The following is a 441,655-nucleotide window of genomic DNA, read 5'->3' on the forward strand; positions in this document are numbered from 1 at the left end:
TGACAACTCCGGGACCTACGACACCTTCAAGGAGCTGGTACTCAGCGCCAACGGCAAGAGCCTGGCGAGCACGGCAAAACGCTTCGAATCGAGCGATCAGTTGTCTGACTCCGTCAGCCAGGACCCGAACGGCATCGGCTTCATCGGCCTGCCTTACATCCGTCAGGCCAAGGCCGTGGCCATCGCCGCGGGCGAGTCGCAGCCGATGCTGCCGAGCGTCACGCTGATCGCCACCGAGGATTACCCGCTGTCGCGGCGGCTGTTTCTCTACCACCCGCCACAGCAGGCCAACCCTTGGGTTGCCGCGTTGACCCGTTTTGCCCACAGTCCACGCGGCCAGGCCATCGTCAACGAAAGCGGCTTCATCGCCCAGACCGTGCAGGCGGTCACCGTCGCGGCCAACGAAGCGATGCCGGCGCAGTACCAGACGCTGACGCGGGAGGCGCAGCGGTTGTCGGTGAATTTCCGCTTCCAGGAAGGCAGTTCCACCCTGGACAACAAGGCGCTGCGCGATATCGAGCGGGTTGCCAGCTACCTGAAAGACCAGGACAAGCTGCGCGACAAGGTGGTGCTGGTCGGCTTTGGCGACGCCAAGAAGGACGCGGCCCGCGCAGAACTGTTGTCGAAGCTGCGGGCCATGGCGGTACGCCGCGAACTGGCTAAGCACGGCGTGCTGTTCCGGGACATCACCGGGCTGGGCGAAGAGATGCCGGTAGCCGCCAACAGCGCCGACGAGGGACGGATCAAGAACCGTCGAGTGGAAGTCTGGGTGTATTGATGCGGCGCGCCACGGCTCAAACTGGAAGGAGAACTGGAAATTCGCTGCACAGCTTCTAGCCTTGCAGTATGTGACGCCGGGCCCCTCTGGCGGTGAGCCTTCACCGTGATGTCGGAGTCATTAAGTTGCGGGTCGACCTCGTCTGCCAACTTACCGACCGACTACCGGGAGGGCTCATGACAGCTCTGCTAGCGTTTCTCCACACCCCCTTTCTCGGCACGCCCGGCTGGTTCTGGCTGGCGTTTATCGCCATTGTCCTGGGCCTGCTGGTGTTCGACCTTGGCGTGCTGCACCGCGACCAGCACGTGATCGAGATGCGCGAAAGCCTGTTGCTGTACAGCGGCTACTTTGGCGTAGGGGTGGCGTTTGGCGGCTGGGTCTGGTGGCAGCTGGGCGCGAGCAAGGCGCTGGAGTTCTATACCGGTTTTCTGATTGAGCAGTCGCTGTCGATGGACAACGTGTTCGTCATGGCGATGATCCTGGGGTTCTTCGGCATCCCGCGTATCTACCAGCACCGCGTGCTGTTCTGGGGCATCCTCGGGGTGATCGTGCTGCGCGCCATCATGATCGGCCTGGGCACGGTACTGGTGCAGCGGTTCGACTGGATACTCTATGTATTCGGCGCCTTTCTGCTGCTGAGCGGGGTGAAGATGCTGCTCGTGCGCGAGGAGCAGCAACTTGACCTGGCTCAGAACCCACTGCTGAAATTCCTGCGCCGGCATGTGCGCGTGACCGATGAACTGCACGGCGGCCGGTTTTTGGTTCGCCTGCAGACGCCCCACACGCAAACCTCACTGCTTTATGCCACGCCGCTGTTGCTGGCCCTGGTGCTGATCGAGCTGGCGGACCTGGTGTTCGCCGTGGACAGCGTGCCAGCGGTGTTCGCGATCACCCAGGATCCGTTTATCGTCTACACCTCGAACATCTTCGCGATTCTCGGCCTGCGCTCGCTGTATTTCGCCCTCGCGGCGATGATGCACCGCTTCGTCTACCTCAAGTACGCGCTGGCGCTGGTGTTGATCTTTATCGGCGGGAAGATCTTTCTGCACGGCTTTATCGGCAAGGTTCCGGCCCTGCTCTCGCTCGGCGTGACCTTTGGCTTGCTGGCTGGCGGCGTGCTGTTGTCGCTGTTGAAAACCCGTGACCGCCCAACCCAGGACCAAGAGCAGCCGTGACGCCGCCGGATATCCAGATCAAACTGCTACAGACCCGCAGCGGCCAACGCTGGCAGGTACGGATGGGGCGTCGCGCGCTGATATTCCAGGAAGAACTGGCCGCCCGATCCTTTGCCGCGCAGCTGTACCTGCGGCTCGGCTGGCTGCGGCAGCAGGCCATTGCCGATAACGAGCAGGACCAGCCCTCTTGAACGCTCCACCACCCAACAGCCAACAACAGCAAGGCCCGCTATAAGCGGGCCTTGTGCGTTGCGGTTAGGGCGTGAGCGGCTGACGAGCCAGGCCTGATCAGCGGCTGGCGCTCATCATTTCCTTGGACACATATTTGCCGACCTCGAACTTGCCGATGGCCATGCGGTGCACTTCGTCCGGGCCATCGGCCAGGCGCAGGGTGCGCTGCATCGCGTACCAGTAGGCCAGCGGGAAATCATTGGAAACCCCGGCGCCGCCGTGGATCTGGATCGCGCGGTCGATCACCTTGAGGGCAACGTTCGGCGCCACCACCTTGATCTGGGCAATTTCGCTGGCAGCGACCTTGTTGCCGACGGTGTCCATCATGTACGCGGCATTGAGCGTCAACAGGCGGGCCATGTTGATTTCCATGCGCGAGTCGGCGATGTGATCGATATTGCCACCCAAGCGTGCCAATGGCTTGCCGAATGCGGTACGGCTGATGGAACGCTCGCACATCAGTTTCAGGGCACGTTCGGCCATGCCGATCGAGCGCATGCAGTGGTGAATCCGGCCTGGGCCGAGACGCCCCTGAGCGATCTCGAAGCCGCGGCCTTCACCGAGCAGCACGCTGTCGTACGGCACCCGCACGTTCTCGAACAGCACTTCGGCGTGGCCATGGGGCGCGTCGTCGTAGCCGAACACTGGCAACGGCCGCAGGACTTTCACGCCCGGTGCGTCCATCGGTACCAGAATCATCGAATGCTGCTGGTGACGCGGTGCGTCGGGGTTGGTCAGGCCCATGAAGATCATGACCTTGCAGCGCGGGTCGCAGGCGCCCGACGTCCACCACTTGCGGCCGTTGATCACCCACTCGTCGCCCTCGCGGCGGGCATTGGCTTGCATGTTGGTGGCGTCCGAGGAGGCAACGCCCGGTTCGGTCATGGCGAAGGCTGAGCGGATTTCCCCGCTGAGCAGCGGCTTGAGCCACTTTTCCTTCTGCGCTTCGTTGGCGTAGCGCACCAGTACTTCCATGTTGCCGGTGTCGGGTGCCGCGCAGTTGAACGGCTCGGCGCCGATCAGCGAGCTGCCCATGATTTCCGCCAACGGCGCGTATTCGGTATTGGTCAGGCCGGCGCCCAGCTTGGATTCCGGCAGGAACAGGTTCCACAGGCCCTCGGCCTTGGCCTTGGCTTTCAGCTCTTCCATGATCGCCGTCGGCTGCCAGCGGTCGCCCTCGTTGACCTGCTGTTCGAACACGGCTTCGGCCGGGTAGACGTGAGCCTCCATAAACGCCGTCACGCGTTCACGCAGGTCCTGAACTTTGGGGGAATAGGCGAAATCCATGGGGCTACCTTCTACGGGCTGATTGGGTGGCTGAGGTGAGGTGTTAACGATGCTAGAACAGGGTTATGGATTTATCTAACCTATTTTCATCGTGTATAAACATTCATCACCGATATATGATCCACTGATGCGGACAACCCTCGGAGCGCGCTTGGAATGAATCTGAACAAGGTCGACCTGAACCTCTTTATCGTCTTCGACGCCATCTACACCGAGGCCAATCTGACCCGCGCCGGGCAGATCGTTGGCATCACCCAGCCGGCCGTTTCCAACGCCCTCGCCCGCCTGCGCGAAACCTTCAACGACCCGCTGTTCGTACGCACGGCCCAGGGCATGGTGCCCACGCCGATGGCGCAGAACATCATCGGCCCGGTGCGCAATGCGTTGCAGCAGCTGCGCATTTCGGTGCAGGAAAGCCGCACCTTCAACCCGGTGCAGGCGAACAAGACGTACCGCATCAGCATGACCGACCTGACCGAAGCCGTGGTGCTGCCGCCGCTGTTTCAGCGCCTGCGCCGGCTGGCACCGAACGTGATCATCGAGAGCATGCTGGCGCGCCGCCGCGAGACCACCAAGGAGCTGGCCGCCGGGCGGCTGGATTTTGCCGTGGATGCGCCGCTCAACACCGACCCGCAAGTGCGCCACGTCAAACTCATGGAAGATCGTTACGTGTGCGCCATGCGCCGGGGCCATCCGCTGAGCAAGGACAAGATCAGCCTGGACGAGTACCTGTCGCTGACCCACATCCATATTTCCAGCCGACGTAGCGGCCTCGGCTACATCGACCTGTCACTCGGCAAGATGGGGCTGCAGCGCCGGGTTGCCTTGCGTTCGCAGCATTACCTGATGGCGTCGACGGTCATGCAGAGCACCGACATGGTGATGACCGTGCCCGAGCGTTTCGCCCGACGCAACGACCTGCATTACGTCGAGCTGCCGGTCAACGATGTGCCTTCGCTGGAAACCCACCTGTACTGGCATGAAAGCACCGACCAGGATCCGGCCAATCGCTGGATGCGCGAACAGATCATCGAGATCTGCCAGCACGTCACTGCGCAGGAAAAGAAAATAGAGAAAGCTTCAACATAAGCCGCTAAGCCATTGATAAAAGGCCTCCCTTGCGGAGGCTTTTTATTGCGCGATGAATCCCCAGAGCTCAGGCGCTGTCGCGCAGCACCAGTTCGAAGCCGACGTCGATGCAGTGCCGGGCCGGTTGTTCACCGCGCATCAGGGTCAACAGCATTTCCGCGGCCAACTGGCCGATGCGTCCGCGGGTGGTGCGCACCGTAGTCAGGGCCGGTTGCAACCAGGCGGCGGCGGGCAAGTCGTTGAAGCCGGCAATCGCCAAGCGCTGCGGAACCGCCAGGTCCAGCTGCCGGGCGCGAAACAGCGCGCCCATTGCCAGGTCGTCGTTGTTGAAAAACACCGCGTCGATTTCCGGATGCTGCGCCAGCAGGCGGTCGAGCAAGTTGGCACCCAAACCGATGGACGACAGCTCGGGGGTCAGCAATTCCAGAGTGGGGTTGTAGCGCCCGTGGACGTGCATGGTCTGCCGATAGCCTTCGGCGCGCTGCAGCGTACGTGGATCGAGCTGGGCAGCGGCGAAGGCAATGTGCTGGTAACCGCGCTCGATCAACGCCTGGGTCATTGCCGCACCGGCGTCCAGTTGCGAGAAGCCGACGCAGAAATCATCCTCGGCCTCGCTCAGTTCCATCATGGTGACGACGGGCCCGCGACAGCCGCCAAGAATCTCCCGCGCCGTGTCGCTGCGTTCGAAACCGGTGACCAGCAGCCCGGCTGGCTGATGGGCCAGGTAGGAACGCAGCAGCCGCTCGTCTTCTTCGGGGCGGTAATGGCTGACGCCGATCATCATCTCGAAGCCGGCCGGCATCAGCACCCGCTGGATCGCCTCGACGGTGTCGACGAACACCGAGTTGGACAACGAAGGAATCACCACCGCCACCAGGTTCGACTTGGAACTGGCCAGTGCCCGAGCCGCCGGATGCGGTACGTAGCCGAGGTTCTTGGCGGCCTGCATGACCTGTTCGCGCAACGTATCGGACACCCTGTCCGGCTGGGACAAAGCGCGCGACGCGGACATCAGCGAGCAGCCGACCAGCTTGGCCACATCGGACAAGGTGACGCGGTCGGCAGAACGGCGGCGGCGTTGGGTCATGACGGTTCCATCGGCGAAAAATCGGGCGATTCTAGCAGGCGCACCGGCCGGAGGTCGGCTGGCGTGGCGATGCTACGGCCCAGTGCCGCAAAGCCGAGCATCGCCCTGTTGCCGTTACTTGGCCTTGGCGAGCTCTGCCTGCACCTGGTCGTACAGCGGCTGGCCCACCGTGTCGATGACCTGCTGGATCGCCGGCTGCGCCCGCTCACGCATGCGCTGCACTTCCTCGGGGCTGATTTCGTTGACCTGCATGCCGTTTTCCTTGAGCTGGGCCAGGGCTTTGGAGGCTTCGTCGCGGGTGTCTTGCCGCTCGAAATCACGCGCCTTCTTCGCTGCATCCATCAGGATGGTCTGCTCCGCTTGCGACAGGCCGTCCCACCAGCGCTTGGAGGCCGTGACGATCCAGGGGCTGTAGACGTGGTTGGTTACGGTCAGGTACTTCTGCACCTCGTAGAACTTCGACGAGAGAATGGTGTTGAAGGGGTTTTCCTGCCCGTCCACGGCCTTGGTTTCCAGGGCGGTGAACAGTTCGGAGAATGGCAGCGGCACCGCGTTGGCGCCCATCAGCTTGAAGGTTTCGAGGAACACCGGGTTGGGCATCACGCGCAGCTTCACCCCGGAAAAATCCTCGAGCTTGGTAATCGGGCGAAGGTTGTTGGTCATGTTGCGGAAGCCGTTTTCCCAGTACACCAGCCCAACCAAACCCTTCTCTTCCAGCTTGTCCATTATCTGCCGACCAACCGGACCGTCCAACACGGCGTCGGCCTGCTGCTCGCGGGTGAACAGGAACGGCGTGTCCCACACCGCCATCTCCTTGGTGATGCCGACCAGCGTTGCCGTGGAGCCCACCATCATTTCCTGGGCACCACCCATCAAGGCACTCTGCATCTGGTCGTCGGAGCCCAGGCTGGCGGCGCCGAAGGTGCGCATCTTCAGCTTGCCGTCAGAGGCCTTGGCCACTTCTTCGGCGAACAGCTTGGCTGCCCTGCCCTGGTTACTGTTTTCGTTGAGGCCATAGCCGAAGCGGATCATCCGCGAGCGGACTTCGTCGGCCTGGGCGGACAGCGTGGCGACAGGGCTGAACAGCATCGCGGCAGCCAGGAGGGTGATCAGTGGACGTCTCATGAGCTCATACCTTTCTTGTTGTGAATGAGTACGGGTTGGGTGTTACGCGGCGCGACCGTCGCACCAGCTGCGACCCTGGCCACAGCCTGTATCCCGGCGCGCTGGCGCCGGTTTGCAGCTTTCAACGCAGCCATGCGAGCGGCACGGTGACGATGGCCGGAAAGGCGATCAGCAGCGCGACTATGGCCATGTACACGAGGAAGAACGGCATCACGCCGCGCACCAGGATTTCCATGCGCAACTTGCCGATGCCGCCCACCACGTTGAGCACCGTGCCTACGGGCGGCGTGATCAGTCCGATCGAACCGATCAGCACGAACATCACGCCGAAATACACCGGATCGACCCCCGCCTTGACGGCAATCGGTGCCAGCACCGGGGCAAGAATCAGGATGGTCGGCGTGAGATCGAGCACCATGCCGACCGCGATCATCAACACCATGATCGCCAGTACCAGCAGCTGCGGATGGTTGGCCAACGGGCCGAGCATCGCGCCGATTTCCTCCGGCAGCTGGGCGAGCGTGACCATATAAGCCGACACGGTTGCTGCGGCGCAGAGGAACATCACCGAGGCGGTGGTGCGGCTGGCGCGGGTTAGGGTTTCAACCAAGGTCGCCCAGCTCAGCTCGCGGTACAGCAAGGTGGAAACCGCCAGGGCATACATTGCCGCGACCACGGCAGCTTCGGTGGGCGTAAAGATGCCAAAGCGCAGGCCACCGACGATGATCACCGGCAACATCAATGCGGCAGCGCCGTCCACCAGCACATGGCGGCGCTCGGCCTTGCTTGCCTTGGGCGGCGTGGGCTCGGTAAAGCCGCGGGCGATCAGGGTCCAGGCGAAAATAAGGCCGATGCCCATGATCAGGCCCGGCACCAGCCCGGCCATGAACAGCTGGCTGATCGAGGTATTGGTCACCACGCCGTAGATCACGAAGGGCATCGACGGCGGGATGATCGGCGCAATGATGCCGCCTGCGGCGACCAGGCCGGCGGATGAATGCAGCGGGTAGCCGCGCTGGCGCATCATTGGCAGCAGTAAGGTTGCCAGCGCCGCGGTGTCGGCCAGGGCCGAGCCCGACATGCTTGCCAGCAACACCGCCGCGGCGATGGCGACGTAACCAAGACCACCGCGCAAATGACCGAAATACGCCTGGGCCATGGCGATGATGCGCTTGGAAATGCCACCGGCGTTCATCAATTCGCCAGCCAGGATGAAGAACGGCACCGCCAGCAGCGGGAAGCTGTCGGCCCCAGCCAGCAGGTTCTGCGCGAGCAACTGCACATCCCAGAAGTCGAGGTACCACATCAGCACCGCGCCGGTGAGAATCAGGGCGAATGCGATGGGCATGCCGAACGCCATGAAGCCCAGCAGTGATGCGAGAAAGACGGCAACGGTCATTGGCAGGGCCTCGTTGAATGCGGGGTCTTGTTAGGCATGGTCTCAATCCACCGTGACGTTGGCGCGGGCGCTGGGCGATGCGGGCGCGCGCCGCCAGACGTTGACCAGTTGTGCAAGGGCCAGCACGGCCAGCACGCCCATGCATACCAGCACTGGCACCATTCCGAGCACGACCGGGTAACCCACCACGGTGCTGACGTTGCCCCAACCGAACTGCACCTGATTCCAGGCACCCAGCGCACACGCCACGCTGGCGACGGCTACCAGCACCCAACTGAAAGAGTCGACGACCCGGCGCGCGGCCTGCGGAAAGCGGTCGCGAATCATGCTAAAGCGCATCAGTTCGCCCCGGCGCATGCTCGAGGCGACGCCAACGAACACCAGCCAGACGAACGCCAGCCGCGACAGTTCCTCTGCACCCGACCAGCCGGTACCGAACGCGTAACGCAGTACTACGTTGCCGAATACCGCAACCACCATGAATGCCATCAGCGCCGCCATCATTGCGTCGGTCAACCGATCGAACAGACGCGCTAGCCAGCCGCCGTAGATAGGTTCGCCGGTGAGGTGAGGATCGCTGTTAGCGCTATCAAACTCGCTCGCAGAAAGGTCCACCTGTTTCTCGATCACCTCCCCCAGGGATTCGCGGTGCACCCATGCACAAATCTGCGCGGTCACCTGTTCGCGGCTCTGGGCGGCGTCGACAGTGAGCACATTGGCTTCGCCAACGGGCGGTTCGAGCGTGGCGAACTGGCTGTCGACCAGTGAAGTCGGCATGAAATGCCCAGGGCGGGCACCGACCCGCTGCAACGCGGTAGGGTGATCGATTTCCAGGTAGGCGAACTGCAGACCCGGCACTGCATCACGCAAGCGGGTGCGGTAGCTGAGTTTCAATGCCGAGCAGGCCAGCACGAAATCCCCATCCGCGGCCTGCGCCGCCTGCATTTCAACAATCAGTGCATCAAGCCAGTGGATGCGATCGGCATCGCTGAGCGGCGTACCGGCGCGCATGCGCTCAACGTTTTCGGCGGGATGGAAGTGATCGGCCTCGATCAGGCGCCAGCCCAGTGATCGGGCCACGGCCTGGCTTATTTCAGTCTTGCCGGAGCCGCTGACGCCCATGATCACCAAGGTATGGCGGTCCGGAGCTTTGGCGGTAGCAGTTGCAATGGATTGCATAGGGTCTCCTGGGCGCCGTCGATGCGGAGCCACTCATTGTTGGCCGGATGTTAGCGCTATCCAATTTACTCGACAACCCTAATTTCACATGCGCAACCCCATGGCTGGGTGCCACCGTTTCGCATTGATCGGTCGGGTACTGATTCGCAACGGCGGTTGCACATATTCCACATGAAGACTAGTATTCGTTTTAATTCCACATAAGGAGATTATCTTCATGCCTGTCAGTATCCAGCAACACGAGCCGGTACTTGATCTGGACTCGCCCCAGGCCGGCCAGGTCGCGCTGAAGTTTTTCTTCAACCTGATGGAGAAATGGAACTGCACTGTGGAAGAGCAGATGGTGCTGCTCGGCTCGATCGGGCGCAGCACCCTGTACAAGTACCGCCAGTTGCCGGAAGTACGCCTGCCTCGCGACACCATGGAGCGCGTGTCGTACCTGATGGGCATTCATAAGTCCCTGCGCATCCTGTTCGGCGACAAGCCCTCGACCTATGCATGGGTGAAGAAGCCCAACAGCGAAGCCCCGTTCAACGGCAACAGTGCTTTGAACCTGATGCTTGCCGGTGGCGTGGTCGATCTCGCCGATGTGCGCCGCTATCTGGATGGCGTAAGGGGATAAGCATGTTGCCAGCGCAAGTTCTGCCCGCCTGGCGCCGGGCGTATCGCCTGGTATCGAGTGCGTTTCCGCCTATTTCGGTATTCGAGGACGTACTCGACCCTGCCGACCTGGAGCAGGCGTATCTGATCGAAGGCCTGACCAACGACCGACTGCGTGAGGAAGCGGGATTGCTCGCCCATGTGGCACTGGAAGACCGCGTAAGCGGTCCGGGCTCGTCACCCTTGATGGCGGCCTTTACCCATGTGGGGGCGATCAGTCGCTTTACGGCGGGCCAGTACGGCGTTTACTACTGCGGCGACAGCCTGCAGACGGCGGTTGCGGAAACCCGCTTCCACCGCGAGCGCTTTCTGCGTGCCACCGCCGAACCGAGCATGGAGCTGACCCTGCGCACCTATGTGTGCCGCATCGTCAAGCCGCTGCACGACGTCCGCGATGGTCACGACCAGTTGCATGATCCCGACATCGCCAGTTACCCCGTCGCCCAACGCTACGCTGCCGATTTGCGCAAGCAGCAATCCTGGGGTCTGCTCTACCGCAGCGTGCGCAACCCAGGTGGCGAGTGCGCCGCGCTGTTCCGTCCACCTGCAGCCAGCATCCCGCAGCAAGGCGTGCACCTGCGCTATGTCTGGGACGGCAAGCTGCAGCAGATCGTCAATGTCTTCGAGATCAAAGAGATCGCCTGAGTCGCCAGCCCGCGGCTCCGTTCAGGTACACCTGATCTTAATCACGTCGAGCGCGCCCCTGTGTTTCAATGGCGCCATAGCCAGCCCCGGGCAGCATGCCCGGGACCTCTAGTAAGGAAGACCCATGAACCCGATCAAATTTGTTGCAGCTGCGCTTGTGGTGGCCGGACTGTTGGCGCTGCTGTACGGCGGCTTCAGTTACACCAAGGACACCACGGCGGTAAAACTGGGCCCGCTCGAACTCTCGGTTCAGGAAAAAGAGCGCGTCAACGTGCCTGTATGGGCGGGCGTCGGAGCCCTGCTGATCGGCGGATTGCTGTTTGCCTTCGGCGCTAGAAAACCCTGATTCGTCTGCAACAGGAGCGGTTTTGAACGCACTGTTTATCTGCGCCAAGAACCGCTTGCGCAGCCCTACCGCCGAGCAGCTGTTCGCCACCTGGCCTGGGGTTGCCAGCGCATCGGCGGGCATCAACCATGATGCAGATATACCGGTCTGCCCTGAGTTGCTGGAGTGGGCCGATCTGATTTTCGTGATGCAGGCGGTACACCGCACCAAGCTCTGCGCCAAGTTCAAAGCGCAATTGGCCAATAAACGCATCATCTGCCTCAATATTGCCGATGACTACGGTTTCATGGACCCTGCCCTCATCGACCTGCTGCATCAGCGCGTCGACCGCCACTTGCCGCACCGTTCGCCCTGACCTGAGCTGGTTAATCCTGTTCCAGCTGGGCGACTCTGAACTGGGCTCCATGAGACCTAGCCGGCCAAGCCAGGCGGCGGTCTTCCACCCCGCGCTTTCAGCGCCAAACGCTGTGGATCGCGGTCGATGTGTCCGATGTCGAAGCCGCGGTTGATCGCGCCTGCATGACCAGACGCCGGCAGTCTGAACGGCCATGCGCCGTTGGCGAATCAGTTTCTCGGCAAATCGTTGGAGCGTTCTCACCTCCCCTCGGTCCAAGCACGCGCAAGCCTGCAACCGCCGCCGCTGTCGTAAGCCGTAACGATCGAGTCCTACCGCTGGCCACTACGGCTGGTTAGGGTGGTCGCCAGGCACCCGCCGAATGTCCGCAGACAACGGTGTCGATAGCAACAAGAAGAGAACCGACGATGCACAAGCCCCGACTCTACAAGACGCGCCTGTCCCTCTGCCGCCTGCCCCTGTGCATGGCCGCCTTGTCCAGCCCTTTTACCGATGCGCTCGCCGAGCAGGCCGCCTCGGGCAATGACGGGGTCTATCAGGCACCGCCGCTGGTCATCAGTGGCAGCCGATACCAGGCCAGCGGCTTTGACCTGCCGTTTTCGGTCGACCGCATCGACGCGCAGCAGGCCATCCTGGGCAAACCGGGCGTCAACCTGTCGGAAGCGCTGACGGGCGTACCGGGGTTGGTGGTGCAGAACCGCGGCAATTACGCCCAAGACCTGCAGGTATCGTCACGCGGCTTTGGCGCACGGGCGGCGTTCGGTATCCGCGGGATCAAGCTGCTGGCCGACGGCATTCCGGTTTCCAGCCCCGATGGTCAGGGCCAGGCGGGCACCTTCGACCTCGATACCCTGGACCATATCGAAGTACTGCGCGGTCCGTTCGCCAGCGTATACGGCAGCAATTCGGGCGGCGTCATTCAGCTGTTTTCCCGCGACGGCGAAGGGCCTGCACGGGTGTCGGCAGATACCTCGGTGGCGGCCTGGGGCACGACGCGCAATCGGCTCAGCGCGGAAGGCGGCAACGACAAGGCCGGGTTTCTGATCAACCAGTCGCATTTCGAAACCGATGGCTATCGCGACCACAGCAGCGCCACCCTCGACAAGACCTTCGCCAAGCTGACGTTCTACCCGGATGACGACAGCAAGCTGGCGCTGATTTTCAGCGACCTCAACCAGAACGACACCGAGGACCCGCAGGGCCTGACCTGGGCCCAGTACCAGGCGGACCGTCGCGCGGCCGCGCCCAGCGCCGTGCTGTACAACACCCGCAAAACCATCGATCACCGCCAACTCGGCCTCAATTACCAGCGTGAGTTTGCTGCGGGAACGCTGGAGGGCACGCTTTACAGCGGCACCCGGCGGGTCATCCAGTACCAGTCGATTCCGGCTGCGGTTCAAGCCAATCCGAACCAGTCGGGCGGTGTAATCGACTTCGAGCGCACGTTCTACGGCGGCAGCACGCGCTGGATTCAGCCGTTCGCCCTGGAACCCGGCAACCTGACGCTCACCGCCGGCCTCGACTACGATTTTTCCCGGGATGATCGCCAGGGTTATGAAAATTTCTCCGGCAGCCAGCTCGGCGTTCGCGGTGACCTGCGCCGCGACGAGCGCGACGAAATCGCCAGCATCGCGCCCTACCTGCAACTGGGCTGGCAGCTCGGCAAAGCCAACCTGCAGGCGGGCTTGCGCTACAACGAGGTGGCGTTCGATGTCGAGGATCACTACCTCGGCAACGGCGACGACAGCGGCGACACCCGCTATCGCGACCTGACGCCCAGTATCGGCGCCAGCTACGCCCTGACGCCCACGCTGAACATCTACGGCAGTTGGAGCGAGGGCTTGGAAACACCGACCTTGAATGAACTGTCCTACTCGGGCACGGACGGCGGCTTTGGTTTCGGCCTGGAGCCGGCCAGCAGCGAGCAGTTCGAAGTTGGCGTGAAAACCCTGCTGGGCACGCACACCCGGCTGAACGCCGCGTTGTTCCAGATAGACACCGAGAACGAACTGGTCGTCGCCGAGGCCGCAGGTGGACGCACCCGCTATCAGAATGCCGGGCAAACCCGTCGTCAGGGGCTGGAGCTGTCGCTGGACAGCCAGCTCAGCGATACGCTGAAGGCGCGACTGGCCTACACCCGTCTCAGTGCCGTCTACAGCAAGGACTTCACCAGCAATGGCACAACCATCGAGGCCGGCAACCGCATTCCCGGAGTCCCGGCAACCAGCCTGTTCGGCGAGTTGAGCTGGACGCCGCTTGAGGGCGTGAGTACTGCCGTCGAAGGCATCTACCGCAGCAAACTGTACGTTGAAGACAGCAATATCGAGAAAACCGCACCGAGCAACACCCTGTTCAACTGGCAAGCGCGCTTCGAGCAAAAGCTGGAGCGCCTGACCTTCAACCAGGTCCTGCGCGTGGACAACCTGCTGGACCGCGAATACATCGGCTCGATCATCGTCGGCGACGGCAACGGCCGCTATTACGAACCCGGTCCCGAGCGCGCCTGGTACGTTGGCGCCGGTGTGGAATACCGCTTCGACTGAGTGCTGCAACTTAGCAACGGTTGCCGGTTTGCCGGCAGCCGACTTCAAAACTTTTTCACAAGTAATCCGCAACTGCCTGATATTTCGAATTTTCCCTCTTTTTCAGCCATCCGCCAAATGCCTCTGATAGTGAAAACCGTTGACTGAATGCATTCGCAGCTTTACGTTAACGTAAAGGTAAGCAAGAGCAACCAGCATGTCTGCAACGACGTATTCCATATCCGACCTGGCGCGCGAGCTGGACATCACCACCCGCGCCATTCGTTTCTATGAAGAACAGCAGATGCTCAGCCCCGAGCGGCGCGGCCAGGAGCGCATCTACAGCGCCAAGGACAAGGTCACCCTCAAGCTGATCCTGCGCGGCAAACGTATCGGTTTCTCCCTCGCCGAGTGCAAGGAGCTGATCGAGCTGTACGACCCGGTACACGGCAATCACAAGCAGCTGCACACCTTTATGGCGAAGATCGCCGAGCGCCGCGCCCAGTTGCAGCAGCAACTTCTGGACATCCAGCAGATGCAGCTAGAACTCGATACCGCCGAAGAGCGCTGCCTCGCGGCCCTGGCTGAAACCGATAAAAAACAAACCGTTATCTCCTGAACTTAATTCGAACAATTACAGGTGGAACCATGAGCTACCCATCCCTCAACTTCGGTCTCGGCGAGACCATCGATATGCTGCGCGACTCGGTGTACCAGTTCTCACAGGCTGAACTGGCCCCGCGCGCCGCGCAGATCGACCGCGATAACGAGTTCCCCATGGACATGTGGCGCAAGTTCGGCGACATGGGCCTGCTCGGCATGACCGTGGAAGAGGAATACGGCGGCACCAACATGGGCTACCTGGCCCATGTGGTGGCCATGGAAGAGATCAGCCGTGCCTCGGCTTCGGTCGGCCTGTCCTACGGCGCTCACTCCAACCTGTGCCTGAATCAGATCCGCAAGAACGGCACCCACGAGCAGAAGGCCAAGTACCTGCCCAAGCTGTGCTCCGGCGAACACGTCGGCGCCCTGGCCATGAGCGAGCCGAACGCCGGCTCCGACGTGGTATCGATGAAGCTGCGCGCCGAGAAGCGCGGCGACCGCTACGTGCTCAACGGCAACAAGATGTGGATCACCAACGGTCCCGACGCCAACACCTACGTGATCTATGCCAAGACCGACGTCAGCGCCGGCTCGCGCGGTATGACTGCGTTTATCGTCGAGCGCGACTACAAGGGCTTCTCCCGCCACCAGAAGCTGGACAAGCTGGGCATGCGCGGCTCCAACACCTGTGAGCTGGTGTTCGAGGATTGCGAAGTACCGGAAGAGAACATCCTCGGCGCAGAAGGCGGTGGTGTGCGCGTGCTGATGAGCGGCCTGGACTACGAGCGCACCGTGCTCTCCGGCGGCCCTACCGGGATCATGACTGCCTGCATGGACGTGGTACTGCCCTACGTGCACGAACGCCAGCAGTTCAAGCAGTCGATCGGCGAGTTCCAGTTGGTGCAAGGCAAGCTGGCCGATATGTACGCCGGCATGAACGCTTCCAAGTCCTACCTCTATAACGTCGCCAAGGCCTGCGACCGCGGCGAGGAATCGCGCAAGGACGCCGCCGCAGTGATCCTCTACACCGCAGAAATGGCCACGAAGATGGCCCTGGATACCATCCAGCTGCTCGGCGGCAACGGCTACACCAACGAATACCCGGCCGGCCGTTTACTGCGCGACGCCAAGCTTTACGAGATCGGCGCCGGCACCAGCGAAATCCGCCGCATGCTGATCGGCCGTGAGCTGTTCAACGAAACCAAATAGCCTGACGGAGCGCGCCAGATGGCCATCCTGCACACCCAGATCAACATCCGCTCGCCGGAGTTCGCCGCCAATAGTGCGGCGATGCTTGCCCAGGTAAACGACCTGCGCGCCCTGCTCGCCCGCATCCATGAAGGCGGCGGCGCCAAGGCCCAGGAGCGCCATACCTCGCGCGGCAAACTGCTGCCGCGCGATCGCATCAATCGCTTGCTGGATATCGGCTCGCCCTTCCTCGAAATCGGCCAACTGGCCGCCCATGAGGTGTACGGCGAAGAGGTGCCGGCGGCTGGCGTGGTGGCCGGTATCGGTCGGGTCGAGGGCGTGGAGTGCATGATCGTGGCCAACGACGCCACGGTAAAAGGCGGCAGTTACTACCCGCTGACGGTGAAAAAGCACCTGCGCGCGCAGACCATCGCCCAGCAGAACCGCTTGCCGTGCATCTACCTGGTGGATTCCGGCGGCGCCAACTTGCCGCGCCAGGACGAGGTGTTCCCGGATCGCGAGCACTTCGGGCGGATCTTCTTCAACCAGGCCAATATGTCGGCCATGGGCATCCCGCAGATCGCCGTGGTCATGGGCTCCTGCACCGCTGGCGGCGCTTATGTGCCGGCCATGGCCGATGAAGCGATCATGGTGCGCAACCAGGCCACCATCTTCCTCGCCGGCCCGCCGTTGGTAAAAGCCGCCACCGGTGAGGTGGTCAGCGCCGAAGACCTCGGCGGCGCCGATGTGCATTGCAAAACTTCAGGTGTGGCCGACCATTACGCCGATAACGACGAACACGCTCTGGCCCTGGCCCGGCGCAGTATCAGCAACCTGAACTGGCGCAAGTTCGGCGTGCTCAACAACCGAACGCCGATCAACCCGCTGTATAGCGGCGAAGAGCTGTACGGGGTTATTCCGGCGGACGCCAAGCAGCCGTTCGATGTGCGCGAAGTCATCGCCCGTACCGTCGATGGCAGCGTATTCGATGAGTTCAAGGCGCTGTTTGGCGCGACCCTGGTCTGCGGCTTTGCGCATATCCACGGCTATCCGGTGGCAATCCTCGCCAATAACGGGATTTTGTTCGCCGAATCGGCGCAGAAAGGTGCGCACTTTATCGAACTGGCCTGCCAGCGCGGCATTCCTCTGCTGTTCCTGCAGAACATCACCGGCTTTATGGTCGGGCAGAAATACGAAGCCGGCGGTATCGCCAAGCACGGCGCCAAGTTGGTCAACGCCGTGGCCTGCGCCAAGGTGCCGAAATTCACCGTGATCATAGGCGGCAGCTTTGGCGCCGGTAACTACGGCATGTGCGGCCGCGCCTATGATCCACGCTTCCTGTGGATGTGGCCGAACGCGCGCATAGGCGTGATGGGTGCCGAACAGGCCGCCGGCGTATTGGTGCAGGTCAAACACGAACAGGCAGCGCGCGCCGGGCAGAGCTTTTCCGCCGAAGAAGAGGCCAAGCTTAAGCAGCCGATCCTCGAACAGTACGAGCGCCAGGGCCACCCCTACTACTCCAGTGCCAGGCTGTGGGACGACGGCGTGATCGATCCGGCGCAAACCCGTGACATCTTGGGCCTGGCGCTGTCCGCCAGTCTTAATGCGCCGAGTGAGCCGACCACCTTTGGCGTGTTCCGCATGTAATGCCGGACCACCGTAGGGTGCTCGGGGCCGCCTAGGCCATGCGCACCGCTTTTCAACGAAATGGTGCGCACAGCGCACCCTACGAAGATGACCATGACCGACTTCAACACCCTCGAACTGCAAACAGACCCGCGCGGCTTTGCCACCCTCTGGCTCAATCGCGCGGACAAGAACAACGCCTTTAACGCCGAGATGATCCGCGAGCTGATTCTCGCCCTCGACGCGGTGATGGCCGACAAAACCCTGCGCTTCCTGCTGCTACGCGGCCGTGGCAAGCACTTTTCCGCCGGCGCCGACCTGGCCTGGATGCAGCACGCGGCGACCTTGGACTACAACGCCAATCTGGCCGACTCACGCGAGCTGGCCGAGCTGATGCACAACCTCTATCAGCTGAAGATCCCGACCCTGGCCGTGGTGCAAGGCGCGGCATTTGGCGGTGCGCTGGGTTTGATCAGCTGCTGCGACATGGCCATCGGCACCGTTGACGCCCAGCTGTGTCTGTCAGAAGTGCGCATCGGCCTGGCACCCGCGGTGATCAGCCCCTTTGTCGTGCAGGCGATTGGCGAGCGCGCTGCGCGCCGCTATGCCCTGACGGCCGAGCGCTTTAGCGGTCAGCGGGCCCAGGAACTGGGGCTGTTTGCCGAATGCTATGCCGCCGATGCCCTGGAGCCGGCGGTGGCCCAGTGGGTCGACACGCTGCTGCTCAACAGTCCTCAGGCCATGCTGGCCAGCAAGGATCTGCTGCGCGAAGTCGGCAGCGGCGTGCTGACCCCGGCGCTGCGCCGTTACACCGAGAACGCGATTGCCCGTATCCGCGTCAGCCCCGAAGGGCAGGAAGGTCTGCGGGCATTCCTAGATAAACGCAAACCCGCATGGCAGGAGCCGCAAGCATGAGTCTTAAGCCCATCGACACCCTGCTGGTGGCCAACCGTGGCGAAATTGCCTGCCGGGTGATGCGCACGGCCAAGGCCATGGGCATCCAGACCGTGGCGGTGCACAGCGCCATCGACGCCAACGCCCGCCATGTGCGTGAAGCCGATCTGGCGGTGAATCTGGGCGGCGCCAAGCCGGCTGACAGCTACCTGCGTATCGACGCACTGATCGCCGCAGCCAAGGCTAGCGGTGCTCAGGCGATTCATCCCGGTTATGGCTTTCTTTCGGAAAACGCCGGCTTTGCCCGCGCCATCGAAGCCGCTGGCTTGATCTTTCTCGGCCCGCCCGCCTCGGCCATCGACGCCATGGGCAGCAAATCCGCCGCCAAGGCGCTGATGGAAGCCGCCGGCGTGCCGTTGGTGCCGGGCTATCACGGCGAAGCGCAGGATGTGGAAACCTTCCGCGCGGCCTCGAACGCAATCGGCTACCCGGTGCTGCTCAAGGCAGCAGCCGGCGGCGGTGGCAAGGGCATGAAGGTGGTCGAGCGTGAAAGCGAACTGGCCGAAGCCCTGGCCAGCGCCCAGCGCGAGGCGCAGTCGTCGTTCGGCGACTCGCGCATGCTGGTGGAAAAATACGTCCTCAAGCCGCGACATGTGGAAATCCAGGTGTTTGCCGACCAGCACGGCAATTGCCTGTACCTGAATGAGCGCGACTGCTCGATCCAGCGCCGTCACCAGAAGGTTGTCGAAGAAGCACCGGCTCCGGGTCTGTCACCTGAACTGCGCCGCGCCATGGGCGAGGCAGCGGTCAAAGCTGCGCAGGCCATCGGCTATGTCGGTGCCGGCACCGTGGAGTTTCTGCTGGATGAGCGCGGCGACTTCTTCTTTATGGAGATGAATACCCGCCTGCAGGTCGAACACCCAGTGACCGAGCTGATTACCGGCCTCGATCTGGTCGCTTGGCAGATCCGTGTCGCCCGTGGCGAAGCGCTGCCGATCAGCCAGGAGCAGGTGCCGCTGATTGGCCACGCCATCGAAGTGCGGCTGTATGCGGAAGATCCGGACAACGACTTTCTGCCTGCCACCGGCACCCTGGCGCTGTACCGCGAAGCCGCCGCTGGCCCAGGCCGGCGGGTCGACAGCGGGGTCAGCGAAGGCGATGAAGTCTCGCCCTTCTATGACCCAATGCTCGGCAAGCTGATCGCCTGGGGCGAAAACCGCGAAGAGGCGCGCCTGCGTCTGCTGGCGATGCTTAAGGAGACCTGCGTGGGTGGGGTCAGAACCAATCTGGCCTTTCTCACCCGCGTGCTGGCCCATCCGGCCTTCGCCAATGCGGAGCTGGATACCGGCTTTATTCCACGCCACGAGGCGCAGCTGCTGCCGCCAGTAAGCGAGTTGCGGGCCGAGTTCTGGCAACTGGCTGCCGAGGCCTTTGTGCAGAGTGAAGCGCCGCTGCAGCGCCACGATGACTGCCACTCGCCCTGGTCGCGCAATAACGGCCTGCGTCTGGGGCTGCCGGCGGAAACAGACTTGCATCTAAGCTGCCAGAACGAGCGCCAAATAGTACGCCTGCGCCATGCTTCGGCTTCCACCGTACAACTGCAAGGTGAAAGCCTGTCGGTTGAACGCGATGGCCTGCGGCAGCAGCACCTTGCGATTCGTCGCGGCGATACTCTGTATCTGCACTATGCCGGTGAGCTGCGCAGCATCCAGCGCGTCGACCCGATTGCCGAAGTCGAAGCCAGCCATCAGCAGCACGGCGGCCTCACCGCCCCCATGAACGGCAGTATCGTGCGGGTGCTGGTAGAAGCCGGCCAGCAGGTCGAAGCCGGCATCGCGCTGGTGGTCCTGGAAGCGATGAAGATGGAACACAGCATCCGCGCGCCGCATGCCGGAACCGTCAAGGCGCTGTATTGCAGCGAGGGTGAGATGGTGAGCGAAGGTGCCGTGCTGGTGGACCTGGACGACATGTAAGCGGTGCGTAGGGTGGACATCGCTTTTTATGTCCACCTGAGCATTCACAGCGGATGGTCATGGTGGATGTATAAAGCGACATCCACCCTACAACTGGACGAAATATAAGCAGGCATTCGATGCGCACAGCGCACCCTACAAACCCATGAGATTGCGCGCATCGCTGCAATCGTAGGGTGCGCCATGCGCACCATCGGCCCCAAGGAGACGCCAAATGAGTTTGCCTAAACAGGTACGCCTGGTCGAAGTCGGCCCGCGCGACGGTTTGCAGAACGAGAAACAGCCGATCAGCGTGGCCGACAAGGTGCGTCTGGTCGATGACCTGTCTGCCGCAGGCTTGAGCTATATCGAGGTGGGCAGCTTTGTCTCGCCCAAGTGGGTGCCGCAGATGGCCGGCAGCGCCGAGGTTTTCGCGCAGATCGAGCAACAGCCGAGCATCACCTATGCCGCCCTGGCGCCGAACCTGAAAGGCTTCGAAGGTGCCCTGGCAGCCGGGGTCAAGGAAGTCGCAGTATTTGCGGCAGCCAGCGAGGCGTTTTCGCAGAAGAACATCAACTGCTCGATCAGCGAAAGCCTGGAGCGCTTTATACCGCTGATGGACGCCGCCAAGCAGCACGGCGTCCGCGTACGCGGCTATGTGTCCTGCGTGCTCGGCTGCCCCTATGAAGGCGAAGTGGCGCCAGCACAAGTGTCCAGCGTGGCCAAGGCGCTCTATGCGATGGGCTGCTACGAGGTGTCCCTGGGCGACACCATAGGCATTGGCACCCCGGCCAAGACTCGCCACCTGTTCAACGTGGTTGGTCGCGACATCCCGCGCCACCTGTTGGCGGGGCACTTCCACGACACCTACGGCCAGGCCTTGGCCAATATCTATGCGAGCCTCCTGGAAGGCATCAACGTATTCGACAGCTCGGTGGCGGGGCTCGGTGGCTGCCCTTACGCCAAAGGCGCCACCGGCAATGTCGCGACCGAAGATGTGCTGTACCTGCTTGAAGGCCTGGGCATCGAAACCGGCATTGATATGGATAAGTTGATCGCCGCCGGCCAGCGCATTTGCGCAGTACTGGATAAACCCAATGGCTCGCGGGTAGCCCGGGCGCGATTGGCCAACGCGTAGGGTGGACATGCCGAAGGCTTGTCCACCATTTGCATCCCGTGGCGCACAAGGCTTCGCGATGTACGCCCTACCCCGGCATATTTTCTTTACGCTCTGTAAAGCCTGACTATCAAGGCAGGCGCAAAACGACCAGCGGCGTTGCAAAGCTTCTACAGCGGCGCGCCACAGCAATCTGGCAGCAGCGCAGAAGCGCTCAGGCAAGCCGGCTTTCAGGCGCTAGGCTTACCATCCGCCCGGCCAACGGCCGGCCTAACAAGAATTTGAGGAAGCACAATGCAACATCCCCTGTGGACGCCTTCTGCCGAACGTATCGCCGCCACCCGAATGGACAGCTTCCGCCGCTTCGTCAATCAGCGCCACAGCCTGCAACTGGCCGACTATCCGGCCCTGCACGCCTGGAGCGTGACGCAGCGCGAATCGTTCTGGCAGGCGATTGTCGAGTTTTTCGAGATTCGCTTTAGCGCCCAACCCAAGGCCGTGCTGCAAGAGGGCAGCGCCATGCCCAGCGCCCACTGGTTTCCCGGCGCAACGCTGAACTTTGCCGAACACCTGCTGCATCGCCGCGATAACCACCCTGCCCTGATCGCCATTGACGAAGATGGCAGCCGCGAACAGCTGAGCTATGCCGAGCTGGCCGCCCATGTCGCCGGCCTGCAACGCAGCCTGCGTGAGTCCGGCGTCGGTATTGGTGACCGGGTCGCAGCCTTTATGCCCAACACCTGGCAAACCCTGGTCGGCATGCTCGCTGCCAGCAGCCTGGGGGCCACCTGGTCGAGCTGTTCGCCGGACTTCGGCACCCAGGGCGTGATTGATCGCTTCGGTCAGATCGAACCCAAGGTGCTGATTGCCGCCGCTGGCTATCGCTACGCCGGCAAGAATCTCGACCTGACCACCAAACTCAACGAGATACTCGAACGCCTGCCCTCGCTTGAACAGCTGATTGTGGTGCCCTTTTCCAATGCCCAGGCCAAAGCCGCCGACTTCCACTCAGCAGCCAAGGTCGCGCTGTGGCAGGACTTCTACCAGGCTGGCGGCGAGCCCGAATTCACTCAGGTAGCCTTCGATCACCCGCTGTATATCCTCTATTCCAGCGGCACCACCGGCGTTCCCAAGTGCATCGTGCATGGCACCGGCGGCACTCTGTTGCAGCACGTCAAGGAGCTCGGCCTGCACACCGATTTGCATGCCGACGACACGCTGTTCTACTACACCACCTGCGGCTGGATGATGTGGAACTGGCTGGTCTCGGGCCTAGCCCTGGGCGCGACTCTTGTGCTGTTTGACGGCTCACCTTTCCACCCCGGGCCCGAGCGCCTGATCGACCTGATCGACGCGGAGAACATCAGCATTTTCGGCACCAGCGCCAAGTTTCTCGCGGCGCTGGAAAAAGCCGGTGCCAAGCCGGGCAGCACGCACAAGCTGCAACGGCTTAAGGCGATTCTGTCGACCGGCTCGCCGCTGTCTCACGAGAGCTTCGAGTACGTCTACCGCGAGATCAAAGCCGATCTCTGCCTGTCGTCGATCTCCGGCGGCACCGATATCGTCTCCTGCTTCGCCCTCGGCAACCCGGTGCTGCCGGTACGGCGCGGTGAGCTGCAGTGCAAGGGTTTGGGCATGGACGTGCAGGTGTGGAACGACGACGGCCAGCCGGTAACCGGCGAGAAAGGTGAACTGGTCTGCGCGCAGCATTTCCCCACCATGCCGGTAGGCTTCTGGAAGGATAGCGACGGCAGCAAGTTCCAGGCAGCCTACTTCGACACCTTCCCCGGCATCTGGGCCCACGGTGATTACGCGGAAATCACCGAGCACGATGGCCTGGTGATTCATGGTCGCAGTGACGCGGTGCTCAACCCCGGTGGCGTCCGTATCGGCACCGCCGAAATCTATCGTCAGGTGGAAAAAGTCGAAGAAGTGCTGGAGTCCATCGCCATCGGCCAGGAATGGGACGACGACGTGCGCGTGGTGCTGTTTGTCCGTCTGCGTGAAGGTGTCGAACTGACCGATACGTTGCAGACGCAGATTCGCCAGGTGATCCGCGCCAACACCACACCGCGCCATGTGCCAGCCAAGATCATCGCCGTAGCGGACATCCCGCGCACCATCAGCGGCAAGATCGTCGAATTGGCGGTACGCAACGTGGTGCACGGCAAACCGGTAAAAAACACTGACGCCCTGGCTAACCCGCAGGCGCTCGATCTGTTTCGCGATTTACCTGAACTGCACAGCTGAAACACAGCAGGGTGTGCAGAAGGGGCTACGCTGAAGCCAAAAGGGGGAAGTCCCATGAGCGAGCAAGACGACAACGACAGACCGCTGACACTACGAGAAATGCTGCAGAGCGTGCTGGCAGCCGCACTCGGTGTGCAGAGTGGCAAGAATCGCAGCCGCGATTTCAGCCGCGGCAAACCCAGCCATTTCATCATTCTGGGTGTGGTATTCACGCTGGTATTTGTGTTGGTGATCTTTTCAGTGGTCAAACTGGTGTTGCATCTGGCTGGGGTCTGACCGAAGCGTATCCCGCAAACTCAACTCGAAAAAAAGCCCTGCGACAGTGCCGGGCTTTTTTTCCTCTGAATTATTGCTGGCTAACCCAGAACACTGCGGTTACCACCACGAGCAGGATCAAGGCGAAAATCGCCACTGCGTCGACGGTGCTGTCCTGATCGCCTGATTCCAAGTGGTCGGTCATAACATCCCCTTTTCTTGTGGTTATAGATGAATACCCACAGAGTTAAGACCACTAAACCGAAGCGCTCAAGCGATAGCGCAGCAACAGGACCAGGTTTTTCTTAGTCCTGTTGGTTCAGTGCATATACGTAAACATCACTTTTGCCCTCTGGCTCGAACTGGTATCTTGCCCCGCCTCCGCTGGGAGTGCGCAGCCGTGAGTGCAGAAAAGCCGTAACAGCCAGCGCAATTGCAGCGATGCCCGAAGCGGCACGCTGATTTGCAACGGCCTGTTAGCTGTCTAATAAAGCAGTAGCCTGACCCACAGGATATATATGTACGTATACGACGAGTACGATCAACGGATCGTCGAGGACCGCGTCAAGCAGTTCCGCGATCAGACCCGCCGCTATCTGGCCGGCGAACTCTCAGGTGAAGAGTTCCGCCCTCTGCGTCTGCAGAACGGCCTGTACATTCAGCGATACGCACCCATGCTGCGAGTGGCTGTGCCTTATGGCCTGCTGTCGTCAAAACAGGTGCGCATGATGGCCAAAATCGCGCGCGACTACGACAAGGGCTATGCCCATATAAGCACCCGGCAGAACGTCCAGTTCAACTGGCCCGATCTGGAAGACGTGCCTGACATCCTGGCAGAACTGGCCACGGTGCAGATGCATGCCATCCAGACCAGCGGCAACTGCATTCGCAACACCACCACCGACCAGTTCGCCGGCATCGCCAAGGACGAGATCGTCGATCCGCGGCCCTGGTGCGAGATCATCCGCCAATGGTCGACATTCCACCCCGAATTCACCCACCTGCCGCGCAAGTTCAAGATCGCGGTCAACGGTGCGGTCAGCGATCGTGCTGCGATCGAAGTCCATGACATCGGCCTTGAAGCGGTAAAAAACCAGGCCGGCGAACTGGGCTTCCGCGTTTCGGTAGGTGGCGGCCTTGGCCGTACGCCGGTCGTGGGCAGCTTCATCAATGAATTCCTGCCGTGGCAGCACCTGCTCAGTTACCTCGACGCCATCCTGCGCGTATACAACCGCTATGGCCGCCGCGACAACAAGTACAAGGCGCGGATCAAGATTCTGGTCAAGGCGCTGACCCCGCAGGTATTCGCCGAGCGCGTCGATGCCGAATGGGCGCACCTGAAGGATGGCCCGACCACCTTGACCGAAGCCGAAGTGCAGCGCGTTGCGGCGTATTTCGTCGACCCGGCCTACCAACCGCTGGAGGACCAGGAAGAAGCGCTCGCCGCCCTGGAAAGCCAGCATCCGGGCTTCGCCCGCTGGCGGCAGCGCAATACCTTCGCCCACAAGAAGCCTGGCTATGTCGCAGTTACCCTGTCGCTCAAGCCAACTGGCGTGGCTCCGGGTGACGTGACTGACAAGCAGCTGGATGCAATCGCCGATCTTGCTGATCGCTATAGCTTCGGCGAAGTGCGCAACAGTCATAACCAGAACATCATTCTCGCGGACGTCGAGCAGAGCAAACTGTTCACCCTGTGGGGTGAGCTGCGTGAACACGGTTTCGCCACTCCGAACGTCGGCCTGCTGACCGACATCATCTGCTGCCCGGGCGGCGACTTCTGCTCGCTGGCCAACGCCAAGTCGATCCCGGTGGCAGAAGCCATCCAGCGACGCTTCGACGACCTCGATTACCTGTTCGATATCGGTGACATCGAGCTGAACATCTCTGGCTGCATGAACGCCTGCGGGCATCACCATGTCGGCCATATCGGCATTCTCGGCGTGGACAAGAAAGGCCAGGAGTTCTACCAGGTTTCCCTCGGCGGCAATTCGGGGCGCGAAGCCAGTCTGGCGCAGATCCTCGGCCCATCCTTCGCCCAGGACGACATGCCCGACGTGATCGACAAGATCATCAAGGTGTACGTTGAGCAGCGCAACGAAGAAGAAAGTTTCCTCGATACCTTCCGCCGTGTTGGCGTCGACCCGTTCAAGGAGCGCGTATATGCAGCGAATCATTAAGAACGGCGAGGTGCTCGACGAAACCTGGCACCTGCTGCCGAAGGACGCGACGCTGGACGACCTGTCCAACTGCGACGACCTGATCGTGCCACTCGCACTGTGGGTCGATCATGCCCATGCGCTCAAAGCACGCGACGGCGGCCTGGGTGTGTGGCTGGATGCTGGCGAGGAGATAGAGGAAATTGCCGATCAGTTGCAGCACTTCCAGGTGGTTGCCCTGAACTTCCCTGCGTTCACCGATGGCCGCCATTGTTCGACGGCTTACCTGCTGCGCACTCGTTACGGCTACACCGGCGAGGTGCGCGCCATTGGCGACGTGCTGCGCGATCAACTGTTCGCCCTCAGGCGTTGTGGCTTCGATGCCTTCGCCCTGCGCGAAGATAAAGACCCCTACGATGCACTGAAGGCTTTCGACGATTATTCGGAGGTCTATCAGGCTTCCAGCGATCAGCCACAGCCGCTGTTCCGCCGCCGCGCCTGATAAGCGTACGCGTAAAAAAGCCCTGTCTTGCAGGGCTTTTTTATGTCTATCAGTACGTTACCTTGATGTATTGATGCGACTGCTGACGCTGTCCCAGGCGGCCTGGGCCAACAGCTCACGACAATCGTCCAGTGCAGTATGGGTGCGTCCCGCCAGCCAGTTGCGGGTGAAGTCATGGGTCGGGCCGATAATCAGCGACGCCAGGCAATCGTCTGGCATGTCTTTGAATTGGCCCTGCTCACGGTATCCTGCGAGCGCATGGTAAATCCTCGAGAAATGCTCATGGTTGGCTTCGCGCAGCTCGCCGCCCCGCTCGCTCGCTTCGACCCGGCTACGACTGTGCAGGATGAACCGTGCCCAGTCCGGGTTGGCCACCACCCAGTCGATGTAACTGGTCACCAGTAGTTTCACGCAGGCTTCGGCGCTGCTCGCCTGGGCGAACCCCTGCTCCAGTAATTCGGCGTATTGGCCAGTGCCGACCATATAGAGCGCCGCGATAATCCCTTCTCTGTTGCCGAAGTGGTGGTAGAGGCTGCCAATGCTTGCGCCTGAACGATCGCGGATCATCTCGATGGTGGTGGCATCCACGCCGACTTCGGTGAAACAGGCCAGCGCAGCCTGCAGGATCTCGTCTTTACGGGTACGGCGGCCCATGGTGGTCCTTGTGGGTACGACGGGCATCACTGGCGGCGTGATGCCATTTGATGGGATGTTCGTTTCGCCTGCACGGCGCTGGGTCAGTCGATGCGAACCAGCACCCGGCCAACCAATTGACCGGCCAGTATCCGGCTGATGGCGTCCGGCAGCTGGTCGAGGCTGACTTCGCTGACCAGCTGTTCCAGGCCTTCGACTTTCCACTGCAACGACAGCTTGTCCCACATGGACGCTTTAACCACCAGCGGCAACTCCACCGAGTCGACGCCCAGCAGATTCACTCCACGCAGGATAAACGGCAGCACGCTGGCATTGAACGCCACACCTGCGGTCAAGCCACAACAGGCGGCGCTGCCGCCGTAACGCAGCGCCTTGACCACGTTGAACAGGATGTCGCCGCCCACGGTATCGACCGCGCCCGCCCACTGCTCCTTCAGCATTGGACGCTGCGCGCCATCCTGCAATGCACTGCGCGCCACGATCTGGCTGGCACCCAGACGCTGCAGCCACTCGCCCTGCTCGGCCTTACCGGTGGACGCCGCGACGGTAAAACCGAGTTTGGCCAGCAACGCCACCGCGATGCTGCCAACGCCCCCGGTCGCGCCTGTCACCAGGACGGGTCCGTCCTCTGGCGTGACACCGCTCTGCTCCAGTTTGTCCACGCACAGCGCGGCGGTCAGACCGGCCGTGCCCAGCACCATGGCCTCGCGTAGCGACAGCCCTTGCGGGCGCCTCAGCGCCCAGCCTGCCGGCACACGGATGTATTGAGCGAAGCCACCGGCCGTATTCATGCCCAGGTCGTAACCGGTGACGATCACCTCGTCGCCAACATTGAATTCGGCGACGCTGGACGCCTCCACCACGCCCGCGGCATCGATGCCCGGCGTATGCGGAAACTGCTTGGTAACACCCCGGTTGCCGCTGGCGGACAGCGCGTCCTTGTAGTTGAGCGAGGAGTACTTGACCCGGATCAGCAAATCGCCCGGCGGCAGCTGCGCGAGGTCACGCTCGACGATCACCTGCTCGAACGTACCCGAGTCGGTTTCGCGGATCTGCAATGCCTTGAAGGTGGTCATCTTGAAGTCCTCTTTTTGTGGGGCGAACTACCAGAAACGTTGTTGGCTCAGCCGACTCAGCCAGCTCAGGGCGAAGCGATCCAGGGCCACGCTGGCCGCCAGGCCTACGCGCTCCTGCAGGCTCTTCTTCTCGGCATAGTGCAGATGGAACAGCTCGGCGTCTCTGGCCCGTTCGGCGAGGTATTCATCGCTGGTTCTGAGGTCGTCGACCAGCTGTTTTTCCAGGGCAGCTATCCCCAGCCAGATTTCGCCCGTGGCGACCTCATCGATTTCGAGTTGCGGGCGGTAACGGGCGACGAAGTTCTTGAACAGCGCGTGTGTCGTGTCCAGGTCTTCCTGGAATTTTTCCCGGCCCTTTTCGGTGTTCTCGCCGAATACCGTCAAGGTGCGCTTGTACTCGCCGGCAGTCAGCAGCTCGACATCGATGTTGTGCTGTTTCAATAGCCGATGCAGGTTGGGCAACTGTGCCACCACGCCAATCGAGCCGAGGATGGCGAACGGCGCGGCGATAATCTTTTCACCGATGCAGGCCATCATATAACCGCCGCTGGCGGCGACCTTGTCGATACAGACCGTAAGCGGAATGCCGGCCTGGCGGATGCGCACCAGCTGCGATGAAGCCAGCCCGTAGCTGTGGACCATGCCGCCGCCGCTTTCCAGGCGCAGCACCACTTCGTCCTGGGCCGTGGCCATGCTCAGCACGGCGGTGATTTCATGGCGCAGGCTGTCGGTTGCGGAGGCTTTGATGTCCCCGTCGAAATCCAGAACATAGACACGCGGTTTCTGGGCGCCGGCTTTCTTCTCCAGCTTCGCGGCCTTGGTTTGTGCCTTGTGCACGACTTTCAGCTGATCCTTGCTCAGCACCGACTGCTGCAGCCGATCATGCAGTTGCTTGTAGAAGTCGTTCAGTTTCGAAACCTGCAGTTGCCCGCTGCTGCGACGGCCTTTGCCCCGCAAAGCGGCGATCGTGATCAGTACCACCAGAATGGCAACGACCAAGGTAATGGTCTTCGCCAGAAAACTCGCATACTCGACAAGAAACTCCACACCCTTCCCCTTGATTGAATCCGCCGCCTAGCCGCCGGCGACGCCGATAGTGCTCAAGCATACCGACGCCACCGCCTGCCGACCAGCAACCGAGCCCGGCCAGCGACCTGTGTCACCATTCAAACAAGCGTATGTTTTTCCGTTGACAGCGCTCGACGATCCTCTATACCCTCGCGAAACTTTCACCGTGGCGGAACAGCGCGAACGTGGGCAGCATCTACCTGATCAGACATGGCCAAGCCTCATTCGGCGCCGACGACTATGACGTGCTGTCGCCCATCGGTATTCGCCAGGCCGAAGTCCTTGGCGCACATCTGGCACAGCTCGGTGTGCGACTTGATCGCAGCCTGAGCGGCACCTTGCGGCGCCAGCAACACACCGCCAATATCGCGCTTGATCAATACGCCACTGCTGGTATGTCCGCCCCTGCGCTGGAAATCGATTCCGCTTTCAACGAGTTCGACGCCGACGCGGTGGTCCGTTCGCTGTTGCCCGATTTGCTTAGCGAAGAACCCCACGCGCTGGAGATCCTGCGCAACGCGGCGCAGAACCGCGCGGAATTTCAGCGCCTGTTCGCCATCCTGGTTGGTCGCTGGATTTCCGGGGAACACGAAAAACCCGACTTGCTCAGCTGGCGCGAGTTCGTCAGCCAGGTTCAGGCGGGCCTCGAGCGGCTACTCGAACAGGCGGCGAGCAAACAGAACATCGCCGTATTCACCTCAGGCGGTACCGTCACCGCCCTACTTCACCTGATTACGGGCGTAGCGCCGGCCAAGGCTTTCGAGCTCAACTGGCAAATCGTCAACACCTCACTAAGCTGCCTGAAGTTCCGCGGCAGCGAAGTGAGCCTGGCTTCCTTCAATAGCCATGTGCATTTACAGCTGTTGAAGGCGCCGGAACTCATCACTTACCGCTGAGCTCCGGCCCATTGCGCCTTAGGCGCGCGAAAAACCTGAAAATAAAGGAAGAAACCATGAGCGTTGCAGACATCGTCAATACCATGCAGTCCAAGTTCAACGCCGGTGCCGCCGCGGGCCTGGACCTGGTATTCCAATTCAACATCGAAGACGGCGAAAACCACTACCTGGTCGTGAAAGACGGCACTTGCGACGTTCAGCAAGGTGATAACCCGAACGCCAACGTAACCCTGATCATGGACACCGAAACCCTGAAAGGCATCACCACCGGCGAAACCGACGGCATGCAGGCTTTCATGAGCGGCAAGCTGCGCGCTGAAGGCGACATGATGCTGGCAATGAAATTGGGCGAGCTGTTCCCGGTATAAGCGCTACGCTTATCGAAGGCCGCATGAAAACCGGAGTCCTGTACTCCGGTTTTTTTTCGCCCTGATTTAACCAACCTGAAGAATCAGGCAGCTTGATTGTGTAGCAACACGCCTGCCTATAACGAGGTGTTGCGCTTGTGAGCACCCAGGCCGCGCATTAGATTAGCCAATAATCTCGGGCACCCATCATAAGTAGAAGGGATAAGCATGACGCTTACTGACCAGTCCACTCGCATCCGCGAAGGCGAAGAACTCGACGCCGCGATCATCGACCAGTACCTCAAGGCGCATATTCCCGGCCTGACTGGCGAACCGCGCATCAGCCAGTTTCCCGGTGGTGCCTCGAACCTGACTTACCTGCTCGAATATCCGCACCAGGAGTTCGTGCTACGCCGCCCGCCTTTCGGCCACAAAGCGAAATCGGCCCATGACATGGGCCGCGAATTTCGCATCCTCAACCAGCTCAACGCGGGTTTTCCGTATTGCCCCAAGGCTTACGTGCACTGCACCGATGAGTCGGTGATCGGCGCCGAGTTCTATGTCATGGAACGGGTCAACGGCATCATCCTGCGCTCGGACATGCCTGCCGAGCTGAACTTCAGCGCCGAGCAAACCCGCACGCTGTGTAAGAGTTTCATCGATAAGTTCGTCGAACTGCACCGCGTCGACTATCAGGCCTGCGGCCTCGGCGACCTCGGTAAACCGGAAGGCTACGTGCAGCGCCAGATTGGTGGCTGGAGCGATCGCTATGAAAAGGCCCTTACTCCGGATGCACCCACCTGGGAGCCGGTCAAGGCGTGGCTCAAGGACAAGATGCCAGCCGACCATCACACCCCGGGCATCGTGCATAACGACTACCGCTTCGACAACGTCATCCTTGATCCGGCTAACCCGCAGGAGATCATTGGCATTCTCGACTGGGAACTGACCACCATTGGCGACCCCTTGATGGACCTGGGCAACACCCTCGCCTACTGGATCGAAGCCGGCGACCCGGCGCCCGTGCAGATGATGCGCCGCCAACCCAGCAATGCTCCTGGCATGCTGACGCGCCGCGAATTCGTCGATTACTACGCCGAGCGCTCGGGCATCCGTATCGACAACTTCGACTTCTACTACACCTATGGCCTGTTCCGCCTGGCCGGCATCGTGCAGCAGATCTACTACCGCTTCTACCATGGCCAGACCAAGGACAAGCGCTTCGCCCAGTTCGTAATGATGAACAAACTGCTCGAGCAGATGAGCCTGCAGGTCATCAACAAATCCACGCTCTAACCCGGCCCACACAAGGTACTGACCGCATGTCCAAGACCCCATTGTTCGACCTAGACGGCAAAATCGCTTTCGTTTCCGGTGCCAGCCGCGGTATCGGCGAAGCCATCGCCAAATTGCTCGCGCAGCAAGGCGCCCACGTGATCGTCTCGAGCCGCAAGATCGACGATTGCCAGAAAGTCGCCGACGCCATCATTGCCGACGGCGGCAAGGCCACCGCGGTTGCCTGCCACATCGGCGAGATGGAGCAGATCCAAAATGTCTTCGCCGTCATCCGCGAGCAGTTCGGCCGCCTCGACATCCTGGTCAACAACGCCGCGACCAACCCGCAGTTCTGCAACGTCCTGGACACCGATTTGGGTGCATTCCAGAAAACCGTCGATGTGAATATCCGCGGCTACTACTTCATGTCCATCGAAGGCGGCAAGCTGATGAAGCAGAACGGTGGTGGCAGCATCATCAACGTCGCGTCGATCAACGGCGTTTCGCCAGGCGAGTTCCAGGGCATCTATTCGGTGACCAAGGCTGCGGTGATCAGCATGACCAAGGTATTTGCCAAGGAGTGCGCGCAATTCGGCATTCGCTGCAATGCCTTGCTGCCAGGCCTGACCGATACCAAGTTCGCTTCGGCGCTGACCAAGAACGATGCCATTCTCAATGTGGCGCTGCAGCGTATCCCGCTCAAGCGCGTGGCCGACCCGAGCGAAATGGCCGGCGCAGTGCTGTATCTGGCCAGCGATGCATCCAGCTACACCACCGGCGTGTCGCTGAACGTCGATGGCGGCTTCCTCTCCTGAACACGCCAGCAGCCTAAAAAGCGATAAAAAAGGGACCTTCGGGTCCCTTTTTTTTGCATGCCGGCAGCTGTTATTGCCAGTCTTGCAGCGCCTGTTTGGCAGCCTGGTTCATCGGCTGCGCCAGCAGGCCGGTAGGCGTCAGGCTGACGCTAAATACCGCATCGTCAGCCATGGGCAGATAGGTTACCCGCTGCGCCTGCGGATCGAACAGGAACAGATCCCGCTGGCTTAGCCGCAACCAGCGCCACAGATCGACACCATAAGGACTCTGCGCCAACGCCACGCGCCCGTGCTGAGCCAATGCCTGCTGTTCGATGGCGAGAAAGCGACCGCTGAGCGTTTCCAGTCGGTAGCCCGGCTCCAAGCCGATCAACGCAGCGAGCCCTTTCCATTGCAGCACCCGCGCATCCAGCTGCCAGAGATCGCCTTCGAGCGTGACAGTGCGTTCGTGGTTACCTTCCAGGATATTGACCTGATACCGCGAGCCGTCGCCCTGAAAGCTCAAGGTCACGATCGGTTTGTCTTCCGGCAACGGCGAGTAGCTGTAGAGATCGTAAGCCACCAGGCCGATCAGACCGGCCAACGCCAGAAAGACCAAGCCAAAAGTGCCGCGCAACCAGCCCAGAAACCAGCTGCTGTTGAACAGGATGCGTGCGGCGACAAACACCACCAGTACTGCGAGAAGCGCTATTGCCCAGGCCAGGCCGTCGTATTGCATCGACTCAATTCCTTCTGCGTGAAAATGCCGGCATTATGCGCAGCTACCTCGCTGGCGAACAGCGAGATCACTGCACAATCAGACACAGGCCGTGTTTTTCATGCCCCTGCCTTTCGAGTTGGCCGTCGAGCCAACGACGCTCGTTTTGTTGGCGCTGGTTGCATTTGTCGCAGGCTTTATCGACGCCATTGCCGGCGGCGGCGGCCTGTTGACCATTCCCGCCTTGCTCACAGCCGGCCTGCCACCGCATCTGGTACTGGGCACCAACAAGCTTTGCGCGACCTTTGGTTCCGCAACCGCCAGTTACACCTTCTATAAACGCAAGCTGTTTCTGCCCATGCAGTGGCGCAATGCCTTGATTGGCACCGCTGTAGGCGCGGTGCTTGGCGCCGCTCTTGCGCAATGGCTGCCTGCCGCCTGGCTCAACCAGATGCTGCCGGCGGTGGTCTTTGCCTGCGGGCTTTATCTGCAGTTTGGCAACACACCCGAAACAGCGACGCTCAGAGCCTTGCCCATCGCCCAAGGCCGGCAATGGCCGCAGGGCATCGCGCTGGGATTTTATGATGGGGTCGCCGGCCCAGGTACGGGCGCGTTCTGGACCGTCAGCAGCCTGCTGCTGTACCCGATCGATTTGTTGCGCGCCAGTGGCGTGGCACGGTCGATGAATTTCGTCAGCAACGTCTGTGCACTCACGGTGTTTATCGCAACCGGGCAGGTCGCCTGGCTGCTGGGCATCTGCATGGGCATGGCGCTGATGGCCGGGGCTTTTCTAGGGGCGCGCACGGCGATTAAGGGCGGCTCCAGGTTTATCCGCCCGGTATTCATTCTGGTGGTATTGGCTTTGACCGCGCGCTTAGCTTGGCAGCACTGGTTCGGGCATGCCTAGGCGCTGCGCGACATACACATCGATCAGGTAGCGGGCGATGGAACGCGACGCTGGCAGCGGCGGCAGCCGATGCACGCTGAACCATTGGGCATCCTCGATTTCATCGGCCTGCATGACGATTTCACCGCCAGCGTATTCGGCATGAAAACCCAGCATCAGCGAGTGGGGAAACGGCCAACCCTGGCTGCCGAGGTACTGCAGGTTCTTGACCTCGACGCCAACCTCTTCACGCACTTCGCGCGCCACGCAGGCTTCGACCGACTCGCCGGCTTCAACGAAACCCGCCAGGGTGCTGTAGACGCCCGCAACAAATCGCGGCGAGCGCGCCAGCAACACCTCGTCGCCACGGGTGACCAGCACGATCATGCTTGGCGATAACCGCGGGTAGTGGTGCAGCGCGCAACGCGGACAATGCATCGCCCGCTCGCCAGCAATGTGCTGCATGGCACCGGCGCAACTGCCGCAGAAGCGATGCTGCGCTGCCCAGGTGCCCACTTGGGTGGCATAGCTCAACAGCTTGAAAGTATCGGCGTCGCCTTGCAGCATGAACTGGCGCAGGCTTTGCCAGGAGCAGCTGGCCATTTCGAATGGCTCCGCCAGTTCCAAGAGGTAAACGGCGTCACCGTCGAAGTGGCCGATACCATGCTCGGCAACTACCGGCAGCTCCTGTTTTTTCAACCACTCGCGGGGGAACAGTACCCCGTTGCCATCCGCGAGAAAGTGTTGCTTGCAGTGTGCCACCACCCAGCCGCCCGGCTGCTGGTGATCCACTACGCTCGGCTGCCAGCGAGCCACCATTAGGCGGGCACCGGCATGCCCAGCACACGCACGCTTTCTTCAGCCAGATCCAGCACGCTAGGCTTGGTTTCCGGGCGCAGAACCGCGCCGGCTTCGAGGTAATACTCCAAGCTGCTCAATGCATCGGCGAGGGTTTCGAGCATCTGCTCCGAAGGCATGTGGGGCGAGTCGAGCATCTGCTTCTGGATGTAGTCGGCGCAGGCACCCACCAGCATGGCGGCACGCTCCTGACCAAGGAACCACAAGCCACCCCGCACCGCTTGCAGGCTGAAAGGCACATTGGACAGGTGCATCCGGTCGCCCGCGGACTCCAGGTACGCGGTGATCGCCCGCTTGGCCAGTCCCAGCCCACCCTGCGCTTCGTCGACTACAACGATGCGCGCCTCGGTGAGCTGATGCTGAGCAAAGGATTCCGCTTCGGCACCCGGCAAGGCAAGCGCTGGCCGGCTTTCATGACGGTCACCGCGCTCCAGGCTGGCAACCATGCCTTCCACATACAGCACGGCATCGGCCAAGCGCAGCAGCTCATCGGACGGTGGTGCGCTCTCTTCGCTCCAGCCCGCGACCGTCTGCAATTGCGCGCTCAGCGAGTTTCCGGCCGAACTCAATCCGACCATGCCCAAGGTTTTGCTCAACTTGCCCAGCAGCGCATGCAGGCTGGACAGATTGTCGGCCTGCAGGGTGCCACGCTCGATCAGGTCGAGCATGTCTTTGAGGCTGGCGAGCTCCTCGCGAATAGCCGAACTCAGGGAGCGCATTACCGCCTGGCCCGGACCGGCAAGACGCTGGTATTCCTCTTCCAGCATATGATCGGTAAACGGCAGAGCCGCCAGGCCGAACACCTCACGCAGCGGGGTGACCAGCGGGCCGCGGCTGTCAGCCAGGGCAACCAGGTACAGCAGCTCCTTGAGCAGGTTGCGCGGCGCTTCGTACTGGGTATTGCCCAGCATCTGCTTGAGTTCCCGGTCGATCCGGGAGAACAGCTGCTTGCGCGACTTGCGCGCCAACAACTGGCCGTCGACCTGGGCCTCCAGTGCCGCCGCGCCGATCCAGCACAGACGACCGCGGGGCTCATTGGCGTACAGGGCATCGAGACGGCTCATCGCGCGCCCCATCAGCTTGAGGCTGGCCTGTGGGTTCTGCTCGCGAATGAACCCAAGCAGCCCGACCTGGTACATGTGCCGTAGACGGCGTCCCTCTCCTTCCTTGGCGGCCGCGTCCAGACTGGATGGCGTGCTGCGCGGGCGAGGCTGATCAAGACGAACGCTGAAAAAGAAGCTCTCCGGCAACGCAGGCTGACCGCCGGCGTGGCGCAGATCGTTGATTGCGGGAAGCAGCAGCTCTGGCATTTCCTGCCGGTGCGCTTCGACGTTTTCCAGGTATTGACGCAGCACGTGCAAGGCATTGCTCAAGGCCGAGAGCTGCACGTCGCGCTCTTCACCGGCACCGGCCGGGATATCGGTGGCCTGATCGAGGACTTCCTGGGCGAGCAGCTCGGCACCAGTCTGCTCGATCAGATTGAGGGTGCCACGCACCTGCTGAAGATTCTCCACCGCTTGCTGCAGCAGGCTGCCGTTATGGCGATCAGCAATGAATTGCTCGAGGCTCGACTCAGCCTCCTCCATGGTGGTGAACAGTTCGTTACGCACCAAGCCAAGGGACGTGGCTCCAGAAACCATGAGCTAAAGCGCCTCCCGCGCTGGTAGAGAAAACAGATGCGGGCACTGCATCAGTCGGCAAATTCCGGCTTTTGCTTGCTCATGTGAGCCGCCATCGCTACCCGCAAATCGGCGGATTGCAGCATGGCGGCGTTCCAGGTGGCGATGTACTCGAGGCCGTCATCCACGCGGTGATCGCGCATGTAGCGAATCATTTCCTTGGTGCCACGCACGGCGATAGGTGACTTGGCCGCGATTTCCCGGGCAATCTGCATCACGCCTTCAAGCAATGCCTCGGTGTCAGCGAACGTGCGGTTCACCAGGCCGATACGGCGCGCCTCTTCACCATCGATAGTGCGCCCGGTGAATGCCAGTTCGCGCATCATGCCGTCACCGATGATGCGCGGCAGACGTTGCAGGGTGCCGACATCGGCGGCCATGCCGACATCGATTTCCTTGATCGAAAACTGCGCATCGGCCGTCGAGTAACGCATGTCGCACGCTGAAATCAGGTCGATCGCGCCACCCAGGCAATAGCCCTGAATGGCGGCCAGCACTGGTTTGCGGCAGTTGTCGACAGCGTTGAACGAAGCTTGCAGTTCGAGAATCTTGCGCCGCAAGGTCTCGGCATTGCGGCCGACGTCCTTGCCCAATTGATTGCCCACTTGCGCCAGCATCATCAGGTCGATGCCGGACGAGAAATGTTTGCCTGCACCGGACAGCACTACTGCCCGCACCTCGTCGGTCGCATCTATCCAGCGGAAGATATCGATGATCTCCGTCCAGAACTCAGCGCTCATGGCGTTGATTTTTTCCGGTCGATTGATCACGACATGGGCAATTTTATCTGCCAACTCGACACGAAAGGCTTGGTAGTCGGACACGGCAGTCATCCTCGGCAACGGGCAGCGCAAGAGTTCATAAAATTTTTTTTATGGAAAAGCCGGCCAACTATAACAAGCACGGCACAAAAGTCGATGCCGATGACTGTGATATGGAACACGCGTCCAAGTTAAACAAAACTTTTCAATTTCAGACTTAAACGATTGATCTGCCGATCATCTCGCTGCCCTGGGATGGATGCATTGAAGGGCGCTCCAGCGCAACGGAACGCCCCGCCAACGCCCCCTAGATGCGGATGCAATTCACGGTGTATGCCACCCCATTGGCGTCTTCCTGACGCTGCAGCCCATGCACATCCGCGTCAAAACCGGGAAAGCTGAGGTCGAAGGTCCGCGCGAACGCCAGGTAGTCGAGGATCGAGCGGGTGGCCGCAGTGAAGCGCTCACCCGGCATGATCAATGGAATACCAGGCGGATACGGCACCAGCATCACGGCCGCAATCCGCCCTTCCAGTTGATCGATAGGCACCGCCTCGACCTCGCCACGCACCAGCTGGTTGTAGGCATCGGCCGGCTTCATGGCGACTTCCGGCAACACGGTATACATGCGTTTCATGGCTTTGGCGGTCGCGTTGTCGCCGTAGCAGCGATGCAGCGAGTCGCAGAGGTCACGCAACCCCATGCCTTGGTATTGCGCGCCGCCAGCACGGGCAATTGACGGCAGGGCGTCGATCAATGGCAGGTTGGTGTCGTAACTGCGTTTGAACTCGAGCAGTTCGGTCAGCAGCGTGCTCCATTTGCCCTTGGTAATGCCCATGGAGAACAGCACCAGGAACGAATAGAGGCCGGTCTTTTCCACCACCAGCCCACGCTCCCAGAGAAACTTGCTGACCACGGCCGCGGGGATGCCGCGTTGATCCAGCCGACCGCCCGCAGTCAACCCTGGTGTGACCAAGGTCACCTTGATCGGGTCGAGCAGCACATAGTCTTCGGCCACATCGCCGAAGCCATGCCAGTCGGCTTGCGGTTGCAGCAGCCAGTCGAGCGTGGCCACATCGTCGGTGCCCTCGACCTGGGGCGGTTGCCAGATGCTGAACCACCAATCCTCGGCGCTCAGGTTCTGCCGCAGATTGGCCAGGGCGCGCCTGAAGCTCAGGGCTTCATCGAAGGTTTCCTGAATCAGCGAGCGACCCGCCGGTCCTTCCATCATTGCCGAGGCTACATCGAGCGAGGCGATGATGCCGTACTGCGGCGAGGTGGAAATGTGCATCATGAAGGCTTCGTTGAAGCGATCCCGATCAAGCTGCCGGGCCCCGCCATCCTGCACGTGAATCATCGAGGCCTGGCTGAAGGCTGCCAGCAACTTGTGGGTGGAATGGGTGGTGAACACCAGCGGGCCCTGATCCTCGCGCGAGGTGCCCATCCCATAACGGCCCGCGTAGAACTCGTGAAATGCCGCGTAGGCGTACCAGGCCTCGTCGAAATGCAGCACTTCGACACTGTTGCCGAGGGTCTGCTTGATCAGCTCGGCGTTGTAACACAGGCCGTCGTAGGTCGAGTTAGTCACCACCACCAGCTTGACCATCGCCCCGCTGCTATTCGGCACCCGCCCTCTGGCCAACGGACTGGCGTCGATTTTTGCCTGGATCGACTCGCGGGAAAATTCGCTGAGCGGGATCGGCCCGATGATGCCCAGTTCATTACGCTCAGGACACAGGTACAGCGGAATCGCGCCGGTCATGATGATGGAGTGGAGGATCGACTTGTGGCAGTTACGGTCGACCAGCACCAGGTCGTCGCGACCGACCATGCTGTGCCAGACGATCTTGTTCGCCGTGGAGGTGCCGTTGATCACGAAGAAGGTGTGATCGGCGCCGAAGTTGCGTGCGGCGCGCGCCTCGGCCTCGGCCAGCGGCCCGGTGTGATCGAGCAGCGAGCCCAGCTCTGGCACCGACACCGACAAGTCCGAACGCAGGGTGTTCTCACCAAAAAACTGATGAAAGGCGCGCCCGACCGGGCTTTTTCGATAGGCAACGCCGCCGCCATGACCGGGTGTGTGCCAGGAATAGTTGGATTGCGCGGTGTGCTGCACCAACGCCTTGAAAAACGGCGGCAGCAGGCCGTCCAGATAATTGCGCGCCGCACGGGCAACCTGCCGCGCGAGAAAAGGTACGGTGTCTTCGAACAGATAGAGAATGCCGCGCAACTGATTGAGGTCGATCATCGCCGCCGCCGGCGCGTTTTCGATGGTCACCTGCTCGCCGATGGCGAAAATCGGCAGCTGCGGCGCTCGCACACGAGCGATGCGGATCAGCTCGACCATGTCCTGCAGCAGACCCTTGTCTTCACCGGCGCCTTCGGCGGCAACCAGAATGCAGGCCAGGCCATGGTGCGTGGAGGCAACGATGCGCCCTTCCGCTGAGCTGGCGGTGGAGAGAATGCTGAAGCCGTCCTGTTCGAGTTCAAGTGCGATGGCGCGCACGCGATCACCGGCAACGGTATCGGCCTTGATGTCGCGGTGCACGATCAGGACTGGGAACTTGAGGTCTTTATACATTGTGGCGTCCCTGGGTGTGGCAGGTCGTGGCCTGCCTATCGCCTCAGGTTAGAGGCTTGCCTTCCCAGGCGGAACCCCTACCGCATCACGCTATACGAAAAGGTCGCGCCGCCATAACTCAGGCGCGCTCACGCCTCGGCGGGCACTTGCTCAAGCTGGGTCCAGAGAGCAGGTGCGCCAGCGGACTTCTCGATCACGGCAAGCCGCGCCAGATGCTCGCTCAATTCGTCAGCGCTGGCGCGAACGACACGGGTACGCGGACGATCAGCCGCCAGGCGGCGAATCGCGCTGGGCTGCTGACGGCCATTGCTGTCGCCTTCAGAGCCATCGCCGGCGAGCGACAGATTGGTCTGTCCGCCCGTCATGGTCAGGTAGACGTCGGCCAGGATCTCCGCATCGAGCAAGGCGCCGTGCAAATCGCGCCCGGAGTTGTCGACGCCATAGCGCTTGCACAGTGCATCAAGGCTGTTGCGCTGGCCGGGATGACGCTCCCTGGCCATCATCAGGGTGTCGAGGATCGAGCAGTACTCGCTGATATCGGCGCGATCAGCCTGCTTGATCAGGGCGAACTCGTTGTTGAGAAAGCCCACGTCGAACGCGGCGTTGTGAATGATCAGCTGCGCGCCTTTGATGAACTCGAAGAACTCATCGGCTACGTCCTTGAAGCGCGGCTTGTCTTCGAGAAAATCATTGGTAATGCCGTGGACCGCAATCGCGCCCTCATCGATCTCCCGATCAGGCTGCAGATAGACATGGAAGTGCCGACCCGTCAGGCGCCGGCCGATCAGCTCGACGCAGCCGATTTCGATCACCCGGTGGCCATCGTTAACCGGCATACCGGTGGTTTCGGTATCGAGCACCACACTACGCATGTTTCAACCCTCTCATTTCGTCGACGCCGCGGTTGGCCAGCATGTCGGCATGCTCGTTGCCAGGATGGCCGGTATGGCCACGCACCCATTGCCAAGTGACGTTATGGCGATTGACCTGTTCGTCCAGCTGTTGCCACAGATCGGCATTTTTCACCGGCTGCTTGGCGGCTGTTTTCCACCCGCGCTTCTTCCAGTTGGGCATCCAGTCCTGAATGCCCTGCATCACGTACTGCGAGTCGGTGATCAGGCGTACTTCACAGCTGCGTTTCAACTCGGCCAAACCGCGAATTGCCGCCATCAGCTCCATGCGGTTATTGGTGGTCTGCGCCTCGCCACCCCAAAGTTCCTTGTGCACGCCCTTGAAAATCAGCAACGCCCCCCAGCCACCGACACCCGGATTACCCTTGCAGGCGCCGTCGGTGTAAATCTCGACCTGTTCACTCATAGGTGCTCTTAATGCTCTGATTACGCCGGCTGACCTTGGCAACTGGCATCGGTAACAATTTGCCTATCGGCTCGCGTCGCGATTGCCGCAATGGGCGCAGGCCGACCACCAGCTTGCGTGCCACCAGGATATAGAAGCCGCCACCCGGCAGTTGCCAGGCGTTGCCCCAGGTTTCCAGGCTGGCCAGGCGCGCCTGCCAGGCGCTCGAAGAAAGCGGCGGACGATAGCATCCGAAGCGGCGTTTCTCCAGCGCGAAACCGAGCAGGTGCAGCCAGTCGCTGACCCGACTCGGCGCGATGCAGCGAGCCTGCGCCAGGCCATCGCGAGTCATCAGATGGCGCAGCCCCCAGGTGCTGATCGGATTGACGCCCAGTATCACCAGATGCCCGCCAGGCCTGACACTTCGCGCGGCTTCACGCAACAATCCGTGGGGCGACAGGCTGAAATCCAGGCCATGCTGCAACAGCACCACATCGGCTGCGTGCTCGGTCAAGGGCCAGGCTTGCTCCTCGCAGACGATCTCCACGCCGTCGAACGGCGCGCCCATTCTGACGCTGCGTTGAATCTGACCGGCACCCGCAGCAGGCGTCACAGCCGGGCCGTAATGCACCAGGTAACTACCGAAGAATCGAGCCAGCTCTTCTTCCAGCAGGCGCTGCTCCTCGCCAAGCAGAAGCTGGCCATGGGCGCCCCTGAACCAGGTGCGAGCGCTGGCAATCAGGCTAAGCCAGTCGGCATCGGCGTTGGCAAATGGATCGTCGGACATGGGAATAACCTGCGTAGCCGTCGGTATCAATGAAGCCTAAGATGCACCTTTGTGTTCTGCTTAGCGACCCGCCAAATGATAAAGATTGACGCGCTCCCGGCATTTTCCGACAACTATATCTGGCTGCTGCAAGACGTCGAACGACGTCGCTGCGCTGTAGTCGACCCAGGCGACGCAGCACCTGTACTGGCCTGGCTGGCTGGCAATCCTGGCTGGCAACTCAGTGACATATTGATTACTCATCACCATTTCGATCATGTCGGCGGTATCGCCGAGTTGAAGGCGGCCACTGGCGCTCGGGTGATGGGGCCGGCCAACGAAAAGATTCCCGCTTGCGACCTGGCCCTGAGCGAAGGCCACTCGGTCGAGGTGCTCGATCACGCGCTACGGGTCATCGATGTACCCGGCCATACCCTCGGGCATATCGCCTATTACCAGGCCGACCAGCACTGGCTATTCTGCGGCGACACGCTGTTTGCCGGCGGCTGCGGTCGATTGTTCGAAGGCAGCCCGGCCCAGATGCACGACTCATTGGGGCGCCTTGCGGCGTTGCCCGATCAGACCCTGGTGTATTGCACCCATGAATACACCCTGAGCAATTTGCGTTTTGCACAAGCGGTTGAGCCTGCCAATGCGCGGCTGGCGGAGCGCCTGCGCGAGGTCACCGCATGGCGTGCCGCCGGGAAAATCAGCCTGCCCTCGACGCTTGAACTGGAGCGCGCCACCAATCCGTTCCTGCGCTGCCAGGAGCCCGCAATCGTCGATACAATCAACGAGCGCGAGGGCCTGCGCACACGCACCAGTGGCGAGGTATTCACCCAGCTGCGGGCCTGGAAAGACAGCTTCTAAAAGCTCGATAAGCCCGCAAAAAAACTGGTTAAAACTTGACCACACCCGCTTCGCTTCCTAGAATCGCCCGACTTTCAAAACCATAAGAACCCACCAGCCAATGCTGCCATTATCGCTCAAGACCTTGATTCCAAAGGGATTCGTTTATGGCGCTCAGGCACTTGTGGTGGCTCTCTGCATGACCCTAGTGGGCTGCCAAACCGCCTCTCAGGCGCCTGACCGAAGCCGCGATACGGATACGGCGGTTGGTCTGGAACAGGAGCCCGAGTGGCTGACCAGCACCATCAAAAAGCCGCAAGAACCCGAAGATATCTGGGAGCGCGTGCGCGGCGGCTACCAGTTGCAGGACAGCATCGGCATCAACCCTCGCATCGAACAGCAGCGCCTGTGGTTCGTCAGCAATCCGTCCTTCGTCGAAAAAGTCGGCGAACGTAGCAGCCCCTATATCCACTACATCGTCGAGCGGCTGGAAGAGCGCAACATGCCGATGGAGCTGGCGCTGTTGCCGATGATCGAAAGTGCTTACAACCCGCTTGCCTACTCCCATGCCCATGCCGTCGGCCTGTGGCAGTTCATCCCCTCCACCGGGCGCAATTTCAATCTGCGCCAGACCAGCTGGTACGACGGCCGTCGCGATGTCATGGCATCGACCAATGCGGCAATGAATTACCTGTCGCGCCTGCACGAAATGTTCAATGGCGACTGGCTGCTCGCACTGGCGGCCTACAACGCCGGTGAAGGTCGCGTCAGCCGAGCGATCGAGCGCAATCAGAAGCTCGGGCTGCCAACCGATTACTGGAATCTGACGTTACCGAGCGAAACCCAGAACTACGTGCCGAAATTACTGGCATTGTCCCAGGTCGTAATGAGCCCGGAAGCCTATGGCGTCAGCCTTGCGCCAATTGCCAACGAACCCTATTTCGAGAAGGTCGAACTCAAGCAGCGGATGGACCTGTCGCGCATTGCTGCGCTGGCGGACCTGGACGAGGATGAGTTGTACCTGCTCAACCCCGCCTTCAAGAGACGCGTCACCCTGGACGGGCCGCAGCACCTTCTGGTGCCAACTGGCAAGGCCGAGCTGCTGGCCGCCAACCTGCTGCTGATGAAGCCGGACGCGCTGGTCGACTGGCAGGAGTATCGGGTGCGTTCGGGCGACAGCCTGCATGGCATCGCCAACCGCTATCGCCTGACCGTCAATACGCTCAAGGAAATCAATCAGCTTTCCAGCAACAACCTGCAAGTCGGCCAGGTGTTGAGCATTCCGGCTGAGCCAGGCGCTGCGCCATCCGAACCCCTGTTTCAAAACACCGTCAGCAGAGCGCCTGCCTCGCGCAGCTACCGGGTGAAAAACGGCGACAACCTCTGGCTGATCGCCAAGGCGCACAAGGTGTCGGTTAAGGACATCCAGCGCTGGAATACCCTGAAAGGTAACAAGCTGCGCACCGGCCAGGTTTTGAATCTGCAAGGCAGTAGCGCGACCCCGACCGCTGTCGCGCGCACCTCGTCCTCTGACCGCAATGCCGTGACCTATTACCGAGTGCGCTCGGGAGATTCGCTGTACATGATCGCCAAGCGCTTCAATGTGCAGATGCAGCATCTGAAGAGCTGGAATCCACGCACTGGTTCGGCGTTGAAACCGGGGCAGACACTGACGCTGTATCTGCCCCAGTGAGCTAACGGCTCAGGTGCGCTTGCTCAAGGCCTCAAGGCAGCGGCCGGTAAGCTGGGTGAAGCGCTGAAACGCTACAAACTGCTCATGTTTCAGTGCCCGCCCGGATACCCGGTTATCGGCGTAGATCACCCCGATCTCGCGAGTGCCCGCCAGCAACGGCGCGATGAAGAACATACCCTGCCCCAGCCGTTGGCGAATCGGTTGAGTGACCAGCTCGGCCAGGTTGTAGCTCGCCGGCACCCCCATCCATAGCGCCTCTCTGTTTCGCAGCACGTAGCTGAAAATATGCTGCTGTTCCGGCTGGGCCACTGGCAGTACGAATTCGCTCAGCCAACCCTGGCTACCCTCGCCCACCACCCGCTTGGTGCGAAAGCAGGTGTGACCGTCGGCCAGCACCACCAGCATCACCCGCTCCAGACCCGCGCCCTGATTCAACCCCTTGAGCATGGTGTCGAGAATCAAGCCCACGTCGCCGCGCCGCGACACCATCATGCCCAGGTCCTGCAGCGCCTGTTGCAGCACCAGCAGGTTCGGTTGCAGCAGGCGTGCCCTGCGCTGCTCCTGCTGCAAGCGAATCTGCTCAGGGTCGGTATTGGGAATCAGGCTGCACAGTTTGCTTGCGCCAAAGGTGGAGGCCATCTTGACCGCCTCCTCAGCGCTGGCGAGCACCTGCTGGAGGGCATCTTCGGGGGTGACCCCGATGAAATTGGCCATTTGCTCGATCAGTACTTCCATCTCGGCCGAATCCCAGCCTTCAAGGGCCGCTTCGGCAATCCGCGCACCCAGGTTGACCGAAAATACCGCAGGGTCGTTGTGGCTCGCGGTGTTATGGGAAAGGCTGACGATTTCACCCAGATTCCAGCTTTTCACCAGGCCCTGAGTCAGTTGCCGGAAGCTGGTGCCAAGGACGTTGAGTACCGCTTCGTCGACATCCACCCCCGGTTGCGCGAGTGCACTTGCCAGCTCATCGGCCTGGCCGCCACCGCAGCCCCAGAACGCCAGCTCGCCCAGGTTATGCAGCAAAGCTGCAATGAATACCTCCTCCTGGTGCTTGGCCAAGACGTAGCCTGCGATATTGCGGGCTTGTACCGCGGCGTGAAACGAGCGGGCCAGCAGCTCCTGCAACTGCTGACGTGGCGCCAGCGTCAGAAGCCCGTCGATGAGGCTTACCGACATGCCAATCAGGCGAACGTTGTCGAAACCGATCATTACGATCGCCCGGGAGATGGTTTTGATGCCTTCCTGGGAGGGGTTGTAATAGACACTGTTACCGATGCGCAGCACCTTGGAGGTCAGGGACGCGTCGCGCAGCAGCACATCAGCCAGCTGTTGAACGGAGGATTTGTCCTGCTGCGTCAGTCGGTGCAAATCCTGTACGACTGCGGCCAGGGCTGGCAATTCGGCTTGATTTAAGCGATCGATCCATGACTGCAGCCCATGGCTATGTGTACCCAAGTTAACGTCCCCTCATTATTTTCTCGAAGTGTAGCAAGCCGTTGCCGCCGGCAGCTGTGGGCTCCGGCCTTTTTCCTGCTGATACAAGCTGTTACTGTACCGCGCATAAGCCCAAAAGACGCCACGGATCGGATCTTTCACTTGATGCGTCCTTACCTCCTCTCGCTCCTTTTCCTGATCATTAGCGCCTCTGCCGGAGCGGCGATACGTGAAAGCCATGGCTATGCACAATTCGGCACGCTCAAATACCCCGCCAGCTTTAGCCACTTCGACTGGGTAAACCCTGACGCGCCGAAAGGCGGCACCGTTCGAATCATGGCATCTGGCACCTTCGATACGCTGAACCCCTATACCTTCAAGGGCAGCAGCCCGGTCTCCACGGCCAACTTCCAGCAGTACGGTGTCACTGAACTGAATGCGACGCTGATGGCCGGTAGCGGTTCTTACGACCCCTCCGGCGATGAGCCGGCCTCAAGCTACGGGCTGATCGCCCAGACCATCGAATACAGCGACGACCGTAGCTGGGTGGTTTTCAACCTCAGGCCCAGTGCGCGTTTCCACGACGGCAAACCCATCTCGGCTTACGACGTGGCGTTTTCCTATCGCCTGCTGCTCAAGCAGGGCCATCCGCAATACCGCACCAACCTGCAGGAAATAAAGCGAGTCGATATTCTCAACAAGCACCGCATTCGCTTCGTCTTCAAACGCGCCGGCAATCCACTGCTGATCATGCGCCTCGGCGAATTACCCGTTCTGCCACAACATTACTGGAAGGACCGGGATTTCAAGATCACCACCTTCGAGCCACCGCTAGGCAGTGGCCCCTATCGCATCACCCAGGTCAGCCCCGGGCGCAGCCTGACCTTCAGCCGCGTGAAGGATTGGTGGGGCGAGCAACTGCCCGTCAATCGCGGCAAGTACAACTTCGATCAGGTGGATGTGGAGTTCTATCGTGACAGTCATGTGGCTTTCGAAGCCTTCAAAGCGGGCGAGTTCGACTTTTATATAGAGCAGCAGGCCAAGAACTGGGCGAATGGCTACCGCTTTCCGGCGGTGTTGCGCGGCGATGTGGTGCGGGTAGAAATACCGCACCAGATACCCACGCAAACCCAGGCATTGTTCATGAACTCCCGCCGCGCGATTTTTGCCGACCGCAAGGTACGCGAAGCCCTGGGCATGATGCTCGACTTCGAATGGACCAACCGCGCGTTGTTCAACAACTCTTACACCCGCGCCGCCAGCTACTACCCCAACAGCGAATTCTCCGCCACCGGCAGGCCGGAGGGTGCTGAATGGCTGCTGCTGTCACCTTACCGCAAGCAACTGCCAGCCAAGCTGTTTACCCAGCCGTTCCAGGTTCCCCAGACTGCTGGTCGCGGCATCCCGAGAGAAACTCTGCGTCGTGCTTTGGGTCTACTGGCCGACGCCGGCTGGCAGCCCTCGGGCGAGCGCCTGCTGAACGGCAAGGGCGAGCCTCTGCGTTTCGAACTGCTGCTGGTCAATCCGGGACTTGAACGTATCTTTCAGCCATTTATCGAAAACCTTCGCCGCATCGGCATTCAAGCCAATATCCGCACGATCGACCGCGCGCAGTACAAGCAACGCCTCGATCAATTCGACTTCGACATGATCTCCATGACGCTGCCGCAGACGCTGAGCCCGGGACTGGAGCAATCGCTGTATTTCCACTCCAGCCAGGCGAAGCTGAAAGGCGGCAAGAACTATGCGGGTGTGACCCATCCGGTGGTCGACGTGCTGCTCGATAAATTACTGTCAGCGAAGACCCGTGCCGAACAGGTGGCGGCCACCCGAGCCCTGGACCGCGTGCTGCTCTGGCAGCACTACACCATCCCCAATTGGTACATCAATTATCACCGCCTGGCCTACCGCAACCGGTTTGCCTTCGTCACCACGCCGCCTTATACCCTGGGCCTGCGCAGCTGGTGGCTGAAACCCACGGAGAATGCCCGATGATGCATCCACTGCGATCATTCCTGCTGCGTGGCAGCGCTACGCTGTTGCTTGGCCTGGCCAGCCTGGCTCATGCCGCCCCAGAACACGCCCTGACCCTGTATGGCGAACCGCCCAAGTACCCGGCTGACTACCAGCACTTTGACTACGTAAACCCCGATGCCCCCAAGGGGGGCACCTTACGCCAGGCCGGTTTTGGCAGTTTCGACAGCCTCAACCCGTTCATCACCAAGGGGGTTGCGGATAGCGACATTGGCATGATCTACGACACCCTGACCCGCCATAGTCTGGATGAGCCGTTTACCGAATACGGCCTGCTGGCCGGCAAGATCGAAAAGGCCGCGGACAATTCCTGGGTGCGCTTCTACCTGCGGCCAGAGGCGCGCTTTCATGATGGCCAGCCGGTGACTGCCGAAGACGTCAAATTCACCTTCGAGACGCTGATGAGCAAGGGCTCACCCATGTACCGCGGCTACTACGCCGACGTGGACCGCGTGGAGGTTGAAAGTCCGAGCAAGGTGCGTTTCATCTTCAAGCACGCCGGCAACCGGGAGCTGCCGCTGATCCTGGGTCAACTGCCTGTGCTGCCCAAGCACTGGTGGGCGGAGCGTGACTTCAGCGCAGCCAATCTCGATATTCCGCTGGGCAGCGGTCCGTACAAAGTTGCCGAGGTAAAGCCCGGACGCTCGATTCGTTATGAGCGGGTCAAGGATTGGTGGGGCGAGGATCTGCCGGTCAACCGCGGCTTCTATAACTTCGACAACATGGTGACCGACTACTACCGCGACAACACAGTCGCACTCGAAGCACTGAAAGCCGGGCAATTCGACTACTGGCTGGAAAGCAGCGCGAAGAACTGGGCCACCGCCTACGACACGCCTGCGGTCAAGGCAGGGCGATTGATCAAGGAGGAAATCGCCAACCATAACCCCACGGGTATGCAGGGCTTCATCTTCAATATCCGCCGCGAGCTGTTTCAGGACCAGCGCGTCCGAGAAGCCATGGGCCTGCTGTTCGATTTCGAATGGGCCAACCGCCAGTTGTTCAACGGCGCCTACACCCGGACACGCAGCTACTTCGACAATTCCGAACTGGCATCGAGCGGCCTGCCGGGCGCTGACGAGCTTGAAATCCTGCAACCGCTGCGCGAGCAGATTTCCCCGCGGGTGTTTACCGATGAATTTCAGGTGCCGGTCAGCGATGGCAGCGGCATCATTCGCGACCAGCAACGCCGCGCCTATCAATTGCTACAGGAGGCAGGCTGGCGCATCGAGGGCGACAAGATGCTCGATGCCGCGGGCAACCCGGTCAGTTTCGAATTCCTTCTTGCTCAAGCAGAATTCGAGCGCGTTCTGCTGCCGTTCAAGCGCAACCTGGCCGACCTCGGCATTGAAATGGTGATTCGCCGGGTCGATGTGTCGCAGTACGTCAACCGACTGCGCTCACGGGACTTCGATCTGATCGTCAGCGGATTCGGCCAGTCCAATTCGCCGGGCAACGAGCAGCGCGAATACTGGCATTCGAGCAGCGCCGACGATCCGGGTAGCCGTAACTTCATTGGCCTGAAAGACCCGGCCATCGACCGTCTGGTTGAGGCGTTGATCGGCGCAGACTCGCGCCAGAGTCTGATCGCCCATACCCGTGCGCTTGATCGCGTGCTGCTTTGGGGCCACTACGTGATTCCCAACTGGCACATTAAAACCTGGCGTGTGGCGTATTGGGATCGCTTCGAGCATCCGCCGATCACCCCGAAGTACGACATTGGCCTGAACACCTGGTGGGTGCGCCCAAAAGCCGACGTGACGCCACCACCGGTAGCACCTGAAGCCGGCCAGCCGGCGAGCACGGAGCACTAAGATGCTGGCGTATATCTTCCGTCGTCTGCTGCTCATCATCCCCACCCTGTTTGGCATCCTGCTGATCAACTTCGTCATCATCCAGGCCGCACCTGGAGGACCGGTTGAACAGATGATCGCCAAGCTCGAAGGTTTTGAAGGCGCTACTAGCCGCATTGCCGGAGGTGGTTCGGAAGTCGCGGTGGCGGGCTCCAACTATCGCGGCGCGCAAGGGCTGGATCCTGAGCTGATCGCCGAAATCGAGAAGATGTATGGCTTCGACAAATCAGCACCAGAGCGCTTCTGGGTCATGCTGAAGAATTACGCCCAACTGGACTTCGGCGAGAGCTTCTTTCGCGACGCCAAAGTGATCGACCTAATCATCGAGAAGATGCCGGTTTCGATTTCCCTGGGGTTGTGGAGCACCCTGATCATGTACCTGGTGTCGATTCCGCTGGGCATTGCCAAGGCGACGCGCCACGGCAGCGCCTTCGACGTGTGGACCAGCTCGGCGATCATCGTTGGCTACGCAATTCCGGCTTTTCTGTTCGCGATCCTGTTGATCGTGCTGTTTGCCGGCGGCAGCTATTGGGATTGGTTCCCGCTACGCGGTCTGACCTCGAACAACTTCGACGAGCTCAGCCTGGGCGGTCAGATTCTCGACTATTTCTGGCACTTGGCACTGCCGGTGACCGCACTGGTGATCGGCAACTTCGCCACCCTGACCCTGCTAACCAAAAACAGCTTCCTCGATGAAATCAACAAGCAGTACGTGACGACGGCAAGGGCGAAGGGCCTGACCAACAATCGCGTGCTATACGGCCATGTATTCCGCAATGCGATGCTGATCATCATTGCCGGCTTTCCTTCGGCATTCATCGGTCTGTTCTTCACCGGCTCGCTGTTGATCGAGGTGATTTTTTCCCTGGACGGGCTGGGCTTGATGAGCTTCGAAGCAGCAATCAATCGAGACTATCCGCTGGTGTTCGGCACCTTGTTCATCTTCACCCTCCTCGGCCTGGTCGTGAAACTGATCGGCGACCTCACCTATACCCTGGTCGATCCTCGTATCGATTTTGAACGACGGGAGGCTTGAGACGATGACGCTCTCCCCACTCAACAAACGCCGTTTCGATCGTTTCAAAACCCACAAGCGCGGCTGGTGGTCGTTGTGGCTGTTTCTCGCGCTCTTTATCCTGAGCCTTGGCGCCGAACTGATCGCCAACGACAAGCCCTTGACCGTGCGCTACGACGGCGAGTGGTACTTCCCGGTGTTCAAGCGCTATCCGGAAACCACCTTTGGCGGCGAGTTTCCGCTACAGGCCAATTACAAGAGCCCCTATATCCAGGACCTGATCGCGCAGAAAGACGGCTGGATGATCTGGCCGCCGATCCCCTTCAGCTATTCCAGCATCAATTACGACCTGCAAGTGCCGGCGCCGGCGCCGCCCTCCTCCGACAACTGGCTGGGCACGGATGACCAGGGTCGCGATGTCTTGGCACGGGTGATCTACGGCTTTCGCATTTCCGTGCTATTCGCCCTGATTCTGACCGTTCTGAGCTCGATCATCGGCGTGTTCGCCGGTGCCCTGCAGGGCTTCTATGGTGGCTGGGTCGACCTGATCGGCCAGCGCTTTCTGGAAATCTGGTCCGGCTTGCCGGTGCTCTATCTGCTGATCATTCTCGCCAGTTTCGTACAGCCCAACTTCTGGTGGCTGCTCGGGATCATGCTGCTGTTTTCCTGGATGAGCCTGGTCGACGTGGTGCGCGCCGAGTTTCTCCGCGGGCGCAACCTCGAATACGTGCGCGCCGCACGTGCTCTGGGGATGGAAAACGGCTCCATCATGTTCCGTCACATCCTGCCCAATGCCATGGTTTCGACCATGACTTTTATGCCTTTTATCCTCACCGGCGCCATTGGCACCCTGACAGCCCTGGATTTTCTCGGTTTCGGCCTGCCGCCAGGCGCACCGTCTCTGGGGGAACTGGTTGCTCAAGGCAAAGCCAACCTGCAGGCGCCGTGGCTGGGTATCAGCGCGTTTGCCGTACTCGCACTGATGCTGAGCCTTCTGGTATTTATCGGCGAAGCGGCCCGCGATGCCTTCGATCCGAGGAAATGATATGAGCGACTCAGAGAACCTCATCGAGGTACGCGATCTGGCGGTTGAGTTCGTCTCAGGCGATCTGAAGCAACGCGTGGTTGAGAACGTCAGCTTTACCATCGCCCGGGGTGAAACCCTCGCACTGGTCGGTGAAAGCGGCTCCGGCAAATCGGTCACCGCCCATTCCATCCTGAGGCTGCTGCCTTACCCGCTGGCGCAGCACCCCAGTGGCAGCATCCATTACGCAGGTCAGGACCTGCTCAAGCTCGGCGAGAATGCCCTGCGCGGCATACGCGGCAACCGTATCGCCATGGTCTTCCAGGAGCCCATGACGTCGCTCAACCCGCTGCACTCGATCGAAAAACAGATCAACGAAGTCCTGGCGTTGCACAAGGGCCTATCGGGCAAGGCTGCGACCATGCGGACTCTGGAACTGCTCGAACTGGTGGGCATTCCAGAACCGCACAAGAGGCTTAAGGCCTACCCCCACGAGCTGTCAGGTGGGCAACGGCAGCGCGTCATGATCGCCATGGCGTTGGCGAACGAGCCTGAACTGCTGATCGCCGACGAGCCAACCACGGCGCTGGACGTAACCGTACAGTTGAAAATCCTGGAGTTGCTCAAGGACCTGCAAGCGCGGCTGGGCATGTCGATGCTGCTGATCAGCCACGACCTCAACCTGGTTCGTCGAATTGCGCACCGCGTATGTGTCATGCAGCGCGGACAGATCGTCGAACAAGCGTCGTGCGAGCAGCTGTTCCGAGCACCGCAGCATGCCTACACCCAGGAACTGCTGGATGCGGAGCCCAGCGGCGCGCCGGTCGAACAGCCTCCAGGCGATACATTGCTGGAGGTGGACGATCTACGCGTGTGGTTTCCAATCAAAAAAGGATTGCTACGCCGCACCGTCGACTACGTGAAAGCGGTGGATGGAATCAATTTCAGTCTGCCCAAAGGCCACACCCTGGGCATCGTCGGCGAAAGCGGTTCTGGTAAATCTACGCTCGGTCTGGCGATTCTTCGCCTGCTGGGCAGTCAGGGCGCCATTCGCTTTCAGGGCCAGGCAATGGAGGGGATGTCACAGAATGAAATCCGTCCGTTGCGGCGGCAGATGCAGGTCGTGTTTCAGGACCCGTTCGGCAGCCTGAGCCCGCGCATGACAGTGAGCATGATTGTCGGCGAGGGCCTCAAGATTCACCGTATGGGAACCGAGGCTGAACAGGAACAAGCGATTATCGAGGCGCTGATCGAAGTAGGCCTCGACCCGGAAGCTCGGCACCGCTACCCCCATGAATTTTCGGGGGGACAGCGACAACGCATTGCCATCGCTCGGGCGCTGGTGTTGAAGCCGGCGCTGATACTGCTGGACGAACCGACCTCGGCGCTCGACCGCACCGTTCAGCGTAAGGTGGTCGAACTGTTACGGTCGCTGCAGGCCAAGTACAACTTGACCTATCTGTTCATCAGCCATGACTTGGCGGTGGTCCGAGCGCTCAGCCATCAACTGATGGTAGTGAAGCAGGGACAGGTGGTCGAACAGGGCTCGGCGGATGCGATCTTTGCCGCGCCACAACATATTTATACGCAGCAGTTGCTGGAAGCCGCCTTTATGGTTCCCACCGCTGCTGAAAATCGTTGAATGCATGAAGAGGAAGAACGCACATGGGTTTTTTAAGTGGTAAGCGTGTATTGATCGTTGGCGTAGCCAGCAAGCTTTCGATTGCGTCGGGCATCGCTGCGGCCATGCACCGTGAAGGCGCTGAACTTGCCTTCACCTATCAGAACGAAAAGCTCAAAGGACGTGTCGAGGAATTTGCCGCAGGCTGGGGTTCGAATCCGGAGCTGTGCTTCCCTTGCGATGTCGCCAACGACGAGGAAATCGCCGCAGTCTTCGAAGCATTGGCGAAAAAGTGGGATGGCCTGGATTGCATCGTTCACTCTGTCGGTTTCGCCCCGGGCGATCAGTTGAATGGTGACTTCACCGACGTCACTACCCGCGAAGGTTTTCGTATTGCCCATGACATCAGCGCCTACAGCTTCGTTGCGCTGGCAAAAGCCGGCCGCGAGATGATGAAAGGCCGCAACGGCAGCCTTTTGACCCTCTCCTACCTCGGTGCCGAGCGCACCATGCCGAACTACAACGTCATGGGCATGGCCAAGGCCAGTCTCGAAGCTGGCGTGCGCTACCTGGCCGGCAGCCTTGGCCCTGAGGGCACTCGTGCCAACGCGATCTCCGCAGGCCCCATTCGTACGCTTGCGGCGTCGGGCATCAAGAGCTTCCGCAAAATGCTCGCGGCCAACGAAAAGCAGACACCGTTGCGCCGCAACGTGACCATCGAGGAAGTCGGCAATGCCGGCGCATTCCTCTGCTCCGATCTGGCTTCAGGCGTAAGCGGCGAAATCATGTATGTCGATGGTGGCTTCAACACCACTGCAATGGGTGCAATGGAAGAAGAGTGAGACGCTTCATAGGGCAATAAAAAAGGGCCGCTAATGCGGCCCTTTTTTTCTTGTAGCGGCGAATCAGAAGCGCTCGATATCCGCTTCAGCTTCCAGTTTCTTGCGGAACGCCGCGAAGTCCTGCTGGCCACTGCGCGAAGCGAGGAAACGGCTGTACATGGTCTTGTCTTCTTCAGACAAGGCCACCTGAGGCTCGTTAACGCCATTGAGCTTCACTACGACAAAGTCGCCGTTGTTCAAGCTAACGCCTGCGAAAGTCGGCCGACCTGCGTCGCTGGGCTTGGGCATGCGGAACAATTCCTGCAGCACCACAGGCTCGATACCCTCGTGGCTGCGAGTTGCGGCCTCGGTGACCTGCCACGTCTGCCCTTGCCCCGCTTGATCTGCCGACGTTTCACCGGAGCGCAACGTGGAAATCAGCTGCTCTCCATTGGCCTTGGCCGCCTCACTTGCACGTACCTGGGTCAACTGTTCGCGAATGCTCTGCGCGACCTGATCCAGCGCCAAACGCTCCGGCTTCTTGTGCTCCTTCACCCGCACAACCACCACCGTATTGGGGTCGAGCTCGATGGCGGCACTGTTACTACCATCCTCCAGAACCTCGGCGCTAAAAGCCGCCTGTATGACTTGCCGGTTGGCCGTCAGACCCTCACCACCATCACGGCCGAACGCTTCGGTAACTTTCACCTCTAGCCCGAGCTCTTGTGCGGGCTGCGCGAGGTCGGACGCCTCGAATGCGCTGTCCTCGAGCTGCTTGGTCACTTCGACAAAGCGCTGCTCGACCTGACGGGCCTTGAGATCGCGTACCAGCTTTTCCTTCAAACTCTCGAAGGAAGGTACTTCCGGCGCCTGTACGTCGAGCAGCTTGATCAGATGCCAGCCGAACTCGCTGCGAACCGGTGGCGACACATCGCCTTTGTTCAGGCTGAAAAGCGCTTCCTCGAACGCCGGGTCGTAAACACCGGGACCCGCGTAACCGAGATCACCGCCATTGGCAGCCGAACCTGGGTCTGCAGAAAACTCTTTGGCCAACGCGGCAAAGTCATCGCCCTGCTTCAAGCGTTTTTCAACATCTTCGATCTTTGTTTTGGCCTGATCATCGCTAAGCGAATCGTTCACCTCGATCAGGATGTGAGCCGCTTGGCGCTGCTCTGCCAGGTTGGCGATCTCGTTCTGATAGGCGCTCTGCAACTCTTCGTCGCTTACCTCCACCTGATCGAAGAAACCGTCCTTGTTCAATTCGACGTATTCGAGCACCACTTGCTCGGGGCTCATGAACTCGCTGGCCTTGGCCTCGTAATACGCCTTGATGTCGTCATCGCTCAGTTGCACGGAGGCGCTGTCGGCCTTGAGAGTAAGGGTGGCGAAATCGCGAGTCTGCTTTTCCAGACGAGCAAATGCGGCAACTTCGGCATCAGTGACGAAACCACTGTTGGCGATACCGGCGCGCAGCTGGCCGATCAGCATTTCTTCTTCGAGCATCTGCCTGAATTGCAGGCGGCTATAGCCAAGCTGGCTGATCACCTGATCGAACCGACTCGCGTCGAATTTACCATCGACGAGAAACTCAGGCGTTTGCAATACCACCTGATCGAGTGCCTGCTGGGAAAACTCAAAGTTGGCATCGGTTGCAGCTTGCAGTAGCAAGGTGCGCTCGATTAGCCCCTTCATCGCGGCATCGCGGAGTAACTCTTCATCCAGCAGCGAGGCATCGAAGTCACGCCCCAGTTGTTGCAACAACTGGCGGCGCTGCATCTCGACGGCTTGATTGAGCTCGACGGTTGAAATCGCTTCACCATTCACTTCAGCCGCGTCTTGGCTGTTGCTCGTGCTGGTAAAAATCGCATCGACACCCGTCAGCGCGAGGAGCGCAACGATGACGCCGATAATGGTTTTGGCAATCCAACCCTGTGAATTGTCCCTGATGTTTTGCAGCATGCGTCCCCCAGAACGACCGAGCAGAAATAGACAGTCGCGCAGTGTGGGTAAAGTCCGGATAGAAGAAAGGCGCATCCGAGGATGCGCCTTCTCGTAACTGGCGAAGCGGATGGGGTTCGAACCCGCGATCCCCGGCGTCACAAACCAATACTCTAATTGGTCCTACTACCGCTCCGCTGCAGATCAGGTACCTGACCTGGAAATAATGCTCGAGGACGCTTAGTTGACAGCGTCTTTCAGAGCCTTACCAGCTTTGAAGCCTGGGATCTTAGCAGCAGCAATGCTGATCGGCTTGCCAGTTTGCGGGTTGCGGCCAGTGCGAGCTGCACGCTCTTTGACAGCGAAGGTACCGAAGCCAACCAGCACAACGGATTCACCGGCTTTCAGCGCGCCAGTGACGGATTCAATTACTGCGTCCAGCGCGCGGCCAGCAACAGCTTTCGGGATATCAGCAGATGCAGCAATGGCATCGATCAGTTCCGACTTGTTCACTCTAAGTCCCCTTAATTTCTGTTGAGTTTGTTTCTTAGTTTTTAGTGTAAGCGAAGCGGGTGCTGGATGGCCTGCTGACACAATAAGAGCCGCTTTATAACAAGGGCTCGAAAATGGTGTCAAGGAAGCCCTCCGGCTAATGCGTGCTAATTCGCTCCTTGGAATCAGACTCGCGCTTGTCATCCTTTGCTACCAACTCCGGAGCCGCATCGGGCAAGGGCTCCGGGGCGTATTGCAGCGCAATTTGCAGGACCTCGTCAATCCATTTAACCGGTTTAATCTGCAGGTCCTGCTTAATGTTCTCCGGAATCTCTTTCAGATCGCGCACATTCTCCTCCGGAATTATCACGATTTTAATCCCGCCACGATGCGCAGCCAGGAGCTTTTCCTTTAAGCCGCCAATTGCCAAGACCTGTCCGCGCAGGGTGATTTCACCCGTCATCGCGACATCGGCACGCACAGGAATCTGAGTCAACGCAGAGACGAGTGCCGTACACATCCCCACACCTGCGCTAGGGCCGTCTTTAGGCGTTGCCCCCTCCGGCATATGGATATGGATATCGCGCTTCTCATAGAAGTCCACAGGGACTCCCAGGCTCTTGGCACGGCTGCGTACCACTGTTAACGCAGCCGTGATGGATTCCACCATGACATCGCCTAGAGAACCGGTTTTGATCAACTGCCCTTTGCCTGGAACAACGGCTGCTTCGATTGTCAGTAACTCGCCACCAACCTGGGTCCAGGCCAGACCGGTTACTTGACCGATCTGATCCTGCTGCTCGGCCAGGCCGTAACGGTGCTTGCGCACTCCGAGAAAATGATCAAGCGAATCGGCGCTGACAACCACTTTAAAGCGCTTGTCCCGCGTATGCTCCTTCACCGCTTTCCGGCAGATTTTTGCAATCTGCCGTTCAAGGCTACGCACTCCGGCCTCACGGGTGTAATAGCGAATGATGTCGCGAATTGCCGACTCTTCGAATTCGAGCTCGCCTTTCTTCAAACCGTTTGCCTGGATCTGTTTGTTGGCCAGGTATTTGATGGCGATATTAATTTTCTCGTCTTCGGTGTAACCAGGCAGACGAATGACCTCCATACGGTCAAGCAGTGCTGCCGGTATGTTCATCGAGTTGGCAGTACACAGGAACATGACGTCAGACAGGTCATAGTCGACTTCAAGATAATGGTCATTGAAGTTGTGGTTCTGCTCGGGATCGAGAACCTCGAGCAGGGCCGACGCGGGATCGCCGCGCATGTCCTGGCCCATCTTGTCGATTTCATCGAGCAGGAACAGCGGATTGCGCACGCCGACCTTGGTCATTTTCTGAATCAGCCGACCCGGCATCGAACCGATATAGGTACGCCGGTGGCCACGAATCTCCGCCTCGTCGCGCACACCGCCGAGTGCCATGCGCACAAATTTGCGATTGGTGGCACTGGCGATTGATTCGGCCAGCGAAGTCTTGCCAACGCCCGGGGGACCAACCAGACACAACACCGGACCTTTGATCTTCTTGACGCGCTTTTGCACCGCGAGGTACTCGAGAATCCGCTCCTTGACCTCATCCAGACCGTAGTGGTCGGCGTCGAGAATGGCCTCCGCACGGGCCAGATCAAGCCTGACCTTGCTCTGAGCCTTCCAAGGAACATTCACCAGCCAGTCAATGTAGGAGCGCACGACGGTCGCTTCCGCCGACATCGGGGACATTTGCTTAAGCTTGTTCAGCTCTGCCTGGGCCTTGGTGTAGGCCTCTTTGCTCAAACCGGCGCTCTCGATGCGTTTTTTCAGCTCATCGAGCTCGTTATGGCCTTCTTCGCTATCACCTAGCTCTTTCTGAATGGCCTTCATCTGCTCATTCAGGTAGTACTCGCGCTGGCTGCGCTCCATCTGTTTTTTGACCCGACCGCGGATACGCTTCTCGACCTGCAAGAGATCGATTTCAGCATCGAGCAGCGCCATTACATGCTCGACGCGGGCGGACAAATCGGTAATCTCAAGAATTTCCTGCTTCTGCTCGATCTTCAAAGCCATGTGTGCCGCCATGGTATCGACCAGACGGCTGGGCTCATCAATGCTATTGAGCGAGGACAAGACCTCGGCGGGAACTTTCTTGCCCAGTTGCACGTACTGTTCAAACTGGCTTAACAGGCTACGAACAAACACTTCCGATTCGCGCTCAGGAGCGTCGACTTCATCGATCAGCTGCACTTCAGCCCGGCAATGACCGTCGATCTCAGTGAACTGCTCAATCTCGCCGCGCTGCTCACCTTCAACCAGTACCTTGACCGTACCATCAGGCAACTTGAGCAACTGCAGCACAGTCGCAACCGTGCCTACCCGGTAAAGCCCGTCTTCATTAGGATCATCGTCGGCAGGATTCTTCTGGGCGACTAAAAGGATCTGCTTTTCGCCCATCATCGCGGCTTCAAGGGCTTCGATGGATTTTTCGCGCCCTACAAAAAGGGGAATAACCATATGCGGATAGACCACGACATCGCGCAACGGCAGGAGAGGCAATTCGATGGTTGTCTTCATGATTTTCGGCTCTACGGCGGCCATACGGCCGTAAACAGATGGGAGGACCCTTGCCCCTAAGATGGGGGTAGCTCCCGCAAAAAACAAGCATTTCGACTGTAAAAGCAAAGGGGCCCGAAGGCCCCTTGCTTTCAACATGTAACAGACGGTTATGCGTCGGGTGCAGCCTTGGCAGGCGGCTCACTGTTTTCGTAGATCAACAGCGGCTGCGAGGACCCGTCGATAACGCTTTCATCGATTACCACCTTGCTGACATCCGACTGCGACGGGATCTCATACATGGTGTCGAGCAAAATACCTTCAAGAATCGAGCGCAGACCACGGGCACCCGTTTTGCGTTCCAGGGCTTTATGCGCCACAGATTTAAGGGCGTCGGGGCGGAACTCCAGCTCGACACCTTCCATCTCGAACAGCTTGGCGTACTGCTTGGTCAGGGCGTTCTTCGGCTCGGTCAGAATCTGCATCAAGGCGGCTTCATCCAACTCGTCGAGGGTCGCAATAACCGGCAGGCGACCGACGAATTCGGGAATCAGGCCGAATTTCACCAAGTCGTCCGGCTCTACGGCACGCAACGACTCGCCAACCTTCTTGCCCTCTTCCTTGCTGCGTACTTCGGCGTTGAAACCGATTCCACCCTTGGTTGAACGGCCCTGAATGACCTTCTCCAAACCAGAGAAAGCGCCGCCACAGATAAACAGAATATTGCGCGTATCGACCTGCAAGAATTCCTGCTGCGGATGCTTGCGTCCTCCTTGCGGAGGAACCGACGCTACAGTGCCCTCTATCAGCTTGAGCAGCGCCTGCTGAACACCCTCGCCCGATACGTCACGGGTAATCGAGGGGTTATCCGATTTACGAGAAATCTTGTCGATTTCGTCGATATAAACGATGCCCATCTGAGCTTTTTCGACATCGTAATCGCATTTCTGCAGAAGCTTTTGAATGATGTTTTCAACGTCTTCGCCCACATAGCCTGCTTCGGTCAATGTAGTCGCATCGGCGATGGTAAAGGGAACGTTAAGTAGCCGCGCAAGCGTTTCAGCTAACAGGGTCTTGCCGGAACCGGTAGGGCCAATCAGCAAGATGTTGCTTTTGCCCAGCTCGACATCATCTTTCTTTTCACGTTGGTTGAGGCGCTTGTAATGGTTGTACACCGCCACTGCCAAAACCTTTTTCGCACGCTCTTGACCGATCACATACTGATCGAGAATGCCGCTGATTTCCTTGGGCGCAGGCAATTTGTGAGCACTGCTTTCAGCCTGTGCTTCCTGCACCTCCTCGCGGATGATGTCGTTGCACAGGTCGACGCACTCGTCGCAGATAAAGACCGAGGGGCCGGCAATCAATTTGCGCACTTCATGCTGGCTTTTGCCGCAGAAGGAGCAATAAAGCAACTTGCCGTTGTCCTCGCCGTTGCGGGTGTCAGTCATTCGATCAATCCAAATCCGGTAGGCTTAAAACACAAGATGAAGGCAATTGCGGGCATTTTCAAGCCCGCAGGCTGAGCGAAAGTATCCGGCCAGCCTTTTTTAGACGGCTTTGACCGGCATTTCGCGCTTCGCTAGCACCTGATCGATCAGGCGGTAATTCACCGCTTCCTCACCACTCATGAAGCGGTCGCGATCAGTATCGCGAGCAATCACTTCAATCGGTTGACCGGTGTGATTGGCCAGAACCTGATTCAAGCGCTCGCGAATGAACAGAATTTCGCGCGCATGAATTTCGATATCTGAAGCCTGGCCTTGGAAGCCGCCCAATGGTTGGTGAATCATCATGCGCGAGTGAGGCAGGCAGAAGCGCTTGCCAGCAGCACCACCAGCCAACAGCAATGCGCCCATGCTGCAGGCCTGACCAATGCAGATGGTCGAAACATCAGGCTTGATGAACTGCATGGTGTCGTAGATCGACATACCTGCGGTCACCGAACCGCCAGGTGAGTTGATGTACAGGTGAATGTCCTTGTCAGGGTTTTCCGCTTCGAGGAACAGCAACTGGGCTGCAATCAGGTTGGCCATGTAGTCTTCGACTGGGCCGATCAGGAAAATCACTCGTTCCTTGAGTAAGCGTGAATAGATGTCATAGGCACGCTCGCCGCGGGCCGACTGTTCGATAACCATGGGCACCAGGCCGCCAGCGGCTTGGATTTCAGGCATTTGCTGGGTAAAAGGATTGCGCGACATGCTTGCACTCGCTCCCTAGGATAGTCATTTCTCAAATACGCATAAGCCAGCACTGAGGCTGGCTTATGGTGTGCTCGAACGATGTAAAGGATCAGGCGGCTTGTGGAGCTTCTACCGGCTTGACTGCTTCTTCGTAAGAGACCGCTTTATCGGTCACATTGGCCTTCTGCAAAACAGTATCTACAACTTGCTCTTCGAGCACAACCGAACGTACTTCGTTCATTTGCTGGTCGTTTTTGTAGTACCAGGCCACAACCTGCTCCGGCTCCTGATAGGCCGAAGCCATCTCCTGAATCATCTCGCGGACGCGGGCATCGTCAGGCTTGAGGTCGAACTGCTTGACCACCTCAGCGACGATCAAACCCAGTACTACACGGCGCTTGGCTTGTTCTTCGAACAGCTCGGCAGGCAGTTGATCGGGCTTGATGTTGCCACCGAACTGCTGAACGGCCTGCACGCGCAGACGGTTCACTTCGTTGCTGATCAGCGACTTCGGCACTTCGATCGGGTTTGCTGCCAACAAGCCGTCCATGACCTGATTCTTGATCTTGGACTTGATGGCCTGACGCAATTCGCGCTCCATGTTCTTGCGAACTTCGGCGCGGAACCCTTCCAGGCCGCCTTCCTTGATACCGAACAGGGCGAAAAATTCGTCGTTCAGCTCCGGCAGTTGCGGCGCAGAAATGCTATTGATGGTGACCGTGAACTCGGCAGTCTTGCCCGCCAGATCAAGGTTCTGATAATCGTCCGGGAATACGGGATTGATTACCCGCTGCTCGCCAACTTTGCCGCCGACCAGTGCATCTTCGAAACCCGGAATCATGCGGCCCGAACCGAGAACCAGCTGGGTACCGGAGGCTGTGCCACCAGCGAACGCTTCACCGTCGATCTTGCCGACGAAGTCGATGTTGAGCTGGTCGCCGTTTTCTGCGGCGCGCTCGACGGCCTCGAAACGCGTGTTCTGCTTGCGCAGGATTTCCAGCATGTTGTCCAGATCGCCGTCGGCTACTTCAGCCTGCAAACGCTCGATAGAGATGGTTTCCAATCCGGCAACCTGAAACTCGGGGAACACCTCGAAAGTGGCCACATATTCCAGGTCTTTGCCTTTTTCAAAGCTCTTCGGCTCAACCGCCGGAGCGCCTGCCGGATTAAGCTTCTGCTCAACCACGGCCTCGTAGAAAGTCGCCTGGATCAGGTCACCGAGCGCCTCCTGACGAGCAGCATCTTCATAGCGCTGACGGATGACGCTCATTGGCACCTTGCCAGGACGGAAGCCGGGGACCTTGGCACGACGGGCAGTCTGCTGCAGACGCTTGTTGACTTCAGTCTCTATACGCTCGACGGAGACGCCAACGGTCATGCGGCGTTCGAGAGCGGAAGTGTTTTCAACAGAAACTTGCATGGATATTCCTCGTTGCACAGACATAAGCCGGCCGTTTGCCGGCCCCGAATCAAGGGCGTGCATTCTAGAGGGTCAATTTGCAGAAGTCACCCTAGATGCAGGCGGCAAACGGGAGGGAGCTAAAAGATGGTGCGGACGGAGAGACTCGAACTCTCACGCCTTGCGGCGCTGGAACCTAAATCCAGTGTGTCTACCAATTCCACCACGTCCGCGTGGTAAAGCTTTTCATACAAAAACGCCAGGCGTGAACCTGGCGTTTTGAAATATGGGGTGGACGATGGGGATCGAACCCACGACAACAGGAGTCACAATCCTGTGCTCTACCAACTGAGCTACGCCCACCATATTGCATTTACTTGTGCCAAAGCTGCCAACTGGCACGCCCGGCAGGACTCGAACCTGCGACCATCCGCTTAGAAGGCGGATGCTCTATCCAGCTGAGCTACGGGCGCTTATCCATCTGCAAGCAGACTCAAAGCTTCGGTTTCGGCAGAACATACATCCCACTTACACCGTCTTACCCAGCGACTGGCTGTGCTCGACAAGCGGGGCGAATCTTATAGAGGCGCCAACCAGGCGTCAACAGCAAACGTTAAAAAATTCAGCGAGATAAAGGGGTTACGAGAAAATCCGGGGCCCGCGCCTTTGCCCGAAGGTCACTCCATGCGAGAATGCGCGTCCTTTTTCAATCCTTCCCAATGGTTAATCAAGCGCAATGACCGCACAATTGATCGACGGCAAAGCGATCGCCGCCAGCCTCCGCCAGCAGATCGCCAAACGGGTCGCCGAGCGCCGCGAGCTTGGCAAACGCGCGCCAGGTCTGGCGGTAATTCTGGTCGGCAGCGACCCCGCCTCCCAGGTCTACGTCTCGCACAAGCGCAAGGACTGCGAAGAAGTCGGCTTCGTTTCCCAAGCTTACGACCTGCCGGCGAGCACCAGCCAGGCGGAATTACTGACCCTGATCGACACCCTGAACGACGAACCCGGCATTGACGGCATTCTCGTGCAGCTGCCGCTACCGGAACATCTGGATGCTTCCCTGCTGCTGGAACGGATTCGACCCGACAAGGATGTTGATGGTTTCCATCCGTACAATATTGGCCGTCTGGCCCAGCGCATGCCGCTGCTGCGCCCCTGTACGCCAAAAGGGATCATGACCCTGCTGCAGAACACCGGGGTGGATCTCTACGGTTTGCACGCAGTGGTGGTTGGCGCTTCGAACATCGTTGGCCGCCCGATGGCCATGGAGCTTTTGCTGGCCGGCTGCACGGTCACCGTCACTCATCGTTTCACCAAAGACCTGCCGATGCATGTTGGCCAGGCAGATATCGTGGTAGTCGCGGCAGGCAAACCGGGGTTGGTCCAGGGCGAATGGATCAAACCGGGTGCCATCGTCATTGATGTGGGCATCAATCGCCAGGAAGACGGCAAGTTGATCGGCGATGTGGTGTATGAAACCGCCCTGCCCCGCGCCGGCTGGATCACTCCGGTTCCCGGCGGCGTCGGCCCGATGACCCGCGCCTGCTTGCTGGAAAACACCTTGCACGCGGCGGAACACCTGCACGACTGACTACTCCGGCAATAAAAAACGGCACTCGAAGGTGCCGTTTTTTATTGCTATGCCATCATCACTGACGCGCCTGCTCCCACGACTTGAGCAGTTCGTTGTAGTTGATGGTTTCGCCCTTCGGCTTTTCGTTAGCTAATTTCGGTTTGGGCGCACCGGGCTGGTCCAGCCAGTACTGCGGGTCCTTTTTCTCGTTCAGCTTCGGCCCGCACTCACCAAGAACACCGGAACGCTCAAGGCGACCGAGCATGGTGTCCTGGGCAGCAGCGAGGCCATCCAGCGCTTCTTGAGGGGTCTTGTCACCACTCGCCGCTTCAGCGATGAACTGCCACCACAGCTGCGCGAGGCGCGGGTAGTCCGGCACGTTGGTGCCAGTTGGAGTCCACTGCACACGGGCCGGGCTGCGGTAGAACTCGACCAACCCGCCGAGTTTTGGCGCAGCGTCGGTCATCGCCTGGGAGTTGATGTCCGACTCGCGGATAGGCGTCAGGCCCACCAGGGTCTTCTTCAGCGATACGGTTTTCGAGGTCACGAACTGCGCGTACAACCAGGCCGCCAGGCGCTGCTTCTCGGGCGTCGACTTGAGGAAGGTCCAGGAACCGGTGTCCTGATACCCCAGCTTCATGCCCTCTTCCCAGTATGGGCCTTTCGGCGAAGGCGCCATCCGCCACTTTGGCGTGCCGTCTTCGTTTACCACTGGCAGACCGGGCTTGGTCATGTCGGCGGTGAAGGCGGTGTACCAGAAGATCTGCTGGGCGATGCTGCCCTGAGCCGGAACCGGGCCGGATTCGGAGAACGTCATGCCCTGCGCCTCAGGCGGCGCGTACTGACGCATCCAGTCAACATACTTGGTGGTGGCGTAAACCGCAGCCGGGCCATTGGTATCGCCGCCGCGTGCGACGCTGGAACCGACAGGGCGGCATCCTTCTACGCGGATACCCCACTCATCGACCGGCAAACCGTTTGGCAGCCCCTTGTCGCCGCCACCGGCCATGGAGAACCAGGCATCAGTGAAGCGCCAGCCCAGGGATGGATCTTTCTTGCCGTAGTCCATGTGGCCATAAACGCGCTGGCCGTCGATTTCCTTGACCTTCTCGGAGAAGAACTCGGCGATGTCTTCATAGGCGGACCAGTTGACCGGCACACCCAGCTCGTAGCCGTAGATCTCCTTGAACTTGGCTTTCAGCTCAGGGCGCTCGAACCAGTCGGCGCGGAACCAGTAGAGGTTGGCGAACTGCTGGTCGGGCAGCTGATACAGCTTGCCGTCCGGGCCCGTGGTGAAGGACAAACCGATGAAGTCCTGCAGATCCAGGGTCGGCGATGTCACTGCCTTGCCTTCGTTGGCCATCATGTCGGTCAGCGAAACGGCCTTGCCATAACGAAAATGCGTGCCGATCAGGTCGGAGTCGTTGATGTAGCCGTCATAGATGCTCTTGTCCGACTGCATCTGGGTCTGCAGCTTCTCGACCACATCGCCTTCTTGCATCAGGTCGTGCTTGAGCTTGATCCCGGTGATTTCGCTGAACGCCTTGGCCAGCACCTTGGATTCATACTCGTGAGTCGCGATGGTTTCCGACGCCACGCTGATGTCCATTCCGCGAAACGGTTCGGCAGCCTTGATAAACCACTTCAGCTCTTCAAGCTGTTGCTCAGGCGTCAGGGTCGAGGGGTTGAACTCGTCGGCAATCCATTTCTTGGCAGCCTCCTCATAAGCATCCGCCCAAGCCGCGCCGCTTAATCCAGACAATGTCAGCAAGGCAGCAAGCGCCATGCTATGTCGAGTTTTGTTGTTATTGTCGAACATAGAGACCTCCATCTCAGGGTTTTAGGTGAGGTTTAGTCAGGTAACAGGTGACGCCGGCAAGCGGGCGCCACTGCACCGACTAGCCCCAACGCATCACTGCAATAAGCCATAACAAGGACAGCGTTGATGCTATCCAAACACTCCAATCGGTCGTGCCCACCACCAGCAGATGCAGGTAGGCGCTTCCCAGCAGACCGATAAACAACCGATCACCACGCGTGGTGCTGATCGGCAAGAAGCCCTTACGTTCTGCGCAGGGCGAGCGCAGTTCCCACACGGTCATGCCGGCCAGCAGCAGGCCGATGGTGCCGAAAAACAAGGCAGTGGGTAGAGTCCAAGCCATCCAATTCATTGTCGTGCTCCTTCCTTACACCCGGCCCAGGGCAAAGCCCTTGGCCACATGGTTGCGGACAAACCAGATCACCAGCATTCCAGGCAGGATCGTCAGCACACCGGCCGCAGCCAGTACACCCCAATCGATGCCGGAAGCCGAGACGGTGCGAGTCATTACGGCGGCGATGGGTTTTGCGTCCACCGACGTCAGGGTGCGCGCCAGCAGCAGCTCGACCCAGGAGAACATGAAGCAGAAGAACGCTGTCACGCCAATGCCGGAGCCAATCAACGGGATGAAGATCTTCACGAAGAATTTCGGGAAGCTGTAACCGTCGATATACGCGGTTTCGTCAATTTCCTTCGGCACCCCGGACATGAAACCTTCGAGAATCCACACCGCCAGCGGCACATTGAACAGGCAATGGGCCAATGCCACTGCGATGTGGGTATCGAACAGGCCGATCGAGGAGTACAGCTGAAAGAACGGCAGCAGGAACACCGCTGGCGGCGCCATGCGGTTAGTCAACAGCCAGAAGAACAGATGCTTGTCACCGAGGAAGCGATAGCGTGAAAACGCATAGGCCGCCGGCAAGGCCACCGTCAGCGAGATCAGCGTATTCAGGCTGACGTAGTAGAGGGAGTTGAGATACCCCTCGTACCAGCTCGGGTCGGTGAAAATCACCTTGTAGTTGGCCAGGGTAAAGCTCTGTGGCCACAGGGTCAGACCACCGAGAATCTCGGTATTGCTTTTGAACGACATGTTCAGCAGCCAGTAGATCGGCACCAGCAGAAACAGAATGTAAAGCCCCAGCACCACTTGTTTACGTAGGTTCATGGTTGGCCTCAGCGCGTCTTGTCGTCGTGGGTCATGGCGGTATAGAACAGCCAGGACACCAGCAGGATGATCAGGAAATACACCAGGGAGAACGCCGCCGCAGGACCAAGATCGAATTGGCCGATGGCCATCTGGGTCAAGGTCTGGCTGAGGAAGGTGGTGGCGTTGCCCGGCCCGCCGCCAGTCAGTACGAACGGTTCGGTGTAGATCATGAAGCTGTCCATAAAGCGCAGCATCACGGCGATCAACAGCACGCTCTTCAGCTTGGGCAACTGGATGTGGCGGAACACCGCCCAGGCCGAAGCGCGGTCGATGCGCGCTGCCTGGTAATACACATCGGGTATCGCCCGCAGCCCGGAGTAACAGAGCAGCGCCACCAATGACGTCCAGTGCCAGACATCCATGATCAGCACGGTGACCCAGGCGTCAGCGGTGTTGGACGCATAGTTGTAGGAGAACCCGAGTTCGTTAAGCGCCCAGCCCATCAGCCCGATATCGGCGCGGCCGAATATCTGCCAGATGGTGCCGACCACGTTCCAGGGGATCAGCAGCGGAATCGCCAACACGATCAACACCAGCGAGGCCCAGCGACCCTTGGTCGGCATGGTCAGCGCGATGGCGATGCCGAGCGGGATTTCGATCAGCAGCACGCAGCCGGAGAAGATGAATTGGCGCAGCAGCGAGTCGTGCAGGCGGGTGTCCTGCAGCACCTGCTTGTACCAGTCGACACCGACGAAGTAGCGGGTCGATGAGTCGAAAATGTCCTGCACCGAGTAATTGACCACCGTCATCATCGGCACGATGGCGCTGAACGCCACCAGCAGAAACACCGGCAGCACCAGCCACCAGGCCTTGTTGTTCTGCACCTTCATGGCTGCACCTCCACGGATTGTGCGTGCGCTGGCAACTCATCCAGCAAGTAATCGTCGGCATAGACCATGAGCCACTGCGCCGGAAAACTCAGGTACACCTGCTGCTGCGGTACGGGCTGATCTTCCTGCAGGCGAACCTTGAGCAACTGTCCGTCCAGCCGCAGGGTAAGAATCTTGTAGGTACCCAGATCCTCGAGATGAACCACCTCGCCGCACAACGCATCCTCATTGGGACCTTCCCAGACATGAACGAACTCGGGGCGGATACCGACCTTCAAGGTTTGCCCCTGCCGCTCGGCGATGCGTGCATTCAGCGCGGGCGACAACGGCAGTACGGTATTAGCGAAACGCACGCCGCCTTCGCAGGGCGTGACGTCGATCAGGTTCATGCCCGGGCTGCCGATGAAATAGCCGACAAAGGTATGGCTCGGCCGCTCGAACAGCTCGCGCGGCGTGCCGAACTGGACAATCTGGCCGCCGTACATCACCGCGATCTTGTCGGCGAAAGTCGAAGCCTCCAGCTGATCGTGGGTAACGTAAACCATGGTGATATTGAACTGCTCGTGAATCTGCTTGAGCTTGCGCCGCAGCTTCCATTTCAGGTGCGGGTCGATCACCGTCAACGGCTCGTCGAACAGAATCGCCGATACATCGTCGCGGACCAGCCCGCGGCCCATGGAGACCTTCTGCTTCTCGTCGGCGGTGAGGTTGCGTGCCTTCTTATGCAACAGCGGATGCAGCTCCAGCACCTCCGCGATTTCATTCACCTTGGTGAGAATCTTCGCCTCGGCCATGCCCTGATTGCGCAGCGGAAAGGCCAGGTTATCGAACACCGTCATGGTGTCGTACACCACCGGAAACTGGAAAACCTGGGCGATGTTGCGCTGCTCCGGTGGCAGCTGGTTGACCACCTTGCCGTCGAACTGCACCTCGCCATGGGACGGGCTGAGCAGGCCGGAAATGATGTTGAGCAGGGTCGATTTACCGCAGCCGGACGGGCCGAGCAAGGCATAGGCCCCGCCCTGCTCCCACACATGGTCCATCTCGCGGATCGCGTAGTCGGCAGCGCTGCTGGGCTCACGGCTGTAGCTATGAGCCAGATTGTGCAAACGAATCTCCGCCATCAGGCAGTCCTCCCTAAACGGCGGCTCGGCGCCTGGATCAACTGACCACTGGCGCCGAATACGAACAATTTGTGGGTCGGGATATAGATCAGGATCGACGTGTCGACGTCGTACTCGTGCACACCCGGCAGATGCAGCACCAGCACGAACTGTTCATTGCGCACATGCAGGAAGGTTTCCGAGCCGCTGATTTCTGCCAGTTCGACCGTTACGGCGAGCTCCAGGTCGTCGTCGTTGGACGGCACCAGGCCAATATGGCTGGGGCGCACGCCAAAGCGGTATTCGCCTTCGGCAATATCCTTGAGATCGGGGTTGAGCGGAAAATGCACGGCATCGGCGAAGCTCACTTCGGTGCCGGTGATGCGTCCCGGCATCAGGTTGATCGCCGGTTCGGAGAACAGCTCCGCAGCCAGGACCTGCTGCGGCTGGTGGTAGACCTCGGCAGTCTTGCCGCTCTGCACCACTCGCCCTTCATGCAGGATCGTCGTGGTGCCACCCAGCGCAAGGGCTTCGTTCGGCTCGGTGGTGGCATAGACCGCAATGGTGTGGCGGGCGGCGAACAGTTCACGCATTTCCTGACGCAGTTCTTCACGCAGCTTGTAGTCGAGGTTGACCAAAGGCTCGTCGAACAGAATCAGCGAAGCATCCTTGACCAGCGCGCGGGCCATCGCGGTGCGCTGCTGCTGACCGCCGGAAAGCTCCAGGGGATAGCGCTTGAGCAGCCCCTCGATACGCAGCATCTGCGCGGTGGCATGCACCTTCTCGAGAATCTCGGCGTTGCTGACGCCTGCCTGGCGCAGCGGCGAGGCGATGTTCTCGAACACAGTCAGCGTCGGATAATTGATGAACTGCTGGTAGACCATGGAGACGTTGCGCTGGCGCACCGGCACATGGGTCATATCCGCACCATTCATCAGGATGCGGCCGCTGCTCGGCTTGTCCAGGCCGGCCATCAAGCGCATCAGGCTGGTCTTGCCGGAGAGGGTGCGGCCGAGCAATACATTGAAGGAACCGGGTTCGAAGCTCAGACAGGCGTCGTCGATATGCACCTGGTTATCGACGATACGCGTGACATGCTCCAGCGTAAGCGACATGGGCTGTCCTTTTGTTATTTTCGGTTAGGCCATTTGAGCGTTTGCCAGAGCGAGTTTTGTGCCAACCTGTCTTTGTTCAAACTATCCATTTGATTTATAACGATTATTTATAGATATGCCGGCAACACCATGTTCGCAAATGAACAACTGTGAACACTCAGATGTGAACAGCTGAACAGTCTGATTGTTGACTTTGAACAGTCATGAACGACACTGGTCGAACCTGGCGCGACCAAGCCGGCAAGAATAAGAACGAGTGAGACACCCGATGGCTGAAACAGCCCTGCCCCACGAAACCATCATTCAGGACTCCTGGACCCGTTGCCGTGATTTCGGTCTGACGCACCAGAGCACACCGGTTTTCAGCCAGCCCAGCGCAGGCGAAGTCTCGGCACTGCTGGAGAGCCAGCATGCGCTGGTGCAGACGACCCACAAGGAAGTGCTGCCCTACTACGGCAACATCCTGGCCAACTCCAACTGCCTGATCATGCTCGCGGACAAGCAGGGACAGGTTCTGCAATCCTGGGGCGACCAACGCTTCATCGAGCCCAATCGCGCTGCCGGTTTCGTCGCCGGTGCCAGCTGGCTGGAGCGTTACACCGGCACCAACGCCATCGGCACCGCGTTGAGTTGCGCGCAACCGGTGCACATCCAGCACGACGAACACTTCCTCAAGGCCAACCGCTTCATGACCGGCTCCGCCTCGCCGATCTTCGACGAGCAGCGGCAGATGATCGCGGTGCTGGATGTATCCAGCGACAGCTACCTGCCGCCCTCCCACACCCTGGGCATGGTCAAGATGATGAGCCAGTCGGTGGAAAACCGACTGATCCTTAACCTCTTCCAGCAGCGTTATTTCCAGCTGACCTTCAACACCAGCCTGAACAACCTCGACAGCCCCTGGGCCGGACTGCTGATATTCGACGACCAGGGTCAGGTGGTCTCGGCCAATCGCCGCGCCGACAGCCTGCTTGGCGTCGGACTGACTCGGGTGAATATCGAAAGCCTGTTCGATGTGCCGTTGCAACATCTGCTCAACCAGCCGGAGGCCTTGCCCTTCAACCTGCGGGCAGGTGGCCGGTTTCGCTTCCACGCGCAGGTAAAACGTCCGCAACAGCCCGCGCCCATCCAGGCGCGGGATTTTCGCCTGCCTAGCGAGCCCGAAGCGGATTCGGGCAATACTTTTACCCTCGCTTCGATCAACCTCGGAGACCCGCGCGTGGACAAGGCCGTGCGCCAGGCTGAACGCCTGCTGGAGAAAGACATCCCGATTCTGGTCCACGGCGAAACCGGCGTCGGCAAAGAGGTGTTCGTCAAAGCCCTGCATCACGCCAGCTCTCGCGCCAAGCAGGCGCTGATCGCGGTCAATTGCGCGGCCATTCCTGCCGAGCTGGTGGAGTCCGAGCTGTTCGGCTACGAAAAAGGCGCCTTCACCGGTGCCAACCAGAAAGGCAGCATCGGCCTGATCCGCAAGGCTCATAAAGGCACGTTGTTCCTGGATGAGGTCGGCGATATGCCGCTGCGAGTCCAGGCGCGGCTGCTGCGGGTACTGCAGGAGCGATGCGTGCAGCCATTGGGCAGCAGTGAGCTGTACCCGGTGGATATCCGCCTGGTCTCAGCCACCAATCGCTCGCTGCGTCAGGATGTGGACGCTGGGCTGTTCCGCCAGGACCTCTACTACCGCATCAGCGGCCTCAACCTGGAGTTACCGCCACTGCGCGAACGCACCGACAAGGCCGCCATGGTGCAGCGCATTTGGGAGTATCACCGCGAACCTCAGCAATGGCTGGGGCTGAGCCACGAGGTGATGGACCTGTTCGAGCGTCACCCCTGGCCCGGCAACCTGCGCCAGCTAAGCAGCGTGCTGCAGATCGCCTTGGCCATGGCCGACGACCAGCAGATCCGCCCTGAGCACCTGCCGGATGATTTTTTTGCAGACCTGCAAGGAACATGCGAAACCCGATGGATGAACAGCACCTCCAGCCAACTGACGCCCACAGCGAAACCCACGGGCGAAGAAGACCTGGCGGGCTTGTACGAAGCATGCGGCGGCAATATTTCCCATCTAGCCAGAAGCCTGGGCGTCAGTCGCAACACCCTGTACAAGCGCCTCAAGGAGAGCGGGCTGAAGTCATAGATCAATGGTGTGGCGCCGAAGCGAGCGGCATTACCGTCGAACATGGGTTCCCACCTACCCTCGATCCGCATACACTCGCCCGCCCTGGTCATCGCCCGCAGTAGCTTGGCGCCGGCCACCCCGCAATACGTTGGTTGAATCGCAGTGAGTCCACTCCCCATGAACTGTCCAGCTACCGCCTCGCGAGTCTCCGCGCGCCAAGGTATGCGGTTTGTGAGCTGGATTGTCTTAGCCGTGCTGGTTGGCGCCTGCGCCGGCCCGTTGCACCCGACTCAGCAGATGAATAGCGCCCCCATACGATTCCTGCTGAGCTTCGACGACGGCCCAAGTGCGAGCCTCGGTACGAACCCCACCCGGCAGATTCTCGACGCCCTGGCGGACAACACCATCCAGCCTGGAGTCAAGGCGCTGTTCTTCGTCCAGACACGTGCCCTGGGTGCTGGCGGAAGCGCCCAGGGCCAGGCCTTGCTGCAGCGGCAACAACGCGACGGCCATTTACTCGGGTTTCACACCGCGACAGCCGGACACGCCAATCACCGCTTTCTCAGTGAGCCCGAACTTGAGCAATCATTGCGCGATGGCATCAGCGACCTCAGCACCATCAGCGGCGATGTACCACGCCTGGTGAGGCCACCGTACTGGAATTATGACGAGCGCACCTTCGCTGCCTACCGCGCCCATGGCCTGCGTGTTCTGCTGACCGACCTGAGCGCCAATGACGGCAAGACCTGGGGCATCAATGGCAGCCTGCGCCGCCGCAGCAGCCTGCGCGATCAGCTGGCGCTGGTCGCCGAGCAAATAAAGGTCGGCGCGCTGCCAGAGGTGGATGGCGTCATTCCAGTGGTGGTGACCTTCCATGACCTCAACCCCTATACCGCACGGCATATGCACGAGTACCTGCAGATTCTGCTGGACGTCACTCAGGACGTCGGTCTCGCCACCGCGGCCAAGCCGTTCTATGACGACCGTGTGGTGCTTGAGCGCGCCGCGCTGACACGGACCCTGGCTGATCCACTGCAATATGCGCGGCTGCCGGGGCTTTGGGATTGGATCTGGAACTAGAGGGTCTCTGCCACAGTTATCCCGCGCTGCTTGTCAGATGAGCAAAGAAAAAGGCCGCAATCGCGGCCTTTTTCTTTGGCGTGGATGATTTATTCAGCCAGGCGCCAGGTCGTACCGCCTTTGCCGTCTTCCAGGACCACGCCCATCGCGGTGAGCTGATCGCGAATACGATCGGACTCTCCCCAGTTCTTCTCCGTGCGCGCTTGAAGACGCGCAGCGATCAGCGCTTCGACCTCGGCAGCATCCACCTTGCCTGCCTGGAGAAAGGCGTCCGGCTCGAGTTGCAGCACGCCGAGCAGGCCAGCCAGCTCCTTCAGCCGAGCGGCCAGACCGGCAGCGGCCGGCAGATCGCTGTCGCGCAGGCGATTGACCTCGCGCACCATCTCGAACAACACGGCGCAGGCTTCTGGCGAATTGAAGTCATCATCCATGGCCGCGCTGAAACGGGCGACAAAGCCCTCGCCGCCGGACGGAGCCGCCTCAGGCAGGCCGCGCAATGCATGGTAGAAGCGCTCGAGCGCGCCCTTGGCCTCTTTCAGGCTGTCTTCCGAATAGTTGATGGCGCTGCGATAGTGGCTGGCCACCAGCAGGTAGCGCACCACTTCCGGGTGATACTTTTCCAGCACCTCACGGATGGTGAAGAAATTGCCCAGGGATTTGGACATTTTCTCGCCATCCACTCTAACGGCGCCCGCATGCATCCAAGCATTGGCGTAGAGCTTGCCGGTGGCCGCCTCGCTCTGCGCGATCTCGTTCTCGTGGTGCGGAAACACCAGGTCCGGGCCGCCGCCATGGATGTCGAAGGTTTCGCCCAGGCAGCACGTGGACATAACCGAGCACTCGATATGCCAGCCCGGCCGGCCTTCACCCCAAGGCGAACTCCAGCTCGGCTCGCCGGGTTTGACGCCCTTCCACAGGACGAAATCCAGCGGATCTTCCTTCGCTTCGTCGACCTCGATGCGCGCGCCGATCTTCAGGTCTTCGATCTTCTTGCGCGACAGCTTGCCGTAGCCGACGAACTTGCCGACGCGGTAGTACACGTCGCCATTGCCGGGGGCGTAGGCAAAGCCCTTGTCGATCAGGGTCTGAATCATCTGGTGCATGCCCGCGATATGCTCGGTGGCACGCGGCTCCTGATCCGGACGCAGCACGTTAAGGCGCGCCTCGTCTTCGTGCATGGCCGCAATCATGCGCTTGACCAGCGCTTCGAACGGCTCGCCGTTGTCGTTGGCGCGGCGAATGATCTTGTCGTCGATGTCGGTGATATTGCGCACGTAAGTCAGTTCATAGCCGCGATGACGCAGCCAGCGGGCGACCACGTCAAACGCCACCATCACCCGCGCATGACCGATGTGGCAGAAGTCGTAAACCGTCATGCCGCAGACGTACATGCGCACCTGGTTACCCACCAGAGGTTTGAGTTCATCCTTGCTTTTGGTCAGCGTGTTGTAGATCGAGAGCATCACGATTCCTTGGAAACCACCGGCCGGCGTACCGGCCCGGTTCTAATCAGTGCGACTGGACTCAGCGGTAGTGGCTTTGCGAACTGAGCGAGGCCGTTCTAACGCAAGCAACTAGGCCCAGGAGTCACGCAGCGTCACCGTGCGGTTGAATACTGGCGCGCCCGGCTTGCTGTCCTTGATATCGGCGCAGAAGTAGCCTTCGCGCTCGAACTGGAAGCGCTCTTCAGGCGCGGCCTGGGCCAGCGAGGGTTCGACACGACAACCCTGGAGCACCACCAGCGATTCGGGGTTGATGTTGTCGAGAAAGCTGCCGCCCTCTTCGTCCTTCTCCGGATTGGCGGAGCGGAACAGGCGGTCGTACAAGCGCACTTCGCACTCGACGCTTTCAGCCGCCGGCACCCAGTGGATCACGCCCTTGACCTTGCGACCCTCGGGGTTCTTGCCCAGGGTGTTTTCGTCGTAGCTGCAGCGCAGTTCGATGATATTGCCATCGGCATCCTTGATCGCCTCGTCGGCGCGGATCACGTAGCTGCCGCGCAGGCGCGCTTCGCCACCGGGGATCAAGCGCTTGAAGCCAGCCGGCGGCACTTCTTCGAAGTCGCTGGCATCGATAAATATCTCGCGGCTGAACGGCAGTACGCGCACGCCCATGTCCTGCTTGGGGTGGCGCGGCAGCTCGAGGTTTTCGACCTGACCTTCCGGATAGTTGGTGATCACCACCTTCAAGGGTTTGAGCACGCACATCGCACGCGCGGCGGTGGCATCGAGGTCCTCGCGGATGGCGAACTCCAGCATGCCGATATCCACCACGCCGCCAGCGCGGTTGACGCCGACCATGTCGCAGAAGGTGCGGATCGAAGCCGGCGTATAGCCGCGACGGCGATAGCCACTTAGCGTCGACATGCGCGGGTCGTCCCAACCCTGCACGTACTTCTCGTCCACCAGTTGCTTGAGCTTGCGCTTGCTGGTGATGGTGTAGTTCAAGTTCAGTCGAGCGAATTCGTACTGACGCGGTTGCGCCGGCACCGGCAGATTGCTCAGGAACCATTCGTACAGCGGACGATGATCCTCGAATTCCAGGGTGCAGATCGAATGGGTGATGCCCTCGAGCGCATCCGACTGACCGTGGGTGAAGTCGTAGCTCGGGTAGATGCACCACTTGTCGCCCGTCTGGTGGTGATGGGCATGACGAATGCGGTAAAGGATCGGGTCGCGCAGGTTCATGTTCGGCGAAGTCATGTCGATCTTCGCCCGCAGCGAACGGGCGCCATCAGGAAAGTCGCCGGCCTTCATCCGGGCAAACAGGTCGAGGTTCTCCTCAACGCTACGCTCGCGGAACGGGCTGTTCTTGCCCGCTTCATTGAGCGTGCCGCGGTATTCGCGGGCCTGCTCCGGCGACAGGTCGTCGACATAGGCCTTGCCGGCTTTGATCAGCTCAATGGCCCAGTCATGCAACTGATCGAAGTAATTCGACGCGTAACGCTCCTCGCCAGCCCACTGAAACCCCAGCCATTGCACGTCGCTCTTGATCGCGTCGATGTATTCCTGGTCTTCCTTGGCCGGGTTGGTGTCGTCGAAGCGCAGGTTGCACTCGCCGCCAAACTCTTTGGCCAGACCGAAGTTCAGGCAGATCGATTTGGCATGGCCGATGTGCAGGTAGCCATTGGGCTCCGGCGGAAAGCGGGTAATGACCTTGGCGTGCTTGCCAGCATCCAGATCGGCCTGGACGATGGGGCGAAGGAAGTTCGAAGCGGCGGGAGTTTCTGGCTTGCTCATGGGGTCCTTAACGAGTACGGGGCGCGGCTCAGCGCCTGTTCACAAGCCTGCGGGCTAGACGCGCAGCAGATGAGGACAGGCGCTCAGGGTAGGCCGTCTTATGCAAAGCGCTTATCATAGCCGAAGCTGTCAACCCCCTGACAGGCCCACGAGCCCGTTCGATGCTACCGCGCATCACCACTGCGCAGCGTTGCCATTGAACAGCCGGATTCTCAGACAGAGCGATTACTTACATGATCAAGCTGCACACCAACCACGGCGTCATCACCCTGAACCTGTTCGAAGACAAAGCCCCGGAAACCGTGGCCAACTTCAAGGAATACGTAAAGGCCGGGCATTACGACAACACGGTTTTCCACCGGGTAATCAGCAACTTCATGATCCAGGGCGGCGGTTTCGAGCCAGGCATGAAGCAGAAAGCCACCCGTGCACCCATCAAGAACGAAGCCAACAATGGTGTGGCCAACACCGTTGGCACCGTCGCCATGGCCCGCACCATGGAGCCGCATTCGGCCTCCGCGCAGTTCTTCATCAACGTTGCCGACAACAGCTTCCTCAACCACAGCGCCCCTACCGTTCAGGGCTGGGGCTACGCAGTATTCGGTGAAGTCGTCGAAGGCATGGATGTGGTCGAAAAGATCAAAGGCGTAGCCACCACCATGAAGTCCGGCCACCAGGACGTGCCTGTCGATGACGTGATCATCGAGCGCGCCGAGATCGTTGAGTGATACTGCTGATCTCCGATCTGCATCTTGAAGAGGAGCGCCCGGACATCAGCCGGGCGTTTCTGCATTTTCTGCAAGACCGCGCACCCCACGCCGAGGCGCTGTATATCCTCGGCGATTTCTTTGAAGTCTGGATCGGCGATGATGCCATCAGCCCGTTCCAACGCAGCATTGCCCGCGCCCTGCGCCAGCTGAGCGACAGCGGTACGCGGGTTTACCTGATGCACGGCAACCGCGATTTCATGCTTGGCAAGACCTTTTGCCGGGAAGCCGGCTGCACGCTGCTCAGCGACCCCAGCGTGGTCGAGCTGAGTGGGGAAAAAGTGCTGCTGATGCACGGCGACAGCCTGTGCACCCAGGACCTGTCCTACATCAAGATGCGCCGCTGGCTGCGCAACCCGCTGTCGTTGTTCATTCTGCGCAACCTGCCCCTGCACACTCGGCAAAAGCTGGCGCGCAAGCTGCGCAATGAAAGCCGTAGCCAGACCCGCATGAAAGCCAGTGACATTGTCGATGTCTCCCCTGATGAAGTCGTCAGCGTCATGGCCGCCCATGGCGTTCGCACGCTGATCCATGGCCACACTCACCGCCCCGCCACCCATCAGTTGCAGATCGATGGTCAACCCGCGCAGCGCATCGTGCTTGGCGACTGGGACCAACAGGGCTGGGCGTTGGAGAAGGATGAAGCGGGCTTCAGGCTGGGTTGCTTTGCGTTTTCTCCCTGAAAGTTGACGGTGCGCACACAGCACCCCGCAGCCTCCTCTTGACTGAATTGCCGCCGATCATCAGCATCTGCGCCTTCAAAATGCCATCAGGGAACGAACATGCTATTCAGCAAGGAAAACCTCTTCAAATACGTCATCGGTCCTGCCGCTCTGCTGGGCCTCGGTTTTGTGACGTTCAACAGCGTGTTCTTCTATAACGAAGCGGGCTTCGCCACCCACGTGCGAACCATCTTCGGCGAGGAAAAGGTAGTGGACGACGTGGGCTATGCGACCAAATGGTTCGGCCGCGCCACTGCCTGGAAAAAAGCCCTGAGCGTGCAATCGGTGCTGACCGAAGCCCTGGCAGTCGACGAAAGCAGCGACAACGACTCGCTCGGCGCGACCATCGAAGCCTTTCCGATCGTGTTTCTCGGCAACGTCGACGCCAAGGTCGAGTCTTCCGCGCGCTTCCGCCTGCCCGCCGGCGAACAGTTTCTGACCATCGCCCAGGAGTACCGCAACCCGGAAAATTTCATCAAGACCGCTCTGGTTCCCGCAATCAAGGAAACCCTGCAGGCCACCGCCTCGCTGATGAGTGCCGACGACTTCTATGCCGGCGCGCGCAGCGAGTTCGCCGCCGAGTTCGAAAACCAGCTCAACGACGGCCTCTATCTGATCAAGCGCAAGGAAATTCGCGGCCCGCGCGGTCATCAACCAAGTCAGACGGCGATCCTCCAGGCCGGCACCGAACAAGGCACCTTTGGCGACAGCAACGCCAGCCAGTTCGTTACCGAGAAGGTGATGGACAGCAAGGGCATCCCGGTACGCAAGCAGCAGCAATTCCGTAAGTACGGCGTCGAAGTGGTCGAGGCGCGCATCACCAACGTGGACCCCAACCCGCAGTACAAGCAGCGCATGGTCAAGGTTCAGCAAGCGCTGGCCGAGCTGGCCGTAGCGCGGCAGAACCGCCTGAAGGAAGAGGAAGAAAAACTGCTGGTCACCGCCCGCGGTGAGAAGGAAGTGGAAGCCCGCCGCCAGGAAACCCTGCGCGATCAGATCGAACGCACCACTCAGGCCGAAACCGAGAAGCAGCTGGCACGCATCAACGCCGAACGCGAGAAAGGCCGCGCCGAGATCGAAAAGCAGACTGCAGAGCTGTTGCGCGACAAGGCGGCCATTACCGCCGAAGCGACCAAGATTACCGCTGATGCCGAGGCGCATGCCCGCGAAGCCGTGATCAAGGCGGACGGCGCCCTGCAACCCAAGCTGGACGCCCTGATCGAAATCAACAAGGTCTGGGCTGAAGCCGCAGCGCAAGCGCCAGTGCCCAGCGTAATGATGGCTGGTGGCGTGAACGGCGGCAGCAGCCGTCAGGACGAAATCGGCCAACTGATGGGCGTGCTCGCCACCAAGGCTGCACGCGATCTGTCGCTGGATCTGAAAGTTCAGCAATAAGCGCCAGCCAGCCGCAAAAAAAGCGCCCTAGGGCGCTTTTTTTGGTGCGGTCACAGGCTGATGGGCACGCCGCTGTGGAAGCGAAATTCCGTATCCGCTGACTCGATCAGCTCCCGCTCGATCACCCGCACCCGTTCAATTGCCTGATCGACATCCTGTTCGTCGCCATACTGATAGGCCAGTTTCAGGTAGTTCTGAAAATGCCGCGCCTCGCTTTTCAGCAAGCCGAAGTAGAACTTGCCCAGCTCATCATCCAAATGCGGCACCAGCGCCTCGAAGCGCTCGCAGCTGCGCGCTTCGATAAACGCGCCTATCACCAGGGTATCGACCAGCTTGTGCGGCTCATGGGTGCGCACGATCTTGCGCAATCCCGAGGCATAGCGCGCTGCTGACACAGGACGCAGGCCGATCTTGCGCCGCTTCATGATGCGCAGCACCTGTTCGTGGTGCACCAGCTCTTCACGCGCCAGCCGCGACATCGCGTTGAGTAGGTCGACGTAAGTGCTGTATTTCGCCATCAGACTGAGCGCGGTGCTGGCGGCCTTGAATTCGCAGTTCTTGTGATCGATCAGCAGGGTTTCCTGATCAGCCAGCGCCGCGCGGATCCAGCCGTCTGGTGTACGGCAACCGAGAAACCCATGGATATCGGGAAAATTCATGCCCGCACCTCTGCACCTAAGCAGCGCTGACACTGTTGCAACAAGCGAGCGGACTTGGCGTCAGAGGAGAAAGCGGGCGAACGGCGGTATTCAGGTGACACAGGCTGGCTCACAGAGGTAGCGCATAGGCGCGGGCCGGCCATTATACGAATGGCCACAGCAACAACCAGTGCCGCTTGAACCGGAACGGGAATCGTAAACCGTAGAGCGATCTATAGTGATTGCAGCGCCATTCTAATCAGGGATAAGGAGACGACCATGCAGGCAATACGCAGCATCTTGGTGGTAATGCAGCCGCACCTGGCGGATGACCTAGCGTTGAGACGCGCCAAATTGATCGCCGGCGTCACCCGATCGCATCTGCATCTGTTGGTGTGCGAACGCAAACACGACCACAGCGCCTATCTGAATGACCAACGCGCCGCGCTCAGCCTCGAAGGCTACAGCGTCAGCGGTCAGCAAGCCTGGAACGAGAACGTGCACACCACCATCATTCGCGAGCTCCAGGCCGAAGGCTGTGGACTGGTGGTCAAGCAGCACCTGCCGGATAACCCGCTGAAGCGGGCGCTGCTGACGCCGGATGACTGGAAACTGCTGCGCTACTGCCCGAGCCCGGTGCTGATGGTGAAGACCGACAAGTCGTGGACTGGCGGCACCATCCTGGCGGCCGTCGATGTGGGCAACGCCGACGGTGAACACCGCACGTTGCACGCCAGCATCATCAGCCACGGATTCGATATTGCCGCACTGGCCAGTGCAAACCTGCACGTGATCGCGGCGCATCCATCACCGATGCTCTCCGCGGCCGACCCCACTTTCCAGCTAAGAGAAACCATTGAAGCGCGTTATCGCGAGCAATGCCGTGCGTTTCAGGCCGAATATGAGATACCCGACGAGCATCTGCATATCGCCGAAGGCCCGGCCGATGCGCTGATTCCAATAACAGCCCAGCAACTGGGCGCGGCGGTGACAGTGATCGGCACCGTAGCCCGCACGGGCATCTCCGGCGCGCTGATCGGCAATACCGCCGAAGTGGTGCTCGATACGCTGGAAAGTGACGTGCTGGTGCTGAAACCGGACGAAATCATGGCCCACCTGGAGGAACTGGTGGCCCAGCGCTGAGATTTCGACCTACGGGAGCCGGCTGCCAGCTGGCTCCTTCAAACCCGTACTTCCAGGCCCTCCCGCAAGAATCTCGGCGCGATATAGCGTTCGTAGTGCGCTTCTGACAGCAGAAAGAATTCGCGATCAATGGCGTCGCGCAACTCCGGCAGGCCCCAGTTGCGAAACTCCGGCAGCAGCACCATCCCGTACGCTTCCAACTGACTGATGACCCGCGCACCCCGGGCAATCAGCTGATACGCCCAGCAATAAGGCGACTGCTGGGGCACGAAACGAATCTGCCGTTGCTCCAGCTGGCTGCGCAGTCGTTCAGCATCGAACACCTGCAACTTCGCCGCCATCACCTGCACAAGCAACACTTCGAGACGCAGCCAGACGGCATGCTTCTCGTCGTCGTTGTAGCTGTTCCAGTTGATCACCTCGTGGTGAAAACGCTTGCAGCCACGGCAGACCAGATCCCCGTAAACAGTGGAGCAAAGGCCTACACAGGGTGTTTTGATGCGTTGGTTGGACATGGCGATGAAACGTGTACCTGGCTGACAGGCAGGCATCTTAACAGGCACCGAAACGCGGGGGCGAGCCAGAGCAGAGCCGCCCGAGACAGGTCGCAACCTGTTCCACAGAAGCGCTGCGAGCTACGGGTTAACCCTTTGTCTAAGCCGGAGAACCGGGGGCTTTAGCTTAACTTTGTCAAAGCTTTCCAGTAGAATCGGCCCGCCTTTTATAGGCGCCAATGTCCGTTGGAAGCTGTTTTCAAAGCGTCACGAGCACAGTTGATCCGGCAGGTAGATGGTATGGCGCCGACCTTGAGTGCTCTTTTCAAGCGTCCGCGCCACGTCTCATCGCCCGTCATGCCGGCGTAAAACTTTGAAAGCAGCTTCTGCAAGAAATCCCTGAAACCTCGGCTGAGCGGCTCATAAAGCCACGAAGCGCTTGGTTCAGGGTTTTCTGGATCGCGTCCCGGACAACCCTTTGGGACCACTGATGAGGGTAATAACTGTGCTTGAAGCCTATCGCAACCATGTAGCAGAGCGTGCCGCTCAGGGTATCGTGCCCCAGCCGCTGAACGCCGAACAAACCGCAGGCCTGATCGAGCTGCTGAAAAACCCGCCTGCAGGCGAAGAAGCATTCCTGGTCGACCTGATCACCAACCGCGTGCCACCAGGCGTGGACGAAGCCGCTTACGTCAAGGCGGGTTTCCTGTCTGCCGTTGCCAAAGGCGAAGCCACTTCCCCGCTGATCAGCCGTCAGCGCGCTGTCGAACTGCTCGGTACCATGCAAGGCGGTTACAACATCGCCACCCTGGTTGAGCTGCTCGATGACGAGCAACTGGCTGCCGTGACTGCCGAGCAACTGAAGCACACCCTGCTGATGTTTGACGCCTTCCACGACGTCGCGCAAAAAGCCAAGAACGGCAACGTTCACGCCAAAGGCGTGCTGCAGTCCTGGGCTGACGGCGAGTGGTTCAAGAACCGCCCGACCCTGGCCGACAAGATCAGCCTGCGCGTATTCAAGGTCACCGGCGAAACCAACACCGACGACCTGTCCCCTGCTCCGGATGCCTGGTCGCGCCCGGATATCCCGTTGCACGCTCTGGCCATGCTGAAAATGGCCCGTGAAGGCATCGTGCCTGACGTGCAAGGCGCCATCGGCCCGATGAAGCAGATCGAAACCATGCGCAGCGAAGGTTTCCCGATCGCCTACGTCGGTGACGTAGTCGGTACCGGCTCCTCGCGTAAATCCGCCACCAACTCGGTGCTGTGGTTCTTCGGCGACGACATTCCATACGTGCCAAACAAGCGCGCTGGCGGCTTCTGCTTCGGCAGCAAGATCGCGCCGATCTTCTACAACACCATGGAAGATGCCGGCGCTCTGCCGATCGAATTCGACGTTTCCAACATGCACATGGGCGATGTGATCGACCTGTACCCGCATGCTGGCAAAGTCTGCAAGCACGGCACCGACGAAGTACTGGCCACCTTCGAAATGAAGACCCCGGTACTGCTCGACGAAGTCCGCGCTGGCGGCCGTATCCCGCTGATCATCGGTCGCGGTCTGACCGAGAAAGCCCGTGCCGAACTGGGCCTGGGCCCAACCGACCTGTTCAAGCTGCCCGAGCCACCTGCTACCAGCACCAAGGGTTTCACCCTGGCGCAGAAGATGGTTGGCAAGGCGTGCGGCCTGCCGGAAGGCAAAGGCGTGCGTCCTGGCACCTACTGCGAACCGAAGATGACCACCGTCGGTTCCCAGGACACCACTGGTCCGATGACCCGTGACGAGCTGAAAGACCTGGCTTGCCTGGGCTTCTCCGCTGACCTGGTGATGCAGTCGTTCTGCCACACCGCGGCTTATCCGAAGCCAATCGACGTCACCACCCACCATACCCTGCCGGATTTCATCCGCACCCGTGGCGGCGTGTCCCTGCGTCCTGGCGACGGCATCATCCACAGCTGGCTGAACCGCATGCTGCTGCCGGATACCGTCGGCACCGGTGGCGATTCGCACACCCGCTTCCCAATCGGCATCTCCTTCCCGGCCGGTTCCGGCCTGGTTGCCTTCGCCGCTGCTACCGGCGTTATGCCGCTGGACATGCCGGAGTCGGTACTGGTGCGCTTCAAGGGCAAACTGCAACCGGGCATCACCCTGCGTGACCTGGTCCATGCCATCCCTTACGTGGCCATCCAGAAAGGCCTGCTGACCGTCGAGAAGAAAGGCAAGAAGAACATCTTCTCCGGCCGCATCCTCGAGATCGAAGGTCTGGACGAGCTGACCGTTGAGCAGGCTTTCGAGCTGTCCGACGCCTCCGCCGAGCGTTCCGCTGCTGGTTGCACCATCAAGCTGCCGGAAAAGGCCATCGCCGAATACCTGCGTTCGAACATCACCCTGCTGCGCTGGATGATCAGCGAAGGCTACGGCGATGCCCGTACCATGGAACGTCGCGCCCAAGCGATGGAAGCCTGGTTAGCCGATCCGAAGCTGATGGAAGCCGACAAGGACGCCGAGTACGCCGAAGTCATCGAAATCGACCTGGCCGACATCAATGAGCCGGTTCTCTGTGCACCGAACGACCCGGACGATGCCCGTCTGCTGTCCTCCGTTCAGGGCGAGAAGATCGACGAAGTGTTTATCGGCTCCTGCATGACCAACATCGGTCACTTCCGCGCTGCCGGTAAGTTGCTGGACAAGGTCAAAGGCACCCTGCCGACGCGTCTGTGGCTGTCGCCGCCGACCAAGATGGACCAGCATCAGCTGACCGAAGAAGGCTATTACGGCATCTACGGCAAAGCCGGCGCGCGCATGGAAATGCCGGGCTGCTCGCTGTGCATGGGTAACCAGGCACGCGTTGAGGCGAACTCCACCGTGGTTTCGACTTCGACCCGTAACTTCCCCAACCGTCTGGGCGATGGCGCCAACGTTTACCTGGCTTCGGCCGAGTTGGCTGCGGTTGCCTCGATCCTGGGTCGCCTGCCGACCGTTGAGGAATACATGGTCTACGCGAAGGAAATCGACACCATGGCGGCTGATGTCTACCGCTACCTGAGCTTCGACCAGATCGCCGAGTTCCGTGAAGCTGCTGCGAACGCCAATATCCCGGTCGTTCAAGCCTGACGAAACAACGCGTCGCGCTGCACCTGTAAAGAGAAGCCCCGCCTTGTGCGGGGCTTTTTCTTTTCACGCTATTTTGCCCATGTAGCATTTGCTCCTGCTTGCTATGGCTGCAATGGGTAGGTACGCCGTCAGCACCAGTGCAGGCTGCGAATTCCTCATGCGCGCGGCCCAGGCGGCCCCGCGTCATCCTACAAATCATCTCTATCCACACTTCAGCGCTGACGCCTGCACACTACAGAGTACGGCGATATAGTTTTTTCTATTCAGGCGCATCAGCGCTATCCAGGCAAATGGCATACGCCTTGCTGTGCCATAGCCAGACAAGTCTTCCCAACGGCAACACGACTTGATAGACGACGGGTGACGCCCCAATCGCTGACTAGATCAGCCATTGGCACCGCACCTTTTTTGCGTGGACCAAGGAAAAAGCACCATGAGCGAGCACGACATCAGGCGCAGCGACGCACCGGAAAAGCGCGTGCTGAATATCGGCTTCATCGCCCTGACCGACGCCGCGTCGGTAATCGTTGCCGCCACCCAGGGGTTTGCCGAGAAATACGGGCTGACCCTCAACCTGCAACGCCAGGCCTCATGGGCTACCCTGCGCGACAAGCTGCTCAGCGGCGAGCTGGATGCGGCGCACAGCCTTTACGGAATGATCTACGGTGTGCAATTGGGGCTTGGTGGCGCACCGGCCACGGACATGGCGATCCTGATGGGGCTCAATCAGAACGGCCAGAGCATCAACCTGTCCCAGGGCCTCAAATTCGCCGGCGTGACCAGTCGCGACGCACTGAAGATTCGCGCGCACCACAGCGGTGCGAAATTGATCTTCGCCCAGACGTTTCCCACCGGAACCCATGCCATGTGGCTGTATTACTGGCTTGCCGCCCAAGGTATCCACCCTTTGAATGACGTGGAAAGCGTGGTGGTGCCACCGCCACAGATGCTCGCCCACCTCAAGGCGCGGCGTATCGATGGGTTCTGTGTCGGCGAGCCCTGGGCCGCGCATGCCGTGGAAGAACAACAAGGCTACACCCTCGCCACCAGCCAGTCGATCTGGCCGGATCATCCGGAAAAAGTGCTCGGCTGCACCCATGCTTTTGTCGAGCGCAACCCCAACAGCGCACGGGCCTTGATCATGGCGGTGCTTGAAGCCAGTCGCTTCATCGATCAGAACGAGGAAAACAAGCTCAGCACCGCACGCCTGCTCAGCGGCCAGGCATACCTCGACGCCCCCTTGAGTGCCATACAACCGCGCTTTCTCGGTCACTATCAGGACGGCCTCGGCTACGCCTGGCAGGATGCTCACCCGCTACGCTTTCATGGTGAGGGGGCGGTGAACATGCCGTACCTGTCGGACGGAATCTGGTTCATGACTCAGTTCCGGCGCTGGGGCCTGCTGCGCGATGACCCCGACTACCTAGGGCTCGCCAATCAGGTTCAGCAACTGGAGCTGTATGCCCAGGCCGCAGAAGCAATCGGCATTCAGGTACCCGATGCAATGCGCAGCAGCCAATTGATCGATGGAAAAATCTGGGATGGCAGCGATCCCATCGGTTATGCCCACAGCTTTGCCATTGATGCCCTGGTCGACAGCTCCGCTGTTGCCCTTTGACCGACAGGAGCCACCGTCATGCTGCGTATCCTGTTAATCAACGACACCCCGAAGAAGGTCGGCCGACTGAAAGCTGCGCTGACTGAAGCCGGCTTCGAGGTTATCGATGAATCGGGGCTGACCATCGATCTGCCCGAGCGGGTGGAAGCCGTGCGTCCCGATGTCATCCTGATCGACACCGAATCACCCAGCCGCGATGTGATGGAACAGGTGGTGCTGGTGACCCGCGATCAGCCGCGCCCCATCGTCATGTTCACCGATGAACATGACCCGGGAGTGATGCGTCAGGCCATTCAGTCGGGCGTAAGCGCCTACATTGTCGAAGGCATCCACGCCCAGCGCCTGCAGCCGATTCTTGATGTGGCCATGGCCCGTTTTGAAAGCGACCAGGCCCTGCGCGCACAACTGCAGGCGCGTGATGCTCAGTTGGCCGAACGCAAGCGCGTCGAACTGGCCAAGGGCTTGCTGATGAAAATGAAGAGCTGCAACGAGGAAGAGGCCTATACCTTGATGCGCCGCCAGGCCATGGGCCGCCAGCAGAAGCTGGTGCAGGTGGCCGAGCAGATCATCGCGATGCACGACATGCTCGGCAGTTGAGTCGCGGATGACAACACGGCGCGTGCAACGTCGTCCTGAGCGAATCCGCGGCTAAGTAGAATCGGCCCCTGTCAGTCAAACGCTTACCTCTCTGCGCGTCAGCGCTGCCTGGCCGATGGCAAGCGCTGCCGATAAGCCAACGCGCGCAAGTTTATTTGCCCGCCTGCGAACCTTTCCGACACACGTGGGTCACTGTGCTGGTAGCTCGCCGATGTGTCTAGCATCGGCAACCGCAAGCAGTGACCCGACACAACATCGCAAGGTCGCGATAAGAGCTGCTCCAACCTTTCAGCTATCCGAATCAGGATGACCCCGTGATGCTTAAAAATGCAGCTACCCGCAGCTTACTGCTGCCATCGGCCTTGATCGGCCTGTTTAGCGGCCATGTTCTTGCCGAACTGAATCCCGACCTGCCGCCCGGCGGCAACTTCGCCTTGGAAAACTGGAACATCACCATTCCGGTGGATGCCAATAACGGCGTAACGGGCAAACCGCTGACCATTCTGCCTTCCGCCCTGAGCGGGCCAAACGGTTACACCAACCCGCCATCGCTCTATACCGACACGGACGGCGCGATGACCATGTGGGCTCCCCTCAATGGCGCGACCAGCGGCGGTTCCAAGCATCCGCGTTCGGAACTGCGCGAAATGATCGACCCGTCCAGCAACCATGTGAACTGGGACAGCAACGGCACTGCGCTGCTTGATGCGCAGCTTCGCGTGATGCAGGTGCCGAGCAAGGATGGCACCGTGATCGTCGGTCAGGTCCACGGTCATGGCTCAGCGCCGTTGGTGCTGGTGTATTACAAGTACAACGCGAAGACCCAGACCGGGGTGGTCATGGCCAAGCTGCAAGGTACGCCGATTCAGGGCCCGCCGTTCTGGCAGCATCAGGTCGCAAGCGGCATCAAGCTGGGTCAGGCGTTTACCTACCAGATCCGCGTTGAGCGCGAGAGCGGCAGCCTGGCGGTGGCATCGGTCTCGGTGAACAACGGCACGCCCGCAACCATGGTCATGGACCCGTCGTGGGATACCGAAACCTTCTACTTCAAAGCCGGCTCCTACCTGCACACCTACGGCACCAGCAGCACCGAAGGCGCCCTGGTGAAGTTTTACCGTCTGGCCACCAGCCATCCGGAAAATGGCCTGCAGATTTCCAGCAATGCCGCCTTGCCTAAGGCAAAAGTTGGCAGCGCCTATACCACCCAGCTGCAATTTCGCGGCGGCACCGGCGGCGGCACCTGGTCGCTGGTCAGCGGCTTCCCGCCAAAGGGGCTGATGCTCGAGCGCAACGGCACCATCAGCGGTATACCGCACGCCAGCGCGGGGACCAATCGCCCCAATGACTTCATGGTTCGGGTGACTGATGCCAACGGCAGCACCTACTCGAAGAAATTCTCCATAGTCGTCTCGCCTTAACAGAAGCGTTCTTCCGATCAGACTGCGGGCAGGGCGACTCAGGTCGCGGCTGTACTGCTCGTAGTTCCACTGTTCCTCTTCAATCTCTGCCTAGCGCGGCGCTGTACGGGCGTCTGGCTGGCAGGGTGTATCTGCTGCGCCGTCATCGAGCTGATTAGACTGAACTCGTCCATCCCCAGCGAAAGGAGAACAGGATGAGTACAGCCACCGATGAACGCGGGCTGCTAGCCGAAGCAGACCGCCGCGCACTGAGTTATTTCGACGGCATTGCCACACGGCCAGTGTTTCCCAGCCAAGAGGCCATCGCCCGGCTGGACGCCTTCAACGGGCCCGTGCCCGAGCAAGGCGTGGCAGCACATGAGGTACTGCGGCGCCTGGATGAAATCGGCTCGCCCGCAACAGTGGCATCCAATGGACCGCGCTACTTTGGCTTTGTCATCGGTGCGACCCTGCCCGCCGCCGCAGCCGCAGAACGCATGGTATTGGCCTGGGATCAATGCGCGTCCTCGTTTGACAACTCGCCGGTCGCGGACAAACTGGAGCGAATTGCCGGGCGCTGGGTCAAGGAACTGCTGGGTTTGCCGCCTAACAGTGCGGTCGGCTTTGGCACCAGTGCAACCGCCTGTACCCTCGCCTGCCTCAGTGCGGCACGGCGCGCACTGCTGGCGCGTAAGGGCTGGAACTTTGATGAAGATGGTCTGGCAGGCGCACCGCTAGTACGGGTGGTGATCTCCGCAACCTGCCATATCACCGTGAAGAAGGCTTTACGCATTCTCGGTTTCGGTACGAAGCAGCTGATCGTTGCCCCTACCGATCCACAGGGACGAGTCGACCCTAGGCAACTGCCTGAGCTGGACGACATGTGCATCCTCTGCCTGCAGGCCGGCGAGGTGAACACTGGTGAATTCGACCCTTTTGCCGAGCTGATCCCGCAGGCCAAGGCCGCTGACGCCTGGGTGCATATCGACGGGGCCTTCGGTTTGTGGGCCCGCGCTTCCTCCTCCGCGCACCTGGCCGCAGGCGTCGAGTTGGCGGACAGCTGGACCACCGACGGGCACAAGTGGCTGAACACGCCTTACGATGGCGCCATGGCCATTTGCCGGGATGCCACCGCGCTGGCCGGAGCGATGAACAGTGATGCGGTTTACGCCACCGCGTCCAGGGACGCGCAGAAGAACCTCAACCTGGAATTTTCCCGCCGCGCCCGCGGGATTCCTATCTGGGCCGCGTTATCTACCCTGGGTCGCGACGGCTTACGCGAGATGATCGACCGGCATATCCGCCAGGCCGGCCATCTCGCGGCACGGCTGCGTGAAGCGGGTTTTCAGGTACTCAACCGCGCAGTGCTGAACCAGGTGCTGGTACGTGCCGACAGCGATGAACAAACTCTGGCGATCCGCCTCGCCGCGCAGAACTCCGGTCAGGTGTGGTTCGGCCCTACAGTCTGGCAGGATCGGCCGGCGTTTCGCCTGAGCATTTCGTCCTGGCGTACGACGGACGCCGATATCGAGCGCCTGATCGAGCTGCTGATCGAACTGAAGCGCCAAACAACCCGTTAAAAACCCGGCGCGCCGCTCTCGACAAGCCCCTCGCGCTGGGCTTATCTTCGCCGCTGGCCACCGCAGTGGCCAACGTCGCTCGGACGGTTCCGGGCGCTTACGTATCCGAGGAAAGCATGGCTGACCAAGCTTCGCGCCGCTTTGCGCGCATCGATCGACTCCCCCCCTATGTGTTCAACATCACCGCCGAACTGAAGATGGCCGCGCGACGCCGCGGCGAAGACATCATCGACTTCAGCATGGGCAACCCGGATGGCGCCACGCCGCCGCATATCGTCGAGAAGCTGGTGCAAGTCGCCCAGCGCGAAGACACCCACGGCTATTCCACCTCCCGCGGCATCCCGCGTCTGCGCCGCGCCATTTCGCGCTGGTACAAGGACCGCTACGAGGTCGAGATCGACCCGGAAAGCGAAGCCATCGTCACCATCGGTTCCAAGGAAGGCCTGGCGCACCTGATGCTGGCGACCCTTGACCATGGCGACACCGTGCTGGTGCCCAACCCCAGCTACCCGATTCATATCTATGGCGCGGTGATCGCCGGCGCTCAGGTGCGTTCGGTGCCGCTGATTCCTGGCGTCGACTTCTTCGCCGAGCTGGAGCGGGCGATTCGCGAGTCGATCCCTAAGCCGAAGATGATGATTCTCGGTTTCCCCTCAAACCCCACTGCGCAGTGCGTGGAGCTGGACTTCTTCGAGCGTGTGGTAGCGCTGGCCAAGCAATACGACGTGCTGGTGATTCACGACCTGGCCTACGCCGACATCGTCTACGACGGCTGGAAAGCCCCGTCGATCATGCAGGTACCGGGCGCCAAGGACATTGCCGTGGAGTTCTTCACCCTGTCGAAGAGCTACAACATGGCCGGCTGGCGCATCGGCTTCATGGTCGGCAACAAGGAGCTGGTCAGCGCCCTGGCGCGGATCAAGAGCTACCACGATTACGGCACCTTCACCCCGCTGCAGGTGGCGGCAATTGCCGCGCTCGAAGGGGACCAGCAATGCGTGCGCGATATCGCCGAGCAATACCGCCAGCGCCGCAATCTGCTGGTCAAGGGCCTGCACGAGCTGGGCTGGATGGTCGAAAACCCCAAAGCCTCGATGTATGTCTGGGCGAAGATTCCCGAGCACTATGCCCAACTCGGCTCGCTGGAATTCGCCAAGAAGCTGCTGCTGGAGGCCAAGGTCTGCGTGTCCCCCGGTATTGGTTTCGGTGACTATGGCGACGACCACGTACGCTTTGCATTGATCGAAAACCAGGACCGCATCCGTCAGGCACTCCGCGGGATCAAGACCATGTTCCGCGCTGACGGTTTGGTCAAAGCGCCCGCACCGAGCAAGCCGCGCAAGGCAAGCGACGACTGACAGGCCCAACAGTTACCGACGCGGCGCCACCGCGTCGGTAAGCGCTAATGACTCAGCCCGAATAATCCAGCACCGTCCATACCTGGCTGAGGCCATCGCCGATCACGCAACCCGCATCGTCAAGGTGCTGATTGTTATGCAGCGACATCAACGTGGTTGCCCCATCGGCAGCATCCACTCGCTCGGTCAGCCACTGCACCCGGCCACAATTGGGGGTTTCAATCACGTAGCTTGCGGCTATGGCCGAATGCTCGCTGGCCAATTTGATCACATCGACCACCGTGCCCCGCTCCTCGACGCGCTTGCCGTCGGACACCAGTACCGCCCACGCCTGGCTGTTTTCGATTACCAGAAAGGTGCCATTGGCTTTCGGTTGTTCGATTGCCGGTTGACTGCAGCCACTCAGCAACGCCACTAGCACAACTGTCATCAGTATCTGTTGCATTGGTATCGCTCCTGTATGCGCAAAAGCAAACGTGATTCGAAAGCTTTGGAAAAGGCCAATGGCGATACTATTATCGAATACTGTTTATTTGTACAGTGTTTTTCGATTACCCTTATCCCATGCCAATTCACTGGCCGCACCGATTGGCGCGGCCGTTGATCCACACCGGAAAAAAGGGGATAGACGATGCTGGACGTACTGCAGTTGAAACACTCGGTGAACCGCATGTCCGTGGAAAAGGTCCGCGTTACCGTCGAAGAGCTGTACCTGGAAGGCATAGTCACCGAAGCCAAGACGCCCTTCTCGCGGGTTCATTTCAATACCTGCTTTGCCGAGATAGAGGCGCTGTTACAGCGTGCCGGTTATCACAAGCAGCTGGATGTGGTCGGCTATCAGGGGCTGGCATACGCCATGTTCGATCCAACGCGCTGGGATGCGGTTCAGGTACTGCGCTGGCTCAAGGACTTCGTCGAGGAAGCCCAGGCAAGGCCGGCGTACTGATCACCCCTTCGCCCGTCGCAGTTCGTCTGCGCTATCACCTCGACCCAAAAGCGCACAGCCAGCGCCAAGGGTGCACAGCAATGGCTCAGCAATAGAGCCATTGCGCGTGACAGGGCCGATCACCATGCACGCCTCGCCGCGATCAATGCCCGCGTCGCTATCCCGTTAACCCGCTGATCCAGCTGGATATTCCTCTGCTGCCGCGCTCGTGGCGCGTTCATTGGCAGTGTGGAAAACCAGCCGCGGCGCTGTTGCCACAGAAAAATGGCAAGGCCCTTGCAATCACCTGATCAAGATTCCTGCGCAGCCCACCAACGGCGGTGAGCCGCGGATCACGGACAACGGCGTCCGTCAGACCTCCTGCAAAGGTGGCTCTGGCGTGCGCCGTTTTTTATTTCAGCCGTGCCATACGGCGAAAAAAGGACAGCCTTTTATGACTGATCGTGATTCGACAAACCCGAGCCTGCACAGCCGCCGTCATTTCCTGAAAACCTCGATTGCCGTCGCCGGCACTGTCGGCGGTGTCGCCGCCCTTGGCCTCAGTGCGCCCGCCTCGCTGCGCAGCGTGGCCTGGGCAGCCGGTTCCGACGCTCCGGAAAAAGCTGCATTGAAGATCGGCTTTATCCCTTTGACCGATTGCGCCTCGGTGGTGGTTGCCGCTACCCAGGGCTTTGGCGAGAAATATGGCCTGACCATCACCCCGAGCAAGGAAGCTTCATGGGCCGGCGTGCGTGACAAACTGAATACCGGTGAGCTAGATGCCGCCCACGTGCTGTACGGCATGATGTACGGCGCGCAGTTGGGTATCGCCGGGCCGCAGAAGGATATGGCCGTACTGATGGGCCTGAACCAGAACGGCCAGGCCATCACCCTCTCCAAGCAGCTCAAGGAAGCCGGCGTCACCAACGGTGCGCAACTGGCCGAGCATGTGAAAAAAGGCGGCAACCCGCTGACCTTCGCCCAGACCTTCCCCACCGGCACCCACGCCATGTGGCTGTATTACTGGCTGGCGAGCCTGGGCATCAACCCGATGAGCGATGTGAAAACCATCGTCGTGCCGCCACCGCAAATGGTCGCCAACATGCGCGTTGGCAATATGGACGGTTTCTGCGTCGGCGAGCCCTGGGGCGCGCGGGCGATTGCCGACAAGATCGGCTTCACCGCCGTGACCAGCCAGCAGATCTGGCCCGATCACCCGGAAAAAGTGCTCGGCACCACTCGCGCCTTTATCGAGCAATACCCCAACGCGGCCCGCGCGCTGATCATGGCCGTGCTGGAAGCCAGCCAGTTTATCGAAGCCAGCGAGGAAAACCGCAAAAGCACGGCCAAGCTGATTTCCGGCAAGGCCTACGTCAATGCGCCGGTCAAGGTGATCGAGCCGCGCTTCCTCAGCCAATACGAGGACGGCCTGGGCAACAGCTGGAAGGACGACCACGCCATGGCCTTCTGCAAGAACGGCACGGTGAACTTCCCATATCACTCCGACGGCATGTGGTTTATGACCCAGTTCAAGCGGTGGGGCCTGATCAAGGAAGACCCGAACTACGCCGCCGTCGCCGCCGGGGTCAACCAGGTTGCGCTGTACAAGGAAGCCGCCAGTGCGCTGAACATCCCCGTGCCGGCCAGCTCGTTGCGCAGCAGCACGCTGATCGACGGCAACGTCTGGAATGGCTCCGACCCGGCTGCCTACGCCAACTCCTTTGCGATTAAAGCCTGATTGGGAGGTTCGTGATGAACGCACCACTGAAAACCCCATTGCCGTTGTCTGCGCCGATCAGTAAAGCGCCACGCCTGGTTCTGCCAGGCGTGGCGGCGCTGACCAGCCTGCTCAAGGCGGTTGTGCCGCCATTGCTTGGCATCGTGCTGTTTATCGGCGTGTGGGCGCTGATTGCGACCAAGAGCGAGGGCCTGCCTGGCCCGGTCAGTACCTGGGCGGCGGCGCTGGAGCTGTTTGCCAACCCGTTCTATGACAACGGCCCGAATGACATGGGCATTGGCTGGAACATCCTGCATTCGCTGGGCCGCGTCGGTATCGGCTTTGGTTTGGCGGCGCTGGTGGGTATTCCGCTGGGCTTTGCCATCGGCCGCTTCGCCTTTTTGGCCGGCATGCTCTCGCCGATCATCAGCCTGCTGCGTCCAGTGTCGCCGCTGGCCTGGCTGCCCATCGGCCTGCTGGTGTTCGAAGCCGCTGGCCCTGCCTCGATCTGGGTGATCTTTATCAGCTCGATCTGGCCGATCATCCTCAACACCGCCGCCGGCGTGGCCAGCGTGCCGCAGGATTACCTGAACGTGGCGCGGGTGCTCAAGCTGTCAGAGTTCAAGGTGCTCACGCGCATCCTGTTCCCTGCCGTTTTGCCACACCTGATGACCGGCATCCGCCTGGCTATTGGCGTGGCCTGGCTGGTGATCGTTGCCGCCGAGATGCTCACCGGCGGCACGGGCCTGGGCTTCTGGGTGTGGGATGAGTGGAACAACCTCAACGTCGAACACATTCTGATCGCCATCATCATCGTCGGCCTGGTCGGCCTGGCTTTGGAGCAACTGCTGTTGCTGCTGGCCAAACGTTTCGACTACGCCAGTTAAAGCAGGCCAGCTAAGGAGCCGCAACATGGATAAATTCGTGGAGCTGACCCAGGTCGGCAAGCACTTTGACACCAAGAAAGGCCGCTTTCAGGCCCTTACCGACGTCAACCTGAGCATTGCCAAGGGTGAGTTCGTCACCCTGATCGGCCACTCGGGCTGCGGTAAATCCACCGTGCTCAACCTGATCGCCGGCCTGCTCGAGGCCAGCGAAGGCGGCCTGATTTGCAACGGCCGCGAAATCGACGGCCCCGGCCCGGAGCGCGGTGTGGTGTTCCAGAACCATAGCCTGCTGCCCTGGATGACCTGCTACGGCAACGTCTACCTGGCGGTGGAAAAGGTCTTCGCTAGCAAGGAGAGCAAGGCCCAGCTCAAGGCGCGCACCGAAGCGGCGCTGGCCATGGTTGGCCTGAGCCACGCCACCTACAAGCATCCCAATGAAATCTCCGGCGGCATGAAACAGCGTGTCGGTATCGCCCGTGCCCTGGCCATGCAGCCCAAGGTGCTGCTGATGGACGAACCCTTCGGCGCGCTGGATGCCCTCACCCGCGCACACCTGCAGGACGAACTGCTGCGCATCGTCGGCGAAACCCACAGCACGGTGGTGATGGTCACCCATGATGTGGATGAGGCGGTGCTGCTGTCCGACCGCATCGTAATGATGACCAATGGCCCGGCGGCGACCGTGGGCGATATCGTCAAGGTCGAGCTCGCGCGCCCGCGCGATCGCCTGGCCCTGGCCAATGACCCGCACTACCACGCCTACCGCACCGCCGTGCTGGAGTTTCTCTACCAGCGCCAGCAGCGTCCCGCCGCCTGATAGCCAGGCAGCCTCGCCCGCACCATTGGTGCGGGCCATTTGCCATACGTAAGTCCTTGAAAATCCTAGGGACCGTTGATCGGTCTGGATTGAACTTCACCCTTTCATGGCCGCCGAACGGGGGCTGTTTTTTCCCCTCCCCCAGCTCAGTAGGATGTTCCCGTGATCGATCTGACCACCTGGAATCTTTCGATTCCGACCGATACAGAACCCAGCACCATCGAAACCGCTCGGCTGAACAATGGCTTTCAGAGCAAGTATTTCCGTCGACACTCCGATGGCAGCGTCACCATCTGGGTCCCTGCAAGCGGATCGCACACCTTAAATGCCGAATACCCACGCAGCGAGCTGCGTGAAACCCAGGCCGATGGCAGCCTCGCTTTCTGGTATCACGCCAGTGCAGACAACTACTTGAGCGCGGTGCTGTCGGTCAAACAAGTGCCCAGCAAGAAGAAGATCATCATCGGGCAGATTCACAGCAAGGATGAACCCGGCAGTCGCAAGGATCCCCTGCTCAAGCTGCAGTATCACCACCTGCATGGGGTCGGCCGAATCGAGGCATTACTGCGCAAACGCCCCGGCGACAAAAAGGTCGAGAACTTCCTGATTGCCGAAAACGTGCAACTGGGCGAGCGCTTCGGCTACGACCTGCGCATCACCCCTAGCGGCAACCTGGGCATCAGCGTGGTCAGCAGCGACGGCGACGAAGGCGCGCTGTACAAGGAGTTAAGTGCCCACTGGGGCAAGCAACTGCTCTATTTCAAGGCAGGCGCCTACATTCAGGATAACCGAGGCCCATCCAGCGAAGGCGGCAAAGTCACCTTCTACTGGCTCAACAGCCTGCACCGCTGAACGTGCGGCCGCCCCGCGCTTAACTTCGTGAAGATTCGGGAGTCGCGTACAATCGCGGCCCCGAACGCCCACGAGATGTGATCCATGGCCCGCCTGAAACTCGAGTTTCCCGAAGATCAGTTCTGCTACAGCACCCACCTGACCGTTCGGGTAACCGATATCAACGCCGCCAATCATCTGAGCAATGATTCGATGATCTCGATGATTTCCGAGGCACGGGCGCGTTTTCTCTTCGAGTTCGGCATCGAGGAAACCCACGACGACGGCACCGGCATCATCGTCACCGACCTGGCCACGACCTACCGCGCCGAGGCCCATGCCCGCGACCAACTGCTGTTCGAGGTTGGCGTCATGGACTTCAACCGCTACGGCGGCGACATCACCTTCCGCATCAGCCGACCGGCCGATAACGCGCTGGTGGCCATGGCCAAATCCGGTTTCGTGTTCTTCAACTACAAGCGCGCGAAGGTGGTGGAAATGCCGCCGCACTTCAGTGGCAAATTCCCCAAGGTCAACTGGTTGGAATAAACCACTGTGCCAGCGAGGTGACAGGCGAACGATCCTCTGCTACGCCTTAGTGACAACTACACCGCAAAGGGGGACACGCTAATGCCCATGGCGCGCAGCCATATCCGCCAGGCTGGAATGCTGAGCAACCTGCTCGCCCTGGCGCTACTGACCCTACCCGTTCCCACCCATGCCGCTTCACCGCACGTCGGTGTGCCTGACATCGCGGCAATCCAGATACGCTGACATAGGGCCCCAACCAGAAGGGTCCGCTCGGGATCGCAGGCGGCGCAACCAGCTTCAGCCCCGGCTTGACGCGCATGGAAGCAAAGCTCCTGCAGCGGCGGCCAGGTCTCGATATTGACCGCAGGGCTGACAGCGAAGTCGCGTAAAACTCACCAACACCTGCCGACAGCCGGCACGGAACCTTTGTTCACCGCCCCACTCCATCTCAAGGACGCCTCTCTGGCGCCGACTGCAACGGAAGCAGTGCATTGTCCGTTTCTCTGGTTTATCTATTTCTGGAGTCGGACATGTTCCCCCCGGTCCCCGCTTTGCGCCTGTCGGCGCGCCTTGCCTTGCTTCTGTCCCTGGCCTCAACCTCGTTCGCCGCGCAGGCGCTGGATATCGCCGTCACCAAGACCAGCGATAGCCTGGATGGCAGCTGCGACGCCGACTGCTCGCTGCGCGAGGCAATCGTGCTCGCCAACCAAACCCCTGGCGCCCACCGGATTCGCCTGGCCGCCGGCACTTACCATCTGCGCAGGCCCGCACCGCAGAGCACCGCCGGCCGGGTCTTCGGAGAAGACGACAACATCGATGGCGATCTGGATATCCGGGCGGAGATCACCATCAGCGGCGCAGGGCTGACCCTGACCACCATCAATGCCAACCGTAATGACCGGGTGCTGGACATTTTCGATGGCGCGCGCGTTACCGTCAGCGACCTGACCCTCAGCGGCGGACACCACTCAGACGAGGGCGGCGCCGTGCGCAACCATGGCGAGTTGGTGCTGAAGGACTTGCGCATGCGCGATAACCGCCTGCAGATGACAGGCGAGGATTACTCGAGCGTGAGGTATGGCGGCGCAATTGCCAACTACGGCACCCTCAGCCTGCTGCGCTGCAATTTGCTCTACAACTTCATCGCTGCCGTCGGCCTGGAAAACAGGGGCGGCGCCGTCTACAACGCCGGTACCCTGCTGATTCGCGACTCGGCCCTGCGCGCCAACACCGTCGGCAATGCCAGCGACAATTACGGCGGCGCGCTCTTCAATAGCGGCACTGCAGACATTGCTCGCACGCTGATGCTGGTGAACTACGCCCGGGATGAAGGCAGCAGCCTGATGAACGCAGGAGTCATGAAGCTGACCAACAGCACCGTCGCCGGCTCCAGTGGCGGCTACTCGGCAGCGCTGAGCAACGGCCACTGGCGCTGGCAAGCGGAGCCGGTACCGGAGCTCCAGTTGATCAACGTGACCGTAACCGAGAACGACACGCGGGGGCTGGTGAACTACGGCAGGCTTCTAATCCGTAACAGCGTGGTGATCGGCAACAAGCCGCAGCGCGCGGCGCAACATGACAACTGCAGTAGCGAAGGCGCAGCCCAATCCGTACAGACCCGCGGTCTGCTGGCGGGCATCAACAGCTGTAACGCCGAGCAGGAGCTCGACGACAACGTCGCAATGACAACCGTTTTCTACCCCCTGGCAAGCAACGATTCTCTGCTGGAAACCTATGCCTTAAGACCGAATAGCCCAGCGCTGGACGCCGGCATCGGGTCTTGCACCAGCCATGATCAGCGTGGCTCAAGCCGCCCCCGAGATGGCAACGGCGACGGAGTTGCTGGGTGCGACCTGGGCGCCTACGAGCGCCCGGCCCCCTGAACCAGCTCGCACGCACAGACCGGTTTCGCTCTCACTCAAGCCGCGCTTTACGGCAGATCGCCTGACAGGAGTTGTCCCATGCCGCCCGTACGCTTCACCAACGCTTTGAAGTTTTTCGCCGTTGCGCTGACGATGCCCCTGGTTCAAACAGCGTTCGCACTGGACCTGACGGTCAACACCCGAAATGACAGCACCTGGAGCGATTGTTTGCGGTATTGCTCGCTACGCACTGCTCTCAACATTGCCAACAACACGCCCGGAGAGCACACCATTCGGCTGCCTGCCGGTAGATTCCTGGTCTGGAGCGCCAGTGAGGATGATGACCTCAACGTTAGCGGCGACCTCGATATAGCTGGCAATGTCACCATCATTGGTGCCGGCGCCGGCTCTACCCTATTGCAGCCTTACTACGGCGGACGGTTTTTCGACGTATTGCCTGACGCAAAGGTGACGATGCGTAACCTGACCATCACAGACGGCAACTTTGATGGTGACGGCATCGCGATTCGCAACCGCGGCGAGCTGCAGCTGCGCCAGGTCAGCCTTGTCAGAAATTCGCTGCAACTCTCAGAAGGTACGGAGGGCCGCGGCGCCGCGATCGCGAACTATCATCAGCTGAGCATCCATCGCTCGGAATTCAACGAAAATCTGATTTTCAGTCCCACCAGCAATCGACTGACTGCCGCCTTTCTTGGCGCTGCCATCTACAACGGCGGAGAGCTCCTTGTACGCGACAGTCTGTTCCGCGACAACCTCATCTTTGAGGGCGGCACATCGAGCGGTGCAGCGATCTATAACGAAGGCACGATGGATATCGCCCGCAGCGCTTTCGTCGGCAACCGAACGGATGGTGATGGAGCCGCGGTTACCAGCCGCTCGGGCGTCGCTCTCATCAGCAACAGCACCTTCGCCGGCAATAGCGCGCTTCACGGTGGGGTTGTTACCAACGGCGGGCCAGCTGGAAACCCGGCGAACATGCAGCTCCTTCATGTCACCATCGCCAATAACAACGCTATCGGGGTGGAGAACCTGGGTGGGCTGCTACTGCGCAACAGCCTGATCATCGCCAACCGGAGAAACTGCAGTAGCCAGGGCGACCAGGCGAACTTCCGCATGCGTGGCCTGCTGCTCGGAAGCTGGACCGACAGCGGTTGCCATGCGGACACCTGGGTCGACGATGGCCTGGCTGACAGTCATGTACTCGAAGCGCTGCAAATCGTCGATAGCCTGCCGGTCTATCCCTTGCGCGCCGGTAGCCCGGCCGTCGACACGGCCAGCGGCAATTGTTCCAGCCATGACCAACGCTCCGTCAGCCGCCCGCGGGACGGCGATGGCGACGGCGTGATTGTGTGTGACCTGGGCGCCTATGAGCGCTGATGCTGGGCATTGCTGGTTTGTTTCGGCCGGAAGCCATCAGCGGGCGCATCGGCATGCGCCCCTCTTTTCCCATTTGCAAGGAGCCTGACATGAATGCCTCCAAACGCACGCTAGCGCGCCACTACCCGATTCTGCTTGTACTGCTGATGGCACCCGTCGGTGCACAGGCGCTGAATATCACCGTTACCAAGACCGACGACAGCCAGGACGGCACGTGCGACAGCGATTGCTCGCTGCGCGAAGCCATCATCAAGGCCAATGCAACCAACGGGGCACACCGTATACGGCTACCGGCCGGCACATTTCAGTTGTCGATCGCGCCACCACGTGGCGAAGAGGGCGACGTTTTCGATGATGACTTCAACTTCCATGGCGATTTGGATGTGCGCAGCACGCTGACCATCAGCGGTGCGGGGAGCGGCCAAACCCTGATCGACGGTGGCGGTCTGGACCGGATATTCGAGGTGTTCCCGGCTGCCCAGCTGACGCTTCAGCACTTAGTGTTGCGCAACGGCAGGCATTCCTATGACGGCGGCGCCATTCGCAACGTGGGAGATCTCTACACCAGCGATGTCGACTTTCAGAGCAACGCCGCCTCCAACGGCTGGAATCAAGCCCAAGGCGGCGCCGTCGCCAACTATGCAGCGTTGACCCTTGTACGCACGCGTTTCCTGTCCAACAGATCCAGTACCGGCGACACCACCTGGTCTCTGGGCGGCGCCGTATACAACGAAGGCACCCTGCTCGCGAGGGACGTCGAGTTTCGCGCCAACTCCGCCAGTACCGATGACATCATCTCGGCTGGTGGCGCGATATTTAACATGGGCATCGCTGATATCGCCCGCGCGGTTTTCATCGGCAACCATGCCAATGACGGCAGCGGCGCGGCCATCGCCAACCAGAACGGCGGCCAGTTGCACCTTCGCAACGCCACGCTCAGTGGCAACTATGGCACTGAATACTGGCAAGAGGGCATTCTCGCCAACGGCAGCCAGTATCCCTATCGACCGAATTACCCCGAGCCGTCACGTGTGCCTTCAATGCAGCTGGTCCACGTCACCCTGGCCGCGAATCAGGCGACCGTCGGCCTGCTCAACTTCGGCAAGCTAAGCGTGCGCAACAGCCTGATCATGGCCACCCAAACCAGCCTCAGCGAGCCGGATCCGGATGGCGACTCAGCGGTGAACTGCCAGAACAATGGCCCGGACGCCACCTTGCAGGCCCGCGGCATGCTGCTGGGCCAGGATGCTGGCAACTGCGTGCCAGATCTAGCACCGGCGCCCGAGGCACAGGCATTCACGACCGTCATGTATCCGCTGGCAGACAACAACAGCAGCTTGCCGACCCATGCACTGCGCCGTGGCAGCCCGGCGGTGGATACCGCCGTCGGCTCCTGCCCGAGTGACGACCAGCGCCGCGTCACTCGCCCACGTGATGGCAACGGCGATGGCGTAGCAGTCTGCGACATCGGTGCCTACGAGCGACCAAAATTCTAGAGCTGTAAGGCCAACTGCGCCGATCCTTCGAGGAGTCTCAAATGACAGCGTTCAACCGCCACTTTACCCGGCTTCCCTGCCCGCTTCTGCTTGCGCTGTCGCTGTGCGCAGCGCCCTTTTCCGCCGCACACGCACTGGACATCACGGTAACCAAAACAACCGACAGCCAGGATGGCACGTGCGACAGTGATTGTTCGCTGCGTGAGGCCGTGAGCATGGCCAGCTCCATTCCCGGCTCGCACCGCATTCAGCTAGCGGCTGGGACCTATCAGCTGTCGATCGCGCCGCCCACATCCGACGACCCCTATTACTACAGCATTTACGACGAGGACCTTAACCAGAACGGCGACCTGGACGTCCAAGCGAACCTGACCGTCGTCGGCGCAGGCAGCGAGCGCACCATCATCGACGGCGGCGCTATCGATCGGGTTTTCGAGGTGATGGAAGGCGCACAATTGTCGCTTGCCTCAATAAGCCTGCAGCGAGGCAGGCACACGGTAAACGGGGGTGCTATCTACAACCGGGGCAAGTTGAAGGTAAGTCAGACCCTTTTTCACGGTAACGCCATCGCCCGTACGGATGGCAGCACCGGTGCGGAAGGTGGAGCCATCGCCAGCAGCGGCGAGTTAACTGTCATGCGATCCCGGTTCACCCGCAACTTCGTTTCGGGGAGCGATATGGATAACGCCGACGGCGGAGCCATCCACAACACTGGCGTATTATTCGTGCGCGATTCCGTGTTCGAAGACAACGGCGCCAATCAGGACGATGGTTCTGTGGGTGGTGCCATCTTCAACAGCGGTGGCGCCGATATCGCGCGTGCAAGCTTCGTCGACAACCACGCTTCGGTCGACGGCGGCGCGGTTGGCAACGTCCAGGGCGGCGTGATCAAGCTGTCCAATGCGACGTTCAGCGGCAACTGGACCTATGAAGACGGTGGCGCCGTCAGCAACGGCCGGTTCTGGGAAACCGCTACAGCCACACCCTCCAGCATGACGCTGATCCACGTCACCATCACCGACAACCCCGAGGGCCACGGCATCCTGAATACCGGCACTCTGCTGATTCGCAACAGCATCGTGGTCGGCAACAGCAACACCTGGTCCGGCCACAAGAATTGTCTCAACCGTGGCCCCAATGCTCGTCTAACCGCCCGCGGTATGCTGCTCGGCGCTGGCACCGAGGGCACGCCACCCAGCAACTGCCTCACCGACATGCCGCTGGTGGATGACACCGCCCGGTTCACCACCATCATGTACCCGCTGGCGAACAACAACAGCACCCTGCCGACCCATGCCCTGCGTCGCGGCAGCCCTGCGGTTGATACGGCTGTGGGGTCGTGCGCCAGCCATGATCAGCGCGGTTCCAGCCGCCCGCGTGACGGTGACGGCGACGGCACCGCGGTTTGCGATCTGGGTGCCTACGAACGGCCGAAATTCTGAGACGCCTCTGCTCATCTGGCCTGAGCGAACCCGTGTCAGGCGTCAATCCGCATCGCCCCAATCAGGTGCAGCCTGTTTGCCGACGCCTCTTTTTGCGGCGGTAAACAGGCCAATGAGTTGATCCCAAGCCACCCAGATCGAGCCTTTGCGGGGTTGGCGCAGCTCTTGCTAAAGCATTGGCACCAGTAGCCAACGGCGGCTACTCGATAAACGACAACGACGTCGCCTCGACCACGCTCAACCAAGCGCGGGTCGACGCGACGTTTTTCGTTTTACGCCCCAGCGTTTGGGGTGAAGTGCTGGTGCTGCGATCCATCCCGGCACGGTTGAACCTTCCTAACCAGCTGCGGCTTCGGCCTCAGGGTGCCGCACCACAAGTACGGCACCTCCCCGGCTGTGCTCGATTGCCATGTCCACGACCATGGCGAGCGGGCCCGGTCGGGATTTTCCTTCGCTGATGAGGTTTTCGATGAATACGAGTTTCTGGAAATCCGGCCACACCCCGACCTTATTCGCGGCCTTTCTCTACTTCGACCTGAGTTTCATGGTCTGGTACGTGCTCGGCCCGCTGGCCGTGCAGATCGCTACCGATCTTGGCCTGACCGCCCAGCAACGCGGGCTAATGGTCGCCACACCGATTCTCGCCGGTGCGGTGCTGCGCCTGTTCATGGGGCTGCTGGCCGATAGATTGTCACCCAAGACCGCCGGCCTGATCGGCCAGGTCATCGTCATCAGCGCGCTTTTCAGCGCCTGGCAAATCGGCATCGGCAGCTACGAGCAGGCCTTGCTGCTCGGCCTCTTCCTCGGTTTCGCCGGTGCCGCTTTCGCGGTCGCGCTGCCGCTGGCATCACAGTGGTATCCGCCGCAGCACCAGGGCAAGGCCATGGGCATTGCCGGCGCGGGCAACTCCGGAACCGTGCTCGCAGCGCTGTTCGCGCCGGGCCTTGCCGCGCTGTTTGGCTGGCAGAACGTGTTTGGTTGGGCGCTGATTCCGCTGCTGTTCACCCTGGTGATATTCGCTTTCCTGGCGAAAAACGCGCCGGAGCGGCCGAAGCCAAAATCCATGGGTGATTACCTTAAGGCCCTGGGCGACCGCGACAGCTGGTGGTTCATGTTCTTCTACAGCGTCACCTTCGGTGGCTTCATCGGCCTGGCGAGCGCCCTGCCCGGCTACTTCAACGATCAATACGGCCTAAACCCGATCACAGCCGGTTACTACACCGCCGCCTGTGTGTGTGCCGGCAGCCTGATGCGCCCGCTGGGCGGCGCCCTGGCCGACCGAATCGGCGGGATTCGCTCGTTGCTGATGATGTACACCCTGGCGTCGATCAGCATCGCGGCGGTGGGTTTCAACCTGGCGAGTTCGACTGCCGCGCTGAGCCTGTTCGTGATTGCCATGCTTGGCCTCGGCGCGGGCAATGGCGCGGTATTCCAACTGGTGCCGCAGCGCTTTCGCAAAGAGATTGGCGTGATGACCGGGTTGATCGGCATGGCCGGCGGCATTGGCGGCTTCCTCCTGGCCGCCGGTCTGGGCACCATCAAACAGCAGACCGGCGATTACCAACTGGGGCTGTGGCTGTTCGCCAGCCTTGGCGTACTGGCCTGGTTCGGTCTGTATGGCGTCAAGCGGCGCTGGCGCACCACCTGGGGCAGCGCTGCAGTAACCGCCGCTCGGGTGTAATTGCGCGAACGTAGGGTGGATGACGCCTTTTTCATCCACCCTGGCGCAACCATGGAAAAACGGTGGATCGGTAAAGCGCGATCCACTACGCCAAACATTGGAGCACTGAGGCAAAGGCGAGGCTGACTGGCAGCGCTATTGCACTGGTCAGGAAAGACAGGAGTAGTCGGCAACGGCTCTTCTTAGCGGCCTCACCAGCCTCGCCTTTGCCTCAGCGTTTCTTCAGCAGCCTATCCAGGACGTCTGCATGGCCTTGCAACTGACCTTCGGCGAAGCCAGCGCCACCGGCCCACGGGCTGAAAACCAGGACGCCATTCGCGTGGTGACTCCGGCGCCAGGTCTTGCGGCAAGCAAGGGCTACCTGTTCGCCCTCGCCGATGGCGTGAGCCAGTGCGCCGATGGCGGGCTGGCGGCACGCGCAACCCTGCAGGCGCTGGCGCTGGATTACTACGCCACGCCGGAAACCTGGGCCGTGGCGCAATCCCTCGACCGCCTGCTGGTCGCCCATAACCGCTGGCTGCAAGCCAACGGCAGCGGCCAGCCACTGCTGACCACGCTGACGACACTGGTGTTGCGTGGCCGCCGGTTCACCCTGGCGCATGTCGGCGATTGCCGCGCGTATCGGTGGCACACCGGGCACCTGGAGCGCATCAGCGAGGACCACGTCTGGGAACAGCCGGGCATGCAACATGTGCTCAAGCGCGCCATGGGCCTGGATCAGCACCTGGTGGTCGACTACCTCGACGGCGAGCTGCGCGAGGGCGAATGTTTTCTGCTGGTCAGCGACGGCGTGTGGGCGACCCTGGGTGATGCTGGCATCCAGCGCATTCTGCATGACGAAAGCGACCTCGACGCCGCCAGCCGCGCGCTGGTCAGCGCGGCTCACCTGGCTGGCAGTCAGGACAATGCCAGCGCGTTGTTGCTGCGCATCGATGCGCTGCCGGAGAGCGCGCTGTCCGACACCCTCGCCCAACTGGATCACTGGCCGCTGCCGCCTAAGTTGCGCGACGGTCAGGCATTCGAGGGGTGGCACATCGAGCGCTTGCTGGCCGAGTCGCGCCAATCGCTGGTCTATCGCGTGCGCGACAACCAGGCGCGGCGCTGGCTGCTCAAGACCCTGCCGGCCAGCCGCGCCACAGAACCGCAGGCGGGGCCGGCGCTGCTGCTGGAAGAATGGTTTCTGCGTCGGGTCGCCGGGCGCTTCTTCGCTGAAATTCCCGCACTGCCGCAACGTCAGCACCTGTATTACATCCAGCGTGAATACGCCGGCCAAACCCTCGCCGAGCACATGCGCATGTCCGGCCCGCTGGGGCTGCCCGAATGGCTGGACATCGCCCCGCGTCTGATCAAGGCGCTCGGCATGCTGCATCGACGCAATATTCTGCACCGCGACATCAAGCCGGAGAACCTGCTGTGGGGCGACGACGGCGAGCTGCGCGTGCTGGACTTCGGCCTCGCGTACTGCCCTGGCCTGTCGCGCGATGAAGCGCACGAGTTGCCCGGCACCCCGAGCTACATTGCCCCCGAAGCTTTCGCCGGCGCTGCGCCCGACCCGCGACAGGATCTCTATAGCGCAGGTGTGACGCTCTATCAGCTGCTCACCGGGCACTACCCCTACGGCGAAATCGAGGCGTTCCAGCACCCGCGTTTTGCCAGCCCTACTCCGGCCAGCCGCTATCGCCCGGACCTGCCCGGCTGGATCGACGACAGCCTGAACCGCGCGCTCAGTGCAGATCCAAAGGCGCGCTATGAAACCGCGGAAGAATGGCTGCTCGCCCTCGAACAGGGGGAACGCACCTCCCTCAGCAGCAAGCCGCGACCGTTGCTGGAGCGCGAGCCGCTGCTGGTCTGGCGCGGTGTTGCGTTGTTCTCGCTACTGGTGAATCTGGCGCTGCTGCTGGTGCTCCTGACCTGACCGGTGAAACGCGCGTAGCGCACCAATGCAGCGCAAGCCGCATTCAAACAGTGCAATTCGCTTTACCGAAAGACGCTCGCAAACACTTGAAAACCCAGCAAAAACGCTAATCAGGCGAGTTGGCACAAGCTCTGCATTGGTAGCCCTATGCAACACCCGACATAGAGTGAGGCCCTCAACGTGGAGAGCGCACTGCCCGATAGAACGGGATCAGGACAAAGGCGTCCTCGCTAGGCAACTGGCGGGACGCCTTTTTTGTTTTACGGCTCGCCACACCTGGCAGCCACGCTGCAAGCCGTCGCGGGGCGACGTTAAAAATTGTTCCCGACAATTTTTCCGTACTTTTTGATTCAGGAGATGGCCGGCATGAAAAAACTCAAGCTGGTGATGATCGGCAACGGCATGGCCGGAGTCCGCACCCTCGAAGAGCTGCTCAAGCTCGCCCCCGACCTTTACGACATCACCGTGTTCGGTGCTGAGCCCCATCCGAACTACAACCGGATCCTGCTTTCGCCCGTCCTGGCTGGCGAGCAGACCTTCGAGGAAATCGTCCTCAACGATATCAACTGGTATGCCGACAACGGCATCAAGCTACTGCTCGGCCGCAAGGTCGTCGAGATCGACCGCAAACGGCGCCGGGTGATCGCGGACGACGGCAGCGAAGCGGACTACGACCGCCTGCTCATTGCCACCGGCTCCAACCCATTTATCCTGCCGATCCCTGGCAACACCCTGAAGGGCGTGATCGGCTATCGCGATATCGCCGATACCCAGACGATGATGGAAACCGCCAAGACCCACAGCCACGCGGTCGTCATCGGCGGCGGTCTGCTCGGCCTGGAAGCCGCCAACGGCCTCAAGCAGCGCGGCATGGACGTGACCGTCGTGCACATCAGCGACTGGCTGCTGGAACGCCAGCTGGACAAGAACGCCGGCAAGTTGCTGCAGGGCGCCCTGGAAGCGCGCGGCATTCACTTCCGCCTCAACGAACACACCCAGGAGTTGATGGACAACGGCGAAGGCCGGGTCTGTGCGCTGCAGTTCAAAAGCGGCGACGTGATCCCGGCCGATCTGGTGGTGATGGCGGCGGGTATCCGGCCGAACACCGAACTGGCGGAGAAAGCCGGCATCCCGTGCAACCGCGGCATCCTGGTCAACGACACCATGCAAACCTTCGACCCGCGCATCTACTCGATCGGCGAATGCGCCAGCCACCGAGGTATCGCCTACGGCCTGGTGGCGCCGCTGTTCGATCAGGCCAAGGTCTGCGCCAACCACCTGGCCCAGCTGGGGTTCGCCAGCTATAAGGGCTCGGTGACCTCGACCAAGCTGAAGGTTACCGGCATCGATCTGTTCTCCGCTGGTGAGTTCATGGGCGGCGAAGGCACCGAGACCATCACCCTGTCCGACCCGATCGGCGGCGTTTACAAGAAGCTGGTGATCAAGGACGACATTCTGGTCGGTGCCTGTCTGTACGGCGATACCGCCGATGGCGGCTGGTATTTCCGGCAGATCCGCGAGAACCACAATGTCAGCCAGATTCGCGATCATTTGATGTTCGGCGAGAGCACCCTTGGCGACGTCGGCCACCAGGGCCAGAGCAGCGCAGCGAGCATGCCTGACAGCATGGAAGTGTGCGGCTGCAACGGCGTGTGCAAGGGCACCATCGTCAAGGCAATCCAGGAAAACGGCCTGTTCAGCGTCGACGAGGTCAAGAAACACACTAAAGCCGCCAGTTCGTGCGGCTCCTGCGCCGGCCTGGTCGAGCAGATTCTGATCAGCACCGTCGGCGGCGCGGCTGACGTCAAGCCGAAGAGCGAGAAGGCCATCTGCGGCTGCAGCGAGCTCAATCATGGCCAGGTGCGCAAGGCCATCCGCGACGAGCACCTGACCAACATCACGCAAACCATGGCGTTTCTGAACTGGAGCACGCCCAACGGCTGCGCGACCTGCCGCCCGGCGCTGAACTATTACCTGATTTCCACCTGGCCGGGCGAAGCCAAGGACGACCCGCAGTCGCGCCTGATCAACGAGCGCGCCCACGCCAACATCCAGAAAGACGGCACTTATTCGGTGGTGCCGCGGATGTGGGGCGGCGTGACCAACCCCTCCGAGCTGCGCCGGATTGCCGATGTGGCGGACAAATATCAGGTGCCGATGGTCAAGGTCACCGGCGGTCAGCGCATCGACCTGCTGGGCATCAAGAAGGAAGACCTGCCGGCGGTGTGGAAGGACCTGGACATGCCGTCCGGGCACGCTTACGGCAAATCCATCCGGACGGTGAAGACCTGCGTCGGCAGCGAGTTCTGCCGCTTCGGTACACAGAACTCGACCCAACTGGGCATCGACCTGGAACACGACCTGTTCAATATGTGGTCGCCGCACAAGGTCAAGCTGGCGGTGTCGGGCTGCCCGCGCAATTGCGCCGAAGCCGGCATCAAGGACGTCGGCATCATCGGCGTCGACTCCGGCTGGGAGATGTACATCGGCGGCAACGGCGGCATCAAAACCGAGGTGGCCGAGTTCTTCGTGAAACTCAAAACCGCCGAAGAAGTGCGCGAATACAACGGCGCCTTCCTCCAGCTGTACCGCGAAGAAGCCTTCTACCTGGAGCGCACCGTGCATTACCTGCAGCGCGTCGGCATGGAGTACATCAAAAACGCCGTGGTCGAGGACGCTGAGAACCGCAAGGCACTGAATGCACGCCTGCAGTTCGCCCTCTCCTTCGAACAGGACCCGTGGAAAGAACGCATCGAACAACCGCTGCTAAAGAAAGAATTCGATCGCATCGCCGTTGTAGAAATTGAGGAGGCCACCGTATGAATTGGCTGGATATCTGCGCGCTTGAGGAAATCAACCCACTCGGTTCGCGCATCGTCGCCGGCCCCAAGGGCGATATAGCGGTTTTTCGGACCTCGGCCGATGAAGTCTTCGCCCTCGACGACCGCTGCCCGCACAAGGGCGGCCCGCTGTCGCAAGGCCTGATCTTTGGCAAGCGGGTGTCCTGCCCGTTGCACAACTGGCAGATCGAACTGGCCAGCGGCGAGGCCGTGGCGCCTGACGTCGGCTGCGCCCATCGGCATGACGCCAAGGTGGAAAACGGGCGCGTGCTGCTGGCGCTCAACGTCGCAGCCGAGTGCGCGTAAACCTGCAGGCCGCCACGTATGGAGTCGAACGCCATGAGCCAAACCAACCAGATCACCGCCTCGACCTGCTGCTACTGCGGTGTCGGCTGTGGCGTGCTGATCGAACATGACGGCGAGAAGATTCTTGGCGTGCAGGGCGATCCCGACCACCCTGCCAATTTCGGCAAGCTGTGCAGCAAAGGCTCTACTCTGCACCTGACCGGCGACCTCGACGCCCGTGCGCTGTACCCCGAGCTGCGCATGGGCAAAGGCCTCGCCCGCAGCCAAACCGACTGGGACAACGCCCTGGACCACGCGGCCAACGTGTTCGCCGCGACCATTCGCGAGCACGGCCCCGACAGCGTAGCGTTCTACATCTCCGGACAATTGCTCACCGAGGATTACTACGCGTTCAACAAGCTGGCCCGCGCCCTGGTTGGCACCAACAACATCGACAGCAACTCGCGGCTGTGCATGTCCTCCGCGGTGGTGGGCTACAGGCGCAGCCTCGGCGCCGATGCGCCGCCGTGCAATTACCAGGACATCGAGCAGAGCGACTGTGTACTGATCGCCGGCAGCAACATGGCATACGCCCATCCGGTGCTGTTCCGCCGCCTGGAGGAGGCCAGGGCCAAACGTCCGCAGATGAAGATCATCGTGATCGACCCGCGCCGCACCGATACCTGCGAGCTGGCCGATCTGCACCTGGCGATTCTGCCCGGCACCGATGTCGCGCTGTTTCACGGCATTTTGCACATCCTCATGTGGGAAGGCTGGGTCGACCGCGCCTATGTCGACGCGCATACCGAAGGCTTCGATGCGCTCAAGGAACTGGTACGTGACTACAACCCGCAGATGGTCAGCGAGCTGTGCGGCATCAGCGCGGAAAACCTGCAGCTGTGCGCCCGACTGATCGGCCAGGCACCGAGTTTTCTTTCGCTGTGGTGCATGGGGCTGAACCAGTCCAGCGCCGGCACGGCGAAAAACAGCGCCTTGATCAATCTGCACCTGGCTACTGGGCAAATCGGCAAAGTCGGCAGCGGCCCGTTTTCCCTGACGGGCCAGCCCAACGCCATGGGCGGCCGCGAAACCGGCAGCCTGTGCAACCTGCTGCCGGGCCACCGCGACGCCGCCAAATCGGACCATCGCGCTGAAGTCGCCGCCTACTGGGGCGTAGACAGCCTTCCGCAAGCGCCTGGGCTGAGCGCAGTCGAATTGTTCGAGCAGGTACGCATCGGCAAGATCAAGGCCCTGTGGATCGCCTGTACCAATCCCGCGCAGTCGTTGCCCGACCAGAACAAGGTCCATGAAGCCCTCGCCGCCTGCCCGTTCGTGGTGGTGCAGGAAGCGTTCTTCACCACCGAGACCTGCCATTACGCCGACCTGCTGTTGCCAGCCGCCAGCTGGGGCGAAAAGGAAGGCACGGTCACCAATTCCGAACGCCGCATCAGTCATGTCCGCGCGGCGGTCCCTGCGCCAGCGCAGGCGCGCGCCGACTGGGCGATTACCTGCGATTTCGCCCGGCGCCTGGAACAACAGCTGCGTCCCGGCGTGCCTAGCCTGTTCGACTTCGACGGCCCGCCCGCGCTTTTCGAGGAATACAAATACCTGACCCAAGGGCGCGACCTTGATCTCAGCGGTTTGAGCTACGCGATTCTGGATAACCAGGGGCCCCAGCAGTGGCCATTTCCGGCGGGCGCCGACGCGGGAACCGCGCGGTTGTACGAAGATGGACGGTTCCCCACCGCCAGCGGCCGCGCGCAGTTTCTCGCCGAGCCCTATCGCCCCGCCAAGGAGAAACGCGAAGCGCGCTTCCCGCTGACCCTCAACACCGGGCGCCTGCGTGATCAATGGCACGGCATGAGCCGGACGGGCACGGCGGCGCGCTTGTTCGGCCATGTCGACGAGGCGGTGCTGACCCTGCACCCGGATGAGCTGCGCCGTCGGCGTTTGCAGGGCGGCGATCTGGTCAAGGTGCGCAGCCGCCGTGGCAGTTTGATTGTGCCGGTGCAGGCCGATGACGCGGTGCGCTCGGGCCAGGCGTACCTGCCCATGCATTGGGGCAATCGCTTTCTCAAAGGCCTGGGTACCAATGTATTGACCCAGCCAGCCTTTGACCCTTTGTCCAAACAGCCCGAGTTGAAACACGCCGGGGTGGAAGTTGAAAAGGTCGACCTGCCCTGGTCGTTCTTCGCCCTGGTCGAAGGCGAGGTGCAAGCCCGTTTCGAAGCGCTGCGCCCGCTGTTCGAAGAATTCGCCTATGCCAACCTCACGCTCACCGGCCGTGATCGCCCCGCACTGTTGATTCGCGCAGCCAGCGCAGTGGCGCCAAGCCCGGAGCTGCTGGCACAAATCGATCGACTGTTGTGCCTGACCGAAGGCCCGGTGCTCGCCTACGACGACCCACGCAAGGCCGTGGGAAAACGCGTGCGCATTGAAGACGGTCGCATCGTCAGCATCCGCCTCGCAGGCGAAACCCTGGCCCGCGACTGGCTGAAGGCATTGTGGAACGAAGGCGTGGCGGATGCGGATCTACGCCGCTGGTTGCTGGCACCGGTATCGGCGCCACCCGGCACGGCCAAGGGCAAGAAAGCCGGCAAGACGCTGTGCAACTGCCTGAACGTCAGCGAAGACGCAGTGTGTGCAGGTATTGCCAGCGGCATGGACCTCGACGGCCTCAAGCGGGAGCTGGGCTGCGGCACCAGTTGCGGCTCGTGCGTACCGGAAATCAGGCGCCTGATCAGCCAGCAAGCCGTGGTCAAGGTCGCAGCGAAACTCGCCTAGCGGCGAAAACTGCCACCGGTCGCCCATTGTGCACGACCAAATTTTATTCAAATCCGGGAGAACACTGATGAACGCGAAAGTCTGGTTGGTTGGCGCAGGCCCGGGTGATCCGGAGCTGCTGACGCTCAAAGCGGTTAGAGCCCTGAATCAGGCCGATGTCGTGATGATCGACGATCTGGTCAATCCGGCGGTGCTGGAACACTGCCCGGCAGCGCGCATTGTACGGGTCGGCAAACGCGGGGGCTGCCGCTCGACGCCGCAGGCCTTCATCCATCGGCTGATGCTGCGCTACGCCCGCCAGGGCAAATGCGTGGTACGCCTGAAAGGCGGCGACCCATGCATTTTCGGGCGCGGCAGCGAAGAGGTCGATTGGCTGCAGCAGCATGGCATTGAAGTCGAGATGGTCAATGGCATCACCGCCGGCCTCGCCGGCGCCACCAATTGCGGGATTCCGCTGACGCTCCGCGGTATTGCCCGCGGCGTGACGCTGGTTACTGCGCACACCCAGGACAACAGCAGCCTGAACTGGCAAGCACTCGCCCAAGGCGGTACCACCCTGGTGGTCTACATGGGCGTGGCCAAGCTGTCAGAAATTCGCGAAAGCCTGCTGGCCGGAGGCATGCGCGATGATATGCCGGTGGCGATGATCGAAAATGCCTCGCTACCCGAGCAGCGCGAATGCCGCAGCGTTCTTGCGCACATGCATCAGGACGCCCTGTCCTTCCAGCTGAAAAGCCCGGCGATTCTGATCATCGGTGAGGTCGCCGCTGAACAACAAGCCATGACCGCCGCCCTACGCGCCTGACCAGCGCATCGTTCCTGCTGAGTCGTTCTTAACCGGCCATGCGCCGGTTTTTTCCAGGCAAGAAAAAACCCGGCCGAGACCGGGTTTTTCTGAAACCAGATCCGTTACTGCTGGACTTGGGTTTCTACTTCAGCTTCAACACGACGGTTGACTGCACGGCCAGACTCGCTCGAGTTGTCAGCAACCGGGCGAGATTCGCCGTAGCCAGCAGCGTTTACACGCTCGGCTTCAACGCCGTACTGATTGACCAGTACTTCACGAACCGCGTTGGCGCGACGCTCGGAAAGCTTCTGGTTATAGGCATCAGTACCAACCGAGTCAGTGTGACCCTCAACAGTGGTGCTGGTTTGTGGGTACTGCTTGAGGAAGTCAGCGAGGTTCTTGATGTCGCCGTAGCTTTCTTCTCTAACATTGGCCTTGTCGAAATCGAACTTGACGTCGAGTTCTACACGAACAGTTTCCATCGGCTCTTCAGCAGCAACCGGCTCAGGCATTGGCTCGGGAGCGGCTTCAACGACTTCAGCAACAGGACGGGTGCTGCCGCCGAAGTTCAGGCCGACACCAACGCCAGCTTGCCATTCGGTGTTTTCGGTATCCAGGCTGTGCAGTACATCTACACCGGCGCGAGCAAAGAACATCTCGGTGAAGTAGTACTTGGCACCGGCACCCACGATAGCGAAGGTGGTCTTGTCGTCGCCACGGGTGAAGGTGTTGTCCAGATCCTGGTGACCGAAGCCAGCAGAAACGTACGGACGCAGGCTCTGGGCAGCTGGGGTACCGAAGTGGTAAACGGCTTCCATGGTGCTCAGGGTGCCGTCGATCTGCTCACGACCGTGGGTGGAACCTGGCAGAGTGTCCTGCGAGCGAATGCTGCGGTACACACCATGCGACAGGTTCAGCGAGACGTCATCGGTCAGATAATAACCAATGCTACCGCCGAACAGGTTGCCATCGGTTACTTCACGATTGCTTTCGGAAAATGCACGCTTGCCGAAAGCTTCCACTTCGACTGCGCCTTGACCCTGAGCTAACACACTGAGAGAAGAAGAAGCCAGCAGTGAGCCAATGACAACGCCTAAAGTGTTTTTCAATTTCATTCTGTAAATCCCTATCTTGGTGGTCAGTAAGTTGTCTGACAAACACAAGACAACTCAGCAGCGAACATTAACATAATTAACCGAATAGTTTGACGTATTTACGCTTATTAAGTTTCAGGCGTATCCGAAAATTTTTCACGCAGCCGATCAAGGGCACGTTTGTAGCGCATCTTTGTCGCGCTCAGGCCCATGTGCATGATGTCAGCGATCTCCTGAAACTCGAGCTCTGCGACAAAACGTAGCACCAGAATTTCCCGGTCAATGGGGTTGACATGGATGAGCCAGCGATCCAGACCTTGCCGATCTTCAACTTTCGGGTTCTTTTCTTCTGCTGCTTCTTCAAGCGGATCCAAACTTAGCGCATCCATAAGTCTGCGTTTGCGCCGCTCTTTGCGATATTGGGTGATGCATTCGTTATAAGTAATGCTGTAAAGCCAGGTTTTAAACTTTGACTTTCCTTCAAAGTTCTTTAGGCCATAAAGAACTTTCAGCATAACTTCCTGACAGACATCATCCGCGTCGCGATCGTTTCCTAAATATCGCGCGCACACGTTGAACAATGTGCGCTGGTAGCGGCGCATCAGTTCTTCGTAAGCACGGGTGATGTGAAACAGCTCTTCATGGGCGCGCGCCACCAGCTCCTCATCCGAGAGCTCGCGGGGATCGTAACGCACGGGTTGCGGTTGAACTTTATTCAAAACGAGTCGAGCCGACAGTCAGGTCAATGGCTGCCAGCGCCGGAATCAGTTCGCTGGCTGGCGGCATACATTAGCAGGGATTACGGCCTCAGCGGCTGCTTACCCGCTGCTCGAGGATCGTCCGATTGGCGATGGAGACCAGCTCACCCGCATCCGTCAGCAGAATGGTCTTTACCGTGCCAATCTCTTCGATCTGACCTTCCACATCCCCTACCTGCATGTGCTGCCCAACTTCGTAAAGCTCGCGTACATAAATGCCCGCGAGAATCTGCCCGGCAATTTCGCGACTGCCCAGACCTAGCGCCAGCGCCACGGCGAGCCCGACCGAAATCAGAACGATCGCAATCACGTTATTCAGCAGGTCCGTTTTGACCTCGAGCTGACCGATCGCCACGGAAATGCTGATGATGATCACCAGGCCTTGGGCGATACGCCCCAAGCCATTCGCGTAGTCCAGCCCCACCCCTTCGGCAGCGCCTCGCACCAGCCCGCTGACCAGTTGCGCCAGCAGAATACCGGCCACCAACACCAGGGCCGCGCCGAACACTTTCGGCAAATAAAGAGCGAGAACGTCGAGGGTTGCGGACACCCGTTCAAGGCCAAGGGACTCAGCCGCCGAGACAAGAAAGATCAGCAGCACGAACCAGTAAACGATCTTACCGATCAGGGTCGACACCGGCACCTGAATGCCGGCCCGGCTCAGTAGCTTGGTCAGGCCCGTACCCGCCATCAGGCGATCCAGGCCGAGTTTGCCCAGCAGTTTCGAAAGCAGCGTATCGAGCAGCTTGGCGACGACGAAACCAAGCAATACCAGAATCAATGCCACGAACAGGTTAGGGATAAAGCCAGCGACTTTGGTCCAGAGTGCGGTCATCGCGGCAATCAGGCTTTGGGTCCAGGGATCGAGTTCCATTTCAGTCAGCCTTATCTGTAAAACGAGCGGAAGGATGGCGGCGGGAGACGGGCGTAACATGGGTCGAGCCGCTATTTACTGCAATCATCAACGCGCCAACCCAGTGCCCCATGAGCGCGAACAGATCACCAGCGCCCACTTGCCGATTGGCGGTCTTCAACACGCGGTTCAGGCAGGCATCGTCGTCGTGGTTTGACGTCGGCGACTTGAGAAGATCGCGCAGGGATTCTTCAAATGGATCATGCATGGAGCGGCGCCTCACAGGGTGTGTCGGCTAGACGAGTTGGGAAATCGGCAAGTCACATCAGGCCCAGCGCAGGCGGCGTAATAACCACCACTGCCCAAATGCCACCGCAACAATCAGCAAACACACCACCAGGAAGCCATATTGGCTGTCCGCGCCAGGAATACCGCCCACATTCATTCCCAGCAGACCGGTTAGGAAGGTGATGGGCAGGAACACCCCGGCGATGATGCCGAAGCGGTACATGGTGCGATTCATCCGCTGATCCATGCGCCGATTTTCCGCCTCCAGCACCAGGCTGACCCGCTCGCGGCTCAACTCCAGCTCTTCCAGATAGCGGGTCAGACGGTTGTTCAGTTCGTTCCAATAATCAGTGTCGTCGGCAACGAACCAGGGCTGCTGGTTGCGGGTCAGCTGAGCGTAGATATCCCGTTGCGGGGCCAGGAAGCGCCGGAGGCTGGCCGCGCGTCGGCGCATCTGCAATAACTGGGCGTGATCGGGAACATGGCGTTCTGCGGCGTCGATCTGCTCTTCCTGGGCGTCCACCTGTTCGGACAGCTGAGTGACCAGGCTCTCGACCTTGTCCGTCAGGTGATGCGCCAAGCTGAGGATCACTTCGGAGGCGGATTTCGGACCGGTGCCGGCTGCCAGTTCGGCGATAAGCTCTTCAGTAGCGCGCACCGGACGCAAACGCAGCGAGATGATTCGACGGGCGCTGGCAAAAATACGCAACGACACCATGTCTTCCGGCTCAGCCCCCGGATTGAGGTTGACGCCGCGCAGGAACAGCAGCATTTCGTGCTCCGGCAGCGGCAGTAGACGCGGTCGCGTATTTTCCTCAAGCAGCAGGTCGCAGGCAAAGCTGCTCAATCCGCTATCGCGACGAAGCCATGTCTGGGTGTGCGGATGACCCCGGTCCCAATGCAGCCAGAGACTTTCCCGGTCATCCAACACGATAGTCGCGAGCTGCTCTTGAGCAATCGGTCGCGCACCGCCTTCGCCATCCAGCACGAACGCGTGGACCAGCGCCCCTCTTGCATTGTCTTGTTCGTGCATCCCCGTACCCGCGCTCAAGTAAATCTTATGCCGGCATCTGCAAAGCGCTTGGCGACACGATGACGCCATTGTTATCGGCGTACACGAACTCGCCCGGACGGAATGTCACGCCGCCGAAGGTCACGGCCACATTGAGGTCGCCGATGCCACGCTTGTCGGTTTTCATCGGGTGACTGGCCAGCGCCTGGATACCGAGATCGGTTTGCGCAAGCACATCGACATCGCGCACGCAGCCGTAAACCAGAATGCCTTCCCAGCCGTTCTTGGCGGCTTTTTCCGCCAGCATGTCGCCCAGCAGCGCGCGACGCAGCGAAGCACCACCGTCGACCACCATCACCTTGCCCTTGCCAGGCTGCTCGACCTGCTCCTTGACCACGGAGTTGTCTTCGAAGCACTTGACCGTGACGATTTCGCCACCAAACGAATCACGACCGCCGAAGTTGCTGAACATCGGCTCCACGACCTGGACCAGGTCCGGGTAGGCGTCACAGAGATCAGGGGTGATGTAGTGCATGACAAACTCCTTCTAGTAAGTAATAGAGTTATCGCATCGAACAATGCAATCACCCGTCCGCATCAGGTTACAACTCGGGGCCCGAGTGGCGCTGCTGATTATGAGCCCGTATCCCCGTCCAACCGCAGCCGCTTGCTGGCACCTCGCTCTGCCAACTAGCCAAGCGACAGCTGCGCAGGGACCTCGGCGCTCTCCTCGTTCACCGCAGCAACCAGCGGACTCTTATGCAGCCACTGTTCGATCAGCGGCCAGACTTCGCGCTGCGCTTCTTTGCTGACCAGCATTTCCACATGGCCGAAGTCGGTGGAAAAACCATTCTTTGTCCCCAGGCAGACGAATTCCGACACCGGCGAACCGAACTGCTCAAGCAACTTGCGGCACGCCCAGGCTGGATCCTGCTTATCACCGACAGCCCCGACTGCCATCACCGGTACCTTGACTTCAGCCAAACCGGCCCACCAGTCATGCTCGGAGTCACCAAAGCGGCCGAACAGCCCGTGCCAACGCAGGCTTTCCAGGGCCAACCCAATGGGTTCGTCCTCAGGGCCGCGCTTCAAACGCGGGCCGGAAATCACATTGAAGCCCCTGAGCAACAAGCTTCCGCCCCACTCCAACGGTGGTAACTTCAGCGGCCAGTAAACCCGACTTATCTGGCTGCCAAATAGAGCTACCGAAGCAACCCTCTCTTGCTGCAGATAGTGTCCACCCAGGGCACCCGCCAAGGTGATGCCGCCTAACGAATGGCCCAGCCAGTGCGCCTTCTGCGGGTTCTGCTCGTAGATGAAGTCGGCAATTGCCGGAAGGTCGTACCGCACATAGTCGCTAACCCGGTTTTGCCTGTACCACTGGTTGCGCGGCGACAAACCGTGGCCGCGCATTTCGGCGATCCACACATCGAAACCGGCCCGTGCGAGATAAGGACCCAGACCGATGCATTTGGGCGAGTACCAGAAGCGTCTGTTCGAAAAACTACCCGGGATCAGTATCAGCGGAACGCCACGGTGTTGCTCGTGACCTGCGCGACCAAGCCGGGTCAGTGCCAGTTCGACACTGGCGTCCGGACTGTTGTTGGGCTTGAGGAGATAGACGTCTTCGCTCAAGTCACCCCGAAACTCCGCGCTGATCAAGGCGACGGGGAAAAGCTCACTGCTGCTTTGCATCGTCTTCGCTCTGGTACAGAAAGTTGCCACACACAATCTTCACGCCGCCTCGGCAACGCCTGGATAACCGCTACGGCTAGCAGCCACGAGAAATGCCGAGAGCATATTTCACGTCGCGAGCGACGCCCCGAAGAGATCGCCGACGTTGACCGGCCATAAAAAAGGGCGGGTTCAACCCGCCCCCTGGATTAGCAACTGTACCGCGTCAGGCCGTTTGGCCTTCGGCCAGGAAGAACCAGGTGTCGAGGACAGAATCTGGGTTCAGCGACACGCTTTCAATGCCCTGCTCCATCAGCCAGCGCGCCAGATCCGGGTGATCCGAAGGGCCCTGACCGCAGATGCCAATGTACTTGCCAGCCTTGTTACAAGCCTGGATGGCATTGCTCAGCAGCTTCTTCACTGCAGGATTACGCTCATCGAACAGGTGCGCAACGATGCCGGAGTCCCGATCCAGGCCCAGGGTCAGTTGGGTCAGGTCGTTGGAGCCGATGGAAAAACCGTCGAAGAATTCGAGGAACTCTTCCGCCAGGATCGCGTTGGACGGCAGCTCGCACATCATGATGACCTTCAGGCCATCCTGACCGCGGGCCAGGCCGTTGGCCGCCAGCAGATCAACCACCTGGCTGGCTTCGCCGAGGGTACGCACGAACGGCACCATGATCTCGACGTTGGTCAGACCCATTTCGTTGCGCACTTTCTTCAGCGCGCGGCATTCCAGCTCGAAGCAGTCACGGAACGATTCGCTGATGTAACGCGAAGCGCCACGGAAACCCAGCATCGGGTTTTCTTCTTCCGGCTCATACAGCTTGCCGCCGATCAGGTTGGCGTATTCGTTGGACTTGAAGTCCGACAGGCGCACGATGACCTTTTTCGGCCAGAACGCCGCAGCCAGGGTGCTGATGCCTTCGACCAGTTTCTCGACGTAGAAATTGACTGGATCGTCGTAACCGGCGATGCGCTTCTCGACGCTGTCCTTGATCTCCGGCGGCAGGCCGGCGAAGTTCAGCAGCGCTTTAGGGTGCACGCCGATCATGCGGTTGATGATGAATTCCAGACGGGCCAGGCCCACACCTTCGTTGGGCAGTTGGGCGAAGTCGAAGGCACGATCCGGGTTGCCAACGTTCATCATGATCTTGAACGGCAGATCCGGCATGGCATCGACCGAGTTCTTGCGGATATCGAAGCCCAGTTCGCCTTCGAAGATAAAGCCGGTGTCGCCCTCGGCGCAGGACACGGTGACACCCTGGCCATCTTTCAATACGTGGGTGGCATTACCGCAGCCAACCACCGCCGGAATGCCCAGCTCGCGAGCGATGATGGCCGCGTGGCAGGTACGCCCGCCGCGGTTGGTAACGATGGCGCTGGCGCGCTTCATCACCGGCTCCCAATCCGGGTCGGTCATGTCGGAGACCAGCACGTCACCGGCCTGGACTTTGTCCATTTCCGACACGTCGTTGATGATACGCACCTTGCCGGCGCCGATCTTCTGGCCAATGGCACGGCCCTCGACCAGCACGGTGCCAGTTTCCTTGAGCAGGTAGCGCTCCATGACGTTGGCGCTGGTACGGCTTTTTACGGTTTCCGGACGCGCTTGCACGATATACAGCTTGCCGTCGTCGCCGTCTTTGGCCCACTCGATGTCCATCGGACGGCCGTAGTGTTTCTCGATGATCATGGCCTGTTTGGCCAGCTCGCTAACCTCGGCATCGCTCAGGCAGAAACGTGCACGCTCGGCGTGCTCGACGTCGACCACTTTGACCGATTTACCGGCCTTGGCTTCGTCGCCGTAAATCATCTTGATGGCTTTGCTGCCCAGGTTGCGGCGCAGGATCGCCGGGCGACCGGCTTCCAGGGTCTGCTTATGAACGTAGAACTCGTCGGGGTTGACTGCGCCCTGCACCACGGTTTCGCCGAGACCATAAGCGCCGGTGATGAACACCACGTCGCGAAAGCCCGATTCGGTATCCAGGGTAAACATCACGCCCGCGGTGCCGGTTTCAGAACGCACCATGCGCTGCACACCAGCGGACAGGGCGACCAGTTTGTGGTCGAAACCCTGGTGCACGCGGTAGGCGATTGCACGGTCGTTGAACAGCGAAGCGAAGACTTCCTTGGCCGCGCGGATCACGTTGTCGACACCGCGGATATTCAGAAAGGTTTCCTGCTGGCCGGCAAAGGATGCGTCCGGCAAGTCTTCGGCAGTGGCCGAGGAACGCACGGCAACCGCCATGTTGTCGTTACCGCCCGCCATCTCGGCGAAGGCAGTACGAATCTGCTTGTCGAGCTCTTCGGGGAATTGCGCTTCCATTACCCACTGACGAATCTGCGCGCCGGTCTTGGCCAGAGCATTGACGTCATCGACATCCAAGGCATCGAGCGCAGCATGGATCTGCTCGTTCAGGCCGCTCAGGTCGAGAAAGTCCCGGTAAGCCTGGGCTGTGGTGGCGAAACCACCGGGAACCGACACACCGGCACCGGCAAGGTTGCTGATCATCTCGCCCAGGGAGGCGTTCTTGCCCCCTACGTGCTCAACATCGTGATTGCCGAGCTTATCGAGGGAAACTACGTACTCTACCAAGGTGATCTCTCCACTAAAGTGTTGGAAAAGCTCAAGGGGCTGGGAGTTCGGCGGCGCCTGTCCGCCCGATTGTGGCCTGGCCCTGGAAAATAAGTAACAATGCCAGCCAGTTCGGTCTGCCTGAAGCGGGCCTATGATAGCCAAGAAACGCCATCAGCTTAAGGCCTACCGCGCAAATGAAACGAACCGCTTTTTTCATCTCCGACGGCACCGGCATCACCGCCGAAACCTTAGGCCAGAGCCTGCTGGCACAATTCGAGAACATCAGTTTTACCAAGCTCACTCGACCCTATATCGACAGCGTCGAAAAAGCGCGCGCCATGGTACAACAAATCAATAACGCCGCCGAAAAAGACGGCGCTCGACCGATCATCTTCGACACCATCGTTAACCAGGAGATCCGCGAGATTCTGGCTAAATCTGATGGCTATATGATTGACATCTTTTCTACCTTTCTTGCTCCGCTGGAACAGGAACTGACGTCACATTCGTCCTATTCGGTTGGCAAATCCCACTCCATCGGGCACAACTCCAATTACATGGAGCGGATCGAGGCGGTCAACTTCGCGCTGGATAACGATGACGGCGCACGCACCCACTACTACGACAAGGCCGACCTGATCCTGGTGGGCGTCTCGCGCTGCGGCAAAACCCCCACGTGCCTGTATATGGCCATGCAATACGGAATTCGTGCCGCAAATTATCCGCTGACCGAAGATGACATGGAGCGCTTGCAGCTACCGCCAGTGCTGAAAAAGCACCGCGACAAACTGTTCGGCCTGACCATCGACCCGGACCGCCTCACCGCCATCCGCCACGAACGCAAGCCCAACAGCCGCTACGCCAGCTTCGCCCAGTGCGAGTTCGAGGTGCGCGAGGTGGAAAACCTGTTCCGCCGCGAGAACATCAACTTCATCAACTCCACCTATTTCTCCGTGGAAGAGATTTCCGCGAAGATTCTGGTGGAAAAAGGTGTTGAGCGCCGCCTCAAGTAACCTGCGCAACCCATTGAAGTCAAAAGAAAAGGTTCGAACACTTCGAGCCTTTTCTTATTTTCTAAGCGCTAGCAGGCCGTTGAAAACGTAGGCGAGGCAGGCAAGACAAGGCAAAAACGGCCGAGGAAGCGGAGTTTACTGGCTGTATGAGCATTCTGAGGCCGTTTTTTAACGCAGTATTGCCAACGCAGGTAGTTTTTCAACGGCCTGCTAGAAAGAATCGCCCGGTACCCTCACCCAACCCTCCATCAACATCCGCGCGCTGCGCGACATAGTGGCCTTGGTTACCGTCCACTGGCCATCGACCAGCGCCGCCTGAGCCCCCACACGCAAGGTGCCGGATGGATGGCCAAAGCGCACCGCTTCGCGCGCAACACCACCCGCCGCCAGATTGACCAAGGTACCGGGAATCGCTGCCGCAGTGCCGATGGCGACCGCGCAGGTGCCCATCATCGCGTGGTGCAGCTTGCCCATGGACAGTGCGCGCACCAGCAGATCGATCTCGCCCGCAGGCACCATCTTGCCGCTGGATGACAGGTAATCCTTGGGCTTGGCGACAAAGGCGATCTTCGGCGTGTGCTGACGCGTCGCCGCCTCTTCCGCCGTCTTGATCAGCCCCATACGCAGCGCCCCAGCCACGCGGATTTTCTCGAAACGTGCCAACTGTTCGGGGTCGCCATTGATCTGCTCGCGCAGCTCGGTGCCGCTATAACCGATGTCTTCGGCATTGACGAACACAGTCGGGATGCCCGCACTGATCATGGTTGCCTTAAACGTACCGACTCCCGGCACGTCCAGCTCATCGACCAGGTTACCGGTGGGGAACATCGAACCACCCTCCTCGCCATCATCGGACGGATCAAGGAACTCCAACACGATCTCGGCCGCTGGGAAGGTCACGCCGTCCAGTTCGAAGTCGCCGGTTTCCTGTACCTCACCGTTGGTCACGGGAACATGGGCGATGATGGTTTTCTGGATATTTGCCTGCCAGATACGCACCACACACACGCCGTTGTCCGGAATACGCGCGGGATCGAGCAAACCTGCATGAATAGCAAAGGCTCCGGCACCGGTAGAAAGATTGCCGCAGTTGCCACTCCAGTCGACAAAGGGCTTGTCGATGGAGACCTGGCCGTAGAGGTAGTCAACATCGTGGGCTGGCTGGCTGCTTTTCGACAGGATTACGCACTTGCTGGTACTGGACGTCGCGCCGCCCATGCCGTCGATCTGCGCGGCATAAGGATCGGGGCTTCCGATCACCCGCATAAACAGCGCATCCCGCGCCGCGCCCGGCACCTGGCAGCTTGGTGGCAGGTCCTGCAGGCGGAAGAACACGCCTTTGCTGGTGCCGCCACGCATATAGGTAGCGGGAATTTTGATCTGGGGTTGCTGAGCCATGATTTCGTCCTGGCTGAGAGATGAAAGGTAGCCCGGATGGCATCCGGACTACGCGCCTGACGTAGGTTGGATGGCGCTTTTTCCATCCACCGTGCAGAGCGCAACGGTGGATCGGTGAAGCGTGATCCACCCTACAGGTTCAAGCCACACTGCCTTCCAGGAAGTCCTGGGCAAATCGCTGCAACACACCGCCAGCGTTGTAAACATTGACTTCGGCAGCGGTATCCAGACGGCAGGTCACCGGCACCTTGACCACGTCGCCATTGCGACGATTGACCACCAGGGTCAGCTCACCGCGCGGCGACAGCTCGCCCTGGATGTCATAGGTCTCGGTACCGTCGAGGCCGAGGGTCAGGCGGGTGGTGCCCGGTTTGAACTCGACTGGCAGTACACCCATGCCAACCAGATTGGTCCGATGGATGCGTTCGAAGCCTTCGGCGACGATCACTTCCACGCCCGCCAGGCGGACGCCCTTGGCCGCCCAGTCACGCGACGAGCCCTGACCGTAGTCGGCGCCGGCGATGATGATCAGGTTCTGCTTGCGGTTCATGTAGGTTTCGATCGCCTCCCACATGCGCATGACCTTGCCTTCCGGCTCCACGCGGGCCAGCGAACCCTTCTTCACCACGCCATCGACCACGGCCATTTCGTTGACCAGCTGCGGGTTGGCGAAGGTGGCGCGCTGGGCGGTGAGGTGGTCGCCGCGGTGGGTGGCGTAGGAGTTGAAGTCCTCTTCCGGCAGGCCCATCTTCGCCAGGTACTCGCCGGCGGCCGAGTCCAGCAGGATGGCGTTGGACGGCGACAGGTGATCGGTGGTGATGTTGTCCGGCAGGATCGCCAGCGGCAGCATACCCTTCAGCGTGCGCTCACCCGCCAGCGCGCCTTCCCAGTACGGCGGACGGCGGATGTAGGTGGACATCGGGCGCCAGTCGTATAGCGGGCTTTCGGCCTCCTCGATAGTGCCCAGATCGAACATCGGGATGTAGATCTGCTTGAACTGCTCCGGCTTGACCGAGGCAGCAACAATGGCGTCGATCTCCTCGTCGCTCGGCCACAGGTCCTTCAGGGTGATCGGGTTGCCCGCTTTATCGGTACCCAACACGTCCTGCTCGATGTCGAAGCGCACGGTACCGGCGATGGCGTAGGCCACCACCAGCGGCGGCGAGGCCAGGAAGGCCTGCTTGGCGTAGGGGTGGATACGACCGTCGAAGTTGCGGTTACCGGACAGTACGGCAGTGGCGTACAGATCGCGGTCGATGATTTCCTGCTGGATTACCGGATCCAGCGCGCCGGACATGCCGTTACAGGTGGTGCAGGCATAGCCGACGATGCCGAAGCCGAGCTTTTCCAGCTCGGTCAGCAGACCGGCGTCTTCCAGGTACAGCTTGGCGACTTTCGAACCGGGCGCGAACGAGGTCTTGACCCACGGCTTGCGCAGCAGCCCCAGCTCGTTGGCCTTCTTCGCCAGCAGGCCGGCAGCCACCACGTTGCGCGGGTTGGAGGTGTTGGTGCAGCTGGTGATGGCGGCGATGATCACCGCGCCATCGGGCATCAGGCCTTCACTTTCTTCAATCTTGCCAGCTGCCAGTTTGGCGTCGTCGGCGATGCCGCGCTCATGCAACGCCGAGGTGGGCAGGCGCTTATGCGGGTTGCTCGGGCCGGCCATGTTGCGCACCACGGTGCTCAGGTCGAACTCGAGCACGCGCTCGTACTCGGCGCTGACCAGTGCATCGGCCCACAGACCGGTGAGCTTGGCGTACTGCTCGACCAGGGCCACCTGCTCCGGCTCGCGGCCGGTCAGCTTGAGGTAGTCGATGGTCTGCTGGTCGATATAGAACATCGAGGCGGTGGCGCCGTATTCCGGGCACATATTGGAAATGGTCGCGCGGTCGCCGATGGTCAGGCTGTCGGCACCCTCGCCGAAGAACTCGACCCAGGCGCCGACCACGCGCTCCATGCGCAGGAACTCGGTGATGGCCAGGACGATGTCGGTGGCGGTGATGCCGGGCTGGCGCTTGCCGATCAGCTTGACCCCGACGATGTCGGGCAGGCGCATCATCGACGGCAGACCGAGCATCACGGTTTCGGCTTCCAGGCCACCGACACCGATGGCGATCACGCCCAGGGCATCGACGTGGGGGGTGTGAGAGTCGGTACCTACGCAGGTGTCCGGGAAAGCCACGCCGCCGCGCGCCTGGATCACCGGAGACATTTTCTCCAGGTTGATCTGGTGCATGATGCCGTTGCCGGCCGGGATCACGTCGACGTTCTTGAACGCGGTCTTGGTCCACTCGATGAAGTGGAAACGGTCCTCGTTGCGGCGATCCTCGATGGCGCGGTTCTTGGCGAAGGCATCCGGGTCGAAGCCCGGAGCTTCCACCGCCAGGGAGTGGTCGACGATCAGCTGAGTCGGCACCACCGGGTTGACCTTGGACGGGTCACCGCCCTTCTCGGCGATGGCGTCGCGCAGGCCGGCCAGGTCGACCAGCGCGGTCTGGCCGAGAATGTCGTGACAGACCACGCGCGCCGGGTACCAGGGAAAATCCAGGTCCTGCTTGCGCTCGATCAGCTGCTTGAGCGAATCGGTCAGCGCGGCCGGCTCACAGCGACGCACCAACTGCTCGGCCAGCACGCGGGAGGTATAGGGCAATTTGGCATAGGCACTCGGGGCGATGGCATCGATCGCCTCACGGGTGTCAAAGTAGTCCAGCGCAGTGCCGGGCAGAGGCTTGCGGTACTGAGTATTCATGCGGTTCATGGTTATGGACGATCCTTGAGCGGCACAAACTTGAGGTCTTCAGGGCCTGTGTAGTTGGCGCTCGGACGGATGATCTTGCCGTCGATGCGTTGTTCAATCACATGGCTGGACCAGCCCGAGGTGCGCGCAATCACAAACAGCGGGGTGAACATGGCGGTTGGCACGCCCATCATGTGGTAGCTGACGGCGCTGAACCAATCGAGGTTGGGGAACATCTTCTTGATTTCCCACATAGTCGACTCCAAGCGTTCGGCAATGTCGTACATCTTCATATTGCCTTGCTCTACCGACAGCTCGCGGGCCACATCCTTGATCACCTTGTTACGCGGATCGCTCACGGTGTAGACCGGGTGACCGAAGCCGATCACCACTTCCTTCTTCTCGACGCGGGCGCGGATATCGGCCTCGGCCTCATCGGCGTTGTCGTAGCGCTTCTGAATCTCGAAGGCCACTTCGTTGGCACCACCGTGCTTCGGGCCGCGCAAAGCGCCGATACCGCCGGCAATGCAGCTGTACATGTCGGAACCGGTGCCGGCGATCACCCGCGAGGTGAAGGTCGAAGCGTTGAACTCATGCTCGGCATACAGATTGAGCGAGGTGTGCATGGCGCGCACCCACGACTCGCGTGGCTTCTCACCGTGCAGCAGATGCAGGAAGTGACCGCCGATGGAGTCGTCGTCGGTTTCCACATCGATGCGTTTGCCGTTGTGGCTGAAGTGATACCAGTACAGCAGTGCGGAACCCAACGAGGCCATCAGCTTGTCAGCGATATCGCGGGCGCCTGGGTGGTTGTGGTCGTCCTTCTCCGGCGACACGCAACCCAGCACCGACACGGCGGTGCGCATCACATCCATTGGGTGGGCGGACGGCGGCAGTTGCTCGAGCGAGACCTTCAGCGCCGCGGGCAACCCACGCAGGGCCTTGAACTTGGCCTTGTAGCCAGCCAGCTCGGCCACGTTGGGCAGCTTGCCGTGGACCAGCAGGTGGGCGATTTCTTCGAAGTCGCAGCGGTTGGCGAAGTCGAGCACGTCATAGCCACGGTAATGCAGGTCGTTGCCCGTACGGCCGACCGTGCATAGCGCAGTGTTACCGGCAGTGGTGCCGCTCAGGGCCACGGATTTTTTCGGCTTGAAGCCTGGGGTCGATTCTGGGGTAGCGCTCATCGCGGGGTCTCCTCATCCAATCCGGTTGTATTTCTTGTTCATCCGCGGGCCGGCTTGGCGACCCGCGTGTCGATCACTTCTTGGCGGCGAACAGCGCGTCGAGCTTCTGCTCGAAGGCGTGGTAGCCGATGCGGTCGTACAGCTCCGCGCGAGTCTGCATCAGGTCGATGACGTCTTTCTGATGACCATCGCGCCGCACGGCGGTATACACGGCCTCCGCGGCCTTGTTGGCAGCGCGGAAAGCCGACAGCGGGTAGAGCTGGATGGCCACGCCGACCGAGGCCAGCTCGTCACGACTGAACAGCGGGGTCGCGCCGAACTCGGTGATATTGGCCAGGATCGGCACGTTCAGCGCGTCGACGAAACGCTTGTAAGTCGGCAGGTCGTAGGCGGCTTCAGCGAAAATGGCGTCGGCACCGGCTTCGACGTAGCGCAGGCAGCGCTCGATGGCAGCGTCCACGCCTTCGGCCTGGATGGCGTCGGTACGGGCGATCAGAAAGAAGTTCGGATCAGTCTTGGCATCGGCCGCAGCCCTGACGCGGTCGACCATTTCCTCGGTGGAAACGATTTCCTTGCCCGGACGGTGACCGCAACGCTTGGCGCCGACTTGGTCCTCGATATGGGCGGCGGCGGCGCCGGCCTTGATCAGGCTCTTCACCGTGCGCTCGATGTTGAAGGCGCTCGGGCCGAAACCGGTGTCGATGTCCACCAGCAGCGGCAGGTCGCAGACATCGGTGATGCGGCGCACATCGGTGAGCACGTCATCCAGGGTGTTGATACCCAGATCCGGCAGGCCCAGCGAGCCGGCCGCCACGCCGCCGCCGGAGAGGTAGATGGCGCGAAAGCCCGCGCGTTTGGCCAGCAACGCATGGTTGGCGTTGATCGCGCCGATGACCTGCAACGGGCTCTCTTCGGCGATAGCCTCGCGGAATCGCTGGCCGGCGCTGCTCAGGGTGGAAAACGGACTCATGACTCACCTCGTGTCTTGGACGGGTTGGCGAGCGCTTCCTTGTAGTGGCGCTCGATATTGCGTTTGGAAGCCCCGATATGGCGGCGCATCAGCAGTTCGGCCAGCTCGCCGTCGCGCTCGGCGATGGCGTCGAGAATCCGGTGGTGTTCGGCAAACGCCTGATGCGGTCGATTGGGCGTGGCGGAAAACTGCAGGCGATACATGCGCACCAGCTGATACAGCTCGCCGCAGAGCATCTGGGTCAGGGTCTTGTTACCGCTGCCCTGGATGATCCGGTAGTGAAAGTCGAAATCACCTTCCTGCTGGTAGTAGCCGACACCGGCCTTGAAGGCGGCGTCCTGCTCATGCAGGTCTAGCACGGCACGCAGCTCATCGATTTCCGCCTGGGTCATGCGCTCGGCGGCCAAGCGACAGGCCATGCCTTCCAGCGATTCGCGGATTTCATAGAGTTCGATCAGCTCGGCGTGGCTCAGCGAGACCACCCGCGCGCCGATGTGCGGCACGCGCACGAGCAGACGCTGGCCTTCCAGGCGATGAATCGCCTCACGCAGCGGGCCGCGGCTGATGCCGTAGATACGCGCCAGCTCCGGTTCGGAAATCTTGCTGCCGGGCGCGATTTCACCCTTGACGATAGCGGACTGGATAAGCCGAAAGACGTGCTCGGAGAGCGTTCCCGACTCGTCGGGTATGGTGTGAGGCGACTGGGAGTCGACAAGCATATTGTTGACACTGCGCAGGAAATTTGCGGAAAAACTACGCTGCAAAGCACTATATGTCAAACATCAGCAGGTTACTGTCGACAATAAAGCGAATTGCTCACCTTTTAATTAGACACAGCTCCAGCCCAATAAAAATGCCGCGTTCCGTACGGAACGCGGCATTTTTCAGAGATGCGCCAGTCATCAGGCGCAAAACGCGGTTCTTGACTGACTAGGCACTCGTGACAGCGTTGCCGATCCGATTGCTGCGCAGCGCGGACCAGGTCCATATCGCCCCAAACAGGTCCGGCAAGCCGAGCACCAGTAACATCGGCGACACCATATCGGCAGCGACGAACACGGCGAAGACCACCAGCACCGAGGCACGTACGGGCACGGTGGCACTGATGAACGGCAGGATATTGCGCCGCCCCGCGAGCACGTAATAAATCCCCAGGTACAGCACCAGCAGGCCGACGACGCGGATCCAGACTTCCTGCGTCAGCTCGAAACCGAACAACCCGAGCAGCAGGTTTGGCGCGAGCAACAAGGGCACGCTCAGCAACAACATGTAGCAGCCGAAGACGAACACCGTTTTTCCGGGGTAGCTCATAGCACTCTCCTGATTATTGTTATTGAACAGGTCACGCCAGCGCCTAGCCGCCAACGCTTGGCGCATTCGCACCGGCGACGGGCGAATCCGCATTTAGGCTCGTCAGGCGATAGGCTTCTGCATCGAAGCGACGGGTTTCTCGGCGGAACATCCAGCTGAAACCTGGCCAGAGCACCACGTTGCGCCCAGTCTCCTGGTGGGTGTACCAGCTCTTGCAGTTGCCCACGGTCCAGACCGCGCCGCGCAGGCGATTGCGCAGAGTGGCATTGAAGTGTTCCTGCACCTGGGGCTGCACGTCGACGCTGGTCGCGCCCTGTGCCTTCATCGTGTCCAGTGCGCCGAGGATGTAAGCGATCTGCGACTCGATCATGTAAACGATCGAATTGTGGCCCAGCCCAGTGTTGGGCCCCATCAACAGAAACAGGTTGGGAAAACCGGCAACGGTGGTGCCCTTGTATGCCTGGGGCCCCGCCTGCCAGGCATCGAGAATGTCCTGCCCGCCGCTGCCGAAGATCATCCCGCGCGGGAACGGCATGCTGGCCTTGAATCCGGTACCGAAAATCAGCGCATCGACGACATGCTTCTGATTGTCGGCCGTGATCACTCCATCCTCGGTTATTTCGCGGATGCCTTCGTTAACCAGGGCGACATTGGGCTGGGCCATCGCCGGGTAATAGTTGTTCGACAACAGGATGCGCTTGCAGCCGATGGCGTACTGAGGCGTGAGCTTGCTGCGCAGCGCCTTGTCCTTGACCTGCCGGCGCAACAGGTTGAGCGCGAGCAGCTTGTGGAATGTCATCAGACGCGGATTGAACACAAACCCGAGCACGCGGGTTTCGTGCGCCGTATAGATCAGCCCCCTGACGAAGCGCTGCAACCTGGGGAATGCGCGCAGCAGGCGCTGTTCGGTCTGGGTGAAACCACGGTCCGGCTTGGGAATCACCCACGGCGGCGTACGCTGGAATACGCTGAGCGTGGCAGCCAGCGGCTGGATCTCGGGAATGAACTGAATCGCCGATGCGCCCGTACCGATCACCCCTACCCGCTTGCCGGCCAGGTCGTAATCGTGGGCCCAGTGCTGGGAGTGAAAAACCCGACCACGAAAACGCTCAAGGCCGGCAATGTTCGGGTAATCGGGTGTCGACAACGCGCCGGTACCGGCTACCACCACCTTGGCGTAAACCACGCCGCCGCGGGCATCCGTGACTTCCCATAGCGCACGCTGCTCCAGCCAGCGCATGGACGCCACGGCGGTATTGAAGTGGATATGGGCGAGCAGCTCGTATTTATCCGCGCACGCCGCCAGGTAGTCACGTATTTCGGCTTGCGGTGAAAAGCGCCGCGACCAATCCGGGTTGGGTTCGAAGGAAAACGAATAGAGGTGCGAAGGGATATCACAGGCGCAGCCCGGGTATTGATTGACCCACCAGGTGCCACCGATGCCGGCCTCCTGCTCGTACACCACGAAATCGCGCTCGCCGCCCTGCCGAAGGCGAACCGCCATGCCGATACCGGAGAAACCGGCGCCAATGATCAGAACCCGGTAAACCGTGCCTGAGTTGGGAGCCACCTGGGGGGCTGCGTTCATCTTCACTTGCTCCTGACTGCAGTTGCGCGGACATGCTTGCCTGGGCGCACGGGATGCTTGTATCGAAGGTTGATGTAACGGCACTGCAGCGCGCGCCATTGCCGCGCGTGGGTTCTCGGCTATGCGCGTTCTGCTGCGAGCGGTTTCACTGGCGCAAGGCCGGCATGCACACTGCCCTGCGGCTGTTCTATATGGGCGGCAATGCGGGTGGCATGGGCCTGGAGCACCTCGCCACGGGTGCGCATGCCGAATAGCCCGGTGAAATGCAGCAGCATGCGAAAACCAAAGCCCAGGGCATCGCCACGCTTGCGCGGCACCAGATGCAGGTGGGCATGGGGAATATGCTGGTTGGTGGCTTTGCCGTCATTGACGATCAGATGGGTGCCTTCAACGCCATAACCGGCCTTGCGCTGGGCGGCGACCAGGTTGTCGAAGACCTGGTACAGGTGCTGGCGGATCGGTGTCTGCAGCTGGTCGAGCTTCTCCACGTGCTGCAGCGGGATCAGCAGAATGTGGCCCTCGCCCAGCGGGTGCACATCCATGAACGCGACGCACTGCTCGTCTCGGTAGACATGGGTGGCAGGCAAGGTGCCGGCGATGATCTGGCAGAAAATGCAATCCATTGAGATTCCTTGTTGGGCGTTACGACGCACTCAGGTCGCGCGCTGGGGCTCGGCCGTTGCAGAGGTTGTGCTACGGCGCGCAAACAACCGGGAGAGCAGCCAGCGATCGCGCAGAAACTGCTTGTTCTCGAGCAGCTCGTGGACCTTGCGCAGGTTGCAGAATGGCACCCCCGGGTACACATGGTGCTCGACGTGGTAGTTGATGTTGGCCCAGAGCAAACCCACCACGCGGCTGGTAACCGTGATGGTGTTCTTCGACAGGTCCAGACGATCGGCGTGCTCAGGCTCGAGCGTGGCCATCGGGAAATGTTCGTAGCCACGGGAAATCGGGTTGATCACCAGCGCCAGCAACAGCAGCGGCAACACGAAGATCAGTACGAACTCATAGCCCATGCCCTGGCTGACGAACAGCGCGCAGACAGCAGCCATCGACAGCAGGTTGAACGCCAGTTCGCGCAGCACCAGGTTGCGTACCCGTTCGCCGTAGCGCACCAGCGAAAAGTAGGTGAAACGCGGCACGAACACCGCGATGCGCAGAAACATCCATTTCACGCCGCGGGCGTAGTTCCACTCGTCCGGGTCTTTCTCCGGGTCGCCAAGGTAGCGATGGTGATGCTTGTGGCATTCGGTAAACGAGGAAAACGGAAACACGATGAACCAGGCCATGAAGCGGCCCACCCAGAGGTTCAGCGTGGCCGAGCGGAATGCATTCTGGTGGCCACAATCGTGCTGCAACACGGTGAAGGCATGCAGCTGGTTACCCAGGATCAGCACGGCAATCACATGCCCAACGATGTTCTCGGTCATCGCGATAAACACCGCGCAGGCGATCCAGACTGCCACATGCAGCAACGACCACAGCACGAACTTGCCCGGGTCGGGCTGTTGCAACGCCAGCAACTGGGCCTGTCGCGCGCGGTCAACCTTGAGTTCGGCTCGCTTTGCCAGCCGGATTTCGTCCTGTGCAGCCAAAACCGATTCTGTATTCACTACATCCACCTTGCTTGAGCGTGACCGCCGCCGGGTTTGGCTACCTTGAGCATGACGCTGACGCCATGCCGAAAAGCGCTCAGTTCCGATACGCGGTTTTGCCTGCGTTACTCGACCTGAAGCCGAACGTCGTCCGTCGTGGGATAGCCGATGCACATCAGCGCATGGCCCATTTTCAGTTCTGCCGACGACAATCCATGGTCCTCGCGCATTTCGACCTCACCGGCCAGCTTGGTGCAGACGCAGGCCGTGCAGAACCCGCTGCGACAGGAAAACGGCGGCTGCACGCCACTGGCCAGGGCCGCCTCCAGAATCGTCTGGCCGGCGGGAACGGCAAAATTGAATTCCTTGCCCTGCATCAGCAACTGCACCCGTTTTGGCGCAGTCGACTGGGTCTGCTGTTGCGCCGGCTTGGCTGGCGTGAAGCTCTCCATGTGCACCGAGTCGGCGGCAACGCCCATTTCAGCCAAGGCGCCGGTCACCTCATCCATCATGCCGCTTGGTCCACAGGCGTAGTACTCGGTGTGCCGGCCGCCGTGATCAGGCAGCGATTGCATGATTTCGGCGACGCGCTGCCGGGTCAGGCGCCCGCTGATCGGGCTCGGCACATCCGGCTGAGAAAGCACATGCACCACCTGCAACTGCTCGGCGAACCTGCGCTGCAGGTGATCGAGCTTCTCGCGAAAAATCACCGAGTCGGTGTTGCGGTTGCCATAAATCAACGTCACACGCGAATTAGGCTCGAAATGCAACGCCGACTTGAGAATGGAAAAGATCGGCGTGATGCCACTGCCAGCGGCGAACAGCACCAGATGCCGGCGCTTGTCCGGCTGAGGGGCGAAGTTGAAGCGGCCGTGGGCGCCGAGCGTCTGCACGGCATCGCCCGCCGCAAGCTGCTGCACCAGGCGATTCGACACCTTGCCGCCGGCCACCCGCTTGACCGTGATCGACAGGTTCTTGTCCAGCCCCGGCGTGCTGCTGATGGAGTAGGCGCGGCAGCCCTTGGCGCCCTCTCCATCGACATCGACTTCCAGGGTGAGGTACTGGCCAGCGGTGTACTTGATCTTGCGCAGCAATGGCTGCTTCAAGTGAATGGTGACGGCATCGTCGGTTTCCCGCTCGATGGACGCGACTTTCAAGGTTAGCGCTTTGCTCATGGCTAGCTCACATCCGCTGCGGTTTGCTGTGGGAAGTGAACAGCGGATGGCGACTGGGCCGCCGCACGCTGCTGATAAGCCCGCTCATGCTCCGCAACCGGCGCCGCCGCGGCGCGACGCTTCAGCAGGGCGACCTTCTCCTCGTGGGAAATGGGCTCCCACCAGTCCAGTTTTTTCGCCATCGCGTCGAAGCGCCGGAACATCAGCATGACGAACAGATCGAGCACGCTGAGATCGCGGAACACCAGGGACTGCGCGGCGTGCATTTCCGGCTTGAGCCGCTCGAACAACGCCGGGCTTTCCGACCAGTGCACGTTTTCCCAGTGGTGATGGCAGACGTGATAGCCCTCGTTGAGGATGTTCACCGGCTTTTCCAGCAACGTCACGGTGTTGTACATCCAGTCCTTCGGGTCTTGCTGGCCGCCGTAGAACGCATGCTGGCTCCAGTGGATGACGCCCATCAGGAAGTTGCTCGCGCACCAGGGAATAAGCATGTAGAACACGGCAATCGGCAGACTGTAGAGCGCGAGCAAAACGAACAGCGCCAGGTGAATCAGGTTGCCGATGATCATGCTGCGCATCTGCTGCGACTTGTGCTTGCTCTTGAAGTAGAGGTATGGCGAAACCAGCAACTGCTGGTACATCACCTCGCGCACCATGTACACCGCGAAATGCCAGGCATTGGCATGGTCGTAACGCGCGGTGGCGTAGACGTCCAGAGGACCGGCATTCTCCCGGTGATGCTGCTGCAGGTGCGCAGCCGCGTGGGGGATCAGGCCCATGGGAATGGCAAACAGCATGTACAGGAACGAGTTGCCGGTCCACTTATCCAGCACGCTTGCCCGCTTGAAGATGCCTCCGGTGCGGTGGCCTTCCTGGTGCATGGAGCTGAATGAGCGGACGAAGGCGCGGATATTCGGGCCGTACACGAATGCGTAGAACGCCACCACCAGCGCCCAGGACAAGTCCTTGATCACCAGTTGCGCGATGAACACCGGAACCGTGGTCAGCCCGACCGTAATCGCAGCCGCCAGAATGGGTTCGTCACGCGGGTCTTTCAGCACCCTGTTCGCCAAGCGCTGAATCAGCCCGTGATATTGCGTTTGGATCGCCCGGCCAAGCGCGGCAACGCCAGGAATGCAGCAGAGCAGCCAGCGCGCCGCCTGGAGCAGCAGCGCCAGGGAAAGCACGACGGCAATGGCAGCGGTGTTAAGTACCAGCAGTACCGTGAACAGCGGAACGGCAACGAAGTGAAACACCGGACTGACGTTTCCCGGCAACGGTGGGTAAAGGAAGTCTGTCGTCGTGGCCATAAATCATATTCCTGCTTGGTTAAGCGTTTCGTCTCAATGCGGCGAATTCGCCTTGGTCATCTGAGCGACGACCCCGGAGCCTGCGCTCCGGGTCTGCGGGTTGCAGGCGGTTTGCGGCGCATCTCAAGCTGCCGCGTTCGCGGATGACTCCCGCAGAAACTGCGCCAGCAGCGGTGTCGCCGCCATTCGCGAGATCGGGTGAAAGCAGATCGCCCGAGACGCCGCGAGCAGATACGGAACCTCGTCCGACGAGATGAACGCCATGCCACCCAGCAGCTCCACCGCCAGATTGGTTGCCCGTTCGACAGCGCCCTGAACCATGAAGCGCGTACACAACGCCTTGTTGTAGGTGTTGAAATCGGCCGCCCGCTGCTCTTCCAGCTCCCGCGCCGTGCCAATCAGCGCCTGGTGCGCGCCCTCCAGTTCAATGGCCAGCTGAGCCAGTTGCCCGTCGTCGACGTTGCGCTTGTTCAGCAGCATATCCACCAGCGCGGACGCCACACCGAGGTAGGTGCCGCCCACCATCAACTGGAACCAGCACAGCCCGGACAGCGAGGTTTCTTCCGCCGAGGCAGCCACTTCGTCGTCGCCCACGGCTTCGGCAAGCAGCATGCGCTCGTCAGGAACGAACACGTCGTTGAAGATCAGCGCGTTGCTGTCAGCGGCCTGCAGCACCGAGGTATTCCAGAAGCGCTCGCGGGACACTTCGCTGCCGTCGTTGAAGACCACCGCAAAGCCCTGGGTCATGCTGCCATCGTCGTTTTCGCGGGCAACGCCGACCACGATCACATCCATGTTGTGACTCATGGTGCAGGGCTTTTTGCTGCCTTTGAGCAGGAAGCCGCCCTCGACCGGGCGGGCTTTAACGCTGGAATTGAAGATCTCCGCGCCCACCTTGCCTTCGGCAAAGGCCGAGGCGATCAGCAGCTGATTCTGCGCGATGCCATACAGCAGCTCGTCGGCCGCGGGGATCAGGCCGCCAAGCTGAACGATGGTGGCAATGGTGTGGTGATGCATGGTCATCATCACGGCCAGCGACGGGCACAGCGAGCCGATGGCCCGGAGGATTTCCACCGTCTCGCGCGGCGATGCGCCAAGGCCGCCGAATGACTCGGGAATGATCAGGCCAGCGGCGCGGTAGTTGCGAAACAGGTCGCACAGCTCGCTGGGGTCGGCTTTCTCAAGCGCCATGCGGCCACGCTGCTGCAGCGCAGCGATCAGGCCTGGCAGACGCTTTTCGGTAACGTTTCTTGCGGATTGCATCGACATGGGAATGGCCTCGACTGTCGGTCTTGTTCTTGTTTTTATCCGGTTATCCGGCTTTCTCGATCGGTTGCTCGACAGCGGGCGCGAAACCGAAGTGGCGGGCCAGTTCGAACAACTCTTCCGCATCTTCGAGCGGTGGGCGCTTGCCGATGCTGTAGTCGCGTTTTTTTCCTGCCATGGTCAGCACGATGGTCTCGGCCAGGCAGCTGAAGATCACTCCTGTAGGCAGGCTGGTCAGGTTCTGATCGCCGAAGCGATAACCGCGCTCGGGCATGTGGATCAGCCCGCCTTCGATGACGGTGACATCAGGGCGCTGCGGCAATGAGGCATGACCGATATCCGGCGGCTGCGCGCAGTCGCAGATGATCGCGTTGTGGTGCAGTGCGGCCGGGTCGATGAAGGCCGCTCCATTGGAGGTTGCCGAGAGCACGACCTCCAGGCGAGGCAGCCAGTGCGCCAGATCCGAGGCGACAGTTACCGGCGGCAGGTAATCCGCTTTGGCCTGGGCCAGCGCATCGACCGCATCAAACAGCTCGCGCAGCTGATCATCGTCGCTCAGGTCACGCGCCAGCAGGCGCTCGACCATGCCGTCATCGGGCAGCAAGACGCTGAGGGTTTTCGCGATTCCGCTGCAATGCCCCGCTTGAATGGCCTGCAGGGCCGCGCTGTACAGCTCGCCGCCCACCAGCCGCAGCTCGTGCATTGCACCCAGGTTGGCGGAGTTGCCAAGCAGCACCAGGTGCTCGGAATACTTGCCGAGCCTGAGGCTTGCCAGGCGACCTACCGAACCATAGGCGCCAATCACGCCTGTCAGCCGCTTGGCCAGCGGCGCACCGCGGGCAGCACATGTGGTCGCGAGCGCGTCGACGCCGACCATCGCCGTCAGGCTGTTGCCGGTGGTGGTATGGAACTGGTCGTTGACCACGTCCTTGCCGGCACTGGAGATCACTGACGTGTAGGCGCCGAGGCCGACAAAATCGACATCCAGGGTGCGCACGGTGTCGAGGTAATTGTCGAGCAGCTTGCGCCGTTTGCTCAGGCTCAGCCGCATCAGGTCGCGCGGCTGCAGCAGACTGCCAACCAGCCAGCCCTCCACGTAATTGCCATCGTCGTTGTAGATGTGCCGAGCGTGGTAGGAAATGCCGGTATCGAGGTCAGGCTTGGCCCACTCCGAGAACTCGGCCAGCCAGTCCTGCATGAAGGCTTTTTCTTCTCCGACGATGCCCAGTGCCTCGACCACGCTTTCGCCGTTGACGCTTTCCGGCGTGGTGGGATGTAACAGAAACGCGAAGCGCCCCAGGCACTGAACGCCCCCGCCGTGGCGCTTCGCCGCTGCCGGTGCAGACCATTTTGCGAGCGGCCCGCGGGGACCGGTGAAACCATGCGCATCGAGAATCAGGCGATGCTGCTGGTCATGGGCAATCAGCTCTGCGGCGGCGTTCAGTCCATTCAGCAGCACATCGATCTCATCGCGGGAAATCGTGAACGGCGGCTGAATGCGCAGGACGTTGCCTTCGCTCAGGGTCGGCAGGCAGTACACGCCATGGCGGCTTTTCAGGTAACCGCAGACGATGGGCACCAGCGCGCCGAAAGAGCTGGCCAGCGACATCGTGTACAGACGATCGCCCGACCAGCGACGGAACTTGAGGCCCTGCATCAGGCCGCGCCCATCCAGGCTCTCAAAGACCTGCGGATAGCGGATTACCAATCGCTCAAGCCCGGCGCGCAAATAGGCGCCCTGCGCGGCCGCCTGCTGCACGACCTCGCATTCGTTCGCCGTCAGGTGGTCGATCACCGCCAGGCCGACGGCGGCGGTAAAGCCGTTAACGGCAAAGGTCGAGCTGTGATGGCGGTCGAAATCCCGACTCCAGCAATTCTGCGCGTAGATGCAGGCGCCAATCGGAACGATTCCGCCGCCGAGCGCCTTGGCCAGCAGCAGCACGTCCGGCGTCAGGCCGTGGGCCATGGCCGCGAACAGGTGGCCGGTGCGACCCAGGCCGGTCTGGATTTCATCGAGCACGAACATGGCGCCGTGTTTGCGGCAGAGTTCCTGCGCTGCGAGCAGATAACCCTCGGGCGGGGTGATCATGCCGGCTTCGCCCTGCACCGCTTCGACGAAGAACGCGGCAACGCGACGGGTTTGCAGGATCGTTTCCAGCGCAGCGAGGTCGCCGTAGGGAATGTGGGTGTAGCCGTCCGGCTTGATATGGAACGGCTCGCGGTAAATCGGTTTGCCGGTGACGCCAACAGCGCCCTGGGTCTTGCCGTGAAAGCCGGTGTAGGTGCCGACGATCAGCTCGCGGTTGGTGGCCGCGCGCGTCAGCTTGATCGCCGCTTCTACCGTTTCGGCGCCGCTGGTGGTGAACGTCACCTTGCTCATGTTGCCAGGCGCGACTTCGATCAGCCGCTGCGCCAGTTGCTCCGCTTGCGGGTTGAGCAAGGGCTGGATAAAGGTAGGTCGCCCCGAGGCGAGAAACGCGGTAGCCGCGTCGATGATCGGCTGTGGTCTGTAGCCGAACGGCACCGCGCCGAATTGGCCCACGAAATCGATCAGTGTGTGACCGCTTTCGGTAACGATCCGCGTCCCGCTGGCACTCGCCACCGTTTCGTTGAGACCGACGAAATCAAGGAGTTCCTGACGGGTGACGTTGAGTAGGGAGACGGTCATCGTGCTCACCTCGCCCCCGCGTTCATGACGGCCTGTACATGCCGGCTGATCTTGCTCACGGTGTCGTGCTGGTAGGCGAATTCGGGGTCGAGCTCGATGCCGAACATGTCTTCGAACTCGGCGGACAGACCCACGATAAGGACGGAGTCGACACCCATTTCATGGAAGGAGCGCTCGACGTCGAGTGCATCCCGTTCGACTTCAAGCAGACTGGCTACAGTTTCGGTAACCGCGGCGGTTATATGGTCAATGTGCACATGTCCTCCAAACATTTTCCTATTACCGCAACACATCCTGGGGAGCGCGTGTAAGCGCTGCCGTAGCGTGGATGTCAGGTGCCGTAGTGCCTATGTTTATATTGTTGTTATTGGCCGCATGGGGCGTAGCTGCCCAAGGGAGCCCGATCCTCTGCGTATGCCGATTGACGAACAATACTCCGTTAGGAGTAAGGCCTTTGCGCCATCAGTGGCGCCGTCAAACAGCTGCCAACGCCCGTGCCAGCACTGCCCTGGCGCCCAGCCAATCGGCTGAAGAACAGGGTTACTGAATCCATCTCGATCACCTCGCATGCTGAAACAAAATCCAGGCGACCGAAGGCCTGCGCCTGGCGCACGCCTTCGGTCGACAACGGAAAAGGCACCGCCGACGCAAACGCGCCGGCGGCGGGAGGGTTTCTACTCTTCGGAGAACAAGGCCGCGATCTGCGCCCGGCTCGATGCCTGTAGCTTGGAGAAGATGTTCTGCATGTGGGTTTTAACCGTCTTGTCGCTTATGCCAAGAATCTGCCCAATCTCCCAGTTGGTTTTGCCCCGTGCGACCCAGTGCGCGATCTCGGCCTCGCGGCTGGACAGGATCGAGATGAACTGTGTCGCGGGTTTTTCACTGTCGTGCCGGCGCAATCGCTTGGTGCCCAGGGCGCGGTTGAGCGCTATGTGCAGATAAGGCGCCAGGATGGTCATCCTCAGCTTGCACTCATGGGCAATGGAGGTCGGCGTATTCATGAAGAAGTACGCCGTAAACGTATTGCGATAGAGCCCCGGCAGAACGATCCAGGCGACGTTGTGAATGCCGTGACGCATGAAGATATCGCCCCACACTCGATCGACCGGCTCCTCCAGGCGGTCAGGGATGGTGAGCTTCGGCCGCCCGGTATGTTCGATCAGGTCGATGCTGACGGGAGGAATCATGCCGTCACGACCGATTATGTCGCGCAGGCATTCATCCGTGACGGCATCGGCGTAGACCATATGGGATATGAATATCCGGTGCGCCTTGCTTCTGCCGCTGGCGAACACGAAGTTCTCGCACGGCAACAGCAACGGCAGCACTTGCTGGGTACGGTCCTTCAGTTCAGTGATGGTTTTCACCGACGTGATCGCGTTGAGCGCACTGACCAGCATCAGTCTTTCATGGCTGTCAGCAGGCATTACCGGCAGCAGTTGGCATTCACTGGCGCGCTGGTCGCGCATGACCTGTTGCGAGAGCGACAGCATGGATGTCTGGCGTGCCGTAAACACGCCACCCGATCCAACAGTCATGCTTCGACGACCTGATTGCTGAGGGCGCCATCGATGAGAATCTGGCCGTGCAGTTCCAGCGCGACGATCCGCTTACCCAGCTGTGAATCGCTCGATTGCAGCTCTGCCTGCAGGTTACGCAGATAGCCCTCATAGACGCGCCGACACTCCTGGCGCTTGACCTTGCCGCTGGAGGTGCGCGCCAGCGTACCGCCCAGGACCAATAGGATGATCGGCTGCGCTATTCGGTGCTGCTGCCAGACCCGCGATTTGATCTCGGCCAGCACCCGCGGCACATCGAGCGTTCGCAGGGCACGCCGTTCGACCTCCTGCATGATCACCACCTGCTCGCTGTCTTCCAGCTCAACGCTGAACGCGGCGGAACCATCCGGGCGGAAATTCTCATCTGCCCGCAACACCGTGCTTTCGATATCGCCTGGATGGTGATTCACACCATTCATGATGATCAGGTCCTTCAACCTGCCGGTGACATAAAGCTCACCCTCGAGCAGGAAGCCAAGGTCGCCAGTGCGGAAGAAACTCGCCCATGAGGTCTGCTCCGGACGTGCTTCGCGGAATGCCGCAAGCGTGCTCTCAGGGCGCTGCCAATAGCCGTTGGCAACGCTGTCGCCGACGATGCAGATTTCGCCCACCTGCCCCTCCGCCAGACGCTGTTCGGTATGCGGGTCACAGATAAACGGCTCCTGGCCGGCGATACCACGACCACTGCTGACCAGGGTCCGGGCGCGGGCTTCGGCGCAGTCATCTGCATCGCGCTGCAGCGGCACTGCACGATTGTCTTCGAGCAAGGCTGCATGGAAGTGACGCACGACCGGCTCGCGACTGGCGCCATTGCCGGTGACCAGCAAGGTGCCTTCGGCCAGCCCGTAACAGGGAAATGCCGCGTTGGCCTTGAAGCCACAGACCGAGAACTTGTCGTGGAACGATTCGATGGTCTGGGCGCGGACATGTTCGGCGCCGTTGAACGCCACCTGCCAACTGCTGAGATCGAGCCCCGTCAGCTCTTCCGGCTTGACCTTGCGCACGCAGAGTTCGTAAGCGAAGTTGGGGCCGCCGCTGATGGTCGCGCGGTACTTGCTGATGGCTTGCAGCCAGCGCAGCGGTCGCTGCAGAAAATGGATAGGCGCGAGCAACGTGGTTGGAAAACCGACGAATACCGATTGCAGGATGCCGCCGATAAGCCCCATGTCGTGATACGGAGGAAGCCAGCTGACGATGTGGCTGTCCTGGTGGGTGGCAAAGGTCTCGCTGATGCTTTGCGAATTATGGATAAGGTTTCCGTGGGTCACGACCACGCCCTTGGGGTTGCCGGTGGAACCCGAGGTGTATTGCAGGAATGCGATGTCGTTGCGATTACCAGGGACGGGGCGCCAGTCAGCGGCGGCGGCAGGATCGAGCTCGGAGATATCGAGCACTTTCGCCATGGGGGTCGACTCGGCCAACCGCTCGCGGATGGCGACCATGTCCTCCCGAGTGGTCAGCGCGGCGGTGGGCTCACAGTCGCCGAGAATGCCATCGAGGCGATCCAGGGTTTTGGTCGCTCCCGGCGGATAGGCGGGAACCGCGATGAGCCCTGCATACAAACAGCCGAGAAAGCCGGTGATGTAATCCAGGCCCGGCTTCAACAGAATCAGCACCCGGTCGCCCGGTGCGCAATGCAGCTGCAGGGTGGCCGCCGCGGCACGTACCGCAACATCGAGCTCGGCAAACGTCACGGTTATTTCGCTGTCACGCCCATCCTGCAAAAAGCGGTAGGCGAGCTGCTCTGGTATGGCCTGTGCGTGGCGGCGCAGACACTCCGAAAAGTTCTCATAGGGAACGTTTCGGTCATGCTCTCTCGTAGTCGTCATTTTTTTTATTGTCCAAGATAGCCTTACTTTGGGCCCGCCTGGAACAGCGTCGTATCCTTACTGCGCCAGGCAGTCCATCCTCCGGGAGCGTCCTGTTCCAAGTGAATACTCCAAACAGCGTATACCTACAAAATCCTCCTGTGGCGCATATTCAAACGCGGTCTTTGATGGCTATCCGATGGCGCTCCAGGTGTCTGGTGCGCGCTAGACGGCCTTCAGCACCCGCGTAGCAACTGGCCCAATTGCCGACTCGCGGCCCCATGAATCGAACCTCTCGATCCACGCCCGATGCTTAGCACAGCGTTAAAACATCTGTGCAGACAATGACCGCTGGTTACCCCTGTCGACACCTGCTACCGGTCGGTTATGCGACGGTGTCCACATCTAGCAGATGAATCGGAGATGGCATGTCTTTTACCGAGTATCCAGAGTTTGACGCCGTCGGCCTCGCCGAGTTGGTCAGAAAAGGGGATGTGTTGCCATCGGAGCTGGCGGAGGAAGCGATACGGCGCATCGAAGCGTTCAACCCGGCGGTGAATGCGGTTGTCTACAAGGCCTATGACATGGCCAGAGCACTGGCTGCGCAGCAGGACAGCGCGCAACCTTCCGGACCGCTGCACGGCGTGCCGTTCCTGCTCAAGGACATCCTCGGCGACTGCCAGGGCATGCCATCGACGCTGTCGTCGCGCATGCTTCGCGAGCGGATGATGACGCTGGACTGCGAGCTGGTCAGCCGCCTGCGCAAGGCTGGCCTGAATTTCGTCGGCAAATCGAATACACCTGAATTCGGCATTCTGCCGACGTCCGAGTCCGCCTATTACGGGCCGGCGCGCAACCCGTGGAACCTCGACTATTCGACCGGCGGTTCGAGTGGCGGAGCCGCCGCTGCGGTGGCCACTGGGATGGTGCCTGCCGCCCATGGCAACGACGGCGGCGGCTCGATCCGGATTCCCGCGTCATGCTGCGGCCTGGTCGGTTTGAAGCCGACCCGCGCACGCAACTCGCTGGCACCGGACTTCGGCGAACTGCTGGGCGGCCTGCTCGACGAGCATGTACTGACGCGCACCGTGCGTGACAGCGCCGCGCTGCTCGACGCCACCCATGGTGCCGTGCCGGGTGACCCCTATCGTGCCCCGCCGATGAGCGGCCTGTTTCTCAATGAAGTGACGCGCCAGCCGGGGCGCCTGCGCATCGCATTCTCCAGGGTAGATCCGGCGGGCCGGCCTCTGCATCCCGACTGTATTGCAGCGGTCGAACAAACCGCGAAGCTGCTTGAGTCCCTCGGCCATAGCGTTGAAGAAGCGCAGCCGCAGATTGAGCATGAAAGTTTCGTCGGTGCGTTTACCACCATGTGGTTCTCGGGCATCGCCTTTGCCGTGGAGTTGATGAGCATGCAACTGGGTCGCCCTCCGCAGGCGGGAGAGCTGGAAGGCCTCACCCGTGCGGTGCACCAGCGCGGCCTGACCGTGAGCGCGGTCGAGTTTCAGTTGTCCGAGCTGGTATTGCAGCAGGTCGGCCGCGAGATGGCGCGTTTCCATCAGACCTACGACTGCTGGCTGACACCTACCCTAGCCACCCCGCCGCTGCGCAACGGGGTGGTCGATGTCCAGCAAGAAGACCTGGAAAAGGCTTACGCCCCCATCGTCGACTACAGCCCTTTCACCGCGATCCATAACGCATCCGGGCAGCCGGCAGTCTCCCTGCCGCTGCATTGGAACGCCGAGGGATTGCCAATAGGTGTGATGCTCAGCGCAGGCTTTGGCGAGGAAGCGCTGCTGTTCCGGCTGGCTGGCCAGTTGGAGCAGGCGAAGCCCTGGAAGGATCGACGGCCTGAGCTGTTTCTCCAGGCGACGCAAAACGAGCCCGTTGCCGGCTGACCAAGGGGAACCCCATGAGCGTTGAAGCGACAATTCGCACCGATGAACAACGCGGCGGTGAGGCGGTGCCTCGCACGCCAACGCTCGCGCAAGTCACCGGTGCGCCAACTCAGCATGACGCGGTGCACCCCTGGTTCACCGACGCAATGAACCGCGAAGAGCTGACGCGCTTCGGCAAGGACCTTATCCGCCAGACACTGCCGTTCACCGTCGAGAATCGCCGTCTCAGCTGGTGGCATTTCTGGTCCACCCTTGCCGTGGTGGGTGCGTTCGCAGTGGCCGCGGCAACGCCCTGGTGGTGGCCGGTACGGCTGGTATTCAGCGTTTTGCTGGGCTTTGCCCTGGTGCGAATGTTCGTGCTCTATCACGACTACATGCATGGCGCGATTCTGCGCGGGTCACGATTTGCGGATCTGTTCTTCAAGACTTTCGGGCTGTTGCTGCTGGCACCACCCACGCTCTGGAAACAGTCGCACGACTACCACCACGGCCATAGCTGCCAGTATGTCGGCGCGGAAAAGGGCCGATTGCCGCTGCTGTCGACCCACACCGACCTCGGCACCTTTCCCCTGATCTCGACCCACGAATATGCCCGAGCGAGCCGATGGAAGCGCCTGCGCTACCGCATCGCGCGCAATCCGCTGATGATTCTTCTGGGCTCGCAGACGATATTCGTCTTCAGCATCTGCCTGGTTTCGCTGATCACCCAACCGAAACACCGCCTGTGGGCGCTCCTGGCACTGGCGATAAACCTGGCGTCGGTGGTTGCGCTGATGAACTACGCGCCTGACGTCCTGCTGTTCTCGCTGCTGATACCGAGCCTGGTCGGCTCGGCGCTCGGCACCTACATGTTCTATTGCCAGCACAACTTCCCAGGCGTGCGCTATCCAAGTCGTGATGAATGGGATTACATGGAAACGGCGGTGTTCTCGTCGAGCTACATGCGCACCGGGTCGATCATGGCTTGGTTCACCGCGAATATCGGTTATCACCATGTGCACCATGCGAACTCCGGTATCCCCTTCTACCGCCTCCCCGAAGCCATGGAAGCCATTCCGGCGCTGCGCACCCCGACAGTCACCTCGCTGCATCCGCGCGACATTTATCGCTGCCTGAAACTCAAGCTGTGGGACCCCGAGCAGAGACGCTTGGTGTCCTTTCGAGAATTTCATCAGCAAGCAACCCGCTAAAGCGTGCGGTGACAGGCCAGGATCAATGCTGTCACCGTCATTCCTTCATGATCTTCATCCATCCTCAGGCGTTGATCGCGCATCGCCGCCAGGCGCGTTAAGTGCCTGTCCCAGCAGAAAAACCCCATGTTAGAATGCCGCCCGCTCATGGCCGCCGCGCATTTACGCTAGGCATGGCTAAACTTCACGCCAGTGCGGGCGATAACTCGCATCTGCCGGTCTCTGGTTCATTTTTGCCGTACTCATGCCACAGGACTTATGACTCGAAAGCCCTTCGCCCTGTTGTTATGCCTGCTACTTGCACCTGGTCTCGGCCATGCTGCATCTAAGAGCGTCTATGGGCTCAACGAATACGTACGAATTCACGAGCCTGATATGGAGCTGGCTGCAAAGCTGGACACCGGCGCCAAAACTGCATCACTGAGTGCGCGCAATATCGAACGATTTAAACGAAACGGCGATTCATGGGTCCGTTTCTATCTGGCGGTCGACGATGCCCATGCCAATCCGATTGAACGACCGCTTGCGCGGATCAGCAAAATCAAGCGGCGTGCCGGCGATTACGATCCCGAAGAAGAAAAAACCTACACTGCACGTCCTGTCATCGAGATGGACATCTGTATGGGACAAGCCCTGCGCACCATCGAAGTCAACCTGACCGACCGCAGTGCCTTTCAGTTTCCATTGCTGATCGGCTCAGAAGCGCTCAAACGCTTCGATGCACTGGTCGATCCGAGTCTTAAATATGCAGCAGGGAAACCTGGCTGTGCCCCTGACGCAAACCCTGGCGAGTAATACCCATGCGCTCTCTGAACCTACATCTGAAAATCCTGATCACACTACTGGTGAGCCTGGGCATTCTGATTACGGCTTACCAAATCTTCATTCTTGGCATTCCGCTGACCGGCGATGAGACCGATGATCTGTGGAATATCGATGCCAAGGTCGAGTTCCAGGCCAGCTCTCGTGAGCCGGTCAAGCTGCAGATGTTCGTGCCGCCGCTCGCCCAGGACTACGTCAGCCTGAACGAGAGCTTTATCTCGAACAACTATGGGGTGAGCATCAACCGGGCCGACGGCAACCGCCGCGTTACCTGGTCCGCACGTCGTGCCAGCGGCAAGGAAACGCTCTATTACCGCCTGGTGCTGACCAAGCGCTACAGCGGCGAGCAGGCAAAGGCCCAGGGGCCGATCTTCCGTGACAGCATTCCAGTCGAGGGCGCAGAGAAAATCGCCGCCGAAGCCCTTCTTGCACCGATTCGCCAACATTCGGCCGACGTCGAAACCTTTATCAGCGAAACCATCAAGCGGGTTAACAACGTCAACGACGACAACGTCAAACTGCTGCTCAGCGGCGATGCCTCGACGGCCAACAAGGCCAAGGCGATTGAGCTGCTGCTATCCATCGCCCATGTGCCGATGGAACGCCTGCACACCATCCGCCTGGCCGCTGACATCCAGCAGAGCCCGGAACTCTGGCTGCGCAGCTTCAATGGCGAGAAATGGCTGTACTTCAACCCCGAAACCGGCGAGCAAGGCCTGCCTGCAGACCGTCTGGTCTGGTGGATCGGCGATGAGAACCTGATCAACCTCGAAGGCGGCAAACAGGCTCAGGTGAGCTTCAGCCTGAACAACAGCGAAATGAACGCCATTCGCCTGGCCAAGCTGACCGACGAAAACACCGACGCCGATTTCCTCGAATACTCGCTGTATGGCCTGCCGCTGCAGACCCAGCAGACGTTCATGATCATGGTGATGATCCCGATCGGCGTGCTGGTGATTCTGATTCTGCGCAACCTGGGTGGTTTGCAGACGCTGGGTACCTTCACTCCGGTACTGATTGCCCTGGCGTTCCGCGAAACTCAGCTGGGCTTCGGGATCATTCTGTTTACCGTGATCACGGCAGCGGGCTTGTCGCTGCGCTCCTACCTTGAGCATCTGAAACTGCAGATGCTGCCTCGATTGTCAGTGGTATTGACGTTCGTGGTCGTACTGATCGCGGTCATCAGCCTGTTCAGCCATAAACTCGGGCTTGAGCGAGGCCTCTCGGTTGCGCTGTTCCCGATGGTGATTCTGACCATGACCATCGAACGCCTGTCGATCACCTGGGAAGAACGTGGCGGTGGCCATGCCTTCAAGGTCGCGGTCGGTACGCTGGTCGCCGCTACGTTGGCTCACCTGCTGATGAGCGTGCCTGAGCTGACCTACTTCGTGTTCACCTTCCCGGCCGTGCTGATGATTCTGGTGGGCTTCATGCTGGCGATGGGTCGCTACCGCGGCTACCGCCTGACCGAGCTGTTCCGCTTCAAAGCCTTCCTCAAGGACTAATGCCATGTTCGGTCTGATCAAGACGTGGAAAGCCCTTGAAGCCAAAGGCATCATGGGCATCAATCGGCGTAACGCGGACTACGTGCTGAAGTACAACAAACGGCACCTGTACCCGATCGTCGATGACAAGATCATTACCAAAGAGCGCGCCATCGAGGCCGGTATCGACGTGCCGGAAATGTACGGTGTGATCGACACCGAGAAAGGCATCGACAAGCTGCGTGAGATCATCGGCGACCGACCGGACTTCGTGGTCAAGCCAGCGCAGGGTGCTGGCGGCGACGGCATTCTGGTGATCGCCGATCGCTTCGAGGACAAGTACAAGACGGTCTCCGGCAAAATCATCAGCCATGAGGAAATCGAACATCAGATTTCCAGCATTCTGACCGGTTTGTACTCACTCGGCGGCCACCGTGATCGCGCGCTGATCGAGTATCGGGTTACCCCGGATCAGATCTTCAAAAGCATCAGCTACGAAGGCGTTCCGGATATCCGCATCATCGTGCTGATGGGCTACCCGGTGATGGCCATGCTGCGCCTGCCGACGCGGCAATCCGGCGGCAAGGCTAACCTCCACCAGGGCGCCATTGGCGTGGGTGTGGACCTGGCGACCGGCGTAACGCTGCGCGGAACCTGGCTCAACAACAAGATCACCAAGCACCCCGACACCACCAACGCGGTGGATGGCGTGCAGTTGCCGAACTGGGACGGCTTCATGAAGCTGGCGGCTGGCTGCTACGAGCTCTGCGGGTTGGGTTATATCGGCGTGGACATGGTTCTCGATCAGGACAAGGGCCCGCTGATTCTCGAGCTCAACGCGCGCCCGGGCTTGAACATCCAGATCGCCAACGACTGCGGCCTGACCCACCGTGCCCACGCAGTGGAGGCACGCCTGAGCGAATTCGCCAAACGCGGCGTCAAGGAGACCGCCGAGGAGCGCGTACGCTTTTCCCAGGAATTGTTTGGCCACGTGCCAGTGATGGAAATCTAGGGCGCGCTCACCTGTATACCAACACCCGGATTTCCGGGTGTTTTTTATATGCCCCGCCGGTCTGTCGCCGCACGCGCCTTGCGAACCCCTAGGACGAATAGCAGCAGCGTTCTACAATCGACGCCCCGCTGCTCCGAAGCCCCTCGAATGTCCACCTGCTCCCTGCACCCACTGCCTTATCAAGCCGACCCTGGATTCTATTTCAGTGCCATTAGCCGTGCGCCTGGCGCAGTGCTGCTGGATGCGGGGCGCCCGACAGCTCAGCGTGGGCGCTATGACCTGATCAGCGCCTGGCCGATCCTTGAGCTAACTCCGCACCACGACGAGTCAGCCAGTCACTTCCTGCAACGCTTGCGTGATGGGCTCGCCGACCTGGGCCCGGCGGGGCCACCCGCTGGGGTCGAGCTGCCATTCATGGGGGGATTGATCGGCTACCTCGGCTATGACTTTGGTCGCCGTCTGGAAAGCTTGCCGCAACATGCCATCGACGACCTGGGTTTAGCCGACGCGCATTTCGGCTTGTACAGCTGGGCGCTGATCAGCGATCACCAGCTTGGCACCAGCCAACTGCTGTTTCACCCCACACTGCCCGCTGACGAGCAAGTGCGGCTGGTTCGGCTGTTCGAACGCGTTCAGCCTGCAGTGTCGGCCCCCTTCGCGTTGCACCGGCGCTTCAGCGCAGATCTGAGTGCTGGGGATTACCGCAACGCCTTCGAACGCATCCAGGCCTATATCCAGGCCGGCGACTGTTACCAGGTGAATTTCGCCCAGCGCTTTCGCACGACTTACCAGGGCGAGCCCTGGACGGCGTATCAAGCCCTGCGCGCGGCCTGCCCGACCCCCTTTGCCGGTTATCAGGCGCTGCCGGACAACGGCGCCCTTATCAGCCTGTCGCCTGAACGCTTTCTGCAAGTCAGCCACGGTCACGTCGAAACCCGCCCGATCAAAGGCACTCGAGCGCGCGACCCGGACCCGCAGCAGGATGCCGCCCAAGCCGCTGCCCTGCTCGCCAGCCCAAAGGATCGCGCCGAAAACCTGATGATCGTCGACCTACTGCGCAATGACCTGGGGCGCAGCTGCACCGTCGGATCCGTGCGCGTTCCTCAACTTTTCGCGCTGGAGAGCTACCCGAACGTCCATCATCTGGTCAGCGCCGTGACCGGCGAGCTGACACCTGGCAAAGACGCACTCGACCTGATTGCCGGCAGCTTTCCAGGTGGGTCGATCACCGGCGCGCCGAAGATCCGCGCCATGCAGATCATCGATGAGCTCGAACCCACGCGCCGCGCGCTGTATTGCGGGTCGCTGCTCTACCTTGATGTACGCGGAGAAATGGACAGTTCGATTGCCATCCGCAGCCTGCTGGCCAAAGACGGCCAACTGAGCTGCTGGGGCGGCGGCGGGATAGTCGCGGATTCGGACTGGCAGGCGGAGTATCAGGAATCCATCACCAAAGTGAAGGTCTTGCTGGAAACCCTGGAGCAATTCGCGCCCTGAATGCAGAAGGCCCGCACTGAGGCGGGCGCTCGATCATGCAACGTGTCTTACAGGCTCAGGTTGCGGTTGGACGCCTTGATGAATTCGCGCTTGAGGTCTTCGAACGCATGTACCGCCGGGAATTGCGGAAACTCGCGAATCACGTTCTCCGGCGCATGGAACAGAATGCCGGCATGGGCCTCGCTGAGCATGGTGGTGTCGTTGTACGAATCGCCAGCAGCGATGACCCGGTAATACAGGCTTTTCAGCGCCACCACCGATTGCCGCTTGGGGTCTTTCTGGCGCAGCTGATAGCTCACTACCCGATCAGTTTCATCGGTGATCAGCTTATGACACAGCAGCGTCGGAAAACCCAGCTGGCGCATCAACGGCTGGGAAAATTCATAAAAGGTGTCGGAAAGAATAACCACCTGAAAGCGCTCGCGTAACCAGTCGACAAACTCCACCGCGCCCTCCAGGGGCTTGAGCGTGGCAATCACCGCCTGGATATCGGCCAACTTCAGCCCATGCTCGTCGAGGATGCGCAGGCGCTGCTGCATCAGCACATCGTAGTCTGGGATATCCCGGGTGGTCGCTCTCAGCGACTCGATGCCGGTTTTTTCCGCGAAGGCGATCCAGATCTCCGGGACCAAAACGCCTTCCAGGTCGAGACACGCGATTTCCACAGGACACTCCTAGAATTGGGCTTGAAAGAAGGCGGCACTCTAGCGGCTAGCCCCCGATGGCGCAACGCGGCGCTTATATGCAAAACCAAGGCTTACCCCGCTACATCGTTATTTAGCCGCATAAGCTGGATTTGCTAACATCCGCGGCACAGAGCGCAAAGCGCCACTACCACCAGGAATTCAGCCCGATGAGCCTTCCCCTCGATGTAGCCGAACTGGCCGTTGCCTACGCCAACAAAACCCCTCAGGACATTCTCAAGCTTGCCTTCGAGCATTTTGGCGATGACCTCTGGATCTCATTCAGCGGCGCCGAAGACGTCGTACTGGTCGACATGGCTTGGAAACTGAACAAGAACGTCAAGGTATTCAGCCTCGACACCGGGCGTCTGCACCCGGAAACCTACCGATTCATCGAGCAGGTTCGCGAACATTACGGCATCGCCATCGAGGTGCTGTCGCCTGATGTGGCGGCCCTCGAGGCCATGGTCAAGGAAAAAGGGCTGTTCAGCTTTTATCGGGACGGCCATGGCGAGTGCTGCGGCATTCGCAAAACTGCACCACTGCGGCGCAAGCTCAGTAGCGTCAGCGTCAGCGCCTGGGCCACCGGCCAGCGCCGCGATCAGAGCCCCGGCACTCGGAGTCAGGTGGCGGTGGTGGAGATCGACGGCGGGTTCTCCAGCGCGGACAGGCCTCTGTACAAATTCAATCCATTGGCGCAGATGAGCAGCGAGGAAGTGTGGGCCTACATCCGCATGCTCGAGCTGCCCTACAACCCGTTGCATGAGCGCGGCTTTATCAGCATTGGCTGCGAGCCCTGCACCCGCCCCGTGCTGCCAAACCAGCATGAACGCGAAGGCCGTTGGTGGTGGGAAGAAGCGACGCAGAAGGAATGTGGCCTGCACGCAGGCAATCTGATCGCGAAAATCTGAGCGCGCCGCTCAAAGCGTGCCGGAAACCCACCAGCCCAGATTCCGGCCGCGTCGTTCAGCATTCCACATATAAAAAGCCCGGCAGGAGCCGGGCTTTTTTTTATGCGTGAAAGCGATCTCAATGAATCGGCAGTTCGATACCCTGAAACAACTCCTCCAGTTCGGATTTGTTATGGCACTGCACGGCCTTGGCGAGCATGTCGCGGGTCAGGTGCGGAGCGAATTTCTCGATGAAGTCGCACATGAAACCGCGTAGAAAAGTGCCGCGACGGAACCCGATCTTGGTCACGCTCGGCTCGAACAGATCACTGGCATCAAGCACCACCAGATCAGGATCGAGCTTGGCGTCCACCGCCATCTTGGCCACGATGCCCACTCCCAGCCCCAGGCGAACGTAGGTTTTGATCACGTCGGCGTCGGCTGCCGTGAACACCACCTTGGGCGTCAGGCCGCGATGACTGAAGGCCTCGTCCAGCTTGGAGCGGCCAGTAAAGCCAAACACATAGGTGACGATCGAGTACTCGGCCAGCGCTTCCAGGGTCAACTTCGACAGTTTGCTCAGCGGATGTCCCTGAGGCACCACCACGCAGCGGTTCCAGCGGTAACACGGCATCATCACCAGGTCGTTGAACAGCTCCAGACCTTCGGTCGCAATCGCGAAATCCACGGTGCCATCGGCGGCCATCTCGGCGATCTGCATCGGCGTGCCCTGGTGCATGTGCAGGGATACATCCGGGTACTGCTTGATAAACGCGCTGATCACCGGCGGCAAGGCGTAGCGCGCCTGGGTATGGGTGGTGGCGATGGACAGCGTGCCTTTCTTCTCGTTGGAGAACTCCTGGGCAATCTGCTTGATGCTCTCGACCTTGCGCAGAATTTCGCCGGCGGTGGTGATGATTCGTTCCCCCGCCGGGGTCACACGGGTCAAGTGCTTGCCGCTGCGGGCGAACACCTCGACACCGAGTTCGTCTTCCAGTAAGCGAATCTGTTTGCTGATGCCTGGCTGTGAGGTGTAGAGGCTTTGAGCCGTGGCGGAGACATTGAGGTCGTGGTGCGCGACTTCCCATATGTAGCGCAGTTGCTGAAGCTTCATAAAAATCCCTCAAACCAGATAGGCAACCGCTCAATCGGCGACTGCGTCATATAACCATATTCATGGTTCAGCAGCTAAATCTAGACGATTTATTTTTATTCGCGTGAATTTATCGAGTTAAAGCTCGCCGCGACTGCGATGTTGCAGCATGGGAACCAGGTACACCGGCACCACCGACAGCTGCACCAGGCGCCCCGCCGTTCTCCCGAGTGGGATTTCCAGATCGGTGCCATGGCTGTGACTACCTACGACTAGCAGATCAACCCCAAGTTTCTGCGCCTCCTCAAGAATCGCTATGGGTGGGTCGCCTTGCACCACTTTCACCGCCCGAATCAGGTCGAGTTCGTTGCGCGCTTCGCCAAGCTCATCATTGAAGCCCTCGAGAACGCGCTGCTCGATGCTTGCCATGACCGTATTCAATCCGTGACTGCGCAGTTCTTTCAGGCGTTCTTCATCGAGGTAGGTCTGCAACACTGACTCGGCGAACAGACCCATCGGCTCTACCGCGTGCACCACATACAGGCCAGCGTTGAACGCCCGCGACAAGGACAGCGCATGCTGCAGCACATAGGGCGCGTAAAGGCCAAGATCAGTGGCGTAAAGAATCGAGCGAATCATGGGGCCTCCTCGACTGCCTGGCGGCGGCCTCACTTGAGCTTAGCAGCGCCTGTTGAAAGTCAACCGAACCGGCGGCGAACCCGCAAGTCAGGTGCCGGTGGTCGCCGCTCATGACTAGCGAGGGCGGCGCTCAAGGAAGCACAACGCCTGATACAACGCCTCGATCCGCGGCATGCGCTGCCCTGCCTGCGCCGCAGCGGCCAGAGGCGTCGCGTAAATGGCATGCAGCTCCAAGGGCCGTTGCTGAATGAAGTCGTGGTACATGCTCGGCAGATAATCCGGCATGCGCTCGGTTGCGGCGAGCAGCTTCGCCGGGTAGCCGTGCGGCAATTGATTCCCACACGCTGCGGCGCCCTCGACGACCTCCTGCATGATCGCCTCGATCAGGGCACGGCTGTCGGCGCTGGCCATCAACGCCTGGGTGCCGGCATTTAGCAGCACCGACAAACCGTTGTAAGGCACATTCCACACCAGCTTCTGCCAGCGTGCCTGCTGCAGGTCAGCCATGGCGACGGAATCCAATCCTGTCGCCGCGAACAGCTGCGCACCCTCCTGCAAGATCTGCTGCTGCACGGCCTGGTCGCTCGCAGGCCCGGAGTGGTAGCCCAGGTTTATCGCGCCCAGGGCCTGATGCTCGATGACGCCAGCCGCCGCACGGTGAACGCAGATGAAGCAGAGCCCGCCCAGCAGGTGCAAGGAATCCGGCAGCAGCGGGCGTAGTTCGTCCTCTACAGCCAGCCCGTTCTGCAACAGGAGCACCTTGGCGCCAGGCGCCGCGGCTTCAATGATCGCAGGGACAAGGTCGGCATTGCTGGTAGTTTTCGCCCCCACCAGCAACCAATCGCAGGGCGGCATATCCGCCGCCGTGTGATAGGCCTGCACGCTATCCAGGCGCACGGTGCCGTGGCTGGCGCTGTTCAGGGTCAGGCCGTGCGCGGCTACAGCCGGATATTCGCTGCGCAGCAGGAAATGCACGTCGTAGCCGGCATGCGCCAGCATTCCGCCATAAAAACCGCCAATGGCGCCCGTACCGATGACACCAATTCGGGGTCGTTGTGACACTGACATCAAATACTCCTTATGCGCCAGGCAGACCTGCCTTGGCCGATCAGTTGATACGCTTGTGCGCTTGCACGGTGGTTCGAGCAAATCATCAGGTTGCCAGCGGTGTCAATTCGACCAACTGCGGCCAGCCACGCCACCTGTTAGCGCCGGGAGATTTTTCGCCTGGCGCGATACCGCAGGCACAGGCTAAGGCACGGCACATCGTTTCTGCCCAAGGCTGCTCACAATCCACGATAAGCGCGTGCGCCCATTGTCTAGCCAACCCCTAACGCGATAAGGTTCGGCATCCCCGCTGTGCCCATATGCTGTGCTCCGCCACGCGGGGAGCGCTGGCGGCCGGCACCGTGACCTGACGAACTGACCTGATGACGAGCACGATGGCTGATTTACCGATTGATGACCTCAACGTTGCCTCCAACGAAACCCTGATTACCCCGGCCCAGCTCAAGCGTGAAATTCCGCTGAGCGAGGCCGCATTGCGCACCGTTGCCAGTGGACGTCAGGTAGTACGCGACATTCTCGATGGCAAGGACCATCGCCTGTTTGTCGTAGTCGGCCCTTGCTCGATCCATGACATCAAGGCCGCCCACGAATATGCCAAACGTCTTAAGGCGCTGGCGGCGGAGGTCTCGGACAGCCTGTACCTGGTCATGCGGGTGTACTTCGAGAAGCCTCGCACCACCGTCGGCTGGAAGGGGCTGATCAATGACCCTTACCTGGATGACTCCTTCAAGATTCAGGACGGCCTGCATATCGGTCGTCAACTGCTGCGCGATCTGGCCGAAATGGGCCTGCCGACCGCCACCGAAGCCCTCGACCCGATTTCCCCGCAGTACCTGCAGGACCTGATCAGCTGGTCGGCGATCGGCGCCCGTACCACCGAATCGCAGACTCACCGCGAGATGGCCTCGGGCCTGTCGTCCGCGGTTGGCTTCAAAAACGGCACGGATGGCGGCTTGACGGTCGCGATCAACGCGTTGCAGTCAGTTTCCAGCCCGCACCGTTTTCTCGGGATCAACCAGGAAGGCGGAGTATCCATCGTTACCACCAAGGGCAATGCCTACGGACACGTGGTGCTGCGTGGCGGCAACGGAAAACCGAACTATGACTCGGTCAGCGTTGCGGTGTGCGAGCAGGAACTGAACAAGGCCGGCATTCGCCCAAATATCATGGTCGACTGCAGCCACGCCAACTCCAACAAGGACCCGGCTCTGCAACCGCTGGTGATGGAGAATGTCGCCAATCAGATACTGGAAGGCAACCAGTCGATTGTCGGCCTGATGGTCGAAAGCCACCTCGGCTGGGGCAGTCAATCGATTCCGAAGGACCTCGCGCAGCTCAAGTACGGCGTATCGATTACCGACGCCTGCATCGACTGGGAAAGCACTGAGAAAACCCTGCGCGGCATGCATGCCAAACTCAAGGATGTGCTACCCAAGCGTCAGCGCAGCTGACCCGTCACCGTTCAGGCCTGTTGCGCAAGCGCTGGGGCCGATAGGCAAATGAAAACGCCGGGCATTGCCCGGCGTTTTCATGTCAGTTGCCTGGCTCAGTCCGGGTGCTCAGGGCGTTGCCGGCGCTCCATGTAACGCTCCACGTAGGAGCAGGATGGGATGACCGTATAGCCCAGGCGTTCGGCGTATTCCAGGGCATGCTCGGTCAGGGCCGCCGCAATGCCGCGACCACGCAACGAGTTGGGCACGAAGGTACGGTAGATGTCCAAGGTCTGCTTACCCAGGTCCATATAGGCCAGGTACGCGCGGTCACCATCGATGGTGGTCTCGAACTGATGACCTGCCAGATCATGGTGAATGGACAACGCCTCGCTCATTGCAGCTCCTCTAAGTACATCAAAACTGTACTTTCACTTGATCGATCTTCTCCAGGCGCAACGACATCTCTGCCGTGCCATTGCCACCCTGGATGCTCAAATAGGCCTTGTCGCCCTGTACCCGGGTCAGAACACCCTGATAGTACATGCCGTCAAAGGTGACGAAACGCAAACGCTTGCCGATATGATCAGCCAAGCCTGCCACGCTGACAAACTCCTCTTGTCCGCTGACCGTGGTTGCCGCCACCTTTTCAAGCGTAGCGCCGGCTTCTTCCTGGGCTAATGCCGCCTCGGACCGCTTGTTCGGATCAACCCAGCTGAATCCCAAGGGCTGCACTGCCTGCTGATTCACCAGCACCGCAGGACGCAGCATCGCCATCACCCCTTTCGCCTCGAAAAACTGCAATCCGTCCCAGGTCATCCCCTCAGTCGGATCGAGCTCGATGCGCAGCGACTGCGGGTCTTTCAGGTACCGACCGTACCCATCAAGCACCGGCTGGTCCAACGCCACCCGCTGGCTGCGCAAAACCTTGTCGAACTGCCGCACGGCCGCTTCCAGATAGGCTTCGTGGCTGATGCCCTGTTTACCGGAGCAGTATTCCTGCACCTTGCGCTGGTACTGGTTGTCGTTGATCTCGATTGCAACCCGCTGAATGCGGGGCGGATTGGCGCGCAGGTCGCCCGGCTTCTCCGACATATTGGCCAACGACAGCGCGACACGCAGCTCGCCCATGTCGCGCGTGTCGGAGGTCAGGTTGAAGCTGAGTTTCTGCGCCCCCGGCTGGAAGTGATAGGAAAACTCCCCATCGGTCTCGAAGGTGCGATAGCCCATATCCAGCAGTTCCACCGTGCCGATGGTGCGCACGCTGCCGCAGGCAACCTCGCTCATGGCCGTGAAGACACTGCGTTCAGCCGGCGTGTCATAGAGCTGCTGCATGAATGGCCCGTGAACATCGAGCGCGAGCCCCTTTAGGCTGACGGCCATCTGCTCGGGGAACTTGCCCTCGGCCAGGCGCTCCTTGAAGCGCAGCAACTCGCCCAGGCCGTTGAACTTCAATTCCGCATGTTCGATGCGCATGCTGTCGTTCATGGCTGGGACCACGACCTTGATTTTTTCCAGCCCCACACGGCCATCGAAAGAAGACGTGATGCCACCGTAAGTGATGGTCATGAACGGCGACAGTTGCTCGGTGGCGTCCGTCATGATCGAGCGCACCGACAACCAGAGCGATAACTTGATCAATACCGCAATTGCCAGAACGGACAGCAAACCCCACTTGATCAATTTGGACATGCGCACATCCTTGAGTTGGCACAGTTGTTTTTATGAATGTCGCGCAGCTTATCAGGGCGCTCGCAAGCATGCGAATCAAGGGCTTAGAGCAGACTCAGGACAGCAATGCAGCAGAGCACGGCAACCACCGGAATCAGCACGGTCACGACGAAGATATCCTTGTAGGCCTGCTTATGGCTGAGGCCCATGATCATCAGCATGGCGATCACCGCGCCGCAATGCGGCAACGAATCCAGCCCGCCAGCGGCGATATTGGCGATACGGTGCAGCACTTCGGGCGCCACACCCATTTCCAGGTACTTGGGCGCCAGGGTCTGCATGAATATCTGCAACCCGCCGGAGGATGAGCCGACAATTCCCGAGACCACGCTGACCGACACGAAAATCGACAGCAACGGCGGCAGATCAACCGTCAGGATCCATTGCGAAAACTGACTGAAGCCGAGTGTCTGGGTTACCACCCCACCAAAGCCGATGACCGCTGCGGTATTCAACAAAGGCATGATCGCGTCATCTGCGCCCTGCCCCAGCACGCCGACAGTATTGCTGCGCAGGCAAGGAAACAGTGCGATGGCAACGGTGGTCGCGAGTATCAACGCCAGACTGGGCCAGATGATCGGCTGCTGCTGGCTGAACGCGACCAGTTGTCCAACTGCACCCTCGCCCACAACAACCCAGCCAAGCAGCAGCAACAGACGCGGCAACATGATCACGCCCAGCACCACCAAGATAGGCAGTACCGCCAATCCCCAGGGCGGGCCAGAACCCGGCGCACCAGCGAGCTGCTCCATCCGCAAATCCTGCGCGTTGGCTTCGAAGCCCTCGCCACGATCACGGGCCAAGCGCCACTCGCGCTGCACATACGCCATCCCCAGCCCGACCATAACGATGCTTGCCAGCACACCAATCCAGGCACCGGCAAACAGATCGGTACCCAGCGCGCTTGCGGCGATCACGTTATGGATGGAGGGTGTTCCTGGCAGCGCTGTCATGGTAAAGGTGCCAGCACCCAGGGCAGTAGCCGCGCAAAACAACCGCTTGGGTAAGTTGGCTTCGCGCATCAGGCTGATGCCCAGCGGGTACATGGTGAAAATCACGACAAACACCACGACGCCGCCGTAGGTAAGCAGCGCACACACCAGCATCGTTACCCACAACGTACGCTGAGTGCCGAGCGTTCCGATGATCGCCTGCGCGATGCTGTTGGCCGCCTGACTCACCGCCATCACCTTGCCGAAGATGGCACCGCAGAGAAACAGCACAAAGAACTTGCCTGCAAAGGTAAATGCGCCCAATGGACCAAACGGGAAGTACTCAAGTAATGCCTGAGGTGCGGGCAAGTTGTTGGTCAAGGCCACAATCAGCGCACATACCAACGCCGCGATAAAGATGTTGACCCCACGCAGGGCCATGAAGATTAACAAGCCCAAGCCAACCAACAACCCGATATTCCCCAGCATCGTACGCCCCGCTTTATTGTTCTGTTAAACACCCAGGATCGTGAGCCTGATAACGTCAACTGCACTTTCGAATAGTCCGCGCTTTAAATAGCTAACGCGGGCCAACTGTATATTTTCTATACAAAAATCACAGCTTTTCGTAGTCCGTTTCGACAATAGTAAAAAAACAGGCTGTACTGGCTCAGGCTCAGTTTACTTACTACCGGTAATCAGTAGTATGTACGCCGGCCATTTTCCTACTGCTAGGAAATTGCTCTTATGGAAAAACTCCACCTCAAGGGGAACACGATGAACAACGCTCTGAAACTTTCTGCTCTGGCATTGGCTGCAGTTCTGGCTACCGGTTGCAGCAGCATGTCCAAAGAAACCGAAGCTCGCCTGACTGCTACCGAAGACGCAGCTGCTCGCGCTCAAGCTCGTGCAGACGAAGCCTACCGCAAGGCTGACGAAGCTCTGGCCGCTGCTCAGAAGGCTCAGCAAACTGCTGACGAAGCCAACGAGCGCGCTCTGCGTATGCTGGAAAAAGCCAGCCGCAAGTAATAGCCCTTTAAGGCTAGCTAAGCCGATCCAGTTGCTGGATCGGCTTTTTTTTGCCTGCGAGATACAAGGTGCAGGCAAAAAAAGCCGGCGCACAGCGCCGGCGGTTGCGAACAAGTACTGCAGTTAAATATCCAGCAACTCGCTACCCGCAACTGCAGTGTCGGGCTCGGCAATCTCGATCGGCAAACCGTCTTCGGCAGCCACTACTTCCCGCACGACCTCCCAGTCCAGGCGCACATCTCCAAGTTCCTCACGCTTGAGCAGCGCGTTGATAACCTCGGTATGTTTGTCCACCACGGACAGTTCGCCACTGTCGGTAAGTGGTGCATGGGCTTCCAGATAGACTTTGCCGTTGCTGCGCCCGAACTTGTAAGGCTCGTTAACGATACGCACCGAAGTACCCACCGGAGCCATCGCTGCCAGTTGCAGCACGTTGTGGTTGAGCATGCGGAAGCAGCCGTGGCTTACACGCATGCCGATGCCGAACTTCTTGTTCGAGCCGTGGATCAGGTAACCCGGTACCGACAGCGCCATCTTGTAAGGCCCAAGCGGGTTATCCGGGCCCGGCGGGACGTAACTCGGCAGCGGGTCACCGTCGGCGGCATGCTCCTCGCGGATCGATTTTGGCGGGTACCAGCCAGGGTTCGCCGTCTTGGCGGTAATACGCGCCTCCGCAATCGGCGAGTTCCAGCCTTCCCGACCTATCCCGAGCGGATAGGTGTGAACGACGTTTTCGCCTTTGGGGAAGTAATACATGCGGTATTCCGCCAGGTTGATCACGATTCCCTCGCGCGGTCCGGGCGGCAGGATGAACCGAGTTGGCAGAATGATTTCCGTCCCCTCACCCGGTAACCATGCGTCTACGCCAGGATTGGCCACCACCATTTCCAGGTAGCCAAGGTCATTTGCCACCCCGAGGTCGGCGAACGTGTCTTCGTACTTGGCGTTAACCACTTGCACCTGGCCAATAATGTCCTCGCCGGGAGGCGGTAGCGGCCACTGCGCAGCGATAGCGGGCGCCACCGAAAAAAACGCGGTTAAAGACAGAAAGCGGGCGACGTCAGGAGCGCGCAGCATGCGGTAATCCTTGGCAAGATGGGCTGGCAAATTAGATCGCTGATTGTACACAGGCGCCCGGAACTCCGGGAGTGGCTAGCGGTCCTGCCAGTGTGGCTGATCACCGCGTCTGCGCGCTTCTAGAATGGCGCGACAGGTCGGACAGATTCGTTTGTCCTGCAGCAGCTTTTTGTCCAGCGCGCGCCAGAGCGGCATGGCCGGCAGCAGCCCGCCGCACAGCGTGCGATCGGCCGACCCTGCAAGTTCCAGCTGGCGAGCCACAAGATGAACGCGTGCTTCGCGGCACGCGAACAGGTCGAGTTGCTCGTCTGGCTCGATCAATTGGTAGGCCTGCAAAGACCATACAGGACGCGGCATTGGGGGCTCCATGAGGGAGCGCCACATTAGCCGAAAGGCAGTCTAGGGAAAAGCCTGTCAGAGCAGCGGTTCAAGCGCCGGCCAGGCGTTTTCGAGGAGCACTGGCTGGGCTTTCAAGGCTGGATGAATGCCATCGGTCTGCATCATCCCCCTAACCCCGCCAACGCCCTCGAGGAAGAACGGCACGAAGGCCACCTGTTTTTCTTCCGCCAGGTTCTTGTACACGTTGGCGAACGCCGTGGTGTAACGCACGCCGTAGTTGGGCGGTAGCAACATGCCGAGCAGGAGCACTTTTGCACCGCTATCGCGGGACAGATCGATCATGGTCGCAAGATTCTGTTGCAATTGCGCAGGGGGTTGCCCGCGCAAGCCATCGTTGCCGCCGAGCTCCAGAATCACCACGTCAGGCTTGTGTTCGGCCAACAGCCGAGGAAGCCGCGCAGCCCCGCCGGCACTGGTGTCACCGCTGATCGAGGCGTTCACCACGCGGTGGGAAAAGCCCTCGTCGGCGAGGCGTTTTTCCAGCAAAGCCGCCCAACCCTGGCGGGTATCCAGGCCAAAAGCCGCGCTGATACTATCGCCAACGACCAATACGGTACCCGCCAGTGCGGCTTGCCCCCACATCATCAGGCATAAAGCCGCACCTATTAACCCTGCACGCATTGGATTCTCCATGAGCTCTAGCATTCTGACTGCGCGAAACCTTAGCAAAGTGGTGCCAAGCGCGGAAGGCGAGTTGACCATACTCCACGACCTATCCCTAACCCTGAATAAAGGCGACAGCCTCGCCATCGTCGGCAGCTCGGGTTCGGGCAAATCCACCCTGCTCGGTCTGCTTGCCGGCCTTGACCTGCCAAGTTCTGGCAGCGTCACCCTGGCCGGCCACGATCTCGGCAGCCGCGATGAGGACCAGCGTGCCCGCGTTCGCGCTGAGCATGTGGGGTTCGTGTTCCAGTCGTTTCAACTGCTCGACAGCCTCAACGCACTGGAAAACGTCATGCTCCCGCTCGAACTGGAAGGCCGCGCCGATGCCAGGGAGCGTGCCAGGTTGCTGCTGGAGCGCGTCGGCCTGGGCCAGCGCCTGACCCATTCGCCACGTCAGCTGTCCGGTGGCGAGCAGCAGCGTGTTGCAATCGCCCGCGCTTTTGCTGCCGAACCCGACGTGCTGTTCGCCGATGAACCGACCGGCAACCTCGATAGCCACACTGGCGAACGCATCAGCGACCTGCTGTTCGAGCTGAACCAGGAACGCGGCGCGACCCTCGTGCTGGTTACCCATGACGAACGCCTGGCCCACCGCTGCCAGCGCTTGATCCGCCTTGAAGGCGGTCACCTGGTCGACCACGTGGAACCCTGATGACACATTTGCCTTTTGCCCGATTGCTCTCGCTGGCGACGCGCCAGCTGATGCGCGATGCCCGCTCCGGAGAACTGCGGGTGCTGTTTTTCGCACTGATGATTGCCGTGGCCGCCAGTACCGCTATTGGCTACTTCAGCGCACGCCTGAACGACAGCATGTTGCTGCGCGCGACGGAATTTCTCGGTGCGGATCTGCTGCTCAGCGGCAGCACGCCTGCCACCGAAGAGCAGGTCGCCAGCGGCACGCAATTGGGGCTCGAGCATGCCCGGCTGGTGGAGTTCTCCAGCGTGATTGCCACGGACGAAGGCATTCAGCTGGCCAGCATCAAGGCAGCAGACAGCGCCTACCCCCTGCGCGGCCAATTGAAGAGCGCGGTGCAGCTGTACGCGCCGGAACAGGTCAGTGCGGGGCCGAAGCCCGGCGAAGCCTGGGCCGAAGCACGTCTGTTCGCGGCGCTGGATCTGCAGGTCGGCGGGAGCATCGAGGTTGGCTCTAAAACCCTGCGTTTGACTCGCGTGCTGACCTACTTGCCCGACGAGGCCGGCGATTTCTACAGCCTTACGCCCCATGTGCTGATGCACCTGGACGACCTGGCCGCCACTGGCGTGGTGCAGCCTGGCAGCCGCGTGCGCTACCGCGAACTATGGCGCGGCGCGCCGGAGACGCTCAGCGCTTACCGGGCCCAAGTCACTCCGACGCTGGCGGTCAACCAGCGGTTTGAGGATGCTCGCGATGGCAATCGCCGGGTCGGCAACGCCCTGGGACGTGCCGAGCGTTACCTGAACCTGGCCAGCCTGGCCGCGGTGCTGCTCGCGGGCGTGGCCGTCGCGTTATCCGCGGCCCGCTTCGCCGCGCGGCGTTTCGATGCCAGCGCGTTGTTGCGTTGCCTGGGACTGTCGCGCAATCAGGCGTTGGGTTTGTTCAGCCTGCAGCTCGCCATCCTTGGGTTAAGTGCCAGTTTGCTCGGTGCGCTGCTCGGCTGGTCTGCCCAGCATGGCCTGTTTTATCTATTGGATGGCCTGTTGCCCGCACAAGTACCGCCCGGTGGGCTCTGGCCGGCGTTGGCGGGCATGGCCACCGGCCTGGTCGCCCTGGCCGGTTTTGCGCTACCGCCGCTTGCGGCCCTGGGCCGGGTGCCACCCCTACGGGTGCTGCGGCGCGATCTCTTGCCGGTGCCCGCCAGCTCGTGGCTGGTTTACGGCGCAGCGCTGCTGGCGCTCGGGTTGATCATGTGGCGATTGAGCCTGGATATCATGCTGACGTTCGCCCTGCTCGGTGGCGGCCTGGTCGCGGCAGTGATTCTTGGCGGCTTGCTGCTGCTCGGGCTGCAAAGCTTGCGCCGTCTTCTGGCCCGCGCCGCGCTGCCTTGGCGCCTGGGCCTTGGCCAGTTGCTGCGTCATCCGCTTGCGGCCGCGGGTCAGACGCTCGCGTTCGGCCTGATTCTGCTGGCAATGGCGTTGATCGCCCTGCTGCGTGGCGAACTGCTGGATACCTGGCAGGACCAACTGCCGGAGCAGGCGCCCAATCATTTCGCGCTGAATGTAATGCCGGCCGACAAAGACGCCTTTGCCGCGCGCATCGCCGCGCTGTCGCCACAGCCTGCCCCGCTCTATCCGGTGGTTCCCGGTCGGCTGATCATGATCAACGATGAGCCGGTGAAACAGATCGTCAGCAAGGAATCCCAGGGCGAACGGGCGATCCGCCGTGACCTCAGCCTGACCTGGGCAGCCGACTTGCCGCCGGACAACGTCCTCACTGCCGGAACCTGGTGGGGCGCGCGTCAGGCCGATGACCTGCCCGGCGTATCGGTCGAGTCCGAACTCGCTGAGAGCCTGCAACTCAAGCTCGGCGATCGCCTCACGTTCAGCGTTGGCGGCATCGACCGCGAGACCCAGGTCACCAGCCTGCGCGAGGTTGACTGGAACAACTTCCAGCCGAATTTCTACATGGTGTTCGAACCCGGCACCTTGAAGGATCTGCCGGTCACCTACCTGACCAGCTTCTACCTGCCGGCACAGCAGGAAAAGCAGTTGGTAGAGCTGTCGCGGGCGTTTCCAACCGTCACCCTGCTCCAGGTCGAAGCCCTGCTTGCGCAACTGCGCAGCATCCTCGCCCAGGTCACGCTGGCCATCGAATTCGTCTTGTTGTTCGTGCTGGCTGCTGGCCTCGCCGTATTGTTCGCGGGTTTGCAAGCAACGCTGGATGAGCGAATTCGCCAAGGCGCCTTGCTCAGGGCGCTCGGTGCCGAACGCAGTTTGCTGGTCAAGGCGCGGCGTGCCGAGTTCGGCCTGCTCGGGGCGGCCAGCGGCCTGCTGGCGGCGATTGGCTGTGAGCTGATCAGTTTCCTGCTGTACCGCTACGCGTTCGACCTGGCCTGGCAACCACATGCTTGGCTGCTGTTACTGCCGGTAGTGGGCGCGCTTCTGGTGGGTGGCGCTGGGATACTCGGCACCCGCCGGGCACTGAATGTCAGCCCGCTGACCGTTCTGCGCGAAGGGTGAGGCGCGCGGTGCTAGCGCGTAGGCTCGACGCGCCCAGCATCGGGCTGTTGCTGTAGCCTGGCGGCAGCCCCCGGCGCTCCGCCTGACGGGATTTACGCAGCAGCGCGGCTTGTGTTGAAACGGCAACAGCCCCTAATCTGCCGCCTTTCCCTTACCCAGTCGCCCGCATGAGCCGTTATCGCCCACCCAGATCCGCTGGAACCCCCCTGATAACCCCCGAAGGCGAGGCGCGCATGCGCGCGGAGCTGCACGAACTCTGGCACGTGCGCCGTCCACAGGTGACCCAGGCCGTCAGCGAAGCAGCCGCTCAAGGCGACCGCTCCGAAAATGCCGAGTACACCTATGGCAAGAAAATGCTCCGTGAGATCGACAGCCGCGTGCGCTTTCTGACCAAGCGCCTGGAAAACCTGAAAGTGGTGGACACCCGGCCTGCGGACCCGAACAAGGTGTATTTCGGTGCCTGGGTCACAGTCGAGGATGAGGATGGCGTCGAATCACGCTATCGCATCGTCGGCCCCGACGAACTCGACCTCAAAGCAAACCTGATCAGCATCGACTCCCCGCTCGCACGCGCCCTGGTTGGCAAAACCCTGGATGCCGAAGTACGCGTGCAAACCCCGACCGGGGAAAAGACCTGGTACGTGATCGCCATCGAATACCCGTGAGCGACAGCCTCAGCGCCGGGTGATCAAACCCTGCCTGGCGATGCGGACCAGTTGCCGAACCGTATCATCCAGCTGCGCCGCGCTTGGTGCCTGTACCACGGCCAGATCGAAGCTGTCGCTGGGGAAACGAGCCATGGACTCGCCGTCGTGGACGAACTGGATCATGAAGGCTTTCGGCCCATGCCATCGTCTCGGCCAGCCGTCGAGGTAGCGCAGCAGGGTTGGCTGATGCGAACCGCCCAGCAGGATTTTCGGGTTGCGTTTGGTCAGCCCGCAGGTTATCGGGGCCAGGCGTATGGAAGGTTGGGGGCAATTCATGTGCGTGTCTCCGCCTCATTGATCCGCTGGGCAGCGGTGAGAGGCGACACCGAACCAGCGCTTTAGCGGTATTTCGAAGGCTTCGGAAAGTCTTCTTACGAGTTGCTCGAAGCAAATCGCGGCGCCCCGCAAGTAGCTGTTTAAATCGGCGCATGGGTTGGCATCCTAGGGACGCCTAACCAAGACTGTCAAGGCAAGTCCACTGGCCCGCCGAGGGCCGGTGATACTTCACGTGCGCGATAAAGAGGCTGGTGTCGATCCCTATAACGCGTCTCCGACTCAACTGTGTACATCTGTACTCCGAGTGTAACTAAGACCTAGGCCAAACGTAGCAGCATGTAACGCTTGAACCAGCCTGCCTTCTTCTCTGCCACATACAAGGCCCGAAACAGAGCCCTCGCTTGCTCAGCCGATGCATATGGCATGAAGCATGCTTAGCCACTCATGCTGAAAAGGCACGCTTCGCATGGCGCGCCGGCTTCATGAATGTCCTAAACGGTCCTTTAATAGCCCTCGAGATCGCACATGAATAACAACAAGAAATCGCTACTCGCTCTCTGCCTCGGCGCAGGCATCGCACTGTCCAGCCCGGTACAGGCCGGCCTGTTCGACTGGTTCGGCTCTTCCGGTTACACCAAAACCAAATACCCCGTAGTGCTTGCCCATGGCATGCTCGGCTTCGATAGCATCCTCGGTATCGACTACTGGTATGGCATTCCCTCGGCGTTGCGTCGGGACGGCGCCGCCGTCTACATCACCGAAGTCAGCCAGCTCAATACCTCGGAAGCGCGGGGTGAAGAGTTGCTGGAACAGGTCGAGGACATCGTGGCCATCAGCGGCAAGCCGAAGGTCAACCTGATCGGCCACAGCCACGGCGGGCCGACCATTCGCTATGTCGCAGCGGTCAGCCCCAACCTAGTCGCCTCCGCTACCAGTGTTGGCGGGCCGCACAAAGGCTCCGCCGTAGCTGACTTCATTCGCCAGGTGCCGCCAGGTTCTGCCGGGGAAACCCTGTTGGCCGGCATCGTCAACGGGCTGGGAACGCTGATCAACTTCCTGTCCGGCAGTTCCAGCACATCGCCACAGAACGCGCTTGGCGCACTCGAGTCGCTGAACAGCCAGGGCGCTGCGGTGTTCAACGCCAAATATCCGCAGGGCCTGCCGGCTTCCGCTTGTGGCGAGGGCGCCTACAGCGTCGGCGGCGTACGCTATTACTCGTGGAGCGGCACCAGCCCGGTGACCAATGTGCTCGATCCTAGCGACTTGTTACTGGGTGCCGGTTCGCTGGCCTTCAATGGCGAAGCCAACGATGGCCTGGTCGGGCGTTGCAGTTCGCACCTGGGCAAGGTTATTCGCGACAACTACCGGATGAACCACCTCGATGAAGTCAACCAGACCTTTGGTTTGACCAGCCTGTTCGAGACCGACCCGGTAACTGTGTACCGTCAGCATGCCAATCGCCTGAAAAACGACGGGCTGTGACAACGGCGGGGTCCGTCGGGCCCCGTTCCTACCAAGCGCTGGCGCTTAATTCAGTGAACATTGCCGTGAAGAAACTCTTATTACTCCTGCCCGTGGTTTTTCTGCTGGTCGTTGCGGGCTTGCTCTACCTTGAGTCCGACCCCGTCCACTCACCCACCGCAGGTACCGGTGTCACACCGGCACCAAGCCGCTCGCCCGTTTCCGATCCTGGACCGGTAGCAGTCAAACCGTCTTCAGTTGGCGAGGTAGCGCCCCTGCCCGCTTCATTCAGCGGCACCCAGGTCGATGGCGTATTTCGCGTCGATGACGCGGGGCACTTGATCATCAGCGAGGACATCCGCCGAATTTTCGATTACTTCCTAGCCTCGATAGGCGAAGAGTCAATCGGCGCCAGCGTCGAGCGGTTGCAGGGTTACATCGCCGCTCAGTTGCAGGCGCCGGCCCGCGAGCAGGCACTGGTGCTGCTTGAGCAATACCTGAATTACAAACGCGAACTGGTTCTGCTGGAGCGCGACCTGCCGCAGATGGCTGATCTGGATGCAATGCGGCAACGCGAAGCGGCGGTGCTGGCATTGCGCGCGCGGATCTTCGACAGTCAAACCCAGCAGGCTTTTTTTGCCCGGGAACAGACTTACAACCAGTTCACCCTCGATCGTCTGGCGATTCTCCATGACGCCAGGCTCGACGATGCGGCCAAGGCCGCGGCGGTCGATCAATTGCGCAACGGCTTGCCGCCCGAGATGCAGGATGCCGTGCTGCCCCAGCTGCAGAACGATCTGCGCCGACAGACCGCAAAGCTGCAGGCAGAAGGCGCAAATCCCGCGCAAATTCGCCAGCTGCGCCAGCAATTGGTGGGCGCCGAAGCCACCCAGCGACTTGAGGCCCTTGATCAGAAGCGACAGGCCTGGCAACAGCGCCTGGAGCGTTACAGTGCAGCGAAAGCTGCCATCGAGGCCAATGAAGGCCTTAGCGCCACTGACAAAACCGCAGCCATCGAACAGCTGGCTGAGCAGGGTTTCAGCGAACAGGAACGTCTACGCCTGGGAGCAGCCGAACAGCTGGCGGCAGCCCGCAATGAGGCAAACGCAAAGCAGTAGGCATTCGCGCACGGGCGCCAGAGCGACCGATTCCCAGCCATGCGCTCAGCTTTCGCGAACACAAAAAAACCCGCCTAAGCGGGTTTTTTTACGCGTTAAATCAACCGGCGATGCGCTTATCCAGCGACAGCTTGCCCGCGCCTTCTACCAGCACGGCCAGGCTGATGGCGAGCAGCGCCAGAGCGAACTCGTAACCGTTGTTGCTCATGAAAAAACCGTTGGCCAGGTGCACACTGATGATTGCCACCAGCATGGTGACAGCCAGAACCGCCGCTGCAGGCCGAGCAAGCAAGCCGATGATCAGCGCCAGGCCGCCGAAGAACTCCGCGCTGCCCGCCAACAAGGCCAACAGATAACCCGGGGACAGACCGATGCTTTCCATCCACTGGCCGACGCCGGCCAGCCCGTAGCCGCCAAACCAGCCAAACAGCTTTTGTGCGCCATGGGCGGCGAAGGTGACGCCTGCGACGATGCGCAGGATGGTCAGGCCGTAGCCCGCTTGAGTGGCCATCAGGGTATTGATCAGATTTTTCATGTGCGGCGTTCCTGGTTGATGAGTAGTGGATGACGCACAGAATAGTTCAACCAATAGATATTTAAAGCGCCATTTTTCGGTAATTTATATCAAATTAGTAGATCAGTTAACCGCTGTTTTTACCGTGGAACGGGGCTCCAGTAGATAACGCTCGCGGTCATAGGCGAGGTAGTACTTGTTTACGCTGTTGACGTAGCTCACCACGCCCATGCCGACCTGCTCCATGGCGATGCGCTCGACCTGGAAAAACCACTGATTGGGATTCAAACCGCGCCGCCGCGCCTCCGCGCGCATGCTCTGCACGCGCTGCGGACCCAGGTTGTATCCGGCCAGGGTGAACGCCATCCGCTCACGCTCGTTGAGCTGGGCACTGTTGAAGAAGTTGCGGCGAATGGCAGCCAGGTACTTGGCACTGGCGAGCACGTTGTTTTCCAGCGCGGCGATATCGCCAACGCCCACGCTGCGGGCCGCGGCCGGGGTGATCTGCATCAAACCGGTGGCGCCACCGCTGCCCCGCGCCGCGGGGTTGAGGGTCGATTCCTTGTAAGCCACCGCCGCCAGCGTCAGCCAGTCGAAATCCTGTTGCGCGGCATACCGCTGCAGCACCGGGCGTACCTTTTCCAGACGCCGACGTTCGGTTTGTCCCAAGGGATAGTGCACCTTGTACAGGCGCCGGTAGGCGCGCTGGAAGACGCTGTCCTGGTCCGCTGGTTCGCGATATCCCTTCAAGAACCCATCGACACTGGCGGCCAGCATCGCCGCATCGCGACGGACGTACCAGCGCATATCACCGTCGCTCGCCAGCGGCAGATGACGGTCGAGACGCAGCTTTGGCAGTACCTTGGCCCAACGCTCGGCGATGGGTTGCTCGACGGCCGTCAGGTTGTAGATGCCGGCCTGGACCATTTCCAGCACATCCTCGACCGCCAGGCTCGGGTCAACCCATTCCACGATCACCGGCGGTAACTTGCGCAGCATCAGACGCTGATTGAGCTGGCTCACCGCTTCACCGGCGACGCTGCCGGCCGGCAAAGCCAAGGTGCGCCCCGCCAGTTGCTCAAGGCCCTGGTAATGGCGGTTGCCTTTACGCGCGACGATGATCAAGGGCACGTCGCGGCGAATGGCGGTGCTCGCGCTGATCGCCTTGCTTCCGCGCACGCTCAGCAGCTCGCCAGGCGCGACCAGATCGCCTTCGCCCCGCTGCAGGGCGCCGAGCAACTGGTCCTTGGCGGTCGGAATGATCTTCAGCTTGAGGGTGCGGCTACCATCGGCGGCATTTCGGTTGAGGTATTGCTCGAATGCACGCAGGCGCCGGTACTCCATGCCGATACTCTGGCCCTTGATTTCCCCGGAGCTGTTGCGGCTCTGGTTGACCAGCACTCGCAATTCGCCGCTGCTGCGAATCCCGGCCAGATCGCGCGTCGCCTTCGGCTGCAGCACTTCTGGCGGGCCGGCCACGCGGGCGCTGGCCGATAACGGCCACAACGCCAGCAAGCACAGTACCAGCAGCAATCGCACCATCAGGCTCCAGAACGGAATCGCAGCCGCGACTGGCGACGATTCGATAGATAGCAACGCACGGTAGCGCCGAGCGCGGGGCGCGGAGGTTCGCACAGCCGGCCCTCAGATGCCAGCGCAGCCGCACAAGCCACATTACAAAACCCCTTTAATTGGCTGTAATTTAAGGCTTTATTGATAATTCAACCGCTCTGCTATGCTGCCCCAAATCTTGCGGCAGGTAGCACCATGCAACTCATCGACATCGGCGTCAATCTGACCCATCCCAGCCTGGTCGACCAGGCACCGGCGTTGCTCTCCCGCGCTTATGCGGCGGGGGTCGTGCAGATGCTGATTACCGGTACCAGCCTGGCCGAAAGCGAACACGCGCTCGCGCAGTGCCGCCAGTTGGATGAGAGCGGACACCGGCTGTTCAGTACCGCCGGGGTACACCCGCACAACGCCAGCAGCTGGAACAGCGAAACCGCCCAGCAACTTAAGGCGCTGCTGAACGAACCATCGGTACGCGCCGTGGGCGAGTGCGGGCTGGACTTCAACCGGGATTTCTCGCCGCGCAGCCAGCAGGAAAAAGCCCTGGAAGGACAACTCGCGCTGGCGGTGGAGCAGCAGCTACCGGTATTTCTCCACGAACGCGACGCCGATCAGCGCCTGCTGGAGATCCTGCGCGACTACCGCGATCAGTTGCCCGCCGCCGTCGTGCACTGCTTCACCGGCGAAAAACGCGCGCTGTTCAGTTACTTGGATATGGGCCTGCATATCGGCATCACCGGCTGGATCTGCGATGAGCGGCGCGGTACCCACCTGCACCCTCTGGTGCGGGAGATACCCGTCGGCCGGCTGATGCTGGAAACCGACTCGCCATTTCTGTTACCGCGCACCCTCAGGCCGAAACCGAAAAACGGACGCAACGAACCGGCCTTCCTGCTCGAGGTATTGCGCGAAGTGGCGGCGCACCGGGGCGAGACCGAAGCTGCCTTGGCGGCCCACACGACCGCTTGCGCGCGCAAATTCTTCGATCTGCCAGAGGTCGCCACGCCTGCCGGCGAAACCGAACGCTAGTACTTCCCTGCGGCGCGATCAGCCGAATACGCTGACCGTTTGCCGGCTGATCGCGATCAATTCACCAGCCGGTGACCACAGCGCTGCGGCGATATGGCCGTAACCGTCGCGGGCATGTTCGATCTGCGCGCGATAGATGCACCAGTCAAGCGTCGTCAGGGCAGTGAGCGGCTGAACAAACTCGATGGTCCAGGTCAGCGAACTACCGGGCGCCGGCGTGCTGAGATGGGGTAACACTGCTGGTGGCCAGGCATCTACCAGAGCCAACAGGTGCGCCTCGTTGACCACCTGCGTCTCGGCTTCGCCGCGCAGCCGCACCCACCCGCCCATTTCCCGCGACTTGTTAGCAGTGAACGGCATCCCGCCAATAGCCCAGCGCATCGCCAGGAAGCGGGTGAACTCAGGGGTGACGTTGGCGATGTAAGGCAACTCCTGGCAATCATCGACGGGCCTGAGCTGCGGTGCAGGCTCGGCCGCCACCTGGATAACCGAGTCGCGCGCCGCACCGAAGCTGCCCTGCATCAGCGTCACCACCTGGCCACCCTGCACCGCACGCCCCAGTACCTGGCTGACGGCCTTGCCCTCACGCAACACCTCGACTTCAAAACTGATCGGCACGTCCGGTGCAGCCGGCCCGACGAAGGTTATCGCCAGCGAGCGTGGCGGACGCTCTGCGGGAACCTTGGCACGCATGGCTTCGTATACCAGGGCCGCCATCAAGCCGCCGAAACTTGCTCTGCCTTGCCCCCAAGCTGGAGGAATCACCACAGCCTGTGGGTGTTCGTTGACGGCCTGGAGCAACTCGGTAAAAGTCATAACTGCCTCAAAAAATAAAAATCTGCGCCGATCTTAGGGGATAGCAGACCGCGCGCGCCAACCGAAGAAGGTGCCGATTCGGCCAATCACGCTGAAAAAAGAACCCGGCGCTGTCGACGCTAAGCAAAGCGCCGCTGCAGTGATTGCAGCGCCTCGTCCGCCTTCCGCTCGGCTTCGCCCAGCGCGCGGCGCCAGGCTTCGACACAGGGCGCCAGGTCCGCGGAGCGCTCTGCCTGTGCCAGCCATTGCAAGTAGTCATGCCAGGTGCCCAAAGCCGACTGTGCCTGTTTCAGGTAGCGCTGATCGGCCGCCGTTGCGTTGACCAGCTGAGGATAGGCTTCGGCGCCATAACGCGCGCGCTTGATCAGCAAACGCACCTGATGGCGATCGTGCGCTGGATCGGCCAGTGCCGCTATCAGTCGACGCTGCTGTTTAGCCAGGCGCTTGCGAATCGATTTATCTAGGCCGCGCAGCTCACCTGCAGCTGTGGCGCGGTGCCAGAGCGGCGGAAACTCATCAAAGGCATTGAGCAGGTTGCTCAGCTGCGCACTGTCAAGGAGCGCGGCGTAGCCTTCGCGCAGGCGCAACTGGCGTGCATCGGCATCCTGATCAACGCCCAGACGCTGCAATTCCGCACTCAACACCTGCAAATCGCGCAGCGGCCCGCTCAGGCGACCCAAGGCGGCTGCATGCTGCTGCAAGCTGACACAGCCTGCCAGATCCCCGATCGGTTTGAGCAGACTGCGCAACTTGCGCAATGCGATCCGCAGGTCGTGCAGTGCTTCACTGTCGGTATCGGCCCGCAGGCGTTCGCAGCAGGCATACACGCGCACCTGTAACTGCAGCACCTGGGCCAATAGATCGTCGTTAAAACGGCTCATTACGGGGCCTCCCTTATGTGCAAAGCAAACACGCTCATTCGTTGTCGACGCGGGTGAAACGCCAAGGCAACGCACGCCGTAGCGCCTTCAGTTGGGTGCGCAGCTGCGCAGGGGTCGGTACCTGACCGGCATACCGCTGCGCTTCGTAGGTATCGGCGAACGCCTTAATCGCCGCTGCCTGAGCGGGCAGCATTGACGCCGCTCGCAATGCATAGGCACGTGGGCCTTCACCAGGCGCGCGACGAATGCCATGGCGGGCCAGGAGCCGTTCAAAATGCTGGAATACTCGCCGTTGCGGATCGCGCTCCCGCTGCCAGGGTTTGAACAGCCAGAGCGCCAGCAGGCTCAACAGCAGCGCACCGCCGCCAACCAGGGAAATCGCCAGCAAGCGCGCGTCGATCCGGCCGAACCAGCGTTGCAGCAGTTCCAGCTGTTGCGCCCCCTGATAGCCGAGCACCCAGCGCTGCCAACCGTAGTTGAGGTTGTCCCAGCTCAGGCGCAACTCGTTCAGCCAGCCGAGCTGCCGGTAGCGCAATGGCGAGAATGGCGAGTCCTCGAGAAAGCTCTGCTCATCGACCACGGCTTCTTCCAGACCCTGCTCGATCCGTTCCGGCGCCACCTGGAAGGTCGGATCGACGCTGGTCCAGCCCTTCCCGGCTTGCCAGTATTCGACCCAGGCATGGGCATCGAACTGGCGCACCTGCACATAATTACCGCTCGGGTTGAACTCGCCTCCCTGGTAACCCGCCACCACGCGTGCGGGAATGCCCGCGGCGCGTAACACGAAGGTCATTGCGCCTGCGTAGTGAGCGCAGAAGCCGTTACGGGTCTGGAACAGGAAATCATCAATGCTGTTCCGCCCCACCGGTGCCGGGCGCAAGGTGTAGACGTAAGGCTCGCGATTGAAGTGGCCCAGCAGTGCCTGAACCAACTGCTCGGTTTGCGGGTACTGCTGCTTCAGTTGCGACGCCCAGGCGCGACTGCGCGGATCGCCCTCGCCGGGTAATTGCAAGGCATAGCGCAAACCATTGCCCAGACCATCCGGCTGGCGAATGGCGTCCGGCCAGGACGTCACCGAGTAAAGCAATGAACGTTCGACGGGCTGGCGCCGCTGCAGGCGGAAATCGATCATCTGCTGGGTGTTGTCCAGGTTCGTCTGCGCCGTGTCCAGGGCGAACAGCCACCGCTGCGAACTGGGCTGCATGACGACGGAGTAGCGCAGTGGCTCGCCACGTTGCTGCCACGCCGGCGCAGCAGGCACCTGGGCCAATGAAGATTGCGACCAGCGCCGGCCATCGAAATGTTCCAGGGTCAGCGCGCGCCAGTACAACTCGCTGCGTGGCGGAGCCTCGCCGTCGAAACTGGCGCGAAACGCCAGGGCGCTGGAACGGCTCAGCTCGGCGATGTCAGCCGGGGCCATGCTGTCGGATAACCCGGTGACCCCTTGATCATTGTGGATCGGCATCGACCACAACGGCCCCAGCCGCGGGAAGAAGATGAACAGCAACAGCATCAGCGGCAGCGCTTGGAGCATCAGGCTCGCGGCCAGGCGCCCGGTTTGCCAGGGCTGGGTGGCGACGGTGCTTTGCTGCAGACCGATCAAAGCCGCCAGCAACGCCGCAACCGGCAGCAGACTGAACAGCGCAACCAGCATGCTGTCATCGAACAGATAAGCGGTTACGACCGTAAAAAATCCGAGAAAGATCAGCACCAGAGCGTCGCGACGGCTGCGCATCTCGAGCAACTTCAGCGTGAATGCGCACACCAGCAACACCACGCCCGCATCCAGGCCGATCAAGCTGCCGCGCGAGAAAAACACGCCTACTGCGGCGCCCAGCATCAGCCCGCCCTTGACCCACGCATTCGGGTACGCCGCGCGCATGCGGAAAATCTGCACCCGCCAGGCCGCGCAGCCCAGCCACAAGCCGATCACCCACAGCGGCAGGTGAATCAGGTGCGGGGCGATGACCAATACCTGAGCGACCAGCAACCAGGTCAGGCTGATACGCGGAATGGCGGCCTGGCTCATGCTGCGCTACCGAAAAGCGCCAGAGCGCGCAGGCAGGCATCACGGTGCGCGTCGCCGCTGTCCGGCGGCAACACGCAGCCCGGCACGCTCAAGGCGAACGGCTGCTGCCGTTCGGACAGTTGCAGCACCCAATGGCAGAGCAACGACAGACGCATTTCGGTATCGCCATCCAGCGCCTCGAAATCCAGCCACAGGTCGCGCCCACTGAGGCTGGCAAAATCCTTGACCAGCAAACCCTGGCCGCGGGAATAGGCTTTCCAGTGCAGGCGCTTCTTAGAGTCGCCAGGCTGATAGCTTTTCAGGCCCTGAAAATCATCGGCGCCGCGGCCATGGGCGCGGCCGCCCTGCTCTTCCTGGTCATCGCTATGGCCTGCTGCCAGCGGCAGCTCGCCTTCGAGCGGGCGCGGATAGACCAGCAATGCCTGGTCGAGATCGACCCAGCTCCACGCGACCAGTATGCCCAACGGAAAACGACTCTCGACCCGCATGCGTCCAGGCCGCAACCAGCCACGCCGCAACGCCGGCACACTCAGCTCGCATTGGCTGATTCCGCGTGCAGGCACATCCACAACCTGCAACGGCTCCGGCGGCCAGCCTAAAGCGATGGCTTGGTGGGCGCGCGCCAGGCTTTCCAGACGAACCCGAAAGCGCCCCTGCTCGCCGACGAATACCGCCCCCGAGCCCCCACCCTTGAGCACCAGGCCGGCCAGATTCCGATAGGTGTGCAGGATCGCCACGACGAATACCGACGCCAGTAAAAACGTCAGGCCATAGGCCAGGCTGTTCTGGTAATTGATCGCCGCCAACAGCATCAGGATCAGGGCTACGCCGAAGGCCGCTCCGACCAGGCTGGGAATGATGAAAATCTTGCGCTGGCTCAGGCGAATGCTGGAGGCAGCCGGAATTCGCCGAGATAACCAGCGCCCCCAGCGCACCTGGAGCATTGACTTCAAAGCGCCGGCACCTCGCGCAGCAGCCATTGCACCAGCGTGCCGCCACCGTGTCCGGTCGGGTCCGCCCGTTCACGTAGACGATGACCGACCACCGACGGGAGGACCGCCTGCACATCTTCGGGGATCACGTAATCGCGATGGTCGAGGAACGCCCAGGCGCGCGCGGCGGCGAGCAATGCCAGGCTGGCTCGGGGCGACAGGCCCCAGGCGAATTGCGGCTGGCTTCGGGTGGCCTCGACCAGACGCAGAACGTAGTCAACCAGCGCATCGCTGGCACGCACCTTCGGAACCTCGGCCTGGATCAGCGCCAGCTCGCGGTGATCGAGCAGCGGCTCCAGACGCGGCAGCAACGAGCGGCGCGAATCGCCGAGGAGCAGGGCCTTCTCGGCAGCCATGCCTGGATAACCGAGGGACAGGCGCATCAGGAAACGGTCCAGTTGCGACTCAGGCAAGGCAAAGGTGCCGCCCTGGCTGACCGGGTTCTGCGTGGCGATGACAAAAAATGGCTCGGGCAGCGGCCGGGTGGCGCCTTCGATGGTGACCTGACCCTCCTCCATGGCCTCAAGCAGCGCACTCTGGCTTTTCGGCGTCGCGCGATTGATCTCATCAGCCAGCACCAGTTCGGCAAAGATCGGCCCGGGGTGAAACACGAACTGCCCGGTGTCCTTGTCGAACACCGAAGTGCCGAGAATATCGCCGGGCAACAGGTCGGAGGTGAACTGGATACGCTGGAAACTCAGCCCCAGTACCTTGGCCAAGGCATGGCTCAGAGTGGTCTTGCCCATGCCAGGCAAATCTTCAATCAGCAGATGACCGCGTGCCAGCAGACAGGTCACTGCCAGCCTGACCTGGCCCTCCTTGCCGAGCACCACCTGATTTACCACCTGCAGAACGTCGTCGAGTTTGCTCACCGCTGTCTCTCCTTGGCTATTGCGCGATGCTACTGGCAGCCGGGAGTACGGCAAAGGCTTGCTAAACCTTTGCTGACAAATAAGCCGATGGAAAACAGCTAGGACTGGCAGAAACGTGATGCGCTCTTTAACGAAGCCGGTGGTGCGTTAGACCGGCCGCTGCAGGTCGAAACGTTCGCGGGTGCGGGCATAGGCCGTACCGCCCAGTCGCCCGATCAGGTCGAGCTTGCCGGCATCGATGCGCCCTTCAGGCGTCAGCACCTGCTCGTCGATATGGGCAAGCAGCACCTCGGCAAAGATCAGGTGGCAGGTCGGCGCTGCGGCTGGGTAAGGCTGTATCTGCGCGACCTTGCATTCGAAGGCAACGGCGGCGCCTGTCACCCGCCGCGGCTTGACCTTGAGCGATGGCGCGCTGGCGATGCCGCAGCGCTCGAACTCGCTGACGCCATGGGGCAACACCGCCGCCGTGGCATTCATCGCCTCAGCGTGGGCGAAGTCGACCAGGTGAATGACCAGCTCCCCCGTGGCCTGAACGTTGCGCAGCGTGTCCTTGAGGCTGCCGTCATCGCGTATGCCGACGTTGACCATCAACGTCGGCGGCTGATCGCTGATCACCTGGAAGAAGCTGAAGGGCGCCAGGTTGGCGGCGCCTTCTGCCGACAGGCTCGACACCCAGGCAATCGGCCGCGGCGTGACTGTGGCCGCGAGCCAGCGATAGCATTCCAGCGGGCTGAGCTGACTGAAATCCAGCTGCATTAGCGGCCTGCACGCGATTCGCGGATGTAGAAGCGCGCTTTTTCAGCCTTGGCCGCGCAGCCACGGAACGCTTCAAATTGCTGCTGAGTCTTGGCGCCGGTCATCAGCGACAGCGCCTTGGAATAACTCACCGTACCGGCAAATCCCTCGGCTTTGGCTAGGTCGAGCTCGCGCCAGGCGGCGTCCAGCTGGTTTGCGCAATTGTCGCGGTAAGCGGTTTTGCCTGCACAACCGGCCAGAACCAGCACCATCATCGGTATAACGATCAACGCTTTCATTGTTCACTCCTAATGAAGACAACCCGTGAGTCTGTTGGATACGCCAACGGCATTAAAGTGCCATGACTCACGCGACACGTCGCTGGCGTAGAAACTCGATTACCGCGCCCTGCTCGCCAACGAACTCGATGCGGCCGGCCTTGTTCTCGCGCTGGAACACATACATCGGATCGTAGTACTCCACCAGCAGCGCCTCTATCCAGCCGCGATGGGTATCGACCTTGCCGCTGTCGGCCTGCTCCAGCAGCGCCTGCTCCATGATCGCGGCCAGCCGCTGATAACGCTCGCCACCCAGCCGCTTGAGAATATTCGCCAGACTTTGTTGCAGACGTTCGGCGAACAGACAAAAGCCGGTTTGTGCGCCGAACAGGGCAATGAATTCCGCGCTAAGGTCAACGACGTAATCCTTGAGAATCCGCTCGACCCGACTCTCCAGGCTGTCTTCCAGCCACACCAGCGGGAAGCTCTGCATGCCGTTGTAAAGGCTGAGCGGCAACGAGCATTTGCCGATGATCCGGCCCTCGTCTTCGAGCACGAAGCTGCGCGTGCCGGTCGCGCGCTTTTTCAGGATATCCACGGCCAGCGCGTTTTCGAAGTCGATCTGCGCCGGCTGCAGGGTCGCACGCTTGCCGAAGCTGGAACCGCGATGGTTGGCGTAGCCTTCAAGGTCCAGGCTATGGGCCAACTGAGCGATCACCTCAGTCTTGCCAGTGCCGGTCATCCCGCCCACCAGAATGAAATCGCACTGCTCGACCGCCTGCTCGGTGGTCTCCAGCAGGAACGTGCGCATCGCCTTGTAGCCACCGATAACCCGCGGGTAATCGATGCCGGCCTCGCTCTTCAGCCACTGCTGGACGATCTGCGAGCGTAAGCCGCCACGAAAGCAGTACAGATAACCGTGGGGGTTGGCCTTGGCGAACGCGGCCCAGGCCTCCACCCGCTGAGCCTTGGTCGTCCCGGACACCAACTGGTGGCCCAATTCGATAGCCGCCTGCTGACCGCGCTGTTTGTAGCAGGTGCCGACCTTCTGCCGTTCGAGGTCGTCCATCAGCGGCAGGTTCACCACCCCCGGAAATGCGCCCTTGGCGAATTCCACCGGCGCGCGCGCGTCCATCATGGGCGCATCGCTGAGAAACAGCTGGCGATAATCGCTGGTGTTGTCGCGCATCAGAGCACCTCGACCGCATGGGTCTGGCGCTCGAGCAGCCGGCCGATAGGTTCCAGGATAAGGCCCAGTTCGGCCGCTACCGCGAGAAACTCCGCATTGCCCGCCTCGCTCACCGCGACCAGCAAGCCACCGCTGGTCTGTGGGTCGCAGAGCAGTTGCTTGTGCAGCTCGGACAGCGGTCCGATCTTCTCGCCGTAGCTGTCGAAGTTGCGCAAGGTGCCGCCGGGCACGCAGCCCAGCTCCAGGTAATAGTCGACACCGGGCAGGCGCGGCACCTTGGCGAACTCGATACGCGCGGTCAGGCCACTGCCGTCGGCCATCTCGACCAGGTGACCGAGCAGGCCGAAACCGGTGACGTCGGTCATCGCCGTGACGCCAGCCAGCTTGCCGAAGCGGCTGCCCGGCTTGTTCAGGGTGCACATCCAGTCCCGCGCCAGGCCGACGTCTTCGGCGCGCAGCTTGGCCTTCTTCTCGGCCGTGGTGAGAATGCCGATCCCCAGGGGCTTGGTCAGATAAAGCGTGCAGCCGGCTGTCGCGGTGTCGTTGCGTTTCATGTGCTGCTTGTTGACCAGCCCGGTCACCGCCAGACCGAAGATCGGTTCAGGCGCGTCGATGGAATGCCCGCCCGCCAGGGGAATGCCGGCCTCATCGCAGACCGAACGACCGCCGCGGATCACCTCACGCGCGACCTCTGGCGCTAGCAGATTGATCGGCCAGCCGAGAATGGCGATCGCCATCAGCGGGTCGCCGCCCATGGCATAGATATCGCTGATGGCGTTAGTGGCGGCAATGCGGCCGAAGTCGAACGGGTCATCGACGATCGGCATGAAAAAATCAGTGGTCGAGACCACGCCGCGCTCCTCGTCGATGGCGTAAACCGCCGCATCGTCGCGCGAGGCGTTGCCGACCCAAAGTTTCGGGTCGAGATGCTGCGCGCCGCTGCCCGCCAGTATCACCTCCAGCACCTTGGGGGAAATCTTGCAGCCGCAGCCCGCACCGTGGCTGTACTGGGTCAAACGAATCGGCTCACTCATGACATCGCTCTATATCGCTTCAGCAAGCCGCGGATTCTAGCAAACCACAGCTTGGCGCCGGGCATTGCTGCGCGTATGTTCCTGCGCTAACTAAATCGTGAGGGGTGGCTTGATGAGCAAGCGCGTTGCGCTGGTATTGGGCTCCGGCGGTGCGCGGGGCTATGCGCATATCGGGGTGATCGAAGAACTCGAAGCACGTGGCTATGACATCGCCTGTATCGCCGGCTGCTCCATGGGTGCGGTGGTCGGCGGCATCTACGCCGCCGGCAAGCTCGATGAATACCGCGACTGGACCCAGAGCCTGGATTACCTCGATGTGTTGCGCTTGCTGGATGTGAGTTTCCGGCTCGGCGCCATTCGCGGGGAAAAGGTCTTCGGCAAGATTCGCGAGATCGTCGGCGAAATCACCATCGAAGAGCTGGCCATCCCCTTTACTGCGGTGGCCACTGACCTCACCAATCAGCAGGAAATCTGGTTCCAGGAAGGCTGCCTGCACCAGGCCATGCGTGCCTCGGCGGCGATCCCCAGCCTGTTTACCCCGGTGGTGCAAGGCAAGCGCATGCTGGTCGATGGCGGCCTGCTCAACCCGCTGCCGATCGTGCCGGTGGTATCGGCCCATTGCGACCTGATCATCGCGGTCAACCTAAACGCCACCAACCCGAAGCATTACCCACTGCCGATCATCGAACGGCCGCCGGCGCTCAAGGGCCGCTTCGACCTACTGATGAGCTCCCTCGGTTCGCACCTGCCCTCGTTCCGCCGCAAGAGTGGCGAAGACGACGAACTGCTGCTGCTCGACGATCAGTCGAACGCCATGGTTGCCGAGGCCATGAACCCCTGGCAGCAACAGCCGCGGCCAGGCGCCGATGCCGATGCGGTACCCAAGTCCGCCAGCGGCTCGCGGATCGCCGACCTCAGCGGGCCGGCGTCGCTGCTGGAGCTGATCAACCAGAGCTTCGAAGTGATGCAGACCTCATTGGCGCAATACAAGATCGCCGGTTATCCGCCGGATATCCTGATTAACGTGCCCAAGCGGGTGTGCCGCTTCTTCGAGTTCTACAAGGCGCCGGAGCTGATCATGCTGGGCCGGCAGATCGCCAGCGACACGCTGGACAAGTACGAGCGTGGCGAAGGCTGAACGGGGTCAGCGCCTGAAGCAAAACGGCCAACCCACCGCTCACGCGGACAGGTTGGCCGTTCTGCTTTAACTCTCGGTAGTGACAGAAGCGTTACTGCTGCTGGCTTTCGCCTGCTTCCTCGTCCAATGTCCCCATATCCGGCGCTTCCATATCCAGGGCTTCCATGTCGAGCGACGGGTCAGCGTACGGAGTCGCGTCACCCATGCCACCCATCCCGGCCATGCCGCCACCGCTGCTCAGCACCACGGCAACGAACTCATCGACAGTCATCTTCTTGTCGTTGAAGGTCACCTGGTCATTGGCGTAATGCACGCTCGATACAATGTTTTCGCCCTGTACCGTGGCAAGCTCGGTGGCCGTCGCCATGCCGCTGGCCATCTCAGACATCATCGCCGCCTGCTGGGCGATCGCCTCCTTGTCCGTCTCGCCCGCGAGGGCTGCCTGGACGCCGACCACGTCGGCAATCATCGGCTTGGACACCATCAGCCTGGCGTCAAGTTGCGCGATCAGCTGCTTGGCCAGTTCCGGTGCTGGCAGTTCGAAGGACTCCGGCTTGTTCAGGTCCAGTGCCAGGCTGAAACTGCTCTCGCCATTGGCGGTCTTGAATGCGAGTTTCTCCAACGCCAGGCCCGGTTTGCCCGCCAGGAGTTTTTCCAGATTGGTTTTGAACAGCGCGGTCTGCTCCTCGGTCAGCTCCGGCATGCCGCTCTCGCTGTCGACGTTGCCGCTCTGCAGCAGCGTGCCGTACAGCTCGATCAGCGACTGCAGCGCTGCCGCATCGAGGTTCTTCACGGTCCAGAGCATCTGCGAGGAGCCGATGTCCTGGCCCTGGTAGCTGATCATGCCGACGTCATAGCTGTAGCGCGCCGACAGCTGCTGGTTGCTTTCACTGGTCTCGTCACGCTGAACGAAGTCTTTGAGCACGACGGGCGCGCCCTCGCCGAGCTGCAGGTCAATGGCCTGCAAGCGCAGTTCATTCTTGCCCAGATACAGGTCACTGGTGCCCTTGTGCAGATCGCTGTCGAGGCTCAGGCCCTTGAACTCGACATTCATGCTTTCGCCGCTGGTGAGCACGGAGCTGATCTTGAGGTTGCCCATGGCACCCGTGGCTTCGATCGACTCGGCGTCGGCGCTGCTGCTGAAGTCGATATTCAGGCCGCTAAAGTCGAGCGTGGTTTGTTCATCGACGCTGGTTTTCAGCGGTTGAATCTGCAGGTCACCGCTGAGCGAGCGGTTGTAGCCGAGGCTCACCTGGCCATGCAATGGCGACTCGCCGTTGCTGGCGGCGAACAGTTTCTCCAGCTCGGGGCTCTGCTCCAGCGCGTAGTTGCTAGTGGCCATGACCGGCATCAGCTTGAACGCCTTGAGCCGCGACAGCGGGAACGGACCGTGCTCGATGTGATCGCTTACCACCCACTGCATGGCAGTCGGCGACTGGCCATCCGCTGCGGCGCTGAAATGAATGCGGTAACGGGCGTCGGAGCTGAACAGGTTGCGTTCCAGCGACAGCAGCTCGATGGACATGCTGACGCCCAGCGCAGGCAGCGATTTGCCCATCTGTGCATTGGCCTGCTGGATCGATGCGTCGAGCACCGTCGGGAGTTGTTTGCCGGTGTACCAGGCGCCGGCCGTACCGATTGCACCCAATGCCACGATGACGCCTGCAGCGATGCCTGCTGATTTGCTCATAGATAACTCGCATTTTCCGTAGTGATGGAGGGTCTTCCCTGCGTCCGCAGTATCAAGCGTGCGGACCGAGACGGGCCGGCATTTACTGCCGCCACCCGGCTTCGGCTGCCCAGCAGCCAAAAAAGCCGGCCAAGGCTACCACCGCCTGGGCGCGGCGGCCACGCTATTGCCATCGCGCGATGCGCCGATGCCAACCCGGTCAAACAACGGCAACGGTTCAGGGCTGCGCCATTGCGACACCCTGCAACCGCGCCGAGTACGTGACTGCGCTACGGCTCTCGGCCGATCTCGGTGATGACGTGCTTGGAGGTCGCGGGCGCGCGGCTGACCCAATCGTTCAGCAAGCTATAGGCCACGGCCAGTAGGGTCGGGCCGAGGAACAGGCCCATGAAGCCGAATGCCAGGATTCCGCCGAATACCCCCAGCAGCACGACGATCAGCGGCAGGTTGCCGCCACGGCTGATCAGGTACGGCTTGAGGATGTTGTCCACGCCGCTGATCACGAACAGGCCCCAGACGCCGAGGAAGATCGCCATGCCCACCTCGCCCTGCCACACCAGCCAGGCCACGGCGGGCGCCCATACCAGCGGCGGCACCATGATCAGACTGAAGCCAAAGGTCATGATGCCCAGCACCAGGGCTCCTGGCACGCCGGCGATGGCAAAACCGATCCAGGCCAGGATCGCCTGCGCGACCGCCGTGCCGATCACACCGTTGACCACCCGCTGCACGGTACCGGCCACCAGCTCCAGATAGTGGTCGGCACGATCATCGATCAGGCGCTCCAGCAGGCTCCTGGCGAAGGCTGCCAGACGCGGTCCATCCCGGTAGAAGAAAAACACCAGGATGAGGCTGAGCGCGAGCTCTATGATGCCGCCGCCGATCTGTGCGCTACGGGCCAGCAGCCAGTTACCGACCTGGCCGAGATAGGGCCGCAAGGTGGCGAATAGCGCAGTGCCTTCCTGATTCAGCGTTACCCAGAAACCCACCAGGCGCTCGCCAACCAGGGGCACGCCGGCCAGCCAGCTCGGCGGCGGCGGCAGGCCGTCGACCTGAAAATCCTTGAGCATGGCCGTGAGGTCCTTGATGTGGTCGGCCAGGTTGAACCCGAGCATCACCAGTGGCACCGCGACCAGCACCGTCCAGCCCAGGGTCAGCAGGCCCGCCGCGGTCGCTTGCCGACCGCCGAGCAGACGCGTCAGCAGGCGCATTACCGGCCAGCTGGCGAACGACAGCACCGCCGCCCAAAACAGCGCCGACCAGAATGGCGCGAGCACCCAGAGACTGGCGCCAAGAAGCCCGAGGAGCAGGATTTGCACCAACAAGCGGTCGTTATTGAGCATTCATGCAGCTCCAGACAGGAAAACGACAAGAGGCTCTGTGTGTCGCACAGAGCCTCAGGAGAAAGAGTGAGTAAAGATGCCTGGCCAGAGCCGCTGCCGGCAAGACGGATTTGCAGCGGGATCAGCGCAGCACGTCGACCTGTAGACCCGGCGTCGGTATTTCGCCAAGTTCCAGACGGCCCGCGCGCACCCGCTGTTCCACCAGCGCATCACGCCAGCCCTGGGCCTGTTCGCCACTGAGGCTGACGCGCAGGGTGCTGTCGAGATTCAGCGTCCGGGCCAGCAACGCGACCCAGGCTTCGCTCGGCTCACCGCGCTTGACCAGACGCAACTCACCGCTGCTGCGCAATTGCCGGAGCAGCGTCGCTGGCGTGGGCAACGTATCGGCGAGCGGGGCGGTGGCCTCAAGCAACTCGGCGTGCAGATAAGCGCGCCGATTGCCGCGGGTGATGCTGTAAAGCGCAAGCAGGCTGTTCTGCCGCGGTTCGGCGAGGCGCATCAGCGCATAGGTCTGCTGGTCATCGGAGCCATACAGGATCGACTCGCCGAATACCGCATTGGCCCACGAACTGCTCGGCCCGCACTCGCGGCCCTGGCACCAGTAGAGCAGTTCGGCATCCTGCGCCTGCATGGCTTCGCGGGCAGCGGTAAAGGCCTCTTCAGCCGTGTGGGTTCGCGGCAGTTCGTAGGTCACGGCGACGAATCGCCCCTGCGCCGCGATTTCGCGCTCGTAGCGCAGACGGCTGCTGACCCGCCGAATCGAGCCCTGGGGGTAGATCCGCGCCTGATCTTGCGCCTCGTTGAAGCGGACGATCTGGCTGTCGGGAAAACGCGGCAACACCTCGATATCGTGGCTGCCAGCCACATCGGCAGCGGCCACGGCGGCGCTGACAAGCATCAAGCTGATAACGCTCAAAAAACGCATGCGACTCCTCATTTGATCAGCATGGATTGAGCGGACTTGATCACGTTGTCGCCATTTTCTTCGCGGGGCGGCACTTCGAGGCCACGCTGCACCGCCGGGCGCTCGGCCAGCACTGCCATCCAGCGTTGCAGGTGCGGCAGTCCGTCAACCGAAACGCCGGCCCAGTCGTGCACGCGCACCCAGGGATAGGTGGCGATATCAGCAATGCTGTAATCACCGGCAAGGTAGTCGGCTTGCCCCAGACGCGAATCAAGCACTTCATACAACCGCCGGGTTTCGTTCTGGTAGCGGTCGATCGGCCCTTGCAGCTTTTCCGGGAAGTAACGGAAAAACACATTGGCCTGGCCCTGCATGGGTCCGACCCCGCCCATCTGGAACATCAGCCACTGGATCACCCGCGAGCGCCCTTTGGCATCGCTCGGCATCAGTTGCCCGGTTTTTTCTGCAAGGTAGAGCAGGATCGCGCCAGACTCGAACACGGCAAAGTCGTCATTGGCACGGTCGACGATGGCGGGAATCCGGCCGTTCGGGTTGATCGCGAGAAACGCGTCGGCTTTCTGTTCCTTGCGCTCGAAGCTCAACGCGTGCAGGTGATAAGGCAGCTGAAGTTCTTCCAGTGCGATGGACACCTTGTGTCCGTTAGGCGTAGCGGCGGTGTACAGGTCGATCATGCGATTCTCCGTGGCGATCGACCACACCTTCGGCAGTTGCGTTTAGCAAGTCAAGGCGACTGCAGGAAAGCTTTGAAACAGTCTGCTACGAGTTGCGCGCCAGCTTCGTCATCAAGATGCAGGTGATGCCCGCCAGGCAGCCTGCTCACGGCTATCGGCAAGGGCTCCAGCAGCTCGCCGAAACGCGGTTGCGCCTGCAACATGCCCTGCTCCGCCAGTACCAGTTTGACCGGGCACTGCAACTGACCGGCAAAGGCCATCGCATGGGCGTGGGTCAGGCGCAAGGGCGAAGGCAGCGTCAGACGGCTATCGGTGCGCCAGGTGTAGCCGCCTGGCACCGGCATCAAGCCGCGTTGCGCCAGCAGCTCGGCGGCCTCGCGACTCACCGCGCCGACGCCGCGCATGCGCGCCTCGACCGCCTGGCTGAATTGCGGATAAACCGGTTTGCGCTTGTCGCGCAGGGCCATCTGCGCCTTGAGCGCCTCGGCGAGTTTCTGCGGCGCGTTGTCGGCTTCGCCGGTGTAGGGAATCAGGCCGTCAATCAGCGCAAGGCGCTCGACCCGTTCAGGCAGCGCGGCAGCCAGCAACACCGAAACGATCGCGCCCATGGAATGCCCAAGCAGCGAAAAACGCTGCCAGCCAAACTGCTCGGCCACCTGCAGCACGTCATGCACGTAATCCCAGATCGCGTAGCTGGCCCCCGGCGGGCGGTGATCGGAATGGCCATGGCCGGCAAAATCCAGGGCGACGATACGCAACCCCGGCAGCTTCGGCGCCAGCCGGCTAAAGCTGGCCGCGTTGTCCAGCCAACCGTGCAGGGCGATGACCGGGATACCGTCCTGCGGACCATACAGATGGGCCGCCAGCTCGATGTGCGGCAGGCTTAGGCGAACTTCTTCGAAATCCATGCTCATGCGCTCTGCTCCCGCTCGCCTGCTCCACTCCATCGGCTGAACAGCGTACGCAACAACGCCGCCGTGTCGCGCGGGCGCTCCAGGGGAAACATGTGCCCACCCGGTAACATCAGGTACTCGCCCTTGGGAATGCGCCGAATCAGGTGTGCATGGTGGGGCAAGACCACCCGGCTATGGCGGCCACGGACCATGGCCAGCGGCACCTTCAACTGCTGTGGGCGGCCTGGGCTGGTATGCGGCACGCTGCGGTAGATGTCGATTTCAGTCGCCGGGTCGAAGCGCAGGCGCAGGCTTTTGCCAACCGGATGTAAGCCGTGCTGCACGTAGGCATCCAGGCACTCGGGATCGAACCGGCGAAACAGGCCCTTGGCGGCGAAGTAGCCGCGGGCTTCGGCCTGATCGGCGAACTCGTCGCGCCGGCCAAGGGTACGCCCGGCTGGGGTGATGCGGTCGATAAAGCCAAAACGCTTGGCGGCGCGAATCACCAGTTGGTCGGCCAGGGTCAGCACTGGCGAGTCGAGCATCACCACGCCGCGATACAGCTCCGGGCGCTGCAGCGCCGCATGGTAATGCAGCACGCCGCCGAGGGAATGGCCGACACCCCAGACCGGCTCGGCGGCGCTTTCGAGGTGATGGATAAGCTCGTCGACCAGGTTGCCCCAGTTGTCGTTGACCGGAAAGCGCGGATCGTGGCCGTGTTGATCGAGGTGCTGCACGTGGTATTCCGGCGCCAGCGCTGCGAACAACTTGCCGTAGGTGGCAGAAGGAAAGCCGTTGGCATGGGCGAAAAAGACGGGCTGGGTCATGGCGGCTGACTTATCTGGAAAGTTGCCAATGATTGTCCGGCAGCGATGACGACACGGCAATGACATAACAGCCAGTGAATGACGGCACTATGGCCAAGCTTCATGGGGGAGCGGTCATCCTGGCTCGTGGAGGCAATGCGTATATAGAACCTGTGGACTTATAAAACCCATGGGGCTTGCGACGTTATCAAGCAGATAGCTTGGCCATCTAAACGGCAGCGGTGGACAAGGCTTCGCCATGTCCACCCTACGAAGCGCTCACGGGTGGCGGACCAGTTTGCTTCACCGATTTCTGCCCATGCGCTAGCGCTGCGCCGGGCCATTTTCGCCCAATGGCACGATGGCCATGGTCAGGCGCGAAATGCAGCTGGGCTTGCCGTCCTCGCCGCTCAGACGGATATCCCAGACGTGCGTGGTACGGCCAAGGTGCACGGCGCGGGCAACCGCGGTAACCCTGCCGCTGCGCAGGCCGCGCAGGTGATTGGCGTTCACCTCAAGCCCCACGCAATAGAACTTGCTGCTGTCGATGCACAGGTAGCTGGCGGTGGAGCCCAGGGTTTCCGCCAGCACCACCGAGGCGCCGCCGTGCAGCAGGCCGTAGGGCTGATGGGTGCGCGCATCGACCACCATGCTGGCGCTGAGCGACTCGTCGTCGTAGCCCTCGAAGCGGATATCCAGCTGCTCGCCGATGGTGTTTTTCAACAGCGCAGTGAGCTGCTCAATATCGGGGGTTCGCTGCCATATGCTCATCGCATTTCCTCCCAGGAAAACGGCCGGTAATGCCGGCCGCGGGGTTCATTCGTGCCAGACCACCGCATCGCGGTGGCCGACCCATTCGGCGAAGTGCGGACCGTAGGCGCCTTCCACCACCGTGCGCTTGATCTTCAGGGTCGGGGTGAGAAAACCGTTGTCCACCGCCCAGACATCCTTAACCAGCACCAGCCGCTGTAACCGCTCATGCTTGTCGAGTTGTTCGTTGACCTCGTCCAGCAGCTTTTTCAGGCTGCCTTCCAGCTCGCCGCGGGCACCGTCGGCAGCCTCGCTACGGCCCACATCGGACAGTACGCACAGGGCCATGGGTTGTGCCATACCATCGCCCACCACGCAGACCTGCTCGATCCGCGCGTGCTCGGCGATGCGATTCTCGATCGGCCCCGGCGCCACGTATTTGCCCTTGCTGGTCTTGAAGATTTCCTTGATCCGGCCGGTCAGGCGCAGGTTGCCTTCGGCGTCCTGCTCGCCCTTGTCGCCGGTGCGCAGGAAGCCATCCGGGGTGACGGTTTCGGCAGTCTTTGCCGGGTCCTTGAAGTAGCCCTGCATGGTTGCGCCGCTGCGTACCTGCACCTCGCCATCCTCGGCGATGCGAACTTCCACTCCGGGGCTGCTGTGGCCGATCCAGCCTTTCTTGAATTTTCCCGGCCGGCAGACATGGGAGTAACCACAGTTCTCGGTCATGCCGTAGACCTCGAGCACATCCAGACCCAGGCGCTTGTACCAGTTGAGCAGCGCTTCCGGAACCGGCGCCGCGCCAGACAAGGCGTAGCGAACGGCATCCAGGCCCAGCCCGGCCAACACCTTTTTACCGATGATGCGACCGACGATGGGCAGCTTGAGCAGAAAATCGAGCTTCTCGGCAGACATCTTGCTGTAAACGCCCATCTGGAACTTGGTCCAGATCCGCGGCACGCCAAAGATCACCGTCGGCCGGGCGCGCTTAAGGTCCTCGAGAAAGGTGTCCAGGCTCTCGGCGAAGAAGATCGTCTGCCCGGAATAGATGGACGCCAGCTCGACGAACATCCGTTCGGCGACGTGGCACAGCGGCAGATACGACAGCACCCGGTCATCCTGGCCTACGCCGAACAGCTGGGTGGCGTTGCTGGAGGCGAAACCAAGGTTGCCGAAGTTATGCATCACGCCCTTGGGCGTGCCGGTGGTGCCGGAGGTGTAGATGATGGTGGCGAGCTGGTCGGCCGTGGGCTTGGGGTTGTCCTGAATCGGCGCGCAGCCCTGCAGATCCTCCCACAGGTAGTCGAACTCGCCCTGGGCACGCAGCGGCAGGCCAATGGTCGGGATGCCTTCGGGCACGCCTGGCGCCATGCCGGGCCAGTCGTCCAGTTTGCCGATGAACACCAGCGCCGCTTCCGAATGGCTCAGCACCTGACGCACGGATTCGGCCGTCAGGTTGGGGTACAGCGGCACCGAAACGTGCCCGGCCATCCAGATCGCCAGATCGGTGATGATCCAGTGCGCGCAGTTCTTCGAAATGATCGCGATCCGGCTGCCGGGTGGCAGCTCCTGGCGGCGCAGCCAATTGGCGGCGCGTCTGGCCTGTTCCGCCGCCTCGCCCCAGCTCGACTCCTGCAACTGGCCGCCGGGAAGCGGCTGAACCATGTAGCGCTTGTTCGGGTGTTTCACTTCACGCTGGTAGAACATCTCCAGCGGCAAACTGATCGCTTCAGCCATAGGCCTTACTCCCATTGTTATTGTTGTGGAGCCAACCAAGCAATTGCTTGGTCGGACTATTCCACGCACAAAGGCGAGCTGCAAGCGGAGAAATGTTTCGGTGTGTAGTGGCTTTTCAGCCGTGCTGTGGGTGCACCAGCGCCAGCAGATTCATCAGGCCGGCGGCGAGTATGTCGCCCTCGAGTTCAGCCAGGCTGGCGGTCGCCATGGCCAGTGGTTGCTGGCGATGACCATGCACCAACCAGCCGCCCAGGTTGCCGATCAACGGCTGATGGCTGACCAGCAGCAATTCGGATGCCGGCAGGAAATTATCGAGCTGCGCAAGCACCTCGCGCGGATCGCTCTCGGGGGTCAACCAGGGCACCGTGAGCAGTTCGCCGCGGTAGTCGAGCGTTTCCTTGACCAGCGCAGCGGTCTGCTGCGCGCGCCGATAAGGGCTGACCAGGATGCAGCCGAGTCGCCTGCCGTCGAGTTGCCCGGCGGCCTGGCGAACCTGCTCGCGTCCGTAATCCGTCAGTGCTCGCTCGGCATCGCTGGCGGCGTGCGCCACGGCCTCGCCATGACGCATCAACCACAGCCTCATCGCTCTGCACTCACAGCTTGGGCTCTTCGTCACGTACTGGATGTGGCGCGGGTGGAATGCTGTGCGGCATTTCACCCTGAGGCGCGCGGGCCGTCGGCCAGTCGGCGAACGGCCAGGGTTTTTCATCGCTGTTGAAGGTACCGAAACGGCCGATCTGCGCCAGGTACTGGCTCAGGCTGTCGCCGAAACCAAGCAGGCTGGCACTCGGTGCGCCGTAAAACAGCCGGTAACCGAGCTGCAACAGCACCACCGCGGCCAGCGTCAGCTCTGCCAGCTGCCAGATGATCGCGAACAACAGCATCCACAGCACTCGCAGCAGAATCGACTCGCGCGCCTGCTCTTTATCTATCTCGCTCATGACACTCTCCTTGGCAATTTTGCCTGGACGTACGTGAGGGCTTTAGAAGCCGCTCGTCGGGATGAAATCGACATCGGTCTTAGGCTCGCCGCGCATCAGCGCTTCGATAACCTGATCAAGGGTGCGCTTTTCAAACAGAATGGCATGCAAGCCGGCCACCAAGGGCATGTAGACCTGCAATTCTTCGGCCTTGGCTTTAAGCACCTTAATGGTATTGACCCCCTCCGCCACCTCGCCCAGACGCGCGACCGCATCGTCCAGGTTCAGGCCTTCGCCCAAGGCGTAACCGACCTGATAGTTGCGGCTCTTGGCCGACGAGCAGGTGACGATCAGGTCTCCCACGCCCGCCAAGCCGAGGAATGTCATCGGGTTGGCGCCCAGCTGCACGGCAAACCGGGTCATCTCCGCCAGGGCGCGGGTAATCAGCATGCCGCGCGTGTTCTCACCCATGCCCATGGCCGCAGCCATCCCGGCGATGATCGCGTAGACGTTCTTCAATGCGCCGCCCAGCTCGACACCGAAGCGGTCGCCGCTGGCATATACGCGGAACGTGCGGCCATGCAGCGCATGCTGTACCTGCTGGCACAGCTCTTCATCCTCGCTGGCGATCACCGTCGCGGTCAGAGCGTGCTCGGCGATCTCCCGCGCCAGGTTCGGCCCGGACAACACGCCAATACGGGCGCCTGGGGCGATGTCTTCGAGGATCTGGCTCATCAGCTTAAAGCTCTGCGCTTCGATGCCCTTGGTCGTGCTGACCAGTAGCTTGCCCTTGAGCTGGTCGGCCACCGGTTGCAGGGCCTGACGCAAGGCACTGGACGGCAACGCGACAAATACCAGGCTGCAGGCGCTCAGGGTTGCCGCAAGATCACACAGCGGCTCGACATTGCCGTGCACCTTGACGCCCTTGAGGTAGCGCGGGTTCTCGCCGTTCAACCGGATGGCTTCAACCTGTTGCGGGTCACGCATCCAATGCAGCACGCGCCCGCCGTTTTCTGCGAGCAAATTGGCGATTGCCGTACCAAAGCTGCCGCCACCCAGCACGGCGATAGGTTGCTGCTCAGTCATATGAGTTCCGTAATGAGCCATACACCATGGCGATCAGCCAAGATTATACGGAGCCAGGCTGTAGCGGCCAGCTTTTAGGCCTGCCGCACAGCTTTGGCGACGGCCCGCTGGCAAACGCGGCCGGCTCGGTTACCATGCTGCACCTTTCCGTTCACAGGCCATTGCGTGGTTACCAACTCCAGGATAGTGCTCTCGCTGACCGCCAAGACTCTGGCGACGCTCGGCGCGGTGCGCACCGAAGCTGTCCTCCGCATTTTGCACCCGGCGCCTGGCGAGGTGCGGTCTGGCCTTGATGAGCATTCCCGGCAACGCCCGCAGTTCTGCCGCGCATATCGTTACCCCCATCGACAGTTGCACGCTGTACATGCGGACCTGGAATTCTAGGATGCCTTGCCACTATTCACGGACGAATCAACTACATCGCCGGCCCAGCCGCTACTGGTCACTTCTGCTGTGGCTGCTGTTCGGCCTGGCACCTGCGCATGCCGTCGAGATCATCCTCAGCAGCGCCGATGACACCCCAGCGATACGCGCATTCGCCGACGCGCTGGCGGTGCGCAGGCCGCACGACCAGGTCAGTTTCCTGCCACTGGCGCAGATGCCAAAGCCGCAACAACTGAGCGCCGACAAGCGTTTGATCCTGCTGGGCACCCAGGCCCTCGACTGGCGCCTGACCAGCGCCGGCGGTCCGCCAGCACTGGTGCTGCGGGTCAGCCAGGTGCAAGCCAATCAGCGCCTCGGCAGCGCCCGCCCGCAGTCGGTGACATTGCTCTGGAACGATCCGGCGCCGGCACGACAGCTTCGCCTGATTCGCGCGGTATTGCCGCAGGCCGAACGCATCGGCGTACTGTTCGACGATCACAGCGCCTTTCTGCTCGATGAACTGCAGGAGCAAGCCAGGGCGCTGGGGCTGAAGATCATTGCCCAGCGCTGGCTCGATGCCGCTGACAACCATGCGCTGCTGAACGTGTTGCAGCACAGCGACCTGCTGCTGGGGGTCGATGACGGCGACCTGTTCAACGCCCAGACGGCGAAAACCCTGCTGCTGACCAGCTACGCCCAGCAACGCGCGCTGATCGGCCCGAGCGCCGGTTTTGTGCGCGCAGGCAGCCTGGCGAGCATCTACAGCGACCAGACCGATTGGCTTGCCAGCCTCGACAAGCTGCTGGATCAGTCGCCGCGTCACTGGCCGCGCAGCACCTACCCGGCCTATTTCAAAGTCCTGAGCAACGCTCGAGTGGCCCGCGCGCTGGCACTTGAACTGCCGGATGACGCCACGTTGATGCGTCACGTCGCCAGAGGAGAAACCCGATGAACCTGCGTCGTGGCCTCGACATCCACACCCGTACGCAGCTGATTAGTGTCGGGCCAGCATTGCTGCTGACGCTGCTGTTGACCGGCTTTTTCACGTTTGCACGCCTTCAGGACCTGCGTGAAGAGCTCGACCATACGGGCCAGCTGATCGCCAACCAGTTGGCCCCCGCCACCGAGTACGGGGTGATTTCCGGCAACCTGGAAGTGCTCGACACCCTGCTGAGCGCCACCCTGCAAACGCCCCATGTGCGCTTTATCGAATTGCGCGATCGCAACGAAAACATCCTGATCTACCGCGAGCAGCCCCATGGCGAGGCCTCGACCAACGCGCACATCGAGGTGTTTCACGCGCCGATCAGGCTGCAGCGCATTGAACTGGCCAGTGATTTCCTCAACGGCGGCGAGGCCTACGAGCAGACGCCCCCCGCCGACGATTACCTGGGCCGGGTTGTGGTGGGCATGTCCAACGACGCCTTCAACACTCGCCAGCAGGAAATCCTGATCAAGGCCACCGTGCTGGCGCTGTTCGCGTTGCTGCTGACCTTTATCGTTGCGCGGCGGCTGGCCAGGCGCCTGTCGCAACCGCTCAGTGCCATGAGCGACGCGGTTGCGGCCATTCAGGCGGGCAACTACCGCAGCGCCCTGCCCGAGTTGGGCGACAGCGAACTCGGCTCCCTGGCGCGCCACATCAACGACCTGGCCAACGGCCTGGATCGTGCCAGCCGCGAGCAGCAGCAGGCAATGGCCCTGCTGATCAAGGCTCGGGAAGAATCAGAGCAGGCCAACCGCGCCAAATCCGACTTCCTGGCGATGATGAGCCACGAGCTGCGCACGCCCATGAACGGCGTGCTGGGCATGCTGCAGTTGCTCGAAACCACCGAGATGACCCAGGAGCAGGACGAGTATGCGGCGCTGGCGACGGAATCGACCGAGCACCTGCTGAAGGTCATCAACGACATCCTCGACTTCTCGCGGATCGAGCGTGGCGCCCTGGAACTGGAATGCATTCCGTTCAACCTGCTGGAGTTGCTGCAGGGCTCGATCCAGGTATTCCAGTACAGCGCCCAGCAGCGTGGGCTGGAGCTGACCCTGAGCGCTCAGGACGGGCTCGAATACCTGGAAGTCCAGGGTGACCCGACGCGGATTCGGCAGATTCTAGTGAACCTGATCGGCAACGCCCTCAAGTTCACCGAAGAAGGCACCATCCGCGTTGAGACCCGCTGGCAGCCGCTGGATAACCAGGTGCTGTGGTTCAGTTGCGCGGTGCATGACAGCGGCATCGGCATTTCGCCCGAGCGGCTGGAACACATGTTCGATGCCTTTCAGCAGGCCGACACCTCGATTTCACGGCGCTATGGCGGCACCGGGCTTGGCCTGCCGATCGCCCGGACCCTGGCCGAACGCATGGGCGGTACGCTGTCGGCGCAGAGCCAGGAAGGTTACGGCTCGACGTTCACCGTGGAAGTACCACTGCCGTTCTCCGAACAGGCCGCCCACATGAGCCCCAGCGCCCTGCCGATAGATGCCCAAGGCCAGGGGCAGGCAATCCTGCTGGTCGAAGACAACCCGGTCAATCAGACGGTTATCGAAGCCATGTTGCGCAGCCTTGGCTATCAGGTCAGCCTGGTCGGGGACGGCGCGCAGGCCGTATACAGCGCCGAGCGTCAGGCGTTTGCCGCGATTCTGATGGATTGCCGGCTGCCGATCATGGACGGCTATGAGGCGACCCGGCAGATTCGCCGCATGGACGCCAGCCTGCCGATCATCGCCCTTACCGCCAACGCGCTGCAGGGCGATCGGGAAACCTGCCTCGCTGCCGGCATGAACGATTACCTCGCCAAACCGTTCAAACGTGCAGACCTACAACGCGTGTTACAACGTTGGCTGCCGCCAAGACCTTCGGCGGGTGGCGAAAATGGCTGATTTGCTGCAGGCTCACCCCCTGCGCTGGCGGATGCTGAGCGGATGTGACAACGTCCGGCAACTCGGTGTACAACTGTACTCAACGAGCTGTGACTTTCACTACAACGCAACAGTCTATGACTAGGCTGCTGGCTAGCGCCCAGTCGTGCTACCAGCCAGGACGATTCACCCAGCCTTGGCGCGTGGGGATTATTGAGGAACTCGCATGACCAAACAAAACGCCTTCACCCGGGAAGATCTGTTGCGTTGCAGCCGCGGCGAACTGTTCGGCCCAGGTAATGCGCAACTGCCAGCGCCGAACATGCTGATGATTGATCGCATCACCCATATCAGCGACACCGGCGGCAAGTACGGCAAAGGTGAAATCGTCGCCGAACTCGATATCACCCCGGACCTCTGGTTCTTCGCCTGCCATTTTGAAGGCGACCCGGTAATGCCAGGCTGTCTGGGCTTGGACGCCATGTGGCAGCTGGTGGGCTTCCATCTCGGCTGGCAAGGCAACCCCGGCCGTGGCCGTGCCCTTGGGTCCGGCGAAGTGAAATTCTTTGGCCAGGTCCTGCCGACCGCCAAGAAGGTCACCTATAACATCCATATCAAACGCACCATCGCCCGCTCCCTGGTCCTGGCTATCGCCGATGGCTCCGTCAGCGTCGATGGCCGCGAAATCTACAGCGCCGAAGGCCTGCGGGTTGGCCTGTTCACCTCTACCGACAATTTCTAAAGGACTCTCTGCATGCGTCGCGTCGTGATTACCGGCCTGGGCATCGTTTCCTGCCTGGGCAATGATAAAGAGACCGTCTCCGCTAACCTGCGTGCTGGCCGTTCCGGTATCCGCTTCAACCCGGAATACGCCGAGAAAGGCTTGCGCAGCCAAGTGTCAGGCTCCGTCGACCTCAACCTTGAAGAGCTGATCGACCGCAAGGTCTACCGCTTCATGGGCGATGCCGCTGCGTTCGCCTACCTGTCGATGGAACAGGCGATCAAGGATGCTGGCCTCAGTGCCGAAGACATCTCCAACCCGCGGATCGGTCTGATCGCCGGTTCCGGGGGCGCGTCCACGTTCAACCAGATGGAAGCCATGGACACCCTGCGCGAGAAAGGCGTCAAGCGTGTGGGTCCATACCGGGTGCCACGCACCATGGGCAGCACCGTCTCCGCCTGCCTGGCCACTCCGTTCAAGATCAAGGGCATCAACTACTCGATCTCCTCGGCCTGCGCCACCAGCGCGCACTGCATCGGTAACGCGATGGAGCAGATCCAGCTCGGCAAGCAGGACATGGTCTTCGCTGGCGGCGGCGAAGAAGAACACTGGAGCCAGAGCTTCCTGTTCGATGCCATGGGCGCCCTCTCCACCCAGTACAACGAGACCCCGGAAAAAGCCTCGCGTGCCTACGACGCCAAGCGTGACGGTTTCGTCATCGCCGGCGGTGGCGGCATGGTGGTAGTCGAAGAGCTGGAACACGCGCTCAAGCGCGGCGCCAAGATCTATGCGGAAATCGTCGGCTACGGCGCGACATCCGATGGCTACGACATGGTCGCGCCAAGCGGCGAAGGCGCAGTGCGCTGCATGCAGCAGGCCCTGGCCACCGTCGATACGCCGATCGACTACTTGAACACCCACGGCACCTCGACCCCGGTTGGCGACGTCGCGGAAAGCCGCGCCGTGCGCGAAGTGTTCGGTGCCAAGGCGCCAGCCATCAGCTCGACCAAGAGCCTGTCCGGACATTCGCTGGGCGCCGCCGGCGTGCAGGAAGCGATCTACTGCATGCTGATGATGGAAGGCAACTTCATCGCCGGCTCGGTCAACATCGATGAAGTCGACCCTGAAATCGCTGACCTGCCGATCCAGCGCAGTACCGTCGAGAACGCCAAGCTCGATACGGTCATGAGCAACAGCTTCGGCTTCGGTGGCACCAATGCCACCCTGGTCATGAAACGTTGGACCGGTCAGTAAATCAGCACACAAAAAACGGCGCCCCCCAGGGCGCCGTTTTTTTTCTTGCCAGATCGGTTACACCGCCACTGCTCCCTAGACGGTAAAACGCGAGATCAAGTTGCTAAGCGCAACCGCCAGGCGCGACAGCTCCTGACTGGCAGCGCTGGTCTGGTTGGCCCCCGCTGAACTTTGCAGCGATAGATCGCGAATATTTACCAGGTTGCGGTCGACCTCACGGGCAACCTGCGCCTGCTCTTCCGAGGCACTGGCGATCACCATGTTGCGCTCGTTGATCTCCGAGATAGCCGCGGCAATTTCTTCCAGCGCGAGCCCGGCGGCCTTGGCCACATCGAGGGTCGAACGCGCGCGGCTGTTGCTGCTTTGCATCGCGTTGACCGCCTGATCGGTGCCCTGGCGGATGCCACTGATCATCTGCTCGATTTCCTGGGTTGATTGCTGGGTGCGATGCGCCAGTGCCCGCACTTCATCGGCAACCACGGCAAACCCACGCCCGGCATCGCCCGCCCGAGCAGCCTCAATGGCGGCGTTGAGCGCGAGCAGATTGGTTTGCTCGGCGATGGAACGAATCACATCCAGCACCTGGCTGATATCGCGCACCTTGTCAGCCAGTTGCTCGACCTGGTCGGCGGTAGTGGTCACGTCATCGGCCAGGTGGCTGATCGAGTCGACGGTCTGGCGCACCTGTTCGCGGCCACGCTGGGTGGTGCGGTCGGATTCGCGCGAAGCTTCCGAGGTGGTCACCGCATTGCGCGCAACCTCTTCGACAGCGGTGGTCATCTCGTTGACCGCCGTTGCCGCCTGTTCGATTTCGTTGTTCTGCTGATGCAGGCCGCGTGTCGAGTCTTCGGTGACCGCAGTCAGCTCTTCTGAGGCCGAGGCCAGCTGGCTGGATGAGTCAGCGATGCTCTGGATGGTCGAACGAAGGTTCTGCTGCATGGCTTTGAGCGATGTGAGCAGACGAGCAGGCTCGTCCTTGCCCTCGACCTGAATGCGCTGGGTCAGGTCGCCCGAGGCCACCGTCTCGGCCACGCGCACGGCTTCGCCCAGGGGCCCGACGATACTGCGGGTGAACAGCCAGGCCAATAGCGTGGTGATCAAGGCCGCCAGGACAATGGTGACCATCACCCAGAAAAAGCCGCTTTCGTAGGCCTCGTTGGCTCGAGCCGCAGCCTGGTCGGCGCCCTCCTCGTTGATCACCAGCAGCTCCCGTAATGCCATGGTCAGGGTGTCTGCATAGCCGTTGATTTCACCATTGAGGATGGCGACGGCCTGATCACGCTGCCCCTGCTTGACCAGCTCGACAGCTTGCGCCTGAAGCTGCAGGTAACCAATCATGCCCTCTTTGAAACGCTGATAGGCAGCGCGCTCTTCGCTGGAGGACAGGTGCTTTTCGAACTCGGCATCCTTTTGCCCGACCTCTATGGCCAACTGCGCCAGGGTTTGCCCGGTCTTGTTGACCACCTGCTGGTCTTCGATGACCACCATGCGCAGCGTCAGCGCGCGCAGGCGCAACATGCTGGCATTCAGCTCCGCCAGAGCAGTGATGCTGGGCAGCCAGACGTTGTCGACCGCATCCGCCTCCTTGCGCATATCCGCCATCTTGTTCAGCGCGAACAGTCCCAACAGTAGAACGATCAAGCCTATCAGGCCGAACCCCAGCGCCGAGCGCGGAGCAATATTGAGGTTTCTAAGCGACATGGTCTTTCCCTTCAGCGACGATTAGATAGCTATCTGAAAATTCAGAGTAGAGCGCGTTCGCCCTGCTATCGGCAGATAGCCTTGCGGCTGAAGAAAAAATAGTTGGAATAAGCGATGCCGGACCTCAGTTCGATGAGTGGTCATCGCGATTCAGTCCGGATTCGCTGGCAAGCGGAACGGCAACCAGCAGGCATCGCTCGATACCTTTTAGCGCACCTCGAAACGCTGCTCGACCAGTTTGCGGTCATCCTGAAACACCATGAAGTGCCAGGTTCCGGCGACTATTTCATGGGGCTCGCTGAACTCGAACGCCATGACTTCCTGGGCGGTGCCAGGAACCAGCGCCTGGGTGACGACGAACTTGTCATGGCGTTTGCCCTCGGCCGTGACGACACCCGGCGTAAGGTAGAGCAAGGTCAGTGGTGAATCGTTGATCACCTTGCCGGCGAGGCTGTAACGCACACCGAACTTGGTGCCCAGCTTGGCGGGAATCACGTCGGTGCGTTGGATCTCCTGGTTGCTGCGAGTCAGCACCCGCTGCCCTGGCTCGAAGTCTTCGTACTGGCTGAAGATCCCATACTCCACCGCACCTTCGACGCGGACCTCGGCACTGGCCAGAGGGGCGCTCAGCATGAACGCCATCAGTAGGCTGAAACGGTTGTATCGCATAGCTCGCTCCCCGGTTTTGAATGGAGGCGAGCCTATGACACCGGCATGACAGGAAAATGACAGCTCAGTCGAGCAGCTCCGCCTGCACCCGACGCGGCAAAACGGCGAGGAAATTGTCGTGAGCCACCTGATGCGCGACCGCTTCGGGCAACGCATCGAGAAACGGATCGAAGCCCGTCATGTATTCGCCCAGGCTGTCGAAACGACCAACCACGTCGGAGCCGAGCATGAAGCGCGCCGGATAGCTGCTAACCAGGCGCACCCATTGCGGATCGGCGCGCCCCTGCTTGTCGAGCAGATAAGGCCGCAACATGGTCCAGGACAGGTCGATGTACAGATTGGGGTACTCCTCAAGCATCCGCTCCAGGGTCGGCAGCAGGAAATCCAGTTTCTTCTGGTGCCGGTGGATTTCCATGCTGGTGCCAGCATGCGCCCAGATGAAGCGAACGTGCGGATGATTGCGCAGCGGCTCTTCGATTTCCTGCAGATAGAGCGGGTTGCGCTCGCGCTTGGAGGTGATGTTGGAATGCAGCATCACCGGCAGGTCGAACTCAGCGGCCAGGTGGAAAACCCGCGCCAGCGCCTCGTTGCTGGCACGCGGCGCATCGCCATGGATCAACGCGGTCAGGTCGTCGTGGCGGGTGAAGATCTCGCCGATCCCCTGCCACAGTCCCGGGTCGAGTTCGAGCATGCGCCGAATGTGCGCATCGGCATTCTTGTCGTTGGGGTTGAAGCCGGAGAGAAACGGATGGAAGCGCTCGCGCTGCTCGGCCGGCAGCTTCTTGTAGGCGTGAGCGACAAGCACATCCGTGGCGCTGTACCAGTAGGCATTGGCATCGTCGCCCGCGTAATAGCGCGGCCGCTTGGGCTCGTTCTCGTCCCACTTCTTCGCCACTGGAATACCGGACAGCATGACGTGCTGAATATTCGCGGCAGCCATCCGCTCGAGCAGGGTGTCCATGCCGGCGCTTTCCTGGAAGAAATCCACGTAGTGCAGATGGGCGTCGCTGTAGCGGTAATCGCGGGCCTGCAGGCCGTGGGCAAACAGGGCGGCGACGAAGGCGACACTCAAGTGAAAGACGGGCAAGGGCATGCTCCTGACGAAATGAGCAACATAGACTCGCGCGGTGCGGGCCAAGTTCAGCGGTTGCCGCAGCGCCAGTATGGTCGGCTACGCCAGCGGTGAACTAGGATGGCCGCTCAACTCGATGTTTTCCGGAGCCGACATGATCACCATCAGCAATGAAAAAGGTTTTCTGCACCGTATCAACATAGGCCCGCATACGCTGTTCAGCGACGTGCCGGTGGCTTACGGCGGCGGGTCGGCCGCACCAGAGCCACATGATTTGTTCGACGCTTCCCTCGGCGCCTGCAAGGCGATCACCCTGGCCATGTATGCCAAGCAGAAGGACATGCCGCTTACGGCCGTGGACGTGCGCCTGAGCCGCGACGACAGCGAAGAACGCCAGGGAACCTATCGCCTCGCGGTCGAGTTGACCCTGCATGGCGAGCTGGACGATGCACAGCGTCAGCAACTGCTGCGTATCGCCGATAAATGCCCGATTCACAAACTGCTGGCCGGTAGCGCCGTGCAGATCACCACCCAGCTCAACGGCAGCGCGCCATGAACGAGCCGCTGCTGATCCAGCCGCGCCTTGAGGACATCAGCGGGCAACCGATCCTGCGCCCGCTGCCATCGGCCAAATGCCGCAGCGTCGGGCCATTCGTGTTTTTCGACCATATGCTGGAAAAGACCTACGCCGCAGGCTCGGGCATGAACATCAACCAGCATCCGCATATCGGTCTGTCCACCCTCACCTACCTGTTTGAAGGTGAGTTGCAGCACAGAGACAGCCTGGGTACGGACCAGTCGGTCGGTCCCGGCGCGGTGAGCTGGATGACCGCCGGCAGAGGCATCGCCCATGTCGAACGCACCCCGGCGGCGCTGCACGCGACAGGGTCGCGCCTGCATGGGCTGCAAGCCTGGCTGGCCTTGCCCCAGGCACTGGAGCAATGCGAGCCGAGCTACAGCCATCACCCGGCAGACAGCCTGCCGCGCAGCGACAGCATGGGTGTGGAAATCTGCCTGATCGCGGGCACGGGGTTTTGCCTGGAGTCGCCGGTGCCGGTCACCTCTCCCACCTTGTATGCCGAACTCAAGCTGGCTGCCGGCGCAAACCTGTTACTGGACGCTGAGCACAGCGAACGAGCGCTCTACCTGATCGACGGCGAAGCCCTGCTTGATGACCAGCATGTCCCGCAGCGCGGTTTGCTGGTATTGCCGCAGGGCCGTACCTTCATCCTCAGCGCCTGCCAGAGCAGCCACCTGGTGTTGCTCGGCGGCGAACCCCTGGGGCCGCGGCGGATGGAGTGGAATTTCGTCGCCAGCGATCCGGCGTTGATCGAACAGGCGTGCGGGCGCTGGGCGCGGAACGATTGGCCGCAGGTACCCGGCGAGCGCGAGCGTATCGAACAGAAACGCTGAACGACGCTGCGATAAATTGTTTCACTTCGGCACATCCAAGGCGCCGGCGCTCGGGTATAAGGCTTGGTGGCGGCAACTCTCTCAGGAATCTTGTACATGCCGGAGCCGATGTTCGACTACGAAAGCCATCTCGAGGCCTGTGCACGCCGCGATGAGCGTGCCTTCCAGGCGCTTTACCAGCAAGAGGCAGCACAGATGCTCGGTTTGGCGATCACCCTGCTCGGCCGCCGTGATCAAGCGGAGGATTGCGTGCACGATGCGTTCGTACTGATATGGCGCAATGCCGAGCGCTTCCAGCGCGCCATTGGCAGCGGGCGCGCGTGGCTCTACAGCATCCTGCGCTACCGCGCGCTGAATCAGCTGCGCAGCCGCAAGCGGACGGTCGAGCTGGATGACGACTTCATCGAACGGCTGGCCGATGAGGGTCCGCAGGCGGCCGACCTGGTTGCCCAGCAGGCCGAGCAGCGGCAACTGCGTAACTGCCTGCAGGGTCTGGAGCGCAACCGCCGCCATCCGATCCTGCTGGCGTTTTACCGTGGCCTGACCCACGAACAGATCGCCCAGCGCCTGACGACGCCCCTGGGCACGATCAAGGGACGTATCCGCGCGGGTCTGCGCGCCTTGCAGGAGTGTTTGCACGCATGATCACGCAACAGCCTGCCGAACGCCGGGCGCTAATCGGCGAATATGTTCTGGGCCTGCTCGACGCCGAGCAAGCGGCCGAAGTGCGCAAACTGATCGATCAGGACGAGGACGCCGCGCGGATGGCCCTCGAATGGGAGCAGCAGTTGCTCGAATTGACCGACCAACTGCCGCCCCAGTCACCCTCCCTGCAACTTTGGACGCGATTGCAGAACAGCCTTGGCTTTACGGCCGCCAGTGCCGCATCCCCTCGACAAAGCTGGTGGAACAGCCTGACGACCTGGCGCCTGACCAGCGCGGCGCTCGCGGCTGCGTTGGTTCTCGCGCTGTTGCCCGGTGTCTGGCGGCCTACGACCGCGCCGAGCGGCTATACCGCCGTGCTGCAAGCACCAGGCGAAGCGGCCAAACCAGGTTGGGTGGTTCATGTCGACGCAGATGGCGACCTCAGCCTGCGGCCGTTGGTGGCCGATCAAATTCCTGCGGATCGCGCCGTGCAATTCTGGACCTTGGTCGATCCGGCCAGCGGACCACGCTCGCTGGGCCTGGTCCAGCCTGGGCAGAGTCTGAAACTGACGCCGGAGCAAATCGGCGCCGTGCAGGCCGGCCAGCTGTTCGAACTGACGCTGGAGCCAGCCGGCGGCTCGCCGACCAACCGGCCTACCGGCAAGGTGCTGTACATCGGCCGGGCGGTTCTCGCGGCCAATTGATCAGTTGTTGGTGGGCGTTTGGGGCGCAGGCTCCGGCGCCGCCAACAGGCTCAACAAGAACATCTGAAAAAAATCTTCCTTCTCGACATCCAGACCGTCTCTCGCGGGTATAGCTATCAGGTGTTTCATCGAGGCACCTGCACGGCATGAGTGATCTCGGCCGCTGCATCGATGCTAACTGTTCCATGAGAGGACGCTTATGAACACGTTCAACACGCTGCTAACCGTCGCCACCTTTGGCCTTGCCGCCAGCGCCGCCAGCGCCGCCAGCGCTGCTGAGTTACTTGCACTCAGCGCCGACGGCCACCTGTTCAAAATCAACACGCAGACGCTGAAAGTCACCGCCACGATGCGGGTAACGGCGCCGACCACGTTACGAGGCTTCGACATTCGCCCCCTCGATGGCACGCTTTACGCACTGGGCGCGGACAACCAGCTGTATACCCTGGATATGACCAACGCAAATGCAAGCATGGCGGCCAAGCTGAGCAAAACCTTGGCCGGCAATGGCCAGGCTGTGGTTGACTTCAACCCGGTCGCTGACAAACTGCGTCTGCTCGGTCCCGATGGCAGCAGCTTCCGGGTCAATGTCGAAACGGGCGAAGTGGTGGTTGACGGCTCGGTCGCCTACGCCGCCGATGGCCCTTACGCAGGTAAGACCGCTCAGGTGGTAGCCGGCGCCTACAGCAATTCCTATGCAGGCACCAAGGCAACCTCGCTGTATACCGTCGACCTGGCCAGCAGCAACCTGATGCTGCAGAACCCGCCGAACGATGGCGTGCAGCAAGCGCTCGGCACGATCGTCGATGGCCTAAAAACCGCAACATTGGATATTGCCAGCGATGGCAAGGACGGCAATACGGCTTATCTGTTGACCGGCAAAACCTTACATACGATGGACTTGGCCAACGGCAAGCCCACCACCTTGGGCGACATTGCCGGCTTGCCTAAAAACATCATCGACATCGCCGTTCTGCCTACCCCGTAGAAGTTGGCAGCGAGAGGGTGCAATGCCCTCTCGCCGCCTCATTACTGCGCTTTAGCCGTGTTTGAGAACACTTCGTCCAGCAGGTCGTTCATGGCCGCGAACGAGCGGCGCGCCACCACCGGGTGGTATTCGTTGCGCCCGGGCACCTTGGCGTAAGGATCGGTGAATGAATGCACCGCGCCGCCATAGCTGACCAGTTGCCAATCGGCCTTGGCGGCTTTCATCTCGGCAACGAACCCATCGACCTGAGCCTGGGGAACGGCAGGGTCGTCAGCGCCATGCAGCACCAGAACCGGCGCCTTGATGTTTTGCGCATCTGCGGGATTGGGCGTATCGAGGTTGCCATGGAATGACACGAACGCCTGCAGGTCCGCGCCAGAGCGGGCCAGTTCCAGCACCGCACCGCCACCGAAACAGAAGCCGACCGCGCCCAGCTTGCTGCTGTCCAGCGCCACGCTGTCCTGGTTTTTCAGCACTTCGACCGCCGCACTGGCCCGCTTGCGCATCAATGCGCGATCACTTCGCACTGCGGTCGCCGCTGCCTTGGCTTCATCCGGGTTGGTCGGGCGCACGGCCTTGCCATACATATCCGCCATGAACACCACGTACTTGTCGCCAGCGACGCGGGCGGCCTTCTCCGCCGATTGGTCAGTCACGCCAAGCCAGTTTGGCACCATCACCAACCCAGGGCGCGGCGTGGTCACCGCATCGTCATAGATCAAACGGCCCTCGAAGGCCTCGCCGTCGATTTCATAAGCCACCGGTTTGACCACTACGGCCGCCTCGGCAAACCCCACCATGCCCGCCATCGCCAGAGGAATAAATGTCTTGTTCATCACGCTGAATTCCCGTTGAGTGAATTGCTCAGCAACAGTAGCGTCTGGGTGGAAAGCGCCAAGAAAAAAGCCCGCAAAATGCGGGCTTTTTCTTTACGGCGCGTGTCAGGCAGAAAGCTCTACCAGGAGCTTATTCAGCCGCTGCACGTAGGCTGCCGGGTCCTTCAGGCTGTCACCGGCCGCCAGTGCGGCTTGATCGAACAGGATGTGGCTGAGGTCGGCGAAACGGTCTTCATCCGGCTCGGCGTCCAGCTTCTCGATCAGCGGATGACCTGGGTTGAACTCGAAGATCGGCTTGGATTCCGGCACCTTCTGCCCGCTGGCCTCAAGAATCTGGCGCATCTGCAAGCCGAGATCCTGCTCGCCAATTGCCAGGATTGCCGGTGAATCGGTCAGGCGATGGGACACCCGCACCTCGGCCACCTGTTCACCCAGGGCACCTTTCAGGCGCTCGACCAGACCCTCTTTGGCTTTCGCCACTTCTTCCTGGGCTTGCTTGTCTTCTTCCGAATCCAGCTTGCCGAGGTCGAGGTCGCCACGGGCCACGTCAACGAAGTGCTTGCCGTCGAACTCGGTCAGGTAGTTCATCAACCACTCATCGATGCGGTCGGTGAGCAGCAGCACTTCGATGCCTTTCTTGCGGAAAACTTCCAGGTGCGGGCTGTTCTTCACTTGGGCGTAGGACTCGCCGGTGAGGTAATAGACCTTGTCCTGACCTTCCTTCATGCGGCCGATGTAGTCGGCCAGGCTGACGCTCTGCTCGCCCGCATCGCTCTGAGTCGAGGCGAAACGCAGCAGCCCTGCGATTTTTTCCTTGTTGGCGAAGTCTTCCGCCGGGCCTTCCTTGAGCACCTGGCCGAAGTTCTTCCAGAACGCCTTGTACTGTTCCGGCTCGCTCTTCGCCAATTTTTCCAGCATGTCCAGCACGCGCTTGGTCAGCGCCGACTTCATCGAGTCGATCACCGGGTCTTTCTGCAGGATTTCGCGAGAGACGTTCAGCGACAGGTCGTTGGAGTCGACCACACCCTTGATGAAGCGCAGGTACAGCGGCAGGAACTCATCGGCCTGGTCCATGATGAACACGCGCTGCACATAAAGCTTCAAGCCCTTGGGTGCTTCGCGCTGGTACAGGTCGAAGGGCGCACGGCTCGGCACGTACAGCAGCGAGGTGTATTCCAGCTTGCCTTCGACCTTGTTGTGGCTCCAGCTCAGCGGATTCTCGAAATCATGGCCGACGTGCTTGTAGAACTCCTGGTACTGCTCGTCGGTAATCTCGGTACGCGGCCGTGTCCACAGGGCGCTGGCACGGTTGACGGTTTCCCACTCGAGCTCGGCGGGCTTGTCCTTTTCTTCGCCGTGGAATTCCTTCGGCAGCTCAATGGGCAGAGCGATGTGATCCGAGTACTTCTTGATCACGTTGCGCAGACGCCAGCCATCGGCAAATTCTTCTTCTCCCTGTTTCAGGTGCAGAACGATGCGGGTGCCGCGCTCGGCCTTCTCGATCGTGGCGATTTCGAAATCGCCCTCGCCTCGCGAGGACCAGTGCACGCCTTCGCTGGCGGGCTGACCGGCACGCCGAGTGAATACCTCGACCTTGTCGGCAACGATAAAGGCTGAATAGAAGCCGACGCCGAACTGACCGATCAGATGGGAATCCTTCTTCTGGTCGCCGGACAGGTTCTTCATGAAGTCGGCGGTGCCGGACTTGGCGATGGTGCCGAGGTGGGCAATGGTTTCCTCGCGGCTCATACCAATGCCGTTGTCTTCGAGGGTGACCGTCTTGGCCTCCTTGTCGAAGCTGATGCGGATCTTCAGCTCGGCACCGCCTTCCAGCAGTTCAGGCTTGGCCAGCGCTTCGAAACGCAGCTTGTCGCTGGCGTCCGATGCGTTGGAAACCAACTCGCGCAGGAAGATTTCCTTGTTGGAATACAACGAATGGATCATCAGGTGAAGTAGTTGCTTCACCTCGGTCTGGAAGCCCAGGGTTTCTTTTTGAGTTTCCACACTCATGGTCGCTAACTCCACATTGTTGACTAAGCCGCAAGGCGGCGGGGTGTCATACAAATGGGGGCGTACCTTGGTATTTCAAGTGCTTGGCCGCCGGCGCTTGGCGATCAGGGCTCAAGCAGCTCGATGCGGGTGATTTCTTCCGGGCGCAGGGTATAGCTGACCTCGCCCTGGCCGCTCATGCGCTGACGCAGGACGATGCGCCCGTCCGGGTCGATACCCTGAAAGCGGCCTTCCGGGCTGTTGCCGCGCTCGGTCAAGACCCGCATGGTCAGGTTCTGATAGCGGCTCGGGCTTCGCAGCAGGCTTTCCAGGCTGAATCGCAAACGTCTATCCAGAGGCTTGCTGACTCGCTCCGGCGCAGCGGCCGCTGGCGCCTCGCTGGACGGTGCAACGGCCGGGCTGGCGACTTCTGGCAGTTGCGGGAAACGGTCCCCCGAGACGGCCCAGCCCCGCGACTGATTTTTTTTAAGCAGGATCGGCAACTGCTGCGCCTGCCCGTCAATCCGTGCATCCACGGTGACTTCAACATTGACGGCTGGCAATGCCACTGCAGGCAGCGGCTGCAACTGCACGTCGCGGGTGGCGAAGCGGCGCCGCAGGTAGTCCTCGACGACATGGGCGAGCGTGTCGGTGGAATCGATGGTGCGGTCAACCTTGCCGTCGCGGTAACGCAGCCCATCGGTGAAGAGTTCGACCTTGCCGCTCAGCGTGGTGGCGAACTGGGGCGGCAATACCAGGTGAAAATCGCCCGCCAGCTTGTTGGGCGGCACCGGTTGCAGGTCCAGGTGCAGGGTATAGCCGCGGCTCAAGCGCCGCGCTTCAGGCAGGTCCTGCTCGGGCAGCAGCCAGCTCACCTCCACCTCGGGCAGCGCGCCGCTGTCTTCAGGCAGCACATCAACCCTTACGGCGCCGGCGACCGGCTCGGGTAAGCGAATGCTCACTTCGCGGCGGGCAAAGAAATCCGTGCCCTCGCGCAGGCTGAGCAAACCATCGATCAACTCGCCTTGCTGCGGCTGGAACGGCTGGCCATTGAGGACGCCGCTGAGCTTGATCGCCAGTTCGGCAGGCACCTGCTTCTCGGGCTCCAGCCACTTCAAGCTGAAAATCGCTGCGAGCCGCTGCGAGTCCTGATTGGCCATCAGCGTCAGGCCGACCACCAGCGGAATGAAACCGAGGGCACTCAGGCCCAGCGCGGGCCGAGCGAGACGCCAGTGGCGCACCACGTACAACAGGGTCAAGGGCGGCAGCACACTGGCGCAGCCCCACAGCAGGCTGGTGCCAAACGCGCGCATGACCAACCACACCAGGCCCGCCAGGATCAACAGCAAGCCACCCAGGATCAGCAGCGCATCCATTCAGAATTCCTTATGCGGCACCGCGCTACCCGGGGCGCCGCTGATTAACGTTCATCGACCTTGAAGTGCGCCCGAGCGGTCGCGATCGGCTCGGTTTGATTGGTCTGCCAGGCGGTAATCGCCACATTGGCGACGCGGCGACCCTGCCGCCAGACCTGGCATTGCGCGAAGGTGTCACGATAATGGCCAGCCCGCAGGTAATCTATCGAGAAGTCGATGATTTTCGGCAAATGTGGAATACCCATGAACATCAATAGATGAAGCATGGCGGAATGCTCCATGAAACCGGCGATCACGCCGCCATGGATTGCCGGCAGGATCGGGTTGCCGATGCAGTCCTGGTTCGCCGGCAAGCGAAACACCACATCATCCCCCAGGCGCAGGCATTCGATGCCAAGCAATTTGGCGTAGGGAATCAGACTGATCAACGAGTCGTAATCGTTCTGCTCGTGGGCCTCGCGCACCAGAACATCAAGGCTAAAGGTGTCTGGATTCGAGCCACTCATGCCTTGTCTCCTGTATCGACGTCGCGTTTGAGCTGGGCGCCGCCAGCTGCGGCCTTGCCCATGCGCATGAAGGTGCCAACCACGTGCGCAATGGGTTGGGTCGGGTCGTCCTGATAGGCATAACCGCGGGTGAAGATGATGTTGGCGGTAACCCGATAGCACTCCGCAAACCCGAACACATCTTTATGCGGCTCGGCCGGACGCATGTAGTCGATCCGCAGATCGAGGGTCGGGCAGATTTCGAAGTCGGGCAGCACGCAGACCGTCGAAATGCCGCAGGTGGTGTCCATCAAGGTGGTAATGGCGCCACCGTGAATAACCCCGCTTTCCGGGTCTCCGATGATCTGCGCGCTATACGGCAGGCGCAACGTTAGGCCCTCTCGACTGGCGCTGTGCACGTCGATGGCCAGCACCTGGCAGTGGCGCAATGCCGACAAGAAGCGCTGGGCTCGTTCAACAATGGCGTTTTCGCTCATACCTGGCCTCACTGGCGCCTACAGAAAAGCCGCGAATCATACCGAGCCCAACGGAGCCGGGCATCCTTTTGCTTCAGTTCGGTTAAACGGCCTGAACTTATTCGCTAATAGACGCCTCGAAATCTGCGTTACCACACCCAATAAGCAAGGAGAAATATCCATGCCAAAGACACTGACTTACGCCTTAATGCTTGCCGCCACCCTTGGGCTCGCCGCGTGCGACAAGCCTGGCGAAGAAGCTGCGGAAGACGCGCAAGAAGCGCGTGCTGAAGCACAAGAATCGATGAAAGACGCGGCCGAAGAGCAGAACGAAGCGGCCGAACATGAAGCTGAAGCCGCGCGGGAACGCGCCGAGGAAAACAGCAACATGAACGCGCCAAGCACCACCGCTCCAGGTCAGCCGGTTTCCCCGCCGCCGACCAATCAGCAGTAAGACGTCAATGCCTGCGGGCCTCCGCAGGCAGCCCCCTCCCCACCCCGGGGAACTTTCATATTTACGTTCGCTCCAACTTTCCACGATAAGGAAACTTGTCGTCCCCGGATAATATGGAGATTCAATCGTGCAAAAACCGCTGACTTATGCCCTGTTGCTTGCCATGACACTGGGCCTCGCCGCTTGCGAGAAGACTCCTGAGGACAAGATGGATTCCGCCAGCGAATCCGCTTCCGAGGCGATGGAATCGATGGGCGATGCCGCCGAGGAAACCGGCGAGGCAATCGAAGACAAATACGACCAGGCCACCGGCAACGAGCCAACGACTGGTGAGCGTATCGAAGAAGCCGCAGACGACGCTGGCGATGCGATGGAAGACGCAGGCGACGAAGTCAAGGACGCCGTCGAAGGTCAATAAACGTTATTGCAACGTTGTAAATAAAGCCCGCATTGGCGGGCTTTATTTTGCGTGTCAGTTCTATCACTACGTTTAGCTCAAACCGCTTATCAGCAACCAGCGCACCGCAGGACTCAGCATCAGCAACAGGCAGCACGCCAGGCTGACGATCCAGACCAGTGAACGCTGCCAGTGCATATCCTTCAGATAGAACAACACGTACAACACCCGCATCACGATGAACAGCACCGCCAGGAAATCGATCCACCAGCCAAACATCTCGGTGGTATGGGCCATCAGCACGCCGGCTGCAAACAGCGGGAATATTTCGATGCTGTTGAGGTGTGCCGCATGGGCGCGGGCGCCCATGCCAGTCAACTTCGCCTGCTGCGCTCTTGGATGATGATTGTCGTAGCCCCCTGCTTCGCTGCTCATGGCCTTGGCGGCAGGGATTTTGGCGAGATAAATCAACAACGCTGCGATAAATACGCACCAGAACGGAATGCTCATTCAGTTTTCTCCTTGGGTGGCTCGAACGGGGTCTGGGTGTAGACCATTACTTCCAACACATCGGAATGAAACTCGCGCCGGTACAACACCAGTACCACGCCAGCGCTGACTGCCATGAAAAACCACGGATTGATAAACCAGGCCAGCGTCGCCATACCGAAATAATAGGCACGTAAGCCCTGGTTGAATTGGTTGGCGGCCATTGAGATCACGCGTGCGGTGCGCTCGGCAAAGGCCTTGCGCTCCTGCTCGGTAACGTGCCGCTCGCCGATCATCGGCGCAGAACCCACCAACACCGCGGCGAAGTTGTACTGGCGCATGCACCAGCTGAACGTGAAGAAGGCATAGACGAAGACCACGCCCAGGCACAGCAGCTTCACTTCGGACATTTCTCGGCTGGCGACCTGCACGAACGGCAGGTCGGCGAGCAGCGACACCGCGCGGTCCGAGGCGCCGAGCACCGTGAGAATACCGGCGAGGATGATCAGCGTGCTGGAGGCGAAGAACGAGGCATTGCGCTCCAGGTTGCCGATCACGTTGGCATCGGCGATGCGGTTGTCGCGCAGCAACATGCGGCGCATCCAGTCTTCCCGGTAGAGGTGCAGGACACTGGCCAGACAGGGCGTCGTACGCCCTTTGAGCTGGGCGTAGCGGGTATAACCAGCCCAACAGATCACGAACCAGAGAACGGCGAGCAGGTGCGGCAGGTAATAATCGCTGATCGGCATGAAAGCTCCTTGTTGATCCGCAGCGATTATAGACAGCCCTGGCTTTCAGCTGGCCAACAAAAAGGCCGCTGGATTGCAGCGGCCTCGTTTACCAACAGGACATCAGGCCGAAGCGGTTGCCGGGCGTGCGGCCAGTCGGTCATAGGCAGTCGCCAGCAGCAAGGTGACCAGCACCGGAAGCAACCACCCCAGGCTCTGGTCGGCCAATGGCAGCGCCGTGAAAAACTCTGGAATCCAGGCCTTGCCACCGGCCGCGGCAATTCCGTCAAGCAAGCCGAAGAGCAGCGTCACTGCCATCACCGGACGGAACACCCGCGCTGACGACAGCCAAAAACCGTCGAGCAGGCTCAACGCAACCAGCACGATCGCCAGCGGATACAAGCCCACCAGCACCGGAATCGAGAAGCTGATCAACTGGGTCAAACCCTGGTTGGCGACCAGCAGGCTGAACAGGCCAAATGCGATAACGACCGCACGGTAGGACACCGGCAACAGACTGCTGAAGAACTCGCCGCAGGCGGTCAACAGGCCCACTGCGGTGGTCAGGCAGGCCAGCGTGATCACCACTGCCAGCAACAGGCTGCCCGCGGTACCGAAGGTATGCTGTACATAGGCGGTGAGAATCTGCACGCCATTCTGCGCCTCGCCGGCAATTCCCTGGCTGGTGGCACCGAGGTAGAACAGCGCCAGATACACCAGCGACAGGCCAACAGCGGCGACCAGGCCGGCAATCACCGAGTAGCGGGTAATCAGTTTGCTGTCGGTCACGCCATGGTCACGGATCGCGGTGGCAATCACGATGCCGAATACCAGTGCGCCGAGGGTGTCCATGGTCAGGTAACCCTGGAGAAAACCCTGGACGAACGGCGCCGCCTGATAATCAGGCGAGACTGCGCCGATCACGCCGGCAGGCAGCACGAGTGCCGCGCCGCCCAGCACCAGAAGCGCGGCCAGAAGTACCGGAGTGATGTACTTGCCGATGCGGTCGACCAGCTGGCCAGGATTGAGGGCCAGAAACAGCACTGCCGCAAAGTACGCAAGGGTATAGATCAGCAGCGCCGTGCCGTTGTTGCCGGTAAAGGGGGCGGCGCCCATCTCGAAGGACACTACCGCGGTGCGAGGCGTCGCGAAAAGCGGGCCGATGGCCAGGTATACCGCTACCGCGAATACGGCCCCAGCACTCCTGCCGATGGGCGCGGTAAGCATCGCCATACCCCCTCCAACACGGGCGAGCGCAACGATGGTCAGCAGCGGCAGGCCCACACCGGTGAGCAGAAAGCCCAACGCTGCCAGCCCCATGTGTTCACCCGCAGCCATACCGGCGCTGGGCGGGAAAATGATGTTGCCAGCGCCCAGGAACAGGGCAAACGTCATAAAACCGAGGGCCAGGAGATCCGAGCCTTTCAATCGAGTCATAGAAGGGAATACCACAGGCAGAAAGTTATGAGTTCCGAGGGTTTCCCGAAGGATCGGGGGAAACGTCACCCAGCCGGTTGGGCTGAGCCACTGTTGCGCCGCAGGCCACTTGTGACGGCCCAGACGCGAATAGTTGCAAGCCTAACTAATTTGCCGTTTTAACGGCACTGACGCCGGTCAAGCTGTCGAACTGGCGTAAACCGCTGTCGCATCGATAACACTTCAGCGCCTAAAGGCTCTGCGCTTGCTAGCGCTAAACACGCAGTGCATCAGTAACGTAGAGCGGCACGGGTGGGTGGTGCGCGCGGCGCACCCTACGGATATCACACTCGGGCCCGGTGCCTGGCCGTACAACTTTTATAAAGCTTATAAAAAAGGCCACCCGAAGGTGGCCTTTTCTCAGGTCAAAAAGCCTTAGGCTTTTTTCACTTCCCAACCGGTCAGCTCGGCCAGGGCCTTGCCGATGTCAGCCAGGGAACGCACGGTTTTCACGCCAGCGTCTTGCAGGGCTGCGAACTTCTCGTCTGCAGTACCCTTGCCGCCGGAGATGATTGCGCCGGCGTGGCCCATACGCTTGCCCGCCGGAGCGGTAACACCCGCGATGTAGGACACCACTGGTTTGGTCACGTTGGCCTTGATGTAAGCAGCAGCTTCTTCTTCAGCCGAACCGCCGATCTCACCGATCATCACGATCGCTTCGGTCTTCGGGTCTTCCTGGAACAGCTTCAGGATGTCGATGAAGTTGGAGCCTGGGATCGGGTCACCACCGATGCCGACGCAGGTGGACTGACCGAAGCCGGCGTCAGTGGTCTGCTTAACGGCTTCGTAAGTCAGGGTGCCGGAACGCGACACGATGCCTACTTTGCCTGGTAAGTGGATGTGGCCCGGCATGATGCCGATTTTGCACTCGCCCGGAGTGATCACGCCTGGGCAGTTCGGGCCGATCAGGACCACGCCCAGCTCGTCGCACTTGACCTTGGCTTCGAGCATGTCGATGGTCGCGATGCCTTCGGTGATGCAGACGATCAGCTTGATGCCGCCCATGGCCGCTTCAAGGATCGAGTCCTTGCAGAACGGAGCCGGAACGTAGATCACGCTAGCGGTGGCGCCAGTCTGCTCAACTGCTTCACGCACGGTGTTGAACACCGGCAGATTCAGGTGAGTGGTGCCGCCTTTGCCCGGCGTCACGCCGCCAACCATCTTGGTGCCGTAGGCGATGGCTTGTTCGGAGTGGAAAGTACCCTGCGAGCCGGTGAAGCCCTGGCAGATAACTTTGGTGTCTTTATTGATCAGGACGCTCATTACTTGCCCTCCGCAGCTTTGACGACTTGCTGAGCAGCGTCGGTCAGGCTGGTTGCCGCGATGATGTTCAGGCCGCTATCGGCCAGGACCTTGGCGCCCAGTTCAGCATTGTTGCCTTCCAGACGAACGACGACCGGAATCTTCACGCCGACTTCTTTCACTGCGCCGATGATGCCTTCGGCAATCATGTCGCAACGAACGATGCCGCCGAAGATGTTGACCAGCACGGCCGCGACGTTGCTGTCGGACAGGATGATCTTGAACGCTTCGGTCACGCGCTCTTTGGTTGCGCCACCACCTACGTCGAGGAAGTTGGCTGGCTTGCCGCCGTGCAGGTTGACGATATCCATGGTGCCCATGGCCAGGCCAGCACCGTTGACCATGCAACCGATGTTGCCTTCCAGCGCCACGTAGTTCAGTTCGAACTTGGCAGCATGGGCTTCACGTGGATCGTCCTGGGACGGATCGTGCATGGCGCGCAGCTTTGGCTGACGGTACATGGCGTTGCTGTCGATGTTGATCTTGGCGTCGAGGCAATGCAGGTTGCCGTCGGCCTTGATTACCAGCGGATTCACTTCCAGCAGAGCCAGGTCGTAGTCCTGGAACAGCTTGGCCAGGCCAACGAAGATGTGGGTGAACTGCTTGATCTGATCACCTTCCAGGCCCAGCTGGAATGCCAGCTCGCGGCCCTGGAACGGCTGAGCGCCGACCAGCGGATCGATGGTCGCCTTGAGGATCTTCTCAGGGGTGTCATGCGCGACTTTCTCGATGTCCACGCCACCTTCGGTGGACGCCATGAACACGATACGGCGGCTGGAACGGTCGACGACCGCGCCCAGGTACAGTTCCTTGGCGATGTCGGTGCACGACTCGACCAGAATCTTGGTCACCGGCTGACCGTTGGCGTCAGTCTGGTAGGTCACCAGACGCTTGCCCAGCCAGTTGGCAGCGAAGGCCTTGGCATCTTCTTTGTTCTTCACCAGCTTCACGCCGCCCGCTTTACCGCGGCCACCAGCGTGGACCTGAGCCTTGACGACCCACTCGGTGCCACCGATTTTCTCGCAGGCTGCTGCGGCTTCTTCCGGGCTGTCTACGGCAAAACCCTTGGATACGGGCAGGCCGTATTCAGCGAACAGCTGCTTACCCTGATACTCGTGGAGATTCATGCTTGTCTACCGTCTTCGTTTAGGTATAGCGCATACGGTGCTGCACTCATGATGCCGCACCACCTGTGACTGCTTCTCGAGCAGTCCGGCGCACCTTGCGCATATCGACAGACGATACGCGGGCGGCGCGCCGTGGTTCTTCCAGCGAGAATGTCAGTATTCGCCTGGCCAGAGCCAGGCGAGTCTGCTTCTCACCACTACTTAACGCTTTTTGCGGTTGGCGATATGAATGGCGCCGCCATTCACGGCCAGGGCGGCTTCGTGCAGCGCTTCGGACAGGGTTGGATGGGAGAACACCATCATCCCCAGGTCCTCGGCGCTGGTGCCGAACTCCATGCCGATCGCGCCCTGCTGTACCAGCTCGGCGGCGCTTGGGCCAATCACGTGGACGCCCAGTACGCGGTCGGTGCTGGCATCAGCGATCACCTTGACCATACCGCCGGTGTCGTTGGCCGCCATCGCACGACCGCTGGCCGCGAACGGGAAGGTACCGACGTTGACTGCCACACCTTCCGCCTTGAGCTGCTGTTCGGTCTTGCCGACCCATGCAATTTCCGGGTGTGTGTAGATGACCGAAGGAATCAGGTCGTAGTTCATCTGCGCCTTATGGCCCTTGATGCGCTCGGCGACCATCACGCCCTCTTCCGAGGCCTTGTGAGCGAGCATCGCGCCGCGCACCACGTCGCCAATCGCATAAACGCCCGGCACGCTGGTGGCGCACTGGTCGTCGACGAAGATGAAGCCGCGCTCGTCGAGATCAACACCGCTGTCAGCTGCGAGCAGGTCGGTGGTCACGGGACGGCGGCCTACGGCGACGATCAGCTTGTCGAAAGTCATCTTCTGCTCGCCATCGGCGTCGGTGAAGCTGACAACAACCTGGTTGTTCTGGATTTGCGAAGCCGTCAGGCGTGCGCCCAGACGAATTTTCAAACCCTGCTTGGTCAGGGTCTTAAGCGCTTCCTTGGCAATCTGCTCGTCGGCGGACGGCAGGAACTTGTCCTGCGCTTCGATCACGGTGACGTCAGCGCCCAGGCGAGCCCAGACCGAGCCCAGTTCCAGACCGATGACACCCGCACCAATCACGCCAAGTGTCTTGGGTACACTCTGGAATTCCAGCGCGCCGGTGGAATCGACGATCACGTTCTGATCGACCGGAGCTGGCGGAATATCGATCGGCTTGGAGCCGGAGGCGATGATCACGTTCTGCGCTTCGACGATCTGGGTGGTGCCGTCCAGGCTGGTGACTTCTACCTGCTTGTTGGCCAGCAGTTTGCCGTGGCCTTCAAGCAGGGTTACACCGTTGGCCTTGAACAACGTGCTGACGCCGCCGGTGAGGTTTTTCACGATGTTCGACTTGCGCGCGACCATTGCCGGTACGTCGATGGTGACGTCGCCTGCGCTGATGCCATGGATGGCGAACCCCTCACGCGCTTCGTGGTACTTCCAGGAGCTGTCGAGCAGCGCCTTGGACGGAATGCAGCCTACGTTCAGGCACGTACCACCGAGGGCGATCTTGCCATCCTTGTCCTGGTACTTCTCGATGCAGGCAGTCTTCAGACCGAGCTGGGCGGCCTTGATGGCAGCCACGTAGCCGCCAGGGCCGGCACCGATCACTACCACGTCGAATTTCTGGGTCATAACGTATTCCTTCTCGAATAAACCGGGCGGCCCTGATACGGGACCGCCGTGGGAGAGACTGGCTTTTAGATGTCCAGCAACAGGCGAGCCGGATCTTCCAGCAGGTCTTTCATGGTAACCAGGAAGGTCACGGCTTCCTTACCATCAATCAGGCGATGGTCGTAGGACAGCGCCAAGTACATCATTGGCAGGATTACCACTTGACCATTGACGGCCATCGGGCGCTCCTGAATTTTGTGCATGCCCAGGATCGCGGTTTGCGGCGGGTTGACGATCGGGGTCGACAGCAGCGAACCGAACACGCCACCGTTGGAAATGGTGAAGGTACCGCCAGTCATGTCTTCGATGGTCAGCTTGCCGTCTTTGGCTTTTTTGCCATAGGCAGCGATGGTGCCTTCGATTTCCGCCAGGCTCATGTGCTCGGCGTTACGCAGTACCGGGACTACTAGGCCGCGGTCGCTGGAAACGGCAACACCGATGTCCTGGTAACCGTGATAGACGATGTCGCTGCCGTCGATCGAGGCATTGACGCCTGGCTGACGCTTCAGCGCTTCGGTTGCAGCCTTGACGAAGAACGACATGAAGCCAAGGCGCACGCCATTGTGCTTCTTCTCGAACAGGTCCTTGTACTTGTTGCGCAGTTCCATAATCGGCTTCATGTTGACCTCGTTGAAGGTGGTCAACATGGCCATCGACGACTGCGCCTCGACCAGACGCTCGGCAACCTTGGCGCGCAGGCGGGTCATCGGCACGCGCTTCTCGACGCGATCGCCAGCGGCGAACATCGGTGCGGCGGCTGCAGGAGCCGCAGGCTTGGCGGCAGGTGCGTTAGCCGGTGCATTCTTCTTCGCCTCAACAGCCGCGACGACGTCTTCCTTGGTAACGCGGCCGCCCTTGCCAGTGCCGGCGAGCGTGTTCGGGTTGATGCCGTTCTCTTCGGCAATCTTGCGTGCTGCGGGCGATAGCAGCTGGTCATCAGCTGCAGCGGCTGCGGGTGCTGCAGCAGTGGCAGCTGCAGGAGCCGCCTGGGCTGCGGCCGGAGCCGGAGCAGCGCCCGCACCGCCTTCGCTCAGCGTACCGAGCAGCTCATTGCTGAGCACGGTGTCACCTTCGTTCTTGATGATGTCAGCCAGCACGCCGTCAGCTTCGGCCAATACTTCGATGACCACTTTGTCGGTTTCGATATCGACGATCAGCTCGTCGCGCTTGACCGCATCGCCAGGCTTCTTGTGCCAGGTAGCCACGGTGCCGTCGGCAACCGATTCCGGGAAAGTTGGGGCTTTGATCTCGATAGCCATTATCTGTGGTTCCTTAAATTCGGTTTTTCTGCGAGGCGGCCCAACCGGACCGCCGCTGCGCAAAGGCGTTAAACGGTGAAGGCGTCCTGCAGGAGTTTTTCTTGCTGCTCGGCGTGCATCGATGCATATCCGCAGGCTGGAGCAGCGGAAGCCTCACGGCCGGCATACTCGAGGAACAGCGCCTTGGTGTGGGCCGTGGCGACGCGCCGCATGTGGTGCTGGCTGCAGTACCACGCGCCCTGGTTCATCGGTTCTTCCTGACACCAGACGATGTGCTTGAGGTTCTGATAAGGCGCCATCACCTCAGCCAGATCCTCTTCCGGGAACGGGTACAGCTGCTCGATACGCACAATCGCGGTATCTTCGCGGCCCTCTGCACGGCGCTTCTCCAGCAAGTCGTAATAGACCTTGCCGCTACACAACACCAACCGCTCGACCTTCTGCGGATCAATGGCATCGAGCTCGGGGATCACGGTCTGGAACGAACCTTCGGCCAGATCTTCCAGCGTCGAGATCGCCAATTTGTGGCGCAGCAGCGACTTCGGCGTCAATACGACCAATGGCTTGCGCAGTGGCCGGATCACCTGGCGACGCAGCAGATGGTAGATCTGCGCCGGCGTGGTCGGTACGCAGACTTGCATGTTGTGCTCGGCGCACAGCTGCAGGTAACGCTCCAGACGCGCCGAGCTGTGCTCAGGACCCTGCCCTTCATAACCATGGGGCAACAGCATGGTCAGACCGCACAGGCGACCCCACTTGTGCTCGCCGCTGGAGATGAACTGGTCGAATACCACCTGGGCGCCGTTGGCGAAATCGCCGAACTGCGCTTCCCAGATCACCAGCGCATTCGGCTGGGTAGTGGCATAGCCGTATTCGAACGCGAGTACTGCTTCTTCCGAAAGGAAGGAGTCGTACAGATCGAAGCGCGGCTGCCCCTGGTAGAGGTTCTGCAGCGGCAGGTAGGCGCTGGCATCCTTCTGGTTGTGCAACACCGCATGGCGGTGCGAGAAGGTGCCGCGGCCGATGTCCTGGCCGGTCATGCGGATCGGATGGCCTTCGAACAGCAGCGTGGCGTAGGCCATGGTTTCGGCATAGCCCCAGTTGATTGGCAGCGCACCGGCGCTCATCTTCTGGCGGTCTTCGAGAATTTTCGCGACCTGACGCTGAACCACGAACCCTTCTGGAATCTCCAGCAGCTTGTTGCTCAATTCCTGCAGGGTTTTTAGATCGAAACGGGTGTCATGACGCGCGGTCCAGGCGTGGCCCAGGTACGGACGCCAGTCGACGAACAGTTCCTTGTTCGGCTCTTTCACCAGGCTCTTGACCACGTGCTGACCGTTGTCCAGCGCCGTGCGGTACTCATCGATCTTGGCCTGGATATCATCCACCGACTGACGTGCGGCGGTGCTCAGGGCATCGGCATACAGTTCGCGGGTGGTGCGCTGCTTGGTGATCTGCTGATACATCAGCGGCTGGGTGCCACTCGGCTCATCGGCCTCGTTGTGGCCGCGACGACGGTAGCAGACCAGGTCGATCACCACGTCGCGCTTGTACTGCATGCGGTAGTCGACAGCCAGCTGGGTCACGAACAACACGGCTTCTGGATCGTCGCCATTCACGTGCAGGATTGGCGCCTGAATCATCTTCGCCACATCGGTGCAGTACTCGGTGGAACGCGAGTCCAGCGGGTTGCTGATGGTGAAGCCAACCTGGTTGTTGATCACGATGTGGATGGTGCCGCCCGTCTTGAAGCCACGGGTCTGCGACATCTGGAAGGTTTCCATGACCACCCCCTGCCCGGCGAAGGCAGCGTCGCCATGCAGGGAGACCGGCAGAACTTTATCGCCACTCGTATCGCTACGACGGTCCTGACGAGCACGCACGGAACCCTCGACCACCGGAGAGACGATTTCCAGGTGCGACGGGTTGAATGCCATGGCCAGGTGAACCTCACCGCCGGCGGTCATCACGTTGGAGGAGAAACCCTGGTGGTATTTCACGTCGCCGGAGGACAGGCCTTCGGTTTTCTTACCTTCGAACTCGTCGAACAGGTCGCGCGGATTTTTGCCGAAGGTGTTGACCAGTACGTTGAGACGGCCACGGTGGGCCATGCCGATGACGATTTCTTTGGTGCCGTAGGAGCCGGAGCGCTGGATCACTTCATCGAGCAGCGGAATCAGGCTTTCGCCGCCTTCCAGACCGAAACGCTTGGTGCCTGGGTATTTGGTGCCCAGGTATTTTTCCAGGCCTTCAGCCGCCGTCAGACGCTCAAGCAGATGGCTTTGCACTTCCGTGGAAAACTGCGGCCGACCACGAACGCTTTCCAGGCGCTGCTGAAACCAGCTGCGCTGTTCGGAATCGACGATATGGGTGAACTCGGCGCCAATGGTGCGGCAATATGTCTGCTGTAAAGCGTCGCGAATTTCGCGCAGAGTCGCCTCTTCCTTGCCAATGAACAGCCCTCCTGTGCGGAAGGTCGTGTCCAGGTCGGCGTCGGTCAGGCCGTAGTGATTGATCGACAGATCAGCCGGTGATGGGCGTTGCCAGAGGCCAAGCGGATCGAGCTGAGCAGCCTGATGGCCACGCATGCGATAGGCCTGAATCAGACGCAGCACTTCGACCTGCTTCTTTTCGTGCTCGCTGCTTACGCTGCCGGCGGAAACCGGTTGGGCGCGACGCTGGTTTTTAGCGAGCAGGACGAAATGATCGCGGATCGTGGAATGCGATACGTCTGTGGCGGCGCTGCCTTCGGCAGGCAACTTCTGGAAGTAAGTGCGCCACTCTTCTGGCACAGCGTTGGGATCGTGCAGGTAAAGCTCATAGAGCTCTTCCACATAGGCAGCATTACCACCGGATAGGTGGGCACTGTCCCACATGCGCTGCATCACGCTTTCTTGCATGCTTGGTCACCCTCGGTAAGGGGACACCACCGGCGAAGAAACCGCGCGGCTTTCTAAGTCCTGAAGCAGCGACTTGGTAAAGCCACCACGGATCCCGCAGATAGTCCGGGCACCAGCCCGAATGCCCCTGCTGGTCGTCAATATTTCAAAATAAGAGCTGCCGCTTTGTGAGCTGCAGCCTTGCTAAAACTACGGCGCCGGTGGCGCCGCAGGTATTACCGGTCGAGCAACAACGAATCAGGTCCCGCTTTGCAGCAACATGTTGCGTACATGGCCGATCGCCTTGGTCGGATTGAGACCTTTAGGGCAAACGCTTACGCAGTTCATGATGCCGCGGCAACGGAACACGCTGAACGGGTCATCCATCGCCGACAGTCGCTCAGCGGTCTTGGTATCACGGCTGTCAGCCAGGAAACGATAGGCTTGCAGCAGTGCAGCGGGCCCGAGAAACTTGTCCGGGTTCCACCAGAAGGACGGGCAACTGGTCGAACAGCATGCGCACAGAATGCACTCGTACAGGCCGTCCAGCTTTTCGCGATCTTCCGGGGTTTGCAGACGTTCGATGGCCGGAGCCGGCGTATCGTTCTGCAAAAATGGCTGCACCTTCTCGTATTGCTTGTAGAAGATGCTCATGTCGACAACCAAGTCACGAATAACCGGCAATCCCGGCAGCGGGCGAATCACCAGCTTGTTGTTCTTGACGGTTGCCGACAGCGGCGTGATGCAGGCCAGCCCATTCTTGCCGTTGATGTTCATGCCATCGGAGCCACAGACCCCTTCACGGCAGGAACGACGGTAGGAGAAGGTCACGTCCTGTTCCTTGATCAGCGCCAGCACATCAAGAACCATTACGTCCTTGCCGCCCGTGTCGATCTGGAAATCCTGCATGAACGGAGCAGCATCCTGCTCCGGGTTATAGCGATAAACGCTTACGTGCAACAGATTAGCTTGCGACATATCCATCACCCTTAATAAGTACGAACCATGGGTTCAAACGTCGGAACTGTCTTCGGCGAGAAGTTGACGGCACGTTTGGCTACGCGCTTTTCACCTGGGAAGTACAGGGAATGGCACAGCCAGTTCTCGTCGTCACGCTCTTCAAAATCTTCACGGGCATGGGCGCCGCGGGATTCTTTACGAGCTTCTGCAGCCACCGCCGTGGCTTCAGCCACCTCGAGAAGGTTTTGCAGTTCCAGCGCTTCGATACGCGCAGTGTTGAACGCCTGGCTCTTATCCGCGATTTTGACGTTCGCGATCCGCTCACGCAGGCCGACCAGTTGTTCGATACCTTTCTGCATGTATTCCCCGGTGCGGAACACACCGAAGTAATTCTGCATGCAGGTTTGCAGCTCTTTACGCAGCGGCGCGACATCTTCGCCGGTGTTGCGTTCGTTGACGCCGGACAGACGCTTGAGCGACTGCTCCAGGTCGGTTTCGGAAGCACCGCGGTAGTCAACGCCTTCTTTCAGCGCTTTCTCCAGGTGCAGGCCAGCGGCGCGACCGAATACCACCAGGTCGAGCAGCGAGTTGCCGCCCAGACGATTGGCACCGTGTACCGATACGCAAGCGACTTCGCCTACCGCGAACAGACCGTCTATGATCTTGTCGTTGCCATTGGCGTCCTGGGTGATGGCCTGACCGTGAATGTTGGTCGGCACGCCGCCCATCATGTAATGGCAGGTCGGCACGACTGGAATCGGCGCGACCACTGGATCGACGTGGGCGAAGGTCTTGGACAGCTCACAGATACCCGGCAGGCGACTGTGCAGCACTTCTTCGCCCAGGTGATCGAGCTTGAGCATCACGTGATCGCCGTCAGGACCACAACCATTGCCCGCAATGATTTCCTTGACCATGGAGCGCGCAACCACGTCGCGGCCAGCCAAGTCTTTGGCGTTCGGAGCGTAGCGCTCCATGAAACGCTCGCCGTGCTTGTTGATCAGGTAACCACCTTCACCGCGGCACCCTTCGGTTACCAGGGTACCGGCACCGGCGATACCGGTCGGATGGAACTGCCACATCTCGATGTCCTGCACCGGCACGCCAGCACGCAGGGCCATGCCCACGCCGTCGCCAGTGTTGATCAGGGCGTTGGTCGTGGAAGCGTAGATACGGCCTGCACCACCGGTAGCCAGCACGGTGGCCTTAGAACGGATGTAAACGGTTTCGCCGGTTTCGATGCAGATTGCAATCACACCAACGATGGCGCCGTCCTGGTTCTTCACCAGATCGACCGCGTACCACTCATTGAGGAACGAGGTGCCGTTCTTCAGGTTGGCCTGGTAAAGCGTGTGCAGCAGCGCGTGACCGGTACGGTCCGCCGCGGCGCAGGTACGAGCAGCCTGACCGCCCTTGCCGAAGTCCTTGGACTGACCACCGAAAGGACGCTGATAGATGCGGCCCTGCTCGGTGCGGGAGAACGGCAGACCCATGTGCTCGAGCTCGAATACAGCTTCCGGCCCGACCGAACACATGTATTCGATAGCGTCCTGGTCGCCGATATAGTCGGAGCCCTTGACGGTGTCATACATGTGCCAGCGCCAATCATCGTTCGGGTCGGCCGAAGCGATGGCGCAGGTAATGCCACCCTGAGCGGATACGGTGTGCGAGCGAGTCGGGAAAACCTTGGTGACCACAGCGGTCTTGTGGCCGCCCTGAGCCAGCTGCAGCGCAGCACGCATGCCCGCGCCACCGCCACCAACGATGATGGCGTCATAAGAAAGAGTACGAATAGTCATGGATCAGATACCCCAAAGAATCTGCACGCCCCAGACGAAGAATGTGAACATCGCAAAGCCACATACCGCCTGGAAGAGAAAACGCACTGCAGTCGCAGACTTACCCAACGCCATCGGGGTCAGGTAGTCGGTGGAAATTGTCCACATGCCGATCCAGGCGTGAGCACTGAGCGCCACCAGGGTCAGCAGACTGAAGATACGCATCGCGTTATTGGAGAACAGACCCTGCCATTCGGCGTAACCCATGCCTGGGTTGAGCACTATGTAGCCGAGCAGGAACACGGTGTAAGCCGCGAGAATGACAGCGGAAACCCGCTGCGCCATCCAGTCGAAGAGACCCGAACGCGAGAAGTTCGTAACGTTGGTTACCATATCCACACCCCCACCAGTACGATCACGATCGCCGATACGACGAGAACGACTTTCGAGCCCAGTTTGCCGCCTTCCAGCGTCTCACCGATGCCCATATCCATGATCAAGTGGCGTACACCGGCCACCAAGTGGTACAGCAGAGCGGACAGCAATCCCCAGATCACGAATTTGGCCAGCGGGCTGGTCAGGCACTCTTTCACCTCGGCGAAGCCTTCCTCGGACGTCAGCGACTTGTCGAGCCCGAACAGCAGCACGGCAATACCGACAAAGAGGATGACACCGGATATACGGTGAAGAATGGACGTGTAAGCGGTGACTGGAAGTTTGATAGTCCTAAGGTCTAGGTTTACAGGTCGTTGGCTATTCACGGCTTTTTATCACACTGAGAGCCCCTAACTATCAGGGCAAAGTTGTCGGGAAGTGCACTGGTCAGGTACCCATCACCCAAGGAGTGACGACCCCCAGAATCAGGCGAAAAACCCCTGGCGGTCGGGCGATGAGTATAGACAGTTAGGTTACTAATGACAACGCACCGACCTCGACCTAAAAGCGGATTGCGCACCTTATATAAATGACGTAAAGAGCCCGTCATTCGCGCAAAAAAACTGCCTGAAACCCTTCTGCCGCCTGGGTTTTCGCAAATTGACTTTCGAATTTATCTCACTATAGTGATGCGGGCCCTGCGTGGGGGGCCGTCAGATGATTTCAAGCATAACTAGGAGGCCACACATGGCTGACAAAAAAGCGCAGTTGATCATCGAGGGCAATGCCCCCGTCGAGCTGCCCGTTTTAACCGGCACCGTTGGTCCCGATGTAATTGATGTACGGAGCCTGACCGCCACGGGCCGGTTCACATTTGATCCTGGCTTTATGTCCACCGCCTCGTGCGAGTCGAAGATCACCTATATCGACGGCGACCAGGGCATTCTGCTGCACCGCGGCTATCCCATTGAGCAACTGGCCGAACACTCCGACTACCTGGAAACCTGCTACCTGCTTTTGAATGGCGAATTGCCCAACGCAGAGGAAAAGGCTCAGTTCGTCAGCACGATCAAGAACCACACCATGGTTCACGAGCAGTTGAAGACCTTCTTCAACGGCTTCCGCCGCGACGCCCACCCGATGGCCATCATGTGTGGTGTGGTCGGCGCACTTTCTGCCTTCTACCACGACTCTCTGGACATCAATAACCCGCATCACCGCGAAGTCTCGGCCATGCGCCTGATCGCCAAGATGCCAACCATCGCCGCCATGACCTACAAGTACTCCATGGGTCAGCCGATGATGTATCCGCGTAACGACCTGAACTACGCGGAAAACTTCCTGCACATGATGTTCAACACCCCGTGCGAGATCAAACCGATCAGCCCGGTACTGGCCAAGGCCATGGACAGGATTTTCATCCTGCATGCCGACCACGAGCAGAACGCATCCACTTCCACCGTGCGCCTGGCCGGCTCTTCGGGCGCCAACCCCTTCGCCTGTATCGCAGCCGGTATCGCCGCACTCTGGGGCCCGGCCCACGGCGGCGCCAACGAAGCCGTACTGGCGATGCTCGATGAAATCGGCGACGTGTCGAACATCGACACCTTCATCGCCAAAGCGAAGGACAAGAATGACCCGTTCAAGCTGATGGGCTTTGGTCATCGCGTCTACAAAAACCGCGACCCACGCGCCACCGTGATGAAACAGACCTGCGATGAAGTCCTGAAAGAACTGGGCATCACCAATGATCCGCAGCTTGCGCTGGCGATGCGCCTGGAAGAGATCGCGCTGACCGATCCGTACTTCAAGGAACGCAACCTGTACCCGAACGTGGACTTCTACTCGGGCATCATCCTCAAGGCAATCGGCATTCCGACCAGCATGTTCACCGTAATCTTCGCCTTGGCGCGGACCGTCGGCTGGATCTCGCACTGGAAGGAAATGCTCTCCAGCCCGTACAAGATCGGCCGCCCACGCCAGCTGTACACTGGCTACTCGCAGCGCGACATGAAGCGATAAGCATCACCAGCGTCGCAACGAAAAGGCTGCCCTCAGGCAGCCTTTTCTGCATTCGCATTAGCGGTTTTCGACCATTAGCCGCAGGGCTTTCAAGGTTTCGTAGGGAGCATCCACCACAAAACTGTTGGCTAGCCAGGAAGGAACGCTGCCGCCCGGCTCGGCGTGCACCTGATAGATCACCTCGACCTGCCCCGCCGCTTTCGGCGTGAACGTCCAATGGCCGACCAGCTTACTGACCCGGATAAACCCCTGCTGCGCAGGCATATAATCCGCCGCGCCCTGCAACAGCCGCGTTATCTGACCCCCCTGGGCCGCGCTGCGTCACCACGCGGACTACCGCGTCACGCGGGGAAACGGGCCAGGGCGCATCAAAGTGGCTGTATACCCAGCTGTAGATACCCTCACGACCGACCAGCCGCTGCTGTTGGCAACTGTGAATCCAGGCGCAGGCACCCGTGGCGTCATCCTGCACCGTAAGCAGAGTCTCTACCTCGGTATCCAGCGTTACGACGCCGCGGTACTCCTGATAGTTGGAACCCGCTACTGCGCGCAGGTAGACCTGAATGCCCGCCTCATCCTTGGCCAGACGCCAGCCATCGGCCCATACCAGTTGCCCCAGCAGAAAGACGCCGACGCCCAACATCAAACTGAATGAGTTAACTCTCATCATGGCGTCCTTGGAACCCGGGTTATCTTTAGCGGACGTACTACACCGCCATCGACGTGCTTTGCTCCAGCCAGCCGAGCAGGCGTATGGCTTCGTCGCGATCGCCGCCACACACGTCGATATCCGCACCGAAGGTCAAGCAGACCTTGGGCCGCTCCGGCATGCCGAATATTGCGCAGTGATTGTCATCGGTGAGCTGCACGCAGCGCACGCCGGCGGCTTTGCCCAGGGGCATACCGGGAATCGGGGAGCTGATCGAAGGCGCGATGCAGCACGCACCACAACCGACACGACAATCCATCACAACAAACCTCAAACAGAGCAATGACACAGACGGGTAATAACCGAGGCCGGCGATTTTACTCAGTATCGGGGCGGCGTGGCAGCCAATGCATGACATGTTCAGGCTAACGCAAGCCGCAGGCGAAACTGAGTGCCCTGCCCTGGCGTGCTGCGGACTTGAAGTTCAGCTCCAAGGATTTCCACCGCCAGTTGGTGAGTAATGTGCAAGCCCAGCCCGGTACCACCCCGGCCACGCCGCGTGGTGAAGAACGGATCAAAGATCTGCGCCAGCACCTCGGGCGTCATGCCGCAGCCATTGTCGATGACGTCGATCAGGCATTGTCGCGACAGCGGCTCGTGGTCCGCACGTACGGTGACCACGCCCTGCATTCCAGGCTCGAATGCATGAATCAGTGCATTGTCGATCAGGTTCTGCAGTATCTGCCCCAAAGGGCCTGGGTAACTGTCGAGCATCAGATGCTCGGGCATCTCCAGAACGACCTGATGGGAAAACTGTTTGAGCTTCGGCGTGAACACCAGCATGACCTCACGCACCAGTTCGACCAGATCAAAGTTGCGCCGCTCGGTACTGGCTCGGTCGCTGGCCAGTTGCTTGAACGCGCGGGTCAATTGCGCCATGCGGGTGAGGTTGCTGGTGATGATCGCCAGGCCTTCATCGTTGCGCTGCAGAAAGCGCTCGAGCGTGGAGCGCTGCAGTCCGCTGCTCATGCTTGCCTGCATGTCCACGACATTCTTGTGCAGGGTCGAGGCGGTCACGCTTGCTGCACCAATTGGCGTGTTCAACTCATGGGCCACACCGGCCACCAGCGTGCCCAACGAGGACAGTTTCTCGGCTTGTATTAAAGCGCCGCGGGTACGTTGCAACTGATCGACGGTCTCGCGCAGTTCGCCATTGCTGAGCGTCAGCGCTTCGCTGCTGGCCTGCAGGCTATTTCGTGCCAGATTGCGATCATGCTCGGCCAGGGCCAGACGCAACACCACCACCAAGCCGACCCCCAGCATCGCGCTGACAAACAGCATGACCTGCCAAAATACTTCGAAGCGTAACGACTCCACCCGCCCCACTGGCAACTGGGAAATCAGCAACCAGGGCTCAGCGACGATTTTCCGCCCGCCGTTCAGCTCTTTCGGGTCGAACCGACTGTAGGCCCAGTAGCCATTCTCGTCATTGAACACGCCGCCTCTGTGCGTCTGCATGTACTGCCAGCTATAGGGGTAACGGCTGGCCAGAGTCGCTTCCGCCTTACCCAGCATGAAACCCCACTCATCCTCTGGCTCAGGCGACAGCATCCAGTAACCTTCATGATCGACCAGGCTGAGGCTGCCACCATTGGCCTCGGAGACCTGCTGCAATCGGCGCAGCAGGTCCTGGCCCAGGTAGTTGAGAATCAGCACGCCGCGTCGGGCGCCCTGACTGTCGAATACCGGCATTGCCCCGCGCAGCGTCGGCCTCATCAGAGGCTGGCCTGCCGCCGATTCCCGATTGAGGTCGAACCGCGACAGATAGAACGTCCCGGCCGGCTGATTCATGGCTTCCACGAAATAGTAGCGATCCGCCCTGTTCTGTAATTTCGCCGAGTCACGCAGGAGCGCCTTGCCCTGCACCAGCTCGACGCTGATCTGCTCCATTCCGTTTTCATCCAGCCAGCGGATCTGATCGTAGATCTTCGTACTCGCAGAGAACTGCAGCAGTAGCTGGCTCAGGGCTTCACGGTTTTCCGGACTGGGCTCATCGAGCATCTTGGCCAGCAGCGGTTGCTGGGTCAGGAACTGCAAGTTGCCGTGCAAGGTTGCCAGGTGCCGGTTAAGAACGCCGACACCGACATTCAGGCTATTTTGCTGGTCACTCAGCAATGGGTTAAGCCTGGACTCCAGCAGACGCTCATAGAGCAGCGCCGCCAGCAGCAAAATCAAGACCGCCCAGGGAAGAAACAACAGCAGCAGGTTGCGTCGAACCGGCTTGACCTGACGCAGCGCGCGCCAGAGGCTGCCCCCCATCAGGCAGGCCGCCCGGGCCAGTCGCCTAACCACACCAGCAACTCGGCGCACGGCATGGCTTTGGCGTAGAGATAACCCTGCGCCTCCCTGCAGCCATGTTGGAGAATCCAATCGGCCTGCTGTTGGGTTTCCACGCCTTCGGCAATTACCTGCATGCCTACCCTGGCGGCAATCTGGATAACTGCGTCAGCGATCATCTTGTCGTCGTCGACCTCGCCGATCTCCTCGATGAAACTGCGGTCGATTTTCAAGCGATCGGCCGGCAGCAAGCGCAGATAACTCAATGATGAAAAGCCCGTACCAAAGTCATCGATCGCGACGGCCACGCCCATTTCACGTAGCGCCGCCAACTGACCACAGACGGTTTCGAACGACTGCATCGCGACCGACTCGGTGATTTCCACCTCTACCTGATGCGGCTGGACCCCGGCATCGCGCAGATGTGTGGTGAAGCGTGCGATGAAGTCGTGCTGCAACAGCTGCGGCGCCGACACGTTGATCGCGGTACGGATGTCGCCATAACCCGCATCCGCCAGTTGTCGAGCGGCCTGCAGTGCCAGGCGCATCAACAGGTCGCCGAGCGGCAGGATGTAGCCGGTAGCTTCCGCCAGTGGAATGAACTGCAGCGGCGGCACCATGCGCCCGTCGACCTGACGCCAGCGGGCAAGCGCCTCGACACCGGTGACTTTGCGGGTGCGCAGGTCGACCTGCGGTTGCAGCTCGATACTGATGCGCCCTGCCTCGACCGCATCGCGCAGGGCCAGCAACAGCCGATAGGATTCGGCATGCGCACTTTGCACGGCGGGGTTGTACACCACATGCTGGTTATGGCCGATGCGCTTGGCCTGCTTGAGCGACAGCCGCGCATTCTGTAACGCTACGCTAGCAGTGCCGCTGAAGTCGCTCAGATGCAGCGTCACGCTGCTCAAACTGTGTACCTGACCCATTTCGTAAGGTCGGTTATGCCGGCGGAACAGCTCGACGATATCCGCGGCCCTTACTTCCGACTGCGGCCCCAGAATGGCGAACAAATCATCCCTCACTCGCGCGACGAGCACGTTGCCGGAAAAGGTCTGACGCAACTTGTTTGCCACCAGACCGAGAATGAAATCGCCATAGCCGGTACCAAACGCAGTGTTGGCACCCGAGAAATTATCGATATCAATCAGCACCAGGACCCGCTCGTCCTTGGCCTCGCCCTGGAGGGTGAGGTCGAGCATGCGAATCAATGCATTGCGATTGGGGATCTTCAGCAGGTCGTCCTGGTAGGCCATTTCCTCCAAGCGGCTGAATAGCGCGACGTTATAAAGGCCACGGCTGATGCTTGCGCTGAACACCTTGAGCAGTTCCATTTCGGTGTCATCGAGGGTGCGTTCGGTGTCTACATAGCAGGCATAGTCGGCGCCGGCCTGGAAGCGCGGAAAGAACAGCACGGTGGCGTGGTCAAAGCGCAAGGACTGCTGCTCGAGCAGACAACGCTGCAAGGCTGCCGCGACCGTGATGTCGTTGAGGCTATCCAGACCACCGTCGATGGCGCGGAAGAACCGCCCGCTGGCACTGATGATCCGCACCGTCGACTCACCGCCGGAAGCGCTCTCCTCGGCGCTTACGCAGACGATGCCTTCTGTCTCAAGGTCCAGCAACAGGGCGATCTCGGACAGAATCTTGGCCGACAGTTCGCGAGTGCTTTTGGAGCAGAACAGCGCGTTGCTCGACTCGACGATCATCTGCAGGCCACGCCGCGCTCGGGCGACCGAGCGAAGCTGGCTATAGCCGCGAACTCCGGCCGTAAGAACGGTCAGTAGACGCTCGGCGGTCAGTTCGCTTTTGGTCCAGTAATCGTTGATGTCGTAGTCATGCATGACCTCCTGCACAGGAGCCATGCCCGGCTCGCCGGTGAGCAGCACGATTCGCGTCTCGGCGTTGCCGATGACCTCGCGCAGCGACCTGACCAAACGCAAACCAGCGTCGTCGGTCTCCATCACCACGTCCAGCAGGATAACCGCGATGTCACGCTGCTCGGCCAGCAGCATCGACGCCTCGCGATAACTGAACGCCTGCAACAGCTCGATGTGGCCATCAAGCACTTCGAGACCGCTCAGCGCAAACGCGGTGGCGCGCTGGAAGTCAGGGTCGTCGTCGACGGTCAGGACTCGCCACACCAGCTTAGTCGGGCTGACGGGGGTGTCGTCGTCGGAGAACATCAGTTGATCTTCCATGAGCAATTGCGCCCTCTTCGTCGATGAAATAGCACGGACGTTCTAAACAACCCGTGGCCGCAGTATAGACAGAAGAAACATGCCCACCGTCGAGTTGCCGCTCATTTGAATGAGCGATTCGACAACCTGGCCTTCGGCAAAAACAAACCTAGGCCAGTCAGTAGAAATACGTCGGGGGTTGGCGGTTCAGTTCTTTTTTGTATCGTGCAGGCGGGCAATCAGGCTCGAGGTATCCCAGCGTCCGCCACCCATTGCCTGCACGTCCCCATAGAACTGATCGACCAGTGCGGTGACCGGTAATTTCGACCCGTTGCGGCGCGCCTCGTCGAGCAGGATGGACAGGTCCTTGCGCATCCAGTCCACCGCAAAGCCGAATTCGAACTCGCCTGCCAGCATGGTTTTATGGCGGTTTTCCAATTGCCAGGATTGCGCAGCGCCCTTGCTGATTACCTCCATCGCCGCCAGACCATCGAGGCCGGCACGCTGGGCAAAATGCAGGGCCTCGGCCAAGCCCTGAACCAGGCCGGCGATGCATATCTGGTTGACCATCTTGGTCAGTTGGCCGCTACCTGCCGGCCCCATCAAACGCACCATCCGCGCGTAGACCTGCAATACCGGTTCGGCTTGCGCATAGGCTTCAGCTTCACCGCCGACCATGACCGTCAGCGCCGCGTTCTGAGCGCCCGCCTGGCCACCGGAGACCGGCGCATCGAGAAAGCCCAGTTGCAACTCGCCGGCTTGCTCCGCCAGCTCCCGGGCGACGTTGGCCGATGCGGTGGTGTGGTCGATCAGAATTGCCCCTGGTGCCATGCCGGCGAACGCGCCGTCCGCGCCCAGTACCACACTGCGCAAGTCGTCATCGTTTCCCACGCAGACCAACACCAGCTGCGCACCCCTCGCCGCCTCGCGTGGCGTCGGCGCATGCTCACCGGCGAACTCCTCGGCCCACTGCGCGGCCTTGGTGCAGGTGCGGTTGTACACACAGACCTGATGCCCGGCGCGCGCCAGATGACCCGCCATCGGATAACCCATCACGCCCAGCCCGATAAACGCCACCTTTGCCATGTGCACCTCTACGTTCAATCTCTTGGAAGCCTCGTCGCCAACACGCGCAACGCACTGCTCAACCTCGTACCGACGACGTTCGGCTGGTACGAATCCTTCCGCAAGCATGCCCGCCACATGGATCGAACACCAGTACAGAGGCGTGGCAAAACTGTACGGATATGCCGACAAACCGGCTTTACCCAACGCTGAAAGTGCTTACATACTCGCCCGACGCAAAGGAGGGCTTATGCCACATTGGCTGGTGATCGATCTGGAAGCCACTACGGATGAAGGTGGCTGGCCGCTGCACGAGATGGAAATCATTGAAATCGGCGCCAGTCTGGTCACTGCAGACGGCCGTGAGGTCGATCATTTTCAGCGTTTCGTGAAGCCGGCGCGCCGCCCGGTGCTCACCGACTTCTGCTGCGAACTCACCCATATCCGCCAGGCCGATGTCGACCGCGCGGCACCCCTGGCCAGCGTATGGCTGCAGTTCGAGCGCTGGTTGCTGCCTCATCAACCGCGACTGGTCGGCTGGGCCAGCTGGGGCGAATACGACCGCCGCCAGCTCGAGCAGGATTGGCAGCAAAACCAGCTGAGCAGTCACCTGAGCACGATTGCGCATATGAATCTCAAGCGCCGGTTCGCCGAAGCGCGCCGCTTGCCGCGCTCGATTGGCCTGGTCAGCGCCTTGCAACTGGCGGGGCTGCAATTCGTCGGGCAGCAACATCGCGCCCTCACCGATGCGCGCAACACGGCGCGCCTGTTACCGCTGGCACTGCCGACGTAAAGCGGATGACGCCCCGAATCGCCTTCGGCATACTGGCGACCTTTTTTCCACCCCTTGCGAGGATGTTCAATGTTCAAGGTCAATGAGTACTTCGACGGCACCGTCAAATCCATCGCGTTCGATATGGCCGAAGGCCCGGCCACTATCGGCGTGATGGCTGCCGGCGATTACGAGTTCGGCACCAGCCAGCTGGAAGTGATGCACGTGGTAACCGGCGCGCTTACGGTCAAGTTGCCAGGCAGCGATCAGTGGCAAACCTTCGCCAGCGGCAGCCAGTTCACCGTGCCGGCCAATAGCAAGTTCCAGCTCAAGGTTGAAGTCGATACCGCCTACCTGTGCGAATACCGCTGAGTCTCAGCTTCAGCTGACGCCAAGCCGGCCCACGTGGCCGGTTTTTTTATTGATGTAAACAGCCGAAGGAGCTGCCCATGGCGCGTTCAACCCAGTTCTCTCTGGTGATCCTGCCGATCATGCTGCTGCTGATCGCCATGACCTCGATCCAGAGTGGCGCGTCCCTGGCCAAGGGCTTGTTCCCCGAGATCGGCGCGACCGGTACCACGGCCCTGCGCCTGGGGTTAGGCGCGTTGATCCTGTGCGTGTTGATGCGCCCCTGGCAGGCCAAGCTGAGCCTGAGTTCGTGCCGGTCGTTGCTGGCCTACGGGATCGCCCTGGGCAGCATGAACCTGCTGTTCTACCTCTCCCTGAAAACCATCCCGCTGGGCATTGCGGTAGCCCTGGAGTTCACTGGTCCATTGGGGCTGGCGCTGTTGTCGTCGCGCCGGCTGCTGGATTTCGTCTGGGTCGCCCTGGCCGTGTTCGGGCTCTGGCTATTGCTGCCCAGCACCCAGGCCGATGTTCAGCTCGACCCACTGGGTATGGCCTTCGCCCTGGCGGCAGGGCTCTGCTGGGCGCTGTATATCGTCTTCGGCCAGAAAGCCGGTGCCGAGCATGGCCGCCAGACGGTAGCCCTGGGCACCATCATTGCGGCGTTGCTGGTATTCCCGATTGGCCTGTGGCACGTGGGCGGCAGCCTGTTCGCCGTCGATCTGCTGCCACTCGCGCTTGGCGTGGCGGTGCTATCGTCGGCGCTGCCGTACAGCCTGGAAATGATCGCCCTGACCCGCCTGCCCGCCCGTACCTTCAGCATTCTGATGAGCATGGAGCCGGCCATCGCAGCCCTCTCCGGCCTGCTGTTTCTCAGCGAGCGTTTGAGCCTGAACCAGTGGCTGGCGATCAGCGCGATCATCCTCGCCTCGGCGGGTGCCGCTGCCACCATTAGACCCAAAGGCGTCATTTAGTAGCGTCCAAGGTCGCCGGCTATCAGGCCAGCGACCGGTTTCAGGGCGCTATTAAGAAGAGTCAGTTCAACGGGCCGGAGTTATATAACGCACTCCAAGCACATTGGTAATTATTGTTGCGCACATTATAGAAATAGAAGCGACTGCATACATTGTCGTAATTGTAGGCACCCACATTCACGCGAAACGGTCCTAGATTCACGCCCTGCAATGAAACATAGCGACCGTTATAGAGCAGTGAGAAATGCAGATGCGGCCCAGTCGAACTTCCTCCTTGGCATAAGGCATTATTTCGATTGCTCGCATAAACGCCCAACTTGGTGTCGGCCACTACGTTCTCGCCGTTACTTACCCGTATCCCATCCATATGGTAATAGTTGGTCGCCCAACCATTGGCATGGGTTATACGAACCTGGCAACGGGAGAACACTGTTACCCGTCCCGCATGCGCCGCCACTACGCTATACGTTTGCGCACCCCACCGCGGCCAGTCATAGGACACATCGATAGAGGAATACGGCGAACCGGAACCCGTATGGGAATGCGCGCCGTTGGATTTCCATGAATAGCCCTGATACCAGGGCAACTGCAGCAGCGTCGTTGGTGGTATGGCCGCCGCCGTTATAGCCGCCTGTTCGATGGGCTCAAACCTGTACATCTGCTTGGCGCTAGTATTGAACAATTGCGAAAACGTCTGGCTGAAATTGTTCAGCGAAGCGACCTGGGCGAGTGCTGCAGGGTTGTCACCGGGCTGTTGGAGGACGCCGAGAATAGCCGCCGTTGCACCATTGAGCGTCCCAGGATCAGCATTCAGCGCCTTATCGGAAGCACGTGCACGGTTGCGCTGATACGCCTCGAAGCCATAGAAACGTTGCGATAGCTGCGCTAGCACATCGCGCAACTGTTTCTCGAAACCGTGCTGTTTTGAGAGCGCAGCGAAGGGTGCCTTCAGCTTTTCCTTACTGGGTGCGGAGATCAGGCCCGACTGCAACTCCATCAACGTCAACAGGACTTTCGGACTGATGCTGTAGTAGCCGCTCCAGTGAGCAATAAGCTCTTTTTTATCCCGGATAAATGGCGCATTAACAGCCAGATAACTCTCCAGATCAAAGGCTTCGGCATCCTGCCCATACAGGAACAGTTCATTGCTAAAGGGTAGTCGGATACTAGAGGGAGCCAATCGCTGCAGATCTTGGGTTGTGAAATTAAATGCAGACTGGTTGATTTCTGTTGCGCCAACCGAAAAGCTCGAAGTTCCTATTAAAAATAATGAAGCCACTGTTAAAACCGGTGCTACGCCACTATAACCACTCATAACTTTGTCCCTCTTGCGTTCACGCTAGTTGAAGCACTTATAACTGCTTCCTCACGTTTAGCGCTTGAGGCAACATCAAAATTCATACAAACAAGCACATACCCGCGAAAGAAATAATTGGCTTAGTTGTCAGAAATTGACAAGTTCTTCCAGCGTAGTCAGAGCGGGTTGGTTATCAAGCAGCGCAAGGCGCATGCGGCCGGCCACATGACATGCGGTAGCCCTGCGAAAGGATGGCGCCCGGCGAACGATCAATGGGCCGATGCAGCTCCATCGACCGCAGGCCCGATCCGCTGATGCGATCTAGAGGAACTCGCCTGAACCACCAGGCGCAGCCCTGGCCAGTTCCGCCCGACGCCCCGGCCCATTTCGTTTTCTATTTCATCCGAGCTAATCGCGAGCTAGTCGTGGGTATTGAACTGCAGCTCGGCAAGACGCGCATAGAGCGGGCTGCTGGCAACCAGTTCGGCGTGTTTGCCAACCGCCACCAGCTTACCCTGCTCGATCACCGCGATACGGTCAGCGCTTTTTACCGTGGCCAGTCGGTGCGCGATCACCAAGGTGGTACGACCCTGCATCAGCCGCGGCAGGGCTTGCTGGATCAGGTGCTCGCTCTCGGCATCCAGCGCACTCGTGGCTTCATCCAGTAGCAGGATCGGCGCATCCACCAGCAACGCCCGGGCAATGGCCAGACGCTGGCGCTGCCCGCCGGACAGGCCAAGCCCGGCATCGCCCAGGTGGGTCTGATAGCCCTCGGGCAGTTTCATGATGAACTCATGGGCATGGGCGGCCTTGGCGGCCGCTTCGACCTCGGCCAGGCTGGCATCGGTGCGGCCATAGCGGATGTTGTCCTCCACCGAGCCAAAGAACAGCGCCGGGTTCTGCGACACCAGGGCGAAGCTGCGGCGCAGATCATGGGGGTCGAGCCGCAGGATAGGTTGCCCATCGATGAGGATGCGACCCTGTTGTGGGTCGAAGAAACGCAACAGCAAGTCGAACAGGGTCGATTTTCCTGCGCCCGATGGCCCGACCAAGGCCAGGGTTTCGCCTGGTGCTACCTGCAGGTCGATACCATCGATGGCGAAACTGCCGAGCCGCGATGGATAGGCGAAACGCACGCCCTGCAACTCGATGCGGCCCTGTACCGGCTGTACCAGCGCGACACCGTCGCTGGCCGGTGGGGTTATCTGATTGCGCGCCTGCAGCAACTCGGCAATCCGCTCGGCGGCGCCGGCAGCGCGCTGCAGTTCGCCGATCACCTCGCTGAGGGTGCCGAACGAGGAGCCAACGATCAGGCTGTAGAACACGAATGCCGCCAGCTCACCGCCGGAAATTCGCCCGGCGATCACGTCCATGCCGCCGACCCAAAGCATCACCCCCACGGCGCCGAGCACCAGCACGATGACCACGGTAATCAGCAAGGCGCGCTGGGCAATGCGTTTGCGCGCGGTATCGAAGGCCGCTTCCGCGGATAGGCCAAAACGGCGTTTGTCTTCGTTCTGGTGGTTATAGGCCTGCACGGTTTTGATCTGCCCGAGCACCTCGCCGACGTAGCTACCGACGTCGGCGACGCGGTCCTGGCTCTGCCGCGACAACTGCCGCACGCGCCGACCGAAAATCAGAATAGGCGCAACCACCAGCGGCAGCGCCAGCAAGACGATACCGCTCAGCTTGGGGTTGGTGATCACCAGCAGCACGCTGCCACCGATCAGCATGATCACGTTGCGCAGCGCCATCGACAGCGACGAGCCGATCACCGATTGCAGCAAGGTCGTATCCGCGGTCAGGCGTGACTGGATTTCCGAGCTGCGGTTGCTCTCGTAAAAGCCTGGGTGCAGGTCGATCAGATGATTGAACACGCGCTTGCGGATGTCTGCAACGACCCACTCGCCGAGCCAGGACACCAGGTAAAAGCGACTGAAGGTGCCAAGCGCCAACGCCAGCACCAGGACAAAAAACAGCCCGATCGACTGCTGCAGCGCCTGCGGCGACTGGGTCGCCAGACCCTGATCAACCAGCAGTTTGATGCCCTGCCCCATCGACAGGGTAATCGCCGCGGTAAACATCAGCGCCAGCAAGGCCCCGAACACGCGACCGCGATACGGTGCGATAAAGCGCCAGGCCATACCCAGGGCATTACGCTGGCGGGAAGACAGGATCGAAAGCATGGAGGCTCGCTGGGCGCTGACGCCCGTTAATAAGGAGGCAATTACGGCGTTTCCGCCCGCCAGGCCACCCAACACAGCGCCAAAGCGGCGAGATTGGTCGACAGCGGATTGAACGCCTGCAGCAGTAGATGGGGGCTCAATAGCGCCACATCAAGCAACAGCCCGATTAACAGCACACTGGCCAGCAGCAAGGGCCAGCGCTGACGCCGCCAAAGCAGCAACAAACCCAGGACGATTTCCGCCAGACCGGCGATGCGCGCTACCCACTCGGGGGCTGGCAGGTTGTGGGCCTGAATCATCGCCAGCTCATCCGGGCTTAACCAGAGAATCTTCGGCACCAGGCCGTGCCAGATAAACACCAGCGCCAGAGCGATACGCGCCAGCCAGGCAATTTGCCGTAAACGAGGGTCAGTCATGCAAGAAGCGCCGGTCATGGTCAGCGCTCGGCAACAGGCAGCTATCGTAGCGACCGAACAGGCGATAGCGATTCAGCGCAATACGGTCGTAACACCAGTCGCGTATGGGCCGGGGAATCAGCCGCAGCCAAGCCAGCAAGCGCCACGGGCTAGGTAACTGGGCGACGATGCGCAGCACCGCATCCGAACGCAGCAGCATCTGGCCATCCTCGATCAGCGCCATGGTGTCGAAACGCTCGGTCGGCAAACCGCCCCAGGCCAATAACGCCTGTCCCTCGGTCGATTGCACCGAGGCCAGACGAAAGCGCTGCTCCGCATCATGGCGAATCAGAAACTTTGCCCAGCCGTTGCACAGCTTGCACACCCCATCAAACAGCACCACCCGGTCGCCGGGCTGGATAACGGGTGGAAGACTTTGCTGCTGCATGTCCAACTCCTTCTGCACAGCCATTAGGTGGCTGGAATACGGTAGTGGCCGGTGATCCTGAAGCTGAAGAGAATGTCCTCTTCCTGGGTGCCGCGACCAATATTGTGCAACACCAGGCGAACACCACTGCCGACCCGGCGATCGCTGACAATGCCGATATGGGTTAGCCCGCGGCCCAGATCCCAGGTCACGATATCGCCCGCATGGTAATCCGCGGCGTTATCGCTGACCGGCAGCGCCCAGCCCTGGCGCTTGAACCAGGTCATTAAGTTCGGCACACGACGGTGGTCGATATTCGCGTCCGGCCGGCTCAGGCCCCAACTCTTCGGATACAGGTGGAAGTTCGCGCGCATGTCCTGATGCACCGCCTGTTGCAGGTCCAGCTCCTGCTTGCGTAACGCGCGAATCACCACGTCGGTGCACACGCCGGTATTGAGCGGTACGTCGCCATTGGGGTAACTCAGGCGGCGATAGGTCGGGTCATAGCTCAAGGTCACACCGACCTGCTCACGGGCCGCCGTGACCAATGCCTCCGGCTGCAGCGCCCAGGCATCCAACACCAGCAGGCAACCCAGCAACATGCTCAGCCATACACGCATGGAACCTCCTTTTTAGCGCAGTAGGATGTACATGGCGAAACCTTGTACAGCGCTGCGATCCGTTTGGCGGACAAGCCTTCGCATATCCACCCTACAATTCAGCCCGATATCTCGGGCTACTTGCCCACGGGATACAGCAACTCTTCCTTGTAGCCAGCCCAGACCTTCACCACATCGGGGAAAGCATCGTCCAGTTGCACATCACCGCTGTCGACCAGCAATGGCCGGCCGTCCAGGGTGCCAAGCTTGCGTTTGGTCGCGACCACCCGCAGGTGCTCAAGGCCGATGGCGCGCAGTACCCGCGGGCTGATCTGCTGATTGCCACGGCCGATGATATGGCCCTGGCCGCCGATGGCGGTCACCAGCAGACGCGCCGGGTGCTCGGCTACTAGTTCGAACAGCTGCGCCTCAGTCACGTCACGGGCAATGACCTGGCCATTCTCGATCACGTCAACGCCGAGCAAAGTGGTCTGCAGGTTAAGGTTCTGCGCCAATCCATGCAGGGTCGAACCGGGCCCAAAAATGTAGCGCACATCGGCCTCCCAGCTGTCCTGCAACCAATCGGCCAGATCGCCCAGCACCAACTCTTCGGATTCCACGCCACCCTGCTTGACCTGCTGCACATAGCCGCCTTCCTGCGGCACCGTCAGCTCGCCGTACCAGCGGGCGGTTACGCGACCCTCGCGCAGGGCGCTTTCATCGATATCGCGCACTTCACCGCTGCTCAGGCGCACCAGGCCGCCTTCGATCAGTCGCGCAGTCAGTTCACCGGCCGCACGCGGGCTGATGGCGTAAACGCCGGACTGGATCTTCACCCCGGCCGGAATGCCGAGCACTGGCTGACCGTCGCGCGCCGCGGCGCACACATCCCGCGCGGTGCCGTCACCGCCGGCAAACAGGATCAACGCAACCCCGGCCTGCTGCAGCGCTTCGACCGCGGCGCGGGTGTCTGCGGCGCTGCTCGTGCCCTGGGCACTGTGACCCAGCACACGGTAGTCGAAGCACATGTCGGCCAGCAGGTCCTCGCCCATGTCTCCGGCAAACGTCAGGAACTGCACCCGCTCGCGTAGCGGCAACAGGCATTCCAGCGCAACTCGGGTGCGCAGCGCGGCACGTGGCTGGCTGCCAAGCGCGATAGCCTGCGCCGCGACGCCGTCGCTGCCCTTGAGACCTGCTGGACCACCCAGCCCCGCCAGTGGATTGATGATCAAACCCAAATGAAACCGTGCCATTGACGCTCCGTCAGCCTCCCGACCTAAAATTTGCCCAACAAAGGGCCCATTCAACGCGCCACCATTCGTTCGCTGGCGAGCACAGCGCCGGCCGTTCTGGCAAGCGCGCTGCAACAGTGAAGCGGAACGGTGATTTACGACAAACTTCTGGCGTCTACCTCTGTCACAACGCGTTCATCCAGCTTTTTTAAACTGCACCCACACCCTGATCAGGAGACCGGCCATGAGCTCGCACACCCAAATCGACGAACCTCGCGTTACCCCCATACCACCGGAGCAGCCGGTCGGCGGTGCCATCATCGATGCCCAGGGCCGTGAAGTCCCCATCACTGAACACATGATCCAGCAAGCCTGCATCGAGCTGGAGAAAACCCTGGTGACGCCTGCCCAACACGGTTGATCGACATTTCCCCATGCCTGGGCCAGCCAATCGACCCAGGCTTTTTTTTGCGCCGTTTTTTGCGTCAAGCGCTCAGCATCGCGCCCAGCGCAGTGATCACCTGGGTCAGCTGCGGTGGCGCGCTGCCGGTAACCGTTACCCTCAGCCCGTCGATCTCACGGCGCATCGGGTAGTGCTTGCGCAGCCGGTCAAAGGCTGCGCGGCAGCTCGCCTCGTCACCCTGCAGGCTGCGACGCAGGTCAGCATCGTCGCGGCGCGGGTCATAGACCGCCCGGCAGACCGTGGCCAGAGCCCAGGCCGGCTCGGCCGCTGCGTCCAGCTTTAGCGCCGGCAACCAGGCGGCTGGCATCAGGTTCTCCAGACTCCGGGTTTCCGCCCGGCCCAGGTGCCGGCACAGCGCCTGATAGATTTGCGCGGTCCCGCGCAACTTGCCGTCCAGGCTGTAACCGGCGATATGCGGTGTGGCGATCACGCAGCGGTCGGCCAATTCGGCATTCACCAGCGGCTCGCCCTCCCAAACATCCAGCACCACTTGCAGATCACTGCGATGGCCGAGCAACACGAGCAGCGCCGAGTTGTCCACCACCGCGCCGCGGCTGGCGTTGATCAGCCAGGCGCCGGTTTTGAGCTGGGCCAGGCGCGCGGCGTTGAATAGATGATGAGTCGGGTAAGCACCGCTGGCATCGAGCGGAGTGTGCAGACTGACCACGTCGCACTCGGCAAGCAGTTGCTCAAGGCTGACGAAATCGCCCCCTTCGGCTTCCTGGCGCGGCGGGTCGCACACCATCACGCGCCAGCCCAGACCACGCAAGACGGCGACCAGCCGCCCGCCCACCTGCCCGGCGCCAACAACCCCGTAGGTGCGCGAGGCCAGATCGATCCCCCGCTGTTCGGCTAGAACCAGCAGGCTGCCCAGCACGTAATCGACCACCCCGCGCGCATTGCAGCCCGGCGCGCTTGCCCAGCCGATGCCCCGCTGCTGGAAAAAGTCGAGGTCGAGGTGGTCGGTGCCGATCGTGCAGGTGCCGACGAAACTGACTGGCGAGCCTGCCAGCAGCGCGCGGTCGACCCGCGTCACCGAGCGCACCAGCAGCAGTTCGGCGTCGGCCACTGCCGCGCGGTCGATGGCCCGACCCGGCAGGCGGCGGATTTCACCCAATCCGCCGAAGAATTCGTCGAGCAGTGGGATATTTTCGTCGGCGACAATTCGCATGGCTGGCTCCGTCATTAGCGGGCTATTCTAACCAGCCTGCTGCCTATAGTCGCTCCGCTTCTGGCTGAAGCGGCAATGCGTGATAACGACCTTTCCTGACCGATGCGTCAGGGCGTAGACTCCGCGGTTTTCCGAGACTGCCAGCGAATGCGTTCCATGCCTGCCGAATCCCGATCACGGCGCCTGCTCACCGAGCTGCGCAGCCTGCTGTTGCTGGCGACCCCCATCATCATTGCGCAACTCGCGCACACCGCCATGGGCTTCGTCGATACCGTGATGGCCGGCCGCGTCAGCGCCCAGGACCTGGCTGCGGTGGCGCTCGGCAACTCGATCTGGGTGCCGGTTTTCCTGCTGATGACCGGCGTCCTGCTGGCGACCACGCCCAAGGTGGCGCAGCGTTTCGGCGCCGGCAAACACGACGAAATCGGCCCGCTGGTGCGTCAGGCGCTGTGGCTGGCGCTCGCGGTCGGCGGGATCGCGGCAGCCTTGTTGTGGAACGCGGAAATCGTGCTGCACGCCATGAACGTCGACCCGGCGCTGATCGCGCCGTCCATGGGTTACCTGCGCGCGGTCGCCTGCGGTTTCCCGGCGGTGGCGCTGTACCACGTGCTGCGCTGCTTCAGCGATGGCCTCGGGCATACCCGGCCGAGCATGGTGCTGGGCCTGCTCGGCCTGTTGCTGAACATCCCGCTGAACTACATCTTCATCTACGGCAAGCTCGGTTTGCCGGCGATGGGCGGCGTTGGCTGTGGCTGGGCTACGGCCGTGGTGATGGTGCTGATGCTGCTGGGCATGCTCTGGTGGGTGAGGTGGGCGCCCTTCTACCAGCCAAGCCAGCTGTTCAGCCGTTTCGAGCTGCCACAGTGGGCCGTGATCAAACGACTGCTGGCGATCGGGTTGCCCATCGGCATTGCCGTGTTCGCCGAATCAAGCATCTTCGCGGTGATCGCCCTGCTGATCGGCGGCCTGGGCGCGACTGTGGTCGCCGGCCACCAGATCGCCCTCAATTTCAGCTCCATGGTGTTCATGATTCCCTACTCCCTGGGCATGGCCGCGACAGTGCGCGTGGGCCAGGCACTTGGCCGCGGCGAGCCGCGCGAGGCGCGCTTTGCCGCGGGCGTCAGCATGGCCACGGCGCTTGGCTATGCCTGCCTGTCGGCCAGTCTGATGCTGCTGTTGCGCGAGCAGATCGCGCAGATCTACAGCCCGGACCCAAGCGTCATTGCGATGGCCGCCAGCCTGATCGTGTTCGCCGCGCTGTTCCAGTTTTCCGATGCGATCCAGGTCACCGCCGCTGGCGCGCTGCGCGGCTACCAGGACACCCGAATGACGATGCTGCTGACCCTGTTCGCCTATTGGGGCATCGGCTTGCCGGTGGGCTACGCACTGGGACTGTCCGAGCTGTTCGGCCCGCCAAGCGGACCAAGCGGGCTGTGGATCGGCCTGATCGTCGGGCTGACCTGCGCCGCCGCGATGCTGGCGATTCGTCTTGTCGGCAGCGCGCGCAAGCGCATCCGAGCCGCTACCATGGCCTGATGACCAGCCGAATCATTACCCTGCTCTGCCTGTTCACGCTCGCCGCCTGCACCCCGGCGGACAGCGGCCTGGCGCTTCAGGCGGATTACCTGCAACGCCTGACCAATGCGCTCGACGGCGAGCACGCTGCGCCGTTCGACCCTTCACAACTGACGCGCTATCGCATGCCGCCGCGGCGCGAGCGGCTGCTCGAAATTGCCGAGATCCGCATCGGCTTGCTCGATCTGTTGGTGGATGTGCGGCGCTGCCCGCCGTTGCAGCAACAGATCAGCCAGCGCAACAGCATCCTCGGCAAACAGATGGTGCCCAGCAGCCGCCTGGCCTACGAAGGCGAGTTGCTGCGCGCGATCGACGCCTGCGTGGCACACCTGCAGGCGCCAGACGATCAACAGCTGCGCGAGAATCTCGAACAGTTGGCTGCGCAAAAGCGTACGCAGCTTTCCAGCGTGTTCTGGAATGCGTGGAACGGCAGCACAGAAGTCGAGCACTACCTGCGCTTCGCCGAACAGACATTGCCCGTCACGCCCCTCGACGACGGCGCAGCCCTTGCTGCCCTGGCGCAGCTCGCGCACGTGGCGAGCGGGCTGCCGCAGGTGCTGCCACCGCCAGCAGAAGAGCTCGAATCGCTGTTTTTCGCCCTGCATGCAAGCGACCAGGGCGGCCGATTGATCAGCAGCCTGGCCAGCCTCAGCCACAGCCTGAACCAGGCCAGCGAGTTGCTGGAACGCCGTCAGCAGCAGCGGCCCATCTGTCCGCAGGGCAAGGCGACGCCACGCGCACGCATCGTGCAGAACATCTTCGTTAAGTATTACGCCGGCGCGATGCAGCCATACCTCGCGGAAATCGACCAGCGGGGCCGGCAGTGGAGCCAGCAGCTACGCCGACTCGCCGCGATCACCACGGCGCCGGCGACGACCCGTAGCTATCTGACGCAGCTGGCCGGCACGGAGGATTCGCTGTGGCTCGACTTTCAGCAGGCCACCACGCGCCATGTGCAGGCCTGGCAACGCACGCTGCAAAGCTGCGGTCTAGCGCCGGGGCAGTCGGGCTGGAATGCGGCGGCTACAAATCCCTGATGGGTCAATCCGTCTTCTTGCGGATCAGGTACAGGTAGGTGCCGCCGTCCTGCGTCTGTTCGACCAGTTCGTGGCCGAGAAAGACGCAGAACTTAGGGATGTCGCGCTGGGTTGAGGGGTCGGTGGCGATCACCTTGAGCAGACCACCGGCGGGCAGGTCGCGCACCTTGTTGTGCAGCATCATCACCGGCTCCGGGCAATTCAGCCCGCTGGCGTCAAGGGTGTCGTCGAGAATGGCGTCGGATTGCAAGGACATCGGCTGGCTCCAGAAACAGGCGGCTATTCTCGCGCAAAGCCACGGCAAAGGTCACCTTTGCCGTTAGCCAATTGGCGCCAGCCCCGTAGATCCTATGTTTATCTGCAGGGCATGCAATCTCGTAGGGCGAACATGCCGAAGGCTTGTCCGCCATTGGGCTGCCAGCGGTGAACAAGGCTGCGCCATGCCCACCCTACAAAAGCCGGCTACTTGCTTAACCGGCGCAAATGGCAGGTCACTTCCTCGCGGTCGTGGTAGAGCTGTTTGCAGGCGATCGAGACCTTGACCTTGCGCTCGGCGAAAGCGTCTTCGAGGCGCTGCAGCAAACGGCGCACTTCGGCGTAGCGCTGCTTCATCGGTAATTTGAGGTTGACCACGGCTTCACGGCAATGGCCTTCACCGATCCAGGTTTCCAGCAAGGCGGCGCTGCGTGCAGGTTTTTCGACAATATCGCAGACCATCCAGTCCACCGGCTGTTTGGGCTTCCAGGTGAAGCCATCAACCATCAGGTGGGTCACCAGGCCGGTGTCCATCAGACTCTCGGCCATGGGGCCGTTGTCGATGGCGGTCACCAGCATGCCGCGCTTGACCAGTTGATAGGTCCAGCCGCCCGGTGCGGCGCCGAGGTCGACGCCGGTCATCTCGTCCGACAGGCGCTCGTCCCACTGCTCGCGGGGAATAAAGGTGTGCCAGGCCTCTTCCAGCTTGAGGGTCGAGCGGCTTGGCGCCTCGCGGGGGAACTTCAGGCGCGGAATGCCCATGGGCCAGAGCGCCGAATTATTCGCGGCGGCCATGCCGACGAACACTTCGCGACCACTCTTGAAGGTCAGCAGCAGACGCGGCTTGTGCGCATCCTCGACCAGCTTGCCAGCCTTGCTCAGGGCATTGCGCAGCGGCGCTTCGAACTTCTTGCAGAAGTTCGACAGCTCCTTGCCGTCGTTGGTATCCAGCACTTCCAGCCACAGGCTGCCGAATACCGGCGCGTCCGCCAGGTGGGCAAGCAACACACTGATACGGTCCAGCTCGGGCAGGTCGATAAACACCCCGCGCGCCCACTGCCGCGGGAAAATCAGCGCGTTGAAACGCACGCCGGCCATCAGGCGCTCGGCGCCATCGGCTTCGCTGCAAATGAACTCGGCGCAGGCGGTGCTCGGTTTGGCCTTGGCGTAGCCGGCAACCTCGAGGCGCGCGGCGTGCTCGGCGATTTCCGCGCACACCTCGCTTTCGAATCCGGGGCGGCAGTGCAGTAACAGGGCGGTATTCATCGGTAGGTGTTAATCGCGGCTTCCATAAGGCGCGCATCATAGCGGAATCGGGAACCCCCAGCGGCAACGACCTGTCCAGTTAAACAGCAGCATCCATCAAGCAGAGCTAGTCTGAACGACTCTGCAGCCTTCAATCCGGCTTGTACCGTGCGAGCCACACCGACCTGCAATGCCAACCGGCGGCCCAGACGAAAACCGCCAACCGCGCCTGCAACGGCCTGACCCAGGAGATGCGCCATGCCCTCTATCGATAGCCTCAACAGTCGCCGCAGCCTCGACGTCGAGGGCCAGACCTATCACTATTTCAGCCTGGTGGAAGCGGCCAAGCGTCTCGGCAACATCGACCGCCTGCCGATGTCGTTGAAAGTCCTGCTGGAAAACCTGCTGCGCTGGGAGGACGGCAAGACCGTCACCGGCACGGACCTGCAGGCCATGGCCGACTGGCTGGACAAACGCAGTTCGACCCGGGAGATCCAGTACCGCCCGGCCCGGGTGCTGATGCAGGATTTCACCGGCGTGCCGGCGGTCGTCGACCTGGCTGCCATGCGCGACGCGGTCGCCAAGGCCGGCGGCGACCCGCAGAAAATCAATCCGCTGTCACCGGTGGACCTGGTGATCGACCATTCGGTGATGGTCGACAAATTCGCCAGCGCCTCGGCGTTCGAGCAGAACGTCGACATTGAAATGGCGCGCAACGGCGAGCGCTACGCGTTCTTGCGCTGGGGCCAGCATGCGTTCGACAACTTCAGCGTGGTACCGCCCGGCACCGGCATCTGCCACCAGGTCAACCTGGAATACCTGGGCCGTACCGTGTGGACCAAGGAAGAAGACGGCCAGACCTTCGCCTTCCCTGACACCCTGGTCGGCACCGACTCGCACACCACCATGATCAACGGCCTCGGCGTGCTCGGCTGGGGCGTCGGCGGCATCGAGGCGGAAGCGGCCATGCTTGGCCAGCCGGTGTCGATGCTGATCCCCGAAGTGATCGGCTTCAAGCTCACCGGCAAGCTCAAGGAAGGCATCACCGCCACCGATCTGGTGCTGACTGTTACCCAGATGCTGCGCACGAAAGGCGTGGTCGGCAAGTTTGTCGAATTCTACGGCGATGGCCTGGCCGCCCTGCCCCTGGCCGACCGCGCCACCATCGCCAACATGGCGCCCGAGTACGGCGCCACCTGCGGCTTCTTTCCGGTCGATGACATCACCCTGGGTTACTTGCGTTTGTCCGGCCGGCCGGAGCAGACCGTCAAACTGGTCGAGGCCTACTGCAAGGCTCAGGGGCTGTGGCGCGAGCCGGGCCAGGAGCCGGTGTTCAGCGACAGCCTGGAACTCGACATGGCCAGCGTCGAAGCCTCGCTGGCCGGGCCGAAGCGGCCGCAGGACCGGGTCGCCCTTGGCAGGGTCCGCCAGGTGTTCGACGAATTCGTCGGCCTGCGCTTGAAGCCGACCGCCAAAGAGGAAGGCCGTTTACTGAGCGAAGGCGGCGGCGGAACGGCGGTGGGCAGTGAAGAATCGAAAAACGAAATCGAGTATGAATACCAGGGCCAGACCCACCGCCTGAAAGACGGCGCGGTGGTGATTGCCGCCATCACCTCGTGCACCAACACCTCCAACCCCAGCGTCATGATGGCGGCCGGCCTGCTGGCGAAAAAGGCGGTCGAGAAAGGCCTGCAGCGCAAGCCCTGGGTGAAGAGTTCCCTCGCGCCCGGTTCCAAGGTCGTGACCGAGTACTTCAAGGCCGCGGACCTGACTCAGTACCTCGACGCGCTTGGCTTCGACCTGGTCGGCTATGGCTGCACAACCTGCATCGGCAACTCGGGACCCTTGCTGGAACCGATCGAACAGGCGATCCAGAAGAACGACCTGACCGTCGCCTCGGTGCTATCCGGCAATCGCAACTTCGAGGGCCGCGTGCACCCGCTGGTGCGGACCAACTGGCTGGCATCGCCGCCGCTGGTGGTGGCCTATGCCCTGGCCGGCACCATGCAGATCGATATCACTCGCGACCCCCTGGGCCAGGACACTCACGGCCAGCCGGTGTACCTCAGGGACATCTGGCCAAGCCAGGAAGAAATCGCCAAAGCGGTGGAACAGGTCAGTACCTCGATGTTCCGCCGGGAATATGCCGAGGTGTTCACCGGCGACGAACAGTGGCAAGCCATTCAGATACCGCAGGCGGATACCTATGCCTGGCAGGCTGACTCGACCTACATCCAACATCCGCCGTTCTTTGAGGGCATCGCCGAAGCGCCGCCCCATATTGGCGATATCCATCAGGCCCATATCCTGGCGTTACTGGGCGATTCGGTGACCACCGACCACATTTCCCCGGCCGGCAATATCAAAGCCGACAGTCCCGCCGGCCGTTACCTGCGCGAGCAAGGCGTCGAGCCGCTGGACTTCAACTCCTACGGCTCCCGGCGCGGCAATCACGAGGTGATGATGCGCGGCACCTTCGCCAATATCCGCATTCGCAACGAGATGCTCGGCGGTGAGGAAGGCGGCAATACGGTGCACATCCCCAGCGGCGAGAAGCTCTCTATCTACGACGCGGCCATGCGCTATCAGGCCGAGGGCACGCCACTGGTGGTGATTGCCGGCAAGGAATATGGCACTGGTTCGTCCCGCGACTGGGCGGCCAAGGGCACCAACCTGCTGGGCGTCAAAGCGGTGATCGCGGAAAGCTTCGAGCGAATTCATCGCTCCAATCTGGTTGGCATGGGTGTACTGCCGCTGCAGTTCAAGGCCGGACAAAGTCGCAAGACCCTCAAGCTGACAGGCCAGGAGAAACTGCGCATCTGCGGGCTGGACGGCGTCGAACTGCACCCGTTGATGAACCTGACGGTAGAAATCGGCGCAGAAAATCAGGCTGTCGAACGGTTCGAGGTGCTGTGCCGCATCGACACGCTCAATGAAGTCGAATACTTCAAGGCAGGCGGCATTCTTCACTACGTGCTACGCCAGTTGCTGGCTGCCAGCTAAGCTGAACGCGGGCAGGCCCGTCTTAGAGCCTGCCCTTTGGCCAGCGAAACCCACAGCCCTGAAAAAAAACCAAGGATTGGCGATGTTCAGCACTCAATTTCGGATCAGACCGGCCGATTAGCTGTCATCGATCACAGGAACATGTCCTATGCGCAATAACCAGCCCGTTACCCAGCGTGAACGTACCTTCCCCGCTCAGCAGCGTCTTATCTCCACGACCGACCTGAAAGGCCAGATCAGCTACTGCAACGAAGGCTTTATCGCCATCAGTGGCTTTACCCGCGAAGAGCTGATCGGCTCACCACACAATCTGGTACGCCACCCCGACGTTCCTTCTGCCGTGTTCGAACACATGTGGACGACCCTGAAAAAAGGTCGGCCGTGGATGGGCATCGTCAAGAATCGCGCGAAGAACGGTGACCACTATTGGGTCAACGCCTACGTCACCCCAGTGCTCAACAACGGCCAGGTCATGGGCTACGAATCGGTGAGGGTCAAACCGACCGCCGAGCAGATCGCCCGCGCCGAAGCGCTGTACAAGCGCATCAATTCGGGTAGCGCGGCCATCCCCAGCAGCCAGCGCTGGGTGCCGGCATTGCTGGGTTGGCTGCCGTTCATTCTGGTCAGCCAGGTCGGCTTTCTGGTTGGCGCCTGGCTCGATAGCCACTGGGGCTTCCTGCTTGCAGCGGTGCTGTCGATTCCCCTCGGGCTCGCCGGTCTGGCCTGGCAGAACCGCGGTATCAAGCGTTTGTTACAACTGGCCGAACAAGCGACCTCCGACCCGTTGATTGCGCAGATGTACACCGATAGCAGTGGCGAGCAGGCCCGCTTGGAAATGGCCATGCTCAGCCAGGATGCCCGTCTGAAAACCTACCTGACGCGCTTGCAGGACACCGCAGAAAACCTCTCCAAGCAGGCTAAGCAGGCCGACAACTTGGCCCAGAGCAGTTCCGCTGGCCTGGACCGTCAGCGTCAGGAAACCGAACAGGTCGCCACCGCCGTCAACGAAATGGCCGCTACCACTCTGGAAGTAGCGAGCAATGTGGCCCGCACCGCCATCGCAACCCAGGAAGCCAACCGGCTGACCAGTCAGGGCCGCGCGATTGCCGCCGAAACCCGCGAAGCGATTCAGCGGCTGTCGCTGTCGGTCGGCGATACCGGGGAAACCGTCAATCGCCTGGCCCAGGACAGCAATGAAATTGGCGGCGTGGTGGATGTGATCAAAGGCATCGCCGATCAGACCAACCTGCTCGCCCTCAACGCTGCCATCGAGGCCGCGCGGGCCGGTGAAATGGGCCGCGGCTTTGCCGTGGTGGCCGACGAAGTACGCTCGCTGGCGCAGCGCACGGCGGAATCCACCGGGCAGATACACCAATTGATCGCCAAGCTGCAACGCACTGCAGAAGAAGCAGTGATGGCTATGGAGATCGGCCGCAGGCAGGCCGACGAAGGGGTTGAACACGTGCAGCAGGCAGACCAGGCGCTGGTCGGCATCAGCGATGCAGTGGCCAATATCTCCGACATGGCCAACCAGATCGCCGCAGCCGCCGAGGAACAAAGCGCGGTGGCCGACGAGATCAACCGCAACATCACCAACATCGCCGAATTGGCCGAGAAGACGTCGGGCGAGGCCCATAGCACCGCGGAACTGAGCAAGGAGCTGACCGCCACCGCGCAAGGCCAGTATTCGCTGGTCGAACGCTTCAACCGCTAACCTGCCCCCCTCGAAAAGGCGCTCCGCCATAGGAGCGCTTTTTTTGCACAAAATTTGTCCCTGCGCCATTTGGCTAAGCAGTCGGTACTGCGCATCCGCCGTGCACTGCGCTGCCCCTGAACGGCACTTTCGCGCCCTGCCAGCATCAGAGCCTAACCCCGCCACGGCTTGGCCCGTTATCGACCGAGCAGGCACTCAAACAGCGCATAAGGGTTGCTCGAATGGATAGCGAAAAACACAAGATGCTCAGCGGTGCAGGCTACAACGCCAACGATCCGCAACTGGTTGCCGAGCGGAACACCGCCCGCCGGCTGTGCCAGCAACTCAACAGTCTCGCCGCAGACGCACCTGCGAGTGAACGAGCGGCGCTGGTCAGCACCCTGATTGGCGCACCGACCAATGCCTACCTGACGCCGCCGTTTTTCTGCGACTACGGCTACAACATCAAGCTGGGGGAACACGTTTACTTCAACTTCAACTGCGTGGTGCTCGACGTCGCGCCGGTGTCGATAGGCAACAACACGCTTTTTGGGCCGGCCGTACAGATCTACACCGCGTCGCACCCCATGAGCGCAGAGGAGCGACGCACGGGCGTGGAGTTCGGCAAGCCCATCGCCATCGGCGCAGACGTCTGGGTCGGAGGTGGGTCGATCATCTGCCCTGGCGTCTCGATTGGCGACGGCAGCGTGATCGGCGCCGGCAGCGTCGTCACCCGCGACTTACCCGCCGGCGTATTCGCCGCGGGCAACCCTTGCCGGGTGATTCGCCAGTTGGCATAAACATTTATCTAGGGACGAAACGGAGCAGTTGATTATGAACCCCCTCACGCAGTGCACCTCGATCGAAGACGTGCGCGCGAACATCGATACCATCGACCGGCAGATTGTCGGCTTGCTCGCCGAACGTGGGCGCTTCGTCAGTCAGGCCGCCGCATTCAAGAAAAACGCCGATGAGGTTAGAGCACCGCAGCGGGTCGAACAGGTGATCGCCAAGGTAAAGCAGCTGGCGCATGAGACTGGCGCCAACCCGGCGGTCACCGAGCAGGTCTACCGGGCGATGGTTGCCGCGTTTATCGAAGCTGAACTGGCCGAACATCGCCAACTCGGTGCCACCCCGCTGCGCTGACCTGCGACCCCATGCACAGTGCATTTCTATAAATAGTGCTTCCTTATAAACAGCAGCTGACGAGTTGAACATGACGACCAATGCGATGGATACCTCATGGGCAAGGTGCTGGCGCGCACTGGGCGCAGAAGGCGACGGCACAGCCGTGCAGCAACAGTTGCTGGCGGCCTACGCGCAGCCTCAGCGCCACTACCACACGCTGCAACACCTTGAGGAATGCCTGACGCTGCTGGCGGGCAACCTGGGCCTGGCCGTCGCGCCTGGCGAACTTGAGATCGCGCTGTGGTTCCATGACGCGGTCTACCAGGTCAGAGCTCACGACAACGAGCAGAAAAGTGCCGATTGGGCTGCCACGGCCTTAACCGCCGCGGGCGTGGTGCAGGCGCGGGTGGACAATGTCGTGCACCTAATTATGGCGACCTGCCACGCGGCGCCGGCGCAGGACGCGGATCAGCAATTGCTGGTCGACATTGACCTGGCGATTCTTGGCAGCCCGAGGGCGCGCTTTCTCCAATACGAGGCGCAGATCAGAGCCGAATACAGCTGGGTACCCGGCTTCATCTTCCGCCGCAAGCGCCGCGAAGTGCTCGGCGCGTTCATGGCGCGCGAGCGGATCTACCAGACGCCCGCGCTGTATCTCCAGTTCGAGCAGCAGGCTCGTCTCAATCTGGCATTGGCGCTTGAGGGCTGAGGTATCGCCACTACCGGCTTGGCCTCGCTAAAAAAGCCGCCACCGCATCCGCCGCGCCCTGCAGATGCTGCTCATGACTAAAGCCTAAGCTTTTCAACGGCCTCAGGTCGTGATCCGCCGCCACCAGCCAATGCATGGCAATCGTTTCCGCCAGCTGATAACCCGACACCGCAGCCCTGTCGCCCATGGCGTCCCGTTCGCCCTGAACGATCAGGCAGCGCGTAGCCAGGTCGGCCAGGTGGGCCACCCTGGGCTTGTCTGCCTTGCCGATGGCGTGGAACGGGTAGCCCAGGCACACCAGCGCATCGGCACCCAGTTCGTCGGCAAGCATGCTGGCCATCCGCCCGCCCATCGACTTGCCACCAATTGCCAGCGGCCCCGCTATGTGTTGGCGCACCTGCATATAGATGTCACGCCACTGCTCCAGCAATCGAGCCTGGGGATTGGGCGGACGCTTCTTTCCATCCAGGCGTCTGGCTGCCATATAGGCGAACTCGAAGCGCAGCACCGAGACGCCACGCTGCGCCAGCAACTGCGCCATTCGTTCCATGAATTCACTGTCCATCGGCGCCCCGGCACCATGGGCCAGAATCAGGGTGGCAGTGCATTCGCCCACCGCCTGGTCCCATAACCAGCCGCCAGCCTTCAGCTGATTCAGCCATTGCTGCCGATCGTGCAACCCGTCACCCATGCTCGCCTCACTCCAGAAGTCGATCGGGTCGCGCGAACTGGCCGCGCATCCCGCTGATACCGAATGATCGCCCATAACCCGGCCGGTGCCCATCAACGTGCTCCGAGCGCATCGACGCGCGCGCCTTTGCCAGCGACGGGGAACTGCCGTCCACCCCAATCGGGCTGGGTTTTCGTCTGCGACCCAAGGTCGCACCCAGCCCAGCGGTAGGGTTTTTGCGGGTGCAGTTGCGCTACTCTTGCCAGCAGTCGCCACGTGCAATAACTCCAAGGCGATTCCTATCTTCGCGCTGCGCATAGAAGCGCTTTTAGGCTGTCGATAACCGGCTCGAACGCATGGCGGAGCAGGGATCGAAAGCTGTTTAAAACCTGGACTGGGCCGGCCGGCGTCGTTGCAATGGCTACCTGCTTTCTCCATACTTGCCGCCGAATTTTGTCCCCTAGAAACTCCATTAACCGTGGAACCCAGCATGAGCTCAGCAATTCAGACTGCTTATAACTACAAGGTGGTCCGCCAGTTCGCCGTGATGACGGTGATTTGGGGGGTCATAGGTATGGGACTCGGTGTGTTCATCGCCGCACAACTGGTGTGGCCGGAACTCAACCTTGGCATGGAATGGACAAGCTTCGGCCGTCTGCGCCCCTTGCACACCAACGCGGTGATCTTCGCCTTCGGCGGCTGCGCCCTTTTCGCTACCTCGTACTACGTGGTTCAGCGCACCAGCCAGGCGCGCCTGATCTCCGACGGGTTGGCGGCCTTTACCTTCTGGGGTTGGCAAGCCGTGATCGTCGCGGCGGTCATCACCCTGCCTCTGGGTTACACCAGCACCAAGGAATACGCGGAGCTGGAATGGCCGATCGATATCCTGCTGGGCCTGGTCTGGGCTGCTTACGTCGTGGTGTTCTTCGGTACCATCGTCAAGCGCAAGGTCAAGCACATCTATGTCGGTAACTGGTTCTACGGTGCCTTCATCCTTGTCACCCTGATGCTGCACGTGGTCAACAGTGCCGCCGTGCCGGTGAGCCTGTTCAAGTCCTACTCGGCCTATGCCGGCGCGACTGACGCGATGATCCAGTGGTGGTACGGCCACAACGCCGTGGGTTTCTTCCTGACCACCGGCTTCCTCGGCATGATGTATTACTTCGTACCGAAGCAGGCCGAGCGCCCGATCTACTCCTATCGCCTGTCCATCGTCCACTTCTGGGCGCTGATCACCCTGTACATCTGGGCCGGCCCGCACCACCTGCACTACACCGCGCTGCCGGATTGGGCACAGTCCCTTGGTATGGCGATGTCGATCATCCTCCTGGCGCCAAGTTGGGGCGGCATGATCAACGGCATGATGAGCCTGTCGGGCGCCTGGCATAAGCTGCGCACCGACCCGATCCTGCGCTTCCTGGTGGTATCGCTGGCGTTCTACGGCATGTCGACCTTCGAAGGTCCGATGATGGCGATCAAGACCGTCAACGCCCTGTCGCACTACACCGACTGGACCATCGGCCACGTACACGCCGGCGCCCTCGGCTGGGTTGCGATGATCTCCATCGGCTCGCTCTACCACCTGATCCCGAAAGTGTTTGGTCGCGAGCACATGCACAGCATCGCCCTGATCAACGCACACTTCTGGCTGGCCACTATCGGCACCGTGCTCTACATCGCCTCGATGTGGGTCAACGGCATCACCCAGGGCCTGATGTGGCGCGCAGTCAACGAAGACGGCACCCTCACCTATTCCTTCGTGGAAGCCCTTGAAGCCAGCCACCCCGGCTTCGTGGTGCGCATGGTCGGCGGTGCATTCTTCGTCGCCGGCATGCTGCTGATGGCTTACAACACCTACCGCACCGTGCGTGCCGCCAAGCCGGCTGAATACGATACGGCTGCGCAGATTTCCGCCGGAGTAGCTCACTGATGAAACACGAAATCATCGAGAAGAATATCGGCCTGATGGCGCTGCTGATGGTGTTCGCCGTCAGCATCGGCGGCCTGACGCAGATCGTTCCGCTGTTCTTCCAGGATGTAACCAATGAGCCGGTCGAAGGCCTCAAGCCCTACACCGCGCTGCAGCTGGAAGGTCGCGACGTCTACATCTCCAACGGTTGCGTCGGCTGCCATTCGCAGATGATCCGTCCGTTCCGCGCCGAGACCGAGCGCTACGGCCACTATTCGGTAGCGGGCGAAAGCGTCTGGGATCACCCGTTCCTCTGGGGCTCCAAGCGTACCGGTCCGGACCTCGCCCGCGTGGGCGGTCGCTACTCGGATGAATGGCACCGTGCGCACCTGTACAACCCGCGCAACGTGGTTCCTGAGTCGAAGATGCCGGCTTATCCGTGGCTGGTCGAGCATCGTCTCGATGGCAAGGAAACCGCCAAGAAGATGCAGGTGATGCGCGACTACGGCATCCCCTACTCCGATGAAGACATCGCCGGCGCGCAAGATGCGGTGAAGGGCAAGACCGAAATGGACGCACTGGTTGCGTACCTGCAGGTGCTTGGTACTTCCATCAAGAACAAGCGGTAACGGGCATGCTCTCTTTTCTTACGGACGTCGGGACTATTCGCGGCATCGGTACGGCCATCGTATTCATCGCCTTTATCGGCGTTGTGCTCTGGGCGTACAGCAGCAAGCGCAAGTCGAGTTTCGATGAGGCCGCTAACCTGCCCTTCGCCGACGATCCAAAACCCAAAGAGCGTGATGAGCAATCTTCCAGGAGCAATAACCAATGACCACGTTCTGGAATTGGTACGTAACCATTCTGTCCCTTGGCACCATCTTCGCCCTGACCTGGCTGATCTTCGGCACCCGTAAAGGTCAACGCCCGGAAAGCACCGAAGAAACCGTGGGCCACAGCTTCGACGGCATTGAGGAATACGACAACCCGCTGCCCAAGTGGTGGTTCATGCTGTTCGTCGGCACCATCGTGTTTGCCCTCGGTTACCTGGCGCTCTACCCGGGCCTGGGCAACTGGAAAGGCCTGCTGCCTGGCTACGACTACCTCGATACCGAGGCCAAGACGCCTTTCGCCACCAACGTGCAGATCGCCGATGGCGAAGAACGCAATGGCGGCTGGACCGGCGTGCACGAGTGGGAAAAGGAAATGGCCAAGGCGGACGCCCAGTACGGGCCGATCTTCGCCAAGTATGCGGCCATGCCGATCGAGCAAGTCGCCCAGGACGAGCAGGCCCTGAAAATGGGTGGTCGCCTGTTCGCATCCAACTGCTCGGTATGCCACGGTTCCGACGCCAAGGGCGCCTATGGCTTCCCCAACCTGACCGACAGCGACTGGCTGTATGGCGGCGAGCCGGAAACCATCAAGACCACCATTCTCGGCGGTCGTCAGGCTGCAATGCCGGCCTGGAAAGACAGCATCGGCGAGGAAGGTATCAAGAACGTCGCCGCCTATGTACGTACCCTGTCGGGCTTGAAAGTGCCTGAGGACGTCAAGGTCGACCTGGCCGCCGGCCAGGAAATCTTCAGCGGCAACTGCGCGGTATGCCATGGTGCAGAAGGCAAAGGGCAGCAGGCCATGGGCGCTCCGAACCTGACCGACCGCGTATGGCTGTACGGTTCCAGCTTCGCCCAGATCCAGCAGACCCTGCGTTATGGCCGCAACGGCCAGATGCCGGCCCAGGAAGCCTTCCTCGGTAACGACAAGGTGCATCTGCTGGCCGCTTATGTGTACAGCCTGTCGCAACAGCAGGACGTGGAGAAGTAACCCCCTCCCTGCCGCGCGACCCCCGGTCGCACCCAGGCAGGGACTTGCCAGGCGTACCATAGCGCAAACGTTCAATGACCCCGGCCGGCACGTATCGGCCGGGGCAACCATTCAACCGCCGTGGTATGACTTATGAGCGCACAGATTCCTGTCAAAGATGTCACCCCTGCCCCGGCCAAGGTCGAAACCGTCGACCTGTACGCCAGCCGCGAAAAGATCTACACCCGTGCCTTCACCGGCATCTTCCGCAACCTGCGCATGCTCGGCGGCGCCGCGTTGTTCGTGCTGTATTTCGGTACCGTGTGGCTGAGCTGGAATGACCGCCAGGCGGTCTGGTGGAACCTGCCAGAGCGCAAGTTCTACATCTTTGGCTCCACCTACTGGCCGCAGGATTTCGTCCTGCTTTCTGCCCTGTTGATCATCGCAGCCTTCGGCCTGTTCTTCATCACCGTGTTCGCCGGCCGCGTCTGGTGCGGCTATACCTGCCCGCAAAGCGTGTTCACCTGGGTGTTCATGTGGGCGGAGAAGATCACCGAGGGCGATCGCAACCAGCGCATGAAGCTCGACAAGAGCCCAATGACTGCGCAGAAATTCCTGCGCAAGCTGGCCAAGCACGGTATCTGGCTGGGCGTGTCGCTGATTACCGCCATCACCTTTGTCGGCTATTTCACCCCGATCCGCGAGCTGATTCCCGACCTGTTTACCTTGCAGGCCGGCGGCTGGGCGCTGTTCTGGGTCGGTTTCTTCACCGTTGCCACCTATGGCAACGCCGGCTGGCTGCGCGAGCAGGTGTGCATCTACATGTGCCCCTACGCGCGCTTTCAGAGCGTGATGTTCGACCAGGACACCCTGATCGTCTCCTACGACCCACGCCGTGGCGAACGCCGCGGGCCGCGCCGCAAGGACACCGATTACAAGGCCGAAGGCCTCGGCGACTGCATCGACTGCAAGATGTGCGTCCAGGTCTGCCCGACCGGTATCGACATCCGCGACGGCCTGCAGGTCGAATGCATCGGCTGCGCCGCCTGTATCGATGCCTGCGACAGCATCATGGAGAAAATGGATTACCCCAAGGGGCTGATCAGCTATACCACCGAGCACAACCTGTCGGGGCAGAAAACCCACCTGCTCCGCCCGCGCCTGGCCGGCTACGCCCTGGCCCTGGTGGCGATGATCGGCTTGTTCGTCTGGGCCATCGCCAGCCGCTCGCTGGTCGAGCTCGACGTACTCAAGGACCGCGTGCTGTACCGGGAAAACCAGGAAGGGCGGATCGAAAACGTCTACACCCTGAAGATCATGAACAAGGCCCAGCGGCAAGTAACCTACCTGATCGAAGCCGAAGGTCTTGATGGCTTGGTCTACGAAGGTCGACGTGAAGTCACCGCACTGGCTGGCGAGGTGTTGTCGCTGCCGGTCGAACTGTCGATCGACCCGGAAAAGCTGCCATCGAGTACCAATGAAATCAGATTCCGCGTCCAGTCCGCTGACGACGCAAGCACTCAAACCGACGCTGCCAGCCGCTTTATCGGCCCAAGCGTGCGCTGAACCGAAGGCCTAGCCATGACTGAAGAAGCACCCATCAAACCCTGGTACAAGCAATTCTGGCCATGGTTCCTGCTCGCCCTGCTGGGCTATTCGGTGGTCCAGGGGCTGACCCTGCTGACTATCGCCACCCGCAACCCGCCCGGCCTGATCTCCGATGATTACTACGATGTCGGCAAGGGCATCAACCAGTCGCTGGAGCGGGAGAAACTCGCCGAGCGCCTGCAGCTGCACGCCACCCTCGACCTCAACGACGATACCGGCGTCGCTGAATTGCGCCTGCACGGCAACAGCGGCCCGGTGCAGCTGGTGCTGAACCTGATTTCGCCGACCCAGCCGGAGCGCGACCGCCGCATCGTCCTGCAACCGCAAGGCGAAGGCGTTTATCAAGGGCAGATGCAGGATTCGGTCAGCGGCCGGCGTTTCGTCGAGCTGATCGGTCAGGAAGGCGGCAAGAACTGGCGCCTGTTCGAGGAAGAAACCCTGGAAAGCGGTAAGCGCATCCAGCTCGGGGATGCCCAGTAAGCGCACCAATGGCCAACCCAATTCCCTGCTATCACTGCGGCTTGCCGGTCCCTGCCGGTAGCCGCTTTCAGGCCCACGTGCTGGGCGCGAGCCGCGAGCTGTGTTGCCCGGGCTGCCAGGCGGTCGCCGAGGCGATAGTGGCAGGCGGCCTTGAGCACTACTACAAGCACCGCAGCGAGAACGCCAGCAATCCGCAGGACCTGCCAATGGCGCTGCCCGACGAGCTGGCGCTTTATGATCGCGCCGACGTCCAGGCGCCTTTCGTCGAACAGCACGGGGAACTCGGCGAAACCTGCCTGCTGATCGAGGGCATCAGTTGCGCCGCCTGCGGCTGGTTGATCGAAAAGCACCTGCGCGCCCTGCCCGCCATCGCCGAAGCCAACCTCAACCTGTCCAATAACCGCCTGCAGGTGCGCTGGGCTGACAGCCAGTTACCGTTCAGCCAGTTGCTCAAGGAGCTGCGCAAGATCGGCTACGCCGCCCATCCCTGGCAGGTCGATGCCGCCGCCGCCCAGCTGCAACGAGAAAATCGCCGCGCCATGCGCGAACTGGGCGTCGCCGGGCTGCTGTGGATTCAGGTGATGATGGCAACCATGGCCACCTGGCCGGAATTCAACATCGACCTGAGCCCGGAGCTGGACAAGATCCTGCGCTGGGTCAGCCTGTTTCTCACCACACCTGTGGTCTTCTACTGCTGTGGCCAGTTCTTCCGTGGCGCCCTGCGTGACCTGCGCACCCGGCACCTGACCATGGACGTATCAGTGTCGCTGGCGATCGGCGGTGCCTATGTCGCCGGCATCTGGTCGACCGTCACCGGCCAGGGCGAGCTGTATTTCGATGCGGTGGCAATGTTCGCCCTGTTTCTGCTCGCCGGGCGTTATCTCGAGCGGCGTGCCCGCGAGCGCACTGCGGCGGCCACCGCGCAGCTGGTCAACCTGTTGCCAGCCTCCTGCCTGCGCCTGGACCAGGACGGACAAAGCCAGCGCATTCTTCTCAGCGAACTGCGGGTCGGCGACCAGGTGCTGGTGCCACCGGGCGCGCTGCTGCCTGCCGACGGGCGAATTGTCGACGGTCAGTCCAGCGTCGATGAATCGCTGCTGACCGGCGAATACCTGCCGCAACCGCGCGCGCCTGGCGAGCGGGTCACCGCGGGCACCCTGAATGTCGAGGGCCCGCTGACGGTCGAGGTTCTGGCGCTGGGAGACGCCACCCGGCTTTCGGCCATCGTGCGCCTGCTGGAACGTGCCCAGAGCGAAAAGCCGCGCCTGGCGGAAATCGCCGATCAGGTGGCGCAATGGTTTCTCCTGCTGGTGCTGCTGGCGGCAGTTGTGGTCGGCGTGGTCTGGCTCCAGATCGACTCGTCCCGGGCATTCTGGATCGTGCTCTCGTTGCTCGTCGCGACCTGCCCCTGCGCATTGGCGTTGGCGACCCCGACTGCATTGACCGCAGCCACCGGAACGCTGCACAAGTTGGGCATGCTGCTGACGCGCGGCCATGTGCTGAAGGGATTGAACCAGATCGATACGGTGATCTTCGACAAGACCGGCACCCTCACCGAGGGTCGCCTGACCCTGAACGCTATTCATCCCCTGGCCGACCAAGACAGTGACGCCTGCCTGGCGCTGGCCGCGGCGCTGGAAAATCGCTCCGAGCACCCTATTGCCCGTGCGTTTGGCCACACCGCACTGGTCGCCGAACAGGTCGAAAGCATGCCGGGGCTGGGTTTGCAGGGCGTGGTTGGGGAGCGCCTGTTACGCATCGGCCAGGCCGATTTTGTCAGCGAACTGAGTGGCCAGAGCGCGCCGTCGATCCCCGGCGAACAAGGCCAATGGTTGCTGCTCGGCGACACGCGGGGGCCGCTGGCCTGGTTCGTGCTCGATGACCGTCTGCGCGACGACGCTCCCGCGCTGCTCGACGCCTGCCGTGCACGGGGCTGGCAGGTGCTGTTGTTGTCGGGCGACAGCTCGCCGATGGTGGGCGAAGTCGCACGTCAATTGGGCATCGAGCAGGCGCGCGGCGGCCTCACACCGGACGCCAAGCTTGCCGAATTGCGTACGCTGCAGCAGCAAGGGCGACGGGTCTTGATGCTGGGCGATGGGGTCAACGATGTGCCTGTGCTGGCGGCTGCGGACATCAGCGTGGCCATGGGCAGCGCCACCGATCTGGCAAAAACCAGCGCCGACGCGGTGCTGCTGTCCAATCGTCTGGGCAGCCTGATCCAGGCCTTCAGCCTGGCCCGGCGGACCCGCCGGATCATCGTCGAGAACCTGGCCTGGGCCAGTCTGTACAATGGCCTGGTGCTGCCCTTCGCCGCCATCGGCTGGATCACCCCGATCTGGGCGGCGCTGGGCATGTCGCTCAGCTCATTGCTGGTGGTACTCAACGCATTGCGCCTGACCCGCGCCCCCAACCTGTAGCCCGCAGCCCGTAGGGTGGATCACGCTTCACCGACCCACCACAGCGTTGCAATGGTGATGTAAAAAAGCGACATCCACCCTACGCCCCAGCCGTACTCGGAGATCCCATGCCCGCGCTCTACATCCTGATTCCCGTGGCAATAGTGCTGGTCGGCTTCGCCATCTGGCTGTTCTTCTGGGCAGTGGACAGCGGTCAGTACGACGACCTCGACGGCCCGGCTCACAGTATTCTGTTCGACGACGAAGACCCGATGCACAAAGCCGGCGTGCAAAACGAGCAAAAGCCCGACGAGCGCGAGCAACCACCCCATGCTTGAACTCGCGCCCCTGCTGCTGTCGGCCTTGATCCTCGGCCTGTTGGGCGGCGGCCATTGCCTGGGCATGTGCGGCGGCCTGATGAGCGCGCTGACCCTGGCCATTCCACCGCAACAGCGGGCGCGCCGCCTGCAGCTGCTGCTGGCTTACAACATCGGGCGCATTCTCAGTTACGCCACGGCCGGTCTGTTACTCGGCCTGGCGGGCTGGGCCGTGACCAACAGCCCGGCGGCGATGTTGCTACGCGTGATCGCCGCGCTATTGCTGATCACCATGGGTTTTTACCTGGCCGGCTGGTGGAGCGGTCTGACCCGTATCGAGGCGCTGGGTCGCGGCCTGTGGCGCCACATCCAGCCGCTGACCCGACGGTTCATGCCGGTGACCAGCCTGCCCCGCGCGCTGATCCTGGGCAGTTTGTGGGGCTGGCTGCCGTGCGGCCTGGTGTACAGCACCCTGCTCTGGGCGTCCAGCCAGGGTGATGCACTGGCCAGTGCAGCGCTGATGCTGGCCTTCGGTCTCGGTACCCTGCCGGTACTACTGGCAACCGGTCTTGCCGCGGAACGCCTGACCGCGCTGCTGCGCAAGCGAGGCGTGCGCACGGCTGGTGGCGTGCTGGTCATCCTGTTCGGTATCTGGACCCTGCCCGGCCCCCACCAGCACTGGCCGATGGGGCATTGAAAAAAAGCGCACTGAATCCGTCGATACGCGGGACGCATCGGCGGCCCTCGGCGGTCACCTTCTGGTCTATCAGCCCAGGGCGAGCCGCCCCGCCAGTTGCATTTGCTCCGGCGTTAGACCTGACTCGCGCATCAGCTTCAGCAGGCTGGCGTTGGCCATCGCCAGGGCGCCATTGAGCGTCGTCAGCTCACTTTGCAGCTCGGCGCTCTTGGTCTGCCGCGCTTCGGTTGAGAGGCTGCGATCGGCCATCACGGCCTTCAGTTCTTCCTGCTTGGCGGCTATTTTCGCTTTCAGCTCGCGAATCATCTTCAGCGCCTGCTGAACCGATGGGGGCAGATCGCTTTCCTCGACGGCGTCGTCGCCCTTGGCGTTCGCAGAGCGCGCCTTGCCCAGCTCGGACAGGCTCACCCGCAAACCGTCGCGCACCTCCTGCGGGTCCGTTTCTTCGCCGCGGGCGGCACGCTGGTGGCGCTGAATACCGCTGTTTAGTCGCTCCAGCAGGGTGGCCGGTTCAAGACGCATACGCCGCTCCTTGCGCGATCGGTTGAATACCAAGTGCTCGGCCGCAAGGGGGAAAACTTGAGGCCACGCGTGCTGGGCCTGCGCGCACGCCTGTTGTAGCCTTGCACCAGCCCGCGCGACGCGGCCAATAGGCCTGCAGTATCGCCCTCTTCATTCGCCAGGATAAACGCGATGACTTTCGATCCGCTCAATATCAAGCCCCTGATCCGCCCGGTGCTCGACTTCCCCAAGCCTGGCGTGGTGTTTCGCGATATCACGCCGCTGTTTCAGTCGCCCAGAGCGTTGCGCCTGGTCGCCGACGCCTTGATCCAGCGCTACGTCGAAGCCGATTTCAGCCATGTAGGCGCCATGGATGCTCGCGGTTTTCTATTGGGTTCGATCGTGGCCTATGCCCTCAACAAGCCGCTGATCCTGTTTCGTAAGCAAGGCAAGTTACCGGCGGATGTCCTCAGCGAAGGCTACCAAACCGAATACGGCGAAGCCTTTCTGGAGGTGCATGCCGACAGCCTGTGCGACGGCGACAAGGTGGTGATGCTGGATGACCTGATCGCTACTGGCGGCACCCTGCTGGCCGCAGCGCAGTTGATTCGACGCATGGGCGCCAGCGTGTACGAAGCCGCAGCCATCATCGACCTTCCGGAATTGGGCGGTGCGCAGAAGCTGCAGGACATCGGCATTGCCACCTTTACCCTGACCGCGTTTGCTTTGACCGAACGGTAATTCCCCGCCCTGAACGTATTGCGGGCGATATCGCTTAGCGCTTGCCGTTCAGGTCGCGGCATACATGCTCGGCCAGCCCCGCGCCTGCTTCGCTCATCGTCAGGTAGGTGCGGTCGGCACCGGCATCCTGGATGCGCTTGGCGATGTCCTCGTACATCGCGTGCGACACGATCAACCCGGTAAATCCACGCCCGCGCAGCTTTTGCGTGGCGATGATCTTTGCCTCTGCGTCGTTGAGCGAAAGCACCACCGCTTCGATCATCGGCATGTCCAACCGCTGCCAGAACATCTGATCTTCGCCATCGGCGAACAACACCTGACGCCCGGCGTTCTGACTCAGCTCGATCGCCACGGGGTCCGAGTCCATCCCCGTTACCCGAAAGCCCTTTTCCTGCAGGTGATCGTAGGCGGCACGACCGGTGCGGCCCATGCCCATCACCAGGATCTGCGCATCACCTAGGGATATCTGCCGCTCGTCCGGGTGGCGAGTATCGCGCTCCAGGGCGATCAGCCGGCGGGCCAGGCGGTCGTATAACGGGTGGCTGATACGGTTGAGCGGCGCGGAGAGCACGAACGAAACCGCCACGGTGATCGCCAGGGGGATCATCCATTGCGGCAGCACCACGCTGGCCATGATCAAACCGAACTCGCTGTAATTGGTCAGGCTGACGCTGGTGAGGAAGGCGCTGCGCGCGCGCAGGCGGAACATCAGGAACAGAAAGAAGAACAGCAGGCCCTTGAGTGGCAGCAACACCGTCATGACCAGCGCAAACATCAGCGCGTCGGCATCCGGCAAACCGCCGATGCCGATCTGCAGGAAAAACCCCACCAGAAAGACTTCCTTGATGCTCCAGAGAGAGTTGGACAGCTCAGTGGCGCGCTTGTGAGCGGCCAGCATCGCCCCGAATGCGAGTGCGCCCAGCTCGGAACTGAGGCCCAGTAACTCGAAGCCATAGCCGCCCACAACCAAGGCCAGGAGCAGCCCGAGCAGAACCATCAGCTCTTCATGGCCGCTGGCATCGAGCAGGCGGAACAGCAGCGGACGCAGCAGCGGCAGGGCGAACACCAATAGCGCCCAGGGTGACGGTACTTCGCCGCTGGCCAGGCTCATCACGATCAACGCGATCAGGTCCTGGATAATCAGCACGCCGATCGCTATCCGGCCGTGAAACGCCCGCAGTTCGCGCTTGCCTTCCAGCACCTTGGCGGCGAGCACGGTGCTGGAGAACGATAGCGCCATCGCCAACAGCAAAGCCTGCAGCCAGGGCAAATCGAGCGACAACACAATCGCCGGAAGAAAGATCAAGCTGGACAGGGCAAAGTGCAGGACACCACCGCCAATGACCTCGCGCTTGACCAGATTGCCGAGCTTGAGCTTGAGCCCCACCGTAAACAGCAACAGCAGCACGCCAAGGTGGGCGATGTGGTCGAGCACTGCGCTGTCACGCGGGCCGACCCCGACATAATCGCCAAAGCCGGCCAGCGCGAAACCGGCACCCAGATAGCCGACCAGGGGTGGCAGACCGATAAAACGTGCCCCGAGCCCCATCACGAACGCAAAGGTAATCCAGGTGGCTTCGATCATGGGCATCCTTGTGGGCGTGATAATTCAAGCGAGCGCAAAACATTCGCCGCGACCGGTGCGCCAGCTGGCAGACACAGGGCTGGTGGCCGTTCTCGGCATGTCGGTGCGCAGTTTACCGGTTGCGACGCAGCCCGTGCGCATCCCGACAACGGCGCATCGCTCAACCCGTTCTGCGACCTTCGCCTATTCTCTCAGCCACCAGAGCGCTGTGGCTGCGCTGGATAGACATGCCTGGAGGCCTGATGAAATCCTTTGAGAATAAAGTTGTTGCCATCACCGGGGCAGGTTCGGGAATCGGCCGGGCGCTGGCGTATGACCTTGCCCGCCAAGGCAGCCAGCTGGCGCTGGCCGATGTAGACACCAACAGTCTGGCGCAAACCGCCAGCGCTGCACGCGCGCTTGGTGCCCGCGTGCTGCATACGCGGGTCGACGTGGCGGACCGCGCAGCGATGCATGCCTGGGCCGATCAAGTGGTGCGCGAGTTCGGCCGCGTCAACGTCATCTTCAATAATGCGGGCGTTGCTCAAGGTGGTACGGTCGAGGGCAACGACTACAGCGATTACGAATGGATCATGGCCATCAACTATTGGGGCGTGGTTCATGGCTGCAAGGCCTTTCTGACGCCTATAAAAGCCACGGGCGACGGCCACATCGTCAATGTCTCGAGCGTGTTCGGGCTGTTTGCCCAGCCGGGCATGAGCGCCTACAACGCCAGCAAGTTCGCCGTACGCGGTTTCAGCGAGGCGCTGCGCCAGGAGCTGGACCTGGCGGCGTGCGGGGTATCCGCCAGCTGCGTGCACCCCGGTGGAATCAAGACCAATATCGCGAAAACCGCACGCATGAACGCCAGCATGAGCGGCGTCACCGGGCAGGATGCCGATCAGGCTCGCCAGCAATTTCACGACCGCTTGCTGCGCACTACGCCCGAACGAGCTGCTCGCGTGATCATTCAGGGCGTGCTGGCGAATAAGCGGCGCATTCTGATAGGCGCGGATGCGCACGTCGTCGACACCATGCAGCGGCTTTTTCCAACGTTCTATCAACGGCTGATAACGGCTGCCGTTCGACTCTCCGCTCGCGCACAGGCGAAGCACGGTATGTCGACGCCAGGCAAAGTGGACGGCTGACAAGCCTCATAGTGCTTACTAATTGGCATGCCGGTAGTTAGCGCGATAAATTATCGACTCTCATAACGCTGCCACCGGAGCATCCATGGCCTCGCAAAATCCCTGCGCAGAACTGCTACTGGATAACCAGCTGTGCTTCGCGCTGTACTCGACTTCACTGTTGATGACCAAGGTATACAAACCCTTGCTGCTGGAGCTGGGTCTTACCTATCCCCAGTACCTGGCGATGATGGTGCTGTGGGAAGAAGATGGCATCACCGTTGGCGAGCTGAGCACACGGCTGCTCACCGATCCCGGCTCCGTTACCCCACTGCTGAAACGCCTGGAAGCCGAAGGCCTGCTCAAGCGTACCCGCAGTAGCGTCGACGAGCGCGTGGTCGAGTTGTTCCTGACGGACAAGGGCCGTGCCCTCTATGACCAGGCCCGGCGCATTCCCGCCTGCATCCTTGCGGCGAGCGAGCAGTCCTCTGCGCAACTGACGACGCTGAAAGAGGATCTGGTGGCGCTTCGCAGCAACCTGCAGAAAGCGGTCTAGCGATCGCAGCGCGCCGCGCCCTTTAAGACGAATCTGTACGTTGCGAATGCCTGGCAGGTTGCGGCTGGTTACTCGCGCCGCATTCCAGGCTGTTGATCAGCCCCTGATCCAGCGCACTGCTGAGCACCTGCTGCAACAAGGGCTCGGCAAAGAACTGCTGCATCGCCTGGCTGGAACGCCACGCCCCACTGAGCAACCACAGGTGCTCGTCGTCAGGCGCACGCTGAACGTCCAGGCTCAGGCAATCATGCAAACGCGTCGGCCAATCCTTGAGGCTATGCAGGCAATTGCCCAGCTCGTTCGAGCGCCCTGCCCGGGCGCGGATAAAGGCTCTGTACGTTACGGTCATGATCTCCTCCACAGCAGCTGTACGCGCTGACCCCACTTCAGGATGCGGGGCCGGATTGCTCGGCAAAGACTTCGCGCAAGGCCTGGGCCGCCTCGATGGCTCGCGGAAAACCGGAGGTCACGGTGGTCAGGTAGATAATCTCCTTCAGCTCATCGTGACTGACGCCATGGCGCAAGGCGTAGCCGGCGTGCACCTTCATTTGCGGCAAGTTGCCTTGAGCCGCGAATACCGCAACCGTGGCAAGCTGACGGCTGCGTGCATCGAGCACTTTCCTGCCCCAGACATCGCCCAGGGCATAAGCGGTTATGCCCTCAGCGAGAAATGGAAAATCCCGCTGCAGCGCGGTCAGCACCGGTTGCCCGGCCCCGCCCGTCAGCTCGTTGATTACCGCCTCCCCCTTGAGTCGGCGGCTTGCATCCGGTGAATTCGCATCGGCACTTGCCGCGCCGGCACTGCATGATAGGACGATCCAAAGCATCCATTTAGCGTTCATGGCGGCCTCCCTCAATAAGCACTGGCGGTTGGGCGCACGATCAGTTCGCTGACATCGACATCAGCCGGCTGCTCGACGGCATAAGCGATGGCGCGGGCAATCGCATCAGGAGTAATCGCCACCTTGCGAAACGCCGCCATCAACTCACGGGTGGATGCATCGGAAATGCTGTCTGCCAGTTCCGATTCGACGACGCCAGGCGACACCAGAGTGACGCGAATATCGCCACCAACTTCCTGCCGCAGCCCGTCGGAAATGGCCCGCACCGCATACTTGGTTGCGCAGTACACCGCCCCAGTCGGCACCACACTGTATGCGCCGATCGACGCGATATTGATGAATTGGCCGCTGCGCTGCGTCTGCATCAGCGGTAACGCGGCAGCGATGCCGTGCAGGACGCCACGGATATTCACATCGATCATTCGGTCCCACTCTTCGACCTTGAGCGCTTCCAGCGGCGACAGCGGCATGACCCCGGCATTGTTGATCAGCACATCAACCCGGCCGAAACGCTCGACGGCGAAATCGACAAACTGCTGGGTGTGGTCACGACGGGTCACATCCAAGGCGCGAAATTCTGCCGTTCCGCCAGCAGCGCGGATCTCGCCAACCAGCGCTTCCAGGCGATCGGTACGGCGCGCTCCAAGCACCACACAAGCGCCTTTCTGGGCCAATAAACGTGCGCATGCCTCGCCGATTCCGCTGCTGGCTCCGGTTATCAGAATGACTTTGTCTTGAATATTCAGCATGGTCGACACCTCGTCTCGAATGCGGCAAGGCTTGCCGCTACAGCACAAAGGCTAGAGAGATGGCGCATGTGTACGTTAGTCGATTACTGGAAGATTCTTGCCTATACCTGCATTCCTGCAGATCTGTACTTTTTGCCAGAACCAGCGCGAGGAGGTGAAATTAAGAAGTCAACCTCCAAGCGCCATGGACCACTTGCCCGTTTCTGGTAAATCCTTGCCTGATCCTGCCTGGAATAGCCATCGACAAAGACTTGCCTGAAAAGCCGAGCTACGCTGAGCGACCTTACCAGGAGATGCGTCATGCCAGATTCAACGATGGTCGAACAGCGCCAAGCCGAATTGGCCGAGCTGGTCCAGCGCCTGACGCCGGGCGAAGGGATGCACATGACTTCTATCGCCAGCCTGCAGTTGATTCGCACCAACCAGCCGACGCTGCCGATGCCGGTCATTTACACCCCATGCCTGTGCATCATTGCCCAGGGCCGCAAAGAAGTGCGCCTGGCGGAAGAGCGTTATACCTATGACCCGCTGAACTACCTGGTTGCCTCGGTCACGTTGCCGGTGTCCGGGCACGTGATAGAGGCTACGCCGGAAAAGCCCTACCTGAGTCTGAAGCTGGATATCGAACCGACAATGATTGCCAGTCTGATTGCCGACGCGGGGCCGATCGGCGTACCCAATCCTTCGCCGGCGCGGGGATTGTTTCTGGACACCATAGATGCGTCACTGTTGGATGCGGTGATTCGCCTGACTCGCCTGCTGGAAAGCCCGCGCGATGTCGCGATGCTTGCACCATTGGTGCTGCGCGAGATTTTTTACCGGTTGCTCCACAGCCCGCAGGGACGGCATCTGCACGAAATTGCCGTCGCCGACAGCCAGGGGCAGCGCATCGCGCGTGCTATCGAGTGGCTTAACCAGCACTTCGACCAGCCTCTGCGCATCGAGAACCTGGCGCGCGAAGTCAACCTCAGCCCCTCGACCCTGCACCATCGTTTCAAAGCCGTGACTGCCCTCAGTCCGCTGCAATACCAGAAGCAACTGAGGCTGCAGGAAGCCCGCCGCCTGATGCTGTGTGAAGGCCTGGAAGCCGCATCGGCAAGCTACCGGGTCGGCTACGAAAGCCCTTCGCAATTCAGTCGCGAATACAGCCGCCTATTCGGCGCACCTCCGCTTCGTGACTTGGGCCGGCTTAGAAAAATCGTCTGATCTGAGTAAAAAATTTGAATAATTAGCGTTAAACCCAACACTTCCTGAAAAAACGGCCTATTATGGCTGAGCTGACTTGTAGTTATCAGCAAAACCGCATAGGTGCTATGAGCACTCTGGCACCGCAATTCGTATCGATTTAAGAGACACACCATGGCAAATCGCGAAACTGGCACCGTCAAATGGTTCAACGATGAAAAAGGCTTCGGCTTCATTACCCCGACTAACGGCGGCGATGATCTGTTCGTGCACTTCAAAGCTATCCAGAGCGACGGTTTCAAAAGCCTGAAAGAAGGCCAGACTGTTACCTACGTGGCCGCTCGTGGTCAGAAAGGTATGCAAGCTGAAGAGGTACAGGTGGCTTAAGTCCCCCTGTCCTGTTCTAAAACAAGCCCCGCACTCGCGGGGCTTGTTTTTTGGGGTTGAAAAATCTTTGTGCTCTACAAGCCCATCTGCTTGCTGATGATCTCGTTCATGATCTCCCGCGAGCCTCCGCCAATCGACAAGATGCGATTGTCGCGGTAAAGTCGCTCGACCAGGCTCTCGCGCATGAAGCCCATGCCCCCCATGATCTGTACCGCATCATAGGTCAGCCGGTCGGCCACATCGGTGGCAAAATTCTTGGCCATCGAAATTTCCTTGATTACGCTTTTACCGACCGCCATTTTCGCCGCCTGCCGGTAGGTGAAATCGCGCGAAACCTCCAGTTGAGTCGCCATCTCTGCCAGCCGGTGCTTGAGCACCTGGAATTTGCCGATAGGCTTGCCGAACGCCTCGCGCGCTTTGGCCCACTTGAGTGCCTCTTCCAATGCCAGCTGAGCAGTCATATTGGCCATTATCGCCAACGAAAGACGCTCGCTCTGGAAGTTGGCCATGATGCAGGCAAACCCCATGTTTTCCATGCCGATGAGGTTGCCAGCAGGCACCCGGCAGTCATCGAAGAACAGCTCGGCGGTGTCCGATGCCCACCAACCCATCTTCTTCAGCGAGCGGCCAATGCTGAAGCCAGGCGTCCCCTTTTCGATCAATAGCAGGCTGACCCCGCCGAAGCCCTCGCCGCCTGTGCGCACTGCAACCGTGTAATAGTCAGCGCGCACGCCGCTGGTAATAAAGGTCTTGCTGCCCGTGACGCGGTAGTGGTCACCGTCACGTACGGCGCGAGTTTTCAGATTGGCCACATCCGAACCACCAGAGGGTTCCGTCACCGCCAAAGCCATGATCTTTTCGCCCGCCAGCACCTGGGGCACAACATGATCACGCACCTCGGGCCTGGCCCATTTCAATACCGGTGGCAAACCGATATCCAGCGAGCCAAGCCCGGCAACCAGACCACCCGAGCCGCACCGCATGAGTTCTTCACTTGCGGCAACCTTGGCGAATACATCGCCTTCGTGGCTGCCACCGAACTGCTCGGGATAGCCAATCCCCAGAATCCCGGCAGCCCCGGCCTTCAGGTAAAGCTCGCGAGGAAAGGACTCCGCCTCCTCCCACTCATCGATGGCGGGAAGGATTTCACGCTCGACGAAGCGCCGGACGGAATCCCGCACCAATTGATGGGAGTCGTCGAAATATTCCTGGAAAACAGACATGAGGCATCCCCGATGAGGTTTCGGGGAAAATTACCAAGCGCTTGCTTGGCTTACAAGAAAAGTATCGAGCCAGGGATCACGCGATCCAGACCACAACAGGCCACGCCGAAAGCTCAGCTCATAGAATTACGGGGCCGGCTTACAACTGGATCGGACGCCGCCCCGCAATCGAATGGGCTAGCGTACCGCCGTCGACCAATTCTAACTCCCCGCCAAGCGGCATGCCGTGGGCGATACGCGAGGCGATCAAGCCTTTGTTGGCCAATAGCTGGGCTATGTAATGGGCGGTGGCTTCGCCTTCGACCGTCGGATTGGTCGCAAGAATCACCTCGGCGAAAGCACCCGCTTCGATCCGCGCGAGCAATTCCGGAATACCGATGGCTTCAGGCCCCAACCCATCAAGCGGCGACAAATGCCCCTTGAGCACAAAGTACCGACCGCGAAAGCCGGTGTGCTCAACGGCGTAAACATCCATCGGGCCCTCGACGACACACAGCAGGCTGTCATCGCGGCGTGGATCGAGACACAGCTGGCACACCTCGTCCTCGCTCAAGCTGCGGCACTGCCTGCAATGGCCAACACCTTCCATGGCCTGCGTCAGGGCCTGAGCGAGGCGCAATGCGCCACTGCGGTCACGCTCAAGCATCTGCAACGCCATGCGCTGAGCAGTTTTCTGCCCCACACCGGGCAGGATGCGCAGGGAATCGATCAATTGACGGATCAGCGGGCTGAAGCTCATGGGGAACTCGATGACGGCTAGGGTGGCTAAACAGGCGTTTTCAGTCGCCGTTCAGTCAAGGCAGAGTAGCGATCAAGCGGCGTGCAGGACATGGCGGCGACGGACGAGGAATCGCAGTGTGCTGGCGCACATGAGAATTCCGCGCCCGTCGGCAACGCAGCCATGGACGACACCAATCCGATTAGAATGGCATTTTGAAGCCAGGCGGCAACTGCATGCCGGCGGTCATGCCGGACATTTTGTCCTGGCTATTCTGCTCGACTTTGCGCACCGCATCGTTTACCGCGGCGGCGATCAGGTCTTCGAGGATCTCCTTGTCTTCCTGCATCAGGCTGTCGTCCAGGCTGACGCGCTTGACGTCGTGGCGACCGGTCATGACCACGCTGACCAGGCCCGCACCGGATTGCCCGGTTACTTCCGCATTCGCCAGCTCTTCCTGCATCTTCTGCATTTTTTCCTGCATCTGCTGGGCCTGCTTCATCAGGCCGGCCATGCCACCTTTCATCATGGTGCTAGTCCTCGGTAATAGGGGTTAACTGGGTGTATCTAGGGGTTCGATAGTGTCCGCGCGAATAACCGCCGCGAATTGCTGAATCATCTGCTGCACCAGGGGATCGCTCTGGATTGATGCTTCGGCCTCACGCTGGCGGTTGGCGCGCCTACGAGCGGCTGCCTGCGCTGGGGTTTCCTGTTCCGGTTGGCACAACTCGATCTGCAGATTCAGCTCACGACCATGGTACTGGTTCAGCGCATCATTCAAACGTCGTTGCTGCGTGGCATTGAACAGTGCGCTATGACCTGGATCGAGATGCAGCAGCCAGTCGTCGCCGTTCACGGCCATAAGCGTACAGTTGGCGCCGATGCTTCCGGTCATACCGGAAAGCCCAAGTTTGGGAAACAGCTCCAACCACTCAGCCGCCAACCCTGTGGCGGGTTGCGCTGCGGGTAAAACTTCAGGCTCTGCAGCTGGCTCGATATCGGCCATGGCGAAATCGTAATCGAACGACTCGGCGTCCATCTCCACGTAATCGTAATCACCTAGCGGCGGCTCGTCATCAGCCTCCACATCGACTGCAGCCGCAAGCCCAGCATCGCTCGGTTGCGGTTGCGGTTGCGCAGTTACTGGATTGGACGAAGACTCGATCAGAACGAGTGACTCACTACGGGCGTCCACTTCCGCGGGTTCGTCCCATGGCAGATTCGTTACCGCTGCAATGGGTTCGGCAGCCGCAGGCACCTTAACAGCGGCCGGCACATCCATAACTGGAGCAATTGCTAGCGGCTCTTCAACTGATAACGGCAGGATCGCAGGAGCAGGCAGCGCCTCGGATATCTCCGCAGCCGACTCAGGTTCGACCGACGGCGCAACCTCAGCAGTCGGTTTTTCAACATCTGCCGCAACTGCGACAGGCGTTTGCCCTGGGCTGCTAGGCATCGACTCAGCAGCCGGCGCAGCCACAGCGGCGCCGGCCACTGGTTTGGGAAGGGGATCAGCTGTGGCCTGGCTAATCCCTAGCGGCTTTAGCGTTATCCTGGGCGCATCGCCCGTGTCTGCCGGACGGAACGCCAACATCCGCAGCAGCACCATTTCGAATCCGCTGCGTGGGTCCGGCGCCAAAGGCAAGTCGCGGCGGCCGATCAGCCCCATCTGGTAATAAAACTGCACATCCTCGGCCGGCAATACCTGGGCTAACGCCAATACCCGATCACGGTCGCCCTGCCCATTGTCCACCGCGTCGGGCAGCGCCTGGGCGATGGCCACACGGTGCAATACGTTGAGGATTTCCGTCAGCACGCCACTCCAGTCAGGCCCCTGCTCGGCCAGATGACGCACTGCCTCGATCAAGGCCCGCGCATCACCTTCCAACAGCGCATGCAGTACGCCGTAGACCTGGCCATGATCGAGCGTTCCCAGCATCGCCCGCACGTCAGCCGCTAGAACCTTGCCTTCACCAAAAGCGATCGCCTGATCGGTTAGGCTCATGGCGTCGCGCATGGAGCCATCGGCCGCGCGCCCCAGCAGCCAGAGCGCATCGTTTTCGAACGGAATATTTTCCGCGCCCAGTACATGGCTCAGGTGCTCGACCACACGCTCAGGCGGCATATTCTTCAGCGAAAACTGCAAGCAGCGCGACAACACCGTTACTGGCAGCTTCTGCGGATCGGTGGTCGCCAAAAGGAATTTGACGTGGGGCGGCGGCTCTTCGAGGGTTTTCAGCAGGGCATTGAACGAACTGGTGGAGAGCATGTGCACTTCGTCGATCAGGTAGACCTTGAAGCGACCGCGACTCGGCGAGTACTGCACGTTGTCCAGCAATTCACGGGTGTCTTCGACCTTGGTGCGACTGGCGGCGTCGACTTCGATCAAATCAACGAAGCGGCCTTCATCGATCTCCTTGCAAACGGAGCAGACACCACAGGGTGTCGAACTGATACCGGTTTCGCAGTTCAGGCACTTGGCAATAATTCGCGCAATGGTGGTTTTACCGACGCCTCGGGTACCGGTAAACAGGTACGCATGGTGCAGACGCTGGCTGTCCAGGGCGTTGATCAGCGCCTTGAGCACATGGGTCTGGCCGACCATTTCGCGAAACGAGCGCGGACGCCATTTACGTGCAAGAACCTGATAACTCATTGAAAACCGTCGCGAGAGGAAAGCAAAAGTGGGCTAATCCTAGCGGAGCACCGACTAAATTGCATCCAATGCTCGGCCCGACGCCAGGCATTACCACCCGTGGCTACGAATCAGCTGGCTAATAGTCAGACAAAGCGATACCATCCGCGCCGTTCGTACCAAGCTGTAAGTCAATTCGGCCTCGTGCCTCCTCGATGGTTTCTGATAAAGCCCCGCATTCGACTCAACTCGATGTCGTATCGCTCTACTCCGACCCCAACCTGCTGACTGATCTGGCCGTCTCGCGCAAGCGCTGACACATGCCCGCCTCCGAAGTACCGACCTCGCTGAAGATCCTTAGTGGAACTTTTTGCGTGCAGTCTCGCTCCGATCAGATTCTTGCCCTCGATCAAAAAATCGTTCGCTTGGAGCTTTATTTAGCGCAATGACGCGCCTGTAGTTTTAGGAACACCCAAAAAATGAATACTCAACACCAAATTCAGGATGCCATTCGCACCCTATCCAACGCGTTCTCGCCCTTTGCCTGCCATATCATGGCGACCCGCAAAGGCAATTTCAGCTTCACGATCGTCAACCAGGCCGGCATTGCCCAGCACACGCAGCGGCTCTACCCCGAGCAGTACAGCAGCGAGTGTCTGCCGCAGGTAATCGAGCGCGCTCGCCAGTCCTTGCAGGCTTGATCGGGCGCTAGCGAACTTAGCTTCAGCCTCAGGGTCGAACCTGATCTCACTCAGGATGGAGTACGGTCATGGAAAGTTCGAACCGCAAGCTCGCCGAAGCCTTGTTCGCCCCCTTGCGCGTCACCTTCAGTACGCCTCGTCCCGACGGGAGCGTGGTGCTGGCACTGCTCGACGCAAGCGATGCCACCGCCTATAGCCGAGTGATCAGCACCACTCAGCGCCACGATGCACTCGCCTTTGCCCAAAGCCTTGAAGACATTCGCCTGGAACTGGCGGTGCGTTCCGGCAATATTCCTGCGGATATGCGCAAGGCGCTCAAAGAACAGGACAGCGTGCTCAGCTATCACCTGGCCTGAGCCACCCAAAAGCCTCGCACGATTGCGGGGCTTTTTATTGCCTGTTGATTGATGCCGATAAGAGTACAGCGAGCGTCGACGGGTAAACTGTCTGCGGCTGGTAGGTAGGCTGGCATTGGAACGACCCGAGCGGGTCAGAGATGGAGGCAACCCCACCAGCCACACCCCGGCACACAATGTCACCGCTGCGGCTGCTCCCTTCCAGGCCTGACCGGGTTCACGGTTGATCGTTGCGGGGGGACCGGCAGGGCCACCATAACGCAGCTCGCCTTGCAGCGAGCCGCGCCATTGTACCGGCTTGAATCGAAGTTACAACTGCTTCAAGCACTTAGCTCGACTGAGCAGCTGAGACATGACTAAACCTGAAAACGCCGGACCAGTTTTTCCAGGTCCAGCGACAATACCGACAGGCGCTGACTGGCCTGAGTACTCTGCACGGAATTCTTCGCCGCATCATTGGACAGATCACGTATGTCGCTGATGTTGCGTGCAATCTCATCGGTAACGCTGCTCTGCTCTTCGCACGCCGACGCGATCTGCGCAGTCATGTCGTTGATTCGCTGCACTGAACTGTCGGTATCACTCAATGCCTGATCGACCCCGGCGGCCTGCTCCATGCTATGTCGGGCGCGCTCGCTGCCGGAGTGAGTAGCCTTGACCGCATTGTGTACGCCGTGCTGCAGACGCTCGATCATCTCTTGAATGTCTTTGGTCGACACCTGGGTACGCCCGGCCAGAGCCCGCACCTCGTCAGCGACAACGGCAAAACCGCGCCCCTGCTCTCCCGCGCGGGCGGCCTCAATGGCCGCATTCAACGCCAGCAGGTTGGTCTGCTCGGCGATACCCTTGATGACCTCAAGTACCGCGCCAATTTTCGCGGTTTCCTGCTCCAGGGTCTGGATGGTACCGGACGCACTGTCCACTTCACTGGCCAGTTGGCGAATCGATTGAATAGTCGCACCAACCACTTTCGCGACCTGATTGGACTGAGCCTCGGCATGTCGCGCCGCTTGCGCCGCGTTTTGCGCATTGAGCGCAACCTCATGCACCGCCGCGCTCATCTGGGTTGCCGCCGTGCTGACCTGATCGACCGCAGCATGCTCGCGGCTGATCAGGCGATCATTGGTCTCGGCCATTCCCGCCAGGCTTTGCGCAGAGTCGGCGACTTCACCCGTTACCCGCCCGACCTCTTTGATCAGCGGCTGCAGCTTGTCGAGAAAACGGTTGAAGGCATGGCTGAGCTTGCCCAGTTCATCCTTGGAACGCACATCCAGTCTAACCCGCAGGTCCCCGTCGCCATCAGCTATCTGCTCGATGCGGTGCAACAGGTCATGCAACGGCCGGGTAATGAGCAATGGGAAACCCATCACCAGCACCACACAGATCAGCAGCCCGATTGCCATGATCACGCTCTGCTGAACACCGCGCTCGTTGCCCGTGGTGATTGCCGCATGACCCTCGACGCTAGCGGCGTTGTCTTCCAGTTCGCCCAGCTTGTCGATGGCATCACGCATGGCATCGAACTGTGCCTCGCTCTCTGCAAAGCTGAGCTCGGATGCAGCGGCCGGGTCACTGTCAGCCAGTTCCAGCACCCTTGTGGAAGTGGCCTTCCACTGCGCGAAGCCCCGGTCAAAAGCCGCTACAAGCTCAAGTGCGCGAGGCTCGGGTTGCATGTCCGCGTACTTGTGTACCCGCTCATAGGCCTGCTGAACATTCTCTGCATGGCTCGCCTGGAGCGTGGCGTAATAATCGCCGGCCGCCTCATCGAGCGCGCTGCGCTCGGCAACAAAGGCTTGATAGAGATCGCGGTCGGCGTTGAGCAAAAGGCTGATGGCCGGCAGATAACGATTGGTCAGGCGGGTACTGGAGTCAGCAACCTGGCCCAGGCTCTGAATGCCCAGTGTGCCCATCAGCACCATCAGGATGGCCAGCAACAGAATCGGTAAGGCGATTTTCCAGCGAAAACCAAGGTCTGCGAATAGGCGCAACATGTTGAACTCCTTGATGTAGCGGCGCGCGGCCGTACCTCAAAGCATAGTCGCCTTTGGCCATCGAGCCTGGGCTCGCGGCCATCCTTGCGAGAGTCTGAAGCCCGAGCGCCCACGGCCTACTGCTCCGGCCGTCCGCCACCGTGGAATTTTGTTCATCACAATGAGTCAGAAACCTGGCTCGACTTTCCTGCACCCGCTCTGTTGCAATGGCTGCGATTCACAGTGGCAGCACTCTGCGCAGGCAACCTCTCGCCTCTCATCCTTTGAAGGAGCAACAGAATGGCAATGACTAAAGACCAACTGATCAGCGACATCGCCGAAGCTATCGACGCACCGAAAAGCACCATTCGCGCAGCGCTTGAGCAACTCAGCGAAATCGTCAGCGACGCCTTGGAAAATGGTGATGAAATCACCCTGCCGGGCATTGGCAAGCTGAAGATCACTGACCGCACCGCCCGCACCGGCCGCAATCCGCAGACCGGCAAGGCCATCGAAATCGCGGCGAAGAAAGTCGTCAAATATGTACCCGCCAAAGCGCTGACCGACGCAGTCAATTGAAGCAATGCGCCGGCTTCGCTCTTAGCATGCCGGCGCGCAGGCTCTTCTATCCGAGGCATGCACAAGCGCATTTCCACAAATTGCCAGTGCGACATGTCATAAATTTGAAACAGGTTGAAGAATCAGCAAGCGGGTTTGCCATTGGTTGAGCGCTGCTTTAGTTTGAGCGCGCGCTTTGCCTAGGTTGGCGAAGCTGCTTACGGATAAGCCCATAAAAGGAATGCATCATGTTGAAGAAAATTGCTGTTGCTGCTGGCCTGGTTGCCCTGCTGACTGGTTGCGCCACTGGTCTGTCCCCAGTTGGCGTTGGCTTGATCACCGACGTTAAAGGTCCGATCACCGCCACCACCGCTCAAGGCAATAAGACTGGCACTTCGTGCGCCACCACCATCATCGGCCTGATCAACAAAGGCGACGCCTCGATCGAAGCTGCCAAGGCAAACGGCGGCATCTCCACCGTGGCCTCCGCCGATTACCACACCAAAGGCTTCTACCCGTTCTTCGGCGAGACCTGCGTGAGCGTAACCGGCAACTAAGTTACCGCGCCTGATCGACTGGTCCCGGCGCAGCCCGGGCCAGTCCATGCGCTTTGCCCCACCTAGCTGTTCAGCTGCACGCCATAGCCCGCAAGGGCCGCCAGAAACTCCGCCTCATCCATGACCCGAACGCCCAGCTCGCCGGCCTTGCTCAGCTTCGAACCGGCCCCAGGGCCAGCCACCACGCAACTGGTCTTGGCCGACACTGAGCCCGCCACCTTCGCACCCAAGCCCTCCAGATAGTCCTTGGCCTGATCGCGGCTCATGACCTCCAGGCTGCCAGTCAGCACCCAGGTTTGCCCAGCCAGCGGCAGGCCCGCTACAGCTTTCTTCTCGCTCTGCCAGTGCATGCCGAACTCGCGCAGCTGCGCTTCGACGGCACGGGCGAGGTCGATGTTTTCCTGTACCGCGAAGAATTCGCGCAGTGCCTGCTTGGCGCGCTCGTTAAGACCCTTCATCACGCTGAGTTCGAGCCAGTCCTGGCTCAGTGCGATCAGGCCATCGAGACTGTCGACCTTTTCCGCAAGCTTCTTCGCACCGGTACTGGCGATACCGGCAATGTTTAGCTGGTCGATAAAACCGGCCAGGCTGGCGCAGGCCGCAAACTCCGCGTGCACTTCGCCTTCTTCCTGCAGCACCAGGCCACGCTGCAACAACTGGGCGATCACCGTGCGGTTGTGCGCGTCTTCGAAAAAACTGTGGATCTCGTGGGCGACTTCCAGGCCCACATCGGGCAGGTAGATCAAGACTTGCGGCAATGCCTGTTCGATACGCTTGAGCGAACCGAGCGCGCGCGCCAAGAGCTTGGCCGTTTCCTCGCCAACATCCGGGATGCCGAGGGCATAGATAAAGCGCGCCAGGCTTGGTTGACGGCTGTCGGCGATGGCGGCCAACAGATTCCTGGTCGAAAGCTCGGCAAAGCCTTCAAGGCCAACAATCTGTTCGAAGGTAAGCAGATAGAGATCGGCAGGCGAATTTACCAACCCTTCGTCGACCAGTTGCTCGACGCTCTTCTCCCCCAGCCCCTCGATATCCATAGCCCGGCGCGAGACGAAATGAATGATCGCCTGCTTGAGCTGCGCTGCGCAGGCCAGGCGGCCTACGCAGCGATAGATGGAGCCCTCGCTGAAGGATTCCCGCCCCTTGCTGCGCTTGACCAACTGCGTGCGCTCGACATGCGAGCCGCATACTGGGCAGCTTTCGGGAACCTGAACTGCCCGCGCATCGGTCGGACGGCGCTCGGTGACGACTTGTACCACCTGCGGAATTACGTCGCCTGCACGCCTGATGATCACCGTATCACCGATCATCAGGCCCAGACGGGCGACCTCGTCCATGTTGTGCAAGGTCGCGTTGGCAACGGTGACACCCGCCACCTTGACCGGCTTCAACCGTGCCACCGGTGTGACAGCGCCCGTGCGGCCGACCTGAAATTCGACATCAAGCAGTTCGGTCAGCTCCTCCATCGCCGGAAACTTATGGGCAATCGCCCAGCGCGGCTCGCGGGCGCGGAACCCCAGCTCACGCTGCGAGGCCAGGTTGTTGACCTTGAACACCACGCCGTCGATCTCATAAGCAAGCGCTGCGCGGCGCTCGCCGATGCTGCGGTAATAATCCAGGCATTCGGCCGCGCCCTTTGCCAGTTTCAACTCGCGACTGATCGGCATACCCCAGGCTTTCAGCGCCTCCAGAATGCCGGTATGGGTAGGCGGCAATTCACCCTGCACCTGGCCAATGCCGTAACAGCAGAACTCCAGTGGGCGGCTCGCGGTGATCCTAGAGTCCAGCTGGCGCAGGCTTCCCGCTGCGGCGTTGCGCGGGTTGGCAAAGGTTTTCCCACCGTTCTCCAGTTGCCGCGCATTCAGCGCCTCGAAGCCGGCCTTGGAGATAAAGACTTCGCCTCGTACTTCCAGCACGCCAGGCCAGCCGGTGCCCTGCAACTTAAGCGGTACGTTGCGAATGGTGCGCACGTTGACGCTGATGTCTTCACCGGTGCTGCCATCACCCCGGGTCGCGCCGCGCACCAGCAATCCGCCGCGGTACAGCAGGCTGACTGCCAGGCCATCGAGCTTGGGCTCGCAGCTGTACTCGACTTCGGCGCCGTCGCCAAACAGATCGCCGGCCGGCAGATCCAGGCCTTCGCGCACCCGGCGGTCGAAATCCAGCAGGTCGCTTTCTTCGAAGGCGTTGCCCAGGCTGAGCATTGGCACTTCATGCTTGACCTCGCCGAATGCCGAAAGCGCCAGGTTGCCTACCCGCTGGGTCGGTGAATCCGGCGTCACCAAGTGGGGATTTTCGCTTTCCAGCCCCTTGAGCTCATGGAACAGGCGGTCGTATTCAACGTCCGGAATGCTCGGTTCATCGAGCACGTGATACCGGTAATTGTGCACGTCCAGTTCGGCGCGCAGCTCAAGGATGCGTTGGGCGGCGATGGTGCTGTCGGTCATTGCGGGACTCTCTCAAACGAAAAGAGCAGCCTCAGCTGCTCTTTCTTTCACCTATTGATTCAGCGCTTGTTGGTCAGCTGCTTGCGCTCGTATTCAACGATGCGCTGACGGTAATGCTCAATAGTTTGTGCCGTCATCACGCTGCGCTGGTCATCCTTCAATTCGCCATTGAGCTCGTGGGCCAATTTGCGTGCGGCAGCCACCATCACATCGAACGCCTGCTTGGGATGACGCGGCCCCGGCAAGCCGAGGAAGAAACTCACCGCGCGGGTGCTGAAACCCTCGATATCGTCCAGATCGAAGGTGCCTGGCTTGAGCGCATTGGCCATCGAAAACAACACTTCGCCATTGCCGGCCATGCTCTCGTGCCGGTGGAAGATGTCCATCTCGCCGAAGCGCAGGCCGCTTTCCAGAATGTTCTGCAGCAGTGCCGGACCCTTGAAGCCTTCACCGTCGCGGGCGATTACGTTGATCACCAGTACTTCTTCGACAGGAGGCAGCTCTTTGCTGCTGGCTTTGCCGGTGTTTTCAGCGGTATCCGAATTGCCTTCGTCGACCGGGTTGAGCAAGGTCGGCACCGGTTCATCGAGGCCCAGATTCAGGTCGCCCTGCTGCGGCTCGCCCGAGCGGCGACGGTTCAGCTCGCGGGCGCTCATCGATGGCAGGTCTTCTTCATCCAGCGACGGCTCGTGACTGCGGTCGATAACCCGCGGCTGGCTGAGCAGATCGGGATCGCTGTCATCGTCCGGCAAATTGGCGAAACTGCGATCAAGTTTGAACTTGAGTTTGCCTTTACCGCCTCGCATTCGCCGCCAGCCATCGAACAGGATGCCAGCGATCACAATAATGCCGATGACGATCAGCCACTCACGCAGACCGAATTCCATGAAATACCTTAACCCCTAATAAATTGTATGAACTCAGGGCATCCTGCCCATGCTTCGCTAATTCTTTAACGTGTCGCCAACTCTATGTTCTGACTGGTATTTCCCCAGATTAAGCGCCACGTCCATAAACAGTGGGCATTAAGCTAGCACGACGAAAGGCAACTTTACACAGTCCCGCTCATCATGATTCAACCAGCGCCAGCGCCTCTTCCACGTCAACTGCAACCAAACGGGAACAACCGGGTTCGTGCATGGTGACCCCCATCAGCTGATCGGCCATTTCCATGGCGATCTTGTTATGGGTGATGTAGATGAACTGGACCTTTTCCGACATTTCTTTCACCAGTCGCGCATAGCGACCGACGTTCGCGTCATCCAACGGCGCATCGACCTCATCGAGCATGCAGAACGGCGCCGGATTGAGCTGGAAAATCGCAAATACCAGCGCCAGGGCGGTCAATGCTTTTTCCCCGCCCGAGAGCAAATGGATGGTGCTGTTCTTCTTGCCCGGTGGCCGCGCCATGATAGTTACACCGGTATCGAGTAGATCTTCGCCGGTGAGTTCCAAATAAGCGTTGCCACCACCGAATACTTTTGGAAACAGGGCCTGCAATCCGCCGTTGATCTGATCGAAGGTTTCCTTGAAACGGTTGCGGGTTTCCTTGTCGATCTTGCGTATCACGTTTTCCAGGGTATCCAGCGCCTCGACCAAGTCGGCGTTCTGCGCATCCAGGTAGCGCTTGCGCTCGGATTGCTGCTGGTATTCATCGATGGCCGCCAGGTTGATCGGGCCCAGGCGCTGGATCCGCGCCGCCAGGCGCTCCAGTTCTTCCTCCCAGGCACGTTCGCTGGACTCGCCCGGCAGCGTGGCGAGCACGCCGTGCAGGTCATAGTTGTCTTCGAGCAACTGATCCTGCAGAGCTTTACGGCGAACGGTCAGCGACTGCCACTCCATGCGCTGCTGCTCAAGCTGACCGCGCAACAGCTGTGCCTGCTGCTCGGCCTGGGTACGGCGTTTTTCCGCGTCGCGCAATTCGCGGTCGGCGTCTTCCAGGGCCAGGCGCGCGAGCTTGAGCTCGTCTTCCACGCCCATGCGCTTGTCGAGCAGCTCCTCCAGCTTGAGACGCAACTCCTCCAGCGGTGCCTCACCTTCCTCCAGGTTGAGGTCGAGTTGCTCGCGCTTTTCGTGCAGGCGTTCGGCCTGCAGTTCCAGGCGCTCAAGGGCCTGACGGGTGGAGTCATGCTGCGCCCTCAGCGAGCCCATGCGCACCGCCAGCTGGTGAGCGTGGTCCTTGTGCTGACGTGCCTCCTGGCGCACCCGGTCGAGCCGTTCACGCAGGGCGTCTCGGGCCGCCAGCAGGCTTTCGCGCTGTTCGTTATCCAGTGCCATGGCGTCCACGGCATCCTGCAGCTGCAAGCGCGACTCGCCGAGCTGTTCGCGTTCGAGTTCGCGTTGATCGTTCAGCTCCAGCAGTTCGCTATCCAGACGATGCCGGCGCAGGGTCAGCTGTTCGACCTTGGCTTGCCCCGCGGACAGTTGCGCCTTCAGCTCGCCCAGGCGCCGCGCAAGGTCCTGCGACTGACGCCGCTGTTGTTCGCGCAATTCTTCCTGCTGCCGCTGGGTTTCGCGCAGCGTCAGCAGGCGCTCGTCGAGCAGCGCCAAGGCTGCCTCGCGCTCCTCGCGCTCCAGCCCCAGACGCTCCAGCTCCTGACCGCGGGCCAGAACGCCGTTTTCCGCTTCACTGGCGCGACGCACCCGCAGAAAATGCCGGCCGACCCAATAGCCGTCTCGGCTGATCAGGCTTTCCCCGTCTGCCAGAGACGACCGCACCGCCAGGGCGTCATCCAGTGTGTCCACTGGCTTGACCTTGGCCAGCCAGGGCGCCAGGTCGACGCTCGATTCGACCTTGTCCAGCAAACTGCCGGCGCTGCGCACGCCACTCCTGCCTGCACTGGCCAGACGCAGTTCACCCTGGCCCAGGCTGGCAAAATCGAGGCCCGCAAAATCATCCAGCAACACCGCCTGCAGATCGGCACCCAGCACGGCTTCCACCGCCAACTCCCACCCCGCCTCGACCCGCAGGCCTTCGGCCAGGCGCGGGCGCTCGCTGAGTCGTTGTTCGCGCAGCCAGTCGCCCGCGCCCTTGCCCGGATCGAGCGCGGCCTGCTGTAACGCTTCGAGCGAGGCCAGGCGACCATTCAGGCGTTGCAGCTCGCCCTGCGCCTGTTGCTGGGCCTGGCCGGCGTGCTGCAGATCGTTGCGCAGCTGCTGCAAACGCTCGGCCTGTTGTTCTTCAGCGAGCTGCTGATCATCGAGGCTCAATTCGGTCGCGGCGATCTGCTCGCCCAGTTCGAGAATCGCGGCGTCTTCCGGATCGGCCGCCAATTGCTGCAGCTCATCCGTCAGGCGGCGCTGGCGCTCGGCCAGGCGTTCCAGGCTCTGCTCCAACTGGGCGATCCGCGATTGCTGCACCTCAGCCTGACGCCGCGGCTCGGCGCTGCGTTGGTTGAAGCCATCCCACTGTTCCTGCCAGCCATGCATGGCGGTTTCAGATTCCTCCAGCCCGGCAGCCGACTCCTCCGCCGCGGCCGCGGAAAGCTCCTGCTCGGGTTCGAGCATGGCCAGTTCTTCGCCCAGGGTCACCAGCAACGTGCGGTCGTGGCCCAGGTGCGACTCGGTTTCCAGGCGCGCGCGTTCGGCTTCACGCAAATCGTCCTGCAACTGACGCAAGCGCTGCTGGCCGTGCTGGATGCTCTGTTCGACCCGGGCAATGTCGCCACCCACCGAATAGAAGCGGCCCTGCACCAGGTTGAAGCGTTCGGACAACTCGTGATGGCCGTCGCGCAGGCGCTCGATGCTGGCATCGGCGTTGCGCTGCTCGGCTACCAGCGCTTCGAAGCTGATCTCCTGGTTGCCGATAACCGCTTCGCGCTGGCCGACCTGCTCGTTCAGCGCCTGCCAGCGCAGTGCGGTGAGCTGCGCCTTGAGCTGACGCTCCTCGGCCTTGTATTCCTGATACTTCTCCGCCGCCTGAGCCTGGCGATGCAGGCGTTCCAGCTGGCGCTCTAGCTCTTCGCGCAGATCGCTCAAGCGCGCCAGGTTCTCGTGGGTCCGGCGGATGCGGTTCTCGGTCTCGCGACGGCGCTCCTTGTATTTGGAGATGCCCGCCGCCTCCTCGATAAAGTTGCGCAGGTCTTCGGGTTTGGCTTCGATCAGCTTGCTGATCATGCCCTGCTCGATGATCGAGTAGCTGCGCGGGCCCAGGCCGGTGCCTAGGAAGATATCGGTGATGTCGCGGCGGCGGCACTTGGTGCCGTTAAGGAAATAGGTGTTCTGACTGTCGCGGGTGACCCGGCGGCGAATGGAAATCTCGTTGTAGCCGGCGTACTCGCCAGTCAGGGTGCCGTCGGAGTTGTCGAAGATCAGCTCAATGCTGGCTTGGGTCACCGGCTTGCGCGTATTGGAGCCATTGAAGATGACATCGGTCATCGACTCGCCGCGCAGGTTCTTCGCCGAGCTCTCGCCCATCACCCAGCGCACGGCGTCGATGATGTTCGACTTGCCGCAGCCATTGGGCCCGACCACTGCTGCCATGTTGCTCGGAAAATTGACCGTGGTTGGATCGACGAATGATTTGAAACCGGCAAGCTTGATGCACTTGAGCCGCATGGACAGCCTTCCTTAGCGTTCGGCCAACGCCGCAAGTACCAACTGGCAATTGTGGTCGCCATAGCCAAGAAGGACTCGGCGAATACCGGGATGATCGCGGGCGATGATCGCCTGCAGCAGTTCGGCAAAGGTATTGATGAACTGACCCATCTCGCTTCTGCGCCGCTCCAGCGCCAGGTGATAGGTGCGGCTGATGGCCGGCAGCAGGTTCTCGACGGTTTCGTGCAGGTACGGATTGTTGGAGAACGGAAAAGCGGCTCGCATGATGTCAAAGGTGTTTTCGACGAAGGCGTTGATGTCATCCTGCTGCAGGCTGTCCTGCAGACGCGCCTGGATTGCCACAAAGGGCGCCAGGTCGGCCTCGATGCGCCAACCGTCGGCTACCGATTTGCCGAGCAGGATGTACAGCTCGACCACCAAGGCATACAGGCTTTTCACGTTGTGGGCGGTCAACTCGGCAACCTGGGCTCCGCGGCGCGGCGGAATGACGATCAGGTGGCGGCGTTCGAGAATCAGCAAAGCCTCGCGCACCGAGCCACGGCTGACATTCAGCGACTGGGTGACTTTCTGCTCCTGGATGCGCTCACGTTCCTTCAGTTCCCCACGGATGATGCGTTCAGCGAGGTGATGAGCGATCTGCTCAGCGAGGCTGCCAGGGACCTGGAACGTCATGGTTTTCCTTCGAATCGTGCAGAACGCGGGGGGCGCGAGTGTAGCACAGGGCCAGCCCTGGCCAGGAAGATGGCGCGCGTCAGCGCATCATCGACAGCGGGCTCCCGAACCCGCGCTGTATTAACGCTGAATCACTTAACCCGACGGCCGCAATAGAGAAGCGCGAAGCCTAAAAGCAGCTAGCGTTTAGCCAAGTCCCAGGTGTTTTTTGCGCTCATAACCGAATCGCATGACAAACGTCTGACCAGCGAGTCAAATATTTGTTGACCCTAAAGTCAGAAAACTCTAGATTTGCTCCATGCCGAGCCGTGCCAAAGCGCCGCACTTAATGTGCCGTTGTTCAACAGCGCCTGATACGAGCCTCTCGTAAGAACAATAAAATGCCTGGAGGTCGTCCTTGATCCAGTTTTTACTCAACCGGGAGCTGCGCACTGAGCAGCGACTCGACCCTAATGTCACCGTGCTCAATTACTTGCGTGAGCATGTTGGCAAAACCGGAACCAAAGAAGGCTGCGCCTCGGGTGACTGTGGTGCCTGCACCGTGGTGGTCGGCGAACTGGATGGCGAGCGCATCCGCTACCGTACGCTCAACTCATGCCTGACCTTCGTCTCCTCCCTGCACGGCAAACAGCTGATCACTGTTGAAGACCTCAAGCATCAGGGCAAGCTGCACAGCGTGCAACAGGCCATGGTCGACTGCCATGGCTCGCAATGCGGCTTCTGCACGCCCGGCTTCGTCATGTCGCTGTTCGCCCTGCAGAAAGGCCAGGCCGCGCCGGGCAACAGCGGTTTCGACAAGGCTGACACCCTAGAAGCCCTTGCCGGCAACCTCTGCCGCTGCACCGGTTACCGTCCGATCATCGATGCCGCCGAACAAGCCTGCTGCCAGCAGCAACCCGACCAGTTCGACGCCGCCGAAGCCGAAACCGTCGCCCTGCTGAAAACCATGGTGCCGCGTGAAACTGCCGAGCTGAACAGCGGTGACAAGCGCTGCCTGCTGCCACTGACCGTCGCCGACCTGGCCGATATCTACGCGGCCAATCCCGAAGCACGCCTGCTCGCTGGCGGTACCGACCTGGCCCTGGAAGTCACCCAGTTCCACCGCGAACTGCCGGTGATGATCTATGTCGGCCATATCGAATCCATGAAGCGCGTGGAGGTCACCGCCGACACTATCGAAATCGGCGCGGCCACCTCGCTGACCGACTGCTACACGGCGCTGGCCAACGACTACGCGGATTTCGGCGAGCTGTTGCACCGCTTTGCTTCCCTGCAGATCCGCAACCAGGGCACCCTGGGTGGCAATATCGGCAACGCCTCGCCGATTGGCGACGCCCCGCCGCTGCTGATCGCCCTCGGCGCACAGATCGTGCTGCGCAAAGGCGCCACCAGCCGCACCCTGCCACTCGAAGACTATTTCCTCGATTACAAGGTAACTGCCCGCCAGGAAGCCGAGTTCATCGAGAAAATCATCGTGCCGCGCCCTAAAGGCAACCAGGCGTTCCGCGCTTACAAGGTGTCTAAACGCCTGGACGATGATATTTCCGCCGTCTGCGCCGCGTTCAACCTGGTGGTAGAAGACGGCGTGGTGCAAAGCGCACGCATCGCCTTCGGCGGTATGGCCGCCATCCCGAAACGTGCCGCAGCCTGCGAAGCCGCGCTGAACGGCGCCGCCTGGTATCCAGGGGTGATCGAACGCGCCTGCGCCGCGCTGGCCGAGGATTTCACACCGCTTAGCGATTTCCGCGCCAGCAAGGAATACCGCCTGCTCATCGCGCAGAACCTCCTGCGTAAATTCTTCCTCGAGCTGCAAGCTCCCGAAGTCGAAACACGGGTGACCGCGTATGTCTAGCCATCCCAAACTGCAGAAAACCCAGGCCGAACTGGCCGCACTGTTCCGTGCCGAAATCACCACGGGTGTAGGCCGTAGCGTCAAGCACGACAGTGCCGATAAACATGTTTCTGGCGAAGCCACTTATGTGGACGATCGCCTCGAGTTTCCCAATCAGCTGCACGTCTATGCCCGCATGAGCGACCGCGCCCATGCACGCATCGTCAGCATCGACACCGCGCCCTGCTACGCCATCCCGGGCGTGGCCATTGCCATTACCAGCAAGGACGTACCCGGCCAGCTGGACATCGGCCCGGTAGTTGCGGGCGACCCATTGCTGGCGGATGGCAAGGTCGAATACGTCGGCCAGGTAGTGATCGCGGTCGGCGCCGACAGCCTGGAAACCGCGCGCAAGGCGGCCATGGCAGCGGTCATCGAATATGAAGACCTGGAGCCGGTGCTGGACGTCGAAGACGCGCTGCGCAAGAAGCATTTCGTGCTCGACAGCCACCAGCACAAGATCGGCGATTCCGATGCAGCGCTGGCCACCGCACCGCGTCGCCTGCAGGGCAAGCTGCACATCGGCGGCCAGGAGCATTTCTACCTGGAGACGCAGATCTCCTCGGTGATGCCGACTGAAGACGGCGGCATGCTCGTTTACACCTCGACACAGAACGCCACCGAAGTGCAGAAACTGGTGGCCGAAGTACTTGGCGTACCGATGCACAAGATCGTCATCGACATGCGCCGCATGGGTGGCGGTTTTGGCGGCAAAGAAACCCAGGCGGCGGGCCCGGCTTGCCTGTGCGCGGTAATCGCACACCTCACCGGCCGGCCGACCAAGATGCGCCTGCCGCGCGTCGAAGACATGCAGATGACCGGCAAGCGCCATCCGTTCTTCGTCGAATACGATGTCGGCTTCGACGACGATGGTCTGCTGCACGGTATCCAGATGGAACTGGCCGGCAACTGTGGCTACTCGCCGGACCTGTCCGGCTCGATCGTCGACCGGGCGATGTTCCACTCCGACAACGCCTACTTCCTCGGCAATGCCACCATCAATGGTCATCGCTGCAAGACCAACACCGCATCCAACACCGCCTACCGCGGTTTCGGCGGCCCGCAGGGAATGGTTGCCATCGAACAAGTGATGGACCACGTCGCCCGCACCCTGGGCAAGGACCCGCTGGACGTACGCAAGCGCAACTATTACGGCAAGACCGAGCGCAACGTCACCCACTACCACCAGACCGTCGAGCACAACGTCATCCACGAGATGACCGCCGAACTGGAAGCCAGCAGCGAGTACGCCAAGCGCCGCCGTGAAATTATTGATTTCAACAGTAAAAGCCCAGTGTTGAAGAAAGGCCTGGCGCTGACGCCGGTGAAATTCGGCATCAGCTTTACCGCCACTTTCCTCAACCAGGCCGGTGCGCTGATCCATATCTACACCGACGGCTCGATCCACCTGAACCATGGCGGCACGGAGATGGGTCAGGGCCTCAACACCAAGGTGGCGCAGATCGTCGCCGAGGTGCTGCAGGTCGACATTTCGCGCATCCAGATCACCGCGACCAATACCGACAAGGTGCCGAATACCTCGCCGACCGCCGCGTCCTCAGGTGCCGACCTGAACGGCAAGGCCGCGCAGAATGCTGCCGAAACCCTCAAGCAGCGCCTGGTTGATTTCCTGGTGCGCGAGCACAAGGTCACTCCGGAAGATGTCGAGTTCCGCAACGGCCAGGTGCGGGTGCGCGAGCACTTCTTCTCCTTCGAAGAGGTGATCCAGCAGGCCTATTTCAATCAGGTGTCGCTCTCCAGCACCGGCTTCTACCGCACGCCGAAGATTTTCTATGACCGCTCCAAGGCTGCCGGCCGGCCGTTCTACTACTTCGCCTACGGCGCTGCCTGCGCGGAGGTGCTGGTCGACACCCTGACCGGCGAATACAAGATGCTGCGCACCGACATCCTGCACGACGTCGGTGCCTCGCTTAACCCGGCCATCGATATCGGCCAGGTGGAAGGCGCCTTCGTTCAGGGCATGGGCTGGCTGACCATGGAAGAGCTGGTGTGGAACGCCAAAGGCAAGCTGATGACCAACGGCCCGGCCAGCTACAAGATCCCGGCCATCGCCGACATGCCGCTCGACCTGCGGGTCAAGCTGGTGGAAAACCGCAAGAACCCGGAAGACACGGTGTTCCATTCCAAAGCCGTGGGTGAGCCACCATTCATGCTCGGCATCGCGGTCTGGTGTGCGATCAAGGATGCGGTCGCCAGCCTGGCTGACTACCGCGTACAGCCGAATATCGACGCACCGGCAACCCCGGAGCGCGTGCTCTGGGGTGTGGAACAGATGAAGAAACTCCAGCAAACCGCCAAGTCGGCTGCCGCTGCAGAAGTTGAACCGGCGTAACGCCAACCACCTTGGTGAATGTGCTGCACGACAGCTACGCGCCCGATCCACCCTACGAAGTTTCGTAGGGTGGACAACCGCGACGCGTTGTCCACCAGAGGCGCGAATGAAGAACAAAGCAGGTGTACAACAATGACAAAACACACCGAAACGAAACCGCAAACACCGAGACCAATTCCGGTCCCGATACTGGACCCGTCGCCGAGCAACTGGCGCCTGCCGCGCCCCGGACAGCTGCCACCTACCTGGAGGCTGAGCAAATGAGCTGGATCAGCGCCCTCGCCGAACTGCAGCAGCAAGGTCAGCCGTGCGTGCTGGTGACCATCATCGAAGAACGCGGCTCAACCCCGCGCAATGCTGGCTCGAAAATGGTGGTCACCGCCGAGCGCATTTTCGAAACCATCGGTGGCGGTCATCTGGAATACAGGGCGATGGAGCTGGCCCGCGAGATGCTCAGCAGCCGCAGCCAGGATACCCGTCTTGAGCGTTTCAGCCTGGGCGCAAGCCTGGGCCAATGCTGTGGCGGTGCCACCGTTTTGCTGTTCGAACCCATGGGCCAACCGCAGGCGCACATCGCCGTGTTCGGCGCTGGCCACGTCGGCCGAGCCCTGGTGCCGCTGCTCGCCAGCCTGCCGTGCAAGGTCCGGTGGATCGATTCGCGGGAGAACGAATTTCCCGAGCAGATGCCTGCCGGGGTGGAAAAGATAATTAACGAGGACGTGATCGACGAAGTCGAGCGCATGCCGTCTGGCAGTTACTTCATCGTCATGACCCACAATCACCAGCTCGACCTGGAACTGACCGCGGCGATTCTCAAGCGCAACGATTTCGCCTATTACGGCCTGATCGGTTCGCAGACCAAGCGCGTCAAGTTCGAACACCGCCTGCGGGATCGCGGCTTCGACCCCGCACTGGTCGCACGGATGCGCTGCCCCATGGGACTGGCGGACGTCAAAGGCAAGCTGCCCGTCGAAATCGCCGTGTCCATCGCCGGCGAGGTGATCGCCACCTACAACGCAGCCTTTGGCCAGGACGTGAAAAAAGGCGAAAGCAGCGTCGCCAAGCTAATCCCCGCCTCGCGGCGGTCTTGATACGAGCTGCGGCTCGTAGGGTGCGCGGGGCCGCCTAGGCCATGCGCACCACCCTATCCCCTCGGTGCGCACGGCGCACCCTACGCATGATTGAGATGCACTAGATGACTACCACTATCAAAGCCTACCGCGCCGCCATCCTGCACAGCATTGCCGACCCTGCCGTAGTCGGCGTCGAGCAGTCCTATGAATATTTCGAAGACGGTGTGCTGGTTATCGAGAACGGTCTGGTGGCCAAAGTCGGCCACGCCGCCGACCTGCTGCCCAGCCTCAAGGGCGTGGAAATCACCGAGTACCGCGACGCGCTGATCACCCCCGGTTTTATCGACACCCATATTCACTACCCGCAAACCGGGATGATCGCCTCCTACGGCGAGCAATTGCTGGATTGGCTGAACACCTACACCTTCCCCACCGAGCAGCAGTTTGCCGACAAAGCCCATGCAAGTGACGTGGCGGGCATCTTCCTGAAAGAGCTGCTGCGCAACGGCACCACCACCGCGCTGGTATTCGGCACGGTGCACAAGCAATCGGTGGACGCCTTCTTCGAAGCCGCCGAAGCGCTGAACCTGCGCATGATCGCCGGCAAGGTGCTGATGGACCGTAATGCGCCGGACGCGCTCACCGACACCGCCGATTCGGGCTATGCCGACAGCAAGGAACTGGTCGAGCGCTGGCATGGCAAAGGCCGCCTGCATTACGCCGTCACTCCACGTTTCGCGCCGACCAGCACGCCGGAGCAACTGACCCTGGCCGGCAAGCTTTATCAAGAGTACCCGGACCTGTATATGCACACTCACCTGTCCGAGAACCGCAAGGAAATCGAATGGGTAAAAGCACTGTTCCCTGAGCGCAGCGGCTATCTGGATGTGTACGACCACTACAAGTTGATCGGCGCACGCTCGGTGTTCGCCCATGGCGTGCACCTGTGCGACGACGAGTGCAAACGCCTGGCCGAAACCGGCTCGGCGGTGGCCTTCTGCCCGACCTCCAACCTGTTCCTCGGCAGCGGCCTGTTCGACCTGAACAAGCTGGAAGAGTACGGCGTGCGCGTCGGCCTTGGCACCGACGTGGGTGCCGGCACCAGCTTCAGCCAGCTGCAATCGCTAAACGAGGCGTACAAGGTCATGCAACTGCAGGGCAAGAAGCTCGACCCGTTCAAGTCGCTGTACCTGGCCACCCTCGGCGGCGCCAATGCGCTGTACCTGGATGACATGATCGGCAATTTCGAGAGTGGCAAAGATGCCGACTTCGTGGTGCTCGACTACAACGCCACGCCGCTGATCAGCTACCGCATGCAGCAGGCCAAGACCCTGGACGAACGACTCTTCGCCCTGACCATGCTCGGCGGCGACCGCGCCGTGAAAGAAACCTTCGCCGCCGGTCAGTCTGTCCACAAGCGCGAAGCCTAGTCGTAAGGTGCGAGCCTACGTAGGGTGCGCCGTGCGCACCAGCCATCCACCGCCGCATTGGTGCGCGCGGCGCACCCTACAAGCAGATCACCCCCTGAGTTCACCCGGCTACCGGCATCCACTCGCCGCCAACAAAAAAGCCCCGAGGCTCGCGCATCGGGGCTTTGTTTTGCAGCGCAGGGATCAGCGATTGGCGGCGTTGCGTCCCGACTTTTTCTTGGTTTGCAGCAGGTGCGAGAACACAGCGTGCAGATCATCGGAAGCGCTCTCCTCGTCGAGGTTGAGCTTGCTGTCGATGTGGTCCATGTGATGCATCATCAGGCTGACCGCCTTGGCCGAATCGCGCGCCTCGATGGCGTCGATCAGCTGATTGTGCTCATCGTAGGAGCAGTGCGAGCGATTGCCGCTTTCATACTGGGCGATGATTAGCGAGGTCTGCGACACCAGGCTGCGCTGAAAGCTGACCAGCGGTGCGTTCTTCGACGCCTCGGCCAGCTTCAGGTGGAACTCCCCAGAAAGTCGAATGCCGGCGCCGCGGTCGCCGCGGGAGAAGCTACTCTGCTCGTCCTCAACCATCTGGCGCAACTCGGCGAGCTGCTCGGCCGTGGCATGTTCGACCGCCAGCTCAGTGATGGCGCGCTCGACCATGCGACGTGCGTAGAAAATCTGCCGCGCCTCCTCGACGCTGGGGCTGGCGACCACCGCACCGCGGTTTGGCCGCAACAGCACCACACCTTCATAGGCCAGGCGCGATAAAGCGCGGCGAATGATGGTACGACTGACGCCGAAGATTTCACCCAACGCCTCTTCGCTGAGCTTGGTGCCCGGAGCCAGGCGCTGCTCGAGGATGGCGTCGAAGATATGGGCGTACACGACATCGTCCTGAGTCCCGCTGCGACTGCTCTTGGCGGCGCGCGGCTGCTTCTTGAGGGGCTGCAATTGTTCGTTCATTGGGCTCGTATCAAAGGTTCGGCTAATTCAGGCAGCGGTAATGCTGCGGCGTGAAGCATGGCTGCACGACTTTACTGCGTTTACCCGCAGGCTGGTAAGCGTTGCGGTTAAAACAGAGGGAAAGCCGCGGCATTGTACACAATCACCACAGCGCTGCCAGCGTAGCGCAGGTTCTGCAGTTAACCCGCGCTCTCTCAATACCCCACCGTAATGCGTCACAACCTCAGCCCATTGGCTCCCGAAATCGATGGACTTATTCCTTCTATAAAGCCTGAGATTGAGTCGATAACGATTCAATCTAGCGGCCGAGAGGCAGGCGCCCAACGTGACGTGCTGCTCGGAATAATTTTAAACTATTGATTTTAAAGACTTAAATAACCAAGCCAGAAGTTGCTCGCAAAAAAACGCTGATCACTAGCACAGCAACAATCCAGCTCAATTTATTGCACCAACATGAAAAACATTATTTGCTTTTTTTGTATACAAACGCATAATCGCGACAGTGTAGCTTTCTGACCGCTCGGTCAACTAACCAGCCAGTAGGCACACCCCATACACCACCCGCCTCGCACAGAACCAGGGGCCCTTGGGCACCAGTTTGGGTGGTACACAACAAGAGAAAGAGGAGTACCTGCTGTGGAAAGCGCTAAACAAGAACAATTGGCGACTCACACCCAAGGACTGGCACGGAGAGGCTTGCTCGACCGATTCTTCAAACTTGCCGAGCACCGCACCAGCATCAAAACCGAAATGCTGGCTGGCCTGACGACCTTCGTCACCATGGCCTACATCATCTTCGTCAACCCCAACATCATGGCCACAGCCGGTGTCGACCACGGCGCGGCCTTCGTTGCGACCTGCATCGGCGCTGCGCTTGGCTGCTTCCTGATGGGTCTCTACGCTAACTGGCCGGTCGGTCTGGCGCCGGGCATGGGCCTGAATGCGTTCTTTACCTACACCGTGGTCGGCGAGATGGGTTACAGCTGGCAGATCGCCCTGGGCGCGGTGTTCATCTCCGGCATTCTGTTCATGCTGATGAGCCTGTCGCGGATTCGCGAGTGGCTGCTGAACAGCATTCCCATGAGCCTGCGCTTCGCCATGGGCGCCGGGGTTGGTCTTTTCCTCGGGCTTATCGGCCTGAAAACCGCCGGCATCGTCGTCGACAGCCCGGCCACGCTGCTGACCATGGGTTCCTTCGGTGAACCCACCGCGCTGCTGGCGGCAATCTGCTTTCTGCTGATCGCCGTGCTCAGCCACCGCAACGTGTTCGGCGCCATCCTGTTCAGCATGCTTGGCGTAACCGCCATTGGCTGGGCCCTGGGCCTGGTCGAATACAACGGCCTGGTTTCCATGCCGCCAAGCCTGGCACCGACCTTTATGGCGATGGATATCGCCGGCGCCTTCAACATTGCGATGGTCAGCGTGATCCTGGCGTTCCTGTTCGTGAACATGTTCGACACCGCCGGCACCCTGATGGGCGTGGCACACCGCGCCAACCTGGTGGACGAAGAAGGCAAGATCCAGAACCTGTCCAGGGCGCTCAAGGCCGACAGTACCTCCAGCGTCATCGGTGCCATGGTCGGCTGCCCGCCCGTCACCAGCTACGTTGAAAGCGCTTCTGGGGTAGCCGCCGGTGGCCGGACCGGCCTGACCGCGATCACTGTGGGCGTGCTGTTTCTCGCGGCGATGTTCTTCGCCCCGCTGGCCGGGATGATTCCTGCCTACGCCACAGCAGGCGCGTTGATCTACGTGGCAATGCTGATGATGAGCGGCATGGCCCATATCGACTGGGACGACCTGACCGACACCATCCCGGCGATCGTCACCGTGGTGATGATGCCGCTGACCTTCTCGATCGCCAACGGCATTGCACTGGGCTTCCTAACCTACGCCACGCTCAAGCTGCTGACCGGCCAGCGCGACAAGGTGTCGCTCAGCCTCTATGTGCTGTGCATCATTTTCATTGCCAAGTTTGCCTTCCTCTAACTGGACGCCGCTTTGTTCGGCTGTGCGGCCCTGACATCGGGTTCACGCAGCTGAACGTCCTTTAGCTCGCTCCGCAAGGGCGAGCGGAGCGAGTCAAATGCTCACGTACAGTCGTACACTGCGCCTTTCGACTCGCTCCGCTTTCAAAGCGCAATGAAGATGGCTTAAGCAGCACCTAGCCCCGGCGCAGCATGTCGGGGCTTTCCACATCTGGAGAATCCGTAATGAATCTGGAAACCTGGCTGCTGTTCAGCAGCGCCGCCCTGGTGGTGATCCTTATCCCCGGCCCCCTGTCGCTGCTGATGGTCAGCAACAGCCTGAACTACGGCTTGCGCCGCTCGGCACCAGCGTTTATCGGCGGCGTGTCGGCATCGATCTGCCTGCTCAGCGCATCGGCATTGGGCCTGGGAGCCCTGCTGCTGGCGTCCGAACAGCTGTTCAGCCTGCTCAAGATCGTCGGCGCGCTGTACCTGTTCCACCTCGCCTGGCAGAGCTGGCAGGCCTCGCGACAGGCAGCGCAGCCGATGAGTGCCGAGGAACAGCCGGTCAATCCGGGCTTTCGCAGCATGTTCTGGAAAGCTTTCGGCCTTGGCGCCAGCAATCCCAAGGACATCCTGTTCTTCGCTGCTTTTCTACCGCAGTTCATCAGCGCCGAGCGGCCCATGCTTGGGCAGTTGCTGGTGATGATCGCGACCTGGGCAGTGCTCGACCTGAGCTGCAAGCTGTTCTACGGCCTCAGCGCCCAGGGTGCCGCGCGTTATTTGCGCTCCGGCAAGGGGCAGGTGTGGTTCAACCGAATCAGCGCAGGGTTGTTTGGCGGCGCAGGGGCGGCGTCGCTGCTGAGTCGTTGAGGCATTGCCTAAGAGCCGGTGCGCGCGGCGGACCCTACCAAGCCAGGCATACACCGTAGGGTGCGCCATGCGCACCGATCACATCTCCGCCCCGGCACATCACAGGCAAGAAACCCGCAACGGGGACCGACCCCAAAACTCGCCTTGAGTCCAACCGGTCACACGCAGTCGTTCAGCCAATGTTGGTGCGCGCGGCGCACCCTAACAAGGCAGGCCCCGTAGGGTGCGCCCCGCGCACCGATAGTCACGCCATTGTGCAAATTGCAAGCAAAAAAAAGCCCGCAGTGTGGACGGGCCAAGGACTCGCTTTGAGTCAGACGGTTACAAGCATTCGTATCAGCTACCGCGGTAGGTGGAGTAGCTGTAAGGGGAAATCAGCAGAGGAACATGGTAGTGGTCCTGCCCGGCATCAATGCCGAAGCGCAGCACCACGACATCCAGAAACGCCGGCTCGGGCAGCGTCACGCCACGGGCGCGGTAATAGTCGCCGGCATGGAAGTGCAGCTGATAAACGCCGCTGCGATAGTCCTCGCCCTGCAAAACCGGGGCATCACAACGGCCATCATGGTTGGTCGAGACGGTCGTGAGCAATTCCATCTGATTGCCCTCGACGCGGTACAACTCGATTTTCAGCGCGCTACCGGGGCAGCCGTGCGCAGCATCCAGAACATGTGTAGTCAGTCGTCCCATCCTGTATGGGCATCTGAGCGACCTAACGTCGGGCAGATGCCGCACCTCCTCTACGTGTGAATTCAGCAACACTCAGGCTGTGTCAGCCTAGACTTGCTGAAGCATAGCACGCGAAAAACAAAATATCAGACACTTTTATATTTTTTTGTACACAATAATTATCTCTCAACCCTCGCACCAGGCACCACTCAATAAAGGCCTCAGCCTTGAAAAGCAGCTTAGCACTGGGCTGATAGGGCACCCTTGAGCGTTCTCTTCAATAAGCTATCAGTGACAATCGGGTGAAAACAGGAAATTTTATATTTACAAATCATAAATCATTTTGTATACAATTAGCTCATCACGGACGTATCAAGCTGATTCGCAGAATGATGCGCTGACCGTAACCACGCTTAGAAGGAAGACTGCAGTGAGCGCTGACTACCCACGCGACCTGATCGGTTACGCCAACAACCCGCCGCACCCGCACTGGCCGAACAACGCCCGCATCGCTATTTCCTTCGTGCTCAACTACGAGGAAGGTGGCGAGCGCAACGTGCTGCACGGCGACAAGGAATCCGAAGCGTTTCTCTCCGAAATGGTCTCCGCCCAACCGCTGCAGGGCGCGCGCAACATGAGCATGGAGTCGCTGTATGAATACGGCAGCCGCGCCGGGGTGTGGCGCCTGCTCAGGCTGTTTCAGCAACACGACATTCCGCTGACCATCTTCGCCGTGGCCATGGCCGCACAGCGTCACCCGGACGTGATCAAGGCAATGGTCGCCGCCGGCCATGAGATCTGCAGCCACGGCTACCGCTGGATCGACTATCAGTACATGAGCGAAGCCGAAGAGCGCGAGCACATGCTCGAAGCCATCCGCATCCTCACTGACATCACCGGCGAGCGCCCACTGGGTTGGTACACCGGCCGTACCGGGCCGAATACCCGGCGCCTGGTGATGGAGGAAGGTGGTTTTCTCTACGACTCCGACACCTACGACGACGACCTGCCTTATTGGGACGCCGCCAGCACCGCAGCCAAACCGCATTTGGTGATCCCTTACACCCTCGACACTAACGACATGCGTTTCACCCAGGTGCAGGGCTTCAACACCGGCGACGATTTCTACCAATACCTGAAGGACGCTTTCGACGTGCTCTATGCCGAAGGCGCAGCCGGCGCGCCGAAGATGCTGTCGATCGGCATGCACTGCCGCCTGCTCGGGCGCCCCGCCCGCCTCGCCTCCCTGGCGCGCTTTATCGAGTACGTGAAAAGCCACGAGAAGGTCTGGTGTACCCGCCGCGTCGACATCGCCCGCCACTGGCACGCCACCCACCCCTTCTCCTTGAATCAGCAACACGAGATCAGCAAATGAGCCGCTTTCAGACCCTGACCCCATCGCGCCTAAGCCGTGAAGATTTCGTCAAAGTCTTCGCCGACATTTATGAACACTCGCCTTGGGTCGCCGAGCAAGCGTTCGACCGCGGCGTGGATGCGAGCCTGGACGACGTCGATGGCCTGCATCAACGGATGGCCGACCTGCTGCTCAGTGCCGATCACGCGACCCAGCTGGCACTGATCAACGCTCACCCGGATCTCGCCGGCAAGGCCGCCGTGCGCGGCGAGCTGACCGAGTCGTCGACCTCGGAACAGGCAGGCGCCGGCATTCATGAATGCACTGCCGAAGAGTTCGCTCGCTTTACCGAACTGAACGACGCCTACAAAGCCAAGTTCGGCTTCCCCTTCATCATGGCGGTGAAGGGCAGCAATCGACACCAGATCCTCGCCGCCTTCGAGGCGCGCATCCACAACGCCCCGGAACAGGAATTCGCCTGCGCCCTGGCCGAAATCAACAAGATCGCCCTGTTCCGTTTGCGGGCCCTGTAGCCGCCACCCCCACGCCCTCACTGTTAAGGCAGACACGACATGAAAGCTTACGCCGTACCCTTCGAGAAATACGTCAACCTGGCCGACGCCCGCCTCGGCACCAAAGCCATTTCGGTCACCGACGACTGGTTCGCCGACGTCAACCGCCTGTTCCAGCCAACCCCGGCGGTATGGAAGGAAGGCGTTTTCGACGACAACGGCAAGTGGATGGATGGCTGGGAATCGCGCCGCAAGCGCTTCGAGGGTTACGACAGCGCGGTGATCCGCCTGGGCGTTGCCGGTTCGATCAAGGGCGTGGACATCGACACCAGCTTCTTCACCGGCAACTTCCCGCCGTCGGCATCCCTGGAAGGCTGCTTTGTCGCTGAAGGCGACCCGACCGAAGCCACCGAGTGGACCGAAGTGCTGGGCGCAGTCGAATTGCAGGGCAACAGCCACCACTACCATGAGGTCGCCAACAGCCAGGCCTTCACCCACCTGCGCTTTAACATCTACCCGGACGGCGGCGTTGCCCGTCTGCGCGTATACGGCATGCCGTTCCGCGACTGGAGCACGGTCTGCGACAACGAGCAGATCGACCTGGCTGCCGCGCTGAATGGCGGTCGCGCCCTGGCCTGCTCGGACGAGCACTTCGGCCGCATGAGCAACATCCTCAACCCGGGCCGCGGCATCAACATGGGCGATGGCTGGGAAACCGCGCGTCGCCGTATGCCAGGTAACGACTGGGTCATCATCGCCCTCGGCCATCCCGGCGAGATCGAACGCATCGTCGTCGATACCCTGCACTTCAAGGGCAACTACCCGGACAGCTGCTCGATCCAGGCGGCCTTCGTCAAAGGCGGCACCGACAGCCAGATCGAAACCCAGAGCCTGTTCTGGCGCGACCTGCTGCCAAGCCAGAAGCTGCAAATGCACGCCGAGCACGAGTTCGCCGAGCAGATCAACGCGCTGGGCCCGATCACCCACGTACGGGTAAACGTGTTCCCGGACGGTGGTATCAGCCGGCTGCGCCTGTTCGGCAAAGTCGCCAAGTAACCCATCCAGCCCTCTCCCGCAGAGGGGCATAAGACGAACAAACAAGAAGACCGACATGCGCACATTGATCATCGAGCCTCTGACCAAGGAAGCCTTCGCCCCCTTCGGCGACGTTATCGAAACCGAAGGCAGCGAGTTTTTCATGATCAATAACGGCTCCACCCGTCGCTATCACAAGCTGGCCACGGTCGAGACCGCGCGGCCAGAGGATACGGCGATCATCAGCATCTTCAGTGTCGAGGCCCTGCAGATGCCGCTGACCGTGCGCATGCTGGAGCGTCATCCGCTGGGCAGCCAGGCGTTCATTCCGCTGCTCGGCAACCCCTTTCTGATCGTGGTCGCGCCACTTGGCGATGCACCTGAATCAGAGTTGGTCCGCGCCTTCCGCAGCAATGGCAGGCAGGGCATTAATTACCATCGCGGCGTCTGGCACCACCCGGTGCTGACGATCGAAAAGCGGGATGACTTCCTGGTGGTTGATCGCAGCGGTTCTGGCAACAACTGCGATGAGCATTTCTTTAGTGACGACGAGCAGCTGCTCCTCGCCCCCCACCAATAAGAGAAGCCCAGCGCCGGTTTGCCGGCTATGGGAAAGAGGTACTGATTGTGGAAGCACATCTGACTGAGTGGCTAAACCTGGGCATCCGCTGGATCCATATGATCACCGGCATCGCCTGGATCGGCGCATCCTTCTATTTCGTCTGGCTGGAAAACAACCTCAACCGGGCCAACCCGCGCGATGGCCTATCCGGCGACCTGTGGGCGATTCACGGTGGCGGCATCTACCACCTGGAAAAATACAAGCTGGCCCCACCGAAAATGCCGGAGAACCTGCACTGGTTCAAATGGGAAGCCTATTTCACCTGGTTGTCGGGCATCGCCCTGATGCTGGTGGTCTACTACCTCAACCCGAGCCTGTACCTGGTCAAGCCCGGCGTCGATCTGGACCCGGCATTGGCCATTGCCATCGGCTTCGGCTCGATGATTGCGGGCTATGTGGCCTATCACTTCCTCTGCGATTCGCCGCTGGGCAAGCGCCCGGCCCTGCTCGGTGCAGTGATTTTCGTGCTGCTGATCGCCGCGGCCTATGGCTTCAATCTGATCTTCAGCGGCCGCGCCGCTTACATCCATGTCGGCGCCATCATCGGCACCATCATGGTCGGCAACGTGTTCTTCACCATCATGCCGGCCCAGCGTGCGCTGGTTAAGGCAATCGAAGACAACACCACGCCGGACCCGACCCTGCCGGCCAAAGGCCTGCTGCGTTCGCGCCACAACAACTACTTCACCCTGCCAGTGCTGTTCATCATGATCAGCAACCACTTCCCGAGCACCTACGGCAGCCAGTACAACTGGTTGATCCTCGCCGGTATCGCGGTGCTGGCAGTACTGGTACGCCATTACTTCAACACCCGCCACGACAGCAACAAGTACGTCTGGACCCTGCCTGCCGCTGCCCTGGGCATGATCTGCCTGGCGTTCGTCACCGGCCCGAGCATGAAGGCCGCTACACCGCAAGAACCGAAAGCCGCCGCGATCAAATACGCGCCGGTTCCTGCAACGGGCGTCAGTGGTCACCCGGAAATCGCCAAAGCTGCCGAACAGCAGGCGAAGCAAGCCGAGACCGCACCCGCCGCCGAGCCCAGCGCGCCTGCTCAGCCAGCAACTGGCGGTGGCGACTTTGCCAAGGTCAACAGCGTGATTCAGGAGCGCTGCAGCGTGTGCCACTCCGCCAAGCCGAGCAGCCCGATGTTCACGACCGCACCGGCCGGGTTCATCCTCGACACGCCTGAGCAGATCCAGGCGCAGGCCGCGAAGATCCACGCGCAAAGCGTCGCTTCGCAAATCATGCCGTTGGGCAACATCACCCAGATGACGCCTGAAGAACGCGAGCTGATCGGTGCCTGGATCGACCAGGGCGCACAACTCAACTGATCCATCCAAGCGCCGCACCTTAACCGGGTGCGGCGCTTTTCTATGGATTATGTCCGTTAGGCGGTCTGTTCAGGCGCCGGCCTCATGGAGATCTGCCTTCGTAGGGTGCGCCATGCGCACCAGCATCAACATCAACACAAGCACCGCCGCAGCCGCCGGTGCGCACAGCGCACCCTACCGATTGCGGCTCAGGCGGCCCTTGCAGATAGGTACATAACCTTTCTATCGGCTATTCCGCCCTCTCCGCTTCGCCCTTTGCGCGCTCTCTCGCCCGCTCACAGTCTCGCTGCTCGCCATCGGACTAGCGGTCGAACATTTGTACACAATCCACAAATAAATTGTTTTTAAGGCTGTAAACAACTTGCTATAGTCGATCTATTCTGACCGAGCAGACAGTTTCTTTCTGCTGATCAGAACGAGGCGCCGTGAAGCCCCGTGCAAGCCCATGACCGTATAAAAACAAATGGCAGGCTCTGATATGACCACGACCCGCAGCACAGACACCACGGCTCCGCCTGTGGCAAACAACGACCTCATCTACCAACTGCACGACACCCCCGCCTTTGCTCCGGCGATCTTCGCCGCGTTGCAACACGTACTGGCCAGTTTCGTTGGCATCATCACCCCTACCCTGATTGTCGGCGGCGTCCTCGGCCTCGGCGACTATGTGCCCTATCTGGTCAGCATGGCGCTGTTCGTATCCGGCCTCGGCACCTTTGTTCAGGCCAAGCGCATTGGCCCGGTCGGCTCCGGCCTGCTGTGCCTGCAGGGCACCAGCTTCGGTTTTCTCAGCGTGATTCTCAGCGCCGGGTTTATCGTCAAGGGCCGTGGCGGCAGCGAGGAGGAAATCCTCTCGACGATCTTTGGCGTGTGCTTCTGCGCAGCCTTCGTCGAGATCGCCTTCAGCCAGTTCATCAACAAGCTGCGCCGGGTGATCACCCCGGTCGTTACCGGCACCATCATCTGCCTGATGGGCTTGTCGCTGATCAAGGTGGCCATGACCGATATTGCCGGCGGTTACGGCGCGGCGGACCTGGGCGCCCTGCACCACTTGGGCCTTGGCGGTTTGGTGCTGGTCACCATTGTCATCCTCAACCGCTTCTCGTCCCAGGTGGTACGGCTGTCGGCTGTGATCATCGGCCTGGCACTGGGTTTTGCGGTGGCCTGGTTCACCGGCAAGGTGGATTTCGCCAACATGGCCCAGGTGCCGCTGATCAGCGTGCCGGTGCCGTTCAAATACGGCTTCAACTTCGACTGGGTGGCCTTTGTGCCCATCGCGGTGATCTTCCTGATCACCCCGCTGGAAACCGCCGGCGACCTGACGGCCAACTCGATCATTTCCAAGCAGCCGGTCAAGGGCCCGCTGTACATGCGTCGGATCAAATCCGGGGTGCTCGCCGATGGCTGCAACTCGGCAATAGCGGCGATGTTCAACAGCCTGCCGATGACCACCTTCAGCCAGAACAACGGCGTGATCCAGCTGACCGGCGTGGCCAGCCGCCACGTGGCCTTCTATATCGCCGGCATTCTGGTGTTGCTGGGCCTGTTCCCGGCGGTGGGCGCGGTGCTGCAGCTGATGCCGAAACCGGTACTCGGCGGCGCCACCCTGATCATGTTCGGCACTGTGGCCGTGGCGGGCATCAAGATCCTTACCGAAGCCGGCCTGCACCGTCGCAATGTGTTGATCGTGGCCATCTCCCTCGGCCTGGGCCTGGGTGTTGCCGCCGTACCGGAAGTGCTCTCGCAGATGCCCGATGCACTGAAGAACATCTTCGGGTCGCCCATCACCATCGGGGCCTTCAGCGCGATTTTGCTGAATATTTTCCTGCCGGAAGAGCATCTGGAACTCGAAGAAAACGACTACGACCCTGAAGCGCACCTGCACACCGTGCTGCAGACCCCCAAGGACGAAAGCGAGCTCCAGGCGCTCGAGCCCCTGAACGGCGCGCTGAATCCGGCCCCGCGAACCAACTAGCGCCCATGCCCCCCCCTTTTGCCGCACCTTGTAAGCCCTAACAATAAGGAAAACCCGATGAAGCTTAAGCACCTACCTCACTGCATCGCCCTGACTGCCGGCGTGCTTGCCAGCCAACAGGCCGCCGCCGGCGATTTGCTGCACTGGCAGAACAACAGCCTGACCTACCTGTATGGCCAGAACTTCAAGGTCGACCCGGAAATCCAGCAGACCCTGACCTTCGAGCACGTCAGCGGCTGGAGCGCCGGTGACCTGTTCGTGTTCGTCGACGGCATCAAGTACAACGGCGACGCCACCAACGGCGCCGGCGACAGCCATACCTTCTACGGCGAAATTTCGCCGCGGTTGAGCTTCGGCAAGCTGTTCGACAGCAAACTGGAAGTCGGCCCGATCAAGGACGTGCTGTTGGCGATGACCTACGAGTTCGGCGAAGACGATGTCGAGTCCTACCTGATCGGCCCGGGCTTCGACCTGGCTATTCCCGGCTTCGATTTCTTCTCCCTGAATTTCTACCATCGCCAGACCGATGGCGACCGCGACGGTGACGGCGTCTGGCAGATCACCCCGGCGTGGAGCTACACCATTCCGGTGGGCAAATCCGATATCGTCATCGACGGTTTCATGGATTGGGTGGTCGACAACGACGATACCTATCACGCTAACCTGCACTTCAACCCGCAGATCAAGTACGACCTCGGCAAAGCGCTGAACTGGGGCGAAAAGCAGCTCTATGTAGGCATCGAATACGACTACTGGAAGGACAAATACGGCATCGACGACGACAGCTTCCTGGGCGACGAAATCCTCGATGGCACCGATCAGAACACCGCCAGCCTGCTGGTGAAAGTGCACTTCTGATAAAAGCGCTGACAACCAGGTTTGGCTGGCAGCGTGTCGGCGCTGCTGGCTAAAACAAAAAGGGGGATGGCGCCTGGCGTCATCCCCCTTTTCTTTGCCTGGCTTATCCCTTTTTCAGGGCTAAGCGTGCTTAAAGCCCATACACGACAACGCCAGCTTTCGCTGGCGTTGTCGTAACAGCGATCAAGCCGATCAGCTGGCGCGAGCCATGTTACGCAGGGATTTAACCTGGTCATGGTTGCGTTGCACGCCTTGCAGCTGCTTCTCGACGACCATGCGTACCGAAGCAGGCAGGTCCTTTTCCAGTGCCTTCTTGTAGCTCTTCAGCGCTACGTCTTCGCCGCGCTCGCACTCATTGAGAATGGCTTCGTCGTCCTTGCCGGTGATCATGCTCTTCAGGTCAATCCAACGACGGTGCATGTCGCCGGCGACGCTGGTAGAGGTCTCCGGATCGCCACCAAGGTTGCGCACCAGCTGCTGCAGCTCACTGGCAGCGGCGGCGCATTCCTGGGCGCGCTGGTTGAACAGGGTTTTGAGCTGAACACTTTTGATGTCTTCAGCGCATTCACGGAAACCTTTCTCGCCGTCTTTGCTGGTTTCGATCAAATCGTTGAGTACCGAAACTACGTCTTTGTTATCCATCTCGTTTTCCTCTTCTCAGTCCATCTCAAGGCCAAGGGTCAGCCTGGCCCGCTCCAAGAAGTTGACTCACCGCTTTGCGCGAAGGTTCAGAGAATCTGCCGAGATGCAGGCCGAATCAGCGCACGGCGGCGCTGCCACCTCGGCCGTAGCGCCGATGAGCCGTGGCCTTAGCCGCCACTGGCATCTTTTTGCTGGCGACGCTTGAGCGAATCGACCTTCCACTGCTCCATGCCCATGTACTGTGAATCCAGATTCGCTTCGACTTGGTACTTGTCTTTCAGCGCGGCGATCTGGCTCTGCTGTTCGATCAGGAAGCGATCGAAGCGCTGCAGAAACTGCGCATGCTTGAGCGTCGACAGATGAAAGCTGCCTCGGCTGTGCGGCAGATTGGCGTCAAACACCAGCGCACCGGGCCGTGCGCGGATGTTGTCGAGGTAATGGGTCGCGACCACCACGTTGAAGTAAGCGCCATCGGTGTCCTTCTTCAAGGCCAGGCGGATCATCTGGCGCAGGTCGTCGCTGTAGGAAAGCTGGATCTGTTTGGCATCGATACGCTCCTGATAACCCCAGGGGGTCCAGCCGTTCACCAGCGCCAGGCGCTTGAGCTGGTCGATCGGCTGACCCTGGCGCTGCGGCGCGACCAGCACGCCATCGACATAGTCGACGATGCCGCGGCTGTAACTGAGCGTGGCGCCGACTTTCTGCTCCTTCGACCAGGTGTCGCTGTCCGGGTATTTGAAGTCGACCGCGCCATCAAGCAATGCGGGCAGCAGCTGGTCCACCGGCATGATCTTGTAGCTCAGCTCTACTCCGGTGGTAGCGGCAAACAGGTCGAACACCTCGCGGGCAAAGCCCTGGTACTGGCCTTGCTTGTCAATGCTGTAATGGGGTGCGAAATCCAGCCGCTCGACGCCGATCACATAGCTTTCGGCGCAAACACTGGTGGAACAGGCAAGGGCAAGCAAACTGCAGGCGTGTGAGTACTTCACAGCAAACCTCCGGGTGATGTGGAATCAGGATTTAGGGGCGTAGCGAGCTAGGTGTCGGATTAACCGCCGGTCATGCTCATGAACCTCACGACTTGCACCTGCTCGTCAGTTTCGAAGTGATGACGCTCCGGCTTCAGTTGCAGCGCGTCCAGCAAGGCATCGCGCAACCGCTGCGTATCGCCCGGATGGGCACGCATCAAGCCTTTCAGGTCCAGGGCATTTTCGTGGCCTAGGCACAGCACCAGCTTGCCTTCGGCGGTCACCCGCACGCGGTTGCAGTCGCCGCAGAAGTTATGGCTGTGGGGCGAGATGAAACCGATCTGGGTCGCGCTGCCTTGCACCTGCCAGTAACGCGACGGCCCCCCAGTGTGCTTGCTGCTGCGCACCAATGGGTGACGCTGTTCGATACGCTCGCGCACCTCATCGCTGGAGCAGAAGGTCTGCTCGCGCTGGTGGCTGGAGATGCTGCCCAGGGGCATTTCTTCGATAAAGCTGATATCGAGATCACGCGCCATGGCAAAGTCGACCAGGTCGATGACCTCGTCATCGTTGCGGCCTTTCTGCACCACGGTGTTGAGCTTGATCCGGCGGAAACCCGCAGCCCGCGCGGCATCGATGCCAGCCAGGACCTGATCGAGCTTGTCGCGGCGAGTGAACGCGGCAAAGCGCTCGCGCTGCAGGGAATCGAGGCTGACATTCAGACGCTTGACCCCAGCCGCGCGCAACTGTGGCGCCAGCTCGGCCAACTGCGAGCCGTTGGTGGTGATCGCCAGGTCTTCCAGCTCGCTGCGGGCCCCGAGGCGTTCGAGCAGGCTCAATAGATTCTTGCGTACCAGCGGCTCGCCGCCGGTGATGCGGATGCGCTTGACCCCCAGGCCAATGAACGCATCCGCCACGGTATAGAGCTCTTCGAGGCTGAGAATCTGCTCGCGCGGCGCAAATACCATGTCCTCGGTCATGCAATAGGTGCAACGGAAGTCGCACCTATCGGTGACCGATAACCTCAGGTAGGTAATGCGCCGACCGAAGGGGTCGACCAGTTGGGTACTTTGCACAACAGGTCTCCAGATGCTCCGCGAGCCGAGACGTTCAGGGTGAAACCGGCACGTTCGGATAGAAACAGAAAAACCAAACCATGTATACGACCGCTTGACCCCTGAGTCAGGTAGAACCGCCAGGCCTTGCAAACCGGCAGGTTGAGCGGTTTGCGAAGCCGGTGCTACCATGCCCCACCGCCGCCCTGGACGGGTGGCATAACGATGTGTCGAGGCTTATGAGCAGTATTCGCGAGCGCAACAAAGAGCTGATCCTGCGGGCGGCAAGCGAAGAGTTCGCCGACAAGGGCTTCGCCGCGAGCAAAACCAGTGACATTGCCGCCAAGGCGGGGCTGCCCAAGCCTAACGTCTACTACTACTTCAAATCAAAAGAGAATCTTTATCGCGAGGTGCTGGAGAGCATCATCGAGCCACTGCTCGCAGCATCCGCACCGTTCAACCAGCCCGGCCACCCGGCCGATGTACTGCGCGCCTACATCCGCTCGAAGATCCGCATCTCCCGCGACCTGCCTTTCGCCTCCAAGGTTTTCGCCAGTGAAATCATGCACGGCGCGCCGCACCTTTCCAGCGACCAGACCGAGCAACTGAACGCCCAGGCCAAGCACAACATTTCCTGCATCCAGCGCTGGATCGATCAGGGCCTGATCGCCAAGGTCGACCCGCACCATCTGATGTTCAGCATCTGGGCTGCCACGCAAACCTACGCCGACTTCGACTGGCAGATCGCCACCGTCACCGGTAAGGCCAGCCTCAGCGACGACGATTACGAAGCCGCCGCACAAACCATCATTCGGCTGGTCATTAAGGGCTGCGAGATCGAAGAGACCCACCCCAGCCCGTCAGAACAGGTCACCAACGCCTGAGCGGTACCGCCAAGCCGCCGTTACTGCAACAACCGCTAAGGCGCAACCCCGGCATCGGCAGTCATGCCCAGGGCCTGCAACGCACCGACCGCACACTGCTCATCGATGTCCGACGTGTCGCCGGTAATGCCCACCGCGCCGACCACATTACCCTGCCCATCGCGAATCAGCACGCCGCCTGGCGCCGGTATCAACTGCCCGTTGGCGAGGTTATTCACCGCACCGATAAACGCCGGCCGTTGTTGCGCATCGGCAGCAATGGCCCGCGACCCCTTGCCCAGCGCCAGCGCGCCCCATGCCTTGCCAATCGCGATTTGCGGGCGCAGCAGGCTGGCGCCGTCCTCGCGCTGCAGGCTGATCAGGTGACCGCCGCTATCCAGCACCGCAACGGTCAAGGGGGAGGCTGACAGCTCCCGGCCGATAGACAGTACGTGGCTGCTGATCCGCGTCGCGGTGTCCAGATTCAAGGTGTTCGAGCTCAAGGTGTTCAGGTTCAAGACGCTCATGCGTAGCCCTCCTCCAGGTCCGTAGAAAAAACAGGGCCAGCGACGCGTCATGACTCAAAAATGGCGCGGGGAAAGCCCACGCAAATTAAAGTACACAATAAATTTATTATTTAGTACATTTATTTTGTATTTTGTATACAAACAACTCAACCACCTTCCCAATAGCCGGGCGTGTTGTAGATGGCCTTCAGGTAATCGATGAAGAACCGCACCTTGGCGGGCAGGTAGCGTTGTTGCGGATACACCGCCTGGATGTCGTAGGCAGGCAAGGCGAATTCATCGAGCACGGTCACCAGTTGGCCACGTTTGAGTTCCGCCTGGATCTCCCACGTGGAGCGCCAGCCGATTCCCAGGCCCTGCTTGACCCAGTCAAAGAGGAGTTCGCCGTCATTGCAATCGAGATTGCCGGAAACCTTGACCGCAACCTGCTTGCCGTCGCGCAGGAAGGTCCAGCCCCGCTGCTGGCCGCCCTGCAGGTTGAACGCCAGACAGTTGTGCTGGGCCAGGTCCTCCAGACTGACGGGTGCCCCATGCTGCTTGAAGTAAGCCGGCGAGCCACAGACCACCCGGCGGTTAGGGAACAGCTTGAGCGCCACGTAGTTGGGGTCGGTGACCTCGCCAATACGGATGCCCATGTCATAGCCCTGACGCACCAGGTCGACGACGCTGTCAGTGAGGTTGAACGACAGCTTGAGGTCGGGAAAACGCGCCTGAAAAGCCGGCGCATGGGGCGCGATATGGCGTCGGCCGAACGCCGCTGGCGCCGACACCACCAGGTGCCCGCGCACCGAGTGGCCGCCCTGGGTGATGCTCGCATCGGCTTCTTCGAAATCACGCAGCAGGCCGCGTGCCCGCTCAAGGTACTGGTCACCCAGATCGGTCAGCGACAGGCCTCGCGTCGAGCGGTGCATCAGCTTCACGCCGAGGTGTCGCTCGAGCATGTCCAGCCGCCGCCCCATGACCACCGGAGTCACGCCCTCGACCAAAGCAGCCGCAGCAAAACTGCCGTGATCGGCCACCAGAACAAAACTGTGCAGTGCGGTGTAGCGGTCCATTCGATACTCCTGATATCGACAGAACTGAAGAATGCAGCAATTTACCCCAACAAGTCACTGCCCTCATGCTTTGGCCATGTAGAAAAAATATCGACTAAAGCCTGGAGGAATTTTTCATGGCGCGTATGAGAGCAATTGATGCGGCAGTGGCAGTAATGCGCAAGGAAGGCGTTGAAGTGGCGTTCGGGGTACCGGGTGCGGCGATCAACCCGATGTATTCCGCGCTGAAAGCGGACGGCAGCATTCGCCACATCCTGGCCCGTCACGTCGAGGGTGCCTCGCACATGGCCGAGGGTTATACCCGCGCCAAGGCCGGTAACATCGGCGTGTGCATCGGCACCTCCGGCCCGGCCGGTACCGACATGATCACCGGCTTGTATTCGGCTTCCGCCGATTCCATTCCGATTCTCTGCATCACCGGTCAGGCGCCGCGCGCTCGGCTGTACAAGGAAGATTTCCAGGCGGTGGACATCGAGTCGATCGCCAAGCCGGTGACCAAGTGGGCGGTTACCGTTCGCGAACCAGCGCTGGTGCCACGCGTGTTCCAGCAAGCATTCCATGTCATGCGCTCCGGCCGTCCCGGGCCGGTTCTGATCGACCTGCCGTTCGACGTGCAGATGGGTGAGATCGAATTCGACGTCGAAACTTACCAGCCGCTGCAGCCGTACAAGCCGGCGGCTAGCCGTGCGCAGATCGAAAAAGCCCTGCACATGCTCAACGTGGCCGAGCGCCCGTTGCTGGTGGCAGGTGGCGGTATCTACAACGCAGGCGCCGAGGCGCTGATGCTGCAATTCGCCGAGCTGGTGGGCGTACCCGTGGTGCCGACGCTGATGGGCTGGGGCTGCATCCCCGACGATCACCCGCTGATGGCTGGCATGGTCGGCTTGCAGACCAGCCACCGCTACGGCAACGCCACCATGCTGGCTTCAGACTTCGTTCTGGGCGTGGGTAACCGCTGGGCCAACCGGCACACCGGGTCGGTCGAGGTGTACACAAAAGATCGTAAATTTGTCCACGTCGATATCGAACCCACCCAGATCGGTCGCGTTTTCTCGCCGGATTTCGGCATCGTTTCCGATGCTGGCGCTGCCCTTGCGCTGTTCGTCGAAGTGGCCAGCGAGTGGAAAGCCGCGGGCCGCCTGAAGGACCGCAGCGCCTGGGTCGCCGACTGCCAGGAGCGCAAGCGCACCCTGCTGCGCAAGACCAATTTCGAAGACGTGCCGATGAAGCCGCAGCGCGTTTACCAGTGCATGAACAACGCGTTTGGCCAGGATGCCTGCTACGTCAGCACCATTGGTCTGTCGCAGATCGCCGGCGCGCAGTTCCTGCACGTGTACAAGCCGCGCCACTGGATCAACTGCGGCCAGGCCGGCCCGCTTGGCTGGACCATTCCCGCCGCGCTGGGCGTACGGGTTGCCGATCCGACGCGCAAGATCGTTGCGCTGTCCGGCGACTACGACTTCCAGTTCATGATTGAGGAACTGGCGGTGGGCGCGCAGTTCAAGCTGCCGTACATCCACATCCTGGTGAACAACGCCTACCTGGGCCTGATTCGTCAGAGCCAGCGCGGTTTCGACATGGATTACTGCGTACAGCTGGCCTTCGACAACATCAACTCGGAGGAAATCGCGAACTACGGTGTCGACCACATCGCCGTGGTCGAGGGCCTGGGCTGCAAGGCCATCCGCGTTCGCAGCCAGGCGGAATTGCGTCCGGCCATCGATCAGGCGGAGGCCTGGATGGCCGAGCACCAGGTTCCGGTGGTGATCGAAATCATCCTGGAGCGGGTGACCAACATCGCCATGGGTACCGAGATCGACGCCATCAACGAATTCGAGGCGCTGGCCACCATCCGCGAGGATGCCCCGACCGCCATCATGCCGCTGGATTGAACCGAAGGGTGCGCATGCCACAACGCTAAACGCGCACCCTACGTAGTGTGTGCCATGCGCACCACAACGCCCACTTCTTTACGCAACCGAGGAATGCTTTATGCCCCGTTTTGCCGCCAACCTGTCCATGCTGTTCACCGAAGTGGATTTCATGGACCGCTTCGCCGCCGCTGCCGACGCAGGCTTCACTGGTGTCGAGTACCTGTTCCCCTACGACTTCGCGGCCGAGGACATCAAGGCTCGCCTGCAACTCAACAAGCTCGAGCAGGTGCTGTTCAACCTGCCCGCCGGCGACTGGGCCAAGGGTGAACGCGGTATCGCCTGCCACCCGGACCGGGTCGAGGAATTTCGCGCCGGGGTCGACACCGCCATCGCTTACGCCAAGATTCTGGGCAACACCCAGATCAACTGCCTGGCCGGTATCCGCCCGCAGGGCCTGGATTGCGCGACCGTCGAGCAAACCTTCGTCGACAACCTCAAGTTTGCCGCCGGCAAACTCGAAGCCGCCGGCATCAAGCTGGTCATGGAAATGATCAACACCCGCGACATTCCCGGCTTCTACCTGAACACCACCCAGCAGGCGCTGGATATCCGCGAGAAAGTCGGTAGCAGCAATCTGTACCTGCAATACGACATCTACCACATGCAAATCATGGAGGGCGATCTCGCCCGCACCGTCGAAGCCAACCTGGCCGTGATCAACCACGTGCAACTCGCTGACAACCCGGGCCGCAACGAGCCGGGCACCGGCGAGATCAACTACCGCTTCCTGTTCGCACACCTGGACCGCATCGGCTACCAGGGCTGGATCGGCTGCGAATACAAGCCCGCCACCACCACCGCTGCCGGCCTTGGCTGGATGAAAGCGCACAACGCAATCTGAGGAGACTCTACTCATGGCTAAAATCGGATTTATCGGCACCGGCATCATGGGCAAGCCCATGGCGCAGAACCTGCAGAAAGCCGGGCACACCCTGTTCTTCTCCGAGCACTTCGAGAAGGCTCCGGCCGAGCTGATCGGCGACAACGGCATCGGCCTGGCCAACCCGCGCGAGGTGGCGCAGGAAGCCGAGTTCATCATCGTCATGGTGCCGGATACCCCACAGGTTGAAGACGTGCTGTTCCGCAAGGACGGCGTCGCCGAAGGCGTTGGCGCCGGCAAAGTCGTCATCGACATGAGCTCGATCTCCCCTACCGCCACCAAGGTCTTTGCCGAGAAGATCAAGGCGACCGGTGCTGCCTACCTGGACGCCCCGGTGTCTGGTGGTGAAGTCGGTGCCAAAGCGGCGACCCTGTCGATCATGATCGGCGGCTGCCCGAATGCCTTCGAACGCGCGCTGCCGCTGTTCCAGGCGATGGGCAAGAACATCACCCGCGTCGGCGGTAACGGTGACGGACAGACGGCCAAGGTGGCCAACCAGATCATCGTTGCGCTGAACATCCAGGCAGTGGCCGAAGCGCTGCTGTTCGCCGCCAAGAATGGCGCCGATCCAGCCAAGGTGCGTGAAGCGCTGATGGGCGGCTTCGCCGGCTCGAAGATTCTCGAAGTGCACGGCGAGCGCATGATCAAGGGCACCTTCGATCCTGGCTTCCGCATCAGCCTGCACCAGAAGGACCTCAATCTGGCCCTCGCTGGCGCCAAGGAGCTGGGCCTCAACCTGCCCAACACCGCCAATGCCCAGCAGGTGTTCAGCACCTGCGCGGCCATCGGTGGCAGCAACTGGGACCACTCGGCGCTGATCAAGGGCCTGGAGCACATGGCCAACTTCAACATCCGCGGCGAGTAATTACCGCGGTGTGCATGGCGCACCCTACGGATCGCAATACCGTAGGGTGCGCCGCGCGCACCACCAATCACGCTCAACCCGAGGGTGCGCAACAAGCACCAAGCATCACGCTCCATGCCCCGGCATGGAACCCTTTCGATCTGCCCGGCAGGCGGTGTCACGGCCTGCAGGCCGGGTGGGTCGATTCTAGTGCGCAGCGTCCTGTCTCAGGATGCTGCGCACTAGAATCGAAGTTGATCCAGACCAAGAGAGATCACCATGTCCATCGAGCCGTCTTTCGACCCAACGTCTCTGCTGCGCGAACTGTTCGCCAGCGCCATCGACGCCGCCCATCCGCGCCAGGTGCTGGCCGATTACCTGCCGGCCGATCGCAGCGGCCGGGTCATCGTCATCGGTGCCGGCAAGGCTGCTGCGGCCATGGCCGAAGTGATCGAGCAGGAATGGCAAGGCGACGTCTCCGGCCTGGTGGTAACCCGTTACGAACACGGCGCCAACTGCCAGAAGATCGAAGTAGTCGAAGCCGCCCATCCGGTGCCGGACGACGCCGGCGAGCGGGTCGCCCGCCGCGTGCTGGAGCTGGTCAGCAACCTGAGCGAAAGCGACCGGGTGATCTTTCTGCTCTCGGGCGGCGGTTCGTCGCTGCTCGCCCTGCCCGCCGAAGGCATCAGCCTCAAGGACAAGCAGGCGGTCAACAAGGCGTTGCTGAAATCCGGCGCGACCATTGGCGAAATGAATTGCGTGCGCAAGCACCTGTCGGCGATCAAGGGCGGCCGCCTGGCCAAGGCCAGCTGGCCGGCCAGCGTCTACACCTACGCGATCTCCGACGTACCGGGCGACGAGGCCACGGTGATCGCCTCCGGTCCGACCGTCGCGGACCCCACTACCTCTGCTCAGGCCCTGGCGATCCTCGCCCGCTACCAGATCGAGACGCCGGCCAACGTACGCGCCTGGCTGCAGAACCCCGCCTCGGAAACGGTCAAGCCGGGCGACCCCTGCCTGACCCGCAGCCATTTCCAGTTGATCGCCACGCCGCAGCAGTCGCTGCAGGCCGCGGCCGACAAGGCTGAAGCGGCCGGCTTCGCCACGTTGATCCTCGGCGACCTGGAAGGCGAATCCCGGGAAGTGGCCAAGGTCCACGCCGGCATCGCTCGGCAGGTCGTGCTGCACGGTCAGCCGATCAAACCACCCTGCGTGATCCTCTCCGGCGGCGAAACCACGGTCACCGTACGCGGCAACGGCCGCGGCGGGCGCAACGCCGAGTTCCTGCTGAGCCTGACCGACAGCCTCAAGGGCCTGGCGGGCGTTTATGCCCTGGCCGGCGACACCGATGGCATCGACGGCTCGGAAGACAACGCCGGCGCTCTGATGACCCCGGACAGCTATGCCCGCGCCAGCGCCAAGGGCCTGAGCAGCAGCGACGAGCTGGACAACAACAACGGCTATGGCTACTTCGCGGCGCTGGACGACTTGATCGTCACCGGCCCGACCCGTACCAACGTCAACGATTTCCGCGCCATTTTGATTCTCGAAGGTTCTGCCAAATGACCCCTGACAAGAAAGTGAAGATTCTCGCCACCCTCGGCCCGGCGATCAAAACCGTCGATGACATTCGCCAGTTGGTCGAGGCTGGGGTCAACCTGTTCCGCCTCAATTTCAGCCACGGCGAGCATGCCGACCACGCCCAGCGCTACACCTGGGTGCGTGAAGTGGAAAAGCAGCTGAACACCCCGATCGGCATCCTCACGGACCTGCAAGGGCCGAAACTGCGAGTCGGCCGTTTTGCCGAGGGCAAGGTCAACCTGCAGCGTGGCCAGCAGCTGCGTCTGGACCTGGACAGCACGCCGGGCGATGCGCAGCGGGTCAACCTGCCGCACCCGGAAATCATCGAAGCGCTGCAGCCCGGCATGAGCCTCTTGCTCGACGATGGTCGCCTGCGCCTGCAAGTGCTCAGCAAGCAGGCGGACGCGGTGATCACGGAGGTGATCGCGGGCGGCGAGCTGTCCGACCGCAAGGGCGTCAACGTGCCAGAAGCGGTACTGCAACTGTCGCCGCTGACGGAGAAGGATCGCCGCGACCTGAGCTTCGGCCTGGAGCTGGGCGTGGATTGGGTGGCGCTGTCGTTCGTCCAGCGCCCTGAGGACATCATTGAGGCGCGCGAACTGATCCAGGGCAAGGCCTTGCTGATGGCCAAGATCGAGAAGCCTTCGGCGTTGCAGCACCTGGAAGAAATCGCCCGCCTGTGCGACGCGATCATGGTCGCTCGTGGCGACCTGGGCGTAGAAGTGCCGGCGGAAAACGTGCCGCGCATCCAGAAGGACATCATCCGCACCTGCCGCCAGCTGGGCCGGCCGGTGGTGGTGGCGACGCAGATGCTCGAATCCATGCGCTTCTCCCCGGCACCGACCCGCGCCGAGGTTACCGACGTGGCCAACGCCGTGGCCGAAGGCGCCGACGCGGTAATGCTGTCGGCCGAGACGGCCTCGGGCGACTACCCGCTGGAAGCCGTGCAGATGATGAGCAAGATCATCCGTCAGGTGGAAAACGGCCCGGACTTCCAGGCGCAGCTGAACGTCAGCCGCCCGCAGGCCGAAGCCACCGCGTCCGACGCGATCAGCTGCGCGATTCGCCGCATCAGCTCGATCCTGCCGGTGGCGGTGCTGGTCAACTACACCGAGTCCGGCGCCTCCAGCCTGCGCGCATCGCGTGAACGGCCGAAAGCGCCGATCCTCAGCCTGACGCCGAGCCTGCGCACTGCGCGCGGCCTGAGCGTGGCCTGGGGCGTCTATTCAGTGATCAATGCGCCGCTGACCAAGGTCGAGGAAATCACCAGCACCGCCGTGCAGATCGCCCAGGACCAGGGTATGGCCAAACGCGGCGATACCCTGGTGATTACCGCCGGCGTACCGCTCGGCCAGTCCGGCAGCACCAACAGCCTGCGCATCGAAATGCTGCACTGACCGTGTGCAACCGATAACCGGGGCCGGCTGCATCACGCAGCCGGTGCCCAGCGTTTGGGCGTCCACTAAACCCCTAGTGGGCGTCTATTTTTATTCAGGATCAGTTGCATGCGGTTGCCCTCGTTGCCGACGCTTACCGCGCTGCTGAACGGCGTCAGCCAGATATTCCTGCAACGCCATCGCGGTTGCGGGTTGCTGGTGCTGCTGGCCATCGCGCTCGGCGCGCCGTCACTGCTGGCCGGCGGTCTGCTCGGCGGCCTGGCCGCGATTGGCGTTGCCCGGTGCTGCGGTTATGTCGATGACGACATCGCGGCCGGGCTGTATAGCTACAACGGCATCCTGCTGGGATTGCTGATGCCGGCGTGGTTTGGCTGGACGGCCTGGACGCCGCTGCTGGTCGCCAGCACCGCGGGCCTTTCGACGCCGTTGGTGGGCTGCTGGATGCAGCGAATGCGCAGCCATCAGTGGCTGCCAGCTTTCACTACACCCTTCGTGCTGTCGAGCTGGCTGCTGGCGTACTGGCTGGCGCCGCTATCAGCGCCAACCGCTGCGCTGTCGAGTGGTCTGGACGGAATCGGCTTGCTGAGCGCGACGCTGAGCGGGCTGGGCCAGGTGGTGTTTCTGCCCGGCCCGCTGCCTGGCCTGTGCGTGGCGCTCGGCCTGCTGCTCGCCGATCGCCGCGCGGCGTGCTGGGCGATTCTTGGCTCGGCGCTCGGGTTGTTACTGGCACTGCATCAGTACGGCTCCAGCCCACAGGCGGCGCTTGGCCTGTATGGCTACAACGCGGTATTGGCCGCCATCGCTTTGAGCCAGACCTACCGCAAGCCCTGGGCACCACTGCTCGGTGCCAGCCTGGCGGTGCTGTTGCAGCCAGGTTTCGCCGCCGTCGGCCTGCCGGCACTGACCATGCCCTTTATCCTCGCCTGTTGGCTGGTCAAAGCCAGCCATACCCTGCTGGTGCACGCCGCCGCTCAGTGCGCGCCGGGCGCGGCGCAGGCGCACAAGCGCTTGCGTCCGTGCGGCAAAACTTCCTAGGCTGTCGGGCAAACGGGCCGTTGCGCCCACCTCGCAGAACAGGAACCCCAGAGCCATATGGATAACCCAGCCAGCTGGCGCGAACGCCTCTACATCATCATCTTCTACACCAACACTCCGGCCGGCCAGCGCTTCGATCGCTACCTGCTGCTGGTGATCATGGCCAGCCTGATAGTGGTGATGCTGGAAAGCGTAAGCAGCGTGAACAGCCAGTACGGCGAGCTGCTGAACATCTTGGAGTGGGGCTTCACCCTGCTGTTCGCCGTCGAATACCTGGTACGCCTGTATTGCGCGCCAAAACCGCTGCGCTATGCCTTCAGCTTCTACGGCCTTATCGACCTGCTCGCGGTGTTGCCCGCATTTCTTGCGCTGTTGTTCCCCGAGGCGGGTTATCTGCTGATCGTGCGGGTGATCCGCATGCTGCGCATCTTCCGCGTGCTCAAGCTCACCCCTTACCTCAGTCAGGCGAATTTCCTGCTGGTGGCGCTGCGTGGCAGCAAGCAGAAGATCGTGGTCTTCCTGCTCAGTGTCAGCACCATGGTGGTGGTCTACGGCACCTTGATGTACGTGATCGAGGGCCCGCAGCACGGCTTTACCAGCATCCCGAAAAGCATCTACTGGGCAGTGGTGACGCTGACCACGGTCGGCTACGGCGATATGGTGCCCAGTACCCCACTGGGCCAGCTGGTGTCGACCCTGGTGATGATCACCGGCTATTCGATCATCGCGGTACCCACCGGCATCTTCACCGCAGAGCTGGCCAACGCCATGCGCAGCGAAGGGCAAACCAGCCACGCCTGCCCCAACTGCAATAAAAGCCCCCATGAAGTCGCTGCAGCGTTCTGCAACCGCTGTGGCCGTGCGCTGTTCGCGGCCAAGCCAGCACCGGCAGATGACAAAGCGCCGTCCTGACGCTTACGCGTACAGCAGGTCAGAACCTAGGTTTATCTGCAAGATCGGCGAAATGTAGGGCGAACATGCCGAAGGCTTGTCCGCCGTCTGCGCCGTCATTGGCGGACAACGCTTCGCAATGTCCACCCGACGCTCGCTGCGTGGCTCGGATGCAACCCGTTCTGCCGCCCTCACCTCGCAAACGCCCTCGCCTTACCCCAACCCCGGCAAAAAAGCGGTCGAACCCCAGCGGCGATTCGGCAGTCACACACTGAGGACGGGCCCTGGCCCAGGAACTTCGGTGCGCATGCGTGCCGGCCATGGAGAGCGCGCATGCCTCTACTGAAACTGCTGCATTTCACCGCGCTGATCTGCTGGTGCGGCACCCTGCTTTACCTGCCGGCCCTGATTGCCGCGGGTACCCGCAGCAGCGAAACACTGTTCTACCGCGACCACGCCCACCTGACCCGCATGGTCTTCACGCTGATCGCCACGCCCTCGGCGCTGGTGGCCATTGGTTCCGGCACCGCACTGTTCATGCGCGACCTGATTTTCGATCCCTGGCTGATCGTCAAGCTCACGGCGGTCGCGGGCATGGTGATGTGCCACGCCCTGTGCGGGGTGCTGGTCCTGCGCATCGAACGCTACCCGGAACGCTCCCTGACCCGCCAATGCGTGCTGATCAGCGTGCTCACGGTTGCGTTGATCACCGCCACGCTCTGGCTGGTTCTCGCCAAGCCCTCGTTCTGACAAGGAAATCGACGCTGCCCATGAAAGTTCGCCACCTCAGCGCCGCCCGGTCTGGCTCAGACGTCCAGGTCCACGCCGACCGCTTGTTCGTAAACCAGCCGCCCGCCCAGGTATGCGGCGAGGCCGATCAGCCCGGCGGTCAGCAACGACAAGTAAAAGCACCAGCGCTCCATGCCCTGCTCCGGTCCCTGGTAGCGCAGCAGCCAGTTCAGCGAGGCCAGCGACAGCATCATCACGGCGATGATGGCGTGACACCAGGCGGTGATCTTCAGGCGGATGCGTTCCACCGAAAGCAGATCAACCAGGCCGGCGAGGCTCGCCACCCAGCCGCCCAGGGAGCCGATGCCGGCCAGCCAGAGACTGGCGCGCACCCAGAACTGGTCACCGGTCCAGAAGTAGGCGAAGTCGCTGCCGACCAAGCCAAGCAAGGCTGCCACCGGAAAGTGGATCATCATCGGGTGCAACGGGTGGCCGGCAATGGCCGCGCGGCTGACGATGGATTCGTGGTCCTGGGCCATCCGGGCTTCCTCGGTAATGGGACTGATGCAACGCCGCGCCGCAAACGCAGCGGCGGCTCTGTGCAATTGACCATTCTGGCGCTGGCAGTTCCTTTTCTTTCTGCCTGCGGCGGGCCGCAGTCGGCGCTGGACCCGGCCGGGCCCATGGCGCGCGAGGTGGCCCTGCTGTGGTGGGTGATGTGCGGGTTCGCCACCCTGGTGCTGGTGGTGGTCAGCGCGCTGTGGATCTATGCGATGCGCCGCACGCCGCGCGATACCACGCCCGAGCAGGCTGCGCGCATCAATCGGCGCTGGATAATCGGCGGCGGGATCATCCTGCCGACCGTGAGCATCGTGTTGTTGCTGATCTTCGGCATTCCCATCGGCCATCGCATGCTGCCGCTGCCATTGATCGGCGAGCAGCCGTTGCGCATCGAAATCATCGGCCACCAGTGGTGGTGGGAAGTGCGCTACCCGGACAGCGGCGTGGTCACCGCCAACCAGCTGCACATCCCCGCGGGTCGGCCGGTGGACCTGCGCGTCAGCAGCGCCGACGTGATCCACTCGTTCTGGGTGCCGCGCCTGGGCGGCAAGATCGACATGATCCCCGGCCGCCACAACGAAATTCGCCTGCAGGCCGACGAGCCCGGCATGCACCGCGGCCAGTGTTCGGAATTCTGCGGCACCCAGCACAGCCACATGATCCTGCATGTGGAGGCCCACGCCGAAGCGGATTTCGCCGCCTGGCTCGCTGCCCGCCAGGCTCCGCAGATCGAGGCATTGGCGGGGCCCGCCGGTACCACGTTCGTCGAACGCTGCGGCGCCTGCCATCGGGTTGCTGGCATTAGCGAAGGCCAGCGCGCCCCGGACCTTACCGACCTTGGTTCGCGGCCGACCCTGGGCAGCGGCGTGCTGGTCAACGACCGCGGCGCGATCCTCAAGTGGCTGCGCAACCACCAGAAACTCAAGCCTGGCAACGCCATGCCGCTGCATGACGACATCGACCCCGAGCACCTGGACGCCATCGCTAGCTGGCTGGAGACCCTCGCCCCGTGAGCAACCGACACACACCCGCAACCGATCCGGATCAGTTGCATGACGATTTCAACGCGGTGTGGGGCAACCCGCGCGGCTGGCGTGCGCTGACGATCGTCAACCACACCACCATCGGCTTGCGCTTCATGGTCACCGGGGCGGTGTTCTTCCTGCTCGGCGGGCTGCTGGCCATGCTGATCCGCACCCAGCTGGCGCTGCCGAGCCACGAGTTCATGGAGCCGGACGTCTACAACCAGGTCTTCACCATGCACGGCACGGTGATGATGTTCCTGTTCGCGGTACCGATGATGGAAGGCCTGGCGGTCTACCTGATTCCCAAGATGATCGGCGCCCGCGATCTGGTATTCCCGCGGCTGTCCGCCCTCGGCTATTACTGCTACCTGTTCGGCGGCATCATTCTGGTGTCGAGCCTGTTCCTCGATATCGCGCCCAAGGCTGGCTGGTTCATGTACACGCCGCTGTCCAGCGCCGTGCACACGCCGGGACCGAACTCCGACTTCTGGCTGCTCGGCATCACCTTCGTCGAGATCTCCGCGGTCAGCGCCGGGGTCGAGCTGGTGGTGTCGATCCTGCGCACCCGCGCCAGCGGCATGGCGCTGCACAAGATGCCGATCTACGCCTGGTACATCCTGGTGATGGCGATGATGATCGTGGTCGGCTTTCCGCCGCTGATCCTCGGCTCGATCCTGCTGGAGCTCGAACGCGCTGCGGGCATGCCGTTCTTCGACATCACCCGCGGCGGCGACCCGATCCTTTGGCAGCACCTGTTCTGGCTGTTCGGCCATCCCGAGGTGTACATCATCTTCCTGCCCGCGGCAGGCATCGTCTCGACCCTGCTGCCGGTGTTCGCCCAGCGTCCCTTGGTGGGCTACCGCTGGGTGGTGCTCGGCGTGCTGACCACCGGCTTCATCAGCTTCGGCCTGTGGGTCCATCACATGTTCACGGTCGGCATTCCGCAGCTGGCCCAGGCATTCTTTTCCGCCGCGAGCATGCTGGTGGCGATTCCTACCGGGGTGCAGGTGTTCGCCTGGCTGGCGACGCTGTGGCTGGGCAAGCCGGTGTACCACGTGCCGATGCTGTGGCTGGTGGGCTTTCTGATCGTGTTCGTCTGCGGCGGGTTGACTGGGGTGATGCTGGCCCTCGTGCCCTTCGACTGGCAGGTGCACGACACCCACTTCGTGGTCGCCCATATGCACTACGTGCTGGTCGGCGGGATGTTCTTCCCGATGATGGCGGGCATCTATTACTGGCTGCCGCACTTCTCCGGACGAATGCCCTCGGTGCGTCTGGGCAAGTGGGGGTTCTGGCTGGTGTTCATCGGTTTCAACATCACCTTCCTGATCATGCACTGGACCGGCCTGATCGGCATGCCGCGGCGCATCTACACCTACCAGACGGGCCTCGGCTGGGACATGCCCAACCTGATTTCGTCGGTGGGCAGCTTCATCATGGCCATCGGTATCGCCACCATCCTGCTGGATATCCTCCTGCACTTCCGCTTCGGCCAGCCGGCCAAGACCAACCCGTGGAACGCCGATACCCTGGAGTGGGCCACCTGCCTGCCGCCGAGCGCATACAACTTCGTCAGCCTGCCGGCGATCCACACGCGCCATCCGTTATGGGAGGACCCGGACCTGCCCAACAGCATCGCCCGCGGCGAGCATGCGCTGACGGTGATCGATCATGGCCGCCGGGAAACCTGGGGCACCGACCCGCTGACCGGCAAGGTCCGCGAGATCATTCACCTGCCCGGCAACAGCTGGCTGCCGCTGATCGCCTCCCTGTGCATCGCCGTGGTGTGCATCAGCCTGCTGACCAAGACCTACTGGCTGGCAGCGATTGCCACGGTCGCCTCGATCCTGGTGCTGCTGCGCTGGAGTTGGGAGAACGGCGCGCACGCCAACGCAGCGCCTGACGCGCGCACCCAGCCCCATGAACCGCCGCTGCATTCGCGCACGTTCGACGGCCCCGGCCTGTGGGGCATGGGCGTGACCTTGCTGGCGAACGGGGCGCTCTATCTGGCACTGCTGTTTGGCTGGTTCTACCTGTGGACGGTCGCACCGAATTGGCAGGTGCCGGAGCACCCGGTGTTCAACCACTGGTTGCTGCTCGCCAGCGCGGTGCTGCTGAGCATCGCCACCCTGTGGCAGCGGCGGGCGGTGCAACGCCTGCGCCGCAGCGACGACCGCAGCCTGGGCGGCCACATGGCAATAGTGGCCGCCATTGGCGCGGTATTGTCCGGCCTGCTGCTGTGGGCGTTGCTCGACAGCGAGCTGAACCCGCGCGCCACCGCGCACGACGCGGTGATCGGCGTGCTGCTGGTCTATAACCTGGTGCATTGCACCCTGGCCACAGTGCTCAGCGCATTGCAGAGCTGGCGCGTCAGTTATGGCTACGTCAGTGCCAAGTCGCCGTATGAGCCGCTGGTGGTAGGCCAGCTCTGGTACTACAACCTCGGCGTACTCTGGAGCAGCTATTTTGCCCTGGTGCTGTTCCCGCCGACCTGGGGAGGCAGCTGATGAAAGCGCTGCTGTCGCCTTACCATCCGGTTCATATCGCACTTGGCCTGGTGCTCTGGAGCCTCTGGTTCGTCGCTATTTACGGTGGCTTGTCCGTCGCCTGCTCGCTGGCGCCGCCAGAACCGCAACATGGCGCCTGGACCTGGATCAACGGCCTGCTCGTGCTTTTCTCGCTGCTGACCCTGCTGGTACTGGGGGCACTGGCCTGGTGGTGTTGGCGTGCCGGGCAGCTGTTGACGTTGCGCCCGCGCGAGCGCTTCGTTGCCCTGCTCAGCGCCGGCACCCATGCGGTGGCGGCAGTGGCGACCTTGTTCATCACCCTGCCCGTCCTGGCCCTGCCGCCGTGCGTGTGATCGCCACGCTGGCGCTCCTGTCAGTCGCCCCCGCGGCTTCGGCCCATGGCCTGTTGGGTGGTCATTTTGAAGAGCGCGTACCGCTCATCCTTAGCGCCATTCTGATCGCTGCCGCCTGGCTGCTGTACATCGCAGGCGCCCGCAAGGTCCGCCCCCATGGGCGAGAAGCGCTCTGGCTGCATACGGCGATGGCGATAGCGGTACTGGCGGTATTCGGCCCCTTCGACGAATGGGCCGAAACCAGCACCAGCTGGCACATGCTCCAGCACATGCTGTTCATGGTGGTGATCGCGCCGCTCTGGGCGTTGGCGCGACCGCTGCCGCAATGGCGCGCCGCCTGCGGGCCGGCACTGCAACCGCTGTGGCGCGGCATATTGCGCAGCGGTCGGCACCCGGTGCCCCTGGCGCTGCTGCATGGCGCGCTGATCTGGATCTGGCACACGCCGAGTCTCTACCTGCTCGCACTGGAAAACGTCTGGTGGCATGTGGTCGAGCATGCCTGCTTTCTGCTCAGCGCCTGGTTGTTCTGGTGGGCCTGCCTGCGCGCCACCCCGCCCCAGGTGCCGCACGCGCTGATGGCGATGCTGCTGACACTGATGCACACCGGCCTGCTCGGTGCGTTGCTGACCTTCGGCAACCGATCGTTCTACGGCGCATCGCGGGAGTTGGCGGACCAGCAACTGGCCGGCCTGTTGATGTGGGTACCGGGCGGGCTGGTGTACCTGGCGGGCGCGGGCTGGATCACCTGGCGTTGGCTGAAACGCATCTGGCGCCGCCAAGGTGTTGCGCCACAACTGCACGAGGATGGCTGACGCTGAGCTTTACGGTTCGCCGATGACTTGCTGCACCAGCGCATCGAGGGAGCCATCGGCCTCCATCGCTTTCAGCGTCTCGTCGAACTGGCGCAGCAGCGCCTGCTGCTTGGCCTTCTTGGCGAACACCAGGTAAGTCGGGTTGATGCTCAGCGGCCGCGACAGCGCGACGGTATCGTTCAGCCGCAATTGCTTGATCAGCTTCTGCCCCGCCAGCTCGATCGCGATCACCGCATCCAGCCGGCCGGAGGCAAGCATCTTGAAGTTCGCCTCATCCGAGCTGTTTTCCAGCGCCTCGATCCGGCCATCGCTGATCGCCTGGTCGAGCGCCTCGGTGTAGCTCCAGCCGCGGATCACGCCGACCTTCTTGCCGTACAGATCGGCGATATCGTTGAACACGAATACCTTGTCGTCGGGCACGTAGACGAGCAGTTTCTCGTCGAACAGCGGCCGCGAATAATCGAATATCTCCAGGCGCTGGGCATTCTTGTAGATGCCGCCGATTCCTACCTTACCGTTCTCGCCACTTCTCAGGGCACGCTTCCAGGGCATGGTGCGAATCACCACATCGATTTCGGCGCGTTTGAACACGGCGTCTAGCAGCACCGGATAGAGCCCATGGGGACGGCCGTCCTTGCGGTACATGAAAGGCGGGTTGGCGTTGTCGACGGCAATCACCGGCTCGGCCAGAACCGCCAGCGGCGCACAGCCCAGTGCTAACACAAGCAAGAAACGCAGAATAGTCATAGCGGCTCGGACCCACGCATATCGACCGGGTGACTCAAGCATAGCCCCACAAAAGACCCGTGAGTGCCCTTACGACAAGCGCAAATGGGTGAGTCCCGTTCCGACCTGCAAAGCGCAAAACGCGAAGGGCCGGACATGATCGCAATCACGTCCGGCCGGGGGTACAGCGTAGAAAACTGCCGCGTAGGAACGAAAGTTGTTAGCGATGGCAAATAAGCCTATCCGCGCTCGACCGGTGCCGAGGTCAGTTCGAAGGGGCTGTTGCTGCGGCGCTGGTTGCGGTCTTCCCGCGGCGTGGCGCCGAAGAAGTTGCGGTAGGCGCTGGAGAAGTGCGGGCCGGAGGAAAATCCGCAGGAGAGGCCGATCTGGATGATCGATTTGCTGGTCTGCATCAATAGCTGGCGAGCCTTGTTCAAGCGCAGTTCGAGGTAGTACTGGCTCGGCACGCGGTTGAGGTATTGCTTGAAGATGCGTTCCAGCTGGCGGCGGGATACGCACACGTGCTGGGCGATTTCGTCGGTGGTCAGCGGCTCTTCAATGTTCGCTTCCATGAGCAGCACGGCCTGGGTCAATTTCGGATGGCTCGAACCCAGGCGGTTCTGCAGCGGGATGCGCTGACGCTCGCCGCCTTCGCGAATGCGCTCGACCACCAACTCCTCGGACACCGCACCGGCGAGTTCGGCGCCGTGGTCGCGGGCGAGCAGTGCCAGCAACAGGTCCATGACCGCCATGCCGCCACAGGCGGTCAGGCGATCACGGTCCCAGTCGAACAAGTGACTGGTGGCGATGACTTTGGGGAAGCGCTCGGTGAAGTCGTCCTGCCAGCGCCAGTGCACCGAAGCGCGGTAGCCGTCGAGCAGGCCCAGTTGCGCCAGCGGATAGACGCCGGCAGAAATGCCGCCAAACACGCAGCCGGCACGCACCAAATGCTTGAGTGCGCTGGCCAGTGCGGCCGGAACCATCGCCGGCGGCTCGTCGGCGATCAGAAACAGCTTTTGATAGCCCTCAAGCTTGCCCACCCAGGACTCCCCCGGCAGACGCCAGCTACCTTCGACCGGCGCTTCCGCCTGGAGGAAGGTGACCTCGTAAACCACCTCGGGATGCACGCGTTGAGCGACGACCAGGGCTTCCTCTGCCAGTGCAACGGTCAGGGGTTTGCTGTTGGGCCAAAGCAGGAAGCCGATTCGGTGGGCATTCATGTGGGGGAGTCTAGGCTCTGTCGAGGATGGGCAGGCTGCTTATTTAAGGCTACCAGAGAGGAACTGTTGCAGCCGCTCGGATTGCGGATTGACCAGCACCTCCTTGGGGCAGCCACGCTCTTCCACCACACCCTTGTGGAGGAACACCAACTGGTTGGACACCTCGCGGGCAAAGCCCATTTCATGGGTGACCACGACCATGGTGCGGCCTTCCTGGGCCAGGTCCTGCATGACCTTCAAGACTTCGCCGACCAGCTCCGGGTCGAGCGCCGAGGTCGGTTCGTCGAACAGCATCACCTCAGGCTCCATGGCCAGGGCACGGGCAATCGCCACGCGCTGCTGCTCGCCGCCACTCATGTGCGCGGGATAGGCGTCTTTACGGTGAGCCACGCCAACCTTGTTCAGGTAGTACTCGGCTTTTTCCAGGGCTTCCTTCTTGCTCATGCCGAGCACCTGCACCGGCGCCTCGATGACGTTTTCCAGGGCGCTCATGTGCGACCACAGGTTGAAATGCTGGAACACCATGGCTAGTCGCGAGCGCATGCGCTGCAGCTGTTTCGGATCGGCCGCCTTAAGCGCGCCGTCCTTGTTCGCTACCAGTTTCAGCTCTTCGTCGTTGAGCAGAATCTTGCCGGCGTGGGGCTGCTCCAGCAGATTGATGCAACGCAGAAAGGTACTTTTGCCCGAACCGCTGGAGCCGATGATGCTGATTACATCGCCCGCCTTGGCCGCCAGGGATACACCCTTGAGCACCTCGTGGCTGCCATAGCGCTTGTGCAGATCCCGAACTTCAAGTTTGTACATGGATTTCACTCTCTGATTCAGTCGCTCAGCAGGCGACCCTGGCGAATGGGGGTGGGGCCGGCGATCTTGGCCAACCAGCGATCAGGCAAGGCAAAGCGCATGCGCTCAATGGCGAACAGCACACCGGAGGTGCCGGCACAGACAACGCTGTGGCGGTCGTCCAGGGGATCATGTACTTCGAACACCGGTGTGCCGACCTCGACCCAGGCGCCCACCGGCTGCAGGAAGCTGACCACGCCACTGTAGGGCGCATAGAGCAGCTCGGTACCGGCGAACGGCACGCCTTCACAGCACTCGGCCGGCGCGGGGGGCCAATCACCGGCGATCAGGCCCTGCTCGGCGAGGTAGGCAAGAATCGCCTCGGCATAGCTGCGCGCCTGGTTCGGCGCGGTATTGTCCATGCCGCCGAGTTCCACCGTGGTGGCCAGGCAAACGGGGTCGATGGTGGCTTCCGGGAAACGCTCGGCAAGGCGCAGCCATGGCGACGAGCAGGCTTCATCGAAGGACGAACCGCCGGATTCTTCGGCCAACAACACCGTGCCGGCGCCGAGCCGCGCGGCCAGCGAACGCAATTGCGGCCACTGCTGCGGCACACCGTACAGGTGCACCACCGCCTCGAAGTCACAGTGCAGGTCGAGCACCACATCGGCGTCGAACGCGTGACTCAGCAGCAGGCGCTGCAGGGCTTGCAGCTCGGAGGCAGGCGGTGCGAGGGAATTCAGCGCTTCCTGCATGGCGGCGCGGATCAGGCGCACGTTGCTCGGGCCGTCGCCCCCCAGGCAGCCATCCAGCGCCGGCGCGATGGCCTCGGCCAGGTCGAAGAAACCGCGGTTGAAATTCTTGCCGCTGCCGATCTCGAAGCGCCCCTGGTGACACCCTTGTACCAATTGGCCAAGGCCGATGGGGTTGGCCACCGGCACCAGCTCCACCACACCGGTCAGGCGCCCCTGCTCTTCCAGTTCGCGCAGGCGGCGCTTGAGCTCCACGGCCACGCGCATGCCCGGCAGCTCATCGGCATGCATCGAGGCCTGGATATAGGCCTTGCAGGGGCCGCTGCCGAAACGGAACACGCTCAGTTGGCGCGCGGTGCCGGGAGTGCCCCAGGGCAATGGATGATCGATTCTCTGCATGCCGGTCTCCTCAAGCCTTGCGCGGGGCCAGGTAGGCCAGCCAGCGGCGCTCGGCCACTTTGAACAGACGCACCAGAATAAAGGTCAGCACCAGGTAGAACAGCCCCGCGGTGATGAACGCTTCAAACGGTAGATAGTGCTGCGAGCTGACAGTGCGCGCCGCTCCGGTAATGTCGATCAGGGTAACGATCGAGGCCAGGCTGGTGGTGTGCAACATCATGATCACCTCGTTGCTGTACTGCGGCAACGCACGGCGCAACGCCGATGGCAGCAGGATCCGGCGGTACAGCTTGGCGCGCGACATGCCCATCGCCTTGGCCGCTTCTATCTCGCCATGGGGCGTGGACTTCAGGCTGCCAGCGAGGATTTCCGCGCTGTAGGCGCTGGTGTTGATGGCAAATGCCAGGCAGGCGCAGAAGGTCGCATCCGACAGGTATGGCCAGAGCGCGCTGTCGCGCACCGCTTCGAACTGGGCCAGCCCGTAATAGATGAGAAACAGCTGCACCAGCATCGGCGTGCCGCGAATCACGTAGGTATACAGCCACGCCGGAAAGTTGACCAAGGGCGACTTGGAAACCCGCATCAGGCCGAGGGGAATCGCCAGCGCCAGGCCGAATGCCAGGGAAATCAGCAGGACCTTCAGGGTCACCAGCACGCCACCGAAGTAGAGCGGCAGGTTTTCCCAGATCACGTTGTAGTCAAAGATCATCGCAACGCTCCCTTATAGATCGGCGGCTTTGGTGCCGACCGAGTAGCGTTTTTCGAGAAAGCGCAGGGCCAGCAGCGACACGCTGGTCAGCACCAGGTAAAGCGCCGCGACAGCCAGGTAGAAGGTGAACGGCTCGCGGGTCGCATCCGCAGCGCTTTTCGCCTTGAACATCATGTCCTGCAGGCCCACCACCGAAATCAACGCGGTCGCCTTGGTCAGCACCAGCCAGTTGTTGGTGAAGCCCGGTATGGCGAAGCGGATCATCTGCGGGACCAGAATGCGGAAGAACACCTTGATGCCGCTCATGCCATAGGCGGCACCCGCCTCGCTCTGCCCTTTCGGAATGGCCATGAACGCACCACGGAAAGTCTCCGACAGGTAGGCGCCGAAGATGAAGCCCATGGTGAAAACACCGGCAATAAACGGATTAATATCGATGTATTCGTCATAACCGAGCATCGGTGCGACGCGATTAACCAGATCCTGACCGCCATAAAAAATCAGCAGAATCAGGACCAGATCGGGGATACCACGAATTACGGTGGCGTAGGTTTCGCCCAGAATGGCCAGCCACTTGATCGGCGACAGGCGAAACGCCGCACCGAGCAGGCCCAGGACAACCGCCACGGCCATCGAGGTCAGCGCCAGAATCAGGGTAAGCCAGGCACCTTCGAGAATGGTCGAGCCGTAGCCGTTCAACATGCTCTGGTTACCTCATAAGGGCGTCGGCAAACGACGGGAAGTACGACAGGGAAATACAAGCGGGAACGTACAGCGAAAGTGGCGCAGACCTTAGGCCGGAATGACGCCACTTTCGGTAAAGCAATGACGCGTCGTGCGATTACTCGCCGTAGACGTTGAAGTCGAAATACTTGTCCTGCACTTCCTTGTACTTGCCGTTGGCACGGATCGCGGCGATGGCCTTGTTGATCTTCTCGGCCAAGGCTTTGTCGCCCTTGCGCACGGCGATACCGGCGCCCATGCCGATGTATTTCTCGTCGCTGAAGTCCGGGCCGACCAGGGCGAAGCCTTTGCCGGCGTCGGTCTTGATGAAGCCATCGTCGATGTTGACGACGTCAGCAAAGGTGGCATCCAGACGACCGGAGGTCAGGTCGAGAAAAGCTTCGTTCTGCGAGCTGTAACGGACGATTTCGATACCGGCCGGGGCGAAGATGTCGGTTGCATAACGATCGTAGGTAGAAGCGCGCTGTACGCCGACTTTCTTGCCCTTGAGGTCGACCAGCGGGTCGTTCATCACAGTGCCGGCCTTCATCGCCAGCTTGCCTGGGGTCTGGTAGTACTTGTTGGAGAAGTCGACCGACTTCAGGCGGTCTTCGGTGATCGACATCGACGACAGAATCGCGTCGACCTTGCGTACTTTCAGCGCGGGGATCAGGCCATCGAATTCCTGCTCGACCCACTTGCACTCGACCTTCATCTCCTCACACAGGGCGATGCCGATGTCATAGTCGAACCCGCTGATTTGGCCGTCCGGGGTCTTGAACGCGAACGGTGGGTAGGCGGCTTCAATACCGATACGCAGAGGCTTGGCATCGTCAGCCATGGCCAGCGGCGATAGCATGGACAGCGCCAGTGCGCCGAGAAGTGCAATCTTCTTCATCTTGTGACTCCTTCGAATGGGAATGGCATCGGTTGGCAACGAATCGGTGAGCGTGCATCCAGCTGTTTATGATTGTAGAAAAGGTGGCCGGGTTTACTGCATTTACAGGTGCAGGCGGCTTTGGCTGGGTGTGCGGCATTCTAGCGACAGGTCGAAAGTCGATATTTCTTCAATGCGACAAGTAATTACACAAGACCTAGACGAGCACAGGGAGGCGATTGACAGGCTCAGGAAAACCTGAAAGAAGAGGCATGAAAGGCCAACCCAGGATTAAAGCAATAAGCGCGCCGCCTTCACTAGACCCAGCATTTACGGGCTTTGGCGCTGGTTCGTCTGCCACTCTCGTCTCAATGTTTGCACCAAATCGACCCAGCGCGTTTCCGCGCGCCCCAAACCGTGCCACGAACGTTACCTGCCGTCACGCCGTGCTCGGCCTGCAGGTGATGGGATCAGTAAGCTGAAACGACAACGCCCCGCGTCGGTTTGACCGAAACGGGGCGTCGTTACTTTCAGCCTAAGCGAGCGGTCAGGCTGCCTGCATGCTGCGATGCGTATCGACCAGGTGCTGAACCACGCCAGGGTCTGCCAGGGTGGAGATGTCGCCGAGCGCATCGTACTCGGCGGTGGCGATCTTGCGCAGGATGCGGCGCATGATCTTTCCCGAGCGGGTTTTCGGCAAACCGGGCGCCCACTGGATAACATCCGGCGAGGCAATCGGGCCAATTTCCTTGCGCACCCAGTTCTTCAATTCCTGACGCAACTGCTCGGACGGCTCTTCACCGCCATTCAAGGTGACGTACACGTAAATGCCCTGCCCCTTGATGTCGTGCGGTACGCCGACCACCGCGGCCTCCGCGACTTTCGGGTGGGCGACCATCGCGCTCTCGATCTCGGCGGTGCCCATGCGATGCCCCGAGACGTTCAATACGTCGTCCACCCGGCCGGTGATCCAGTAGTAGCCGTCCTCGTCGCGGCGCGCACCGTCGCCGGTGAAGTACATGCCCTTGAAAGTCTTGAAGTAAGTGTCGACGAAGCGGTCGTGATCGCCATACAGAGTCCGCGCCTGGCCTGGCCAGGAATCGATGATCACCAGATTGCCTTCGGCCGCACCTTCAACCAGGTTGCCGAGGTTATCCACCAGCGCGGGCTGCACGCCGAAGAACGGTCGGGTCGCCGAACCGGGCTTGAGCGCGGTGGCACCTGGCAGCGGGCTGATCAGGATGCCGCCGGTCTCGGTCTGCCACCAGGTGTCGACGATCGGGCAACGTTCCTGGCCGACGGTCTTGTAATACCAGTTCCAGGCTTCCGGGTTGATCGGCTCGCCGACCGAACCGAGCAGACGCAGGCTGCTGCCATCGGCGCCCTGCACCGCCGCATCGCCCTGAGCCATCATGGCGCGGATCGCAGTGGGCGCGGTGTAGAGGATATTGACCTTGTGCTTGTCGATGATCTTCGACACGCGGGTGATGTCCGGGTAGTTCGGCACGCCCTCGAACAGCAGCGTTGTTGCGCCGTTCGCCAGCGGGCCATAGACGATGTAGCTGTGACCGGTGACCCAGCCGACGTCGGCGGTGCACCAGTAGATGTCACCCGGCTTGTAGTCGAACACCCGCTCATGGGTCAGCGCAGCGTACACCAGGTAGCCGCCGGTGGTGTGCTGCACGCCCTTCGGCTTGCCGGTGGAACCGGAGGTGTACAAGATGAACAGTGCTTCCTCGGCGCCCATTTCCTTGGGTGCGCAATGGCTGGACGCCACGGCCATCAGGTCTTCGTACCAGATGTCGCGGTGCGGGTGCCATTTGATCTCGGAGCCGGTGCGTTTGCAGACGATGATCTTCTGCACGCAGTGGGTCGCCGGGTTGGTCAACGCCTCGTCGACGTTGGCTTTCAGCGGCGTCTTCTTGCCGGCACGCAGACCCTCGTCCGCGGTGATCACCACCTTCGAGCAGCAGTCGATGATCCGCCCCGCCAGCGCCTCCGGCGAGAAGCCGCCAAACACCACCGAGTGGATCGCGCCGATCCGCGTGCAGGCGAGCATCGCCACCACGGCTTCGGGAATCATCGGCATGTAGATGGTCACCACGTCGCCACGGTGCACGTCCTGACCACGCAGGGCGTTAGCAAACTTGCAGACCTGCTCGTGCAGTTCACGGTAGGTGATGGTGCGGTGCTCGGACGGATCGTCGCCTTCCCAGATGATCGCGATCTGGTCACCGCGCTCTTCGAGGTGGCGGTCCAGGCAGTTGTAGGAGACGTTAAGGGTGCCGTCGGCGAACCACTTGATGTCGACGTGGTGGTCGTCGAAGGAGGTCTGCTTGACCTTGGTGAATGGCCTGATCCAGTCGATGCGCTGGGCCTGCTCGCGCCAGAAGCCGTCGGGGTTGATCACCGACTGCTGGTACATGGCTTTATAGGTGGTTTCGTCGGTCAGCGACGTGGCCGCCACCTCCGGACGCACGGGATACAGGGACGCAGCACTCATCGGTAATACCTCTGTGGGTAGTTATAGTTCTATGGTCCATTTTGTAGCCAGCGTCGCCCGCCGAGGCCATTCGACCATCGTATTACCGCGCTACGACAATGGTCTGGTGGCGCCCGCCAGCACGACCCCGACCATCTGCAGAAGCCTATTGCAGCACTGCGAACCAAGGCTAATTGGTAAACCGCGGGCGAAAAAAAGGCGGCCTATCAAGGGCCGCCTAACCAGTCAGGGAATGGAGAAACGCTTGCACCCAAATCACGCAGGATTCGGACGAACCCAGTGTCCGCCGTCCGTGCAAGTGTTCACCATTGCACCAAGGTCGTAGACGCCCTACTCCTTGCCCACGCCATGCTGGCGCAGTTTGTTGGCGATGGTGGTGTGCGAAACGCCAAGGCGCTTGCCCAGCTGCCGGCTACTCGGGTGGTCGTGGTACAGGCGCTCGAGCACAGCCTTTTCGAAGCGGCCAAGGATGGCGTCCAGCCCGCCTTCCACCGAGAACTCACCCAAAGGTTGTGGCGCGCCGTAATCCGGCAGGCGGATATGATCGAGCTTGACGGTGCCGCCCTCGCACAGCGAGACCGCCTGAAACAGCACGTTTTCCAGCTGACGGACGTTGCCCGGCCAGTGGTAATGGGCGAGTTTGTCCAGCACCGCGGGCACCAGCTTGGGCAGCGGGCAGCCGATCTGCCGGCTGGCCTGATCGAGAAAATGCTCGACCAGCGGTTCCAGACCATCGAGGCATTCACGCAGCGGCGGAATATGCAGGCTGAGCACGTTGAGGCGATGGTAGAGGTCCTGACGAAACTCGCCTTTTGCGCACAGTTCGGACAGGTCGACCTGGGTCGCGCAGATCACCCGCACATCCAGGTACACCTCCTCGTCACTGCCCACGCGGCGAAAGCAGCCGTCCTGCAAGAAGCGCAACAGCTTGGCCTGCAGACGCGGGCTCATCTCGCCGACGCCGTCGAGAAACAGCGTGCCGCCGGCGGTGAGTTCAAGTAGGCCGAGCTTACCTTCCGGGCGCGCACCTTCGAAGGCGCCGGGGCCGTAGCCGAACAGCTCGGTTTCGGCCATGGATTCCGGCAAGCCTGCGCAATTGAGCGCCATGAATGGCGACTGCCCACGCGGGCTGGCCAGGTGGCAGGCACGGGCGAGCAGTTCCTTGCCGGTTCCGGTCTCGCCTTCGATCAACAGCGGCGCATCCAGCGGCGCCATGCGTCGGGCTTCACGGACCACCGCCGCCATGACTTTCGAACTCTGGAAGATGCTGTCGAAGCCGCGCAGTTCCTGCTTGCGCACGTTGTAAATGCGCTCGCCAACGCGGTCGGCGCGATGCAATGTGAGCACCGCACCGGCCAGGGCGTCGCTTTCGTCGTGCTCGGTCTGCAGCGGCGCGATGTCGGCGAGAAACACATCGCCCTTCACCTTCACCCGCAGGCCGTTGATCCGCGACTTGTTGGCGCGCACCAGCTCCGGCAGGTCGAAATCCTCGGCGTAACGCGACAGCGGAATGCCCGGCACCTCGTCTACCCGCACGCCGAGCAGCTGGGCGGCGGCGCGGTTGGCCGCGACGATGGAGCCGCCCATGTCGATCGACAGCACCGGAAACTCCAGCGCCCCGAGCAGCGCGTTCAGCTCCAGGTGGCGGCGCTCGCTGGGCATCAGGCCGACACGCTTGACGCCGAACACGCCGGCGATCGCCTCGAACTTCGGTCGCAGCGATTGGAACTGCAGGTTGATCAGGTTCGGGCAGTGCAGGTAGATGGCATTGCCCTGCTCGCCGCCGACCTCGCCACGGGCGACGTTGATGCCGTAATCGACCAGCAGGTTGAGGATGTCGCGCAGGATGCCGATCCGGTTCTGGCAGTGGACTTTGATACGCATGGCGGGGCTCTGATCAGGCGTTTTTCTGGGCTACGTCGGGTAGAAATCGACCAACGCAGCGGAATTTTCGTCAAGAATATGTGACAGCTTGACGAATCAGCAAGGCGATTCTTGCCAGCGCCGCCAGCCGCGTAACCATTTCTTTACGAAACCGCAGCGGTGCGCGGTATTGCCTTCATCTGCAGCTGCTGCTCCGCCATCAGGATTGGGTTATCTCTACTGCATCTGAATCTCTCATCACTACAACAATAACCGGCCCGCAGGAGGCGCGATGAAGAACACCCAGTACGTGGCGCGCGAACCCGATGAACACGGCGTTATCCACTACAGCGACGCCGAGCACCAGGTATGGAACACCCTGATCACCCGCCAGCTCAAGGTGATCGAAGGCCGCGCCTGCCAGGAATACCTGGACGGCATCGAGCAGCTCGGCCTGCCCCACGACCGCATTCCGCAACTGAGCGAAGTGAACACGGTGCTGCAAGCGGCCACCGGCTGGCAGGTGGCGCGGGTGCCGGCGCTGATCCCGTTCCAGACCTTCTTTGAGCTGCTGGCCAGCCAACGCTTCCCGGTGGCGACCTTTATCCGCACGCCCGAAGAACTGGACTACCTGCAGGAGCCCGACATTTTCCACGAGATCTTCGGCCACTGCCCGCTGCTGACCAACCCCTGGTTTGCCGAATTCACCCACACCTACGGCAAGCTCGGGCTCAAGGCGACCAAGGAAGAGCGTGTGTACCTGGCGCGGCTGTACTGGATGACCATCGAGTTCGGCCTGGTCGATACCCCGCAAGGCCGCAGAATCTACGGTGGCGGCATTCTCTCCTCGCCGAAGGAAACCGTTTACAGCCTGTCCGGCGAGCCGGAGCACCAGGCCTTCGCACCCATGGAAGCGATGCGCACGCCCTACCGCATCGACATCCTGCAGCCGTTGTATTTTGTCCTTCCCGAACTCAAGCGCCTGTTCGACCTGGCCCACGAAGACATCATGGGCATGGTGCACCAGGCGATGCAGCTCGGCCTGCATGCGCCGAAGTTTCCGCCGAAAGCGGCCTGACCGTTGTAGGTTGCGGTTGAACCTGTAGGGCGGAATGCCGCAGGTTTGTCCACCGTGGCGTATACCGATGGTGGACAAGCTGCGCATGTCCACCCTACAAAACAGCACGCGCACAATTTCCGCCGAGAGCGGCCTGACCTGTAAAGCCCATATACTCTGGAGCCCCGATATGACCACCCTCGCCCAAGCCCAATGCGAAGCCTGCCGCGCCGATGCGCCGAAAGTCTCGGACGATGAACTGGCTGAACTGATCCGCGAAATCCCGGACTGGAATATCGAAACCCGCGACGATCACATGGAGCTGGAGAAAGTCTTCGTGTTTCGCACCTTTCGTCACGCCCTGGCATTTACCAATGCGGTCGGCGCCATTGCCGAGGAAGTCGGCCATCATCCGGCACTGCTCACCGAATGGGGCAAGGTCACCGTCACCTGGTGGAGCCATGAAATGCGCGGGCTGCACCGCAACGACTTCATCATGGCCGCCCGTACCGACGAGGTGGCGAAAACCGCCGAGGGCCGCAAGTGAGCCACTTCGCCTCGATAGCGGGCGTGCCGGGCGACCCGATACTGGGCCTGATGGATGCGTACCGCGCCGATCCCAACCCGGCCAAGCTCGACCTCGGAGTGGGCGTGTACAAGGATGCCCAGGGCCTGACACCGATACCCTGGGCGGTCAAGCTGGCCGAGCAGCGGCTGGTCGAAGACGAAACCAGCAAGAGCTACATTGGTGGTCATGGTGACGCGCTGTTTTGCAGCCATCTCAGCCAACTGGTGCTCGGCGCAGACAACCCGCTGCTGCACCAGCAACGCGCCGCGGCCAGCCAGACGCCCGGCGGCACGGGCGCGCTGCGTCTGGCTGCGGAGTTCGTTGCGCACTGCCTGCCCGGCCGCGGCATCTGGTTGAGCGACCCGACCTGGCCGATCCATGAAAGCATCTTTGCCGCAGCGGGCCTGCGCGTCGGCCATTATCCCTATGTCGGCGCGGATAACCGGCTGGATGTCGAGGCGATGATCGCCGCATTGCAGCAAATACCGCTGGGCGATGTGGTGCTGCTGCACGCCTGTTGCCACAACCCCACCGGGTTCGACCTCGCCCCGCGGGACTGGAAGCGCGTGCTGGAAGTGGTCAAGGCGCGCGAGCTGTTGCCGCTGATCGACTTCGCCTACCAGGGCTTTGGCGACGGGCTGGAGCAGGACGCCTGGGCCGTGCGCCTGTTCGCCGCCGAGCTGCCGGAACTGTTGATCACCAGCTCCTGCTCGAAGAACTTCGGCCTGTACCGCGAACGCACCGGCGCCCTGCTGGCATGCGCCGCCAACTCGCAGAAACTCGCGGATGTGCGCAGCCAACTCGCGGCCCTCGCCCGCAACCTGTGGTCCACCCCGCCGGCCCATGGCGCCGCAGTGGTTGCAACCATTCTCGCCGACGCCGAGTTGAGGCTGCGCTGGAGCCATGAACTGGACACCATGCGCCAGCGCATCGCCAGCCTGCGCACTGGACTGGTCGAGGCGCTCCGCCCTTACGACCTGGCGGAGCGCTTCGCCCACATTGGCGTGCAACGCGGAATGTTTTCCTACACCGGCCTCTCGCCCCAGCAGGTCCAGCGTCTGCGTGACGAGTTCAGCGTCTACATGGTCGGTTCCGGTCGCGCCAATATCGCCGGCGTTGATGCCGAACGGCTCGACGACTTGGCCCTGGCCTTCGCGCAGCTCTGCACCCGCCGCTAGGCGACGCGCAGCCACTCCATTCATCGCCCGGTCGGCACGCTGCACGCCGACCCGGTCGGTGGGTTCTCGACCAATTGGTTATAGTGCGCTCACCTCCTCCAGCTGGAAGTCCCGTGGCCACTGCATCCAACATTGCCTTTCGCGCTTATCAACGTGTCATCCACAGTCTGGCGTTCTACCCGACGCTGATCGCCTTCGCTTTCTTCGGCCTCTGCGTGCTGAGCATGGCGATGGAATATCAACCGTGGGTCATGGAGATCAAGCAGCAGGTGGATATCGGCCTGGTGCGTAATGCGGAAAACGCCCGGCTGATTCTCGGCACCCTGGTGGCTGGCATCATTTCGCTGATGGTGTTCAGTTTTTCCATGGTCATGGTGGTCCTCAACAACGCCGCCGCAGCGCTGTCGCCGCGGGTTTTGCCGGGGCTGATCAGCAGCAAGGGGCATCAGAAAACCCTGGGCCTGTACCTGGGCACCATCCTCTACGCGCTGCTGCTCATCACAACCATCGAGCGCGGCGAAAGCGAGCGGGTACCCAGCCTAGGCGTGCTGATTTCCCTGCTGCTCGGCATCGGCTGCCTGGCCATGTTCGTCCACTTCATCCGCTCGATTTCCCAATCGATTCAGGTCGAATTCATCCTCAACCGGTTGTACCGCACCACCCTGGCGGACCTCGAGCAACGTGCTGACAAACTTGAACAACTCGAACATCCGCCCGTCTGGCCGGACGACAGCCGCTGGCACAGGGTCATGACGCAACGCAGCGGCTATTTCAAGGCACTCAATATTACGGCCGTCAACGCCCTGCTCTGCGAACACCGCCTGCGAATGACACTGCTGGTACACCGCGGCTTTTTCGTGATGGCCGGCCAGCCATTGTTCAAGCTGGACCGCGAGACGGACGAGGCAGTGACCGGGCAGTTGCTCGACTGCTTCGATTTCTTTATCGAAGAGTTCGCCAGTTCGCACTATTACTTCGGCTGCAAGCAGATTTCGGAAATCGCGGTCAAGGCCCTAAGCCCGGGCATCAACGATCCGGCGACCGCTATCAAGGCGATCGACCTGCTCAGTGTGCTGATCAGCAAGCGCATGCAACTCGCCGACCTGGACTTTTCGCCACTGGCTGATCAGCCGCCGCGTTTGCACCATGCGGAGCTGGCGCTGGACCCGCTGTTGCTGCAGCTGTTCGGGCCCATCCGCACCTACGGCGCCAGCGATACCGGCGTGCTGGTCTGCCTGCTCCAGGCCTTCAAGAACCTGCTCCATCAGCGGCCGCGCAGCGACCAGCGCGAGGCACTGCTGCGCCATGCCGGCTGCGTGATCGACGCCGCCGATCGGGCGCTTGCCGACACCCGCGACCGTGAGGAAATAAACACCTTTATCGTCCGTATCAACCGTACGCTGGACGACTCGACTATGGAGTTGAAGCTGTTGTCGCTGGGTTGAGCACCAGCGGTGCGCAAAGCGCCGAGCTGATGGCGCCGACAAATGCCTGGCAATCCTCCAGCATCATCAGATGACCACAGCCGGCCAGCAGCTGTTGGCTAGCGGCCTCTTCCTGCGCCCAGGGCGGCACGTCCCAACCCTCACGGGAACGCTCTCCGGCCAGCAAGTGCACTGGATGACGGGCAAAGATCCGCCGCAGCCGCGGCAGATAATCTGCTGCGCCCGTCTCACTGACCACCGCCTGCGCCATCGCTCGCACCGTCGAACCTGGCTGTTGCGCCAGCCACCGTTCGGCCACGGCCAGCGACCAGGATGATGCCGCAACCCCGGCGCCCGCAAGCCAGGTCGCAGGATCGTCGCGCAAGCCATCGAGTAGCGCGTTTGCCTGCGCCGCCGACATGCGGGCGACCGACGATGACCAGAACGCATCGCGCAGGGTGAAGTTGCCTTCCACGCTGACCAGGCTCGCCACGCGCTCGCCATGGCGCTCGGCGAACAGCGCCGCCACCACGCCCCCCACGGAATGACCGACGAGGTGCACCGGCTGGTCGCCGAAATGACGGCGCAGGGTTTCACTCAGGTGCTCGACCTGGGCAGCCATGGTGATCTGCGCGGGCGGGGTCGCGCTCAGTTCGCCGTAGCCCAGCAGGTCAGGCGCGAGGGCCTTGCCTGGTGCGAAGAAAGCGGTCATGTCGGGCACGCGCAACGAACCGATCAGACCGTGAATGAATACCACTGGAGGCATGGAGGCTTCCCTGCAAAGGTTTAACGACCCAGCCCTACATAAAGCGCGGGCCGACTGGATGACTACAGCGCCTTCATACCCGCTGCCCAACTTTTGCGCAATTGAGCGTTTCGGCTAAGCAGAAGGCGTCCATCCGCCAGCCCTGAGCCTCAGGCGTTGTCGATCTGGGCGCGCATGCGTTGCTCCTGCTCGCGCAGTTCTGGAGTGAGCTCGTCGCCGAAATCCTCCATTTCGAAAACCTGGCGGATTTCGATTTCGCACTCGCCGGGCATCGGGTTCGGGCAGCGCTTGACCCACTCGATGGCCTCCTGCAACGAGGCCACGTTGAACATCCAGAAGCCGGCGATCAGCTCCTTGGTTTCGGCGAAAGGCCCGTCAACGACAGAGCGCTGACTGCCATTGAACTTCACCCGGGCGCCCTTGGCACTTGGCTGCAGGCCTTCGCCAGCCAATAGAACGCCGGCTTTCACCAGGGTTTCGTTGTACTGGCCCATGGCGGTCAGCAGCTCCTCACTCGGCATCTCGCCCGCCTCGGATTCCTTGCTCGCTTTTATAATCACCATAAATCGCATTGCGCACTCTCCTATCGAATCCAGCCGTTTGCCGTGCTGGTTAATTCATAGTCGAAACCGCCAAGCAAAAATCGACAACGCTCAAATTTTTATTCACCGTCGCGTGCCCTGTGTCCCATCCGTCGTGCACACGTCAGACTTTTGCCGACGCCGGTGACCATCGGCGCGCGTATGGCTTTACACTGTTACCCATCGCTGCAGCGACTCATTACTCCGCGCTTGAGGGCGATATGGACTCGACGACTTCTACCGCCACCGCCCAGTTATCCGAAATGCTGGTGCAGGCGGTCGGCGACTACGCCATCTACATGGTCGACCTCAACGGCCGCATCGCGTCGTGGAATACCGGCGCGCATCAGATCAAGGGTTACAGTGCCAGCGAGGCGATCAACCAGCCCCTGTCGCTGTTCTACACCCCCGAAGACCGCTCGCTCGGCAAGCCGCAAAAGCTCCTGGATACCGTGCGCAGCGAAGGCCGTGCCTATGACGAGGGCTGGCGCCTGCGCAAGGACGGCACACGCTTCTGGGCTCAGGTGGTGGTCGAAGTGGTGCGCGACGCCAACGGCGAACTGATCGGCTTCGCCAAGATCACCCGCGACATGACCCAGAGCCATGAAGCCGCCCAGCACATCGAAACCATGCGCGCCCAGCTGTTTCAGGCGCAGAAGCTCGAAGCCCTAGGCCAACTTACCGGCGGCATGGCCCACGACTTCAACAACCTGCTGACCATCATCATTGGCGCGGCCAGGCTGGCGGCCCGCACCAAAGACCCGCAGCGCCTTGCCGAACTGCTGGAAAACATTCAACAGGCGGGCTTGCGCGGCAGTCGCCTAACCCAGCACTTGCTGACCTTTGCCCGCCGCAAGAGCTTGCAGTCAGAGGTCGTCAACCTGCATGAAGTGCTGCAAGCCGCGCAGTCGCTGCTGGCTCAGGCGCTGCCGAAGGCGATGACGCTGAAGCTGGTGATCGAGGATGACCTCAAGGCCGTCGAGGTCGAACTGGATGCCAGTCAGTTGGAGATGACCCTGCTCAACCTGGTCTTCAATGCCCGTGATGCGTTGAACGGCAGCGGTGAAATCGGCCTGCACGCCTGCGTTCGGCATATGCAGGGCGAATGGGACAACCTGCATGGCGAGTTCGTGTTGATAACGGTCAGCGATGACGGCATGGGGATCGCCCCGGACGTGCTCACGCGCATTTTCGAGCCGTTTTTCACGACCAAGGATTTCGGCCAGGGCACTGGCCTTGGCCTCAGCCAGGTGTATGGCTTCATCAAGAACCTCAAGGGTTCCATCAAGGTGGACAGTGAGCTCGGACGCGGCACCCGCATTACCCTGTATGTACCCGTTATCGGTGACAAGGCGACATAAGGCGGCCCCCAACGGCTGGTTTTTCGCCAGACTTTGCAGGTAGGCTTTAGCGACAGTCTGGGACTATGCGATCAACCGGGCTATGATTCCATGGCCACCACTACTTACTCTAACTTCTATTGTTTAGCGCATTAAAAGACTGACAGATTGGTTATCTAGCGCCGTTCGAGGCGGCGCATCTCAGGCTACTAGGCGCACTTTTATAAGGCAGGCCAGAAATTGGAACAGCTAAAACGCCTTCAGAGCGGAATAGAGGGTCTCGACGCGCTACTGAAGGGGGGGTTGGTAGCGGGTGCGTCTTACATCGTTCAAGGCCGTCCTGGCTCGGGTAAAACCATTCTTGCCAACCAGATCGCGTTCAATCACGTGCGTAACGGTGGCCGGGTGCTGGTTGCGACCTTGCTGTCCGAAACCCATGAACGACTATTTCAGTTTCTCTCCACGCTGACGTTCTTCGACAAAAGCAAAGTCGGCGCGGAAATCCAGTTCGTCAGCGCCTTCGATACCCTCGAAAACGAGGGCCTGGACGAGGTGGTCAAACTGCTGCGGCGCGAGATCAGCCGCCAGAAGGCCACGGTGCTGATCGTCGATGGCCTGCTCAACGCCCGCACCAAAGCCGACACCCAGCTGGACACCAAGAAATTCATTTCCGAGCTGCAGGGCCACGCAGCGTTCGCCGGCTGCACGGTGTTGTTTCTCACCAGCTCGCGCCTCGACGACGGCAGCCCGGAACACACTATGGTCGACGGCATCATCGAGCTGGGTGAAGAGCTGGTCGGCATTCGCTCGGTGCGCCGCATCCAGTTGCGCAAGACCCGCGGCAGCGGTGCGCTGTCTGGGATGCACGACTGCGAGATCACCGATAAGGGCCTGGTGGTCTATCCGCGCCTGGAAAGCCTTTACAGCATCCCCTCGCAGCCCGCAGACGTGGACCTGGGTCGGGTAAAAAGCGGGATTGGCAACCTCGACCAACTGATCGGCGATGGCCTGCCGCACTCTTCCGTAAGCCTGGTCATGGGCCCCTCGGGGGTGGGTAAAACCAGCCTCGGTCTCTGCTTTCTGTCGCAGTCGACACCCGATGAACCGGGCCTGCATTTCGGCTTCTATGAAACTCCTCGGCATGTTCGGAGCAAGGCGCGGGCAATCGGTCTGGATTTCGAAGCAATGGAAGCCAGCGGCGCCATGCATATCGTCTGGCAGCCCACCACCTTCGGATTGCTTGATGCCCTTGGTGCGAAGCTGCTGGACACCGTCAAGGCGCACGGCATCAAGCGCGTCCTGATCGACAGCCTCGGCGGCATGGCCAGGGTCACCACCAATCACGCGCGCCTGGTCGAATTTTTCAGCGCACTGATGAACGAACTGCGCGCCATGGACGTGACAGTATTTGCTACCTGGGAGATGCGCGATCTGTTCGGCTCGGAGATCAACGCGCCAGCACCGGAGTTGTCGAGCATCGTCGATAACCTGCTGCTGATGCGCTACGTAGAGATGGACTCTGAACTAAAGCGAGTCTTGTCCATCCTTAAAATGAGAGACACCGATTACGACTCCTCGCTGCTCGAAGTGGTCATCTCCGATCACGGCATCAACCTCAACAAGGCCTTTAAACATGCAGCGGCAGTTTTATCCGGTTCCGCTAAGCCAACCGCTTGATCCGCTAGAGCAGGTCGCCCTCCAATGACGACGATTCTGGTGGTAGATGACGAATATCTGATCGCGGATATTCTCGGCTATGCGTTGGAAGACGAAGGCTACATGGTGGTCAAGGCCAGCAATGGTCGCAAAGGCCTCGAAGTCCTCGACCGTGAACGCCCCTGCCTGGTCATCACCGACTTCATGATGCCGCTGATGGATGGCCTCGAGTTTGCTCGAGCAGTTCATGCACGGCAGCAACCTGCGATGCTGCCCATCATCCTGATGAGCGGTGCCCAGGGCAGCGTGGGCAGGGAAAGCCCCGATCTGTTCGCCGCGGTATTTGACAAACCGTTCGATATCGTCGACGTCATCGCCAAGGTCAAAGAGCTGATCGGTCCCGCGATCTAAGCTATTCCCCCTCCTTCCTCCCTGCTCGCTCAGTAACGTGCTGCTGCGCCCGTTCAGCTTGTCGATCTGAAAACGCCGACATTGCGCTTACTGGCATAGCGGACATTGCATAAGACATATATGTAATTTGTATCGCTGGATGGTCCTACTACCCTAGTGCCGCCTTAAGCAAGCTCATCCAAAAAAATTTTCAGTTTCTTTTATATTCGAAAATCCATATATTCTGCCCTCTACATCGGCTTCAGTGCCGGTCGTGTTCAGTCATACCCACCGAGAGCGCCATGGCCGAGCTGCTGACCCCAACCACCGTCTTCAAATGCCTGGCTGACGAAACCCGCATTCGCACCCTGCTGCTGATCGCTCGCGAGCAGGAGCTGTGCGTATGCGAGCTGACCTGCGCACTCGCTGAAAGCCAGCCAAAGGTCTCCCGCCACCTGGCGCAATTGCGCACCTGTGGCTTGCTGGCCGACCGTCGCCAGGGGCAATGGGTGTACTACCGCCTGCACCCCAACCTGCCGGACTGGGTCATCAGCGTGCTTCACGCCACCCTTGACGCCAACAAGCACTGGCTGAGCCCGGATGCCAAGCGCCTTGGCGATATGGGTGAACGTCCCGAACGCCTGGCCGTTTGCTGTTGATGCGCCCCAACGCCAACAACACGCTGTATCCCGCCACCGAATTGCTACCTGCCTGACAGTGGAGTCACCGATGAACGATGAGCAGCTGCCCAACCTGGATGCCGAACAGCTCGACCTGCCGACGCTGGACAAGCTCGACGCGGCGCAGCCCCTTGGCCACAAGCCACGCATTCTGCTGCTGTATGGCTCCAACCGTGAGCGCTCCTTCAGCCGCTTGATGGTCGAGGAAGCGGCTCGCCTGCTTGAGCGTTTCGGTGCTGAAACCCGGATATTCAATCCCTCGGGGCTGCCCCTCCCGGACGACGCGCCCGACAGCCATCCCAAGGTGCAGGAGCTGCGCGGACTGATGCAGTGGTCGGAAGGCCAGGTCTGGTGTTCGCCAGAGCGCCACGGTTCGATGAGCGCGGTGTTCAAGGCGCAGATCGACTGGGTGCCGCTGGCCCTTGGCGCCATCCGCCCGACGCAGGGCAAAACGCTGGCCGTGATGCAGGTGTGTGGCGGCTCGCAGTCGTTCAACGTGGTCAACCAGCTGCGCGTACTCGGCCGCTGGATGCGCATGTTCACCATCCCCAACCAGTCCTCGGTGCCCAAGGCGTTCCTTGAGTTCGACGCCCAGGGACGCATGAAGCCGTCGTCTTTCTATGATCGACTGGTGGATGTCATGGAAGAGTTGGTCAAGTTCACCCTGCTGCTGCGCGAGCGCTCGGACTACCTGGTGGACCGCTATTCCGAGCGCAAGGAGTCGGCCGAGCAATTGTCCAAGCGCGTCAATCAGCCCTCCATCTGACCTCTGGATCATCTGTGATGCTAAACACCCTGGGCCTGTTTGCGCTGACGGCGCTGGCCGAAATCATCGGCTGCTACCTGCCATATCTGTGGCTCAAGCAGGGCAAGAGCATCTGGTTGCTGCTGCCGGCGGCGGCCTCACTGGCGTTGTTTGCCTGGCTGCTGACGCTGCACCCGACCGCGGCCGGGCGGGTGTATGCCGCCTACGGTGGCGTGTATGTAGCGATGGCGATTCTCTGGCTGTGGCTGGTGGATGGCATTCGCCCAACCCAGTGGGACCTGCTGGGCGCCGCTGTGGCCGTGCTCGGCATGGCGATCATCATGTTTGCGCCGCGTGGCGCCTAGCGGGTTACGGCAAAACTACTGCGCCCGGTTAGGCGGTCTGCTGACTATTTCGAGAGGAGTTTGAACATGGCTATCAAGGTAGGTATCAACGGTTTTGGCCGCATCGGTCGCCTGGCGCTACGCGCCGCCTGGGGCTGGCCGGAGCTGGAATTCGTACAGATAAACGACCCGGCCGGCGATGCCGCAACCCATGCCCATCTGCTGAACTTCGATTCTGTGCATGGCCGCTGGCAGCATGAAGCGGGCAGCGACCGCGATTGCATTGTGATCGGCGGCAAGCGGGTCAAGGTTACCGCCAACAAGGCGATCGCGGATACCGACTGGAGCGGTTGCGACCTGGTGATCGAAGCCAGCGGCAAGATGAAGACCGTCGCGGTGCTGCAGGGCTATCTGGACCAGGGCGTCAAGCGCGTAGTCGTCAGCGCGCCAGTCAAGGAAGCTGGGGCGCTGAATGTGGTGATGGGCGTCAACCAGCAGCTGTTCGACCCGGCGCAGCATCGCATCGTCACCGCGGCGTCCTGCACCACCAACTGCCTGGCGCCGGTGGTCAAGGTGATCCACGAGAACCTCGGCATTCGCCACGGTTCGATCACCACCATCCACGACCTGACCAACACCCAGAGCATCCTCGACCAGCCGCACAAGGACCTGCGCCGCGCCCGGGCTTCGGGCATGAGCCTGATCCCCACCACCACCGGTTCGGCCACGGCGATCGCCGAGATTTTCCCTGAGCTGCGCGGCAAGCTGAATGGTCACGCCGTGCGCGTACCACTGGCCAACGCCTCGCTGACCGACTGCGTGTTCGAAGTGGAACGCGCAACCACGGTCGATGAGGTCAATGCGCTGCTCAAGGACGCCGCCGCTGGCCCGCTGAAGGACATCCTCGGTTATGAGGAGCGTCCGCTGGTGTCCATCGACTACCGCACCGATCCGCGCTCCTCGATCATCGACGCGCTCTCGACCATGGTGGTCAATGGCACCCAGGTGAAGCTCTACGCCTGGTACGACAACGAATGGGGCTACGCAAACCGCACCGTGGAATTGGCGCGTATGGTCGGGGCGGCGGGCTGATAAATCCCGGGTATCGCTGCGCTCAACCCGGCTACGGTCGGCGCAGCAGACCCGTAGGGTGCGCCGCGCGCACCAACCACTCCAACATGGTGCGCACGGCGCACACTACGACCGTTGTCCAATCGTCACTGGATGTCCCCATGCACGCCCTCTCCCGCCTCGCCCCGGATGTACGCCAATACCTGCTGATCACCGGCAACTATTGGGCTTTTACCCTCACCGATGGCGCGCTGCGCATGCTGGTGGTGCTGCATTTCCACAGCCTGGGCTACACGCCGCTGCAGATCGCCGCGCTGTTTCTGTTCTATGAGATTTTTGGTGTGGTCACTAATCTGGTCGGCGGCTACCTGGGCGCGCGGCTGGGCTTAAATCGCACCATGAATATCGGCCTGGCGCTGCAAGTCGTCGCCCTGCTGATGCTCACCGTGCCGGCAGCTTGGCTGACCATCCCCTGGGTGATGGGTGCCCAGGCGCTGTCGGGGATCGCCAAAGATCTGAACAAGATGAGCGCAAAAAGCTCGATCAAGCTGCTGGTGCCGGATAGCCAGCAGGGCACGCTGTACAAGTGGGTGGCAATCCTGACCGGCTCGAAAAACGCGCTCAAGGGCGTCGGCTTCTTTATGGGCGGCGCCCTCCTCGCCCTGCTTGGCTTTGCCGGCGCGGTGCTGGCGATGGCGACCGTGCTGGGGGCGATCTGGCTGGCCAGCATGTTGCTGCTGAAAAAGGACCTAGGCAAGGCCAAGGCCAAGCCGAAATTTCGCGACATCCTGTCGAAAAGCCGGGCGATCAATATTCTGTCGGCCGCGCGGCTGTTTCTCTTCGGCGCCCGCGATGTGTGGTTCGTGGTCGCGCTGCCGGTGTACCTGTCCAGCGTGTTCGGCTGGGATGTCTGGATGGTCGGCGGCTTTCTCGCCGCTTGGGTGATCGGCTACGGCATCGTCCAGTCCTTCACCCCAGCCATCACCGGCAAGGCCAGCGGCCAGGTACCGGATGGCCGCGCCGCCTTCGCCTGGGCCGCGGTGCTGGCCGGCTTGCCAGCCGCCATCGCGCTAGGCCTAGAGCTAAGCTCGGGCAGCGAACTCTCAGCGCATTGGGTGCTGCTTGGCGGATTGATGCTGTTCGGCGCGCTGTTTGCGGTGAACTCGTCGCTGCACAGCTACCTGATCGTCAGCTACGCCAAGGCCGACGGCGTATCACTGGACGTGGGCTTCTACTACATGTCCAACGCCCTGGGGCGTCTTATCGGCACGCTGCTGTCGGGCTGGGTGTATCAGGTTTACGGCCTGCAGGCATGCCTGTGGATCTCCTCGGCATTCGTGCTGCTCGCCGCGCTGATATCTCTAGGGCTACCGAGGCATGGCGCAGCGGGCGCGCCTGTTCAGTAACCGGTCATTTCCAGGTAACCACGCCCACCCTGACTCCCGCGCAAGCGCACCGGCCCCTCCCAGTAGGGAAAGCGCGTGCCCATCCAGGCCTGGGGCTGAATGGCCTGCACCTCGAGATCAAGTCGCTCCTCCGGCAACTCGACTCGCCAGGAAGTCGGTACCCGTCGGCCATTGGCCAGGGTGGTTTGCTGCAGCGGTGTCAGCCTGATCTCGGCGCCTTTCAGCGCGCGGCTCTGGCCGTCCGCCGCGATCCAGGTGCCGGCGCGGTAGTGCTCGCCGTCGGCCTGGCGCACCTGGAACAGCATCACCTTGGCGCCGTTTTGCAGGTGCAGGGAAAACCAGTCCCACCCCTGCTGCTCCGGCGCCAGCGGCTGGCTGCTCCACTCGCGGTCGAGCCAGGCCTGACCGGTGACCGCCACGCGCTTGCCGGCATGTTCGATTTCGCCGCTGACCTGATAGAACGGCTGGCTGTAGTAGTAGGACGCCTGGCCCTTGCCGGATTTCTCGCTGTAACCCTGCTTGCCGTGCAGCACCAGCGGGCCCTGGCTGTCGAGCTGCAGGCGATAGGCGAAACTCTCGCCCCGGGCCTGCATGCTCAGGTGCTGCAGGCCTTCGCCGCTATTACTTTGAAGCGACCAGTCATCAATCCAAGCGCGGAATGGCTCCGCCTCGACGCCCGCCTGGCCAACGCCGCCCCGCGCCAGGGTTTCAGCGGACGCATGGCCGAACGGGCCGCTCAGGCCGGCGTGGCCCATCCACAGATTCGGGCTGTTCCAGCCAGCCTGCTCGGCGCCCGAACGCAGCCCGGACCGGAACAGCGTCCACTGCACGCCCCAGTCGCGCCCTTCGCCATCGGTCAGGTTCGCCGTGACGTACCACCATTCGATGCGATAGCCATTGTGGGCGCCGTGGTCCGCGGGAAACTGCAGCGTGCGCCCCGTCTGCACCGGCGCGAATGCCTCGGCACTCTGACCCAGGCCCGCGAAGCCGGCGGCCGGTTCGACCGGCTGCTCGCATGCACTCAACAACCACGCCAGTACGGCGACACACCAGGGTTTAGCCTTCATCGGCAAATTGCCTCAAGAGATCGGCCGGGGACCGCCGCGCCAGTTGCCAGACCGGCCCAGCTGCCGCTGCCAGGCTGGTAACCAGCCCCAACAGGCCGAGCTGCAGCAATTGCCCGGGGAATACATGCAAGGGCAGGCGCCAGCCGAACGCCTGTACATTCACCACCGCAACCAGGCACCAGGCAAGCAGCAGGCCCAGGGGCATCGCCACCAGCACAGTAAGGCTGGCCAGCAGCAGGGTCTGGCCAAGGCTCAACCAGGCCAGCCGGCCGCGATTGACGCCCAGCGCCCACAGCGGCGCCAGCTGGCTGAGTCGGCTCTGGCCGAGGGTCAGCAGGCTGATGAACAGCGCCACCCCGGCCACCGCCAGGGTCAGGCTGTTCAGCGCGGCGGTGGCGGAAAAGGTGCGCTCGAAGATCTGGTTGGACCAGCGTTTCAATGCCGCCTGATCGATCGACTGGGCCGAGCTCAGGGCAAAACGCTGCTCCAGCTGCGTCTTCAGTGCCTCGACCTTGGCGGCCGGCATATGCAGGCTGATCGAGGCCAGCGCCGCCTCGGGCCAGTGGCGCTGCAGCCACTGCGCATCGACCAGTACCTGGCCTTTGGGGTTGCCGTAATCGGCATACAGCCCCAGCACCGGCAACGTCTGTTCACCCTGCGCAGCGGGCAGCACCAGGCTATCGCCGAGTTGCAGATCGAGTCGCCGCGCCAGTTGCTCGCTGAGCATCACCCCCTTGCCCTGCGCCAGCTGCGACCACGCGGAAGGCGACGCCTCGAGCAGCGGCCAGTCCTGGGCATAGGTGGGCTGCGCGGTGATACCTTGCAGCTGCGCCGGCCAGCCTTGCAGACGCATCTCGACCCGCCATTGCGGCAACGTCGCCGTGACGTTCGGTTGTTGCTGCAGCCAGGCGAGCATCTGCTGGCCCTGCTCGGTATCGCGCGGCGCCAGGTAAAGTTCGGCGGCCAGGCGCTGATCGAGCCAGCCGCTGAACGTCTGGCGAAAGCCTTCGGTCATGCTGCCGACCCCGACGCTGGCGGCCAACGCCAGCAGCAGCGCCATCAATGCCAGGGCCAGGGCCGGCAACTGCTGGCGGCTGTCGGCGACGAACCACTCGGCCAGTGGCCCTCGGCACAGCCTCGCCAGGCCGGCCAACGCCAGGTCGAGCAAAGCCGGCAGCAGCAACGCCGCCGCCAGCAACAGGCTCGCCAGCAGAAGGAAGCCCGCCAACAGGCTTTCGCCGTAGGCCCAGGCCAGCACGGCCACCAGCAACAAAACCAGCGCCAGCACCACCTGGCGTTTCAACCACACGCCCTGGGCGACTCGCCAGGCATGGGGTTGCGCCAAGGCCAGCAATGGCAGGCGCGCGGCACGCAACAGGCTGCTCGCGCCAGCGATGACGGCGCCCAGCAAGCTGATCGCCAATCCGGCCAGCCACCACTGCGGCGACAGCTGCAATTGGCCGGTCACCTCAGCGCCGTATAGGCCGCGCAAACTGGCGGCGATGTCCGGCAGCAGCGCGCTGGCCAACAGGTAGCCGCTGGCAACGCCGGCCAACCCGCCGAGGGTCGCCAGCAGCCCCAACTCAATGCCAAGTGCCAGTAGCAAACCCGCCAAACTGACGCCGCACGCGCGCAAGGTGCGCAACAGCCCGCGGCGCTGCTCCAGGGCCAGGCCGATGGCGGCGTGGACGATAAACAGGCCGACGATAAACGCCAGCATGCCCAGGGCGGTGAGGTTGAGGTGGAAGCTGTCGGTTAGGCGCTGCAGGTCATCGCCATCGCTTGGCGCGGCAAGTTGCACCTGCAGTTCGGCGGCGACGGCGGCAGGCAATGCCGGCGCCTGCTCGGCGAATGCGGCAGGCAACAACAGCCGCGACAGTTGCCCCGGTGCGTCGAGCAGCCGCTGCGCGTGGCCGATGTCGACGATGATCACCCCCGGCGCCAGCTGCGCCTGCAGCTGTAACGGCGGCAGGCGACGGCCGTCCGCGGTCAGCGGTTGCGCGCCCGGCTCCAGGCCCATGCGGCGCAAGGTGTCGGGGGCTATCCAGGCCTGCCCCGGCGGCGTCAGAAAGCCCAGCAGGTCGTCGTCCTGGCTCGCCTGGCCGGCCACCGTCAACCCGGCGGGTAGGGTCAACGGCTCGATGCCGATCACCTGCACGCTGATCGGCTGCTCGCCTTCGAACCGCAGCCGGCCCTGGAGCATGGGCGATACCGGCCAGCCGGCGCGCCGCAAACTGATGTAGCTGGCCTGGCTGAAGCGCTCGCCGTGGCGGGCACCGATGTACGCCTGTTCCGCGCCGGCAATCACTGCGCTGGCGCGCGCATAATCGGCGCGTGCCTGGCTGTTAAGGGCCTGTACGCCAGTCCACAGGGTGGTCGCCAGCCACAGCCCGGTGAGGATACTGAAGAACTGCAGCGGGTGCCGTCGCCAGTGACTGAGCAGTGCCAGCAGAGTCATTCGGAGCATGCCATTCACCCTTGTACGCGGCCGTGTTGCAGGCACAGGCAGTGGTCGAGCCGCGCCGCCAGCCGAGCGCTGTGGGTGACCATCAGCAGGCTGCTGCCCGCTTCGCCCACCAGCTCCAGCAGCAAGGTCAACACCGCTTCGCTGCTGGCCTCGTCGAGGCTGCCGGTCGGCTCGTCCGCCAATACCAACGCTGGCCGCCCGGCCAGCGCTCGGCCAATCGCCACGCGCTGTTGCTGACCGCCGGACAGCTGCTCGGGATAACGCTGCAGCAGCTCAGCCAAACCCAGACGCTCGGCCAGCTGCGTGACCCAGGCGGGATCGTGACGCCCGGCCAGACGCGCCTGGAAGGCCAGGTTGCCCGCCACCGTCAGGCTGCTGATCAGGTTGTATTGCTGGAACACCAGGCCGATACCCTCGCGCCGCCAGCGTGCCAGCTCGGCTTCGCTGCGCCCGTGCAACGGCTGCCCGTCGATCAGGATGCGCCCGCTATCAGGCCGCTCGAGGCCGGCGACCACATGCAGCAAGGTGCTTTTGCCACTGCCCGATTCGCCCATCAGTGCCAGGCTGGAGGCGCGCGCCAGTTGCAGGCCGACGCCGCGCAATACCGGCAGCGCCCCCTGGGCCGTGACGAAGGATTTATGCACATCTTCGACGATCAACATTCGCCTACCCGATCTCATCTGCGATTGCCCGAGGGTACCGCAGAAGCCCGCCCTGACACCCGCCCGTTATCGTCGCAGGCGCCTCGTACTCAAATAAAGGGCTGTGTCCCAATAGCGTGTTGCATGGCGCACGGCTGGCGCAGCTGCGCCATATCCAGATGCTGCTCGGCCCTACCGGTCCAGCGCAGCAAGGCGCTGCAGGCCTTCGGCGTAGCTAGGGTGCGCGGGGCCGCCCAGGCCGTGCGCACCATTGCTGTCTCGGTGCTGCGCATAGCGCACCCTAACGCTCACCTACGCCATGGCGCACCCTACAAAGTCAGGTCTTTAAACCCAGGCGCCGGTAACAGAGCCAAAGAAAAACCCGCCAATTGGCGGGTTTCTCGTCGCAGCAGGAATGTTTCAGAAGATGTAATCGGTGGTCAGGAAGCTCGATTCCCGATTGCGGATGATGTCGCTGATCAGTTGCTTGTTGCCGTCCTGGAACTTGGTCGCCACCAGGGTGCGGATCGAGAAAGTGCGCAGCGCATCGTGCACCGACAGGGTGCCTTCGGCCGAGTTCTTGCGGCCGTTAAACGGGAAGCTGTCGGGGCCGCGCTGGCACTGGGCGTTGATATTGATCCGGCCGACCTGATTGGCGAACGCATCCACCAGACGACCGATCTGCGCCGAGTCGTTGCCGAACAGGCTCAGCTGCTGACCGAAATCCGAATGCAGGACGTAATCGATCACCTCCTGCACATCGCGGTATGGCACCACCGGGATCAGCGGGCCGAACTGTTCTTCGTGGTACAGGCGCATCTGCGACGTGACCGGGCTGAGCAGCGCCGGGTAGAAGAAGCTCTGCCGATGGGCACCGCCGCCTGGGTTGATCACCCGTGCGCCCTTCGCCACGGCGTCATCAAGCAGGCTGTTGAGAAACGCCACCTTGCCCGACTCGGGCAGCGGGGTCAGCGCCACCCCATCCTCCCAAGGCATGCCTGGCTTGAGCGCGGCGAGCTTGGCGCAGAACTTGTCGAGAAACGGCTGTAGCACGTCCTCATGCACGAACAGGATCTTCAGCGCCGTGCAACGCTGGCCGTTGAATGACAGCGAGCCGGTAAGGGCTTCGCTGACCGCATTGTCGAGGTCGACATCGGGCAGCACGATGCCGGGGTTTTTTGCATCCAGGCCCAGGGCAGCGCGCAGGCGGTGCGGGCGCGGGTGGAGTTTCTTCAGGTCGCTGGCACCCTTGTTGGTGCCGATAAAGGCGAACACGTCGATCTTCCCGCTGGCCATCAGCGCACTGACGGTGTCGCGACCGCGGCCGTAAATGATGTTGATGACACCCGGTGGAAAGCTGCTGCGAAACGCCTCGAGCAACGGGCGAATCAGCAGCACGCCGAACTTGGCGGGCTTGAACACCACGGTGTTGCCCATGATCAGCGCCGGAATCAACGTGGTGAAAGTTTCGTTCAGCGGGTAATTGAACGGCCCCATGCACAGGGCGACGCCCAGCGGCACGCGGCGAATCTGGCCGAGGGTGCCCTGCTCCAGCTCGAAGCGGCTGGAGCGACGATCCAAGGCCTTGAGCGCCTCGATGGTGTCGACGATGTAATCGCAGGTGCGGTCGAACTCCTTTTCCGAGTCCTTGAGGTTTTTGCCGATCTCCCACATCAGCAGCTTGACCACTGCCTCGCGCTGTTCGCGCATGCGGGCGAGAAAGGCTTCGACATGCTGGATGCGTTCGACCACGCGCATCGTTGGCCACTGCCCCTGGCCGTGATCGTAGGCGGTAACCGCGGCATCCAGCGCCACCAGTGCAGCCTCGGCGTCCAGCAGCGGCGTGCTACCAAGGACCACCTGCTGATCGCCCTGCGCGCTGCTCAGAAATACCGGGCTGCGGACCTCGGCCAGCGGGCCGTCCCAGCGCACCAACTCGCCGTTGACCAAATACTCGCGCTGCTCCACGGGCGCATCGGCGCGGTAGCGCTCGGGAATCTCGGCGACGGTGGGAAACAGGGTGTCGAGGCGATTGTCGGTGTGCATGGGTAATCCCTTGTTGTTTTACCTGAATGGTTGCCTGAATGGCGATGCCTTGAACTGCCGGCGCCCGGGCCGGCCGCCAATCAATCGAGCAAACGCAAGGCGTCGCTGCTGCACTGCTGGATGCGCGCCCAATCGCCCTGTTTGACCCACTCGCTGTCGAACATCCAGGTACCGCCAACGCACATCACGTTGGGCAGCGCCATGTAGCGCAGCAGGTTGTCCGGACTGATGCCGCCGGTCGGGCAGAATTTCACCCCGGCGAACGGCCCACCGAGCGCCTTGAGCGCCGCGACGCCGCCGCAGACTTCCGCTGGAAACAGCTTGAAGCGCCGGTAACCGAGGGCGTAACCAAGCATGATTTCCGAGGCGCTGCTGACGCCCGGCAACAGCGGCACCGCACTTTCCAGGCTGGCCTGGAGCAGCTCAGGGGTCGAGCCGGGCGAGACGATGAACTGCGCACCGGCGTCGATGGCCGCCTGCAGCATCTGCCGATCCAGCACCGTGCCGGCGCCGACGCACAGCTCGGGCCGGGCCTCGCGCAGCTGGCGGATGGCGGTCAGGCCATGGGCCGAGCGCAGGGTGATTTCCAGCACCGTCAGGCCGCCGGCGGCCAGGGCATCGGCCAGCGGCAGGATGTCCTCTTCGCGGTTGATGGTGATCACCGGCATGATCCGTGCGCGGGCGCAGAGCGCATCGATCTGGGCGATCTTTTCCGCCATGCGGGCTTGCGGGTCGGTCGAGTTAGCGTGAGTCGTCATAGGGCTGGTCCTTCGGGCCTAGGGGCACCAGTAAATCTCAAGAGGAGAACGCAGAAAGGCGCGTATCGGCATGCCTGGCACGTCATCCGTGCGCAGGGCTTGGCTCAAGGTGTCGAGCTTGCCCATGCCTTGAATGGCCAGCAGCGGCATGTGCGCGGCGGCCAGGGTCGGCAGGGTCAGCGTCAGCCGCTGATGCGGTACGCTGGGCGCCAGCATCGGCAGGCAGCGTCGCGGGCAATTGGCCTGCAGCGCGGCGTCGAGGTTCGGGCTGTGGGGGAACAGTGAAGCGGTATGCCCGTCGTCGCCCATGCCGAGTACCAGCACGTCGATGGCGGGCAACGCACTCAGGGCTTCGTCGGCTTTCAACGCGGCTTCTTCGAGGCTGGCAGCCGGCTGATACAGGCCGATAAAGCGTGCCGCCGCGGCTGGCCCGCGCAACAGATGACGACGCACCAGGCCTTCATTGCTGTCGGGGTGGCTGACCGGTACCCAGCGCTCGTCCGCCAGGCTGATCACCACCTGCGCCCAGGGCAGTTCCTGCGCGGCCAGGCTGTTGAAGAAAGCCACCGGGCTGCGCCCGCCAGATACCACCAGGGTGGCGCTGCCATGGCTGTCGACCGCGGCGCGCAAGGCCTCGGCTACGGCTTTGGCCAGGTCCTCGGCCAGGTGTTGCGCGCCGCTGTGGCTGCGCGCAACCACGCCGATCGGCAGATCGAGTTTAGAGATCGCCATACCAGGACCTCCCGTCACGGGTGATTAATGCAATCGAGCTCATCGGCCCCCAGCTGCCGGCGGCATAGGGTTTCGGCGCATCGCCGAGGCGCTTCCAGCCGGCAATCAACTGATCGCACCACTGCCAGGCATGCTCGATTTCGTCCTTGCGCACGAACAGGTTCTGGTTGCCGCGCATCACTTCGAGCAGTAGCCGTTCGTAGGCGTCGGGCACCCGCGCGCTGCGGTAGGTGTCGGAGAAATTCAGCTGCAGCGGGCCGCTGCGCAGCTGCATGCCCTTGTCCAGGCCCTGGTCCTTGGTCATCACCTGCAGGGCGATGCCTTCATCGGGCTGCAGGCGGATGATCAGCTTGTTGCCAATCAACTGGCGCTGCTCGGGGGCAAAGATGTAGTGCGGCGGCTCTTTGAAATGGATGACGATCTGCGACAGCTTCTGTGGCATGCGCTTGCCGGTGCGCAGGTAGAACGGCACGCCGGCCCAGCGCCAGTTGCGGATGTCGGCCCGCAGCGCGACAAAGGTTTCGGTGTCGCTGCGGGTGTTGGAATTCTCTTCCTCGAGGTAGCCCGGCACCGCCTTGCCGTCGCTGCTGCCGGCCACATACTGGCCGCGCACCACCTGGCCGCTGAGCTGCTCGGCGGTGATGGGCGCCAATGCCTTGAGCACCTTGACCTTCTCGTCGCGGATGCTGTCGGCCGAGAGGTCCGAGGGCGGGTCCATGGCGATCAGGCAGAGCAGCTGCAACAGGTGGTTCTGAATCATGTCGCGCAACTGCCCGGCCTGGTCGAAATAGCCCCAGCGGCCTTCGATGCCGACCTTCTCCGCCACGGTGATTTCAACGTGGGAGATGTAGTTCTGGTTCCACTGGGTCGCGAACAGGCTGTTGGCAAAACGCAGGGCGATCAGGTTCTGCACCGTCTCCTTGCCCAGGTAATGGTCGATGCGGTAGATGCGGGTTTCCGGGAAGAACTGCGCCACCGCATCATTGACCTGACGTGAGGATGCCAGGTCGTGACCGATCGGCTTTTCCAGTACGGCGCGGGTGCGTTCGGCCAGGCCGACCTGGGCCAGATTGGCGCAGATGCCGCCGTACACCGACGCCGGTGTGGCGAAGTAGGCGATCAGCCGCTCGGCATCGCCAACCCGCTCCGCCAGCGCGGTGTAGTCGTCAGCCTGCAGGAAATCCATGGTCAGGTAATCGAGGCGCGCCTGGAAGCGCTGCAGGGTTTCGGCGTCGATCTCGCTGGCCGGCACGTAGCGGCGCAGGTGCTCGCCGATAAAACTCAGGTGCTGCTGGGCGTCACCGGTTTCCCGGGCCAGCGCGAGGATGCGCGTATCGGCATGCAAGAGGCCGGCGCGGTCGAGCTGATAGAGCGCCGGAAACAGCTTGCGCAGGGCCAGATCACCGAGCGCGCCAAACAGGGCGAATGTGCAGGACTCAAGATTCAAGGTCGTCATAATGTTTGTTCTTTTATCAAGTTGCGCTAGAAATACCCGGATATCGGGGATTTATCAAGGCTAAATGTTGTAATAAAAACAACATTTAGCCAAATCCTACTTTAGAGTGGTGACGTTTACAGGCCATCAGTACGATAGGCCGGCATTTTCATCACCCGTTCAAGCTGCCCGCCAAGGAAAAAACATGGACCGCGTGCGCAACCTTCTCGAACAGATTCAGGGCCGCCTCGACAGCCTGAACAAAGCCGAACGCAAAGTCGCCGAAGTGATTTTGCGCAATCCACAGGTCGCCACCCGTTTCAGTATTGCCGCCCTCGCCCAGGCTGCACTGGTCAGTGAACCCACGGTAAACCGCTTCTGCCGTTCGTTCGGCGTCAGCGGCTACCCCGAGCTGAAAATGCAGCTCGCGCAAAGCCTGGCCAGCGGCGCCGCCTACGTCAGCCGCGCGGTGGAAGCCGATGACGGCCCCGAAGCCTACACCCGCAAGATTTTCGGCAGCGCCATCGCTTCATTGGACAGCGCCTGCCAGTCACTCGATCCGCAGCTGGTCAGCCGCGCCGTCGACCTGCTGATCCAGGCCAGGCAGATCCACTTTTTCGGCCTCGGCGCCTCGGCCCCGGTAGCGCTGGATGCGCAGCACAAGTTCTTCCGCTTCAACCTGGCGGTATCCGCCCACGCCGACGTGCTGATGCAGCGCATGCTCGCCTCGGTCGCGCACACCGGCGACCTGTTCGTGATCATTTCCTACACCGGCCGTACCCGCGAGCTGGTCGAAGTCGCGCGCCTGGTGCGGGAAAGCGGCGCCTCAGTAATCGGCCTGACCGCCGCCGGTTCGCCATTGGCGCAGGCCAGCACCCTGAGCCTGAATATTCCGCTGCCGGAAGACACCGACATCTACATGCCGATGACCTCGCGGATCATCCAGCTCACCGTGCTCGATGTGCTGGCGACCGGCATGACTCTGCGCCGCGGCGTGGATTTCCAGCCGCACCTGCGCAAGATCAAGGAAAGCCTCAACGCCAGCCGCTATCCGGTCGACGAAGAACCGATGTAAACGGCGCCACTCGGGTAGGGTGCGCCGTGCGCACCAGGGTCAGCGTCAACGTAGATTGTTGGTGCGCATGGCGCACCCTACGGGTCAGCTCTTAGTTGGTTGCAGTCCGGGCTACTGAGGCACTTCGCGAACTCGCGCCGGGCAGATCACCCTAGACGCGCTTTCAACGCCAGCACCGCCTCCTCACCGGGTTTCAGGCTCAGGCTGTCGGCCGCGCAACTGGCGGCCTGGACGCTGAGAAAACCCAGGGCTTCGCTCCAGCTGACGTCGGTCAGCGGCCGGCTACCCGGATGCCAGACCACGCTGTTGGCACCGCCACGGGTATCGATCAGCAGCCGCCGCTGCCAGGACAAGTCCTGCAGCTGCAACTGGGCGCCACGCTGGAAGATCCGGTGACAGCCGTCTTCGATCCGCAGCGCGCCCTGCTGCACGCAGCCTTCGCGCTTGAGCAGGTCCTGGCCGCTGGCGCCATCCAGACCCAGCAGCGCCACCCGCACCACGTCGCTGATCCGCCAATAGGCGTGCAACGCGTGGCTGAGCTGACACGGCTCGCTGTCCTGGTGACGGGTACGCAGGCGCAATTTCATATGCGCACCCAGCTCGGCTTCTAGAATCACCTGCCAGTCGCACAGCTCCAACTGCCAGCGCAGGTGCACCGACTGCTCGTCCACCCGGCTGTCGAGCAGCTCCCAATCCATCAGCCGCGCCCAGCCGTGGGACGGCCAGCCACTTTCGCCGGGATGACGCCCGTACCAAGGCCAGCACACCGGCACACCGCCACGGATTGCCGCCCCCTGGGGCCAGCGACTGGCGCACCACAGCCACGGCCGTTGACCGCGCGGCTGAAAATGCAGGAGCTGCGCGCCCTGCCGACTGAACGCCGCCTGAAACGCCGGATGCTCGATCAGCAGCAACTCGCGCCCCTGCTGCATCACCCAGCGCAACGTCGAGCCGTCGCCCTGCAGAAACAGCGCAGCCAAGGGATGCCCTGCGGCATCACTTGGCTGAACGGTTACAGCGGACGAGCGCCTGGGCTTAGCCGGAATCATGCAAGGCTCGGCGCGAGGCGCTCAACGACATGGGTTCAGTCCCACCAGTACTCGACCTGCACGCCGAAGTTCGAGCCATGCTGCGCGCTACCGAACGCGCCGCTGTCGGACAACGCCGAGCCAGCCGCCACCAGGTTGGCCGCGCGCTGCGCCGCGTCGTTCCAGCTGGCATAGGTGTAGTACAGGCGCACCTCGGGCCGCGCCCAGAACCCAGGGCCCGACGGCGACCAGGTCGGCGCGACGGTGAACTTGGTCAGCTTGCGGGTGCCATCGCTGGCATCGACCTGATCGTGGCCGAGCTCGCCGATCAGCTTGAACTGCTCGGTGAAGGCGTAGGTAGTACGCCCGCCGACCGACACCCAGTCCTGATCGTCGCCGTCCGGACGCACGTCCTTCTGATAGACGAACTGTACCTGGCCGCCAAGGCGCGGGGTCATTTGCCAGTCGAAGAATTCGACCAGGCGATAGCTCTTGTTGTCGCGGTCCAGGCCGACGTCGCCGGTGTAACCCAGGCCGGTGCCAGGGCCGCGGCCGTATTGCAGAGCGAAGGTGTTCTTACCGCCGAGAAAATCCGCCTGTTTGTGTTGCGCGGTAATCGCCCAGCCGCTGTTGGCACCGGTGCTGTCAGGCTTGTCGATGTAGCTCAGACCGAACTCCAGTTCGCCGCCTGGGTTGGTGTCGAAGCCGCCGACGTTGAAGTCGTGGCGGTTGATGTAGGGGTCCTGGAATACGCTGTCCTTGCGCGAGAAGGCGTAGCTGTACTTCAACCCGCCCAGCTCGTAATCCTCGATGCCGGCGCCGGTGGCGGTCTGGTTCCAGTAGTAGAAGTCGCTGATGTGAATGTCGTTGCGCTTGTAGAAGCGCCGCCCGGCCCACAGCGAACCGCCGTTCAGGGCGGGCACGTTGCTCCACTCGGCGAACATCTGGTTCATCCGTGCAAAGCCGTAGTCGCCGGTGAATTTCGGGGTATGGCCGTATTGGTTGTACAGCTGGGCCATGCCCTCGAGGCTGACGACCGATCCGTCGTCGAGGGTGAGCAGGTCCTGACGCAGGTCCAGCTCGATGTACTGCTCGCATTCGTTACCCAGGCGGTACTTCGATTGCGCGCCGGGCAACTGGAAGCAAGATTGACTGCCATTGCCGTCTGCCGTGCCTGCGCCAACACGGCCGTAACCGCTGAACTCCAGCGCGCTTGCCGCTTGCGGTAATGCCAGGTAGCCCATGGTCAACACCATGCCTAAACTCGTTGCTGCTCTCATATTCACTCCTTCTTGTTTTTATTGTTTACCGCTCGCTGCATAAACCCCGGGGCACGGATACGACAGACGCACCCCCAGGCGTGTGATTGCTCCGCTCAACGTGCCTTGAACTGGGCGACCTTGGATACAGCCTGCTCAGGGCTGCGCGCTTCGGGTAACAGGCGCTCGCCGCTTTTCGCATCGAACAGCAGCAGCTTGCTCGGATCGAATTGCAGCTCCAGGGTCTGCCCGACCTGGGGTGCCTGGTCCGGGGTCAGACGGCAGCACACCTTGGTCTGGTTCAGGGTCACGAACACCAGGGTGTCCGGCCCGGTTGGCTCGGTGACTTCGACCTCGGCGCGCACCGTGGTCAGGCTGGAGGTTCCGACCGATGCGAGCTGGATCTGTTCGGGCCGGATACCGAGAATCACGTCACGGTTCTCGAAACCTTCGCCCATCGAGCCCAGCGGCAGCTCGCAACGGGCCTGCCCCGCCGCACCGGCCGCCCCGTCGAGCAGCGCCAGCAGTTGACCGTCACGACGTTGCAGGCGCAGGGGAATGAAGTTCATTGGCGGCGAACCGATAAAGCTGGCCACGAACAGATTGGCCGGGTCGTTGTAGATCTGCTGCGGGGTGCCGAACTGCTGGATGATGCCGTCCTTCATCACCGCTACCTTGTCGCCCAGGGTCATCGCCTCGATCTGATCGTGGGTGACATAGACCGTGGTGGTCTTCAGGCGCTGGTGCATCAGCTTGATTTCGGTGCGCATTTCCACGCGCAGCTTGGCGTCGAGGTTCGACAGCGGCTCGTCGAACAGGTAGATCTTCGGCCGCCGTGCCAGCGCCCGACCCATGGCCACGCGCTGCTGCTGGCCACCGGAAAGCTGCCCCGGCTTGCGTGCCAGCAAATGTTCGATCTGCAGCAGCTTGGCGACCCGCGCCACTTCCTCTTCGATGGCCGCGGGGGCCATCTTGCGCATCTTCAGGCCGAAGGCGATGTTGTCGCGCACGGTCATGGTCGGGTACAGCGCGTAGGACTGAAAGACCATGGCGATGTCGCGATCCTTCGGGCTCATGCCGCTGATGTCGGCGTCATCGACCAGAATCGCCCCGCCGCTGATTTCCTCCAGGCCGGCTATGCAGTTCATCAGCGTGGACTTACCGCAGCCCGACGGGCCGACCAGAATCAGAAACTCCCCAGAGTCGATCTTGATCTCGATGTTTTTCAGGGTGTCAGCCAGGCCGTTGCCGTAGCTTTTGTTCACGTTGCGCAGTTCGAGCGTTGCCATAAATCTCTCCAGAATCGTTGCAGCACAATCACAACGATCCGATTAACCCTTGACGGCGCCGGCTGTGAGCCCGCGCAGGAAATACTTGCCGGCGAGGATGTACACCACCAGCGTGGGCAGGCCGGCGATCATCGCCGCCGCCATGTCGACGTTGTATTCCTTGGCCCCAGTGCTGGTGTTGACCAGGTTGTTCAGTGCCACGGTGACCGGCTGGGTATCGCCGCTGGCGAACACCACGCCGAAGAGGAAGTCGTTCCAGATCTGGGTGAACTGCCAGATCAGGCAGACCATGATGATCGGGATCGACATCGGCAGCAGAATCCGCCCGAAGATGGTGAAGAAGCCCGCGCCATCAAGGCGCGCAGCCCGCACCAAGGCGTCCGGAATGCTCACGTAGTAGTTGCGGAAGAACAGCGTGGTGAATGCCAGGCCGTAGACCACGTGCACCAGCACCAGACCGCTGGTGGTATTGGCCAGGCCGAGCTGGCCGAGGGTGAACGAGGCCGGCAGCAGCACCACCTGAAACGGCAGGAAGCAGCCGAACAGCAGCAGACCGAAGAACAGCTGCGAACCACGGAAGCGCCACATCGCCAGCACGTAGCCATTCAGGGCGCCGAGCAAGGTTGAAATCAGCACCGCCGGAATGGTGATCTTCACCGAGTTCCAGAAGAAGCCGCCGACCCCGTCCCAGGCCTTGAGCCAGCCAATGGCGGTGAACACCTCCGGCCTGGAGAGCAGGTTGCCAGTGCGGATGTCTTCCGGGCTTTTGAAGCTGGTCAGCAGCATAATCACCAGCGGAATCAGGTAGACCGCACAGGCGGTCAGCAGCGTGGCGTAGATCGCCATCCGGCTGAAGCTGAGCGGGAAACGGCTAGTCATGGCGTTTGCCTCGCAATTCGGAATACAGATAAGGCACCAGGATCGCCAGCACCGCGCCGAGCATCATGATTGCGCTCGCCGCGCCGAGGCCCATCTGGCCGCGGGTGAAGGTGTGGGCATACATGAACATCGCCGGCAGGTCCGAGGCGTAACCGGGGCCGCCTGCGGTCATCGACGCGACCAGGTCGAAGCTCTTGATCGCGATGTGGGCGAGGATCATCAGCGAGCTGAAGAACACCGGGCCCAGACTCGGCAGGACGATGCGCAGGTAGATGTTTGGCAGGCTCGCGCCATCGACCTGGGCGGCGCGAATGATCGACTGATCGACCCCGCGCAAACCGGCGAGAAACAGCGCCATGACGAAGCCCGAGGCTTGCCAGACGGCGGCGATCACCAGGCAGTAGACGACCCGGTCGGGGTCCACCAGCCAGTCGAAACGGAAACCTTCCCAGCCCCAGTCACGGAGCATCTTGTCGATGCCCAGGCCCGGGTTGAGCAGCCACTTCCAGGCGGTGCCGGTGACGATCATCGACAGCGCCATGGGATAGAGAAAAATCGTGCGGATAAAGCCTTCGCGGCGAATGCGCTGATCGAGCAGCACCGCCAGCAGCACGCCGATCACCAGGCTGATGCCGATGAACAGCCCGCCGAACATCATCAGGTTCTTGCTCGCCACCCACCAGCGATCGTTGTCTAGCAGTCGCTCGTACTGCTGCAGGCCGACCCACTTGTAACTCGGCATGAAGCGCGAGTTGGTGAACGACAGCGCAAAGGTCCAGAGGATGTAGCCGTAGAAGCCAACCAGGACGATCAGCATGCTCGGCGCCAGCACCAGTTTGGGTAGCCAGCGTTGCAGCGCATCCAGCGGCGAAGCCTTCATAAAGACGGCGGTTGAGCTCATAAAACAGTCCATCGTTGCCAGATAAGGAACAAATTCAGGCCGCACGAAACCGCTGGACGAGGTCAGCGACCACGCCCGTTCGTACCACCTGGGGAAACCGCCGGCGAACCGGCGGTCAGACGCGACCTACTGCACGGCTTCGATAGCTGCCGCGAGTTGCTGGGCAGCCTTTTTCGGGTCTGCACTCGGGTCGTTGAAGAAGTTGGTCACCACATCGAACACCGCGCCCTGCACGTAGCTGGACGCCGCCATGCCATGGGCCAGGCTCGGCTGCAGTCCGCCGCTGGCGGCCGCTTCCTTGAAGTCCTTCATGGATGCCTGGGCGCAGGAATCGAAGGTGCTCATGTCCTGATCCAGCCGAACCGGAATGGAGCCCTTGTTCTGGTTGAAGAACTGCTGGAACTCCGGCTCCATGATGGTCCGCGCCAGGTCTTCCTGGGCTTTGCGGTTTTCTTCGTTGCTCAGCTTGAACATGGCCAGGGAATCGATGTTGTAGGCGAAGCTGCCCTGGGTGCCGGGGAATGGCAGGCACTGGTAATCCTTGCCGGCGACTTTGCCGGCAGCGGTCCATTCGCTCTTGGCCCAGTCGCCCATCACCTGCATGCCAGCCTTGCCGTTGATCACCAGGCCCGCGGCGGTGTTCCAGTCACGACCGGCAGCGTCGGCATCGATGTAGCCGCGCAGCTTCTGCAGGGCGGCGAAGACTTCGACCATCTTGTCGCCCGTGAGGGTGGCCTTGTCCTGCTCGACGAAGGCTTTGGCATAACCGTCGGCGCCGAGGATGCTGAACGCCAGGTCTTCGAACACGGTGCCGTCCTGCCAGGGCTGGCCGCCGTGGGCAATCGGGATAAACCCGGCGGCCTTGAGTTTTTCGGCGGCGGCGAAGAATTCATCGAGGGTGGTTGGCGGCGTGGCGCCGGCCTTGGCGAACACCTCGGGGTTGATCCACAGCCAGTTGACCCGATGCACGTTGATCGGCACAGCCACGTAGTCGCCATCGTATTTCATGACATTGGCCACCTGCTTGGGCAGCAGGCTGTCCCACTTCTGCTCGGCGGCAACACCGTTGAGGTCGGTGAGCAGGCCCAGCTCGCCCCACTCCTGGATATCCGGCCCCTTGATCTGCGCGGCGGCAGGCGGGTTGCCGGAAACGGCGCGGGTTTTCAGCACGGTCATGGCGGCTTCACCACCGCCGCCGGCTACGGCGAAATCCTTCCAGGTGTGACCTTTTTCTTCGACCAGTTTTTGCAGAGTGTCGGCGGCGCGCTTTTCGCCACCGGACGTCCACCAGTGCAGCACTTCGACTTCACCGGCGTGCACGGCCAGTGGCATCAGGGAAACGAGGGATACAGCGGTTGCCAGGCGAGAAATCGCATTCATGAAGGGTACCTTTCTTGTTGTTATTCACAGGCAAGTCGGTGCTTGCGCTGGAATCGAGTCTAACCACGCCTGCCAATGCGGCGGGTAACGAAGGGATGCGTAAATGTCACTGGCCGGTTACAAACGTAGGGTGCGCCATGCGCACCATCGAACGCGACACTGCAGCAATCGCGGTGCGCGCGGCGCACCCTATGTCAACGCGGCAAATTCGGATGGGTGCAAAAACCGTAGGGTGCGCCGTGCGCACCATTTAACCCGACACTCCAGCACCACCGTGCCTGCATCAACGCGGCAAACTCAGGGTCACGCGCAGGCCGCCTTCGCGCAGGTTGCGCAGGCTCAGCTCGCCGCCGTGGCTGTGGGCGATGTTGCGCGCAATGCCCAGCCCCAACCCGTACCCCTGCTGCTGCCCGGCCAGACGGAAATGCGGCTCGAACACCTGCTCCAACCGCTGCTCCGGCACGCCCGGCCCTTCGTCATCGACATGCAGGACAAAGGCGCCGTCGTCATCCTCGATATGCAGGTGCGCGCGTTCGCCGTACTTCAAGGCGTTATCCACCAGATTGCCGATGCAGCGCTTGAGCGCCAGGGGCTTGCCCGCGTAGGCGTGCAGCGCCTGCCCGTCCACGGTCACGCGGCCGTTGCCGAGCGGCGCCAGGTAGGGCTCGACCACGCAGTTGAGCAACTGGTTGAGGTCGACCGGCTCGATGTTCTCGTGGATATCGGTGTCTTTCACACACTGCAGCGCGCCCTTCACCAGCATCTCCAGCTCGTCCAGATCGCGGCTGAACTTGGCCTGCACGGCTTCGTCTTCCAGCAGTTCGACGCGCAGGCGCAAGCGTGTGATGGGCGTGCGCAGGTCATGGGAAATCGCGCTGAACAACTGGCTGCGCTCACGCAGGTAACGGCCGATGCGCTCGCGCATGCTGTTGAACGCGCGGCTGACCTCGATCACCTCGCTGCCGCCCGCCTCGGTCAGCGGTTCGACATCGCTGCCCAGCGACATCTCCCGCGCCGCCACGGCCAGGCGCTTGAGCGGCCGGCTCTGCCAGTGCACCAGAATGCCGATAAACAGCAGCAGAAAACTGCTGGTGAGGATGATGAACCACAGCTGCTGGGCCGGCAGGCCCTGTTGCTCCAGGCCGACATAGGGTTCGGGCATCAGGGAGGCGAGGTACAGCCATTCGTTGGGCGCGATCTGGATCTGCGTCACCAGCACTGGCGGATTCAGCGGTTCCAGACTGAGGGCGTAATGGGCCCAGGAGCGCGGCAGCTCGTCGAGCTTCAGCGCGCTGTTGAAGATGCGCAGGTCGTCCGGGCTGACGAACTGCGCGGAGACATCCAGGTTGCTGCCAAGCCGCTCGCGCAAGGTCGCATCCACCGCGTCGAGCACCGCGCGCTTGCGCGGGGTTTCCGGCAGCACCTGCATGGTCAGCGGCTTGTCATTGAGCGAAACGAAGAAGCGCGTGCCGCCCATGTTGCGCAACTGATCGAGGACCATCGGCCGGTAGCCAATCGGCAGCGAACGAAAATAGCTGACGCTGGCCGCCATCGACTGCGCCAGGCTGCGCGCGCTGGTGAGCAGGCCTTCCATCTGGCTGGCGCGCAGCTGCGATACCCAGATCACGCTGGACAGCGCCTGGGCCAGCAGCACCACCAGCAGGGTCAGTAACAGCATGCGCCCGAGCAGCGAACGCGGCACCGGCAACAGCTTGCGCAACTCAACCATGGTTGTGCGGCGTCACGGTGGCGGCCAGTTGGTAACCGCTGCCGCGCACCGTGCGAATCAGCCGCGCGGGCTTGCCGGTATCGCGCAGTCGCTGGCGCAGGCGACTGACCGCCATGTCGACGATGCGCTCCAGTGGCATGACTTCGCGGCCGCGGGTGGCGTTGCCGATGGTGTCGCGGTCGAGAATCTGCTGCGGATGGTCGAGAAACAGCTTGAGCAGCGCGAAATCGGCGCCGGACAGAATCACCTCTTCGCCGTCGGCATGGAACAGCCGGTGGCTGACCATATCCAGCCGCCACTCGTCGAACAGCAGCACATCGCTGCCGCGCTCCTGGCTGAAGTGCGCGCGGCGCAACAGCGCCTTGATCCGCGCCAGCAGTTCGCGTGGGCTGAAGGGTTTGCCGAGGTAATCGTCGGCGCCCAGTTCCAGGCCGATGACCCGGTCGGTTTCGTCCGAGCTGGCAGTCAGCATGATCACCGGCACCTGGGCGAAACGCTGATGCTCGCGCACCCAGCGGCACAAGCTGAAGCCGTCCTCGTCTGGCAGCATCACATCGAGAATCACCAGGTCGGCTGGCTCGGCGCACAGGCCCTGGCGAAAGCCCGCGCCGTCGCCAACGGTGCGCACCTGAAAGCCCGCACGGCTCAGGTAGGTGTGCAGCAATTCGCGGATTTCCTGATCGTCATCGACCAGTAGAATCGATTTACCGGGCTGGCTCACTGTCCGCCTTCCTTATTGTCATTGGGTATACGCATCCAACCCGTAAGGCGCGCCGCGCGCACCATCATCCCAGAGCGTAGGGCGGGCATGCCGCAAGCTTGTCCTCCATGGGGACCAACGGTGGACATGGCTGCGCCATGTTCACCCTACTCGGTTCGCGCCATAGCCTGTTGCAGCGCCACGCCCGCGCCCATCAGGCCAGGGTACTCCGCTGTGACCAGCCACACCGGAACGCCGGCAAAATAACCGCTCATGCAGCCTTTGTCGCTGAAGCTCTTGGCAAAACCGCTGGCGAGGAAGAATTCGGCGAAGCGCGGCACCACGCCGCCGACGATATACACACCGCCGCGCGCACCGAGCGTCAGCACGTTGTTGCCGGCGGCGCGGCCGAGCCAGCAGCAGAACTGCTCCAGCACCTCGACCGCAACCTGGTCACCGGCCAGCGCCGCGGCGGTGACGGCAGCCGGCGAATGCAGGCGCGGCTCGCGTGCATCCAGCGCGCAGATCGCGTGATAGAGATTCAGCAACCCACCGCCACTGAGTACGTCCTCCGCGCGTACATGGCCAAGCTGACGGTGCAGTTGCTGCCACAGCGCCGCCTCGCGCGGACTGCCGATCGGCAGGTCGACATGACCGCCCTCGCCCGGCAACGCCAGCCAGTTGCCATCGGCCAACGCCAGCAAGGTGCCGACACCCAGACCAGTGCCTGGCCCGATCACCACGCACGGCCGGTCGCGCTCGGCCTCACCCGGACAGACGCTGAGCCGCTCGTGCGCCTCAACGCGAGTCATACCCAGGGCCATGGCGGAGAAATCGTTGATCAGCAGCAGCTCGCGAACCTGCAACTCGGCGCAAAAGGCCGTGCGGCTGATGCGCCAGTGATTATTGGTAAACCGAAACAGATCGCCGCTGACCGGCCCGGCGCACGCCAGGCAGACCGAATCCACGGCACCGAGGGGAAGCTCCAGTTCGGTCAGGTAGGCAACAATCGCCTGCTCCGGCCCCGGGTAGTCGGCGACCGCCAACACCCGCACCGACTCCAGCTGCTGGTCACGCCACAGGGCGAAGCGTGCATTGGTACCGCCGATATCACCGACCAGTGCCAACTTCACTGCAACGCCTCCAGGTCCGCGCTGAATACGCTGGCGCCCTGCTCGGCCGGGCTGAACGCGGCGCGCATGAAGCCGAACAGCTCGCGCCCGCAGCCGATGCCGGTGTCCTTCGGCCGCGGCGCCACCTCACGGGCTGCCCACTCGCTAGAGTCCACCAGCACTTCCAGGGTGCCCGCAACGCCGTCGACACGAATGATGTCGCCGTCGCGCACCTTGGCCAACGGCCCGCCGTCCCAGGCTTCGGGACTGAGGTGAATCGCCGCCGGAACCTTGCCCGACGCGCCGGACATGCGCCCGTCGGTAACCAGCGCGACCTTGAAGCCGCGGTCCTGCAAAACGCCAAGGTACGGGGTGAGTTTGTGCAGCTCGGGCATGCCGTTGGCCTTGGGCCCCTGGAAGCGCACCACGGCGACGAAATCCCGCTCCAGCTCGCCGGCCTTGAACGCGTCGGCCAGCTCGAGCTGATCCTGAAACACCCGCGCCGGCGCTTCGACGATGCGGTGCTCGAGCGCCACGGCCGACACCTTGGTCACGCCGCGGCCGAGGTTACCAGCCAGCGCGCGCAGACCGCCTTCCGGGGAAAACGCCTGAGAAACCGAGCGCAGAATATTGCTGTCGAGGCTCTCGCTCGGGCCTTCGCGCCAGGTCAGCACGCCTTCTTCAAGGAATGGCTCCTGGGTGTAGCGCTGCAGGCCCTGGCCCATGACGGTGTACACGTCTTCGTGCAGCAGGCCGGCTTCGAGCAGGGTGCGCACCATGAAAGGTACGCCGCCACAGGCGTGGAAATGGTTCACGTCGGCCTGACCATTGGGGTAGACCTTGGCCAGGGTCGGCGTCACTTCGGACAGGTCGGCCATATCCTCCCAGGTCAGCTGGATGCCGGCGGCGCGGGCGAACGCGGGGATATGCAGGGTGTGGTTGGTCGAGCCGCCCGTGGCATTCAGCGCCACCACGGAATTGACGATGGCCTTCTCGTCGACGATCTGACTCAGCGGCAGGTAGTTGCCGCTCTGCTTGGTCAGGCGGGTGACCTGGCGCGCGGCTTCGCGGGTCAGCTCGTCGCGCAGCGGTGTATACGGGTTGACGAACGAGGAGCCCGGCAGGTGCAGGCCCATGATCTCCATCACCACCTGGTTGGTGTTGGCGGTGCCGTAGAAGGTGCAGGTGCCGGGGCTGTGGTACGACTGCATCTCGGATTCGAGCAGCTCTTCGCGGCTGGCCTTGCCTTCGGCATAGCGCTGGCGAACCTCGGCCTTCTGCTTGTTGGGAATGCCCGAGGGCATCGGTCCGCCGGGGACGAAAATCATCGGCAGGTGGCCGAAGCGCAGCGCGCCGATCATCAGGCCGGGCACGATCTTGTCGCAGATGCCCAACAGCAACGCGGCATCGAACATGTTGTGCGACAGCGCCACGGCAGTGGACATCGCGATCACCTCGCGGCTTGCCAGGCTCAGCTCCATGCCCGGCTCGCCCTGGGTAACGCCATCGCACATGGCCGGCACGCCACCGGCGAACTGGCCGATCGAGCCGATTTCGCGCAGCGCCTGCTTGATCATTTCAGGGAAGTGCTCGTACGGCTGATGCGCCGAGAGCATGTCGTTATACGCCGAGACGATGCCGACGTTGGCCTCATCCATCAGCCTCAGGCGCTGCTTGTCACTGGGCGAACCGCAGCCGGCCACGCCGTGGGCGAAGTTGGCGCACTGCAGGCTGCTACGGTGCGGACCGTCGCTGGCGGCGGCGCCCATCTGCGCCAGGTAGCGCTCGCGGGTGGCGCGGCTACGGGCGATCAGGCGGTCAGTTACCTCTTGGACGCGGGGGTGCATGGTGTCGACTCCAGGCTGAAGAAGCAGGATTTTTATACTTAAAACAAAAATACTGCCACTTGGCTAAATTAACTTCTACTCAAATGACGAAAATATTGTAATAAAAACAACAAATGTCCGTTTTCCATTCAATTCGCTTCGTCAGGTACGCAACAGCTACGGCTGTCGAGCACCTCCAGCAAGCGACAATGCGCGGCCTGATCGCTGTTGCAGCCGGCGATCTTCTCCAGCTCGACGCGCATCATCTGCAGATCGCGAATGCGCGCATCGATGGTCAGCAGATGCTCCTGAACCAGCTGATCGGCCTGGGCGCAGGAACTCTGCGGGCGACTGGCCAGCGCCATCAGGTCGCGTATCTCGTCGAGGCTAAAACCCAGTTCGCGCCCGCGCCGGATAAAGCGCACCCGGCGGATGTCGCCCTGGTCGTAATGGCGGTAACCGGACGCACTGCGCTTGGGGACCGGCAACAACTCGCTACGCTCATAGAAGCGAATGGTTTCTAGATGGACACCGCTTTCGCGGCTCAGTGCGCTGATGGTGAGTGGCCTGCCCATGGCTTGACTCCGTAGCGGCTACAGGGTTTAGCGTACTGCGCATACCCCTTACAGGAGAAGCTTGATGGGCAATTGTTGTGATCACTCGACCGAAGCGGCCACCCCACCGAACCCGCGCTACCGCAAAATTCTCTGGGTGGCGCTGGTGGTCAACCTGGGCATGTTTATCGTTGAAATGGTCGCTGGGCTTGGCGCCAGCTCGGTCTCGCTGCTGGCCGACTCGCTGGATTTTCTCGGCGACGCCGCCAACTACGGCATCAGCCTGTGGGTGCTCGGCATGGCCGTGACGGTGCGGGCCAAGGCGTCGCTGTTCAAAGCTGCTTCCATGCTGACGTTCGGCATCGGCGTGCTGGCCGTGGCGATCTGGCATCTGCTCAGCGGGCAAATTCCTGATGCGCCGACCATGGGCGTGGTCGGCACTCTGGCGCTGCTGGCTAACGTCGGCGTTGCGCTGCTGCTGTTCGCGTACCGCGAAGGCGACAGCAATATGCGCAGCGTCTGGCTGTGCACGCGTAACGATGCCCTCGGCAACCTCGCCGTGCTGTTCGCCGCACTCGGGGTGTTCGGTACCGGCAGCGCCTGGCCCGACCTGCTGGTTGCGGTGATCATGGCCAGCCTGGCGATTACCGCGGCGTATCAGGTGATGCGCCAGGCACGCCAGGAACTTGCCCACGGCGGCGCACACAAGCCTGGATAGCGTGCCGCAGCAGGCCGTTGAAAAACGTAGGCGAGGCAGGCAAGACAAGGCAAAAACAGGCGAGGAAGCGGAGTTTACGGCTGTAAATGAGCATTCCGAGCCTGTTTTAACGCAGTATTGCCAACGTAGGTAGTTTTTCAACGGCCTAGCGGCCGTCCGCCAGCTGGCTGCTCAGGTAGTCGAGAAAACAGCCGATGCGCGAGGCCAGCGCGGTGTTGCGGTAGTACACCGCGTGAATCGGCTGGCGTACATCGACCGTGTCGCGCTGCAGCAGCTGCACCAGCTCGCCGCGCGCACGGTCGCCCTGGGTCATGAAATCCGCCAGGCAAACGATGCCGGCGCCACTCAGCGCCAGTTGACGCAACGTTTCGCCGCTGGAGGCCGACAGGCTGGGGGTGATGCTCAGCGAGTCGCCCAGGGGATGACGCAGCGGCCACTGGTTGAGGCTTTCCGGCTGGGTAAACCCGAGCAGGCTGTGCCGCGCCAGATCGGCCACGCTCTTCGGCGTGCTGTGGGCGGCGAGGTAACCCGGGCTGGCGAGAATGCGCAGGCGATTGCTGCCCAGCGGCCGTGCATGCAGGGTCGAGTCGCGCAGCGGGCCGATGCGGATGGCGACGTCAGTGCGCTGCTCGATCAGGTCGATGATCTGGTCGCTGCTGTGCAGCTCCAGCTGGATATCCGGGTACAGCGCGCGAAAACCGGCCACCAGCGGCACCACCGCATGCAGCATAAAGGGCGCTGCGGCATTGATCCGCAAACGCCCGGCCGGTTTCTGCCGGCGCAGCTTGATCTGCTCTTCGGCGTCTTCCACCGCATCGAGAATCTTGCGGGCCTGGGCGACGAAGGCCTGGCCCTCTTCCGTCAGCTCCAGGCGCCGGGTGGTGCGGCGTAACAGGGTCACGTCGAGCTTTTCTTCCAGGCGACTGAGCGCCCGGCTGACACCGGAGGCCGTTTGTCCAAGCTGCTCGGCGGCAGCGCTGATCGAGCCGCTGTCCACCACGCTGACAAAGGCCAGCAGTTCATCGAGGGTCGTTTTCATTCGTGAATATTAATCAAATATCTTGTGCGTGAAACCGGCTTTTTCCGCATGAGTGAGAAACCGCAGACTGCGCGCCTCTCAGTTCTCGCGGAAGCCCCTCATGCCCATCGCCCTGCTGGCCCTCACCCTGAGCGCCTTTGCCATCGGCACCACCGAGTTCGTTATCGTTGGTCTGATCCCCACAATCGCCGCCGACCTTGGCGTCAGTGTTCCTTCGGCCGGCCTGCTGGTCAGTCTGTATGCATTGGGTGTCGCCGTCGGCGCGCCCTTGCTCACGGCGCTCACCGGCAAGGTGCCACGCAAGGCCCTGCTGCTCGGCCTGATGGTGCTGTTTACCGCCGGCAACCTGCTGGCCTGGCAGGCGCCGGGTTATGAATCGCTGATCGTCGCGCGCATCGTCACCGGCCTTGCCCACGGCGTGTTCTTCTCGATTGGATCGACCATCGCCACCAGCCTGGTGGCAAAGGAGAAAGCCGCCAGCGCGATTGCCATCATGTTCACCGGCCTGACCGTGGCGCTGGTCACCGGCGTGCCGCTGGGCACCTTTATCGGTCAGCATTTTGGCTGGCGCGAAACCTTCCTTGCGGTGTCTGCACTGGGCGTGATCGCCTTTATCGGCAGTCTGCTGTACGTGCCCCGGAACATTCAGCACAACAAGCCGGCCTCGCTGCTGCAGCAACTGCAGGTGCTCAAGCAGCCGCGCCTGCTGCTGGTGTATGCGATGACTGCCATCGGCTACGGCGGCTCCTTTACTGCCTTTACTTTCCTCGCGCCGATTCTGCAGGACCTCGCCGGCTTCAGCGCCGGCAGCGTCAGCCTGGTGCTGCTGGTGTATGGCGTGTCCGTGGCCTTCGGCAATATCTGGGGCGGCAAGCTGGCGGATAAGCGCGGGCCGATCAGCGCGCTGAAAATCATCTTTCTACTGCTCGCCGCCGTGCTGTTCCTGCTCAGCTTCACCGCCCACAACCCGTGGCTGGCCGTGCTGACCGTCTTGCTCTGGGGCGCGGTGGCCTTCGGCAACGTGCCGGGCCTGCAGGTGTACGTGGTGCGCCAGGCTGAACATCACACGCCCCACGCAGTCGATGTAGCGTCGGGCCTGAATATCGCTGCCTTCAACCTCGGCATCGCTGGCGGCGCCTGGGGTGGCGGCCTGATCGTGGCGCACCTGGGCCTGATCCATACCGCCTGGATTGGCGCGCTGGTGGTGCTGGTGGCTTATGCCCTAACCACCTGGAGCGGCCATCTGGACCGCAAGCATCCCTTGTCGCAACCGAGCAGCGGCAGCGCCGCGGTCGCCGCCGGCCATTGACCCATCACCGTTTAGGAGTTCGCCCATGCACCGCATTCCCCCTATCGGCCTCGGCACCTTCCGCCTCAAGGACCAGCAGGTCATCGACTCGGTCCGCACCGGCCTGGAGCTTGGCTACCGGCATATCGATACCGCGCAGATCTACGGCAACGAAGCCGAAGTCGGCCAGGCCATCGCCGAAAGCGGCGTAGCGCGTGACGAGCTGTTCGTCACCACCAAGGTCTGGACCGCCAATCTTGCCCGCGACTCGCTGATCCCCAGCATCAGGGAAAGCCTAAGCAAACTGCGCCTGGAACAACTGGACCTGACCCTGATCCACTGGCCCTCCCGCAGAACGCCATCGCCGTCAGCGACTACATGGCCACCCTGCTGGAGGCCAAGCGCCAGGGCCTGACCCGGCAGATCGGCGTATCCAACTTCACCAACGCGCACCTGCAACAGGCCATCGACACCGTGGGCACCGCGGAGATCGCCACCCACCAGGTGGAAATCCACCCGTTCCTGCAGAACCGCAAGGTGATCGCCTTTGCCCAGCAACACGGCATTCACCTGACCGCCTACATGCCGCTGGCCTACGGCAAGGTGCTGGACAACCCGGCAATCCAGGCCATCGCCAGCGCCCACAACGCGAGCGCCGCGCAAGTCACCCTGGCCTGGCTGCTGCAACAGGGCTTTGCGGTCATCCCCTCCTCGACCAAACGCGCCAACCTGCAGAGCAACCTGGCGGCCGCTGAACTGCACCTGAGCGAGGCGGAAATGGCCGCGATAGCGGAACTGGAAACCGGTGAACGCCTGGCCAACCCAGGCTTCGCGCCGCAGTGGGATTAGCCAGCGCGGGAAGCCACTGACGCACTAGCCGGCACCTTGCTTCAACCCAGGGCCGGCTTGGTCAGACAGTTGTAGTTCTAGCGGCGAATCAGCTCGGCCCAAGGATCAGGCAACTGGTCGAGCCAATGGCATAGAGGCGATCGTTCACGTCGTAAAGGCGCCCCTCAGCCACCGCAGTCGATCGACCGAGATGCACCAGCCTGCCCTCGGCACGCACCGGTCCAACGCCGGCACGTAGCGCACGGATATAGGTGACGCGCAGATCGGTCGTGGTGTAGCCCTGCCCCGCCTCCAGCCGGGTATGCACCGCGCAGCCCATGCAGGAATCCAGCAAGGTGGCGGCATAACCTCCATGCACGCTCCCAAGCGGGTTGTAATGCCGCTCATCCGGCGTGCCCTGGAAGACGAAGTAGCCCGGCGCCCATTCCACCGGCACAAACCCCATCAGCTCACCGATGGGTGGTCGCGGCAGCTCGCCCCGGCCAATTGCGTCGAAAAATTCCGCTGGTGACATCGCCATGGCCTCGGCGAGCGGCACGCTTCCGACCGGCCCCAACCGGGTACGCATGGCCTCTTCGGTGTTCAGCCAGGCGGTTAAGCGCTCGTTATTTTTTGCTTGGTTCATCGCCAATCCTCGGTAATTAGTGGTTGCAGGCTCATTAAATTACGATCAACATATAATATATTACGATCATCATCTAATCGAGCAATAACTTACCGAGGCTCTCTCCATGTCCCAATCGCAGCTGCCATCACGCGCCTTGCTGCCTCTTCTGATGCTGTTGACGGCATTGGGCGAGGCCTCTACGCAATTGATCATTCCAAGCCTCGGTGCGCTGGAACAGGCACTCGAATCCGCGCCGGGTAGCGGTGTGCATGCGTTGTCCGCCTTTGTCGCCGCATTCGGTCTCGGGCAGCTGGTACTCGGCCCGTTGTCCGACCGCATCGGCCGTCGGCCGGTGCTGATCGCCGGGCTGCTTGCCTACATCGTTGCCACGCTGTGGATGCTTGTGGCGACAAGCATGGTCGAATTCACCCTGGCCCGCGTGCTGCAAGGCTTCGGCGCCTGCGCCTGCCTGGTGCTGGCACGCACCATGGTGCGTGACATCTGGAAAGCGCAAGCCGGCCCGGCATTAGCGAAAACCGTAATCGGCATGCTCGCGACCATCATGCTCGCGCTGATGATTGGCGGCCTGCTCAACACCTATGGCGGCTGGAAGGCCCCGCTGCTCGCCTCGCTGATACTTGGCATCGCCACGCTGCTGGCGGTGCTGCTATTCAGCGAGGAAACCAATCACGATCCCGATCCCTCGGCGGGCCGTCTGCTGGGCCTGGCACGGCAATACGCCGATCTGCTCACCAGCCTCGCCTTCTGCGCCCTGGCGCTGACCATCGCCGGGACCTACGGCGCCATGTTCGCCATGATTGCCGGCTCCTCCGCGGTATATATCGGGCTGCTGCAGCTGACGCCCGCCGAGTACGGCCTGACCTTCGGCACCATCGTCTCGGGGCTGATCGTCGGGGCGACTATCACCCAGCGCTACATCATGCGCTCCGGCCGCAGCGGCTGGTGGGCATCGGCATCGCGCTGGTGGCCAGCGGGGCTATTCTCACCGTAGTGATCACCAGCCTGTTCGGGCTGAGCGTCATCGGCCTCTCGGCGCCTCAGCTGCTGGTCACCCTGGGAGGCGGCATGGTGCTGCCCGCCGCGGTGGCCGGCGCGGTGATTCCCAACGCCCATCGAGCAGGCCTGGCCGCAGGTTTCATGGGCTTCGCGCAGATGGCCGGGGCGACCAGCAGTGGATTAGTCCTAGGCGCGCTGAGCGATGGCAGCGCCTGGCCGCTGATGCTGGTTCAGCTGCTGTTCGCAGTGGCTGGCTTCATTGCTTTTCATCTACTAAACGCAAGGTCTGCCAGCCGGCTGGCCAGCGCCCGTGCCGAGTGATCGGCAATGCCCAGGAGAAACTCCATGCACGTAGCCACCCCCGAAGGAACAGCGCTGATTACCGGCGCCTCAAGCGGCATCGGTGCGGTCTATGCCGACCGCCTGGCCGCCCGCGGCCACGACCTGATCCTCGTCGCGCGTGATCGTACGCGTCTGGAGGCGCAGGCCCAGCGCCTGCAAGACAGCCATCACGTGAAGGTGCAGATCCAGGTAGCCGACTTGACCAATGGGCAGGCCCTCGACGCGCTCGCCGAGCACCTGCGAGGCGATACCACCATCAGTGTGCTCGTCAACAATGCAGGCGTGGCAATGCAGGGCAGCCTGGCGGGCTCCGACCCGGCAGCGCTGCTGCAGATGGTTGCGCTTAACGTTACCGCGCCAACCCGACTTGCCCAGGCCGCGGCCGCCAATTTTACCGCCGCCGGGCGCGGCGCCATTATCAACCTGGGCTCGGTGGTGGCGCTGGCTCCGGGCCTGTTCAACGTGGCCTACACCGCGAGCAAGGGCTACATCCTCAGCCTGTCAGAAGCGCTGCAGGCAGAATTGGCGCCAGCTGGCGTGCGGGTGCAGGCGGTGCTGCCTGGTATTACCCGTACCGAGATATGGGAGCGCAGCGGCGCCGGCCTGGACCAGTTGCCAGCACACATGGTGATGGAGGCTGAAGCGATGGTAGATGCCGCGCTGCGCGGCTTCGACCAGGGCGAAACGGTCACCCTGCCCTCATTGCCGGATGCCGAAGACTGGAACCGCCTGCTGGCAGCGCGCGCGGCACTTGGGCCCAATCTGTCGCTCAGCCAGCCGGCACCCCGCTATCGAACCGAAGCCTAGGACTCCGGCAGATCCGCGCCCGCCAGCTCCAACAGGCTTGCGCGGGTTTCATCGAGCAGGCGATCAGACAATTGCGGGTCCGCCACGCTACGCGAAAGCATCAACGCGCCGACCATGGCGCTGAGCGCCAGCGCCGCATGCTTTTCGTCAGCCAGATGCGAACCAATCTGCGCCAATCGGGTGCTCACTACCTCGTCCGTAACAACGCTGGCCTGGCCACGCTGGCCCAGTTCGGCGGATAAGGTCGGCAGCGGACAGCCCTGCGCTGGCTCGGCGCGGTGAGCCTTCGACAGGTAACGGCGGATGAAGGTCGCTAGAGGCTGGTCACCGGACAGGCTATCGCTGGTGACCTCGTCGACCTCCTTCGCGCAATGGCGCAGCGCCTCCTCGACCAGCTCATCCTTGGATTTGAAGTGGGCATAGAAGCCACCGTGGGTCAGGTCCAGCGCCTTCATCAATACCTGCAAGCCGGTCGCGCTCACGCCATCGCGACGAAAACGCCGCGCGGCCTCTTCAACGATGCGCTGGCGCGTCTGAGCCTTGTGATCTCCGGAATACCGCATGGACGCCTCGATAGTTAATATGTCGACCGTCATGCTACTCCTTTCAGCTCCATGGGCAACCCGCGCCCCGAACTGCCTCGCAATTCCCTGGATTTCGTGCCGGCAATAGCGGCGCGACAGGCGCATAAACATGCGCAACGCCTGCACCCTTAATTCGGGTGCGGCAGGATGGCAGCGAGCGCGCAAATCATGGCGGGCGGATAGAGGTTTGCCGAGAGCGACCAATGCCCAGCAGCGCATCAACAGCGCCTAAAAATCGACCTTGCCGCGCCCGGCCTTGATCGTGCCACGAATGCTCTTGCCTTCCAGGCGGCGCTTTTTCGAACCCAGGGTCGGCTTGGTCGGGCGGCGGGCTTTTTCGGCCTTGCCGGCAAGGCGAATCAACGCGGCCAGGCGTTCCAGCGCATCGGCGCGGTTCTGCTCCTGAGTGCGGTACTGCTGGGCCTTGATGACCACCACCCCGTCGGCGGTGATCCGGCTGTCGCGCAGCGCCGACAGGCGTTCCTTGTAGAACGGCGGCAAGCTGGACGCCTGGATATCGAAGCGCAGATGGATCGCACTGGACACCTTATTGACGTTCTGCCCACCCGCGCCCTGGGCGCGAATGGCGGTCAACTCGATTTCGTCGTCAGGCAGATGAACGCTGTTGGAAATAACCAGCATGGCGGGCTTCGGTACAAATAAGGGGCGGTCAGGATAACGCGAACAGATCGCGGCTGCCCGGTCAGGTTGGCGCGATGAACAGATGCAGTGTTTGAGGGACGTGTCAGAGGTTGGCTATTCCTAAGGCGCGGCAGAGTCGACATTTTATATCGGCTGCTTTCGGCCAGAAGCAGTCATCCACAAAAGGCTTCTTCCGGTCCAAAGCTGACGATAGGAATCGGCAGAAATCCGCCAAAAGTGAATGGTTTTGCAGATAGCTCGGTCTCTACTCGATGCTACTTAGCCTCAGTTCATTGCGTCGCAGCACCCGCCGGTTCTACTCCAACCACTCTATGTATCCCTTACGAACTTTCTCGTCGATCAGCTTGCGAGCTTCACGCTCTGCTTTTTCGTTGTTGTCGAAGTTTTTGATCAGGGTCTGCCCTTTGCTGCCCAGGCGCCCGAAGGTCACGGTGAGCTCACCGCCCGCCACGCCGATCTTCCAGAATTTCGCCGAACCGCCTTGTTCAAAGCGGAACTCCTGCAGGTCCGTAACGATGAGCGAGACCTCCGGTTCGGGGATGTGGACGTCGGTAATCTCCTCAACCATCGATTCCGGCTCAACCACCGCCGGGCTGTCGCCGTGCAGGGCAGCTTCGATGCGGGCGAGCAGGCCGGCGGGGTCGGCGAGCCATTGTTTGCCGGGCACGTCGATGATTTTCCAGCCAAAGCTGCGCAGTACGGTGGGTTGGAAGACGTAGCGGTCGCGCACTGAGACGGTGCTGCCATCGCGGCTGCTGTCCAGTTGAATGCCGAGCCGGTAGGCGCTAGCGGCTTCGTCGACGATGGCCAAGTCGCAGCGAAATTGCGAGCTGCCGACGTGCTCATGAACCACATGGCCTTTGGCACGCAGGGCGTTGGCCAGTGCGGTGCGTAGGGCGTCGTAAGGTGCGGCGGTGGTGAATGAGCGTTGTGCTCCGGGATTAAGGGTGCTGAGGATGCTTTGTGCGCGCACGCTTTCGCCGCGGGAGCTGGCTTCGGCGAATTGCAGGAAGGCTTTCAGCGCCGAAGCTCCGTCGTTGTGGGTGTTGGTGATGGCGTCGGCATGGATGCTGGTGACGATGGCCATACGCTGACGGGCGCGGCTAAAAATTACGTTCAGGCGTTTTTCGCCGCCACGTTGGTTGATGGGACCGAAGTTCATCAGCATTTTTCCGGTCGGGCCGGGGGCGTAGCAGATGCTCAACAAGATGATGTCGCGCTCGTCGCCTTGGACGTTTTCCAGGTTTTTCACAAACAGGCCGTTAAACTGGCCGTTGTCTTCACGCAGGTATTCGCGCTCCAGCAGCGTGGCGAATTGCGGATCTTCGGCGGCCAGGCTTTCCAGGGCGGTTTCAATTTCGGTTTGCTGGGCTTCGGAAAAGGCGACGATGCCGATACTTAACCCGGTTTCACGGTTGAGTAGTTCGCGCACGGTGCCGGCGATCACCTGGGCTTCGGCGAGGTTGCAGCGGTTTTCGTAGACGCCGTTGGCGACTTTGATAAAGCTGATCGGGCTGGCCAGCAGAGCATCGCTGGCGTATTGCGGCGCCTGCGGGTCGTTGGCGTCAAGGGCGGCGGGGCTGTCGGCGCGTTGGTTGATTTGCCGGTCGGGAATAGTAATCAGGCGACCGTCATAAAATGCCGCGTTGGAAAAGCTGATCAGCGCCTCGTGGCGACTGCGGTAGTGCCAGGCCAGCAGGGTGGCTGGTAGGTTGCGCGCGGCCTGGCTGAGCAGGCTGTCTGCGTCCAAGTTGATAGCCACCAATTCACCGTCTTCGGTGGCCAGTACCTGGTCATCTTCCTCGTCACCGCTGGTGGCGAAAAAGCTCGATGGTGGCAGCTGCATTTCATCGCCCACCACTATCACTTGCTGGGCGCGGCTCAGCGCCGGAATGGCTTCTTCGCTGGGGATCTGGCTGGCTTCGTCAAAGATCACTACATCGAACAAATCCGACTGCAGGGGCAAGGTGTCCGAAACCGACAAGGGGCTCATCAGCCAGATCGGTTTGATGTCATTGATCACCAGCCCGGTGTCGCCACTGGCCAGTTCGCGGATGGCGCGGTAACGCATGCTTTTGCCGAACTCGTGCTCCAGCTCGCGACGGCCTTTGGCGTAATTCTTTTTGAAGAGCTTGCCCTCTTCATCGAGCTGGGTGGCGGACAGCGCGGATTTCTTCACCCGCTCCAAGAAATTGCGGTGCAGGGTGGCGTCGATCACCTTGGCGTTCAGTTGCAGAATGTCGCGCTCGGCGCTGCTGACTTGGCTGACGGCGGTTGTCAGTTCGCGTTCGTCGAACTTGGCCAGTTCAGGGTCGTTACGATACAGCCGCGCCAAGGCTTCGCCAGCGATTAGCGCTTCCAGTTCCAGCAGGCTGAGTTTGTGGTGCTGCAGGGCGGCCACGTAGGCAGCGTCACTGCTGTGCAGCTCACGCAGCAGCGGTACGCAGTCGGGGAGGTCTTCCAGATCTTCTTGCAGGTCGCGCAGAAACTCGCCCAACGCGTTAAGGCTAAGGTTGACCGGGCCCAAGGTGCTCAGCAGTTGGGTTTCCAGGGCGGCAAATACTTCGGCAGCACGGGCGGCGTCTTTGCTTTGCCGGGCGGCGTCGCTGGCGCCTTCCAGCCTTTGCAGCCATAGGCGCAGCACAGGGGAATCGTTGGCAGTGTGCGCGACGCTTTCTAAGGCCTGGACAAACTGGCTGCTGTCGCTGACGCCGTATTGCGTTGCCATGGCTTTGTCGGCGGCCAGCAGCGCCGCTTGGGCTGCGTGCTCGGCAGCCAGGCTTTGCAGCAGGCTGCGGTGTTGGGGTTGCACCGCGTGTTTGCTGAAGTCGTAGCGCTTGCGCATCTCACCGCGCAGGCGCCACCACGACGGGTTAAACCAGCGCAGCACCGAGTCGCCTAGCTTGGCGTCCAGCTCCTGCGCGGCCAGGGTGTCTTGCGGGCTGAGTTTGTCGCGCCAGTTCAGGGTGTCTGGCAGGCTGTCTTGATACTGCTGGTTCAGGCTGTGCAGGGCTTTGCGTTGTTCGGCCAGAGCGCGGGCGGCGCTGGAATGTTCGTCCAGCAGGTCGAGGTGTGCGGCCAAGTTAAAGTCCAGCACATGGCGCACGGCGCGGGACAGTGTTTGGCCATCAGCCACCGAGGTGTCGCCAGTGAGCAAGCTGGTGGGTTGTTCTAGGCTGGCCTCGAGGGCTTCCAATAGTTTGGTGGCCTCACTGATAAAGGCTTTGACCTGGCCATATACCTGCTCGCTGTTCAACACCTGCGCAGATAGCCGGCTAAAAGGGTGCGCCGCAAAATAGGCCACACCAAACCTCTCGCGCAGCATGGCGTACATGCGTTCGCTGAGCTCGCGTTTTGCCTGCCAAGCCGCCCAGCTTGGTAAGCGCTCACGAACCTCTGCGCCCACCTCGTGGGTTGGTGCTGGCAGCTCGATCAAACGCTGCACCAGCTGCCGCACGCTGCTGGCCAGTGCTGCAGGCACGGCCGCCATGGCTTGGTCGAAACGCTCAATCTTCTGCAGGTGCGTGCTCATGCGCTGCAGCGCCTGGGTGCGGCGCGCCATGCTGGCGTCCCACACTTGTGGCTTGGCCACCCAGGCTTCGTAGCATTCGCGCAGGTTGCTGACGAAGGCTTTTTTGTCGGTTTGCGAGTCGTGAATCAGGCAGCAGAGCTCATCCAGGCCACTCTGTTGCAAGCGGTGAAATACCACATCCAGCGCCGCACGTTTTTCGCAGACAAACAACACCCGCAAGCCTTGCCCGGCGTAGTCGGCAATCAGGTTGGTGATGGTCTGCGATTTGCCGGTGCCGGGCGGCCCTTGAATGATGAAGTTGCGCCCGGTGCGCGCGAGGCTGACGGCGGCGTTTTGCGTGGCGTCGCCGGGCACTACGTTCCACTGCTCGGGCAGGGGGATAGCGGGCGGCACGTCCACTTCCACTTCGCGGGGCTCAATGGAAAACATCCGATCAAAACCGGCGTTGGCGGCCGGCTCATCAATCAGCTGGGCGTAGTCGCGTACCAAGGACATTTTCTTGTAGTTGAAGTTGGCCAAGGTCACTTGGGTCAGGTCGATGTCCCAGGCGTACTGGTGCCCTTGGTCTTCAGGCAGGTGGTAGGTTTTGCTTTGCTTGCTGTTTTCTTCGGCCACGGCATGACGCTGGTTCAGGCTGGCGTCAGGCAGTGCACCCACGGCACCGCGTAGCGGCGAGGCGGTGGGCCAAACCCATTTATGGAACAGCGCCAGGCCCAAGGGGCGGTAGTCGTCGCGCTCGTAGCTGAAGTCCGGGCGCCTGGCAATGGCTGATGTGCGTTGGTAGCCGCGTTTGCGCTGGAACTGTTGCAGGCGCTGCACGGCCTTCTGGTGGATCAATTCGATGGCAGGTTTGCTTTGCAGACGAACTTCCACACCGGGTTCGGTTTGGCGAATCTGCCTAGTGATATCTGCATGTACTTCGGCCAGCGAGGTGTTGCTCAGGTCGATGGTTTCCGGCAGCTGAATGTCATACAGCTGGCGCAGTTGGTGACGCAGCACAGGGTTGAATTCCGCCTGGCTTTCGTCGCACTGCAACACGTACTGGTCGCGCACGCCTTTTTTCTTCACCAGCTCAACCGGCAGCCACAGCAGCGGCGAGAGAATGCGTTCTTCCGGTGTTTCCTTGAGGTTGTGCCAGCGCATAAACGCCACCACTAAGCGCAGGTTGCTAAAACCAAACTCGGAACGGTCGCGGCGGGTTTCCTGAATCAGTTTGTCCAGCGATGCCGGTAGGTACGGCTGGTCATCGAAGCGCAACCACTTATGCAGGCTGAGTGGTTTGCCGCTCAGCACCTGTTCGGCAAAACTGCCGCCCCAGGTACACAGCTCATTGGCTTGGATACTTTCGACGTGCATCACCAGAGGAACGCTTGCAATGGTCAAATTGACGTTGGCTTGGGTGGGGCGGAAATGCAGCAGGCGGTTGCGCCGAGACAAATCAAACAGCCGGTCACGCAAATGCTCCAGCACGGCGGCGCGCCGCGAGCCGGGGCCCTTGGCGTCGGCCAGTACGCGCTCTACATCCAGCCCGGCGGGTTGATCGCGCCAGTGTTCCAGGCGTTGAATAATCGACGGCAGGTCGGTGGCGCGCTGATGGCGGTTCAGCTCGGTCATTTCGACAATTACGCTGGCCAACACCGGATTCAAACGGGCGGCGAGCAGAAACAGGTTGCGACGATGGTCGGCAAACTGATGCACGTCCTCGGCGTCTTTGAAGTTCAGTCCCAAAGACAGACAGGCCATCATCTGACCAAGTTGGAAGATATCGCTTATCTGATCGTGGTGCCCGATCAGCAATTCCCAGGATGTAAAGCCCGGCACAAACACTGGTTTTTCAATGGGAGTGAGCAGGTCGTCCTGCACCTGCAGGTTGTCCACCGCCACACCACGCTCAGAGTCGCGAGTCACGCGCACCTCGCCAATGATATTCAGCGCTGAACCCTGAGCAGGTTGCACGGCTCGCAGCCGAGCCGACGCTTGGCTCGCCGCCTGGCCGCCGGGTGCCCGCAACTGCAGCGCACCGTTCGGCCCTTGCACTACGCTGCTGGCGTCTAACGGCGCCACTAGATCGTAGGCATGCAACTGCGCCACTTGGCGCAGCAGCGGCAGCATCAGAAACAGCACATCGTCGATGGGGCGCGGGGTGTCGGGTTGCGCCGCAAGCAATTGCGCGAATGTTTGGGTGGGGGACAGGTCGTTCATTGGCTGAGGCCTCCGGCCGCACGGCGGGTCAGGTTGGTCAGCTCACGTTTGCCTAGCTTGATGTCGCGTTTAAGAATCTTCAAAAAGCCCTCCTGGCTGCCCAGCGTGTGGGCAATGCGCGCAGCCTGCTCCAGCGCCGGTTCGCGCAAATCCTCATCGGCCAAAGCCAGATCCAACAGCACGTAATGCAGGTACTCCTGCACGCTGTCGTCGAGGTGTTCGGTGGTCAGGGTGGCTAAATCCACCGGGGGAAAGTCAGCTTGCCAGTCCGGGAAAAACTGCTGCGCCTGGGTGGTGACCTTTTCTGAATGCAGCTCGGGGCATTGCAGGTAGCGGGCGATAAACCCGCGGGTGATGGTGGTCAGTGCCACTTGGCCGGGAAGATCCAGGCTGGTCAGACTTAGCGGGCCGCGCAATCGGCGTTCCAGCCAGCTGTCCAGCTGCGGGTCTTGGCGCCACCACATATCAATGGCCTGGGAGCGCAGAAACGACTCGGGGTGCGAGGTGCCTTGGGACAGTTGCCCGGCCTTTTCATCTAGCTCCAACGCCTGTTGCAGATAAGCCTCGGCGTTAACCTCGGCGATACCCGTGTGTACCTTCACCAGCATGGCGATCGCCACGGCTGAAGACTGCGCCACTAGCGCGGCGCCACGGTCGGCATATAGTTCCATATGCAGGCCATACAACCGCGCGCTCTCGGCGTAGCTGGAGCTGCTGATGTGGGCGGATGCACTGTGGTTCAGCACGCGGTCGGCAACGAGGTAATCGCTGTCATGTGACGACCACAAGCAGTAGTGCGCCAACTCATGGCCCAACAAAGCTAGCAGCTCATTCTCCTGTAGGCGTTCGAGCACCGGGCCCTGCAGCACCACATGCACCTCGCCCGGCAGGTAAAAAAGCGTGGCGTTCATGCTTTGGCCGTTGGCCTGGTACACCGTAATGGGGGCGTCGATTTGCAGGCGCTGCAGCGCTTGCTCGCACAGGGCATACAGCTGCGGATGGGTGGCGTGCGTTAGGCGGTAAGTGTCGCGCAGCAGCTGTGCGCGGACGTCATTGCTGTGCTGTTCCTGCACACTGAGCGACGAAGCCCAGGCCCACACCTCAGGCTCCATGCTCTTTAGGTATGCCACCAAATCGCGTTGGTAAGGCAGTGGGGTCAGGCCATCGATTTCCCGCAGTACTGCATTCATGCTGTTTACTTCCCTGTGCAGGGTGAGGGAGCACGACCAGGCCCCTCCCAAATGTGTCTTAGCCTAATGATTAGTTACTAGCGGCACCAGCGTGTTGGTTGACTTCATGTCGCAGTTGATCGCAGCCGGATGGGGCTGCTTGGATCGTCCCTGGCTTCCTAGACAAATCCGTCAATCGATAGGGACAAGTCATCCTGGGTCAACGTCTGATCTTGGCTGAAGGGGATAGTGAATCGCCTATACTTTTCTAGGCATTCCAAAATCGCTTGGAGCGTAAGCGTGATCGTCCTCAGATGACTGCTTCTGGCCGATTGTTGCCCTGTAGAAGGGGCTGTTACCGTCGAAACGCCGCCTTCACCGACTCTCAAACTGTCGATACTTTGACCATAAGGAGCACATGACATGGCTGTTGGTATTCCCGCAAAAAAAGCGACCTTCCGCTTTGCGCAAAAATTTAACGGCGTGGTTTCAGTGGCTTTGGGCAGTGACCGACTCTATGTTCTGTACAGCTCCGATGAGGGAACTGGTAAGCGCTTTTTCAAAGATTTCGACTTGAGCCATTACGATGGAGTCGAAAGCGATGTGCCGAGCTATCTGAATCGCGAAGCCGAAGCCCGTTGGCGCCCCATGTTTCTTGAGGACGATCTGCTTTACGTATACGGCGACGAGCCGGAGCTGATTGATGTCAGCCAATGGCAACCGAAATACAACGAGTACCAGGGCCGGGCCAATCCAAATTGGGCGCTAGACGGCCGCTTCGCCTACGACGGTACGCGGATCTACCGGGCCTTTGGCTGGAACGATTACACCAAAGGCCTGGATATCGTCGAGAGCAACAAGGTCGTGGATAACGCCGATATCGACATCCAATATTTTATGCCTTCTAGTGACTCCCTAATTTATGGCGTGCGCCTTTCAACTCCTACGTTTTGCGTGTATTCACTCAGCGAAAAAACGGTGAAGCTTGAAGTGCCTCTGCAGCACTTCGAGTTTGCCAATGGAGAGCCCAAGACTGCGGTCTCACGGGTGGGTGATCGACTCTACGTGCTGGCGGGCAACCATGTGCTGGTCATCGACCTGAACACGTTCACGGTGGCGGCCGAGTTTCCTTACTTCAATAGCGATTTTATGCAGGCCCTGCTGACTGGCTTGAAGTACAAAAACCTCGCCTTTCCACAGTTTATAAGTGCCTCACGCGAAACTCTGGTACTGAGCAATAGCGGCAGCATCGGTTATGTCGTGTGCTTGTCGACCAACAGCGGGCATGTGCTATGGGCACGTAAAAGTAATTGGGAAATGCGAGCTGTCGATACGGATGGCGACCTTGTGTTCGGACTTGAGGAACGCCGACCTCGCGCCTGGGATAAATACACCGGCGAAGAAGTTTGGCAGGCGTCTGCAGGGACCATTGCTAGCAACATCGATGTAAAAGGCAAGTGGTTGGTATTTCATCAGCCGGCAGGTGATATCCAATGCTTCACATGGAAAAAGCCCTATGTGTCAGCTCATCGCCCGAGCTAACGGATGACCGACGCGGTCTCGCCTTTGTTGAACTCGCTAACAAAGGCTGCACAAGCAAAGGAGTGCGACCTGCTTGTTCAAGTTTTTTGGCACGAAAAGGAGCTAGGGAAGGTCTGCTATTGGCCGATTCTGTTGAAAAAGTCGGTTTTGCGGCAGCTACTCAGCCAGGTGCATCTGCTTTCGAAGTGGCTGCAAGCCACTTCAAGTTGCCTTTCGGCGTTTCACTGAGCGTCCTTGCTCAGGGTTAAGGGCTAATTTGAAGGGTTTCTGCTCGTAGCAGGCGTACCTATCCCGTCAGCGGTGGCCCTTGAGGCAAAAGCTTGGCCATGCGGCGCAGGTTCTGCACCATCGCAGCCAAGGTGAATTCGTCAGTGGCACCCGTTAGGCCACGCAGTCGTAAACGGTCGAGTTTCATGATCCGTTTGAGGTGGGCGAAAAGCATCTCCACCTTCTTTCGTTCGCAGCGAGAGACGAGGTATTCCGGTGTCTTGGCGATGCGCCTGGCCACGTCGCGGGCAGCCTCATGGATGCTGCGGACGATCTTCCGATTCGGCGTGTTGGGGCAGCATTTCGCTTTCAACAGGCAGGTGGCGCAGTCGGTTTGGCTGGAGCGGTAAATGATGGTGTTGGCCTTGGTTACCCGCGATCTTTGCTGGGTGAAGGAGCGCCATTCACTGCGTAGCGGTTTGCCGGCTGGGCAGCGATATTCATTGGCGTCCTGATTCCAGTGAAAGTCGTTACTGGAGAGGCGGTCGTCCTTGCGCTCGGTCTTGTCCCACACCGGCACATGCGGCTCGATGTCCTTTTCTTCGACCATCCAGGCCAGCATCGGTGCAGTGCCATAGGCGGTATCGCCGATAAGGCGTTCCGGTGTGAGATCGAACTGCGCTTCGACACGCTCGACCATCGTCCTGGTCGAATCGACTTCGGCGGTACGGTGCGCCGGGGTAGCTTCCACGTCCATGATCACACCGTGCTCAGTGTCGATCAGATAATTCGTGGAGTAAGCAAAAAAGGCCGGGCCACCTGGCGCTGCTGTCCAACGGGATTGAGGATCTGTGAGCGAAATTTTCTTGGGAAGTGCCTCAGCCAGTGCCTCTTCATCAAGGGCTTCGAGGTACTCGCGCACGGCGCGGCTGCTGAGTGCTGGATCGCTCCAATCGACTTCATCTCCCGCTACCCCACGTTGCCGGCTGGCATCCGCCTTGATGATGCTGGCGTCGACGGCGAAACCTTCGCCCTTGACTAGGCCGGCTGCCATGCAGCGCCGCAGCACTTCATTGAACAACCAGCGAAACAGATCGCTGTCACGGAAACGGCCATGGCGATTCTTTGAGAAGGTCGAATGGTTGGGTACTTCGTCTTCCAGACCCAGCCGGCAGAACCAGCGATAGGCCAGGTTCAGGTGCACCTCTTCGCACAATCGCCGCTCGGAACGGATGCCATAGCAGTAGCCGACGACCAGCATGCGCACCATCAATTCCGGATCAATCGAGGGACGCCCGATGGGGCTATAGAAATCCGCCAGGTAGGCGCGCAGATCACTGAGATCCAGGCACTGGTCGATGCTGCGCAGTAGATGTTGGGCCGGGACGTGATCTTCCAGGTTGAACGAGTAGAACAGGCGCTGCTGTCCTCGCGGTAACTGTCCCATCATGCGGTTCGCCCCCACGCTCGCTGACAGAGCAATTTTGCCAACGGCATGGGGAGGCCGCTACTTTTTCAACAGAATCGGCCGAAAGCAGACAGTAGTCAATTGCGAAATGTAGCGTCCGCCTACCATCTCACCCTCCCCAGCCTCCTTGTACAACTTTAGTCTAATCACCGACTCTAGCCTGCCGATTAAATAAACCCACTTCCTCCTGCCCCATTCCACCGCAAAAACCTCTCAACCGCGGCCATTTACGCCACTTCACGGCCCCCTGCACCCCCTCGCAACCGGCCATCGGCGAATCTGCAGTAATGGCAAAGTAAAATTGTACAAACCAATATTATTGTATAAGATTTGCACAAGAGAGCACTCATCCCTGCTGAGCCTCCCCTTGATCCGCAGTTAGCCGTCGCAGCCCGTTTGGGCAAGAGGAGTCGAGTTCATGCAATCACAACTGAGCATTGCGCAACGTCTGGGTTTGGGCTTTGGCCTGATTTTGTCGCTGATGATTCTGATCACTCTGATCGGGGTGCAGCGAGTTGGCTTTATTGACCAGACGCTGACCGACGTCAGCGAGGGCGCCACGCTCAAGCAGCGTTACGCCATCAACTTCCGCGGCAGCGTGCATGACCGCGCCATCGCCATCCGCGATGCGGTGCTGGTGGATAACGAGGCGGCGCTTGGCAGCCAGTTGGCGGAGATCCAGCGGCTGGACAGCTTCTATCAGGAATCCGCGCGAGCGATGGACGCCCTGCTCCGTGAGCAGGCGCCAACGCCGACCGAGCAGCGCTTGCTGGCGGACATCAAGGAGATCGAGCGCACCACGCTGACGCTTACCGAACGGCTGATCGCGCAACGCCGCCAAGGCGATATCGCCGCTGCACAGGCGTTGCTGCTGAATGAGGCTTCGCCGGCTTACAGCGCGTGGCTCAAGCGCATCAACGGGTTTATCGACCATCAGGAAGAGGCGATCGGCAAGGACATTGGCGCGGTGCGGGAAACCGCCGGCGGCTTTCGTCTGCTGATTCTGCTGGTCACTGCAGCGGCGATTCTGCTGAGCGTGGGGGTGTCGCTGGTGATCATCAACAAGCTGAAATCCACCCTCGGTGCCGAGCCCCACGAAGTGGCCGAGGTGATTCATCGCCTGGCCGATGGCGAGCTCAACCAGCGCATCGTTACCCATTACCCGGACAGCGTCATGGGCGCCGTTCGGAGCATGATTGAGCACCTGGCGGAAACCATCGCCCAGGTGCGCGGCGCAGCCGGTGAGCTGACGCTGTCCTCGGACCAGTTGCTGACCACGTCGGCCAGCAACAACCAGCAGATTCGCCTGCAATCCAGCGAAGCCGAGCAGATGGCCACCGCCATCAATCAGATGGCCGCGACCGTCAACGAAGTGGCGAGCTACGCTAGCCGCGCCGCGTCGGCTACTCGTGCGGCGGACACCGAAGTGGCCACCGGCAACCGGGTGGTCAGCGAAACCGCAAGCGCCATCCAGCACCTGGCAAAAACCTTGGAAACTGCCGCCGACAGCGTGCAGCAGGTGTCCAGCGACAGCGAGAACATCGAGAAGATCATCGAGGTGATTACCGCCATCGCCGAGCAGACCAACTTGCTGGCGCTCAACGCCGCCATCGAAGCGGCCCGCGCCGGCGAACATGGCCGTGGCTTTGCCGTGGTGGCTGACGAGGTGCGTTCCCTGGCGACCCGCACCCAGGATTCCACCCGGGAAATTCGCGGCATGATTGGCAAGCTGCAGGATGGTGCTGGCAAGGCCGCCGAGGTGATGCGCAGCAGCCGCCAGCTGGCTCAGCAGACCGTCGAGCAAACCGGCCTGGCGGAAAGCGCGTTGAACAAGATTCGCACCGAGGTCACGGCCATCAACGACATGAACGCGCAAATCGCCAGCGCCTCCGACGAGCAGAGCGCGGTGGCCGAAGAGGTCAATCAGAACATCAACCGCATCCACAACGCGACCCTGGAAACCTCCGCCGGCTCGGAGCAGGTTGCCAGTTCCAGCCGCGAGCTGGCGACCCTGGCCAACCGTCTGACCGAAAAGGTCAGCTTCTTCAAACTCTGATTCGACGCAAGCCAAGCCCTGCAAGGATGGCGACGCGACGCGGGCGGGTGCTAGGTCGGCACCACGCCCGCGCCGCGCAGCAAGTGCAACAGCGCCTCGACCGACTCGTCGAGATTCTGGCTGGCGCTGTCGATCACCAGGTCGGCGTGCTGCGGGGCTTCATAGGGCGCGGAGATGCCGGTGAAGTCGGCAATCTCGCCTGCCCTGGCGCGGGCATACAGGCCCTTCACATCGCGTGCTTCGCAGGTGGCCAGATCGGCGCTGCACCACACTTCGAAGAAGCAGGTTCCGGCGCGCTGCCGCCAGTAAGCCCGCGACTGCGCCAGGGGCGCGATCAGCGCGGCAATCACCACGGCGCCGGAGTCCGCCAGCAGGCGCGCCACTTCAGCGGTGCGGCGCAGGTTCTCGCGGCGATCCGCTGCGGTAAACCCCAGGTCAGCGTTCAGGCCGGCGCGCAACGCATCGCCATCCAGCACATAGGGGCGCACGCCCAGTTGCGCCAGGCGCGCCGCAAGCGCCTGGGCCAGGGTGCTTTTGCCGGCGCCGGACAGGCCGGTGAGCAGCAGCACGGCGGTGCGCGGCTCATCGCGGTGCACAGCCTGCGGCGTGGCGGTGGACTGGTCGTTCATAGGGCGATTCCATAACCGGGACAGCGCGTTGTAGCAGCCTTTGGCCGGAACTGGCCAGCCTGGCTTATTTGCCTAGAATGAGCCGCACGGTGGCCGATAAGGGATGCGGCCGCGACTGACGAGCCCGCACGATGGTCAACCACCCCGCGTTACCCGCCTATGCCCGCCTGCCGCTGCGTTTCGCTGCCGACGCCCTGCACGCGGCGCTGCAGGCGATCCCCGCTGACGCCTGGCGCGCGCACTTCAACCTCGACTATTACAGCGGCGACTGGAGCGGCGTCGCCCTGCTCGCCCCGGCCAGCGCCAACGACCCGCTGGCGGCCGCCCATGGCAGCGGCGAGGACGAGGCGCAGGCAACCGCCCGTTGCAGCGCACCCTGGCTGCAAGTGCTCGCGCATATTCCCATGCGCATCAGCAGCGCACGGCTGTTGCGCCTCGGCGCTGGCGCGCGCATCCGCGAGCATTGCGACCCCGACCTGGGCGACCCGAACGGCGACGTGCGCCTGCATGTGCCGATCCTCAGCCACCCCGCCGTCGAGTTCATGCTCGATGGTCAGGTGATTCCGATGGCGGTCGGCGAATGCTGGTTTCTCGACCTGTCGCGGCCGCACCGGGTGGAAAATCGCAGCGAGCACGCGCGCATCCATCTGGTGATCGATGCGCGCCGCAACGACTGGCTGCGGGCGCAGATCGACGTCGGCCTGGCCGACACGCCGCCCGCCCGGATGGCCCGCTCGACCCTGGCATTTCAGGCATTTCGCCAGCGCGTGCACGCCGATGCGCAGCTGGCCGAGCCGCTTATGCGCCTCAGCGATGCACGCCAGTTCGCCGAATGCGCGGTAAGCCTCGGCGCCCAGCTCGACCTGCACTTCGCCATCGAGGATGTGCAGGCCGCCATGCGCCAGGGGCGCGCCGACTGGAGCGAACAATGGACGGTGCGATGAACGACGACATGCAGCAATGGCTGCCGATCCGCGTCTGGCGCGTTGACGGCGAATGGCGGGTGGACTGGTGCTGGTTCGGCGATACGCCCCTGCGCGAGCCGTTCTACCGCGACAGCGTGCAGAAGGCCCTGCGCCTGCCGTTCAACCAGGCGATGCGCCGCAACACGTCCATCGACGCCCTGCGCGACTGCCAGCAGAACCACCCCGCCCTCGCGCCGCAGATGTTTATCCACCACGCCTCGCGCTGCGGCTCGACCCTGATGGCGCAGCTGCTGGCCGGCATCGACCGCTACAGCGTGTTCTCCGAACCACCACCGCTGGACAGCCTGCTACGCGCCCACCTGCTCGATGACGCAGCGGCCGCGCAGCAAGCCGACTGGGTGCGCGGCCTGCTCCATGCATTCGGCCAGCCCAGGCGCGGCACGGAAGAAAGCCTGATCATCAAGCTGGATGCCTGGAACATCTTCGAGGCGGACTTTCTCCACGCGCTCTACCCGCACACACCCTGGCTGTTTCTTTACCGCGACCCGCTGGAAATCGTTGTCTCCCAGGTGCGCCAACCCGGCGTGCACATGGTGCCCGGCATGCTCGGGCCGTCGGCGCTGGCCTTCACCGCTGAACAGATCGCGCAGATGTCGCCCGTGGAATTCGCCGTGCGCAGCATCGGCCGCATTCTCCAGCAAGGTCTGGAGCAATGCCGGCAGAATGGCGGCGTGCTGGTGAATTACCGGGAATTGCCGGGCGCGGTCTGGGATCGCCTCGGGCCGATTTTCGGCATACGCCAATCGGAGGTGGCGCAGCTGGAGCGGATCGCCGGCTTCAATGCCAAGCAGCCGAGCATGGACTTCACCCCTGACAGCGCGCGCAAACGCGAAGCCGCCAGCGCGGACGTTCATGCTGCCGTCGAACGCTGGGCCCGTGAACCTTACGAGGCGCTGGAGCAGCTGCGCCTGGCGTCCATCGTCAGCGGGCGCGTGCAGGTGCCGAAGGCTTCTGCAACGGGTTGAAATCTTTACTCGACATTTAGCCGCAGCATTCGCCAAGCGGCTCGGCTAAGTTACCCGCCTGTTTTTCACGAGATGGTGCGATGGACTCGATCACTCAGGCGGTGCTGGGCGCCAGCATTCAAGGCGCATTGCTCGGCCGCTGGCAGGGCCGCAAGGCATTGGTATATGGCGCGATGCTCGGCACGCTGCCCGATCTGGACGTGATGATCGACTACGGCGACGCCGTGGCGGACATGACCTACCACCGTGGCTTCAGCCACTCGCTGTTCGTACTTACGGGCCTCGCCCTGGTGCTGGCGTGGTTATGTCGACGTTTTCGCAACAACCCTGGTTATTCCTCGCAGCGCCTGTTCATCACCTTGTGGCTGGTGTTGATCACCCACCCGCTGCTCGATTCCTTCACCAGCTACGGCACCCAGCTGTTCTGGCCGCTGATGCCGACGCCTACCGCCTGGTCGAGCATTTTCATCATCGACCCGATTTACACGCTGCCGCTGCTGTTTGCCGTGATTGCCGGGCTGCTGTTCGGCCTGCGAGGCAAGCCGGCGAAGATGCCGGCACTGGCGCTGGCCTTCTCGACCCTGTACCTGGGCTTTACCCTGACCGGCAAGTTGATGGCCGAGCAACGGGTGGAAGCACAACTGGCAAGCCAGGGGATCGAGGCCGAGGCCATCTTCAGCACGCCGACGCCGTTCAACAGCCTGCTCTGGCGGGTGATCGTGCTGGACGGCGAGAGTTACCACGAAAGCCTGGTCGGCTGGTTCGATCGCCAGCCGCCGCAGCTCAGCCGCATCTCGCGTGGCACTGCGCTGGCCGACGCGCTGCAGGGTTCGCCGGCCCACGCGCGGCTCGCCTGGTTCACCAATGGCCTGCTGCGTTACGACCGTATCGGCGACCACCTGGTGGTGACTGATATCCGCCTGGGCATGACCGGCTTTCACCCGTTCCGCTTCGACTTCGCCCAGTGGCAGAACGGCCAGTGGCAGCTGCAACGCGATATCGAGATGTGGCCGGAGCAACGCGGTGACTGGCAACGGCTGGGCTTGTTGTGGTCGCGCATCTGGCAACCGCACATCGAAGTGCCGCTGGCCGCCTGGGCCAGTGAGCTTGAACGGCCGGTACCAGACAACCTCGACTAGCCACCTGCATTGCGACGACGGACGCATTGGCTGATCGCGCCGCCGCGCATCGCTGGTGGCGCTCAGCTCCGTGTAGAGCGCTCGCTAGGTGCGGAACTCGCGCACCAGCCCCTGCAATTCCACCCCCAGGCGCGCCAGCTCGGCGCTGGAAGCAGCGGTCTGTTCGCTGGCACTGGCGCTTTGTTCGCCGATATCACGAACCCGCGTCACGCTTTCGCTGATGGTTTCCGCCACGGCGCTCTGCTCTTCCGCAGCCGCGGCGATCTGCTGGTTCATCTGCTCGATGGTGCTCACCGCCAGGGTGATGCGCCCCAGGGCGTGGCCCGCTTCGCCAGCCAGGTCGACGGTGCGCTGGGTCAGGCTGCGGCTGCTTTCCATCTTGCTGACCGCGCCTTGCGCCATGCGCTGCAGGCCGGCGATCAGCTTCTCGATTTCCTGGGTCGATTCCTGGGCGCGTTTGGCCAGGGCGCGAACCTCATCGGCCACCACCGCGAAGCCACGGCCCTGCTCGCCGGCACGGGCCGCCTCGATGGCCGCGTTGAGCGCCAGCAGGTTGGTCTGCTCGGCGACGCTGCGAATCACTTCCAGCACGCTGCCGATGCGCGCGCTTTCCTGATTCAGCGCCTGGATCGCCTCGGCCGATTGTTCGACCTCGGTGGCCAGGTCGCCAATCTGGCCGATGGCCTGCTGCACCACCTGGTTGCCCTGCTGGGCTTCCTGATCGGCAGCCCGCGCGGCCTGGGACGCCTGTTCAGCGTTCTGCGCGACCTCCTGCACGGTCGCCGCCATTTCATGCATGGCGGTGGCGGTTTGTTCGGTTTCCATCTTCTGGTTCTGCACGCCGGCGCTGGTCTGTGCGGTGATCGCCGACAACTGCTCGGCGGCGGCGGCGATCTGGCTGACCCCGCCGCCAATGCGCCCGACCAGGGTACGCAGACTGACCGTCATGCCCTGCATGGCGCTCATCAGTTGACCCAGCTCATCGGTGCGACCGAGCGGCAGGTCCTGGCTCAAGTCACCCTCGGCAATGCGCTGGGCGAAGGCGACGGTCTGACGCAACGGCACCACGATCAAGCGGGAAATTAGCAGCGCGGCAAGCAGACCGAGCACCACGGCCAGAATGCCCATGCCGCCGAGCATGATTCTGGTGCGCTCGCTGGCCGCGCGCATGTCCTCTTCGGCGCCCGCCTTGGCCGCATCGGCCAGGCCGAGGGCGGCGCGGGCGCGTTCGATCATCGCCTTTTCGGTGGCTAGGCGCTGCTCGCGCACCTGCTGGTAGTAGCCGAACGAGCGCTGGTAGAGGGTCAGGGATTGCAACGCCGTTTCGATCGCGGCCTTCTGCTCATCGCTCAGCCAGACCATCACGCTGGTGGCGACGGTTTGCAGGTCTTCGCTGATGTAGTTCCACTCTTCCAAGGCTTCGGCGGAGCTGTCGATGATGTAGCGGCTTTCATGCCCGCGCAGGTCGAGCATGCGCTTGCTCAGCCCCGATGCGGTCTCTGCCAGGGTCAGCGGATCGCTGCCACGCAGGTTGTCGCCCTGCAGGCGCAGCTCGCGCACGGCGTCGTACATGTCCAGCTCGATCACCTCGAACTGTTCGCGGGTTTGCACGGCGGCATCACCCATGTCCTTGCGCGCTTCGCTCGACTTGGCCTGCAGCTCGACGTAGCTGTCGAACTGGCCCAGGTAGTCGGTCACGGCCTGGCTCATGGTCTGCAGGCGCTTGGCTTCTTCCGCCGACGCGCCCGCGGTCAGCTCGCCGAGCAGTTGCTGCGCCTTCGCCAGGCTGTCGCGCACCTCCTGTGCGCTCTGCGGGGTCTGCTCCACGGCGAAGTTGCGTTCCAGGCGGCGCGCCTGCGAGATTTCGATATTCAGCGCGGCCAACTGGCCAGCTTGGTCATGCCCCTGCAGCACGGTCTGCAGCGCCAGCAGGCCGATGGCCGTCATCGCGACCGTGAGCAACAGCACCAGGCCGAAACCACAGAACAGCTTTTTACTGACGGACAGATTGGTGAACAGGCGAGCGGCTGAGGGCAGCATAGGCAGACTCCATTTTTATTATTCAGCACGCCGGGCGCATCCCCGCGACAACGCTGACGGCCTATCGAAGTGACCGCGCCTTGCCTGAGCAACCCCTGTGCCAGCTAGCGAAGACGACGGTTGTGCCGCATGCCGCAACCCTGCGGCGGGCTGGCTTCTGGCCAGGTGAGACTGGCATACAGCTGCGGCGCTTACGGCGGTATCGAGATGGCTATCGGCATCTTTCCGCCGATCTGTAGGGCAAAGCGGCGGTTTAACGCCAATAAAAAAGGCGCACGCTTCACGCCGTACGCCCTTTTCCGTCGCCAGCCGGCCGGCTTACTGCGCGTCGGGCTGCACCTCTGGCGCTGCCTGCTGAAACGCAGCCAGGCTGTCACAACGCTCGGCCATCGCCAGCAACCGCGGATAGGCCGCAAGATCACAATTGAAACGGCGGGCGTTGTACAACTGCGGAATCAGGTAGGCTTCCAGATAGCCCGGCCGTTCGCCGAGCGACAGGCGACCGTCGAAGACGCTCAGGCCCTGCTCCACGGCGGTCAGCCCGCTGTGCACCCAATGCTGATACCAGGCGTTTTTCGCCTGCTCGCCCAGGTTCAGCTCAGTAGACAGGTATTGCAGCACGCGCAGGTTGTTCAGCGGGTGCACGTCGCAGGCGATATGCAGCGCCAGCGCCCGTACCCGCGCGCGTTGCAGCGGATCGGCGGGCAGCAATGCGGGTGTCGGATGAACCTCCTCCAGGTACTCGAGAATCGCCAGGGACTGCGCAATGCGTGCGTCGCCATTGCCTTCATCCACCAGCAGCGGCACCAGTTGCTGCGGGTTGAGCGCCCGGTAATCAGCCGAGCGTTGCTGACCGCCGTCCTTGACCAGGTGCACGGGCACCTGCTGATAAGGCAGCCCCTTGAGGTTGAGGGCGATGCGCACCCGGTAGGCGGCGCTGGAGCGCCAGTAGGAATAGAGTTTCAACATGCCGAACATCCTGTGGCTGTGGGGTGGATGTAGAAAGCGACATCCACCCTACCCCTCATATTTTTCCACCACCTGGTCGATAGCGCCGAACAGGCTATGCCCGGCGGCATCGAACATCTCAATGCGCACCCGGTCGCCGAATGCCAGGAACGGTGTTTTCGCCTCGCCGTCGGCGATTACTTCAAGCATGCGTTTCTCGGCCAGGCAGGATGAGCCGGCACTGCGGTCGTAGTTGGATACCGTGCCGGAACCGATGATGGTGCCGGTGCACAGCGGCCGGGTCTTGGCTGCGTGTGCCACCAGGGTCGGGAAGTTGAAGGTCATGTCAACGCCGGCATTCGGCTGGCCGAACAGCGCGCCGTTGATATGCGACACCAGTGGCCGGTGCACCTTGCCGTCCTTCCAGCTGTCGCCCAGTTCATCCGGGGTGATCGCCACCGGGGAGAAACTCGACGACGGCTTGCTCTGGTAAAAGCCGAAGCCCTTGGCCAGTTCGCCCGGTATCAGGTTGCGCAGCGACACGTCGTTGACCAGCATCAGCAACTGGATATGGCCAGCCGCTTCGGCCGCCGTCACGCCCATCGGCACGTCGTCGGTGATCACCGCGATCTCGGCTTCCAGGTCGATGCCCCAGGCTTCGTCCGCCATGAGGATGGGACTGTGCGGCGGAATGAAACTGTCAGCGCCACCCTGGTACATCAGCGGGTCGTGCCAGAAGCTTTCCGGGATTTCCGCGCCGCGCGCCTTGCGCACCAGTTCAACGTGGTTGACGTAGGCGCTGCCATCGGCCCAGTGATAGGCCCGGGGCAACGGGCTGTGGCAGTCGGCCTGATAGAAGACGAATGCGTCTTCGCAGAGGCCGTCATTCAAGCGCTGGTACATGGCTTCCAGGTGCGGACGCTTGATCGCCCAGTCGTCCAGCGCGACCTGCAGGGTGGCAGCGATCTGCGGGACCTTCACCGCGCGACTAAGGTCACGGGAAACCACGACCAGCACGCCATCACGGCCTTGATTCAATGTTGCGAGTTTCATGCTCTAGCCTCGTAGGGTGTGCGATGCGCACTCAAATCCGTAGGGTGTGCGGGGCCGCCCAGGCAATGCGCACCAAAGCTGTTCTTCAAGGTAGCGGTCCACCCGACCTGGCCGGCCCCGCCCCCTACTTCACTTATCTTTGCCCGGCGCCCGCCAGGAGTTCACGTATTCGGGCACATCCACCGCAGCCGCGGCGTCGCCAACTTCCAGGCCGCGACGGGTATCGATCATCACCGCCACTTCCTCGACAAAGGTCGCCGGGCTTTCCTGGCTCTTTTTCAGCGCTTTGGGATGGGGCCCGTGGGGGAAGCCGCACGGGTGCAGCGTGACCATGCCGGCCTCGATATTGTCGCGGCTGAAGAAGTTGCCGCGGTGGTAGAACAGCACTTCGTCGTAGTCGTCATTGTTGTGATAGAACGGCACTTTCAGCGCGCCAGGGTCGCTTTCCACCGGGCGCGGCGTGAAGGTGCAGATCACAAAGCCGTTGGCCACGAAGGTGGTGTGCGCCGACGGCGGCAGGTGGTAGCGGTGACTCATCAGCGGGCGGATGTCGCGCCAGTTGAGCCGTACCACGGTGTTGTCGCCGTGCCAGCCGACCACATCCAGCGGGTTGTACGGGTAAGTCACGGTGCTGATCTGGTTGCGCCGCTTGATGCGGATCTGCCAGGTGTTTTCATCCTGCTGGGCCTTGAAGGCGTCGTCCAGGCGCGGATGATCGAGCACCGCCGCATCGAAAATCGCCTGAGGGCCGAGCAAGCCCTTGTCCGGCAGCTGGTAGGCGCCGTCAGTGTTCTCGATCAACAACATGAAGGTCGGCTGGGTCGCCTCGATGCGCCAGGCGGTGCCGCGCGGAATCACCAGGTAATCGCCATCGCGGTACTCCAGGTGGCCGAAGTCGCAGTAAAAGTGCCCGGCCCCGTCATGGATGAACAACAGGTCGTCGCCATCGGCGTTGCGCACCAGATGACGCATGGCGCCATTGGTTTTCCATACGCGCAATTTGATGTCGGCGTTATGCAGCGTCAGTGGCGCTTCCAGCGGGCAGTCGCGCTCGCTGGCGATCTGGTTGAAGTCGAACGCATGCGGGCGCAGCGGCCCTTGCCAATCGACCCAGCCAGTCGGCGGGTGCTTGTGGTGCAGGTGGGCGGTCGGGCCAAAAAAGCCTTCGCGGCCCATTTCTCGCTCATAGGTGCCCTCGGGAAAATCGCAGTGCGCCTGACGCGAGCACTCGCCTTCACGCAGGGGGAAGCTGATCCATTTGCGACTCATAACGAGACTCCCTGTAGGGTGTCGCGGGGCCGACCAGGCCGTGCGCACCGGATAACATGCTGGCGCGCACGGCGTACCCTACGCACTTGCGGCATCACTGCTCGGCCTTGATCACGCCACGCTTGATCTGGTCTTCTTCGATGGACTCGAACAGGGCCTTGAAGTTGCCCTCGCCAAAACCCTGGTTGCCCTTGCGCTGGATGATCTCGAAGAAGATCGGGCCGATCACCGTGTTGGTGAATATTTGCAGCAGGATGCCGTCATCGCCCGGCGCGCCGTCGATCAGAATGTTCAGGTCACGCAGCACATCGGTTGGTTCGCCATGGCCGGCCACGCGGGTGTCGACCTTGTCGTAATAGGTGCCGGGGGTGACCATGAACTGCACGCCATTGGCACGCAGCTGACGCACGGTGGCGTAGATGTCGTCGGTGCTCAGGGCGATATGCTGGATGCCCTCACCCTGGTATTCGCGGATGAATTCTTCGATCTGCGACTTGTCATCGGCCGACTCGTTGATCGGGATGCGGATCTTGCTGCACGGCGCGGTCATCGCCCGCGACAACAGGCCGGTGAGCTTGCCTTCGATGTCGAAATAGCGAATCTCGCGGAAACCGGCGATGCGCTCATAGAAGCCGGACCACACATCCATCTGCCCGCGCTTGACGTTGTGGGTCAGGTGATCGAGTTCTTTCAGGCCGACCGCGTTGTCATTTGGTGTGCGGCCTTCGATGTATTCGAAGTCGACGTCATAGATGCTCTTGTCGCCGTAGCGATCCACCAGATAGAGCAAGGAACCGCCGATGCCTTCAACGCAGGGAATGTTCAGCTCGCCGAAATTGGCGTGGCTGCCCACCAGGGTGGCGCCCTGGGATTCGACATAGGCTGCCGCCTGAGCCGCATTCTTGACCCGGAACGCCATGGCGCAGGCGCTCGGCCCATGCTTCAGGCCAAACTCGCGCACATGCCCGGTGGGGCTGCCATTGAGCACGAAGTTGATGTCGTTCTGCTGGAACAGCCAGACTTCCTTGGAGCGATGCTTGGCGGTTTCGGTAAAGCCCATGGCCGTGAACAGCTGGCGCAACTGCTGGATGCCTTCGGGCGTCGGTGCGGTGTATTCGACGAACTCGAAACCGTCGGTACCGATGGGGTTGTGCTGTTCGATCTTGTTCACGGCGTTCATTGCGCCTCCTGTTGTTGTCGTGGCGTAGTTGTCATGGCGTGGTTGCCTTCGCGTAGTTGTCACGGCGAGCAGCCTGAATAACCCCATCACAACTGAGCGAAGCCGACCTCACAAGCGGCCACGAGCCAAGGAAATGCCCGCCGCCACACGACCAGTGGCAATAAAACCTTACAGTCACGACGACAGCCCTCGAGGCGACGATCGCACGGTGAAACCCTTGCCATAGCGTAACGCTAGCTTTACAGCGCGGCCCGATAGCCTGCCAGGTCCGCTCGACTCAAGTCAGCTTGCAGCTCGGCAAACGCCCTCGAACACTAAAAGTCCCGGTATGCATCGATGGCCTGTGCCACTCTCTATCTAGGCAATCAAACTCTGATAGCCTAATGCCATTAATTGAATCAGCGCCCAGGAAGTATCGCCATGAGTACCGAAAGCCCCGAGGCCAGCACCGAGGTGCTGAGCGACGAACAACGGATTGCGGCCCTGGAAAAAAGCCACAAGCTCGACCGCATCATGCTGTTCGGCCTGGCAGTCGTGGCGGTCATCGTGCTCGCGAGCTGGATCACTGCGGGCTTGATGGACCTGTTTGACGACGACCAGAGCTATGTCACCCCCGAGCAGTTCGAAACGCTGCAGAGCAAGGCCCTGAGCCTGGAAAAGCAGCTGACCCAGCTGGAACAGACCCTCGGCGAACAGCAGGAACTGCTCACCGCTTTGCAGGACCGCAAGCCGCAGGCCGCGCCGGTCACCAGCGATAACGGCGTGCTGACCCAGCAGGTGGCGAAGACCCTGCTCAGCCAGGAACTCAGCTATCAGGAAAGCCTGACCGCACTGAAGGCCGGCATGCGCGACCTGGCGGGGATGATTTCCGGCTCGCGCAGCTGGCTGGACGATTACCACGAAGCACTCGACAAAACTCTGGCGGAAAGCCGGGCACGGGCGAAAAAACTCGAACAATGGGCCTCCGGCAAAAGCACGACGCCCTGACGCTCGCCCGCTTGGCTTTCGGTTTCGCGCCTAAAGGCTTCTCCCGTACACTCGCGTGGACCGAATTTGCAGGGAGCGCAACCATGCGACGAACCGAGCCTTGGATAACCCTGGCCTTTGGCCTCTTCTGCCTGGGCGCCACCCCAGCCACCGCGCAGGAATCTGACCCGCTGCTCGACAGCCCGGTCACCACCGCTCCTGCGGAACGCACCGCCCGCGGCGTTCTACGTGCCCGCAACCAGGCCGTGATGTCCAGCGAACTGGCCGGGCGAATCCTCGAAATGCCTGTCCAGGACGGCGACGACTTCAAGAAGGATGCGCTGCTGGTGCGCTTCGACTGCAGCGCCTACCAGGCCCAGTTGAATGCAGCCCAGGCAGCGGCTCGCGCGGCCCGCGAAGAGCTGGCGCACAACCAGCAACTGGCATCGCTGAACTCGGTCGGCCGCTATCAGGTGGCAGTGGCGCAGGCCCGCCAGGCGGAAGCCCAGGCTCAGGCCCAGGTTTATCAAGTACAGGTCCGGCGCTGCAGCGTGACCGCACCCTTCGACGGGCGCGTGGTCAGTCGCCGCGTGCAACCCCACGAGAGCGTGGCCAGCGGCACGCCGCTGCTGGAAATAGTCGATAACCGCACGCTGGAAATTCACCTGCTCATTCCGTCCAGCTGGCTGGGCTCGCTCAAGCAGGGTGAAACCTTCGAATTCACCCCAGACGAAACCGGTCAGCCGCTTCAGGCGGAAATCAAACGCCTGGGCGCACGCATCGACGAAGGCAGTCAGACCCTGCTGCTGATCGGCACCCTGCCCGCCGACAGCCAGGGCCTGCTGGCTGGCATGAGCGGCAGCGCACGATTCGCGGTGGCGCCATGACCGCCCAGGTCACCGGCCCGGTCGAGCATGTCTTCGCCCAATTCCTCGCCCTGCAGCAACAAGCGCGGGCAGCCAGGAATATCGAAAGCCTGGCCTACGCGATTGTTAACGACAGTCAGGCGCTGTTCGGCTTTCGCCATGCCGCGTTGCTGATTGCCGGCCGCGTGAAGGCCGTCAGCGGGATCAGCATCGTCGACCCGAATGCTCCGTTCGTGGCATTCGTCGAAAGCGCCGCCGGCCAGCTGCAGGCCCAGCAGTTGGCTCACAAGCCCCAGGTGGTGGACGCCGCCTCAATGAATGCGGAAACCCTCGCAGACTGGCGCAGCCTGTCTGCCGGTTCGGTGTTCTGGCTGCCATTGCTGGATCTCCAGGGCGAGCTGTTTGGCGGTCTGTGGATCGCCCGCGAGCAGCCCTGGAGCGACGCGGAACAACCCCTGCTGAGCCAGCTTGGCGACTGCTACAGCCACGCCTGGCTGGCCCTGCAACCGCGCAAACCCTGGCGGCTGCGCTGGCCGCGGAAAAAAATCGTTGCCGTGCTGGCAGCTGCCCTGCTGCTGTTGCTGCTGCCGGTGCGCCAGTCGGTGCTGGCACCGGCTGAAGTGGTTCCGCTGGGCGGCCGGGTGGTCGCGGCGCCGCTGGACGGGGTCATCGCCGAATTTCTGGTCAAGCCGAATCAGCAGGTCGCCAAGGGCGACGTCCTGCTGCGCTTCGACGCGACCAGCATCAAGGCCCAGGCCGATGTTGCAGAACGCACCCTGGATGTGGCGGAGGCGGAACTCAAGGCCAACGCCCAGCGCGCCTTTTCCGACGCCGAGTCCAGTGCTCGCATCGACCTGTTCGCGGCCCGCGTCGAGCAGAAACGCGCGGAACGCGATTATGCCCGCAACTTGCTCGCGCGCACCGAAGTACGCGCCGAGCGCGACGGCATCGCGGTGTTCGCCGATGCCCAGCGCTGGATCGGCAAGCCGGTGCAAACCGGTGAACGGCTGATGGAGATTGCCGAACCGAGCCAGGCGCAGTTGCGCATCGAACTGCCGGTCGGCGATGCCATCGAACTGCAACCGGGCGCGCAGATCGCCCTGTTTCTCGACAGCGATCCATTGAACCGCCACGCCGCAACCCTCGAACGCTCCGCCTATGAAGCGCAAACCACCGCGGCTGGGCAATTGGCCTATCGCCTGGATGCCGCGTTCGTCGAAGCACCGCCGCGTATCGGCCTGCGTGGCACGGCCAAGCTCTTTGGTCAGCGCGCACCCTTGGCGCTGTACGTGCTGCGTCGCCCCCTCGCCGCCTTGCGGCAAAGCGTAGGTTTCTGATGCTGCCGGCACTGCGGCCTGATCTTCAGCTCTCGCCGGCCTCACCGGCGCTTGACGGCGCGCCTCAGTGGACGCTGGCCGACCCGGTGCGCGGGCGCTACTTCAAGCTGGGCGAAGCCGCTATCCGCCTGCTGCGCCACTGGTCGCTGGCCGATCCGCAGCAGGTGCTTGCTGCCGCCAACCGCGAGCCGGGCACGCCACTGAGCGGCGAAGAGCTGGAGGACATGCTGCGCTTCCTACGGGGCAACGACCTGATTGCCGCGCTGGATGCCGAACAGCGTTCCAGCTACGCCGGCAAGGCCGCAGCGCAGCGGCAGACACCCTGGAAGCGCCTGCTGCACCAGTACCTGTTCTTCCGCGTGCCGCTGTGGCGACCGGATGGCTTTCTCAATCGCGCCTGGCCGTGGCTGGAGCGTTTCGGACCGGGTCTGCTGCGCATCGGTCTGCCGCTGGTCATGGTGCTCGGGGTGTTTCTGGTGGCACGCGACTGGGAGCGTTTTCTCGCGACCTTCCCGCACCTGTTCAGCCTGGGTGGCGCCCTGGCGTTTGCCATTGCCCTGACGTTCGCCAAGCTGTGCCACGAATTCGGTCACGCGATCATGGCCAAACGCGCCGGCTGCCGGGTGCAAAGCATGGGCCTGGCGTTCATGGTGATGTTCCCGCTGTTCTACACCGACGTCAGCGACGCCTGGCGGGTGCAAGACAAGCGCTCGCGCCTGCTGATCGGCGCCGGCGGCATTCTCGCCGAGCTGCTCCTGGCCTGTATCGCCCTGCTGGCCTGGTCGCTACTGCCGGACGGGCCCTGGCGCACTGCAGCCTTCATGCTGGCCAGCGCAACCTGGATCACCACCCTGGTGATCAACCTCAACCCGTTTCTGCGCTTCGATGGTTATTTTCTGCTCAGTGATTTCTGGGCCGTGGACAACCTGCAAGCGCGCGCCTTCGCGCTGTGTCGCTGGCGGCTGCGCGAAGCCCTGTTCAGTTATGCCGAACCGATGCCGGAACCCTGGTCCCCCGGGATGCAGCGCCGCCTGCTGCTGTGGGGTTACAGCGCATGGCTATGGCGGGCGGCCTTGTTTATCGGTATCGCCCTGGTCGTCTACCACATGTTCTTCAAAGCCCTGGGCATCGTTCTGATGCTGGTGGAACTGCTGTGGTTTATCGGCCTGCCCATCTGGAACGAATGGCGTGAATGGTGGCAGCGTCGCCAACGGGCCAACCCGGCCAAGGTGATGCGCTTCGCTGCCGGCTTGTTGGTACTGATCGCCCTGGCGGTGGTGCCCTGGCGCAGCAACGTCGAGGTGCCTGCGATGCTTGAAGCATCACGCGCCACTGCGCTGCATGCACCGGTATCGGCTCGCCTGAAGCAGCTGCATGTACACGACGGCCAAACGGTCGCCAAGGACGCCTTGCTGCTGGAGTTGGAGTCGCCCGACCTCGACTCGCGCATGACTATCGTGCGTAGCGAAATCGAGATCATCCAGTTGCAGCTGAGGCGCCACGCCGGGCGCAGTGAAACCGTTGCGGATACCGGCATCCTCGAACAGCAGTTGGCCGAAGCCGTGGCTGACTACCGCGGCCTGGCCGCGCAACGGGAGCGCCTGCAACTGCGCGCGCCACATAAAGGCGTGGTGCGCGATCTATCGACCGAGCTGGCCGCCGGCCGCTGGTTGGCGCCGCAACAGCCGCTACTGCGAGTGGTCGCACAGCAGGCGCGCTTGCGCGGTTACCTGTCCGAAGAATCGCTATGGCGCATTAAGGTTGGCGCGCAGGGGCTGTTTATCGGCAGTGCCAACCCCTGGTTGGCTGGCTTACCCGTGCAACTGACCGAAGTGGATGTAGCAGGATCCGCCTACCTCGATCATCCGGCGTTGGCTTCGGATCAAGGCGGTCCTATCGCCGTGAGCCGCGACGCGCAGCAACGACCCGCGCCCGAGCAGGGGCAATACGGCGTACGCCTGGTACCGCGGGGTGAACTGCAGGCACCGCAGCAGCCGCAGGTGGGCGTGGTGGTGCTGCAGGGCAAGAGCGAGTCCATCTTAGGCGCCATGTGGCGTCGGGTGGCAGCGCTGGGAGTAAGGGAAAGTGGTTTCTAAGGCGATGACAGCGCTGCTGCCATCAGCACTTGGAGCAAGGAACGGTTCCCTGCAGTCCAGCCCACGACCTGTCTATTCGCGTTTGCCCTTGGGCTGCGACGCAGTTCGAAACCCTGCGGCCGGCGCCTGGCAGAGTTAAGTAGCACCTATTACAGGAGTGTTGCATGAGCAATCTTTCATCCCTGGCGGACGGCATCGGCATGCGGCCGGCCAAGCCAAGTGACGAACCTTTTCTGCAGGGACTGTATCAATCGAGCCGCGAGGATCTGCAATGGATCGATGGCGAAGCCGAACTGATCGATACGGTGGTCGCCAACCAATACCAGGTACAACAGGCGGGAATGGGCAACCAATACCCCAATGCCATGCATTTTATTGTCGAGAAAACCGGCTCGGCGATTGGCGCTGTGACCGTCGATTTCGGTCATAACGAGGTGCGTCTGATCTATCTCGCACTGATTCCCGCCGCGCGCGGGCGGGGTTACAGCAAGATTGTTCTGCAGGGGGTGCAGCGCGCGGCGCAACAAGTCGCCAGCCCGGTTGCGGTTGTGGTTTGGCGCAACAATGTGCAGGCCAGGCGGCTGTACCTGGAGTTGGGCTTCCGCGTCGAGGAAACCCAGCCGGTAGCTGACCGCTTGGTGTGGTATCCCTCGGTTGCGTTCAGTTGAACAAGATCTGGAAGTAGTGCTGCCTAGGGTCGCGATCCAGCGCCGCTTCACGCAACACCATCAAGTGCGATACCTGGCCCAGTTGCGGTAGCTCCACGGTGCAGCCGCCATCCATAAAGCCGGTCGGTTGCACGGCGGTCAGCCCAACCGAGAACGGCACGCGCGTTTCCGCGGCGGCGCTGGGCATGCGAGCGTTAGGTTTCAAGTCGACCGAGTCCACCCGTAGCAAGAGTTTTTCACCCGTGCCCGTGGCGAACTCACAGACCTGGCCTTGCAGTTGGCGAAAATGATCCGCGCTGATGAGATTCAGCATCTTTTTTGTTCCTTCAGGCTGGGTAGTAGGCGGCGCAAAGCGCCGCCGGTATGACGTGGAAGCGAGTCGGCCAGGCTGAGTCAGTTGCGCGAAGGGAACAGGCCCTGAATGGCGATGCTGAAGTTCAGCGCCAGGTAGGGGTTCATGATATCCATCGGCTGATTACCACCGGCAACGCCTGCCTGTACGCCGCCCATATTGACGGGTGTGGACAATGCATCCGACCAGATTGCGGCAGCGAGCGGACCGTTTGGGTTGGAAGAGGCGAGAAATTGATTGGTTGCACTGGGGGCGACAGTGGGACTGGATGGTGCGCTACCCACTTGTACCTGGACGGCGTGGGTGTGGGAAGGCATCTGGTTGCTGGTCAGTATTGCCGATGGCGAACCTGATGCCTCACCGATGGTGTGGCTCGGCAAGCCCGGGCCTTGACCCATACCGATCGGCATCCGCCCCTGCAGGTTGGGCAAGCCGAAGGTGTTTTGGCCGTCGCCGCCATAGGTGGTGCCCAGCAGCGAGAACATTGCAGAGTTCTGGGCGATGGACATGATTTGGCCGTTGCACAGCGCCCAGTTACGTGGGGAGAAGTTGAAGGCGAAGGGTTGGATAGTGCCGATGAATACTTCCATGAATGCTACTCCGGATTCTTGTATGGTCGACCCGCATCAAGGTGCGGCTTCTACAGCAGGAGGTTTTATGAGCACGCCGAAGAGCCGCTCGGAAAGTTGTAGTCGAAAAGCCCCGTAAGTAAATACTCGGATATAGCTAAATTGTTAGCGGCCAGGCACTGCCCAGCGAGGGTGAAAAGCCGCGTTTCTAAGGCGCGGCCAAGGTCGACTTGCCGGCGGCGGGCAGTCCGGCCAACAGAATGGCGACCCGCGTTGGCATAGCATGCTTCGCGTTGTTGACTATCAGGGGGCGTACGCAATCCGTCCCGTGACATAGCAAGGTCGCACGCATGGGTAAGGGGTTGACGGCAACCAGGGGCGGAGCACGCACGCCAGTGGATTCTAGACACCGGAACTTATCGCTGTGCGCTGGTAAGAATCTAATACGGCGACTAGGATTAAGCGGTTAATGGAATCTATAAAAGAGAGCAGGTAGTGCCGACGTTTCATTTCATCTCGGGTTTGCCCCGCTCAGGTTCGACGCTGCTGGCTGCCTTGCTGCGACAGAACCCGCGTTTCCATGCCGGCATGACAAGCCCGGTGGGCAGCCTGTTCTCTGCGCTGCTCGGTCAGTTCAGTGCCGGCAGCGAGTTTGGCCCCGCGATCACTCTGGAGCAGCGCAAGCGTTTGCTGTCCGGGTTGTTCAGCAATTACTACACCGAACAGGCCGGTAAAGACATCGTCTTCGACACCAACCGGCAATGGTGCGCCAAGCTGCCGGCGCTTATGGATCTGTTCCCGCAGGCCAAGGTGGTCGCCTGTGTGCGCAATGTCGCCTGGGTGATGGACAGCCTCGAGCGGCTCTATCGCGCCAATCCCTACGAGAACACCAAGCTGTTCGGCGACGACGTCGAACGCAATACCGTATACAGCCGGGTCGATACCCTGGCCCAGCGCAACCGGCTGGTCGGGTTCGCCTGGGCGGCGTTGAAGGACGCCTATTATGGTGAACACGCCAAGTCACTGCTGCTGGTGGACTACGACCTGCTAGCGGCGACACCCGAGAAGGTGCTGCGTCTGGTCTACGATTTCCTTGGAGAGCCCTGGTTCGAGCATGATTTCGAGCATATCGAGTACGACGCCCCCGAATTCGACCAGGCACTCGGTTTGAAAGGACTGCACAAGGTGCGGCCCAAGGTGGAAGTCGAGGCGCGTCGCACCATCCTGCCGCCCGACCTGTTTGAACAATACGCCGGGCTCAATTTCTGGAGGGACTCGCGCAGCAGCGAGGCTCATGTAATCAGGACTTCCCGCGAAGCCCAAAGCATCAATAGCGAGAACGCTTGACCAGCTAAGAGTCGCGGTCACAGCACCATGTCGAGGGATAGAGTTATGTGGTGGGTAAAATCCAAGCAGGCAGATGCAAGCAAGAACGCTCACTTGTCCGAGTCAGCGCAGGCCAATCAGCTGTCATGCCGGCGGCCACTGATCAGTGCGCTCGAGCCCCGTATGATGTTTGACGGCGCGGTGGCTGCCACTGTTGCCAGCGATATTCCGACCGCTGATGCGGCCGCCGCCCACGGCAATGCTACCAACGCGGAAACAAACCAGACCTCCAGCGACAACGCACAAGCGGGTGCGGTGGCGGATACCCAGAATGGCGTCCGTAAGGAAATCGTCTTCGTCGATACACGCGTGCCGGACTACCAAGCCCTGCTGGGGTCCGTCTCAGCGGATGCCGAAGTGGTCTTGTTGAGCACCGATCAGAATGGCGTGCAGCAGATCGCCGATGCCTTGGAGGCTCGCAGCGGTATCGATGCGATTCATATCATTTCCCACGGGGACGATGGCGTACTCCTACTGGGTAACGCCGCGCTGCATGGCGGAAATATCAGCGCTTTTACCAGCCAACTGAGCGAGATAGGCGCTGCATTAAAGGCCGATGGCGATATTTTGCTGTATGGCTGCGATGTGGCAGCAGGCGCGAAAGGCGAAGCATTCGTTTCGGCCATCGCCACGGCAACCGGTGCCGATGTAGCCGCCTCCAATGACGCCACCGGCAGCAGCGCTCGCGGTAGCGATTGGGAGCTGGAAATTGTCGTGGGTGACGTCAGTGCCAGTGCGGTGCTCGATGTAGGAAAATTGCAGGACTACAACTACGACCTCGCTACGTTCTCCGTCAGTACCATCGGCGAGCTGCGCACTGCACTGTCGACATCGGCCAGCAACGGTGCGGCCGACACCATTACCTTCATCGGCAATATCGGTGCGACTGGAACCGGGGACATGCTTGCCAGCGCCACCGACGGGCAGCGCACCTTTGTCGATATCAATATTACCGACGGCCAAGCGCTCGATATCATCGGTGGCGGCTATTCACTCGATGCCAACTACTATGGCCGAGTGCTGGAGGTTCGCTCTGGAACCATCGACATTGCCGACCTGACGATCCGCGAAGGCTTGATTTCTGCAAACGGTGGCAACAAGGGTTCTGTGGGTGTCGATGCCCTTGGTGGTGCGATCCGCAATGCCGGTACCCTTACCCTCACCGGAGTCACTGTCACCGCCAGCGGAGCCTCCGGTGGTGGCGGGGGCGGCGGTTCTGGCGTGTATGCCGGTGGTGGTGGTGGCGGCGGCGGCGGCCTTTCCGGCATTGGCGGCGGTTCTGGCGGGACTGGTGGCACGAGCGGCACCAACTATGCCGGTAGCGCTGGCGGCGGGGGCACGGGCGGTAACGGAGGCGACTACAACACGCCAACCAACGATAAGCATGGTGGCCGCGGCGGTTCGACCACTGGCGGTGCGGGCGGTGCGGTGGGTGGTTACGCCAGTGGCGGGGCTGGTGGCACCGCCAGCAACGGCACATTGTCTATCGGCGGCGGCGGTGGCGGCGCGGCCTATGCGAGTGCCGGCGGCAAGGGCGGCAATGCCGTCGGAGCCGTTTACAACGCCGGCACGTTGACTATTCTCACCTCGACGGTCTCCAACAACGTCGGTGCTGGGGGCGGTGGTGGCGCAGGTGCGGTTGGCGGACAGGTCGGTGCCGGAGGTAACGGCGGCATCGGTGTTGGCGGTCTCTGGAATGCTGCGGGCGCGACATTGCAGCTAGACAGTACCAGTAACAGCAATTTGGCCACGAATGCGGGAGCGGGTGGCTCTGGCGGTTCCGGCCAGGGCAACGGCTCCGCGGGGAGCGGCAATACCAATATTTATAATCTGGGCACGCTAGACACCAACTACAACCCCAACGCCACCCCCACCATAGGCAGCCTCAATGGCGACAGCGTTGCCTGGGCAGGTGTAGGCAGCACAGTCACCCTGGATTCCGGTGGTAATGCCGACCTGGGCGATACCGATCTCGAAGCCTTGAACGGCGGGGCTGGCAATTGGAGCGGTGCAACCCTGGCGGTGCAGCGCCCCGGCACGGCCGTGAGTACAGATACCTTCGGCTTCAATCTCTCGGGCGCGCTCTTTAGCGTCAGTGGCAGCAACCTGCAGTCCGGCGGCCAGACCTTTGCCACCTTCACCAACACTGGCGGTGTGCTGACCATCAGCTTTACCAGCAGCGCCACGGCTGCCACCACTGCACTGGTCAACGATATTGCACAACGCATCACCTACCGCAGCGACACCCCTGCTGGCGATGCCACGCTGCGCTTTACCCTGAGCGACGGGACGGCCAGCACCACCGCCGATGTGACGGTCACCAGCGACACCATTTACGTCACCAATACCACCGACACTGCCACCATCAACGTGAGCAACGGTGTGAGCTTCAGCGAGGCGGTGGCGATTGCCGCTGCCGATGCCACTGGCAGTCAGACCATAGCATTTGCTAGCTCCCTCGCCAGCACAGCGCTGACCATCAACAGTGTGAGCCTGAATGAGAGCTTGACCTTTGACATGGATGCCGCCAACGGCATGTCGTTGACCAGTGGCACACTCACCCTCGGTGCTGCGACAACTCAAACATTCATCAACGGCACAGGCGATACCGCCACGTTTTCCGGTGTTATCGCGGGTAGCGGTGCATTTACTAAAGCGGGTGCAGGAGCACTCAGCCTTTCAGCCACCAATACCTACTCCGGGGCAACCACCGTATCCGCCGGCACTCTGACCGTCAGCGGTGGCGATGCCATTTCCAGCAACAGCAGTGTCACGGTCGCCGGTGGTGCGACGCTCGCACTGTCCAACAACGAAACCATCGGCAACCTGTCCGGTGCGGGCGCCGTCACGCTTGGCAGCAATACGCTCACCAGCACCATCACGACCGATACCACCTTCTCCGGCGGCATCAGCGGTACAGGTGGCCTGAGTGTCAACCAGAGTGGGGCGGCGACTTTCGCGCTGACCCTGTCGGGTACTAACACCTACACCGGTAACACAACTACGCTGAATTTCGGCTGGCTGAAACTGAACGGCGACGCCTCGGTTTCCAGCAGTAGCGCTTTGCGCGCCAATGGCAACAGCATCATCACGCTGCAGTCGGACCAGACTGTCGGCAGCCTGGGCAGCAACAGCGCCACCGCCACCGTCAACCTCGGCAGCTTCACGCTGAGCGCAGGGGGCGACAATACGAGTACCACAGTCTCCGGCGTCATAGCCGGTACTGGCAACCTGGTGAAACAGGGCAGCGGCACCCTGACGCTTGCCGGCACCAACACCTATTCAGGCACCACCACAGTGTCGGCCGGTACCCTGTCGGTCACCAGCGACAGCAACCTTGGCAGCAACACCGTGACGCTCGCGGCGGGCTCCACGCTGGAGATCACGGGCGCCACCACCATCGACAACGCCATCGCGCTTAGCGGCGATGCCACGGTCAGCAATTCGGCGGATGCCACCCTGTCCGGCATCATCAGTGGCGTCAACGGCCTGAGCAAATCCGGCGCTTCGACGCTGACGCTCTCAGGCAGCAACACCTATTCGGGTACCACCACCGTCAGCGCGGGCACCCTGAGTGTCGCCAGCGACGCCAATCTCGGCAGCGGCGCGGTGAATCTCGCCAGCGGCACCACGCTTGCCGTCACTGGGGCCACCACTATCGACAACGGCATCGTCCTCAACGGCAACGCCACCGTCAGCAACTCGGCCAACGCCACCCTGTCGGGCATCATCAGCGGCGCCAGCAATCTAAGCAAGGCAGGCGCCTCGACGCTCACCCTGTCCGGCAGCAACACCTACTCGGGCACCACTACCGTCAGCGCAGGCACGCTAAGTGTCGCTAGCGACAGCAACCTCGGCAGCGGCGCGCTCACATTGGCCAGCGGTAGCACACTGGCCGTAACCGGCGCCACCAATATCGATAACGCCATAGCGCTGGCTGGCAATGCCACCGTCAGCACCTCGGCCAACGCCACGCTGTCCGGAATAATCAGCGGTGCCAACAACCTGACCAAGTCAGGCGCATCCACTCTGACGCTGTCCGCCAGCAACACCTACTCGGGCACCACCACCGTCAGCGCTGGCACTCTGAGCCTTGGCTCCGACAGCAACCTCGGCGCGGGCGCCCTGACACTCGCCAACGGCAGCACGCTCGCGGTAACCGGCGCCACCACCATCGACAATGCCGTCACCCTCAGTGGCGGCACCGCCAGCGTCAATACCACGGCCAATGCCACGCTATCGGGCAACATCGGCGGTGCTGGCGGCCTGACCAAGGTCGGCACCAGCACATTGACCCTGAGCGGGACCGACAGTTACACCGGCGCAACCAGCGTCAATGCGGGTAGCTTGCTCGTCAATGGTGCCTTATCTGCCACCTCGACCACTACCGTGGGATCCGGCGCCACCCTGGGTGGCAGCGGCAGCATCTCTAGCAATGTCACAATCAACAGTGGCGGCACGCTTTCACCCGGCAACAGCGGCGCGGGCACCATGACCGTCAACGGCAACCTGACGATGGCCTCTGGCAGCACCCTCGCTGTGGAAATCAATGGCACCGCCGCAGGCACCCAGTACGACCAGGTGATCGTCAACGGCACGGTGGATGTCAGCGGCGCCACCTTGTCGGCCACTCACGGCTATGTGTCAGGCAATGGCGACAGCTATACCCTCATCGTCAACGATGCCGCAGACGCCCTGACCGGTACGTTCAGCGGCCTGAGCGAAGGCGCCACCACCACCGCAGGTGGCAACGGCACCCTACTGACCGCCAGTTATATTGGCGCTACCGGTAATGATTTCACCCTGACGGCACCGATCAATGACGCGCCGGTAGTGGGCAACCTCGACGGCGATAGCGTAGGGGTTACCGAGGGGGGCGCTGCAGTCGTTCTGGACTCTGGTAACAATACTACCGTCACCGACAGTGATTCGAGCGACTTCAATGGTGGCAATCTCACCGTGTCGATCATCGCCAACCGGGCCAGTGGCGAGGATGTACTGGCGATTCAGAACCAGGGGACGGGTGCCGGGCAGATTGGCGTCTCGGGCGCCGATGTGACTTATGCGGGCATCGTCATCGGCACCTTCAGCGGCGGCACGGGTACCAATGATCTGGTGGTCACGCTTAATAGCAACGCGACTCCCGCGGCCGTCCAGGCGTTGGTGCGCAACCTGACCTATGCCAACACCAACACAGCCGACCCATCCACCAGCACACGCACCGTACGGGTTACGGTCAACGACGGCGATGGCGGCACCAGTAGCAACACCGACGTTACGGTGAGCGTGACTGCAGTGAACGACGCGCCGACGCTAGCCGCTACTGGCGGCACGCCGACCTACAGCGAAAACGGCACAGCGGTCGATCTGTTCAGTGGCGTTTCAATAGGCACCGTCGAGGCCGGCCAGACCATCACCGGTCTGACGCTGACGGTGACCAACCTGACCGACGGCGCCAATGAAATCCTCAGCATTGATGGCACGGATATCGTGCTGACCAACGGCACCAGCGGCACCACCACCGGCGGCAATCTGGTCGGTTACTCCGTCAGCGTCACCGGCGCAACTGCAACCATCACCCTGAACAATGCCGGTGGTCTAAGCACGGCCAATGCCCAGGCCGTCATCGATGCGATGAGCTACCGCAACAACAGTGACGCGCCCGGCGGCAGCAGCCGCGTGGTGACGCTCACCAGCATCACCGACAACGGCGGTACTGCTAATGCGGGTGCCGATACCAGCAGCACGTCGATAGCGGCCACCGTTGCGGTTACCCCGGTGAATGATCGTCCCACCATCAGCGCGCCCGCTAGCATCTCGGTCTCTGAAGACGTAGCCGGGGCGTTGACCGGCATCAGTTTCGCCGATCTGGATGCGGGCTCGAGCGCGGTGACCGTTACGCTCTCGACCCTGTCCGGCAGCCTTTCCGCAGCATCTGGCAGTGGAGTAACCGTTGCAGGTGCGGGCAGCGCCAGCTTGACCCTGACCGGCTCAGTGGCGGATATCAATGCCTTCATTGCCGCCAGTGGCGTCGAATTCACCACCGCAACCAACAGCACCAGTAACGTTACCCTGACCGTGCACATCGACGATGGCGGCAACGCCGGCACCGACCCGGGCACCTCAGGCACCGGCAGTTCGGAAGATCGCTCGACCACCGTGACCTTGCTCGTGACCGCAGTGAACGACGCACCGGTCAACGGCGTACCCGGCGCCCAAGCGGTCGACCAGGACGCCGCGCTGATCTTCAGCAGCGGCAACGGCAACCTGATCACCATCAGCGATGTCGACGCGGGCAGCGGAACCCTGCGGGTGACGCTGACCGGCAGCAACGGGTTGATCACGCTGCCCGGCACCACCGGCTTGAGCTTTATCGTTGGCAGTGGCGCCAACGACGGCACCATGACCTTCGAAGGCAGCGTTGCCGACATCAACACGGCGCTGAATGGGCTGATCTTCTCTCCTACCCCCGGCTATAACGGCGCGGCCAGCCTGCAGATCGTCACCTCCGACCTTGGCCAAAATGGCTCAGGGGGGACCCAGACCGATTCGGACGTCATCAGCATCAACGTGGCTGCACTCAATCCGACCGTGACCAGCGTTCAGGTCAGCAACCCGGATGGTGGTTACAAGACCGGTGACATCATCACCATAACCGTGGCTTTTGATCAGGCGGTAACCGTAGCCGGTGGCGTGCCCACGCTGCTGCTTGAAACCGGCACGACTGATCGTGTTGCCAGCTACGTTTCGGGCTCCGGCTCCAATACCCTGACATTCACCTACACGGTGCAAGCTGGCGACGTCAGCGCCGATCTGGATTACTCGTCTACCGGTGCCCTGGCCCTCAATGGCGCCACCATCCAAAGCGTCAGCAATGACGCAGCAATCCTGACTCTGCCCACCGTAGGCGGCGCCAGCTCCATCGGCGGGCAGAGCGATATCGTCATCGATGGTGTCGCGCCAACCATCACCAGCGTCAGCGTGCCGGCCAATGGCACCTACGTCGGCGGTCAGAATCTCGACTTTACCGTCAACCTGAACGAGGCCGTGGTGGTCGATACGGCCGGCGGAACGCCGCGTATCGCCGTCACCCTCGATACCGGCGGCACCGTATTCGCTGACTACATTTCCGGCTCCGGCACCTCGGCGCTGGTATTCCGCCTGACGGTCGCCAGTGGCCAGGTAGACAGCAACGGCATCAGCGTGGGCGGCACCCTCGACCTCAATGGCGCTACCTTGCGTGATGCGGTGGGCAATAACGCCAGCACCTCGCTCAATGCCATCGGCAGCACCAGCAACGTGCGGGTCGACGCCGCAGGGCCTGTCGCAGAAAGCTTCGTTCGGGTCGAAGTATCTCCCACTTCGGCGACCTCGGTGAACTTCACCCTGACTTTCGATGAAGACGTGACCGGCGTCGATGTCGGTGACTTCTCGATTGTCGGAAGCGGCAGCGCCGTCGGCACGCTGCAGTCCGTCGTGCAACTGGACGCTCGCACCTATCGAATCACCGTCGCTAACGTCAGCGGCAGCGGTTCGCTGGGAATAAGCCTGAATGCCGCGGGCAGCGGTATCGGCGACGCAGTGGGTAACAGCTTGACCACCAATATCAGCAGTCAGGTCTACGCGCTGGGAACCAGCAACGTTGATCCTGAATTTCTCGCGACCCCTGCTGATCCGAACCCGCCCTCTTCCAATCCGCTGACACCTCCAGCCGCGCCGGCGCTACCGCCGCCGCCCAACTATTCGCCCCTGCTGCCCCCGCCATTGTTCGAGCAGCCGACACTCGGCAGCGGCATTCCGACACTGGGCAATATCTTCATCAATAACGGCGCAACTGCCCCGAGCTTTATCGCCCAGGTATTTGCCAGCTCCATCGATGCCGGCGGCAATGGCTCCGGGGTCGGCTTCCTTGGCTTCGGCGGCGGCGATGGCGGCGTGTTCGGTTCCAGCACGCTGTCGAGCATCTTCGGCAGCGACTCGATGCCCGAGTCGGCGCCGCTGGACGTTTTCGATGGCAAACAATGGCGCGGCAGCGGGGATGCCAGCCAAGGCCTGCGTGGCGTTTTTGGGGCGCCTACGCTCGGTCAGCAATTGCATGAGATACGCGAAGTCGAGCAGCGTCAGCTGCGCGAACTGGCGCTGGCATTGGGTCAGTTCGAGCCCGGCGCACCACAGGCGTAATCACTACCACTACTAAAAAAGAAACACTGCGCCGTGACAAAAGGGGGCGGCACAAGGATGAGAAAAAGCCAGAAATTGTTCGCGGTCAGCATGCTCACGCTGGCCATCAGCGGCTGTGCCGTTACAAGCGAACCGATTGATCGCAGCGTCAGCAAGCAACGTGCTGAAAGCGACCTGCAGGCGATGTACAAGGATCAGGAGCCGCTTAGCGGCACGCTGACGCTGCATGAGGCGATGGCGCGCGCCGTCAAATACAACCTTGAAGCGCGCCTGAAAATGATGGAGGAAGCCCTGGCCGAGCGTCAGGTCGACCTGGCCACCTTCGACATGTTGCCGCGCATGGCCCTTTCGGCGGGTTACGCCGGACGGAGCAACGTCAGCGCATCCAGCAGCCAGAGCGTCGACACCGGCACCCAATCGCTGGAGCCCTCGACCTCCCAGGACCGCGACCGCGACGTGGCGGACCTGACCATGGTCTGGAATGTCCTCGACTTCGGCGTCAGTTACGTCAGCGCCAAGCAGCAAGCCGATCAACGCCTGATCCTGCAGGAACGCCGGCGCAAGGTGATCCACACCATCACCCAGGACGTGCGCTCGGCCTATTGGCGCGCGGTAGCCGCGGATCGGCTGCTGGACAAGATCGACGCACTGATGGCCCGTGTCGGCCAGGCGCGCGACAACAGCCGCAGCATGAGCGAACAACGGATCGGCGATCCGATTCAGGCGCTCAGTTATCAGCGCGCACTTATCGAAGCGACCCGGCAGCTGGAAGAACAGCGGCGCGCCCTCTCCTTGGCCAAGACCGAGCTGGCGACCTTGATCAACCTGCCTATGGGCACCCCGTTTACCCTGGCACCCAACGAGGGTTATCAGGTACCGGAACTGACCGTAGCAATGGCCTCGCTGGAAGAACAGGCGCTCGCCAGCCGCCCGGAATTACGCGAACAGGACTACCAGGCACGCATCAGTGCAGCGGAAACGCGCAAAGCGATGCTGCGCCTGCTGCCAGGCCTCGAGTTCTCCCTGGGCGGCCATTACGACAGCAACTCCTTCCTGGTCAACCAGAGCTGGGCCGACTACGGCGTGAAAGTCACGTGGAATCTGTTCAACGTGCTGTCCGCGCCAGCGGCTATCGATGTCGCGAAGGCCGGCCAGGCGGTTGCCGATGCACGCCGCCAGGCCATGTCCATCGCGGTACTGGCGCAGCTTTATGTCGCCAACGCCAACTTCAACGAGTCCCAGCGTCAATTCCAGACCAGCCAGGAACTGGCGGGACTGGATAACCAGATCGTCGAGCAACTGCGCAATCGCTACCAAGCACAGGGCATCGGCGAGCTGGAGCTGATACAGGGCGAGCTGAATGCCCTGCAAGCAGAGCTGCGGCGCGACCTCTCCTACGCCGAAATGCGTAACGCCTATGGACAGCTGTTTTCCAGCGTCGGCCTCGACCCGCTCCCCCGCGAGCTGCCCTCGACCGAGCTGAGCGTCATAGCCCAGGCCCTGGCGGATAACGAAGCGCAGTGGCAACAGGGCAATTTCGCCCCTCGCGAGTAGCCGGAATGCCGAGATACCGTCGTAAAAAAAGCGCTGCTCAAGCGCTTTTTTTTATGCGCTTCATTCAGTGCTGCAAATGCCCGTACAGCTTGGCATAGAGCCCGCCATCGGCGATCAGCTGCTGATGACCACCGTCTTCGGCAATGCTGCCGCCATCGAATACCAGCACCCGGTCGGCCTGCTTAACCGCGCTGAGGCGGTGAGCGATGATCAGTGTGGTGCGCCCGTGCAAGAACTGGTTGAGCGCTTGGTGCAACGCGTATTCAGTAGCGGCATCGAGGGCCGACGTGGCTTCGTCGAGAATCACGACCTTGGGCTCGGCCAATACCATGCGGGCAATGGCCAGACGCTGACGCTGACCTCCCGACAAACGCACCCCCGAACGCCCGACTATACTGTCCAAACCTTGCGGCAACAGGCGCACCGTGTCCGCCAACTGGGCGATTTCCAAGGCACGCCAGCATGCATCGTCGCTCCGCTCGCGGCCCATACACAGGTTCGCGCGCACACTGTCATTGAACAGCGCCGGGTGTTGCAGCACCACGGCGACGTTCTCGCGCACACAGTCCAGGCCGATCTCCTCCTGGCTGCTGCCGCCAAAGCGGATGGTCCCGGCCTGCGGCGTATAGAGCCCAAGGAGCAGTTGTACCAGGGTACTTTTACCGCCGCCGCTGGCCCCCACAACGGCAACCTTCTCGCCCGGCGCAATGTTCAGATTGAGTTGATCCAGCACCCATTCATCGCCGTACGCAAAGCTCAGTCCGGTGATCTGAATGCCGACGGTATCGCGGCCCTTGAATGGATCAACCCGAGCGGGGTACTGCGGCTCGTCGGCGCGGGCGAGCAACTGGTTGATCCGGGTCAAGGCGCCGCCAGCGGCGTAGAAGGCGTATTGCAGACTGAGCAGTTGCTCGACCGGGCCGATCATGAACCACAGGTAGCTGAACACCGCGAGCATCTGACCAATCGACAGGTCGGAGAACAGCACCGTGAGCATCGCCGCCGCGCGGAATACATCGATGCCGAACTGGAACAACAGGCCGCTGGCGCGGTTGGACGCGTCGGTCTTCCACTGCGAAGCCACGGCGTAGTCGCGCACCTCCTTGGCGCGTCCGCCAAGACGCCCGAGAAAGTAGCCCTGGCGATTGCCGGCTCGGATTTCCTGGATCGCTTCCAGGGTCTCGGTCAGGGCCTGGGTGAAGTGCGAGGTGCTGTCGTTTTCGAGCTTTTTCAGGTGCTTGACCCGCTTGCCCAGCAGCACCGTGGCGTAGATGACCAAGGGGTTGAACAGCAGAATCAGCAGCGCCAGTTGCCAGTGCATCCACAGCAGGATCGCCGAGGTGCCGGCCAGAGTGAGCATGGCCACCAGAAAACGACTCATGGTCTCGCCGACGAACTTGTCCAGGGTTTCCAGATCGGTCACCAGGTGGGCGGTCACCGTACCGCCACCCAGGCTTTCGTATTCGCCCAGTGAGATACGCTTGAGCCGCTCGATCAGGCGAATGCGGATGCGGTAGACGATATCCTTGGACAAGCGGGCAAACAGCCGGGCTTGCAGCACATTGAAGATCAGTGCACTGCTGCGCAGCAGCAAGGTCACCACCAGCATCAGGCCGATGTAGCCAGCCGCCACCTGCCACTCGGGCGGCAGAAAGTTGTTCATCACTTGCAGCGCTGCGTCGCCATCCTTCAGCAGCACTTCGTCGACCAACAGCGGCAGCAACAGCGGAATCGGCACACTGCACAAGGTCGCCAGAACGGCGACCAGGTTTGCCAGAATCAATGCTTTCTTGTGGTGCAAGGCCAGCCGGCGAATTTCTGCCCAGCTCAAGCGGTCAGGCATGGCTCGCGCGCTCCAGCCAGCGCGCGAGCATTGGCTCCAGCACTTCGAGCGGCTGATACCCATTGGTCAGCAGCGCGAACTGACCATTGTGCTCGGCCAGCAAAGTCGGAAAGCCGGCGATCCCCAGGCGCTGAACCCAGCGAAAATCTTCGGCCGTGGCTTCACGCTGGGCAGCGCTGTCGAAGGCCTCGGCAAACACGATGCGCGGGATGCCGGCACGCTCGGCCAGCGCCACCAGGACGCTGGCGCGGGTGACATCGACACCCTCGGTGTAAAAGGCCTCCTGGATCAACTGGGTCAATGCCCAGACGCTCTCAGGGTCGAGGTTGCGTGCCGTGACCAAGGCGCGGCACGCCGGCTCGGTGTCGTACACCAGGCCCACCGGCAAGCCATCGGTAAAGTTGAACAGCTGTCCGGTGCTGGCGTTGACTGCCTGCCAATACCCCAGATAACGCACTCGCGCCGCTGCGTCGATGGCCACACTGTCGCGGCGCAGACCGCCGGCTACCAGATCCAGACCGACGCCCGCCGCATCTGCCTGCTTGGCGAGGGCGTCGAGCACCGGGGCGAAACCCCAGCACCAGGAACACATCGGGTCCATCACGTAGCGCAAGCGAGCCTGCATACCTAGCCCTCGTTGGTTTGACGCGGATTGTAGCCAAGCGGATGGGGCAGGTTGCGGGCCTTGGCCAGCTCGATCTGCTTCTGCCGTTCGCGGGCACCGGCACGGGTTTTTTCCGGTAGCGAATCCCAGCAATGCGGGCAGCTGACACCTGGGGTATAGAACTCGGACTGGCGATCCGCCACCGAAACCGGGGTACGGCAGGCGTGGCACTGGTCGTAGTCGCCCTCGCTCAGGTCATGCCTGACGGTGACCCGGTTATCGAAAACGAAACAGTCGCCGCGCCATTTGGTCTGCTCCTCGGGCACCTCTTCCAGGTACTTGAGAATGCCGCCCTTGAGGTGGAATACCTCCTCGAAACCCTCGCCGAGCATATAGCTCGAAGCCTTTTCACAGCGAATGCCGCCGGTACAGAACATGGCGACTTTCTTGTGTTTGCTTGGGTCGAAGTGCGCCTTGATGTATTCGGGAAACTCGCGAAATGACTTGGTCTTCGGGTCGACCGCGCCCTCGAAGGTACCGATCGCCACTTCGTAATCGTTGCGCGTGTCGATCAGCAGCACCTCGGGGTCGCTGATCAGCGCGTTCCAATCCTTGGGCTCGACATAAGTGCCGACCCGCTGGTTGGGATCCACCCCGTCGACCCCCAGGGTGACGATTTCCTTCTTCAGCTTGACCTTGGTGCGATAGAACGGCTGCTCATCGCAGTACGATTCCTTGTGATCGATATCGGCAAGGCGCGGGTCCAGGGCAAACCAGGCGAGCAAGCCGTCGACGCCGGCGCGGCTACCGGACACGGTGCCGTTGATGCCTTCTTCAGCGAGCAACAGGGTGCCCTTGATGCCGTTATCCAGCATGGCGTTCAGCAGCGGTTCGCGCAGCGCGTGCAAGTCCGGCAGGGAGACGAACTTGTACAGCGCCGCCACAACGATTTTGTCTGTCATGGAGATGTCCTTCAGTAGTCGCCCACGTAAAGGGCGGACTGGGCATGGGAAACGCCGGGGATGCCGGCGGGCGAGCAGTTTAAGGCGCCAGAGCGCCTTCGTGTAGGGTCAAAATGTCTCAGCGCCGATCAGGCAAAATTCAGGCAGCCGGAACCACTCAGCTCAGGCGCTGCCCCCTTTGCAGGTAGGTGAAACCGGCGCGATGCCCTGCTCTGTCCATTCCTGCGGAGTGTAGGTGTGCAGCGCCAGCGCGTGCAGCTGGCCCATCAGGTCGCCCAGCGCGGCATAGGCTTTCTGATGACGCTTGACCGCGTTCAGCCCGGCGAACTGGTCACTGACGATAACCGCCTTGTAATGGGTTTCCAGGCCGCGGCTGTGCATGTGGCTTTCATCAAGCACCTCGAGGTGCTCGGGCTGCAATGCGGCAAATGCGTCTTGAAGTTGGGTGAGTTTCGACATCGGTGCTTCCTCAGGGCTGCTTCGCTTCCAGTTCGCGGGTCATGTCGTCGAGCAGTTTATTGACCTGCGGCACGGCATTGTCCAGCTTGCTCTGGGTCAGTTGCGCCGACTCGGCGGTCAGGGTCGGCATTTTTTGCAGGACTTTCTGACCCAGTGGCGATTCGTAGAACGCGATCAAGTCTTTCAGCTCCTGCTCGTTGAAGTTGCGGGTGTAGAGCTTGACCATGTCGGGCTTGAGTTTGTCCCAGCCGACCGCGCTGTTCAACGCGACGTTGGCCTTGGCCTGGTAGCTCTCCAGCAGTGCCTGCTTGCTCTGCGGCGCATTGGTTTCGGCGAAGCGCTGGGCGAACATCTGCTGCACCTGGGCAAACACCGGTACCGCCAGCTTGTCTGCATGGGCCAGCTGCAGAAAGCGCTCGGCGTCGGCCGCATGGCTGCTGGCATCCGCTAAGGCGAGCGGGCTGCACGCCAACAACAGTGCGGCGGAATAGGCAGAGAAACGAGGCATCGGGTGCTCCTGAAGGCATGAGGTGAGTCGGTTCGACCCATTGGCCGGCCATTTTGTGCCCTTCCCCCGCGCCACTCAAGCGCAGGCAGGCGTGCGCAGTGTCACATTTGCCCTGCCTACTGGCGCACTGCCTCCCGAAAGACCAAAATGCCAGCACTTGCCCTCTCGCGGATGCCTGGGCACTCTCCTTTGACTGCTGTTCTGTCTTGCGTCGTGGGCCACCGCCACCTGCGATAACCACACATGGACGTGTCCAATGACAAGTTTTGCTCTTCCACAGCCTGCATTACCAATGGCGCTGTGCGACGCCAAGGGGCGCCTCAATCCGGAGGCGATCGGCTGGTCCGCCCGCCCCCAGGTGAACTGCGTCATCGCGACCCACTGGGGCCGACGTAAGCGCTGGAATCACTGGTGCATCACCACGCCGGACTGGATGCTCTCGCTGACCCAGGCCGACCTCGATTACGTGGGCTATGGCGCGGCCTATTTTCTCGATCTGAATACCGGCGAAGCGGTTTCCCACAGCCAGGTGCGCCTGCTGGGACGCGGCAGCCACCTGCCCGACCTGCCGCAAGTCAGTCACGAATTCGAACACCCGCTGCTGCAACTGCGCGTGGCGGAACATCCCGGGCGGGCTCGCCTGACCGTTTCGGCACCGTCGATCGGCGGCAAACATCTGCAGGTCGCCCTGGATATTCAGAGGCCTACCCACCTCGAATCGGTAAACCTGGTTGCGCCGCTGGGCCCGCGCGGCTTCCACGCTACCTGCAGGCAGATGGGCCTGCCAGTCAGCGGCAGCGTCCAGCTGGACGATCAGCACTACAGCTGCCCCGTGGGGCATAGCTTTGCTGCGCCGGATTTCGGTCGTGGCGTCTGGCCCTTGTACAGCCACTGGACGCGCGCGGCATTCGCCGCTCCAGGCGGCATCGCCGGCAACTTCGGCTCCGGCTGGACGGATTACAGCGGCCTCTCGGAAAACGCGCTGTGGTTCGGCGGCGAGCTGCTGCATCTCGACCAGCCGGTGACCATCGAACAGAACCCGCAAGGAGGCCTGGCACCCTGGCGGCTACATAGCGCCGACGAACAGGTCGATCTGCTGTTTACGCCTCGTCAATTGCACCACGTACATCCCCGCATCGGCCCGTTCTATGCCGACACCCAGCAATGGTTCGGTCATTATTCAGGGGTGCTGCGTGGGCCCGCCGGGGAACGGGTGCCGGTCGAAGCGGCGTTGGGCTGGCTCGGCACCACCCACTCGCGCTGGTAAACCTTCGGAGCCAGGCGACCGATTGAACCTGCAGGCGACTGTGGCAGCCTAAACTGGCGCAATCGCATCCGGAGAATCCTATGAGCCGTATCGAAACCGACAGCCTTGGCCCCATCGACGTCCCGGCAGAAGCTTACTGGGGCGCGCAAACCCAGCGCTCGCTGATCAACTTCGCCATCGGCGACCAAACCATGCCGCTCGCGGTCCTGCACGCCCTGGCGCTGATCAAGAAAGCCGCGGCGCGGGTGAACGACCGGATCGGCGAACTCGCGCCGGACATCGCCCGCCTGATCGAACAGGCCGCCGATGAGGTGCTCAGCGGCCAGCACGACAATCAATTTCCCTTGGTCGTCTGGCAAACCGGCAGCGGCACGCAAAGCAACATGAACGTCAACGAAGTGATTGCCGGCCGTGCCAATGAGCTGGCCGGTGGCGCCCGCGGCGGCAAGAGCCCGGTGCACCCGAATGACCACGTCAATCGCGCGCAAAGCTCCAACGATTGCTTCCCGACCGCCATGCACATCGCCGCCGCACAAGCCGTGCTGCACGAGCTGCTACCCGCCCTCGCCGAGCTGCGCGACGGCTTGGCAGACCAGGCCGAACGGCATGCCGATCTGGTGAAAACCGGGCGCACCCACATGATGGATGCCACCCCCATCACCTTCGGCCAGGAACTCTCGGCGTTCGTTGCCCAACTCGAACACGCCGAGCATGCGATTCGCGCCTGCGTACCGGCCGTTTGCGAACTGGCCCAGGGCGGCACTGCGGTTGGAACCGGATTGAACGCACCGAACGGCTTCGCCGAAGCCATCGCCGCTGAGCTGGCCGCGCTGAGCGGTCTACCACTGACCAGCGCGCCGAACAAGTTCGCGGCGCTGGCAGGCCACGAGCCCCTGACCAGCCTGTCCGGTGCGCTGAAAACCCTGGCCGTGGCCTTGATGAAGATCGCCAACGACCTGCGCCTGCTTGGCTCAGGCCCGCGCGCAGGCTTTGCCGAAGTGCGCCTGCCGGCCAACGAGCCCGGTAGCTCGATCATGCCGGGCAAGGTCAACCCCACCCAGTGCGAAGCGCTGTCGATGCTCGCCTGCCAGGTCATGGGCAACGACGTCACTATCGGCTTTGCCGCAAGTCAGGGGCATCTGCAGCTCAACGTGTTCAAGCCGGTGATCATCTACAACCTGCTGCAATCCATCCGCCTGCTGGCCGATGGCTGCCGCAACTTCCAGCAGCACTGCATCGCCGGCATGCAACCCGACGGCGCGCAGATGGCCGCGCACCTGGAGCGCGGCCTGATGCTGGTGACCGCGCTGAACCCGCACATTGGCTATGACAAGGCCGCCGAAATCGCCAAGAAAGCCTATGCCGAGGGCCTTACCCTGCGTGAAGCAGCGCTGGCGCTGGGCTATGTGACCGATGAACAATTCGATACCTGGGTACGTCCGGAAACCATGCTGGGAGCAAGGAAGCATGACTGAAGCAAAAAGCGGCGCGACACCTAACGAAGGCGATGGCAAACGCATTTTGATGATCCTCGGCAACCCCAAGGGCACCAGCCTGTGCGGCGCCCTGGCTGAAGCCTACGCCCAGGGCGCGCGGGAAAAGGGCCACGTGGTGCGGCAGTTGAAACTGGGGGAGCTGAGCTTCGATCCGATTCTGCGCGACGGCTACGAGCAGAGCCAAACCCTGGAACCGGACCTGCTCGAGGCACAGCGGCAGATCCACTGGGCCGAGCACCTGGTGTTCGTCTACCCGGTCTGGTGGGGCGGTATTCCGGCGCTGCTCAAGGGCTTTTTCGACCGCACCTTCCTGCCCGGTTTCGCCTTTAAATACCGCAACCGTTCGCAACTATGGGACAAGCTGCTGAGTGGGCGAACGGCCGATCTGCTGGTCACCATGGATACCCCGCCCTGGTATTTCCGCTGGATCTACGGAGCGCCCGCGCACCGGCAGATGACCCGCACGATACTCGGCTTCAGCGGCATCAAGACCCGCCGTCTGAGCGAGTTCGCACCCGTACGACCGTCGTCAGAAGCCCAGCGTCAGGACTGGCTGCGCAAGGCACAGAAACTGGGCAGCCGTGCCTGATGAGCGCCGTGAAGTGTTGATAGCGCACACATAGGCGCTATTAATTAGCCCAGCACTTCACTCAACGGGATAAACCGCAGGCTGTCGCCGATGGCCAGCGTCGTGCCTTCCAGCACCTCGGCAAATCCTTCCGCCCAGGCCGCGCTGCGCAGCACGCCGGAACTCTGGTTCGGATAAGGCAGTACCTGACCATTTTCCAGCCGCGCCCGCAGGTATTCGCGGCGCGCGCCGGGCTTGCTCCATACGAAACCGGCGGGCACCTTGAAGCCCAAAGGAGCGACCCGTTGCACACCAAGCCGGCGCAGCAGATACGGCCTAGCAAGCAGCGCAAATGTCACCAGAGTCGACGCCGGATTGCCCGGCAGGCCGATGACCGGAACCCCGCGAAAGTGGCCACAGGTCAAGGGTTTTCCCGGTTTTATCGCCAGCTTCCAGAGTGCCAATTCACCCTCTTCGCGCAGCACCACGCCGAGAAAATCCGCCTCGCCCACCGATACACCGCCGGTGGAAAGAATCAGATCGACATCCGCCAGGGCCGCAAGCGCCGCTCGGGTCTGCTGCAGATCATCGGGCAGGATGCCGGCATCGACTGCCTCACAACCGAGGCGGTGGAGCCAACTGATCAACAGCCGGCGATTACTGTTATAGATCTGCCCTGGGCCCAGTGCCTGCCCCGGCTCCACCAGTTCGTCACCGGTCGACAACACCGCGACCCGTAGCCGCCGACGTACCAGCAGATCGGCGCAACCAAGGGATGCGGCTAGACCCAGTTCGATCGGGCCCATCCGCGTACCGACGGGCAATACTTCATCGCCGATGCGGGTTTCCTGACCCTGCAGGCGGACGTTCTGGCCCAGCTTCAGCGGCTCACTGAAAGCGACTCGACCATCGTCGGCCAGGGTCGTGTTCTCCTGCATCTCCACCGTGTCGGCGCCGAGCGGCAAGGGCGCGCCGGTAAAAATCCGCGCACAGGTGCCGGGCTGCAGTGGCAGCGGTGCACTACCGGCTTGAATACGCTGGCTGATCACCAGGGGCTCACCGGTCCAGTCGGCCAAGCGCAAGGCATAGCCATCCATGGCGCTATTGGCCCACGGCGGTAAATCCAGTGTGGCAATCAGGGATTGAGCCAGTATGCGCCCTTCGCCGTCAGCCAGGCTCACCCGCTCCGTTTCGTTGATCGGAGCCGCTTCGGCCATCGCAAAGAGGCGCTCAAGCGCGGTCTCAACCGGCATCAGTCCTGGCTGGTCGCAGCTGCTCATCCACGACTCTCGCAGGCGTCGGCTTGCTTGAGGTGAGGGACGAAATTGCAGGGGCGATGGCGTGCGTCCAGCTGCTCGCCAAGAATGCCATCCCAGGCGGTGCGGCAGGCATTGGTCGAACCCGGCAGACAGCAGACGAGGGTGCCATTGGCCATGCCTGCGAGTGCCCTGGACTGTACAGTGGAGGTGCCGATATCAGCCACGGAAACCTGCCGGAACAGCTCGCCAAAGCCATCGACCAGCTTATCCAGCAGACAGGTAACCGCTTCGGGTGTGCTGTCGCGGCCGGTAAACCCGGTTCCGCCCGTAACCAGCACCACCTGCACCTGGTCTTCGGCAATCCAGGTAGCGACCTGGGCGCGAATCTTGTACAGGTCGTCCTTGAGCAGAACCCGCGCTGCCAAGTTATGCCCGGCTGCCTGCAGGCGATCGACGAACAGCTGGCCGGAAGTATCGGTATCGAGGGCGCGGGTGTCGCTGACGGTAAGAACGGCAATGTTGAGCGGCACGAATTGCGCCTCGGCCTTGTGGCTCATGGCAGGCTTCCTGTTGTTCTGAAGAGTGCCCGATGTTATATCACAGCCCCACCCTTCGAGGCTCTGCCATGCCGCTTGCAACCCCACGACCGCCTTGCTCCGTGCTCCTTCTGGCTGGCGGGCGCGGGCAGCGCATGGGCGGCCAAGACAAAGGATTGCTGAAATGGCGCGGCCAACCGCTCATTCGCTGGATGCACGCGATGACCCGCACGCTGACCGATGACCTGATCATCTCCTGCAACCGTAACCAGGAGCGCTATGCGGCGTTCGCCGACCGCCTGATTGAGGACGAGCAACACGATTTTCAAGGTCCGCTCGCGGGCATACGCGCCGGCTTGAGCGTGGCGCGCCATAGTCAGATGTTGGTGCTGCCATGCGATGCACCGTTGCTTGATGGTGCGCTGCTGAATGCACTACTTGGCAAAGCGGGGGAGCGGCCGGTGGTGGTGCGCCAAGGGGACTACTGGGAGCCGCTGTTCTGTGTGCTGCCCACTGCGCTAAGTGCTCATCTGGAGCGCGCCTGGCTTGCCGGAGAACGCAGTCCGCAGCGCTGGCTGCGTCAGTTGAACCCCAGCGAGGTGATCTGTGAGCCCGCGGACCCGCGGCTGGCCAACTTCAACACCCCGGAACTGCTGGCGAACGGCGTGGATGGCAGCACATCATGAACTTAGCCGCCGGACGGGCGTCAGACTCGTTAACCAGGCTTAATACCTTTGCTAATCACCCATGGAGATACAACATGAATCATCGGAGCCTTTCCGCACTGCTGCTCGCTTTCGGCATGGTTGCTCTGGCGGGCTGCTCGTCGCCGACCGTCATCACCTTGAATGACGGCCGTGAAATTCAAACCGTCGACCAGCCGGAGTTCGACGAAGACTCGGGCTTCTATGAGTTCGAGCAGCTCGACGGCAAGCGCTCCAAGGTCAACAAGGACCAGGTGCGTACCGTTAAAGAGCTGTAATGAACGCAACAAAAAAGCCCGCCTGATTAGGCGGGCTTTTTTGTTGTGACGGCGTATCAGGTTGATACTCAGGATTGGTCGGAGAGACAGGATTCGAACCTGCGACCTTCTCGTCCCGAACGAGACGCGCTACCAAGCTGCGCTACACTCCGAATAGGCCGAATTGTACTGAAAAAGTTTTGCTCCACAAGGGGTTAGCTTCGAATTTTTCAGCCGGTATTTCTTCTGATAACGCCTAGCTGAATGGCCTCTCAGGTTGAATTCACTCCCCCTAGCCGCGCGCCATGCAGCGCTGGCGGCGTTCGTTGACTCGATTGGCAAACCAGGCAGTGGTGAGCTTGCGGGTAATCTTCGGACTTTCCAGGGTGATGCGCGGCAACACTGCCCGGGGCAAGGGTTTGCCTTCGAGTGTCTCGCTCAGCTCGAATACCCGCTCGTAGAGTTTGCTGGTCTCGAATGCGAGCCCCTCGCCCTGTTCCAATGCGCGCCTGATAGCGGCATCGCTCATGCGCAATTGCTTGCCCAACGTGCGCACCGCCAGTTCAGTGGCGCCCGGCGTGCGTGAGCCATGGCGAATCAGATCGCCATCCAAGGCCAGCGGAATGCCCGAGGCCAGGCTGACTGCCTGCTGGAACGCCGCATTGCGGCTGGCATACCAGCCGGCGTTGAAGTCGGCGAATCGATACAGCGGTTGCGAGTAATTCGCCGGGTAACCCAGCAGGTGAGCGATGCCGAAAAACATACCGCCCCGGCGGCTGAATACTTCCTGACGCACCGACTCGTTTACCGGATAGGGATAACGCTCTGCGTTGGCTTCGGCAAAGGCAATGCTGACCTGCATCGGCCCTCCCGTGCGCACCGGGTTGTGGTTGCCGAACAGCTGTTTGCCGAGCGGGACCATGCCGATGAAGTCGTCGAAGATCGCGCCCATATCCCTTTCGGTACGCACGGCATCCAGGCGCTTGCTGTAGCTCTTGCCATTCGGCGATTCGATTCGCAGCGCCGAACTCACCAGAAATTCCGGGATATGCAGCTGCCGGGCGCGGCGCTGGATTTCCTGTCGCGCAATCTTCGCCAAGCCAGGCACAGGCGGGTCAACCTGATAGGTCGACTCCTGCTCGACAACGGCCAGCACCGAACAGATGTTTTCGCGGGTGGGTGCAATATCTTGGGCGAACAACGCCACCTGGATATCGGTCGCCCAGCCCGCACGATCAGCGACGGTTGCTGGTATCAGCCGGACGATCTCGGCGCGTACCTCAGCCGGACGCGGCGGTGGTGTGTTCTGGGAACGGTGCGAGGTGCAGCCGGCCAGCATCGCAACGGCGAGGCCGACTACGCCAACGTGACGCAATGGTTTCATCGAAAGGTCCTGTAGGCCCGTCCACGGGAAGCCCGAACTGGCTGCGCGGCAAGAAACCTTGAGACCTGCTGCTGGCCAGGCCGTTCATGCCGTCTTGCCGCTGGCACCGCAGCCACCACGGACCTGCAGACGTCCAGCATTCCGGCGATTACTCCAAGCTTTGAAAAGCGCGCACCAACGCCTTGCTCAGGTCCACCGTGGAGAACTTGGTCAACACGTCGTTGGCACCGACCAAGCGCGCCTTCTCGGTGTTCATGGTGCTGTCCAGCGAGGTGTGTAGCAGTACGTAGGTGTTGCCGATGGTCTGGCTTTTGCGAATTTCGCGGACCAAGTCGTAGCCGTCCATCTCCGGCATTTCGATGTCCGAAACCAGCACTTCGATCGGGTAGCCGGCCTCGGCCTGGCCCAGCAGCATTTCCTGGGCAGCGGCCGCGCTTCTGACGGCCTGACAATCAAGGTCGAGCTTGCGCAAGGTATTGAGAGTCTGCTGCAGGGCCACGTGGGAGTCGTCGACGACCAGCACCCGACGCCCCATCAACAGCTTGCGCTCAGCCTCGCTGAGCATGCGTTCATCAAGCTCTTCGGGCACTGCCGGAACAATTTCGTGCAGCACCTTTTCGATGTCGAGAATCTGCACGATGACGCCATCGATCTGGGTAACCCCGGTGATGAACGCCTTGATTCCCGAGCCTGCGGGTGGCGGGCGAACGTCGCGGGTCGAGCACTGGACGATCCGCTCCACGCTCTGCACCTGCAGCCCCTGCCTGGAACGGCTTAATTCGGTAACGATCAGGCAGCCATCCCGGTTGTCATCGCGCGCGGGCTCGCCAACCGCGCGCGCCAGGTCGATCACCGTGAGCGACATGCCCCGCAGTGAGGCCACTCCCCGCACATGGGGATGACTGCTCGGCAGCTTGGTCAGCTGCGGGCAAGGAATGATTTCGTTGACCTTAAGCAGGTTGATTCCCAACAGCCTGCCGCTGTGCAACCGGAACAGCAGCAGCGACAACGCATCTCCCTGTACTAACGCCATGACCACAATCCTTCTAGAGAAAATGCTTGATCAGCTCGCCTCAACCTACGTGCTCTCGCGCAAGAAGTTCACCACCTGGTCGGCATCGAACGGCCAGTCCAGCTCAGCGCCCGTGTCGCAGCGGCGCAGCACCGGGATGCGCAAGCCATAGGCTTCGAGCTGACTTTCCTGTTCGGCGATATCAACCAGCTCGACCAGGAGCCCATGCTCAACAATGGGCATTAAAATCGCTTCTGCAACCTCGCAAAGATGACAGCCGAGCGTGCCGAACAATTGGCATTCGGGGAGCATGAGCCGGCCTCCATAAACCGTGAAGGCTGCAGTTTAGCACTGGCTCAGCTGGTCGCCGGGCCCTCGCCGCTTTGCGCCAGCGTGGAACCGAGCAAGCCTTGCAAACCATCAAGCAGTCGATTGTTGAGTTGTTCGGCCTTGTCCAGCCGCGGCGCGTCAAAGCGCTCATCCAAGGAGAAGCCGCCTTTGAGCAATTCCTGCAAACCACCTTTGCCATCTTCAAGCAGCTTGGTGCTGTTGCGCAGCGCGTCGAGCATGCTTTGGGCGTAGTCGAGCAGCGAGCTGTTCACTGCACTGGCAGCCTGGCCACCCTGCTCCGCCACGGTGCTGTACGCGTCCGTGGACTGACGCACGCTGGTCTGGGTCAGGCGCAGCGACATCGACGCAAGCTGCTCGCCGTCCATGTCCAGCGCCATGGCGCGGTCGAACGCGCCGGACAGGTCGCCGGCATAGAATTTGTTGGACAGGTCCTGCACCTGACCAAACAGCTTCTCCAGGGCGGCGCGCTCCTGTTCATCCAGTTCGCCCTCGACATCGACCTGCCAGCCGCCAATCTGCATGCTGCCGCTCTGGCTGCTACCCACCACGGCTGACGAATCGCCATTACTCGCGGCTGCAACCCCGGTTTTCGACCAGTTGGCCGACGCCTGGGCAACCGATATCTTCAAGCGGTCACCGTCACGGGTGGTGACCTGCATCTCGAAGGTTTCCGCTTGCGCGGTAAAGCGCTCGCTGTAGGACGCAATGCCTGTGGTGTTGGTGGCGGGGGCGGCAGCGGTCGGGTTGAATTTTCGATCCAGGGCGGCCAGGCCATCCTGAAGACGCGTGTAGGTGTCGTCCATATCAGTGGCGACTTTGCCTTTATAGGCGTTCATGCTGTCGATGATCTTGCGCGCCTCGGCGAAACCTTTTTCCACACCCTCGCGCGCCTGCCCCAGCAAGTTCCGCAGTTTGGCCGGATCGGCGCCCCCGGCCGCCTCTGTCTCCAGGCGCTGCTCGATAAAATCGAGGATGCGCCCGGCGACTTTTTCCGGGGTGTAGTCATTGCTTTTACCGTCCAGCGAGCCTGGCTCGAGGCCAAGCCGCTCAGCCAGGCGATTGGCCAGCAATTTTTGCGCATCGTCGGCATTGCGCACGACCGGATGATTGCTCACGGGAGTGGAGCGTGAAGCGGACGAAGTCAACGAAGGCAGGGTATTCATGGCGAGTTACCTTGAAAGGAACGTTTGCCACTTTGACGGCCCAAACAGGCAAACCTTGAGGCTAAATTCAACGGCGCCGACCAACGGTGCTGGGCGCCGCAGCGTCAGGCCGGTGCGGTAATCGCAACGTCGAGCAGACGTTCGACGGCCGCCTTGGCCTGTACAGCCTGCTGCCCGGGGCCATACAGGTGCGCCATGCTCAGCGCACCTTCAAACAGGAATTGCAGCTGCGCCGCCAGTTGCTCGGGTTGCTCGACCCGCATGGACGTCAATGCGCCCGTGAAGAACTGCAGCAACGAGCGTTTGTGCTCGGCCGCCTGCTGATGGATCGGGTGATCGCGCCGCTGGAACTCCGCCGCCGCGTGCAGAAACAGGCATCCGCAGAAGCCCTGCTCGCTCAGCCAAAGATGCAAACCATCGAACACCGCAAGCACGGCCGCACGCGGCTGCAGACCAGCCAGTGCCTGCTGCATACGGGCGCTGAGCTGTTCGTGCTGAGTCTGCAGGACCGCGAGAATCAGCTCGTCCTTGGACTTGAAATACTTGTAGAGCGTCATCTTCGCGACTCCCGATTCGGCCAGGATGCGGTCGATGCCGGTGCTGTGATAACCCTCGCGGTAGAACAGCTCAAGCGCGGTATTGAGCAACTGTTCGCGTTTATTTGATGCCATGTGAAACCTCCCAGGGCGGCCATTATGCGCAAGGTCGATCAGCAGGTCTTTAGCGCAAGGACAAAATCATTGCTTGAAATATACAGACCTGTCTGTCTATTATCCAGACAACCTTCACCGCACTGGAGCATCACAATGCAGCTTTACGACCTGGACCTGTCTGGCAACTGCTACAAAGCCCGTCTGCTGTTGAGCCTGATTGGTCAGCGCGCCGACCTGCTTTCCCTCGACCTGCGCGCCGGCGAACACAAACAGGCGGCCTACCTGGCGATCAATCCACGCGGGCAGATCCCGGCGCTGGTCGATGGCGAACTGCGACTGGGTGACTCCCAGGCGATTCTGGTTTACCTGGCGCGCCGCTATGCCGATGAAAGCTGGTACCCGCTAGACCCGATCAGTCAGGCGCGCATCGCCAGTTGGCTGAGCTTCGCTGCCAACGAAATTCACCACGGCCCGGCCACGGCCCGGCTCGGCAAACTGTTTGCGCTACCCGTCGATCACGATGCCGCCCACAGCAAAGCGGTCGCAGCCTTGCGCTTGCTCGATGAGCATTTGGCGGAGCACCGCTGGCTGGCCCAGGGCTCGCTGCCGAGCATTGCCGATATCGCCGTTTACCCCTACGTCGCCTTGGCAGGCGATGGCGACATCGACCTGGCGCCCTATGCTCATCTCCATGGCTGGTTCGCTCGCATCCGCGCCCTTCCCGGCTATATCGGCATGCCTGGGCTTTGACCGCCAAGGAGTAACCATGAACAGCCCCTTCCATCCCGGCGAACAAGCCATCCAGACGCGCCTGGGTGTGCGCGACAAGCTCGAGCAAATCGGCCAACGGGTCATCCGCGACCATATGCCCGAGCAGCACCGCACGTTCTTTGCCGCGCAGCCCTGGTTGCTGGTTGGCAGCCGCGGCGCGGATGGTCAGCCCCATGCATCCGTTCTGCATGGGGCGCCGGGCTTTGCCTATTCGCCACAAGCGGATCAATTGCGTGTCGATGCAGTAATTGATGCTGACGACCCCCTGACCACGCAGGTGCAGGAAGGCGCGCTGCTTGGCGTGCTCGGGCTGGAGCTGCCGACGCGCAGGCGCAATCGGCTGAATGGCGAGATCATTCAGCGCGACGAGCAGGGCTTTACCCTGCAAGTGCGTCAATCCTTCGGCAACTGCCCGAAATACATCCAGGCACGCGATTGGCACGCCGTGCCACGCCAGGCGGCCGGCATGGTGCAGGGCAGCGGCCTTGATCAGCGCTGGCGGGCCTTGCTCAAGCAAGCCGATACCCTATTTATCGCCAGCCACAACGCCGGCACCGCCAATGGCGGCGTGGACATGTCCCACCGCGGCGGTAACCCGGGCTTTCTCGAGCTGGCTGAAGACGGTCGCCTGTGGCTGCCCGATTACAGCGGCAACCTGATGTTCAACACCCTTGGCAATCTGCTGCTGGAACCTCGCTGCAGCCTGTTGCTGATCGATTTCACCACCGGCGACCTGCTGCATTTGCAGGCTCGCGCGGAGCTGCTCTGGCCCGAACAGATCGCCGCCCGTGGCCAGGTTCTGCCGGTCGGCGCCGAGCGGGTAGTCGCCCTGACGCCGGGCAACTGGCTGCTGCGCAAAGCACGCTTGCCACTGGCCTTTGGCCAAGCGCAACCCTCCCCTTTCCTGCCGTCGCAAGGACATTGACCATGCCTGCACCTCGACTCTTGCTGGCCGTGCTACTCAGTCTCGCCAGCCTCTGTAGCGAAGCCGCCGGGCTGCGCTTCAGCCTGGTAAAAACCGCAGAAACCAGAACCCTCGATGCCTTTACCGTGGCCGGTGGCAAGTGGACGGAAACCGCAGTCGCCAGTCATATGGCCGTGCTGATCGAGCACCACGCGGCAACGCTGCTGTTCGACACCTCCCTGGGGCGTCAGGTCGACAGCCAGTTCGCCAGCGAAATGCCTTGGTATGACAAGCCGCTGCTGCAATACGGCGCGGTGCAGCCGGTGCGCGACCAGCTGGACCGCGACGGCATTCGTGTCGACCGCATTCTGTTGTCCCATGCCCATTGGGACCATGCTTCAGGGCTGGCCGATTTCGCCGAGGTGCCGGTGTGGGCGCCCTATGAAGAGATCGAGTTCATTCATATCGCCACGCCGCCGGCGATCCTCCCCAGCCAGTTCGCCCACACGATCAAGTGGGTGCCTTACGGATTTGCGGCGCAGCCGTTCATGGGCTTCAGCGATAGCCATGATCTGTTCGGCGACGGCAGTCTGGTGTTGGTGCCGATGCGCGGTCACACCCCAGGGTCGGTCGGGCTGTTCATCACCCTTGAAGACGGACGGCGGTTTTTCTTCACCGGCGACGCCAGCTGGCGACTCGAAGGCTTCACCGGACCCAGGGAGAAGTTCTGGATCAGCCGCAACATGGTCGATAACGACCGCGAGGAAACGCGTCAGGTATTGCAGCACGTCCATCAGTTGATCAAGCGCGAACCGGCACTGGTAGTGGTCCCGGCGCACGATGCCCAGGTGCAGCAGCAACTGGGCTATTACCCGAAGTGGACCGAGTAGTCAGTTATAAAGCACAGGTGGATTTGGCGTGCCGACTAAAGTCTAAAGGTCTGTTTGCGTGCCGCATGGTTTATTTCACAGCGCCGTAACAGGCCGGTTACAAACCGGACCGCACACCAATGAGGAGACAACAATAATGAGTAAAACTCCGCTAGCCCGTGCCGTGGCGCTTGCCACCCTGGGCGCCAGCCTTGCCCTGCCTGCCGTGGCTCAGGCCGCGTTCCTTGAGGACAGCAAAGCGAGCATCGAAGCGCGCAATTTCTATTTCAACCGTGATTTCCGCGAAGACGCCGGCCAGTCCAAGCAGGAAGAATGGGCGCAGGGCTTTCTGCTGCGTCTGGAATCCGGCTACACCGAAGGCACCGTCGGTTTTGGCGTCGATGCCCTGGGCACCCTGGGCTTCAAGCTGGACTCCGGTGACGGCACCTCCGGCAGCGGCCTGCTCAACCCGGATCGCTCCGGCGGTTCGCAGGACTACTACGGCGGCCTGGGCCTGACGGCCAAGGCGAAGATCTCCGAAAGCGTGCTCAAAGTCGGCTCGCTGCAGCTGAAGAACCAGGCCATCGGTTCCAGCGACAGCCGCCTGCTGCCGCAGGTGTTCCGCGGCGGCAACATCGTCTCCAAGGACATCGCCGGGCTGACCCTCGACGCCGGTTACCTCGACGAGGTCAACAACCGCAACTCCGCCGATTACGAAGACATGACGCTGAATCAGTTCACCCTGAGCGGAATTACCTTCGGCGGCAATCCCAACCAGTCGAACGAGTTCATCTTCGCCGGCGGCAACTACAAGCTCACCGACAGCCTCACCGGCGGTTACTACTACAGCAACCTGGAGGACATGTATAAGCAGCATTCCTTCAACCTGGTGCACGTGCTGCCACTGGGCGACAAGCAGTCGCTGAAAACCGACCTGCGCTACGCCCGCTCCACCGATGACGGGGTGAGCAATGTCGACAACAAGGCCTTCGGTGCGATGGTTACCTACGCGCTGAGCGGCCACAGCCTCGGCCTCGGCTACCAGAAGATGAGCGGCGACACCGGCTTCGCCTACGTCGGCGGTACTGACCCGTTCCTGGTCAACTACGTGCAGATCGGCAACTTCGCGGCCAAGGACGAAACTTCCTGGCAGGCGCGTTACGACTTCAACTTCGCCTCCATCGGCATTCCCGGCCTGACCTTCATGACCCGCTACCTGACGGGCGACAACATCGACCGCGGCGCGCTGGCGGATGGCAAGGAATGGGAACGCAACATGGACATCGCCTATGTGGTTCAGGAAGGCACCTTCAAGAACCTCGGCCTGAAATGGCGTAACGCGACCATGCGCAACAACTTCGGTCGCGATATCGACGAGAACCGTCTGATCGTCAGCTACACCCTGCCGCTGCTGTGACAGGC

The 441,655-nt window shown here is 61.5% G+C and carries 387 protein-coding genes, 4 tRNA genes, 1 other RNA gene and 6 pseudogenes (1 of these 398 running past the window's edge); 187 read left to right on the top strand and 211 right to left on the bottom strand.

The genetic code is table 11. From position 1 onward, the window contains the following. The 3 genes from ACX0MV_RS07960 to ACX0MV_RS07970 all read left to right on the top strand — a co-directional run. A protein-coding gene (locus ACX0MV_RS07960; RefSeq protein ID WP_458981960.1) for a substrate-binding domain-containing protein crosses the window boundary here: on the top strand, positions 1 to 778 show its 3' portion. It extends 605 nt beyond the left edge of the window; 778 of the gene's 1,383 nt are visible here — the last part of the coding sequence; its start codon lies beyond the left edge, outside the window; the stop codon is at positions 776 to 778. Positions 779 to 954: 176 nt separating this feature from the next. Next, positions 955 to 1,953 (top strand): TerC family protein, encoded by a 999-nt coding sequence (locus ACX0MV_RS07965; protein ID WP_458981961.1) that lies wholly within the window; start codon positions 955 to 957, stop codon positions 1,951 to 1,953. Then, positions 1,950 to 2,144, top strand: a complete 195-nt coding sequence (locus ACX0MV_RS07970) for a hypothetical protein (protein ID WP_458981962.1) — start codon at positions 1,950 to 1,952, stop codon at positions 2,142 to 2,144. The genes ACX0MV_RS07965 and ACX0MV_RS07970 overlap by 4 nt, the downstream gene beginning before the upstream one ends. 97 nt (positions 2,145 to 2,241) lie before the next feature. Here the strand turns inward: ACX0MV_RS07970 and ACX0MV_RS07975 are convergent, their stop codons facing one another. Next, complete coding sequence (locus tag ACX0MV_RS07975; protein WP_458981963.1) at positions 2,242 to 3,471, bottom strand: acyl-CoA dehydrogenase; 1,230 nt, start codon at positions 3,469 to 3,471, stop codon at positions 2,242 to 2,244. 156 nt (positions 3,472 to 3,627) lie between these two features. Here ACX0MV_RS07975 and ACX0MV_RS07980 point away from each other — a divergent pair, with 156 nt between their 5' ends. Then, complete coding sequence (locus tag ACX0MV_RS07980) at positions 3,628 to 4,560, top strand: LysR family transcriptional regulator (RefSeq protein ID WP_458981964.1); 933 nt, start codon at positions 3,628 to 3,630, stop codon at positions 4,558 to 4,560. Between the two features lie 67 nt (positions 4,561 to 4,627). Here the strand turns inward: ACX0MV_RS07980 and gntR are convergent, their stop codons facing one another. The 4 genes from gntR to ACX0MV_RS08000 form a co-directional block, all read right to left on the bottom strand. Continuing rightward, positions 4,628 to 5,647, bottom strand: a complete 1,020-nt coding sequence (gene gntR, locus ACX0MV_RS07985) for an HTH-type transcriptional regulator GntR (RefSeq protein ID WP_458981965.1) — start codon at positions 5,645 to 5,647, stop codon at positions 4,628 to 4,630. A gap of 114 nt (positions 5,648 to 5,761) precedes the next feature. Further along, a complete protein-coding gene (locus ACX0MV_RS07990; protein WP_458981966.1) occupies positions 5,762 to 6,772 on the bottom strand; it encodes a TRAP transporter substrate-binding protein in 1,011 nt (336 codons plus the stop codon). Between the two features lie 121 nt (positions 6,773 to 6,893). Then, the gene (locus tag ACX0MV_RS07995; protein WP_458981967.1) at positions 6,894 to 8,171 is read right to left on the bottom strand and encodes a TRAP transporter large permease; all 1,278 of its coding nucleotides are present in this window, start codon (positions 8,169 to 8,171) and stop codon (positions 6,894 to 6,896) included. Positions 8,172 to 8,213: 42 nt separating this feature from the next. Beyond that, positions 8,214 to 9,350, bottom strand: a complete 1,137-nt coding sequence (locus ACX0MV_RS08000) for a gluconokinase, GntK/IdnK-type (RefSeq protein ID WP_458981968.1) — start codon at positions 9,348 to 9,350, stop codon at positions 8,214 to 8,216. A gap of 217 nt (positions 9,351 to 9,567) precedes the next feature. Here ACX0MV_RS08000 and ACX0MV_RS08005 point away from each other — a divergent pair, with 217 nt between their 5' ends. The 15 genes from ACX0MV_RS08005 to ACX0MV_RS08075 all read left to right on the top strand — a co-directional run bounded on the left by ACX0MV_RS08005 (position 9,568) and on the right by ACX0MV_RS08075 (position 26,421). Next, on the top strand, positions 9,568 to 9,972 hold the full coding sequence (locus tag ACX0MV_RS08005; RefSeq protein WP_458981969.1) for an MbcA/ParS/Xre antitoxin family protein: 405 nt from the start codon (positions 9,568 to 9,570) through the stop codon (positions 9,970 to 9,972). Positions 9,973 to 9,974: 2 nt separating this feature from the next. Beyond that, positions 9,975 to 10,655 (top strand): RES family NAD+ phosphorylase, encoded by a 681-nt coding sequence (locus ACX0MV_RS08010; protein WP_458981970.1) that lies wholly within the window; start codon positions 9,975 to 9,977, stop codon positions 10,653 to 10,655. A gap of 124 nt (positions 10,656 to 10,779) precedes the next feature. Continuing rightward, positions 10,780 to 11,001, top strand: coding sequence for a hypothetical protein (locus tag ACX0MV_RS08015; protein ID WP_458981971.1), 222 nt, complete (start codon positions 10,780 to 10,782; stop codon positions 10,999 to 11,001). A 22-nt stretch (positions 11,002 to 11,023) separates the two neighbouring features. Next, positions 11,024 to 11,356: a low molecular weight protein tyrosine phosphatase family protein gene (locus ACX0MV_RS08020; RefSeq protein ID WP_458981972.1), complete on the top strand. Its 333-nt coding sequence runs from the start codon at positions 11,024 to 11,026 to the stop codon at positions 11,354 to 11,356. 464 nt (positions 11,357 to 11,820) lie between these two features. Further along, complete coding sequence (locus ACX0MV_RS08025) at positions 11,821 to 13,899, top strand: TonB-dependent receptor family protein (protein WP_458982340.1); 2,079 nt, start codon at positions 11,821 to 11,823, stop codon at positions 13,897 to 13,899. A 196-nt stretch (positions 13,900 to 14,095) separates the two neighbouring features. Further along, entirely contained in the window at positions 14,096 to 14,497 is a 402-nt protein-coding gene (locus ACX0MV_RS08030; RefSeq protein WP_458981973.1) for a MerR family transcriptional regulator, read from the top strand. A gap of 29 nt (positions 14,498 to 14,526) precedes the next feature. Beyond that, on the top strand, positions 14,527 to 15,690 hold the full coding sequence (locus ACX0MV_RS08035) for an isovaleryl-CoA dehydrogenase (RefSeq protein ID WP_458981974.1): 1,164 nt from the start codon (positions 14,527 to 14,529) through the stop codon (positions 15,688 to 15,690). A gap of 18 nt (positions 15,691 to 15,708) precedes the next feature. Then, positions 15,709 to 17,316, top strand: a complete 1,608-nt coding sequence (locus ACX0MV_RS08040; protein WP_458981975.1) for a carboxyl transferase domain-containing protein — start codon at positions 15,709 to 15,711, stop codon at positions 17,314 to 17,316. A 93-nt stretch (positions 17,317 to 17,409) separates the two neighbouring features. Beyond that, positions 17,410 to 18,210 carry a gamma-carboxygeranoyl-CoA hydratase gene (locus ACX0MV_RS08045; protein ID WP_458981976.1) on the top strand — a complete coding sequence of 267 codons (801 nt, stop codon included), beginning with the start codon at positions 17,410 to 17,412 and terminating at the stop codon, positions 18,208 to 18,210. Further along, the gene (locus ACX0MV_RS08050) at positions 18,207 to 20,162 is read left to right on the top strand and encodes an acetyl/propionyl/methylcrotonyl-CoA carboxylase subunit alpha (protein ID WP_458981977.1); all 1,956 of its coding nucleotides are present in this window, start codon (positions 18,207 to 18,209) and stop codon (positions 20,160 to 20,162) included. Before ACX0MV_RS08045 ends, ACX0MV_RS08050 begins: the two co-directional genes overlap by 4 nt. Positions 20,163 to 20,376: 214 nt before the next feature. Then, complete coding sequence (locus ACX0MV_RS08055; RefSeq protein WP_458981978.1) at positions 20,377 to 21,279, top strand: hydroxymethylglutaryl-CoA lyase; 903 nt, start codon at positions 20,377 to 20,379, stop codon at positions 21,277 to 21,279. Positions 21,280 to 21,552: 273 nt separating this feature from the next. After that, positions 21,553 to 23,508: an acetoacetate--CoA ligase gene (locus ACX0MV_RS08060; protein WP_458981979.1), complete on the top strand. Its 1,956-nt coding sequence runs from the start codon at positions 21,553 to 21,555 to the stop codon at positions 23,506 to 23,508. A 54-nt stretch (positions 23,509 to 23,562) separates the two neighbouring features. Continuing rightward, entirely contained in the window at positions 23,563 to 23,784 is a 222-nt protein-coding gene (locus tag ACX0MV_RS08065; RefSeq protein WP_458981980.1) for a DUF2970 domain-containing protein, read from the top strand. A gap of 497 nt (positions 23,785 to 24,281) precedes the next feature. After that, complete coding sequence (locus tag ACX0MV_RS08070; RefSeq protein WP_458981981.1) at positions 24,282 to 25,940, top strand: nitrite/sulfite reductase; 1,659 nt, start codon at positions 24,282 to 24,284, stop codon at positions 25,938 to 25,940. Then, complete coding sequence (locus ACX0MV_RS08075) at positions 25,924 to 26,421, top strand: DUF934 domain-containing protein (RefSeq protein ID WP_458981982.1); 498 nt, start codon at positions 25,924 to 25,926, stop codon at positions 26,419 to 26,421. Before ACX0MV_RS08070 ends, ACX0MV_RS08075 begins: the two co-directional genes overlap by 17 nt. A 57-nt stretch (positions 26,422 to 26,478) precedes the next feature. Here ACX0MV_RS08075 and ACX0MV_RS08080 read toward each other — a convergent pair whose 3' ends face one another. From ACX0MV_RS08080 to sohB, 3 genes are all read right to left on the bottom strand, one after another. Beyond that, a complete protein-coding gene (locus ACX0MV_RS08080; protein ID WP_458981983.1) occupies positions 26,479 to 27,075 on the bottom strand; it encodes a TetR/AcrR family transcriptional regulator in 597 nt (198 codons plus the stop codon). A gap of 83 nt (positions 27,076 to 27,158) precedes the next feature. Beyond that, a complete protein-coding gene (locus ACX0MV_RS08085; protein ID WP_458981984.1) occupies positions 27,159 to 28,151 on the bottom strand; it encodes a YhdH/YhfP family quinone oxidoreductase in 993 nt (330 codons plus the stop codon). Between the two features lie 27 nt (positions 28,152 to 28,178). Next, positions 28,179 to 29,198, bottom strand: a complete 1,020-nt coding sequence (gene sohB, locus ACX0MV_RS08090; protein WP_458981985.1) for a protease SohB — start codon at positions 29,196 to 29,198, stop codon at positions 28,179 to 28,181. Positions 29,199 to 29,404: 206 nt separating this feature from the next. Between sohB and ACX0MV_RS08095 the strand changes: the two genes are divergently transcribed. The 4 genes from ACX0MV_RS08095 to ACX0MV_RS08110 all read left to right on the top strand — a co-directional run bounded on the left by ACX0MV_RS08095 (position 29,405) and on the right by ACX0MV_RS08110 (position 32,552). Then, positions 29,405 to 30,115 (top strand): histidine phosphatase family protein, encoded by a 711-nt coding sequence (locus ACX0MV_RS08095; protein WP_458981986.1) that lies wholly within the window; start codon positions 29,405 to 29,407, stop codon positions 30,113 to 30,115. A gap of 56 nt (positions 30,116 to 30,171) precedes the next feature. Next, positions 30,172 to 30,483: an SCP2 sterol-binding domain-containing protein gene (locus ACX0MV_RS08100; RefSeq protein ID WP_458981987.1), complete on the top strand. Its 312-nt coding sequence runs from the start codon at positions 30,172 to 30,174 to the stop codon at positions 30,481 to 30,483. Positions 30,484 to 30,690: 207 nt separating this feature from the next. Next, entirely contained in the window at positions 30,691 to 31,758 is a 1,068-nt protein-coding gene (locus tag ACX0MV_RS08105; RefSeq protein WP_458981988.1) for a phosphotransferase family protein, read from the top strand. A 26-nt stretch (positions 31,759 to 31,784) separates the two neighbouring features. Then, a complete protein-coding gene (locus tag ACX0MV_RS08110) occupies positions 31,785 to 32,552 on the top strand; it encodes an SDR family oxidoreductase (protein ID WP_458981989.1) in 768 nt (255 codons plus the stop codon). Between the two features lie 70 nt (positions 32,553 to 32,622). Here ACX0MV_RS08110 and ACX0MV_RS08115 read toward each other — a convergent pair whose 3' ends face one another. Beyond that, positions 32,623 to 33,270 carry a hypothetical protein gene (locus ACX0MV_RS08115; RefSeq protein ID WP_458981990.1) on the bottom strand — a complete coding sequence of 216 codons (648 nt, stop codon included), beginning with the start codon at positions 33,268 to 33,270 and terminating at the stop codon, positions 32,623 to 32,625. 100 nt (positions 33,271 to 33,370) lie between these two features. On the opposite strand from ACX0MV_RS08115, the gene ACX0MV_RS08120 reads away from it, so the two are divergent. Then, complete coding sequence (locus ACX0MV_RS08120; RefSeq protein WP_458981991.1) at positions 33,371 to 34,156, top strand: TSUP family transporter; 786 nt, start codon at positions 33,371 to 33,373, stop codon at positions 34,154 to 34,156. On the opposite strand, the gene nudC is transcribed toward ACX0MV_RS08120, so the two are convergent. From nudC to ACX0MV_RS08155, 7 genes are all read right to left on the bottom strand, one after another. Next, positions 34,124 to 34,954: an NAD(+) diphosphatase gene (gene nudC, locus ACX0MV_RS08125; protein WP_458981992.1), complete on the bottom strand. Its 831-nt coding sequence runs from the start codon at positions 34,952 to 34,954 to the stop codon at positions 34,124 to 34,126. The two genes, ACX0MV_RS08120 and nudC, sit on opposite strands and share 33 nt — an antisense overlap. Beyond that, the gene (locus tag ACX0MV_RS08130) at positions 34,954 to 36,633 is read right to left on the bottom strand and encodes a FimL-related protein (RefSeq protein WP_458981993.1); all 1,680 of its coding nucleotides are present in this window, start codon (positions 36,631 to 36,633) and stop codon (positions 34,954 to 34,956) included. Before ACX0MV_RS08130 ends, nudC begins: the two co-directional genes overlap by 1 nt. Positions 36,634 to 36,683: 50 nt before the next feature. After that, positions 36,684 to 37,496, bottom strand: coding sequence for a crotonase/enoyl-CoA hydratase family protein (locus ACX0MV_RS08135; RefSeq protein WP_458981994.1), 813 nt, complete (start codon positions 37,494 to 37,496; stop codon positions 36,684 to 36,686). Between the two features lie 244 nt (positions 37,497 to 37,740). Beyond that, a complete protein-coding gene (locus ACX0MV_RS08140) occupies positions 37,741 to 40,011 on the bottom strand; it encodes an Orn/Lys/Arg family decarboxylase (RefSeq protein WP_458981995.1) in 2,271 nt (756 codons plus the stop codon). Between the two features lie 128 nt (positions 40,012 to 40,139). Then, the gene (gene dnaQ / locus ACX0MV_RS08145; protein WP_458981996.1) at positions 40,140 to 40,883 is read right to left on the bottom strand and encodes a DNA polymerase III subunit epsilon; all 744 of its coding nucleotides are present in this window, start codon (positions 40,881 to 40,883) and stop codon (positions 40,140 to 40,142) included. Next, positions 40,876 to 41,328: a ribonuclease HI gene (rnhA, locus tag ACX0MV_RS08150; RefSeq protein ID WP_458981997.1), complete on the bottom strand. Its 453-nt coding sequence runs from the start codon at positions 41,326 to 41,328 to the stop codon at positions 40,876 to 40,878. Before rnhA ends, dnaQ begins: the two co-directional genes overlap by 8 nt. Next, entirely contained in the window at positions 41,321 to 42,094 is a 774-nt protein-coding gene (locus ACX0MV_RS08155; protein ID WP_458981998.1) for a class I SAM-dependent methyltransferase, read from the bottom strand. Before ACX0MV_RS08155 ends, rnhA begins: the two co-directional genes overlap by 8 nt. A gap of 75 nt (positions 42,095 to 42,169) precedes the next feature. On the opposite strand from ACX0MV_RS08155, the gene gloB reads away from it, so the two are divergent. After that, positions 42,170 to 42,943 (top strand): hydroxyacylglutathione hydrolase, encoded by a 774-nt coding sequence (gene gloB / locus ACX0MV_RS08160; RefSeq protein ID WP_458981999.1) that lies wholly within the window; start codon positions 42,170 to 42,172, stop codon positions 42,941 to 42,943. A 100-nt stretch (positions 42,944 to 43,043) separates the two neighbouring features. Continuing rightward, positions 43,044 to 44,615 carry a LysM peptidoglycan-binding domain-containing protein gene (locus tag ACX0MV_RS08165; RefSeq protein WP_458982000.1) on the top strand — a complete coding sequence of 524 codons (1,572 nt, stop codon included), beginning with the start codon at positions 43,044 to 43,046 and terminating at the stop codon, positions 44,613 to 44,615. Between the two features lie 9 nt (positions 44,616 to 44,624). Here the strand turns inward: ACX0MV_RS08165 and ACX0MV_RS08170 are convergent, their stop codons facing one another. Beyond that, positions 44,625 to 46,049, bottom strand: coding sequence for an HDOD domain-containing protein (locus ACX0MV_RS08170; protein ID WP_458982341.1), 1,425 nt, complete (start codon positions 46,047 to 46,049; stop codon positions 44,625 to 44,627). A 165-nt stretch (positions 46,050 to 46,214) separates the two neighbouring features. Between ACX0MV_RS08170 and ACX0MV_RS08175 the strand changes: the two genes are divergently transcribed. From ACX0MV_RS08175 to fabI, 6 genes are read left to right on the top strand one after another with little or no spacing between them, the layout of a single operon-like run. Continuing rightward, positions 46,215 to 48,044, top strand: a complete 1,830-nt coding sequence (locus ACX0MV_RS08175) for an extracellular solute-binding protein (protein WP_458982001.1) — start codon at positions 46,215 to 46,217, stop codon at positions 48,042 to 48,044. Further along, entirely contained in the window at positions 48,041 to 49,897 is a 1,857-nt protein-coding gene (locus ACX0MV_RS08180; RefSeq protein ID WP_458982002.1) for an extracellular solute-binding protein, read from the top strand. Before ACX0MV_RS08175 ends, ACX0MV_RS08180 begins: the two co-directional genes overlap by 4 nt. A gap of 1 nt (position 49,898) precedes the next feature. Then, positions 49,899 to 50,972 (top strand): microcin C ABC transporter permease YejB, encoded by a 1,074-nt coding sequence (locus ACX0MV_RS08185; protein ID WP_458982003.1) that lies wholly within the window; start codon positions 49,899 to 49,901, stop codon positions 50,970 to 50,972. Positions 50,973 to 50,976: 4 nt separating this feature from the next. Then, positions 50,977 to 51,996: an ABC transporter permease gene (locus tag ACX0MV_RS08190; protein WP_458982004.1), complete on the top strand. Its 1,020-nt coding sequence runs from the start codon at positions 50,977 to 50,979 to the stop codon at positions 51,994 to 51,996. Position 51,997: 1 nt separating this feature from the next. Beyond that, a complete protein-coding gene (locus tag ACX0MV_RS08195; RefSeq protein WP_458982005.1) occupies positions 51,998 to 53,617 on the top strand; it encodes an ABC transporter ATP-binding protein in 1,620 nt (539 codons plus the stop codon). A 23-nt stretch (positions 53,618 to 53,640) separates the two neighbouring features. Further along, on the top strand, positions 53,641 to 54,438 hold the full coding sequence (gene fabI / locus ACX0MV_RS08200) for an enoyl-ACP reductase FabI (protein WP_458982006.1): 798 nt from the start codon (positions 53,641 to 53,643) through the stop codon (positions 54,436 to 54,438). Between the two features lie 63 nt (positions 54,439 to 54,501). Here fabI and ACX0MV_RS08205 read toward each other — a convergent pair whose 3' ends face one another. The 9 genes from ACX0MV_RS08205 to ACX0MV_RS08245 all read right to left on the bottom strand — a co-directional run bounded on the left by ACX0MV_RS08205 (position 54,502) and on the right by ACX0MV_RS08245 (position 63,435). Beyond that, positions 54,502 to 56,376: a SurA N-terminal domain-containing protein gene (locus ACX0MV_RS08205; protein WP_458982007.1), complete on the bottom strand. Its 1,875-nt coding sequence runs from the start codon at positions 56,374 to 56,376 to the stop codon at positions 54,502 to 54,504. A gap of 219 nt (positions 56,377 to 56,595) precedes the next feature. Further along, positions 56,596 to 56,868 (bottom strand): nucleoid-associated protein HU-beta, encoded by a 273-nt coding sequence (hupB, locus tag ACX0MV_RS08210; RefSeq protein ID WP_458982008.1) that lies wholly within the window; start codon positions 56,866 to 56,868, stop codon positions 56,596 to 56,598. Positions 56,869 to 57,004: 136 nt separating this feature from the next. Next, positions 57,005 to 59,401: an endopeptidase La gene (gene lon / locus ACX0MV_RS08215; protein WP_458982009.1), complete on the bottom strand. Its 2,397-nt coding sequence runs from the start codon at positions 59,399 to 59,401 to the stop codon at positions 57,005 to 57,007. 149 nt (positions 59,402 to 59,550) lie between these two features. Continuing rightward, positions 59,551 to 60,831: an ATP-dependent Clp protease ATP-binding subunit ClpX gene (clpX, locus tag ACX0MV_RS08220; RefSeq protein WP_458982010.1), complete on the bottom strand. Its 1,281-nt coding sequence runs from the start codon at positions 60,829 to 60,831 to the stop codon at positions 59,551 to 59,553. 99 nt (positions 60,832 to 60,930) lie between these two features. Beyond that, complete coding sequence (gene clpP / locus ACX0MV_RS08225) at positions 60,931 to 61,581, bottom strand: ATP-dependent Clp endopeptidase proteolytic subunit ClpP (protein WP_458982011.1); 651 nt, start codon at positions 61,579 to 61,581, stop codon at positions 60,931 to 60,933. 91 nt (positions 61,582 to 61,672) lie between these two features. Continuing rightward, positions 61,673 to 62,983: a trigger factor gene (gene tig, locus ACX0MV_RS08230; protein ID WP_458982012.1), complete on the bottom strand. Its 1,311-nt coding sequence runs from the start codon at positions 62,981 to 62,983 to the stop codon at positions 61,673 to 61,675. Positions 62,984 to 63,110: 127 nt separating this feature from the next. Then, positions 63,111 to 63,195 (bottom strand) — tRNA-Leu (locus ACX0MV_RS08235). A 54-nt stretch (positions 63,196 to 63,249) separates the two neighbouring features. Continuing rightward, positions 63,250 to 63,325, bottom strand: a tRNA-His gene (locus ACX0MV_RS08240). A gap of 33 nt (positions 63,326 to 63,358) precedes the next feature. Next, positions 63,359 to 63,435: transfer RNA gene (locus ACX0MV_RS08245), tRNA-Arg, on the bottom strand. A 263-nt stretch (positions 63,436 to 63,698) separates the two neighbouring features. Here ACX0MV_RS08245 and folD point away from each other — a divergent pair. Further along, on the top strand, positions 63,699 to 64,553 hold the full coding sequence (folD, locus tag ACX0MV_RS08250) for a bifunctional methylenetetrahydrofolate dehydrogenase/methenyltetrahydrofolate cyclohydrolase FolD (RefSeq protein WP_458982013.1): 855 nt from the start codon (positions 63,699 to 63,701) through the stop codon (positions 64,551 to 64,553). 58 nt (positions 64,554 to 64,611) lie between these two features. On the opposite strand, the gene ACX0MV_RS08255 is transcribed toward folD, so the two are convergent. The 6 genes from ACX0MV_RS08255 to ACX0MV_RS08280 form a co-directional block, all read right to left on the bottom strand. Then, a complete protein-coding gene (locus ACX0MV_RS08255; protein WP_458982014.1) occupies positions 64,612 to 66,354 on the bottom strand; it encodes an ABC transporter substrate-binding protein in 1,743 nt (580 codons plus the stop codon). A gap of 79 nt (positions 66,355 to 66,433) precedes the next feature. After that, entirely contained in the window at positions 66,434 to 66,706 is a 273-nt protein-coding gene (locus ACX0MV_RS08260; protein ID WP_458982015.1) for a DUF2160 domain-containing protein, read from the bottom strand. 15 nt (positions 66,707 to 66,721) lie between these two features. Further along, positions 66,722 to 67,522, bottom strand: a complete 801-nt coding sequence (locus ACX0MV_RS08265; protein WP_458982016.1) for a carbohydrate ABC transporter permease — start codon at positions 67,520 to 67,522, stop codon at positions 66,722 to 66,724. Positions 67,523 to 67,530: 8 nt separating this feature from the next. Next, a complete protein-coding gene (locus ACX0MV_RS08270; protein ID WP_458982017.1) occupies positions 67,531 to 68,394 on the bottom strand; it encodes a carbohydrate ABC transporter permease in 864 nt (287 codons plus the stop codon). Further along, positions 68,391 to 69,518, bottom strand: coding sequence for an ABC transporter ATP-binding protein (locus ACX0MV_RS08275; RefSeq protein ID WP_458982018.1), 1,128 nt, complete (start codon positions 69,516 to 69,518; stop codon positions 68,391 to 68,393). Before ACX0MV_RS08275 ends, ACX0MV_RS08270 begins: the two co-directional genes overlap by 4 nt. Further along, positions 69,518 to 70,612, bottom strand: coding sequence for an ABC transporter ATP-binding protein (locus ACX0MV_RS08280; RefSeq protein ID WP_458982019.1), 1,095 nt, complete (start codon positions 70,610 to 70,612; stop codon positions 69,518 to 69,520). The genes ACX0MV_RS08275 and ACX0MV_RS08280 overlap by 1 nt, the downstream gene beginning before the upstream one ends. A 268-nt stretch (positions 70,613 to 70,880) precedes the next feature. Between ACX0MV_RS08280 and ACX0MV_RS08285 the strand changes: the two genes are divergently transcribed. Both ACX0MV_RS08285 and ACX0MV_RS08290 read left to right on the top strand, forming a co-directional pair. Next, the gene (locus tag ACX0MV_RS08285) at positions 70,881 to 72,749 is read left to right on the top strand and encodes a sigma-54-dependent Fis family transcriptional regulator (protein ID WP_458982020.1); all 1,869 of its coding nucleotides are present in this window, start codon (positions 70,881 to 70,883) and stop codon (positions 72,747 to 72,749) included. A 204-nt stretch (positions 72,750 to 72,953) separates the two neighbouring features. Then, complete coding sequence (locus tag ACX0MV_RS08290) at positions 72,954 to 73,811, top strand: polysaccharide deacetylase family protein (RefSeq protein WP_458982021.1); 858 nt, start codon at positions 72,954 to 72,956, stop codon at positions 73,809 to 73,811. A gap of 89 nt (positions 73,812 to 73,900) precedes the next feature. Here ACX0MV_RS08290 and cysS read toward each other — a convergent pair whose 3' ends face one another. Further along, the gene (gene cysS / locus ACX0MV_RS08295; protein ID WP_458982022.1) at positions 73,901 to 75,274 is read right to left on the bottom strand and encodes a cysteine--tRNA ligase; all 1,374 of its coding nucleotides are present in this window, start codon (positions 75,272 to 75,274) and stop codon (positions 73,901 to 73,903) included. Positions 75,275 to 75,385: 111 nt separating this feature from the next. Beyond that, a complete protein-coding gene (locus tag ACX0MV_RS08300; protein WP_458982023.1) occupies positions 75,386 to 77,050 on the bottom strand; it encodes a glutamine--tRNA ligase/YqeY domain fusion protein in 1,665 nt (554 codons plus the stop codon). A 233-nt stretch (positions 77,051 to 77,283) separates the two neighbouring features. Here ACX0MV_RS08300 and ACX0MV_RS08305 point away from each other — a divergent pair, with 233 nt between their 5' ends. The 3 genes from ACX0MV_RS08305 to ACX0MV_RS08315 all read left to right on the top strand — a co-directional run bounded on the left by ACX0MV_RS08305 (position 77,284) and on the right by ACX0MV_RS08315 (position 79,934). Beyond that, positions 77,284 to 77,778 (top strand): peptidylprolyl isomerase, encoded by a 495-nt coding sequence (locus ACX0MV_RS08305; protein ID WP_458982024.1) that lies wholly within the window; start codon positions 77,284 to 77,286, stop codon positions 77,776 to 77,778. Continuing rightward, complete coding sequence (gene lpxH / locus ACX0MV_RS08310; protein ID WP_458982025.1) at positions 77,775 to 78,500, top strand: UDP-2,3-diacylglucosamine diphosphatase; 726 nt, start codon at positions 77,775 to 77,777, stop codon at positions 78,498 to 78,500. The genes ACX0MV_RS08305 and lpxH overlap by 4 nt, the downstream gene beginning before the upstream one ends. A 99-nt stretch (positions 78,501 to 78,599) precedes the next feature. Beyond that, positions 78,600 to 79,934: an SPFH domain-containing protein gene (locus tag ACX0MV_RS08315; protein ID WP_458982026.1), complete on the top strand. Its 1,335-nt coding sequence runs from the start codon at positions 78,600 to 78,602 to the stop codon at positions 79,932 to 79,934. Between the two features lie 50 nt (positions 79,935 to 79,984). Here the strand turns inward: ACX0MV_RS08315 and ACX0MV_RS08320 are convergent, their stop codons facing one another. After that, a complete protein-coding gene (locus tag ACX0MV_RS08320) occupies positions 79,985 to 80,593 on the bottom strand; it encodes a MiaE family protein (RefSeq protein ID WP_458982027.1) in 609 nt (202 codons plus the stop codon). A gap of 258 nt (positions 80,594 to 80,851) precedes the next feature. Between ACX0MV_RS08320 and ACX0MV_RS08325 the strand changes: the two genes are divergently transcribed. Continuing rightward, entirely contained in the window at positions 80,852 to 81,715 is an 864-nt protein-coding gene (locus tag ACX0MV_RS08325; RefSeq protein WP_458982028.1) for a universal stress protein, read from the top strand. Positions 81,716 to 81,753: 38 nt separating this feature from the next. Here the strand turns inward: ACX0MV_RS08325 and ACX0MV_RS08330 are convergent, their stop codons facing one another. After that, positions 81,754 to 82,230 (bottom strand): DUF1289 domain-containing protein, encoded by a 477-nt coding sequence (locus ACX0MV_RS08330; protein WP_458982029.1) that lies wholly within the window; start codon positions 82,228 to 82,230, stop codon positions 81,754 to 81,756. A 484-nt stretch (positions 82,231 to 82,714) separates the two neighbouring features. Here ACX0MV_RS08330 and acnB point away from each other — a divergent pair, with 484 nt between their 5' ends. The 6 genes from acnB (at position 82,715) to alaC (ending at position 91,874) form a co-directional block, all read left to right on the top strand. After that, positions 82,715 to 85,324 carry a bifunctional aconitate hydratase 2/2-methylisocitrate dehydratase gene (gene acnB, locus ACX0MV_RS08335; RefSeq protein ID WP_458982342.1) on the top strand — a complete coding sequence of 870 codons (2,610 nt, stop codon included), beginning with the start codon at positions 82,715 to 82,717 and terminating at the stop codon, positions 85,322 to 85,324. Positions 85,325 to 85,757: 433 nt separating this feature from the next. Continuing rightward, on the top strand, positions 85,758 to 86,942 hold the full coding sequence (locus ACX0MV_RS08340) for a CmpA/NrtA family ABC transporter substrate-binding protein (RefSeq protein WP_458982030.1): 1,185 nt from the start codon (positions 85,758 to 85,760) through the stop codon (positions 86,940 to 86,942). 18 nt (positions 86,943 to 86,960) lie between these two features. Beyond that, positions 86,961 to 87,539, top strand: a complete 579-nt coding sequence (locus ACX0MV_RS08345; protein WP_458982031.1) for an ANTAR domain-containing response regulator — start codon at positions 86,961 to 86,963, stop codon at positions 87,537 to 87,539. A gap of 317 nt (positions 87,540 to 87,856) precedes the next feature. Beyond that, positions 87,857 to 88,957: a polysaccharide lyase family 7 protein gene (locus ACX0MV_RS08350; RefSeq protein ID WP_458982032.1), complete on the top strand. Its 1,101-nt coding sequence runs from the start codon at positions 87,857 to 87,859 to the stop codon at positions 88,955 to 88,957. A gap of 194 nt (positions 88,958 to 89,151) precedes the next feature. Beyond that, positions 89,152 to 90,516 (top strand): pyridoxal phosphate-dependent decarboxylase family protein, encoded by a 1,365-nt coding sequence (locus ACX0MV_RS08355; protein WP_458982033.1) that lies wholly within the window; start codon positions 89,152 to 89,154, stop codon positions 90,514 to 90,516. A 116-nt stretch (positions 90,517 to 90,632) separates the two neighbouring features. Further along, a complete protein-coding gene (gene alaC / locus ACX0MV_RS08360) occupies positions 90,633 to 91,874 on the top strand; it encodes an alanine transaminase (protein ID WP_458982034.1) in 1,242 nt (413 codons plus the stop codon). Positions 91,875 to 91,926: 52 nt separating this feature from the next. On the opposite strand, the gene ACX0MV_RS08365 is transcribed toward alaC, so the two are convergent. Continuing rightward, positions 91,927 to 92,319 (bottom strand): hypothetical protein, encoded by a 393-nt coding sequence (locus tag ACX0MV_RS08365; RefSeq protein ID WP_458982035.1) that lies wholly within the window; start codon positions 92,317 to 92,319, stop codon positions 91,927 to 91,929. A 186-nt stretch (positions 92,320 to 92,505) separates the two neighbouring features. On the opposite strand from ACX0MV_RS08365, the gene ACX0MV_RS08370 reads away from it, so the two are divergent. From ACX0MV_RS08370 to cobA, 17 genes are all read left to right on the top strand, one after another. After that, a complete protein-coding gene (locus ACX0MV_RS08370) occupies positions 92,506 to 92,820 on the top strand; it encodes a transcriptional regulator (RefSeq protein ID WP_458982036.1) in 315 nt (104 codons plus the stop codon). A gap of 433 nt (positions 92,821 to 93,253) precedes the next feature. After that, positions 93,254 to 94,537 carry a CmpA/NrtA family ABC transporter substrate-binding protein gene (locus tag ACX0MV_RS08375; RefSeq protein WP_458982037.1) on the top strand — a complete coding sequence of 428 codons (1,284 nt, stop codon included), beginning with the start codon at positions 93,254 to 93,256 and terminating at the stop codon, positions 94,535 to 94,537. A 14-nt stretch (positions 94,538 to 94,551) separates the two neighbouring features. Beyond that, positions 94,552 to 95,403: a nitrate ABC transporter permease gene (ntrB, locus tag ACX0MV_RS08380; protein ID WP_458982038.1), complete on the top strand. Its 852-nt coding sequence runs from the start codon at positions 94,552 to 94,554 to the stop codon at positions 95,401 to 95,403. A gap of 25 nt (positions 95,404 to 95,428) precedes the next feature. Beyond that, on the top strand, positions 95,429 to 96,220 hold the full coding sequence (locus tag ACX0MV_RS08385) for an ABC transporter ATP-binding protein (protein ID WP_458982039.1): 792 nt from the start codon (positions 95,429 to 95,431) through the stop codon (positions 96,218 to 96,220). A 162-nt stretch (positions 96,221 to 96,382) separates the two neighbouring features. Beyond that, positions 96,383 to 97,072 carry a polysaccharide lyase family 7 protein gene (locus ACX0MV_RS08390; protein ID WP_458982040.1) on the top strand — a complete coding sequence of 230 codons (690 nt, stop codon included), beginning with the start codon at positions 96,383 to 96,385 and terminating at the stop codon, positions 97,070 to 97,072. An 84-nt stretch (positions 97,073 to 97,156) separates the two neighbouring features. Then, positions 97,157 to 97,600, top strand: coding sequence for a thioesterase family protein (locus ACX0MV_RS08395; RefSeq protein WP_458982041.1), 444 nt, complete (start codon positions 97,157 to 97,159; stop codon positions 97,598 to 97,600). 81 nt (positions 97,601 to 97,681) lie between these two features. Then, the gene (locus ACX0MV_RS08400) at positions 97,682 to 97,825 is read left to right on the top strand and encodes a hypothetical protein (protein WP_458982042.1); all 144 of its coding nucleotides are present in this window, start codon (positions 97,682 to 97,684) and stop codon (positions 97,823 to 97,825) included. Positions 97,826 to 98,112: 287 nt separating this feature from the next. Beyond that, a complete protein-coding gene (locus tag ACX0MV_RS08405; protein ID WP_458982043.1) occupies positions 98,113 to 99,465 on the top strand; it encodes a choice-of-anchor Q domain-containing protein in 1,353 nt (450 codons plus the stop codon). 78 nt (positions 99,466 to 99,543) lie between these two features. Beyond that, positions 99,544 to 100,842: a choice-of-anchor Q domain-containing protein gene (locus ACX0MV_RS08410; protein ID WP_458982044.1), complete on the top strand. Its 1,299-nt coding sequence runs from the start codon at positions 99,544 to 99,546 to the stop codon at positions 100,840 to 100,842. Positions 100,843 to 100,931: 89 nt separating this feature from the next. Further along, on the top strand, positions 100,932 to 102,338 hold the full coding sequence (locus ACX0MV_RS08415; protein ID WP_458982045.1) for a choice-of-anchor Q domain-containing protein: 1,407 nt from the start codon (positions 100,932 to 100,934) through the stop codon (positions 102,336 to 102,338). Between the two features lie 41 nt (positions 102,339 to 102,379). Next, positions 102,380 to 103,780: a choice-of-anchor Q domain-containing protein gene (locus ACX0MV_RS08420; RefSeq protein WP_458982046.1), complete on the top strand. Its 1,401-nt coding sequence runs from the start codon at positions 102,380 to 102,382 to the stop codon at positions 103,778 to 103,780. 469 nt (positions 103,781 to 104,249) lie between these two features. Then, positions 104,250 to 105,461, top strand: a complete 1,212-nt coding sequence (locus tag ACX0MV_RS08425) for a nitrate/nitrite transporter (protein WP_458982047.1) — start codon at positions 104,250 to 104,252, stop codon at positions 105,459 to 105,461. Between the two features lie 247 nt (positions 105,462 to 105,708). Next, a complete protein-coding gene (locus tag ACX0MV_RS08430; protein ID WP_458982048.1) occupies positions 105,709 to 107,376 on the top strand; it encodes a bifunctional protein-serine/threonine kinase/phosphatase in 1,668 nt (555 codons plus the stop codon). A 366-nt stretch (positions 107,377 to 107,742) separates the two neighbouring features. Further along, entirely contained in the window at positions 107,743 to 110,199 is a 2,457-nt protein-coding gene (gene nirB, locus ACX0MV_RS08435; protein WP_458982049.1) for a nitrite reductase large subunit NirB, read from the top strand. Beyond that, a complete protein-coding gene (nirD, locus tag ACX0MV_RS08440) occupies positions 110,196 to 110,522 on the top strand; it encodes a nitrite reductase small subunit NirD (RefSeq protein ID WP_458982050.1) in 327 nt (108 codons plus the stop codon). The genes nirB and nirD overlap by 4 nt, the downstream gene beginning before the upstream one ends. Before the next feature lie 33 nt (positions 110,523 to 110,555). Further along, the gene (locus ACX0MV_RS08445) at positions 110,556 to 113,285 is read left to right on the top strand and encodes a nitrate reductase (protein ID WP_458982051.1); all 2,730 of its coding nucleotides are present in this window, start codon (positions 110,556 to 110,558) and stop codon (positions 113,283 to 113,285) included. A 67-nt stretch (positions 113,286 to 113,352) separates the two neighbouring features. Continuing rightward, positions 113,353 to 114,090: a uroporphyrinogen-III C-methyltransferase gene (gene cobA, locus ACX0MV_RS08450; protein ID WP_458982052.1), complete on the top strand. Its 738-nt coding sequence runs from the start codon at positions 113,353 to 113,355 to the stop codon at positions 114,088 to 114,090. 104 nt (positions 114,091 to 114,194) lie between these two features. Here the strand turns inward: cobA and ACX0MV_RS08455 are convergent, their stop codons facing one another. From ACX0MV_RS08455 to ppsA, 8 genes are all read right to left on the bottom strand, one after another. After that, entirely contained in the window at positions 114,195 to 115,187 is a 993-nt protein-coding gene (locus ACX0MV_RS08455; protein WP_458982053.1) for an OmpA family protein, read from the bottom strand. Between the two features lie 107 nt (positions 115,188 to 115,294). Then, positions 115,295 to 115,885 (bottom strand): RNA polymerase sigma factor SigX, encoded by a 591-nt coding sequence (gene sigX / locus ACX0MV_RS08460; RefSeq protein ID WP_458982054.1) that lies wholly within the window; start codon positions 115,883 to 115,885, stop codon positions 115,295 to 115,297. A gap of 88 nt (positions 115,886 to 115,973) precedes the next feature. Beyond that, positions 115,974 to 116,798, bottom strand: coding sequence for a mechanosensitive ion channel family protein (locus tag ACX0MV_RS08465; RefSeq protein ID WP_458982055.1), 825 nt, complete (start codon positions 116,796 to 116,798; stop codon positions 115,974 to 115,976). A gap of 1 nt (position 116,799) precedes the next feature. Further along, the gene (locus ACX0MV_RS08470) at positions 116,800 to 117,045 is read right to left on the bottom strand and encodes a CrfX protein (protein ID WP_458982056.1); all 246 of its coding nucleotides are present in this window, start codon (positions 117,043 to 117,045) and stop codon (positions 116,800 to 116,802) included. A 57-nt stretch (positions 117,046 to 117,102) separates the two neighbouring features. Continuing rightward, positions 117,103 to 118,098 carry a zinc transporter ZntB gene (locus tag ACX0MV_RS08475; protein WP_458982057.1) on the bottom strand — a complete coding sequence of 332 codons (996 nt, stop codon included), beginning with the start codon at positions 118,096 to 118,098 and terminating at the stop codon, positions 117,103 to 117,105. Between the two features lie 25 nt (positions 118,099 to 118,123). Continuing rightward, the gene (gene rraA, locus ACX0MV_RS08480) at positions 118,124 to 118,612 is read right to left on the bottom strand and encodes a ribonuclease E activity regulator RraA (RefSeq protein WP_458982058.1); all 489 of its coding nucleotides are present in this window, start codon (positions 118,610 to 118,612) and stop codon (positions 118,124 to 118,126) included. A 155-nt stretch (positions 118,613 to 118,767) separates the two neighbouring features. Beyond that, positions 118,768 to 119,772 (bottom strand): alpha/beta fold hydrolase, encoded by a 1,005-nt coding sequence (locus tag ACX0MV_RS08485; protein ID WP_458982059.1) that lies wholly within the window; start codon positions 119,770 to 119,772, stop codon positions 118,768 to 118,770. Positions 119,773 to 119,977: 205 nt separating this feature from the next. Beyond that, complete coding sequence (ppsA, locus tag ACX0MV_RS08490; RefSeq protein ID WP_458982060.1) at positions 119,978 to 122,350, bottom strand: phosphoenolpyruvate synthase; 2,373 nt, start codon at positions 122,348 to 122,350, stop codon at positions 119,978 to 119,980. A gap of 176 nt (positions 122,351 to 122,526) precedes the next feature. On the opposite strand from ppsA, the gene ppsR reads away from it, so the two are divergent. Beyond that, positions 122,527 to 123,345 carry a posphoenolpyruvate synthetase regulatory kinase/phosphorylase PpsR gene (gene ppsR / locus ACX0MV_RS08495; protein ID WP_458982061.1) on the top strand — a complete coding sequence of 273 codons (819 nt, stop codon included), beginning with the start codon at positions 122,527 to 122,529 and terminating at the stop codon, positions 123,343 to 123,345. 210 nt (positions 123,346 to 123,555) lie between these two features. Here the strand turns inward: ppsR and prpF are convergent, their stop codons facing one another. The 16 genes from prpF to ACX0MV_RS08575 all read right to left on the bottom strand — a co-directional run bounded on the left by prpF (position 123,556) and on the right by ACX0MV_RS08575 (position 143,938). Further along, complete coding sequence (gene prpF, locus ACX0MV_RS08500; RefSeq protein WP_458982062.1) at positions 123,556 to 124,743, bottom strand: 2-methylaconitate cis-trans isomerase PrpF; 1,188 nt, start codon at positions 124,741 to 124,743, stop codon at positions 123,556 to 123,558. A 139-nt stretch (positions 124,744 to 124,882) separates the two neighbouring features. Next, on the bottom strand, positions 124,883 to 127,492 hold the full coding sequence (gene acnD / locus ACX0MV_RS08505; protein WP_458982343.1) for a Fe/S-dependent 2-methylisocitrate dehydratase AcnD: 2,610 nt from the start codon (positions 127,490 to 127,492) through the stop codon (positions 124,883 to 124,885). An 11-nt stretch (positions 127,493 to 127,503) separates the two neighbouring features. Continuing rightward, complete coding sequence (gene prpC, locus ACX0MV_RS08510) at positions 127,504 to 128,664, bottom strand: bifunctional 2-methylcitrate synthase/citrate synthase (RefSeq protein ID WP_458982063.1); 1,161 nt, start codon at positions 128,662 to 128,664, stop codon at positions 127,504 to 127,506. Positions 128,665 to 128,737: 73 nt separating this feature from the next. Continuing rightward, a complete protein-coding gene (gene prpB, locus ACX0MV_RS08515; RefSeq protein WP_458982064.1) occupies positions 128,738 to 129,634 on the bottom strand; it encodes a methylisocitrate lyase in 897 nt (298 codons plus the stop codon). Next, complete coding sequence (locus tag ACX0MV_RS08520; RefSeq protein ID WP_458982065.1) at positions 129,631 to 130,353, bottom strand: GntR family transcriptional regulator; 723 nt, start codon at positions 130,351 to 130,353, stop codon at positions 129,631 to 129,633. The genes prpB and ACX0MV_RS08520 overlap by 4 nt, the downstream gene beginning before the upstream one ends. 211 nt (positions 130,354 to 130,564) lie before the next feature. Beyond that, positions 130,565 to 130,945 (bottom strand): hypothetical protein, encoded by a 381-nt coding sequence (locus ACX0MV_RS08525; protein ID WP_458982066.1) that lies wholly within the window; start codon positions 130,943 to 130,945, stop codon positions 130,565 to 130,567. Between the two features lie 43 nt (positions 130,946 to 130,988). Further along, entirely contained in the window at positions 130,989 to 132,533 is a 1,545-nt protein-coding gene (locus tag ACX0MV_RS08530) for a flavin-containing monooxygenase (RefSeq protein WP_458982067.1), read from the bottom strand. 119 nt (positions 132,534 to 132,652) lie between these two features. After that, positions 132,653 to 133,156, bottom strand: a complete 504-nt coding sequence (locus tag ACX0MV_RS08535; protein WP_458982068.1) for an HIT family protein — start codon at positions 133,154 to 133,156, stop codon at positions 132,653 to 132,655. Between the two features lie 30 nt (positions 133,157 to 133,186). Further along, positions 133,187 to 134,146 carry a fatty acid desaturase family protein gene (locus ACX0MV_RS08540; protein WP_458982069.1) on the bottom strand — a complete coding sequence of 320 codons (960 nt, stop codon included), beginning with the start codon at positions 134,144 to 134,146 and terminating at the stop codon, positions 133,187 to 133,189. Between the two features lie 107 nt (positions 134,147 to 134,253). Beyond that, positions 134,254 to 135,303, bottom strand: coding sequence for a 2Fe-2S iron-sulfur cluster-binding protein (locus tag ACX0MV_RS08545; RefSeq protein WP_458982070.1), 1,050 nt, complete (start codon positions 135,301 to 135,303; stop codon positions 134,254 to 134,256). Between the two features lie 2 nt (positions 135,304 to 135,305). Next, positions 135,306 to 136,616, bottom strand: a complete 1,311-nt coding sequence (locus ACX0MV_RS08550) for a fatty acid desaturase (protein WP_458982071.1) — start codon at positions 136,614 to 136,616, stop codon at positions 135,306 to 135,308. Positions 136,617 to 136,739: 123 nt separating this feature from the next. Next, positions 136,740 to 137,885: an acyl-CoA dehydrogenase family protein gene (locus ACX0MV_RS08555; RefSeq protein ID WP_458982072.1), complete on the bottom strand. Its 1,146-nt coding sequence runs from the start codon at positions 137,883 to 137,885 to the stop codon at positions 136,740 to 136,742. Positions 137,886 to 137,928: 43 nt separating this feature from the next. Beyond that, positions 137,929 to 140,550 carry an aminotransferase class III-fold pyridoxal phosphate-dependent enzyme gene (locus ACX0MV_RS08560; RefSeq protein WP_458982073.1) on the bottom strand — a complete coding sequence of 874 codons (2,622 nt, stop codon included), beginning with the start codon at positions 140,548 to 140,550 and terminating at the stop codon, positions 137,929 to 137,931. Positions 140,551 to 140,555: 5 nt separating this feature from the next. Continuing rightward, positions 140,556 to 140,807, bottom strand: a complete 252-nt coding sequence (locus ACX0MV_RS08565) for an acyl carrier protein (protein WP_458982074.1) — start codon at positions 140,805 to 140,807, stop codon at positions 140,556 to 140,558. Between the two features lie 417 nt (positions 140,808 to 141,224). Next, positions 141,225 to 142,088, bottom strand: coding sequence for a LuxR C-terminal-related transcriptional regulator (locus tag ACX0MV_RS08570; RefSeq protein WP_458982075.1), 864 nt, complete (start codon positions 142,086 to 142,088; stop codon positions 141,225 to 141,227). Then, on the bottom strand, positions 142,085 to 143,938 hold the full coding sequence (locus tag ACX0MV_RS08575; RefSeq protein ID WP_458982076.1) for a fatty acyl-AMP ligase: 1,854 nt from the start codon (positions 143,936 to 143,938) through the stop codon (positions 142,085 to 142,087). Before ACX0MV_RS08575 ends, ACX0MV_RS08570 begins: the two co-directional genes overlap by 4 nt. 407 nt (positions 143,939 to 144,345) lie before the next feature. On the opposite strand from ACX0MV_RS08575, the gene ACX0MV_RS08580 reads away from it, so the two are divergent. The 6 genes from ACX0MV_RS08580 to pabB all read left to right on the top strand — a co-directional run bounded on the left by ACX0MV_RS08580 (position 144,346) and on the right by pabB (position 151,820). After that, on the top strand, positions 144,346 to 145,815 hold the full coding sequence (locus ACX0MV_RS08580) for an amidase (RefSeq protein ID WP_458982077.1): 1,470 nt from the start codon (positions 144,346 to 144,348) through the stop codon (positions 145,813 to 145,815). Between the two features lie 14 nt (positions 145,816 to 145,829). Further along, positions 145,830 to 147,005, top strand: coding sequence for a fatty acid desaturase family protein (locus ACX0MV_RS08585; RefSeq protein ID WP_458982078.1), 1,176 nt, complete (start codon positions 145,830 to 145,832; stop codon positions 147,003 to 147,005). Between the two features lie 258 nt (positions 147,006 to 147,263). Continuing rightward, a complete protein-coding gene (rloA, locus tag ACX0MV_RS08590; RefSeq protein ID WP_458982079.1) occupies positions 147,264 to 147,800 on the top strand; it encodes a retropepsin-like aspartic peptidase RloA in 537 nt (178 codons plus the stop codon). 5 nt (positions 147,801 to 147,805) lie between these two features. After that, entirely contained in the window at positions 147,806 to 149,332 is a 1,527-nt protein-coding gene (gene rloB / locus ACX0MV_RS08595; RefSeq protein ID WP_458982080.1) for an osmotic stress tolerance membrane protein RloB, read from the top strand. 4 nt (positions 149,333 to 149,336) lie between these two features. Further along, positions 149,337 to 150,323, top strand: a complete 987-nt coding sequence (locus ACX0MV_RS08600) for an alpha-L-glutamate ligase-like protein (protein ID WP_458982081.1) — start codon at positions 149,337 to 149,339, stop codon at positions 150,321 to 150,323. 147 nt (positions 150,324 to 150,470) lie between these two features. After that, positions 150,471 to 151,820, top strand: coding sequence for an aminodeoxychorismate synthase component I (pabB, locus tag ACX0MV_RS08605; protein ID WP_458982082.1), 1,350 nt, complete (start codon positions 150,471 to 150,473; stop codon positions 151,818 to 151,820). A gap of 47 nt (positions 151,821 to 151,867) precedes the next feature. On the opposite strand, the gene thrH is transcribed toward pabB, so the two are convergent. Continuing rightward, on the bottom strand, positions 151,868 to 152,485 hold the full coding sequence (gene thrH / locus ACX0MV_RS08610; protein WP_458982083.1) for a bifunctional phosphoserine phosphatase/homoserine phosphotransferase ThrH: 618 nt from the start codon (positions 152,483 to 152,485) through the stop codon (positions 151,868 to 151,870). 188 nt (positions 152,486 to 152,673) lie between these two features. On the opposite strand from thrH, the gene ACX0MV_RS08615 reads away from it, so the two are divergent. After that, positions 152,674 to 153,414: a phosphoadenylyl-sulfate reductase gene (locus tag ACX0MV_RS08615; protein WP_458982084.1), complete on the top strand. Its 741-nt coding sequence runs from the start codon at positions 152,674 to 152,676 to the stop codon at positions 153,412 to 153,414. Between the two features lie 118 nt (positions 153,415 to 153,532). Here the strand turns inward: ACX0MV_RS08615 and cysB are convergent, their stop codons facing one another. The 3 genes from cysB to ACX0MV_RS08630 all read right to left on the bottom strand — a co-directional run bounded on the left by cysB (position 153,533) and on the right by ACX0MV_RS08630 (position 156,193). Next, the gene (cysB, locus tag ACX0MV_RS08620) at positions 153,533 to 154,507 is read right to left on the bottom strand and encodes an HTH-type transcriptional regulator CysB (RefSeq protein WP_458982085.1); all 975 of its coding nucleotides are present in this window, start codon (positions 154,505 to 154,507) and stop codon (positions 153,533 to 153,535) included. Positions 154,508 to 154,624: 117 nt separating this feature from the next. Then, on the bottom strand, positions 154,625 to 155,125 hold the full coding sequence (locus ACX0MV_RS08625) for a universal stress protein (protein ID WP_458982086.1): 501 nt from the start codon (positions 155,123 to 155,125) through the stop codon (positions 154,625 to 154,627). Positions 155,126 to 155,239: 114 nt separating this feature from the next. Next, positions 155,240 to 156,193: a putative 2-dehydropantoate 2-reductase gene (locus tag ACX0MV_RS08630; protein WP_458982087.1), complete on the bottom strand. Its 954-nt coding sequence runs from the start codon at positions 156,191 to 156,193 to the stop codon at positions 155,240 to 155,242. A 374-nt stretch (positions 156,194 to 156,567) separates the two neighbouring features. On the opposite strand from ACX0MV_RS08630, the gene ACX0MV_RS08635 reads away from it, so the two are divergent. After that, a complete protein-coding gene (locus ACX0MV_RS08635; RefSeq protein ID WP_458982088.1) occupies positions 156,568 to 157,644 on the top strand; it encodes a 3-deoxy-7-phosphoheptulonate synthase in 1,077 nt (358 codons plus the stop codon). A gap of 95 nt (positions 157,645 to 157,739) precedes the next feature. On the opposite strand, the gene ACX0MV_RS08640 is transcribed toward ACX0MV_RS08635, so the two are convergent. The 3 genes from ACX0MV_RS08640 to ACX0MV_RS08650 form a co-directional block, all read right to left on the bottom strand. Beyond that, a complete protein-coding gene (locus ACX0MV_RS08640; RefSeq protein ID WP_458982089.1) occupies positions 157,740 to 158,021 on the bottom strand; it encodes a GNAT family N-acetyltransferase in 282 nt (93 codons plus the stop codon). A gap of 19 nt (positions 158,022 to 158,040) precedes the next feature. After that, a complete protein-coding gene (locus ACX0MV_RS08645; protein ID WP_458982090.1) occupies positions 158,041 to 159,315 on the bottom strand; it encodes a hypothetical protein in 1,275 nt (424 codons plus the stop codon). A gap of 83 nt (positions 159,316 to 159,398) precedes the next feature. Further along, positions 159,399 to 160,775, bottom strand: coding sequence for a GntP family permease (locus tag ACX0MV_RS08650; RefSeq protein ID WP_458982091.1), 1,377 nt, complete (start codon positions 160,773 to 160,775; stop codon positions 159,399 to 159,401). Between the two features lie 288 nt (positions 160,776 to 161,063). Here ACX0MV_RS08650 and oprI point away from each other — a divergent pair, with 288 nt between their 5' ends. After that, positions 161,064 to 161,315, top strand: coding sequence for an outer membrane lipoprotei OprI (oprI, locus tag ACX0MV_RS08655; protein ID WP_458982344.1), 252 nt, complete (start codon positions 161,064 to 161,066; stop codon positions 161,313 to 161,315). 123 nt (positions 161,316 to 161,438) lie between these two features. Here oprI and ACX0MV_RS08660 read toward each other — a convergent pair whose 3' ends face one another. The 3 genes from ACX0MV_RS08660 to ACX0MV_RS08670 all read right to left on the bottom strand — a co-directional run bounded on the left by ACX0MV_RS08660 (position 161,439) and on the right by ACX0MV_RS08670 (position 163,412). Then, positions 161,439 to 162,392, bottom strand: a complete 954-nt coding sequence (locus tag ACX0MV_RS08660; protein ID WP_458982092.1) for a L,D-transpeptidase family protein — start codon at positions 162,390 to 162,392, stop codon at positions 161,439 to 161,441. 75 nt (positions 162,393 to 162,467) lie between these two features. After that, the gene (locus ACX0MV_RS08665; RefSeq protein ID WP_458982093.1) at positions 162,468 to 162,749 is read right to left on the bottom strand and encodes a hypothetical protein; all 282 of its coding nucleotides are present in this window, start codon (positions 162,747 to 162,749) and stop codon (positions 162,468 to 162,470) included. A gap of 57 nt (positions 162,750 to 162,806) precedes the next feature. Further along, entirely contained in the window at positions 162,807 to 163,412 is a 606-nt protein-coding gene (locus ACX0MV_RS08670; RefSeq protein ID WP_458982094.1) for an arylesterase, read from the bottom strand. 10 nt (positions 163,413 to 163,422) lie between these two features. Between ACX0MV_RS08670 and ACX0MV_RS08675 the strand changes: the two genes are divergently transcribed. The 3 genes from ACX0MV_RS08675 to greB all read left to right on the top strand — a co-directional run bounded on the left by ACX0MV_RS08675 (position 163,423) and on the right by greB (position 167,275). Then, positions 163,423 to 164,106 carry an ABC transporter ATP-binding protein gene (locus tag ACX0MV_RS08675; RefSeq protein ID WP_458982095.1) on the top strand — a complete coding sequence of 228 codons (684 nt, stop codon included), beginning with the start codon at positions 163,423 to 163,425 and terminating at the stop codon, positions 164,104 to 164,106. Beyond that, on the top strand, positions 164,106 to 166,610 hold the full coding sequence (locus ACX0MV_RS08680) for an ABC transporter permease (protein ID WP_458982096.1): 2,505 nt from the start codon (positions 164,106 to 164,108) through the stop codon (positions 166,608 to 166,610). Before ACX0MV_RS08675 ends, ACX0MV_RS08680 begins: the two co-directional genes overlap by 1 nt. A 167-nt stretch (positions 166,611 to 166,777) precedes the next feature. Beyond that, complete coding sequence (gene greB, locus ACX0MV_RS08685; RefSeq protein WP_458982097.1) at positions 166,778 to 167,275, top strand: transcription elongation factor GreB; 498 nt, start codon at positions 166,778 to 166,780, stop codon at positions 167,273 to 167,275. A gap of 9 nt (positions 167,276 to 167,284) precedes the next feature. On the opposite strand, the gene ACX0MV_RS08690 is transcribed toward greB, so the two are convergent. Beyond that, a complete protein-coding gene (locus ACX0MV_RS08690; protein ID WP_458982098.1) occupies positions 167,285 to 167,593 on the bottom strand; it encodes a type III secretion system chaperone family protein in 309 nt (102 codons plus the stop codon). Positions 167,594 to 168,118: 525 nt separating this feature from the next. Here ACX0MV_RS08690 and ACX0MV_RS08695 point away from each other — a divergent pair. Continuing rightward, on the top strand, positions 168,119 to 169,075 hold the full coding sequence (locus ACX0MV_RS08695) for a triacylglycerol lipase (protein WP_458982099.1): 957 nt from the start codon (positions 168,119 to 168,121) through the stop codon (positions 169,073 to 169,075). A 65-nt stretch (positions 169,076 to 169,140) separates the two neighbouring features. Beyond that, the gene (locus ACX0MV_RS08700; protein WP_458982100.1) at positions 169,141 to 170,172 is read left to right on the top strand and encodes a lipase secretion chaperone; all 1,032 of its coding nucleotides are present in this window, start codon (positions 169,141 to 169,143) and stop codon (positions 170,170 to 170,172) included. A 100-nt stretch (positions 170,173 to 170,272) separates the two neighbouring features. Here ACX0MV_RS08700 and ACX0MV_RS08705 read toward each other — a convergent pair whose 3' ends face one another. Next, complete coding sequence (locus ACX0MV_RS08705; protein ID WP_458982101.1) at positions 170,273 to 170,707, bottom strand: DoxX family protein; 435 nt, start codon at positions 170,705 to 170,707, stop codon at positions 170,273 to 170,275. Positions 170,708 to 170,809: 102 nt separating this feature from the next. Further along, a complete protein-coding gene (locus ACX0MV_RS08710; protein WP_458982102.1) occupies positions 170,810 to 172,228 on the bottom strand; it encodes an MltF family protein in 1,419 nt (472 codons plus the stop codon). A 225-nt stretch (positions 172,229 to 172,453) separates the two neighbouring features. On the opposite strand from ACX0MV_RS08710, the gene ACX0MV_RS08715 reads away from it, so the two are divergent. Continuing rightward, positions 172,454 to 173,284, top strand: coding sequence for a TatD family hydrolase (locus ACX0MV_RS08715; protein ID WP_458982103.1), 831 nt, complete (start codon positions 172,454 to 172,456; stop codon positions 173,282 to 173,284). Positions 173,285 to 173,302: 18 nt separating this feature from the next. Here the strand turns inward: ACX0MV_RS08715 and ACX0MV_RS08720 are convergent, their stop codons facing one another. The 9 genes from ACX0MV_RS08720 to selD all read right to left on the bottom strand — a co-directional run bounded on the left by ACX0MV_RS08720 (position 173,303) and on the right by selD (position 182,110). Beyond that, on the bottom strand, positions 173,303 to 174,100 hold the full coding sequence (locus tag ACX0MV_RS08720) for an acyl-CoA thioesterase (protein WP_458982104.1): 798 nt from the start codon (positions 174,098 to 174,100) through the stop codon (positions 173,303 to 173,305). Between the two features lie 119 nt (positions 174,101 to 174,219). After that, positions 174,220 to 174,981: a CHAD domain-containing protein gene (locus ACX0MV_RS08725; RefSeq protein ID WP_458982105.1), complete on the bottom strand. Its 762-nt coding sequence runs from the start codon at positions 174,979 to 174,981 to the stop codon at positions 174,220 to 174,222. Positions 174,982 to 175,015: 34 nt separating this feature from the next. Next, positions 175,016 to 177,010 carry a transglutaminase TgpA family protein gene (locus ACX0MV_RS08730; protein WP_458982106.1) on the bottom strand — a complete coding sequence of 665 codons (1,995 nt, stop codon included), beginning with the start codon at positions 177,008 to 177,010 and terminating at the stop codon, positions 175,016 to 175,018. Further along, complete coding sequence (locus tag ACX0MV_RS08735; protein WP_458982345.1) at positions 177,007 to 177,954, bottom strand: DUF58 domain-containing protein; 948 nt, start codon at positions 177,952 to 177,954, stop codon at positions 177,007 to 177,009. Before ACX0MV_RS08735 ends, ACX0MV_RS08730 begins: the two co-directional genes overlap by 4 nt. Before the next feature lie 5 nt (positions 177,955 to 177,959). Then, complete coding sequence (locus ACX0MV_RS08740; RefSeq protein ID WP_458982107.1) at positions 177,960 to 178,874, bottom strand: AAA family ATPase; 915 nt, start codon at positions 178,872 to 178,874, stop codon at positions 177,960 to 177,962. 147 nt (positions 178,875 to 179,021) lie between these two features. Further along, positions 179,022 to 179,630, bottom strand: coding sequence for a flavin reductase family protein (locus ACX0MV_RS08745; RefSeq protein ID WP_458982108.1), 609 nt, complete (start codon positions 179,628 to 179,630; stop codon positions 179,022 to 179,024). Then, positions 179,630 to 179,908 carry a hypothetical protein gene (locus ACX0MV_RS08750; protein WP_458982109.1) on the bottom strand — a complete coding sequence of 93 codons (279 nt, stop codon included), beginning with the start codon at positions 179,906 to 179,908 and terminating at the stop codon, positions 179,630 to 179,632. Before ACX0MV_RS08750 ends, ACX0MV_RS08745 begins: the two co-directional genes overlap by 1 nt. Positions 179,909 to 179,975: 67 nt before the next feature. Beyond that, the gene (mnmH, locus tag ACX0MV_RS08755) at positions 179,976 to 181,076 is read right to left on the bottom strand and encodes a tRNA 2-selenouridine(34) synthase MnmH (protein WP_458982110.1); all 1,101 of its coding nucleotides are present in this window, start codon (positions 181,074 to 181,076) and stop codon (positions 179,976 to 179,978) included. Further along, a complete protein-coding gene (gene selD / locus ACX0MV_RS08760) occupies positions 181,076 to 182,110 on the bottom strand; it encodes a selenide, water dikinase SelD (protein ID WP_458982111.1) in 1,035 nt (344 codons plus the stop codon). Before selD ends, mnmH begins: the two co-directional genes overlap by 1 nt. Before the next feature lie 112 nt (positions 182,111 to 182,222). Here selD and ACX0MV_RS08765 point away from each other — a divergent pair, with 112 nt between their 5' ends. Beyond that, the gene (locus ACX0MV_RS08765) at positions 182,223 to 183,248 is read left to right on the top strand and encodes a patatin-like phospholipase family protein (RefSeq protein WP_458982112.1); all 1,026 of its coding nucleotides are present in this window, start codon (positions 182,223 to 182,225) and stop codon (positions 183,246 to 183,248) included. Between the two features lie 91 nt (positions 183,249 to 183,339). On the opposite strand, the gene ACX0MV_RS08770 is transcribed toward ACX0MV_RS08765, so the two are convergent. From ACX0MV_RS08770 to ACX0MV_RS08820, 11 genes are all read right to left on the bottom strand, one after another. Further along, complete coding sequence (locus ACX0MV_RS08770; RefSeq protein ID WP_458982113.1) at positions 183,340 to 184,938, bottom strand: YdgA family protein; 1,599 nt, start codon at positions 184,936 to 184,938, stop codon at positions 183,340 to 183,342. Positions 184,939 to 185,207: 269 nt separating this feature from the next. Beyond that, positions 185,208 to 186,281 carry an AI-2E family transporter gene (locus tag ACX0MV_RS08775; RefSeq protein ID WP_458982114.1) on the bottom strand — a complete coding sequence of 358 codons (1,074 nt, stop codon included), beginning with the start codon at positions 186,279 to 186,281 and terminating at the stop codon, positions 185,208 to 185,210. Between the two features lie 121 nt (positions 186,282 to 186,402). After that, positions 186,403 to 187,206, bottom strand: a complete 804-nt coding sequence (locus ACX0MV_RS08780) for a DUF4892 domain-containing protein (RefSeq protein WP_458982115.1) — start codon at positions 187,204 to 187,206, stop codon at positions 186,403 to 186,405. 8 nt (positions 187,207 to 187,214) lie between these two features. Next, entirely contained in the window at positions 187,215 to 187,877 is a 663-nt protein-coding gene (locus tag ACX0MV_RS08785) for a glutathione S-transferase family protein (protein ID WP_458982116.1), read from the bottom strand. Positions 187,878 to 187,927: 50 nt separating this feature from the next. Continuing rightward, positions 187,928 to 188,791 (bottom strand): alpha/beta fold hydrolase, encoded by an 864-nt coding sequence (locus tag ACX0MV_RS08790; RefSeq protein ID WP_458982117.1) that lies wholly within the window; start codon positions 188,789 to 188,791, stop codon positions 187,928 to 187,930. Next, the gene (locus ACX0MV_RS08795) at positions 188,788 to 189,597 is read right to left on the bottom strand and encodes an alpha/beta fold hydrolase (protein WP_458982118.1); all 810 of its coding nucleotides are present in this window, start codon (positions 189,595 to 189,597) and stop codon (positions 188,788 to 188,790) included. Before ACX0MV_RS08795 ends, ACX0MV_RS08790 begins: the two co-directional genes overlap by 4 nt. 303 nt (positions 189,598 to 189,900) lie before the next feature. Beyond that, a complete protein-coding gene (locus tag ACX0MV_RS08800) occupies positions 189,901 to 190,347 on the bottom strand; it encodes a hotdog fold thioesterase (protein ID WP_458982119.1) in 447 nt (148 codons plus the stop codon). Between the two features lie 45 nt (positions 190,348 to 190,392). Further along, the gene (locus tag ACX0MV_RS08805) at positions 190,393 to 192,060 is read right to left on the bottom strand and encodes an AMP-binding protein (protein WP_458982120.1); all 1,668 of its coding nucleotides are present in this window, start codon (positions 192,058 to 192,060) and stop codon (positions 190,393 to 190,395) included. Positions 192,061 to 192,175: 115 nt separating this feature from the next. Then, on the bottom strand, positions 192,176 to 192,643 hold the full coding sequence (gene sixA, locus ACX0MV_RS08810) for a phosphohistidine phosphatase SixA (protein WP_458982121.1): 468 nt from the start codon (positions 192,641 to 192,643) through the stop codon (positions 192,176 to 192,178). Positions 192,644 to 192,653: 10 nt separating this feature from the next. Further along, positions 192,654 to 193,001, bottom strand: a complete 348-nt coding sequence (locus ACX0MV_RS08815; protein WP_458982122.1) for a DUF4389 domain-containing protein — start codon at positions 192,999 to 193,001, stop codon at positions 192,654 to 192,656. A gap of 42 nt (positions 193,002 to 193,043) precedes the next feature. Continuing rightward, positions 193,044 to 194,066: an NAD(P)H-dependent glycerol-3-phosphate dehydrogenase gene (locus ACX0MV_RS08820; protein ID WP_458982123.1), complete on the bottom strand. Its 1,023-nt coding sequence runs from the start codon at positions 194,064 to 194,066 to the stop codon at positions 193,044 to 193,046. 385 nt (positions 194,067 to 194,451) lie between these two features. Here ACX0MV_RS08820 and ACX0MV_RS08825 point away from each other — a divergent pair, with 385 nt between their 5' ends. The 4 genes from ACX0MV_RS08825 (at position 194,452) to fabB (ending at position 199,257) form a co-directional block, all read left to right on the top strand. After that, positions 194,452 to 195,381, top strand: coding sequence for an ABC transporter substrate-binding protein (locus ACX0MV_RS08825; RefSeq protein WP_458982124.1), 930 nt, complete (start codon positions 194,452 to 194,454; stop codon positions 195,379 to 195,381). Continuing rightward, a complete protein-coding gene (locus tag ACX0MV_RS08830; RefSeq protein WP_458982125.1) occupies positions 195,378 to 197,303 on the top strand; it encodes an ATP-binding protein in 1,926 nt (641 codons plus the stop codon). Before ACX0MV_RS08825 ends, ACX0MV_RS08830 begins: the two co-directional genes overlap by 4 nt. Before the next feature lie 205 nt (positions 197,304 to 197,508). Beyond that, positions 197,509 to 198,024, top strand: a complete 516-nt coding sequence (gene fabA / locus ACX0MV_RS08835; protein WP_458982126.1) for a 3-hydroxyacyl-[acyl-carrier-protein] dehydratase FabA — start codon at positions 197,509 to 197,511, stop codon at positions 198,022 to 198,024. A 12-nt stretch (positions 198,025 to 198,036) separates the two neighbouring features. Next, positions 198,037 to 199,257 (top strand): beta-ketoacyl-ACP synthase I, encoded by a 1,221-nt coding sequence (fabB, locus tag ACX0MV_RS08840; protein WP_458982127.1) that lies wholly within the window; start codon positions 198,037 to 198,039, stop codon positions 199,255 to 199,257. Between the two features lie 75 nt (positions 199,258 to 199,332). Here the strand turns inward: fabB and ACX0MV_RS08845 are convergent, their stop codons facing one another. From ACX0MV_RS08845 to ACX0MV_RS08855, 3 genes are all read right to left on the bottom strand, one after another. Then, a complete protein-coding gene (locus ACX0MV_RS08845) occupies positions 199,333 to 200,958 on the bottom strand; it encodes a methyl-accepting chemotaxis protein (RefSeq protein ID WP_458982128.1) in 1,626 nt (541 codons plus the stop codon). 207 nt (positions 200,959 to 201,165) lie between these two features. Beyond that, on the bottom strand, positions 201,166 to 201,627 hold the full coding sequence (locus tag ACX0MV_RS08850; protein ID WP_458982129.1) for a DUF3859 domain-containing protein: 462 nt from the start codon (positions 201,625 to 201,627) through the stop codon (positions 201,166 to 201,168). Positions 201,628 to 201,691: 64 nt separating this feature from the next. Continuing rightward, complete coding sequence (locus tag ACX0MV_RS08855; RefSeq protein WP_458982130.1) at positions 201,692 to 202,720, bottom strand: amidohydrolase family protein; 1,029 nt, start codon at positions 202,718 to 202,720, stop codon at positions 201,692 to 201,694. 133 nt (positions 202,721 to 202,853) lie between these two features. Here ACX0MV_RS08855 and ACX0MV_RS08860 point away from each other — a divergent pair, with 133 nt between their 5' ends. The 5 genes from ACX0MV_RS08860 (at position 202,854) to ACX0MV_RS08880 (ending at position 206,449) form a co-directional block, all read left to right on the top strand. Next, positions 202,854 to 203,255 (top strand): OsmC family protein, encoded by a 402-nt coding sequence (locus ACX0MV_RS08860; protein ID WP_458982131.1) that lies wholly within the window; start codon positions 202,854 to 202,856, stop codon positions 203,253 to 203,255. Further along, entirely contained in the window at positions 203,252 to 204,112 is an 861-nt protein-coding gene (locus ACX0MV_RS08865; protein WP_458982132.1) for a pirin family protein, read from the top strand. The genes ACX0MV_RS08860 and ACX0MV_RS08865 overlap by 4 nt, the downstream gene beginning before the upstream one ends. A 96-nt stretch (positions 204,113 to 204,208) precedes the next feature. Then, positions 204,209 to 204,757 carry a sigma-70 family RNA polymerase sigma factor gene (locus tag ACX0MV_RS08870; RefSeq protein WP_458982133.1) on the top strand — a complete coding sequence of 183 codons (549 nt, stop codon included), beginning with the start codon at positions 204,209 to 204,211 and terminating at the stop codon, positions 204,755 to 204,757. After that, positions 204,754 to 205,461 carry an anti-sigma factor gene (locus ACX0MV_RS08875; RefSeq protein ID WP_458982134.1) on the top strand — a complete coding sequence of 236 codons (708 nt, stop codon included), beginning with the start codon at positions 204,754 to 204,756 and terminating at the stop codon, positions 205,459 to 205,461. The genes ACX0MV_RS08870 and ACX0MV_RS08875 overlap by 4 nt, the downstream gene beginning before the upstream one ends. A gap of 199 nt (positions 205,462 to 205,660) precedes the next feature. Continuing rightward, on the top strand, positions 205,661 to 206,449 hold the full coding sequence (locus ACX0MV_RS08880; protein WP_458982135.1) for a DUF4394 domain-containing protein: 789 nt from the start codon (positions 205,661 to 205,663) through the stop codon (positions 206,447 to 206,449). A 41-nt stretch (positions 206,450 to 206,490) separates the two neighbouring features. Here ACX0MV_RS08880 and ACX0MV_RS08885 read toward each other — a convergent pair whose 3' ends face one another. From ACX0MV_RS08885 to ACX0MV_RS08905, 5 genes are all read right to left on the bottom strand, one after another. Next, positions 206,491 to 207,258 carry a dienelactone hydrolase family protein gene (locus ACX0MV_RS08885; protein ID WP_458982346.1) on the bottom strand — a complete coding sequence of 256 codons (768 nt, stop codon included), beginning with the start codon at positions 207,256 to 207,258 and terminating at the stop codon, positions 206,491 to 206,493. A 132-nt stretch (positions 207,259 to 207,390) separates the two neighbouring features. Further along, positions 207,391 to 209,295, bottom strand: coding sequence for a molecular chaperone HtpG (gene htpG / locus ACX0MV_RS08890; RefSeq protein WP_458982136.1), 1,905 nt, complete (start codon positions 209,293 to 209,295; stop codon positions 207,391 to 207,393). A gap of 104 nt (positions 209,296 to 209,399) precedes the next feature. Then, complete coding sequence (locus ACX0MV_RS08895) at positions 209,400 to 210,650, bottom strand: MFS transporter (protein ID WP_458982137.1); 1,251 nt, start codon at positions 210,648 to 210,650, stop codon at positions 209,400 to 209,402. 44 nt (positions 210,651 to 210,694) lie between these two features. After that, the gene (locus tag ACX0MV_RS08900) at positions 210,695 to 211,156 is read right to left on the bottom strand and encodes a PaaI family thioesterase (RefSeq protein WP_458982138.1); all 462 of its coding nucleotides are present in this window, start codon (positions 211,154 to 211,156) and stop codon (positions 210,695 to 210,697) included. Further along, positions 211,153 to 211,632, bottom strand: coding sequence for a PaaI family thioesterase (locus ACX0MV_RS08905; RefSeq protein ID WP_458982139.1), 480 nt, complete (start codon positions 211,630 to 211,632; stop codon positions 211,153 to 211,155). The genes ACX0MV_RS08900 and ACX0MV_RS08905 overlap by 4 nt, the downstream gene beginning before the upstream one ends. Before the next feature lie 160 nt (positions 211,633 to 211,792). Between ACX0MV_RS08905 and ACX0MV_RS08910 the strand changes: the two genes are divergently transcribed. Next, positions 211,793 to 212,065, top strand: coding sequence for a hypothetical protein (locus ACX0MV_RS08910; protein ID WP_458982140.1), 273 nt, complete (start codon positions 211,793 to 211,795; stop codon positions 212,063 to 212,065). A gap of 127 nt (positions 212,066 to 212,192) precedes the next feature. Further along, complete coding sequence (locus ACX0MV_RS08915) at positions 212,193 to 212,483, top strand: outer membrane protein assembly factor BamD (RefSeq protein ID WP_458982141.1); 291 nt, start codon at positions 212,193 to 212,195, stop codon at positions 212,481 to 212,483. 72 nt (positions 212,484 to 212,555) lie between these two features. Here the strand turns inward: ACX0MV_RS08915 and ACX0MV_RS08920 are convergent, their stop codons facing one another. The 12 genes from ACX0MV_RS08920 to sdhC all read right to left on the bottom strand — a co-directional run bounded on the left by ACX0MV_RS08920 (position 212,556) and on the right by sdhC (position 226,898). Beyond that, entirely contained in the window at positions 212,556 to 212,972 is a 417-nt protein-coding gene (locus ACX0MV_RS08920; protein ID WP_458982142.1) for an MAPEG family protein, read from the bottom strand. After that, positions 212,969 to 213,700 (bottom strand): DUF599 domain-containing protein, encoded by a 732-nt coding sequence (locus ACX0MV_RS08925; RefSeq protein ID WP_458982143.1) that lies wholly within the window; start codon positions 213,698 to 213,700, stop codon positions 212,969 to 212,971. Before ACX0MV_RS08925 ends, ACX0MV_RS08920 begins: the two co-directional genes overlap by 4 nt. A gap of 102 nt (positions 213,701 to 213,802) precedes the next feature. Beyond that, on the bottom strand, positions 213,803 to 215,116 hold the full coding sequence (gene brnQ, locus ACX0MV_RS08930) for a branched-chain amino acid transport system II carrier protein (protein ID WP_458982144.1): 1,314 nt from the start codon (positions 215,114 to 215,116) through the stop codon (positions 213,803 to 213,805). 414 nt (positions 215,117 to 215,530) lie between these two features. Beyond that, positions 215,531 to 216,418, bottom strand: coding sequence for a succinate--CoA ligase subunit alpha (sucD, locus tag ACX0MV_RS08935; protein ID WP_090242057.1), 888 nt, complete (start codon positions 216,416 to 216,418; stop codon positions 215,531 to 215,533). Next, positions 216,418 to 217,584, bottom strand: a complete 1,167-nt coding sequence (gene sucC / locus ACX0MV_RS08940; protein WP_458982145.1) for an ADP-forming succinate--CoA ligase subunit beta — start codon at positions 217,582 to 217,584, stop codon at positions 216,418 to 216,420. The genes sucD and sucC overlap by 1 nt, the downstream gene beginning before the upstream one ends. Before the next feature lie 201 nt (positions 217,585 to 217,785). Next, positions 217,786 to 219,222: a dihydrolipoyl dehydrogenase gene (gene lpdA / locus ACX0MV_RS08945; protein ID WP_458982146.1), complete on the bottom strand. Its 1,437-nt coding sequence runs from the start codon at positions 219,220 to 219,222 to the stop codon at positions 217,786 to 217,788. 65 nt (positions 219,223 to 219,287) lie between these two features. Continuing rightward, complete coding sequence (gene odhB / locus ACX0MV_RS08950) at positions 219,288 to 220,520, bottom strand: 2-oxoglutarate dehydrogenase complex dihydrolipoyllysine-residue succinyltransferase (RefSeq protein WP_458982147.1); 1,233 nt, start codon at positions 220,518 to 220,520, stop codon at positions 219,288 to 219,290. Between the two features lie 68 nt (positions 220,521 to 220,588). Then, entirely contained in the window at positions 220,589 to 223,420 is a 2,832-nt protein-coding gene (locus ACX0MV_RS08955) for a 2-oxoglutarate dehydrogenase E1 component (RefSeq protein ID WP_458982148.1), read from the bottom strand. A 237-nt stretch (positions 223,421 to 223,657) separates the two neighbouring features. Then, entirely contained in the window at positions 223,658 to 224,362 is a 705-nt protein-coding gene (locus ACX0MV_RS08960; protein ID WP_458982347.1) for a succinate dehydrogenase iron-sulfur subunit, read from the bottom strand. A 26-nt stretch (positions 224,363 to 224,388) separates the two neighbouring features. Next, on the bottom strand, positions 224,389 to 226,158 hold the full coding sequence (gene sdhA / locus ACX0MV_RS08965) for a succinate dehydrogenase flavoprotein subunit (protein WP_458982149.1): 1,770 nt from the start codon (positions 226,156 to 226,158) through the stop codon (positions 224,389 to 224,391). A gap of 3 nt (positions 226,159 to 226,161) precedes the next feature. Then, positions 226,162 to 226,530, bottom strand: coding sequence for a succinate dehydrogenase, hydrophobic membrane anchor protein (sdhD, locus tag ACX0MV_RS08970; RefSeq protein ID WP_458982150.1), 369 nt, complete (start codon positions 226,528 to 226,530; stop codon positions 226,162 to 226,164). Beyond that, positions 226,524 to 226,898: a succinate dehydrogenase, cytochrome b556 subunit gene (gene sdhC, locus ACX0MV_RS08975; RefSeq protein ID WP_458982151.1), complete on the bottom strand. Its 375-nt coding sequence runs from the start codon at positions 226,896 to 226,898 to the stop codon at positions 226,524 to 226,526. The genes sdhD and sdhC overlap by 7 nt, the downstream gene beginning before the upstream one ends. Positions 226,899 to 227,259: 361 nt before the next feature. Here sdhC and gltA point away from each other — a divergent pair, with 361 nt between their 5' ends. After that, entirely contained in the window at positions 227,260 to 228,534 is a 1,275-nt protein-coding gene (gene gltA, locus ACX0MV_RS08980) for a citrate synthase (protein WP_458982152.1), read from the top strand. A gap of 57 nt (positions 228,535 to 228,591) precedes the next feature. Here gltA and ACX0MV_RS08985 read toward each other — a convergent pair. The 5 genes and pseudogenes from ACX0MV_RS08985 to ACX0MV_RS09005 all read right to left on the bottom strand — a co-directional run bounded on the left by ACX0MV_RS08985 (position 228,592) and on the right by ACX0MV_RS09005 (position 234,894). Then, a pseudogene (locus ACX0MV_RS08985) lies at positions 228,592 to 229,204 on the bottom strand (START domain-containing protein). A gap of 37 nt (positions 229,205 to 229,241) precedes the next feature. Then, a complete protein-coding gene (locus ACX0MV_RS08990) occupies positions 229,242 to 229,502 on the bottom strand; it encodes a YkgJ family cysteine cluster protein (RefSeq protein ID WP_458982153.1) in 261 nt (86 codons plus the stop codon). A 101-nt stretch (positions 229,503 to 229,603) separates the two neighbouring features. Further along, positions 229,604 to 231,502, bottom strand: coding sequence for a sensor histidine kinase (locus ACX0MV_RS08995; RefSeq protein WP_458982154.1), 1,899 nt, complete (start codon positions 231,500 to 231,502; stop codon positions 229,604 to 229,606). After that, positions 231,502 to 233,721: a putative bifunctional diguanylate cyclase/phosphodiesterase gene (locus ACX0MV_RS09000; RefSeq protein WP_458982155.1), complete on the bottom strand. Its 2,220-nt coding sequence runs from the start codon at positions 233,719 to 233,721 to the stop codon at positions 231,502 to 231,504. Before ACX0MV_RS09000 ends, ACX0MV_RS08995 begins: the two co-directional genes overlap by 1 nt. Before the next feature lie 186 nt (positions 233,722 to 233,907). Continuing rightward, positions 233,908 to 234,894 (bottom strand): NAD(P)-dependent oxidoreductase, encoded by a 987-nt coding sequence (locus tag ACX0MV_RS09005; protein ID WP_458982156.1) that lies wholly within the window; start codon positions 234,892 to 234,894, stop codon positions 233,908 to 233,910. Positions 234,895 to 235,015: 121 nt separating this feature from the next. On the opposite strand from ACX0MV_RS09005, the gene ACX0MV_RS09010 reads away from it, so the two are divergent. The 3 genes from ACX0MV_RS09010 to rhtA all read left to right on the top strand — a co-directional run bounded on the left by ACX0MV_RS09010 (position 235,016) and on the right by rhtA (position 236,856). Next, the gene (locus ACX0MV_RS09010) at positions 235,016 to 235,558 is read left to right on the top strand and encodes a 3'-5' exonuclease (protein ID WP_458982157.1); all 543 of its coding nucleotides are present in this window, start codon (positions 235,016 to 235,018) and stop codon (positions 235,556 to 235,558) included. Positions 235,559 to 235,627: 69 nt separating this feature from the next. Then, positions 235,628 to 235,909, top strand: a complete 282-nt coding sequence (gene ppnP / locus ACX0MV_RS09015) for a pyrimidine/purine nucleoside phosphorylase (RefSeq protein WP_458982158.1) — start codon at positions 235,628 to 235,630, stop codon at positions 235,907 to 235,909. A 77-nt stretch (positions 235,910 to 235,986) separates the two neighbouring features. Next, positions 235,987 to 236,856: a threonine/homoserine exporter RhtA gene (gene rhtA, locus ACX0MV_RS09020; RefSeq protein WP_458982159.1), complete on the top strand. Its 870-nt coding sequence runs from the start codon at positions 235,987 to 235,989 to the stop codon at positions 236,854 to 236,856. A gap of 61 nt (positions 236,857 to 236,917) precedes the next feature. Here the strand turns inward: rhtA and ACX0MV_RS09025 are convergent, their stop codons facing one another. The 6 genes from ACX0MV_RS09025 to ACX0MV_RS09050 form a co-directional block, all read right to left on the bottom strand. Next, positions 236,918 to 238,171: a M23 family metallopeptidase gene (locus ACX0MV_RS09025; RefSeq protein WP_458982160.1), complete on the bottom strand. Its 1,254-nt coding sequence runs from the start codon at positions 238,169 to 238,171 to the stop codon at positions 236,918 to 236,920. Between the two features lie 401 nt (positions 238,172 to 238,572). Next, entirely contained in the window at positions 238,573 to 240,339 is a 1,767-nt protein-coding gene (locus ACX0MV_RS09030) for an ABC transporter transmembrane domain-containing protein (RefSeq protein WP_458982161.1), read from the bottom strand. A gap of 41 nt (positions 240,340 to 240,380) precedes the next feature. Further along, positions 240,381 to 240,755 carry a DoxX-like family protein gene (locus ACX0MV_RS09035; RefSeq protein WP_458982162.1) on the bottom strand — a complete coding sequence of 125 codons (375 nt, stop codon included), beginning with the start codon at positions 240,753 to 240,755 and terminating at the stop codon, positions 240,381 to 240,383. Continuing rightward, complete coding sequence (locus ACX0MV_RS09040; RefSeq protein WP_458982163.1) at positions 240,748 to 241,182, bottom strand: thiol-disulfide oxidoreductase DCC family protein; 435 nt, start codon at positions 241,180 to 241,182, stop codon at positions 240,748 to 240,750. The genes ACX0MV_RS09035 and ACX0MV_RS09040 overlap by 8 nt, the downstream gene beginning before the upstream one ends. Positions 241,183 to 241,205: 23 nt before the next feature. Continuing rightward, positions 241,206 to 241,781, bottom strand: coding sequence for a DUF1287 domain-containing protein (locus tag ACX0MV_RS09045; protein WP_458982164.1), 576 nt, complete (start codon positions 241,779 to 241,781; stop codon positions 241,206 to 241,208). Between the two features lie 116 nt (positions 241,782 to 241,897). Next, positions 241,898 to 243,013, bottom strand: coding sequence for an ATP-NAD kinase family protein (locus ACX0MV_RS09050; RefSeq protein WP_458982165.1), 1,116 nt, complete (start codon positions 243,011 to 243,013; stop codon positions 241,898 to 241,900). A gap of 223 nt (positions 243,014 to 243,236) precedes the next feature. Here ACX0MV_RS09050 and ACX0MV_RS09055 point away from each other — a divergent pair, with 223 nt between their 5' ends. After that, the gene (locus ACX0MV_RS09055) at positions 243,237 to 243,413 is read left to right on the top strand and encodes a PA1571 family protein (protein WP_458982166.1); all 177 of its coding nucleotides are present in this window, start codon (positions 243,237 to 243,239) and stop codon (positions 243,411 to 243,413) included. A 64-nt stretch (positions 243,414 to 243,477) separates the two neighbouring features. Here the strand turns inward: ACX0MV_RS09055 and pdxB are convergent, their stop codons facing one another. After that, entirely contained in the window at positions 243,478 to 244,626 is a 1,149-nt protein-coding gene (pdxB, locus tag ACX0MV_RS09060; RefSeq protein ID WP_458982167.1) for a 4-phosphoerythronate dehydrogenase PdxB, read from the bottom strand. 156 nt (positions 244,627 to 244,782) lie between these two features. Between pdxB and ACX0MV_RS09065 the strand changes: the two genes are divergently transcribed. Beyond that, complete coding sequence (locus ACX0MV_RS09065; RefSeq protein ID WP_458982168.1) at positions 244,783 to 246,162, top strand: MATE family efflux transporter; 1,380 nt, start codon at positions 244,783 to 244,785, stop codon at positions 246,160 to 246,162. After that, positions 246,162 to 247,238 (top strand): DUF3080 family protein, encoded by a 1,077-nt coding sequence (locus tag ACX0MV_RS09070; RefSeq protein WP_458982169.1) that lies wholly within the window; start codon positions 246,162 to 246,164, stop codon positions 247,236 to 247,238. The genes ACX0MV_RS09065 and ACX0MV_RS09070 overlap by 1 nt, the downstream gene beginning before the upstream one ends. Before the next feature lie 4 nt (positions 247,239 to 247,242). Here ACX0MV_RS09070 and tusA read toward each other — a convergent pair whose 3' ends face one another. Together tusA and rlmM are read right to left on the bottom strand one after the other, a co-directional pair. Then, positions 247,243 to 247,494 carry a sulfurtransferase TusA gene (gene tusA / locus ACX0MV_RS09075; RefSeq protein ID WP_458982170.1) on the bottom strand — a complete coding sequence of 84 codons (252 nt, stop codon included), beginning with the start codon at positions 247,492 to 247,494 and terminating at the stop codon, positions 247,243 to 247,245. 206 nt (positions 247,495 to 247,700) lie between these two features. After that, positions 247,701 to 248,759 (bottom strand): 23S rRNA (cytidine(2498)-2'-O)-methyltransferase RlmM, encoded by a 1,059-nt coding sequence (gene rlmM / locus ACX0MV_RS09080; RefSeq protein ID WP_458982171.1) that lies wholly within the window; start codon positions 248,757 to 248,759, stop codon positions 247,701 to 247,703. 237 nt (positions 248,760 to 248,996) lie between these two features. Here rlmM and acnA point away from each other — a divergent pair, with 237 nt between their 5' ends. From acnA to ACX0MV_RS09105, 5 genes are all read left to right on the top strand, one after another. Beyond that, the gene (acnA, locus tag ACX0MV_RS09085; protein ID WP_458982172.1) at positions 248,997 to 251,741 is read left to right on the top strand and encodes an aconitate hydratase AcnA; all 2,745 of its coding nucleotides are present in this window, start codon (positions 248,997 to 248,999) and stop codon (positions 251,739 to 251,741) included. A gap of 148 nt (positions 251,742 to 251,889) precedes the next feature. Continuing rightward, positions 251,890 to 253,455, top strand: coding sequence for a methyl-accepting chemotaxis protein (locus ACX0MV_RS09090; RefSeq protein WP_458982173.1), 1,566 nt, complete (start codon positions 251,890 to 251,892; stop codon positions 253,453 to 253,455). A 221-nt stretch (positions 253,456 to 253,676) separates the two neighbouring features. Further along, a complete protein-coding gene (locus tag ACX0MV_RS09095; RefSeq protein WP_458982174.1) occupies positions 253,677 to 254,234 on the top strand; it encodes a sugar O-acetyltransferase in 558 nt (185 codons plus the stop codon). Between the two features lie 34 nt (positions 254,235 to 254,268). Continuing rightward, on the top strand, positions 254,269 to 254,580 hold the full coding sequence (locus ACX0MV_RS09100; protein WP_458982175.1) for a chorismate mutase: 312 nt from the start codon (positions 254,269 to 254,271) through the stop codon (positions 254,578 to 254,580). Positions 254,581 to 254,650: 70 nt separating this feature from the next. Then, positions 254,651 to 255,271 carry an HD domain-containing protein gene (locus ACX0MV_RS09105; protein ID WP_458982176.1) on the top strand — a complete coding sequence of 207 codons (621 nt, stop codon included), beginning with the start codon at positions 254,651 to 254,653 and terminating at the stop codon, positions 255,269 to 255,271. 10 nt (positions 255,272 to 255,281) lie between these two features. Here the strand turns inward: ACX0MV_RS09105 and ACX0MV_RS09110 are convergent, their stop codons facing one another. Beyond that, positions 255,282 to 255,962, bottom strand: coding sequence for an alpha/beta family hydrolase (locus ACX0MV_RS09110; RefSeq protein WP_458982348.1), 681 nt, complete (start codon positions 255,960 to 255,962; stop codon positions 255,282 to 255,284). A 469-nt stretch (positions 255,963 to 256,431) separates the two neighbouring features. On the opposite strand from ACX0MV_RS09110, the gene ccoN reads away from it, so the two are divergent. The 9 genes from ccoN (at position 256,432) to ACX0MV_RS09155 (ending at position 265,151) form a co-directional block, all read left to right on the top strand. Continuing rightward, complete coding sequence (ccoN, locus tag ACX0MV_RS09115; RefSeq protein ID WP_458982177.1) at positions 256,432 to 257,871, top strand: cytochrome-c oxidase, cbb3-type subunit I; 1,440 nt, start codon at positions 256,432 to 256,434, stop codon at positions 257,869 to 257,871. Continuing rightward, positions 257,871 to 258,479, top strand: a complete 609-nt coding sequence (gene ccoO / locus ACX0MV_RS09120; RefSeq protein ID WP_458982178.1) for a cytochrome-c oxidase, cbb3-type subunit II — start codon at positions 257,871 to 257,873, stop codon at positions 258,477 to 258,479. Before ccoN ends, ccoO begins: the two co-directional genes overlap by 1 nt. Positions 258,480 to 258,484: 5 nt before the next feature. Further along, positions 258,485 to 258,685, top strand: a complete 201-nt coding sequence (locus ACX0MV_RS09125) for a cbb3-type cytochrome oxidase subunit 3 (protein ID WP_458982179.1) — start codon at positions 258,485 to 258,487, stop codon at positions 258,683 to 258,685. Beyond that, positions 258,682 to 259,674: a cytochrome-c oxidase, cbb3-type subunit III gene (ccoP, locus tag ACX0MV_RS09130; protein WP_458982180.1), complete on the top strand. Its 993-nt coding sequence runs from the start codon at positions 258,682 to 258,684 to the stop codon at positions 259,672 to 259,674. Before ACX0MV_RS09125 ends, ccoP begins: the two co-directional genes overlap by 4 nt. A 132-nt stretch (positions 259,675 to 259,806) precedes the next feature. Next, on the top strand, positions 259,807 to 261,219 hold the full coding sequence (ccoG, locus tag ACX0MV_RS09135) for a cytochrome c oxidase accessory protein CcoG (protein ID WP_458982181.1): 1,413 nt from the start codon (positions 259,807 to 259,809) through the stop codon (positions 261,217 to 261,219). A 15-nt stretch (positions 261,220 to 261,234) separates the two neighbouring features. Beyond that, positions 261,235 to 261,741 carry a FixH family protein gene (locus tag ACX0MV_RS09140; protein ID WP_458982182.1) on the top strand — a complete coding sequence of 169 codons (507 nt, stop codon included), beginning with the start codon at positions 261,235 to 261,237 and terminating at the stop codon, positions 261,739 to 261,741. Between the two features lie 8 nt (positions 261,742 to 261,749). Continuing rightward, the gene (locus ACX0MV_RS09145) at positions 261,750 to 264,158 is read left to right on the top strand and encodes a heavy metal translocating P-type ATPase (protein ID WP_458982183.1); all 2,409 of its coding nucleotides are present in this window, start codon (positions 261,750 to 261,752) and stop codon (positions 264,156 to 264,158) included. Between the two features lie 107 nt (positions 264,159 to 264,265). Beyond that, positions 264,266 to 264,475, top strand: coding sequence for a cbb3-type cytochrome oxidase assembly protein CcoS (gene ccoS, locus ACX0MV_RS09150; RefSeq protein WP_458982184.1), 210 nt, complete (start codon positions 264,266 to 264,268; stop codon positions 264,473 to 264,475). Beyond that, positions 264,468 to 265,151, top strand: a complete 684-nt coding sequence (locus ACX0MV_RS09155) for a sulfite exporter TauE/SafE family protein (RefSeq protein ID WP_458982185.1) — start codon at positions 264,468 to 264,470, stop codon at positions 265,149 to 265,151. The genes ccoS and ACX0MV_RS09155 overlap by 8 nt, the downstream gene beginning before the upstream one ends. A 69-nt stretch (positions 265,152 to 265,220) precedes the next feature. On the opposite strand, the gene ACX0MV_RS09160 is transcribed toward ACX0MV_RS09155, so the two are convergent. Next, positions 265,221 to 265,673 (bottom strand): hypothetical protein, encoded by a 453-nt coding sequence (locus tag ACX0MV_RS09160; protein ID WP_458982186.1) that lies wholly within the window; start codon positions 265,671 to 265,673, stop codon positions 265,221 to 265,223. Positions 265,674 to 265,844: 171 nt separating this feature from the next. On the opposite strand from ACX0MV_RS09160, the gene ACX0MV_RS09165 reads away from it, so the two are divergent. Next, on the top strand, positions 265,845 to 266,393 hold the full coding sequence (locus ACX0MV_RS09165) for an adenine phosphoribosyltransferase (protein ID WP_458982187.1): 549 nt from the start codon (positions 265,845 to 265,847) through the stop codon (positions 266,391 to 266,393). Positions 266,394 to 266,427: 34 nt separating this feature from the next. On the opposite strand, the gene ACX0MV_RS09170 is transcribed toward ACX0MV_RS09165, so the two are convergent. Beyond that, positions 266,428 to 267,978: a cation:proton antiporter domain-containing protein gene (locus ACX0MV_RS09170; protein WP_458982188.1), complete on the bottom strand. Its 1,551-nt coding sequence runs from the start codon at positions 267,976 to 267,978 to the stop codon at positions 266,428 to 266,430. A 242-nt stretch (positions 267,979 to 268,220) separates the two neighbouring features. Here ACX0MV_RS09170 and ACX0MV_RS09175 point away from each other — a divergent pair, with 242 nt between their 5' ends. Continuing rightward, positions 268,221 to 269,105: an SDR family NAD(P)-dependent oxidoreductase gene (locus tag ACX0MV_RS09175; RefSeq protein WP_458982189.1), complete on the top strand. Its 885-nt coding sequence runs from the start codon at positions 268,221 to 268,223 to the stop codon at positions 269,103 to 269,105. A gap of 85 nt (positions 269,106 to 269,190) precedes the next feature. Then, on the top strand, positions 269,191 to 269,640 hold the full coding sequence (locus ACX0MV_RS09180) for a MarR family winged helix-turn-helix transcriptional regulator (protein WP_458982190.1): 450 nt from the start codon (positions 269,191 to 269,193) through the stop codon (positions 269,638 to 269,640). 22 nt (positions 269,641 to 269,662) lie between these two features. On the opposite strand, the gene ACX0MV_RS09185 is transcribed toward ACX0MV_RS09180, so the two are convergent. From ACX0MV_RS09185 to ACX0MV_RS09195, 3 genes are read right to left on the bottom strand one after another with little or no spacing between them, the layout of a single operon-like run. After that, on the bottom strand, positions 269,663 to 269,989 hold the full coding sequence (locus ACX0MV_RS09185) for a putative quinol monooxygenase (RefSeq protein ID WP_458982191.1): 327 nt from the start codon (positions 269,987 to 269,989) through the stop codon (positions 269,663 to 269,665). 37 nt (positions 269,990 to 270,026) lie between these two features. Then, positions 270,027 to 270,482, bottom strand: a complete 456-nt coding sequence (locus tag ACX0MV_RS09190; protein ID WP_458982192.1) for a carboxymuconolactone decarboxylase family protein — start codon at positions 270,480 to 270,482, stop codon at positions 270,027 to 270,029. Positions 270,483 to 270,493: 11 nt separating this feature from the next. Next, a complete protein-coding gene (locus ACX0MV_RS09195) occupies positions 270,494 to 271,231 on the bottom strand; it encodes an SDR family oxidoreductase (RefSeq protein WP_458982193.1) in 738 nt (245 codons plus the stop codon). A gap of 300 nt (positions 271,232 to 271,531) precedes the next feature. Here ACX0MV_RS09195 and ACX0MV_RS09200 point away from each other — a divergent pair, with 300 nt between their 5' ends. Continuing rightward, complete coding sequence (locus ACX0MV_RS09200) at positions 271,532 to 272,437, top strand: AraC family transcriptional regulator (RefSeq protein WP_458982194.1); 906 nt, start codon at positions 271,532 to 271,534, stop codon at positions 272,435 to 272,437. 153 nt (positions 272,438 to 272,590) lie between these two features. Next, entirely contained in the window at positions 272,591 to 272,803 is a 213-nt protein-coding gene (locus ACX0MV_RS09205; RefSeq protein ID WP_069516724.1) for a cold-shock protein, read from the top strand. A gap of 74 nt (positions 272,804 to 272,877) precedes the next feature. On the opposite strand, the gene ACX0MV_RS09210 is transcribed toward ACX0MV_RS09205, so the two are convergent. From ACX0MV_RS09210 to dnaX, 4 genes are all read right to left on the bottom strand, one after another. After that, positions 272,878 to 274,026 carry an acyl-CoA dehydrogenase family protein gene (locus ACX0MV_RS09210; protein ID WP_458982195.1) on the bottom strand — a complete coding sequence of 383 codons (1,149 nt, stop codon included), beginning with the start codon at positions 274,024 to 274,026 and terminating at the stop codon, positions 272,878 to 272,880. Positions 274,027 to 274,165: 139 nt separating this feature from the next. Then, positions 274,166 to 274,765 carry a recombination mediator RecR gene (gene recR / locus ACX0MV_RS09215; protein ID WP_458982196.1) on the bottom strand — a complete coding sequence of 200 codons (600 nt, stop codon included), beginning with the start codon at positions 274,763 to 274,765 and terminating at the stop codon, positions 274,166 to 274,168. A 181-nt stretch (positions 274,766 to 274,946) separates the two neighbouring features. Beyond that, complete coding sequence (locus tag ACX0MV_RS09220) at positions 274,947 to 275,273, bottom strand: YbaB/EbfC family nucleoid-associated protein (protein WP_090385942.1); 327 nt, start codon at positions 275,271 to 275,273, stop codon at positions 274,947 to 274,949. Positions 275,274 to 275,297: 24 nt separating this feature from the next. Further along, positions 275,298 to 277,400 (bottom strand): DNA polymerase III subunit gamma/tau, encoded by a 2,103-nt coding sequence (gene dnaX, locus ACX0MV_RS09225; protein WP_458982197.1) that lies wholly within the window; start codon positions 277,398 to 277,400, stop codon positions 275,298 to 275,300. 458 nt (positions 277,401 to 277,858) lie between these two features. Here dnaX and ACX0MV_RS09230 point away from each other — a divergent pair, with 458 nt between their 5' ends. Next, a complete protein-coding gene (locus ACX0MV_RS09230) occupies positions 277,859 to 278,080 on the top strand; it encodes a hypothetical protein (RefSeq protein WP_458982198.1) in 222 nt (73 codons plus the stop codon). Between the two features lie 68 nt (positions 278,081 to 278,148). Continuing rightward, positions 278,149 to 278,436, top strand: coding sequence for a DUF3509 domain-containing protein (locus tag ACX0MV_RS09235; protein WP_458982199.1), 288 nt, complete (start codon positions 278,149 to 278,151; stop codon positions 278,434 to 278,436). Between the two features lie 150 nt (positions 278,437 to 278,586). On the opposite strand, the gene ffs is transcribed toward ACX0MV_RS09235, so the two are convergent. The 3 genes and pseudogenes from ffs to ACX0MV_RS09250 form a co-directional block, all read right to left on the bottom strand. Beyond that, positions 278,587 to 278,683: signal recognition particle sRNA small type (gene ffs, locus ACX0MV_RS09240), an RNA gene on the bottom strand. Positions 278,684 to 278,792: 109 nt separating this feature from the next. Then, positions 278,793 to 279,572, bottom strand: a complete 780-nt coding sequence (locus ACX0MV_RS09245) for a methyl-accepting chemotaxis protein (protein WP_458982349.1) — start codon at positions 279,570 to 279,572, stop codon at positions 278,793 to 278,795. A 78-nt stretch (positions 279,573 to 279,650) separates the two neighbouring features. Further along, positions 279,651 to 280,427 (bottom strand): annotated as a pseudogene (locus tag ACX0MV_RS09250) (MCP four helix bundle domain-containing protein); the annotation flags it as partial. Between the two features lie 279 nt (positions 280,428 to 280,706). Between ACX0MV_RS09250 and ACX0MV_RS09255 the strand changes: the two are divergent. Both ACX0MV_RS09255 and ACX0MV_RS09260 read left to right on the top strand, forming a co-directional pair. Continuing rightward, a complete protein-coding gene (locus ACX0MV_RS09255) occupies positions 280,707 to 280,985 on the top strand; it encodes an HU family DNA-binding protein (RefSeq protein ID WP_458982200.1) in 279 nt (92 codons plus the stop codon). A gap of 227 nt (positions 280,986 to 281,212) precedes the next feature. Beyond that, the gene (locus ACX0MV_RS09260; RefSeq protein ID WP_458982201.1) at positions 281,213 to 281,521 is read left to right on the top strand and encodes a TRL-like family protein; all 309 of its coding nucleotides are present in this window, start codon (positions 281,213 to 281,215) and stop codon (positions 281,519 to 281,521) included. Between the two features lie 62 nt (positions 281,522 to 281,583). Here the strand turns inward: ACX0MV_RS09260 and ligA are convergent, their stop codons facing one another. The 4 genes from ligA to ACX0MV_RS09280 form a co-directional block, all read right to left on the bottom strand. Continuing rightward, positions 281,584 to 283,968: an NAD-dependent DNA ligase LigA gene (ligA, locus tag ACX0MV_RS09265; RefSeq protein ID WP_458982202.1), complete on the bottom strand. Its 2,385-nt coding sequence runs from the start codon at positions 283,966 to 283,968 to the stop codon at positions 281,584 to 281,586. Positions 283,969 to 284,027: 59 nt separating this feature from the next. Further along, the gene (gene zipA, locus ACX0MV_RS09270; RefSeq protein ID WP_458982203.1) at positions 284,028 to 284,855 is read right to left on the bottom strand and encodes a cell division protein ZipA; all 828 of its coding nucleotides are present in this window, start codon (positions 284,853 to 284,855) and stop codon (positions 284,028 to 284,030) included. A gap of 181 nt (positions 284,856 to 285,036) precedes the next feature. Then, a complete protein-coding gene (gene smc, locus ACX0MV_RS09275) occupies positions 285,037 to 288,525 on the bottom strand; it encodes a chromosome segregation protein SMC (RefSeq protein ID WP_458982204.1) in 3,489 nt (1,162 codons plus the stop codon). A 12-nt stretch (positions 288,526 to 288,537) separates the two neighbouring features. Beyond that, positions 288,538 to 289,197 carry a GntR family transcriptional regulator gene (locus ACX0MV_RS09280; protein ID WP_458982205.1) on the bottom strand — a complete coding sequence of 220 codons (660 nt, stop codon included), beginning with the start codon at positions 289,195 to 289,197 and terminating at the stop codon, positions 288,538 to 288,540. 397 nt (positions 289,198 to 289,594) lie between these two features. On the opposite strand from ACX0MV_RS09280, the gene xdhA reads away from it, so the two are divergent. The 4 genes from xdhA to guaD all read left to right on the top strand — a co-directional run bounded on the left by xdhA (position 289,595) and on the right by guaD (position 295,944). Continuing rightward, on the top strand, positions 289,595 to 291,049 hold the full coding sequence (gene xdhA / locus ACX0MV_RS09285; protein WP_458982206.1) for a xanthine dehydrogenase small subunit: 1,455 nt from the start codon (positions 289,595 to 289,597) through the stop codon (positions 291,047 to 291,049). After that, entirely contained in the window at positions 291,042 to 293,441 is a 2,400-nt protein-coding gene (gene xdhB / locus ACX0MV_RS09290) for a xanthine dehydrogenase molybdopterin binding subunit (RefSeq protein ID WP_458982207.1), read from the top strand. Before xdhA ends, xdhB begins: the two co-directional genes overlap by 8 nt. 260 nt (positions 293,442 to 293,701) lie before the next feature. Next, positions 293,702 to 294,532 carry a xanthine dehydrogenase accessory protein XdhC gene (gene xdhC, locus ACX0MV_RS09295; RefSeq protein ID WP_458982208.1) on the top strand — a complete coding sequence of 277 codons (831 nt, stop codon included), beginning with the start codon at positions 293,702 to 293,704 and terminating at the stop codon, positions 294,530 to 294,532. 104 nt (positions 294,533 to 294,636) lie between these two features. Continuing rightward, positions 294,637 to 295,944: a guanine deaminase gene (gene guaD, locus ACX0MV_RS09300; protein ID WP_458982209.1), complete on the top strand. Its 1,308-nt coding sequence runs from the start codon at positions 294,637 to 294,639 to the stop codon at positions 295,942 to 295,944. Between the two features lie 183 nt (positions 295,945 to 296,127). Here the strand turns inward: guaD and ACX0MV_RS09305 are convergent, their stop codons facing one another. Then, positions 296,128 to 296,895, bottom strand: coding sequence for a GntR family transcriptional regulator (locus tag ACX0MV_RS09305; RefSeq protein ID WP_458982210.1), 768 nt, complete (start codon positions 296,893 to 296,895; stop codon positions 296,128 to 296,130). Between the two features lie 636 nt (positions 296,896 to 297,531). Between ACX0MV_RS09305 and ACX0MV_RS09310 the strand changes: the two genes are divergently transcribed. After that, on the top strand, positions 297,532 to 298,881 hold the full coding sequence (locus ACX0MV_RS09310; protein ID WP_458982211.1) for an NCS2 family permease: 1,350 nt from the start codon (positions 297,532 to 297,534) through the stop codon (positions 298,879 to 298,881). Between the two features lie 224 nt (positions 298,882 to 299,105). Then, the gene (locus ACX0MV_RS09315; protein ID WP_458982212.1) at positions 299,106 to 299,732 is read left to right on the top strand and encodes a LysE family translocator; all 627 of its coding nucleotides are present in this window, start codon (positions 299,106 to 299,108) and stop codon (positions 299,730 to 299,732) included. Between the two features lie 336 nt (positions 299,733 to 300,068). Here the strand turns inward: ACX0MV_RS09315 and uraH are convergent, their stop codons facing one another. After that, positions 300,069 to 300,422, bottom strand: a complete 354-nt coding sequence (gene uraH, locus ACX0MV_RS09320; protein WP_458982213.1) for a hydroxyisourate hydrolase — start codon at positions 300,420 to 300,422, stop codon at positions 300,069 to 300,071. Positions 300,423 to 300,831: 409 nt separating this feature from the next. Between uraH and puuE the strand changes: the two genes are divergently transcribed. From puuE to ACX0MV_RS09355, 7 genes are all read left to right on the top strand, one after another. Then, positions 300,832 to 301,776, top strand: a complete 945-nt coding sequence (gene puuE / locus ACX0MV_RS09325; protein ID WP_458982214.1) for an allantoinase PuuE — start codon at positions 300,832 to 300,834, stop codon at positions 301,774 to 301,776. Then, positions 301,773 to 302,288, top strand: coding sequence for a 2-oxo-4-hydroxy-4-carboxy-5-ureidoimidazoline decarboxylase (gene uraD / locus ACX0MV_RS09330; protein WP_458982215.1), 516 nt, complete (start codon positions 301,773 to 301,775; stop codon positions 302,286 to 302,288). Before puuE ends, uraD begins: the two co-directional genes overlap by 4 nt. A gap of 39 nt (positions 302,289 to 302,327) precedes the next feature. Then, positions 302,328 to 303,323, top strand: coding sequence for an allantoicase (alc, locus tag ACX0MV_RS09335; RefSeq protein ID WP_458982216.1), 996 nt, complete (start codon positions 302,328 to 302,330; stop codon positions 303,321 to 303,323). A gap of 55 nt (positions 303,324 to 303,378) precedes the next feature. After that, the gene (locus ACX0MV_RS09340; protein WP_458982217.1) at positions 303,379 to 303,882 is read left to right on the top strand and encodes an ureidoglycolate lyase; all 504 of its coding nucleotides are present in this window, start codon (positions 303,379 to 303,381) and stop codon (positions 303,880 to 303,882) included. Positions 303,883 to 303,929: 47 nt separating this feature from the next. Next, the gene (locus tag ACX0MV_RS09345; protein WP_458982218.1) at positions 303,930 to 305,258 is read left to right on the top strand and encodes a urate hydroxylase PuuD; all 1,329 of its coding nucleotides are present in this window, start codon (positions 303,930 to 303,932) and stop codon (positions 305,256 to 305,258) included. 463 nt (positions 305,259 to 305,721) lie between these two features. Beyond that, positions 305,722 to 307,233, top strand: a complete 1,512-nt coding sequence (locus ACX0MV_RS09350; protein WP_458982219.1) for a nucleobase:cation symporter-2 family protein — start codon at positions 305,722 to 305,724, stop codon at positions 307,231 to 307,233. 57 nt (positions 307,234 to 307,290) lie between these two features. After that, positions 307,291 to 308,091, top strand: a complete 801-nt coding sequence (locus tag ACX0MV_RS09355; RefSeq protein WP_458982220.1) for an outer membrane protein OmpK — start codon at positions 307,291 to 307,293, stop codon at positions 308,089 to 308,091. A 192-nt stretch (positions 308,092 to 308,283) separates the two neighbouring features. Here ACX0MV_RS09355 and ACX0MV_RS09360 read toward each other — a convergent pair whose 3' ends face one another. From ACX0MV_RS09360 to moaA, 3 genes are all read right to left on the bottom strand, one after another. Then, positions 308,284 to 308,733, bottom strand: a complete 450-nt coding sequence (locus tag ACX0MV_RS09360) for a PA2169 family four-helix-bundle protein (RefSeq protein WP_458982221.1) — start codon at positions 308,731 to 308,733, stop codon at positions 308,284 to 308,286. A 167-nt stretch (positions 308,734 to 308,900) separates the two neighbouring features. After that, positions 308,901 to 309,722 carry a transporter substrate-binding domain-containing protein gene (locus tag ACX0MV_RS09365; protein WP_458982222.1) on the bottom strand — a complete coding sequence of 274 codons (822 nt, stop codon included), beginning with the start codon at positions 309,720 to 309,722 and terminating at the stop codon, positions 308,901 to 308,903. 59 nt (positions 309,723 to 309,781) lie between these two features. Continuing rightward, on the bottom strand, positions 309,782 to 310,777 hold the full coding sequence (moaA, locus tag ACX0MV_RS09370) for a GTP 3',8-cyclase MoaA (RefSeq protein WP_458982223.1): 996 nt from the start codon (positions 310,775 to 310,777) through the stop codon (positions 309,782 to 309,784). A 218-nt stretch (positions 310,778 to 310,995) separates the two neighbouring features. Between moaA and ACX0MV_RS09375 the strand changes: the two genes are divergently transcribed. Continuing rightward, entirely contained in the window at positions 310,996 to 311,640 is a 645-nt protein-coding gene (locus ACX0MV_RS09375; protein WP_458982224.1) for a TetR/AcrR family transcriptional regulator, read from the top strand. Positions 311,641 to 311,675: 35 nt separating this feature from the next. Here ACX0MV_RS09375 and ACX0MV_RS09380 read toward each other — a convergent pair whose 3' ends face one another. Both ACX0MV_RS09380 and ACX0MV_RS09385 read right to left on the bottom strand, forming a co-directional pair. Beyond that, on the bottom strand, positions 311,676 to 312,146 hold the full coding sequence (locus ACX0MV_RS09380) for a GlcG/HbpS family heme-binding protein (protein ID WP_458982225.1): 471 nt from the start codon (positions 312,144 to 312,146) through the stop codon (positions 311,676 to 311,678). A gap of 146 nt (positions 312,147 to 312,292) precedes the next feature. Beyond that, positions 312,293 to 313,201, bottom strand: coding sequence for a LysR family transcriptional regulator (locus ACX0MV_RS09385; RefSeq protein ID WP_458982226.1), 909 nt, complete (start codon positions 313,199 to 313,201; stop codon positions 312,293 to 312,295). Between the two features lie 116 nt (positions 313,202 to 313,317). On the opposite strand from ACX0MV_RS09385, the gene gcl reads away from it, so the two are divergent. From gcl to ACX0MV_RS09425, 8 genes are all read left to right on the top strand, one after another. Then, complete coding sequence (gene gcl, locus ACX0MV_RS09390) at positions 313,318 to 315,093, top strand: glyoxylate carboligase (RefSeq protein ID WP_458982227.1); 1,776 nt, start codon at positions 313,318 to 313,320, stop codon at positions 315,091 to 315,093. A gap of 100 nt (positions 315,094 to 315,193) precedes the next feature. Next, on the top strand, positions 315,194 to 315,976 hold the full coding sequence (hyi, locus tag ACX0MV_RS09395) for a hydroxypyruvate isomerase (protein ID WP_458982228.1): 783 nt from the start codon (positions 315,194 to 315,196) through the stop codon (positions 315,974 to 315,976). 13 nt (positions 315,977 to 315,989) lie between these two features. Beyond that, on the top strand, positions 315,990 to 316,880 hold the full coding sequence (locus ACX0MV_RS09400; protein WP_458982229.1) for a 2-hydroxy-3-oxopropionate reductase: 891 nt from the start codon (positions 315,990 to 315,992) through the stop codon (positions 316,878 to 316,880). A 258-nt stretch (positions 316,881 to 317,138) separates the two neighbouring features. After that, positions 317,139 to 318,425, top strand: coding sequence for a glycerate kinase type-2 family protein (locus ACX0MV_RS09405; RefSeq protein WP_458982230.1), 1,287 nt, complete (start codon positions 317,139 to 317,141; stop codon positions 318,423 to 318,425). Then, complete coding sequence (gene pyk / locus ACX0MV_RS09410) at positions 318,422 to 319,837, top strand: pyruvate kinase (RefSeq protein WP_458982231.1); 1,416 nt, start codon at positions 318,422 to 318,424, stop codon at positions 319,835 to 319,837. The genes ACX0MV_RS09405 and pyk overlap by 4 nt, the downstream gene beginning before the upstream one ends. Positions 319,838 to 319,945: 108 nt before the next feature. Continuing rightward, on the top strand, positions 319,946 to 320,872 hold the full coding sequence (locus ACX0MV_RS09415; protein ID WP_458982232.1) for an urea transporter: 927 nt from the start codon (positions 319,946 to 319,948) through the stop codon (positions 320,870 to 320,872). A gap of 57 nt (positions 320,873 to 320,929) precedes the next feature. Then, positions 320,930 to 321,784, top strand: a complete 855-nt coding sequence (locus ACX0MV_RS09420) for an ion transporter (protein ID WP_458982233.1) — start codon at positions 320,930 to 320,932, stop codon at positions 321,782 to 321,784. Between the two features lie 312 nt (positions 321,785 to 322,096). After that, positions 322,097 to 322,513: a CopD family protein gene (locus tag ACX0MV_RS09425; protein ID WP_458982234.1), complete on the top strand. Its 417-nt coding sequence runs from the start codon at positions 322,097 to 322,099 to the stop codon at positions 322,511 to 322,513. A 56-nt stretch (positions 322,514 to 322,569) separates the two neighbouring features. Here the strand turns inward: ACX0MV_RS09425 and ACX0MV_RS09430 are convergent, their stop codons facing one another. Next, entirely contained in the window at positions 322,570 to 323,031 is a 462-nt protein-coding gene (locus ACX0MV_RS09430) for a DUF2231 domain-containing protein (RefSeq protein WP_458982235.1), read from the bottom strand. A gap of 144 nt (positions 323,032 to 323,175) precedes the next feature. Between ACX0MV_RS09430 and coxB the strand changes: the two genes are divergently transcribed. The 4 genes from coxB to ACX0MV_RS09450 are packed head-to-tail and all read left to right on the top strand — an operon-like array spanning position 323,176 to position 327,750. After that, positions 323,176 to 324,066 (top strand): cytochrome c oxidase subunit II, encoded by an 891-nt coding sequence (coxB, locus tag ACX0MV_RS09435; protein ID WP_458982350.1) that lies wholly within the window; start codon positions 323,176 to 323,178, stop codon positions 324,064 to 324,066. Then, the gene (gene ctaD / locus ACX0MV_RS09440) at positions 324,063 to 326,585 is read left to right on the top strand and encodes a cytochrome c oxidase subunit I (RefSeq protein WP_458982236.1); all 2,523 of its coding nucleotides are present in this window, start codon (positions 324,063 to 324,065) and stop codon (positions 326,583 to 326,585) included. Before coxB ends, ctaD begins: the two co-directional genes overlap by 4 nt. Beyond that, entirely contained in the window at positions 326,585 to 326,938 is a 354-nt protein-coding gene (locus ACX0MV_RS09445; protein WP_458982237.1) for a hypothetical protein, read from the top strand. Before ctaD ends, ACX0MV_RS09445 begins: the two co-directional genes overlap by 1 nt. Beyond that, entirely contained in the window at positions 326,938 to 327,750 is an 813-nt protein-coding gene (locus ACX0MV_RS09450; protein WP_458982351.1) for a cytochrome c oxidase assembly protein, read from the top strand. Before ACX0MV_RS09445 ends, ACX0MV_RS09450 begins: the two co-directional genes overlap by 1 nt. 9 nt (positions 327,751 to 327,759) lie before the next feature. On the opposite strand, the gene ACX0MV_RS09455 is transcribed toward ACX0MV_RS09450, so the two are convergent. From ACX0MV_RS09455 to ACX0MV_RS09495, 9 genes are all read right to left on the bottom strand, one after another. After that, on the bottom strand, positions 327,760 to 328,497 hold the full coding sequence (locus ACX0MV_RS09455; RefSeq protein ID WP_458982238.1) for a substrate-binding periplasmic protein: 738 nt from the start codon (positions 328,495 to 328,497) through the stop codon (positions 327,760 to 327,762). A gap of 218 nt (positions 328,498 to 328,715) precedes the next feature. After that, the gene (argR, locus tag ACX0MV_RS09460) at positions 328,716 to 329,696 is read right to left on the bottom strand and encodes a transcriptional regulator ArgR (RefSeq protein WP_458982239.1); all 981 of its coding nucleotides are present in this window, start codon (positions 329,694 to 329,696) and stop codon (positions 328,716 to 328,718) included. A 39-nt stretch (positions 329,697 to 329,735) separates the two neighbouring features. Then, positions 329,736 to 330,500 (bottom strand): ABC transporter ATP-binding protein, encoded by a 765-nt coding sequence (locus tag ACX0MV_RS09465; RefSeq protein ID WP_458982240.1) that lies wholly within the window; start codon positions 330,498 to 330,500, stop codon positions 329,736 to 329,738. Between the two features lie 17 nt (positions 330,501 to 330,517). Then, positions 330,518 to 331,630, bottom strand: a complete 1,113-nt coding sequence (locus tag ACX0MV_RS09470) for a succinylglutamate desuccinylase/aspartoacylase family protein (protein WP_458982241.1) — start codon at positions 331,628 to 331,630, stop codon at positions 330,518 to 330,520. 10 nt (positions 331,631 to 331,640) lie between these two features. Then, on the bottom strand, positions 331,641 to 332,339 hold the full coding sequence (locus ACX0MV_RS09475) for an ABC transporter permease (protein WP_458982242.1): 699 nt from the start codon (positions 332,337 to 332,339) through the stop codon (positions 331,641 to 331,643). Positions 332,340 to 332,351: 12 nt separating this feature from the next. Beyond that, entirely contained in the window at positions 332,352 to 333,041 is a 690-nt protein-coding gene (locus ACX0MV_RS09480) for an ABC transporter permease (protein WP_458982243.1), read from the bottom strand. A 139-nt stretch (positions 333,042 to 333,180) separates the two neighbouring features. Then, positions 333,181 to 333,960 (bottom strand): ABC transporter substrate-binding protein, encoded by a 780-nt coding sequence (locus ACX0MV_RS09485; RefSeq protein WP_458982244.1) that lies wholly within the window; start codon positions 333,958 to 333,960, stop codon positions 333,181 to 333,183. A 526-nt stretch (positions 333,961 to 334,486) separates the two neighbouring features. After that, positions 334,487 to 336,442, bottom strand: a complete 1,956-nt coding sequence (gene acs, locus ACX0MV_RS09490; RefSeq protein ID WP_458982245.1) for an acetate--CoA ligase — start codon at positions 336,440 to 336,442, stop codon at positions 334,487 to 334,489. Positions 336,443 to 336,772: 330 nt separating this feature from the next. After that, positions 336,773 to 338,326 (bottom strand): sigma-54-dependent transcriptional regulator, encoded by a 1,554-nt coding sequence (locus ACX0MV_RS09495; RefSeq protein WP_458982246.1) that lies wholly within the window; start codon positions 338,324 to 338,326, stop codon positions 336,773 to 336,775. Between the two features lie 271 nt (positions 338,327 to 338,597). Between ACX0MV_RS09495 and phhA the strand changes: the two genes are divergently transcribed. The 4 genes from phhA to ACX0MV_RS09515 all read left to right on the top strand — a co-directional run bounded on the left by phhA (position 338,598) and on the right by ACX0MV_RS09515 (position 342,553). Continuing rightward, positions 338,598 to 339,383 (top strand): phenylalanine 4-monooxygenase, encoded by a 786-nt coding sequence (gene phhA / locus ACX0MV_RS09500; RefSeq protein ID WP_458982247.1) that lies wholly within the window; start codon positions 338,598 to 338,600, stop codon positions 339,381 to 339,383. A 169-nt stretch (positions 339,384 to 339,552) separates the two neighbouring features. Next, positions 339,553 to 339,909 carry a 4a-hydroxytetrahydrobiopterin dehydratase gene (locus tag ACX0MV_RS09505; RefSeq protein ID WP_458982248.1) on the top strand — a complete coding sequence of 119 codons (357 nt, stop codon included), beginning with the start codon at positions 339,553 to 339,555 and terminating at the stop codon, positions 339,907 to 339,909. Next, entirely contained in the window at positions 339,906 to 341,108 is a 1,203-nt protein-coding gene (locus ACX0MV_RS09510) for an amino acid aminotransferase (RefSeq protein WP_458982249.1), read from the top strand. The genes ACX0MV_RS09505 and ACX0MV_RS09510 overlap by 4 nt, the downstream gene beginning before the upstream one ends. Positions 341,109 to 341,221: 113 nt before the next feature. Further along, positions 341,222 to 342,553: a DUF2254 domain-containing protein gene (locus ACX0MV_RS09515; protein WP_458982250.1), complete on the top strand. Its 1,332-nt coding sequence runs from the start codon at positions 341,222 to 341,224 to the stop codon at positions 342,551 to 342,553. On the opposite strand, the gene ACX0MV_RS09520 is transcribed toward ACX0MV_RS09515, so the two are convergent. Next, positions 342,522 to 343,298 carry an alpha/beta fold hydrolase gene (locus tag ACX0MV_RS09520; RefSeq protein ID WP_458982251.1) on the bottom strand — a complete coding sequence of 259 codons (777 nt, stop codon included), beginning with the start codon at positions 343,296 to 343,298 and terminating at the stop codon, positions 342,522 to 342,524. The two genes, ACX0MV_RS09515 and ACX0MV_RS09520, sit on opposite strands and share 32 nt — an antisense overlap. A 149-nt stretch (positions 343,299 to 343,447) precedes the next feature. Continuing rightward, positions 343,448 to 343,870: a YciI family protein gene (locus ACX0MV_RS09525; protein WP_458982252.1), complete on the bottom strand. Its 423-nt coding sequence runs from the start codon at positions 343,868 to 343,870 to the stop codon at positions 343,448 to 343,450. A 230-nt stretch (positions 343,871 to 344,100) separates the two neighbouring features. Here ACX0MV_RS09525 and ACX0MV_RS09530 point away from each other — a divergent pair, with 230 nt between their 5' ends. From ACX0MV_RS09530 to arsJ, 8 genes are all read left to right on the top strand, one after another. Then, complete coding sequence (locus ACX0MV_RS09530) at positions 344,101 to 345,240, top strand: two-component system sensor histidine kinase NtrB (RefSeq protein WP_458982253.1); 1,140 nt, start codon at positions 344,101 to 344,103, stop codon at positions 345,238 to 345,240. 219 nt (positions 345,241 to 345,459) lie between these two features. Next, complete coding sequence (locus ACX0MV_RS09535) at positions 345,460 to 346,896, top strand: ATPase domain-containing protein (protein ID WP_458982254.1); 1,437 nt, start codon at positions 345,460 to 345,462, stop codon at positions 346,894 to 346,896. Between the two features lie 24 nt (positions 346,897 to 346,920). Next, positions 346,921 to 347,286 carry a response regulator transcription factor gene (locus ACX0MV_RS09540; RefSeq protein ID WP_458982255.1) on the top strand — a complete coding sequence of 122 codons (366 nt, stop codon included), beginning with the start codon at positions 346,921 to 346,923 and terminating at the stop codon, positions 347,284 to 347,286. 281 nt (positions 347,287 to 347,567) lie between these two features. Continuing rightward, complete coding sequence (locus ACX0MV_RS09545; RefSeq protein WP_458982256.1) at positions 347,568 to 347,924, top strand: metalloregulator ArsR/SmtB family transcription factor; 357 nt, start codon at positions 347,568 to 347,570, stop codon at positions 347,922 to 347,924. Positions 347,925 to 347,994: 70 nt separating this feature from the next. Continuing rightward, on the top strand, positions 347,995 to 348,711 hold the full coding sequence (gene arsH / locus ACX0MV_RS09550; protein WP_458982257.1) for an arsenical resistance protein ArsH: 717 nt from the start codon (positions 347,995 to 347,997) through the stop codon (positions 348,709 to 348,711). 17 nt (positions 348,712 to 348,728) lie between these two features. Next, a complete protein-coding gene (locus ACX0MV_RS09555) occupies positions 348,729 to 349,055 on the top strand; it encodes a YnfA family protein (protein ID WP_458982258.1) in 327 nt (108 codons plus the stop codon). A gap of 66 nt (positions 349,056 to 349,121) precedes the next feature. Continuing rightward, positions 349,122 to 350,126 (top strand): ArsJ-associated glyceraldehyde-3-phosphate dehydrogenase, encoded by a 1,005-nt coding sequence (locus tag ACX0MV_RS09560; protein ID WP_458982259.1) that lies wholly within the window; start codon positions 349,122 to 349,124, stop codon positions 350,124 to 350,126. A gap of 140 nt (positions 350,127 to 350,266) precedes the next feature. After that, positions 350,267 to 351,511 carry an organoarsenical effux MFS transporter ArsJ gene (gene arsJ, locus ACX0MV_RS09565; protein ID WP_458982260.1) on the top strand — a complete coding sequence of 415 codons (1,245 nt, stop codon included), beginning with the start codon at positions 350,267 to 350,269 and terminating at the stop codon, positions 351,509 to 351,511. Here the strand turns inward: arsJ and ACX0MV_RS09570 are convergent. The 7 genes from ACX0MV_RS09570 to zwf all read right to left on the bottom strand — a co-directional run bounded on the left by ACX0MV_RS09570 (position 351,505) and on the right by zwf (position 360,678). Next, complete coding sequence (locus tag ACX0MV_RS09570; RefSeq protein ID WP_458982261.1) at positions 351,505 to 352,578, bottom strand: lipocalin-like domain-containing protein; 1,074 nt, start codon at positions 352,576 to 352,578, stop codon at positions 351,505 to 351,507. The genes arsJ and ACX0MV_RS09570 overlap by 7 nt on opposite strands. Beyond that, positions 352,568 to 355,045 (bottom strand): FtsX-like permease family protein, encoded by a 2,478-nt coding sequence (locus ACX0MV_RS09575; protein WP_458982262.1) that lies wholly within the window; start codon positions 355,043 to 355,045, stop codon positions 352,568 to 352,570. Before ACX0MV_RS09575 ends, ACX0MV_RS09570 begins: the two co-directional genes overlap by 11 nt. 5 nt (positions 355,046 to 355,050) lie before the next feature. Then, complete coding sequence (locus tag ACX0MV_RS09580) at positions 355,051 to 355,707, bottom strand: ABC transporter ATP-binding protein (protein WP_458982263.1); 657 nt, start codon at positions 355,705 to 355,707, stop codon at positions 355,051 to 355,053. A 399-nt stretch (positions 355,708 to 356,106) separates the two neighbouring features. Continuing rightward, complete coding sequence (locus tag ACX0MV_RS09585) at positions 356,107 to 357,732, bottom strand: NADP-dependent glyceraldehyde-3-phosphate dehydrogenase (RefSeq protein ID WP_458982264.1); 1,626 nt, start codon at positions 357,730 to 357,732, stop codon at positions 356,107 to 356,109. Positions 357,733 to 357,812: 80 nt separating this feature from the next. Beyond that, the gene (locus ACX0MV_RS09590; protein ID WP_458982265.1) at positions 357,813 to 358,490 is read right to left on the bottom strand and encodes a bifunctional 4-hydroxy-2-oxoglutarate aldolase/2-dehydro-3-deoxy-phosphogluconate aldolase; all 678 of its coding nucleotides are present in this window, start codon (positions 358,488 to 358,490) and stop codon (positions 357,813 to 357,815) included. A gap of 18 nt (positions 358,491 to 358,508) precedes the next feature. Further along, positions 358,509 to 359,222: a 6-phosphogluconolactonase gene (pgl, locus tag ACX0MV_RS09595; RefSeq protein ID WP_458982266.1), complete on the bottom strand. Its 714-nt coding sequence runs from the start codon at positions 359,220 to 359,222 to the stop codon at positions 358,509 to 358,511. After that, positions 359,209 to 360,678 carry a glucose-6-phosphate dehydrogenase gene (zwf, locus tag ACX0MV_RS09600; protein WP_458982267.1) on the bottom strand — a complete coding sequence of 490 codons (1,470 nt, stop codon included), beginning with the start codon at positions 360,676 to 360,678 and terminating at the stop codon, positions 359,209 to 359,211. The genes pgl and zwf overlap by 14 nt, the downstream gene beginning before the upstream one ends. 193 nt (positions 360,679 to 360,871) lie before the next feature. Between zwf and ACX0MV_RS09605 the strand changes: the two genes are divergently transcribed. Beyond that, on the top strand, positions 360,872 to 361,732 hold the full coding sequence (locus ACX0MV_RS09605; RefSeq protein WP_458982352.1) for a MurR/RpiR family transcriptional regulator: 861 nt from the start codon (positions 360,872 to 360,874) through the stop codon (positions 361,730 to 361,732). 146 nt (positions 361,733 to 361,878) lie between these two features. On the opposite strand, the gene ACX0MV_RS09610 is transcribed toward ACX0MV_RS09605, so the two are convergent. The 11 genes from ACX0MV_RS09610 to ACX0MV_RS09660 form a co-directional block, all read right to left on the bottom strand. Further along, positions 361,879 to 362,781 carry a D-hexose-6-phosphate mutarotase gene (locus tag ACX0MV_RS09610; protein ID WP_458982268.1) on the bottom strand — a complete coding sequence of 301 codons (903 nt, stop codon included), beginning with the start codon at positions 362,779 to 362,781 and terminating at the stop codon, positions 361,879 to 361,881. A gap of 35 nt (positions 362,782 to 362,816) precedes the next feature. After that, positions 362,817 to 364,040: a maltoporin gene (locus ACX0MV_RS09615; protein WP_458982269.1), complete on the bottom strand. Its 1,224-nt coding sequence runs from the start codon at positions 364,038 to 364,040 to the stop codon at positions 362,817 to 362,819. 95 nt (positions 364,041 to 364,135) lie between these two features. Beyond that, entirely contained in the window at positions 364,136 to 365,308 is a 1,173-nt protein-coding gene (locus ACX0MV_RS09620) for an ABC transporter ATP-binding protein (RefSeq protein ID WP_458982270.1), read from the bottom strand. A 42-nt stretch (positions 365,309 to 365,350) separates the two neighbouring features. Next, positions 365,351 to 366,187 carry a carbohydrate ABC transporter permease gene (locus ACX0MV_RS09625; RefSeq protein WP_458982271.1) on the bottom strand — a complete coding sequence of 279 codons (837 nt, stop codon included), beginning with the start codon at positions 366,185 to 366,187 and terminating at the stop codon, positions 365,351 to 365,353. Then, positions 366,180 to 367,088 (bottom strand): carbohydrate ABC transporter permease, encoded by a 909-nt coding sequence (locus ACX0MV_RS09630; protein WP_458982272.1) that lies wholly within the window; start codon positions 367,086 to 367,088, stop codon positions 366,180 to 366,182. Before ACX0MV_RS09630 ends, ACX0MV_RS09625 begins: the two co-directional genes overlap by 8 nt. A 126-nt stretch (positions 367,089 to 367,214) precedes the next feature. After that, entirely contained in the window at positions 367,215 to 368,468 is a 1,254-nt protein-coding gene (locus ACX0MV_RS09635; RefSeq protein ID WP_458982273.1) for an ABC transporter substrate-binding protein, read from the bottom strand. Positions 368,469 to 368,751: 283 nt separating this feature from the next. Continuing rightward, a complete protein-coding gene (locus ACX0MV_RS09640; protein WP_458982274.1) occupies positions 368,752 to 370,197 on the bottom strand; it encodes an ATP-binding protein in 1,446 nt (481 codons plus the stop codon). Continuing rightward, positions 370,190 to 370,918, bottom strand: coding sequence for a response regulator (locus ACX0MV_RS09645; protein ID WP_458982275.1), 729 nt, complete (start codon positions 370,916 to 370,918; stop codon positions 370,190 to 370,192). Before ACX0MV_RS09645 ends, ACX0MV_RS09640 begins: the two co-directional genes overlap by 8 nt. A gap of 146 nt (positions 370,919 to 371,064) precedes the next feature. Next, the gene (locus ACX0MV_RS09650; protein WP_458982276.1) at positions 371,065 to 372,030 is read right to left on the bottom strand and encodes a glucokinase; all 966 of its coding nucleotides are present in this window, start codon (positions 372,028 to 372,030) and stop codon (positions 371,065 to 371,067) included. Then, positions 372,027 to 373,856 carry a phosphogluconate dehydratase gene (gene edd / locus ACX0MV_RS09655; protein ID WP_458982277.1) on the bottom strand — a complete coding sequence of 610 codons (1,830 nt, stop codon included), beginning with the start codon at positions 373,854 to 373,856 and terminating at the stop codon, positions 372,027 to 372,029. Before edd ends, ACX0MV_RS09650 begins: the two co-directional genes overlap by 4 nt. A 128-nt stretch (positions 373,857 to 373,984) precedes the next feature. Continuing rightward, a complete protein-coding gene (locus ACX0MV_RS09660; protein ID WP_458982278.1) occupies positions 373,985 to 374,410 on the bottom strand; it encodes a MerR family DNA-binding protein in 426 nt (141 codons plus the stop codon). A 61-nt stretch (positions 374,411 to 374,471) separates the two neighbouring features. On the opposite strand from ACX0MV_RS09660, the gene ACX0MV_RS09665 reads away from it, so the two are divergent. Continuing rightward, positions 374,472 to 375,107, top strand: a complete 636-nt coding sequence (locus tag ACX0MV_RS09665; protein ID WP_458982279.1) for a cation efflux transmembrane domain-containing protein — start codon at positions 374,472 to 374,474, stop codon at positions 375,105 to 375,107. Between the two features lie 145 nt (positions 375,108 to 375,252). Here the strand turns inward: ACX0MV_RS09665 and ACX0MV_RS09670 are convergent, their stop codons facing one another. Continuing rightward, positions 375,253 to 376,146 (bottom strand): LysR substrate-binding domain-containing protein, encoded by an 894-nt coding sequence (locus ACX0MV_RS09670; protein ID WP_458982280.1) that lies wholly within the window; start codon positions 376,144 to 376,146, stop codon positions 375,253 to 375,255. Positions 376,147 to 376,246: 100 nt separating this feature from the next. Between ACX0MV_RS09670 and ACX0MV_RS09675 the strand changes: the two genes are divergently transcribed. Both ACX0MV_RS09675 and dkgB read left to right on the top strand, forming a co-directional pair. Continuing rightward, a complete protein-coding gene (locus tag ACX0MV_RS09675) occupies positions 376,247 to 377,455 on the top strand; it encodes an MFS transporter (RefSeq protein WP_458982281.1) in 1,209 nt (402 codons plus the stop codon). Positions 377,456 to 377,480: 25 nt separating this feature from the next. Further along, positions 377,481 to 378,283, top strand: a pseudogene (gene dkgB / locus ACX0MV_RS09680) (2,5-didehydrogluconate reductase DkgB). A gap of 88 nt (positions 378,284 to 378,371) precedes the next feature. Here the strand turns inward: dkgB and ACX0MV_RS09685 are convergent. Further along, positions 378,372 to 378,908, bottom strand: a complete 537-nt coding sequence (locus ACX0MV_RS09685) for a PaaI family thioesterase (RefSeq protein ID WP_458982282.1) — start codon at positions 378,906 to 378,908, stop codon at positions 378,372 to 378,374. A 106-nt stretch (positions 378,909 to 379,014) separates the two neighbouring features. On the opposite strand from ACX0MV_RS09685, the pseudogene ACX0MV_RS09690 reads away from it, so the two are divergent. Both ACX0MV_RS09690 and ACX0MV_RS09695 read left to right on the top strand, forming a co-directional pair. Continuing rightward, positions 379,015 to 380,228 (top strand): annotated as a pseudogene (locus ACX0MV_RS09690) (MFS transporter). Between the two features lie 24 nt (positions 380,229 to 380,252). After that, on the top strand, positions 380,253 to 381,056 hold the full coding sequence (locus ACX0MV_RS09695) for an SDR family NAD(P)-dependent oxidoreductase (RefSeq protein WP_458982283.1): 804 nt from the start codon (positions 380,253 to 380,255) through the stop codon (positions 381,054 to 381,056). Here ACX0MV_RS09695 and ACX0MV_RS09700 read toward each other — a convergent pair. The 4 genes from ACX0MV_RS09700 to ACX0MV_RS09715 all read right to left on the bottom strand — a co-directional run bounded on the left by ACX0MV_RS09700 (position 381,053) and on the right by ACX0MV_RS09715 (position 389,227). Further along, the gene (locus tag ACX0MV_RS09700) at positions 381,053 to 381,619 is read right to left on the bottom strand and encodes a TetR/AcrR family transcriptional regulator (RefSeq protein ID WP_458982284.1); all 567 of its coding nucleotides are present in this window, start codon (positions 381,617 to 381,619) and stop codon (positions 381,053 to 381,055) included. The two genes, ACX0MV_RS09695 and ACX0MV_RS09700, sit on opposite strands and share 4 nt — an antisense overlap. A gap of 249 nt (positions 381,620 to 381,868) precedes the next feature. Beyond that, the gene (arfB, locus tag ACX0MV_RS09705; protein WP_458982285.1) at positions 381,869 to 382,282 is read right to left on the bottom strand and encodes an alternative ribosome rescue aminoacyl-tRNA hydrolase ArfB; all 414 of its coding nucleotides are present in this window, start codon (positions 382,280 to 382,282) and stop codon (positions 381,869 to 381,871) included. Between the two features lie 316 nt (positions 382,283 to 382,598). Next, on the bottom strand, positions 382,599 to 388,037 hold the full coding sequence (locus tag ACX0MV_RS09710; protein WP_458982286.1) for an AAA domain-containing protein: 5,439 nt from the start codon (positions 388,035 to 388,037) through the stop codon (positions 382,599 to 382,601). Then, positions 388,034 to 389,227: a M48 family metalloprotease gene (locus ACX0MV_RS09715; protein ID WP_458982287.1), complete on the bottom strand. Its 1,194-nt coding sequence runs from the start codon at positions 389,225 to 389,227 to the stop codon at positions 388,034 to 388,036. The genes ACX0MV_RS09710 and ACX0MV_RS09715 overlap by 4 nt, the downstream gene beginning before the upstream one ends. A gap of 402 nt (positions 389,228 to 389,629) precedes the next feature. Here ACX0MV_RS09715 and ACX0MV_RS09720 point away from each other — a divergent pair, with 402 nt between their 5' ends. Beyond that, complete coding sequence (locus ACX0MV_RS09720) at positions 389,630 to 390,748, top strand: hypothetical protein (RefSeq protein WP_458982288.1); 1,119 nt, start codon at positions 389,630 to 389,632, stop codon at positions 390,746 to 390,748. Between the two features lie 286 nt (positions 390,749 to 391,034). On the opposite strand, the gene ACX0MV_RS09725 is transcribed toward ACX0MV_RS09720, so the two are convergent. Continuing rightward, complete coding sequence (locus tag ACX0MV_RS09725) at positions 391,035 to 392,405, bottom strand: IS1182-like element ISCfr1 family transposase (protein ID WP_458982289.1); 1,371 nt, start codon at positions 392,403 to 392,405, stop codon at positions 391,035 to 391,037. A 436-nt stretch (positions 392,406 to 392,841) separates the two neighbouring features. On the opposite strand from ACX0MV_RS09725, the pseudogene ACX0MV_RS09730 reads away from it, so the two are divergent. Continuing rightward, positions 392,842 to 393,354, top strand: a pseudogene (locus ACX0MV_RS09730) (MCP four helix bundle domain-containing protein); the annotation flags it as partial. A gap of 420 nt (positions 393,355 to 393,774) precedes the next feature. Beyond that, positions 393,775 to 394,479, top strand: coding sequence for a methyl-accepting chemotaxis protein (locus ACX0MV_RS09735; RefSeq protein ID WP_458982353.1), 705 nt, complete (start codon positions 393,775 to 393,777; stop codon positions 394,477 to 394,479). 50 nt (positions 394,480 to 394,529) lie between these two features. Here the strand turns inward: ACX0MV_RS09735 and cysC are convergent, their stop codons facing one another. Then, positions 394,530 to 395,108 carry an adenylyl-sulfate kinase gene (gene cysC / locus ACX0MV_RS09740; protein WP_458982290.1) on the bottom strand — a complete coding sequence of 193 codons (579 nt, stop codon included), beginning with the start codon at positions 395,106 to 395,108 and terminating at the stop codon, positions 394,530 to 394,532. Between the two features lie 131 nt (positions 395,109 to 395,239). Here cysC and ACX0MV_RS09745 point away from each other — a divergent pair, with 131 nt between their 5' ends. From ACX0MV_RS09745 to ACX0MV_RS09755, 3 genes are all read left to right on the top strand, one after another. Next, entirely contained in the window at positions 395,240 to 396,052 is an 813-nt protein-coding gene (locus ACX0MV_RS09745; RefSeq protein WP_458982291.1) for an aspartyl/asparaginyl beta-hydroxylase domain-containing protein, read from the top strand. Then, positions 396,037 to 397,059: a sulfotransferase family protein gene (locus ACX0MV_RS09750; protein WP_458982292.1), complete on the top strand. Its 1,023-nt coding sequence runs from the start codon at positions 396,037 to 396,039 to the stop codon at positions 397,057 to 397,059. Before ACX0MV_RS09745 ends, ACX0MV_RS09750 begins: the two co-directional genes overlap by 16 nt. An 80-nt stretch (positions 397,060 to 397,139) precedes the next feature. Next, positions 397,140 to 398,198, top strand: coding sequence for a metal-dependent hydrolase (locus ACX0MV_RS09755; protein WP_458982293.1), 1,059 nt, complete (start codon positions 397,140 to 397,142; stop codon positions 398,196 to 398,198). Positions 398,199 to 398,282: 84 nt separating this feature from the next. On the opposite strand, the gene ACX0MV_RS09760 is transcribed toward ACX0MV_RS09755, so the two are convergent. The 6 genes and pseudogenes from ACX0MV_RS09760 to hppD all read right to left on the bottom strand — a co-directional run bounded on the left by ACX0MV_RS09760 (position 398,283) and on the right by hppD (position 404,688). Further along, positions 398,283 to 399,164 (bottom strand): methyl-accepting chemotaxis protein, encoded by an 882-nt coding sequence (locus ACX0MV_RS09760; RefSeq protein WP_458982354.1) that lies wholly within the window; start codon positions 399,162 to 399,164, stop codon positions 398,283 to 398,285. After that, positions 399,141 to 400,238 (bottom strand): annotated as a pseudogene (locus ACX0MV_RS09765) (HAMP domain-containing protein); the annotation flags it as partial. The pseudogene ACX0MV_RS09765 and the gene ACX0MV_RS09760, both read right to left, overlap by 24 nt. 318 nt (positions 400,239 to 400,556) lie before the next feature. Further along, positions 400,557 to 401,207: a maleylacetoacetate isomerase gene (maiA, locus tag ACX0MV_RS09770; protein ID WP_458982294.1), complete on the bottom strand. Its 651-nt coding sequence runs from the start codon at positions 401,205 to 401,207 to the stop codon at positions 400,557 to 400,559. A gap of 48 nt (positions 401,208 to 401,255) precedes the next feature. Further along, the gene (locus ACX0MV_RS09775; RefSeq protein ID WP_458982295.1) at positions 401,256 to 402,239 is read right to left on the bottom strand and encodes a fumarylacetoacetate hydrolase family protein; all 984 of its coding nucleotides are present in this window, start codon (positions 402,237 to 402,239) and stop codon (positions 401,256 to 401,258) included. A gap of 129 nt (positions 402,240 to 402,368) precedes the next feature. Further along, positions 402,369 to 403,508, bottom strand: coding sequence for a homogentisate 1,2-dioxygenase (locus tag ACX0MV_RS09780; RefSeq protein WP_458982296.1), 1,140 nt, complete (start codon positions 403,506 to 403,508; stop codon positions 402,369 to 402,371). 94 nt (positions 403,509 to 403,602) lie between these two features. Next, the gene (gene hppD / locus ACX0MV_RS09785) at positions 403,603 to 404,688 is read right to left on the bottom strand and encodes a 4-hydroxyphenylpyruvate dioxygenase (protein ID WP_458982297.1); all 1,086 of its coding nucleotides are present in this window, start codon (positions 404,686 to 404,688) and stop codon (positions 403,603 to 403,605) included. Between the two features lie 420 nt (positions 404,689 to 405,108). On the opposite strand from hppD, the gene ACX0MV_RS09790 reads away from it, so the two are divergent. The 5 genes from ACX0MV_RS09790 to ACX0MV_RS09810 all read left to right on the top strand — a co-directional run bounded on the left by ACX0MV_RS09790 (position 405,109) and on the right by ACX0MV_RS09810 (position 410,621). Continuing rightward, positions 405,109 to 405,675, top strand: coding sequence for a hypothetical protein (locus tag ACX0MV_RS09790; RefSeq protein WP_458982298.1), 567 nt, complete (start codon positions 405,109 to 405,111; stop codon positions 405,673 to 405,675). 83 nt (positions 405,676 to 405,758) lie between these two features. Beyond that, positions 405,759 to 406,541, top strand: a complete 783-nt coding sequence (locus ACX0MV_RS09795) for an efflux RND transporter periplasmic adaptor subunit (RefSeq protein WP_458982299.1) — start codon at positions 405,759 to 405,761, stop codon at positions 406,539 to 406,541. Further along, a complete protein-coding gene (locus tag ACX0MV_RS09800) occupies positions 406,538 to 407,857 on the top strand; it encodes an efflux RND transporter periplasmic adaptor subunit (protein WP_458982300.1) in 1,320 nt (439 codons plus the stop codon). The genes ACX0MV_RS09795 and ACX0MV_RS09800 overlap by 4 nt, the downstream gene beginning before the upstream one ends. Then, on the top strand, positions 407,854 to 409,953 hold the full coding sequence (locus ACX0MV_RS09805; RefSeq protein ID WP_458982355.1) for an efflux RND transporter periplasmic adaptor subunit: 2,100 nt from the start codon (positions 407,854 to 407,856) through the stop codon (positions 409,951 to 409,953). The genes ACX0MV_RS09800 and ACX0MV_RS09805 overlap by 4 nt, the downstream gene beginning before the upstream one ends. A gap of 164 nt (positions 409,954 to 410,117) precedes the next feature. Next, positions 410,118 to 410,621 carry a GNAT family N-acetyltransferase gene (locus ACX0MV_RS09810; protein WP_458982301.1) on the top strand — a complete coding sequence of 168 codons (504 nt, stop codon included), beginning with the start codon at positions 410,118 to 410,120 and terminating at the stop codon, positions 410,619 to 410,621. Here ACX0MV_RS09810 and ACX0MV_RS09815 read toward each other — a convergent pair. Beyond that, positions 410,614 to 410,934 carry a hypothetical protein gene (locus ACX0MV_RS09815; RefSeq protein ID WP_458982302.1) on the bottom strand — a complete coding sequence of 107 codons (321 nt, stop codon included), beginning with the start codon at positions 410,932 to 410,934 and terminating at the stop codon, positions 410,614 to 410,616. The two genes, ACX0MV_RS09810 and ACX0MV_RS09815, sit on opposite strands and share 8 nt — an antisense overlap. An 80-nt stretch (positions 410,935 to 411,014) precedes the next feature. Further along, the gene (locus ACX0MV_RS09820; RefSeq protein WP_458982303.1) at positions 411,015 to 411,563 is read right to left on the bottom strand and encodes a phage tail protein; all 549 of its coding nucleotides are present in this window, start codon (positions 411,561 to 411,563) and stop codon (positions 411,015 to 411,017) included. Between the two features lie 474 nt (positions 411,564 to 412,037). Here ACX0MV_RS09820 and ACX0MV_RS09825 point away from each other — a divergent pair, with 474 nt between their 5' ends. The 3 genes from ACX0MV_RS09825 (at position 412,038) to ACX0MV_RS09835 (ending at position 422,663) form a co-directional block, all read left to right on the top strand. After that, positions 412,038 to 412,889 carry a sulfotransferase family protein gene (locus ACX0MV_RS09825; protein WP_458982304.1) on the top strand — a complete coding sequence of 284 codons (852 nt, stop codon included), beginning with the start codon at positions 412,038 to 412,040 and terminating at the stop codon, positions 412,887 to 412,889. Positions 412,890 to 413,051: 162 nt separating this feature from the next. Further along, positions 413,052 to 421,109, top strand: a complete 8,058-nt coding sequence (locus tag ACX0MV_RS09830) for a DUF4347 domain-containing protein (protein WP_458982305.1) — start codon at positions 413,052 to 413,054, stop codon at positions 421,107 to 421,109. 57 nt (positions 421,110 to 421,166) lie between these two features. Further along, positions 421,167 to 422,663, top strand: coding sequence for a TolC family protein (locus tag ACX0MV_RS09835; RefSeq protein ID WP_458982306.1), 1,497 nt, complete (start codon positions 421,167 to 421,169; stop codon positions 422,661 to 422,663). 64 nt (positions 422,664 to 422,727) lie between these two features. On the opposite strand, the gene ACX0MV_RS09840 is transcribed toward ACX0MV_RS09835, so the two are convergent. The 5 genes from ACX0MV_RS09840 to ACX0MV_RS09860 form a co-directional block, all read right to left on the bottom strand. Continuing rightward, a complete protein-coding gene (locus tag ACX0MV_RS09840; RefSeq protein WP_458982307.1) occupies positions 422,728 to 424,506 on the bottom strand; it encodes an ABC transporter ATP-binding protein in 1,779 nt (592 codons plus the stop codon). Continuing rightward, positions 424,499 to 425,131, bottom strand: a complete 633-nt coding sequence (locus ACX0MV_RS09845; protein WP_458982308.1) for a DsbA family protein — start codon at positions 425,129 to 425,131, stop codon at positions 424,499 to 424,501. Before ACX0MV_RS09845 ends, ACX0MV_RS09840 begins: the two co-directional genes overlap by 8 nt. A 2-nt stretch (positions 425,132 to 425,133) precedes the next feature. Further along, the gene (gene trhO / locus ACX0MV_RS09850; protein WP_458982309.1) at positions 425,134 to 426,072 is read right to left on the bottom strand and encodes an oxygen-dependent tRNA uridine(34) hydroxylase TrhO; all 939 of its coding nucleotides are present in this window, start codon (positions 426,070 to 426,072) and stop codon (positions 425,134 to 425,136) included. A 162-nt stretch (positions 426,073 to 426,234) separates the two neighbouring features. Continuing rightward, complete coding sequence (locus ACX0MV_RS09855) at positions 426,235 to 426,531, bottom strand: BolA family protein (RefSeq protein ID WP_458982310.1); 297 nt, start codon at positions 426,529 to 426,531, stop codon at positions 426,235 to 426,237. 10 nt (positions 426,532 to 426,541) lie between these two features. Continuing rightward, entirely contained in the window at positions 426,542 to 427,039 is a 498-nt protein-coding gene (locus tag ACX0MV_RS09860; RefSeq protein ID WP_458982311.1) for a DUF2059 domain-containing protein, read from the bottom strand. A gap of 256 nt (positions 427,040 to 427,295) precedes the next feature. Between ACX0MV_RS09860 and ACX0MV_RS09865 the strand changes: the two genes are divergently transcribed. The 3 genes from ACX0MV_RS09865 to ACX0MV_RS09875 all read left to right on the top strand — a co-directional run bounded on the left by ACX0MV_RS09865 (position 427,296) and on the right by ACX0MV_RS09875 (position 430,391). Then, a complete protein-coding gene (locus ACX0MV_RS09865) occupies positions 427,296 to 428,306 on the top strand; it encodes a DUF2804 domain-containing protein (RefSeq protein ID WP_458982312.1) in 1,011 nt (336 codons plus the stop codon). 80 nt (positions 428,307 to 428,386) lie between these two features. Then, positions 428,387 to 429,781: a class II fumarate hydratase gene (locus tag ACX0MV_RS09870; RefSeq protein ID WP_458982313.1), complete on the top strand. Its 1,395-nt coding sequence runs from the start codon at positions 428,387 to 428,389 to the stop codon at positions 429,779 to 429,781. After that, positions 429,774 to 430,391, top strand: coding sequence for an NAD(P)H-dependent oxidoreductase (locus ACX0MV_RS09875; RefSeq protein WP_458982314.1), 618 nt, complete (start codon positions 429,774 to 429,776; stop codon positions 430,389 to 430,391). Before ACX0MV_RS09870 ends, ACX0MV_RS09875 begins: the two co-directional genes overlap by 8 nt. A gap of 44 nt (positions 430,392 to 430,435) precedes the next feature. On the opposite strand, the gene ACX0MV_RS09880 is transcribed toward ACX0MV_RS09875, so the two are convergent. After that, positions 430,436 to 431,650 (bottom strand): molybdopterin molybdotransferase MoeA, encoded by a 1,215-nt coding sequence (locus ACX0MV_RS09880; protein ID WP_458982315.1) that lies wholly within the window; start codon positions 431,648 to 431,650, stop codon positions 430,436 to 430,438. Beyond that, positions 431,647 to 432,186 carry a molybdenum cofactor biosynthesis protein B gene (moaB, locus tag ACX0MV_RS09885; RefSeq protein ID WP_458982316.1) on the bottom strand — a complete coding sequence of 180 codons (540 nt, stop codon included), beginning with the start codon at positions 432,184 to 432,186 and terminating at the stop codon, positions 431,647 to 431,649. Before moaB ends, ACX0MV_RS09880 begins: the two co-directional genes overlap by 4 nt. Before the next feature lie 68 nt (positions 432,187 to 432,254). Here moaB and mobA point away from each other — a divergent pair, with 68 nt between their 5' ends. Further along, positions 432,255 to 432,851: a molybdenum cofactor guanylyltransferase MobA gene (gene mobA / locus ACX0MV_RS09890; RefSeq protein ID WP_458982317.1), complete on the top strand. Its 597-nt coding sequence runs from the start codon at positions 432,255 to 432,257 to the stop codon at positions 432,849 to 432,851. Between the two features lie 74 nt (positions 432,852 to 432,925). Next, the gene (locus ACX0MV_RS09895; RefSeq protein WP_458982318.1) at positions 432,926 to 433,147 is read left to right on the top strand and encodes a YgdI/YgdR family lipoprotein; all 222 of its coding nucleotides are present in this window, start codon (positions 432,926 to 432,928) and stop codon (positions 433,145 to 433,147) included. Between the two features lie 75 nt (positions 433,148 to 433,222). Here ACX0MV_RS09895 and ACX0MV_RS09900 read toward each other — a convergent pair. The 6 genes from ACX0MV_RS09900 to ACX0MV_RS09925 all read right to left on the bottom strand — a co-directional run bounded on the left by ACX0MV_RS09900 (position 433,223) and on the right by ACX0MV_RS09925 (position 437,707). Next, positions 433,223 to 433,299, bottom strand: a tRNA-Pro gene (locus tag ACX0MV_RS09900). A gap of 119 nt (positions 433,300 to 433,418) precedes the next feature. Further along, positions 433,419 to 434,510, bottom strand: coding sequence for a DUF1615 domain-containing protein (locus ACX0MV_RS09905; protein WP_458982319.1), 1,092 nt, complete (start codon positions 434,508 to 434,510; stop codon positions 433,419 to 433,421). Positions 434,511 to 434,658: 148 nt separating this feature from the next. Then, the gene (locus ACX0MV_RS09910) at positions 434,659 to 435,543 is read right to left on the bottom strand and encodes a chemotaxis protein CheV (RefSeq protein WP_458982320.1); all 885 of its coding nucleotides are present in this window, start codon (positions 435,541 to 435,543) and stop codon (positions 434,659 to 434,661) included. Positions 435,544 to 435,588: 45 nt separating this feature from the next. Continuing rightward, positions 435,589 to 435,834, bottom strand: a complete 246-nt coding sequence (locus ACX0MV_RS09915; protein WP_458982321.1) for a glutaredoxin family protein — start codon at positions 435,832 to 435,834, stop codon at positions 435,589 to 435,591. Between the two features lie 44 nt (positions 435,835 to 435,878). Beyond that, positions 435,879 to 437,036 carry a DUF5610 domain-containing protein gene (locus ACX0MV_RS09920; protein WP_458982322.1) on the bottom strand — a complete coding sequence of 386 codons (1,158 nt, stop codon included), beginning with the start codon at positions 437,034 to 437,036 and terminating at the stop codon, positions 435,879 to 435,881. A gap of 104 nt (positions 437,037 to 437,140) precedes the next feature. Beyond that, positions 437,141 to 437,707, bottom strand: a complete 567-nt coding sequence (locus ACX0MV_RS09925; protein WP_458982323.1) for a TetR/AcrR family transcriptional regulator — start codon at positions 437,705 to 437,707, stop codon at positions 437,141 to 437,143. A gap of 135 nt (positions 437,708 to 437,842) precedes the next feature. Between ACX0MV_RS09925 and ACX0MV_RS09930 the strand changes: the two genes are divergently transcribed. The 4 genes from ACX0MV_RS09930 to ACX0MV_RS09945 all read left to right on the top strand — a co-directional run bounded on the left by ACX0MV_RS09930 (position 437,843) and on the right by ACX0MV_RS09945 (position 441,650). After that, on the top strand, positions 437,843 to 438,439 hold the full coding sequence (locus ACX0MV_RS09930) for a glutathione S-transferase family protein (RefSeq protein WP_458982324.1): 597 nt from the start codon (positions 437,843 to 437,845) through the stop codon (positions 438,437 to 438,439). Positions 438,440 to 438,455: 16 nt separating this feature from the next. After that, complete coding sequence (locus ACX0MV_RS09935) at positions 438,456 to 439,385, top strand: flavin-nucleotide-binding protein (RefSeq protein ID WP_458982325.1); 930 nt, start codon at positions 438,456 to 438,458, stop codon at positions 439,383 to 439,385. A gap of 2 nt (positions 439,386 to 439,387) precedes the next feature. Beyond that, positions 439,388 to 440,254, top strand: a complete 867-nt coding sequence (locus ACX0MV_RS09940) for an MBL fold metallo-hydrolase (RefSeq protein ID WP_458982326.1) — start codon at positions 439,388 to 439,390, stop codon at positions 440,252 to 440,254. 136 nt (positions 440,255 to 440,390) lie between these two features. After that, positions 440,391 to 441,650, top strand: coding sequence for an OprD family porin (locus tag ACX0MV_RS09945; RefSeq protein WP_458982327.1), 1,260 nt, complete (start codon positions 440,391 to 440,393; stop codon positions 441,648 to 441,650). The last annotated feature ends 5 nt before the right edge of the window (positions 441,651 to 441,655 follow it).

This window comes from Pseudomonas cistanchae, assembly GCF_054483635.1.

What these genes read in the sequence shown, in the direction of transcription:
- brnQ (WP_458982144.1), bottom strand. Translation starts at nt 215,116, where the DNA reads ATGACTCGATTGAAAGGCTCGGATCTCCTGGCCCTCGGTTTTATGACG.
- ACX0MV_RS09200 (WP_458982194.1), top strand. Translation starts at nt 271,532, where the DNA reads ATGCCAGATTCAACGATGGTCGAACAGCGCCAAGCCGAATTGGCCGAG.
- ACX0MV_RS09935 (WP_458982325.1), top strand. Translation starts at nt 438,456, where the DNA reads ATGAACAGCCCCTTCCATCCCGGCGAACAAGCCATCCAGACGCGCCTG.
- ACX0MV_RS09065 (WP_458982168.1), top strand. Translation starts at nt 244,783, where the DNA reads ATGCCTGCCGAATCCCGATCACGGCGCCTGCTCACCGAGCTGCGCAGC.
- ACX0MV_RS07975 (WP_458981963.1), bottom strand. Translation starts at nt 3,471, where the DNA reads ATGGATTTCGCCTATTCCCCCAAAGTTCAGGACCTGCGTGAACGCGTG.
- ACX0MV_RS09340 (WP_458982217.1), top strand. Translation starts at nt 303,379, where the DNA reads ATGCGCACATTGATCATCGAGCCTCTGACCAAGGAAGCCTTCGCCCCC.
- ACX0MV_RS08175 (WP_458982001.1), top strand. Translation starts at nt 46,215, where the DNA reads ATGCGTCCTTACCTCCTCTCGCTCCTTTTCCTGATCATTAGCGCCTCT.
- ACX0MV_RS09260 (WP_458982201.1), top strand. Translation starts at nt 281,213, where the DNA reads ATGTTGAAGAAAATTGCTGTTGCTGCTGGCCTGGTTGCCCTGCTGACT.
- ACX0MV_RS08100 (WP_458981987.1), top strand. Translation starts at nt 30,172, where the DNA reads ATGAGCGTTGCAGACATCGTCAATACCATGCAGTCCAAGTTCAACGCC.
- ACX0MV_RS09480 (WP_458982243.1), bottom strand. Translation starts at nt 333,041, where the DNA reads ATGTTGAACGGCTACGGCTCGACCATTCTCGAAGGTGCCTGGCTTACC.
- pgl (WP_458982266.1), bottom strand. Translation starts at nt 359,222, where the DNA reads ATGGCGATCTCTAAACTCGATCTGCCGATCGGCGTGGTTGCGCGCAGC.
- ACX0MV_RS08920 (WP_458982142.1), bottom strand. Translation starts at nt 212,972, where the DNA reads ATGAGCATTCCGTTCTGGTGCGTATTTATCGCAGCGTTGTTGATTTAT.
- ACX0MV_RS09305 (WP_458982210.1), bottom strand. Translation starts at nt 296,895, where the DNA reads ATGAACGAACAATTGCAGCCCCTCAAGAAGCAGCCGCGCGCCGCCAAG.
- ACX0MV_RS09360 (WP_458982221.1), bottom strand. Translation starts at nt 308,733, where the DNA reads ATGGATAACAAAGACGTAGTTTCGGTACTCAACGATTTGATCGAAACC.
- ACX0MV_RS08770 (WP_458982113.1), bottom strand. Translation starts at nt 184,938, where the DNA reads ATGAGCAAATCAGCAGGCATCGCTGCAGGCGTCATCGTGGCATTGGGT.
- dnaX (WP_458982197.1), bottom strand. Translation starts at nt 277,400, where the DNA reads ATGAGTTATCAGGTTCTTGCACGTAAATGGCGTCCGCGCTCGTTTCGC.
- ACX0MV_RS08420 (WP_458982046.1), top strand. Translation starts at nt 102,380, where the DNA reads ATGACAGCGTTCAACCGCCACTTTACCCGGCTTCCCTGCCCGCTTCTG.
- ACX0MV_RS09940 (WP_458982326.1), top strand. Translation starts at nt 439,388, where the DNA reads ATGCCTGCACCTCGACTCTTGCTGGCCGTGCTACTCAGTCTCGCCAGC.
- ACX0MV_RS08075 (WP_458981982.1), top strand. Translation starts at nt 25,924, where the DNA reads ATGCAGCGAATCATTAAGAACGGCGAGGTGCTCGACGAAACCTGGCAC.
- ACX0MV_RS09710 (WP_458982286.1), bottom strand. Translation starts at nt 388,037, where the DNA reads ATGAACGACCTGTCCCCCACCCAAACATTCGCGCAATTGCTTGCGGCG.
- prpB (WP_458982064.1), bottom strand. Translation starts at nt 129,634, where the DNA reads ATGAGTCCGTTTTCCACCCTGAGCAGCGCCGGCCAGCGATTCCGCGAG.
- ACX0MV_RS08645 (WP_458982090.1), bottom strand. Translation starts at nt 159,315, where the DNA reads ATGTCCAAATTGATCAAGTGGGGTTTGCTGTCCGTTCTGGCAATTGCG.
- greB (WP_458982097.1), top strand. Translation starts at nt 166,778, where the DNA reads ATGAGCCGTTATCGCCCACCCAGATCCGCTGGAACCCCCCTGATAACC.
- ACX0MV_RS08855 (WP_458982130.1), bottom strand. Translation starts at nt 202,720, where the DNA reads ATGCCCTTGCCCGTCTTTCACTTGAGTGTCGCCTTCGTCGCCGCCCTG.
- ACX0MV_RS09930 (WP_458982324.1), top strand. Translation starts at nt 437,843, where the DNA reads ATGCAGCTTTACGACCTGGACCTGTCTGGCAACTGCTACAAAGCCCGT.
- hppD (WP_458982297.1), bottom strand. Translation starts at nt 404,688, where the DNA reads ATGAACGCCGTGAACAAGATCGAACAGCACAACCCCATCGGTACCGAC.
- ACX0MV_RS09035 (WP_458982162.1), bottom strand. Translation starts at nt 240,755, where the DNA reads ATGACTGACCCTCGTTTACGGCAAATTGCCTGGCTGGCGCGTATCGCT.
- ACX0MV_RS09235 (WP_458982199.1), top strand. Translation starts at nt 278,149, where the DNA reads ATGGAAAGTTCGAACCGCAAGCTCGCCGAAGCCTTGTTCGCCCCCTTG.
- ACX0MV_RS09045 (WP_458982164.1), bottom strand. Translation starts at nt 241,781, where the DNA reads ATGCGTGTATGGCTGAGCATGTTGCTGGGTTGCCTGCTGGTGTTGGAT.
- ACX0MV_RS08180 (WP_458982002.1), top strand. Translation starts at nt 48,041, where the DNA reads ATGATGCATCCACTGCGATCATTCCTGCTGCGTGGCAGCGCTACGCTG.
- rhtA (WP_458982159.1), top strand. Translation starts at nt 235,987, where the DNA reads ATGGCGCGTTCAACCCAGTTCTCTCTGGTGATCCTGCCGATCATGCTG.
- ACX0MV_RS08365 (WP_458982035.1), bottom strand. Translation starts at nt 92,319, where the DNA reads ATGCAACAGATACTGATGACAGTTGTGCTAGTGGCGTTGCTGAGTGGC.
- ACX0MV_RS08860 (WP_458982131.1), top strand. Translation starts at nt 202,854, where the DNA reads ATGATCACCATCAGCAATGAAAAAGGTTTTCTGCACCGTATCAACATA.
- arsH (WP_458982257.1), top strand. Translation starts at nt 347,995, where the DNA reads ATGAACGATGAGCAGCTGCCCAACCTGGATGCCGAACAGCTCGACCTG.
- ACX0MV_RS08600 (WP_458982081.1), top strand. Translation starts at nt 149,337, where the DNA reads ATGTTCGGTCTGATCAAGACGTGGAAAGCCCTTGAAGCCAAAGGCATC.
- ACX0MV_RS08275 (WP_458982018.1), bottom strand. Translation starts at nt 69,518, where the DNA reads ATGGCGGAGATTCGTTTGCACAATCTGGCTCATAGCTACAGCCGTGAG.
- ACX0MV_RS08005 (WP_458981969.1), top strand. Translation starts at nt 9,568, where the DNA reads ATGCCTGTCAGTATCCAGCAACACGAGCCGGTACTTGATCTGGACTCG.
- ACX0MV_RS09855 (WP_458982310.1), bottom strand. Translation starts at nt 426,531, where the DNA reads ATGTCGAAACTCACCCAACTTCAAGACGCATTTGCCGCATTGCAGCCC.
- ACX0MV_RS09185 (WP_458982191.1), bottom strand. Translation starts at nt 269,989, where the DNA reads ATGACCGTAACGTACAGAGCCTTTATCCGCGCCCGGGCAGGGCGCTCG.
- ACX0MV_RS09840 (WP_458982307.1), bottom strand. Translation starts at nt 424,506, where the DNA reads ATGCCTGACCGCTTGAGCTGGGCAGAAATTCGCCGGCTGGCCTTGCAC.
- rlmM (WP_458982171.1), bottom strand. Translation starts at nt 248,759, where the DNA reads ATGAATACCGCCCTGTTACTGCACTGCCGCCCCGGATTCGAAAGCGAG.
- rraA (WP_458982058.1), bottom strand. Translation starts at nt 118,612, where the DNA reads ATGCACTACATCACCCCTGATCTCTGTGACGCCTACCCGGACCTGGTC.
- ACX0MV_RS08000 (WP_458981968.1), bottom strand. Translation starts at nt 9,350, where the DNA reads ATGCAATCCATTGCAACTGCTACCGCCAAAGCTCCGGACCGCCATACC.
- sucD (WP_090242057.1), bottom strand. Translation starts at nt 216,418, where the DNA reads ATGAGCGTCCTGATCAATAAAGACACCAAAGTTATCTGCCAGGGCTTC.
- ACX0MV_RS08105 (WP_458981988.1), top strand. Translation starts at nt 30,691, where the DNA reads ATGACGCTTACTGACCAGTCCACTCGCATCCGCGAAGGCGAAGAACTC.
- ACX0MV_RS08185 (WP_458982003.1), top strand. Translation starts at nt 49,899, where the DNA reads ATGCTGGCGTATATCTTCCGTCGTCTGCTGCTCATCATCCCCACCCTG.
- ACX0MV_RS08990 (WP_458982153.1), bottom strand. Translation starts at nt 229,502, where the DNA reads ATGGATTGTCGTGTCGGTTGTGGTGCGTGCTGCATCGCGCCTTCGATC.
- ACX0MV_RS09375 (WP_458982224.1), top strand. Translation starts at nt 310,996, where the DNA reads ATGAGCAGTATTCGCGAGCGCAACAAAGAGCTGATCCTGCGGGCGGCA.
- ACX0MV_RS08750 (WP_458982109.1), bottom strand. Translation starts at nt 179,908, where the DNA reads ATGAAAGCGTTGATCGTTATACCGATGATGGTGCTGGTTCTGGCCGGT.
- ACX0MV_RS09845 (WP_458982308.1), bottom strand. Translation starts at nt 425,131, where the DNA reads ATGCAGGCTCGCTTGCGCTACGTGATGGACCCGATGTGTTCCTGGTGC.
- ACX0MV_RS09195 (WP_458982193.1), bottom strand. Translation starts at nt 271,231, where the DNA reads ATGCTGAATATTCAAGACAAAGTCATTCTGATAACCGGAGCCAGCAGC.
- pabB (WP_458982082.1), top strand. Translation starts at nt 150,471, where the DNA reads ATGTCCACCTGCTCCCTGCACCCACTGCCTTATCAAGCCGACCCTGGA.
- ACX0MV_RS08315 (WP_458982026.1), top strand. Translation starts at nt 78,600, where the DNA reads ATGCTATTCAGCAAGGAAAACCTCTTCAAATACGTCATCGGTCCTGCC.
- ACX0MV_RS08050 (WP_458981977.1), top strand. Translation starts at nt 18,207, where the DNA reads ATGAGTCTTAAGCCCATCGACACCCTGCTGGTGGCCAACCGTGGCGAA.
- ACX0MV_RS08060 (WP_458981979.1), top strand. Translation starts at nt 21,553, where the DNA reads ATGCAACATCCCCTGTGGACGCCTTCTGCCGAACGTATCGCCGCCACC.
- ACX0MV_RS08410 (WP_458982044.1), top strand. Translation starts at nt 99,544, where the DNA reads ATGCCGCCCGTACGCTTCACCAACGCTTTGAAGTTTTTCGCCGTTGCG.
- ACX0MV_RS09140 (WP_458982182.1), top strand. Translation starts at nt 261,235, where the DNA reads ATGACTGAAGAAGCACCCATCAAACCCTGGTACAAGCAATTCTGGCCA.
- odhB (WP_458982147.1), bottom strand. Translation starts at nt 220,520, where the DNA reads ATGGCTATCGAGATCAAAGCCCCAACTTTCCCGGAATCGGTTGCCGAC.
- alc (WP_458982216.1), top strand. Translation starts at nt 302,328, where the DNA reads ATGAAAGCTTACGCCGTACCCTTCGAGAAATACGTCAACCTGGCCGAC.
- ACX0MV_RS08165 (WP_458982000.1), top strand. Translation starts at nt 43,044, where the DNA reads ATGCTGCCATTATCGCTCAAGACCTTGATTCCAAAGGGATTCGTTTAT.
- ACX0MV_RS08675 (WP_458982095.1), top strand. Translation starts at nt 163,423, where the DNA reads ATGAGCTCTAGCATTCTGACTGCGCGAAACCTTAGCAAAGTGGTGCCA.
- ACX0MV_RS08405 (WP_458982043.1), top strand. Translation starts at nt 98,113, where the DNA reads ATGTTCCCCCCGGTCCCCGCTTTGCGCCTGTCGGCGCGCCTTGCCTTG.
- ACX0MV_RS09425 (WP_458982234.1), top strand. Translation starts at nt 322,097, where the DNA reads ATGCCTCTACTGAAACTGCTGCATTTCACCGCGCTGATCTGCTGGTGC.
- ACX0MV_RS08120 (WP_458981991.1), top strand. Translation starts at nt 33,371, where the DNA reads ATGCCCCTGCCTTTCGAGTTGGCCGTCGAGCCAACGACGCTCGTTTTG.
- ACX0MV_RS08780 (WP_458982115.1), bottom strand. Translation starts at nt 187,206, where the DNA reads ATGCGTTTTTTGAGCGTTATCAGCTTGATGCTTGTCAGCGCCGCCGTG.
- ccoS (WP_458982184.1), top strand. Translation starts at nt 264,266, where the DNA reads ATGCCCGCGCTCTACATCCTGATTCCCGTGGCAATAGTGCTGGTCGGC.
- ACX0MV_RS09100 (WP_458982175.1), top strand. Translation starts at nt 254,269, where the DNA reads ATGAACCCCCTCACGCAGTGCACCTCGATCGAAGACGTGCGCGCGAAC.
- ACX0MV_RS08155 (WP_458981998.1), bottom strand. Translation starts at nt 42,094, where the DNA reads ATGTCCGACGATCCATTTGCCAACGCCGATGCCGACTGGCTTAGCCTG.
- ACX0MV_RS08285 (WP_458982020.1), top strand. Translation starts at nt 70,881, where the DNA reads ATGGCTGAAACAGCCCTGCCCCACGAAACCATCATTCAGGACTCCTGG.
- ccoO (WP_458982178.1), top strand. Translation starts at nt 257,871, where the DNA reads ATGAAACACGAAATCATCGAGAAGAATATCGGCCTGATGGCGCTGCTG.
- ppsR (WP_458982061.1), top strand. Translation starts at nt 122,527, where the DNA reads ATGAAACGAACCGCTTTTTTCATCTCCGACGGCACCGGCATCACCGCC.
- cobA (WP_458982052.1), top strand. Translation starts at nt 113,353, where the DNA reads ATGAACGCGAAAGTCTGGTTGGTTGGCGCAGGCCCGGGTGATCCGGAG.
- ACX0MV_RS09590 (WP_458982265.1), bottom strand. Translation starts at nt 358,490, where the DNA reads ATGACGACTCACGCTAACTCGACCGACCCGCAAGCCCGCATGGCGGAA.
- ACX0MV_RS08140 (WP_458981995.1), bottom strand. Translation starts at nt 40,011, where the DNA reads ATGTATAAAGACCTCAAGTTCCCAGTCCTGATCGTGCACCGCGACATC.
- ACX0MV_RS08045 (WP_458981976.1), top strand. Translation starts at nt 17,410, where the DNA reads ATGACCGACTTCAACACCCTCGAACTGCAAACAGACCCGCGCGGCTTT.
- ACX0MV_RS09820 (WP_458982303.1), bottom strand. Translation starts at nt 411,563, where the DNA reads ATGGAAGTATTCATCGGCACTATCCAACCCTTCGCCTTCAACTTCTCC.
- argR (WP_458982239.1), bottom strand. Translation starts at nt 329,696, where the DNA reads ATGAATGCCCACCGAATCGGCTTCCTGCTTTGGCCCAACAGCAAACCC.
- ACX0MV_RS08730 (WP_458982106.1), bottom strand. Translation starts at nt 177,010, where the DNA reads ATGAGCCAGGCCGCCATTCCGCGTATCAGCCTGACCTGGTTGCTGGTC.
- ACX0MV_RS08455 (WP_458982053.1), bottom strand. Translation starts at nt 115,187, where the DNA reads ATGAAATTGAAAAACACTTTAGGCGTTGTCATTGGCTCACTGCTGGCT.
- guaD (WP_458982209.1), top strand. Translation starts at nt 294,637, where the DNA reads ATGACTACCACTATCAAAGCCTACCGCGCCGCCATCCTGCACAGCATT.
- ACX0MV_RS08640 (WP_458982089.1), bottom strand. Translation starts at nt 158,021, where the DNA reads ATGAGCGAGGCGTTGTCCATTCACCATGATCTGGCAGGTCATCAGTTC.
- ACX0MV_RS08690 (WP_458982098.1), bottom strand. Translation starts at nt 167,593, where the DNA reads ATGAATTGCCCCCAACCTTCCATACGCCTGGCCCCGATAACCTGCGGG.
- ACX0MV_RS09155 (WP_458982185.1), top strand. Translation starts at nt 264,468, where the DNA reads ATGCTTGAACTCGCGCCCCTGCTGCTGTCGGCCTTGATCCTCGGCCTG.
- ACX0MV_RS08080 (WP_458981983.1), bottom strand. Translation starts at nt 27,075, where the DNA reads ATGGGCCGCCGTACCCGTAAAGACGAGATCCTGCAGGCTGCGCTGGCC.
- ACX0MV_RS08775 (WP_458982114.1), bottom strand. Translation starts at nt 186,281, where the DNA reads ATGCTCAATAACGACCGCTTGTTGGTGCAAATCCTGCTCCTCGGGCTT.
- ACX0MV_RS09505 (WP_458982248.1), top strand. Translation starts at nt 339,553, where the DNA reads ATGACCACCCTCGCCCAAGCCCAATGCGAAGCCTGCCGCGCCGATGCG.
- ACX0MV_RS09700 (WP_458982284.1), bottom strand. Translation starts at nt 381,619, where the DNA reads ATGCGGTATTCCGGAGATCACAAGGCTCAGACGCGCCAGCGCATCGTT.
- ACX0MV_RS08805 (WP_458982120.1), bottom strand. Translation starts at nt 192,060, where the DNA reads ATGGCTGAAGCGATCAGTTTGCCGCTGGAGATGTTCTACCAGCGTGAA.
- rnhA (WP_458981997.1), bottom strand. Translation starts at nt 41,328, where the DNA reads ATGAGTGAACAGGTCGAGATTTACACCGACGGCGCCTGCAAGGGTAAT.
- ccoN (WP_458982177.1), top strand. Translation starts at nt 256,432, where the DNA reads ATGAGCTCAGCAATTCAGACTGCTTATAACTACAAGGTGGTCCGCCAG.
- ACX0MV_RS09915 (WP_458982321.1), bottom strand. Translation starts at nt 435,834, where the DNA reads ATGCTCCCCGAATGCCAATTGTTCGGCACGCTCGGCTGTCATCTTTGC.
- ACX0MV_RS08520 (WP_458982065.1), bottom strand. Translation starts at nt 130,353, where the DNA reads ATGCTTGTCGACTCCCAGTCGCCTCACACCATACCCGACGAGTCGGGA.
- ACX0MV_RS08715 (WP_458982103.1), top strand. Translation starts at nt 172,454, where the DNA reads ATGCAACTCATCGACATCGGCGTCAATCTGACCCATCCCAGCCTGGTC.
- ACX0MV_RS09790 (WP_458982298.1), top strand. Translation starts at nt 405,109, where the DNA reads ATGAGTACCGAAAGCCCCGAGGCCAGCACCGAGGTGCTGAGCGACGAA.
- acnA (WP_458982172.1), top strand. Translation starts at nt 248,997, where the DNA reads ATGCCCTCTATCGATAGCCTCAACAGTCGCCGCAGCCTCGACGTCGAG.
- ACX0MV_RS09755 (WP_458982293.1), top strand. Translation starts at nt 397,140, where the DNA reads ATGGACTCGATCACTCAGGCGGTGCTGGGCGCCAGCATTCAAGGCGCA.
- ACX0MV_RS09780 (WP_458982296.1), bottom strand. Translation starts at nt 403,508, where the DNA reads ATGAGTCGCAAATGGATCAGCTTCCCCCTGCGTGAAGGCGAGTGCTCG.
- ACX0MV_RS08350 (WP_458982032.1), top strand. Translation starts at nt 87,857, where the DNA reads ATGCTTAAAAATGCAGCTACCCGCAGCTTACTGCTGCCATCGGCCTTG.
- ACX0MV_RS09170 (WP_458982188.1), bottom strand. Translation starts at nt 267,978, where the DNA reads ATGATCGAAGCCACCTGGATTACCTTTGCGTTCGTGATGGGGCTCGGG.
- ACX0MV_RS09350 (WP_458982219.1), top strand. Translation starts at nt 305,722, where the DNA reads ATGGCAGGCTCTGATATGACCACGACCCGCAGCACAGACACCACGGCT.
- nudC (WP_458981992.1), bottom strand. Translation starts at nt 34,954, where the DNA reads ATGGTGGCTCGCTGGCAGCCGAGCGTAGTGGATCACCAGCAGCCGGGC.
- ACX0MV_RS09415 (WP_458982232.1), top strand. Translation starts at nt 319,946, where the DNA reads ATGCGGTTGCCCTCGTTGCCGACGCTTACCGCGCTGCTGAACGGCGTC.
- ACX0MV_RS08800 (WP_458982119.1), bottom strand. Translation starts at nt 190,347, where the DNA reads ATGAGCATATGGCAGCGAACCCCCGATATTGAGCAGCTCACTGCGCTG.
- ACX0MV_RS09495 (WP_458982246.1), bottom strand. Translation starts at nt 338,326, where the DNA reads ATGCGTATCAAAGTCCACTGCCAGAACCGGATCGGCATCCTGCGCGAC.
- smc (WP_458982204.1), bottom strand. Translation starts at nt 288,525, where the DNA reads ATGCGGCTCAAGTGCATCAAGCTTGCCGGTTTCAAATCATTCGTCGAT.
- ACX0MV_RS08260 (WP_458982015.1), bottom strand. Translation starts at nt 66,706, where the DNA reads ATGAATTGGATGGCTTGGACTCTACCCACTGCCTTGTTTTTCGGCACC.
- dnaQ (WP_458981996.1), bottom strand. Translation starts at nt 40,883, where the DNA reads ATGCGTAGTGTGGTGCTCGATACCGAAACCACCGGTATGCCGGTTAAC.
- oprI (WP_458982344.1), top strand. Translation starts at nt 161,064, where the DNA reads ATGAACAACGCTCTGAAACTTTCTGCTCTGGCATTGGCTGCAGTTCTG.
- ACX0MV_RS09795 (WP_458982299.1), top strand. Translation starts at nt 405,759, where the DNA reads ATGCGACGAACCGAGCCTTGGATAACCCTGGCCTTTGGCCTCTTCTGC.
- ACX0MV_RS08355 (WP_458982033.1), top strand. Translation starts at nt 89,152, where the DNA reads ATGAGTACAGCCACCGATGAACGCGGGCTGCTAGCCGAAGCAGACCGC.
- ACX0MV_RS09620 (WP_458982270.1), bottom strand. Translation starts at nt 365,308, where the DNA reads ATGGCAACGCTCGAACTGCGCAACGTGAACAAAAGCTACGGCAACGGC.
- ACX0MV_RS08650 (WP_458982091.1), bottom strand. Translation starts at nt 160,775, where the DNA reads ATGCTGGGGAATATCGGGTTGTTGGTTGGCTTGGGCTTGTTAATCTTC.
- ACX0MV_RS08625 (WP_458982086.1), bottom strand. Translation starts at nt 155,125, where the DNA reads ATGATTCGCTCGATTCTTTACGCCACTGATCTTGGCCTTTACGCGCCC.
- ACX0MV_RS09575 (WP_458982262.1), bottom strand. Translation starts at nt 355,045, where the DNA reads ATGCTCCGAATGACTCTGCTGGCACTGCTCAGTCACTGGCGACGGCAC.
- ACX0MV_RS08815 (WP_458982122.1), bottom strand. Translation starts at nt 193,001, where the DNA reads ATGAGCGAGATAGATAAAGAGCAGGCGCGCGAGTCGATTCTGCTGCGA.
- ACX0MV_RS09685 (WP_458982282.1), bottom strand. Translation starts at nt 378,908, where the DNA reads ATGAACCAAGCAAAAAATAACGAGCGCTTAACCGCCTGGCTGAACACC.
- ACX0MV_RS08570 (WP_458982075.1), bottom strand. Translation starts at nt 142,088, where the DNA reads ATGACTGTTGGATCGGGTGGCGTGTTTACGGCACGCCAGACATCCATG.
- uraD (WP_458982215.1), top strand. Translation starts at nt 301,773, where the DNA reads ATGAGCCGCTTTCAGACCCTGACCCCATCGCGCCTAAGCCGTGAAGAT.
- ACX0MV_RS08340 (WP_458982030.1), top strand. Translation starts at nt 85,758, where the DNA reads ATGAGCGAGCACGACATCAGGCGCAGCGACGCACCGGAAAAGCGCGTG.
- ACX0MV_RS09070 (WP_458982169.1), top strand. Translation starts at nt 246,162, where the DNA reads ATGACCAGCCGAATCATTACCCTGCTCTGCCTGTTCACGCTCGCCGCC.
- ACX0MV_RS08680 (WP_458982096.1), top strand. Translation starts at nt 164,106, where the DNA reads ATGACACATTTGCCTTTTGCCCGATTGCTCTCGCTGGCGACGCGCCAG.
- ACX0MV_RS08055 (WP_458981978.1), top strand. Translation starts at nt 20,377, where the DNA reads ATGAGTTTGCCTAAACAGGTACGCCTGGTCGAAGTCGGCCCGCGCGAC.
- ACX0MV_RS09090 (WP_458982173.1), top strand. Translation starts at nt 251,890, where the DNA reads ATGCGCAATAACCAGCCCGTTACCCAGCGTGAACGTACCTTCCCCGCT.
- ACX0MV_RS09895 (WP_458982318.1), top strand. Translation starts at nt 432,926, where the DNA reads ATGAATCATCGGAGCCTTTCCGCACTGCTGCTCGCTTTCGGCATGGTT.
- ppnP (WP_458982158.1), top strand. Translation starts at nt 235,628, where the DNA reads ATGTTCAAGGTCAATGAGTACTTCGACGGCACCGTCAAATCCATCGCG.
- ACX0MV_RS09810 (WP_458982301.1), top strand. Translation starts at nt 410,118, where the DNA reads ATGAGCAATCTTTCATCCCTGGCGGACGGCATCGGCATGCGGCCGGCC.
- ACX0MV_RS08485 (WP_458982059.1), bottom strand. Translation starts at nt 119,772, where the DNA reads ATGCAAAGCAGCAGTGAGCTTTTCCCCGTCGCCTTGATCAGCGCGGAG.
- ACX0MV_RS08110 (WP_458981989.1), top strand. Translation starts at nt 31,785, where the DNA reads ATGTCCAAGACCCCATTGTTCGACCTAGACGGCAAAATCGCTTTCGTT.
- ligA (WP_458982202.1), bottom strand. Translation starts at nt 283,968, where the DNA reads ATGACCGACAGCACCATCGCCGCCCAACGCATCCTTGAGCTGCGCGCC.
- ACX0MV_RS08320 (WP_458982027.1), bottom strand. Translation starts at nt 80,593, where the DNA reads ATGAATTTTCCCGATATCCATGGGTTTCTCGGTTGCCGTACACCAGAC.
- ACX0MV_RS09175 (WP_458982189.1), top strand. Translation starts at nt 268,221, where the DNA reads ATGAAATCCTTTGAGAATAAAGTTGTTGCCATCACCGGGGCAGGTTCG.
- ACX0MV_RS08475 (WP_458982057.1), bottom strand. Translation starts at nt 118,098, where the DNA reads ATGCACGAACAAGACAATGCAAGAGGGGCGCTGGTCCACGCGTTCGTG.
- ACX0MV_RS09465 (WP_458982240.1), bottom strand. Translation starts at nt 330,500, where the DNA reads ATGTACAAACTTGAAGTTCGGGATCTGCACAAGCGCTATGGCAGCCAC.
- ACX0MV_RS08040 (WP_458981975.1), top strand. Translation starts at nt 15,709, where the DNA reads ATGGCCATCCTGCACACCCAGATCAACATCCGCTCGCCGGAGTTCGCC.
- prpF (WP_458982062.1), bottom strand. Translation starts at nt 124,743, where the DNA reads ATGGCTCAGCAACCCCAGATCAAAATTCCCGCTACCTATATGCGTGGC.
- sixA (WP_458982121.1), bottom strand. Translation starts at nt 192,643, where the DNA reads ATGAGGCTGTGGTTGATGCGTCATGGCGAGGCCGTGGCGCACGCCGCC.
- sdhA (WP_458982149.1), bottom strand. Translation starts at nt 226,158, where the DNA reads ATGACTATTCGTACTCTTTCTTATGACGCCATCATCGTTGGTGGCGGT.
- fabI (WP_458982006.1), top strand. Translation starts at nt 53,641, where the DNA reads ATGGGTTTTTTAAGTGGTAAGCGTGTATTGATCGTTGGCGTAGCCAGC.
- ACX0MV_RS09610 (WP_458982268.1), bottom strand. Translation starts at nt 362,781, where the DNA reads ATGATTCCGGCTAAGCCCAGGCGCTCGTCCGCTGTAACCGTTCAGCCA.
- ACX0MV_RS08720 (WP_458982104.1), bottom strand. Translation starts at nt 174,100, where the DNA reads ATGACTTTTACCGAGTTGCTCCAGGCCGTCAACGAACACCCACAGGCT.
- nirD (WP_458982050.1), top strand. Translation starts at nt 110,196, where the DNA reads ATGAATTGGCTGGATATCTGCGCGCTTGAGGAAATCAACCCACTCGGT.
- ACX0MV_RS09405 (WP_458982230.1), top strand. Translation starts at nt 317,139, where the DNA reads ATGTCCATCGAGCCGTCTTTCGACCCAACGTCTCTGCTGCGCGAACTG.
- ACX0MV_RS08820 (WP_458982123.1), bottom strand. Translation starts at nt 194,066, where the DNA reads ATGACTGAGCAGCAACCTATCGCCGTGCTGGGTGGCGGCAGCTTTGGT.
- ACX0MV_RS08270 (WP_458982017.1), bottom strand. Translation starts at nt 68,394, where the DNA reads ATGAAGGTGCAGAACAACAAGGCCTGGTGGCTGGTGCTGCCGGTGTTT.
- ACX0MV_RS08265 (WP_458982016.1), bottom strand. Translation starts at nt 67,522, where the DNA reads ATGAACCTACGTAAACAAGTGGTGCTGGGGCTTTACATTCTGTTTCTG.
- ACX0MV_RS09635 (WP_458982273.1), bottom strand. Translation starts at nt 368,468, where the DNA reads ATGAATGCGATTTCTCGCCTGGCAACCGCTGTATCCCTCGTTTCCCTG.
- ACX0MV_RS09670 (WP_458982280.1), bottom strand. Translation starts at nt 376,146, where the DNA reads ATGAAAACGACCCTCGATGAACTGCTGGCCTTTGTCAGCGTGGTGGAC.
- zwf (WP_458982267.1), bottom strand. Translation starts at nt 360,678, where the DNA reads ATGACGACCTTGAATCTTGAGTCCTGCACATTCGCCCTGTTTGGCGCG.
- ACX0MV_RS08560 (WP_458982073.1), bottom strand. Translation starts at nt 140,550, where the DNA reads ATGACCGTCTCCCTACTCAACGTCACCCGTCAGGAACTCCTTGATTTC.
- mnmH (WP_458982110.1), bottom strand. Translation starts at nt 181,076, where the DNA reads ATGCGCGACAACACCAGCGATTATCGCCAGCTGTTTCTCAGCGATGCG.
- ACX0MV_RS09380 (WP_458982225.1), bottom strand. Translation starts at nt 312,146, where the DNA reads ATGAGCGTCTTGAACCTGAACACCTTGAGCTCGAACACCTTGAATCTG.
- ACX0MV_RS08710 (WP_458982102.1), bottom strand. Translation starts at nt 172,228, where the DNA reads ATGGTGCGATTGCTGCTGGTACTGTGCTTGCTGGCGTTGTGGCCGTTA.
- ACX0MV_RS08850 (WP_458982129.1), bottom strand. Translation starts at nt 201,627, where the DNA reads ATGCGATACAACCGTTTCAGCCTACTGATGGCGTTCATGCTGAGCGCC.
- tig (WP_458982012.1), bottom strand. Translation starts at nt 62,983, where the DNA reads ATGCAAGTTTCTGTTGAAAACACTTCCGCTCTCGAACGCCGCATGACC.
- ACX0MV_RS09625 (WP_458982271.1), bottom strand. Translation starts at nt 366,187, where the DNA reads ATGACTAGCCGTTTCCCGCTCAGCTTCAGCCGGATGGCGATCTACGCC.
- rloA (WP_458982079.1), top strand. Translation starts at nt 147,264, where the DNA reads ATGACTCGAAAGCCCTTCGCCCTGTTGTTATGCCTGCTACTTGCACCT.
- ACX0MV_RS09925 (WP_458982323.1), bottom strand. Translation starts at nt 437,707, where the DNA reads ATGGCATCAAATAAACGCGAACAGTTGCTCAATACCGCGCTTGAGCTG.
- ACX0MV_RS09025 (WP_458982160.1), bottom strand. Translation starts at nt 238,171, where the DNA reads ATGAGTGGTTATAGTGGCGTAGCACCGGTTTTAACAGTGGCTTCATTA.
- ACX0MV_RS09280 (WP_458982205.1), bottom strand. Translation starts at nt 289,197, where the DNA reads ATGACGTTCCAGGTCCCTGGCAGCCTCGCTGAGCAGATCGCTCATCAC.
- ACX0MV_RS09355 (WP_458982220.1), top strand. Translation starts at nt 307,291, where the DNA reads ATGAAGCTTAAGCACCTACCTCACTGCATCGCCCTGACTGCCGGCGTG.
- gltA (WP_458982152.1), top strand. Translation starts at nt 227,260, where the DNA reads ATGGCTGACAAAAAAGCGCAGTTGATCATCGAGGGCAATGCCCCCGTC.
- ACX0MV_RS09470 (WP_458982241.1), bottom strand. Translation starts at nt 331,630, where the DNA reads ATGCAGAGAATCGATCATCCATTGCCCTGGGGCACTCCCGGCACCGCG.
- ACX0MV_RS08955 (WP_458982148.1), bottom strand. Translation starts at nt 223,420, where the DNA reads ATGCAAGAAAGCGTGATGCAGCGCATGTGGGACAGTGCCCACCTATCC.
- prpC (WP_458982063.1), bottom strand. Translation starts at nt 128,664, where the DNA reads ATGAGCGCTACCCCAGAATCGACCCCAGGCTTCAAGCCGAAAAAATCC.
- ACX0MV_RS09540 (WP_458982255.1), top strand. Translation starts at nt 346,921, where the DNA reads ATGACGACGATTCTGGTGGTAGATGACGAATATCTGATCGCGGATATT.
- ACX0MV_RS09835 (WP_458982306.1), top strand. Translation starts at nt 421,167, where the DNA reads ATGAGAAAAAGCCAGAAATTGTTCGCGGTCAGCATGCTCACGCTGGCC.
- coxB (WP_458982350.1), top strand. Translation starts at nt 323,176, where the DNA reads ATGGCGCGCGAGGTGGCCCTGCTGTGGTGGGTGATGTGCGGGTTCGCC.
- ACX0MV_RS09400 (WP_458982229.1), top strand. Translation starts at nt 315,990, where the DNA reads ATGGCTAAAATCGGATTTATCGGCACCGGCATCATGGGCAAGCCCATG.
- ACX0MV_RS08015 (WP_458981971.1), top strand. Translation starts at nt 10,780, where the DNA reads ATGAACCCGATCAAATTTGTTGCAGCTGCGCTTGTGGTGGCCGGACTG.
- ACX0MV_RS08745 (WP_458982108.1), bottom strand. Translation starts at nt 179,630, where the DNA reads ATGCAGCTGGATTTCAGTCAGCTCAGCCCGCTGGAATGCTATCGCTGG.
- ACX0MV_RS08795 (WP_458982118.1), bottom strand. Translation starts at nt 189,597, where the DNA reads ATGACCCAGCCCGTCTTTTTCGCCCATGCCAACGGCTTTCCTTCTGCC.
- ACX0MV_RS09445 (WP_458982237.1), top strand. Translation starts at nt 326,585, where the DNA reads ATGAAAGCGCTGCTGTCGCCTTACCATCCGGTTCATATCGCACTTGGC.
- ACX0MV_RS09745 (WP_458982291.1), top strand. Translation starts at nt 395,240, where the DNA reads ATGGTCAACCACCCCGCGTTACCCGCCTATGCCCGCCTGCCGCTGCGT.
- ACX0MV_RS09010 (WP_458982157.1), top strand. Translation starts at nt 235,016, where the DNA reads ATGCCACATTGGCTGGTGATCGATCTGGAAGCCACTACGGATGAAGGT.
- rloB (WP_458982080.1), top strand. Translation starts at nt 147,806, where the DNA reads ATGCGCTCTCTGAACCTACATCTGAAAATCCTGATCACACTACTGGTG.
- arsJ (WP_458982260.1), top strand. Translation starts at nt 350,267, where the DNA reads ATGCACGCCCTCTCCCGCCTCGCCCCGGATGTACGCCAATACCTGCTG.
- ACX0MV_RS09870 (WP_458982313.1), top strand. Translation starts at nt 428,387, where the DNA reads ATGAGCCGTATCGAAACCGACAGCCTTGGCCCCATCGACGTCCCGGCA.
- edd (WP_458982277.1), bottom strand. Translation starts at nt 373,856, where the DNA reads ATGCACCCCCGCGTCCAAGAGGTAACTGACCGCCTGATCGCCCGTAGC.
- acs (WP_458982245.1), bottom strand. Translation starts at nt 336,442, where the DNA reads ATGAGTGCTGCGTCCCTGTATCCCGTGCGTCCGGAGGTGGCGGCCACG.
- ACX0MV_RS08130 (WP_458981993.1), bottom strand. Translation starts at nt 36,633, where the DNA reads ATGGTTTCTGGAGCCACGTCCCTTGGCTTGGTGCGTAACGAACTGTTC.
- ACX0MV_RS09660 (WP_458982278.1), bottom strand. Translation starts at nt 374,410, where the DNA reads ATGGGCAGGCCACTCACCATCAGCGCACTGAGCCGCGAAAGCGGTGTC.
- ACX0MV_RS08305 (WP_458982024.1), top strand. Translation starts at nt 77,284, where the DNA reads ATGATCAAGCTGCACACCAACCACGGCGTCATCACCCTGAACCTGTTC.
- ACX0MV_RS09760 (WP_458982354.1), bottom strand. Translation starts at nt 399,164, where the DNA reads ATGAGCGCCATGCAGGGCATGACGGTCAGTCTGCGTACCCTGGTCGGG.
- ACX0MV_RS09040 (WP_458982163.1), bottom strand. Translation starts at nt 241,182, where the DNA reads ATGCAGCAGCAAAGTCTTCCACCCGTTATCCAGCCCGGCGACCGGGTG.
- htpG (WP_458982136.1), bottom strand. Translation starts at nt 209,295, where the DNA reads ATGAGTGTGGAAACTCAAAAAGAAACCCTGGGCTTCCAGACCGAGGTG.
- xdhB (WP_458982207.1), top strand. Translation starts at nt 291,042, where the DNA reads ATGTCTAGCCATCCCAAACTGCAGAAAACCCAGGCCGAACTGGCCGCA.
- fabA (WP_458982126.1), top strand. Translation starts at nt 197,509, where the DNA reads ATGACCAAACAAAACGCCTTCACCCGGGAAGATCTGTTGCGTTGCAGC.
- ACX0MV_RS09000 (WP_458982155.1), bottom strand. Translation starts at nt 233,721, where the DNA reads ATGGAAGATCAACTGATGTTCTCCGACGACGACACCCCCGTCAGCCCG.
- maiA (WP_458982294.1), bottom strand. Translation starts at nt 401,207, where the DNA reads ATGTTGAAACTCTATTCCTACTGGCGCTCCAGCGCCGCCTACCGGGTG.
- clpX (WP_458982010.1), bottom strand. Translation starts at nt 60,831, where the DNA reads ATGACTGACACCCGCAACGGCGAGGACAACGGCAAGTTGCTTTATTGC.
- ACX0MV_RS09570 (WP_458982261.1), bottom strand. Translation starts at nt 352,578, where the DNA reads ATGAAGGCTAAACCCTGGTGTGTCGCCGTACTGGCGTGGTTGTTGAGT.
- selD (WP_458982111.1), bottom strand. Translation starts at nt 182,110, where the DNA reads ATGAGTGAGCCGATTCGTTTGACCCAGTACAGCCACGGTGCGGGCTGC.
- ACX0MV_RS09205 (WP_069516724.1), top strand. Translation starts at nt 272,591, where the DNA reads ATGGCAAATCGCGAAACTGGCACCGTCAAATGGTTCAACGATGAAAAA.
- cysB (WP_458982085.1), bottom strand. Translation starts at nt 154,507, where the DNA reads ATGAAGCTTCAGCAACTGCGCTACATATGGGAAGTCGCGCACCACGAC.
- ACX0MV_RS08635 (WP_458982088.1), top strand. Translation starts at nt 156,568, where the DNA reads ATGGCTGATTTACCGATTGATGACCTCAACGTTGCCTCCAACGAAACC.
- ACX0MV_RS08660 (WP_458982092.1), bottom strand. Translation starts at nt 162,392, where the DNA reads ATGCTGCGCGCTCCTGACGTCGCCCGCTTTCTGTCTTTAACCGCGTTT.
- ACX0MV_RS09905 (WP_458982319.1), bottom strand. Translation starts at nt 434,510, where the DNA reads ATGAAACCATTGCGTCACGTTGGCGTAGTCGGCCTCGCCGTTGCGATG.
- ACX0MV_RS09675 (WP_458982281.1), top strand. Translation starts at nt 376,247, where the DNA reads ATGCCCATCGCCCTGCTGGCCCTCACCCTGAGCGCCTTTGCCATCGGC.
- ACX0MV_RS08670 (WP_458982094.1), bottom strand. Translation starts at nt 163,412, where the DNA reads ATGCGTGCAGGGTTAATAGGTGCGGCTTTATGCCTGATGATGTGGGGG.
- ACX0MV_RS08575 (WP_458982076.1), bottom strand. Translation starts at nt 143,938, where the DNA reads ATGACGACTACGAGAGAGCATGACCGAAACGTTCCCTATGAGAACTTT.
- ACX0MV_RS09485 (WP_458982244.1), bottom strand. Translation starts at nt 333,960, where the DNA reads ATGAAGAAGATTGCACTTCTCGGCGCACTGGCGCTGTCCATGCTATCG.
- ACX0MV_RS09525 (WP_458982252.1), bottom strand. Translation starts at nt 343,870, where the DNA reads ATGCGATTTATGGTGATTATAAAAGCGAGCAAGGAATCCGAGGCGGGC.
- ACX0MV_RS08065 (WP_458981980.1), top strand. Translation starts at nt 23,563, where the DNA reads ATGAGCGAGCAAGACGACAACGACAGACCGCTGACACTACGAGAAATG.
- gloB (WP_458981999.1), top strand. Translation starts at nt 42,170, where the DNA reads ATGATAAAGATTGACGCGCTCCCGGCATTTTCCGACAACTATATCTGG.
- ACX0MV_RS08300 (WP_458982023.1), bottom strand. Translation starts at nt 77,050, where the DNA reads ATGAGCAAGCCAGAAACTCCCGCCGCTTCGAACTTCCTTCGCCCCATC.
- ACX0MV_RS08070 (WP_458981981.1), top strand. Translation starts at nt 24,282, where the DNA reads ATGTACGTATACGACGAGTACGATCAACGGATCGTCGAGGACCGCGTC.
- cysS (WP_458982022.1), bottom strand. Translation starts at nt 75,274, where the DNA reads ATGCTCTCGATCTACAACACGCTGACCAAAAGCAAGGATGAACTCAAA.
- ACX0MV_RS09545 (WP_458982256.1), top strand. Translation starts at nt 347,568, where the DNA reads ATGGCCGAGCTGCTGACCCCAACCACCGTCTTCAAATGCCTGGCTGAC.
- zipA (WP_458982203.1), bottom strand. Translation starts at nt 284,855, where the DNA reads ATGGAATTCGGTCTGCGTGAGTGGCTGATCGTCATCGGCATTATTGTG.
- ACX0MV_RS09165 (WP_458982187.1), top strand. Translation starts at nt 265,845, where the DNA reads ATGACTTTCGATCCGCTCAATATCAAGCCCCTGATCCGCCCGGTGCTC.
- ACX0MV_RS09720 (WP_458982288.1), top strand. Translation starts at nt 389,630, where the DNA reads ATGGCTGTTGGTATTCCCGCAAAAAAAGCGACCTTCCGCTTTGCGCAA.
- gcl (WP_458982227.1), top strand. Translation starts at nt 313,318, where the DNA reads ATGGCGCGTATGAGAGCAATTGATGCGGCAGTGGCAGTAATGCGCAAG.
- ACX0MV_RS09050 (WP_458982165.1), bottom strand. Translation starts at nt 243,013, where the DNA reads ATGGCACGGTTTCATTTGGGTTTGATCATCAATCCACTGGCGGGGCTG.
- ACX0MV_RS09230 (WP_458982198.1), top strand. Translation starts at nt 277,859, where the DNA reads ATGAATACTCAACACCAAATTCAGGATGCCATTCGCACCCTATCCAAC.
- uraH (WP_458982213.1), bottom strand. Translation starts at nt 300,422, where the DNA reads ATGGGACGACTGACTACACATGTTCTGGATGCTGCGCACGGCTGCCCC.
- ACX0MV_RS09315 (WP_458982212.1), top strand. Translation starts at nt 299,106, where the DNA reads ATGAATCTGGAAACCTGGCTGCTGTTCAGCAGCGCCGCCCTGGTGGTG.
- trhO (WP_458982309.1), bottom strand. Translation starts at nt 426,072, where the DNA reads ATGACAGACAAAATCGTTGTGGCGGCGCTGTACAAGTTCGTCTCCCTG.
- ACX0MV_RS09640 (WP_458982274.1), bottom strand. Translation starts at nt 370,197, where the DNA reads ATGGTTGAGTTGCGCAAGCTGTTGCCGGTGCCGCGTTCGCTGCTCGGG.
- lpdA (WP_458982146.1), bottom strand. Translation starts at nt 219,222, where the DNA reads ATGACCCAGAAATTCGACGTGGTAGTGATCGGTGCCGGCCCTGGCGGC.
- alaC (WP_458982034.1), top strand. Translation starts at nt 90,633, where the DNA reads ATGGCTGACCAAGCTTCGCGCCGCTTTGCGCGCATCGATCGACTCCCC.
- ACX0MV_RS09220 (WP_090385942.1), bottom strand. Translation starts at nt 275,273, where the DNA reads ATGATGAAAGGTGGCATGGCCGGCCTGATGAAGCAGGCCCAGCAGATG.
- ACX0MV_RS08870 (WP_458982133.1), top strand. Translation starts at nt 204,209, where the DNA reads ATGCCGGAGCCGATGTTCGACTACGAAAGCCATCTCGAGGCCTGTGCA.
- ACX0MV_RS09775 (WP_458982295.1), bottom strand. Translation starts at nt 402,239, where the DNA reads ATGAAACTCGCAACATTGAATCAAGGCCGTGATGGCGTGCTGGTCGTG.
- pdxB (WP_458982167.1), bottom strand. Translation starts at nt 244,626, where the DNA reads ATGCGAATTGTCGCCGACGAAAATATCCCACTGCTCGACGAATTCTTC.
- ACX0MV_RS09105 (WP_458982176.1), top strand. Translation starts at nt 254,651, where the DNA reads ATGACGACCAATGCGATGGATACCTCATGGGCAAGGTGCTGGCGCGCA.
- ACX0MV_RS08395 (WP_458982041.1), top strand. Translation starts at nt 97,157, where the DNA reads ATGGCCCGCCTGAAACTCGAGTTTCCCGAAGATCAGTTCTGCTACAGC.
- ACX0MV_RS09095 (WP_458982174.1), top strand. Translation starts at nt 253,677, where the DNA reads ATGGATAGCGAAAAACACAAGATGCTCAGCGGTGCAGGCTACAACGCC.
- ACX0MV_RS09125 (WP_458982179.1), top strand. Translation starts at nt 258,485, where the DNA reads ATGCTCTCTTTTCTTACGGACGTCGGGACTATTCGCGGCATCGGTACG.
- mobA (WP_458982317.1), top strand. Translation starts at nt 432,255, where the DNA reads ATGCCGCTTGCAACCCCACGACCGCCTTGCTCCGTGCTCCTTCTGGCT.
- ACX0MV_RS09385 (WP_458982226.1), bottom strand. Translation starts at nt 313,201, where the DNA reads ATGGACCGCTACACCGCACTGCACAGTTTTGTTCTGGTGGCCGATCAC.
- ACX0MV_RS09430 (WP_458982235.1), bottom strand. Translation starts at nt 323,031, where the DNA reads ATGGCCCAGGACCACGAATCCATCGTCAGCCGCGCGGCCATTGCCGGC.
- ACX0MV_RS09715 (WP_458982287.1), bottom strand. Translation starts at nt 389,227, where the DNA reads ATGAATGCAGTACTGCGGGAAATCGATGGCCTGACCCCACTGCCTTAC.
- ACX0MV_RS09815 (WP_458982302.1), bottom strand. Translation starts at nt 410,934, where the DNA reads ATGCTGAATCTCATCAGCGCGGATCATTTTCGCCAACTGCAAGGCCAG.
- ACX0MV_RS08025 (WP_458982340.1), top strand. Translation starts at nt 11,821, where the DNA reads ATGGCCGCCTTGTCCAGCCCTTTTACCGATGCGCTCGCCGAGCAGGCC.
- ACX0MV_RS09920 (WP_458982322.1), bottom strand. Translation starts at nt 437,036, where the DNA reads ATGAATACCCTGCCTTCGTTGACTTCGTCCGCTTCACGCTCCACTCCC.
- ACX0MV_RS08530 (WP_458982067.1), bottom strand. Translation starts at nt 132,533, where the DNA reads ATGAACGCAGCCCCCCAGGTGGCTCCCAACTCAGGCACGGTTTACCGG.
- ACX0MV_RS09945 (WP_458982327.1), top strand. Translation starts at nt 440,391, where the DNA reads ATGAGTAAAACTCCGCTAGCCCGTGCCGTGGCGCTTGCCACCCTGGGC.
- ACX0MV_RS09190 (WP_458982192.1), bottom strand. Translation starts at nt 270,482, where the DNA reads ATGAACGCTAAATGGATGCTTTGGATCGTCCTATCATGCAGTGCCGGC.
- ACX0MV_RS08375 (WP_458982037.1), top strand. Translation starts at nt 93,254, where the DNA reads ATGACTGATCGTGATTCGACAAACCCGAGCCTGCACAGCCGCCGTCAT.
- ACX0MV_RS09160 (WP_458982186.1), bottom strand. Translation starts at nt 265,673, where the DNA reads ATGCGTCTTGAACCGGCCACCCTGCTGGAGCGACTAAACAGCGGTATT.
- ACX0MV_RS08030 (WP_458981973.1), top strand. Translation starts at nt 14,096, where the DNA reads ATGTCTGCAACGACGTATTCCATATCCGACCTGGCGCGCGAGCTGGAC.
- xdhC (WP_458982208.1), top strand. Translation starts at nt 293,702, where the DNA reads ATGAGCTGGATCAGCGCCCTCGCCGAACTGCAGCAGCAAGGTCAGCCG.
- acnD (WP_458982343.1), bottom strand. Translation starts at nt 127,492, where the DNA reads ATGAATACTCAGTACCGCAAGCCTCTGCCCGGCACTGCGCTGGACTAC.
- ACX0MV_RS08845 (WP_458982128.1), bottom strand. Translation starts at nt 200,958, where the DNA reads ATGTCGCTTAGAAACCTCAATATTGCTCCGCGCTCGGCGCTGGGGTTC.
- ACX0MV_RS08010 (WP_458981970.1), top strand. Translation starts at nt 9,975, where the DNA reads ATGTTGCCAGCGCAAGTTCTGCCCGCCTGGCGCCGGGCGTATCGCCTG.
- clpP (WP_458982011.1), bottom strand. Translation starts at nt 61,581, where the DNA reads ATGTCGCGCAATCCTTTTACCCAGCAAATGCCTGAAATCCAAGCCGCT.
- ACX0MV_RS08880 (WP_458982135.1), top strand. Translation starts at nt 205,661, where the DNA reads ATGAACACGTTCAACACGCTGCTAACCGTCGCCACCTTTGGCCTTGCC.
- ACX0MV_RS08825 (WP_458982124.1), top strand. Translation starts at nt 194,452, where the DNA reads ATGCCTTGCCACTATTCACGGACGAATCAACTACATCGCCGGCCCAGC.
- lon (WP_458982009.1), bottom strand. Translation starts at nt 59,401, where the DNA reads ATGAAGACAACCATCGAATTGCCTCTCCTGCCGTTGCGCGATGTCGTG.
- ACX0MV_RS09030 (WP_458982161.1), bottom strand. Translation starts at nt 240,339, where the DNA reads ATGCTTTCGATCCTGTCTTCCCGCCAGCGTAATGCCCTGGGTATGGCC.
- ACX0MV_RS08995 (WP_458982154.1), bottom strand. Translation starts at nt 231,502, where the DNA reads ATGGGGGGCAGCCTCTGGCGCGCGCTGCGTCAGGTCAAGCCGGTTCGA.
- ACX0MV_RS09865 (WP_458982312.1), top strand. Translation starts at nt 427,296, where the DNA reads ATGACAAGTTTTGCTCTTCCACAGCCTGCATTACCAATGGCGCTGTGC.
- ACX0MV_RS08580 (WP_458982077.1), top strand. Translation starts at nt 144,346, where the DNA reads ATGTCTTTTACCGAGTATCCAGAGTTTGACGCCGTCGGCCTCGCCGAG.
- ACX0MV_RS08280 (WP_458982019.1), bottom strand. Translation starts at nt 70,612, where the DNA reads ATGTCGCTTACGCTGGAGCATGTCACGCGTATCGTCGATAACCAGGTG.
- ACX0MV_RS08910 (WP_458982140.1), top strand. Translation starts at nt 211,793, where the DNA reads ATGCCAAAGACACTGACTTACGCCTTAATGCTTGCCGCCACCCTTGGG.
- ACX0MV_RS09630 (WP_458982272.1), bottom strand. Translation starts at nt 367,088, where the DNA reads ATGAGCTCAACCGCCGTCTTTATGAAGGCTTCGCCGCTGGATGCGCTG.
- ACX0MV_RS08465 (WP_458982055.1), bottom strand. Translation starts at nt 116,798, where the DNA reads ATGGAACTCGATCCCTGGACCCAAAGCCTGATTGCCGCGATGACCGCA.
- ACX0MV_RS09475 (WP_458982242.1), bottom strand. Translation starts at nt 332,339, where the DNA reads ATGATCTTTGACTACAACGTGATCTGGGAAAACCTGCCGCTCTACTTC.
- ACX0MV_RS09420 (WP_458982233.1), top strand. Translation starts at nt 320,930, where the DNA reads ATGGATAACCCAGCCAGCTGGCGCGAACGCCTCTACATCATCATCTTC.
- ACX0MV_RS09880 (WP_458982315.1), bottom strand. Translation starts at nt 431,650, where the DNA reads ATGAGCAGCTGCGACCAGCCAGGACTGATGCCGGTTGAGACCGCGCTT.
- ACX0MV_RS08205 (WP_458982007.1), bottom strand. Translation starts at nt 56,376, where the DNA reads ATGCTGCAAAACATCAGGGACAATTCACAGGGTTGGATTGCCAAAACC.
- ACX0MV_RS08330 (WP_458982029.1), bottom strand. Translation starts at nt 82,230, where the DNA reads ATGTCCAACCAACGCATCAAAACACCCTGTGTAGGCCTTTGCTCCACT.
- sucC (WP_458982145.1), bottom strand. Translation starts at nt 217,584, where the DNA reads ATGAATCTCCACGAGTATCAGGGTAAGCAGCTGTTCGCTGAATACGGC.
- ACX0MV_RS08290 (WP_458982021.1), top strand. Translation starts at nt 72,954, where the DNA reads ATGCGGTTTGTGAGCTGGATTGTCTTAGCCGTGCTGGTTGGCGCCTGC.
- ACX0MV_RS08830 (WP_458982125.1), top strand. Translation starts at nt 195,378, where the DNA reads ATGAACCTGCGTCGTGGCCTCGACATCCACACCCGTACGCAGCTGATT.
- ACX0MV_RS09910 (WP_458982320.1), bottom strand. Translation starts at nt 435,543, where the DNA reads ATGGCGTTAGTACAGGGAGATGCGTTGTCGCTGCTGCTGTTCCGGTTG.
- ACX0MV_RS07965 (WP_458981961.1), top strand. Translation starts at nt 955, where the DNA reads ATGACAGCTCTGCTAGCGTTTCTCCACACCCCCTTTCTCGGCACGCCC.
- ACX0MV_RS09005 (WP_458982156.1), bottom strand. Translation starts at nt 234,894, where the DNA reads ATGCTTGCGGAAGGATTCGTACCAGCCGAACGTCGTCGGTACGAGGTT.
- ACX0MV_RS09180 (WP_458982190.1), top strand. Translation starts at nt 269,191, where the DNA reads ATGGCCTCGCAAAATCCCTGCGCAGAACTGCTACTGGATAACCAGCTG.
- ACX0MV_RS09750 (WP_458982292.1), top strand. Translation starts at nt 396,037, where the DNA reads ATGGACGGTGCGATGAACGACGACATGCAGCAATGGCTGCCGATCCGC.
- ACX0MV_RS09735 (WP_458982353.1), top strand. Translation starts at nt 393,775, where the DNA reads ATGGCCGCGACCGTCAACGAAGTGGCGAGCTACGCTAGCCGCGCCGCG.
- folD (WP_458982013.1), top strand. Translation starts at nt 63,699, where the DNA reads ATGACCGCACAATTGATCGACGGCAAAGCGATCGCCGCCAGCCTCCGC.
- ACX0MV_RS08630 (WP_458982087.1), bottom strand. Translation starts at nt 156,193, where the DNA reads ATGTCAGTGTCACAACGACCCCGAATTGGTGTCATCGGTACGGGCGCC.
- ACX0MV_RS08725 (WP_458982105.1), bottom strand. Translation starts at nt 174,981, where the DNA reads ATGAGCCGTTTTAACGACGATCTATTGGCCCAGGTGCTGCAGTTACAG.
- ACX0MV_RS08735 (WP_458982345.1), bottom strand. Translation starts at nt 177,954, where the DNA reads ATGCTCCAGGTGCGCTGGGGGCGCTGGTTATCTCGGCGAATTCCGGCT.
- ACX0MV_RS08115 (WP_458981990.1), bottom strand. Translation starts at nt 33,270, where the DNA reads ATGCAATACGACGGCCTGGCCTGGGCAATAGCGCTTCTCGCAGTACTG.
- ACX0MV_RS08615 (WP_458982084.1), top strand. Translation starts at nt 152,674, where the DNA reads ATGAGCCTTCCCCTCGATGTAGCCGAACTGGCCGTTGCCTACGCCAAC.
- ACX0MV_RS08900 (WP_458982138.1), bottom strand. Translation starts at nt 211,156, where the DNA reads ATGAGTGGCTCGAATCCAGACACCTTTAGCCTTGATGTTCTGGTGCGC.
- ACX0MV_RS09210 (WP_458982195.1), bottom strand. Translation starts at nt 274,026, where the DNA reads ATGTCTGTTTTCCAGGAATATTTCGACGACTCCCATCAATTGGTGCGG.
- gntR (WP_458981965.1), bottom strand. Translation starts at nt 5,647, where the DNA reads ATGACCCAACGCCGCCGCCGTTCTGCCGACCGCGTCACCTTGTCCGAT.
- ACX0MV_RS09615 (WP_458982269.1), bottom strand. Translation starts at nt 364,040, where the DNA reads ATGAGAGCAGCAACGAGTTTAGGCATGGTGTTGACCATGGGCTACCTG.
- ACX0MV_RS09520 (WP_458982251.1), bottom strand. Translation starts at nt 343,298, where the DNA reads ATGCCTCCAGTGGTATTCATTCACGGTCTGATCGGTTCGTTGCGCGTG.
- ACX0MV_RS09245 (WP_458982349.1), bottom strand. Translation starts at nt 279,572, where the DNA reads ATGGCCGAGACCAATGATCGCCTGATCAGCCGCGAGCATGCTGCGGTC.
- ACX0MV_RS08555 (WP_458982072.1), bottom strand. Translation starts at nt 137,885, where the DNA reads ATGTCGATGCAATCCGCAAGAAACGTTACCGAAAAGCGTCTGCCAGGC.
- ACX0MV_RS08445 (WP_458982051.1), top strand. Translation starts at nt 110,556, where the DNA reads ATGAGCCAAACCAACCAGATCACCGCCTCGACCTGCTGCTACTGCGGT.
- ACX0MV_RS08255 (WP_458982014.1), bottom strand. Translation starts at nt 66,354, where the DNA reads ATGTTCGACAATAACAACAAAACTCGACATAGCATGGCGCTTGCTGCC.
- ACX0MV_RS08705 (WP_458982101.1), bottom strand. Translation starts at nt 170,707, where the DNA reads ATGAAAAATCTGATCAATACCCTGATGGCCACTCAAGCGGGCTACGGC.
- tusA (WP_458982170.1), bottom strand. Translation starts at nt 247,494, where the DNA reads ATGTCCTTGCAATCCGACGCCATTCTCGACGACACCCTTGACGCCAGC.
- ACX0MV_RS08790 (WP_458982117.1), bottom strand. Translation starts at nt 188,791, where the DNA reads ATGAGCATGGATTTCGAAGAAGTTCGCCTAAGCCTGCCGCACATCGAG.
- ACX0MV_RS09875 (WP_458982314.1), top strand. Translation starts at nt 429,774, where the DNA reads ATGACTGAAGCAAAAAGCGGCGCGACACCTAACGAAGGCGATGGCAAA.
- ACX0MV_RS09530 (WP_458982253.1), top strand. Translation starts at nt 344,101, where the DNA reads ATGGACTCGACGACTTCTACCGCCACCGCCCAGTTATCCGAAATGCTG.
- ACX0MV_RS09145 (WP_458982183.1), top strand. Translation starts at nt 261,750, where the DNA reads ATGGCCAACCCAATTCCCTGCTATCACTGCGGCTTGCCGGTCCCTGCC.
- ACX0MV_RS08550 (WP_458982071.1), bottom strand. Translation starts at nt 136,616, where the DNA reads ATGGCCACGACGACAGACTTCCTTTACCCACCGTTGCCGGGAAACGTC.
- ACX0MV_RS08525 (WP_458982066.1), bottom strand. Translation starts at nt 130,945, where the DNA reads ATGAGCTACCCCGGAAAAACGGTGTTCGTCTTCGGCTGCTACATGTTG.
- ACX0MV_RS08415 (WP_458982045.1), top strand. Translation starts at nt 100,932, where the DNA reads ATGAATGCCTCCAAACGCACGCTAGCGCGCCACTACCCGATTCTGCTT.
- phhA (WP_458982247.1), top strand. Translation starts at nt 338,598, where the DNA reads ATGAAGAACACCCAGTACGTGGCGCGCGAACCCGATGAACACGGCGTT.
- moaB (WP_458982316.1), bottom strand. Translation starts at nt 432,186, where the DNA reads ATGAGCCACAAGGCCGAGGCGCAATTCGTGCCGCTCAACATTGCCGTT.
- fabB (WP_458982127.1), top strand. Translation starts at nt 198,037, where the DNA reads ATGCGTCGCGTCGTGATTACCGGCCTGGGCATCGTTTCCTGCCTGGGC.
- ACX0MV_RS08875 (WP_458982134.1), top strand. Translation starts at nt 204,754, where the DNA reads ATGATCACGCAACAGCCTGCCGAACGCCGGGCGCTAATCGGCGAATAT.
- ACX0MV_RS07995 (WP_458981967.1), bottom strand. Translation starts at nt 8,171, where the DNA reads ATGACCGTTGCCGTCTTTCTCGCATCACTGCTGGGCTTCATGGCGTTC.
- ACX0MV_RS09455 (WP_458982238.1), bottom strand. Translation starts at nt 328,497, where the DNA reads ATGACTATTCTGCGTTTCTTGCTTGTGTTAGCACTGGGCTGTGCGCCG.
- ACX0MV_RS09860 (WP_458982311.1), bottom strand. Translation starts at nt 427,039, where the DNA reads ATGCCTCGTTTCTCTGCCTATTCCGCCGCACTGTTGTTGGCGTGCAGC.
- ACX0MV_RS08765 (WP_458982112.1), top strand. Translation starts at nt 182,223, where the DNA reads ATGAGCAAGCGCGTTGCGCTGGTATTGGGCTCCGGCGGTGCGCGGGGC.
- ACX0MV_RS08195 (WP_458982005.1), top strand. Translation starts at nt 51,998, where the DNA reads ATGAGCGACTCAGAGAACCTCATCGAGGTACGCGATCTGGCGGTTGAG.
- cysC (WP_458982290.1), bottom strand. Translation starts at nt 395,108, where the DNA reads ATGAACGACCAGTCCACCGCCACGCCGCAGGCTGTGCACCGCGATGAG.
- sdhD (WP_458982150.1), bottom strand. Translation starts at nt 226,530, where the DNA reads ATGGTAACCAACGTTACGAACTTCTCGCGTTCGGGTCTCTTCGACTGG.
- ACX0MV_RS08470 (WP_458982056.1), bottom strand. Translation starts at nt 117,045, where the DNA reads ATGCATGATCCATTTGAAGAATCCCTGCGCGATCTTCTCAAGTCGCCG.
- nirB (WP_458982049.1), top strand. Translation starts at nt 107,743, where the DNA reads ATGAAAAAACTCAAGCTGGTGATGATCGGCAACGGCATGGCCGGAGTC.
- ACX0MV_RS08535 (WP_458982068.1), bottom strand. Translation starts at nt 133,156, where the DNA reads ATGGATTGCATTTTCTGCCAGATCATCGCCGGCACCTTGCCTGCCACC.
- ACX0MV_RS09560 (WP_458982259.1), top strand. Translation starts at nt 349,122, where the DNA reads ATGGCTATCAAGGTAGGTATCAACGGTTTTGGCCGCATCGGTCGCCTG.
- ccoP (WP_458982180.1), top strand. Translation starts at nt 258,682, where the DNA reads ATGACCACGTTCTGGAATTGGTACGTAACCATTCTGTCCCTTGGCACC.
- ACX0MV_RS08885 (WP_458982346.1), bottom strand. Translation starts at nt 207,258, where the DNA reads ATGGCGGGCATGGTGGGGTTTGCCGAGGCGGCCGTAGTGGTCAAACCG.
- ACX0MV_RS09830 (WP_458982305.1), top strand. Translation starts at nt 413,052, where the DNA reads ATGATGTTTGACGGCGCGGTGGCTGCCACTGTTGCCAGCGATATTCCG.
- ACX0MV_RS08585 (WP_458982078.1), top strand. Translation starts at nt 145,830, where the DNA reads ATGAGCGTTGAAGCGACAATTCGCACCGATGAACAACGCGGCGGTGAG.
- ACX0MV_RS08425 (WP_458982047.1), top strand. Translation starts at nt 104,250, where the DNA reads ATGAATACGAGTTTCTGGAAATCCGGCCACACCCCGACCTTATTCGCG.
- ACX0MV_RS08865 (WP_458982132.1), top strand. Translation starts at nt 203,252, where the DNA reads ATGAACGAGCCGCTGCTGATCCAGCCGCGCCTTGAGGACATCAGCGGG.
- ACX0MV_RS08695 (WP_458982099.1), top strand. Translation starts at nt 168,119, where the DNA reads ATGAATAACAACAAGAAATCGCTACTCGCTCTCTGCCTCGGCGCAGGC.
- ACX0MV_RS08665 (WP_458982093.1), bottom strand. Translation starts at nt 162,749, where the DNA reads ATGCCGCGTCCTGTATGGTCTTTGCAGGCCTACCAATTGATCGAGCCA.
- recR (WP_458982196.1), bottom strand. Translation starts at nt 274,765, where the DNA reads ATGAGCTTCAGCCCGCTGATCCGTCAATTGATCGATTCCCTGCGCATC.
- ccoG (WP_458982181.1), top strand. Translation starts at nt 259,807, where the DNA reads ATGAGCGCACAGATTCCTGTCAAAGATGTCACCCCTGCCCCGGCCAAG.
- pyk (WP_458982231.1), top strand. Translation starts at nt 318,422, where the DNA reads ATGACCCCTGACAAGAAAGTGAAGATTCTCGCCACCCTCGGCCCGGCG.
- ACX0MV_RS08400 (WP_458982042.1), top strand. Translation starts at nt 97,682, where the DNA reads ATGCCCATGGCGCGCAGCCATATCCGCCAGGCTGGAATGCTGAGCAAC.
- ACX0MV_RS09580 (WP_458982263.1), bottom strand. Translation starts at nt 355,707, where the DNA reads ATGTTGATCGTCGAAGATGTGCATAAATCCTTCGTCACGGCCCAGGGG.
- ACX0MV_RS07980 (WP_458981964.1), top strand. Translation starts at nt 3,628, where the DNA reads ATGAATCTGAACAAGGTCGACCTGAACCTCTTTATCGTCTTCGACGCC.
- ACX0MV_RS08385 (WP_458982039.1), top strand. Translation starts at nt 95,429, where the DNA reads ATGGATAAATTCGTGGAGCTGACCCAGGTCGGCAAGCACTTTGACACC.
- ACX0MV_RS08345 (WP_458982031.1), top strand. Translation starts at nt 86,961, where the DNA reads ATGCTGCGTATCCTGTTAATCAACGACACCCCGAAGAAGGTCGGCCGA.
- ACX0MV_RS09555 (WP_458982258.1), top strand. Translation starts at nt 348,729, where the DNA reads ATGCTAAACACCCTGGGCCTGTTTGCGCTGACGGCGCTGGCCGAAATC.
- ACX0MV_RS08085 (WP_458981984.1), bottom strand. Translation starts at nt 28,151, where the DNA reads ATGACCACCTTCAAGGCATTGCAGATCCGCGAAACCGACTCGGGTACG.
- ACX0MV_RS09055 (WP_458982166.1), top strand. Translation starts at nt 243,237, where the DNA reads ATGAGCTCGCACACCCAAATCGACGAACCTCGCGTTACCCCCATACCA.
- ACX0MV_RS08370 (WP_458982036.1), top strand. Translation starts at nt 92,506, where the DNA reads ATGCTGGACGTACTGCAGTTGAAACACTCGGTGAACCGCATGTCCGTG.
- ACX0MV_RS08035 (WP_458981974.1), top strand. Translation starts at nt 14,527, where the DNA reads ATGAGCTACCCATCCCTCAACTTCGGTCTCGGCGAGACCATCGATATG.
- hyi (WP_458982228.1), top strand. Translation starts at nt 315,194, where the DNA reads ATGCCCCGTTTTGCCGCCAACCTGTCCATGCTGTTCACCGAAGTGGAT.
- ACX0MV_RS08325 (WP_458982028.1), top strand. Translation starts at nt 80,852, where the DNA reads ATGCAGGCAATACGCAGCATCTTGGTGGTAATGCAGCCGCACCTGGCG.
- ACX0MV_RS09110 (WP_458982348.1), bottom strand. Translation starts at nt 255,962, where the DNA reads ATGGGTGACGGGTTGCACGATCGGCAGCAATGGCTGAATCAGCTGAAG.
- ACX0MV_RS08925 (WP_458982143.1), bottom strand. Translation starts at nt 213,700, where the DNA reads ATGCCGATCAGCGATTATTACCTGCCGCACCTGCTCGCCGTTCTCTGG.
- arfB (WP_458982285.1), bottom strand. Translation starts at nt 382,282, where the DNA reads ATGCTGGTTATTTCCAACAGCGTTCATCTGCCTGACGACGAAATCGAG.
- ACX0MV_RS09255 (WP_458982200.1), top strand. Translation starts at nt 280,707, where the DNA reads ATGGCAATGACTAAAGACCAACTGATCAGCGACATCGCCGAAGCTATC.
- ACX0MV_RS09800 (WP_458982300.1), top strand. Translation starts at nt 406,538, where the DNA reads ATGACCGCCCAGGTCACCGGCCCGGTCGAGCATGTCTTCGCCCAATTC.
- ACX0MV_RS08895 (WP_458982137.1), bottom strand. Translation starts at nt 210,650, where the DNA reads ATGGATGCGCTGCTGATCCTGGGTGGCTTGCTGTTGATCCTGGCGGGC.
- ACX0MV_RS08905 (WP_458982139.1), bottom strand. Translation starts at nt 211,632, where the DNA reads ATGAGCGAAAACGCCATTGTTGAACGAGCCCAGCGCTTCTTGTCGGCA.
- ACX0MV_RS08190 (WP_458982004.1), top strand. Translation starts at nt 50,977, where the DNA reads ATGACGCTCTCCCCACTCAACAAACGCCGTTTCGATCGTTTCAAAACC.
- ACX0MV_RS09725 (WP_458982289.1), bottom strand. Translation starts at nt 392,405, where the DNA reads ATGATGGGACAGTTACCGCGAGGACAGCAGCGCCTGTTCTACTCGTTC.
- ACX0MV_RS09585 (WP_458982264.1), bottom strand. Translation starts at nt 357,732, where the DNA reads ATGCACACCGACAATCGCCTCGACACCCTGTTTCCCACCGTCGCCGAG.
- ntrB (WP_458982038.1), top strand. Translation starts at nt 94,552, where the DNA reads ATGAACGCACCACTGAAAACCCCATTGCCGTTGTCTGCGCCGATCAGT.
- ACX0MV_RS08545 (WP_458982070.1), bottom strand. Translation starts at nt 135,303, where the DNA reads ATGAGCAAAGCGCTAACCTTGAAAGTCGCGTCCATCGAGCGGGAAACC.
- ACX0MV_RS08785 (WP_458982116.1), bottom strand. Translation starts at nt 187,877, where the DNA reads ATGATCGACCTGTACACCGCCGCTACGCCTAACGGACACAAGGTGTCC.
- ACX0MV_RS09695 (WP_458982283.1), top strand. Translation starts at nt 380,253, where the DNA reads ATGCACGTAGCCACCCCCGAAGGAACAGCGCTGATTACCGGCGCCTCA.
- ACX0MV_RS08430 (WP_458982048.1), top strand. Translation starts at nt 105,709, where the DNA reads ATGGCCTTGCAACTGACCTTCGGCGAAGCCAGCGCCACCGGCCCACGG.
- ACX0MV_RS07990 (WP_458981966.1), bottom strand. Translation starts at nt 6,772, where the DNA reads ATGAGACGTCCACTGATCACCCTCCTGGCTGCCGCGATGCTGTTCAGC.